This window comes from Microbacterium sp. NPDC056057 (assembly GCF_042266945.1).
Lineage (GTDB): Bacteria > Actinomycetota > Actinomycetes > Actinomycetales > Microbacteriaceae > Microbacterium > Microbacterium trichothecenolyticum_C.
Genome location: NZ_JBHJWS010000003.1, coordinates 516,173 through 939,205 on the forward strand (window position 1 = coordinate 516,173; position 423,033 = coordinate 939,205).

Genomic DNA, 423,033 nt, shown 5'->3' on the forward strand with positions numbered 1-423,033 from the left:
GCCGTCCGGGTGGCAGATCCTCTCGAACGGCGCGGAGACTGCGCGCGAGGACGTCGCCGGCGGTGTGCGCGTCGCGTTCGCCGAGACCTTGCCGCTGTCGAGCTACATCACGGCCGTCGCCGCGGGGCCCTATCACCGGGTCGACGGCGAGTGGCGCAGCGACGACCGGGCCGTGCCGCTCGGCGTCCTCTGCCGGGCCTCGCTCGCACCCCACCTCGACGCCGACGAGATCCTGGACATCACCCGCCGCGGCCTGGAGTTCTTCGAGCACGCGTTCGCCTACCCGTACCCGTGGGGCAAGTACGACCAGATCTTCGTGCCCGAGTACAACCTCGGCGCCATGGAGAACCCGGGCCTGGTGACCTTCACCGAGAGCTACGTCTTCCGTGGCGCCTCGACGGCGGCACAGCACGAGGGCCGCGCGAACACGATCCTGCACGAGATGGCGCACATGTGGTTCGGCGACCTGGTGACCATGCGCTGGTGGGACGACCTGTGGCTGAAGGAGTCCTTCGCGGATTTCATGGGCGCCCACGCCGCCGTGGCCGCCGGTGGCTTCCCGGACGCCTGGGTGACCTTCGCCAGCCGCCGCAAGGGCTGGGCGTACGTGCAGGACCAGCTGCCGACGACGCATCCGATCGTCGCCGACATCACCGACCTCGAGGCCGCCAAGCTCAACTTCGACGGCATCACGTACGCCAAGGGCGCGTCGGTGCTCAAGCAGCTCGTGGCGTTCGTGGGGGAGGACGCCTTCTTCCGCGGCGCGCAGCGCTACTTCGCGGACCACGCCTTCGGCAACACCACGCTGCCCGACCTGCTGTCCGCGCTCGAGGCGGAATCCGGACGCGATCTGACGACGTGGAGCCGTGCGTGGCTGCAGACCAGCGGCGTGTCGGAGATCGCGATCGAACGCGGCGACGCCGGGCCCATGGTGCTGACGCAGACCGATCCGCGCCCGCACCGGCTGACCTGCGGATTCTTCACCGTCAGCGATGGGCGTCTCGTGCGCCGGGCCACGCTGCAGGTGGACGCCGTCGAGCCTCGCACACCCCTGGAGGGCGCGACGGCAGCGGGGATCGATCTCGTGCTCGCCAACGTCGACGATCGCACCTACGCGAAGGTGAGCCTCGACGCGCCGTCGACCGACGCGGTCGCAGCGCACCTGTCGTCGATCGAGGATCCCGTCGCCCGCGCGGTGATCTGGGCGGCCCTGTGGAACTCCACGCGAGACGGGAATCTGCCTGTCGCACGATTCGTCGAGATCGCGGGCGATCACGCCACCCGCGAGATGAACATCGCACTGACCACGGACGCGATCACCCACGCCGCCGTCGCGATCGGGCGCTACGCGGCGCCCGACGCGCGCACTCCGCTCGCCGGGGCCTGGCTCGACACGTGCTGGGCGGCGCTGTGGGCCGCCGACCCCGGCTCGGACGCTCAGCTGGCCTGGGCCCGCGCCCTCGGCGGTGCCGCGGCGCGGTCGGCGAACCGCGCAGGGGAGATCCGGAGCATGCTGGCGGGCACTGCGGCAGCGCCTGCGGGGCTGGCCCTCGACCCCGATCTGCGCTGGGCGTGGCTCGTCGCGCTGGCGGCCACGGGGCACGCGTCGGCCGAAGATGCGGACGCCGAACTCGCAAGCGATCCGTCGGCACAGGGACACATCGCGCACCGGACCGTGCTGGCCGCGCGGCCGGACGCCGCCGTGCGTGAGGCGGCCTGGTACGCGGCCTGGGACGACGAGAGCCTGACCAACGACCACCTCGCGGCGACCATCGCCGGCGTGCGCGCGGGCGACCGCCGTGACCTCATCGCCGACTTCGACGACGAGTACTTCGCCCGGATCCGCCCGACGTGGGCCGACCGCAGCATCGAGATCGCACGACGGCTCGTGGTCGGGCTCTTCCCCGCCGCGGAGTCCCTCGACCAGGTCGATGCGTGGCTGACGCAGAATCAGGATGCACCGGCCGCGCTCCGCCGCCTGGTGATCGAGCAGCGGGACGGCCTCGCGCGCGATCTCCGCGTGCGCGCCGCGCAGCCGGCGGCTCGCTGAGGGTCGGAACCCTCCTGCAACGCAGGCGACCCCGGGCGCAGGCCCGGGGTCGCCCTGTGGGTTGACGTCAGCTCGCGATGCCCTTGACCACCGGGTGGTGGAAGGTGTCGCCGAAGGCGCGGTCGGACGCGCCCTCGCGGTCGAGGTACGGCGACGCACCGCCGTCGATGAACGGCCAGCCTGCGCCGAGGATGAGGCAGAGGTCGATGTCCTCGACCTCGGGGACCACGCCCTCGTCGAGCATGAGCTTGATCTCCTGCGCGAGGCCGTCCTGCACGCGGCGGAGGATCTCGGCAGCGGGGGCCGGCGACGAGCCGACCGCGGGCTTGAGCGTCTTCTCCGCGGCCTTGGTCCAGCCGGTCACGCGGCCGCCCTTGTCCTTCTCGACGACCTGGCCGAGCTCCGCGAGCGCGTGGAAGTTCTCGTTCGCGTAGAAGCGGTCGGGGAAGGCGTGCACCATCGTGTCCTGCACGTGCGCGGCGACCTTCCAGCCGACGAGGTCGATGAGCTGGAACGGCCCCATCGGCAGTCCGAGGGGAGCGAACGCCTTCTCGACGTCGGCGACCGGCGTGCCCTCGTAGACGGCGCGCGCGGCCTCGCCCATGACCTTGGCCAGCAGACGGTTGACGACGAAGCCCGGCGCGTCGGCGGTGAGCACCGCGTTCTTGCCGAGGTTCTTCGCGACGACGAACGCCGTCGAGAGCGCGGCGTCCGAGGTCTGGGGCGTCTTCACGATCTCGATGAGCGGCATGACCGCGACCGGGTTGAAGAAGTGGAAGCCGACCAGTCGCTCAGGGTGGGCGAGCTTCGCGCCGATCTCCTCGACCGACAGCGACGAGGTGTTGGTCGCGAGGATCGCGTCCTCGGCGATGATCTGCTCGATCTCGCCGAACACCTGCTGCTTCACGCCGACCTCTTCGAAGACGGCCTCGATGACGAAGTCGCAGTCCGCGTAGAGGCTCTTGTCGGTCGTGCCGGTGACCAGGGCGCGCAGCTTGTTGGCGGAGTCGCCGTCGAGGCGGCCCTTCGCCTCGAGCTTGCCGATCTCGTCGTGGATGTACGCCACGCCCTTGTCGACGCGCGCCTGGTCGAGGTCGGTGATGAGCACCGGAACCTGCAGCCTGCGCACGAACAGCAGCGCGAACTGGCTCGCCATGAGACCGGCGCCGATGATGCCGACCTTGGTGACCTTCTTCGCGAGCTCCTTGTCGGGGGCGCCGACCGGACGCTTGGCGCGCTTCTGCACCAGATCGAAGGCATACATGGATGCCGCGAACTGGTCGCCCGTGACGAGCTCGGCGAGAGCCTCGTCCTCGCGTGCGAAGCCCTCGGCCTTCGAACCGTTCCGCGCCTTGTCGAGGAGGTCCAGCGCCACGTACGGGGACTTCGGCACCGTGCCGATCTTCGACTCGAGCATGCCGCGGGCCATCTTGACGGCGATCGGCCACTTGGTGAGACGCTCGATCTTGCCCGGCTCGTTCTTGCGGTCGACCTTGATCTTCCCGCCGAGGACGCCGTCGGCCCACGCCAGCGAGTCCTCGAGATAGTTCGCGGCCGGGAAGATCGCGTCGACGATGCCGTAGTCGAACGCCTGCTGCGGCTTCAGCATGCGGTTCTGCTTCAGCGGGTTCGAGATCACGACCTCGAGCGCGTTCTCGATGCCGATGAGGTTCGGCAGCAGGTAGGCACCGCCCCAGCCGGGGATGATCCCGAGGAACACCTCGGGAAGCGCGATCGCGGCGGCCGAGGCATCCACCGTCCGGTAGGTGCTGTTGAGCGCGATCTCGAGACCGCCGCCGAGCGCGAGCCCGTTGACGAAGGCGAACGTGGGCACGCCCAGCTCGGAGAGCCGACCGAACACCTTGTGGCCCAGCTGCGCCACCATGCGGGCGTTGTCCTTCGAGCCGACCTTGCTGATGTCGCTGAGGTCGGCGCCGGCCGCGAGGATGTACTGCTTGCCGGTGATGCCCACGGCCTGGATCTCGCCGGCGGCCGCGCGCGCCTTCAGCGCGTCCAGCGTCTCGCCGAGCTGGAACATCGTGGCCGGGCCGAGCGTGTTCGGGCGCGTGTGGTCGCGTCCGTTGTCGAGGGTGACGAGGGCCAGCACCTTGCCCGAGGGGAGACGGATGTCACGCACCCGCGAGTGCGTGATCACCTCCCCCTCCGTCATGGCAAGGATGGGGGAGAAGTCGATGTCGTCGTAGTTGCTCATTCGTGCTTACTTCCGCTTCTTGCCGTCGAAGTACGGGTTCTCCCAGATGACCGAGCCGCCCTGGCCGAGGCCGACGCACATCGCGGTCAGGCCGTAGCGCACGTCGGGGCGCTCGGCGAACTGGGCCGCGAGCTGGATCATCAGGCGCACGCCGGAGGCCGCGAGCGGGTGGCCGAGCGCGATGGCGCCGCCCCACTGGTTGACGCGGGGGTCGTCGTCGGCGATGCCGAAGTGGTCGAGCAGCGAGATCACCTGGATGGCGAACGCCTCGTTCAGCTCGAACAGGCCGATGTCGCCGATCGTCAGGCCGGCCTTCTTGAGGGCCTTCTCGGTCGACGGGATCGGGCCGATGCCCATGATCTCGGGCTGCACGCCGGCGAAGGCGAACGACACGAGCTTCATCTTGGGCTTCAGGCCCAGCTCCTTGACGGCCCCGCCGCCGGCGAGCAGCGACATCGTCGCACCGTCGGTGAGGGGCGACGACGTGCCTGCCGTCACACGGCCGTGCGGACGGAACGGCGTCTTCAGGCCGGCCAGGTCCTCCATCGTGGTCTGCGGGCGGCGGCCCTCGTCCTCGGTGGCGAGACCCCAGGAGCCGTCGGCGTCCTTCGTGGCGACCGACACGAGGTCGGGCTGGATCTTGCCGGCGTCGTAAGCCGCCTGCGCCTTCTGCTGGCTCAGCATGCCGTAGCGGTCCGAGCGCTCCTTGGTGAAGTGCGGGAACCGGTCGAAGATGCGCTCGGCGGTGACGCCCATGTTGAGCGCGCCCGGGTCCACCATCTTCTCGGCGACGAAGCGAGGGTTCGGATCGGCGTTGCCGCCGATCGGGTGGTGTCCCATGTGCTCGACGCCGCCGGCGAGAGCGACGTCGTACATCCCGACGCCGATGGAGCCCGCCATCGTGGTGACGCTCGTCATGGCGCCCGCGCACATGCGGTCGATCGCGAAGCCCGGAACGGTCTGCGGGAGCCCGGCGAGGATCGCGACACTGCGGCCGAGGGTCAGACCCTGGTCACCGGTCTGGCTGGTCGCGGCGATGGCGACATCGTCGATGCGGTCCTGGGGAACGCCCGGGTTGCGCTCCATGAGCCCGATCGTCGCCTTGACGGCGAGGTCGTCCGCGCGGGTGTTCCAGTACATGCCTTTCTCGCCGGCGCGCCCGAATGGGGTGCGCATTCCATCGACGAAGAAGACGTCCGAAATCTCGGCCACTCTGCCTCCAAAAGTAGGGATGTCGCCAGCCTAGGAGGGCGCGTGGAGCGGTCGGAATCGGGTGGGGGAAACCTACGAAGCCGTTTCCGACGCCTCCGACACGGTTTGCACGGAATCCACAAAGGCATCGGCGATCACCTGTGAGGTCTGCGCAATCTGCCAGGATCGTGCGCCCAACGCGGCCAGGGCTTCACCGATGGATGCCGCGGTCAGCGGCTGCGGGGGAGTCCAGGCGACGCGCCGCAGGAGCTCCGGCGTGAGGAGGTTCTCGGTCGGCATGTGGAGCTCCTCCGCCCGCTGCTCCACGACGGGGCGAGCCGCCTTGAGACGGGCATCCGCCTCGGGGTTGCGATCGGCCCACGCCCGCGGCGGCGGGAGCGTGTCGCCGCCGGTGGCGCGTTCCAGAGGGAGCTGCGTGACGGCGCGTCCGGCTTCGATCGCCGCCCACCACCGATCCAGCTGCGACCGGCTCGCGCGGCCGGTGAAGTCCTTGACGGCCGCGAGGGCGCTCTTCGACGCCGGATCCGCGAGGACGGCCGCGACGAGGGCGCGGTCGGGGACGAGGCGGCCGGGCGCGACATCCTCCTCCCTCGCGTACTCCTCGCGGGCGGTCCACAGTTCGCGGGCTACGGCCAGCGCCTTGCGGCCTCGCACCGTGTGCAGGCCCGAGAGGCGGCGCCACGGCTCCTCCCGCGGCGGCTTGGGCTCGCGCTCGAGCACGGCGCGGAACTCCTCAGCGGCGAACTCGGTCTTGCCCTGCTCCACGAGCTCTGCGACCAGCTTGTCGCGCACGTCGACGAGATGCTCGACGTCGAGAGCCGCGTACTCGAGCCACGATTGGGGCAGCGGACGCGTCGACCAGTCCGATGCGGAGTGGGCCTTCGCGAGCGTGATGCCCAACGTGTCCTCGACGACAGCGCCCAATCCGACCCGCTCGTGACCCAGGAGGCGGGCGGCGAGCTCGGTGTCGAAGATGGAAGCCGGTTCGAGCCCGATCTCCCGCAGTGACGGAAGATCCTGGCTCGCCGCGTGCAGCACCCACTCCTCGGCCCCGATGGCGTCCTCGAGGGCGCGGAAGTCGCCGATCGGCGGGGGGTCGAAGAGGAACACGCCCGCACCGCGCCGGTACACCTGCACCAGGTATGCCCGCTGCGAGTAGCGGAACCCCGAGGCGCGCTCGACGTCGACGGCGACGGGACCCTCCCCGTCTGCCAGGCGCCGCGCGACCTCTCCGACGCGCGCGACCTCGTCGATCACGTCGTATTCAGCCACGTGGCGACCTGTGCGAACCGAGCATCGCGATCCCTTCCGAGCCGGGCGGGAGCCCGGCCAGCATGCATACCAGCTCCGCCCATGCTTCCACGTGCGGAGCGATCGCGCCTTCCGGGGACCAGGATGCGCGCAGTTCTATCTGCGCGCCGTCGCCCTCCGCGGCCAGTGCGCCGAACCCCTTGGAGAGGGTCTTCGTCGCTGTGCCGGAGGCTGAATGGAAGCCGGCGCGTCGTGATTCGAGGGCGTCGGTGAGCCAGGTCCACGCGACGTCTGCGAGCAGCGGGTCGACGCCGATCTCGGGCTCGAGCGGAGCCTGGGCGAAGCACACGATGCGCCACGGCCCGTTCCACGGCGCCGGCTCCTCCGGGTCGTGCAGGAGGACCAGCCGGCCCGTGCCGTACGGCGAGTCCGTGGCGTCGGGCTCGGGGCGGACGTCGCCCGCGATGGCGAACGCGTTCGGAGCGAGACCCTGCGGCGCGGCGATCTCGCGGACGGTGAGGTCGTCGCGGAAGGAGATCGCCCGCACCGCCTCGGCGGCCTGCTCGAAAGAGCCCGGTGCCGCCGGGGGACGCTGCTCAGTCACGCGGACAGACTAGAGTGATGCCTCGATGGTCGCCTCCAGGCGCGCCGCATGGGGCGGCGCACGCAGTTACCCGGGAGGGCCGAAGGCTCTCGCTCCTCGCCGCAGGCGCAGGACGCCTGCCCTCGTCGCCGGTGTGAAGGCCGCGCTCACGGTGCTGAGCGTGGCCCTGGCCGCCGTGCTCGGAGCGCTCGCGGCGGGCTCCGTCGTGATGGCGCGAAAGGTCGTGACGCCGGCGCGCCGACAGGCCGACACCCGCATCCTGGCGCTCGACATCGCCGCGCAGACGATCACGCTGTCGCGCACGGCCGACACCGAGCTGCCCGGACGCTACGGCCTCTTCACGAGCGGCACGTCCGACTACATCAAGCTCGGTTCGGTGCTCTCGGAGGACGCCTCGAGCGTCAAGCGCAAGCTGCTCACGCACGTTGCGGCCGACGCGAGCCTCGCTCCCGAGGCTGCGTTCAGCGGCTGGTACTACGACCACCCCGAGCAGCTGCACCTGCCTTTCACCCCCGAGCTCATCGGCTCGACGGTCGGGCCGTGCCCGGCGTGGCTGTTCCCGGCGGGCGAGGGCGACACCTGGGTCATCCAGGTGCACGGGCGCGGCACCACGCGCGCCGAGTGCCTGCGGGCGGTGCCGGTGTTCCACGGCCTCGGCATCACCTCGCTCGTCGTGTCGTACCGCAACGACGGCGAGGCGCCCCGTAGCCGCAACGGCACGTATGCGCTGGGCGCCACGGAGTGGCGCGACGTCGACGCGGCGGTCGGATTCGCACGGCGACGCGGTGCGCGCCGGATCATCGTCATGGGCTGGTCGATGGGCGGCGCGATCGCGCTGCAGCTCGCCCTCAATTCAGCGCACGGCGACGCCATCGCGGGCCTCATCCTCGAGTCGCCGGTCGTCGACTGGCGGGTCGTGCTCGACTACCAGGCCAAGGCGGAGCGGGTCCCGGGCGCGGTCAGCCGACTCGCGATCGAGGCGCTGCAGGCCGAGTGGGCGTCGCCGCTGACCCGCACCGGCGCGGCCATCCGCCTCGATCAGCTCGACGTCGTCGCGCGGGCTGCCGAGCTCCGGCATCCGATCCTCATCCTCCACAGCGACGACGACGGATTCGTGCCGTCGGATGCGTCGCACGCGCTCGTCGCCGCCCGTCCGGATCTGGTCGAGATGCAGGTGTTCGAGGTGGCGCGGCACACGAAGCTCTGGAACTACGACCAGGAGCGCTGGAGCGCCAGCATCGGCACGTGGCTCGCCGCCCACGGGATCGTCGCGGACTGACGAGCCCGGATCGGGGTCAGACCGCCGTCTTGGCGCGCACCTGACGCTGGGCGCGCAGGAGCATCCCCGTCATGCCCGAGATGCGCAGCGGCGACACGACCCGGGTCAGCCCGAGCGTCTGCGGGAAGTCGCCGGGCACCGTGAGCACCTCGGCCGCCGTGAGGCCGGTGAGACCCTGCGCCAGGATGCTCGCGAAGCCGCGGGTCGTCGGCGCCTCCGGCGGAGCCGTCGCGTGCATCGCGACAGTCCCGTCGGCATCGACGTCGACGACGATGAAGACCGGGGACTGGCACTCGACCACCCGCTCGTACAGCTCGGGGTGACCCTCGTACTCCGCGGGCACCGGAGGCAGCTCGTAGGAGTACTCGAGCAGCAGCTGCAGCCGATCGGGCTCGGGCAGCTCGAGGAACTCGTCGCGGATCTCGGCGAGACGGTCGGGCAGTGCGGTGTCGGTCATCCCCGCCATTTTCCCATGCTGTGGATGCTGCGGCTCAGCGCGCGGGCGCTTCTCCCGGCTCCGCACCCGTCACGATCGGCACGCGCACGGCGCTGCCCCACTCGGTCCACGAGCCGTCGTAGTTGCGGACGTCCTCGAAACCGAGGAGATGCTTCAGCACGAACCACGTGTGGCTCGACCGCTCGCCGATGCGGCAGTAGGCGACGATCGCGTCGCCGTCCGCGAGCCCGACCTCGCCGCGGTAGATCGCGTCCAGCTCGGCGCGGGGCTTGAAGCCGCCGTCCTCGGCGACCGCGCGTGCCCACGGCACGCTCTGCGCCGACGGGATGTGCCCGCCGCGCAGGGCGCCCTCCTCGGGGTACGCCGGCGCCGAGGTGCGGGAGCCGTCGTACTCCTCGGGGGAGCGCACGTCGATGAGCGGTCCGTTGCCGAGGTGCGCGAGCACGTCGTCCTTGTAGGCGCGCAGCACGGAGTCGTCGCGCTCGACGACCGGGTAGTCGGTCGGCGCGGGGGTCGAGGCATCCGTCGTGATCGGCCGCCCCTCGGCGATCCACTTGTCGCGTCCGCCGTCCAGGAGGCGCACATCCTCGTGTCCGAACAGGGAGAACACCCACAGCGCGTAGGCGGCCCACCAGTTGTTCTTGTCGCCGTAGATGACGACGGTGTCGTCGCGCGAGATGCCCTTGCGGCTGAGGAGCTCAGCGAAGCCCTCGCCGTCGACGTAGTCGCGCACGACGGGGTCGTTGAGCTCGGTGTGCCAGTCCACCTTGACGGCGCCGGGGATGTGCCCGATCTCGTACAGCAGCACGTCCTCATCGGATTCGACCACGACGAGGCCCGGCTCGCCGAGGCGCGCCTGGAGCCAGTCGCCCGTCACGAGCCGACCCGGCTCGGAGTACTCGGCGAACTTCTCGGACGAGGTGTCGGTCTCGACGGTCATGGGAACTCCTGGATCGGGTGCGAGGGCTCGGGCTGCTGTCATCCCGCGTCAAGCGAGGACGGGCGCGCACGGCTGACGGTTAGGGTTGAACCGTCGCCTCCGACCCTAGATTCCCGGGCGGGGCGACACAGCACTTCTGTAAGACTCCGTCACAGGCCCTCTGAACGATTCCGAAGCAGGATCCGCATGACCGTCTCCACCACCCGCACCGGCGTCGTCCACCTCGCGGAGCGCACTCCGCAGCTCGCCGGCGCCGAGATGGTCGCCGCACTCGTTCCGCCGCCCCAGTTCGCCGACGCGACGTTCGACACCTACCGCGCCGACCCCGCCTATCCCTCGCAGCAGGGCGCGAAGGATCTGCTCCAGGCCTTCTCGGGCGCAGCCGCGCCCGTCAAGGGCGGCCTGTTCCGGCGCGCGAAGCGCCCGGAGCTCAAGCCCGGCGTCTACCTCGACGGCGGCTTCGGAGTCGGCAAGACCCACCTGCTCGCGTCCGTGTATCACGCGATGCCCGCCCGCCGGAAGCACTTCGGATCCTTCATCGAGTACACCGCACTCGTCGGCGCGCTCGGCTACCAGAACACCGTCGAGCTCTTCCGAGGCGCCGACCTGCTCTGCATCGACGAGTTCGAGCTGGACGACCCCGGCGACACGATGGTCATGACACGCCTGCTCGCCGAACTCGTGGCCTCGGGGACGCGGCTGGCCGCGACATCCAACACCCCTCCCAATGCACTCGGCGAGGGGCGCTTCGCCGCGCAGGACTTCCTCCGCGAGATCCACGCGATGGCGTCGAGCTTCCAGACGATCCGCATCGACGGCACCGACTTCCGCCATCGCGCGGTCGACGGGCACGCCGTCGTGCTCGAGGAGCCGCAGTACGAGGCGGCGATCGCGGATGCTGCGGCGACCGGCCTCGCGTCGGACGACACGTTCGACGCGCTCGTCGCCCACCTCGCGCACGTGCACCCGTCCCGTTACATCCGGCTCATCGAGGATCTGGCGCTCGTGGGGCTGCGCGATGTGGCCCCGTTCACGGATCAGTCGGCGGCCCTGCGGTTCGTCGCCTTCATCGACCGCGTCTACGACGCCCAGCTGCCCATCCGCGCGACAGGCTCGTCGCTCGATCTCGTCTTCCCCGAGGAGATGCTGGCCGGGGGATACCGCAAGAAGTACCTGCGCGCCGTCTCGCGGCTGGTGGCATCGACCCTCGCGTGATGCGCCCGGTCGCGCCGGGGCCGGCCTCTTCGCGGCGGGCTCTCGCCCCGCCGAAATCTGATGTTTACATCAGAGGGGTCGACGTAACCATCGCGAAACACGGTACGCACGGCGGGTGAAACCGGCCCTCGCAAAACTGTGGTCAGCACAAGGCGGACACCCGTGACGCCTCGTGGAAATGTCACTGACCCGATGCGAGGTATCACCCCATGGACGCACCCGGCAACATCGCCTGGGCGGTCACCGCAACCGCCCTAGTCCTTCTCATGACGCCCGGTGTGGCGTTCTTCTACGGCGGTCTCGTCAAGGCCAAGTCCGTCGTCAGCATGATGATGATGAGCTTCGGCGCGCTGGGCCTCGTCGGCGTGCTCTGGATCCTGTACGGCGCCAACATGAGCGTCGTCGACGGCACCTGGAGCTTCGCCGGCAACCCGTTCAGCGATTTCGGCCTCTCGGGCCTCTCGAGCGGCGAGGGCGCGAACGTCGGCCTCCTGGGCACCGCCTACGGCGCGACGTTCGCGATCATCACGGTCGCCCTGATCTCGGGCGCGATCGCCGACCGCGCGAAGTTCGGCGCGTGGATGATCTTCGCGGGCCTGTTCGCGACTCTCGTCTACTTCCCGGTCGCGGCCTGGGTCTGGGGCGGCGGCTGGATCTACAACCTCGGCACGACGATGTTCGGCGAGGAGAGCGGCGTGGCCGTGATCGACTACGCCGGCGGCACCGCGGTGCACATCAACGCGGGTGCCGCGGCCCTCGCGCTCGCCCTGGTGCTCGGCAAGCGCATCGGCTTCCAGAAGGGCATCCTCAAGCCCCACAACGTGCCGCTGACGCTCCTCGGCGCCGCGCTGCTGTGGTTCGGCTGGTTCGGCTTCAACGGCGGCGCGGAGTGGCTGTCGGAGGACATGGGCAACGTCGGCCTCATCACGATCAACACGCTGGGTGCGACCGCCGCGGCCGTCATCGGCTGGATCGTCGTCGAGAAGTTCAAGGACGGCAAGCCCACGTCGGTGGGTGCCGCCTCGGGTGCGGTCGCCGGTCTCGTCGCGATCACCCCCGCGTGTGCCAACCTGACCCCGGGATGGGCGCTCCTGCTCGGCGTGCTCGTCGGCGCGATCTGCGCCCTGGCCATCGAGCTCAAGTTCAAGCTCGGCTTCGACGACTCGCTCGACGTGGTCGGCATCCACCTCGTCGGCGGCCTCTTCGGAACGATCTACCTCGGCTTCTTCGCGACCGAGACCGGCCTCTTCCTCGGCGGCGGTCCCGACCAGCTGATCGTCCAGGTGATCGCCGCCGTCGGCGTCCTGCTCTACTCGTTCATCGTCGCCTTCGTCATCGGCTTCGTGATCGAGAAGACCATCGGCTTCCGCGTCAAGAATGAGGACGAGCTGGCCGGCGTCGACACCGTCGTGCACGGCGAGGAGGGCTACCTCCTGGACGAGCGCGTCTGATCCTGACGGATCCCCCGGATCCGAAGGCGCCGTGGCAACGCCACGGCGCCTTCGCCGTGTTCGGGCGTTGGCTAGGGTGACGATGTGACACAGCGAAGCGGGCTGCGAGGCATCCTGAGCGGCATCTTCCGGCCCCGCCGGACGGCGGTGCCGGCGAGGACCGCGCCGGGGCCTGAGGACGGCCGCAGCGGGCCGACGGCGACCGTGGAGGTCGCGCCTCCCGGCAGGGGAGCGCTGCGGATCACCTACGCCCCCGATCACGACGGCGACCCGGATGCCGGCGAGATCATCTGGACCTGGGTGCCGTACGCCGAGAAGGACGGCCGTGGCAAGGACCGGCCGCTCCTCGTGATCGCGCGCCAGAGCGCCGACCGCGTCTACGCCGTCCGGCTCACCAGCAAGCCGCACGACGGCGACCGGGACTTCCTTGCGCTGGGCACGGGGGAGTGGGACGCGCAGGGCAGGCCGTCGTGGATCGACATCGAGCAGCTCTACAGCGTGCATCGCGAGGGCATGCGGCGCGAGGCATCCGCTCTCGACCTGAACCGGTTCGTGCGCGTGGCCGACGCCCTCCACCGCCGCTACGGCTGGGACGTCGGCAACTGACGCAAGAAGACCCGATCACTTTCGTGACCGGGTCTTCTGTGGTGGTGGGCGATACCAGACTCGAACTGATGACCTCTTCCGTGTGAAGGAAGCGCGCTACCAACTGCGCCAATCGCCCGTTCCCCGAGGGGGACGAGTAACAACCTTACCGGATGCCGGAGCGTGCCTCGAACCACATCGGCGAGACACGCGCGGGGTGCACTCGGTTTTGCAGGACGCTCAGGATCGGTTAGAGTCTTTCAAGTGCCCGGGTGAACAAGCCGGAAACAAAATGCGGATGTAGCGCAGTTGGTAGCGCATCACCTTGCCAAGGTGAGGGTCGCGAGTTCGAGTCTCGTCATCCGCTCGAGTGCAGGGATCTCTTTACGAAGAGGTCACGGCACGTGGGGTCAAACCACACGCGGTGGCGTGGCCGAGCGGCTAGGCACCGGCCTGCAAAGCCGTTTACACGGGTTCGAATCCCGTCGCCACCTCCACTCGAATTGAATAGCCCTTCACGGGCGCGATTGGCGCAGCGGTAGCGCGCTTCCCTGACACGGAAGAGGTCACTGGTTCGATCCCAGTATCGCGCACCACCTGAAACCCCCGCTTCGGCGGGGGTTTTGCCGTTCACGGCGGTTCAGCGGATGAGCTCCGACGGGTACACGTCCCTGATCCGCTCCCGGAAGAACCTGCCGGCGCTGTCGGCGTCGCGCAGCGCCCGGTGCACCGACGGCGGCACCGCGAAGTAGCGGTACACGTCGCCCGACGCGAATTCGAGCTCGAGCACGGCCGTGTCGGCGTCGTAACCGGCCGACGCGATCGCCGCGGAATCCAGACGGAGTCGTCGCACGGCTTCAGGCTACGCGGACGGGCCGCGCTACCGTGGTCGGCGTGACCGACGATCTCGCCGCCCGCATCCGCGCCGATCTGCAGACCGTCGCCGACCCGGCGCGCGCGCCGGGACAGCAGGCGTACATGAAGTCGGCCATGCCGTTCCTCGGCGTCCGCGTCCCGGACGCGCGGCTCGTCGCGAAGCGGGCGGCGAAGGGGATGGATGCTGCGACCCTGCGCGCGACGGCACTCGAGCTGTGGGACACCGCCGGCCACCGCGAAGAGCGGTATGCCGCCCTCGCGCTGCTCGCCATGCGCCCGCTGCGCGGCGACCTGGCGCTCGTGCCGCTCGTCGAGCACATGGTCCGGACGGGACGGTGGTGGGACTTCACCGACGAGCTCGCCCATCGCCTCGCCGATCTGCACGACGCCCGCCCCGCCTCGACCGGCGTCCTCGCGCGAGCCTGGGCGCACGATGACGACCTGTGGATCCGGCGTATCGCGATCCTGTCGCAGCTGGGCCGAGGTGATCGCGTCGATCCGGATCTGCTGGCCGACACGATCGCGCCGAACCTCGCCGACCCCGAGTTCTTCCTCCGCAAGGCGATCGGGTGGGCACTGCGCGAATACGCCCGCGTCGCGCCGGAATGGGTCCGGCAGTACGTCGACGGGCACGCGCTGAGCCCGCTGTCACGCCGTGAGGCCCTCAAGCACCTCTGACCGCGCCGGTCACGCGTTCAGCTCGGCGAGAACCCGCGGGTACACGTCGATGTGAGCACGCGCGCCCAGGAAGACGTCGGCGTGGCCGTATCCGCGGAGCACGGTGAGCGAGTGCCGGCCCGGCTGATGCCGCTCGAGGTAGGCGTGGGTCTTCCGCTGGCTCTCGGGGAGGAACGCGCGATTCTCCGCTCCGGTGAACAGCGCGAAACGGGCCTGCGTCCGAGGAGCCGTGGCAGTGAACCTGACGGGGAGTCCGCCCTTGGCGCGGATCGGCACGACCTGCCCGGCGCGGTCGGAGGCCGCGAGCTGCGCGTAGAAGCTCATGGGAACGCGGCCGAACTCGGTCGCCACCCAGTCGTGGGTCGCGGCATCCAGATTCGCATGGCGCCACAGCGCGGGGTGTCCCGATCCGAGCGCGAAGCTCGCCATGTTGCAGCTCGCGTTGCCGCACTCGGCGTGCCACATGCGCACGGCGTTGCGGGTCACTCGAGGAAGGGCGCCCTCGGGTCCGTCGCGCCAGGGGACGTCAACGTACGACTGCGTCCGCTGGACGAGGGGTCGGAGCGTATGCAGCTTCACCCGCGCGAACGTCGGCATCACCGGATGCAGCGAGACGCCGTTCGACACGATCACGTCGACCTCGGGCACGAGCCCGCTGACCGCCGCCATGCTGAGCGCGGTCGATCCCTGGCAGTGCGCCACCGCCCGCAGCGACGAGGCGCCCGTCTGCGCGAGCACGTAGCGGACAGCGGAGGGCACGTCGTGCAGCGCGACGTCGTCGAGCGTCCACGGCCGCGGGTCGAGATCGGTCGAGCCGCGCCAGTTGAGCATCCACACGTCCCAGCCGTCGTCGAGAAGCGCGTCGACGAGCGTGCGGGCGACCGGAGGGCGGAACGACTCGGCGCGCATCGCGACGCCATGCAGCAGCAGCACCGGCCCCTTCGTGGGCCCGGCGTCGGTGCGCACCCTGATGAGGGTGATGGCCACGCCGTCGCCCGCGTCGATGAAGTGCACCTCGTCGTGATGCCGGAAACGCGCTGTCGCCCTCACGATGCGTCCTCCGCCGGCGACGCCGACGAGACCGCGGCCGGAACAGTGCCGGGTGCGGGCGGTCCTGGGCGCAGGTACACGTCCTTCATCGAACCGGCGAAGAACGCGCCGAAGCGTGCGATCGAGCCGAGCGGGCCCGACCCCGACCCGCGGAAGGTCGTCAGCTGACGCGCGAAATCGAGCGGCAGGATGCGCAGGATGCCGGCGCCGATCACGTCGGCCGGAGCATCCTGCGCACCGTTCTCGCCTGGCGGGACGTGCCCGCGCATGAGAGTGATGTACAGCGTGGAGGTGTCGGTCCACATGTCGAACCCGCGGTCGTTTCGGACCGTCTTGAAGCCGTACATCGTGAGCGGCTGGCCGGACAGGTCGCTGAACCAGAGCCGGTAGCGCATCTCGCGGGTGAGGGCGGCCGCCGCCGTCACGAACAGGTTGGCCCATCCGCGCTGCACGGGCAGCCGTCCGCCGAGCAGGTCGCAGTCGACGTACCCTTCGGCGATCGCGGTGTGATCCTCACCGGCGGCGAAGCGCTCGACATCCGGTGCGGTGATCGTGAGCTGGAACATGAATCGCTGCGCGAGCTGGCGTCCGAGCTCCCAGCCGGCGAGCGGATCGGTCTCGCCCAGGGCCAGGTGGCCCTTCATCTTCTCGGTGAACTCCATGCCGCGGCCGGCGACCGGGTCAGCGGGCGCCTCGACGACCGGCGTAGGGGCCACGTCCGCCGCCGCGCGGCGTCGCCGGGGCTTCGGCTTCTCGAGGGCGTGCTCGAGGGCGCGGTCGGCCATCGCGGCGATCGTGAGCGAGGGGTTGGGCCCGACGGGGCCGGGCACGGCGGAGCCGTCCACGACGAACAGCCCGGCGTGGCCGAACGATTCGCCCCAGCTGTCGACGACGCCCTCCTGGGGGGCGCGGCCCATCGGCGTGCCGCCCAGCGGGTGGACGGTCACGACGCGTTTCGTCCACCAGAGCGGGTTGTCGCGGAACTTGCCGCCGAGCGACTCGGTGATGCCCTGCATGGTCTCGCGCATGGCGTCGAAGTACGCCTTGCTGGTCGCGGTCGTCCACTCGACGTCGATCTCGCCGTCGACGAGGGTGATGCGTCCGTCGGGCGTGTCGCGGCCCATGCCGAGCAGGGGGAGAGAGCTGGAAGTCAGCCGCCCCTGGCCGACGAGCTTGGCCACCTCGGCGGAGATGGTGGACTCGTTCTTGTTCGTCAGCCGATGCGCGACCATCTGCGAGACGACGCCGGCAGCGCGGCGCATCGACGCGGTGACCTGGGCCGTCTCGACCAGCCAGCTGGTGAACTCGGGGAAGCCGGCCTCCTGCACGTAGTACCCGCGCCCCTGTCCCTCCTCGTCCAGCCCATCCGGCTTGCGGATCGCGGTCGTGATCACCGGCCCGTACGCCGGGTCGATCATCCTCGTGTGTCCGGCCTCGGTCGTGGACTGCGCGCCGAAGCAGAAGGTGAGCAGGTCGCCGTTGCCGCTGAAGCGCGTTCCCAGCGCGCGTCCGAGGGCGGGCAGCGCCACCCTGTTGCGCAGCAGCAGCGCGGTGGTGCCGAACGTGCCGGCGCCGAGGAACAGCTGGTCGCATGTGATGCGCAGATGCGTGCGCTCGTGACGGCCGCTCGCGTCGGGCTCGCCGTACCGCACGTAGCGCACGTCGTACCCGCCGCCGTCGAGCGGCGTGACGCCGTACACCTCGCACAACGTGCGGAGCTCGGCGCCGTGCGAGGCCGCGGCGGAGAGGTAGTTGTGGTCGAGGGTGTTCTTCGACCCCTCGTTGCAGCCGATATCGCACTCGCCGCACAGCCGGCACGTCAATCGCGTCGCGTTGTGCAGGTTGCCGTACGAGGGGACATCGATCACCTGCTTCGGGATCGCCTCGGATCCGGGCCTCGACGAGAACGACACGGCGAGCGGGGGCGAGAAGGCCTGCAGCCCCAGGGTCTCGGCGGCGTCGCGCAGCGCCCGCGCCTTGGGGAGATCGGGATACGGGTTGGGCACCGGCGTCATCATCGCCTCGACGGCGTCGTAGTGCCGGTCGAGGTCGTTGCGGCCGATCGGCCAGTGCTCGTACCCGCCGCCGGGAAGCGGCGAATCGTGGACGAACCAGCGCTCGTCCTTGCGCAGGAGCACGTTGGCGTAGATGAGCGACCCGCCGCCGAGGCCGGCCGACACGATGCCCTCGAGCTTGCGGAAGGAGCGCACATCGAACAGGCCCAGCAGTTCGTCCTTCGGCTCCCAGAACGCCCGGCTCATCTCGTACGGATTGCGCGCGAAGCTCCCCGGCGGATAGGCGCGTCCCCGTTCGAGCAGCACGACGGAGCGGCCCGCTTCGGCCAGTCGGTAGGCGCTGACCGATGCCCCGAATCCGGAGCCCACCACCACCGCGTCGACGTGTTCGGCCGCGGGCATCTCAGGCCACCTCCGTACGGAGCTCGGCGTGCCTCTGGTCGTTCTCGTGTTGCGTACGGATCATCGACTCCCTCTCTGCGGGGCTCGGCGACACACTCGGTGGAGACGGTCGTACACCGGAGGAGTCCCGCGCGCCGCAGAAGATACGTCGCCCCGAAACCACCCCCTCGGCACTCAAACTAGTGATCCCGACGACGGCGCCGCAACGGATGCCTCACGCCCCGAGTCGTGCTGCGGAGCAGGACTGCCGAAAGATCTGCGCGGCGCATGTACGAAGGATGGCCCGTGCGTGCTCTCTTCACTATGATTCGGGCAGATCCACGGACCTGCCCTCCCGCGTTAACCGCCGGCCACGAGGAGACCCAAGGTGCTCAGACGCTTCTACGCACGGATCAATCGCACGAGGCCGTGGTATCGGCTTCCCTTCCTTCTGGGCCTGCTCAACCTGATCGCGCTGCGCGACGAGCTGCGGGAGGCCAACCTCGTCGACACCCGCACGCCGGGCGGAGCCGGCCGTGCACCAGGCGTCACCCCGGCCACGGCCGGCGAGGAGCGACGGCGGTTCCGCACCGCCGACGGCTCGTTCAACGATCTGGGAGATCCCGACATGGGCAAGGCGGGCACACGATTCGCGCGCAACGTGCCGCTGGCGCACGCCTGGCCCGCCGGGGGCGACGAGCTCATGACACCGAACCCACGGGAGGTGAGCCGGAAGCTGATGCGCCGCGAGACGTTCACCCCGGCGACCTCGATCAACCTCCTCGCCGCCGCCTGGATCCAGTTCCAGACGCACGACTGGTTCGCGCACGGCAGGGAGCCCGCCGACGTCATCGAGATCGACGTCGCCGACGGCGACGACTGGTTCGAGCAGCCGATGCGCATCCCGCGCACGAAGGCGGACGACACCCGCACGGACGCCGACCGGGACCTGCCTCCGACGTTCATCAACAACAACTCCCACTGGTGGGACGCGTCGTCGATCTACGGCAGCACTCCTGAGCGTCGCGAGCAGGTGCGCAGCCACGTGGACGGAAAGCTCGTCCTCAAGGACGGGAACCTGCCGCTGGACCCCGCCACCGGGGTTGCGCTGACCGGGTTCAGCGAGAACTGGTGGGTGGGCCTCGGCCTCCTGCACACACTGTTCACCCTCGAGCACAACGCGATCTGCGATCGGCTGAAGAAGGACTACCCGGGCATGACCGAGGACGAGCTCTTCGGCACCGCGCAGCTGGTGGTCTCGGCGCTCCTCGCCAAGATCCACACCGTGGAGTGGACGCCCGCGATCATCGCGCACCCTGTGCTCAAGGTCGCCATGCGCGCGAACTGGTGGGGGCTCGCGGAGGAGAGGCTCCACCGTATGTTCGGCCGCCTGAGCAAGAGCGACGTCATCAGCGGCATTCCGGGATCCGGGTTCGACCACCACGGCTCGCCGTATCAGCTGACCGAGGAGTTCGCGGCGGTGTACCGCCTCCACCCGCTTCTGCCCGACACCCTCGAGGTCCACTCGCTCGACGACGGCTCCCTGGTGGACAGCATGGAGTTCCAGGAGATCATCCTGCTCAACGCCCACCGCGTGCTCACCTCGGGCGCGAAGGTCCAGGACCTCTGGTACTCGTTCGGGGTGCAGCATCCGGGCGCCGTCCAGCTGCACAACTTCCCGCGCTGGATGCAGGACATCACGCTGCCCGACGGACTGCGCCTCGACCTCGCCGCCCTCGACGTCATGCGTGATCGCGAACGCGGCGTCCCGCGGTACAACGAGTTCCGCCGTCAGCTGCACCTGAAGCCCGCCGCGACGTTCGACGAGCTCACCGACAACCCGACATGGGCTCAGGAGCTCGAGGCCATGTACGGCGACGTCGAGAAGGTCGATCTGCAGGTGGGCATGCACGCCGAGACACCGCCGCCGGGATTCGGGTTCAGCGACACCGCGTTCCGCGTGTTCATCCTCATGGCCAGCCGCCGCCTCAAGAGCGACCGGTTCATCACCGACTGCTACACCGAGGAGTACTACACGAAGACGGGGATGCAGTGGGTCGCCGACAACACGATGGCCTCGGTGCTGCTTCGCCACTACCCGCAGCTCGCGCCGTCGCTGGACGGCGTCAAGAACGCGTTCGCCCCGTGGAACGTCGTCGGCTCCACAGCCGCACGCTCCACCAGCACGGCATCGGCCGCGGCGAGCGCCGCGGGATGAGGGGAGTGTCATGACCGTCACCGAGGCGGACCGCGAGGCGCGGTTCACCCTGATCCGCACCTACTGGGACGTGCTGATGGCCGCCGACATGCCGGCGTTCCGCCGGCTGCTCGCGCCCGACGCCGTCATCCACTATCCGGGTCAGAACCACATGTCGGGCGACTACCGGACGACCGACGACATCGTGGGGCTGTACACCCGGCTCACGCAGTTCATCAAGGACGGCATATTCGTCGGCGAGGTGCTCGACATCACCGCGGGCGAGACGTTCACCACCGTCATCCTGAAGTACGAGATCCGGATGCCGGTCAAGACCCTCCACGGACGCGCCACCGGTATCTTCATCCTCGACGAGAACCACCTGATCAAGGAGTACTGGCTCCACGAGTGGAACCAGCAGATGATCAACTGGGTGTTCCGCTCCTCGCGCTGGTTCGGATGGACGATGAAGCTCCTGCCGAAGAAGAAGGCGACCTGACGATGGCGACGCCGAAGGCTGCGCAGAAGCCCCTGCCCCCCGGACGGTTCGGGCTGCCCTGGCTGGGCGAGACCCTGTCGATCCTGCGCAACAACCACCGGTTCTACCAGGACCGCATCGAGAAGTACGGACCGATCTTCAGAACGCGGCTGTTCGGCAACAGCTTCGTGATCTTCTCGGGGCACGAGGCGTTCCACACCTTCGCGATGGACGAGCGGATCGTGCGCGGTGACGCGGATCCGATCTCGGCCGAGCAGATCTTCATGAACTCGCTCGCGCTGATCGACGGCGTCGAGCACCACGCGCGCAAGGCCGTCATGCTGCGCGCGGTCGGCTATCGGTCCGCGATCGCGTCGTACCTGCCCACGATGCAGGAACTGCTCGAGCGCAGCATCGATCCGTGGCTGAAGAGCGGCACCGGCCACGACCTGCGGGCGGACCTGCAGCGGTTCGCGGCACGGCTCACCGGGGCGCTGTACACCGGCGACCGCAGCGAGGAGCACGCGGCAGAACTCGACCACCACCTCGCCAACATGCGCGATGCGTTCATGACGCTGCCGGTGCCGATCCCCGGCACGAAGTACGGCAAGGCGATCGCAGGTCGGCGGCGCATGGACGAGATCATCGGCGACGCCCTCGCGAAGCACCAGCAGGGCGGCTACGACGACGTCGTCGCCCGTATGATCGTCGCCGCGAACGACGCCGACGTGCCGGTCGAGGCGCTCCGCGGCGACATCCGTCACCTGATCTTCGCGGGCCAGGGCGGCTACTTCGTGCCGCTCACGCTCACCACGATGATCGTCGGGCAGCACCCCGACGTCATGGAGCGCGCCCGCGCGGAGGTTCTCGCGGTCTCTCCGGACGGACCGATCACCATGGAGCAGATCGAGCGCATGGAGTACCTCGAGCAGATCTCGAAGGAGGTGCGCCGGTACTTCGCCATGAACTCCGCGACCTTCTTCGGCCGAGTGCAGGCCGACATGGAGGTCGGAGGCTTCCGCATCCCGAAGGGGTGGGGCGCGATGGGCGGCATCCACATCAACATGCGCAACCCCGACGTCTTCCCCGATCCCGACCGCTTCGACCCCGACCGCTTCGAGGCGACGGCCGAGGCCGCGCTGCCCCCGGGAAGCTACGTCCCGCACGGCGACGGCCAGAGCACGCACCACCGGTGTCCGGGCGAGAACATCGTGACGGTCGCGGTCAAGATGTACCTGACGCTCCTGCTCCGCACAGCGGAATGGTCGATCCCCGAGCAGGACCTCACGCTCACCAACGAGCTGTTCCCGCTGCCCGCAAGCGGACTGCGGGTGAACTTCCGCCAGCACGTCCCCGTCGCGGGCTGACATGGCGGACGTGACGCGCGAGCGCGGGCTGCGCAAGCTCATGCACCTCACACAGCTCATGGTGTGGGGGGATCGCCAGCCGATCACGCGCACGCCCGCCGACGTCGGCCTCGCCGCCGAGGACGTCTCGTTCACAGCGACCGACGGCATCGACTTGAAGGGCTGGTTCGTCCCCTCCGGCGCTCCGGCGGGGCCGGCCGTCGTCTTCGTCCACGGCTGGCTCTGGAACCGCACCGGGAACGCGGCGGGCCGTGTGCCGTTCGTCGACCGGGACGTCGACTTCCTCCCCGCGACGAAGGCGCTTCACGACGCGGGCATCCACGTGCTGCTCTTCGACCTGTCGAACCACGGCGAGAGCGGCACGCGCCCGCCACTCACCATGGGCCGCTGGGAGGCGCGCGACTTCAACGGAGCCGTCCACTATCTGCGCGGCCGCCACGACGTCGACCCCGCCCGCATCGGCGCGCTCGGCACCTCCGCCGGCGCGAACACCGTCATGTATGCGATCCCCGGCGGCCCGCCGGTCAAGGCGCTGCTCGCGGTGCAGCCCACCCGGCTGCCGGTCTTCAACCGCAACTTCGCGCGCGACGTGCTGGGCCCACTCGGACCGGCCGCGGCGGCGAGCACCGACCTCCTCTACGTGTTCCTGCGCGCGCCGCTGCCGAGCCGCCACGACCCGGCGATTCCGGCACGGGAGCTGGGCGACACCGTCGTGCAGTACGTCCAGGGGACGGGTGACCCGTGGGGCGAGATGGGCATCGTGGAGGGGTTCTCCTCGGTCACGCCGCGCTCGCTCGGCGTCCTGCGGTATCCGTCGACGGGTCGCTACGAGGGCTATCAGTACGTGAGCAAGGAGGCCGACGACGTCGCAGCCTTCTTCACGGCGCACCTCTGAGATCGGGATCGGGCGGCCGCGGCATCCGTTCGCGGCCACCCCACCCGATCAGGGGTGCCAGAGCGAGTCGTGGGCCGCCTGGCGCGTGTACTGTCGCGGGTCGAAGAAGCGGTCGTAGTACTCCATCTCGAGATGCGAGAACTGCAGCCACATGCCGGGCGTGTAGAACGCGTCCACGTGCGCGGGGAACCGGCCGTAGGTGTCCCAGATGTAGTTGCAGATCTCCTTCGTGTACGCGATCTCCTCCGGACCGAACCGGGTGCCCTTCTCGAGGAAGGCGCGCGCGTCGTCGGAGTTGCGGTACGGGCTCGAGAACACCTTCTCGTTGCCGTACGCCGGCCCGGTGGCGCTGTACTTCGACTCGACCACCCGGTCGACGGCCTCGTCCATCGACGACACGTAGGGGGGAGTGAGGCCCTCGAGGATGCCGTCGATCCCGACCGGGTTCGCCTGCGACGCGGGCACCGGCGGCCACGTGCGGTGCTTCTTCGGCTCCTCGAGGCGGAACCCCAGGCCGTGCCAGCCCTTGGCCTCGTCCTGCTGCCAGATGTACGGCGGGAACACAGAGCCGTGGATCCAGCCGCCGAGCCCCATCGACTGGCCGAGGAGCATGAGGTTCTGGAAGTAGAAGAACGACTCGTAGTCGGTGCGCAGCGCGCCGCCGAAGCCGAGCGGCGCCTGGCTCTCCTTGTTGAGGTAGCCGCTGCGCACGCGGTCGAGCCCGCCGATCGGGTGGTAGGGGATCTTCGGACCGATCCCGAGACCGCTGCCGATCTTGGCGATCCACTCGACCGCGTTCTTCGGGTGGAACCTGCGCCAGTCGTCGAGGAACAGCGGCCGCATGCCTCCGGGCTCGGTGAGCAGGATGATGATCGCGTTGATGTACTGCCATGTGCAGTCGACGACCGGGAAGAAGATCGTCGTCCCCGGGGCGTTGGACGCCTGGTTGTTCCAGCCGAGGTAGTAGGGCCACTCCCGCGGGAAGTCGAGCCGGCGGTCCGACACGCGCACCATGCACTCATCGGCCGCGCCGATCCAGTCGGCTTCGCTCCAGTCGCCCCACTTCGGCGGCAGATCCTTGAGGAGCTCGAGCGCGCGCTCGCCGCGGGGCGCGCGGAGCAGGAAGATGCCGTCGTCGTTGATCATGAAGAAGTGGGTGGCCTGCGCGTTGTCGGCGCTGCTGCCGGTGCGGGCCATGATGTTGAGGAACGGCGTACCCAGCTCGTCCAGCCCGTTGTTCTCGACGAGCGGGCCGTCGTGGGTCGTGATGCCGGTGATCCCCGTCACGCACGTGATGAGGATCGCCTCCTCGAGCTTGCTCAGCGGCGCCGGAGCGTTGTGGCTCTCGTGGCTGAGCGGGCCGGCGTTCACCGAGAAGCCCCGCGGGATGCGCCTCGTGCGCCGTTCGGTGAGCGCGGACAGGAACGGATACGCGGCGAGGTCGGCAAGCGCCGGGTGGGTCGCGGAAGCCGTGGCCTCGGCCGGGGACGGGTCGATCGATGTCATGGCGCTCTCCTCGTTCTCGTATCAGTTGTGCCGGTCGAGCCGGCCGGTGATCACGGGATAGACGTCGCGCGCGGCATCCTTCCCGATGAAGCAGTCCATGTGGGCGTACCCGGGGATGACGTCCCGCGTGTAGAGCTCGTCGCCGTTGCGCTCACGCAGCACGTCGTAGGTGATCTCGCTGCCTTCGGGAAGGAAGAGACGGTTGTCGGCGCCATGCAGGAACGCGATCGGCACGCGGAGGCCCGACACGTCGTCGAGGTAGTCGTGGTCGCCGTCGGCGCTCACGGCGTGGTCCTCGCGAAGGATCTTGGTGATGTGGCGCAGCGTGGTCATGTTCGCCACGCCGAAGGCCTCCTCGAGGTGGTCGTGCGTCGCGTCGTTCAGCTGCGCGTGGTCGTACACCTCGCCGTACATGAACATCACGCGCCGGCAGAACGGGCGGTCGCACGGCTCGTCGCCGGAGGGGTAGACGGCGAGCGCCTTGTCGTAGAGCGTCTCGCCCCACGACGGGTCGTCGTCGAACCCGGTGGTGAGCGTGTCGAAGCCCAGCGCCTGCAGGATGTTCCCGGCGTAGATCCCCGCGCGCAGCTCGTTGAGCGTGCCTCCCCGCGGGTGCAGGGTGACCTGCGACGCCACCGCGGAGCGCACCCCCTCGAGGCCCAGCCCGAGCGCCATCAGCATCGTGAGCGATCCGACGCAGTGCGCCACGATCTGCACCGAGTCAGCCCCCGACACGTCACGCACCTTCGCGACCGCGGCGGGGTAGTCGTAGGCGGCGATGTCGTCGAGCGTGAACTGGGTGCCGCCGGACGGCAGCGCGGGGCTCGCGCGGTAGTCGAGCACCCACACGTCGTAGCCGCGCTCGTACAGGTACTCCGGGAAGTTCGTGTCGGTCGTGTCGATCGTGTACGCGAACGCCGACGTTCCGAACCCGGGGGACAGGATGACCGGCCCCTTGCGACCGCCCTCGAAGCGCGTGAGCCTCAGCAGCACAGCGTCTTCGGTGTCGAACTCGTAGATCGTCGGCTCGCCGCAGCGCAGCGGCCGTCGAACGCGTTCCTCCGAGGCATCCGTCGCCGTCGATGCGGCTTCGTGCTCGCTCATCTCGACCCCCCAGCATCAGCCGTACGGAGATCGTCGCGGCGAGGCGGGACCGGCCCACGGGCGACGACGGAGTCAGCATATTGCCCGGCACGCGCTCTCGTCACGAAGTTCAGGAGCGGCGTCGGGCACCCCTGATACCCGGCCCGTGAGAACCACTGGCTAGACTCTTCGCGTGGAACTCGTCTGGTCGACCGCCGCAACGGCATGCACGACCGACACGCGAACGCTCGGCGCCTGAGCGGGCAGGGCGCGTCGTGCGCCCGAAGCTGAGTAGCCTTGAATCCGAGCCATTCCCAGGAGAGTTTCCGTGACTGACGCTGTGCCCTATCCCGCCGACGGCTTCGCCCTGTTCCCCGACCGCTCCGTGGTCGCACTTCGCGTGAACGGCGAGCTGAAAGACCTCGCGACGGTGGTGGAGGAGACGGATGCCGTCGAGCCCGTCACCATCGACAGCCCCGACGGCCTCGCGATCCTGCGCCACTCCACGGCGCACGTCCTCGCCCAGGCCGTCCAGCGCATCAACCCGCAGGCCAACCTGGGCATCGGCCCGCCCATCACCGACGGCTTCTACTACGACTTCGGCGTGGAGCACCCCTTCACCCCCGAAGACCTGAAGGCCATCGACAAGGAGATGGCGCGCATCATCCGCGAGGGTCAGCGCTTCGTCCGTCGCGTCGTCAGCGACGAGGAGGCGCGCGTCGAGCTCGTGGACGAGCCGTTCAAGCTCGAGCTGATCGGCCTGAAGGGCGGCGGAGCCGAGAAGACCGAGGGCGCGTCCGTCGAGGTCGGCGCTGGCGAGCTCACGATCTACGACAACGTCGACCGCGACGGCCAGACGGTCTGGAAGGACCTGTGCCGCGGGCCGCACCTGCCGAACACCCGCATGATCGGCAACGGCTGGGCGCTGCAGCGCATCGCCGGCGCGTACTGGCGCGGGAGTGAGAAGAACCCCCAGCTCCAGCGCATCTACGGCACCGCGTGGCCGACCAAGGACGAGCTGCGCGCCTACCAGAGCCGCCTCGAGGAGGCGGCCAAGCGCGACCACCGCAAGCTCGGCAAGGACCTCGACCTGTTCTCGTTCCCCGACGAGATCGGCTCCGGCCTGTCGGTGTGGCACCCGCGCGGCGGCGTCGTGCGCGGCGAGATGGAGCAGCACGCGCGCCGTCGCCACATCGCGGGCGGCTACACCTACGTGTACACCCCGCACATCTCGAAGGAGGACCTGTTCCTCACCTCGAACCACCTCGTCACGTACAAGGAGGGCATGTTCCCGCCCATCGTGATGGACGAGGAGCGCGACGAGCACGGCGAGATCACCAAGCACGGCCAGGACTACTACCTGAAGCCGATGAACTGCCCGATGCACATCCTGATCTACAAGGAGCGTGCGCGCAGCTACCGCGACCTGCCGATGCGCCTCGCCGAGAACGGCACCGTGTACCGCAACGAGCTGTCGGGCGCCCTGCACGGCCTCACCCGCGTGCGCGGCTTCACGCAGGACGACTCGCACCTGTTCGTCACCCCCGAGCAGCTGGAGGAGGAGGCGACCCGCGTCCTCGAGTTCGTCATCTCGATGCTGCGCGACTTCGGCCTGGACGACTTCGAGCTCGAGCTGTCGATGCGCGACGACGAGAAGGACAAGTGGATCGGCTCGGACGAGTTCTGGGACTACTCCACCAACGCGCTGCGCAACGTCGCGGTGGCGAGCGGTCTGAAGCTCACCGAGGTGCCCGGCGAGGCCGCCTTCTACGGGCCCAAGATCGACCTGAAGACCCGCGACGCCATCGGACGCACGTGGCAGCTGTCGACCGTGCAGGTCGACCCGAACCTGCCCGAGCGCTTCGAGCTCGAGTACACGGACCGCGACGGCCAGAAGAAGCGGCCGATCATGATCCACCGTGCGCTCTTCGGCTCGATCGAGCGGTTCTTCGCGATCCTGCTCGAGCACTACGCCGGCGCGTTCCCGGTGTGGCTGTCGCCGGTCCAGGTCGTGGGCATCCCCGTCGCCGAGGACTTCGCCGACTACCTCGGCGAGGTCATCGACCAGCTGAAGGCGGAGGGCGTCCGCGCCGAGCTCGACCACTCCGACGACCGCATGCAGAAGAAGATCCGCACGCACACCACGCAGAAGGTGCCGCTCCAGCTCATCGCCGGGGCGCAGGACCAGGCCGGGGGCACCGTGTCGTTCCGCTTCCGCGACGGCTCGCAGGAGAACGGCGTGCCGATCGCCGACGCCGTCCGGCGGGTCCGCGACGCGATCGCCTCCCACGCGCTGGTGAACACGGCGGAGGACTTCGCGTGAGTGACGTCGGCGGGGCCGGGTCGGGTGTTCCGGACACGGATGCCGCAGACCCGGCGCTCGTCGACGTCGCGACGCTTCCCGGGGTCCCTGATGAGTTCCAGCGCCTCTGGACGCCGCACCGGATGGCCTACATCCAGGCCGGACCCGAGGTGCTGCGCAAGGAGTGCCCGTTCTGCGCGGCACCGCGCAAGTCCGACGAGGACGGTCTCATCGTGTTCCGCGGGCGGACCGCGTACGCGCTGCTGAACCTCTTCCCGTACAACTCCGGACACCTCCTCGTGTGCCCTTACCGTCACATCGCGACGTACGACGAGGCGACCGAGGAAGAGGTCGCCGAGATCGGCCTGCTGACGCAGCAGGGTATGCGGGTGCTCCGTCAGGTCTCGCGCTGCGACGGCTTCAACATCGGCATGAACCAGGGCCACGTCGCGGGTGCAGGCGTCGACGAGCACCTCCATCAGCACATCGTGCCGCGGTGGGGCTCGGACGCGAACTTCTTCCCGATCATCGCGAAGACGAAGGCGCTGCCCCAGCTGCTCGGCGACGTGCGCCGCGCCGTGTCCGACGCCTGGAACGCGTGAGTCGACGGCGCCGTCCTAGCGGACCTGCGTGACCTCGAACTGGAGGCGCGGGTTCGCGTAGGCGTCCTGGGATTCCACGAGCTGCAGCTCGCGCTCACCCGAAGCGTGGGTGCGCTCGAGCAGGTCGTAGACGCTCGACGTCGTGCGCGCGAGCGCGTCGGCCGCATCGCCGGTGCGGCGGTAGTGCGCGGTGAACAGAGCCGCCGTGACGTCTCCCGAGCCGTTGGCCTTCATCGGGATGTGCGGTGTCTGAACGATCCACGCGCCGTCGTCGGTCACGGCGAGCATCTCGATGGTGCCCTCGGGGCGGTCCGGACGCTCGACGCTCGTGACCAGCACCGTGCTCGGCCCCATCGCGCGCGCGGCATCGGCCGAGGCGAGCGTGGAATCGAGGTCGGACGGGTCCGTCTCGGTGAGGAAGCCGAGTTCGAACTGGTTGGGGGTGATGATGTCAGCGGCGGGCACGACGCGGTCGCGCAGCAGCACCGGGATCGCGGGGGCCACGAAGCAGCCCGACTTCGCGTTGCCCATCACCGGGTCGCACGCGTAGATCGCCGCGGGATTGGCCTGCTTGACCCGCGCGACGGTGTCCAGGATGACGTCGGCGATGCCCTCGCCGCCCTGGTAGCCCGACAGCACCACGTCGATCTGCGGGAAGACGCCCCGGTCCTCGATGCCGAGGACGACATCGCGCACGTCGTCGGGGCTGATCATCGGCCCCCGCCACGCACCGTACCCGGTGTGGTTCGAGAAGTTGACCGTGTACACCGGCATGACCTCGACGCCGATGCGCTGCAGCGGGAAGACGGCGGCGGAGTTGCCGACGTGGCCGTAGGCGACCGCGGACTGGATCGAGAGGATCTTCACCGCTCGATCATGCCACTTCGCGCGTGACGAGCCGTCCACCGGCCGCGCGTACGGCCGCGGCCACATCGGAGGCGAGCCGCTCGGCGTCGGCGTCGTCGAGGTCGTGCACGGTGAGCCGGAGACGGCGGGACGGCCCGCTCTCACCGAGGACGAAGTCGTCGCCGGCACGCGCCAGCCAGCCACGCCGCATGAGCTGTTCCGACACCGCCCGCGCGGGCACGGGCAGAGGGATCCACAGGTTCAGCCCGTCACCCGCGTCCGCCGGCACGCCCTCGGCCGTGAGCCGGTCGACGAAGGCGGCGTTGCGCGCGGCGTAGTGCGCACCCGCGCGCTCGATCGCGGACATGGTCGCGGCATCCGTCACCAATGCGAGCGTGAGCCGCTGCAGCAGGTGGCTCACCCACGTCGTGCCGGGAGTGAGACGCATCGCGAGCCGTTCCGCGGTCTCGGGATCGGATGCCGTCACCGCCAGGCACATGTCGGGTCCGAGGAACTTCGACACCGATCGCACGAGTGCCCACCGGCGGTGACCGGCAGAGATGAGCGAGTGGAACGGCTGCCGCGAGAGGAGAGAGAAGTGGTCGTCCTCGATGACGAGCACGTACGGGTGGTCGCGGAGCACGGTGCGCAGCTCTTCGGCGCGGCGCGCGGACAGACTGGCGCCCGTCGGATTCTGTGCGCGCGGCGTGTGGACCACCGCACGCACACCCTGCTCGAGCGCCGCACGCAGCCCCGCGACCGTCATCCCCTCGTCGTCGACGGGCACGGCGACAGGGCGGTAGCCGCCGATCCGCACGGTGTGGATGCTGGTGAGGAAGCACGGATCCTCGAGTGCGACGGCGTCGTCCCGCGTGAGCGCCTGTGCGAGCAGCCGCTCGACGGCATCCGCGGCGCCGCTCGTGATCGTGAGGCGCAGGTCGGCGGCGGGTGCGAGACCGTCGCGCATCCAGTCGAGAGCCCAGCGCTCCAGACCGGGATCGATGACCGGTTCGCCGTAGAGGACGGGCCGTCCCGCCATCGCCGCGAGCGCGCCGGAGAGGTCGGGGATCAGCTCGGGGTCGGGATTGCCGGTGCCGACGTCGCGCAGCACGCTCCCCGCGGCGAAGCCCTCCTGGGCGACGGGGGAGAGGTCGGCGACGCGCGTGCCGCCGCGGCCTCGCGTGACGATCACACCCGCCTGGGTGAGCTGGCGATACGCGGCGACCACGGTGTTGCGGTTCACCCCGAGCTCGTCGGCGAGGGAGCGCACGGGCGGCAGGATGTCGCCCGGATGCAGATCGCCACGCTCGATGCGCGCCCGCAGGCTGTCGGCGATCTCGGAGGCGGATCGCCCGCTGATGTCGAGATCCATGCCCGCCCTTCCGACGACGTCCCGCCCCGCCGAGTGTACGGCCCAGCCCATGCTATCTTTTGGCCTAGGCCAATACCCGCATTGTCCTCACCCCGTTGCGCGTCCCGCGCTCCGATCGAAGGGAAACCTCGTGACCACTGCCGACACGGGAACCGACCGCGTCAAGCGCGGCCTCGCCGAGATGCTCAAGGGCGGCGTCATCATGGACGTCGTCACCGCCGACCAGGCGAAGATCGCCGAGGACGCCGGCGCCGTCGCCGTCATGGCCCTCGAGCGCGTGCCCGCCGACATCCGCGCGCAGGGCGGCGTCTCGCGCATGAGCGACCCCGACATGATCGACGGCATCATCGAGGCCGTCTCGATCCCGGTCATGGCGAAAGCGCGCATCGGCCACTTCGTCGAGGCCCAGGTGCTGCAGGAGCTCGGCGTCGACTACATCGACGAGTCCGAGGTGCTCTCGCCCGCCGACTACGTCAACCACATCGACAAGTGGAACTTCACCGTGCCGTTCGTCTGCGGCGCCACCAACCTCGGTGAGGCGCTCCGCCGCATCAACGAGGGCGCCGCCATGATCCGCTCGAAGGGCGAGGCGGGCACCGGCGACGTGTCGGAGGCCACCAAGCACATCCGCAAGATCACGAGCGAGATCAACGTGCTGCGCTCGATGACCAAGGACGAGCTGTACGTCGCGGCGAAGGAGCTGCAGGCGCCGTACGACCTCGTCGCCGAGATCGCCGAGACGGGCAAGCTCCCGGTCGTGCTCTTCGTCGCGGGTGGCGTCGCCACTCCCGCCGATGCCGCGATGATGATGCAGATGGGCGCCGACGGCGTGTTCGTCGGCTCGGGCATCTTCAAGTCGGGGAACCCCGCGCAGCGTGCCGCGGCCATCGTGAAGGCCACCACGTTCTACGACGACCCCAAGGTGATCGCGGACGTGTCGCGCGGGCTCGGCGAGGCCATGGTCGGCATCAACGTCACCGACCTTCCCGCGCCGCACCGGCTCGCCGAGCGCGGCTGGTGACGACGCCCCGCGTCGGCGTCCTCGCACTCCAAGGCGATGTCCGTGAGCACGTGCGCGTGCTCACGGACCTCGGCGCCGAGGTGACGAAGGTCCGCCGCCCCGAGGAGCTCGCCGAGGTGGACGGGCTCGTGCTCCCGGGCGGCGAGTCCAGCGTCATCGACAAGCTCTCCCGCGCCTTCGGCATGCGCGAGCCCGTGCGCGAGGCGATCGCCGCGGGCATGCCGGTGTACGGGACGTGCGCGGGCCTCATCCTGCTCGCAGACCGCATCACCGACGGCATCGAGGGCCAGCAGACGTTCGGCGGCCTCGACGTCACCGTGCGCCGCAACGCCTTCGGCAGCCAGGTCGACTCCTTCGAGGTGGACCTGGACATCCCGGCGCTGGGCGAGCCGGCGGTCCACGCGGTGTTCATCCGCGCACCCCTCGTCGAGCAGGCGGGCGAGGGTGTGGAGCGTCTCGCCACCCTCGATGACGGCCGCGTCGTCGCGGTGCGCCAGGGTACGCTCCTCGGAACCTCGTTCCACCCCGAGGTGACGGGGGAGCACCGCTTCCACGCGCTGTTCCTCGACATGGTCCGCGAGCGGGACCGGTGACCGGGCAGAAACGGCACGTCGGGGTAGATTCGGAATCATGACGATCAACGACTGGTGGCGCGAGCACCCAGAGGAGCGCTACTGGATGATCGCCCCGTCGCGCGGCATCGTCGGCGACGCCCTTTCGGCACCCAAAGCACAGGACGAACGCCGGTTCGAGTGGTCGCACGAGCTCGTCGGCTTCACCGAGCCCGGCGACACCCTGTTCGTCTGGGACCGCACCCTGCCGGTGCCCGGCATCGCCGCATGGGGCCGCGTGCTCGGCCCCCTGGGGGAGGAGACCCGCGATCGCCGCGGCGACGACCTGCCCCACTGGCGCATGCCCATCAGCGACACCCTGCGTCTCGCTTCGCCGATCACGCTCCCGAGCCTTCGCCGCGTCGGCAGCGAGATCGTCACGGTGCGCGACCGTGTGGAGGGGCTCACCGAGGGCCCCGTCTACTTCCCCTTCATCGGTTCGGCCGAGACGCTCGCCCCCGCCCCCGCGTACCTCACGAAGGTCCCGCGCGACCTCGTCGCACTGCTGTCGTCGCGGTTCGGCTTCGAGTTCGCGCTGTAGAGCGGGGATAAACTAGTCCGTCGGGCGAGGCGTTCACGCGCCCGAAACCCGACGAGCGTGAATTCAGGAGGACCATGTCCGGGCATTCCAAGTGGGCCACGACCAAGCACAAGAAGGCGGTCATCGACAGCCGCCGTGCCAAGTCGTGGGCGAAGCTCATCAAGAACATCGAGGTCGCCGCCAAGCTCGGCGGACCCGACCTGCAGGGCAACCCGACCCTGTTCGACGCCGTGCTCAAGGCGAAGAAGACGTCGGTCCCGAAGGACAACATCGATCGCGCGATCAAGCGCGGCGCCGGCATCGGCGGCGAGTCCGTCGAGTACTCGTCGATCATGTACGAGGGGTACGGCCCCAACGGTGTCGCCCTCATGATCGAGTGTCTGACCGACAACAAGAACCGCGCCGCGGCCGAGGTGCGCACCGCACTCACCCGCAACGGCGGCACGCTGGCCGACCCGGGCAGCGTCGCGTACAACTTCACCCGCAAGGGCGTCATCGTCGTGGGCGGCGAGGGCACCAGCGAGGACGACGTCATGCTCGCCGTGCTCGAGGCCGGCGCTGAAGAGGTCGAGCCGCACGCGCAGGGCTTCGAGGTCATCACCGAGGCGACCGACCTCGTGACCGTCCGCTCCGCCCTGCAGGACGCCGGCATCGAGTACGAGTCGGCCGACGTCGAGTTCGTTCCGAACCTCAAGGTCGAGGTCGACGCCGACACCGCGCGCAAGGTCTTCCGCCTCATCGACGCCCTCGAAGACAGCGACGACGTCCAGAACGTCTACAGCAACTTCGACCTCACCGCCGAGGTGCAGGCCGAGCTCGAGAACGACGAGGACTGATGAGATGAGCGGATGCTGCGGCCAGGCGCGCCTGGCCGCAGCATCCGTCTTCCTCGCCTAGCGTGGGGGAGTGGCATCCTCCCGTGGTCGACTGCGCGTGCTCGGAATCGATCCGGGCCTGACGCGCTGCGGTGTCGGCGTCGTCGACGTCGCTCCCGACCGATCCGCCGTGCTGGTCCACGTGGGGGTCGTGCGGTCCGATCCCGGAGCTCCGATCGAGGAGCGGCTCGCGGTCATCGCGCGAGGCCTGCGCGCCGTCGTGGACGCGCACGAGCCCGATGTCGTCGCCGTGGAGCGGGTCTTCGCCCAGCACAACCGTGCGACGGTGATGGGGACCGCGCAGGCCAGCGGCATCGCGCTGCTCGTCGCGGGAGAGCGGGGCCTCGCCGCGGCCACGCACACCCCGTCCGAGGTGAAGGCCGCGATCACGGGGTACGGCAACGCCGACAAGCGCCAGGTCCAGACCATGGTGGCCCGCGTCCTGAGGCTGGAGGAGCTGCCGAAGCCCGCCGACGCCGCGGACGCCCTCGCACTCGCTCTCTGCCACGCCTGGCGCGGCGCTCCCGCGCAGGCGGCGGCATCCGGACCGCTCACACCCGCGCAGCGCGCCTGGGCGGACGCGGAGCGACTCACCCGACGGTGATCCCGCACGTCGCCGTGCGTGTCGCTCGAACAAACGTCCGAACCGCCCCGTAGGCTCGACGCATGATCTCCTCAGTCCGCGGCACCGCCGTGCACGTCGATGCGGATGCGGTCGTCGTCGAGGTCGGAGGAGTCGGCCTCCACGTCGCCGTGACCCCCCAGGTCGCGCGCACCACGCATCTGGGCGACACCGTCACCCTCCACACGTCGCTCATCGTCCGCGAAGACGCGCTGTCGCTGTTCGGCTTCGAGACCCGCGAGGAGCTCGTCGTGTTCGGTCAGCTGCTCGGTGTCACCGGGGTGGGCCCGAAGTCCGCACTGGGGGTGCTCGCGACGCTCACGGTCCCGCAGATCGCCGACGCGGTCTCCGCCGACGACGACGCCCCGTTCCGCCGCGTCTCGGGAATCGGCCCGAAGACGGCGAAGCTCATCGTGGTGCAGCTGGCTGGCAAGATCGCGGTGACGCGCCACGCCGGTTCCGGAGGGACGGATGCCGCGGGCTCCGCCGCGATCCCGGCACAGGTCGTGCAGGCCCTGGTCAGCCTCGGCTGGTCCGAGCGCGTGGCCGTCGAAGCCGTCGAGAACGTCGCCGCCGACGCACCGGAGTCCGACCGATCGTCGGTGCCGGCACTGCTGCGGCGCACGCTCGCGGCTCTCGGCCCCGCCCGGAAGGAGACGGTGAATGGCTGACGTGCGCGAAGCCGAAGAGCCCGTCGACGAGTCCGAGCTCGCGATCGAGGGCGCGCTGCGCCCGACGTCGCTGGCCGAGTTCGTCGGCCAGCAGAAGGTGCGCGGTCAGATGCAGCTGCTGCTCGATGCGGCCCGCATCCAGCAGCGGCCCGCCGATCACATCCTGCTGTCCGGGCCACCCGGCCTCGGCAAGACCACGCTCGCGATGATCGTCGCGTACGAGAGCGGGCGCCCGCTGCGGCTGTCCAGCGGGCCGGCGATCCAGCACGCGGGCGATCTCGCCGCGCTGCTGTCGAGCCTCACGCCCGGCGAGGTCCTCTTCATCGACGAGGTGCACCGCATGGCGCGCTCTGCCGAAGAGATGCTGTACCTCGCGATGGAGGACTTCCGTATCGACATCATGGTCGGCAAGGGCGCCGGCGCGACGAGCATCCCGCTCGACCTGTCGCCGTTCACCCTCGTCGGCGCGACGACGAGGTCGGGTCTGCTGCCCAACCCGCTGCGCGACCGCTTCGGGTTCACGGCCCACCTCGAGTACTACGAGCCCGAAGAACTCGAGCGGGTCATCGAGCGCTCCGCGGTCATGCTCGGGGTCTCGCTGCCTCCCGCCGCCCGCGCAGAGATCGCACGACGCTCGCGCGGCACGCCGCGCATCGCCAACCGCCTGCTGCGGCGCGTGCGCGACTACCTCGTCGTCCACGGCCGCACCGGCGCCGACATCGCGGCCGTCGACGCCGCACTCGACCTCTACGACGTCGACCGGATCGGGCTCGACCGGCTCGACCGCGCGGTTCTCGACATGCTCGTCAGGCGATTCCGAGGCGGACCCGTCGGCCTCAGCACGCTCGCTGTCGCGGTCGGTGAGGAGCCCGACACCATCGAGTCGGTGGTCGAGCCGTACCTCGTGCGGATCGGCTTCATGGGGCGCACCCCGCGCGGACGCATCGCGATGCCCGAGGCCTACGCCCACCTGGGGGTGCCCATGGCCGACTCGGTGCTCGGATTCGATGTCCTATAATCGCTGGAGGTTCACACCCAACCCCTCCCTGCAAGGCAGCGCCGCCCTGGCGCCTGCCTGACCCGAAAGGTGCTTCCAGCTCCATGGACTTCGCTTCCTTCCTGAGCAACTACGGCCTCATCATCCTGCTGGTCGTGCTCCTCGTCTTCATGTTCTGGAGCTCCCGCCGTCGTATGCAGAAGCAGAAGGCGGAGCAGGAGCAGAAGGCCCGCCAGACGGTGCCCGGCTCCGAGGTGCTGCTGCAGGGCGGCCTCTACGGCACGATCGTGTCGTACGACGCCGAGAACCTCGACCAGCCCGCGATCGTCGAGCTCGCGCCCGGCGTCGAGATCAAGGTGCACAGCCAGGCGATCCTCCGCGTCGTGAACCCCGGCGAGCACGCGGTCACCGAGGACGAGTACCTCGCCGCCGAGGAGAGCCACGCCGAGTACGCCGAGGGCGTCGCCAACGGCGACATCACCTCGATCAGCGACGACCAGAGCTCGGCCGCGGGCAAGGAGAAGACCGACCCCGACGCCGACACCGGCACCAAGTCGCAGGGCTGACGCCCCTCCGTTCGCCCGTTCGGGCTCTCAAGAAAGCAAAGACGTGGCGACATCAACCCCCGTCCGGCATGCATGGCGCGCGCTGACCGGACTCCTCGCGATCACGGCGCTCCTGTTCGGCATCAACGCGCTCGGCGTGTACGTGTTCGGACAGAGCTCGTGGACCCCCGCGCTCGCGCTCGACCTCCAGGGCGGCACACAGATCGTCCTCGAGGCGCAGACCGAGGACGGCGCCGCTCCGTCCGAGGAGCAGATGCAGCAGGCGGTCACGATCATCCGCCAGCGCGTCGACGCCTCGGGCGTCGGCGAGGCCGATGTCACCACCCAGGGCGGCAACCAGATCGTGGTGCAGATCCCCGGTCAGGCCGACGAGGAGACCCGCAACCGCATCGAGGCATCGGCGCAGCTGCAGCTGCGCGCCGTGCTGTACGCGGGGGCGCCGGCGAACACCTTCGTCGGTGACGACGGGCAGGCGACGCCATACCCGACGCCCGACCCGTCGCTGCAGGCGACGCCGACCACGTCGCCGACGAACGGCAGCGACCTGGCCTGGATCACGCCTGCCCTCCAGGCGGAGTTCCAGGCATACGACTGCGCCGATCCCGCGAACGATCCCGCGAATGCGCCGGCCGACGAGCCGCTCATCACGTGTGACGCCGACGGCACGGTCAAGTACATCCTCGGCCCGGTCGAGCTCGACGGTTCGTCGATCGACGACGCGACCTTCGGCCTGCAGCAGAACAACGGCCTGTGGGCGGTCAACCTCTCGTTCGACGCCGAGGGCACCCAGACCTTCGGCGAGATCAGCCAGCGCCTCTACGGCGCTCAGGCCCCGCTGAACCAGTTCGCCTTCGTGCTCGACGGCTACGTCCTGTCGGCCCCGTCGATGAACGGCGTGATCCTCGACGGCAAGCCGAGCATCACGGGCAGCTTCACGCAGGAGACCGCGAAGGTTCTCGCCGACCAGCTGAAGTACGGCGCACTGCCGCTCAGCTTCACGGTCGAGAGCTCGAACTCGATCTCCGCGACGCTCGGCTCGCAGCAGCTGCAGATCGGCCTCATCGCAGGTCTGATCGGTCTTCTGCTCGTGGCGATCTATTCGCTCATCGTCTATCGCGCGCTGGGCTTCATCATCATCGCCTCGCTCGCGGTGATGGCGGTGCTGACGTATGTCACGCTGTGCATCCTCGCGTGGCGCATGGGCTTCCGCCTCTCGCTCGCCGGTGTCGCGGGTCTGATCGTGACGATCGGCTTCACGGCCGACTCGTTCATCGTCTACTTCGAACGCATCCGAGACGAGCTGCGCGACGGAAAGTCGATCACGGGTGCCGTCGAGGACGGCTGGGGCCGCGCCAAGCGCACGATCTACATCTCGAAGTCGATCAACATCCTGGCCGCCGTGGTGCTGTACATCCTCGCGGACTCCACGGTGAAGGGCTTCGCCTTCACGCTCGGTCTCACGACCGCGATCGACGTCCTCATCTTCATCCTGTTCACGCACCCGGTGCTGCAGCTGCTGGCCCGCACACGGTTCTTCGGGTCGGGGCATCCGCTGTCCGGACTCGACCCGACCGCGCTCGGCGCCGTCTATCGCGGTCGTGCGCAGTTCCGCGAGCCGGTGCTGGCCACCGGCGTCGCCGGCCGCCGCAACGCCAAGTCCCGCGGTGAAGCCGCACGTCGCCAGACCATCGCCGAGCGGAAGCAGGCCGAGCTGGCCGCAGCCGACAGCGCGAAACCCGGCACGAACGTCAAGGAGGGAGACGACTGATGCGCTCCATGAGCCAGTTCGGCAACGACCTCTACACCGGCAAGACGTCGTTCCCCTTCGTCGGCCGCCGCCGCCTGTGGTTCCTCATCGCAGCGATCCTCGTCCTCGGCTCGGCCCTCGTGCCGCTGCTGCGCCCCATCCAGTTCTCGATCGAGTTCACGGGCGGGTCGCAGTTCACGGTCAGCGGCGTCGCCGCGCCGATCGACCAGTCGCTCGCCACCGACGCCGTCCACTCGGTCGTCCCGGACGCGACCACCAAGGTCGTCACGATCGGCGACGACGCGGTGCGCGTGCAGACCGACCAGGTGACGGATGCGCAGAGCCGCGAGATCTCCGCGGCCCTCGCCGAGACGTACAACGTGCCCGAGAGCGAAGTCAGCTACGCCTTCATCGGCCCCAGCTGGGGAGCCGACGTGACGCGCCAGTCGCTATGGGGTCTCGCGATCTTCCTGGCGCTGACAGCGATCATCCTGGCGCTGTACTTCCGGACATGGAAGATGTCGCTCTCGGCGATCATCGGCCTCGTGGACGTGCTCATCATCACGATCGGCGTCTACGCGCTGTTCGGCTTCGAGATCTCGCCCGCCGCCGTGATCGGCTTCCTGACGATCCTCTCGTACGCGCTGTACGACACCACGGTCGTCTTCGACAAGATCAGGGAGAACACGAGCGAGGACGGCGAGGTGTCCGGGCGCACGTTCGGCGAGTCGGTCAACCTCGCCGTGAACCAGACCCTCGTGCGCTCGATCAACACGACCGTCGTGGCGATCCTCCCGACCGGCGCGATCCTGTTCATCGGCGTCATCTGGGCCGGCGCGCAGACGCTCACCGACCTGTCGCTGTCGATCTTCGTGGGAACGATCGTGGCCGCCTACTCGACGATCTTCGTCGCGGCGCCGCTGTACTCGCTCTTCCGCGAGAACGAGCCGGCCATCAAGACGCGCGACGCACGCGTGGTGGCAGCCCGCGAGCTGGCAGGGGTCCCGGCCTGAGGGTCCGCCACGCGGGCGTAGGATTGTGAGGTCCAGCGGAGGGGAGGGGATCGAGTGACCGAGACCGTCCCCCCCGCCCAATCCTCCTCGCTCCGGCGTCTCGTCCCTCGGATCTTCTCGAGGTCGGCCCGCCGCGACGACGTCGAGCAGCTCCTGCGGACGGTGCGCACGCACCACCCAAAGGGCGACTTGTCGATCGTCGAGCGCGCCTACTCGGTGGCCGAGACCGCTCACACCGGTCAGCTGCGCCAGAGCGGCGAGCCGTACATCACGCACCCGCTCGCCGTGGCGCAGATCCTTGCGGATCTGGGTCTCGGACCCCGCGCGATCGCGGCGGCGCTCCTCCACGACACCGTGGAGGACACCGACTACTCGCTCGAGATGCTCACGAGCGAGTTCGGCGACGAGGTCGCCATGCTCGTGGACGGCGTGACCAAGCTCGACAAGGTCAAGTACGGCGAGAGCGCGCAGGCCGAGACGGTGCGCAAGATGATCGTCGCGATGTCGCGCGACATCCGGGTTCTGCTGATCAAGCTCGCCGACCGCCTGCACAACGCGCGCACGTGGGGATTCGTGCCGCCCGAGAAGTCGCGCAAGAAGGCGACCGAGACGCTCGAGATCTACGCGCCGCTCGCGCACCGGCTCGGCATCCAGGCGATCAAGTCCGAACTCGAGGATCTGTCGTTCGCCGTGCTGCACCCGAAGCTGTACGCCGAGATCGACAGCCTCGTGAAGCAGCGCACCCCCCAGCGCGAGCAGTACGTGCAGAACGTCATCGACGCGGTCGACAGCGACCTGCGGGAGCTCCGCATCCGCGGCCGGGTCATGGGCCGCCCCAAGCAGCTGTACTCCGTGTACCAGAAGATGGTCGTCCGCGGCCGCGAGTTCGATGACATCTACGACCTCATCGGCATCCGTGTGCTGGTCGGGAGCGTCCGCGACTGCTACGCCGTCCTCGGCGCGATCCACGCACGATGGACCCCGCTTCCCGGGCGCTTCAAGGACTACATCGCGACCCCGAAGTTCAACCTCTACCAGTCGCTGCACACGACCGTGATCGGCCCCGGGGGCCGCACCGTCGAGATCCAGATCCGCACGCACGAGATGCACCAGCAGGCGGAGTACGGCGTCGCCGCCCACTGGAAGTACAAAGAGCAGATGAACGGCGGCAAGGCGGATTCCAAGTCCGTCGACACCGACATGGCCTGGCTCGCCCACATCTCCGACTGGCAGGCCGAGACCGCGGATCCCGGCGAGTTCCTCGACTCGCTGCGGTTCGAGATCGGCGCCAAGGAGGTCTACGTCTTCACGCCGAAGGGGCGGGTCATCGGCCTGCCGTCCGGCGCGACACCCGTGGACTTCGCGTACGCGGTGCACACCGAGGTCGGCCACCGCACGATGGGCGCGAAGGTCAACGGGCGCCTGGTGCCGCTCGAGTCCGAGCTCAAGAGCGGCGACGTCGTCGAGGTGTTCACGTCGAAGAACCCCGACGCCGGCCCCAGCCAGGACTGGCTCGGATTCGTGCGCAGCACCCGCGCCCGCAACAAGATCCGCGGCTGGTTCACGAAGGAGCGCCGCGAGGAGGCGATCGAGCAGGGCAAGGAGTCGATCGCGCGCGCGATGCGCCGGCAGAACCTGCCCCTGCAGCGGCTGATGAGCCAGGACTCGTTCACCGAGGTCGCCCATCAGCTGCGCTACGAGGACGTCTCGGCGCTGTACGCCGCGGTCGGCGAGGGACACGTCTCGACCCAGTCGGTCCTCGAGAAGGTCACCGCACTCGTCGCGGCGAACGACACCACCACCGGTCCGATCGACCTGCCGGTCGTCGGCAGAGCCCGCGCGCCCCGCAACGGCGATTCCGGCATCCTGGTGCGCGGCGCGCCCGACATCCTCGTCAAGCTCGCGAAGTGCTGCACGCCGGTGCCCGGCGATCAGATCGTCGGGTTCGTCACGCGCGGCAGCGGCGTCTCGGTGCACCGCGCCGACTGCACCAACGTCAAGTCGCTCATGGAGGACCCCGAGCGCCTCATCGAGGTCGAGTGGGCACCTACGACGAAGAGCGTCTTCCTGGTGCAGATCCAGGTCGAGGCGCTCGACCGCTCGGGCCTTCTGAGCGACGTCACACGCGTGCTCAGCGAACACCACGTCAACATCCTCTCGGCGACGGTCTCGACCTCGAACGACCGGCTTGCCCTCAGCCGCTTCGTGTTCGAGATGGGCGACATCGTCCACCTCGACCGCGTGCTCAACGCCGTGCGGCGCATCGACGCCGTCTACGACGTGTACCGCGTCACGTCGTCCTGACGCTCGTCGACGAGCGCCCAGAGGCACGCGAGCGCCGCGCGCTTGTGGGGGAGCGCACCCGCCTCCAGCCGCGCGATCGCCCGGTACGCGGCATCCGTGTCGATCTCTGCGAGAAGGCGCGCCGCCGCGGCGTGCTGGTCGTCGCCCACCCGGGCGAGGTCGGCGAGGGTGCGCTCCGGCGTCGTGACGAGGACGCCGCCGACCAGCTGGAGATCCTCACCCGGGACCTGGAGATCGCGGTAGACCACCCGGCGGTCCGGTCGCACGTGGAGGCGGCGCGGCACCCCGCGCTGCACGGTGTGGCGCGACGGAGGCAGCGGCAGTCCGCCGTGCACCCAGGCCGCCGACAGGTGGGTGGCCGCGAGCGTGTCGCCGAGGGTCTCGGCGAGCGAGCCCGCGCGGAGCGCCGCCGTCTCGACGGCGTCAGCGGGGATGTACGCGTCGCCGAGCGCCACGAGGTCGCCGTCGAGGCACGCCGCCGTCAGCTCGGCGCGCGAGAGCCGCTCATCGGCGAAGTACAGGAAGGGCGATCGCACGGAGGCAGTCTGCCGCACCGCGCATGATCCGTGGATGCCGCAGCCGGCCGATTGTGGAGAACCCGGCCGCCGCGCAAGCGACGACCGGGTTCGACTCGGCTCAGGCGGAGCTGATCAGCCGCCGAGCGCCTTCAGCCACGTGCGGCGAGCCTCGAGCGCATCGGTCGCGTTCGCGATCGCCTTCTTGTCGCCCGACTTCTTCGCGACCTCGAGCTCGTCCTCGAGCTTCTGGATCGCGTCGGTGAGCTGGCGCGTCATGTCGTTGGCGCGGGCCTTCTGCTCCGGGTCGTTGCGCTTCCAGTCGGCGTCCTCGCGGGTGCGCAGCGCGTTCTCGACGCGACGCAGCTCGTCATCGAGCGAACGCTCGGTGTCGCGCGGGAAGATCCGGCCGATCTCGTCCCAGCGGCGCTGGATCCCGGTGAGGATCGAGCGGGCCTTCGCGATGTCGCGCTCGTCGCCGACCGCCTTCGCCTCTTCGAGGAGGGCGCGCTTGAGGTCGATCTTCTCGCGGGAGGCTTCGGCGTCGGCCGCCTCGCGCTCGATCCGCGCGCCGTACAGCGCGTCGCCGGCGGCCTTGAAGCGGGCCCACAGCGCGTCGTCGACCTTCTTGCCGGCGCGACCGGCGGTCTTCCACTGGTCGAGCAGCTCACGGTAGGCGGAGATGCCATCCTCGCCCTTGGGTGCGAGGGCCTCCGCCTTCTCGACGAGGCGCGTCTTGCGGTCGCGGACGCCCTTGTGCGCCTCGTCCAGCTCGGCGTAGAACGCGCGGCGGTGCTTGTCGACCGTGGCGCGTGCGTCGCGGAATCGCTTCCAGAGCTGCTGCGCCGTCGACTTCGGCAGGCGCGGACCGTTCTGCTGCTGCGACTGCCACTGGTCGAAGAGGGAGTTGAGGTCGGCCGTCGCCTGCTTCCACTGCACGGTGCGCGGGTCGCGGGCGGCCAGGGCCTCGGCCTTCTCGACGAGCTCGGTGCGCGCCTTGACCGCGTCGTCGACGGCTTCGCGCGCCGCGACGGCCTCGGTCGCGGATTCGGCCGCGAGGGTCTCGGTGAGTGCGGCGACGCGGGCGACGAGGCTCGCGAGGTCGCCGACGGCGGCGGCTCCGTCGAGCTTGCCGTTGATCGTGCGCGCGGTCGAACGCAGGTCGGAGGCGGAGGCACCGCCGCGGCGGTGGCGCACCTCCAGGAGCGTCACCTCGCTCGCGAGGTCGGTGTACTTGCGCTCGAAGTAGGCGAGGGCCTCTTCGGCCGAGCCGTCGGGATACTGCCCGACGACGCGCCAGCCGTCGGCCTCGCGGACCGAGACGGTGCCGTCCTCGTCGACGCGGCCCCACGGCTCGTCGGCGGAGGGCGCAGCCTCGACGACGACGTCCACGACCTCGACGGCCACGACCTCGCCGTCTTCGACGACTTCGGCGACCTCGATCACCTCGACGGCGACGACCTCGGAGTCTTCGATGACCTCCACCACGTCGATCTCGACGACCTCCACGTCGACGTCCGCAGGAGCGGACGCTTCAGCCGGGGTCTCGTCCGACGGCTGCTCGGTCTCGGCGGCGACGTCGGCCGAAGCGCCGGCGCCGGACTCGGAGTCCTCAGGTGCCGCGGCATCCGCGTCCGCCGTGACATCCGTCGCGGTGGCGGCGTCGTCATCGACGGCCGGGGTCTGGTTCTCGTCGGCCCCAGTGGTCTCGGGGGCGTCGGTCTCGGGCTGGAAGTCTGCTGCGGCAGTCACGGGTTGCACCTCATCGCGGCTCGCGCCGTCTGTAGGGAGTAGGACGGCTCACAGCCTAGTACGGCGGATGCCCCGCCCGAGGTGCGGTTGCGGCGCGAGACCCGAGATGTCAGGGCGTGGGCGTCGGCGTCGCGCTCGGTTCCGGCGTCGTCGTCGCCGACGGGGTCGGCTCCGGAGTCGTCGCGGTCGGCGTGGGCGTCGACGAGGGCGATGGTTCGGGGGCACCGGGTCCGGCCACGAAGTACAGCGTCTGCGCGCCGACCAGGCCGAGGACGAGAACGCCGCCGACGATGCCCGCGATCAGGTTGTCGCGCGTGCGACGGCGCGCCTGGTCGTCGTGGAACTGACGTCGCGCCTCGTACAGCCGCGTGCGCTCCCGCGCAGCCCGTGCGTCACGGTCCTTGCCACCGGTCGCCACGTGACCTCCTCGTTCCGTTCGTGTCGGGCGCGTGCGCCTCGTGCCAGGCAGCGCCCGGGCGGCTTGATCCTACGGGCCCGCACCGCGGCGGCCAAACCGCGGCGGATCGCGTGTCGTGAGCGCGGGATAGCCTGGTGAGGTGAACATCCCCACCCCTTCTCCACGTGCCGCTGGCGCGTCACGCGGAGCCTCCGGGGGCGTGGGGCCACCGACTGCGCTCTTCCAGGGGCTGACGCCTCTCGCGGTGCGCATGCGCCCGACCTCGCTGGAAGAGGTCGCGGGGCAGTCGCATCTGCTGCGGGCGGGGTCTCCGCTGGTGACCCTGGCGAATCCGGATGCCGCGGCCCGCGCAGCGACGTCGGTCATCCTGTGGGGCCCGCCGGGCACGGGGAAGACGACGCTCGCGCAGGCGATCGCCCGTTCCTCCGGGCGCCGGTTCGTCGAGCTCTCGGCGGTGACCGCCGGCGTGCGCGACGTGCGCGAGGTCATGCAGGAGGCCTTGACGCAGCGCGATCTGTACGGCCAGTCCACGATCCTGTTCCTGGACGAGATCCACCGCTTCACCAAGGCGCAGCAGGACGCGCTCCTGCCCGGCGTCGAGAACGGCTGGGTGGTGCTCATCGCGGCGACCACCGAGAATCCGTCGTTCTCCGTGATCTCGCCCCTCCTGTCACGGTCGCTGCTGCTGACGCTCAAGCCGCTCACCGACGAAGATCTCGGCATGCTCCTCGACCGCGCGGTCGCCGATGCGCGCGGACTGTCCGGCGCGGTCGTGCTGGGCGACGAGGCGCGCGCCGCGCTCGTTCGCCTCGCCTCCGGCGACGCGCGGCGGGCGCTCACGGCACTCGAGGCCGCAGCATCCCTCGCCCTTCCCGATGAGGACGGCGACGAGGACGACGCCACCACGCCCGAGATCTCGGCCGACAACGTCGCGCAGGCGGTCGACCGCGCGCTCCTGCGCTACGACCGTCAGGGCGACGAGCACTACGACGTCATCAGCGCGTTCATCAAGTCGATCCGCGGATCGGATGTGGATGCCGCGATCCACTACCTCGCCCGCATGATCGAGGCGGGGGAGGACCCGCGGTTCATCGCCCGGCGCCTCATCATCTCGGCCGCGGAGGACATCGGACTCGCCGACCCCCAGGCGCTGCCGATCGCCGTGGCCGCCGCCGACGCGGTGCAGTTCATCGGCATGCCCGAAGGCCGCATCCCGCTCGCCGAGGCGACGGCGTACCTCGCGACGACGGCGAAGTCGAACGCCGCCTACCTCGCCATCGACGCGGCGATCGCCGACGTGCGCTCGGGCGGCTTCGGCCGGGTGCCGATCCACCTGCGCGACGCGCACTACCCGGGGGCGAAGCGCCTCGGTCACGGCAAGGGCTACGTGTACCCGCACGACGCCGAGATCGGCATCGCGCCGCAGCAGTACCTGCCCGACGAACTGCGCGGCCGGCGCTACTACGAGCCGAAGGCGCTCGGCGCCGAGCGCGACGTCCAGGCGCGTCTCGAGAAGATCCGTCGCATCCTCGATGGCGGGTGACCGACCCCTCGTTGACGCACGATATCCCTCAGAGGTAGATTGATATCCCTCAGAGGGATATTCTCCGTGTCATGCCGGGAGGCGCCGAATGCAGTTCGTGATCCTGGGCCTGCTGCTCAGCGGACCGCTCTCGCTCTACGACGTGCAGAAGCGGTTCGCCGCGGGCATCTCACTGTTCTACAGCGCGAGCTCCGGCAGCATCCAGCGCGCTCTGCTGCACCTCGTGGACGACGGCTCCGTCGTCGTCGCCGAGGCCGACGGCAGCCGGCGCGGCCGCAAGGTCCACCGGATCACCGACGAGGGGCGCGAGCGGTGGAGCGCGTGGATGCGGGCGCCGCTCTCGGGAGGAACGGATGCCGAGACCACCGTCCTCGCGAAAGTCTACCTGCTCGGCCTGCTCGAGGCCCCCGAGGATCGGGCGGACGTCGTGCGCGGCATCCGTGAGCATGTCGACGCATCCCGCGCAGCGCTGGAAGCCCTGGCGTCCGAGGTCGACGCGAAGGCTGCCGGGCTCGATGACGCGTCGCGCAGGATCTTCGCGTTCCAGCGCGCGACGCTGGAGTACGGGCTGCGTTCGCACGCACTGACGCGCGAGTGGATCGACGACGTGGGGGAGCAGGCATGAACGGACGACGCCCATGACCGCACCGATCGGCGCCGCCGTCGTCGCGTGCCTCGTGCTGGGCGGTCTCGCCGTCCTGCAGATCTGCGTCGCCGTGGGGGCGCCGTGGGGACGGCTCGTCTGGGGCGGGGCGCACCGCGTCCTGCCGCGCGGTCTGCGCATCGCCAGCGCGGCATCCGTCCTCCTCTACGCCGGCTTCGCCGCGGTGCTCCTCAGTCGGGCCGGAATCCTGCCGGGCGGCGACAGCATCGCCGTACGCATGCTCACGTGGGTGCTCTTCGCCTACTTCGCCGTCGGGATCGTCATGAACGCCATCTCCCGGAGTCGCGCCGAGCGCATCACGATGACGCCTGTCTGCCTGGTGCTCGCAGCCTCGACGCTGGTCATCGCCCTCTCATGAAGGCCCGGCCGCGCGTCTGGTAAGCTTGAGCGGCTCGAAACGCAGTTTTCGGGCATCCCCTCTCTTCCTGACCTACCTTCCGGCATGCCCCGGCGTGCAGTCCGGACAGGGCGAAGACAGGGCGATACGTCCGCGGGCCGTGAAAGACACGGCCGCGTCATCGAAAGGAACACTTCGTGGCAACGAAGTCCCAGGACCGCCGCAAGGTCCGCCTCTCCCGCGCCCTCGGCGTGGCCCTCACCCCGAAGGCCGCCAAGTACCTCGAGAAGCGCCCCTACGCGCCCGGCGAGCACGGCCGCACCAAGCGCAAGCAGGACAGCGACTTCGCCGTCCGCCTCCGCGAGAAGCAGCGTCTGCGCGAGCAGTACGGCATCCGCGAGAAGCAGATGCGCAACACGTTCAACGAGGCCCGCCGCACCCAGGGCCTGACGGGTGAGAACCTCGTCGAGCTCCTCGAGATGCGTCTGGACGCCCTCGTGCTCCGTGCCGGCTTCGCCCGCACGACCGCGCAGGCGCGCCAGCTGGTCGTGCACCGTCACATCCTCGTCGACGGCCAGCTCGTCGACCGCCCGTCGTTCCGCGTGAAGCCGGGTCAGCTCATCCACGTCAAGGCCAAGAGCGAGGGCATCGAGCCCTTCCAGGTCGCAGCGCTCGGCGGTCACGCCGAGGTCCTGCCGCCCGTTCCGGGCTACCTCGAGGTCGAGCTCGACAAGCTCCAGGCCCGTCTCGTGCGTCGCCCCAAGCGCGCCGAGGTTCCCGTGGTCTGCGACGTGCAGCTCGTCGTCGAGTACTACGCCGCGCGATAAGCGCCGCGGTTCGGCAGAACGCGCGTCAGCGCTGCGTCCTAACGAACAAAGCGCGCTAGCGCCGCGGGCGGAAGCGGTGCGAAGCACCGCGTCCGCAATGGGTACAGCGCGCTAAGCAGCAGCAACGCATGGAGGGCGTCGGGGAGACCCGACGCCCTTCGTCGTTTCCGCATACGATGGGGGGATGCCGCGCCCCGGCGGCCCGCGAGGAAGTGGTGACATGAAGAACCTCCTGTGGTTCCTGCTCGGCATCGCCGGCGGTTTCGTTCTCGCCCACCTGGTCAACAAGGACCCGCGCGGCCACGAGATCCTCGCCGACGTCGACGCCCGCATCACGGAGTTCACCGACCGCATGGGCGACGCGTACCGCGAACAGGAGGCCCGCTTCGCCGGCCTCGTCGACGACGTGAGGGATGCCGCCGCCGACGCCGCCTCGAGCGCGCGGGCCGCAGCATCCGACGCCGTCGGGAACGTCGCCGACGCCGTCGACGACGCGGCCCGCAAGATCGCCGACTGAGACGCCGCGGCGCCGCGCCGCCGGCACGCTCGAACCCCGCCAGACTCCCCGAACACGCACGCATTCGCACGCACACGCAAGGACCCGCATGAAGACCGCCGAGATCGCACAGCGCTTCCTCGATTACTTCGAGAAGAACGGCCACACCATCGTCCCCTCGGCATCGCTGGTGACCGACGACCCGGCGCTGCTGTTCACGGTGGCCGGCATGGTGCCCTTCATCCCGTACCTGTCGGGTGACGTGCCCGCGCCGTATCCGCGCGCGGCCGACAACCAGAAGTGCATCCGCACCAACGACATCGAAGAGGTCGGCAAGACCCCCCGTCACGGCACGTTCTTCCAGATGCTGGGCAACTGGTCGTTCGGCGACTACTTCAAGGAAGGCGCGATCCGCTACGCGTGGGATCTGCTGACCTCGCCCGAGGCCGACGGCGGGCTCGGCTTCGACCAGAAGGACCTGTGGGTCACCGTCTACGAAGAGGACGACGAGGCCCACGACCTCTGGCTGAAGCTCACCGACCTGCCCGAGGAGCGCATCCAGCGCCTCGGCAAGGACACGAACTACTGGAGCACCGGTCTGCCGGGTCCCGCCGGCCCCTGCTCGGAGATCTTCTTCGACCGCGGCCCCGAGTACGGCATCGACGGAGGCCCCGCGACCGACGACGACCGCTACGTCGAGATCTGGAACCTCGTGTTCATGCAGTACGAGATCACGAACGTGCGCTCGAAGTACGACTTCGACATCGTCGGCGAGCTGCCGAACAAGAACATCGACACCGGCATGGGCCTGGAGCGCATCGCGTTCATCAAGCAGGGCGTCGACAACATGTACGAGACCGACCAGGTTCGTCCGGTTCTCGACAAGGCGGTCGAACTGTCGGGCCGCACGTACGGCGCGAACCACGACGACGACGTGCGCTTCCGCGTGGTCGCCGACCACGTGCGTTCGTCGCTCATGCTCATGTCGGACGGCGTCACGCCCTCGAACGACGGCCGCGGCTACATCCTGCGCCGTCTCATGCGCCGTGTGATCCGCTCGATGCGCCTGCTCGGCGTCGACGCGCCGACGTTCGAGGTGCTGTTCACGGCATCGCGCGACGCCATGAAGGCCGCCTACCCGGTCGTCGAGACCGACTGGGCCCGCATCTCGCAGTACGCCCTGGCGGAAGAGGCGACGTTCCTGCGCACCCTCGCGGCGGGGGAGTCGATCCTCGACGAGTCGCTCTCCGAGACGAAGGCCTCCGGCGGCACGTCCCTCACCGGCGCCGAGGCGTTCCTGCTGCACGACACGTACGGCTTCCCGATCGACCTGACGCTCGAGATCGCCGAAGAGGCCGGTCTCAGTGTCGACCGCGCGGCGTTCGACGGCCTCATGCAGGAGCAGCGCGCACGTGCCAAGGCCGACGCGCGGGCACGCAAGCGCCAACTGGCCGACACGAGCGTCTACCGCGACCTGCGCGCGCAGGGCGAGACCGTCTTCACCGGCTACACCGACCTCGAGGCGGAGTCGCAGGTGCTCGGCATCCTCGTCGACGGCGTGTCGGTCGACCGCGCGAGCGTCGGTCAGATCGCCGAGGTGATCCTCGCCGAGACCGCGCTGTACGCCGAGTCGGGCGGCCAGGTCGCCGACAAGGGCGTCATCGTCGGACCGGGCTACGAGCTCGAGGTGCTCGACGTGCAGAAGCCGGTGCCGGGACTCATCAGCCACACCGTCGAGGTGTCGACGGGAGAGGTCGGCGTCGGTCAGGCGGCGACGACGGTGGTGGATGCTGCGAACCGCCGCGCCGCCCGTCAGGCGCACTCCGCGACGCACCTGGTGCACGCCGCGCTGCGCGACACGCTCGGAAAGACCGCGACGCAGGCCGGATCACTCAACCGCGCCGGCTACATGCGCTTCGACTTCTCGTGGGGCCAGTCGCTGTCGGACGAGACCAAGACCGAGATCGAAGAGATCGCGAACAACGCGGTGCGCGACAACCTCGAGGTGACCACGCGCGTCCTGCCGCTCGACGAGGCGCGCTCGCTCGGCGCGATGGCGCTGTTCGGCGAGAAGTACGGCGACACCGTGCGCATGGTCGACATCGGCGGCCCCTGGTCGCGCGAGCTCTGCGCCGGCACGCACGTGTCGACGAGCGCCGAGATCGGGCTGATCAACCTCGTCGGGGAATCGTCGGTGGGCGCGTCGAACCGCCGCGTCGAGGCGCTGGTCGGTCTTGACGCCTTCCGGTCGCTCGCGGCCGAGCGCGCCCTCGTGTCGCAGCTCACGACCTCGCTCAAGGCACCGCGCGAGCAGCTGCCCGCGCGCATCGCCGAGCTGCAGGCGAGCCTCAAGGCGGCCGAGAAGAAGATCGCGGCATTCGAGGCCAAGGCCCTCGGCGACCGGCTCCCGGCCCTCGCCGCCACGGCGACGCGGGTCGGCGACACCGTCGTGGTCGCCGAGTCGCTCGGCAACGCCGCATCCGCCGACGACGTCCGCTCGCTGGCGCTGCAGGTGCGCGAGCGCCTCGGCTCCGAGGCCGCGGTCGTCGCGCTCGGCGCGGTCGTGAACGAGCGCCCCGTCGTGATCGTCGCCACCAACGACGCGGCCCGCGCAGCGGGCGCCAAGGCGGGCGTCCTCGCCAAGGGCGCCGCCGGCGTGCTCGGCGGCGGTGGCGGTGGCCGCGACGACGTCGCCCAGGGCGGTGGAACGGATGCGGCGGCTCTGCCGGCAGCGCTGACCTCGGTGAAGGACGCGCTCGGCGCGTGAGCGGCTTCAGGCGCGGCACACGGCTCGGCATCGATGTGGGCAAGGCCCGGGTCGGGGTCGCGAAATGCGACCCCGACGGTCTGCTCGCGACTCCGGTCGAGACGGTGCCGCGTGACGAGGCATCGGTGACCCGCATCGTGGCGCTGTCCGACGAGTATTCGGCGGTCGAGCTCTACGTCGGACTGCCGCTGAACATGCGGGGCGAAGACACGGCGTCGACGCAGGACGCCCGGGACTTCGCTGCGGCGCTGGCGGGGGCATCCGGGCTCCCCGTGCGCCTCGTCGACGAACGGCTCTCCACCGTCTCTGCACACGCGGCACTGCGCAGTTCGGGCAGAACCCAGCGTTCGTCGCGTAACATCGTGGACCAGGTCGCCGCGGTCGTCCTGCTCCAGCAAGCGCTCGACGTCGAGAAGAGCACCGGACGACCTCCCGGAACCCCCGTCCCCCAGGAGCCCGCCTGATGTCCGACTCATCGCCCGACGGCGACGCCGTCCCCCAGTCGCGCCGCGCCGCCCGCGAGGCCGCCGCGCGACAGGCGGCGACGGGGGAGACGCCGACGACGCCGGATGCTCCCGCGCCTTCGGCGCCGGAGGCAGCCCCCGCCGCGCACGCGGCCACATGGGAATCGCTCATCACCGGCTCCACGCCTGTCGTTGGGACCGCTCCCGGAGCGTCCGCTCCCACGGCGCCGTCTGCGCCCGCGCGCCCGGTGGGCGAGCCGGTGCCCGGCAGCGGCTTCCAGCCGGTTCCGCTGCGCACCCCGCGCCCCACGACGCAGCCGATCGACGTCGAATCGCCCGTCGAGGACGATCCCTGGATCTTCGCGTCGGCCGGCGTGAGCCCTGCGATGCCGTACAGCCGCGGAGGCGCTGCCCCCGCTCCCGCGGCCGCGGTGGCTGCGCCGTCGGCCGCGCGCGCCACCCCCCGCGCGCGCGACGAGAACGACGAGCCGTCCGCCCCCTCCGGATCGCTCGAGGACCTCTTCAGCGGATCGGCGTCGACCCACGAGATCGGGCACGCCCCACCGCCGCCGAACAAGAAGCGCCGGCGCATCGGCGGCTGGATCGCCCTCGGGGTCGTGCTGCTGATCCTCGGGGGCATCGCCGCAGGCGGTCTGTACGTGTGGAACACCTACGAGGACAAGATCCGCGAGGTCATGGGCTGGGAAGAGCCCAAGGACTACGAGGCCGGACTCGCCACCGGCGAGACGTTCGTCACGATCTCCCAGGGTGACACCGGGTCACCGATCTCGCAGTCGCTGTACGACGCGGGCGTGATCAAGACGCCCGACGCCTTCTACGACTACCTCATCACGAGCGGCCAGAACCCGACCTTCCAGCCGGGGGTCTACAAGCTGCAGAAGCAGATGACGAGCGAGGCGGCCCTCGCGGCCCTCCTGGACCCCGCGAACAGACAGGAGTTCACCGCGCAGATCCCCGAGGGCTACACGGTGGAGGGCACGCTCGAGCGCATCTCCGAGGGCACCGGCATCCCGCTGGAAGAGCTCACCGCAGCCACCGCTGATCCGTCCGTGTACGGCGTTCCCGTGGATCCGGCCATCGTCGCGGCGGGCGGGCAGCCGCTGGAAGGCTGGCTGTTCCCGGCGACCTACACCTTCGACCCCAGCGTCACCGCGCAGTCGGCCATCCAGACTCTGGTGGACCGCACGATCCAGTCTCTCGACGCCGCCGGCGTGCCGGTGGAGAGGCGTCAGGAGATCCTGACCACCGCGTCGATCATCCAGCGCGAGGCCCGCTCCGAGGTCGACATGCAGAAGGTGTCACGCGTGATCCTGAACCGCATGGACCCGAACAACCAGGAGACGTTCGGACTGCTGCAGATGGACTCGACGGCGCAGTTCGGCTACGGCGAGCTCCATGAGGGTTCCGCGAGCACCTCCGAAGAGGCCCAGTACGACCCGAACCCCTGGAACACCTATGTGCACGCGGGCCTCCCGATCGGACCGATCGCCAATCCCGGCGACGTCGCGATCGACGCGGCCATGCACCCGGCCGACGGCCCGTGGATGTACTTCGTGACGGTCAACATGGAGACGGGCGAGACGATCTTCTCGGCCACCTACAACGAGCACCTGAAGTACGTCCAGCAGATGCAGCAGTGGTGTTCCGAGCACCCGGACTCGGGGTGCTGAGCGCGCACGCGTCGCGTCTGGAGGTCTGGGGCGACCCGATCGCGCACAGCCGCTCGCCGCAGCTCCACGCCGCGGCGTACGACGTTCTCGGGCTCGACTGGACCTACGGACGCCGTCGGGTGAGCGAAGCGTCCTTCGCCGGCGAGCTCGCCGGGCTCGACGACGCGTGGCGGGGCCTCTCGCTCACGATGCCGCTCAAGGGGGTCGCCTTCGCGGCCGCGGCGGTGCGCGACCGCCGCGCCGAACTGACCGGGGCGGTCAACACGCTGCTGCTCGACGCCGACGGCGCCCGCGGTTTCAACACCGACGTGGGCGGCATCGTCCGCACCCTCGCCGACGACGGCATCACGACGGTGCCGTCGGCGCGCATCGTCGGCGCCGGGGCGACCGCGACCTCCGCCCTGGTCGCACTCGGAGAGCTCGGCGCCCGCGAGGTCGACGTGATCGCACGCCGCCCCGAGGCCGTCGCGCCACTCGCCGAGCTCGGCCGCCGCATCGGCATCGCCGTGACGACGACGCCGTTCGCCGCATTCCTTCATGCCGACGTGCCGCTCACCATCGCGACGCTGCCGGGCGACGCACCGGTTCCGGATGCCGCGGCCGACGCCCTCGCCTGCTCCGGCGGCCACCTGCTCGACGTCGTGTACGGACATTGGCCGACCGCGCTGTCTGCCGCGTGGGAGCGCGCGGGCGGCACCGCACGATCGGGACTCGGGATGCTGCTGCACCAGGCCCTGCTGCAGATCCGGATCTTCCGGAACGGCGACGCCGACACGTCCCTCGATCGCGAGGCCGAGGCGCTGGAGGCGATGCGCCAGGCGCTCGGGGAGCCGGCCGCGGCGTAACGGCCCCCCGGGGCGTGGGAGACTGGACCAATGCTCCGCGTGCTCACGGCCGGCGAATCGCACGGCCCCGAACTCGTCGCCGTCATGGAGGGCCTGCCTGCGGGCGTCCCCATCTCCCGCGCCGCGATCCAGGCGGATCTCGCGCGCCGCAAGCTCGGCTACGGCCGCGGTTCGCGCATGAAGTTCGAGGAGGACGAGCTCACGATCTCGTCCGGCGTCGTGCACGGCACGACCCTGGGCAGCCCCATCGCCCTGCGCATCGGCAACACCGAATGGCCGAAGTGGGTCGAGGTCATGAGCGCCGAGCCCGTGGACCTCACGGAGAAGTCGCGCGGACGCGGCGCCGCGCTCACGCGCCCCCGCCCCGGCCACGCCGACCTCGTCGGCATGCAGAAGTACGGCTTCGACGAGGCGCGCCCGATCCTCGAGCGCGCGAGCGCCCGCGAGACCGCCGCCCGGGTCGCCCTCGGTGCACTCGCACGAGCGTTCCTGGCCGAGCTCGGCATCCGTCTCGTCAGCCACACCCTCTCGATCGGGCCCGTGCAGGTCCCCGAGGGCTCCGCGCTGCCGACGCCCGACGACGTCGACGCGCTCGACGCCGACCCGCTGCGCTGCTTCGATGCCGCGACGAGCGCGGCCATGGTCGCCGAGGTCGACGACGCCCGCAAGGACGGCGACACGCTCGGCGGCATCGTCGAGGTGCTCGCCTACGGGCTGCCCCCGGGGCTCGGCTCGCACGTGCACTGGGACCGCCGCCTCGACGCGAAGCTGGCGCAGGCGCTCATGAGCATCCAGGCCATCAAGGGCGTCGAGGTCGGCGACGGCTTCGAGACCACGCGCCGCCGCGGCTCCGCCGCGCACGACGAGCTGTTCGTCGCCGGCGACGGCATCACCCGCTCGAGCGACAAGGCGGGCGGCACCGAGGGCGGCATGTCGACCGGCACCGTGCTGCGCGTGCGCGCCGGCATGAAGCCGATCGCCACGGTGCCGAAGGCGCTCCGCACGGTCGACGTCGCCACCGGCGACGCCGCCTCGGCCCACCACCAGCGCTCGGACGTGTGCGCCGTGCCCGCCGCGGGCGTGGTCGCCGAGGCGATGGTCGCGGTCGTGCTGGCCGACGTCGTGCTCGAGAAGTTCGGGGGCGACAGCGTCGCCGAGACGCGCCGCAACATCGAGGGCTACCTCGCGGCGATCCCCGACGCGCTGCGCAGTGCGGCGGCCAGCGACGCCGGCCTCGCCGACCATGACCTCGCCCTCTGACGCCGTCGTGCTCATCGGTCCCATGGGGGCCGGCAAGACGAGCATCGGCAAGAAGGTCGCGCGCGCGCTGAGCCTTCCGTTCTTCGACACCGACGCCGCGGTCGTGCGCGACCACGGGCCGATCGACCAGCTCTTCGTCGAGCACGGCGAGGCGCAGTTCCGCGCCGCCGAGCGTGCCGCCGTGGTCGAGGGGCTCGCAACCGGCGGCGTCGTCTCGCTGGGCGGCGGAGCCGTGCTGAATCCCGAGACGCGCGCCGACCTCGCCGGGCATCGCGTCGTGCTGCTCACCGTCTCGCCGCGGGTCGTCGCGGGCCGTGTCCGCGACTCGAACCGGCCGTTGCTGCAGGGTGGCGACGACGCGATCGAGCGCTGGAGCGCGATCTTCGAAGAGCGGCGGCCCGTCTACGAGGAACTCGCCGACATCACCTTCGACACGTCCACCGGCCCGCTGCAGGACGTCGTCGACGCTCTCGTCGCGTGGGTGCGCGGCGCCGCCGACCCGTCGGCCCCCACCCTCGACGAGCACAAGGAGCAGACCGCATGACGGATGCCACGACCATCACCGTGCGCGGAGACGCGAGCTACGACATCACCGTGGGACACGGCATCCTGTCGTCCGTCGGCGAGGCGCTGCCGCCCGCCGCGCGCAAGGTGCTCGTGATCCACCCGCCGACCCTCGCCGCCGAGGCGGAGCGCCTGCGCGCACAGCTCATGGCCGACCGCGAGGTGCTGCTCGCCGAGATCCCCGACGCCGAAGCGGGCAAGCGCATCGAAGTGGCCGCTTTCTGCTGGCAGGTCATGGGCAAGGCGGACTTCACCCGCACCGACGCCGTCGTCGGGTTCGGCGGGGGATCGGTGACCGACCTCGCCGGGTTCGTGGCTGCGACGTGGCTGCGGGGCGTCGAGGTCGTGCAGGTGCCGACCACCGTCCTGGGCATGGTCGACGCCGCCGTCGGCGGCAAGACCGGCGTCAACACCGCCGAGGGCAAGAACCTCGTGGGTGCGTTCTGGGCGCCGCGCACCGTGATCTGCGACCTCGATCTGCTCGACGGCCTGTCGCGCAACGAGCGCGTCGCCGGCTACGCCGAGGTCGTCAAGGCCGGCTTCATCTGGGCGCCCGAGATCCTCGAGCTGATCGAGGCCGATCCCGAGAACGCCGTCGACCCGCAGAGCGCCGCGTTCCGTCGCACCATCGAGCTCGCCATCGAGATGAAGGCGCGCGTCGTGGGGGAGGACCTCCGCGAGGCGGGTCTGCGCGAGATCCTCAACTACGGCCACACCCTGGGCCACGCCATCGAGCACGCCGAGCGCTACCGCTGGCGTCACGGCGCCGCGATCTCCGTGGGGATGGTGTTCGCCGCCGAGCTGTCGCGCCTCGCGGGCCGGCTTCCGGATGCCGCCGCCCAGCGCCACCGCGACATCCTCGAGTCGCTCGGACTGCCGACGAGCTACCGCCCCGGCGCATGGCCCCAGCTGCTGTCGACGATGCAGCGCGACAAGAAGAGCCGCGGCGGAATGCTGCGCTTCATCGTGCTCGACGACATCGCCAAGCCCACCGTGCTGCAGGCGCCCGACGAGTCGCTGCTGTTCGCCGCGTACCAGGAGGTCGCGGGGTGAGCACCGTGGTCGTGCGCCGCATCCGCTCCGACGAGTGGCAGGCTGTGCGCGAGCTGCGGCTCGAGTCGACGAGCGATCCCGACGCGAACATCGCCTTCCTGGAGACGCCGGAGCAGGTCGCGGCCCGCGCGGAGCAGTTCTGGCGCGAGCGCGCCGAACTCGCCGCGGGAAGCGAGACCGCCGCGCAATTCGTGGCGGTCGTGGACGACGTGTGGGTGGGCAGCCTCTCCGTGCTCATCCGCGCGACCGGGCAGACCGATCACCTGGGCCGCTTCGTCGACGACCGTCGGGCGGATGTCGTCGGCGTCTACGTCAACCCGGCTCATCGCGGCACGGGAGCGATCGACCTCCTGCTCGCCGCCGCCGCGGAATGGGTGACCTCGCTCGGGCTCACCCGGCTCAGCCTCGACGTGCACCGGGACAACCCTCGCGCCCAGGGGGCGTATCGCCGAGCCGGGTTCGTGCCCACGGGTGAGACGTTCACCAGCGTCATCGGTCCCGAGATCGTGATGGCGCGCCCACTGCCGTGACCACGAAGGGCCCCGCCCCGCTCAGCGGGACGGGGCCTGTGACGGCCGCTGTGCTCAGACGGCCGCCACGAGCTCCTCGCGCTTCTCGGAGCGCAGTCCGAGCTCGGCCGTGGGGATGCTCTTCGACTCGCGTGCCGTGAGGGCGCTGACGGTCGCGATGAGGGAGATCACCGCGGTGAAGACGCTGATGACGACCCAGCCGCCCTCCTGAACGCCGCCCAGCGCCGTGACGATCGACGGGGCGAAGCCCGCCATGAGGAACCCGAGCTGCGTGCCGATCGCCATGCCCGAGAACCGCACGCGCGTGCTGAACATCTCGCCGTAGAACGACGGCCACACGGCGTTCGCGGCGGCGTATCCGAACGAGAAGGTGAGCACCGCGAGCAGGAACGTCACGAACTCGTTGCCCGCCCCCATCGACAGCATGTAGAAGGGCATGAACACCGCCGACGAGAGCGCGCCGTAGATGAACACCGGCTTGCGGCCGATGCGGTCGGCCAGGGCGCCGAACAGCGGCTGCGTGCCGATCGCGACGAGGTTCGCGACGACGACGAGCCAGAGCGTGATGGCGGCGTTGAGTCCCACCTCCACGCCGTAGGCGATGGCGAGGTTGCCGAACACCGTCGAGACGGCGGCGATGAACGCGCAGCAGATGACGCGGAGCACGTCGCGCCAGTGGTCGCGCAGGAGCGGGATGAGCGGCATCCGTGCGATCCGTCCCTCCGCCTTCGCCTGCTCGAACTCGGGTGTCTCGTGGAGCGTCCGCCGGATGAAGAACGCGACGAGCACCACGACCGCGCTCAGCCAGAACGGCACGCGCCAGCCCCACGTGTACTTGATCTCGTCGGGGAGCGCGACGACCGGGATGAAGATCAGCGCGGCGAGGATCTGGCCGCCCTGGGTGCCCGTGAGGGTCCACGACGTGAAGAACGACCGGCGGTCGTCGGGCGCGTGCTCCAGCGTGAGCGACGACGCGCCCGCCTGCTCGCCGGCGGCCGAGAGGCCCTGCATGAGCCGGCACAGCACCAGCAGCGCGGGGGCGGCCCAGCCGATCTGCTCGTAGCCCGGTAGGCAGCCGATCGTGAAGGTCGAGATGCCCATGAGCAGCAGGGTGAACATGAGGACCTTCTGCCGGCCGATGCGGTCGCCGAAGTGGCCGAGGATGACGGCGCCGACGGGACGCGCGATGTAGGCGAAGCCGAACGTCGCGAACGACATGACGAGAGCGGCCTGGTTGTCGGAGGGGAAGAAGACGGTGGGGAAGATGAGCGCTGCGGCGGAGCCGAACAGGAAGAAGTCGTAGTACTCCACGGCGCTGCCCATGAAGCTGGCGACAGCCGCCTTCACGGGAGTCTTCCGCGTCGTTGCGGTGGTGGTCATCGGTCGTCCTTCTCTTGTGAGTGTCACGCCGGCACGGGGTGCGGCGCAACGAGGTCGTGGAAGTGGCGGATCATGCGGTCGGGGTCGGGCTGGTGGCCCGTGATGAGGCGGAAGGCGTCGACGGCCTGGTGGACCGCCATCCTCCCGCCGTCGAGCGTGGCACAGCCGGCGTCGCGGGCAGCGCGCAGGAGCGCGGTGTCGAGGGGCCGGTAGACGATGTCGGCGACCCACAGCTCGGGCCGCAGCAGGTCGGGGGAGAAGGGCATCCCGGGGTGCTCCTTCATGCCGGTCGGCGTGCAGTGCACCAGCCCCGAGGCGGACGCGAGGAGGCCCGGGAGCGCGGCCGTCGTGGCGTGGCCCACCTCGACCGCGTGACGACGCTTCAGGGCGGTCGCGAGCTCCTCCGCCCGTTCGGCGTCGATGTCGACGACCGTCAGGCGGCGGGTCCCGACGCGGAGCAGGGCGTCTGCGACCGCGGAGCCGGCGCCGCCCGCCCCCAGCAGCGTCACGTCGTCGACCGACGCGCGCGGAAGGCCCGTGCGGAACGCCGTCTCGAACCCGGTGGTGTCGGTGTTGTGACCGACGAGCCCCTGGTCGGTGAAAAGCACGGTGTTGACCGAGCCGAGCGCCTGGGCAAGCGGGTCGACGCGGTCGAGGTACTCGAGCACGAGGCGCTTGCACGGGTGGGTGACGTTGAGGGCGTCGAAGCCGAGGCGACGCGCCCACACGAGGATGTCGGGCAGCTGGTCGGGCGCAAGGCCGAGGGTCGTGAGGTCGATGGTCCGGTACACGTAGTCGAGGCCGAGGGCACGGGCTTCGGCCATGTGCATCGCCGGCGTCAGGGAAGGGGTCACGCCCGTTCCGACGAGCCCGACGAGATACGGCGGTGACTGGCTCATGGCACTCCTTCGTCCGACCGGTACATCTATGTACTAACTGGTACGTTCAGAGAAAACCACGACAGATCGCCGATGTCAAGAGCGACCGGGTTCTGGAGCTCGGCGGACACCGCCGCGCGATGCCGGGCTCGAGTGGGGCGACGGCGGGTGCGCCGGTTACCGCGGGGCGTTCGTGAGCCAGCCGACGACGACGTCGCCGATGAGGGATCGCAGGTGGCTGCGGCGTTCGGGATCGGTGAACGACACGTCGAAGAGGTAGCCGAACGTGTACTGGTTGGCGATCTGGAACACGCAGTAGGCGCTGATGACGAGGTGGACGTCGATCGCATCGACGTCCTCGCGGAACACGCCCGCCTCGCGGCCGAGTTCGAGGATCTCGTCGAGAAGGGTCTTCGCCGGCTGCGCGAGCGTGCGGAGCGAATCGATCCGCCGGATGAACTCGCCGCGATGGATGTTCTCGATGGCCACGAGCCGGATGAAGGCGTCGTGCGTGACGTGGTGGTCGAACGTGAGCTCGGCGAGCTGGCGGATCGCCGCGACGGGATCCGTGTGGTCCACGTCGATCGCCTGCTCGGCCTCCCGGATGCCCTGATATGCGTTCTCGAGCACCGCCAGGTAGAGCTGCTCCTTGCCGCCGAAGTAGTAGTAGATCATCCGCTTCGTCGTGCGCGTGCGCTCGGCGATGTCGTCCACGCGGGCTCCGGAGTACCCCTCCTCGGCGAACACCTCGGTCGCGACCGCGAGGAGCTCGGCTCGCGTCCTCTCGGCATCGCGGGTAACAGGGGGCACGATCGCCAGGATAGTGGGCCCTGCACGCGACGCCCGCGAGGAAGGGGGTGCGTCACAATGTACCGACTGGTACATTGTGACGCCATGAGGACCTCCATCGCGACGGTGTGCATGAGCGGGACGCTGGTCGAGAAGCTCCATGCTGCGGCCGCAGCGGGCTTCGACGGCGTCGAGATCTTCGAGCCCGACCTGGTGTCGGCGCCGGAGAGCCCCGAGGAGGTGCGCGCTCTCGCGGAGCGCCTCGGGCTGACGCTGGACCTGTACCAGCCGATGCGCGACGTCGAGGGCGTCGACGAGGCGGCGTTCCCGGACGTGCTTCGGCGCGCCAAGGCGAAGTTCACCCTCATGCGGCGGATGGGGATCGAGGTCGTACTGTGCTGCAGCAACGTGGCGACCGCGACGGTCGACGACGATGCGGTCTCGGCATCCCAGCTTCGCCGGCTGGGGGACCTCGCCCAGGAGCACGGCGTCCGGATCGCCTTCGAGGCGCTGGCGTGGGGCACGTACGTCGACGACTACCGCCGCGCGTGGCGGATCGTGCAGCTCGCGGACCACCCGGCGGTCGGCATCTGCCTCGACTCCTTTCACATCCTGTCGCGCGGCCACGACCCTGCGGCGATCGAAGACATCCCCGGCGACCGCATCTTCTTCCTGCAGCTCGCCGATGCTCCGGCGCTCTCGATGGACGTCCTCTCATGGAGCCGTCACCACCGTCTCTTCCCCGGCGAGGGGAGCTTCGATCTGACGCGCTTCCTCACCCACGTCCTGCGCGCCGGCTACGACGGCCCGGTGTCTCTCGAGGTCTTCAACGACACCTTCCGGCAGGTCGACGTGAGAGGGACCGCCGTCCACGCGCGCCGGTCTCTGCGCTGGCTCGAGGACGCCGTCGCGCGGGAGCTCGGAAGCGCCGCGCCCGCCGACTTCGAGACGCTCGCCGACGGCGGCACTCCTGTGGGCTTCGATTTCGTCGAGATCAAGGCCGAGGACACCTCGAGCATCGAGGCGCTCCTCGAGACGGTCGGGTTCACGCCGCGCGGCAAGCACCGCACGAAGCCCGTCACGCTGTGGACGGCCGGAGACGCCCGCGTCGTGCTCAACGAGCAGCACGCCCGCGACCTCGATCCGCACATCGCGGCGGTCGGGTTCGACGTTCCGGACGCCGCCGCGCTCACCGAGCGGGCCGCCGAGCTGGGCACGCCCTTCGCCTACCGCCGCACGTACGCGGGGGAGCAGCTGCTCGACGGCGGCACGGCGCCGGACGGCACCGAGATCTTCTGGTCGTCGCGCGGCACCGGGACCGAACCGACGTGGGCCGCCGAGTTCGAGCACGGCGAACCCCTGCGTTCCAGTCCCATCATCGCGGTCGACCACGTGAGCCTCGGCCAGCCCTGGCAGGTCGTCGATGAGGCGATCCTGTTCTTCTCCTCGGTGCTCGAACTCCCTACGGCGAGCTCGACGGAAGTGGCGAGCCCCCAGGGTCTCGTGCAGAGCCGCGTCATCCAGTCCCCGGACGGCTCCATCCGCATCCCGCTCAACGTGTCGCCGCCGATCCTGTCGGGGCGACCGGCCGCCATGCCGCAGCACGTCGCCTTCGCGTGCGACGACATCGTGGCGCTCGCGCGCGCCGCCAAGGCGAGGGGACTGCACCCGCTGCCGATCCCGCGCAACTACTACGAGGATCTCGCGGCACGGTTCGACCTCGACGACGGGTTCCTCGAGACGCTCCGCGAGCTCGACCTCGTCTTCGACCGCGACGCGCAGGGCGAGTACCTGCACTTCTACACCGCGACCGTCGGCGACCTGTTCTGCGAGTTCGTCGAGCGCCGCGGCCGATACGACGGGTACGGCGCGGGCAACGCGCCCGTCCGGCTCTCCGCGCAGCGAGCCGGCGCTACGCGCGCTGATATCGTGCGAGCATGACCGCCCCTCGTCGCCTCCTGCTCGTCAACGGCCCCAACCTGAACCTGCTGGGCACCAGGGAACCCGGGATCTACGGCACCGCGACGCTGGCGGACGTCGTGCAGGTGGCGACGGATGCTGCCGCCCGGCGTGGCTTCGAGGTGCGGGCCGTCCAGAGCAACCACGAGGGGGTCCTCCTCGACGCGATCCACGACGCGCGACAGGACTGCGCCGGCATCGTCATCAACCCCGGCGGTCTGACCCACACCTCCGTCGTGCTGCGCGACGCCCTTTCGGGCGTCGCCCTGCCGGTAGCCGAGGTGCACATCTCGGACGTGATGGCACGCGAGGAGTTCCGCCACCACTCGTACGTCGCCGATGTCGCCGTGGTCCACGTGATCGGGGAGGGTGTGCCCGGCTATGCGACGGCGGTCGCGCGCCTCATCGACATCCTCACCGGGCAGGCCGAGGGCTGACGAATCGGCCGGGGACCAGGCATCCCGTAGAATCGAACGTCGGCATATCCGACCCCTGAGCTCGTTCACGGGGCAGCGATCGCCTCCACGCACTTCAACGAAACGGATTCGTACCCTCATGGCCTCCACCGCAGACATCAAGAACGGCGTCGTCCTGTCGATCGACGGACAGCTCTGGAACGTCATCGAGTTCCAGCACGTCAAGCCGGGCAAGGGCGGTGCCTTCGTCCGCACGAAGCTCAAGAACGTCGTCTCGGGCAAGGTCGTCGACCGCACCTACAACGCGGGCGCGAAGATCGACATCGAGAACGTCGACCGCCGCGACTTCACCTACCTCTACAACGACGGCGACAACTTCGTGTTCATGGACGTCGAGGACTACGACCAGATCAACGTCGGCGCGGCAACGGTCGGCGACGCGGCCCACTTCCTGCTCGAGAACCAGCAGGTGCAGATCGCCCTCAACAACGGCAACCCGCTGTACGTCGAGCTCCCGGCATCCGTCGTCCTCGAGATCACCTACACCGAGCCGGGTCTGCAGGGCGACCGCTCGTCGGCCGGCACCAAGGCCGCCACCGTCGAGACCGGCTACGAGATCCAGGTCCCGCTGTTCGTCGAGACCGGCACGAAGGTCAAGGTCGACACCCGCACGGGCGACTACCTCGGCCGCGTCAACTGACGTCGGCGGTCGCTGACAGATGAGTGCCCGTACGAAGGCGCGCAAGCGCGCTCTCGACATCCTGTTCCAGGCGGACGTGCGCGGCGACGAGCCCGCGACGGTGCTCGCGGCCGAGGCGAAGCGTGCGGCGGGCGAGCCGGCGCGTCAGGCTTCATGGCTCTACGCGCGCGAGATCGTCGACGGCGTGATCGACAACCAGGACGCGATCGACGAGCAGATCACCACGTTCGCGAAGGACTGGACGCTCGCCCGCATGCCCGCGGTCGACCGTGCCGTGCTGCGCATCGGCGCGTGGGAGATCCTCTACAACGACGAGGTGCCCACCGCGGTCGCGATCGACGAGGCGGTCGAGCTGGTCAAGGAGTTCTCGTCCGACGAGTCGGGCCCCTTCGTGCACGGCGTCCTCGCGCGCATCGCACGCGCGAGCTGACGACGAGCAGGCGCCCGTCCGGGTGTCGGCGGGAGCGGGCAGGATGGATGCCGTGACCCCGCCGCCTGTCGGACCCCCTCCGTTCGTCGACCCCGGGCACATCCGCCGGTTCGTCGACAGCGGCACGTACGAGCGCGGCGTCGGCTACTTCGCCGACGGCGCCGTCGAGCGCCTCGAATGGGACCCGCTCACCTCGGTCATCGAAGCGGTGGTGGCGGGCAGCGGCGGCCGCACGTACCGCTGCCGCGTGCGGCTCGACCCGCAGCGCGTCGATCACCCCATCGCGGCGACGTCCTGCACGTGCCCGGTGCAGTTCGACTGCAAGCACACGGTCGCGACGCTTCTCGCGAGCAACCGGCTCGCCTCCGCCGCGCCCGCGGCCGACCGCGGCTCGTCATGGCGCGACGTGTTCACCCCTGCTGCGGCGGCGGAGCGGGCCCGCACCGCGCTCGCCCTCGGGGTCGAGCTCCGGCAGCGCATCCGGCGCGGCGCGTCGACCTGGGCGCCGGCGCGCGTCGAGTCCGCGACACCGCGCAGCCTGCACCAGCACGGGGCGGACGTGCTCGTCGGCCTGCGCCCGCTCGAGCGCTCGGCCCGCTCCGACACGTGGATCAAGGGCGGGGTCTCGTGGGACGCGCTGCGCCGGCCGACCACCGCCTACGACCCCGCGCAGGCGCGCTGGTTCGCGGAGCTGCACAGCATCGGCCGCGACGTCCGCTCGTTCGGGGCGTTCTCCGACGTCTCGGAGTGGCTCACCCTCGACGACATCGAGTCGAGCCTGCTCTGGCCGCATCTGTCGACGGCGGCGGATCGCGGCATCCCGCTCGTTCCCACCAAGCGCACCGCGGCGGTCGCTCTCGCGACGTCGGCGACGGTGACCGTCCAGGCGCACCGCACCGGCCGCGGGCTGGAGATCGCGCCCGTCGTCACGATCGACGGCGAGCGCGCGGATGCCGCCGCCCTGCGCCCGGTCGGACGCACCGGGGTGTACCGGTTCGCCGCCGAGCGCGAGCGCATCGCTGTCGTCCTCGCAGCGGTGGACCTGCCCGACCCCCTTCCCGCGCTCCTCACCGCGCGTGAAGCCGTCGTCGTCCCGGGCCCGGAGGCCGAGGAGTTCGTCCGCGACCACCTGCCGCGGATCGCCCGCCGGGTCGAGATCGAGGCGCCGGGCCTCGACATCGCCCCACCGCCGCGGCCGCGGCTCGTCGCACGAGTGCATTTCGAGCCGAACCACCGGCTCGTGTACACGCTCTCGTGGCAGTACGGCGACGGCGACCTCCTGGGGCTCGATTCGACCGGAGAGGATCGTGACGCCGCGGCCGAGACGGCGATCCGCGGCCGCGTCGAGTCGCTGTGGCAGGACCACGCGCCCGTCGACTTCGCCTCCGCCGACACGCTGACGGGCCTCGACGCGGCGGAGTTCGCGTCGCGCCTGATGCCGCTCCTCGAAGCCGACGCCGATGTCAGCGTCGAGATCTCGGGGGAGAGGCCGCAGTACCGGGAGCTCGGCGGCGATCCGCGCATCGACGTCACGACGGTCGAGACGAACGATCCCGACTGGTTCGACCTGGGTGTCGTGGTGACGATCGACGGCCGCCGCATCCCGTTCGGCACGCTGTTCACGGCATTGTCGCGCGGGCGCAAGAAGATCCTGCTGAGCGACGGCGCGTACTTCTCGCTCTCGCATCCGTCGCTGCAGCGGCTGCGCGACCTGATCGACGAGGCCGGAGACCTCGAGGAATGGGAGACCGGACCCCGCATCAGCCGGTACCAGACGGCGCTGTGGGCCGATTTCGAAGACGTGGCCGACGAGGCGCAGCCCGCCGTGTCGTGGCGCACGACCGTCGAGGCGCTGCGCGATGCCGACGGCGTGCCCGCCGCCCCGCTGCCGCCGGCGCTCCACGCCGAGCTGCGCCCGTACCAGCGCGTGGGGTACGACTGGCTCGCCTTCCTCTGGGAACATCGCCTCGGCGGCATCCTCGCGGACGACATGGGACTCGGCAAGACGCTCCAGCTGCTCGCGCTCATCGCCCATGCCCGGGAGTCCGGCGAGACGCGGCCGTTCCTCGTCGTGGCGCCGACGTCGGTGCTCTCGACCTGGCGCAGCGAGGCTGCGCGCTTCACGCCCGATCTGCGGGTCGCCGTCGTCGACGCGACGCGCGCGAAGCGCGGAACGACGGTGACGGATGCCGCGGCCTCGGCCGACATCGTCGTCACGTCGTACACCCTGCTGCGGCTCGACGAGCGCGAGTTCGGCGCGGTGCCGTGGGCGGGCCTCATCCTCGACGAGGCGCAGTTCGTGAAGAACAGCCAGACCAAGGCGTATCGCGCCGCGCGCGATCTGCCGGCCGACGTCGTCTTCGCCGTCACGGGCACACCCCTCGAGAACAGCCTCACCGAGCTGTGGGCGCTGCTCTCGCTGACGGCACCGGGGCTGTTCGCCTCGAGCCGGCGCTTCCGCGAGGAGTACGTGGGGCCGATCGAGAAGGGCAAGGTCCCCGAGAACCAGGAGGGCGGCGCGTACCGCGCCGGCCGCCTCGCGCGTCTGCGGCGACGCATCCGCCCGCTCGTGCTGCGCCGCACGAAGGAGCTCGTCGCCGCCGACCTCCCCGCCAAGCAGGAGCAGGAGGTGCGCATCGAGCTGGGCGCCGCCCATCGCGCCCTGTACGACACCGTGCTGCAGCGCGAACGCCAGAATGTGCTGGGCCTCCTCGACGACCTCGACCGCAACCGGTTCATCGTCTTCCGGTCACTGACGCTCCTGCGCATGCTGAGCCTGGCCCCCGAGCTCGTCGACCCGGCGCACGCGAGCATCGCCCCGAGCAAGCTCGCCGCACTCTTCGAACAGCTCGACGAGGCGCTGGCCGAGGGACACCGCGCCCTCGTCTTCAGCCAGTTCACCTCGTTCCTGCGGCTGGTCGCGAAGGAGCTCGAGGCACGCGGCATCCCGTACGCGTACCTCGACGGATCGACGCGCGACCGCGACGCCGCCGTCGCCGCGTTCCGCGGGGGAGAGGCGCCGGTGTTCCTCATCAGCCTCAAGGCCGGCGGGTTCGGTCTGACGCTGACCGAGGCGGACTACGTGTTCCTGCTCGACCCATGGTGGAACCCCGCCGCCGAGGCGCAGGCCACAGGCCGCGCGCACCGCATCGGCCAGCACCGCAGCGTGATGGTGTACCGGCTCATCGCCAACGGCACGATCGAGGAGAAGGTCATGGCGCTGCAGCAGCGCAAGGCACGGCTGTTCCGCTCGGTGATGGACGACGACGCGCTGTTCGGGCAGGCGCTCACCGCCGACGACATCCGCGGGCTCTTCGACGACTGATCCCGCAACGCCGCCGCGGACCGGATCCGGTTTTGCACGGCGGGCGGTCCGGTGCGCCCCGCGAGCCTCACCTAGACTCGTCTGGTTCGACAGGAGGGCAACCCCATGCGCATCACGGGCCTCGGCCACGCCGGAATGTTCATCGAGACGGCGGGAGGAAGCATCCTCTGCGACCCGGTGATCGGGCCGACCTTCTTCGGGTCATGGTTCCCGTTCCCCGACAACCGGGCGCTCGACTGGTCGACATACGGCAAGGCCGACTTCCTCTACATCTCCCACCGCCACCGCGACCACTTCGACCCCGCGCTCATGCAGAAGCACGTGCCGAAGACCATCAAGGTGCTGCTGCCGGACTACCCGACGGACGACCTCGAGCAGGATCTCCGCAAGCTCGGCTACGACAACATCGTCTACACGCAGGCCGGCGTGCCGCTGGAGTTCGGCGACCTCAAGGTCATGGTCACTCCGCTGCGGGCACCGAGCGACGGCCCGATCGGCGACTCGTCCCTCTCGGTCGACGACGGCACCGCCAGCATCCTGAACCAGAACGACTCGCACCCGCTCGACCTCGAGAAGCTGATGTCGTTCTCCAAGCCCGAGGCGTACTTCACGCAGGTGTCGGGCGCGATCTGGTGGCCGATGGTCTACGACCTTCCCCAGGACGCCAAGCAGAACTTCGCGAAGCTCAAGCGCGACGCGCAGAACAAGCGCGCGATGTACTACATCGAGAAGGTGGACGCCGAGCACGTCTTCCCGATGGCGGGGCCGCCGATGTTCCTCCGCGAGGAGCTGTTCAAGTACAACGGCTACGGCATCGACGACGACTCGATCTTCACCGATCAGCGGCAGTTCCTCGCGCACATGGCGGAGCTGCGTCCCGAGCAGAAGGGCTACGAGTTCGTGCCCGGCACGGTCGTGGAGCTGAACGACGGCGAGATCTCGGTCACGCAGACGCTCTACACCCAGGCCGAGATCGACCGCATCTTCGACGACAAGTGGGCCTACCTCGCCGAGCAGCGCGACTCGCGGCAGGACGAGGTGCGCGCGGAGGAGGCGACCCGCGCCGCCGTGCTCCCGCCGGACGAGATGCTCGCCGCGATCAAGGAGTGGTGGGAGCCGCTGCTGCGCCGCGCCCGCACGATCCGCAACGGCGTGGGCGGGGTGGTGCGCTTCCGCATCGGCGAACTCGACATGGTCGTGGACTTCCCGAAGGCCAAGGTGCGCGAGTACGCCGACGGCGACGAGTGCATCTACTGGTACACGATCCCCGCGGACCTGGTCTCGACCAACATCGCCGACCACGAGATCGACTGGTCCAACTCGATCTTCCTGTCGATGCAGTTCTCCGTGGGCCGCAGCGGCAAGTTCAACGAGTTCCTCACCACCTTCCTCAAATGCCTCTCGCGTGACCGCATCGAGTACGTCGAGAACTGGTACGCGGAGCAGACGGACCAGACCGAGGACGCCCAGCTCGGCGATTGGATCGTGCAGCGCCGCTGCCCGCACCTGCGCGCCGACCTCACGAAGACGGGGAAGATCGAGGACGGCGTCCTCACCTGCTCGCTGCACGACTGGAAGTGGGACCTCACCAGCGGGAAGTGCCTGACGAGCCAGGGGCACCCGATCCGGGCGTCCCAGGTCGAGGACGACCTGTATCGCGCGGCGACGACCCCCGCGGCCTGACGCATCCGGAACGCCGGCTTGTTGTAGATCCCCTACAACAAGCCGGCGTTCTGCCGTCGGGTCTTGTGTGGGGTCGGCGCTGATCTGCGCCGGTGCGTATCACCCCGTGGCCCCGGCGGGTCCTGATCACCGTGCCCGCGATCGCGGGCGATCAGAACCCGAAGGAATCACGCCATGACCACCGTTCCCATCCACGGCGCCGGCGGCGTCGTCCCCGCGTCCACCGCTCGCCCGAACCCGCTCAGCGCGCTCCTCGCGTGGGAGGCCCGCGCCGAGGCCGCGGTGAAGGCTTCGCTGCAGCGCTGGAGCATCCCGGCCCTGCGCGTCGCCCTCGGTGCGGTGTTCCTCGTCTTCGGGGTCCTGAAGTTCTTCCCCGGCGTGAGCCCTGTCGAGGCGCTCGTCAGCCGCACGTGGGAGAAGCTCACTTTCGGCCTGGTGAGCGGGCAGGCTGCGCTCGTCGCCACCGCGGTCATCGAGGTCGCCGCGGGTGCGCTCCTCATCGCCGGCGGCGCCTTCGCCCGCGTCGGCCTCGTGGTGCTCGCCCTCGCGTTCGTGGGCATCCTGTCGCCGATCGTGCTGCTGCCTGCAGAGGTCTTCGGTCCGGTCGGCCCGACGCTCACGGGCCAGTACATCTTCAAGAACGTCGTGCTGATCGCGGCCGCGCTCGTCGTGGCCTCGCGCGTGCTGCGCGGACCCGCGCGCCGCTGACCCTCGGCGCACGACTCGGCGAAGGCCGGACCCGGTTCGGGTCCGGCCTTCGCCGTGTCGTAGACTGGACGACGATCACAGCAACCTTTAACACCGTCCCGTGAGGCGGAGAAGGGAGCGGCGGATGAGCACGCGCACCGTGCTGCACGAGGCCGACATCGCCCGGGCCCTGACTCGGATCTCCCACGAGATCCTCGAGTCCAACAAAGGCCCTGAGGGACTGGTCCTCCTCGGCATCCCCACTCGCGGCGTCACCCTCGCCCACCGCGTCGGCGCGCTCGTCGGCGAGTTCGGCGGCGTCCCCATCCCGGTCGGATCGCTCGACGTCACGATGTACCGCGACGACCTTCACCGCAATCCGACCCGCGCGCCGCAGCCGACGCAGATCCCTGCCGGCGGCATCGACGGCAAGGTCGTCGTCCTCGTGGACGACGTGCTCTTCTCGGGTCGCAGCATCCGTGCCGCCCTCGACGCCCTGCAGGACATCGGCCGCCCCGCCGCCGTCCGGTTGGCGACGCTGGTCGACCGCGGGCACCGCGAGCTGCCCATCCGACCGGACTTCGTCGGCAAGAACCTGCCCAGCTCGCGCGACGAGCGCGTGAACGTGCGCCTCGCCGAGACCGACGGCGTCGAGGAGGTGACGATCGAGTCATGAGGCACCTGCTCGACACCCAGACCCTCTCCCGCGACGACGCGCTGCGCATCCTCGACGTCGCGGAGGACATGGCCGACACGCAGCAGCGCGAGGTCAAGAAGCTCCCGACACTGCGCGGCAAGACTGTCGTCAACCTGTTCTTCGAGGACTCCACGCGCACGCGCATCTCGTTCGAGGCGGCCGCGAAGCGCCTGTCGGCCGACGTCATCAACTTCTCCGCGAAGGGCTCGAGCGTCTCGAAGGGCGAGTCCCTCCAGGACACCGCGCAGACGCTGCAGGCGATGGGCGCGGATGCCGTCGTCATCCGCCACGGCGCCTCCGGTGCGCCGCGCACCCTCGCCACGAGCGGCTGGATCAGTGCGGGCGTCGTCAACGCCGGCGACGGGACGCACGAGCACCCGACACAGGCCCTGCTCGACGCATTCACCATCCGCAAGCGCCGTTTCCGCGACGACAGCCGCGGGCGGGACCTCGCCGGCGTCAAGGTCACGATCGTCGGCGACGTGCTGCACTCGCGGGTCGCGCGCTCGAACGTGTGGCTGCTGAACACGCTCGGCGCGAGCGTCACCCTGGTGTCGCCACCCACGCTCGTGCCCCAGGACATGTCGCGCTGGCCGGTCGAGGTGCTGTACGACCTCGACGAGGCGATCGCCGCCGGCCCCGACGCGCTCATGATGCTGCGCATCCAGCTGGAGCGCATGAACGCGGCGTATTTCCCCACTGAACGGGAGTATTCGCGCCGCTGGGGCCTCGACGCACGCCGACTTCAGGGACTGGGAGCGGATAGCATTGTCATGCACCCCGGACCCATGAACCGGGGCCTGGAGATCTCCGCAGAAGCCGCTGACTCGCCGCGCTCGACCGTGCTCGAGCAGGTCGCCAACGGTGTCTCGGTGCGCATGGCCGCGCTCTACCTGCTGCTGGCGGGCGCGGAGCGCACCCCGGCCGAGACCACGTCCGCGGCGGATGCCCCCGCCGCGGACGGCACAGAGAAGGAGAACACCCGATGAGCGAGACCCTTCTCTTCCGCGGGGCGCTGGTCGAAGGATCGACCGCCGCCGACGTCCTCGTCGAGGACGGCGTCATCGCCGCGATCGGCGGCGACATCAGCCGCGCCGGCGCCACCGAGATCGACGTCGACGGCCTGGTGCTGCTTCCCGGTCTGGTCGACCTCCACACGCACCTGCGCGAGCCCGGGTACGAGGCATCCGAGACGATCCTCACCGGCTCGCGCGCCGCCGCGGCCGGCGGGTACACCGCCGTGTTCGCGATGCCGAACACCTCCCCGGTGGCCGACACCGCAGGCGTCGTCGAGCAGGAGCTCGCCCTGGGCGAGGCCGCCGGATTCGTCACGGTGCAGCCGATCGGCGCGGTCACCGTGGGCCAGAAGGGCGAGCGGCTCGCCGAGCTCGGCGCCATGGCCGACTCGCGCGCGCGGGTCCGCGTCTTCAGCGACGACGGCTTCTGCGTGTGGGACCCGCTGATCATGCGGCGAGCGCTGGAGTACGTGAAGGCGTTCGACGGCGTCATCGCGCAGCACGCCCAGGACCCCCGCCTCACCGAGGGCGCACAGATGAACGAGGGCGCCGTGTCGGCCGAACTCGGCCTCGCGGGCTGGCCGGCGGTCGCGGAGGAGTCGATCATCGCGCGCGACGTGCTCCTGGCCGAGCACGTCGGCTCGCGCCTGCACGTGTGCCACCTCTCGACCGCCGGGTCGGTCGAGATCATCCGCTGGGCCAAGCGCCGCGGCGTGAACGTCACGGCGGAGGTCACCCCCCACCACCTGCTCCTCACCGACGAGCTGGTGCGCGACTACGACGCCCGCTTCAAGGTCAACCCGCCGCTGCGCCGTGAGGAGGACGTGCTCGCCGTGCGGGAGGGCCTCGCCGACGGCACGATCGACATCGTGGCCACCGATCACGCGCCGCACCCCGCCGAGGCCAAGGCGTGCGAGTGGCACGCGGCCGCGAACGGCATGGTCGGCCTCGAGAGCGCGCTGCGCGTCGTGCAGCAGTCGATGGTCGACACGGGCCTCATCACATGGGGCGACGTCGCCCGCGTGATGTCGCGCGAGCCCGCCCGCATCGGCCGCCTCACCGGCCACGGCACCCCGCTCACCGAGGGGCAGCCGGCGTCGCTCGCGTTCTACGACCCGTCGCCGCGCCGCACGTTCACGACCGACGACCTGCGCGGCCGGAGCGTGAACTCGCCGTACCTCGGCCGGGAACTCCCGGGCGACGTCCGCTGGACCCTGCACCAGGGCACCGTCACGGTCGCCGACGGCGCCCTCCTCGACACTCCGGGGGTGCGCGCATGACCCGCGAGGCCGCGCTCGGCGTCATGGTCGCGGTCACCATCGCGCTGCTCGGCGTGCTGGTGTGGGCCTGGTGGCGACGCACGCGGCGCGACGCCGCGCTGGTCGCGCCCGTCGGCGAGATCCCCGCGGGCGCGGCGACCCTCTCGGCGTTCCCGACGCTCTACGTCGCGACCACGCGTCACGACGAGCCGCTCGAGCGCCTCGCCATCGGCGGCCTCGCCTTCCGCTCGCGCTCCGACGTGACGGTCACCGATGCCGGCGTCGCCCTCGATCTCACCGGCAAGCCCCGCGTGTTCCTCGCCACCGAGCGCATCGAGGACGTCGCACAGGCGACGGTCGCGATCGACCGCGTGGTCGAGCCCGACGGCCTCGTGCGCCTCGCGTGGCGCCTCGACGACGGCACCGTCGTCGACTCGTATCTCCGACCCCAGGATGCCTCGGCCCGCGCCCTCGCGGACGCCGTGGCCGGCATCCTTCCCCCGACCCAGACGGGAACCGACGCATGACCTCCCTGTTCCAGACCGACCCGGCCGTCCTCGTGCTCGAGGACGGGACCCGCCACGTCGGACGCGCCTACGGCGCCCTCGGCACCACCATCGGCGAAGTGGTCTTCGCCACCGGTATGACGGGCTACCAGGAAACGCTGACCGATCCCTCGTACGCGGGCCAGATCGTGCTCCAGACCGCACCCCACATCGGCAACACCGGCATGAACGACGAGGACCCCGAGTCGCGCCGCATCTGGGTGTCGGGCTACATCGTCCGCGACCCCTCCCGCGTGGTGTCGAACTGGCGTGCCGACGAGTCGCTCGACGACGCGCTCGTGAACGACGGTGTGATCGGCATCAGCGGCATCGACACGCGTGCGATCACGCGTCACATCCGCTCGGCGGGCAGCATGCGCGGCGCGATCTTCTCCGGCGAGGCCGCGGCGATCGACCCGGACGAGCAGCTGCGCCTGGTGCGCGAGGCGCCCGAGATGGCCGGCCAGAACCTCTCGGCGCAGGTCTCGGTGGCCGCCGCCGAGGTCACGCCCGCGAAGGGCGAGCGCATCGGCAACCTCGCGGTGCTCGATCTGGGCGTGAAGCAGGCGACCGTCGAAAACCTCGCCGCTCGCGGCTTCGAGGTGCACGTGCTCCCGCAGGACGTCACGATCGACGGCATCCGCGCGATCGACCCGGTCGCGGTGTTCTACTCGAACGGCCCCGGAGACCCGGCGGCATCGGGCGACCACGTCGACCTGCTGCGCGGCGTGCTCGACGACGGCCTGCCGTTCTTCGGCATCTGCTTCGGCAACCAGCTGCTGGGCCGCGCGCTGGGCCTCGGCACGTACAAGCTCCCGTTCGGTCACCGCGGCATCAACCAGCCGGTCCTCGACAAGGCCACCGGTCGCGTCGAGATCACCGCGCACAACCACGGCTTCGCCGTCGACGCACCCGTCGAGGGCTCGTTCGACAGCCCGAACGGCTACGGCAAGGTCGAGGTCAGCCACGTCGGCCTCAACGACCAGGTGGTCGAGGGCCTGCGGGCGCTCGACATACCGGCCTTCTCGGTGCAGTACCACCCCGAGGCCGCCGCCGGACCCCACGACGCCAACTACCTGTTCGACCGCTTCCGCGACCTCGTCGTCGCGAACCTCGAGAAGAAGGCCGCGAAGTAATGCCCAAGCGCGACGACATCAACTCCGTCCTCGTCATCGGCTCCGGCCCGATCGTGATCGGTCAGGCGTGCGAGTTCGACTACTCCGGCACGCAGGCCTGCCGCGTGCTCCGTGACGAGGGCGTCCGCGTCATCCTCGTGAACTCCAACCCGGCGACGATCATGACCGACCCGGACTTCGCCGACGCGACCTACATCGAGCCGATCAACTGGCGGGTGATCGAGACGATCATCGCGAAGGAGAAGCCCGACGCGATCCTGCCGACCCTCGGCGGTCAGACAGCGCTCAACGCCGCGATCGACCTGCACAAGCACGGCATCCTCGAGAAGTACGACGTCGAGCTCATCGGTGCCGACTTCGAGGCGATCAACAAGGGCGAGGACCGCCAGATCTTCAAGCAGCTCGTGCTCGACGCCGGCGCCGACGTCGCCGACTCGGTGATCTGCCACACGATGGACGAGCTGCTGGCCGGCGCCGAGAAGCTCGGCTACCCGCTCGTCGTGCGCCCGTCCTTCACGATGGGCGGCCTCGGCTCCGGCTTCGCCTACGACGAGCAGGACCTGCGCCGCATCGGCGGCGCGGGCCTCCACGACTCGCCGACGAACGAGGTGCTGCTCGAGGAGTCGATCCTCGGGTGGAAGGAGTACGAGCTCGAGCTGATGCGCGACACCGCCGACAACACGGTCGTCGTCTGCTCGATCGAGAACGTCGACCCCGTCGGCGTCCACACCGGCGACTCGATCACCGTCGCCCCGGCGCTCACGCTGACCGACCGCGAGTACCAGAAGCTGCGCGACATCGGCATCGACATCATCCGCGCGGTCGGCGTCGACACCGGCGGCTGCAACATCCAGTTCGCCGTGGACCCGAAGACCGGCCGCATCATCGTCATCGAGATGAACCCGCGCGTCTCGCGCTCGTCGGCACTTGCGTCCAAGGCCACCGGCTTCCCGATCGCGAAGATCGCCGCGAAGCTCGCCATCGGCTACCGCCTCGACGAGATCCCGAACGACATCACCAAGGTGACGCCGGCGAGCTTCGAGCCCACGCTCGACTACATCGTCGTCAAGGTGCCGCGCTTCAACTTCGAGAAGTTCCCGGCCGCCGACACCACCCTGACGACCACCATGAAGTCGGTCGGCGAGGCGATGGCGATCGGCCGCAACTACGCGACGGCCCTGCAGAAGGCGCTGCGCTCACTCGAGAAGCGCGGCTCGAGCTTCCACTGGGGCGACGAGTCCCGTTCAGTGGACGAACTACTCGAGATCGCCCAGACCCCGACCGACGGCCGCATCGTGGTGCTGCAGCAGGCGCTCCGCAAGGGCGCCACGGTCGAGCAGGCGTTCGAAGCGACCAAGATCGACCCGTGGTTCCTCGACCAGATCGTGCTGATCAACGAGGTCGCCGAGTTCGTGGCGAAGGCGGGCGAGCTGGATGCCGCCACCCTGCGCATCGCGAAGGAGCACGGCTTCAGCGACGCCCAGGTCGCGCAGCTGCGCGGTGACAGCGAGACCCAGGTGCGCGGCATCCGTCATGGTCTCGGCATCCGTCCCGTCTACAAGACCGTCGACACGTGCGCGGGGGAGTTCCCGGCGCTGACGCCCTACCACTACTCGAGCTACGACTTCGAGACCGAGGTCACACCGTCGGAGCGCACGAAGGTCGTCATCATCGGCTCGGGCCCGAACCGCATCGGCCAGGGCGTCGAGTTCGACTACTCCTGCGTGCACGCGTCGTTCGCGCTGTCGGACGCCGGGTACGAGACGGTCATGGTCAACTGCAACCCCGAGACGGTGTCGACCGACTACGACACGTCCGACCGCCTGTACTTCGAGCCGCTGACCCTCGAGGACGTCCTCGAGGTGCTGCACGCCGAGGCGCAGTCCGGCAAGATCCTCGGCGTCATCTGCCAGCTCGGCGGACAGACGCCGCTCGGGCTCGCGAAGGGCATCGAGGAGGCCGGCTACACGATCCTCGGCACCAAGCCCGCCGCGATCGACCTGGCAGAGGAGCGCGAGCTCTTCTCGCGCCTGCTCGACGACGCCGGACTCGTCGCGCCGCGCAACGGCACCGCGATCGACGTCGAGGGCGCCGTCGTGGTGGCCGAGGAGATCGGGTACCCGGTGCTCGTGCGCCCGAGCTTCGTGCTCGGCGGCCGCGGCATGGAGATCGTCTACTCGACCGAGGCGCTGCGCGACTACTTCGTGCGCGTCGAGGGCGAAGCGATCATCGGCCCGGGCCTGCCGCTGCTCGTCGACCGCTTCCTCGACGACGCCATCGAGCTCGACGTGGACGCACTCTACGACGGCGACGAGCTGTACATCGGCGGCGTCATGGAGCACCTCGAGGAGGCCGGCATCCACTCCGGCGACTCGTCGTGCACGCTGCCGCCGGTGAGCCTCGGCCGCACCGACATCGACCGCGTCCGCGAGGCGACGCGCGCCATCGCCGAGGGCGTGGGTGTGCGAGGGCTCCTGAACGTGCAGTTCGCGATCTCGGCCGGCGTGCTCTACGTGATCGAGGCCAACCCCCGCGCGAGCCGCACGGTGCCGTTCGTCTCCAAGGCCCTCGGCATCCCGCTCGCGAAGGCGGCGTCGCGCATCATGGCCGGTGCCACCATCGCCGAGCTGAAGGCGGAGGGGCTGCTGCCCGAGCAGGACGGCTCGCGCGTGCCGCTGGACGCTCCCGTCGCCGTCAAGGAGGCCGTGCTGCCCTTCAAGCGGTTCCGCACGCGCGACGGCCAGACCGTCGACTCGGTGCTCGGCCCCGAGATGCGCTCGACCGGTGAGGTCATGGGCATCGACCGCGACTTCCCGACCGCGTTCGCGAAGTCGCAGGAGGCCGCGTACGGCGGCATGCCGCAGTCGGGCACCGTCTTCATCTCGGTCGCCGACGCCGACAAGCGCGCCGTCATCCTGCCCGCCCACCGCCTGCAGGAGCTCGGCTTCGATCTCGTCGCGACCGAGGGCACGGCCGAGATCCTCTCGCGCAACGGCATCGACGTGCGCGTGGTGGGCAAGTACTCCGAGACGCAGGACTCGGGCGAGACCAACATCGTCGATCTGATCAACGCGGGCGAGATCGACATCGTCGTGAACACCCCGTCCGGCGGCGCCACCCGCGCCGACGGCTACGAGATCCGGGCGGCCGCCGTCGCGGGCGACAAGGCGCTGTTCACCACGATGGCCGTGCTCGGCGCCGCCGTCAGCGCCCTGCCGGTGCTGCGCGAAGGTTTCAAGGTCAAGAGCCTGCAGGAGTACGCGGCCGATCGGGCGGGCGCATGACCCCATTCGGCGAGCGCATCCGCGCGAGGATGGCGACGCACGGCCAGCTGTGCGTCGGCATCGATCCGCATGCCCACCTCCTCGCGGAGTGGGGACTGGATGCCTCCGCCGCCGGTGTGCGCGAGTTCGGCCTGCGCGTGGTCGAGGCCGCTGCGGGCCGGGTCGCCGTCGTCAAGCCGCAGGTCTCGTTCTTCGAGGTGCACGGCGCGGCGGGCTTCGCCGCGCTGGAGGACGTGCTCGCGGCGGCTCGTGACGCCGGACTCCTCGTGATCGCGGACGCCAAGCGCGGCGACATCGGCACCACGATGGACGCGTACGCGCAGGCCTGGCTCGCGCCCGGCTCGCCTCTCGAGGCCGACGCGCTCACCGTGAGCCCGTACCTCGGCGTCGGCGCGCTGGACGGAACGTTCGACCTCGCCCTGCGCCACGGCAAGGGCGTGTTCGTCCTCGCCGCGACGAGCAACCCCGAGGCGCTCGGACTGCAGCGCGCACGCCACGCGGACGGCGACACGGTCTCGGCGGGGATCGTCCGCGAGGTCTCCGAGCGCAACGCCCGCACCACGCCCGACGGCGAGTGGGGGAGCCTCGGATTCGTCATCGGCGGCACCGTGGACTGGACGGATGCCGGACTCCGGACGTTCGCGCCGGTGGCGCCGATCCTCGGCCCGGGCTTCGGTCACCAGGGCGCGGAACCGCGTCATCTCGGTGAGCGCTTCGGCGTCCTGCAGGAAGCGGTGGTAGCGTCTGAGAGCCGCAGCATCCTGGCTGCCGGACCCGACCGGCTCGCCGCGCGCATATCCGAGCGCGCCCTTCTCTACCGTGGTGATTGAAATGTCCGATTCGCGCACCCTTTTTCAGGAAACCCCTGATGAAGCCCCGCCCCACGTCCCCGGCGCGCAGGGGAGGCCCCCCGAGGTCGACCGCGTCGCCGCCTCGCGGCGCGCCGTCGCCGCCCGCCGCGAACGCGCCGCCCTCAAGAAGGACGTCGCGATGCGGGTGATCACGCCGCAGGAGCTCCTGCGGCGTGCCCTCGCCGAGCCGACGTCACCCGCGGGCGCGATGCGCGTGCCCGAGTTCCTGACCGCGATCCCGGCGATCGGCGAGGGCAAGCGGGACCGCATCCTGCAGGACCTCGAGATCTCGCCGGTCAAGCGTCTGGGCGGCCTCGGCTCGCGCCAGCGCGCGGACCTGCGCCAGTTCCTCGACAGCCGGTGGCCCGAGTCCGAGCCCCGTGCCGGCCGCAGCCGCCTGGTCGTCCTGGCCGGACCCACCGCGGTGGGCAAGGGCACCGTGGCCGCCCACATCAAGGACCACCACCCCGAGATCCTCCTGTCGGTGTCGGCGACGACGCGAGCCCCTCGCCCGGGCGAGGTCGACGGTGAGCACTACTTCTTCGTCGACGACGCAGAGTTCGACCGCATGGTCGCCGACGGCGAGCTGCTCGAGCACGCGACCGTGCACAACGCGTACCGGTACGGCACGCCGCGCGGCCCCATCGAGAAGGCCCTCGCCGAGGGACGCACCGTCCTGCTCGAGATCGACCTGCAGGGCGCGCGTCAGGTGCGCGAGGCCGATCCGTCGGCCACCCTGGTGTTCCTGCTCCCGCCGAGCTGGGACGAGCTCGTGCAGCGCCTCGTCGGTCGCGGCACCGAGGACGCCGCGGAACGCGCCCGGCGCCTGCGCACCGCGAAGACCGAACTGGCCTCGCAGGGCGAGTTCGACTACCGCGTCGTGAACGACGACGTCGCCCACGCGGCCGACGAGGTCGCCCGCCTCGCGCGCTGAGCGCATCCCGTCACGTAGAATGGTGGGATGCCTCGGCACCCCGAGGCTCCGCCGACTCCCATTCCTTTCATCCGATCCAGGAGGTTTCGCCATGGCCGGAACGAACCAGGGCATCATCGAGCCCCCCATCGACAGCCTGCTCGAGAAGGTCGACTCGAAGTACCAGCTCGTGATCTTCGCGTCCAAGCGCGCGCGCCAGATCAACGACTACTACTCCGACCTCCACGAGGGCAACCTGTTCGACAACGTGGGCCCGCTCGTCGACTCGACCGTCGAGGACAAGCCGCTCACCATCGCGATGCACGAGATCCACGAGGACAAGCTGCGCCTGCGCCGCGCGGAGTAATCCGACACATCCTCGATGCCCCCGACAACGGCCCTGTCCGTCGTCGGGGGCATACTGGTGTCCGCCCCCTCGGCGCCCGGATGCCACGACGACCGGAGCCACGACAACTGGAGTACCGATGACCGACCTGCGTCTGTTCACGTCCGAATCCGTCACCGAGGGCCACCCCGACAAGATCTGCGACCAGATCTCGGACTCGATCCTCGACGCGATCCTGGACGCCGACCCCAACGGGCGCGTCGCCGTCGAGACTCTCGTCACCACCGGGCTCGTCCACGTCGCCGGTGAGGTGTCGACCTCCGCGTACGTCGAGATCCCGGCCATCGTGCGCGGCGTCGTCAACCGCATCGGCTACACCTCGAGCGACACCGGCTTCGACGGCGACTCGTGCGGGGTGAGCGTCTCGATCGGGGCGCAGTCCTCCGACATCGCCGCCGGCGTCGACAAGGCGTTCGAGCGCCGCGAGGACGGCTCGGAGGACCCGCACGACCTCCAGGGCGCGGGCGACCAGGGCATCATGTTCGGCTACGCGACCACCGAGACGCCGCAGCTCATGCCGATGGCCGCATGGACGGCGCACCGCATGGCCGAGCGCCTCGCCGAGGTGCGCCGGTCGGGCGAGCTGCCGTTCCTGCGTCCCGACGGCAAGACCCAGGTCACGCTCGGCTACGACGGCCACACGCCGAAGACGGTCGAGTCCGTCGTGCTCTCGACGCAGCACCACCCCGACATCTCGCAGAAGGCGCTGCGCGCCGCCGTCCGCGCCGAGGTCATCGACCCGGTGCTCGAGGCGACCGGGCTCGAGCTGCCCGACGTGAACTTCTACATCAACCCGGCCGGGCCGTTCGTCATCGGCGGCCCGAAGGGCGACGCGGGCCTCACCGGCCGCAAGATCATCATCGACACGTACGGCGGGGCGTCCCGCCACGGCGGCGGCGCGTTCAGCGGCAAGGATCCGTCGAAGGTCGACCGCTCTGCCGCGTACGCGATGCGCTGGGTCGCGAAGAACGCCGTCGCCGCCGGACTCGCGGACCGCCTCGAGGTGCAGGTCGCGTACGCCATCGGCAAGGCCAAGCCCGTCGGGCTCTACGTCGAGACGTTCGGCACCGGCCGTGTGGCCGACGACGTCATCACGAACGCCATCCTCGACGTCTTCGACCTGCGCCCCAAGGCGATCATCGACCAGCTCGACCTGCTGCGGCCGATCTACGCGCAGACCGCGGCGTACGGTCACTTCGGCCGCGAGCTGCCCGACTTCACGTGGGAGCGCACCGACCGCGCGGACGCGCTGCGCGCCGCAGCCGGGCTCTGACGCCGGCCGCGTGACCGCGGTGCACGACGACGAGCCGAGCGCCGGCGATCGGCCGCGGCGCCCGCGGCGTGTCGCGCGCGTGCTGATCGACTCGCCTCTGCCTCAGCTCGACCGCCTCTTCGACTACGAGATCCCCGACGAGCTCGTCGCGGATGCCGTGCCCGGCGTCCGCGTGCGTGTGCCCCTGCGCAGCGCCGGGCGTGTGGTCGACGCGCTCCTCGTCGAGGTGGGGGAGCCGGATGCCTCGGACCGCCCGCTCTCGCAGCTCGAGGCTGTCGTATCGCCCGTGCCGGTGCTGACGCCGGGGCTGTACGCGCTCGCCCGGCGAGCCGCCGACCGGGCGGCAGGGTCGGCGGGCGACATCCTCCGCCTCGCGATCCCCAAGCGCATGGTGCGCGCCGAGAAGGCGTGGCTCGCCGCCGATCCGCCGCAGAGCCCGGCGATCGACGCCGCGGATCTCACGTGGGCCGACGGGGTCCTCGACGTGTACCCGGGACTCGCCCAGGCGCTGGACGACGGCGAGCGCCTCGCGGTGGATGCCCCACCCGTGCCGTCGGCACTCGACGACGGCACGGTCGTCGGCTCGTGGGCGATCCTCCTCGCCGCAGCGGCGACGCACACCCTCGCCTCGGGGCGCAGCGCCGTGATCGCCGTGCCGGATCACCGTGACCGCGCGCAGCTCGAAGCGGCGCTGGCGGCCCGCATCCCCGCCGACGCCCTGGTCCGCGACGATGCGAAGCAGAGCGGCCCCGCCCGGTACGCCGCGTTCCTGCGCACCATCGCGGACGCGCCGTGCGTCGTGATCGGCAACCGCTCCACCGTGTACGCACCGGTGTCCGAGCTCGGGCTGGTGGCCCTCTGGGACGACGGGGACCCGCTGCTGGGGGAGCCGCTGAGCCCCGGGGTCCACGCCCGTGACGCGGCGCTGCTGCGTCAGGAACTGCACGGCGGGGCACTCGTCTTCGCCGGGCATACCCGCACCACCGACGTGGAGCGCCTGGTCGCCGTGGGCTGGGTGCGCGACCTTCCTGCGGCGCGCCGCATGACCCCTCGCGTCGTGCTGAGCGCGAACCGCGAGGGCGAGTCCCGTGCGGCACGCGTGCCGTCGTCGGCGTTCGCCGCCGCCCGCGAGGCGCTCACCGAGGGCCCCGTGCTCGTCCAGGTGGCCCGTCCTGGGTACGCACCTGTTCTCGTGTGCGCGAAGTGCCGCCATCCCGCGCGCTGCGCGCACTGCGGCGGGCCGCTCCACGCCGCGCGGCAGGGCGCCGTCCCGACGTGCACGTGGTGCGGACGCGCCGCACACGCATGGGCCTGCCCCGAGTGCCGGTCGACCCTGCTGCGCATGGCCTCGTCCGGCAGCGAGCGCACCGCCGACGAGCTCGGTCGCGCCTTCCCGGGCACGCGCGTGATCGTCGCCGACGGCGACCACCCCGTGGCCGAGGTCGACGCGCGTCCGGCCCTCGTGGTCGCGACCCGCGGCGCCGAGCCGCTCGCCGCCGGTGGGTATCGTGCCGTGATCCTGCTCGACGGGGACCGGATGCTGATGGCCGACGATCTGCGGATCGGCGAATCGTGTCTGCGGTGGTGGTCGAATGCGGCGGCCCTGGCCGCCGCAGGCGCCCCGGTTCACCTCGTCGGCGTGGGCGGCGAGGTCGCTCGTGCGCTCGCGACGTGGACGCAGGCCGCGTACGCCCGCTCCGAGCTCGCCGACCGCGCCCCACTGCGCATGCCCCCGACCGTCCGGGTGGCCTCCGTCGACGGCCCGCGTCGCGCGGTGGACACCGCCGTCGCGGCGTTGCGCGCCGCCGTCCCCGAACTCGACGCAGAGGCCGTCCTCGGTCCGATCGCACACGAGGAGTCGGTCCGCGCTCTGGTGCGGTTCGACTACGGTCTCGGCACACGCGTGACCGAGAGCCTGCGGGCGTCGGTGGTGGGCCACGCGATGAAGGGGCGCCGCCCCGCGAAGGGTCGCACGCCCGGGGCCGCCCATACACTGAAGGTTCGGGTCGATGTACCCGATCTCGATCTCTGACCCTCGACTTCCAGGAACGTCATGCGTCTCGTCTTCGCCGGCACACCGGCGCCGGCTGTGCCGTCGCTGCGCCGGCTCGCGGCCTCCGCTCACGACATCGCCGCGGTCATCACCCGCCAGGACGCCCCGCTCGGGCGCAAGCGGGTGCTGACGCCGTCACCCGTCGCCACGGCCGCCGAGGACCTCGGGCTGCCCGTGATCCGGGCCGACCGGCTCGATGCGGCCGTCACGGCAGAGGTCGCGGCGCTCGAACCCGACCTCGGCGTGATCGTGGCCTATGGCGGGCTCGTGCGCGAGCCGCTGCTGTCGGCCCCGGCGCACGGCTGGATCAACCTGCACTTCTCGCTGCTGCCCCGCTGGCGCGGCGCCGCACCCGTGCAGCACGCACTGATCGCCGGTGACGCACGCACGGGGGCCAGCGTGTTCCAGCTGGTGCCCGAGCTCGACGCCGGAGACGTCTTCGGCGAGCTCGCGGTCGACGTCCCGTCGAACGCGACCGCCGGCGACCTCCTCGCCTCGTTGGCCGACGACGGTGCCGAACTGCTCGCCGACGTGGTCGACGCCATCGCCGCCGGCGCCGCCGTCGCCCGCCCGCAGGAGGGCGACACCACGTACGCGTCGAAGCTCGGCGACGACGACGGCCGCATCCGCTGGGACGAGCCCGCGAGCGCGGTGCTCGGCCGCATCCGCGGGGTGACGCCCGAGCCGGGTGCGCACACCACGATCGACGGCGCCCGGTTCAAGGTGCTCGCGGTCGCGCCGGCTCCCGACGACGCTCCGTCGCTCGCACCAGGGGCGTTCGCTCTGCACGGCAAGCAGGTGATCGCCGGGACCGCATCCGCGCCGATCGCGCTCGAGACGGTGCAGCCCGCCGGCAAGGGCGCGATGCGCGCCGCCGACTGGTGGCGAGGGCTGCGCGACGCGACCCCGGTGGCGGGATGGTGAGCCGGACGGTCGCGGCGCGACGCGTCGCCTACGAGACGCTGCGCGCCGTCCACGAGTCGGACGCGTACGCCAACCTCCTTCTGCCGACGGCGATCTCGCGCGCCGGCCTCTCGACGGCCGACGCCGCGCTGGCGACCGAGCTCACCTACGGCACGCTTCGGCGACAGGGCACCTACGACGCGGTGATCGCGATCGCCGCCGATCGCCCCGTCGCCGACATCGATCCCGCTGTGCTCGACGCGCTGCGTCTCGGTGTGCATCAGCTCCTGTCGACGCGAGTGGCCTCCCACGCCGCGGTGAACGAGTCCGTGGAGCTCGCCCGGGGTGCGGGCGGCCGCGGTGCGGCCGGGTTCGCGAACGCCGTGCTGCGCCGGGTCTCGCGCGACACGCCGGGCGACTGGATGACGCATATCGCCGCGAGCGCGCGGTCCGACGACGAGCAGCTCGGCCTGCTGTTCTCGCACCCGGTATGGGTCGTGCGCGCCTTCCGGCGCGCGCTGGCCGCGGAGGGCCGCGCCGACGAGCTCGAGGCGCTCCTCACCGCCGACAACGCGTCGCCGCGCGTCACCATGGCGGCGCTTCCCGACCTCGCGGGTGTTCCCGACGACGCGCGGCGCACGCCGTTCTCGCCGATCGGCTTCCGCCTGGGCGGCGGCGACCCCGAGTCGATCGTGCGCACCTCGCGCGGCCGCATCCGCGTGCAGGACGAGGGCTCCCAGCTCGCCGCGCTGGCGCTGACGCGCGCCCTGCCCATCACGGAGGGGGAGCGCTGGCTCGACCTGTGCGCGGGTCCCGGCGGCAAGACCGCCGTCCTCGCCGCCGAGGCCCGCGTCGGCGGCGCCACGCTCGAGGCCAACGAGATCTCGCCGGCCCGCGCCGGGCTCGTCCGGCAGGCGCTGGCAGGCGTCCCGGTCGAGGTGCCGGTGTCGGAGGAGGACGGCCGCACCCGCGCGGAGGATGCGCCCGACACCTACGACCGCATCCTCGTCGACGCGCCGTGCACCGGGCTGGGCGCGCTGCGCCGTCGTCCCGAGGCGCGCTGGCGCAAGGCGCCGAGCGACGTCCCGGCGCTGACGGAGCTGCAGCGGGAGCTGCTCAGCGCCGCGGTCGGTGCGCTCAAGCCGGGCGGCGTCGTCGCCTACGTGACGTGCTCGCCGCACCTCGCCGAGACGTCGGGCGTCGTCGCCGACATCCGCCGGGAGTGGGGAGCGGCGCTCGAGGAGATCTCCGCCCGCGACGTGATCACGTCACTGTCCGATGCCGACCCCGGCCTTCCGCCGCAGGCCGACGGCAGCGGGCGCGCACAGCTGTGGCCGCACCGTCATAACACCGACGCGATGTCGATCTCGCTGCTGCGGCGGGTCTGAGCCGCAGCATCCGCCTCGCTCGCGAGCTCATTCCCGCAGATGGATGCCGTGGGGCATCTGCTCGAACTCGACCCGCAGCGCAACGAGTGCCGCGCTGTGCGCGCGGGCGAGATCGCGAGCGTCGACGATCACCTCGGCGCCCTCGGGGAGCGCTTCGGCGATCTCGCGGAGCACCGCGACGACCCGCTCGGTGCCGGCGAGTCCGAGCTCGCCGGCGAGCCTCAGCACGCGTCCCTGGTCGGTGTCCTCGACAGTGAACGCGGGCACGGCGACGCTCTCGTGCGACTCGAGCAGGTGCATGCCGAACTGCTCGCCGAGCGTCTCGAGGAGGGCGATGGCGCGCACCGAGTTGCCGTGCTCGTCCAGCCGAGGGCTGAACGCGGCCACGCCGAACTGCGACGGGGCGACGGCGAGCAGTCCGCCGCTGACACCGCTCTTCGCCGGCAGGCCGACGCGCAGCAGCCACTCACCGGAGTAGTCGTACATGCCGCAACTCGCCATGATCGACAGCACGTCGCGGGCCACGGCATCAGAGACGACCCGTTCGCCGGTGACGGGGTTGAGGCCGCCGAACGCGAGGGTCGCGGACATCACCGCGAGGTCGCGCACCGTCACGAGCAGCGAGCACTGCCGGAAGTAGGTCTCGACGGCGATCTCGACAGAGCCCTCGATGATCCCGTGCGAGCGCAGCAGGTGGGCCAGCGCCCGGTTGCGGTCGCCGGTGGCGGACTCCGAGGCGTAGACCTGCTCGTCGACCCACAGCGAGCGCCCCGCGAAGGCGGAGAGTCCCTCGACGATGCGGCTCATCCGCTCGTCGACGCCGTCGCCGGGAATGAGGGCGGAGGTCGCGATCGCCCCGGCGTTGACCATGGGATTCGCCGGGCGCCCGGTTCCGGGCTCGAGGCTGATCGCGTTGAACGGCTCGCCGCTCGGCTCGACGCCGACTTTGCGCAGCACGGCGTCGCGGCCGCGGTCGGCGAGGGCGAGCGCGAGCACGAACGGCTTCGAGATCGACTGGATGGTGAACTCGTGCGTGACGTCGCCGACGGCGCGCACCCGGCCGCGCGGACCGACGACCGCGAGCGCGAGCCGGTCGGGATCGGCGGCGGCGAGCTCGGGGATGTAGTCCGCCGGGGCGCCGCGGTCATGGGGTCGGATGTCTTCGAGGAGGTCGTGCAGCAGCGCCGTGATCGGATCCACGGCTCGACCATAATGGACGCGTGCCACCGATCGACGACACCGCCCGCCAGACCGGCATCCGCATCAATCCCAGCATCCTCGCCGCCGACTTCGTGAACATGCAGGCCGAGCTCGCGCGCATCGCGACGGCGGACTTCGTCCACGTCGACGTCATGGACAACCACTTCGTGCCCAACCTGACGTTCGGCCCGCAGATGGTCGAGCGCATCCAGGCGACGAGCCCCGTGCCCCTCGACGTGCACCTCATGATCTCCGACCCCGACCGCTGGGCACCCGGGTACGCCGAGCTCGGTGCGGCATCCGTCACATTCCATCTCGAGGCGGCGACCGAGCCGGTCGCGCTCGCCCGGCGGCTGCGCGACATCGGCGCACGCGCCGGGGTCGCGGTCAAGCCCGCGACCCCTGTGGAGGGACTGTTCGACCTCCTCGAAGACTTCGACCAGATCCTCGTGATGACGGTCGAGCCGGGCTTCGGCGGCCAGTCGTTCATGCCCGAGACCATGCCCAAGCTGCGCCGCCTGGCCGATGAGGCCCGCCGTCGCGGGTCGTCGGTGTGGCTCCAGGTCGACGGCGGCATCGGCGAGTCGACGATCGCGCAGGCCGCCGAGGCGGGCGCCGACACGTTCGTCGCGGGCTCCGCCGTGTTCGGCGCGAGCGACCCGTCGAATGCCATCGCGGGCCTTCGCGCGTCCGCCGCCGAGCACCACATCCACTGAGCGTCGTGTCACGCGGCGCCGAGGCATCCGCTCGGTTCGATACCCTGGCATGGTGAAGACGTTCGACACGCTGTACGCCGAGCTCGCCGCGAAAGCGGCTGAGCGCCCCGAGGGATCGGGAACCGTCGCACAGCTGGACGCGGGCGTCCACGCGATCGGCAAGAAGATCGTGGAGGAAGCCGCCGAGGTCTGGATGGCGGCCGAGTACGAATCGACGGATGCCGCAGCCGAGGAGATCTCGCAGCTGCTGTACCACCTGCAGGTGCTGATGCTCGCGAAGGGGCTGAGCCTCGAAGACGTCTACCGACATCTCTGAGCGCGCGTCCCCACCCGTCCTCGAACCCGAAAGCCCCGCTGCCATGCTGCGAATCGCCGTGCCGAACAAGGGCTCGCTCGCCGAGACCGCTGCCGAGATGCTGAGCGAGGCCGGATACACCGGCCGTCGCGACAGCAAAGACCTGCACATCATCGACCCTCAGAATGAGGTCGAGTTCTTCTACCTGCGCCCCAAGGACATCGCGACCTACGTCGGATCCGGCGCGCTCGACGTCGGGATCACGGGGCGCGATCTGCTGCTGGACGCCCGTATGCCCGGCGCCCGCGAGATCGAAGCCCTGGGCTTCGCAGGATCGACCTTCCGCTTCGCCGCCCCGACGGGGACGCTGACCGAGGTGGAGCACCTCGAGGGCAAGCGCATCGCGACGTCTTATCCGGGGCTCGTCGACGCCTTCCTCGACGAGCGCGGGATCGCGGTGGATCTGGTGCCCCTGGACGGCGCCGTGGAATCCGCGGTGCGCCTCGGTGTCGCCGACGCGGTCGCCGATGTGGTCGAGACCGGCACGACGCTGCGTCAGGCCGGCCTCGAGGTGTTCGGCCCGCCCATCCTGCGCTCCGAGGCGGTGCTGATCGCCGGGCCCTCCGACGTCCCCGGCACCGACACGCTTCTGCGTCGACTGCGCGGAGTTCTCGTGGCGCGTCAGTACGTGCTCGTGGACTACGACCTCCCCGCCGACCTGGTCGACCAGGCCGTCGCGATCGCCCCGGGCATCGAGTCGCCCACGATCTCACCGCTGCGCGATCCCGCATGGGTGGCGGTTCGGGTGATGGCACCGCGCAAGGGGGTCAACAACGTGATGGACGCGCTGTACGCGATCGGCGCCCGCGCGATCCTCGTCACCGCGATCCACAACGCGAGACTCTGATGAGCCTGGTCTGCCGCGTCATCCCGTGCCTCGACGTCGCCGCAGGGCGCGTCGTCAAGGGTGTGAACTTCCAGAACCTGCGCGACATGGGAGACCCGGTCGAGCTCGCACGGGAGTACTTCCGCCAGGGCGCCGACGAGATCACCTTCCTCGACGTCACCGCGACGGTCGACGAGCGCTCGACGACCTACGACGTCGTCCGGCGCACCGCCGAAGAGGTCTTCATCCCGCTCACCGTCGGCGGGGGAGTCCGCTCGGCCGACGATGTCGCCCGGCTGCTGTCGGTCGGCGCCGACAAGATCGGCGTCAACTCCGCGGCGATCGCCCGCCCGCCGCTCCTGGACGAGATCGCCGACCGGTTCGGCGCGCAGGTGCTCGTGCTGTCGTTGGACGTGAAGCGGTCGCCCGCGACCGACTCCGGCTTCGTCGTCACCACCCACGGCGGCCGCACCGAGACGACCCTCGACGCGCTCGAGTGGGCGCGTGAGGCGATCGAACGCGGTGCGGGGGAGCTCCTCGTGAACTCGATCGATGCCGACGGCACCAAGCAGGGCTTCGACCTCGAGCTCGTCTCCCTGATGCGCGAGGTGGCCAGCGTGCCCGTCATCGCGTCGGGCGGCGCCGGCCGCGCAGAGGACTTCGGCCCCGCCATCGAGGCCGGCGCGGACGCCGTGCTCGCAGCATCCGTGTTCCACTCCGGTCAGCTCACCGTCGGCGACGTGAAGGCCGCCATGCGCGCCGAGGGGATCGCCGTCCGGGAGGTGGCCGCATGACCGAGACGCTCGACGAGCGCATCGCGCGCGTGACCTTCACCGCCGACGGCCTGGTCGCCGCGGTCATCCAGCAGTGGGACACCCGCGAGGTGCTCATGCTCGGATGGATGGATGCCGAGGCCCTCCGTCGCACGCTCACCGAGGGCCGCGTCACCTTCTGGTCGCGCTCTCGGCAGGAGTACTGGCGCAAGGGAGACACGTCCGGCCACATCCAGCTGGTCCGTGGAGCGAGCCTCGACTGCGACGGCGACACGATCCTCGTCGAGGTGGAGCAGATCGGCGCCGCGTGCCACACCGGCACCCGCACGTGCTTCGACGGCCGCGACCTCGGCGCCGTACGCGGCCCGGAGCCGGAAGCGTGATCCGCAGGGCGCGACTGCTCTCCGTCGTCGTGGCGGTGCTGTGCGGTGCGCTGGGCGTGATCTCGTCGACCCAGACGTGGCTGACGGTCGAGCTCCAGGACGCCGCCCACCACACGCTCGAGGTGCCCGGCGCCTCCGCCGTGCCGGTGCTGGCGCCGCTCAGCCTCGCGGTGCTGGCCCTGGGTGCCGCGCTGTCGATCGTCGGGCTGGTGCTGCGCTACGTCTTCGGGGCACTGGCGTTCTTCATCGGCGCCGTCCTCGCGTGGCTGACCGCCCGCGTCGTGTTCGAGCACCCGGTCTCCGCCGTCGCCTCCGTCGTCACCGAATCCACCGGCATCGCGGGGGAGACCTCCGTCGCGAAGCTCGTCGCGTCGATCGACGCGACCGCGTGGCCGGCGGTGACGCTGGTCGTCTGGGTCGTGCTGATCGCGGCCGGCGTGTTCGTGCTCGCGACCGCTCACTCCTGGTCGCGCACCGGTCGCCGCTACCGCACGGACGAGGCCGCGAAGGCCGCTCCGGCCACAGGTTCCCCCGCGCGCGCCGGCCACGGCTCGCGGCCCCACGACGCTGCCGGATCACGCGCCATCGACGACTGGGACGACCTGTCGCGTGGCGAGGATCCGACCGCCTGACCGCTAGACTGGCGGCATCCCGCCCAGGTTTCACGAGGAGATACCCATGAGCAACAACATCGGCGACCCCGGCCACGGACACTCGCCCGCAGCCTGGACGGCCGTCGTGATCATGCTCATCGCGGTCTCGATCGGCACCTTCTTCTTCTTCATGGACATGCCGATCTTCGTCTGGGCGTCTGCAGGCCTCCTGGTCATCGGACTCGTCGTGGGCTGGGTCATGAAGCGCGCCGGCTACGGCGTGGGCGGCTCCAAGGTCGCGGCGAAAGAGCACTGAGCATGCTCGCCGACCTCACGGCCGGCGCGGTGGAGGATGCGGAGGCACGCGCCTCACTGCGTCCCCTGGCAGAGGTCGAGGCCGCAGCCCTCGCGCAGCGTCCCGCTCTCGACGTCCTCGCCGCGCTCGCCCCTTCCGACCGCGTCAAGATCATCGCGGAGGTCAAGCGCGCGAGCCCGTCGCGCGGCGACCTCGCCGCCATCCCCGACCCGGCGCTCCAGGCCCGTCGCTACGAAGAGGGCGGCGCGTCGGCGATCTCCGTCCTCACCGAGGGCCGGAAGTTCAAGGGCAGCCTCGCCGACCTCGAGGCCGTGAAGGCCGCGGTCACGCTGCCGGTGCTGCGCAAGGACTTCATCGCGACCGAGTACCAGCTGCTCGAGGCCCGCGCCTCGGGCGCCGACCTGGCTCTCCTCATCGTCGCCGCGCTCGACCAGGACGTGCTCGCCCGCCTGTACGCATTCACACGTGAACTGGGCATGACGGCGCTCGTCGAGACGCACTCGGCCGACGAGGTCGACCGCGCCGTGGACCTCGGGGCGCAGCTCATCGGCGTCAACGCGCGCGACCTGTCGACCTTCCAGCTCGACCGCGACCTCTTCGGCCGCCTCGCCGAGCGCATCCCGACCGGGGCGATCAAGATCGCCGAATCGGCCGTGCTGACGCCCGACGACGTCGCCCACTACCGCCGTGACGGCGCGGATGTGGTGCTGGTCGGCGAGGCTCTCGTCACCAACGATCCCGTATCCACCCTGCGTGCATTCCTGGAGGCAGGCGCATGAGTCTTCGTGAGGCACCCGGGCCGCTGTTCGGCGAGTTCGGCGGGCGGTACATGCCCGAGTCCCTCATCGCCGCGATCGACGAGCTGACGGCCGAGTACGAGGCGGCGAAGGCCGACCCGGCCTTCCAGGCCGAGTTCGTGCGGCTGCTGCACTCGTACGCCGGTCGCCCGTCGCCGATCACCGAGGTCGCCCGGTTCGCCGAGCACGCCGGCGGCGCCCGCGTCTTCCTCAAGCGCGAGGACCTCAACCACACGGGCTCGCACAAGATCAACAACGTGCTCGGCCAGGCGCTGCTCACGAAGCGCCTCGGCAAGACGCGCGTGATCGCCGAGACGGGCGCGGGCCAGCACGGCGTCGCGACCGCGACGGCCGCGGCGCTCTTCGGCTTCGAGTGCACCATCTACATGGGCGAGGTCGACACCGAGCGACAGGCGCTCAACGTCGCCCGCATGCGCCTGCTCGGCGCCGAGGTGATCCCCGTCAAGACCGGCTCGCGCACGCTCAAGGACGCGATCAACGACGCTTACCGCGACTGGGTCGCGAGCGTCGAGACGACCAACTACATCTTCGGCACGGCGGCCGGGCCGCACCCGTTCCCCGCGATGGTCCGCGACTTCCAGAAGGTCATCTCGGAAGAGGCGCGCGCACAGCTCCTCGAAGAGGCGGGGCGCCTGCCCGACGCCGTCCTCGCGTGCGTCGGCGGCGGCTCGAACGCCATCGGCATGTTCGACGCGTTCCTCGACGACGAGGGCGTCAAGCTCTACGGCATCGAGGCGGCCGGCGACGGCGTCGACACGCCGCGGCATGCCGCGTCGATCGAGCGGGGCCGCCCCGGAGTGCTGCACGGCGCGAAGACGTTCGTGCTGCAGGACGAGGACGGCCAGACCATCGAGTCGCACTCGATCTCGGCGGGTCTCGACTACCCGGGCGTCGGCCCTGAGCACGCGTGGCTCGCCTCGATCGGCCGCGCCGAGTACATCCCTGCGACCGACGACGAGGCGATGCAGGCGCTGCGTCTGCTCTCCGAGACCGAGGGCATCATCCCCGCGATCGAGTCGGCCCACGCCCTCGCCGGAGCGCTGCGCATCGGCCGCGAGCTCGGCCCCGACGCGATCCTCGCCGTGTGCCTCTCGGGCCGCGGCGACAAGGACATGGACACGGCCGCGCGCTACTTCGACCTGTACGACAAGGGAACGGTCCCCACGCCCCCTCCAGGCGCCGCTGACGCGTCGCCCGGAGCCTCCGGGCGCGTGGGCCCAACCGCGGCCTCCGCCTCCGCGCCGCACGACGATGCCGCACACGGCGAGGGGGAGAAGCTGTGACCTCACGCGTCGCCGCGGCGATCGACGCCGCCCGTGCCGACGGACGCGGCGCGTTCGTCGGCTACCTGCCGCTCGGCTTTCCCGATCTCCAGACGAGCATCGACGCCGCGGTCGCACTGGCCGAGAACGGCGCCGACATCCTCGAGCTCGGCCCGCCCTACTCCGACCCGGTCATGGACGGCACGGTCATCCAGGAGGCGACCCAGGCCGCCCTCGCCGGCGGCTTCCGCCTGCGCGACACGTTCACGGCGGTGCGCGAGATCACGCGCCGCGTCGACGTGCCCGTGCTCGTCATGACGTACTGGAACCCGGTGCTGCAGTACGGCGTCGACCGCTACGCCGACGACCTGCTCGCCGCCGGGGGAGCGGGACTCATCACGCCCGACATCACGCCGGAGGCGGCGCCGGAGTGGATCGCCGCCAGTGAGCGCACCGGCCTCGACCGGGTGTTCCTCGCCGCGCCGACCTCGACGGACGAGCGACTCGAGCTCATCGCACGGAACTCCACCGGCTTCGTCTACACCGTCTCGACCATGGGCATCACGGGGGAGCGCGCGCAGTTGGATGCTGCGGCCCGCACCCTCGTCGCGCGCCTGCGCGAGCACGGGGTCGAGCACGCGTGCGTCGGGATCGGCATCTCGAATGCCGAGCAGGTCGCCGGCGTGCTCGAGTACGCCGACGGCGCGATCGTCGGCACGGCGCTCGTGCGTGCCCTGCGCGATCGCGGGCTCGAGGGCCTCGCCGAGACGGCGCAGAGCCTCGCCGCAGGCACCGCCCGCGACGCGAACTAGACTTCTGAGGTCGGCGGCCACCGCCGCCACCCCCAGCACGGATCCAGCAAGGACACGGTTCTCCCATGATCAACGCCGCCGCGAGCGTCGTCGCCAGCATCCCGAGCCCGTCGATCAGCTACTTCGACATCGGCCCCCTGCGGATCCACATCTACGCGCTGTGCATCATCACGGGCATCATCGTCGCGGTGCTGTGGACCAACGCCCGCCTCACCAAGCGCGGCGCCGAGCCGTGGGTCGTCGTCGACATCGCCCTGCTCGCCGTCCCGCTCGCGATCATCACGGCGCGCATCTATCACGTGCTCACGCACTGGAACTTCTACTTCGGCGAGGGGGCGAACCCCTGGTCGGCCCTCTTCATCTGGGAGGGCGGCATCGCCATCTACGGCGCGCTGATCGGCGGCGCCGTGGGTGCGTGGCTCGGCTGCCGGTGGACCGGCATCCGCTTCTGGACCTTCGCCGACGCGCTCGCCCCCGGACTCCTCCTCGCACAGGCCATCGGCCGCTTCGGCAACTGGTTCAACCAGGAGCTGTTCGGCCTGCCGACCGACGTGCCGTGGGGCCTGGAGATCGACTACCCGAACCCCGCGTGGCCGATCGGCCTGCCCGAGGGCACGCTCTTCCACCCGACGTTCCTCTACGAGGTCATCTGGAACGCGCTCGGCGTGCTCTTCCTCGTGTGGGTCGGTCGCCGCTTCACGCTCCAGTGGGGCCGCCTCTTCGGCCTGTACCTCGTCTGGTACAGCGCCGGCCGCATCGTGTGGGAGTCGATCCGGATCGACCCGAGCGACATCTTCCTCGGCCTGCGCACCAACGTCTGGGCAGCCATCGCCGGCGTCGTGATCGGTCTCGTGATCTTCTTCCTGCAGAAGCGCCGCCACCCTGGGCTGGAGCCGTCGCCCTATGTGTCCGGCCGCGAGTGGAAGGCCGGACAGGCTGTACAATCTCAGGAGACCGACGACTTCGTCGACGTCAGCGAACCCCCGACGTCCGAAGCCGAAGGGGTCAGCGCCACAAGCACTCCTGCCACCAAGTAACGCAGCTCTCCCCCCGAAGAGCGCGCCCAGGGCCGACGTCGTCCCATCTTGACTATCAACGTGAGGACGGTAGGTATGGCTTCGAGCCCCCGTTCCGTCGCCTCTGCGGAGGCGAACTTCCCCGCTGCGTCCGGCCGTGCCGGGTTCCCGCAGAAGCAGGGGATGTACAACCCTGCCTTCGAGAAGGACGCCTGCGGCCTGGCGATGGTGGCCACGCTCCGCGGTGAGGCCGGCCACGACATCATCGATCTGGCCCTGACCGCGCTGCGCAACCTCGAGCACCGAGGCGCCATCGGCTCCGACGCCGGCACCGGCGACGGCGCGGGCATCCTGACCCAGATGCCCGACGCGTTCCTGCGCGCGGTGGCCGGCTTCGACCTCCCGCCCGTGGGCGAGTACGCCGCCGGCCTCGTCTTCCTGCCGCGCGACGCCGAGGCGCGCGCCGCGCAGAAGAGCGGGATCGAGCGGATCGCAGCATCCGAGGGTCTGACGGTGCTCGGCTGGCGCGACGTCCCGACCTCCGACGAGAACCTGGGCAAGCTCGCCTTCGAGGCGCGCCCGGTCTTCGAGCAGCTCTTCATCTCGCGTCCCGCGACCGGCGACGCCGCGGCGCTGTCGGGCATCGCGCTCGACCGCCGCGCCTATCGCCTGCGGGCTCGGGCACGCACCGAGCTCGACGCGTACTTCGTCTCGCTGTCATCGCGCACGCTCGGCTACAAGGGCATGGTCACGACGCTCCAGCTCGAGCCGTTCTACCCCGACCTGCAGGACGAGCGCTTCGCGTCCGAGCTCGCGGTGGTGCACTCGCGCTACTCGACCAACACCTTCCCGTCGTGGCCCCTCGCGCAGCCGCTGCGCATGCTCGCGCACAACGGCGAGATCAACACCGTCAACGGCAACCGCAACTGGATGCGCGCCCGCCAGTCGCAGCTCGAGTCCGAGCTGCTCGGCGACATCCAGCCGCTGCTGCCCATCTGCACTCCCGGCGCGAGCGACTCGGCCTCGTTCGACGAGGTGCTCGAGCTCCTCACGCTGACGGGCCGGAGCCTCCCGCACGCCATCATGATGATGGTGCCCGAGGCCTACGAGAAGCAGGCCGACATCGACCCGAAGCTTCGGGCGTTCTACGAGTTCCACTCCATGCAGATGGAGCCGTGGGACGGCCCGGCCGCGCTCATCTTCACCGACGGCACGCTCGTCGGCGCCACTCTCGACCGCAACGGCCTGCGCCCCGGCCGCTGGACCGAGACGACCGACGGCCTCATCGTCATCGGCAGCGAGACCGGCGTGCTCGACTTCGAGCCCGAGCGGATCAAGCGTCGCGGCCGCCTGCGCCCCGGACGCATGTTCCTCGTCGACACGGCCGAGCGCCGCATCATCGAGGACGACGAGATCAAGGCACAGCTCGCCGACCAGGAGCCGTGGCAGGAGTGGCTCGACTCCGGCCGCGTCCGCCTCGCCGACCTGCCCGAGCGTGAGCACATCGTCCACCCGATCGCCTCGATCACGCGGCGTCAGCGCACCTTCGGCTACACCGAGGAAGAGGTCAAGATCCTCCTCACGCCGATGGGGCAGAACGGCGCCGAGCCGCTCGGTGCCATGGGCTCCGACACGCCCGTCGCCGTCTTGAGCGAGCGCCCGCGACTGCTGTTCGACTACTTCACGCAGCAGTTCGCGCAGGTCACCAACCCGCCGCTGGACTCCATCCGCGAAGAGGTCGTCACGTCGCTCGGCCTGGGCCTCGGCCCTGAGCGCAACCTCCTCGAGTGGGGGGCCGAGCACACGCGCGTCGTGACGCTCGACTTCCCGGTGATCGACAACGACGAGCTCGCCAAGATCCAGCACATCGACACCGCGCTTCCCGGTCGCACGTCGGTCACGATCCGCGGCCTGTACCGCGTCGAGGCCGGCCACAAGGGCATGAAGAAGCGCCTCGAGCAGATGTGCCAGGAGGTCGACCAGGCCATCGAGGACGGCGCCGAGTTCATCGTGCTGTCGGACCGCGACTCCAACAAGGACCTGGCGCCGATCCCGTCGCTGCTCATGCTCGCGGCCGTGCACCACCACCTCATCCGCAAGCAGACCCGCATGAAGTGCGGTCTCGTGGTCGAGGCCGGCGACGTGCGCGAGGTGCACCACATCGCGACGCTCATCGGGTACGGGGCATCCGCCGTCAACCCGTACCTCGCGATGGAGACCGTCGAGTACCTGGTGCGCGCCGGCTTCATCACCGGCATCGCGCCCGAGAAGGCCGTCAAGAACCTGATCTACGCGCTCGGCAAGGGCGTGCTCAAGATCATGTCGAAGATGGGCATCTCGACGGTGTCGTCGTACGCGGGCGCCCAGGTGTTCGAGGCCGTCGGCCTGTCGCAGGACTTCGTCGACACGTACTTCACCGGCACCGAGTCCAAGCTCGGCGGCGTCGGACTGGACGTCATCGCCGCCGAGAACGCCGCCCGGCATGCGTACGCGTACCCGCAGGATGCTGCGGTCCGGGCGCACGAGCGGCTCTGGACGGGTGGCGAATACCAGTGGCGCCGCGACGGGTCGCCCCACCTGTTCAACCCCGACACGGTGTTCCGCCTGCAGCACTCGACGCGCACGCGCCGGTACGACATCTTCCGCGAGTACACGAAGCTCGTGGATGACCAGGCGAACGAGCTGAAGACGCTGCGCGGCCTGTTCGCGCTCAAGACCGAGGGTCGCACGCCCGTGCCGATCGACGAGGTCGAGTCGGTGGCGTCGATCGTCAAGCGCTTCTCGACGGGTGCGATGAGCTACGGCTCCATCTCGCGCGAGGCCCACGAGACGCTGGCGATCGCGATGAACCGCATCGGCGGCAAGTCGAACACCGGCGAGGGCGGCGAGGACGTGGACCGCCTCCTCGACCCCGAGCGTCGCAGCTCCATCAAGCAGGTCGCGTCGGGCCGCTTCGGCGTCACGAGCCTCTACCTGACGGAGTCCGACGACATCCAGATCAAGCTCGCCCAGGGCGCCAAGCCCGGCGAGGGTGGCCAGCTGCCGCCGACGAAGGTGTACCCCTGGGTCGCCCGGACGCGTCACGCGACCGCGGGAGTCGGTCTCATCTCGCCGCCGCCGCACCACGACATCTACTCGATCGAGGACCTCAAGCAGCTGATCTTCGACCTGAAGCGCGCCAACCCCGGCGCGCGGGTCCACGTGAAGCTCGTGAGCCAGTCGGGCATCGGCGCGGTCGCCGCCGGCACCGCCAAGGCGCTGGCCGACGTGATCCTGGTGTCGGGCCACGACGGCGGCACCGGTGCGAGCCCGCTGAACTCGCTCAAGCACGCGGGCACGCCGTGGGAGCTCGGCCTCGCCGAGACGCAGCAGACGCTCATGCTCAACGGCATGCGCGACCGCGTCGTCGTGCAGGTCGACGGCCAGCTCAAGACGGGCCGCGACGTCATCATCGGCGCGCTGCTGGGCGCGGAGGAGTTCGGCTTCGCCACCGCGCCGCTCGTGGTGTCGGGCTGCATCATGATGCGCGTGTGCCACCTCGACACCTGCCCGGTGGGCGTCGCGACGCAGAACCCCGTGCTGCGCGAGCGCTTCAACGGCAAGCCGGAGTTCGTCGTGAACTTCATGGAGTTCATCGCCGAAGAGGTGCGCGAGTACCTCGCGTCCCTCGGCCTCCGCTCGCTCGACGAGGCGATCGGGCGCAGCGACCTGCTCGACATCGACGGTGCGGTGAACCACTGGAAGGCGAACGGCCTGGACCTCGGTCCCGTGCTGGACGGCCCGGTCTTCGCCGACGACGAGCCGCGCCGCAACACGACCGCGCAGCTGCACGAGCTCGACGAGCACTTCGACGTCGGCCTTATCGAGCGCGCCCAGGACGTCATCGCGAACGGCGGCGAGATCACGATCGACCTGCCGATCCGCAACACGGAGCGCGCGGTCGGCACGTTGCTGGGTCACCACGTGACCAAGGCGCGCGGCGAGAACGGGCTGCGCTCGGGAAGCATCGTCGTCAACCTCACGGGTTCGGCGGGGCAGTCTTTCGGCGCGTTCATGCCCGCGGGCATCACACTGCGTCTCGAGGGCGACTCCAACGACTACGTCGGCAAGGGGCTCTCGGGCGGTCAGATCGTCGTCCGTCCGCCGCGCGGAGCCACGTTCGACGCGTCCCAGAACGTCATCGCCGGCAACGTGATCGGCTACGGCGCGACGCTCGGGACGATGTTCCTGCGCGGCGTCGTGGGCGAGCGCTTCTTCGTCCGCAACTCCGGCGCCACCGCGGTGGTCGAGGGCGTGGGCGACCACGCGCTCGAGTACATGACCGGCGGTCTCGCGGTCATCCTCGGCGCGACCGGACGCAACCTCGGCGCCGGCATGTCCGGCGGCACCGCGTACGTGTACAAGCTCGACCGCAAGCTCGTGAACCGCGAGGCGCTGGCCGCCGGCGAGCTCGAGCTCGGCGAGCTCGGCTCCGGCGACGCTGAGATCCTCCGCGACCTGCTCGAGCAGCACGTCGCCGAGACCGAATCGACCCTCGCCCAGGCTCTCCTCGACGACTTCGAGGCCGAGCTGGCGAACTTCGTCCGGGTCCTGCCGCGCGACTACGCCGCGGTGCTGCAGACCCGCCAGGAGGCCGTGGCCGAGGGGCTCGACCCCGACGGCGACGTCGTCTGGAACCGCATCCTGGAGGTGACGGGTGGCTGACCCGAAGGGCTTTCTGAAGGTCACCGAGCGCGAGCTGCCCACGCGGCGGCCGGTGCCGGTGCGCATCATGGACTGGAAAGAGGTCTATGAGCCGGGCGACTCGGCGGTGCTGCGCCGGCAGGCCGGACGCTGCATGGATTGCGGCGTGCCGTTCTGCCACAAGGGCTGCCCGCTCGGCAACCTCATCCCGGAGTGGAACGACCTGACGTGGCGCGGCGAAGGCCGCGCCGCCAGTGAGCGTCTGCACGCGACGAACAACTTCCCGGAGTTCACCGGGCGTCTGTGCCCCGCTCCCTGCGAGAGCTCCTGCGTCCTCGGCATCAACCAGCCGGCCGTGACGATCAAGCAGGTGGAGGTCTCGATCGTCGACGAGGCGTTCGCGAACGGCTGGATCGAGCCGGAGCCCCCGGGGCGCCTCACCGGCAAGACGGTCGCCGTCGTCGGGTCGGGCCCTGCCGGGCTCGCGGCCGCGCAGCAGCTCACGCGGGCCGGCCACACCGTCGCGGTGTTCGAGCGGGATGACCGCATCGGCGGCCTCCTGCGCTACGGCATCCCCGACTTCAAGATGGAGAAGAAGCACCTCGAGTCGCGTCTTCGCCAGATGCAGGACGAGGGCACCCGCTTCCGCGCGGGCGTCGAGATCGGCAAGGACATCACGTGGGCCGACCTGCGCGCCCGTTACGACGCGGTCGTCATCGCCACCGGCGCGACGGTGCCCCGCGAACTCGCGATCCCCGGACGCGACCTGGCCGGCGTGCACTTCGCGATGGAGTACCTCGTCGAGTCGAACAAGGCCGTCGCGGGTGATGCGGTCGCCAACCAGATCACGGCCGAAGGCAAGCACGTCGTCGTCATCGGCGGCGGCGACACCGGCGCAGACTGCATCGGCACGGCGCACCGTCACGGTGCGCTGAGCGTGACGAACCTCGCGATCGGCCGCCGCCCTCCGGGCGAGCGTCCCGAGCACCAGCCGTGGCCGATGGACCCGCTCGTGTTCGAGGTGCAGTCCGCGCACGAAGAGGGCGGCGAGCGTGCCTTCCTCGCCTCGACCGTCGAGTTCCTCGCGAACGGCGCCGGCGAGGTGCGGGCCCTCCGCGTCGCTGAGACCGAGTTCGTCGACGGCCGCCGTGTGCCCAAGAGCGGCACCGAGCGCGAGATCCCCGCCGACCTCGTGCTGATCGCGATGGGCTTCACCGGCCCCGAGCGCGCCCTCCTCGAGGACCAGCTCGGCGCCCGCTTCACCGAGCGGGGCAACGTGCGCCGCGAGGACGACTACCAGACGACCGCCCCGGGCGTGTTCGTGGCCGGCGACGCCGGCCGCGGCCAGTCGCTCATCGTGTGGGCGATCGCCGAGGGACGCGCCGCCGCAGCCAGCGTCGACCGCTTCCTCATGGGGGAGACGGAGCTGCCTGCTCCGGTCCGCCCGACCGATGTCGCCATCGGCCTGCAGCCCGCGTAGGCTGGCCGAGGCACTCGCCACCTTCAACCCACCCGGAGAAAACCACGGATGAGACGCGCCAAGATCGTCGCCACCCTTGGGCCCGCCACGTCGTCGTATGAGATGGTCCGCGCGATCATCGATGCCGGCGTCGACGTCGCCCGCTTCAATCTGAGCCACGGGGACTACTCGGTCCACGACAACAACTTCGCCAATGTGCGCAAGGCCGCCGACGACGCCGGACGGGCGGTCGCGATCCTCGTCGACCTCCAGGGTCCGAAGATCCGCCTCGGCAAGTTCGAGAACGGACCGCACGAGCTGGCGGTCGGCGACATCTTCAAGATCACCACGGAAGACATCCTCGGCACCGAGGAGATCGTCGGTACGACGTTCAAGGGTCTCCCGAACGACGTCAAGCCCGGCGACTTCCTCCTCATCGACGACGGCAAGGTCCGCGTCGAGGTCGTCGAGACCGACGGCACCGTCGTCACCACCAAGGTGATCGTCGCGGGCCCGGTCTCGAACAACAAGGGCATCAACCTGCCCGGCGTCGCGGTCAACGTCCCCGCGCTGTCCGAGAAGGACGAGGCCGACCTCCGCTGGGGTCTGCGCGCCGGCGCCGACATCATCGCCCTGTCGTTCGTGCGCGACGCGAAGGACGTCCAGCGCGTCCACGTCATCATGGCCGAGGAGGGGCGCCACGTGCCCGTCATCGCCAAGATCGAGAAGCCGCAGGCCGTCGACAACCTCGAGGAGATCATCGACGCGTTCGACGGCATCATGGTCGCCCGCGGCGACCTCGGCGTCGAGCTGCCCCTCGAGGCGGTGCCGATCGTGCAGAAGCGCGCGGTCGAGCTCTGCCGTCGTATGGCCAAGCCGGTCATCGTCGCGACGCAGATGCTCGAGTCGATGATCGAGAACCCGGTCCCGACCCGCGCCGAGACGAGCGACGTCGCCAACGCCGTCCTCGACGGCGCGGATGCGGTCATGCTCTCGGGCGAGACGAGCGTCGGCAAGTACCCGGTCGTGGTCGTCGAGACCATGGCGCGCATCGTCGACTCGACCGAGGAGCACGGCCTGGACCGCATCCAGCCGCTCACCACGAAGCCTCGCACGCAGGGTGGCGCGATCACGCTCGCGGCCATGGAGGTCGCCGAGTTCGTCGACGCGAAGTTCCTCTGCATCTTCACCGAGTCGGGCGACACCGCGCGCCGCATGTCGCGTCTGCGTCCCCGCATCCCCATGATCGGGTTCGCACCCGAGCCGGCGATCCGCCGTCGGATGGCGCTGACGTGGGGTGTGCAGTCGACCCTGGTCGAGCACGTCGCGCACACCGACCTGATGTTCATCCAGGTCGACGACTACCTGCTGTCGAACGACCTCGCGAAGGTCGGCGACAAGGTCGTCGTGATCTCGGGATCCCCTCCCGGGATCATCGGCTCCACGAACGACATCCGCATCCACAAGGTGGGCGACGCGGTGCACGGCAAGGCGCCGATCTACAAGACACGGGACTGACATCTCCCTCGTCCGTGCGGCTGCGACCACTACTGTGGTCGCAGCCGCACGGCTTTTCTCGAGAAAGGTGTGACGCCGATGTTCTTCGGTGACTTCTGGTGGTTCCTGCTGTGGAGCTTCTACTTCATCGCGTACCTGTACGTGGTGATCGTGATCATCACGGACCTGTTCCGCGACGACGCCCTCAACGGCTGGCTCAAGGCGCTGTGGATCATCGCCCTCGTCTTCGTGCCGTTCCTGACCGCGCTGATCTACATCATCGCCCGAGGCAAGGGCATGGCCGCGCGTGCGCAGTCCGCGCGCGGGGGAGTGGTGGCCGAGTCCGACGACTACCGTCCGTCCGCCTCGTCGAGTCCCGCAGAGGACATCGCACAGGCGAAGGCGCTGCTCGACGCCGGCGCGATCTCACAGGGCGAGTTCGATGCCCTGAAGAGCAAGGCGCTCGGCAACCAGTACTTCGGCGCGTAGCCCGCGAAAACAGCGGAAGAGCGGATGCCTCGAGTGCGAGGCATCCGCTCTTCCCGTTGTACGGGCCTGCCGGCGTCAGCTGATCTTCTTGCGGTAGATCGCCATCGACGCGATGTACGCGACGACGAGGATGCCGACGAGCCACGCCATCGCGACCCAGATGTCGGTGCCGACCGGCTCGCCGGCGAACAGCGCGCGCATCGAGTCGACGATCGACGTGACCGGCTGGTTCTCGGCGAACCACTGCACCGGGCCCGGCATGCTCTCGGTCGGGACGAACGCCGAGCTGATGAACGGCAGGAAGATGAGCGGGTACGAGAACGCGCTCGCACCATCCACCGTCTTCGCCGTCAGGCCCGGGATCACCGCGAGCCACGTGAGCGCCAGTGTGAACAGCACCAGCATGCCGATCACGCCCATCCAGGCGCCGAAGCTCGCGCCGGTGCGGAACCCCATCAGCAGCGCCACGCCGATGACGAGGGCGAGCGAGACGAGGATCGAGACCAGTGACGTCAGCACGTGCGCCCACAGGACTCCCGACCGTGCGATCGGCAGCGACTGGAACCGCTCGAAGATGCCGCTCTGCATGTCCAGGAACAGCCGGTACGCCGTGTAGGCGATGCCCGACGCGATCGTGATCAGCAGGATGCCGGGGAGCATGTAGTCGATGTACGACCCCTTCGCCCCGCCGGTGTCGATCGCCCCGCTGAACACGTAGACGAACAGCAGCATCAGAGCGATCGGGGTGACCGCGGTGGTGATGATGGTGTCGGGGCTGCGGAGGATGTGCCGCAGCGACCGGCTCGTGAGAACGGCGGTGTCGCCGATGATGTGCGGGGTCATGACTCCTCCTTCGCGGATACGGTGTCGTCTTCGCCGGTGAGGGCGAAGAAGACGTCTTCCAGGCTCGGCTGCTTCTCGACGTACTCGACCTCGGCGGGCGGCAGGAGCTGCTTGAGCTCGGCCAGCGTGCCGTCGACGATGATGCGGCCCTTGTGGAGGATCGCGATGCGGTCGGCGAGCTGCTCGGCCTCTTCGAGGTACTGCGTGGTCAGCAGCACGGTCGTGCCGCCCCGCGCCAGCTCCCGCACCGCATCCCAGACCTCGAGGCGCGCCGCGGGGTCGAGACCCGTCGTCGGCTCGTCGAGGAAGATCACCGGCGGGTCCCCGATGAGGCTCATCGCGATGTCGAGCCGGCGCCGCATGCCTCCGGAGTACGTCATCACCTTGCGGGGGCCGGCCTCCGTCAGCGAGAAGCGGTCGAGCAGCCCGTCCGCGATCGCACCGGGGTCGGGGAGGTGACGGAGCTGTGCGATGAGCACGAGGTTCTCGCGACCGCTCAGCACCTCGTCGACGGCGGCGAACTGCCCGGTGAGGCTGATCGTCTCGCGCACCTTCTGGGCCTGGGCGGCGACGTCGAACCCGGCGATCGCGGCGGTGCCGGCATCGGCCTTGAGCAGCGTCGACAGGATGCGGACGACCGTGGTCTTGCCCGCGCCGTTCGAGCCGAGCAGCGCGAAGATGCTGCCCCGAGCCACATCGAAGTCGACGCCCTTGAGCACATGCAGGTCCTTGTAGGACTTCTCGAGCCCCTGGACCCGGATGGCGGTGTCGGTGGTCATTTCTGGTCTCCTCGTTCTGCGTCGTCGATCGCCTTGTTGAGGCGTGCGCGCTCCTTGTCGATCCACTGCTTGCCGGAGTAGGCGGCGGTGAACTCCTCGGCGAACGCCGAGGCGTCCTCGCCGACGATGTCGCGGACGGGCGTGCCGTCGGCGGCGGCGCGCTCCCAGAGGTCGGCGGAGTCGCCGAGCATCTGCATCATCGTGACGCCGTCGGTCATGCCGCCGACGGTCATGAAGTACCGGTCCAGCGCCTTGGCGGCGCCGCGGTAGGGCTCGGGCAGCGCCTCGATGCGCGCCTTGTACTGGCGGTACTGCTTCTTCTGCTCGAGCGAGCCGGTGACGACTTCGTACCACTTGGCGGCCATGATCAGTCCTCTTCCTGGGGGTTGGCGTTGCTGTCTGCGTGTTCGCGGTGGAGCTGTTCGATCCGTTCTGCGAGGAAGCTCCAGGTCCTCCAGAACTCCGCGAGCTGCTCGCGGCCCTGCGCGTTGAGGGAGTACACCTTGCGCGGCGGTCCCTTCTCCGACGGGACCTTCTCGACGTCGACGAGGCCGCGCTGCTCGACCCTGACCAGCAGGGCGTAGACCGTGCCCTCGGCGATGTCGGAGAAGCCCTGGTCCCGCAGCCACGAGGTGATCTCGTACCCGTAGGCGGGGCGTCCGGAGAGGATCGCGAGCACGATGCCCTCCAGCGTGCCCTTGAGCATCTCGGTCTCCTGCTTGCCCATCGCGCACCTCCTTCTGACTACTCAGTGTTGTTGACTACTGGTAGACAGTAACACTAGGTACCAGTACTTAGCAACACCGATTAGTAGATGATTCGAACCCGCGGGTGTAATGTCCATCCGTCGCCAACGAAGGCGGCAGTGAGGACCATCGATGACCCAAGCCAGCTCACCGGTCGCACCCGACGACCAGAGCATCCCTGAGCGTCACGATCTGCAGGCGGGCGGCGTCAGCGCTGCCGGCTCGATCGTGATGGCCGTCGCCGGAAGCGCTCCGGCCTACTCGATCGCCGCGACCACGGCGACCCTCGTCGGCGTCGCCGGGCTCGGCGCCCCCGCCGCACTGCTGTGGTGCGGCATCCCGATGCTCGGCATCGCCTGGGCGTTCCTGTACCTCGGCAGGGCCGACGTCAACGCCGGGGCGGCGTACTCGTGGGTGGCGAGAGCGCTCCATCCGGCGCTCGGCTTCCTCTCCGGATGGGCGCTGGTGATCTCGGCGACGATCTTCATGGTCGCCGGCGCGCTTCCCGCCGGCGCGATGACCGTCTCATTGTTCGATCCGTCCCAGGCCGAGAACGTGCCGCTCATCACCGGGGTCGGCGCGATCTGGTTCGTCATCATGGCGGCCTGCGTCTACTTCGGCGTGAACATCACCGCGCGCGCGCAGTGGATCATGTCGACGATCGAGGTCGGCATCCTGGTGGTGTTCGCCGCGCTCGCACTCTTCCGCGCCGCCACGACGAGCCACGACGGCCCGAACTTCTCCTGGGACTGGCTCGGCTTCTCACACCTCACCGGACCCGGCATCTTCGTCGGTGCGGCGCTGATCGCGGCCTTCTACTACTGGGGCTGGGACGTCAGCTCGAACCTCAACGAGGAGACGACCGACGGCCACAAGTCGGCAGGTGCCGCAGGACTCATCGGGGTGGGCATCGTCTTCGTGCTGTTCGAGATCTTCACGATCGCGACGCTCATCATGCTGTCGCAGGAGCAGATCGAGGCGAACAGCGCCAACATCCTGTCGGTGCTCGGCGATGTCATCTGGCCGGGGCTCGGGGGCAAGATCCTGATCATCGCGGTGGCCCTCTCGACGATCGCGACGCTCGAGACCACGCTCATCCAGGTCACCCGCTCGCTGTTCGCGATGGGCCGTGACCACACGATCCCGCGCGCGTTCGGTCGCGTTCACCCTCGGTGGAAGACGCCGACCTTCGCGACCATCGTGATCCTCCTCGTCTCGCTGCTGCTGTTCGTCGGCTCGAACTTCCTCGGCAGCGTGGGCGACATCATGGAGAACGCGATCCTGTCGATCGGCCTCCAGATCGCGTTCTACTACACGCTCGCCGGCGTCGCCGTCGTGGTCGCGTATCGGAGGGTGCTCTTCCACTCCGTGAAGAACTTCCTCCTGATCGGGCTGTGGCCCGCCTCCGGTGCGGTGTTCATGGGCTGGGCGTTCTTCGCGTCGATCCCGAGCAACGACCCGATCGTGAACTGGCTCGGCATCGGGCTCATCGTGCTGGGCATCGTGCCGCTCGCGCTCTTCTATCGCAAGGCGAAGGTGTACTACTCCCGCCGCCCGCTCGAGGTGCCGCCCGAGCTCGACAAGAAGGCTCCTGCCGACATCGACCTGCGCTCGCCCGAGCAGGTCGAGGCGCTGCCCGACCCGAACACGCAAGTCATCAAGACTTTCGAAGAGGAGTGAGATGGAGGAGCGGATGCCTCGGGTACGAGGCATCCGCTCATCCATGCCTGGATGGTGCCGGTGGTGGGAGTCGAACCCACACGCCCTTGCGGGCAACCGAGTTTGAGTCGGTCGCGTCTGCCATTCCGCCACACCGGCCCGCGCGCCATGCCGCGCGTCCGCGATTGACCATACCGTAGGATTCAATGGTGACTGAGCAGGAGCAGACCGCCGCATCGACGGCATCCACCCCCCGCCGCGTCGTGGTCGCCGAAGACGAGTCGCTCATCCGACTCGACATCGTCGAGATCCTCCGCGACAACGGATTCGACGTCGTCGGCGAAGCCGGAGACGGAGAGACCGCGGTGGCCCTCGCCACCGAGCTGCGTCCCGACCTCGTGATCATGGACGTCAAGATGCCGCAGCTCGACGGGATCTCGGCGGCCGAGAAGCTCAGCAAGAACCACATCGCCCCGGTCGTGCTGCTCACCGCCTTCAGCCAGAAGGAGCTCGTCGAGCGCGCGAGCGAGGCAGGCGCCCTCGCCTACGTCGTCAAGCCGTTCACGCCGAACGACCTGCTGCCCGCGATCGAGATCGCGCTGGCCCGCTACGAGCAGATCATCACGCTCGAAGCCGAGGTCGCCGACATGGTCGAGCGCTTCGAGACCCGCAAGCTCGTCGACCGGGCGAAGGGCCTCCTCAACGAGAAGATGGGCCTCTCGGAGCCCGAGGCGTTCCGCTGGATCCAGAAGGCGTCGATGGACCGCCGCCTCACCATGCAGGACGTCGCGAAGGCGATCATCGAGCAGCTGGCGCCCAAGAAGGGCTGACCTTCACCACTTCACAAGAAGCGGATGCCTCGTGACGAGGCATCCGCTTCTTCCATTCCCGTGCGGGTTCAGACGGGCGGGAGTTCCTTGATGTGGTTCGTGATGCGCACGGTCGAGCAGCGGCGGCCGGCCTCGTCGGTGACGACGATCTCATGGACGGCGAGCGTGCGACCGAGATGGACGGGCGTGCAGACGCCGGTGACGGTGCCCGAGGTGGCCGAGCGCGTGTGGGTCGCGTTGATGTCGACGCCGACCGCGAGCCTGCCCGGACCCGCGTACAGGTTCGCCGCCATGGAGCCGAGCGATTCACCCAGCACCACGTAGGCGCCGCCGTGCAGGAGGCCGACCGGCTGGGTGTTCCCCTCCACCGGCATCGTGGCCACCGCACGCTCGACGGTGAACTCGGTGAAGACGATCCCCATCTTCTCGGCCAGCGCGCCCATGCCGCGATTCGCAGCCCACGCGAGGCCGTCGACGGGGGAGGGGGAGTGCTCGGGCATGCGTCGCCTTCGGGGGTGCGGGGCGGGAGATCGGGTGTCGCCGGCCCTGACTAGGCTTGCAGGGTGACGGACTCCGCAAAGCCTACCCTTCTCGTCGTCGACGGCCATTCGCTGGCATATCGGGCGTTCTACGCCCTCCCCGTCGACAACTTCTCGACGAAGGACGGCCAGCACACGAACGGGATCTACGGGTTCCTCGCGATGCTGATCAACCTGATCAAGGCGGAGAAGCCGACCCACCTCGCGGTGGCTTTCGACACCTCGCGGCAGTCCTTCCGCACTCGCGAATACACCGAGTACAAGGCGAACCGCTCCGAGACGCCGTCCGAGTTCAAGGGGCAGATCCCGCTCCTGCAGGACTGCCTCGCGGCGATGAGCATCCGCGTCCTCCAGCAGGAGGACATCGAGGCCGACGACATCCTCGCGACCCTTGCGACGCAGGGCTCGTCGCAGGGGTTCCACGTGCTGGTGTGCTCGGGCGACCGCGACACGATCCAGCTCGTGAACGACGACGTCACACTCCTCTACCCGAACGTGCAGGGCGTCTCGCAGCTCAAGCGCTACGACCGCGACGCCGTCATCGAGCGCTACGGCGTGCCGCCCGAGCAGTACCCCGACATCGCGGCACTCGTCGGCGAGACGAGCGACAACCTGCCGGGTGTGCCGAAGGTCGGCGAGAAGACCGCCGTGAAGTGGCTCACCCAGTTCGGCTCGCTCGATGCGCTGCTCGAGGGCGCCGACTCGATCAAGGGCGTCGTCGGCGGCAACCTGCGCGAGCACATCGAGGACGTCCGTCGCAACCGCCGCCTCAATCGGCTCCTCACCGACGTCGACCTGCCGCTCGGCCCCGACGATCTCGAAGTGCAGCCGATGGACGCGCAGGCGGTGCGCGACATCTTCTCGCGCCTCGAGTTCAAGACCCTCATCCCGCGCGTGGCGGAGCTGGCGGGCATCGAGCAGCAGATGGCCGCGGTCACCTCGGCTGCGGCCGAGCTCGCGCCCGTCGCGAAAGAGCTCGCGCCCGCCGACTTCGCCGCGTGGCTCGAGAGCGCGACCGGCGAGCTGGCGGTGACGGTCGCCGTAGAGGGCGGGCTCCCGGCGCGCATCGGCGTCGCCACGAAGGATGCCGCGGCCGAGGCGTCGTGGACCCCCGAGCTCGCGGCGGCCCTCGCACCGTGGCTCACCTCCGACGCCCCCAAGGTCTTCGCCGATGCGAAGCCGCAGGTGAAGGCGCTGCGGCGTGCGGGCCTGCGCCTCGGCGGGCTCGCGTTCGACGTGATCCTCGCCGGGTGGCTGCTGCGCCCGAGCTTCCCCGACAAGACGCTCGCCGACCTCGTCGACCGCTACCTCGACGAGAAGCTGCCCGAGTCCGACCCGACGCAGCTCGTGCCCGAGACCGAGGGCGCGACGACCGGCCAGCTGTCCTGGTACCTGATGCGCGTCGCGGCCGCGGTGCGCGCAGAGCTCCCCGAGAGCGTGGCCGCCGTCCTGACCGACATCGAGCTGCCGACCCTGCACACCCTCGCCGACATGGAGCTCGCGGGTGTCGCGGTGTCGCACGCGACGCTGTCGCAGTTCTCCGGCGAACTCGGCACCCGTGCCGACGCGCTCGCGCAGGAGGCCTACGCGGCGATCGGCCGCGAGGTGAACCTCGGCTCGCCGAAGCAGCTGCAGGAGGTGCTCTTCGAGGAGCTGCAGCTGCCGAAGACCCGCAAGACCAAGACCGGCTACTCGACGGATGCCGCGGTCCTCGCCGATCTGCAGGAGACCAACCCTCATCCGTTCCTCGACCTGCTGCTCCAGCACCGCGAGGCGACGAAGCTGCGCCAGATCATCGAATCGCTCGACAGCGCGATCGGCGGCGACCGCACGAGCGGAGCCGACGGCCGCATCCACACGACCTACGTGCAGACCGGCAGTCAGACCGGCCGCCTGTCGAGCACCGACCCCAACCTGCAGAACATCCCGATCCGCACGGAGGAGAGCCGCCGCATCCGTTCGGCCTTCACGGTCGGCGACGGGTACGAGACGCTGCTCACGGCCGACTACTCGCAGATCGAGATGCGCATCATGGCGCACCTCTCGGAGGACCCCGGCCTCATCGAAGCCTTCAACTCCGGAGAAGACACGCACCGGTTCGTCGGCTCGCGCGTGTTCGGCGTCGCACCCGAAGACGTCACACCGGCGATGCGCACGAAGGTCAAGGCGATGTCGTATGGCCTCGTGTACGGACTGTCCGCCTTCGGCCTGTCGAAGCAGCTGCGCATCGAGCAGGCCGAGGCGAAGCAGCTCATGATGGAGTACTTCGCCCGGTTCGGCGCGGTGCGCGACTACCTGCGCTCGTCGGTCGAGCAGGCGCGCATCGACGGGTACACCGAGACGATCTTCGGCCGCCGGCGCCCGTTCCCCGACCTCGCGAGCCCCAACCGCGTGCTGCGAGAGAACGCCGAGCGCGCGGCGCTCAACGCGCCGATCCAGGGCAGCGCCGCCGACATCATGAAGATCGCGCTCTTCCACATCCACGACGACTTCGCGACGCAGGAGCTCGGCTCGCGCGTGCTGCTGCAGATCCACGACGAACTCGTGATCGAGGTGGCTCCGGGGGAGTGGGATGCCGCCGAGCAGATCGTGCGCACCCGGATGGGCGACGCCGCGCAGCTGTCGGTGCCGCTCGACGTGCAGATCGGCCGCGGAGACAACTGGGACGTCGCAGGTCACTGATCGGTCGATCCTCGTCGGCGGGCTCACGGCACCGGGATTCTCGTTTGTCGGCACCGCGTCCCATGCCTAGGCTCGGTGCTATGACAGACGAAACCCGCACACCCACGCAGATCGACAAGATCGCTGATGCGTGGGTCGACACACTCGCCGAACTCGAGCCGACGCTCGCGACGTACATCGGTCGTTCCGAGTACAACGACCGGTTCGGCGACTACAGCCCGGCCGGCCAGGAAAGACTCGTCGAGGAGGGCCGCAAGACCCTCGCGGCGCTCGATGCCGCGACCGCCGACGACGACGTCGACGTCGTGACGAAGGAGGACCTCTCCCGCGAGATCCAGCTGGAGCTCGACCTTCACGACGCCAAGTGGCACCTCCGCGACATCAACGTGATCGCCTCGCACGCGCAGAACATCCGCTCCGCGTTCGACCTCATGCCCACCGCGACCGCCGACGACTGGTCCGTGATCGCGAAGCGTCTCGGCGCCGTCTCGGGTGCGGTCGACGGATACATCGAGACGCTCCGCGAGGGCGTCTCGCAGGGCGTGGTGCCCGCGCGCCGGCAGGTCACCGAGGTGGCGACGCAGATCGCCCGCTACACCGCGGAGAACGGCTTCTTCGCGAGCTTCGCCGCCGAAGCCGCTCCCGAGGAGGGGCAGCTGCCCGCCTCGCTCGCGCGCGATCTCGCCGACAACGCCAACGCCGCGCGCGTGGCATACGACGCGCTCGCAGCATTCCTCACGGGCGAGCTCGCCCCGGCGGCATCGGACAAGGACGCCGTCGGCCGCGAGCTGTACGCGCTGCACTCGCGGCGCTTCCTCGGCGCCACGATCGACCTCGACGAGACCTACGAGTGGGGCATCGAGGAGCTCGCGCGCATGGTGGCCGAGCAGGAGTCGATCGCGAACGAGATCAAGGCCGGCGCCTCGGTCGAGGAGGCCGTCGCGTTCCTCGAGCAGGACGCCAGTCGCAAGCTCTACGGCACCGAGGCGCTGCAGAAGTGGATGCAGGAGACCAGCGACCGCGCCGTCGCCGAGCTCGGCAAGACCCACTTCGACATCGCCGAGCCGATCCGCAAGCTCGAGTGCATGATCGCGCCCACCAAGGAAGGCGGGATCTACTACACCGGCCCGACCGACGACTTCTCGCGTCCTGGACGCATGTGGTGGTCGGTTCCCGAGGGCGTCGAGGAGTTCGACACCTGGCGCGAGCTCACGACCGTCTACCACGAGGGCGTTCCCGGGCACCACCTGCAGATCGCGCAGGGCGTCTACAACCGCGCGCAGCTGAACACCTACCGCCGACTGCTCGGCGGCACCTCCGGTCACGCCGAGGGCTGGGCTCTCTACGCCGAGCGCCTGATGGAGCAGCTGGGCTACCTGTCGGACCCCGCCGACCGCCTCGGCATGCTCGACGGCCAGCGCATGCGCGCCGCCCGCGTCGTGCTCGACATCGGCGTGCACCTCGAGAAGCCGCGTCCCGACGGCCAGGGTCCGTGGGACGCCGACTTCGCGCTCGAGTTCATGCTGCGCAACGTCAACATGCCCGACGAGTTCGTCAAGTTCGAGGTCAACCGCTACCTCGGCTGGCCGGGCCAGGCGCCGTCGTACAAGGTCGGCCAGCGCATCTGGGAGCAGCTGCGCGACGAGGTCGCCGAGCGCGAGGGCGACGCCTTCTCGATCAAGCAGTTCCACAAGCGCGCGCTCGACCTCGGCGGTGTCGGACTCGACACCCTGCGGTCCGCGCTCTCGCGCTGACCCTTCGGCAGGCTCAGCGGCCGGCATCCTCGTCAGTCGCTGAGCCTGTCGAGGCGGCACGCAGCAGCGCCACGACCTCGGCGTCCGTCGTCTGGCGGAAGTCGTCGTAGTACTGGCCCACGGCCCAGAAGTCGGCTTCGCGGTACGGGCACACGAACTCGTCCACGGCGTCCGCCGGCGGCTCCCACTGCTCCGGGGCGACGGGGACGGCCAGCACGACCCGCTCCGGGTCGCGGGCGCGCAGCGCGCGGCACGCCGCGATGGCGGTCGCGCCGGTGGCCACGCCGTCGTCGACGACGATCGCGGTCCGCCCCGACACTTCGACGGACGCCGAGCCGAAGGCATCCGTCCGCCGTGCCAGCTCGTCGCGTTCCGCCGCCTCCACGCGCTCGAGATCGCGCGTCGACATCCCCGCCCACCTCATCGCGCCGGGCGTGACGATGCGCACGCCCTCGGCGATCGCGCCCACGGCGTACTCCTCATGCCCCGCGGCGCCGAGCTTGCGCACGACGATCGCGTCGAGGTCGAGTCCGAGCGCATCGGCGACCACTGCGGCGACGACGACGCCGCCCCGCGGGATGCCGAGGACCACGGCATCCGTTCCCCGCCATCGTTCGAGCTCTGCGGCGAGCTCGCGCCCGGCGGACCGGCGATCCGCGAACGGGATCATGCCTCCACGCTACGCTCGCGGGGTCCGGGCGTCTCGGGAATGCCACGGCCGCGCCGCCGGTTCATGCAAGCGCATAGAAGGAGAAGCACACATGACCCCTGTCGATCCCGCCACGATCGAGCTCGGACTCGACACCTTCGGCGACGTGACCCGCGACCCGGCCGGCGAGCTGATCACCGGCGCGCAGACGATCCGCAATGTCGTCGAGCAGGCGGTGCTCGCCGATCGCGTCGGACTGTCGTTCTTCGGCGTGGGGGAGCACCACCGCCGCGAGTTCGCGGTGTCGAGTCCCGAGATCGTGCTCGCCGCCGCCGCGGCGCGCACGGAGCGCATCCACCTCGGAACCGCCGTCACCGTGCTGTCGAGCGATGACCCGGTGCGCGTCTTCGAGCGGTTCGCGACCCTGGACGCGGTCTCGAACGGTCGCGCCGAGGTCATCCTCGGCCGCGGATCGTTCATCGAGTCGTTCCCGCTGTTCGGGTACGACCTCCGCGATTACGAGACGCTGTTCGACGAGAAGCTCGACCTCTTCTCGCACCTCCTGACCGAGAAGCCCGTCACTTGGGACGGGACCCTGCGGGCATCCCTCGATGCCGCAGACGTGTTCCCCAAGACCGAGAACGGCCTTCGCGCGTGGGTCGGTGTGGGCGGCACCCCGGAGTCGGCGGTGCGCGCCGCCCGCTACGGGTACGGCCTCATGCTCGCGATCATCGGCGGGCCCGCCGGGCGCTTCGCGCCCTTCGCCGAGCTGTACCGCCGGTCTCTCGACACCTTCGACCAGCCGCAGCTGCCGGTCGGGGTGCACTCGCCGGGCCACGTCGCCGAGACGGATCAGCAGGCGTGGGACGAGGCGTACGAGGGCTTCGAGGCGATGAACAACTCCATCGGGCGCGAACGGGGCTGGCCGACGTACAACCGTCTCCGCTTCCAGCACGATGTCGGACCCGAGGGCGCGCTCTACGTGGGCTCGCCCGAGACCGTCGCCCGCAAGATCGCCGACACGGTGCAGACGCTCGGCGCGTCCCGCTTCGACATGAAGTTCTCGACGGGCACGCTGTCGCACGAGAAGATGATGCGCTCGATCGAGCTGTTCGGCACCGAGGTCGTGCCTCGCGTGCGCGACATGCTGTCGTGAGCCCCGCCCGGGTTCCGGCATCCGTAGCATGACGCTATGACGGATGCCGCAACCCGCGCGTCGTCGACGCTCTCGGAGCGCCTCGACCGCCTGCCGTTCACCCGCAAGCACCTGCGTGTGCTCACCGGATCGGGGATCGGGTGGGCGCTGGACGCGATGGACGTCGGGCTCATCTCCTTCATCATCGCGGCGCTCGCGGCGCAGTGGAGTCTGACGCCGACCGAGGCGAGCTGGATCGCGTCGGTCGGGTTCGTGGGCATGGCGATCGGCGCGAGCGTCGGCGGACTCCTTGCCGACCGGTTCGGGCGCCGCCAGGTGTTCGCGCTGACCCTTCTCGTCTACGGGGTCGCGACAGGTGCGAGCGCGCTCGTCGGCGGCCTCGCCGCGCTTCTCGCGTTGCGGTTCCTCGTGGGTCTGGGGCTCGGCGCGGAGCTGCCGGTGGCGAGCACGTACGTGAGCGAGTTCGCTCCCGCGCGCATGCGGGGGCGCCTGATCGTGATCCTCGAGGCGTTCTGGGCGGTCGGGTGGACCGTGGCCGCGCTGATCGGCTACTTCGTGATCCCCGCATCGGAGAACGGCTGGCGCTGGGCGTTCGCGCTCGGCGCGATCCCTGCGGCGTACGCGCTCATCGTGCGCTGGGGCCTGCCCGAGTCGGCGCGCTGGCTCGAGCGGCGCGGGCGCTTCAGCCAGGCGGAGTCGGTCGTGCGCTCCTTCGAGGATGCCGCAGGCGCCGCGCCGGCTCCCGCGTCCGGGCGGCCCACGGTTCCGCCTGCCGCAGCGACCTCGCTGCGGCAGCGACTCGGCACGCTGTGGTCGGCCGAGTTCCGCGTCCGCACGGCATGCCTGTGGCTCGTGTGGTTCTGCGTCAACTTCTCGTACTACGGCGCTTTCATCTGGATCCCCTCGATCCTCGTGGCGCAGGGGTACGACCTCGTGCGGTCGTTCGGCTTCACCCTGATCATCACGCTCGCGCAGCTGCCCGGTTACGCGGTGGCCGCATGGCTCATCGAGGTGTGGGGGCGCCGCGCGACGCTGTCGGTCTTCCTCGTGGGTTCCGCGGTCTCGGCGATCTTCTTCGGCACCGCCACCGGAGCGGGCGGGGTCATCGCGGCCGGCATGGCCCTGTCGTTCTTCAACCTCGGCGCATGGGGTGCGCTCTACGCGGTGACCCCCGAGATGTACCCGACGTCGCTGCGCGCCACCGGCTCGGGGTGGGCCGCCGGCGTCGGCCGCATCGCGTCGATCGTGGCGCCGCTGGTCGTGCCCCCGCTGCTGGTCGCCGGCGGCGCGCCCGTGCTGTTCGTCGTGTTCGCGGTCTTCTTCGCGGTGGCCGCCGCGGCGGCGTGGGGGCTCGTCGACCGGCGCGGCGTCGCGCTCGACGACCGCTGACGATGACCGGGCGTGCGCTGAGCCGGACGTAGGCTTGAGCCCGTGGCATCCGTTCGATACGTCGCGATCGGCGACTCCTTCACCGAGGGCGTGGGCGACGAGCTCCCCGACGGCCATGTGCGCGGCTGGGCCGACCTCGTGGCAGAGGGGTGGGCGAACACCACCGGCGAGAACGTCGAGTACGCCAACCTCGCGATCCGCGGCAAGCTCGTGTGGCCCATCGTCGAGCAGCAGCTCGAGCCGGCGCTCGCAATGAAGCCGACGCACCTGTCGTTCAACGGCGGCGGCAACGACATGCTGCGCCCCCGCACCAGCGTCGCCCACGTGCTCGCCGCCTTCGAGACGGTGCTGCGCCGCTGCGATGAGGAGGGCGTCCAGCTCATCGTGCTCTCGGGGGCGAATCCGACAGCCCAGCTGCCGCTGAAGCGAGTGATCCAGCGGCGCGGTGACCTCCTGTCGTACGCCGTCGAGGCACGCCTCGCCGCTCGCACCGACGTCGTGCAGGCGTACAATTGGTTCGACGAGGAGCTGGCGACGCCGCCGTACTGGTCCGAGGACCGCCTGCACATGAACGCACGCGGACACCACCGCGTCGCCGCGCGTGTGCTGAGCTCACTCGGTGTCGAGCCGGTGCCGGAGTGGTGGTCGCAGCCGCCCCTGCCCCCGATGGGACCCCGTGGCGCCGCCTACTACCGCGAGCACGTCGGCCCGTGGGTACGGCGGCGTCTGGCGGGCACGTCATCCGGCGACGGCCGCGAACCGAAGTTCGGTCAGTGGACCGAGATCGCCCCGACCGCCCGCTGAGCGGCGATCACGGCGCGGCCGCGTCGACCCTCGCGTACTCCGACCCCGAGCGCGTGCGCTCGAGCAGCGCCGCGTCGACCAGGTAGCGGCGAAGCACCGCGACGTCGCCGGTGAACGGCGCGAGCCGCTCGTTCGTCTGCTTCTCGGTGAGCACCTCGCCCGCGCGGAACGCCCGATCGGCGATCCATCGCAGCAGCTCGTCACGATCGCCTTGCTGGGCGGGGTAGCGGTCGATGCGTCCGTCGGCCGTGAGGAAGCGCTGCGGCCCCGAGGGTTTCGCGGGCGGACTCTCGGCCAGGATGCGGCGCACCGCTGTCTCGTCGAACTCCACCACACCCGAAGCGCTCTCGTGCACGAGTCCGAGCTCGACCAGCCGGGCGATCGCCCGGCCACGGCGGGCATCCGTGAGGGGCGCGGCGGTCATGCTCTCAGTGAGCACCGCGCGCAGATCGGGGTTCGTGAGCGCGGCCAGGACCCCTCGCCAGCGCTCGCTCACGCGGCGCCGCCGGTCACCGCGTAGGTCAGTTCGGCGAAGGCACCTGCCTGTCGCACGGCGGTGAGTTCCAGTCGATCGGGGCCGAGGCTGCGGGGGAGGAGCGGCTTGCCCGACGGCAGCGTCGCGGGCGCGATCGAGACGCGGATCTCGTCGAGCAGGCCCGCATCGGCGAACTGGCCCGCGAGGTCGCCGCCGCCGACGATCCACACGTCGCGGTCGCCTGCCGAATCGCGGATCTGCGGCCACACCTCGCGCACGTCGCCCGAGGCGAACCGGATGTCGACGCCCGGAACCACGGGCTGCTCCCTGCTCGTGAACACCCAGGTGGGGCGGTCGCCGTAGTACGACGGCCATTTCTCGGGGTGCGCGACCAGGTCCTCGTGCTCGAGCACCCACCGGTACGTCGACGAACCCTGCACGAGCACGCCGATGTCCGCCAGGAACCTCTGGAAGTCCTCGTCGCCGCCTTCGCCACCCGGCGCGGCGAAGAGCCACTCCAACGAGTCATGGTCGTCGGCGAGGAAGCCGTTGAGCGTGGTGGCGGTGTAGAAGACGACGCGAGGCATGCGGTCACCGTAGCGCGCAACGCCGACAAGGGGTTGACCTGGTATTCAACCAAGTAGTACTGTACGTATCAGTTGAATAAGGAGGCGAGATGACCGATGCACTGAGCCGCACGTTCGCGGCCCTCGCCGATCCGACTCGTCGCGCGATGCTCGCGCGCCTGAGCCAGGGCGAGGCGACGGTGGGGGAGCTCGCCGAGCCGTTCGACATGACGTTCGCCGCCGTGTCGAAGCACCTCCGCGTCCTCGAGGGAGCGGGTCTCGTCACGCGGGGCCGCAACGCCCAGTACCGGCCGGCCCGGCTCGACGCGCGACCCTTGGCGGCAGCATCCGTCTGGATCGGCGGATATGCGCAGTTCTGGGAAGACAGTCTCGGCGCCCTCGATCAGTACCTCAACGCCCTGCAGCAGCTCGGGACTCCCCGCACGACACCGACCGGCGGCCCCGCCGCACCCACCGAGAAGGAGAACGACAATGACTGAGTACTTCACCGTCACCCGCACCCTGCAGGCTCCCCGGGAGCTGGTGTTCGAGACGTTGACCAAGCCCGAGCACTTCGCCGTGTGGTTCGGCACCGCAGCCGTAGAGGTGCCGCAGGACAGCCTCACGATGGACGTGCGTCCTGGCGGCGCCTTCCGCGCCGTGATGCTGCTGCCCGACGGCAACCGCATCGACTGGGCAGGGGAGTACAAGGTGGTCGAGCCCCCGTCGCACCTCGCGATGACACTGACCGACCAGCCCGGCGACGACGCGGGGCTGCCCGTGCTCTTCGACCTCGAGGAGGCCGGCGACGGCACCGTCCTCACGATCCGCCAGGACCGGAGCGACTTCTCCGACGAGCAGGTCGCCGCGACGATCGCCGGCTACAACTCGTTCATCGACGACATCGAGCGCGTGCTGGAACGCCTCCAGCGCGCCTGAACGTCGTCACAGCGCACCCGGGCGGCGCAGCGCGCTCATCGCGAGCACGCTGCCCGCCCGGGCGCTCTCGCGTGGGCCGGCGCCGGCCAGCGCCGCCACGATGTATCCCGCGGCGAAGGCGTCGCCCGCGCCCGTCGAGTCGAGCACGCCGTCGACCCGGTCGACGGGCACCGCGGTCGTCTCGCCGTCCGCGGAGACGAGCACGGGTTCCGCGCCGCGCTTGACCACATACACGCCCGCCGGCGCGACCCCGAGCTCCACCGCGGTGGCCGCTTCGTCCGCATTCGCGAAGACCACGTCGGGCTCGAGCTCCTCCTGCAGGCGACGCAGCCGTTCGCCGCCCAGCGCGCGCATCGTCGCGACACTCGACAGGTCGAGACTCACGCGGGCGCCCCGCGCAGCCGCGTGGGTCGCGGCATCCGTCACCGCCCGCGCGGATAGGGGCGACGCGAAGCCGTACAGCGGCAGATGCACCCAGTCGGCGTCGGCGGTCCACGCCGGATCGATGCGGTCGAGCTCGGCTGCCGCGCCCCGGTCGGTGATCATGGTGCGCTCGCCCACGGCGTCGACGAGCACCACGATCGAGCCCGTGCGGCCGTGCCGCTGCACCCGGGCGTCGACGCCGGCAGCCTCGAGCTCGCCGACGAGCGCGACGGCCAGCGCGTCGTCGCCGACACGGCCGATGAAGCGGGACGGATGCTGCGCCGCAGCGGCCACCGCGACGTTCGCGGCGCTTCCGCCCCGCGTGAGACGCACGTCGGCAGGGTTGTCGGTGCCGCGCTCGAGCGTCGCGCCGCCGAGGACGATGAGGTCGGCGACGAGGTCGCCGATGACGACGAGCATCAGTCGTCGCCGGCGAGCGCCCGCGCGATGCGGGCGCCGAGGTCGACGTTGCCGCGGTACACCGCGACGTTCACCTCCAGGCTGCGTCCCGCCGTCTCACGCTGGAAGAAGTCGAGCAGGAACGGAGTCGTGTCGTGTCCCGTCACACCCTGCGCGTCGGCCGCGGCGAGCGCCCGCGTGAGCACGTCGTCGTGCAGCGCCGGGTCGAGCTGGCGGTCGGCGCCGACGGGGTTCGCGACCAGCAGTGTCGACGAGATGCCCAGCGCGTCGCGGATGCGCGCGATCGCGGCGATCTCGGCGGGGGAGTCCACCGAGTATTCGACGTCGTAGCCCGAGTCGCCGACGTAGAACCCGGGGTAATCGGTGGTGCGGTAGCCGACCACGGCGAGGTTCAGCGTCTCGAGCCGTTCGAGGGTGAGCGCGATGTCGAGTATCGACTTGACGCCGGCACTCACCGCCACGAGCGGAAGTCCTGCCAGGGTCGGCAGGTCCGCGGACTCGTCGAAGGTCTGCGCGGCGCCCCGGTGCACACCGCCGAGCCCGCCGGTGGAGAACACCCGCACGCCAGCCCGCGCCGCGAGGTGCGCCGTCGCGGCGACGGTCGTCCCCGCGCTGAGCCCCTTGACCACGGCGACGGGCACGTCGCGCACGCTCGCCTTCACGACGCCGTCGGCGGTCGAGAGGCGCTCGATCTCGTCGGGCGACAGTCCGACGGTGGGGCGTCCGTCGACGAGGCCGATCGTCGCCGGCACGACACCGAGAGCCCGGACGCGGGCCTCGGCTTCCAGGGCGACCGTGAGATTGCGCGGGCGTGGCAGGCCGTGCGTGAAGATCGTGGACTCGAGTGCGAGCACGGGATCGCCCGAGGCGACGGCGTCCCGCACCTCCGGCGCGATGACGAGGGGATCGGACACGGGCATCCTTTCGATCCGGGCAGTTCATCCGACCCGGACAGGGACACAGTATCGAGCGGATGCCGCCACCCGGGCGCTCAGCCGCGCGGGCGGCGCCGGGCGCGGGGCGGATCCATTCCGAGGCGGATGCGCGTGCGCTTGCGCTCGATGACGATGAAGATGCTGCCCAGCGCCCACAGCGGCACCTGCATCAGGAACGCGAGACGGAAGGCATCGAGGTTGTACGTCGCGGGCGTTCCCGCGCCCTGCAGGTCGAGCGCGAGGCCGATCAGGAGGATCGCGAGGAGTGCCGCGAGGAAGCCGCCCGCGTTCGTCACCCCGGTCGCGGTGCTGAGGCGGTGCGACGGATTGTGCGTGCGGGCGTGGTCGAACGCGATCATCGACGCGGGTCCGCCGGTCGCGAGCGCCACGGCGAGCGCGAGCAGGAGCCACAGCGGCGCCGGTCCCGGGTAGGCGATCACGACGAGCCAGGCGACCGCCTGCACCGCGACAGTGGGCAGCACCAGCGCCCGCGAGCGCAGGTGCGGGATGCGCCGCGACAGCTCGCCCATGATGGGTCCGAGCGCCATGCCCACCACGACGTACAGCGACATGATCGACGCGGCCTCGGCCGTCGTGCGCCCCTCGCCCGCGGTGAGGAACGGCATGCCCCACAGCAGCACGAACGCGGTTCCCGCGAACGGCGTCGTGAAATGCGACCAGAAGGCCAAGCGGGTCCCCGGGTGCGCCCAGGCCGCACGGATGCCGACCCCGGTGTCCACCGACGACGTCACGACCCGGATCGCGCCGGTGTCGGTGTCGACAGACACATCCTCATCGCGGTCCGGCGGGTGGTTGCGGATGAGCAGGAAGACGAGGATCGCGAACAGCACGCCGAGCCCGGCGATGCTGCCGAACGTGATGGTCCAGCTGGTGGCGTGCAGCAGCGCCGCGAGCGGGATCAGCGCCACCAGCTGCCCCGCCTGACCCACGATGCCGGTGAGCTGCACCATGATCGGGCCGCGCTGCGCCGGGAACCACGTCGCGATGAGTCGCAGCACACCGGGGAAGATCGCCGCATCTCCCGCGCCCAGCAGCATCCGCGCGAGGATCGCCACGCCGACGCTGGGGGAGATGGCCATGGTCAGCTGTCCCGCCGCCATCAGCAGCATCCCGACCGTCATGATCGGCCGCGCGCCATACCGGTCGAGAAGGACGCCGATGGGGATCTGCATCCCGCCATACACGGCGAGCTGCACCACCGCGAACATCGACAGGGTCGCGGCATCGGCGTCGAATCGGGCCGCGGCGTCCACGCCGACCGCGCTCAGGGACGAGCGGTTCGTGATCGCGAGGACGTAGGCGGCGACGCCGACCGTCCAGATCACCCAGGCATATGCTCCCGGCCCCGTCGCGCGAGGACGGGACAGACTGTGCACCCTTCCACAGTAGTCACCGCGACGGATGCTGCCGCCCGCGCCCGCCCACTCACCAGGCCGTCCTGCGGGGTGAGCCGAGCTGCGCCTTGCGGCAGCATCCGTCGCCTGTCAACCCCCTCCCTGATACAGGTGGGGATGCGGGAGCGTAGGCGCGGGACTACTCGTCCCGATACAGGGGAGGGCCGCTCGCCGTGCCCCGGAAAGGACACCTCGCATGAGTATCGGAGCAGGCATCGCCCTCTTCGCCATCGGAGCGATCCTCGCGTTCGCGGTGAACGTGGAGGTCGAGTGGGTGAATCTCGACATGATCGGCTACATCCTCATGGGTGCTGGAGCCGTCATCTTCCTGATCGGCATCGTGCTCTTGGCGCGGCGCCGCCGCACGGAGTCCGTCACGCGCACCGCGGTCGACCCCAACGTCAACGAGCAGGTCACACGCCGGAGCACGAGCACGACGGACGACGCCGCCGGACTCTGAACGACTTTCCGGCTGCGGGCGCTGCGGTGCCCGCAGCCGGAGTCATGTGCGCAGGTGTTCGGAGGAGGTCTCGATCGACGATCGGAACGCCTCGACCCCTCGCATCTCGATCGGTGTGCCAAGTGCTGCGGCATGATCGCCGCGGAGAGACTCCCAGCGCTCGCGCGACATCACGAAGCGGTTGTGCAGAACGGGAACGCCTTCGCGAGCGACATGGAAAGCACCGTCGGCCTCATAGCCCACGCGCTGTGACACGGCATTGGACGGGGCGTTGTCGACGAAGGCGCCCGACGTCGCCTCTCGCGCCCCCAGGCCCTCGAACGCGAAGTGGAGCGCAAGCATCCGCATGCGGGTGCCGATGCCGCGTCCCTGATGGGCGTGACCCAGCCACGATCCCGTCGTCACACGGCGCAGCACCGGCCATTCGTTCGCCGTCAGGCCCTGAACGCCGGCCGGGATCCCATCGTGCAGGACCGCGAACTCGAGCACGAACGCGTCGGGGGAGATGCGATTGCGGATGCCCCACTGGAAGGTGAGAACACTCCGCGCGACCTCCTCCGCCGTGCCGCGCGACCAGGGGTGCTCGAACGGCATCATCTCAGGATCATGGATGCCTCGACCCGCGAGTTCTGCGAGCTGCACGAGCAGTGCGTCGTCGATCCAGCGGAGTTCGAGGTCGCCCGCGCGCACCGACACCGCGGAGGCGGGCCAGAGCCGGGCGAGCGCGTCGGTGTGAGGCATCCCGGAAGTCTGACAGACGGCTGGTGTCGGGAGATAGAGTGACCATGCGCCCACTACGAACGGGCGACTGCCCACTAGGAGTCCGAATGCCCACTGGTCATGCGCTTCACGATGCTCGCGGCGTCCTGCTGGATGCGGGGGTCAGGATCCTGGCCGCACACGGCGCAGCCGCGCTCACCAGCAGGTCGGTGACCGAGGCGTCCGGCGTCGCGAAGGGTGTGCTCCACCGCCACTTCGAGGACTTCGATGCCTACGTCGCAGCGCTCGTCGCGGAGGAGGCCACCCGCATCCAGGCGATCGAGCCGCGCGTGGCGGACTCCGCCGCGGCGGCGGCCACGGATGTGATCGAGCAGACCTTCACACCGACGATGCTCGGACTCGTGAGCCTCGTCATCGGCCGCGACGGCGTGCGGCGGCGCGTCGGCGACGGTTCGCCCGGCATCCCGCTGCTCGGCGATGCGACGGCGGCGGTCGCGGACGTCCTGGCCGCGGGTCGCGAGGTCGGGTGGATCCGGAAGGACGCCGACGTCCCCGTTCTGGCATTGGCGCTCGCGGGCAGCGCCTATCTCCTGTCTGCGGGAGCGTCGGGCGCCCTCCCGGATCACGACGCCGTGAGGGAGGTCGTCGAGTCGATCCTCGCGGCGTCCCTCTGAACCCGCCGGAGAGCGACCGATCTCTACTCGCGCTCGACCGGCAGCCACAGCTCGCACGTCGCAGTGCGGAAGTCAGGGGAGCGGTCGAGCACCGCCACGATGGACGGACCCGGCCGCAATCGCCAGGGGTTCGACGGGAACCAGTCGCTCGCCGTCGCGGCCCAGGTCGATTGAAGTGCGGCGGGGTACGGGCCTTCCGTGCGGAAGACCGCCCACGCGCCGGCCGGAACCTCGATCACGTCGAGATCATCGGGCGGGGAGGCGTCCTCACCGACCGCGACGCCGTGGAGGTAGGTCAGCTCGCTGCCCTCGGTGTAGTCGGGGTCGACGTCGGCACTCACCTGGAGAAGCCCCGCGGGCTCGGTGCTGCTCAGATCCTTGAGCCGGACGTGCTCGGTGACGGGCAGGGCGGCGATGTGGGCCTGGATGTGCGGATTGACGCCCTCGTGGATGAGGGGCACGCGTGCGGCATGACCGATCAGCAGGAAGGCCGGTCGGTCGGCGATACGGGTGTCCATGGGTGTGTTCCCTTCTACGGTCAGGCGGAACCTGAGCTGCGGTTGCGATCGAAGGGGACCGCCGTCGCGGCGCACGTCAGCGGGGCTCGCCCCGTGCACCGCCCGGAACGCACGCCCGAACGCCTCGGCGGAGCCGTAGCCATGGCGCACCGCGATGTCGAGCAGCTCGCCGTCGCCGAGCACATCGGCGGCCGCGACGGTCATCCGCCGACGCCGGATGTACTCCGACAGCGGCATGCCCGCGAGCGACGAGAACATGCGACGCACGTGGTACTCGGTGGTGCCGAGGCCGGCGGCGAGCCCGGCGAAGTCGACGTCGTCCGACAGGTCGGCTTCGACGAGCTCGATCACCCGGTTGAGAATCGCGATCACGGTTCCTCCTTCGACACCCAGCCTCGTCGGGCGCGCACGGAAGCGCCCGACTATCGCGGTTCGATTCGATCGTGCCGCACCGGGCGTCAGAAGGGCGGGTCCTCCGGCGGTTCTGCGATCCGGTCGAGCAACGCGCGGACGCGTTCTCGCAGACCGGCGAACGGGTTCGTGGTGCGATGCCCGCTCGGGAACGCGACCTCGATGCTGCCGTCCTCCCGCCTCTGATGCCGGAGCAGAGTGGTGTCTTTCAGCGCGTGGTCGGGGTCGCACAGCGGATCGAGATTGGCGATGTCGGTCTCACCGCGACCAGGGCCGTGATAGGCGCAGTGGTGATCGATGTCTCCATCGATCGCGAGCCGGTCGCAGCCGTCGCGCGAGCACGTGCCATGCACCAAGGCCAGCCACTCTCGTTGCGCACGGGTGGCCTTGCGGGCTCGCCGGTCCATATCGAGGATGACGCCGGTGACCGGGTCGGTGATCACCCTTGTGAATGCGCCGGCGTCGAGCAGCATCTGCCGGGCGGTGGCATCGTCGATGGCCCCGACTCCGGGGATCAGGCAGTCACTGTTCAGATCGAGACCCACCACCGCAGCGGAGGGCGCCGGGACGCGCACGCTCGCCCGTGCCGCAGGAACGAGCCGGTCGAGGGGAACGGTCACGAGCACCTTCGACTTCACTCGAGTGACGTCGCCGCCGATCAACATGTCAGCGAACAGATCCGCACGGATCTGCCCTGTCGTGCGACCGTCGCGCTGGACCGCAGGCATATGCTTCGCCGTCAGCCAGAGTTCGCGGTCGAAAGCGTGTGCACGATCCGTTGTGACCATCGCGTATACCCACGACATGCCGTCGGCGACGTCCTCGACGTACACCGTGCGTCGAGCGAAGGCGGCTGCGTGCCGCTGCGTGCGGGTGCACGCCGTCAGCCGGTCGGCGACCAGGCGAGCTTGCCGGCGGGTGCCGCTGACCGTGGACGACACGGCGATATCGCGCATCAGCTCATCGAACGCGCCGCTCACATCGGGGACACTCTCGATGAGCGGCAACTGGGCGAGTACGGCCTTCACGTGCGCGATCGATATCAGCCCATCGCGCGCGGCCTGCCAAACGCGGGGGAGTTGCGCGAGCGCCCGTTGCGCCACGGCCGCCGACGACCGCACTTCGCCCTCCGTGAGCCGCAGCCGCGAAGACGCCTCGAGAGCTGCGCACCGCTCCGCCAGCGTGGCATCGCCGCCGAGCGATGGAAATCCTCCGGCCAGGCGCGGATCGAAGTCCACGTTCACGTACAGCTCAGGACGTGCGCGCGCGAAGTCGAGCAGATCGGCGAGATGCTCGCACTGCCGCGCTCCGCGCCTGTTCGCCTCGAACTGCGCCGACTCCGCGTCCCACAACAATTCCTTGAGCACGAACGCGTCGCCGACACGCTCAACGGTGGGCGACGAGGTTTCCATGCATCAAGATGAGTACATATCTTCTATTCTCGATAGATCCGACCCCAGTTACTATCGAAGCTGCGATGCCCGACCAAGCCCAGCGAGTGCACCGACTGCAGCCATCGAGCCCCACTGCACCTGCGAGAGCAGCCCCGTACGCGCTGGTCGGTCCTCAATGGCGAATCCGCGGCTCGGAACCTGTAGACGGGGGAGAAGCTCATAAGCCGTCCAGGTCAAACCACCTGTCGATGCGATCGAAAAGACCGCCAGGAGATTCCGCGTCGCGTCGCGAGCTTCCAGCGTGCGGGATCGACAGCGCCCGCGACAGCCGCCACGTCGTCCCATCGACCGCGTGCGCACGACGCCGCAGAGGCCCAGCGCCGGTGCGATCGATCTCACGAACCGCAGGCCAGCAGGGATTTCAGGGGAGAGTCGTGAGGTTCATGCTTCGCCCGGCCTGAAAACGAGTTGACATAATGTGCATTATCGGCGCGCTGAGAAGCAGGGCGAACGGAACCCCTTCCGGGCCCCCACGCCAGAAGGGGTTCTCAGAAGGGGTTCATCACAGAAGTTCGCCCACGCGCTCCCTGCTCGCGGATGAATTCGCCGCACAGCACCGCAGAGTCAACCGGATGACTTTCCCTGACCGTGTTACACCGCTGTAGTTCCGTCGCGCGCCGCGGGTCGCCGCATCCGTCGTCATCCGGCGAATTCGCGGATGAACAGCGTCTGGGCGACGATCATCCGTTCGATCTCCTTCGGGTCGACCGATTCGTCGGACGCATGGATGCGCGCGAGGGCGGTGTCCTCGGCGCCCCACAGCACGATGGCCGCGTCGGGAGCGATCTTCTTGAACGACGCCACGAGCGGGATGGATGCGCCGCTGCCGATGGACTCCACGTCGGCACCGTACGCCTCGCGCAACGCGTCCTCCGCGGCGACGATCGCCGGGTGCGACTCGTCGACGGCGAACGGATGCCCCACCTTGACCTTCTCGACGATCACTTCGGCGTTCCACGGCCGCTGTGAGCGGAGGTGCGCCATGAGCGCCTCCAGCTGGGCGTCGCCGTCGGAGCCCGGGATGATGCGCATCGACAGCTTCGCCTTCACCTCGTTGAGCAGCACGTTCGACGCCTCGGTCGTGTTCGGCAGATCCATGCCCAGGACGGTGACAGAAGGCTTCGCCCAGATGCGGTCCGACAGCGAACCCGTCCCGAGGAACTCGACGCCCGGAAGGATCGCCGAGCCGCCCCGGTACACGTCCTCGTCCATCTCCGCGCCATCCCAGTGGCCGCTGTCGACGCCCGGGATCACCGTGTCGCCGTTCTGATCGTGCAGCGTGTCGAGGATGCGGATCATCGCGGTGAGGGCGTCGGGCGCCGCTCCCCCGAACTCCCCTGAATGCACCGGGTTCGCGAGCGTCCGCACCGTGACGGTGCATGCGACATCGCCGCGGAGCGCCGTGGTGAGTCCCGGCCTGCCCGGCGCCTGCGGGCCGATGTCGGCGATGACGTACGCGTCGGCCGCGAACTTCTCGGGGTTCGCCTCGACGAAGGCCTCGAGGTGCGAGATCGTCTCCTCCTCCCCCTCGACGAGGATCTTCACGCGGCACGGGCGGTCGGTGCCGAGCAGCCTGAGGGTCGCGTAGTGGATGACGAGCCCCGATTTGTCGTCGGCGGCGCCGCGGCCGTAGATGCGCCCGTCCTCCTTCGTGACCGGCTCGAACGGCGGGGTGGACCAGCGCTGACTCTCGGGCGCCGGCTGCACGTCGTAGTGGGCGTAGAGCAGCACCGTCGGCGCGCCGTCGGGTCCGGGGAGATCCGCGAACACACAGGGATACCCGTCGGGGACCTCGACGAGCGACACACCGGTCGCACCGGCGGCTTCGAAGAGCTCGACCACGGCCCGGCCCATCTCGTGAACGGGCTCGGGATCGAAGCCCGGGAAGGCTACGGACGGGATCCGCACCAGGGTCTCGAGTCGTTCGATCACTTCGGGCATGAGCGCGGCGGCGCCCTCCGCGGTCTCGTTCGTGTCGGACATGCTTGCCCCTCTCCGCGCGCGGACGCGCTCAGACGCCGGTGGTCCCCGGCCGGGTTCAGGCCGGGATGATGAGCTGGATGAGCAGGCCCGAGGCGACGACGGCCACCCACGACACCAGCATCGGGATCGTGAAGGAGTGCCAGACGGGGACCTGGGTGAGCTTCGTCGAGCCGGTCTGGTCGGTCTCGACCGACGCGATCTGCGAGCCGTTGGCCGGGAACAGCCAGACGCCGATGAGAGACGGCCACATCGCCGTGATCACTCCCGGCGCGAGCCCGGCGGCAAGCGCGATCGGGATGAGGGTGTTCGTCGTCGCGGACTGGCTGGTGGTGAGGCCGCAGACGAGGAAGAGCGCGACGGCCAGCAGCAGCGGGTTGGACTCGATCATCTTGCCGAGCGGCTCGATGATCGTCTCCTCGTTCGCCGAGATGAAGGTGTCGGCCATCCACGCGATGCCGAAGAGAGCGACAGCGGCGACATATCCGGCACGCAGCAGCGGCTGCTCGACCACGAGGGACGGCTTGACCTTGCGCACGAGGATGATCACGAGGGCGACCGTGAACATCACCATCTCGATGACCGGCGACATCCCGATCGGCACGAGCTCGCCCTCGTCGTTCGGGAATGCCGGGCGCAGCGACGGGAACAGGCCGAGCGTCACGACCAGCAGCGTGCCGGCGATGAAGATCCACGCCGCCGTCGCCCCACCCGGAGGCACGGGGTGATCGACGGGCTCCACCTTCTCGACCGCTCCCCCGGCGGAAGCGCCCGCGCTCGACGTCCCGGCCTCCGCGCCGCCGCCGACCTTCGCGGCGTAGGCGGCCCTGAGCGGGGCAGGCACCTCGACGTCCCCCTGTTCGACGCGCTTGAGGAACACCGGGTCATCGAGCAGGTTCTTGCCGATCCGCTGCTGCACGAACGAGGTCGCGATGCACGCGACGATCGCCGCCGGCACCGTGACCGCCAGGATCTGCGGCAGTCCGTACCCCGTGCCGTCCATGAGCACGAGATACGCCGCCATCGCCGCCGACACCGGGCTCGCGGTGATGCCGAGGCCGGAGGTGACCGTCGACGCCGCGAGTGCACGCTCGGGCCGCTGCCCGTTGCGGTAGGCGGTCTCGTAGATCACCGGGATCAGCGCGAAGAAGATGTTCGACGTGCCCGAGAGCACGGTGAACACGAACGCGACGAGCGGCGCGACGAAGGTCAGGCGCGCGGGATTGCGCTGGATGATCTTCGAGGCGATCGCCACGAGGTAGTCGATGCCGCCGGCGGCCTGCATCGCGGATGACGCGGTGATCACCGCGATGATGATGAAGAACGCGTCCACCGGAGGCGAGCCCGGCTCGAGCCGGAAGACGAAGACCAGGATCGCGGTGCCGACGACGCCCCAGAGCCCGAGTCCGATCCCGCCGGTGCGCACGCCCATGACGATCGCGCCGATCACCACGCAGGCCTGCAGGATGACGATCACTGTCTCCATCGAAACCCCCGAGTCGACTTCCGCTTAGCGCCGACGATAGCGACGCGCGGCACCGGCGTCGAGAGATTCGCAGGAAGTGACTTCCGTCACTCCCGCCCCACCGCGACCCGCTCGGGTCAGACGGTCCAGTCCCCGTCCCGCATGAGCACGCGGCCGGCCAGCTCGTTCGACTCGCGCCACGCCTGGATGCGCGTCGGCCGCAGCACGAGGAACACGTAGCCGGGAACCCCGCGCGGGTCCCAGTCGGCCTGCGCCGCGTAGGCCTCGCCGAGCGATGCGTCGTCGTCCACGCCCGCCGACCGCTCGAGCACGACGTCGAGCATCGCCACGTCGCGCGTCGGGCCGACCGCGAGTCGCGCGACCCCGGACGCACCGAGGTTGCGCGCCGTCACCGAACCGCCGTCCAGCGCGATGACGGCCCGGTCTCCGATCCACGCGAGCGACAGCGGCACGAGATGCGGCGCCGCCTCGGGAGATGCCGTCGCCACCCACACATCGGCCGCCGGAGCCGTCAACGCCGTGAGCAGGTCGGCCTTGCGGGTCATGCGGTCACGGGGTTCAGGCATCCGTTGCTCCCTTGGTCTCGGCGGGTGTCAGTCTGTCAGACGGTGACGCGCGATTCGCTCCCCAGAGAACGATTTCCTAGGCTCGAAGCATGCTGGAGTCGCTCATCGGGTTCGTGGTGGTGGGCGTGGCGATCCTGGTGGGATGGATCCTCGGGCGCATCGACCTGCTCGGCGAGCACGCACGGCCGGTGCTCGCGCGCCTGACCTTCTTCGTGCTCTCGCCGTTCCTGCTGTTCGTCGTCCTCGCGCAGGCCGACGTCCACACGCTGTTCTCGGCGCTCCTTCCGGTGTCGGCGATCGCGGCCGTGGCGGTCATCCTCGTCTATGCGGTCGTCGCCCGTCTCCTCTGGCGGCGTTCCGTCGGCGAGACCGTGATCGGCGCGCTCAGCGCGGGTCAGGTCAACTCGAACAACATCGGCATCCCGCTGTCGCTGTATCTCCTCGGCAGCGCCGCGTATCCGGCGCCGGTGATCCTCATGCAGCTGCTGGTGTTCACCCCCATCACGATGGCGATCCTGGATGCCGTCACCACCGCGCGCGCATCGCTCTGGCGCGCCGTGGTCAGGGTGGCGACCAATCCGATCGTGGTCGGCTCCGTCTTGGGCACGCTCGTCTCGGTGCTGGGGATCGAGCTGCCGCCCGTCGTGATGGAGCCGGCGATGCTCATCGCGAACGCCTGCGTGCCGATCCTCCTGATCGCCTACGGCATCTCGCTGCACGGGCAGCGCGTGCTCGGCGCATCTGGGCGCCGACGCGACATCGTCCTCGCGACGACCTTGAAGCTCATCGCCATGCCGGTGATCGCCTGGGCGGTCGCCGAGTTCGTCTTCGGCCTTTCTGCGCATGACGTGCTCATCGTGACGGTGCTCGCCGCGCTGCCGACGGCGCAGAACGTGTTCAACTACTCGCAGCGGTACGACGTGGGCGAGACGATCTCGCGCGACACCGTGTTCCTCACGACGATCGGCTGCGTCCCGGTGCTGATCCTCGTCACCCTGCTGCTCGGCTGACACGCCTCCCGGGCTACGGCCGCGCGATCTCGTGCAGCATGCCCAGCACGAGCCGCATCCCCTCCCCGTCGCGCAGCACGGTGAAGAGCGTGTGCGTGCAGGAACGGCAACGGACGATCGCCACCGTCTCGTCGATCTCGACGACGGCCTCGGCGAACGGCGAGGCGTCACCACACCCGCCGCAGACGCCGATCAGCGCGGTGACGTCCACGCCGAACACGTCCCACAGCATCCCCGCCGCCGCGTTCCCGTCGACGACGCTCGCGGCGTTCTCGGCACGCATCATGCACCTCCGAAGCGTTCGGTCCTGATCCGGGCGGGCTCATGACCCAACCCGACGAGCGCGTCGGCGACGTGCTCGACGAACCCCGTGGGTCCGCACACGTACACGATCGGCTCCTGCCCCGGCTCCCAGGTCGCCGCGCGCAGTGCGTCGTCGTCCAGCCGCCCGACCGGATCCGTCCAGCCGTCGGGCGCCGCGCGGGTGTACCGCCACGTGACCCCCACTCCCCCGTCGCCGGTCAGTCCCGCCAGTTCATCGCGATATATCGCGTCATGCTCGGTGCGGACGGAGTAGAGCAGCCGGACGGATGCTGCCGCCCCGGCATCCGTCGCAGCCCGCACCATCGCCATCAGCGGCACGATTCCCGAGCCGCCGGCGATGAGCTGCACGGGCGCCTCTCCCCCCGGTCGCCACACGAAGTAGCCTCCGAGGGGTCCCTTGACCTCGAGCTCGTCGCCGGGCAGCACGTCCTCGACCAGATACGGCGACACCTCGCCGTCGGGGATCTCGTCGACCGCCAGCTCGATCGTCTCGGCGGGGCCGTACGACCCGAGCGAGTACGACCGCACCGCCTGGTAGCCGTCTTCCGCGGTGAGCCGGATGTCGACGTGCTGACCCGCCGTGCTGCCCGGCCAGCCCGGCACCTGGAGCCGCAGGATGCGCGCCGACGGTGTCGCGGGCAGCGCCTCGAGGACGCGGCCCGGCCGCCAGCCGCCGACCGTCACCAATACCGCTCCTCGGTCCACGGATCGCCGTGCATGTTGTAGCCGTTCTGCTCCCAGAATCCGGGCTCGTCGTCCTGCATGAGGGTGAGCCCGCGCACCCATTTCGCGCTCTTCCAGAAGTACAGGTGCGGCACGAGCAGCCGCGCCGGCCCACCGTGCTCGGGGTCGAGCGGCTCGCCCTCGAACTCGAACGCGACCCACGCCTTGCCGCCGAGCAGGTCCTCCATGGGCACGTTGGTCGTGTAGCCGCCGTAGGAGTGCGCCATGGCGAACTCGGCGTCGGTCTCGACCGTGTCGAGCAGGGTGTCCAGCGACACGCCGCGCCAGGACGTGCCCAGCTTCGACCACCGCGTCACGCAGTGGATGTCGGTGTCGACGTCCTCGATCGGCAGGGCCATGAACTCGTCCCACGTCCATGAGACCGCGTCGCCGCCTTCGGTGCGGATGCCGAAGCGCCAGTCATCCTGCTCGATCCGCGGCGTCGGACCGGCCGACAGCACCGGGAAATCCTCCGTCAGGTACTGCCCGGGCGGCAGCCGCGGATCGCTCTCGCGGCGACGCGCTCCGAACCCTCTCGACACGACGGCCATCGAAACCCTCCTCCTGCACGCCGCGCCGGGCGCGCACGCTCACGGTCACGCACGCTCACGGTAGCGCGCCGCGACCCGCGGAGGCGATGGGCATCGGGCAACACACGTTCACGGTCGCTTGCAAGTTCGATGTGGGGTCTAAGCTTTAGCCGCACCACGTACAGGGAACTCTCAGAAAGGCCCCTCATGTCCACTGCATCCGAAGCCGAGAAGTCGGCCGTCAACGGAATCCGCACGGCGCTCGGCGTCGGCGGCGTCCTCGCCATCATCGTCGGCATCCTGATCCTGGTCTGGCCGGGCAAGACCGCCGCCGTCATCACGGCGATCATCGCGATCTACGCGATCGCCGCCGGACTGGTCTACGCCGGTCTCGGGATCTTCTCGAAGACCAAGGGCGGCTGGGCCCGCGTCGGCCACATCGCCCTCGGCATCCTGTTCATCATCGCCGGCGTCGTGGCCCTCTTCAACCTGGGTCAGACCACCGCGTGGCTCGCGCTGTTCCTCGGCATCCTCATCGGAATCATGTGGATCGTCGAAGGCATCGTCGCGCTGTCGACGCTGGGCGACGCGTCGTCGAAGGGCTGGTCGATCTTCTTCGCCATCCTGAGCATCATCGCCGGTATCGTCGTGCTCTTCGCGCCGGTCTGGGGCGTCGCGATCCTCTGGTGGATCCTCGGCATCTCGCTCGTCGTGCTCGGCATCATCAACGTCGTCCGCGCCTTCACCTTCAAGGGCGACATCTGATCCGCGCCTGAAACGTCGTCGGCCCCGGGAGCTTCCGCTCCCGGGGCCGACTCGTGTCTGTGCTCGGTTCAGCCCACCGGCAGGTGCCGGTTCCACCAGTCCAGCACCGCATCGAAGCGCTGGACGCGGTGCCGCGGCTGACCGGCGCGCGTGAGCTCGTGGTTCTCACCGGGGAACACCAGAAGCTCGGCCTCGGTCCCCTGGCGCTTGAGCGCCGAGTAGTACCGCGTCGCCTGCTCGAGCGGGCACCGGAAGTCGAGTTCCGAGTGCATCACCAGCGTCGGCGTCGTCACCTGGCCGACGACGGCCATCGGGCTCTGACGCGCGATGTCCTCGATCGAGACGCCCACGTACTCGTCGCCGAAGAACGAGCCGATGTCGCTCGTGCCCTGGAACGAGAGCGGCTCGAGGAAGCCGCGCTCCACGATCGCACCCGCGAACCGGTGGTCGTGCGCGATGACCCACGCCGTGAGGTATCCGCCGTACGAGCCGCCCTGGACGCCGACACGGTCGCCGTCCAGGCGGGCGTCATCCGCGATCGCCCCTTCGAGGAAGTCGATGATGTCGGCGAAGTCGACCGTGCCCATCTGCTGACGGATGCTGCGCCCGTGCGCCCGTCCGTAGCCCGCGGATCCGCGGGGGTTGGAGTAGACGACGGCGTATCCCGCATCGACGAGCACCTGCGTCTCGTCGAACAGGTGCACGCCGTACGAGGCGAAGGGTCCGCCGTGGATCTGCAGGATGACCGGGAACGGTCCCTCGCCCTCAGGCGTCGCGACCCATCCGTGCACCGGGTATCCGTCGCGCCCGGTGACCGTCAGCTCCCGCGGGAGGGCGATTCCGGATGCTGCGGCCCGAGCCCCGAACGAGGTCAGCGTCCGCGTGGCACCGTCCTCGAGGAGCACGAGCTCGCCGAACGAGTCGGGCTGCGACACCGCTGCCACGATGCGGCCGCCGCCGGTGGCGTGACCGCCGACCTCGACATCGCCGCCGAGGAGCTCGGCGACCTCGCCGTCGCGCGTGACCCGCAGCAGTCGCACGCGGCCGCGCGCGGCGTCCTGCACGAGGAAGCCGTCGCCGTCCACCCGCAGGTGCCCGTCGCCGAGGTTCAGTTCGTCGGCATCGGTGATGCGACGCGCACCACCGTCCTCCACGAGCCACAGTCCGACGCCGGGGGCGATGAAGTCCACGCCGTCGCCGACCTCGTGCGCGAGGAGGGCGATCGTGCCGTCAGGGGCGACGACCGCCTCGTAGATCGCGATGCCGGTGTCGGTTCCCAGCACCTCACGCTGCCCGGAACCGTCCATCGCGAGGGCGATGAGACGGTCGCGCAGATCGCGGCGCTCGGACTCGATCTCGTCGGGAACGGTGAGGATCTCGCGTCCGTCGGCCGTGAAGACGACCCCGCCGTGGGATGCCGTGCCCTCCGTCAGCTGTCGCGCCTCCGCGGCGACCAGCGTCTTCTTGGGCGGCGTCTCGTCATCGGGGCGCACCGCCGATGCCGGCTCGTAGAACGGCTCGGCGTCCACAGTGGGCGCGGCGATCACGAAGACGTGGGCGGGCCGGTCGCCGATGTAGCCGAGGCCGTTCGCATGCCACCGCACACCGGTGATGTGCCGCGGCGCCTCGGCCGCAGCATCCAATCCCTCCACGCTGCCGTAGCGGCCCTTCTCGGGCACGCGCGCGACGAACGCGATGGTCGCACCGTCCGGCGACCAGGCGAAGTCCTCGACGCCCAGCACCGCGTCGGTCGCCTGCACCGGCTCGCCGCCGGCCGCGGCGACCACGTGCACCTGCGGCTTGCCCTTGGCGTCGCCGCGGACGAACGCGATGCGCGTGGCGTCGGAAGAGAGCTTGGGGGCGCCGTCGGCGGTGCCGCGCGTGAGGCGGCGCGGCGTGCCGTCGGGCAGATCGACGCGCCAGACCTGGCCGACGTTGCGGTTGGCAGCGATGTCGGGGCGCGAGGTCGCGAAGACGGCGAACGAGCCGTCGGCGGCGATCTCGGGACGCCCGACCGAGACGAGCGTCTCGATGTCGTTCGCCTTCATCGGGTCAGTCCGTCCCGAACGACGAGACGTCGCCGACGAGACGGGTGTTGTCCGCCGGCACCGGGTCGAGCGTGGCCTGCGCGACCTCGGCGGCGAACTCCGACACGTTGTAGAGCTTGCCCGCATCCTCACGGCGGGCGGCGATCGCGCCCGGGTTGGCCCGCTCCAGCAACGTCGCCGTGATGGTGCCCTCGATCATGTCGCCGGAGACGACGACGAACTCGACGCCGCGCTCGGTGAGCGCGGGGATGCGCTCGCGCAGGGCGTCCTCGCCGGCGCGCTTGGAGAGCGCGACCGGCTCGTACTCGGGCATCGTCGGGGTCGTGCGGATGAAGTGGGCCTGGTGGCTCGTGACGAAGACGACGCGCGAGCCGTCGCCGAGCAGGGGCAGCGCGGTCTCGAGCACGTTCACCTGCGCGTCGCGGTTGAGCAGGAGCGCGTAGTCCTCGGCCATGCCCGACTCCATGCCGCCCGACGCGTTGAGCACGAGGATGTCGAGCGAGCCGAACGTGTTCGCGACCTCGTCGAACATCGCCTGGACCGATGCGGGATCGGTGAGGTCGGCGCCGACCACCAGCACCTGGACGCCCAGCTCGCGCAGCTCGCCGGCGAGCTTCTCGGCCCGCGGAGCCTTGTTGCGGTAGTTGATGACGACGTTCGCGCCGGCCTGGGCGAGGTACCGGGCCGTGTCGGCGCCGATGCCTCTGGACGAGCCCGTGACGAGTGCGGTCTTGCCGCTCAGCGAGCTCTCGGGAAGCGGGGTCAGAGTGTCAGTCACGTGTAGACCCTACCTGCTAGGTTCGGACTGAGGAGGCTACCGTGGAGCTCATCGAGGCCATCGAACAATGGGCATGGATCGGCTGGCTGGTGCTGATCCTGGTGTTCCTCGTGATCGAGATGCTCACGCTCGGTTTCACGTTCCTCATGCTGGCCATCGGCGGCATCGCGGGCCTCATCGCCGACCTGCTCGGCGCGCCGATCTGGCTGCAGGTGATCATCGCAGCCGCGGTTGCAGCGATCCTCGTCCTCGTGCTGCGTCCGCCGCTGCTGCGGCGACTGCGCCGCGGCGAGGATCCGACGCCGTCGAACGTCGACGCCCTCATCGGACTGGGCGGCACGGTCGTCTCATCCGTCGGCGCGCACGGCGGCCAGGTCAAGCTCGCCAACGGCGACGTGTGGACCGCACGCACCGAGTCCGGAGACCTCGAGCCCGGCACGCGAGTGCGCGTCAGCCGCATCGAGGGCGCGACGGCGGTCGTCCGCTCCGACTCCCCTGAACCCCTCGCCCCCGCACCGGAGGATCGGCTCGCATGAACGACTTCACCTCGGCCATCCCGACGGCGATCGGGTGGATCCTCGCGATCGCGGTCTTCATCTTCGTGCTGGTCGTCATCTTCCGGTCCATCCGGATCATCCCGCAGGCGACGGCCGGCATCGTCGAGCGACTCGGCCGGTATCACAAGACGCTCGCCCCGGGTCTGAATCTCCTCGTGCCCTTCATCGATCGGCTGCGGCCGCTCATGGACATGCGGGAGCAGGTCGTCTCGTTCCCGCCGCAGCCGGTGATCACCGAGGACAACCTCGTGGTGTCCATCGACACCGTCGTGTACTTCCAGGTCACCGACGCCCGCGCGGCGACGTACGAGATCGCCAACTACCTCAGCGCGGTGGAGCAGCTGACCACCACGACTCTCCGCAACGTCGTCGGCGGCCTGAACCTCGAAGAGGCGCTGACGAGTCGCGACAACATCAACGGTCAGCTGCGCGTCGTCCTCGACGAGGCGACCGGCAAGTGGGGCCTGCGCGTGTCGCGCGTCGAGCTCAAGGCCATCGACCCGCCGCACTCCATCCAGGACTCGATGGAGAAGCAGATGCGCGCCGAGCGTGAGCGCCGAGCGACGATCCTCACCGCGGAGGGGTCGAAGCAGTCGCAGATCCTCGAGGCCGAGGGCCGCCGGCAGGCTGAGATCCTCAAGGCCGAAGGCGACAAGCAGGCCGCGGTGCTGCGCGCACAGGGCGAGGCCGAGGCGATCCAGACCGTCTTCGACGCGATCCACACCGGCAACCCCGACGACAAGCTGCTGGCCTACCAGTATCTGCAGACGCTCCCGAAGATCGCCGACAGCGCATCGAGCAAGCTCTGGATCATCCCGAGCGAGTTCACCGAAGCGCTCAAGGGTCTGACGGGCTCCTTCGCCGGTGTGATGACGGATGCTGCAGCCAAGGGTCGCGCGTCCACCCCAGGCGGCCCCGCCGCTGGAGGACCCGCGTCCGGCGGTCCCGCGATCGGCGGTGCGCCGCCCGCGGTCACCCCGCCCACCCCGTGACCCACCCCTGGTTCGAGGGACTCGCGACGCCGCGCGTCCTCGCCCACCGGGGCCTGGTCACGCCCGATGCCGCGCGCAGCGGCATCGTCGAGAACTCCTTCGCCGCGGTCGCCGCAGCGCACTCGGCGGGCGCCCACTACGTCGAGTCGGACTGTCACCGCACCTCGGACGGTGTCGTCGTCCTGTTCCACGACGACGACCTGTCGCGCGTGACCGGCGACCCGCGCAAGATCGCCGACGTGACGGTGCGCGAGCTCGAGCACCTGATGGCCGCGCGGGGCGGGCTCATCACGCTCGCACAGGCCCTGAACTCGTTCCCGACCGTGAGGTTCAACCTCGACGTGAAGGCGACGGATGCGGCGACCGCCGTCGGCACCGCGATCGCGCCGTTCGCCGACCGGGTGCTGGTGACGAGCTTCTCCGACGAACGGCGACGCGCCGCGCTGGGCGCGGCTCGGGCCGTGGGCGAGGCGTCGGGGCGCAGCATCCGTCCCGCCACCTCCGGTGGCCGCGGCACCATCGGACGCGTGCTGGCCGCCGTCTCGGCGCGCTCGGATCGGCTGGTCGCGCGGGCTCTGGCGGGCGTCGACGCGCTCCAGATCCCCGAGCGACAGGGCCGCCTGCGCATCGTCACGCCGCGGCTCATCGCGGCGGCGCACCGGCACGGCGTCGAGGTGCATGTGTGGACCGTCAACGCCCCCGACGACATGGTCCGGCTGGTCGAGATGGGTGTCGACGGCATCGTCACGGACCGCGCGGACATCGCGCTCGCCGCACTCCGATAACACGCGACGGTGGCCGGACTCATCCTCCGCTGTGCATCCACTGTGAAAGGTCGATGAACAGGGCCCCTTCGGATGATCCGCTCAGGTCACTTCGTTATACCTATACAGCGACGAGAGGACCACAAAATGGCAGACCGCAGTCTGCGCGGCATCCGACTCGGCGCCCAGAGCCTACAGAGCGAAGAGGGCGTCGTGTTCCATGAGCGCGCACAGCACATCTACACATGTTCCACGTGTGGACGTGACACGACTTTGACCTTCGCGGCCGACGCCGAGGTTCCGCCGGCCTGGGAGTGCCGCACGTGCGGCGCCGAGGCGCTGCTGCGCGTGGGTGACGGCACCGCCACCGTCGACCACTCCGGCGACAAGGTACCCCGCAGCCACTGGGACATGCTCCTGGAGCGCCGCACGATCCCCGAGCTCGAAGAGCTGCTCGAGGAGCGTCTCGCCTACGTCCGCGCCCGCCGTGGCGCCGGCGAGGCCGTCACGGTGGACAAGCTCAGCGCCTGATCCACGATTCGCGCGACGCCGGCCCTACGGGGCCGGCGTTTTCGCGTGCCCGCGGGAGCGCCGACGCGCGATGATGCCGAGCCCGGCGAGCACGATGACGCTCCCCCACGCCACGAGCGCGTTCAGCCACGGCCCGATGATGACGGCGGGCGTGAGACCCGTCCGGAGGGGCACGTCGGTGAGCATGTGCCCCGGTTCGTCGGCAGGGAGTCCGTCGATCGTGGATCCGTCGGGCGCGATCACCTGACTCGTGCCGACCGTCGACAGGTTGACGACGGAGCGCCCGGTCTCGATCGCGCGCAGTCGGGCGACGGCGAGCTGCTGCAGGTTCTCGTCGGTGCCCCGGAAGTCGGCGTTGTTGGTCTGGAAGAGGTACACGCGCGCGCCGTCGCGAGCGCCCTCCCACACGAGCGCGTCGTAGATGACGTCGAAGCAGATGGCGAGCCCGACGACGGTGCCGTCGACGTCGAACACCGGAGGCGTCGTGCCGGGCGTGTAGTCGCGGCCGATCATCCCGATGAGGTCGGGGGCGATCGACGCGTAGAACTCCCGGTCGGGAACGTACTCGCCGAACGGCACCGGGTTGCGCTTGTCGTACGTCTGCTCGATGCCGGTGCCCTCGCGCCAGAGGAACGACATGTTGAAGTACTCCTCGCCGCGCTTGTCGATGCGGTTGGCGATCAGCGGCGCGCCCACCTGCCTGGCCACGCGGTCGAGGGCGGCGGCGACGACAGGCGACGCGTCGGGATCGACGTCGACGCTCCCCTCCGGCCACAGCACGACGTCGACGTCCTCGGCGCCGAAGAGCGGCCTCGTGGCCTCGTACTGGGATTCCAGGATGTCTCCGGCCGCCCGCTCGTCGAAGTAGCCGGCGGGGCCGTTGCCCTGCACGCTCGCGACGCGCATCGTGCCCGCAGGCGTCGTCGCCCACGCGGGGACGACCACGAGCGCGGTGGCGACGATGGCGAGCACCGCGACCGGGAGGAGTGGACGGATGCCGCCACCCCGCGCCCGCCGCGGAGACCGCACGAGTTCCACTGCGGCGGCGACGATCGCGACGATGAGGAAGGTGAGCCCCGCGGTGCCGGTCCACGAGACGACCTCGGCGAACGGGCCGTTCACCTGGGAGGTGCCGACGCGCCCCCAGGGGAATCCGCCGTAGGGGAAGCCGCCGATCACCGCCTCCTTCGCGGTCCACAGCCCCGCGACCAGCACCGCGGTCAGCACAATCCGCCCGCGGCGGGGAACGACCTGCGGCACCCAGCGATAGGCCAGCGAGATGAGCACGGCGCCGCCCGCGACGAACAGCGCCTCGAGGACCGAGAGCGCGAGCCACGGAAGCGGGCCCACCCACTCGGCGGTGAAGTCGACGTTGAGCAGATAGAACGCGAGACCGTAGGCGAGCCCCGTCAGGAACGCTCCGCCCGCCCGGCGCCCGATCAGCGTCACGAGCGCCAGAGCCACCGACACGAACGCCATCGGCCACCACGCGACCGACGGGAAGGCCAGGTCGAACAGCACTCCGGCCAGCACCGAGAGGGGAACCGCCGCCCACAGCGGGAAGATCGGGCGAGGTGGCACGGGATCAGCCTAAGCGAGCGGAACGGCGATCCTGAGCCGCGTCGGCGCCGCTAGACGCCGGAGTACGCGACGATGCCGCGGCGCACCGCATCCAACGCCTTGCGAGCCGTGCCCGCGATCGGCTGATCGGCGACGATCGACAGCTGGTCGAGCAGGTCGATGGTCTGCTTCGACCAGCGCACGAAGTCGCCGGCGGCCATATCGGCCTCGATCAGCACGCGGTCGAGCATGCCGCCGCGGGCCCACGTGTGCATGGCCTGCGCGAGACCGGCCGACACCGGCTCGGTGCCGGGCAGCCGGTGCTCCTGCTCGAGGTCGTCGAGCTCCTGCCAGAGCGACAGCGTCGCCTCGAACGCCGGACGGAACGCGCCGCGCGGCAGCCCCCGCTCCCCCGGGCCGCCGTCGTCGCGCCTCGGCTCGTACACGAGCGAGCACGCCAGCGCCGCGAGGGAGGCGGCATCCAGGTCCTTCCAGATGCCGCGGCGCAGCGACTCGGCGACGAGGAGGTCCCGCTCGCCGTAGATGCGGCGCATCGTGCGGCCGGCGGGCGTCAGCGCCGTCGCGCCGGCTTCGTCGATCGACACGTACTCGAGCGCGCCGAGCACGTCGACGACGCGGTCGAAGATGCGCGCCACGGTGCCGGTGCGCGTCTCGATCTGGCGGCGCAGCTTGTCGACCTCGCGCTTGAGCTTCCAGTACCGCTCGGCCCACCGCGCGTGGTGCTCGCGGTCGGGGCACTGATGGCACGGATGCCGCTGCATCTGCTTGCGCAGCGTCGCGATGTGACGCAGCCGCTCGTCGCGCGTGCGCCGCGACGCGTTGGCGTCCTTGCGGTTGAGCTTCTCGACGTCGCTCAGCTCACGGCGGATGCGCGAGTACTCGGCGAAGTCGCCGCGATCGCACGTCATCGCCTTCGCGTAGCCGGCGAGCGACTCCTCCTGCTCCTTGACCTGCCGGGCGAGCCCGACGACCGCACGGTCGGCCTGGAACTGGGCGAACGACGACTCGAGGATCTCGCGCGCCTTGGCCCGGCCGAACTGGTCGATGAGGTTGACCGCCATGTTGTACGTCGGCCGGAAGCTCGAGTTGAGCGGGTACGTGCGACGCGAGGCGAGGGCGGCCACGGCCTGCGGGTCGAGGCCCTCGGTCCACTGGATGACCGCGTGGCCCTCGACGTCGATGCCTCGACGGCCGGCACGGCCGGTGAGCTGCGTGTACTCCCCCGACGTGATGGCGACTCGGGCTTCGCCGTTGAACTTCTCGAGCTTCTCGAGCACGACGGTGCGCGCAGGCATGTTGATGCCGAGTGCGAGCGTCTCGGTGGCGAACACCACCTTCACGAGCTTGCGCTGGAAGAGCTCCTCGACGACCTCCTTGAACGCCGGCAGGAGCCCCGCGTGGTGCGAGGCGACGCCGCGTTCGAGGTTCTCGCGCCACTCCCAGAACCCCAGTACGGCGAGGTCCTCTTCGAGGAGGGTGCGCGTGCGCTCCTCGATCACCGCGCGGATCTCGCGACGCTCGTCCTGGGAGGTCAGCCGCACACCGGCGCGGCGCACCTGCTGCACGGCGGCGTCGCAGCCCGCCCGGCTGAAGATGAAGAAGATCGCGGGCAGCAGATTGGCGCGCGAGAGAAGCTCGACGACGTCGGGGCGGTCGAGGCGCTCGATCCGCTGCACGTTCGCGGACCGCACAGGCCGCTTGCCCCCGCGGTTCGGACGGCGACGGGATGCCTCGTACCCCGCCTGCCGGGCACTGTTCGCCGCCTGCACCCGATGATTGCGCTCGAAGTTCTGGCCCTTGAAGGAGCGGATGCGCATGAGCTCCTGGTTGACCTGGGCCGTCGCGATGCCGGCGCGGTCGTCGAAGAGCGGCAGCAGGTCGCCGCGCACGAGCACGTGCTGCTCGAGGGGTACGGGCCGGGTCTCGGAGACGATGACTTCGGTGTCACCGCGCACGGTGTCGAGCCAGTCACCGAACTCCTCGGCGTTGGAGACGGTGGCCGACAGCGAGATCAGCCGCACGCTGGGCGCGAGGTGGATGATGACCTCCTCCCACACGGCGCCGCGGAAGCGGTCGGCGAGGTAGTGCACCTCGTCCATGACCACGTAGCGGAGTCCGCGCAGCGCCGGTGAGTCGGCGTACAGCATGTTGCGCAGCACCTCGGTCGTCATGACGACGATGCGCGCGTTGCCGTTGATGTTGGTGTCGCCGGTGAGGAGTCCGACCTCGCCCTCGCCGTAGACCTCTTGGAGCTCGCGGAACTTCTGGTTCGACAGCGCCTTCATCGGCGTGGTGTAGAACGCCTTGTCGCCGGGCTCGCGCATCGCCAGATGCACCGCGAACTCGCCGACGATCGTCTTGCCGGCGCCGGTGGGGGCGGCAACCAGGACGCTGCGGCCCTCTTCGAGGGCGCGGCATCCTTCGATCTGGAACGGGTCGAGCGTGAATCGCTGGGACGCGGCGAAGGCGGCCGTGATCGGGTGCGTCCGATCGAGGCGTGCCGATGCGCTCGCTCGTGCGTAGCGTTCGGCGGGAGCGGGCTCGCTCACGAGACCTCGGGCGGAAGCAGGCCGGCTGCGCGGTCGCGCTTGGCTTTGCGGCGGTCGAACAGCATCGACAGGCCGACCGCGGCGAAGTAGAGCACGCACAGGATGCCCGCGAGCAGCAGCATCGAGGTGACGTCGGCGGCGGGGGTCGCGGCGGCGGCGAACACGGTGATCACGATGATGGCGACGCGCCAGCCCTTCAGGATGCCGCGCCCTGTCACGACGCCCGCCAGGTTCAGCGCGACCAGGAAGACCGGCGTCACGAACGACACCCCGATGACGAGCAGCAGTTTGAAGACGAAGTCGTAGTACGTGGCGTAGTCGTAGAACTGTGCGATGCCCTGGTCGTTCGGCACGAAGTTGGCCATGAGGACGACCATGTGCGGCATGATCAGCCAGCCGACGTAGAGTCCGGCGATGAACAGCGGGATCGCGGCGGCGAGGAAGCCGACCGTGTAGCTGACCTCTTTGCGGGTCAGCCCGGGCATGATGAACGCCCAGATCTGCCACAGCCAGATCGGCGCCGAGATCAGCAGGCCGATCGCGAACGCGATCCGCATGTGCAGATCGAAACCGCTCGACACGGTCGTGAAGTTGAGCGCGATGTACTGGTCGCCCCGCTCGCCCGCGATCTGGACGATCGGCTGCGACAGCAGATCGATGACCCAGCCGCTGATGAGGAAGGCGACGACCATGCCGACGACGAGGCCGGCCGCAGCGATGAAGAACCGCCGACGCAGCTCGCGCAGGTGCCCTCCGAGGGACATGCGCTTATCGCGCCGAGGCTGCTCAGGCTCCTCGATGCGCGGGGGATCCGTGGTGACCACGGTGGGTCAGGATGAAGGGTCTGCGGTGCTGCTCGAGCTCGCGGGGGTGTCGGCCTTGGGGGTCTCCGACGCCACGTTCTCGGCCTTCGGCTTCGCCGTGGAGTCGTCCTCCTTCATCGCCTTCATCTCGCCCTTGAAGACCCGGGCGGACTGACCGAGGCTCTTGGCCAGAGCCGGCAGTTTCGCAGCCCCGAACAGGAGCAGGATCACCGCGAGGATGATCAGAAGGTGCGGCCATCCGAATGCGCCCATGCGGAATCTCCTTGTCGGTGCGGATGTGCGTCCAGTGTAACCCGATGCCGAGGGCTCATGACGGCCCTCACCGGTATTGCGCCAAGCCCGCATCGGCCCATTCGGCGACGGCGCGGCGTGCGGCGACGGGCTCGAACACCTCGACGAGGCCGCCGCGACGCGCCGCCAGGCGGCGGAGGCTGAGCTCGTCGGCGACGCGCATGGTGGCGACGGTGACGCCGTCAGCCGTCTCGAGAGCCGCGCGGTCGAGGTAGTCCCCGAGCAGCGGCGCGACGTCTTCGGCGAAGCGGATGCGCGCGACCACGTCGCCTGCATCGGTGTCGAACCAATCCGGGGCCTGTTCGCCCGCGTGCGTGCTCGGGATGCCGGTGAGCTCGAGGTCGCTGACGCGGTCGAGGTGGAACGTGCGCATCGCCTCACGGAGGTGGCACCAGCCCTGCAGATACCACTGCCCGCTCGCGATGTGCACCTTCACCGGGTCGACGGTACGGGTCGTGGGCGCAGCGTCCGGCGCCTTGTACGTGAACGAGACGGCCACTCCGCGCCGCAGCGCGTCGGACACGAGGTCGCGCACGGCGTCGACGGGCTCCGTCGCGAGGATCACCTCGGCAGGGATCCCCGAGGCACCCCGCGCGAGCTTGGCGAGCAGCCCGGCGTACAGGGCGGTGTCGCCCACTCCGGGGATCGACCGCGCCAGCTGCAGACCCGCGAGGAGGGCGGCCGCCTCGCGCGCCGTGAGCTTGGGCGCCCGCTCGAGCCCGACGGAGTTCGTGATGACGATGAGGTCGCGCTCGTCGAGCAGGTCCCAATCGATGTCGAACAGGTCGTTCGCCATCTGCCAGTACCCGCGGTCGCCGGGCAACCCGATCACGGTGAGCTTCTCGACCATCGAGCGCATCTGCTCGGCGGAGACGTCGAACTCGTCGGCCGCCTCGGCGAGCGAGACTTCGCCCTTGCCGATCAGGTACGGCACGAGCTGGAGCATGAGGGCCGCGCGATCGGTCGCGACGAGCTGGCGCCGGACGCTCATGAGTTCCCCCCGTGGAGGTCGCGGGTCGCCGCGAGCCGGTCGATGACGCGATCCCGCAGGTCCGCGGGCTCGACGACCCGAACCTCGGGGCCGTACGAAGCGAGCTCGTCGGCGAAGATGTGCACGTCGACGTACGGCACGCGGATCCCCTGCTCGGCCGGCTGCGCGCGGCGTGCGAGGCGAAGCGCCGCCTCTGTGCCGGGGTTCACCTCCAGCAGCGCCGAGTTGCGCGCGGCGACCTCGTCGAGGCCCGCGAGCGCCCGGTCGCCGGCGCCTTCGCGCAGCGCCGGGTCGAAGGACGCCCGGGTGACCGCGACGGGCCCGACGATGCGGGCGAGGAGGAACGTGCGGTCCTCGCGGACGTCGAGGTCGATGCCGAACACGTGCCACCGGCCCTCGTACTCGACGAGGGCGAGCGGCTGCACCCGCCGGGTGCGCGGGGCGGCCTCCCCCGGTTTGAGATAGGGGAACGTGACCACCCTGCTCGACTCGATCGCCTGCTGCAGGGCCGGGAACGCGGGGTCGCGCAGGCTCAGGCGCGGCGAGAAGCCGATGATGGGCTCGTCGACCAGGTCTCCGAGGGCGCGGATCTTGCGCAGGCCGCTGCGGGCATCGTCCGACAGGGAGCTCTCGCTCCACACCCCGCCGGCGAGGGTCAGCAGCGCCAGCTCGGCCGGTGTGAACTCGATGTCCTCGGGCAGCTCGTACTCGGCGCTCGGCACGCGGTACCGCGCCTCGCGGAGGTCGTCGGGGTCTGCCCAGTCGCCGATCGTCTCGATCGGAACGCCGAGGCCACGCAGCGACTCCTTGTCGCGCTCGAACATCTTCTCGAGCGCATCCTTCGACGCGCCCGCCTCGCTCTGCTCGCGGTAGCCCGCGACCGAGGTCAGGATGGTGTCCTTCGTGAGGCCCTGATCGGTCGCGATGAGCGCCACCACGAGGTTCACCAGACGCTCCTCGGGCGGGATCTTCGCGGCGGCAGTGGCAGGCACCCGCCTATCCTATGGCCGCCCGCGTCGGCGTCGTCGAACCCCCGCTACTGCGCCGGCACCGCGTCGAGGCCGAGGATGTCGATCACGAAGACGAGGGTGGACCCGGCCGGGATGCCGCCCTGCGCCTGGTCGCCGTAGCCCTGCTCGGGCGGCACGACGACCATCACCTGCGAGCCGACGGTCTGCCCCTCGAGCGCCTTCGCGAACCCGGGGACCACACCGTCGAGCGTGAGCGATGCCGGCTCGCCGTCCCACGTCGTGTCGAAGGGCTCGTTCTCGCCCCACACCACGCCCGTGTAGTGGACGCGCACCGGCTGGTCGCCGGTGACCTTCTCACCGTCGCCCTTCTTGATCGTCTGGATCGTCAGGTCGCTCGGCGCCGCACCGTCGGGGATGATGAGGCCCGGGCGCCCGTCGGGCGCACGCACGACGCTCGGCAGCCCGAAGCCGCTGTTGAACTGGTTCTGGCCGTCGGCCGCGGCGAGATACACCTTGCGGAGGTCGATGACCGCGACGAGGGCGTCTCCGTCGTCGAGCCCGGCCTGTTCGGCGACGCCGTCGGCGAGGTCATCGGACGACAGCGCGATGGCGACGCGGGACCCCTCGGTGGCGCAGTGCAGAGCGTCCTCGAAGCCCGGGAAGTTGGCGAACTGCGCGACCGAGCCGACCCGCGACATGTCGCCGTCGTACGGGGTCGCGGCGAGCTTCTCGCCGGTCGTGCCGCTGAACAGCGCCACATCCAGCACGAGCGGCTGGTTGACGGAGGTGATGGCGGTGCCGTCACCCGTCACCACGTCCTGGTAGGCGAGCTCCGGAGCCTTCACGGGTGTGTACAGGTCGACCTTCGGCTCGTTCTCGGTGTCGCCGGTGACGGTGATGAGGTCCATCACGTCAGGGTTCGACACCTCGGGACGTGAGCAGTCGGACGCGGACGCGCCGGGCAGCGAGCATCCGGCCAGGCCGACGGTCACGAGTCCCAGGACAACCAGGGCAACGGGGATCTTGCGCACCGGGCTAGTTTAGGCGGACTCGTCGGGCGCGTCGGACCGTCCGGACGCCTGGCGGGCACCCTCGGCGGCGCGCTCGGCCTCGCGGACGCGTTTGCGCAGGTTCTTGTCGGTGATCTGGCGGTCGCCGACGGCGCCGGGGGTCCACAGCTCCACGTCCTCGTCGCCGTAGCTCGACTTCGACGCGCGGCGCTTCACCTCGGGCGGGACCGCACCGGGGGCGAGACGCCGCGCCCACACGAGGAAGCCGGTGTGCGCGACCATGCGGTGGTCGGGGCGCACGGCGAGGCCCTCGACGTGCCAGCCGCGCACCATCGTCTCGTTCGCGTCGGGCTCGGTGAACAGCCCGGTCCCGCGGATGTACTCCGCGACGCGGCTGAGCTGGGTCGCCGTCGCGACGTAGCAGACCACGACGCCGCCCGGCGTGAGCGCCTCGGCCACGGCGTCGATGCACTCCCAGGGCGCGAGCATGTCGAGCACGACACGATCGACGGATGCCTCCGCCACGGTGTCGTTCAGCTCTTCGGCGAGGTCGCCCACGACCACGTCCCAGTTCGCCGGCACGTGCCCGGTGAAGGTCTCGACGTTCGCCCGCGCGACCGCGGCGAAGTCGTCGCGGCGCTCGAAGGACACGAGCCGTCCCTCGCTGCCGATCGCACGGAGGAGCCAGAGCGACAGCGCTCCCGAGCCGACGCCGGCCTCGACGACCGTGGCGCCGGGGAAGATGTCGGCCTCGGCGAGGATCTGTGCGGCGTCCTTCGGGTACACGATGGCCGCGCCGCGCGGCATCGACATCACGAAGTCCCGGAGCAGCGGGCGCAGCGCCAGGTACTCGTGCCCGCCGCTGTTCGCGACGACGGACCCGTCGGGCTGCCCCACCAGCTGCGAGTGGCGCAGGACTCCGTGGTGGGTGTGCAGCTCGCCGCCTTCGCGCAGCGTGATGGTGTGCAGGCGGCCCTTGGGCCCCGTGAGCTGCACGCGGTCGCCGAGGCGGAAGGGGCCGCTCGGGCGCCCGCCGGCGAGTTCCTGGTCGTCGGTCATCGGGAGGTCTCCTCGGCGGGGTGCGGGGTGTGGACGCGAGCCCGGTGCGCGGCGTGGAACTCGGCCACGTGGGCGGCCGTGCGCCCTTCGAGGCTCTCCCAGAGCGTGTGGGCGCCGGCGCCGGTGAGCGAAACCATGAGCGGCACGCCGATGACCGACGCGCCGGAGGCGACGGCCGAGCGCAGCCCGTTGGGCGAGTCCTCGATGGCCACGACCTCGTCGGGCGTGACGCCGAGCGCCTCGCACGCCTGCAGGTAAGGGTCGGGGAAGGGCTTCGGCCGTGTCGCATCGTCGCCGGCGACGACGACGTCGAACGCGTCGAAGTCGATGAGGTCGACGACCGTCTGCGCCATGCGGCGCATCGACATCGTCACGAGTCCGGTCTTGACGCCGGCCTCGCGCAGGCTCGCGAGCAGCTCGCGGGCGCCGGGCCGGAACGGCACGCCCGTGGCGGACAGCTGACGCATGACGTCCTCGGTGAGATGGTCGATGATCGCGTCGGTGCTCATGCGCACGCCGGTGCCCTGCAGGATCCGGGCGGAGTCCTCGAGTCCGAGGCCGACCAGTCCGAGCGCCTGCTCGTGGGACCACGTCCCGCCGAAGCTCTCGATGAGGGGCGTCTCCGCCGCCATCCAGTAGGGCTCGGTGTCGACGAGGGTGCCGTCCATGTCCCACAGGACGGCGGCGAGTCGGGGCGCATTCACCGTGCAATCCTACCGAGGGGTCTCCGGCCTTCCGTGGGGGCGGGGGCATATCCTGGAGGGAACCCGCAGCGGATGCGGGCGAAGGGGGTCTCGTGGACGGACTGGGTCGTCGTGTTCTCGTCGCAGCGTTCGACGGCTGGAACGACGCGGGCGAAGCCGCGTCCTCGGCCATCACCCAGCTGCGCGAGGGCGGCTCCTACGAGACCGTGTTCTCGGTCGATCCCGAGCTCTACTTCGACTACCAGTACACGCGTCCGCACATCGCCGCGGACGGCGACGGCCGTCGCACGCTCCGCTGGCCCGAGGCCACGCTGCTGCGCCCGGCACAGGCACAGGCGACGCGCGGCACCCAGCTGTGGCTGCTCACCGGCGTGGAGCCCGCCCGCGCATGGCAGGCGTTCTCGTCGGAGTTCATCGACATCGCCCTCCGCGAGGACATCACCGGGTTCGTCGCGATCGGCTCGATGATGTCGGACGTGCCGCACACCCGGCCCATCTCGGTCTTCTCCGGCAGCGACAACGAGAACCTCCGCACGGCGCTCGAGCTCGAGCGCAGCACCTACGAGGGCCCCGTCGGCATCCTCAGCGTCCTCGGCGACGCCGCCGAGCGCGCCGGGATCCCGACCGCGAGCCTGTGGGCGAGCGTGCCGCATTACGTCGCCGGGCACACGCCGTCGCCGAAGGCGACGCTGGCGCTCCTCGACCGGCTCGAGGACCTCACCGGCGCTCCTGTCCCCCGCGGTGATCTCGCCACGGAGGCCGCGGCATGGGAGGCCTCCATCGACGCGGCCGCGGCCGACGACGAGGAGATGACCGAGTACATCCACCAGCTCGAGCGCACGCGCGACACCTGGGACTCGCCTGAGGCCTCGGGCGACGCGATCGCGCAGGAGTTCGAGCGGTACCTGCGCCGCAGCGACGGCAAGCCGGGCGACGGGCCGAGCAAGCCCGGCCGCGACGACCCGCGCCGCTGAGCGGCATCCGCCCCTCCGCGTCAGGGGTTGATGACGCCCATGCTCAGCAGCACCAGCAGGAGTGAGCCGACCGCCACGCGGTAGACCACGAACGGCAGGAAGCTGTGCTTGGAGATCCAGCTCATGAAGAACGCGATCACGCCGAGCGCGACGATGAACGCGACCACCGTCGCCACGGCGGTCTCGCCGAGGGTGAACACGCCGGGCTCGTCGAGACTCTTGACCAGCTGGAAGAAGCCGCTGCCGAAGACGGCCGGGATCGCGAGCAGGAACGCGTAGCGCGCGGCGGCGGCCCGCTCGTAGCCCATGAAGAGGCCGGCGGTGATGGTTCCGCCCGAGCGCGACACGCCCGGGATCAGGGCGAGCGACTGCGCGAAACCGTAGATCACGCCGTGACCTACCGTGATGTCCTGCAGCTTGCGCTTCTTGGCGCCGACGTGGTCGGCGATGCCGAGCAGCACGCCGAAGAAGATCAGCATGCCGGCGGTGATCCAGAGCGATCGCAGCACGGTCTCGATCTGGTCCTGGAACAGCAGGCCGAGCACCACGATCGGGATCGAACCCACGATGATGAGCCAGCCGAGCTTCGCGTCGGGGTCGTTGCGCGGGATGCGGCCGAACAGCGCCCGGAACCAGTGTCCGATGATCCGTACGATGTCGCGCCAGAAGAAGACCACGACGGCCGCCTCGGTGCCGATCTGGGTGATCGCGGTGAACGCCGCGCCCGGGTCCTGCGCCGACGGCAGGAACTCGCCGAGGATGCGCAGGTGCGCGCTCGACGAGATCGGCAGGAACTCGGTCAGTCCCTGGACGAAGCCGAGGATGATCGCTTCGAGAAGCATGGGCGCCTTTCAGCCGTGCTGTGACGGATGCCCGGGGGGGCGAGGCATCCGTCGATGATCAGTAGGTGCGGAGCAGATCCGTGAGGACGGCCTGGCCGAAGACCAGCGCGTCGATCGGGACGCGCTCGTCGACGCCATGGAACATGCCGGTGAAGTCGAGGTCGGACGGCAGGCGCAGGGGCGCGAAGCCGTAGCCGGCGATGCCGAGCGCCGCGAGCGCCTTGTTGTCGGTGCCGCCGCCCATCAGGTACGGCACGACGGGCGCGCCCGGGTCGTGGCGGCCGAGCGCTGCGACCATGGCGTCGACGAGGTCGCCCGAGAACGGGACCTCGAGTCCGATGTCCTGGTGGACGATCTCGACCTCCACGCCGTCGCCGACGATGCGGCGGATGTCGGCCAGAGTCGCGTCCTCGGTGCCGGGAAGGGTCCGCACGTCGATGAGCGCCTCGGCCCGGTCGGGGATCACGTTGTGCTTGTAGCCGGCCACGAGACCGGTCGGGTTGGTGGTCGTGCGCAGCGTCGAGCGGAGGAATCCGGATGCTGCGCCCGTGGCCGCCGCGACGGCGTCGGGGTCGCCCGCGGACTGGCCGGTGAGCTCCGCGAGCCGCTCGCTCATCTCGCGCGACGTGTCGGTGAGGGTGACGGGCCACGCGGTGCGCCCGAGAGCCGCGACGGCCTCGGCGAGCCTCGTCACGGCGTTCTCGTCGTGCAGCTTGGAGCCGTGCGCGGCGCGGCCGCGTGCGACGAGGCGGATCCAGATCAGCGCCTTCTCCCCCACCTGCAGGAGGTACGCGTGGCGGTCGCCGATCGGGATGGAGTAGCCGCCGACCTCGCTGATGGCCTCGGTGGCACCCTCGAACCAGTCGGGGCGGTCACGGACCACGAGCGCGGATCCCTCGACGCCGCCGTTCTCCTCGTCGGCGAAGAACGCCAGGACGAGGTCGCGCTCGGGCTGCTCGCCGGCGCGGAGGAGGTCGGCGACCGACGTCAGGATCATGGCGTCCATGTCCTTCATGTCGACGGCGCCGCGGCCCCACAGCATGCCGTCCTTCACGACGCCCGCGAAGGGGTCGACGCTCCAGTCGTCTGCGATCGCCGGAACCACGTCGAGGTGGCCGTGCAGCACCAGGGCACGCTTGTCGCGGTTACGCCCGGGAACCCTCGCCATCACGTTGGTGCGGCGCGGGAGCGGTTCGTAGAACTCGGGCTGCAGGCCCAGCGTCTCGAGGTAGGCGCCGACGTACTCCGCGGCCTCCCGCTCGCCGGCGGCGCGCCCGCCCCCGTGGTTCGTCGTGTCGAAGCGGATCAGATCGCGCGCGATCGCGGCGACTTCGGGGAGTTCGGCTTCGGGCATGCGGACAAACCTATCCTCTCGACGAAAGAAGGCCCCCTTTCGGGGGCCTTCTTCACTGTGCGCGAGGGGGGACTTGAACCCCCACGCCCTATACGGGCACTAGCACCTCAAGCTAGCGCGTCTACCTATTCCGCCACCCGCGCAGGTGGTTTTCGGTTTCGCAACCGAGGAATGACATTACCACGTCACCAGAGGTTCAACGAATCGACGGACGCCCGGGCGCGTCATCCCATCGAAACGCCGAACAGCAGGCCCAGGATGTACGTCACCGCGGCGGCGCCGAAGCCGATCGCGAGCTGGCGGAGCGCGCGCTTGAGCGGCGGTGCGCCCGACAGCAGGCCGACGGCGGCACCGGTCGACATCAGCGCGATCCCCACCAGCAGCAGGGCCACGACGACGGCGGTGAGGCCGGACAGGCCGAAGATCCACGGCAGCACGGGGATGATCGCGCCGGATGCGAAGAACAGGAAGCTCGACAGCGCGGCGGCCCAGGCGCTTCCCACGACCTCTTCGTGGTCGGCGACCGAGATCGGGCCGGTGTCGGTGCGTCCCTGGCCCAGCGCGTGCGCGGCTTCGACGACCCGGCGGGCGCGCGCGGACGCCTCGGCCTCCGGCATCCCGCGGGTCCGGTAGACGAGTGCCAGTTCGTTGGCGTCGATGTCGAGGTGCGGGATCGCGCCGTCGGCGTAATCGCTCGGCTCCGTGGCCGCGAGGAGCTCCCGCTGAGAGCGGACCGACACGAACTCCCCCGCACCCATCGACAGCGCGCCCGCGAGCAGGCCCGCGATGCCGCTGAAGAGCACGAACTGGCTCGAGACCCCGGTGGCGCCGATGCCCATGACGAGCGCGAGGTTCGAGACGAGGCCGTCGTTCGCGCCGAAGACCGCCGCGCGGAAGGTGCCCGACAGGCGACGGCGTCCGCGGGCGGCGAGCCCGCGCACGACCTCGTGGTGGATCCGCTCGTCTGCCGCCATCGTCGGCGTCGCGAACGGCTCGTCGTCGTAGGGCGAGCGGGCCTCGGCGTTCTGAGCGAGAGCCAGCACGAAGATCGAGCCGAAGCGCTTGGCCATCCAGCCGAGCATGCGGGTGCGCACATCGGCCCGCGGCAGTCGCGCCGGCTCGCTGCCCAGCAGCTGCAGCCAGTGCGCCTCGTGGCGCCCCTCGGCGTCGGCGAGCGCCAGGAGGATCTCGCGCTCCTCCCCCGCGCGGCGTCCGGCGAGCTCGCGGTAGACGTGCGCTTCCGCCCGCTCGTTGACGAGGTACCGTGCCCAGCGGCGTCGATCGCGGTCGGTCGGTGCGGCAGGCGTGCTCACTCGGGCCTCCAGTCAGGGGTGCGGGACCCGTCAACGCTAGCCACCGTCTGAGGCCCCGCAGGCCCAAAACCGAGGATTGCCAGCATTTCGGGTTTCCGAACCTCACCGACCCCCGAGAGCGGCACGCAGCCCGGTCTCGCCCCGGCGCATGACGTACGCGTGAGCGCGCTCGAAGACCGGCCGCAGCATCCAGCCGGTGGCGCTCATCCACGCCAGCCGGGTCTCGACGTCCCAGTGGAAGGTGATGACGGATGCTGCGTCGCCGTCCGCGTCGACGGTCACGAGGCCGCTCCCCCGGAGGTCGCCCTCGCTCGACGCCCCGATCGCCCGGCCGGGCTCGACGTCCCGGAGCTCGAGGAGCACACGGAGCGAGTAGCCGAGCGGGCTGCGGACGGCGAGGACCATCCGCTCCCCCGCGACGATCCGGCGGGGAGGCATCGGCAGCGCCAGAGCGGGCCACCAGCGCGGACCGGCGCCGGGGCGCAGCATCCGTTCCAGCTCCGCCCATGCGCGCTCCGGCGACGCGGGCACGCGCCACCGCGACACGAACGAGTACGTCGCGGGCATGCCCGGATTCTAGGCGCGCGGGCAGCCGGGAGTCAGGAGCGGACGCGCTTGCGCAGCACGTCGATGCGGGACTGCAGCTGGGTCACCGTGGCGTGCGACACGGCGGGGCCGCCGCAGATCCGGCGCAGCTCGGCGTGCACGAGGCCATGGGCCTCGCCTGTCTGGCGGGCGTAGAGGCCGACGAGGCTGTTGAGGAGCTGGCGCTGCTCCTTGAGTGTGCGGTGCAGCGCCTGGGGCAGCGCGGGTTCCTCCTCGGGCGCCGTCGCCTCCTGCGCCTCGCGTGCGGTGCGGTGCCGGGATTGCCGCGAGACCCGCGACATGAGCACGTCGTGCACCTGGTCGGGTTCGAGAAGACCCGGGATGCCCAGGAACTCCTCCTCCTCCGGGGTTCCTGGCACGGCGAGCTGCCCGAACTCCTTGCCGTCGAAGAGCACGCGGTCGAAATGCGCGAGCGAGCCCAGCGCCTGGTACGCGAACTCCTCTTCGAGCGCGTCGGAGGCCTTGTCTTCGCGCTCCGCCGCGTCCATGAGGTCTTCTTCGGCGTTCCACTCGTCCTCGCCGTCGGAGTCGCGGTCCAGCGCGTGGTCGCGCTGGCGCTCCATCTCGTTCGCGAGGGCGAGCAGCTGCGGCACGTTCGGCAGGAACACGCTCGCGGTCTCGCCGCGGCGCCGGGCGCGCACGAAGCGCCCGATCGCCTGGGCGAAGAACAGCGGGGTCGACGCGCTCGTCGCGTACACGCCGACGGCGAGGCGCGGCACGTCGACGCCCTCCGACACCATGCGCACCGCCACCATCCAGCGGGTGGTCGCCTTCGAGAACTCCTCGATGCGGCTCGACGCCTCGGCCTCGTCCGACAGCACGACGGTCGGCATCTCGCCGGTGAGGTCCCGCAGGATCGAGGCGTAGGCGCGCGCGGCGGTCTGATCCGTCGCGATCACCAGGCCACCGGCATCCGGAACGTGCTCTCGCACCTCGGTGAGGCGCCGGTCGGCCGACCGCAGGACAGCGGGGATCCAGTCGCCTTCGGGGTCGAGCGCGGTGCGCCAGGCCTGCGAGGTGATGTCCTTGGTGTTGTCCTGCCCGAGTTGCGCCTCCATCTCTTCGCCGGTCTTCGTCCGCCAGCGCATCTGGCCGGCGTAGACCATGAAGAGCACGGGGCGCACGACCCCGTCCTCGAGCGCGCGGCCGTAGCCGTACGCGTAGTCGGTGCGCGAGAGGCGGATGCCCTTGGCGTCGGGGTGGTACTCGACGAACGGGATCGGCGCCGTGTCGCTGCGGAACGGGGTTCCGCTCAGAAGCAGCCGGCGGGTCGCCCGCGCGTACGCCTCGCGGAGGGCGTCGCCCCAGCTGAGCGCGTCGCCGCCGTGGTGCACCTCGTCGAGGACGACGAGCGTCTTCGCATCCATCGTGAGCCGCTGATGGACGGATGCCTTGACCGCGACCTGCGCGTACGTCACGGCGACGCCGTGGTACTGGCGGGCGGGGGCGAAGTGGCGGTTGCTGAAGGCGGGGTCGAGGCGGATGCCCACCCGCGCGGCCGCGTCGGCCCACTGCGTCTTGAGGTGCTCGGTCGGCGCCACGACGACGATGCGGTTGATGACGCGGCGTCGCAGCAGCTCGCTCGCGAGGCGCAGGGCGAACGTCGTCTTGCCGGCGCCCGGGGTGGCCGCAGCGAGGAAGTCGCGAGGCCCGCCGCCCGGGCCGTCGGGGCCGTCCAGCCCGAAGTAGAGGTCGAGAGCCTCGGCCTGCCAGGCCCGCAGCCGCTGCGCGGTTCCCCACGGGGCGCGCTGCGGGTACGTCGGTGAGAGGTGCTCCGCGGCGAAGCTGCCGATGTGCGGCTCGGCGCCGTGCGGGCCGGTGGTGGGACTGCCCTCGGAGGACGATTCGGCGAGGAGGTGCTCGGGGAGGGCGGGCGGCGATTCGATCGTCGTTTCGTCCGTCACCGATCACACCTCCCCCGTAGACAACGAGTCACCACGATAGACGACGCGCACGACATCGGGGCTCGCGGCGACGTCGGGCGACAGCATCCGCCGATGTCCCCCGCGCGATAGCCTGACTGTCGGTCACAAGCCGAGGAACGGAAGACGGATGTCCACGAGAGAAGATCCCCGCAGCCCCTTCGTCGCGAACGCCGGGCCGCACCCGTGGCGCCGGTACGTCGCGATCGGCGACTCGTTCACGGAGGGCGTGGGCGACCCCGAGCCGTCGACCCCCAACGCGTTCCGCGGCTGGGCTGACCGCGTCGCCGAGGTGCTCTCGGAGCAGGTCGACGACTTCGCCTACGCCAACCTCGCGATCCGCGGGCGCCTCATCGGCCAGATCGTCGACGAGCAGGTGGCGCCGGCGATCGCGCTCAAGCCCGACCTCGTGACCTTCTCGGCCGGCGGCAACGACGTCATCCGCCCCAACGGCGACCCCGACCACGTGGCGCAGCTCTTCGAGGACGCCGTCGTCCGCCTCTCCCGCGACGGTGCGACCGTCGTCGTCTTCACCGGCATCGACACCGCGTTCACGCCCGTGTTCCGGGGCATCCGCGGCAAGGTCGCCATCTACAACGAGAACATCCGCGCGATCGCCGACAGGTACGACTGCATCGTCGCCGACCAGTGGGCGCTCAAAGAGGTGCAGGACATGCGCTTCTTCGACGACGACCGCCTGCACTACAACGCGCTCGGCCACCACGAGGTCGCGCGCATGGTGCTGCGCGCTCTGAACGTGCCGAACGACCTGCAGCCGATGCAGCCCGACCCGCTTCCGCTGCGCACGTGGCGCGAAGCGCGGGCTGTCGACGTGATGTGGGCGCGCGAATACCTCGTGCCGTGGGTCCTGCGACGCCTGCGCCATCAGTCGTCCGGCGACAACGTCACGGCCAAGCGACCCGACCCGCTCCCGGTGATCACGCTGGCGCCCGGGCATGATCCCGCGGCCGGCCGCGGCGAGGAGGCCTGACGTGGCGACGCACCTCGTCACCGGTGCCGGTTCGGGCATCGGCGCGGCGCTGACCGAGCGGCTCGCCGCCCGCGGCGACGACCTGTGGCTGCTCGCACGGGACGCCGGCCGCGCGGCGCAGCTGCGACAGCGCTTCCCGGGCGCGCAGACCCTCGTCGGCGACCTCGCCGACCCCGCGCGGCTGTCGTGGGCGTTCAGCCACCAGAGCGTGCCGCCGCAGCTCGACTCGCTCATCCATGTGGCCGGCGTCGTGGAGCTGGGGGCGATCGGCGAGACGCCGGTCGCGACGTGGCAGCACCAGCTCAACGTCAACGCCGTGGCACCGGCGGAGCTCACCCGCCTCATGCTCCCCGCCCTCCGCACGGCCCGCGGGCGCGTCGTCTTCGTGAACTCCGGCGCCGGTCTGCGTGTCAGCCCCGAGTGGGGTTCGTACGGCGCGAGCAAGTTCGCGGTGCGGGCCGTCGCGGACGCCCTCCGCGAGGAGGAGCGCGCGAACGGCGTGCGCGTGACCACCGTGTACCCCGGCCGCACGGCGACACCCATGCAGGAGAAGGTGCACCAGCAGGAGGGCGCCGACTACGACGCGTCGCAGTGGATCGAGCCGGCATCGGTCGCGACGGCGATCCTGGCGGCTCTCGACCTGCCCCGCGACGCGGACCTCACCGAACTGATGGTGCGACCGGGCGCCTGATCTCGGCGACGCTGGAGCAGGTCAGCGCGCCCGCAGCTCCCAGATCGCGACCGCGCTCGCCGCGGCGACGTTGAGCGAGTCCACGCCGCCCGCCATCGGGATCGTGACGACCGTGTCCGCGGCTTCGAGGGCGCGTCGCGACAGCCCATCGCCCTCGGCACCGAGCATCAGGGCCACCCGCTCCGGACGGTGACCACTGAACTCGTCGAGCGACACGGCGTCGTCCGCGAGCGCGAGCGCCGCCAGCTCGAACCCGGCGTCGTGCAGCGTCTCCCGGGCCTCGCGCCACTCCGGCAGCCGCGTCCACGGCACCTGGAACACGGTGCCCATGCTCACCCGCACGCTCCGCCGGTACAGCGGGTCGGCGCATCTCGGGCTCACGAGCACCGCGTCGGCGCCGAGCCCGGCCGCCGCGCGGAAGATCGCGCCGACGTTCGTGTGATCCATGATGTCTTCGAGCACGACCACGAGCCGCGCGTTCGCGACGACCTCGGCGACCGACGGGAGCTCGGGCCGGTGCATCGACGCCAGCGCGCCGCGGTGCACGGCGTAGCCGGTCAGCGCCTCGGCGATCTCGGGGGCGACGACGTACACCGGAACCGAGGCATCCGTCACGAGCTCCTCCACGTCGGGGAGCCACTTCTCCTGCACGAGCACCGAGCGGGGCCGATGGCCGGCCGCGATCGCGCGACCGATCACCTTCGCCGACTCGGCGATGTACAGGCCGCCCTCGGGCTCGATCACGCGCCTCAGCGCGACATCGGTGAGATCGCGGTAGTCCGCGAGGCGCTCGTCGGAGGCGTCGGTGATCGGGATCGCGTGCATCGCGTCCCATCGTCGCACGGCGCTCAGGCCGGAGTGCCGACCGCCGTCCAGGCCCGCGCCGTCACCGTGAACGCGCCGTCGCCGAGCTCGTCGCGCAGCGCCGTCTCCAGGCGGGCGACCTCGCCCCGGTCGAGGGTGGCGACGTAGCGGCCGGCCGGCCCGACGCCGAGGAGGAACGGATCCCACCAGTCCGCGAAGTCGCGGAACGACACGGTGCACTCGACCACCGTCTGCGTGACGTCGGCGAGCCCCGCCCGCCGGAAGACGTCGACGAGCTGCCCGGGTGCGGCGCCGCTGAGACCGGCCTCCCCGCGGACGCCGTCGTCGAGTCGGCGCGCCACACGCCAGGACGTCGAGAGCGGTCCGCCGTCGCCCGCGTGATCCCACACGCAGGCCGAGACCCGGCCGCCAGGCGCTGTCACGCGGCCCATCTGCGTCACCCCACGCACCGGGTCCGACATGAAATGCACGACCAGCTGAGCCAGCGTCGCTCCGAACTCTCCGTCGGCGAACGGCAGATGCTCCGCCTCGGCGACACGTACGTCGACGCCGGGGCACAGCTCCTCGGTCGCTTCGACGAACGCCGGCTCCGGATCCGCGGCGCTCACCGCCGCAGGACCGCGACGCGTCACGAGCTCGAGGGTCAGCATCCCGGGCCCGCAGCCGACGTCCAGCAGTCGGGCGTCCGCATCGACGCCCTCGAGCCCGACGGTCGCGAACCCGACCGCCAGCGGGGTCGAGAAGCGGCCCATGAAACGCGCGTACTCGTCGGCGCTGACGCCCCCGAAGCTACCCACGCGCTCATCCTGGCACGCCCTGCCGCTTCGTAACATCCCGGAAAACCACGGGGCCTACACTCGACGCGAAGGGGGTGCGCCGTGACGACGATCGCGACCGGAATGGACGCCCGGACGACGGATGCCGTGGCCCAGGCCATCGCCACGCTCTCGGGCCGGCGGATCGCCGTGCTGACCGGGGCGGGCGTCTCGACGGACTCCGGCATCCCGGACTACCGCGGGGCCGGAGCCCCGGTGCGGACCCCGATGACCGTCGAGCAGTTCCTCTCGAGCGATGCGTCGCGCCGTCGCTACTGGGTCGGCAGCCACCTCGGGTGGCGGGCGTTCGCGGCCGCCGAGCCGAACCCCGGGCACCGCGCGATCGCCGACCTCGAGGCACGAGGACTCGCCACCGGCGTCGTGACGCAGAACGTCGACGGGCTCCACGTGCGCGCGGGCAGCCGCCGCGTCGTGGAGCTCCACGGCACGATGCGCCGCATCTTCTGCACCCACTGCGGCCAGGTCTTCGACCGACGTGACCTCGCCCGCCGCGTCGAGGACGCCAACCCGTGGATCCGCGTGCCCGAGAACGTCGCACTCGGACCCGACGGCGATGTGCTCCCCGAGAGCACCGAGGGCTTCAACATCCCGGACTGCAGCGTGTGCGGCGGGATGCTGAAGCCCGACGTCGTCTTCTTCGGCGAGTTCATCCCCGCCGAGAAGTTCCGCGAGGCCGAGCAGCTCGTGCACACCAGCGAGGCGCTCATCGTGGCCGGCTCCTCGCTCGTCGTCAACTCCGGCATCCGGCTGCTCGAGCGTGCGCGGCGCCGACGCCTGCCCGTCATCATCGTGAACCGCGGCGCCACCCGCGCGGACGCCCGGGCGACGGTCAAGATCGACGCGGGCACCAGCGAGGTGCTGCGCGCCCTCGCCGACGGACTGCCTTCCCTGGCCTGAGCGGCGCCCTGAGCGGCTGACGCCCAGAGTGCCCGGGTAGGGTCGAAAGCATGACCGCGCTCACCCTGATCCGCCACGGCGAGACCGATTGGAACCGCGACCGGCGCATCCAGGGAGCGACAGACATCCCTCTCAACGACACCGGGCGCGCCCAGGCCCGCGCGACCGCGCAGGTGCTGCGCGAACGCCTCGACGGCACCGTGCCCGTCACGATCGTGTCGAGCGACCTCGCCCGCGCCCGCGAGACGGCGGAGATCATCGCCGCCGAGCTCGGCCTCACGGCGCCGCGTGAGTATGCCGGTCTGCGCGAGCGCGCCTATGGCGAGGCGGAGGGCGTCGGGATCGACGAGTTCCGCACCCGCTGGGGCGACTGGTACACCGCGGAGGTGCCCGGGGCCGAGCCGTGGGCCGATCTGCGCACCCGCGCCATCACGGCGCTCGGCGAGGTGGTCCGGGATCACCGCCGCGCCACCGCCCCCGCCGCGGCCTCGCTCATCGTCGTGAGTCACGGCGCGCTCATCCGCGAGGTGATGCGGCACGCCACCGCCGGCGAACTGCCGCTGGAGGGCGAGCGCCTCGCCAACGGCGCCACCCACGACTTCGTCTACGAGCGCGATCACCTCCGGCTCGTGACGTACGCGGGACTGGTGGCCTAGGCTCGGCGCCATGGCCGCGCCTGCCACCGTCGACGAGTACATCGCGGGGTTCCCTCCCGAGGTCGCCGAGCGACTCGTCCGCGTCCGCGCCGAGATCGTGGACGCCGTCACGTCCGCAACCGGGACGCGGCCCGAGCAGAAGGTGCGATACGGCATAGCGGCCATCATGCTCGGCGGGCGCTACGCGCTCCACTTCGCCGGCTGGAAGAAGCACATCGGCCTCTACCCGGTGCCCGATCTTCCCGAGCCGCTGGAGTCCGAGATCGCGCCCTATCGGGCCGAGAAGGATTCCGTCGTCTTCCCGCACTCGAAGGATGTGCCGTACGAGCTCATCGGTCGGATCGCACGCGAGATCGCGGACGAGCGCGTCCGTCAGTCGGCGGAGGGCTGAAGCGCCCGCCGGGTTCCGCCGTCAGCCGTCCGCACGCGCCAGCACGCCGCGCGCGTGGCGCAGCACCGGTTCGTCGACCATGCGCCCGTCGTACGAGAACACACCGCGTTCTCCCTCCGCGGCGGTGAGCACGGCGCGCGCCCACGCCACGGTCTTCTCGTCGGGGCGGTAGGCGGCTCGGATGACGGCCACCTGGCTCGGGTGGATGCATGCGGTGGCGCGGAAACCGGATGCCGCAGCATCCGCCGCCTCGATGGCCAGGCGCTTCGCGTCATCGATGTCGAGGTGCACGGCGTCGATCGCCGCTTTGCCGCGCGCGGCCGCCGCGAGCAGCACGCGTGAGCGGGCGTAGCGCGCGATGTCGCGGTAGCGGCCGTTGGGCTTGCGGCTGGAGGTGCCGCCGATGCTGGCGACGAGGTCCTCCGCGCCCCACATCATCGCCACGACGTTGTCGAGGGCCGCGATGCGGTCGGCCTGCGCGACGCCTTTCGCCGTCTCGCACAGGGCGACGACCTCGAACCGGGCGTCGATGCGCCCGATGCGCTTGGGCGACTCGGACTTCGCGACCATGATGCGGCGGTAATCCGTCTGCGACAGCGTCGCGAGATCGGCGGTGAACGCGTCGGTCTCGGGCGGGTTCACGCGCACGATGACCCGCGCCGGGTCCAGCTCGGATTCGATGAGGTGTCCGCGCGCCGCGGTCTTGTCGGCGGGCGCGACCGCGTCCTCGAGGTCGAGGATCACCGCGTCTGCGCGCTCGAACGCCTTCTCGTACCGCTCGGGACGGTCGGCGGGGCAGAACAGCAGCGCGGGGCCGAGCTCGAAGCTCATCGGGTCTCCTCCGGGGTCTCGGGCGCGCACCACATCAGCGCGGTCCGGGTGGCGACGGCGACGACGTCGCCCCGCTGGTTGCGGCCGGTGTGACGCAGCGTCACGATCCCCTGCCCTGGTCGCGATGCCGACAGCCGCTTGTCGAGCACTTCGGTCTCGGTGTACAGGGTGTCGCCGTGGAACAGCGGCGCGGGGAACGACACGTCGGTGAGTCCGAGCTGTGCGACGAGCGTGCCCTGCGTGATCTGCGAGACGGATGCCCCCACCATCGTCGCGAGCGTCCACATCGAGTTCATGAGGCGCTGGCCGAACGGCTGGGTCTCGGAGAACGCGGCGTCGAGGTGCAGCGCCTGCGTGTTCATCGTGACCGACGAGAACAGCACGTTGTCGGCCTCGGTCGCAGTGCGGCCGGGGCGGTGAAGGTACCGTGCTCCGACCTCGAGCTCGTCGTAGTACAGCCCGCGCTGCAGGATCTCTCGCGCCGGCCCGGCCGGGGCGGCGGCGTCGTCGTCGGGAGCGTCGGGGGTCACGTCTGTCACGCTACCCTCACGCCACCCCGAGCGCCCGCGCGATCACCAGGAGCTGCACCTCGTTCGTGCCCTCGCCGATCTCGAGGATCTTCGAGTCGCGGTAGTGCCGCGCGACCGGGTACTCGTTCATGAAGCCGTTGCCGCCGAAGATCTGGGTGGCGTCGCGGGCGTTGTCCATGGCGGCGTCGCTCGCGGTGAGCTTCGCCATGGCCGCCTGCGTCTTGAAGGGTTTGCCGGCGTCCCGCAGCCGGGCTGCATGGTGCCACGCGAGCCGCGCGACGTGCACGCGCTGCTGCATGCGCGCGAGCAGGAACTGGATTCCCTGCCGCGTCGAGAGCGCGTCGCCGAACACGGTCCGCTTCTTGGCGTAGTCGACGGCCGCGTCGAGGCATCCTTCCGCCGCTCCCGTGGCGAGCGCGGCGATCGCGATGCGTCCCTCGTCGAGGATGTGGAGGAAGTTCGCGAAGCCGCGCCCCTCGGTGCCGAGCAGGTTCGCCGCGGGAACGCGTACGTCCTGGAAGGTCAGCGGGTGCGTGTCGGACGCGCGCCAGCCGACCTTGTCGTAGCCGGGTTCGACCGTGAACCCGGGCGTGCCGTGGGGCACGACGATGGTCGAGATCTCCTTGCGGCCGTCGGTCTCGCCGGTCACCGCGGTGACCGTCACGAATCGCGTGATGTCGGTGCCCGAGTTGGTGATGAACTGCTTCGAGCCGTTGATGACCCACTCGTCGCCGTCGCGGCGCGCGGTGGTGCGGGTGGCGCCGGCGTCCGATCCCGCCTCCGGCTCGGTGAGCCCGAACGCGGCGAGCGCGCGGCCGGCGAGCAGGTCGGGCAGGAGCTCCTGCTTCTGCTCCTCGGTGCCGAACCGGAACACCGGCATGGCTCCGAGGCTCACGCCCGCCTCGAGCGTGATCGCGAGCGACTGGTCGACGCGGCCGAGCGCCTCGATCGCGAGGCACAGCGCGAAGTAGTCGCCGCCCTGACCGCCGTACTCCTCGGGGAACGGCAGGCCGAAGAGCCCCAGCTCCCCCATCTGCGCGACGACGTCCATCGGCAGGGTGTGCGTGCGGTCGGCCTCGTACGAGACGGGCGCGACGACCTCGTCGGCGAACTGGCGCACCAGCGCGGCGAGCTCGCGCTCGTCCTCGCTGAGGTCGTAGGTGTCGTAGCTGTCCATTGCGGCTCCTCGGGTGTCAGGAGGTCGGCGCGGGCGCCTCGTGGGCGTCCGCTTCGGATGAGGGCGCGTCGCCGGGCGCGGCGAGCGAGACGTGCGCGAGCACCTGGTCGCGGCGCACCTGTGCGCCGACGGCGACGTCGACGCGCACGACGCCGTCGTGCGGGGCGAGGACGGGGTGCTCCATCTTCATCGCCTCGATCGTGACGATGCGGTCGCCGGTGGCGACGGTCGCGCCGTCGGCCACGTGCACCGCGACGACCGCGCCCGGCATGGGGGCGCGCAGCTCCGGATCGGATGCCGCGGCCGCACGCTCGCGGGCCGCCAGGCGCCGCTCCATGGCGGCGCGGCGGCCGAGCGGGCGGAGGCGATGCGTCGCGCCGTCGGCGTGCACCCAGACCCATCCGTCGGCGTCGAACGCCGTGCGCGCCGGCGACGCCGTCACCGGGGTGGCAGGTGTGGTCGCGCCGGGCACCTCCAGGCGACCAGAAGCGCCACTTCCGCCGGTCGTCACGGCGTGCACGGCACCGGAGTCGTCGAGGAGCCGGACAATCGGCGGCACGGCGGGCGCGCCCGCACGCCAGCCTGCGAGCTCCCGCCATGCCACACCGCTGTGCGCAGGACGCAGGGCGCCCGTGCCGCCCGCGGCGGTCGACGCGGCTGCGCGCAGCGCTGCGGCGCTCGGCACGCCGGCGGCGTACGGCGGCATCCGGTCGATGAGGCCCGTGTCCATGTCGCCGGTCTGCACGCCCTCCTCGGCGAGCAGGGCGCGGAGGAAGCCGATGTTGGTGTCGAGCCCGAGCACGATCGTCTCGGCGAGCGCGCCGTCGAGACGCGCGAGCGCCTCCGCACGGTCGGCGCCGTGTGCGATGACCTTCGCGATCATCGGGTCGTAGTCCGCCGTCACGGCGCTCGCGGTCTCGACCGCCGAATCGGTGCGGACGCCCTCGGCAGGCCGCCACACCAGCACCTCGCCGGTGGCCGGGAGGAAACCGCGCTCCGGCGTCTCCGCGTACACACGGGCCTCGATCGCGTGGCCGTCGAGACGCACGTCGTCCTGCGAGAACGCGAGCCGCTCCCCCGCGGCGATCCGCAGCTGGTGCTCGACCAGGTCGAATCCGGTCACGAGCTCGGTGACGGGGTGCTCGACCTGCAGGCGCGTGTTCATCTCGATGAAGAAGAACTCGTCGGGACGGTCCGCTGCGACGAGGAACTCGACGGTTCCCGCCCCGCGATAGTCGACGGATGCCGCGGCCGCGCAGGCCGCCGCACCCAGGCGCGCGCGGGTGTCGGCGTCGACCGCCGGCGACGGCGCCTCCTCGATCACCTTCTGGTGGCGGCGCTGCAGCGTGCACTCGCGCTCGCCGAGGTGGACGACGCTCCCGTGCGCATCGGCGAGCACCTGCACTTCGATGTGACGCGGGCGCTCGATGAGCCGTTCGAGGAGGAGCGTGTCGTCGCCGAACGCGGCGGCGGCGACGCGGCGCGCGGTCGCGAGGGCGTCCGGCAGCTCCGCGGCCGAGCGCACCACCTGCATCCCCTTGCCGCCGCCGCCCGCCGACGGCTTCACCAGAAGGGGGAAGCCTGCGTTCTGGGCGGACGCCGTGATCTCAGCATCCGTCATCCCCGCCGCACTGAAGCCGGGCACCGTCGGCACGCCGTGCGACGCGACGTGCTCCTTCGCGCGGATCTTGTCGCCCATCACGGCGAGCGCGCGCTCGCCGGGGCCGATGAAGACGATGCCCGCCTCGGCGCAGGCGCGCGCGAACGCGACGTTCTCCGACAGGAAGCCGTAGCCGGGGTGGACGGCCTGCGCGCCGCTCGCGACGGCTGCGGCGACCACGGCGTCGATGTCGAGGTACGACTGCGCGGCCGCGGCGGGCCCGATGCGGACGGACTCGTCGGCTTCGCGCACGTGCGGCGCGGCGGCGTCCGCATCGCTGTAGACGGCGACCGAACGGATGCCGAGGCGCCGGAGCGTGCGGATCACCCGGCGGGCGATCTCGCCGCGGTTGGCGACGAGGACGGTGTCGAACCCTTCGGCGGGCTCAGGCAGGGGCATTTCGTCTCGCTTCGCTCGCTCAATGACCGGGGGCATGCTTCGCACTTCTCCCTCTCACATCCGGAAGACGCCGAAGCGCGGTTCGGGGAGCGGGGTGCGCGAGACGACGTCGAGCGCGAGGCCGAGGAGGTCCCGGGTGTCGAGCGGGTCGACCACGCCGTCGTCCCACAGCCGGGCGGTCGCGTAGTACGGGTCGCCCTGCTCCTCGTATCGGGCGCGGATCGGAGCCTCGAAGTCCGCCTGCTCCGCCGTGGACCATTCTTCGCCGCGCGCCTCCAGCTGGTCGCGCTTCACGGTCGAGAGCACGGAGGCGGCCTGGTTGCCGCCCATGACGGAGATCCGGCTCGCCGGCCATGTCCACAGGAACCGCGGGGAGTACGCGCGTCCGCACATCGAGTAGTTGCCGGCGCCGAACGACCCGCCGATGACGATGGTGAGCTTCGGCACCCGCGTGGTCGCGACGGCCGTCACCATCTTGGCGCCGTCCTTCGCGATGCCGCCCGCCTCCGCGTCGCGTCCCACCATGAAGCCCGAGATGTTCTGCAGGAACAGCAGCGGCACCCCGCGCTGGTCGCACAGCTCGATGAAGTGGGCGCCCTTCTGGGCGGACTCGCTGAACAGCACGCCGTTGTTGGCGACGATGCCGACAGGGTGCCCGTGGATGCGCGCGAAGCCGGTGACGAGCGTGTCGCCGTACTCGCGCTTGAACTCGTGCAGCTCGCTGCCGTCGACGAGCCGCGCGATCACCTCGCGCACGTCGTAGGGCTGGTTCACGTCGACCGGCACGACTCCGTACAGATCGGATGCCTCGGCCGCCGGTTCGACCGCCGGCACGATCTCCCACGCGGGTTCAGCCGGCGCCGGCAGGGTCGCGACGATGTCGCGCACGATCTCGAGCGCGTGCTCGTCGTCCTCTGCGAGGTGGTCGACGACCCCGGAGCGGCGGGCGTGCAGCTCTCCCCCGCCGAGCTCCTCGGCGGTGACGATCTCGCCGATCGCGGCCTTCACCAGGGGCGGGCCACCGAGGAAGATCGTGCCCTGGCCGCGGACGATCACCGTCTCGTCGCTCATCGCGGGCACGTAAGCACCGCCGGCGGTGCACGAGCCGAGCACGGCGGCGATCTGCGGGATGCCCGCGGCCGACAGCCGGGCCTGGTTGAAGAAGATGCGGCCGAAGTGGTCGCGGTCGGGGAACACCTCGTCCTGCATCGGCAGGAAGGCGCCGCCGGAATCGACGAGGTAGACGCAGGGCAGACGATTCTCGAGGGCGATCTCCTGCGCCCGCAGGTGCTTCTTGACGGTGAGCGGGTAGTACGTTCCGCCCTTGACCGTCGCGTCGTTGCACACCACCATCACGTGGCGTCCGTGCACCAGCCCGATCCCCGCGATCACGCCCGCGGCGGGAGCGTCGCCGTCGTAGAGGCCCTCCGCGGCGAGCGGCGCGACCTCGATGAACGGGCTCCCCTCGTCGAGCAGGCGGGTGACGCGGTCGCGCGGCAGCAGCTTGCCACGGGCGACATGCCGCTCGCGCGACGCGGCGGGTCCGCCGACGGATGCTGCGGCCAGCCGCTCGCGCAGCTTCTCGGCCAGTTCCCGCTGGGCGTCGCGCGTGCGCGCGAAGGCCTCGTCGTGCACCGCGGTGGTGCTCAGCACGCTCATCCGGATCTCCCGCGCATCTTCCTCGACGTCACGATCGGATCACGTCCGTTGTCGGGACGCGATCGGATTGGTTAGTGTTCACTAACTGAGGTTCAGGTTAGCGAGCCTTAACTGGATTTACAAGCGGAGCAGCAGATGACGAACGGTGTGACCGATCGCGATCGCGCGAAGGCCGACCGCCACGCGGCGATCCTCCACGAGGCGGCCGCCCTCTTCGCCGAACGCGGCTTCAGCGGTGTCAGTCTCGAAGACATCGGCGGAGCGGTCGGGGTCAGCGGTCCCGCCCTGTACCGCCACTTCGCCAACAAGCAGGCGCTGCTCGGCGCCATCCTCGTCGAGGTGAGCGAGCGACTGCTGGCGGGCGGGCGCACCGTGATCTCGGCTCATCACGAGGCCGCCGACCAGCTGGACGCGATCATCGCCTTCCACGTGGAGTTCGCGCTGCGCGATGCAGACGTCATCCGCGTGCAGGACCGCGATCTCGCGAGCCTCAGCGACGACGACCGCCACACCGTGCGCCGTCTGCAGCGGGAGTACGTGGAGGTGTGGATCGGCATCCTCTCCACCGTCCACCCGGAGCGCGACGAGGATGACCTCCGCGTGCGCGCGCACGCCTGCTTCGGCCTCATCAACTCGACACCCCACACCGTGCGCGCGTCGCGGTCGCGCCCCGGCGAGCGCGATGTGCGCGGCATCCTCCGCACGATGGCGCGCGCCTCGCTGACCGCCTGAGGACGGCGAGGGCCTAGTCTGGACGGACCATGACGGGGCATGGACAGCACGACGACGCCGGGGCGGGGCACGTCGACGGCACCGAGACGTCCGCTGATTCGCGTGCGCCAGAGCCGGGCGACGCCAGTTCGCGTCGGGACTTTCTGAAGCTCGGCGGAGTCGCTGCCGCCGGCTTGGTCGTGGGCGGCGCAGTGGGTGCCGCGGCCGGCGCCTCCCTCGGTCACACGATCGGATACCGCGAAGGGTCGGTCGACTTCGGCGCCGTGCCGCCGCGCTCCGAGCCCGGCTTCGACCACGTCGTCGTGCTGATGGGCGAGAACCGGTCGTTCGACAACCTCCTGGGGTGGCTCTACACGCCCGAGAACCTTCCCGAGGGCGCCACCTTCGACGGGCTCGCGTTCGGCGACTACGCCAACACGGCTCCCTCCGGCGAGCGCGTCGCCGTCCACGCCTATTCGGGGCCTACCGACGACGTGATGGCTCGGCCGGACCCGGACCCCGGCGAGGAGTTCCCGCACGTCAACACGCAGCTGTTCGGCGTCGTCGACCCGCGGGACAACGCCGCGAGCCAAGTGGGCGACATGGCCGCTCCGTTCAACGCACCGCCGTCCGGCACCGCGCCGACGATGGAGGGCTTCCTCCACGACTACTGGAACAACCTGACGCGGCTGCGCCACGGCACGGAGCCCTCGATCGACGAGGCGTCGCACATCATGGGCGGCTTCTCCCCCGAGCAGCTCCCGGTGCTGTCGACTCTCGCGAAGGGCTTCGCGGTCTTCGACGCGTGGTTCGCGGCCGTGCCGTCGCAGACGTACTGCAACCGCTCGTTCTTCCATGCGTCGACGTCGCACGGCTTCGTCACCAACAAGCACGGCGGGGGCTACGACAAGTGGCTCGACGCGGCGCCGACGCCCACGATCTTCAACCGGCTCGAAGACGCGGGCATCCCGTGGAAGGTCTACTTCGACGAGATGCAGCTGGTCTCGCTCACCGGCATCCTGCACGCTCCGGTGCTCGAGAAGTACTGGCGAACCGGCCGGTTCGGGCACATGTCGGAGTTCTTCGACGACGCGAAGGCGGGCAGGCTCCCCGCGTACGCGTTCATCGAGCCGCGGCTGGTGTACAACCACAACGACTTCCACCCGCCGTTCGGCGCGCTCCGCGAGAGCGACGTCGACGGCTCCGTGGTGGTGGACTCGGCCGTGTCGGACGTGCGCGCAGGCGAGAAGCTGGTGGCCGACGTCTACGACGCGATCAAGCAGAGCGCGACTGCGGACGGATCGAACGCGATGAACACGCTGCTGCTCATCACATTCGACGAGCACGGGGGGACGTACGACCACGTGCCCCCGCCGGCGGCGACCCCGCCTGTCGCCGACGACGGGCCTGGCGAGATGGGGTTCGCGTTCGACCGGCTCGGCGTCCGCGTTCCGACGATCGCCGTGTCGGCGTACACCCGCGCCGGCACCATCGTCCACGACGAGATGCACCACGCGGCGGTCGCCGCGACGCTCGTACGGCTGCACGGGCTGCGTCCGCTGACGCGGCGCGACGCCGAAGCGCGCGACCTGTTCTCGGTCGTGAACCTCGACACTCCCCGCGACCCGGCGAGCTGGCCCGTCGTGCACCCGATGTACGTGCCGCCCAACCCCGCCGAGGATCAGCTCACCGACCTCAAGACCGGACCCCACAAGAACAAGCCCCTCAGCCCGCCCGGACGCGGCCTGCTGGGGCTGCTGCAGGCGCGGTACGCCGCGGACGGATCCGCGGAGCCGGAGACTTACGCCGAGGCGTACGACGTGCTGCAGAGGCACGGCCTCGGACTCTTCTACCCGAAACAGGACTGACCGGCCGGCCCCCAAGGTGCCGGCCGGTCAGCGGCCTTGTCAGCGCATCAGCATGGCACGTCCCGGCTCCCGGAGGATGTCCGCGACGTCCACAAGGAAGCGCGATCCCTGCTCGCCGTCGACCAGCCGGTGATCGAACGACAGGGCGAGCGTCATGACGTCGCGCAGCGCGATCTCTCCGCGATGCTCCCAGGGCTGGCGCCGCACCGCGCCGAGGGCGAGGATGCCCGCCTCCCCGGGGTTGATGATCGGCGTCCCGGCGTCCACGCCGAACACGCCGACGTTCGTGATCGAGAACGTGCCGCCCATCATGTCGGCCGGCGACGACTTGCCCGCGCGTGCGGTCTCCGCGAGCCCTCGGATCGCGTCGGCAAGCTCGACCAGCGTCAGCTCCTGCGCGTCGCGGATGTTCGGCACCACGAGCCCCCGCCCGGTCGCCGCGGCGATCCCGAGGTTCACATAGTGGTGCTCGACGATCTCGCCCGCCTCGTCGTCCCACTTCGAGTTGAGCCCGGGGTGGCGGCCCAGCGCGAGGCACACGGCCTTCGCGGCCACGGCCATGATCCCGATCCGGTGCTCCTGCAGGTCGCGGTCGCCCTTCAGCGAGGCGATGAGCTCGCTCGTCGCGGTCACGTCGACGGTCAGGAACGTCGTGACGTGCGGCGCGGTGAAGGCGCTGCGCACCATGGCGTCCGCGGTCATGCGCCGCACCCCGCGGATCGGCGTGCGCGTCGTACGCTCCCCCGCGGCGGCCGGCATCGGCATCTCGAAGGTCTCGACGGGCTCCGCCGCAGCCGGCGCGGTCGCCGTGGCGCCCACGCGAGTCGCATAGGCCTCGACGTCGGCGCGCGTGATGACCCCGGACGCGCCGGTCGCCTCGACGAGCGCCAGGTCGATGCCCAGCTGCTTGGCGAACTGCCGCACCGGCGGTGTCGAGCGCGGTCGCTCGACCGGGCGTTCCACGACGTCGGCGAACTGGATCGCGTCGTGCGGGGCCGCCTCGAGGACGGCGGTGTCGGATGCTGCGGTCACCGAGCCCGCGACACGCGCGCGGCGCTGCGGGCGCCCGGCGCCCTGGGGCGTCGCGCCGTAGCCCACGAGGTTCGGCTCGGACTTCGCCGACTCGGCCGGCGCGCTCGCAGCCGCCTCGGGAGCGGTCGCCTGGGCTGATTCGGCAGGCGCGGGGGGCGCAGCATCCATCCCGCCGATGTCGAACGAGATCAGCACCGAGCCGACCGCGACGACATCGCCCGCTGCAGCGTGCAGCGCCGTGATGGTGCCGGCGTACGGCGACGGCAGCTCGACGACGGCCTTCGCGGTCTCGACCTCGGCGATCGTCTGGTTGAGGGTGACCGTGTCGCCGACGGCGACGAGCCACTGCACGAGCTCGGCTTCGGGGAGTCCCTCTCCGAGGTCGGGGAGCTTGAAGTCCTGCACCGCCATCAGTCCCGCACCCCGCTCAGGCTGTTCGGCCGATCCATCACGCGGTCGACGGCGTCGAGGATCCGGTCGAGGTCGGGCAGGTGGTGCTTCTCGAGCTTCGCGGGCGGGTACGGGATGTCGTGCCCGGTGACGCGCTGCGGCGCCGCCTCGAGGTAGTTGAAGCAGCGCTCGGTGACACTGGCGACCAGTTCGGCGCCGACGCCCGCCTCACGGGCGGCCTCGTGGGTGACCACGACGCGCCCCGTCTTGCGGACGGAGGCGGTCACCGTGCGGTAGTCCACCGGCGAGATCGAGCGCAGATCGATGACCTCGATCGAGACGCCGTCGTCCTCGGCGGCGGTGGCGGCATCCAGGGCCGTGAGCACCTGCGAGCCGTAGGTCAGCAGCGTGACGTCGCTGCCCTCGCGCGCCACGCGGGCCAGGCCCATCGGCGGGGCGTCCGCGAGCTGGACGTCGAGGTCGACCTCGCCCTTGGTGTGGTAGAGCCGCTTGGGCTCGAAGTACACCACCGGGTCGTCGGACGCGATCGCCTGCCGAAGCATGACATAGGCGTCCTGCGGGTTCGACACCGCGATCACGCGCAGCCCCGAGGTGTGCACGAAGTACGCCTCGGGCGACTCCGAGTGGTGCTCTGCGGCGCCCACGCCACCCGCCCACGGGATGCGGATGGTGATCGGCATCTTCACGTTGCCGCGCGTGCGGTAGTGCAGCTTCGCGACCTGGCACACGATCTGGTCGAACGCCGGGTAGACGAAGCCGTCGAACTGGATCTCGACGACGGGCCGGTAGCCGCGGAACGCGAGCCCGACGGCGGTACCCATGATGCCGGCCTCGGCGAGCGGCGTGTCGACCACGCGCTGCGCCCCGAACTGGTCGAGGAGGCCGTCGGTGATGCGGAAGACACCGCCGAGCTTTCCGATGTCCTCGCCCATGACGAGGACCTTGTCGTCGTCCGCCATCGCGCGGCGGAGTCCTTCGTTGATGGCCTTCGCCATCGTCAACTGCGTCATCGTCACACCCCCTCGGCTGCCGGGGCGAACCCGTCGAGGTACGCGCCGAACCACTCGCGCTGCTCCGCGAGGCCCGAGTGGGGCTCCGCGTAGACGTTGTCGAGCACGGTCAGCGGGTCGCGGGTCGTCGCGGTCATCGCCGCCTCGCGCACGGCCGCGGCGAGGGCATCGGCGTCGGCCTCGACGCTCGCCACGAACGCCTCGTCGAACTCACCGCGCGACCGCAGGAGTGCCTCGACGCGCGCGATCGGGTCGCGGCGGCGCCACTTCTCGACCTCTTCCTTGTCGCGGTACCGGGTCGGGTCGTCCGACGTGGTGTGCGGGCCCATGCGGTAGGTGACCGCCTCGATGAACGCGGGACCGTTGCCGCGGCGCGCGTTGTCGAGCGCCCACCGCATCGCCGCGAAGCACGCCAGCACGTCATTGCCGTCGACGCGCATGCTGGGGATGCCGAAGCCCGGGGCGCGGCCGGCGATCGGGAACTTCGCCTGCACCGTGACGGGCTCGGAGATCGCCCACTGGTTGTTGGTGCAGACGAACACGACCGGCGCGCGGAAGGAGGAGGCGAACACCATCGCCTCGTTGACGTCGCCCTGGCTCGACGCGCCGTCGCCGAAGTAGGCGACCGACACCTGGTCGGTGCCGTCGCGCTGCACGCCCATCGCGTAGCCGACCGCATGCAGCGCCTGCGCGCCGATGATGATCTGCTGCGTCGCGGTGTTGATGTCGTAGGGGTTGTAGGTCGAGTGCTCCTCGCCGCGCCACGCGAGCACGAAGTCCGCGGGCTTGCCGCCGCGGGCGTAGACGACGCCGGTCTCGCGGTAGCTCGGGAAGGCGAAGTCATCGGCGCGGAGGGCGCGGGCGGTGCCGATCTGGGTCGCCTCCTGGCCCTGGCACGGCGGCCACAGGCCCAGCTGGCCCTGCCGCTGCAGAGCGACGCCCTCGGTGTCGATGCGCCGCAGGAGAACCATGTCGCGGTACAGGCCGCGCAGTGTCGCGGCGTCGACGTCGGCCACCCAGCGATCGAGCTCGGGGTCGGCGATGCGCTCGCCGTCGGGGGTCAGCAGTCGCGCGACATCCTCGATGTCGGTGGCGAGATCCGCTGTGGGTGTCAGGGTGTGCGTCATCGTCATCACTCCTCGTTGCGGGCCCCCTCGTGAGGAGCCGCTTCGCGTGCGCCGGCCACTTCGCCGGCTGCTTCAACGGTACGTCCGCATCGCACCTCGCTCAAGCATTCGAGGACTTCTTGAGCATGTTGACAACTCACGCCCATAAAAGGCGTGCTAACGTTTCGCACTATGAGTGCCCTCGATCACGTCGACCTGGAGCTGCTGGCAGCGCTCTCCGCCGACCCGCGCGCGACCGTCGTCGCACTCGCCGAACGACTCGGCCTCTCGCGCAACACCGTCCAGGCGCGCATGTCGCGCCTGGAGAAGGCGGGGGTCTTCCTGTCGTACGAGCGAGCCATCTCGTCCGCCTCGCTCGGGTTCCCGATCGAGGCGTTCATCAGCGTCATCGTGCGTCAGGCCGATCTGCCCCGCATCGCCGTCGAACTCGCCCGCGTCCCGGAGGTCGTGCAGGCGCACGGGTTGTCCGGTCAGGTGGATCTGCTGGTGCGTGTCGCGTGCCGCGACACCCAGCACCTCTTCGACACCGACGCCCGCATCCTCGCGATCGAGGGTGTCGAGCGCACCGAGACGTCGCTCGTGATGGGCGAGGTCATCGCCCATCGCGTGACGCCGCTCATGGAGCTGGCACGACGGGAGTCGTAGCCGCGGCGCCCTTCGGGTTTCCGGTCGACGACGCGTCGGCGCGCACGAGAACCACGCCGACGAGGATCAGCGCCCCACCGACGAACTGGATGGGCGCGGGCACCTCGGCGAGGAAGATCCACGCGAACATGAGTGCGAACAGCACCTCCGAGAGCCCGACGAACGAGGCGACCCGCGAGCCGATGCGCGGGACGGCCATCACGCCCAGCGCGTAGCCCAGCGTCGTCGCGATCGCGGCCACCCAGAACAGCGGCATCCACCACGGCACCGCCACGCCTGCGAGCACCACATCGACCGCCGGCGCCTGGAAGGGCATGATGCCGGTGAGGCACAGCACACCCATGACGATCGCACCGGTGAGCAGGCCGCTGGCGGCCAGCGCGAGCGGCGGCAGGTCGTCGCCGGCCCGCTCAGAGATCACGAAGTACGCGCACACGCACACCGCGGCGGCGAGGGCGAGGAGCGTTCCGATCAGGTCGAACGAGGCGCCCGAGATGTCGACGACGAGCACCAGACCGACCATGGCGACCGCGGAGCCCCACAGCACGAGCGCCGACGGCGCTCTGCACGTGCGCACCCAGACCGCGACGACGAGCATGACCGGGGCGAGGTACTGGATCAGCAGCGCCACGGCCACCGGCATCCGCTGCATCGCCGAGAAGAAGAAGAGCTGACAGCCGAGCACCGGCATCAGCCCGAAGCCGACGATGAGCCGCCAGTGCCGCTTCAGGAAGCCGCGCTGCCGCTTGATCGCCAGGAACAGCGCGGGCGAGAGCACGAGGCCGGCGACTCCCATGCGAACCAGCAGCGCCGCCCCGAGCGACCAGCCGGCCTCGAGCAGGGGCTTCACGAAGGGACCGCTCGACGAGAACGCCAGCGCCGAGGCGACGCCCATGACGAGCCCGCTGGTGCGCATCCGCGCGTTCGCGCGGAAGGCCGCACTCGGGGCGATGATGGGAAGGGACGCGGTCGAGACGGTCATGGGCGGCATCCGGCTGTCAGGGGTGAAGTGTGCTTACACTGGTGACAGTAGCGAACGGCATGTCAGGAGTCAATATGGTTTTCATTCGTGACACGGAGCTGAGCCTCCGCGCGGCCGCCTACCTCGTCAACACGCTGCCCGGCTACGACGACGGGGACACGCTCACCACGCTCGAAGAGTTCGACGAGTACCTGATGGTGAACCCCTACACGGGGCTCATCCGGCGCGATGAGCAGGAGCTCGCCGCGATCCGAGCGATCCGCCCGCGTCTGCGGGAGCTGTGGGAGGTCGACCGCGACGGCGCCGTCCCGCTGGTCAACGAGATGCTCGCAGACGGCAGCGCATTGCCCCGCCTCGTGCGCCATGACGGCTTCGACTGGCACGTGCACGCCACGAGCGACGATGCACCGCTCGCGACCCGCATCCTCGTCGAGGCGGCGATGGCCTTCGTCGACGTCATCCGCTCCGACGAGTACGACCGCGTGCGCATCTGCTCCGCGGACGACTGCGACTCCGTCTACATCGACTACTCGAAGAACGGCTCGAAGCGCTACTGCGACACCGGCAACTGCGGCAACCGCATGAACGTCAACGCGTACCGGCGTCGGAAGGCGCGAGAAACCGCGTGATCGCGTCGGCAGCGGCGGCCGGCGTCTCGTAGTGGATGAGGTGGCCGACGTCCGGGATCTCCACGAGGTCCGCATGCGGGAACATCGTCGTGAGTTCCCGCTCGGCCTCGATGGGCGTGATGTCATCCCTCACCGCGGCGACCAGCAGCGTGGGCTGGGTGATGCGCGATGCGAACGCGCGCACGTCGTTCGACACCGACGCCACGAAGGCGTCGTGCAGCACGTCGCGGTCGGCGAAGCGTGAGAAGTACGTGTCGTGCTGATCGTGCACGAATCGACGGATGCCGGAGTCCTTGGTCTTCGCCATCGAGACGCTCATCACCCGCACGATGAGCCCGTTGCGCAGGAGGGCCTCGCCGAGCCGCTTCGGCAGCTTCGCCCCCGCCCAGTAGTAGAAGACCGCCAGCCGCGTGAGGATGCCTCGCGGACCCTCCAGCGCCGGAGCGCCGATCGGGTTGACGAGGATCACCCGCGGCGTCTCGAGGCCGCCGGCGACGGCCGCCGCGACGACGATCGAGCCGAACGAGTGCCCGAGGATCACGGCCCCCGGGGCGACGACCGCGGCGAACTCGCGGAGCCATTCGGCGTAGAGGTCGAGGTCGTGGATGCGATCGGGGACGGGCGCCGTCTCGCCGAAGCCGGGAAGGTCGGGCGAGATCACGCGCACGCTCGGCAGGTGCGCGACGACGGGCTCGAGACCGTGGTGCTCGCCGCGGAACCCGTGCACCGCGACGATCGTCACCTCGGCGTCGGCCGGACCGTAGACCCAGTACGCCGTCGTACCGCCGAGCACGGCGGCCTCGCGCCGCTCGACCGGGATCACGTCGAGGAGCGGGGCGTACGGGTTGGGCGCTGTCACCCGTCGAGTCTACGAGGACTCCCCCGGGTCCCGGCTGTGCGCGGAGCGCCTGCGCTCGGATGTCGGAGGCGACGCATACCGTGAACGGCATGAGCCGCGCGCATCCCGAACAGCTGCCGCTGTGGGATGTGCCGGACTGGGTGCGCATGGTCGGGGTGTTCGATCTCGAGACCACCGGCATCGACGTCACCGGCGATCGCATCGTGACGGCCCACGTGGGCCTGCTGGACGCCTCGGGCCGCGTCATCCGCGCCCGCGACTGGCTGGCCGATCCCGGCGTCGAGATCCCCGAGGGCGCGAGCGCGATCCACGGCATCTCCACCGAGCACGCCCGCGCGAACGGCCGACCGGCCGCCGAGGTGATCGCGGAGGTGGTCACGGCCGTCCGAGCCCTGCTCGATGCCGGCATCCCCGTCGTCGCGTACAACGCGCCGTTCGACTTCTCGCTGCTGAAGTACGAGTCGCTGCGTCACGGCGTCGCCCCGATCGAGGACCCGTCTCCCGTGATCGATCCTCTCGTGGTCGACAAGGCGTACGACCGCTGGCGCAAGGGCAAGCGCACGCTGGAGGTCGTCGCGGCGCACTACGCGGTGAGGCTGGATGCCGCGCACGAGGCATCGGCCGACGCGGTCGCTGCCGGCCGCGTCGCGCAGGCGCTCGCCGAGCGGTTCGCACCGTGGCTGCCCGACACGGTGCACGAGCTGCACACCCGCCAGATCGGCTGGGCCCGTGCCCAGGCGGAGAGCCTGACCGAGTACTTCATCCGCATCGGCAGGATCGATCCCGACGACCGTCTCGACGGTCGCTGGCCGATCCGCTGACCGGCGTCGCCCGCACGTCCCGGAAACGCAGAAGACCCCGCCGAAGCGGGGCCTTCCGGGGTGGCTGCTTACTTGGAGCCGCCGAAGTTCTTGAAGCGCTGGTTGAACTTCTCGACACGACCGGCCGAGTCCATGATGCGCTGCTTGCCCGTGTAGAACGGGTGCGAGGCCGACGAGATCTCGACGTCGATGACGGGGTACTCGACGCCGTCGAGCTCGATCGTCTTGTCGCTGGTCACCGTCGAGCGGGTGAGGAAGGTCTCGCCCGAGCCGAGGTCACGGAACACGACGGCCTGGTAGTCCGGGTGGAGGTCAGTCTTCATGATGGTCCTTTGAGGATGGTGCCCTGGATTTTGCCAGGGCGGTCAAAGTCTGGGGTGCGAATGCACCAAAGAGAGATTCTACCAGTCTCCGGCGCGGACGCCGAACCGGCCGTTCTCGGGGCTCAGTGCGCGGCGCGTGCCGCGTAGCGGCCGCCCTCCTCGCTGAGGCTGATCGGCACGCCGAACGTGTCGGTGAGCGCCTCGGCGGTGAGGGTCTCGCGGATCGGACCGGATGCCACGGCCTGGCCGTCGCGCAGCAGCAGCACGTGGGTGAATCCGATGGGGACCTCCTCGACGTGGTGCGTGACCATGATCATCGCCGGCGTCGTCGGCGCCTGTGCGTAACCGCCGAGCAGGATCAGCAGCTCTTCGCGCGCGCCCAGGTCGAGGCTGGCGGTCGGCTCGTCGAGGAGCAGCAGCTCGGGGTCGGTCATGACGGCGCGGGCGATCTGCACGCGCTTCTGCTCGCCGTCGCTGAGGGTGCCGAAGGTGCGGTCGGCGAGGTGGTCGAGCTTCCACTCCGCGAGCACGCGCAGCGCACGCCGCTCGTCGATGTCCTCGTAGTCCTCGCGCCAGCGGCCGAGCACCGAGTATGCCGCCGTCAGGACGACGTTGAGCACGGTCTCCTCCGGCGGCACGCGACGCGCCATCGCGGACGAGGCGAACCCGATCCGGGGCCGCAGTTCGAAGACGTCGGTGCGGCCGAGACGCTCGCCGAGGATGGTGACGACGCCCGAGGTGGGGTGCAGCAGCGTGTCGGCCATCTGGAGCACGGTGGTCTTGCCGGCGCCGTTGGGTCCGAGGACCACCCAGCGCTCGTCGTCGTTGATCGTCCAGTTCAGGTGGTCGACGATGTTCCGGGCGTTTCGGCGGACGACGACGTCGGAGAACTCGAGCACCTGGGGCATGCTGACAGCCTATCGGCCGCCGGAGACCACCTCCGCGTACAGCGCGGCCGTCTGGTCGGCGATGCGCCGCCAGCTGAAATCCTCCGTCGCGCGCTTCCGTCCGGCGGCGCCGTACTCTCGCGCGCGCTCCGGATCGCTCACGACCTCGGTGAGCACGCGCGCGAGATCCGACACGTACTGCTCCGGGTCTGTCGGGGTGCCCGTGCCGTCCTGCACCTGCTCGATGGGCACGAGGCGACCCGTGACACCGTCGACGACGACCTCCGGGATGCCGCCGGTGGCCGTCCCGACGACGGCGGCGCCGCAGGCCATCGCCTCGAGGTTCACGATGCCGAGCGGCTCGTAGACCGACGGGCAGACGAAGGTGGTCGCCGCGCTCAGGATCGTGCACAGCTCGTGGCGCGACAGCATCCGATCCAGCCACACCACACCCGCTCGGGTCTCCTGCAGCCCGCGGACGAGCCCTTCGACCTCAGCCATGATCTGCGGGGTGTCGGGCGCGCCGGCGGCGAGGATCACCTGCACGTCGGCGGGAAGGCGCTCGGCGGCGCGGAGGAAGTACGGCAGGCCCTTCTGCCGGGTGATGCGGCCGACGAAGACGACGGACGGCTTCGCCGGGTCGATCCCCAGCTCCGCGAGCAGAGCAGGGTCCTCGACGGGGTGCCACGCCTCGACGTCGATCCCGTTGTAGATCACGCGCACGCGCTCGGGGTCGAGTGCCGGGTAGCTGCGCAGGATGTCTTCGCGCATGCCGTTGCTCACCGCCACGATGGCCGCGGCGCCCTCGTACGCCGACTTCTCGATCCAGCTCGAGACGGCATAGCCGCCGCCGAGCTGCTCGGCCTTCCACGGGCGCAGCGGCTCGAGGCTGTGGGCGGTCACGATGTGCGGGATGCCGTGCAGCAGCGATGCGAGGTGCCCGGCGAAGTTCGCGTACCAGGTGTGACTGTGCACGACGTCGGCGCCCGCGACATCCGTCACGATCTCGAGATCCGTGCCGAGCGTCTGCACCGCGGCGTTGGCGGCGCCCAGCTCCGCCGGCGCGCCGTACGACGTGGTGCCCTCCTCGTCGCGGGCGGCGCCGAACGCGCGCACCTGGACGTCGATGCTCGAGCGGAGCGCCTTGACGAGCTCCGTCACGTGCACACCGGCGCCGCCGTAGATCTCCGGCGGGTACTCCTTGGTGACGATGTCGACTCGCATGTGTCGAACGCTAGTACACGGGCCGGAACGCGTCATAGTGTGGGTCGCATGCCAGCTGCACCCAAGGTCTTCGGAATCATCCTCGCCGGCGGCGAAGGGAAGCGGCTGATGCCGTTGACCGCGGATCGCGCCAAGCCCGCCGTCCCGTTCGGAGGCCAGTACCGGCTCATCGACTTCGCGATCTCGAACCTGATCAACTCGGGCCTGAGGCAGATCGTCGTGCTGACGCAGTACAAGTCCCACAGCCTCGACCGCCACATCTCGCAGACGTGGCGGATGTCCGCGCTCCTGGACTCCTACGTCACCTCGGTGCCGGCGCAGCAGCGCCTGGGCAAGCGCTGGTTCTCGGGATCGGCGGACGCCATCCTGCAGAGCCTCAACCTCATCAACGACGAGCAGCCCGACATCGTCGTCGTCATCGGCGCGGACCACGTCTACCGCATGGACTTCCGGCAGATGCTCGCCGCCCACATCGAATCGGGTGCGCGCGCCACGGTCGCCGGCATCCGTCAGCCGATCTCACTGGCGAACCAGTTCGGCGTGATCGACGTCGACCCCGAAGACCCGGTGCGCATCCGCGAGTTCCTCGAGAAGCCCCAGAACGCGGTGGGCCTGGCCGATGCGCCCAACCAGGTGCTCGCCTCGATGGGCAACTACATCTTCGATACCGACGCGCTCATCGAGGCCGTCGAGTCCGACGGGGAGCTGCCGACGTCGAACCACGACATGGGCGGCGACATCATCCCCTACTTCGTGGACCGCGGCGAGGCCGGCGTCTACGACATGAACCGCAACGACGTGCCGGGTTCGACCGACCGCGACCGCTACTACTGGCGTGACGTGGGGACGATCGACTCGTTCTTCGACGCGCACCGCGATCTCATCTCGACGCTTCCCGTGTTCAACCTGTACAACATGGACTGGCCGATCCACTCGCAGGCGGTCAACTCCCCGCCCGCGAAGTTCGTCCGCGACTCGGTCGGCCGCATCGGCAACGCGATCGACTCGATCGTGTCGCTCGGGTCGGTGCTGTCGGGCACCCACCTCGAGCGCAGCGTGGTGGGTCCCTGGACGCTCGCCGGCGGCGGGTCGACGATCACCGACTCGGTGCTGTTCGACCACGTGCAGGTCGGCGCGGGCGCGCGGGTGCACCGCGCGATCCTCGACAAGAACGTGGTGCTCGAGGACGGCGCCACGGTCGGCGTCGACCGCGACAAGGACCTCGCGCGCGGCTTCACGATCACCGACAGCGGCATCACCGTCGTCGGCAAGGGGTTCCGCGTCGAGCGCTGACACACGGCGGGCAGCGGCATCCGCTCCGGCTAGCGTGGGAGCATGCCTGCCGCGCCCGCCCGCTTCCTCGTCGTGCTCGACGCCGACTCCACGCTCATCCGCAACGAAGTCATCGAGCTCATCGCCGACGAAGCCGGACGCGGCGCCGAGGTCGCGGCGGCGACGGAGGCCGCGATGCGCGGCGAGGTCGATTTCGCGACGAGCCTGCGCTCCCGCGTCGAGGCCCTCGAGGGCGTGCCGGTCGCGGCGTTCGCGCGTGTGCTGGCGCGCATCGAGCCCACGCCGGGTGTCCGCGAGCTGATCGCGGCCGTGCACGAGCGCGGCGGCGCCGTGGGCGTGGTGTCGGGCGGATTCCACGAGATCCTCGACACGGTCGCCCCCGACCTCGGGGTGGACGTGTGGCGCGCCAACCGGCTCGCGACGCGGGACGGCGTGCTGAGCGGCACCGTGGACGGCGGGATCGTGGATGCTGCGGGCAAGGCCGCCGCCCTCCGCGAATGGGCCGACGAGCGCGGCGTGCCCCTCACCCGCACCCTGGCGATCGGCGACGGTGCGAACGACCTCGAGATGATGGCCGTCGCCGGTCTCGGCGTCGCCTTCAACGCGAAGCCCGCGGTGCGCGAACGCGCCGACCTCGTCGTCGGTCCGGTCGACCTCGCCGAGGTCATCCCGCTGCTGCCGTAGCGGCACCTCACGGCCCGTGCGGGGCTGTTCCGATGTCGGGCGCCGTCGGTAGCGTCGGAGCATGCACATCATCCTCGTTCCCGGGCTGTGGCTCGACGCGTCGTCGTGGGGCGACGTCGACCCCGCGCTCGAAGCCGCCGGCCACCGCACGCACGCGCTCACCATGCCGGGGGTCGGCGCCTCCGGCACGGAGTCCGCGGGCATCGGCATCGCCGACTGGATCGCGGCGACGGTCGCGCAGATCGATCGCCTCGACGGACCCGTCGTGCTCGTCGGTCATTCGGGCGGAGGCAACGTCGCCTACGGCGCCGTCGATGCGCGGCCCGACCGCATCGCCCGGGTCGTCTTCCTCGACACGTTCCCGCCCGGCGACGGCGGCTCCATCTCCGAGTTCCCCGTCGTCGACGGTGTCATCCCCTTCCCCGGCTGGGACTTCTTCGACGAGCCCGACATCGCCGACCTCGACCCGCAGACGCGGGCGGAGGCCGCGGCGCGCGCGAAGTCCGTGCCCGAGCGGGTGCCCACCGATCCGATCCGGCTCACCGATGAGCGACGGCGCGCCGTCCCGGCGACGATGATCACCGGCACCGTGCCCGAGGCGCAGATCCGCGAGATCATCGCGGCGGCACCGCCCTGGGCGGCCGAGCTCGCCGCCCTCGAGCACCTCGACATCGTCGAGCTCGGCTCCCCCGGAGACCCGACGGGCCACTGGCCGCAGTTCTCACGGCCGGGCGCCGTCGCCGAGGCGATCCTGCAGGCGATCGCCTGAGAACGCCGACGTCGCGCACGGCGCTGCGGTCAGTGCCCCATGCCGAGGCCGCCGTCGACCGGGATCACGGCGCCGGAGATGTAGGCCGCGTCGTCCGAGGCGATCCACGTCACGACGCCGGCCACCTCGTCGGGGGACGCGAAGCGCCCGGCGGGGATGTTCTTCTTGTACTCGGCCTGCGTGTCGTCCGAGAGCTCGGCCGTCATGTCGGTCTCGATGAATCCAGGAGCCACGACGTTCGCCGTGATCCCGCGGGCACCGAGCTCGCGGGTGAGCGAGCGCGCGAACCCGACGAGGGCGCTCTTCGAGGCGGCGTAGTTGATCTGACCGGCCGAGCCGTACAGCCCGACGACGCTCGAGATCAGCACGACGCGGCCCCAGCGGGCGCGCAGCATCCCCTTGGACGCGCGCTTGACGACGCGGAAGGCGCCGCCGAGGTTGGTCGAGACGACGCTGTCGAAGTCGTCCTCGGTCATGCGCAGCAGGAGGGTGTCCTTCGTGATGCCGGCGTTCGCGACGACGATCTCGACCGGGCCCAGCGTGTTCTCGACCTCGGTGAAGGCGGCGTCGACGGCTGCGGCATCCGTCACATCCGCCCGCACCGTGAGGGTGCCCTCGGGACCCTCACCGGAGCGCGCGGTGACGGCGACCTTGTAGCCCTCGGCGACGAAGCGCTCCGCGATGGCGCGGCCGATGCCGCGGTTTCCGCCGGTGACGAGGACGACGCGATCGGTGGACATGGTGGCACTCCCGGGGGTTGTGGCGGATCCGCACCAGCCTACCGGCGGCGCCCCGACCGGCCGGCGTGTTTGACACCCCCGCCGCGGCGCTGGGACTCTGGTCCCAGACATCGAAGAAAGGCCGCCCCGTGAGCGACAACACCCCGCAGAACCCCGCACCGGAGCCGGGCTCGTACCCGCCGGTTCCACCCGCTCCGGCGGCGGATCAGCCCGCCCAGCCCGCTCCGGGCGCCTACCCGCCGCCCGCTCAGGGGGCCTATCCGCCGCCCGCCTACGGCTCGCCCGCGGGCAGTGCGCCCGCCTACGGTGCCGCTCCGGCGTACGGCTCCGCTCCCGCGTACGGCGCTGCCCCCGGCTACGGCTACGGCGCGCCCGCGAAGACGAACACGCTGGCGATCGTGTCGCTGATCGCGTCGATCTCGGCCTTCGTCATCCTGCCGTTCATCGGCTCGGTCGTGGGCGTGATCACCGGCCACATGTCGCTCAACCAGCTCAAGACGAACGGCGAGCAGGGGCGCGGAATGGCGCTGGCCGGCACCATCGTCGGCTGGGTGGGACTGGGGCTCGCGATCCTCGGGACCATCGCGGCGATCCTGTTCTTCTCCTTCCTCGTGGGGATGTACGGGCAGTACGGCACGTACTCCTGAATCCGCTCGCCCCGGGACCGGTTCCCGGGGCGATCATGCGGTGCAACCGGCGTACCCTGGAAGTACCGTGAAGAGTTCCAGCCACGCCCCGTCGGCGACCTCCCTGCCGCGTTCCCCGCGCGACGATGTCGACGCGCGCTCGACCCGGTATCTGATCACGATGGGCATCCGCGTCGCGTGCTTCATCCTCATGGTGGTCATCACGCCGTACGGCTGGTACACGTGGCTCTTCGGCGCCGCGGCGATCTTCCTGCCGTACATCGCAGTCGTCTCCGCGAACGTCGGCCAGGAGGCCCGGCGCAACCGCCGCGAGGATCCCGAGCCCGCGCTTCCCGCCACGCCCACGACCGCTGCGACCGGAACCCCGGTGATCCGCATCGAGGAGACCCGGGCGATCCCGGCGGACGACAAGCGCACGGACGAGAAGCCCACCGACGAGGCGGACCCGACCGCATGAGCGACGCCGGACCCGACCAGGTCGCCGACGCGGTCTGCTCGCGCGCAGGTTGCCGCGCCGCCGCTCGCTGGCGCATCGACTGGCGCAATCCCCGCATCCACGCCGAGGACCGCCGCAAGACCTGGGTGGCGTGCGACGAGCACGTGGGATACCTCCGCGAGTTCCTCGCCGCACGCGACTTCCCGGTGACGGTCGCCCCGCTCGCCCCGACGGAGGCCGCCCGATGAGCCCCCGCTCCGTGAGCATGCAGAGCCTCCCTCGCGCGGGCCGCTGGGCGATCTACATCGCCCTTGCCGTCGTGTTCGCGATCGCGTGCGCCTTCCTGTCGAACTGGCAGTTCACGCGCAACCAGGAGCGCTCCGGACAGCTCGCGCTCGTCGCCGAGAACTACGACGCCGTCCCGGTGCCGCTGGCCGAGCTCCTCCCCGCCGACGGCGACTTCTCGCCCGGTGACGAATGGCACCCGGTGACCCTGACCGGCACGTACCTGACCGACGAACAGCTCCTGGTGCGCAACCGCCCGCACGGCGGAACCTCGGCCTTCGAGGTGCTCGTTCCCTTCCGCCTCGACGACGGCCGCGTGCTGCTGGTCGACCGCGGGTGGGTGCCGCCGGGCCAGGACCAGCCCGTCCCCGACGCGATCCCCGCTCCCCCGTCCGGCGAGGCGACCGTGATCGTTCGCCTGCGCCCGGGCGAGGCCCTGCCGTCGTCGGGTCGCTCGGCGCCCGAGGGACAGGTCCCCACGATCAACCTCGGCCTCGTCGCCGACACGATCTCGCCCAGCGCCGGCGAGGCCCTCGAGCAGAGCGCCTACGGCGTCATGGTGTCGGAGGACCCGGCACCGGCGACCGCGCCCACCGCCCTCGAGCCCCCGTCGGACGACCCCGGGCCTCACCTCTCGTACGCGATCCAGTGGATCCTGTTCGCGGTGATGGGCTTCGTCTTCATCGGCTACGTCATCCGCACGGAGCGCCGGCACCGTCGCGAGGATGCGGAGGATGCCCAGTCGGCGGAAGGCGGAACGGATGCCTCGGCTCCCGCGCCGCCGGCACCGCGCCGTCGCCGCGACCGCGACGCCGAAGACGAAGACGCGCTGCTCGACGCCGCCGGCCGCTGAGCCCGACTCGTCGCCGGCGGGCTACGCGAGGGTGACGGGTTTCGATACACCGCGACTGAAGCCGCGGTTACTCAACCACCGTGCTTCTTGATCACGCAAGCGTGACCAGGTCCGCGTAGTCGCGGCCCCAGATGTCTTCGACGCCGTCGGGGAGGATGAGCACGCGCTCGGGGTTGAGCGCCTCGACGGCGCCCTCGTCGTGCGACACGAGCACGACCGCGCCCTCGTAGTGGGCGAGCGCGCCGAGGATCTCCTCGCGCGACGCGGGGTCGAGGTTGTTCGTGGGCTCGTCGAGCAGCAGCATGTTCGCCGACGACACGACGAGGGTCGCGAGCGACAGGCGCGTCTTCTCGCCGCCGGAGAGCACGCCGGCGGGCTTCAGCACGTCGTCGCCGGTGAACAGGAACGATCCGAGCACCTTGCGGGCGTCGGTGGCGGTGATGTCGGGCGCCGCCGACATCATGTTCTCGAGCACCGAGCGCGATACGTCGAGGTTCTCGTGCTCCTGGGCGTAGTAGCCGATCTTGAGGCCGTGGCCGGGCTCGAGCTGCCCGGTGTCGGGCTGGTCGACCCCGGCGAGGATGCGCAGCAGCGTCGTCTTTCCGGCACCGTTCAGGCCGAGGATGACGACCTTCGAGCCGCGATCGATCGCGAGGTCGACGTCGGTGAAGATCTCGAGCGAGCCGTAGGACTTGGAGAGACCCGAGGCCATGAGCGGCGTCTTGCCGCAGGGCGCCGGCTTCGGGAACCGCAGCTTCGCGACGCGCTCCTCCTGGCGCACTTCGTCGAGGCCCGCGAGCATCTTCTCGGCGCGCGCCACCATCTGGTGGGCCGCGGCGGCCTTCGAGGCCTTGGCGCCGAACCGGGCCGCCTGCTGCTGCAGGACGGTGGCCTTCTTCTCGACGTTGGCGCGCTCCTTCTTGCGGCGCTCCTCGTCGGCCACCCGCTGGCGCAGGTAGTTCTTCCAGTTCATGTTGTAGACATCGATGACCTGGCGGTTCGCGTCGAGGTAGAAGACGCGGTTGACCGTCTCGCCGACGAGCTCGACATCGTGCGAGATCACGATGAGCCCGCCCTTGTAGCCCTTGAGGAACTCGCGCAGCCACACGACGCTGTCGGCGTCGAGGTGGTTCGTGGGCTCGTCGAGGATCATCGTCTGCGCGTCCGAGAACAGGATGCGCGCGAGCTCGATCCGGCGGCGCTGACCACCCGACAGGGTCTTCAGCGGCTGGTCGAGGATGCGGTCCGGCAGCGAGAGGTTGTGGGCGATGGACGCCGCCTCGGCCTCGGCCGCGTAGCCGCCGAGCGCCTCGAAGCGCTCGGTGAGGTTCGCATACTTGCGCATCGCCTTCGCGGCGACCGCCTCGTCGCCGTCCCCCATCGCGAGGGATGCCTCGTGCATGCCGATCGCGAGCGAGCCGAGGCCGCGGGCATCGAGGATGCGCGTGCGGGCCAGCATCTCGGGATCGCCCGAGCGGGGATCCTGCGGCAGGTAGCCCAGTTCGCCCGAGCGCTCGACCTTGCCGTCCGCGGGGATGAGATCGCCCGCGAGGACCTTGGTCAGCGTCGTCTTGCCGGCGCCGTTGCGGCCGACGAGACCGATCTTGTCGCCGTCGGAGACGCGGAAGGAGACGTCCGACATGAGCACGCGGGCGCCCACGCGGATCTCGAGGTCGTGCACGGCGAGCACAGCGGAAGTCCGATCCGTCGATGGGGATGGGGAGGTGGCCGAACGGCCAGCCTCCCAGTATACGGGGCCGCCTTCGTCGGCGTTCGCCGGAATACCTCCGCAGAGGGACCCGGTCGATACCGCAGAGGGATGCCCCGGGCGACACCGCGCGCATACCGTGCCCGGGTGGATGTCATCTCCGACCTCGTGCTGCAAGCCGTCGCCTCCCCGTGGCTGTACCTGGCGATGTTCGCCGTCGCGGTGATCGACGGGTTCTTCCCGCCCGTGCCGAGCGAGACGGTGCTCGTCGCGTCGGCGGCGGTGGCGGCATCCACCGGCCGTCCTGATCTGGTCGCGCTGGGCCTCGTCGCCGCCGCGGGAGCAGCGGCCGGCGACAACATCGCCTTCGCCGTCGGGCGGCGCACGGGGAGCGCGAGGTTCGCGTGGATGCGGCGGCCCCGCGTCGCCGGAGCACTCGCCCGGGCCGGTGCCGCGCTCGACCGCCGGGGCGCCGGGCTCATCCTCGGAGCGCGCTTCATTCCGGTGGGACGCGTGGCCGTCAACCTCTCCGCCGGCGCGCTCGCCTATCCGTGGCGGCGGTTCGCGCTGCTCAGCGTGGCGGCGGGGCTGTGCTGGGCCGCGTACAGCATCGCCATCGGGCTGCTCGCCGGCGCCTGGCTGAAGGATCAGCCGCTGCTGAGCGCGACGCTCGGCGTCGTGCTCGCCGTGGGTATCGGGCTTGTCGTGGACCGACTGCTCGCGGTTCGCGCACGCCGGGTCGCGGCATCCGCGTGAACGTCGACGACTGACAGGATGACTTCGTGCGCGACACCTCCTCCCCCGTGACGTCCGGATCCCGGACGCGCCGCAGACCGAGCACCGAGGCCATCGCCTTCGGCGCACTGGCGCTCGCGGCGGTCGCGCTCTTCTCCGTGCTCGTGCCCGTGCACATCGCGCTGTACCTCCAGCCCGCGCCCCTCGCCTTCGTGTTCGGGGCGATCCTGTGCGCCTCCCCGCTCGTGGCCGTGCGGTTCCCGCGCTGGTCGATCGCGATGTCCACCGTGGCGGCCGTCGCCCTGCCTCTGCCCGTCGGCGCGCCCACGACGACCTGGCCGTGGCCATGGTCCGTGCCGGCCATGCTCGCCTTCATCCTCGTCGTCGGCGTCCTCGCGATCCTGCACGGCTGGCGGGTCGCGTTGGTCGCCTGGCTCCTCGGCATCGGCGGCCCCCTCGCGCTCGTCATCGCGCTGGCCGCAATGATGCCCGTGGTGGCGGGGATCGTGAATCTCGTCATCGTCACGTCGGTGTCGGGCGCCGCCCTGCTCATCGCGGTGCTCGCGGCCAGCCGTCTGCGCGTGGGCGCCGAGCTCACCCGCGAACGCGAGCTGAGCGCCCTCGAGCAGTCGCGGCGCGTCCTCGTCGAGGAGCGCACGCGCATCGCCCGCGAGCTGCACGACGTCGTCGCGCACGGTATGTCGCTCATCCAGGTGCAGGCGTCGACGGCCCGGTACCGCGTGCCCGGGCTGCCGGACGAAGCGGTGCAGGATTTCGACGAGATCGCCCGGACGGCGCGCGAAGGGCTCACCGAGATGCGGCGGCTCCTGGGGGTGCTCCGCACCGAGGATCAGCAGGCCGACCTCGCGCCGCAGCAAGGGCTGCGCGACATCCCGGATCTCGTGCAGGCGCTGCGACGCGCCGGCGCCGAGATCGACGCCGCTCTCGCCCCGGTGCCTGCGGCTGTGCCGAGCGCGGTGGACATCGCCGCCTTCCGCATCGTGCAGGAGGCGCTGAGCAACGCGGTGCGGCATGCTCCGCAGGCACCGATCGAGCTGGCCGTCCAGGCGGATGCCGCCACCCTGCGCCTCCGCGTCCGCAACGCTCCGTCGAGCGAGGCACCGAGCCCCGACGCTTCCACGCAGCGAGGACACGGCCTCCTCGGTATGCGCGAGCGCGCGACGCTCGTCGGGGGCACCGTGAGCGCGAGCGCCGACGCCGACGGTGGATGGACCGTGCGCGCCGCGCTCCCCCTCGCCCCGCCCCCGCCCCACCCGACGCCAGGAGGCGCAGCGTGACCATCAGTGTTCTCATCGCGGACGACCAGGCGATGGTGCGGGCGGGATTCGCCGCCCTCCTCGCCGCGCAGGACGACATCCGCGTCGTCGGCCAGGCCGCAGATGGGAAGGAGGCGGTGACGCTGTCGGCGCGTCTCGACCCCGATGTCGTGCTGATGGACGTGCGGATGCCCGAACTCGACGGCATCGCCGCGACGCGACGGATCCTGGGTCCGGACTACCCCGCCGCCCACGTCCCGCGGATCCTGATGCTGACCACGTTCGACATCGACGACTACGTGTACGACGCCCTCGAGGCGGGTGCGAGCGGGTTCCTCCTGAAGGACGCCCTCCCGGAGGACCTCGTGCACGCCGTGCGCGTCGTCGCCGCGGGGGACGCGCTGCTCGCACCGAGCGTGACACGGCGCATGATCGAGCACTTCGCCGCTCGCCGGCCCCGTGCCGGTCGCGCCGGCGCGGCTCTGCGCGAGCTCACCGAGCGCGAGCGCGAGGTGCTCACCCTCATCGGCCGCGGGCGCTCGAACGCCGAGATCGCCGCGGACCTGTTCATCTCGGAGCAGACCGTGAAGACGCACGTCGGCAAAGTGCTCGCCAAGCTCGGCGCGCGCGACCGCGTCCAGGCCGTGATCTTCGCCTACGACGCAGGGCTGGTCGAGCCCGCCCCCTGATCCCTCCACGGGGTGATGCCACGACGGCACCGGGGAGCGATGCGACCGCGTAGACCGCCTCCTTAGCCTTCCGGGGACGCACCCCGAGGAGGGCCTCATGACCATCGTCCGCACCGCCGTCGCGGCTCCGTCCCCCATCGACACCCCGGGCAGAGATCGCGCGATAGACCTCGTCCGCGCCGCCTGCATCGCGGGGGTGGTCGTCCTCCACGCGATGATGGTCGGGGTCGCCGTGACCGACGCCGGCCCGTCCTTCGTCAACGCGAGCGACGGCACCCGGTGGATCGTCCCCCTCAGCTGGCTGCTGCAGGTGATGCCGCTGTTCTTCGTGATCGGCGGGTTCTCCGGTGCCACGGCACTTCGCCGTGCGCGGCGGCGCGGCCGGGACGGCGTCGACTTCGTCGCCGGGCGGATCCACCGCCTGCTCCTGCCCGCCCTGGTGACGATCGCCACTGTCGGTGCGCTGCTCGCCCTGCTCACCGCCGCCGGTGCCCCGGCGGATCTCGTCGCGCTCGCGGGATTCCGCTTCGCGCAGCCGCTGTGGTTCCTCGGCGTCTTCCTCGTCTGCCAGGCGCTGCTGCCGGTGCTTCTCCGTCTGCACGAGACCGCCCCGGTGCGGACCGTCACGATCCTCGCCGCGATGGCCGTGGTCGTCGACGTGGTCCGTGTCGGAACCGGCATCGACGCGTACGGCTTCCTGAACCTCGCCTTCGTGTGGCTCGCGCTCCAGCAGGTGGGATTCTTCCTGGCCGACGGACGGATCGACGCTCTGTCGCGGCGCTCGCGGATGCTGTGGGCCGCAGCGGCGATCGGCCTCCTCGCGATCTCCTTCGTCGCGGGCGTGCACTCGCCGGACCTCGTGGCCAACATCAACCCGCCGACGACGGCGCTGCTGCTCGTGGGCATCGCGCACACGGCGCTGTTCTCGCTTCTCCGCGGTCCGCTGGAGCGACTGGCGGCGCGCCCTGCTCCCGGGCGGCTCATCGATGCCGTCACGCCGCGCGCGATGACCGTCTACCTGTGGCACATGCCGGTGCTGCTGTGCCTGGCCGGGCTGACGGCCGCCGTCGCGACGATCACCACGCTGCCGCTTCCCGCGATCGACGGCCCGTGGTGGTGGCTCTCGCGCCCGGCATGGCTGGTGCTCGCGCTCGCGGCGACGGCCGCCGTCGCGTGGCCGCTCGCGCGCGTCGAGGCGATCCGGTCGCCGCAGGGTACGCGCTCGGTCGGGCGACTCGGCCTCGCCACCGGCGCCGGCACGGCCGCGGTCGCCCTCCTCCTGGTGGCGGGGACCACCGTTTTCACCGCTGCCGTCGCCGCCGCGCTCCTCGTCGCCGCGCTGCGGCTGGCACGCGCGCCGCAGTCGGGGATCGTAGAAGGCAGACAGCGGATCGGTCGATCATTCGTGGATCCCGTCCAAGAACCCGCCCCGACCTCCCCCTAGGCTGAGTGCCATGTCATCCATCGCCGCCGCTCCGACCGCCTCCGCCGGCACGCGTCGCGTCCTCGCCGACGTCATCGCCCGCCCGTCCTCCCGCGCTCGCGCGTTCGCCCTCGACGCCGGACTCGTCATCGCCGGTGCGACGATCGTCGCCCTCCTCGCCCAGGTCGAGATCCCGCTGTGGCCCGTGCCGATCACGGGTCAGACGCTCGGAGTCATCGTCGTCGGCGCAGCGCTCGGCGCCTGGCGCGGTGCCGCCGCGCTCACCACCTACATGCTGGTCGGACTCGCGGGCCTCCCGGTGTTCGCCGGCTTCACCGGCACCGTCGCCGCGATCGGCAAGCCCAGCTTCGGGTTCGTCATCGGCTTCATCTTCTCGGCGTTCGTCGCCGGCTGGTTCGCCGAGCGCGCGTGGGACCGCCGCCCCGGTCTCGCGTTCCTCGGCTTCGCCGCCGCGAGCGTCGTGCCGTTCCTGTTCGGCATCCCGTACATGGCCTTCATCCTCAACGTCGTGATGGGCCTGGACTACTCGTTCGGCGAGCTGCTCGCCGTCGGTCTCCTGCCGTTCATCCTGGGCGGCCTCATCAAGGCGGCTCTGGCCGCCGCGATCATCCCCGGCGCGTGGGCGCTCGTCCGCAAGGCGGACCAGAGCAAGAACTGAGACGGATGCCTCGACCCGAGGCATCCCTCCATCGAAAGCCCCCGGCTGCACAGCCGGGGGCTTTCGCGTTCGCGGGGCGTGAGCGACGGATTCGCAATCTGGGAAACGGCTGGGTAAGGTTGGCCTTACTGCGCCCTCGCTAAGGGCATCCTTACCTAACACATCCTCGGAGGATTCCGTGCGCCTCAACCGCCCCGCCGCCGCCACCGCGATGCTCGCCGTCGCCGCGATCGCTCTCGCCGGATGCGCGAGCGCGACCGCCGACAGCACCGGCGACACCGCCGACGCCGCTTCGGGGGCCGGCTTCCCGGTCACGATCGAGCACGCGTACGGCGAGACGGTGATCGAGTCCAAGCCCGAGCGCGTCGCGACCGTCGCGTGGTCGAACCAGGAGGTGCCGATCGCGCTGGGCGTCGTTCCCGTCGGCATGGCCGAGGTCACGTGGGGCGACGATGACGGCGACGGCGTGCTGCCCTGGGTCGAGGACAAGCTCGAAGAGCTCGGCGCCGAGACCCCGGTCCTCTTCGACGAGACCGACGGCATCGACTTCGAGGCGGTCGCCGACACGCAGCCCGACGTCATCCTCGCCGCGTACTCCGGCCTCACGCAGGAGGAGTACGACACTCTCTCGAAGATCGCGCCCGTGGTGGCGTACCCCGAGGTCGCGTGGGGCACGTCGTACGAGGACATGATCCGTCTCAACTCGCAGGCGCTCGGCCTCGCAGAGGAGGGCGACGCCCTCATCGAGGAGCTGCACGGCGAGGTCGACGCGGCGCTCGCCGACTACCCCGAGCTCGCCGACTCACGAGTGCTCTTCTCCTACATCGACCCGTCGGACTTCAGCCAGGTCGGCTTCTACACGAGCCTCGACACGCGTCCCGGCTTCCTCGAGGGCCTCGGCTTCCCCGTGCCGGCCGTCGTCGAGGAGGAGTCGGACGGCGTGCAGTTCTACACCACCGTGAGCGCCGAGCAGGCCGACCGCTTCGCCGACGTCGACGTGTTCGTCACCTACGGCGACGCGAGCGGCTCCATCATCGCGCAGCTGCAGGCGGACCCGCTCCTGTCGCAGATCCCGGCGATCGCCGAGGGCCGCATCGCGATCCTCGAGGAGGCGACCCCGCTCGCCGCTTCGGCCAACCCGTCGCCGCTGTCCATCGGCTGGGGCGTCGACGAGTACTTCGCGCTGCTCAACGCCGCCCTCACGGCTGACTGACCGAAGCCAGGAGCTCGATCGGGTGACTGTCACCGAGACGCGTACGCCGCTGCCGGATGCCGCAACCCTGCGGCGCCCGGCAGCGGTGCGACTGGCGTGGCTCGCGGTGTCGTTCGCGGTGCTCGCGATGCTCTGCGTCGCGAGCGTGGCGTTCGGCGTCCGCGACGTCGCGCTGAGCGACATCCTCGCCGGCCTCGGCGGCGACACCAGCGGGGTCGCACAGGCCGCCGTGGTGGCCCGGGTTCCCCGCACCGTGCTCGCCATCCTCGTCGGCGCCGCGCTGGCGATGTCGGGCGCGGCCATGCAGGCGGTGACCCGCAACCCTCTCGCCGACCCGGGCATCCTCGGGATCTCGGGCGGCGCCGCGCTCGCGGTCGTCATCGGCATCGCGTTCTTCGGCATGTCGGACCCCTACGCCTTCATCGCGGCCTCGATCATCGGCGCCGGCGGCGCCGCCGTGTTCGTCTACACGGTCGGCTCTCTCGGCCGGGGCGGAGCGACGCCGCTCAAGCTCGCCCTCGCGGGTGCCGCGACCTCGGCCGCCTTCATGTCTCTTGTGAGCGCGGTCCTCCTCCCCCGCGTCGATCTGCTCGAGACCTTCCGGTTCTGGCAGATCGGCGGGGTCGGCGGCGCGACCTGGGATCGCATCGCGACGATCCTGCCCATCCTGGTGATCGGCGCGGTGATCACCCTCGTCTGCGCACGCGGCATGAACTCGCTCGCGCTCGGCGACGACGTCGCGACGGGCCTCGGCGAGCACGTCCTGCGCACCCGGCTCATCGCGTCGGCGGGCGCCGTCATCCTGTGCGGTGCGGCCGTGGCCATCGCGGGTCCGATCGCCTTCGTGGGCCTGATCATCCCGCACCTGTGCCGTCTGCTCGTCGGCACCGACCACCGCTGGCTGCTCCCGTTCTCGGCGGTCGCAGGAGCGGTGCTGCTCGTCGCCGCCGACATCGTCGGCCGGGTCATCGCCCGCCCGGACGAGATCGAAGTCGGCATCCTCACGGCTCTCGTCGGCGCCCCGTTCTTCATCTGGATCGTCCGCAGGCAGAAGGTGCGAGAGCTGTGAGCACCGACACCCTCCTCCGTCCCGCTGCGCAGGCGGTCGTCGCCGGACGACGGCGCCGCAGCCGTCGCCGCGTCATCGTGACCGCCGCCCTCGCCGCCGGCGTCGTGCTGGTCTTCGTCGCGTCGCTCATGATCGGGCAGACGTTCTACGGCCTCGACGAGGTCGTCCGTGTCCTCCTCGGGCAGACCGTTCCCGGCGCCTCGTTCACCGTCGGCGAGCTGCGCCTCCCGCGCGCGGTCCTCGCGATCCTCGCGGGATTCGCGTTCGGCATCGCGGGCGTGACGTTCCAGACGATGCTGCGCAACCCGCTCGCGTCTCCCGACATCATCGGGATCACCGCCGGTGCGAGCGCGGCGGCCGTGTTCGGCATCGTCATCCTGTCGCTCAGCGAGACCGCGGTGTCCGTGCTCGCCGTCGTGGGCGGCCTCGCGACCGCGCTCGCCATCTACCTGCTCTCGAACAAGGGCGGATTCGCCGGCACGCGCCTGATCCTCATCGGCATCGGCGTCGCCGCCATGCTCGACGCGGCGGTCACCTACGTGCTCTCGAAGGCCCCCGCCTACGATCTGCAGGCGGCGATGCGCTGGCTCACCGGAAGCCTGAACGGGGCGACCTGGTCCACGGTGCTCCCGCTTGCGATCGCGAGCGTCGTGCTCGTGCCGGCGCTGCTGGCGAAGGGTCGCGACCTGAATGTCCTGCGCCTCGGCGACGACGCGGCCGCGAGCCTCGGCATCCGTCTTCAGGGCACCCGGGTGGTGGTGATCGTCGCGGCCGTCGCGCTGCTGGCGTTCGCGACCGCCGCCACCGGTCCGATCGCGTTCGTCGCGTTCATGGCCGGCCCCATCGCGGCGCGCATCGTCGGCCCCGGCGGATCGCTGCTGCTGCCGTCCGCCCTCGTCGGCGCGCTCCTGGTGCAGCTGTCAGACCTCCTGGGACAGTTCGCATTCGACAGCCGCTACCCGGTCGGGGTCGTCACCGGCGTGCTCGGCGCCCCTTTCCTCATCTACCTCCTCATCAGGACGAACCGCTCCGGAGGCTCACTATGACCGAATCCCACAGCCTGTCGGCGGAGGGCCTGACACTGTCGTACGGTGACCGCACGATCGTCGAGGGTCTCGACCTCGTGATCCCGCCCGGTCGCATCACCGCGATCGTGGGCGCGAACGGGTGCGGCAAGTCGACCCTCCTGCGCGCGCTCGCGCGTCTCATCTCGCCCCGCGAGGGCCAGGTGATCCTGGACGGCAAGACCCTCCACGGCCGCGCGACGAAAGAGATCGCGCGCACCCTGGGGCTCCTCCCCCAGAGCCCGATCGCTCCCGAGGGCATCGCCGTCGCCGACCTCGTCGGTCGCGGGCGGCACCCGCACCAGAAGCTGCTGGCGCGCTGGAGCTCGCACGACTACGAGGTCGTCGCGCAGGCGCTCGCCGCCACGGGCGTCGAAGAGCTCGCCGACCGGTCGGTCGACGAGCTGTCGGGCGGACAGCGCCAGCGCGCGTGGATCGCGATGGCACTCGCACAGGAGACCGACATCCTGCTGCTCGACGAGCCCACGACCTTCCTCGACGTCGCGCACCAGGTCGAGGTGCTCGACCTCCTCACCGACCTCAACCGCGACCGCGGCACCACGATCGTGATGGTGCTGCACGACATGAACCTCGCCGCCCGGTACGCCGACCACCTCTTCGCGCTGCGGTCCGGCCGCGTCGTCGCGAGCGGAGCGCCTGACGACGTCATGACCGGCGAGCTCATCCGCGAGGTCTTCGATCTCGACGCGCTGGTCGTACCCGATCCCGTGTCGGGCTCGCCCATCGTCCTCCCCCGCGGCCGGCACCACGTGTCGTCCCGCGTGTCTGCCGCCGCACCCGCGCTCGCCGCGGCCCCCACTCCCCTGCCGACAGGAGCCTGACGATGACCGACACCGACGTCCCCTCCCGCTTCTTCCGTGCGCGTGTGACGGCCATCGCCGATGTGACGCCCAGCTTCCGCCGCTTCACCTTCGGCGGCGACGACCTCGCCGACTACGGCGACCCGGGGCTCGACCAGCGCATCAAGATCGTCTTCCCGACGCGCACGCTCGGCCTCGACGCGATGCCGCTCGGCGACGACTGGTACACGCAGTGGCGCGAGCTGCCCGAGGAGCAGCGCCTGCCGTTCCGCACCTATACGACGCGCTACGTGCGCAACCACCTCAGCGAGGTGGACGTCGACATGGTCTCGCACGACGTGATCGGCCCCGCCTCCGACTGGATCGATCGCGCGCAGGTGGGCGACGAGGTGCTCATCTTCGCGCCGACCACCGCCCACAGCGGTGTGAGCTTCGGCATCGACTTCGTGCCCCCGGCCCGCGTCGACTCGATCCTGCTCGCCGGCGACGAGACAGCCGCGCCCGCGATCGCCGCGATCCTCGAGCAGCTCCCCCGCGACGCGAGCGGAGTGGTGGCGGTCGAGCTGCCGCACGCCGACGACGCCGCGTACTTCCCGCGGCATCCCGGTTTCGAGTACCGCATCGGCGCGCGCGCGGACGGCGAGCGTCACGCGCACCTCGTGGAGTCGGTGACCGATGCCGCGGCCCGCCTGGTGCCCGCGGGCGCCGGCGCGGACGTCGAGGAGGTCGACATCGACACCGACATCCTGTGGGAGGTGCCGCGCACCGCCAAGGGCGGGGCGGCGCTGAAGAGCGCGCGCCTCTATGCGTGGCTCGCCGGCGAGGCCGGCGCGATCAAGGCCCTGCGCCGCCACCTCGTCACCGAGCGCGGCGTCGACCGCCGCGCGGTCGCGTTCATGGGCTACTGGCGCCTCGGCCGAGCGGAGAATTGACGCGCTTCCGCAGGCTCAGGCGCGTCGCGTCGCCTCGTGCGCGTGCCCGAGCCTGAGGCCCGGGATCAGCGCGCCGAGCGCGAGCACCACGGCGATGCCGAACACCGCGGGGAAGCCCGCATCCGTCCCCACGAGCGCGGTGAAGACGAGGCCCATGACCGCGATCGAGGACGCCGAGCCGACGGCGTCGGAGATCGACAGCGCCGACGAGTTGAAGCCCTGATTCTGCGGCGTCGAGTACGCCAGCGTCAGCACGGTCAGACGCGGGTACATGAGACCCATGCCACCGCCGGCCAGACCCCATCCCGCGATGAGCACCGCGGGGTGCAGCCCGAACAGCGCGGTCGCCCCCGCGACGAGCAGCGCCGTCACGAGCAGTGCGGTGCCGGTGAGCGTGATGCGTGCGTTGCCGAGGCGGTCCCCGAAGCGGCCCTGCACGTCGGCGGCGACCGCCCACGCCAGCGCTGCAGCCGTGAGCCCGAGGCCCGCCCACGTCGGCGAGAACCCGTAGCCGTCGATCAGCAGGTACGGCACGTAGATCTCCGCGCCGAACAGCGCACCCGCGATGAGCCCGCGCATCAGCACGACGCTCGGCAGCCCTCTTGCGGCCACGAGCGTGCCGCGCGGCAGCAGCGGCCGCGACGCCAGCCCGATGACGACGACGGATGCTGCCACCGCCGCCCACGCCCACGCTCCGAGTTCACCCGCCAGGCTGAGCCCGAGCGCCCCGACCGCCACCGCGACCGCGCAGGCCAGGCGCGGTGCGATGCGGGCCGTCGAGGGCTCATCGGTGTCGAGCGGGAGTCCGTGCAGCCGGGCGACGACCATCGCGAACGCCACGACGGTCAGCGCCGCGACGCCGAGGAACACCCACCGCCAGTGCAGGAACTCCGTCACGGCCCCGGCGAGGAACGGGCCGATGAGCGACGGCACGACCCACGCCGCCGAGAACGCGGCGAAGACCCGGCCGTGCATGGCGCCCGGGTACACGCGGGCGACGACCACGTAGAGGGCCACGGTCTGCCCGCCGGTGCCGAGGCCCTGCACCAGGCGGCCCGCGACAAGCGCCGGCATCGTGAAGGCGAATCCGGCGATGAGCAGGCCCACGACGAACAGCGCGACGGCGGTGCTGAGCGGGGCGAGCACGCCGCCGCGGTCGCACCACGCGCCGACCGCGACCATGCCGATGACGCTCGTGGCCAAGGTGCCGGCGAACGCCACCGCGTACAGGCGCTCGCCGTCGAGATCGGCGCTCACCACCGGCATCACCGTGGTGACGGCGAGCGACTGCATCGCCGCCAGGAAGATGAGCGCGACGGCGCCGACGGTCACCCAGACGAATCGGCCCTGCCAGATCCCGGTGGCGGGCGCGGACTCCGGCTCAGCCGTCACGATCGCGCCAGGGCGCCGACGCGCTCCACCGCCTCGCGGAGCAGGTCGGGGTCGCAGCCGAAGTTGATGCGGACGTAGCCCTTGCCTTCGCTGCCGAACAGCGGCCCGTGGTGCAGCGCCACCTTGGCATCACGCAGCACCTTGACGGCCGGGTTCTCGCCCCAGCCGTACGCGGAGAGGTCGACCCACGCCAGGAAGCCGGCATCGGGAGGCAGGTAGCGCGCCTCGGGCAGGTGCTCGGCGAGGAGGTCGGCCAGCAGCATCCGGTTCGCGTCGAGGGCCGCGAGCAGGCTCGCCAGCCACTCGTCGCTGTCGGCCGAGTAGGCGGCGACGTTCGACAGCGCTCCGAACAGACCGGTGCGCCACTCTACCTCCCACGGCAGGGCACGCAGCTCCTTGGCCTGAGGGTCACCACCCGCCACCATCACGGCGCACTTGAGGCCGGCGAGGTTGAACGTCTTGCTCGCGCTGGTCACCGCGTAGCCGACGCGCCCCGCGGAGTCGGACGCCGAGAGGAACGGGGTGAACGGCTTCTGGGCGTAGGTCAGGGGGCCGTGGATCTCGTCACTGATGACGGTCGCTCCGAACCCTTCCGCGATGTCGGCCAGCGCCGCCAGCGTCTCGCGCGTGTGCACGGTGCCGGTGGGGTTGTGCGGGTTGCACAGCAGCACTGTCCGCGCGCCGCCGGCCAGCGCGGCCTCGACGCCGAGGAGGTCGATCTCCCATCCGTCGTCTCCCTCGACGAGCGGTACGCGCTCGACGACGCCGCCGGCCTCCTCCACGGTGTCATAGAACGGCGGGTACACGGGCGGCATCACGACCACACGGTCGCCCGGCTCGATCACCCGGCGGAGGATCTCGACGACGCCCATCATCACGTCGCCCGTCCAGAAGACGTGGGATGGTTCGACGCTCCAGCCCCAGCGGCGCGCGGCGAAGCCCACGAACGCCTCGCGCACGCCGGGCTCCGGCGGGGTGTAGCCGGTGTCGCCGAGCTGCACGGCCCGCGTCAGCACCTCGGTGATCGCCGGCGCCAGGGCGTAGTCCGTCTCGGCGACGAAGAACGGCAGGACGTCCTCCCCGTACTTGCGCCACTTCGTGCTCGTGCGCTGACGCAGCTCGTCGATGGGCAGGGCTCGAAGGGGGGTGACGCTCACCCCTCGACCCTACCGAGCCGGGGCGATTGCGCCCCCGAGTGAGTCACCGTGTGAAGGTGCCGAGGTCGTGCTGATCGAAGTACTCCAGGACGAGGGTGTCGCCGGTGAAGGTCGCTTTCGAGATGCTTCCGGGGTTCGCGTTCTCGCTGTAAGGGCGGAAGACGAACTCGTCCCCCGACCAGTGCTCGAGCGGCCACTCGCCGGTCGGTCCCAGCCTCAGCACGAGGTCGTCGCCCTCGACCGCCACCTCGGCCGCGCCGAAGTACTCATTCGCGTAGGAGCCCGCGTACTCCGCGAGCGCGCGAGCCGGCTCCGGATCCGTCGGCGGCTCCTCGCCGAGGAGCGAGCCGAACGGCGCGTTGAACCGCTCGAAGACGCCGTTCCAGAACGTCACCCAGTCGCGCCGCTCCTCGCCGAACTGCGCGATGTCCATGAACCGCGAGGCCACGCCCTCTGCGACGCCGTTCGCGGCGGCGTTGGACAGCACCACGATGCCGAGGCCCGCAGCCGGGAGCACCTTCACGATGGTTCCGGTCCCCATCGCGAACGCGCCCGAGTGATTGACGTCGACCATGCCACCCACCGACGTCGACACGTTGAAGCCGTATCCGTACGCGCCCGCCCGCGCGCCGAACTGGGTGGGCGCGCCCATGATCATCTGCGGCGACATCGCCGGAAGCAGCGATGACTGCTCGATGAAGACGTCGCCCTCCTGCTCCCCTGCCGCGAGCAGCATCGTCGTCCAGGTGAGCATGTCGGCGATGCTCGAGCTCGCCCCGCCGGCCGGTGACTGCTCATCCGGCTGACGCTGCTCGGGGTTGACGATCCACTCGCCGTCCTGCTGGATGTGGCCGAGGGCGCGGTTATCGCGCGACTCCAGGTCGGCGAAGCGCGACGACGTGGAGGTCATGCCGAGCGGCGCGTAGAGGAGGCGCTCCGAGAGGTCCGCCCAGTCCTCCCCCGCCGCGCGCGCGACCGATTCGCCGGCGGCTGTGATGTCGAAGTTCCCGTAGTGATAGACGGCCCGGAACGGCTCGAGGGGCACGAAGCGCAGTCGCTCGAGCACCTCGGCCCTGTCGTACCCGATCTCTTCGAGCTCATCTCCGGCGTGCTCGTACAGCCCCGACCGGTGCGCGTACATGTCGGCGATCGTCACGTTCTCGCCGGCATAGGGATCTGAGAGCGTGAAGCCCTCGAGGTTCGCGGCGACGGGTGTGTCCCAGGTGACGATGCCCTCGTCGATCGCACGGGCGACGACCGTGGCCCCCAGCGACTTCGAGACCGACGCCATCGCGAACACCGTGTCGGCATCCACGGCGTCACCCGAATCGACATCGCGCACGCCGAAGCCTTCGGCGAAGACGACCTCGCCGTCGTAGACCACGCCCACGCCGACACCCGGTGTGCCGGACAGGTCCATGGCGTCACGCACGGCATCGGGGAGATCCTTCACCGCGGCGTCGACCTGCTCTGCGGTCACCGAGGCGAGCGAATCCACGCTCGGATCCGCGTTCACCTCCGGCGGCGTGGACGACGGCGTCGGCTGCGACGCGGCCGGCGCGAAGGTGCAGCCTGTCGCGATCAGCCCCACGACCAGCAGAATCCCGATACTGCTCAGCCTTAGCGACCTGTTCGCCTCCATGTGGGGAGTGTGGCAGGTTCAGGCGCGCGGCGCGACCATCCTGGTTCGTGCGAGGGAGACGTCAGATCGCGAAGCCGAGCGCGCGCATCATGTCGCGCCCGTCGTCGGTGATGCGCTCGGGGCCCCACGGCGGCATCCACACCCAGTTGATGCGGAACCGCTCGACGATGTCGTCGAGGGCCTGGGCCGTCTGCTCCTCGAGCACGTCGGTGAGCGGGCACCCGGCCGACGTGAGGGTCATGTGGATGACCAGCGCGTCGTTCTCGTCGTCCCACGCGAGATCGTAGATGAGGCCGAGGTCGACGACGTTGATCCCGAGCTCGGGGTCCATGACGTCCTTGAGAGCCTCGGTCACCTCGTCGTACTTCTCAGGGGTGAGCGTCGCCGTCATAAGGTCGATCCTACGCTTCGCTGCCGACGGGGGCCTCGGCCGGCTCCACTTCGCCCGCAGGCAGGAAGCGGTCGTAACCCTCGTCCTCGAGGCGGTCGGCGAGCTCGGGGCCGCCCTCCTCGACGATGCGCCCGTTCACCATGACGTGCACGAAGTCGGGTGCGATGTAGCGCAGGATGCGGGTGTAGTGCGTGATGAGCAGCACACCGAGGTCGGTCTCTGCCTTGGCGCGGTTCACGCCCTCCGACACGATCTTCAGCGCGTCGACGTCGAGGCCGGAGTCCGTCTCGTCGAGCACGGCGATCTGCGGCTTGAGCAGCTCGAGCTGGAGGATCTCGTGGCGCTTCTTCTCGCCGCCGGAGAAGCCCTCGTTGACGTTGCGCGACGCGAACTTCGGGTCCATGCGCAGGTTCTTCATCGACGCCTTGACGTCCTTCGTCCACGTGCGGATCGAGGGCGCCTCGCCGTCGATCGCGGTCTTCGCGGTGCGCAGGAAGTTGGTGACGGTGACACCGGGGATCTCCACCGGGTACTGCATCGCGAGGAACAGGCCCGCGCGGGCACGCTCGTCGACCGACATCGCGAGGACGTCCTCGCCGTCGAGCGTGATCGAGCCGCTCGTCACGTTGTACTTGGGGTGTCCGGCGATCGTGTAGGCGAGCGTCGACTTGCCCGAGCCGTTGGGGCCCATGATCGCGTGGGTCTCACCCGTGCGGATCGTAAGCGTCAGACCGTTGAGGATCGGCGTGGTGCCGGCATCCGTCTCGACCGTCACGTGGAGGTCGCGGATCTCGAGAACAGACATTCTTCAGTACCTTCTTCAGTTCACTTCGAGCTTGACGGTCGCGTCGATGAGCACGTCATCGCCGTCGACGGTGACCGCGAAGACCGGGACCGGCTCGTACGCGGGGAGGTTGAGGGGCTTGCCGGTGCGCAGCGAGAACGCCGAGCCGTGGGCCCAGCATTCGAGCGACTCGCCGTCGACGAATCCTTCCGACAGCGAGATGTCGCCGTGGGTGCAGACGTCGCCGATCGCGTGGACCTCGCCGTTCGAGTCGAGCACGACAGCGATCGCGACGCCGTCCACCTCGACCCGGGTGGCTTCGTCCTGGACGAGGTCGCTGAGGGCGCACACACGCTGAGCGGTCACAGGCCGGCCTCCTTGGCGAGTTCTTCCTCGATGGCGGCGAACAGCTCCGCCTCGAGGTCTTCGACACCGATCTTCTGCACGATCTCGGCGAGGAATCCGAGCACGACGAGGCGTCGCGCCTCGTCCTCGGTGATCCCGCGGGCCTGCAGGTAGAACAGCTGCTCGTCGTCGAAGCGTCCGGTCGCGCTGGCGTGGCCGGCACCGCGGATGTCGCCCGTCTCGATCTCGAGGTTCGGGATCGACTCGGCGCGCGCGCCTTCGGTGAGGACGAGGTTGCGGTTGGCCTCGTACGAGTCGGTGCCGACGGCGTCCGGCCCGATGAGGACGTCGCCGATCCACACCGTGCGCGCTGCGGCGCCCTGCAGGGCGCTCTTGTACAGCACGTCGCCCGACGTCTCCGCGCCCTTGTGGTGCAGGTACACCTGGCTCTCGAGGTGCTGCCCCGAGTCGGAGTAGCTGAGGCCGTAGAGCTCGGCGCGCGACCCGGTGCCCGCGAGCTCGACGCTCGGGTTCACGCGCACGATGCCGCCGCCGAAGCTGACGACGACGTGGCGGAGGGTCGCGTCGCGCTCGACGCGGGCCTGGTGCGACGACACGTGCACGGCGTCGTCGTCCCAGCGCTGCACGGTGACCAGCTCGAGATGGGCGCCTTCGCGCACGATGATCTCGACGTTCTGGGCGAACTGGGCGCTCCCGGCGTGGCGCAGCACGACGGTGGCGCGGCTGTGACGGGATGCCTCGATCACGATGTGCCCGTGGGCGAGGAGCTCGGCGCCCGCACCCGTGGCCTCGATGACCACCGGCTCGTCGAGCTCGGCCTCGGCGGGGACCGACACGTACAGGGCTTCGGCGGAGCGGCTCCAGGCGACGGCCGCGGACAGGTCCTCAGGCTGGAAGACCTCGCCGCGCGGCGCGGCGCCGAGCGCGAGACCGGCGGCCGCGAGCGGGCCGGTCACGGCCACGGACACGGCGCCGGCGTCGCCGGCGGCATCCGTGAAGAGGCGCTGCAGGCGCTGGACGGGCGTGTGCTTCCAGTTGACCTCGCGGCCCGTGGGCGCCTCGAAGGCGGTCGGGTCGAACGACCAGGGTCGCTCGGAGCGGGTCTGCACGGGCACGAAGGCACCGGCGCCATCGGTGTGGCCCTTCGCGCCGGGAACGGTGGGGGCCTCGGTGGTGGGGCTCATCTAGCCGACGGATCCTTCCATGCCCATCTCGATGAGCTTGTTGAGTTCGAGCGCGTACTCCATGGGCAGCTCGCGCGCGATCGGCTCGATGAAGCCGCGCACGATCATGGCCATGGCCTCGTCTTCGGGCATGCCGCGGCTCATCAGGTAGAAGAGCTGCTCCTCGCTGACCTTGGAGACCGTGGCCTCGTGGCCGAGCTGCACGTCGTCGACCCGGATGTCGATCGCCGGGTACGTGTCGGAGCGCGAGATCGTGTCGACCAGGAGCGCATCGCAGCGCACGGTGTTGGCCGAGTGGTGCGCGTTGGCGTCGACGCGGACCTCGCCGCGGTAGCCGGCACGGCCTCCGCCGCGGGCGATCGACTTCGAGACGATCGACGACTGCGTGTAGGGCGCCATGTGGATCATCTTCGCGCCGGCGTCCTGGTGCTGGCCGGGGCCTGCGAAGGCGACCGAGAGGGTCTCGCCCTTCGCGTGCTCGCCCATGAGGAAGATCGACGGGTACTTCATCGTGACCTTCGAGCCGATGTTGCCGTCGATCCACTCCATCGTCGCGCCCTCGTGCGCCACGGCGCGCTTGGTGACGAGGTTGTAGACGTTGTTCGACCAGTTCTGGATCGTCGTGTAACGAACGCGGGCGTTCTTCTTCACGATGATCTCGACGACCGCCGAGTGCAGCGAGTCGCTCTTGTAGATCGGGGCCGTGCAGCCCTCGATGTAGTGCACGTACGAGCCCTCGTCGGCGATGATGAGCGTCCGCTCGAACTGGCCCATGTTCTCGGTGTTGATCCGGAAGTACGCCTGCAGCGGGATCTCGACGTGCACGCCCGGCGGCACGTAGACGAACGATCCGCCCGACCACACGGCCGTGTTCAGCGCCGCGAACTTGTTGTCGCCGGCGGGGATCACCGTGCCGAAGTACTCCTCGAAGAACTCGGGGTGCTCGCGCAGGGCCGTGTCGGTGTCCATGAAGATGACGCCCTGCTGCTCCAGGTCCTCGCGGATCTGGTGGTACACGACCTCGGACTCGTACTGGGCGGCCACGCCCGCGACGAGGCGCTGACGCTCCGCCTCGGGGATGCCGAGCTTCTCGTACGTGTTGCGGATGTCTTCGGGCAGCTCCTCCCAGGAGCCGGCCTGCTTCTCCGTCGACCGCACGAAGTACTTGATGTTGTCGAAGTCGATCTCGCTGAGATCCGCGCCCCACGTGGGCATCGGCTTGCGGCCGAACAGCTGATAGCCCTTCAACCGCGTCTTGAGCATCCATTCGGGCTCGCTCTTGAGCGCCGAGATGCCCCGCACCACGGCCTCATCGATGCCTCGCTTCGCCACGGCTCCCGCGGCGTCGGCATCATGCCACCCGAACTCGTAGACGCCCAGGCCGTCCAGCTCAGGGCGATCGATCAGCACATCAGACATCGTCACGTTCTCCTCCGGGCCCTGGCGGTGTCATCCGTCCCGGCATCCGTGTTCTCCGGTGGAGATACCGGAGGGGGGATGCCGCTTCTCGGGCCCTCTCAAGCGGCGCCGACCATCGCGCCTAGACTGTCAGTGGTGCGCGGCGCTGTGAAGTGCGTGCGCAACCGACCCCTCGATTCTACAGGTTCCACCCCGCCGCGGACGCGCCCCGTCTGTCACGCGCAGCACGTGGAGCCTCTGCCAGGAGGCACCCCCCGCATGTCCGCGCCCCAGTCCACGACCACCGCCCCCGGAATCTGGCAGCGCTTCTGGCAGTGGCTCCCCGACCGCGTCGACAAGCGGATCCGCGTCTTCGCGTGGCTGTCGTTCATCGCCGAGGTCACGATCATCGGCACGGGCGGCGCCGTGCGCCTCACCGGCTCGGGCCTCGGCTGCCCCACGTGGCCGACCTGCACGCCCGAATCCCTGGTGCCCACGCACGAGATGGGCATCCACGGCCTGATCGAGTTCGGCAACCGCACCATGACGGGCCTGGTCGGCATCATCGCCGCCATCGTGCTCGTGCTGGTCCTGAAGCTGCGTCACGAGCGCCGCGACCTCTATGTGCTCGCCGTCGTCGTGCTCGGCGGCGTCGCCGCGCAGGCGATCGTCGGCGGCATCACCGTGCTCACGGGCCTCAACCCGTTCATCGTCGGCTTCCACTACGTCTCGTCCCTCGCGCTGGTCTGCGTCACCGCGGCGTTCCTGGTGCGGATGTCGCAGCCCGCCGGGCCGCGCACGCTCGTCGTTCCGCGCTGGCACGCGATGCTGGCGCATGTCACGACGCTCGCGATGGCGCTCACCATCGCGTTCGGCGTGCTGACCACCGGCGCCGGTCCCCACTCCGGCGATGCCGACGCAGGCCGCAACGGCTTCAACGCCGAACTGCTGGAGCACGTCCACGCGTGGCCGGGCTACGCGCTGTTCGCCCTGACCGTCGCGCTCGTGTTCGCCGGCTGGCGGGCGCGCGCGGACGCTCCGGCGCTGCTGCGCTGGACCGTGGTCCTGCTCGGCGTCGAACTCGTGCAGATCGCCGTCGGGCTGTACCAGGCCCGCAACGGACTGCCCGAGCTCGCGGTCGGCGTCCACATGGTCCTCGCCGCCCTGGCCGCCGCCGCGATGACGACCGTCGTGCTGCACCTGAAGGCGCCCGCGACCGAGCCCGTCCACAGCTGATCCATAGCAACCCGATTGGCGTCGCACGGACTCCTTTGCGATTGTGGGATGCCGCGACCACCCGGGTCGCGCATCCCGAGGAGTGATCGACACATGCCCACCCGTCCCCGTCTCACCCGCAGCATCCCGTTCTGGGGCCTCGTCGTCGTCTCCGTGGCGACGATCGCCGGCGGCTGGTACATCACCACCGACAAGCTCGGCTCGATGACGACGACCCTGACCGACGGCAGCGCGACCGGCGTCGACGTGTATGTCGGCCAGTCGATCGCCCAGCTCGGCTCGATCCTCATCGGCGCCGGCGTCATCGGCGTCCTGCTCGCGCTCGGCGTCGCCGCCGTCTCGACGCTCCGCCCGCACGCCCCCGTCGAGGTCGTCGAGCCCATCGACTGGAACTCTGAGGCCGAGACCGCCGCCGAGGAGCCCCAGGCCGCCGAGGCGAAGACCGACGCCGCCCCCGCCGAGGCCGCTGAGCCGGTCGACGCCGAGGCCGAGGCATCCGTCGCCGCACGCTGATCCACCCCGCACAACGCAAGAGGCCGCCCCGTTCGGGGCGGCCTCTTCGCGTCTGTGTCAGATCAGAACGGGAGCAGCGGGTCGACGGCGATCGCGACGAAGAGCAGCGTGAGGTACGTGATCGAGGCGTGGAAGACGCGCATCGGGCGCGGCTCGGTGCCCCGCACGGCGCGGTTGTAGAGCACGTGCGACTCGTAGATGAACCAGCCGCCGAAGACGAGCGACGACACCGTGTACACGAGACCCATGTCGGCGACGGGGATCAGCAGCAGGGAGCACACGACAGTGGCCCACGCGTACAGGATGACCTGCAGGCCCACCTGCGAGCCCGCGCGCGTCGCGCCGAGCATTGGCACGTCGACCCCTTCGTACTGGTCCTTGTACTTCATCGACAACGGCCAGTAGTGCGGCGGGGTCCACAGGAAGACGAGGGTGAACAGGATGACCGGCGGCCACGCGAGCGACCCCGTCACCGCGGTCCAGCCGATCAGCACCGGGAAGCAACCCGCGATGCCGCCCCACACGATGTTCTGCTCGGTGCGGCGCTTGAGGATCATCGTGTAGATCACGACGTAGAAGAAGATGGCGGCGGCCGACAGGGTCGCGGCCAGCCAGTTCGTGGTGAGCCACAGCCACACGGTCGAGAACGCCGCGAGCGACCACGCGAAGATCAGTGCGCCGCGCGGCGAGACCTCGCCGGTGACGAGCGGACGGTTCACCGTGCGCTGCATGTGCGCGTCGATGTCGCGGTCGAGGTACATGTTGAACGCGGCGGCCGACCCGGCGCTCGCGGTGCCGCCGATGACGGTCGCGACGACCAGCCACACATCCGGGAAGCCGCCCTGCGCGAGGATCATGACCGGCACGGTCGTCACCAGCAGCAGTTCGAGCACGCGCGGCTTCATCAGCGCGATGTACGCGCGGACGGTGCGGCCGAAGGTCTGCGGAGGTCGGCTGGATCCGTCGACGGATGCCACGGTCACGGCCGTTCTCGTGCTGTCCATGGCCCCCGCAATCGCCGCCTGCAGAATCCCCCCAAGTCTAGGGCATCGGCGTGTCGCGCCCGGCCCACGGGGCGCGTGCAGCGGTGCCCGGCTGATCACATCGGCCGAACGGCGGGCGTGAGCAGAACGTGACTCCCACGACACCGGGATGTCACCGACGGCGACCCGGGCTTCGCAAGACTCTGTCACATAGACGGCTTGCATGGCCTAGGCGGTATGCCCCTTCGCTATGCTGAGAAACACGCGCGCCCGTCGCCGATTCCCCCTTCTCCATCCGGACAAGGGCCGCGAGCCGGCCACATTCTTGGGCGCACCTCCAACGAAAGGCGGCCCGGTGTCGGAACTGGCTTGGGATGAGATCGATCGGCGCGCGGTGGACACCGCCCGCGTCCTGGCAGCGGACGCGGTGGAGAAGGTCGGCAACGGCCACCCCGGCACGGCGATGAGCCTGGCGCCGGCCGCGTACCTGCTCTACCAGCGCGTGCTGCGCCACGATCCCACGGACACCCATTGGGTCGGACGCGACCGGTTCATCCTGTCGGCCGGCCACTCGTCGCTGACCCAGTACGTGCAGCTGTACCTGGGCGGATTCGGGCTCGAGCTCGACGACCTGAAGGCGCTGCGCACGTGGGGCTCGCTGACCCCGGGTCACCCCGAGTACGGCCACACCAAGGGCGTCGAGATCACGACCGGCCCGCTGGGCCAGGGCCTCGCCTCGGCGGTGGGCTTCGCGTACGCGGCCCGCTACGAGCGCGGCCTGTTCGATCCGGAGGCCGCCGCGGGTGAGTCGCCGTTCGACCACCACATCTACGTGATCGCCGGTGACGGCGACCTGCAGGAGGGCGTCACCTCCGAAGCGTCCTCGCTCGCGGGTCACCAGGAGCTCGGCAACCTGATCGCGATCTACGACTCGAACCAGATCTCCATCGAGGACGACACCAACGTGGCGTTCACCGAGGACGTCGCCAAGCGCTACGAGTCGTACGGCTGGCACGTGCAGGTCGTGGACTGGAAGAAGACCGGGCAGTACGTCGAGGACGTCGCAGAGCTGCACTCGGCGATCGAGGCGGCGAAGGGCGAGACTTCCAAGCCGTCGCTCATCGTGCTGCGCACCATCATCGGCTGGCCGTCGCCCGGCAAGCAGAACACCGGCAAGATCCACGGCTCCGCGCTCGGCGGCGACGAGCTCGCCGCGACGAAGAAGGTCCTCGGCTTCGACCCCGAGCAGTCCTTCGTCGTCGCCGACGACGTGATCGCCCACACGCGGGCGCTCGCCGACCGTGCCGCCGAGGAGCGCGCGGTGTGGCAGACCTCGTTCGACGCGTGGGCCGCGGCGAACCCGGAGCGCAAGGCGCTGTTCGACCGCCTCGAGGCCGGCGATCTGCCCGAGGACGTGGCGTCCGCCCTGCCGTCGTTCGAAGCCGGCAAGGATGTCTCGACGCGTGCCGCGTCGGGCACGGTCATCAACGCGCTGGCCGCGGTGCTGCCCGAGCTGTGGGGCGGCTCGGCCGACCTCGCCGAGTCGAACCTGACCACCATCAAGGACGCGAAGTCGTTCATCCCGGCCGAGTGGTCGACCCACGAGTGGTCGGGCGACCCGTACGGCCGCGTGCTGCACTTCGGCATCCGCGAGCACGCCATGGGCGCGATCGTCAACGGCATCAAGCTTCACGGTCCGACCCGTCCGTTCGGCGGCACGTTCCTCATCTTCAGCGACTACATGCGCCCGTCGGTGCGTCTGGCCGCGCTGATGAACATCCCGTCGATCTTCGTCTGGACGCACGACTCCGTCGCGCTCGGCGAGGACGGCCCGACCCACCAGCCGGTCGAGCAGCTCGCGACGCTGCGCGCAATCCCGAACTTCACGGTGGTGCGCCCCGCCGACGCGAACGAGACCTCGGCCGCGTGGCTGGAGATCGTGCGCCGTCAGGGCGGCCCGTCGGGCATCGCGCTGACCCGCCAGAACATCCCGGTGTTCGCGCGCGGCACCGGCGAGGCATCGGGTGACGTGTTCGCGTCGACCGACGGCGTCGCCAAGGGCGCGTACATCCTCGCCGAGGCGCCGAACGGCACCCCCGACGTGATCCTCATCGCGACCGGCTCCGAGGTGCAGCTGGCGGTCGCCGCCCGCGAGACCCTCGCCGCCGAGGGCATCAACGCCCGCGTGGTGTCGGCGCCGTCGCTCGAGTGGTTCGACGAGCAGGACGCCGCGTACCGCGAGAAGGTCCTCCCCGCCGCCGTCAAGGCGCGCGTGTCGGTCGAGGCCGGCTCCGCGCTCACCTGGCGCGGCATCGTCGGCGACGCCGGCCGCTCCGTCGCGATCGACCACTTCGGTGCGTCGGCCGACTACAAGACCCTGTTCCAGAAGTTCGGCATCACCGCCGAGCACGTCGTCGAGGCCGCCCGCGAGTCCCTCGCGGCCACGGCAGCACTCGAACTCGCAACGGCGAAGTAAGCACGAGGAGAAGGCAGAATGAGCACCCCCACTGAGAAGCTGGTCGCCGAAGGCGTGAGCATCTGGCTCGACGACCTGTCGCGCGAGCGCATCACGTCGGGCAACCTGACCGAACTCATCTCGACGCGCAACGTGTCGGGCGTCACGACGAACCCCACGATCTTCCAGGGCGCGATCGGCGGCGGCGGACACTCCTACGCCGACCAGATCGGCGAGCTCGCCAAGGCGGGCGCGTCGGTCGACGACGCGATCTTCGCGGCGACGACCGACGACGTGCGCGACGCGGCCGACATCTTCCGTCCCGTCTACGACGCCACGAACGGCGTGGACGGCCGCGTGTCGATCGAGGTCTCCCCCGATCTCGCCCACGACACCGACGCGACGATCGCGCAGGCCAAGGAGCTGTGGGCGAAGGTCGACCGGCCCAACGTGCACATCAAGATCCCCGCGACGAAGGCAGGCCTGCCCGCCATCACCGCGGTGCTCGCCGAGGGCATCTCGGTCAACGTGACGCTGATCTTCAGCCTCGAGCGCTACGCCGAGGTCATCGAGGCCTTCCTCGCCGGCCTCGAGCAGGCGCAGGCCAACGGCCACGACATCTCGCAGATCCACTCCGTCGCGTCGTTCTTCGTCTCGCGCGTGGACACCGAGGTCGACAAGCGCCTCGCCGCGATCGGCACCGACGAGGCCGCAGGCCTCAAGTCGCTCGCGGGTGTCGCGAACGCGCGCCTCGCGTACGAGCTGTACGAGAAGGCGTTCGCCACCGACCGCGCGAAGGCGCTGACGGATGCCGGCGCCCACGCCCAGCGTCCGCTGTGGGCGTCGACCGGCGTCAAGGACCCGAACCTCCCCGACACGCTGTACGTCACCGAGCTCGTCGCCCCCGGCACCGTCAACACCATGCCGGAGAAGACGCTGGAGGCGACCTTCGACCACGGCCAGATCGCCGGCGACGCCGTGACCGGCACCTACGAGGCCGCGCACCAGGTGTTCGCCGACCTCGCGGCCGTCGGCGTCGACTTCGCCGACGTCACGCAGGTGCTCGAGGACGAGGGCGTCAGCAAGTTCATCGCCTCCTGGCACGACCTGCAGGGCACCGTGAGGACGGCCCTCGAGGACGCACTCCAGGCCACCCGATGAGCTTCGACATCCACCTGTCGGGGCACGTCAAGTCGGTCGTCGAGGCGACGCTCCCCGGGCTCGTCGCGAGCCTCGTGGCGTCGGGGATCACCGGCGGCGACTCGTCGCTGTGGGGTCCCGAGGCGGAGGACGAGGCTTCCCGTCGACTCGGGTGGACCGAGGCCGTCAGCGTCTCGCGTCCGCTCGTCCCCGAGATCCTGGCGCTGCGCGAGCGCCTGCACGCGCGCAACGTGACCCGCATCGTGCTCGCGGGCATGGGCGGCTCGTCGCTCGCGCCCGAGGTCATCATGCAGACCTCGGGGGCGCCGCTGGTGATCCTCGACTCGACCGCGCCGGGCCAGGTGCTCGCCGCGATCGACGGCGACGCCGAGGCCGGCGACCTCACGCGCACCGCGCTGGTGGTGTCGTCGAAGTCGGGATCCACCGTCGAGACGGACTCCGCCAAGCGCGCGTTCGAGGCCGCGTTCCGCGACCTCGGCATCGACCCGGCCGAGCGGATCATCGTCGTGACCGACCCGGGCTCGCCGCTGGACGCGGAGGCCCGTGCCGACGGCTACACGGTGTTCAACGCCGACCCGAACGTCGGAGGCCGCTACTCCGCGCTGACCGCGTTCGGCCTGGTGCCGGCCGGTCTCGCCGGGGCTGACATCTCGGAACTCCTCGACGAGGCCGAGGCGTCGCTGCTCGAGGTCTCGATCGACAGCCCCGACAACCCGGCGCTCGTGCTCGCCGCGGCGATCGCCGGTGGCGAGCCCCGCAAGGACAAGCTCGGCCTCATCACGGACGGCACCCACATCGTGGGGCTCCCGGACTGGATCGAGCAGCTCGTCGCCGAGTCGACGGGCAAGGAGGGCACCGGGATCCTGCCGGTCGTCCTGCTGCCGGTCTCCCCCGAGGTCGACGCGAAGCCCGCCGATCTGCAGATCGTGCGCTTCGTCGACGAGGCCAAGAAGTTCCACCTGTTCGAGCACCACGAGGGCGAGATCCTCGTGAGCGGCTCCCTCGGCGCGCAGTTCGTGGTGTGGGAGTACGCGACGGCGATCGCGGGACGGATGCTGGGCATCAACCCGTTCGATCAGCCCGACGTCGAGTCCGCCAAGGTCGCGGCCCGTGGGCTTCTCGACGCGCGTCCCGAGCCCACCGCCCCGGCGTTCGCCGTGGAGGGTGTCGAGGTGCGCGTCTCGGACCCCGAGCTCGCAGCATCCGGAACCGTCGCCGGTGTGCTCGACGCGCTCTGGGCGCGCCTTCCCGAGGACGGCTACGTCGCCATCCAGGCGTACGTCAACCGCCTCGAGCTCGGCCAGCTCTCGGGCTTGCGCGAACTCGTCGCCGCGGACTCGGGACGCCCGACCACGTTCGGCTGGGGACCCCGGTTCCTGCACTCGACGGGCCAGTACCACAAGGGCGGCCCGGCGAACGGCGTGTTCGTGCAGATCCTCGAGCAGACCGATGTCGACCTCGAGATCCCCGGCCGGCCGTTCACCTTCGGCCAGCTGATCCAGGCGCAGGCCGCGGGCGACGCGGCCGTGCTCGCCGAAGGCCACGGCCGTCCCGTCGTGACCCTGACCCTCACCGACCCCCAGATCGAAGTGCTCTCGCTCTTCGAAGCGGCACAGTAGGAGTTCGATCCCCACATGACCGTCGAGATCTCGCGCGGGCACAACCCGCTGCGCGACCCCGAAGACCGTCGCCTCAACCGCATCGCCGGCCCGAGCGCGCTCGTCATCTTCGGCGTCACGGGAGACCTCTCCCGCAAGAAGCTCATGCCCGCCGTCTACGACCTCGCCAACCGCGGGCTGCTGCCTCCCGGCTTCGCGCTCGTCGGCTTCGCGCGGCGCGACTGGGAGGACCAGGACTTCGCCAAGGTCGTCTACGACGCCGTGCGCCAGCACGCGCGCACCGAATTCCGCGACGAGACGTGGCAGCAGCTGCTCCAGGGCATCCGCTTCGTCTCGGGCGAGTTCGACGACCCTGATGCCTTCCGCCGTCTGAAGGACACTGTCGACAAGCTCGACACCGAGCGCGGCACGATGGGCAACCACGCGTACTACCTGTCGATCCCGCCGAAGGCGTTCCCGCTCGTGGCGGAGCAGCTGAAGGCGTCGGGCCTCGTCGACGACACCGCCGACCAGCCCGACCGCTGGCGCCGCGTGGTCATCGAGAAGCCTTTCGGCCACGACCAGGAGTCGGCGCGCGCTCTCAACGACGTGCTGCGCTCGGCATTCCCGACGGACTCGATCTTCCGCATCGACCACTACCTCGGCAAGGAGACGGTCCAGAACATCCTGGCCCTGCGCTTCGCGAACGAGCTGTACGAGCCGATCTGGAACCGCAACTACGTCGACCACGTGCAGATCACGATGGCGGAGGACATCGGGGTCGGCGGCCGTGCCGGGTATTACGACGGTGTCGGCGCCGCACGCGACGTCATCCAGAACCACCTGCTGCAGCTGATGGCGCTCACCGCGATGGAGGAGCCCATCTCGTTCGACGCGAAGGACCTCCGCGCCGAGAAGGAGAAGGTCCTCGCGGCCGTCACGCTCCCGGCCGACCTCGCGCGCTCGACCGCCCGTGGTCAGTACGCGGGCGGATGGCAGGGCGGCGAGAAGGTGCTCGGCTTCCTCGAGGAAGACGGCATGAACCCGCAGTCCACGACCGAGACGTACGCCGCCGTCACGCTCGAGGTGAACACGCGCCGCTGGGCCGGCGTGCCGTTCTACCTGCGCACCGGCAAGCGCCTCGGCCGCCGCGTGACCGAGATCGCCGTGGTGTTCAAGCGCGCGCCCGAGCTGCTGTTCTCGCGCAGCCAGACCTCGGGTCAGGGCCAGAACGCCCTCGTGATCCGCGTGCAGCCCGACGAGGGCGTCACGATCCGCTTCGGCTCGAAGGTGCCCGGCGCCGGCGCCCAGGTGCGCGACGTCACGATGGACTTCGGCTACGGCCACGCGTTCACCGAGGCCAGCCCCGAGGCCTATGAGCGCCTGATCCTCGACGTGCTGCTCGGCGACCCGCCGCTGTTCCCGCGGCACGAAGAGGTCGAGCTGTCGTGGAAGATCCTCGACCCGATCGAGAAGTTCTGGGACGCCCAGGGCGGACCGCTCGAACAGTACTCGCCCGGGTCGTGGGGCCCGGATTCCGCGGACGAGATGCTCTCCCGCGATGGCCGCACCTGGAGGCGCCCGTGATCGTCGACCTTCCCGACACCACCGTCAGCAAGATCTCCCGCGCACTGGTCAACGTGCGCGAGGAGGGCGGGGCGGTCGCGCTCGGCCGTGTGCTGACGCTCGTCATCCTGACGCGCGAAGGCGCCGTCGAAGAGGTCATCGAGGCCGCGAACGACGCCTCGCGCGAGCACCCGATGCGCGTCATCGTGCTCATGATCCCGGACTCCGCCGACGGCGAGTCCCGCCTCGACGCGCAGATCCGGGTCGGCGGCGACGCCGGCGCGAGCGAGGTCGTCACGCTCCGCGCGTTCGGGGACGCCGGCCGCTCGAACCTCGAGAGCCTCGTCACCGGTCTCCTGCTCCCGGACGCCCCCGTCGTGGTGTGGTGGCCCAACCGGACCCCCGACCACATCTCGAAGACGTCGATCGGCCGCATCGCGCAGCGCCGGATCACGGATGCCGCGACCAAGTCCGACCCGTCGGCCTGGGTCGCCGACCTGGGCGAGCAGTACGCGCCGGGCGACACCGACCTCGCGTGGACGCGCCTGACGCGCTGGCGCGAGCAGCTGGCGGCGATCCTCGACCAGCCGCCGTACGAGCCCGTCGTGGGCGTGCGCGTGCGCGGGGCGTCCGATTCGCCCTCCACCGCGCTCCTGGCGGCGTGGCTGCGGCTCACCCTCGACGTGCCGGTCGACTGGGCGTACCTCGACGCCGACGAGTGGCCGCACGGAATCAAGTCGGTCGCGCTCGTGCGCCCCAGCGGCGAGGTGCTCCTCGAGCGCCCGACGCCCGGTGTGGCCATCCTCACGCAGCCGGGTCAGCCGACGCACGACCTCGCGTTCCCCCGCCGGACGCTCCGCGAATGCCTCGCGGAGGAGCTTCGTCGGCTCGACCCGGACGTCCTGTATGGTCGAGTCATCACCGAGGGTTGGGAGCTGCTCGACCCCCCGGCGACGAAGGAGACGCAAGCCTGATGAGCAGTGCTCGGGTGACGAACGGGACGCAGACGGATGCCTGAGGGCTGGGCAGAGAAACGCGTCATCATCAGCTCCGATCCCGCCGCACTGGCCGAGTCGGTCGCGCCCCGCTTCCTGAGCCGGGTCATCAAGCGGATCGACGAGGGCAAGCTCGCGCACATCTCGCTCACGGGCGGGTCGATGGGTGCGGCCGTGCTCGCCGCCGCCGCACGCAATCCGCGCGCGGCGCGCATCGACTGGTCGCGGGTGCACTTCTGGTGGAGCGACGAGCGCTTCGTTCCGCTCGGCCACGCCGACCGCAACGATCGCCAGGCCCGTGAGGCGTTCCTCGACGCTCTCGAGGTCCCCGAGGACAACATCCACGCGACCCTCGGGAGCGACGACGGCGCCGACCTCGACGCCGCCGCTGCGGCGTACGCCGAGGAGCTCGCGCGCTTCCCGGGTGCCGAGGGCGCGTGGCCGTCGTTCGACGTGTGCTTCCTCGGCGTCGGGCCCGACGGGCACATCGCCTCGCTCTTCCCGGACCGCTCCGAGATCCAGATCACGGATCGCGCCGTGGTCGCGGTCCGCGACTCCCCCAAGCCGCCGCCCGAGCGCATCACCATGACGCGCCCGGTGATCAACAGCTCGAAGCGGGTGTGGCTGGTGCTGGCGGGCGCCGACAAGGCGGCCGCCCTCGGCCTCGCCCTCGCGGGCGCCAGCTACGCCAGCGTGCCGGCCGCCGGCGCGAAGGGCCGCAAGCGCACGACGTTCTTCGTCGACCAGGCCGCCGCCGCGCAAGTGCCGCCGGACCTGATCGACCGGGAGTACTGACCCCGGACACACGAGAAGAGCGGATGCCTCGGCATCCGCTCTTCTCGTATGTCTGTCTGCGACTCAGTCCTGGCCGCGGCGCTCGCGCAGCTGCTTCAGCGCGTCGTCGAGGAGAGTCTCGGCCTCTTCCTCGGTGCGGCGCTCCTTCACGTACGCGAGGTGCGTCTTGTACGGCTCGGTCTTCGCGACGGCCGGAGGGTTCTCCTTGTCGCGACCGGCCGGCAGGCCGGAGTGCGGCGAGTCGATCGTGTCGGGGATCTCCTCCTCGGGGATGCCCGCCGCGAAGTAGCGCACCGTCTCGTTGCCGAGGGCGTCCCAGTAGGAGACGGCCACGCGCTCGGCGTGGAATCCGTGGTCCTGCTCGCCCATGGGTCCGGCACCGACGCGGGTGCCGCGGATCGCGTTGCCTCCGGTCGCCATCAGAGCGCCTGGAACTTCGTGATCAGGCCGAGCGCGACGATCGAGGCGAACCACACCAGGGCGAGGACCACCGTGAACCGGTTGAGATTGCGCTCGGCGAGGCCCGAGGAGCCGAGCGCCGACGTCATGCCGCCGCCGAACATGTCGGACAGGCCGCCGCCGCGCCCCTTGTGGAGCAGGATGAGGAGGGTCAGCAGGAGACTCGTGATGCCGAGAAGCACCTGCAGGACGAACTCGAGGATCTGCACAGTCGTTGAAGCCTTTCGCTGCGATCGTTCGCCGATCGCACAAGGGTCAAGTATACGTGTAGGCCGGCGGGCGGTGAGGAATCCTCACCGCCCGCCGGTCGCGGGGTCAGACCCCGACGTGCTTCTGGTAGCGGATGATCGCGGCGAACTCGTCGACGACGAGGCTCGCACCGCCCACGAGGGCGCCGTCCACGTCGGGTTCGCGCATGAAGCTCGCGATGTTCGCGGACTTCACCGACCCGCCGTAGAGCACGCGCGTGCGCGATGCCGCGTCCGCGCCGAGCTTCTCGCCGATGACCTCGCGGAGCTTGGCGCACACGTCCTGCGCCTGCTCCGGCGTCGCGGCCTGGCCCGAGCCGATCGCCCAGACGGGCTCGTAGGCGACGACGATGTCGGCGTCGGCCTTCAGTCCTTCGAGTGCGACCGACAGCTGGCTGACCGGCACGGCACTCGCCCCGAAGGTCTCCAGGTCCTCGCTGGTCTCGCCCACGCAGATCACGGGCACGAGGCCGTGCTTGAGCGCGGCCTTGACCTTCGACCCCACGACCTCGTCCGTCTCGTCGTGGTACTGCCGGCGCTCGGAGTGGCCGATGATGACGTACTTCGCGTCGAGCTTGGCCAGGAACGCGCCCGAGATCTCGCCGGTGTACGCGCCCGAGTCGTGCGCCGACAGGTCCTGCGCGCCGAGGGCGAACGGGATCTTGTCGGCGTCGAGCAGCGTCTGCACGGTGCGCAGGTCGGTGAAGGGCGGGAACACCGCGACCTCGACCGATCCGTCCTCGTGCTTGGCGTCTTTCAGGGTCCAGTGCAGCTTCTGCACGAACGCGACCGCCTGCAGGTGGTCGAGGTTCATCTTCCAGTTGCCCGCGATGAGCGGGGTGCGGCCTGCTACTGCCATCCGAGGACCTCCAGTCCGGGGAGCTTCTTGCCCTCGAGGAACTCGAGGCTGGCGCCGCCGCCGGTCGAGATGTGACCGAAGGCGTCGTCGGCGAATCCGAGCTGACGGACCGCCGCGGCGGAGTCGCCGCCGCCGACGACCGACAGGCCGTCGACCTCGGTGAGCGCCTGCGCCACCGCCTTGGTGCCCGCCGCGAACGGCGCGAGCTCGAACACGCCCATCGGGCCGTTCCAGAACACCGTCTTCGAGTCGCGCACGAGCGCCGCGAAGCGCTCGGCGGTGTCGGGACCGATGTCGAGTCCGAGGCCCGCTGCCCCGAACGCCGTGTCTTCGATGCCGTCGGCGGGCGTCACGACGTGTTCCGCGTCGGCGCCGAACTTCGAGGCCACGACGACGTCGGTCGGGAGCACGAGCTCGACGCCCGAGTCCTCGGCGCGCCGCATGTACTCGCGCACGGTGTCGAGCTGGTCGGCCTCGAGAAGGCTCGAACCGACCTTGTGGCCCTGCGCCGCGAGGAAGGTGAACAGCATGCCGCCACCGATGAGCAGACGGTCGACGCGCGGCAGCAGGTGGTCGATGACGCCCAGCTTGTCGCTGACCTTCGAGCCGCCGAGCACGACGGTGTACGGCCGCTCGGGGTTCTCGGTCAGGCGGTCGAGGACGTCGACCTCCTTCTCGATGAGGAAGCCGGCCGCCGACGGCAGGAGCTCGGCGAGGTCGTAGACCGACGCCTGCTTGCGGTGCACGACGCCGAAGCCGTCGGAGACGAGGACGTCGCCGAGCGTGGCGAGCTCCTCCGCGAACGCGCGACGGGTCGCGTCGTCCTTGGCGGTCTCGCCCGGGTTGAAGCGGAGGTTCTCGATGATCGCGACGTCGCCGTCCTCGAGGGCGGCGACCGCTTCGCGGGCCGACTCCCCCACCGTGTCGCGCGCGAACGCGACAGGCTTTCCGAGCAGCTCCGAGAGGCGCTGGGCGACCGGCTCGAGGCTGTACTTCGGGTCGGGAGCGCCGTCGGGGCGGCCGAGGTGCGAGCAGACGATGACGCGGGCGCCCTGGTTGATCAGGGCGTTGAGCGTGGGGAGCGTGGCCCGTACACGGCCATCGTCCGTGATGACCGCGTCCTTGAGGGGGACGTTGAGGTCAGCACGGACGATGACACGCTTGCCGGCCAGCGAACCCAGCGTGCTGAGGGTGCGCAGAGCCATCGGGATCAGAGCTTCGAGGCGACGATCTCGGTGAGGTCGACGAGGCGGTTCGAGTAGCCCCACTCGTTGTCGTACCAGCCGACGACCTTGACCTGGTTGCCGATGACGCGGGTCAGGCCGGCGTCGAAGATGCAGGAGTGGTCGTCGGTGACGATGTCGCTCGAGACGATCTCGTCCTCGGTGTACTTGAGGATGCCCTTGAGGGGACCCTCGGCGGCAGCCTTGTAGGCGGCCTTGATCTCGTCGACGGTGACCTCGCGCTCGAGCTCGACCGTGAGGTCGGTCGCCGAGCCGGTGGGGACCGGGACGCGCAGCGCGAAGCCGTCGAGCTTGCCCTTGAGCTCCGGCAGCACCAGGCCGATGGCCTTGGCGGCACCGGTCGAGGTCGGGACGATGTTCAGCGCGGCGGCGCGGGCGCGACGCAGGTCGCTGTGCGGGCCGTCCTGGAGGTTCTGGTCGGCCGTGTAGGCGTGGACCGTGGTCATGAGGCCCTTGACGATGCCGAACTCGTCGTTGAGCACCTTGGCGAGCGGCGCGAGGCAGTTCGTCGTGCACGAGGCGTTCGAGATGATGTGCTGGGTCTCGGGGTCGTAGGTCTCCTCGTTCGCACCGATGACGAACGTGCCGTCCTCGCCGCTGGCGGGGGCGGAGATCAGGACCTTCTTGGCGCCGCCCGCGATGTGCTTCGCGGCGTCGACGGCCTTGGTGAAGCGACCGGTCGACTCGATGACGATGTCGACGCCGAGCTCGCCCCAGGGGAGGTTGGCCGGGTCGCGCTCTTCGAAGACCTTGATGGTCTTGTCGCCGACCGTGATCGAGTCCTCGGTGTACGAGACCTCCTGGTCGAGGCGGCCGAGGATCGAGTCGTACTTGAGCAGGTGCGCCAGCGTCTTGTTGTCGGTGAGGTCGTTCACCGCCACGATGTCGAGGTCCGCGCCCTGCGCGAGAGCCGCGCGGAGGTAGTTGCGTCCGATTCGGCCGAAGCCGTTGATGCCGATCTTGACAGTCACGGAGTTTCTCCTGAGATGTGTCGTGCGCGAATGCGCGGTTGTTGCGATGCGAACGAGGACAACGGCGTCCCGGCGGGCTGTCCCGCCGGGACGGCCGCGCTAACTAGGACAGTACCAGCAGGCCGGAGGTCTTCTGGCGGGCGGCGTCGAGGCGCTGCGCGACGTTCTGCCAGTTCGCGATGTTCCAGACGGCCTTGACGTAGTCGGCCTTCACGTTGAGGTAGTCGAGGTAGAAGGCGTGCTCCCACATGTCGAGCTGGAAGATCGGGATCGTGCCCTGCGCGGTGTTGCCCTGCTGGTCGAACAGCTGCTGGATGATGAGCTGCTCGCCGATCGGGTCCCAGCTGAGGACGGCCCAGCCGGAACCCTGGATCCCGTTGGCCGCGGCGGTGAAGTGCGCCTGGAACTTGTCGAAGCCGCCGAAGAACTCGTCGATGGCCGCGCGCAGCTCGCCCTCGGGCTCGCCGCCGCCCTCGGGCGACAGGTTGGTCCAGAAGATCGAGTGGTTGACGTGACCGCCGAGGTGGAACGCGAGGTCCTTCTCGAGCTTGTTCACGTTCGCGAGGTTGCCGGACTCGCGCGCCTCGGCCAGCTGCTCCAGCGCGGTGTTCGCGCCGGTCACGTACGCCTGGTGGTGCTTGCTGTGGTGCAGCTCCATGATCTTGCCGCTGATGTGCGGCTCGAGTGCGGCGTAGTCGTAAGGGAGGTCGGGCAAGGTGTACTTCGCCATGTTCTCTTCTTCCTGTCGGCGCGCGCCGAAATCCCCGGCGCAGCGAGGGTGACGGATTCATCCTACTGAGCGGCAACGCTCGCGCGACCGGGTTGCTTCCGACTGTGACGTGTGGAATGCGGATGCCGCGGGCCGCAGCATCCGTGACGGATCTCAGTCCTCGATGCCCGCCGGGACGGCCGCCTCGGTGCCCGGAAGCCCCTCGGCCTCGGCCTTCTTGTCGGCCATCGCCAGGAGACGGCGGATACGGCCGGCGACGGCGTCCTTCGTGAGGGGCGGGTCGGCGTGGTGGCCGAGCTCGTCGAGGCTCGCGTCGCGGTGTGCGAGACGCAGGTCGCCCGCCTGACGGAGGTGGTCGGGCACCTCGTCACCGAGGATCTCCAGCGCGCGCTCGACCCGCGCGCAGGCGGCGACGGCGGCCTGCGCCGAGCGGCGCAGGTTGGCGTCGTCGAAGTTCACGAGCCGGTTGACGCCCGCGCGCACCTCGCGGCGCTGGCGCATCTGGTCCCACTCCGCGGCGGCGCGCACAGCCCCCATGGCGGCCAGGGCGGCGCGGATCGCCTCGCCCTCGCGCACGACGACGCGCGGGATGCCGCGCACCTCGCGAGCCTTGCCGGCGATGCCGAGCCGGTGGGCGGCGCCGACGAGCGCCATCGCGGCCTCGGACGAAGGGCAGGTGATCTCCAGCGCGGCCGAGCGGCCCGGGTCGCTGAGCGTGCCGGCGGCGAGGAACGCGCCGCGCCAGATGGCGGCGAGGTCGCCGCGCGACCCGGTGGTGAGCTTGTTGGGGAGGCCGCGGACGGGGCGGCGGCGCTGGTCGAGGAGGCCGGTCTGACGGGCGAGCGTCTCGCCGCCCTCGATCACGCGGACGGCGTAGTGGCTGCCCGTGCGCGCGCCGGAGCCCTGCACGTGGACGAGCTCGGGGCGCACGCCGTAGAGCTCCATGAGGTCGCGCGCGGTGCGGCGGGCGAGGATGTCGGAGTCCAGCTCGGCCTCGACCGCGACGCGGTTGGCGATCGAGTGCAGGCCTCCCGAGAATCGCAGCAGCGACGTGAGCTCGGCCACCCGTGCCGTAGGGCGCGGGTCTCGCACGGTGATCAGCTCGGCCTTCACGTCAGCGGTCAGCGACACGGGTCTCCTTCATGGGTCTTGCGGGACGACCGTCAAGCCTACCCGGCCGCTCCGGCCGGGCGGGCTCGTCACTCGCGTCCGAGATCGCGGTGCGTCACGCGGACGGCGACGCCGGGCACACTCGCGAGGCGCTGCGCGAGCTCGCGCACCATCACCACCGAGCGGTGCTTCCCGCCGGTGCAGCCGATCGCGACGACCGAATGGCTCTTGTTCTCGCGCTGGTACCCCTCGAGCACCGGACGCAGCGCGGCGCTGTACGCGTCGAGGAACTCTTCAGCGCCCTCCTGGCCGAGGACGTACTCGCGGACCTCCTCGTCCTCCCCCGTGAACGGGCGGAGCCGCTCGTCCCAGAACGGGTTCGGGAGGAACCGCATGTCGGCCACGATGTCGGCGTCCGGCGGCAGCCCGTACTTGAAGCCGAAGCTCTGGAGCGTCACCGTGTGCCGGGCCGCGCCCTCCTCGCTGAAGAGGTCGGCGACCTTGGTGGCCAGCTGATGGATGTTGTACGACGACGTGTCGATGATGACGTCGGCGCTCTCCCGGACGGCCGCGAGGCGCACGCGCTCGCGACGGATGCCGTCGAGGATCGTGCCGTCGCCCTGCAGCGGATGCGGGCGCCGCACGGCCTCGAAGCGCCGAACGAGCACCTCGTTCGAGGCATCCAGGAACAGCACGCGGATCTGGCGGCGCTCGCGGAGCGCGCGCATCGCGTCGGGGAGGTCCGAGAAGAGGTCCCGGCCGCGCACGTCGACCACCACGGCGACCCGGGGCAGCACTCCCCCGGCGAGCTCGGTGAGGTCGAGCAGCGGCTTGAGCATCTGCGGGGGGAGGTTGTCGACGACGTACCAGTCGAGATCCTCCAGCGCGTTCGCCGCGGTGGAGCGTCCGGCGCCCGACATCCCCGTGACGATCAGCACTTCTCCGACGTCCTGACGCGTCGCCTCGCCCATGACCACCCCCGTCCCGACAAGCCTAGTCATACCGGACGACCGCTCGTCGGCGCGACGTGCCCTATGACGCGTCGGAAAGGGCGGCCGGCTGGGCGAGGTGGGTGTGGATGGCCGACGCGAGCTTGGGGCCGACGCCCGGAAGCTCGGCGATCTCCTCCGGTGTCGCCTTCTTCAGCGCGGACACCGACCCGAAGTGGCGCAGCAGCGCCTTGATGCGCGCCTCGCCGAGGCCCGGCACCTCCGCGAGCACGCTCTGGATGTCGCGGCGGCGGCGCTTGCGCTGATGGGTGATCGCGAAGCGGTGAGCCTCGTCGCGCAGCCGCTGCAGCAGGTACAGCGCCTCCGACGTGCGCGGCAGGATGACGGGGTACTCCTCCCCCGGCAGCCACACCTCCTCCAGCCGCTTGGCGATGCCGCACAGCGCGATCTCCTCGTGGCCGGCATCGCGGAGCGCCCGCGCCGCGGCCTCGACCTGCGGCTGGCCGCCGTCGACCACCAGCAGCTGCGGCCGGTACGCGAAGCGCGGGCGGCGCCGCTCGGTCACGACCTCGCCGTCCGCAGTCGGGTCGGGCGTGGGGACCGGCTCGTTCTCCTCCGGACGATCGAGGTATGCGAGCCGGCGCGTGAGCACCTGGTAGAGCGAGTCGGTGTCGTCGGTGGTCTCGGCGACGCCGAATGAGCGGTACTGGTCCTTGCGGGGCAGGCCGTCTTCGAAGACGACCATCGATGCCACGACATTCGTGCCGCTCAGGTGCGACACGTCGAAGCACTCGATGCGCAGCGGCGCCTCGACGAGGTCGAGGGCCTCCTGCAGATCGGTGAGCGCCTGGCTGCGGGCGACGTAGTCGCTGGTGCGGCGGGTCTTGTGGAGCATCAGCGCCTGCTGGGCGTTGAGCGTGGCCGTGCGCATGAGATCGGCCTTGCGGCCACGCTGGGCGATCTGGATCGTCACGGCCTTGCCACGGCGCCCGCGCAGCCACTCCTCGAGGTCGGCGGCGTCGTCGGGTATCGCCGGCACGAGCACCTGCTTCGGGATGTCGGCGCCCGCTGCGTTCCCGTACGTCCGCTGCAGCACCTGGTCGACGAGTTCGCCGCCGGTGATGTCGAGCTCCTTCTCGATCGTCGTCGCCCGCACACCGCGCACGCGGCCGCCGCGGATCACGAAGTGCTGCACCGTGGCGGCCAGCTCGTCCTCGGCGATGCCGAAGAGGTCGGCGTCGGTGTCGGCGGCGAGCACGAGCGCGCTGCGGTTCAGCACGGCGTCGATCGACTGCAGCCGGTCGCGGTAGACGGCGGCCGCTTCATAATCCATGGCGGCGGACGCCTCACGCATGCGCGCGGTGAGCTCCCGCGTGAACCGTTGATCGCCCCCCGACATGAACGCGATGAAGTCGTCGACGATCGCCCGGTGCTCCTCGATGGTGACCTTCATCGAGCACGGCCCGCCGCAGCGCCCGATCTGCCCCGGGAAGCACGGCCTCCCGGTCGCCATCGCCTTCTTGTACGACGAATCGCTGCAGGTGCGGATCGGGAACACCCTGATCATCAGGTCGATCGTGTCGTGCACCGCCCACACCTTCGGGTACGGGCCGAAGTACTTCGCCCCCGGGATGCGGCGGTTGCGCGTCACGATCACTCGCGGCGCCTCATCGGCGAGCGTGATCGCCATGAACGGGTACGACTTGTCGTCCTTGTAGCGGACGTTGAAGGGCGGATCGAACTCCTTGATCCACTGGTATTCCAGCTGCAGCGAGTCGACGTCGGTCGCGACGACGGTCCATTCGACGGACGCCGCGGTCATCACCATGCGCCGCGTGCGCTCGTGGAGCGTGTGCAGGGGCGCGAAGTAGTTCGACAGCCGGGCGCGGAGGTTCTTCGCCTTGCCGACGTAGAGCACGCGTCCGTCGCGGTCGCGGAAGCGGTAGACCCCGGGATTCGTCGGGATCTCGCCCGGCTGCGGCTTGTACGGGACGGTGGGAGCGGAGCGCGCCATGCGGCTCAGCCGGCCTTGCGGGCCTCGACGAGCTCGGTGACCGCGTGCGTGGGGGCGCGGAGCCCCAGCACCTCGGCGAGGAACGCGCCGGTGTGGCTGCCCTCGGCACGCGCGACCTGCTCGGGCGTGCCCGTCGCGATCACCTGGCCGCCGCCCGAACCGCCCTCGGGACCGAGATCGATCACCCAGTCGGAGGACTTGATGACATCGAGGTTGTGCTCGATCACGATGACGGTGTTGCCCTTGTCGACGAGTCCGTTCAGCACCTCGAGGAGCTTGCGCACGTCTTCGAAGTGCAGACCCGTCGTCGGCTCGTCGAGCACGTAGATCGACCGGCCGTTCGTGCGCCGCTGCAGCTCGGTGGCGAGCTTCACGCGTTGCGCCTCGCCGCCCGAGAGCGTCGTCGCGGACTGGCCGAGTCGGACGTAGCCGAGGCCCACGTCGACGAGCGTCTTCAGGTAGCGGTGGATCGCTTGGATGGGCTCGAAGAACTCCGCCGCCTCGGCGATCGGCATCTCGAGCACCTCGGCGATGTTCTTGCCCTTGTAGTGCACCGCGAGCGTGTCGCGGTTGTACCGCGCACCGTGGCACACCTCGCAGTCGACGTACACGTCGGGCAGGAAGTTCATCTCGATCTTGATGGTGCCGTCGCCCGAGCACGCCTCGCAGCGGCCGCCCTTGACGTTGAAGCTGAAGCGCCCGGGCTGGTAGCCGCGCACCTTGGCCTCGGGCGTCTCGCTGAACAGCGTGCGGATGCGGTCGAAGACCCCGGTGTAGGTCGCCGGGTTCGACCGCGGCGTGCGGCCGATCGGCGCCTGGTCGACGTGCACGACCTTGTCGAGGTTGTCGAGCCCGGTCACGCGCGTGTGCTTGCCGGCGACCCGGCGGGCGCCGTTGAGACGCGTCGCGAGGACCTGGTACAGGATGCCGTTCACCAGCGAGGACTTGCCCGAGCCGCTGACGCCGGTGACCGCGGTGAGCACGCCGAGCGGGAAGTCGACCGTCACGTTCTTGAGGTTGTTCTCGCGCGCGCCGACGACCGACACCTGACGCTTCTTGTCGATCTTGCGGCGCTTCTTGGGGGTGGGGATGGAGCGGCGGCCCGACAGGTAGTCGCCGGTGATCGAGTCGGGGTCGGCGAGGAGCTCGCCGATCGGGCCGGAGTGCACGACCTCGCCGCCGTTGACGCCCGCGCCGGGGCCGATGTCGACCACCCAGTCCGCGGCGTGGATCGTCTCCTCGTCGTGCTCGACGACGATGAGCGTGTTGCCGAGGTCGCGCAGCGCCACGAGGGTCTCGATGAGGCGGCGGTTGTCGCGCTGGTGGAGGCCGATCGACGGCTCGTCGAGCACGTACAGCACGCCGGTCAGGCCGGAGCCGATCTGGGTCGCGAGCCGGATGCGCTGAGCCTCGCCGCCCGAGAGCGTCGCCGCGGCGCGGCTCAGGCTCAGGTAGTCGAGGCCGACGCGGATCAGGAAGTCCAGCCGGAGGCGGATCTCGCGCAGCACCTGCGCGGCGATCGTCGCCTCGCGCTCGGTGAGCGTCAGCTTCGCGAAGTACTCCCGCGCCTCGCCCAGGCTCAGGCGCGAGGCATCCGCGATGGAATGCCCGTGCACCTGCACGGCCAGCACCTCGGGCTTGAGCCGGGCGCCGTCGCACACCGGGCACGGCACCTCGCGGAGGTACTCCGACCAGCGCTGGCGCTGCGTGTCGGACTCGGCCTGCGTGTACTGCCGCTCGATGTAGGGCACGACGCCCTCGAAGCCCGACGAGTAGCGCATCTCTCGGCCGTAGCGGTTCTTCCACTTGACCGTGACCTTGTAGTTCTCACCGCGCAGCACCGCCTCGCGCACCTCGGACGGGAGGCGCTTCCACGGCGTGTCGAGCGAGAAGGCCAGGTCAGCCGCAAGTCCTTCGAGCAGGCGCTCGTAGTACTGGAAGAGGCCCTTGCCCTGCGTCGTCCAGGGGATGAGGACGCCCTCGCGGATCGACAGGTCCTCGTCGCCCAGCATGAGCTCGACGTCGACCGACATGCGCGTCCCGAGGCCCGAGCACGCGGGGCACGCACCGAACGGCGCGTTGAACGAGAACGTGCGCGGCTCGATCTCGGTGAGCTGGAGCGGGTGGCCGTTCGGGCACGCGAGCTTCTCGGAGAAGGACTGCCACGCGGCATCCCCCTCTTCGTCGACGAAGTTGACCTGCACGACGCCGCCCGCGAGCGACAGCGCGGTCTCGACGGAGTCGGTGACGCGGTCCAGGATGCCGGGAGCCGCCACGAGACGGTCGACCACGACCGCGATGTCGTGCTTGTAGCTCTTCTTGAGCGCCGGCGGCTCGGCGAGCTGGATCAGCTCGCCGTCGACGATGGCCCGGGCGTAGCCCTTCGCGCCGAGCTCCTTGAAGAGGTCGACGAACTCGCCCTTCTTCTGCGAGACGACGGGGGCGACGATCTGGTAGCGCGTGCGCTCGGGCAGCTCCATGAGCTGGTCGGCGATCTGCTGCACCGTCTGGCGCTGGATCACGGCGCCGCAGTCGGGACAGTGGGGCACGCCGATGCGCGCCCACAGCAGGCGCATGTAGTCGTGGATCTCGGTGATCGTGCCGACCGTCGACCGCGGGTTGCGGTTCGTGGACTTCTGGTCGATCGAGACGGCGGGACTGAGACCCTCGATGAAGTCGACATCGGGACGGTCGACCTGCCCCAGGAACTGCCGCGCGTACGCGCTCAGCGACTCGACGTAGCGGCGCTGGCCCTCGGCGAAGATCGTGTCGAACGCCAGGCTCGACTTGCCCGAGCCGGAGAGGCCGGTGAAGACGACGAGCGAATCGCGCGGGATGTCGAGGTCGACATCCTTGAGGTTGTGCACGCGGGCACCGCGGACGCTGAGCTTTCCGCTGCTACCGCCGACGGAGTTTCCGGGCATGTTTGCGGGCAGGGCGACAGGGACGATGGGCACCCGACAAGTCTAGGTGGGGCCTCCGACACGGGGGCTGGGAGCCGTTCGCCGTGGGCGAAGACGCGGGACCGAGCGGCCCTTCAGCGAGCGCCGGCGAAGGGCTGCAGTGCGTCGCGGAGCACGAGAAGCGCCGCGGCATCCGTCCCCACACTCGCCATCACCTTGCCGGGAACCTCCAGCGCCTGCGCACGCAGACGCCGGCCGGCCTCCGTCAGGCGGACGTCGAGTACCCGCTCGTCGTCGTCACGACGCGAGCGGGTGACGAGGTCCTGCGCCTCGAGGCGCTTCACCAGGGGCGACAGGGTCGCCGGCTCCAGGGCGAGCTCGGCGGCGAGCTCGCGCAGCGAGCGGGGCGACCGCTCCCACAGCGCGAGCATGACGAGGTACTGCGGATGCGTGAGGCCGAGCGGCTCGAGGATCGGCCGGTACAGCGCGACGACGTTGCGCGCCGCGGTCACCAGCGCGAAGCACACCTGGTTGTCGAGCGCGAGCAGGTCGTCGGGGCTGAGTTCGGCGTTCGTCACCCGATGATCCTATCGCCCACTAATCATTAGTACACTAAGGAACATGCCAGACATGGATGCCCCCACCCCCGGCCGTCGTCCGCTCCGCGAGCGCGTGCGCGAAGCCGGGGGCTGGTACGCGTTCCTCAATACGAACCTCATCCGCGTCGCCGGGCCCGCCGCCGTCGGCCCCTACGAGACGACTCCCCCGCCGAGCCAGGCGGAACGGGCCGAGCGCGCGTGCCCGCTCTGCGGCGCGCCGATCTCGCAGCACACGTTCGACCGCACGGGACCCAAGCCCCTCATGCACTGCCCGTAGCCCTGGGTGGCCCCTGAGCGACGTCGAAGGTCAGGCGTGGCCTGCGCGCTCCATGGCGCGCAGCTCCTTCTTGAGGTCCTGCACCTCGTCGCGCAACCGCGCGGCGAGCTCGAACTTCAGCTCCCCGGCCGCTGCGAGCATCTGCTGGCTGAGATCGGCGATGGTCGCCTCGAGCTGCTCCGCCCCCTCGGCTGCGATGCCTTCGCGCCGCAGCTGCGGGGTCGGGCTCTTGCCCATGCCGGACTTGGTCTTCGCCGCGGCCTTGCCCCGCAGCATCCGATCCGTGTCGGACGCCTCGCGCGCGAGCACCTCGGTGATGTCGGCGATGCGCTTGCGCAGCGCCTGCGGTTCGATGCCGTTGGCGGTGTTGTAGGCGATCTGCTTCTCGCGACGACGATCGGTCTCTTCGATGGCCTTGGCCATCGAGTCGGTCACCGTGTCGGCGTACATGTGCACCTGACCCGAGACGTTGCGGGCCGCGCGACCGATCGTCTGGATGAGCGAGGTGCCGCTGCGGAGGAACCCCTCCTTGTCGGCGTCGAGGATCGACACGAGCGAGACCTCGGGCAGGTCGAGGCCCTCGCGCAGGAGGTTGATGCCGACCAGCACGTCGTAGACGCCGGCTCTCAGCTCGCTGAGCAGCTCGACGCGGCGCAGCGTGTCGACGTCGGAGTGCAGGTAGCGCACGCGCACGCCGTGCTCGCCGAGGAAGTCGGTGAGCTCTTCCGCCATCTTCTTCGTGAGCGTCGTGACGAGCACGCGCTCGTCGCGCTCGACGCGGAGGCGGATCTCTTCGAGCAGGTCGTCGATCTGCCCCTTCGACGGCTTCACGACGATCTCGGGGTCGACCAGGCCCGTCGGGCGGATGATCTGCTCGACGACACCGTCGGCGATGCCCATCTCGTACCGGCCCGGGGTGGCCGACAGGTAGACCGTCTGCCCGACGCGGTCCTTGAACTCGTCCCACCGCAGCGGCCGGTTGTCGAGCGCGCTCGGCAGCCGGAACCCGTGCTCGACGAGGGTGCGCTTGCGCGAGGCGTCCCCCTCGTACATCGCCCCGATCTGTGGGACGGTGACGTGCGACTCGTCGATCACCATGAGGAAGTCGTCGGGGAAGAAGTCGAGCAGCGTGTGCGGCGGCTCGCCCGGCTCGCGCCCGTCCATGTGTCGCGAGTAGTTCTCGATGCCCGAGCAGAACCCGAGCTGCTGCAGCATCTCGAGGTCGAACGAGGTGCGCATGCGCAGGCGCTGCGCCTCGAGCAGCTTGTTCTGCGACTCGAGCTCCTTCAATCGATCGGCGAGCTCGTCTTCGATCGTGCCGATCGCGCGCTGCACCGTCTCGGTGCCGGCGACGTAGTGCGACGCCGGGAAGATCGGCACGCTGTCGAGCCGCTGCACCACATCGCCCGTCAGCGGGTGGAGCATGAACAGCGCCTCGATCTCGTCGCCGAACATCTCGATGCGGATCGCGTACTCCTCGTAGACCGGGATGATCTCGATGGTGTCGCCGCGCACGCGGAAGTTGCCGCGCGAGAAGTCCACGTCATTGCGGTTGTACTGCATCGCGATGAACTTGCGGATGAGCGCGTCGCGGTCGTAGACCTCGCCCACCTGCAGCGCCACCATCGCGCGCAGGTACTCGTCGGGGGCCCCGAGGCCGTAGATGCACGACACCGTGCTCACCACGATGACATCGCGGCGGCTGAGCAGCGAGTTGGTCGTCGAGTGGCGAAGCCGCTCGACCTCGGCGTTGACCGACGAGTCCTTCTCGATGAAGGTGTCGGTCTGCGGGACGTAGGCCTCGGGCTGGTAGTAGTCGTAGTAGCTGACGAAGTACTCCACCGCGTTGTGCGGCATGAGCTCGCGGAACTCGTTCGCCAGCTGTGCGGCCAGGGTCTTGTTGTGCGCGAGCACGAGGGTGGGGCGCTGCACGGCCTCGACGAGCCACGCCGTCGTCGCCGACTTGCCGGTACCGGTCGCCCCGAGCAGCACGACGTCGGTCTCGCCGGCGTTGATGCGCGCCGCCAGCTGCGCGATCGCCTGGGGCTGGTCGCCCGACGGCTCGTATTCGCTCACGACCTCGAACGGCCGAACGGATCGTGTGGTCTGCACCAATCCAGCGTAGGCGCGACCTCCGACATCGGGGCGGCGTTCGCGAGGAGCGGATGCCTCGGCCCGCGGTCCGCGCGGGAGTCAGCCGCCGAAGCCCCCGCCGCCGTCGAATCCTCCACCGAAGCCACCGGCGTCGTATCCGCCGCCGAAACCGCCCCCGTCGAACCCGCCGCCGCCGTCGAACCCGCCACCGCCGCCGTCGTAGCCGCCCGAGCCGGGGTCGTACGTGTCGCCGATCCACGCCGGGCTGTCGCCGAGCTGCAGGGATCCGGCGCCGACCGTGTAGTACGCGGCCACCGAGCTCGACAGCAGGAACTGGTTCGCCACGATGGCCAGCGCGCCGGCGTTCACGAGCATCGAGCGCACGTCGACGTCGTCGCGCGGGTCGCGGTCGAGGGCCCCGACCGCCGTGCGAGCGGGGTCGGCCGCGGCCTGGGTCGCAGCATCCGCTCCCCTGCTCTCGGCGCGGCGCGCCTGGTGCTCCTCGGCACGGCGGACGAGCCGTGCGATCACCGTCGGGTCCTCCGCGGCCGCGTCGCGCTCCGAGTCCGCGAGGAACGGCCGCAGCTGCTCGAACATCTCGCGCCGGCGCTCCGGCGGCACGTCGGCGAAGGCGGACGCGTGGGCGCTCTCGATCACGGACGCGGGCAGGGTGTTGAGGAGATAGACGTACCGCGCGATGCGCTCCTCCTCGGTCGTCGCACCGTACGGCGTCTTGCGACGACGGCGGAACCTCGAGAACACGGCCATCGGAACCTCCTCGATCCGACTCCAGACTACGAGCGCGCGGCGCGCTGCGCGATGTGCGCGTCGAGCGACTCCCACAGCGCGTCGACCTGGCGCCGGGTGGTCTCGAGCGAGCCCGCGGTGTCGATGACGACATCGGCGATCCGCAGGCGGGCCTCGTCGGGCACCTGCGACGCGAGACGGGCGCTCGCGTCGGCTTCGGTCATGCCGCGCAGCTCGACGAGGCGGCGACGGCGGACGTCCTCGGGCGCGTGCGCGACCACGATGAGCTGCCAGGGGTCGTCGACGCGCGCCTCGACGAGGAGCGGCACGTCGTAGACCACGACCGTGTCGGGATCCGCGGTGAACGCCTCCTCGAATCGACGCGCGGACTCGGCGCGGACGGCGGGGTGGACGATCCGGTTGAGCTCTGCGATCGCCGCGTCGTCGCCGAACACCCGGCTGCCGAGGGCGGCGCGGTCCAGGGATCCGTCGGGGCGCAGCATCCGTTCCCCGAAGGTCTCGGCGATCGCGGCCAGCACGGGCGAGCCGGGCTGCTGCACCTCGCGGACCAGCTGATCCGCGTCGACGACGACCGCGCCGTGCTCGGCCAGGCGACGGGCGATCGTGGACTTTCCGGAGGCGATGCCTCCGGTGAGGGCGACGAGCGGCATGGTTCGAGCATGCCACGCCGCGCCGGAACGGAGTGTCGCGGGCGCCTGCAAGCCTGCGCGGTTCCTGAGGCGGGCCTGAGCGGGCGTTGAGGCACCGGAGGTAGCCTCGGGGCACCCGAAGGACAGATCAACCCGTGTGGCACTGGGGAGGGCGGGAGATGAGCGCCGGACGCGACATCGTGGCGACCGACGTGACTCCGCCCCGCTGCACCAGCCCGATCATCCTGAGGTACGGACAGGCCGCGCGCGTGGGGACGACAGCGGCTCAGGTCCGTGCACGGAGGACGCGCGCAGGGCGGGATATGGGGATATCTCCCGCCCTACGCGCGGCCCGCCGGACCGGCGGGGTGGCGGACGCACGCGAGCACAGCTCCCTGGCCCGTCCCGCGTACGGTCGCGTCCCGTGATCGACGGCCTGCCGCACCCGTTCCGGAGCGCGTTCTGGGATATCATGACCGACGTCCAGGGTCCGTCGACAGCACCGGACCCGGAGGGTGCATCGGTGGAAGAAGCGCGCGTCGCGGTCGTGATCGAGGATGAAGCGGACATCCGTTCTCTCCTGTCGACCGTGCTCGCCCAGGCGGGCTTCGAAGTGCACGGCGCGGCCAACGGTGCGGACGGCGTCGAACTCGTGCGCGAGCACCGCCCGCTGGTGACCACGCTCGACGTGAACATGCCCGGGATGGACGGCTTCGAGACGGCCAAGCGCATCCGGGCCATCAGCTCCACGTACATCGTGATGCTCAGCGCCCGCACCGAGGAGATCGACGCGCTCCAGGGACTCGAGGCGGGGGCCGACGACTACGTCGCCAAGCCCTTCCGCCCTCGTGAGCTGCGCGCCCGCATCGACGCCATGCTGCGCCGGCCGCGGCATGTGGCGCCCGCCGACCTCGACGCCGTGAGCGAGAACGGGCCGCCCGACGGCGTGTGGCTCGAGCACCACGGGCTGCGCCTGAACGCCTCGACCCACCTCGTCACCGTCGACGAAGAGGATGTCGAGCTGACGCGCAGCGAGTTCGACATCCTCGCCGACCTGCTCGTAGCCGGCCGGCGCGTGCGGGCGAAGTCCGATCTCGCCCTCATGCTCCGCGGCGACCAGTACGCCGTCAGCGACTTCGTCTCCGACAGCGACGCCCGGGCGATCGAGGTGCACATGGCGAACCTTCGTCGCAAGCTCGGCGAGTCGCCCGCGCAGCCGCGGTGGATCGAGACCGTACGCGGGGTCGGCTACCGGCTCACCGCCTGACGGAGGCTCCGAAGCGGCGGACGGATGCCGCTAATCGCCCTCGTCGACGAGCACCGAGGTCTCCACGTTCGCGGCCGCACGGCTCGCTGCCTCGCGCGCGACGCGCATGAGCTCAGCGGGGTCGTAGCCTGCCGTCTCGCTGAGCGCGACGCCGACGCCGACCACGGGGATCACTCCCCCGCCGACCTTGCCCAGGTCGTCGAAGAGGCCGCGGTAGATCGCGCCCGCCTGCCGGCGCGCCTCCTGCGAGGACGCCACCGCGATCCCGACGACGAGCCCGGTGTGGCCGTCCTGACCCACGACGGCGTTCGTCGGCGCGTGGTGGCGCACGCCGGTGCGCCACGTCGCCGCCAACGCTCCGGCGACGTCGCTGCCGAACGCCGTGGAGATCTGGTCGAGGTCGTCCAGGCGCACGGCGGTCACCGCGATCGGCTCGAACCGGCGCTCGGCGCGCCGGCACATGCCCTCGAGCACGACGGCGAAGGAGCCCTCCGAGAGGATGCCCTGCTCCTCGTCCACGGCCTGTGTCTCGCGCAGGTAGCCGCGCATCGGCGCGCGGCTCGCCCGCAGCACCGAGGTGACGACGACTGCGACGATCGTGAGCGTCACCGTGAGGTAACTCGTGCTGATCGTGCCGAACGCCGCCTGGAACAGGGCGCTGTCGGGGCCCGAGGTCACGAACGCCGTCGTGCGCGACACGTAGTACAGTGACTGGAATCCGAGGACCGCCCCGAGCACCCACGCCGTGCGCGACTCCCGCATGTCGCCGCGGAGGCACTCCACGGCGCCCGCGCCGGCGAAGCAGAGCAGCGGCACGAACATCCACAGCGCGCCGGCCCAGTCGCCGCCGGCCTCCCCCTCGATCGCGACCGCCGTGGCGGCGGCGGCCACCGCCACGGCGACGAGGATCGAGGACCAGCGCATGTCGCGGCGGTTGAAGCGGCGGCATCCCAGCCACATGCAGCCGGTGCCCGCGACGAAGGCCGCGTTGCCGACGGCGATGGCCCACCACGCGCCCTCCGACTGCACCCAGATCGTGTATGCGAGTGTGGTGAGCATCGCCGCGAGGAACGCGATCGACCAGATGCGCCCCGCGCCCTCGTCCCGTCGCAGCAGCGTCTCGAGGATGAACAGCACGCCGCTGACGTTGACGACCAGAGCGGTCATGATGAGCACGCTCGCCAGATCGAGGGTCATCGTTCTTCTCCTTCCGGGCCGATGGCGGGCAGCTTCACGATGAAGGTCGACCCGACGCCGGGCGCGCTGTGCAGCGCGAGCTCGCCGCCGTGCGCGCGCACGATGTCACGGGTGATGGCGAGGCCGAGACCGGTGCCCGATCTGCGCTCGCCGCCCGCCTTGTAGTACCGCTGGAAGAGCCGCGAGCGGTCCGCGTCCGAGATGCCGACGCCGGTGTCGCGCACCAGGATCCAGCTCGACGTGCCATCCGTCGTCGTGCCGACGAACACCGTGCCGCCGTCCTTGTTGTAGGCGATGGCGTTCGACACGAGGTTGTCCACGACCTGGCGCAGGCGCAGCGGGTCGGCCCACGCGTTCGCGGGCTCGAGGCCCGTCTCGTCGATCGTGATCGCCCGTGCCGCGGCCCGCGGGAGGGCGTCGGCCGCGGCGCCGCGCATGAGGTCGCGCGCGTCGAGGAGCTGCGGGGCGAGGGATGCCTCGACCGACGACGGCGACGAACTCGACGCCGCGAGGATGTCGGCGACGATGCGCAGCAGGCGCTCGGCGTTGCGCTCGGCCACGTCGAGGCTGGCCCGCACCGCGTCGGGGGTGTCGGGATCCTCGATGGCGAGGTCGAGGTAGCCCAGGATCGAGGTGAGCGGGGTCCGCAGCTCGTGCGACACCGAGGCCACGAGGTCGTCGCGCGCGCGAAGGGCGCTGAGCTCGGCGGTCACGTCGCGCGAGACGACCACCGCACCCGCGTCGCCGCCGTCGGGGTCGATGAGGCGACGGGCAGTGATCGTGAGCGCGCGGCGCGGTCCGGGCTCGGCCCCGAACCAGACGACCTGGTCGTCGAACGCCTCCCCGCGGCGCGCGCGTTCGAGGGGGAGCTCGTCGGGCGGCAGCGGCGAGGTGCCGTCGTCACGGAATGCCGGCACCTCGATGCCGTCGGGGTCGAGCTCGAATCCCTGCAGGAGCTTGCCGTGCGCCTCGTTCGTGACCGCGACGCCGCCGCTCGTTCCCATGCGCACCACCCCGAAGTCGACGGCGTCCAGCACCTCCGTGACGACTTGCTCCTGGCGCCGGGTGCGCGCGAGCACGCTCGCCAGCAGCGCCGACTGCTTGGCCAGCAGCATCCGTTGCGCATCCGACCGGCGCGCGTTGAGGTGACTCGTAGCGGCGACCGCGACGATCACCAGCGGCAGCAGCAACGTCCGGTACGTGACCTCGGTGGCGCTGAGCGCCGTGAGCACGCTGACGATCCCCGCGATGGCCACGATCACGCCGAAGAGGCCGAGGAGGCCGAACCCGCCGGCGAGCCATGTCGCGGGGAAGATCCACAGCAGCCCCAGCACCGTGTCGGGCGCGGCGACCTGCATGAGGGTGATGGCGATGATGTCGATGGCGGGGACCACCGCGACCCACCCGTACCGCAGCCGACCCCAGGGCACCACGAGCGTGGCAGCCGTCACCGCCACCACGAGGACGACCCCGAGGAAGAACAGCACCGGCTCGCCGCCGAAGGGCCCGATCGCGACGAGCACACCGAGCACGAACACGACCGCGGCCAGCAGCAGCTGGTTCAGCATCGCGGTGCGGCCACGCATGCGGTCGGCTCCCTCCGGCGCGGTCCCGCCCGTGCGGGAACGCGCCGCTGGCGCACCCGGCTCGCCCGGCGTCGCGGCGGTCATACCGCGACGGTAACGGATGCCGCGCCCCTGTGGCCGGACGGCGCGCTCGCTGCCGTCCACCGGGCGCGGGAACGAGGGGTCGGATCCGCGGGTGCGGGGTCAGAACCCGAAGTCGCCGAAGTCCCCGATTCCGCCCATGTCGCCGGCTGCGGCGTCGCCGCCCCAGCCCGAACCCGGGTCGCCGCCCCAACCCGCCCCGGAGTCCGCGCCGGCGTCCGCGGCGCCGGTCTCGCCCGAGCCGCCGTCGGCGCTGGAGCCGTCTTCGTAGCCCTGGTCGTACGCGAAGCCGGGCGCGAGGAACGAGCTCACCAGGGCCGAGCCGATGACGTAGCCGACCACCGTTCCGAGGATCGACGAGCCGAGCATCGAGCCGAAGGAGGGGCCTTGGCGCTGGGGGCCGAGCGTGCGCTCCATGAACCCCGGGTTGGTGTACTCGGCACGGGTCGCCGCGCGGGCCATCGCCTGCGGATCGGTCGAGCGCGGCTGCTCCTGCGGAGGGAGACCCGCCGAGAGCTCGGCGAGCACCTGCTGGCGCTGCGGCTCGGTGAGCTTCGCGAAGGCCTCGGCATGCACCTGCTCGATCGTCTCGGGCGGTGCTGTTTTCAGGAGGTACCGGTAGCGCTCGATCGCGATCTCGTCCTCGCTCCGGGGCGGCTGCATGCCCGGCCCCTGCGCGCCGTCGCGGTTCTGCGGGACGGGCGGCGCCTGGCGCGCGTCATCCGTGCTTCCGAACAGTCGGTCGAGGAATCCCATGTGCTGCTCCGTCGTCTGCGAGTGCGAATGGATCCTCACGCTAGGCGCGCTTCCTCCGAAGGCGCTGGAGGATCCGCCGCGGTTCTCGCAGAGCGTACAGCGTCACCCGCGCGCCGCGAGCGCCTCGCTCAGCCACCGCGCGTGGAGCTGCCACGGATCATCGACCCCGGCGGCGAGCACGGCGATGTGCGCGATGAGCGCGTCGGAGCGGCGGAACCACTCGGTGCCCGGGAACCGGTCGGCCGCGAACTGCACGTGCCGGCGCTGCTCGAGCGCGCGCCCGCCGCGCTCGAACGCCAGCAGCTCGTCATGCCAGATGGCGCCGAAGCGCTGCCGTGGATTCCCGCTCGTCCCGATCTTCACGCGGTCGTCGTAGCGGAGGTAGTACACGACGTCGACGCGCGGCGGTGCGATGTCGTCGTCGGGCAGGTCGCCGTAGCGCCACTCGCACACCGCGCACAGCCAGCCCGATGGGTAGCGGACCCCGAGCCGCGAGCCGCACAGGCGGCACGACGAGGGCAGCGCGTCGGTGACGCCGTACTGGGCGTCTGCCCACTCCCCTGCCGCCGCGAGGTGCGCCTCGCACAGCGCGACCGGAGCATCGGCGTGCACAGGGCCGCGGCATCCGTCGTCGTCCACAAGACATCGAGAGGCGGGAGGAGTCATGGGCACAGGGCGACCGTACCTGCGACCTCCGACGCCCGCGATGCGCGAAAGGCCGCCACCCCGCCGAAGCGGTGGTGGCGGCCTTTCGAACCAGGCGGTTCAGCGAACCAGGCGGCTCAGCTCAGGATCAACGACCCGAGAGCTTCTCGCGCAGAGCTGCGAGTGCCTCGTCGTCGGCCAGCGTGCCCACGGGGCTGCTGTCGGACGAGAAGCTGGACGAGCCGGTCTCGACGGGAGCGTTCGCCTCGGCCTCGAGAGCCTTGGTGACGGCGGCCTTGTGGGCCTCCCAGCGAGCGTGGGCGGCAGCGTACTCCTGCTCCCACTTCTCGCGCTGCTCGTCGAAGCCTTCGAGCCACGCGTTGGTCTCGGGGTCGAAGCCCTCCGGGTACTTGTACTCGCCGTGCTCGTCGTACTCGGTGACCATGCCGTAGAGGGCCGGGTCGAACTCGGTGCCGTTCGGGTCGACCGACTCGTTCGCCTGCTTGAGCGAGAGCGAGATGCGGCGACGCTCGAGGTCGATGTCGATGATCTTGACGAAGACCTCTTCGCCGACCGACACGACCTGCTCGGCGAGCTCGACGTGCTTGCCCGACAGCTCCGAGATGTGCACGAGGCCCTCGATGCCGTCCGCGACGCGCACGAACGCACCGAACGGAACGAGCTTGGTGACCTTGCCCGGCGCGACCTGACCGATCGCGTGGGTGCGGGCGAAGACCTGCCAGGGGTCCTCCTGCGTCGCCTTGAGCGACAGCGAGACGCGCTCGCGGTCGAGGTCCACCTCGAGGATCTCGACGGTGACCTCCTGGCCGACCTCGACGACCTCGGACGCGTGCTCGATGTGCTTCCACGAGAGCTCCGAGACGTGGACGAGACCGTCGACGCCACCGAGGTCGACGAACGCACCGAAGTTGACGATCGACGAGACCGTGCCCTTGCGGACCTGGCCCTTGTGGAGGTTGTTGAGGAACGTGGTGCGCGACTCGGACTGCGTCTGCTCGAGCAGGGCGCGGCGCGACAGCACGACGTTGTTGCGGTTCTTGTCGAGCTCGAGGATCTTCGCCTCGATCTCCTGGCCGAGGTACGGCGTGAGGTCGCGGACGCGGCGGAGCTCGATGAGCGAAGCGGGGAGGAAGCCACGCAGGCCGATGTCGACGATCAGACCACCCTTGACGACCTCGATCACGGAGCCGGTGACCACACCGTCGTTCTCCTTGATCTTCTCGACGTCGCCCCACGCACGCTCGTACTGCGCGCGCTTCTTGGAGAGGATGAGGCGGCCTTCCTTGTCCTCCTTCTGGAGAACGAGGGCTTCGACCTCGTCGCCGACCTTGACGACCTCGTTGGGGTCGACGTCGTGCTTGATGGAAAGCTCACGCGAGGGGATGACGCCCTCGGTCTTGTAACCGACGTCGAGGAGCACCTCGTCGCGGTCGATCTTCACCACGGTGCCCTCGATGAGGTCGCCGTCGTTGAAGAACTTCAGAGTCTTCTCGACCGCGGCCAGGAAGTCCTCGGCAGATCCGATGTCGTTGATCGCGACCTGCTTGGTGGCCGGGGCGGTCGTTGCGGTAGTCATGTAGTGGGTTGTCCTTGTAGGGGTTGTGTGTCGGGCTCCGGCTCTCTGCGGCTCCCCCGCGCGAGCGCGAACGGATGCCTCGAGCCGAGGCGAAGCGGATTTTCTTGCGATGCCACTCGGACCCTTGCGGATCCGGTCACCGGCGCGAACCGGCACTCAGGCGTGGCGAAACAGCCACACGAGTGACGCTCCAGGGTATCAGAACGACCGGGTCGCTCGCGATGTTCCCGATGGCCCCGATCTGCCCGCCCACGCGGGGCCGCAGCATCCCGTTCGGATCAGCGGGGAAGCTCGATCGGCGCGGTGTTCGTGCGGTCGGGGTCGAAGGGCGCCGGCGAGGCGGTCACCTCTCCGCGCAGTTGAGCCAGCCGCTCGTCCTCGCGGCGCTGCGCGTCTGCGAGCCAGTCCCACCCCGATGTCGTGGAGCCGCGCCGCACTTCGGGAACCGGAGCGGTCGGGTTGCGCTCGTCGGAGACCGGCACGACGGTGATGGATGGCGCGGGCTCCGGCTGGGGCGGCGGTGAGACGAAGGGCGCCCCGGCGAGCTGGTCGCCTCGCCCGGCCGCGCCGCGGAGGCCCGCCTGCTGGATCACGCGCTGGATCGTGAGCCCGCGCTGGTCGGGATCGCCGACGTACTTGATCTCGCGAAGACCCTGCTCCTGTGCGGCGGACTCGAAGACGAAGTGGCCGTAGCCGAAGATGCGGCCGACGAGGGGCTTGTAGACGGAGATGTCGAGGATGCGCGCGAGGGGCATGGTAGCGATGCGCTGCGACAGGATGCCGTGCACGCGGAAGACCCGCATGTTGGTGATGACGAACCGGTCGGTGTGCTGCTCGAAGATCCGCCAGATCGCGTGCACGGTCACCGCGCCGCCGAGCAGCGCCGGCACCCACCAGGCCTGCGCCGGCACGAACAGCGTGAGCAGGAGCACGATGATGCCGCCGAACAGCTCGAGCACCGCCGAGACCGTGGCGGCCCAGTGCTTGCGGACCTCGTCGACGACGTGCTCTCCCTGATCCGAGATCAGGTGCTTCTCGATCCGCGGATCGAACATGCTCAGCCCTGTGCGAGAGCCGTCAAGAAGTCGACCACGGCGACACCGGCGCCCCAGACGGCGCCGACCGCGCCCTGCACCGCGTTCGCCGCGTCCTGCGGGCGGGTGATGAGGTAGAACGCCGCGAACGCGATGACGAGCACCACGACGATGCGCTTGATCAGCTTCACGGTCCGGGTTCCCTTCGACTTCCTGCTGTTCTACCGCACGAACACCCTCCCACACGCAGGCGCGCGGGCGCGTCGCGAATCGCGGCCCGGTGTTCCGGCATGCCGCGCGACGCGATCAGGGCCGCAGCAGCACCTTCGTCGCGCGGCGCTCGTCCATCGCAGCATAGGCCTCGGCGGCGTCCTCGAGCGGGAGTTCGAGGTCGAACACGCGGCCCGGCGCGATCGCGCCCGAGCGGACGTCGGGGAGCAGCTCTTCGATGTACCCGCGCACCGGCGCGACGCCGCCGTTGACGCCCACGTTGCGGTTGAACATCTGCCGCACCGGCAGCTCGGGTCCGCCGTTGGGCACGCCCACATAGCCGACCATCCCGCCGGGGCGGGTCGAGCGCAGTGCCTGGTCCATCGACTCCTTGGTGCCGACGCACTCGAGCACGCGGTCGGCGCCGATGCCGCCGGTGAGCGCGCGCACCGCCTCGATGCCGGCGTCGCCCCGCTCCTCCACGATGTGCGTCGCCCCGAACTCGCGCGCCAGCGCCTGCCGCTGCGGGTGCCGCGACATCGCGATGATCGTGGTGGCTCCGAGGCGCTTGGCCGCGATGATCGCGCAGAGACCGACCGCGCCGTCGCCCACGACGGCGACCGAATCGCCCGGACCGACGCCTGCGGAGACCGCGGCGTGGTGGCCGGTTCCCATGACGTCGCTGAGGGTCAGCAGGCCCGGAACCTCTGCATCCGCCACGGGGCCGGGAACGACGGCGAGGGTGCCGTCGGCGAGCGGGACGCGCACGCGCTCCCCCTGACCGCCGTCGGCGAAGCCGCCGAAGCGGTCGTCGGAGCCCCACCACCCGCCGGTGAGGCACGACGTGCTCACGCCGTTGCGGCAGTTCGCGCAGGTGCCGTCGCACACGTAGAACGGCGCGATCACGAAGTCGCCGGGGCGCACGACCTCGACCTCGGCGCCCACCTCCTCGACGATGCCGACGAACTCGTGGCCGATGCGGTGCGGTTCGTGCGTGGGCGTGACGCCGCGGTACGGCCAGAGGTCCGAGCCGCACACGCAGGCGGCCACGACGCGCACGATCGCGTCGGCGCCGGTGGAGAGCACGGGGTCGGGGACGTTCTCGACACGGATGTCGCGGGCGGCGTGGATGACGGTGGCGCGCATGACACGAGCCTAGAACGACGGGCGCCTGCCGAAGGTCGCTGGCACGATGGAGCCATGTGGATCGGGTGGATCGAGTTCGACCTGCTGCTCGGCGACGTCCGCTCCCTCAAGGAGAAGCGCAGCGTGCTGCGCCCGCTCATCGCCGACCTGAGCCGGCGCACCGAGGCGGCCGCCGCCGAGGTCGGCGAGCACGACCTGCATCGCCGGGCCAGGATCGGCGTCTCGATCGTGGCGTCGGGGTCGTCCCACGTGCGCGATGTGCTCGATCACGCCGAACGCCTCGTCGCCGACCACCCCGAGGTGACGCTGCTGTCGGCTCGCCGCGGCCTGCACTCCAGCGAAGACTGAGCCTCAGCCCGCGATCGCGTGCCCGATGACCTCGTCGCCCGCGCCGAAGCGGATGGTCCGGCCGATCGTGGTGTCGTCCGCGATGGTCGCGGCGATCACCGCGGCCACGTCGGCGCGCGCCACAGCGCCGCCGTCCGCCGGATCGAGCGCGATGCGCCCGGTGGGCGGATCCAGCGTGAGCGTGCCCGGCGCAAGGATGGTCCAGTCGAGCGCGCTGGCGGCGAGATGCGCATCGGCCGCCCATTTGGCGTCGGCGTACGGGAAGAACGACGCGTCGGGCTCGATGCCGTGGTCGGCTCGCGATCCGACCCACGACACCATCACGTAGCGCAGCACGTCGGCCGCCAGCGCGGCCTCCATCGAGCGGATGGCGGCATCGCGATCGACCGCGTACGTGCGCGACGGGTTGCCCCCGCCGGCCCCCGCGGACCAGACGACGACGTCGTTGCCCGCGATCACGTTCTCGAGCTGGTCGACGTCGAGCGCCTCGATGTCGGCGACGAGCGGCTGAGCCCCGGTCGCCGCGACTGCTGCCTCGTGGTCGGCGTTGCGGATGACGGCCGTCACGGTGTGCCCCTGTGCCGCGAGCAGCGGCTCGAGCAGCAGCGCGACCCGGCCGTGGCCGCCGAAGATCAGGATGCGGGCCATGGGTCCCCCTTCGTCGTGCCCTCCACGCTACGCCGCGGCGGCTGCCTCGCGCATCACGCCACGAGCGCGGCGATGCCCGCGATGACGGATGCTGCCGCCAGCGTCAGCGCGATGGCGATGAGCACCGTGTGCACGACGAGGAAGCGGGTCGCCTTCCCCTGCGCGTCGTGGGCGCGGGGGTCCTTCGCGACCCGGCGGTAGAACGTCGGCCAGACCAGGACGTTGAAGGCGGCGTTCAGGAACAGCAGTACGGCGAGCAGCGTCACACGTTCGAGCCTATGCGGCGAGCGCGACGGGGTCGGCGACGATCGCGCGGACGGCGTCACGGCCCGCGCGGTTCGCACCCACCGTCGACTGCGACGGGCCGTAGCCGATGAGGAACAGGCGCGGCTCGTCGATCGAGCGCCCGTTCTCGACACGGAACCCGCCCTCGGGCGTGCGCAGGCGCAGCGGCGCCAGGTGGTCGAGCGCGGGCCGGAACCCGGTGGCCCACAGGATGACGTCGGCGCGCTCGAACGTGCCGTCGGGCATGCGCACGCCGTCCTCCTCGATCGAGGCGAACATCGGGTGCCGCACCAGCACGCCGCGCGCCTCGGCGGCCCGCGCCCACGGCGTCCAGTGCATGCCGGTCACCGAGATGACGCTGCCGGGCGGCAGGCCACGGCGGACGCGATCCTCGACGCCGGCGATGGCGGCCACCCTGGCCGGGATGTCGAAGTCCTTTTCGACCCACTGCGGTTCGCGGCGCGTCACCCAGAAGGTCTCGGCGACGTGGGAGATCTCGTCCAGCAGCTGGACCGCCGAGACGCCGGCGCCCACGATGACGACGCGCTTGCCGCGGAACTCCTCGGCCGAGACGTAATCGCCGACATGCAGCTGCCGTCCGCGGAAGCGCTCCTGGCCGGGGTACCGCGGCCAGAACGGACGCGTCCACGTGCCCGTCGCGTTGATCACGAAGCGCGCGGCCCATGCGCCGCGGTCGGTCTCGACCACCAGGCGGCCGCTCGGGTCGTCGTCGGCGCGGCGCACCGCCTTCACCTGCACGGGCCGCAGCACGTCGAGAGCGAAGCGCTCCTCGTACTCGGCGAAGTACCCGGGAAGGATGTCGCGGCTCGCGGCCGCCGGATCCGCCGGCGGCACCGCGAACCCGGGCAGCTCGTGGATCCCGTTCACCGTCGCCATGCGCAGGGACGGCCAGCGATGCTGCCACGCTCCCCCCGGCTCCGGGTTCGCGTCGACCACGAGGAACGTCTGATCCGCGGAGTCCGCGCGCTCGAGCGGGACGAATCCGCGGCGCTGCAGGTGATACGCGGCCGAAAGGCCGGCCTGCCCGGCACCGATCACGACGACGTCGACGAGTGCGGGCTCCATGCCCGGCACAACGACGATCGGCCCGCGGGGATTCCCCACGGGCCGATCGGAAGAGGTACGCGTCAGTTCAGCGCGCGCGTGGAGGCAGGGATGACGCCGTCCGCGTAGAGATCGGCGGCGACGTCCTGCAGCGCGGTCAGGGCGACACGCTGCGTCATGGGGCCGTACGAGACGCGGGCGACGCCCAGCGCCTCGTACTCCCCCGCCGACAGGGCGCCGGGCAGGCCGATCACGCTGATCTTGCGCTCGCCGATCCCCTCGACCAGCTCCCGGGTGATGTCGGCGTTGAGGATCCCGGGCACGAACACGAGGTCCGCACCGGCGGCGAGGTAGGCACGGCCGCGCTCGATCGCGTCGGCCATCGACTCCTCGAGCGGGCGCTTGCCCGCGCGCACGAACGCGTCGGTGCGGGCGTTCAGGACGAAGGGCACGCCCTCCGCCGCACCGGCCGCGACGATCGCCTCGACGTTGGCGACGGCTTCGGCGAGCGGCACGAGGCGGTCCTCGACGTTGGCGCCGACGACGCCCTTGCCGATGGCGCGGCGCACGGTCTCGCCCGGATCGCCGTACCCGGCGTCGAGGTCGGTGCTCACCGGCAGGTCGCCCACGGCCTCGACGATGCGGCCGACCATGTCGAGCGTCGTCTCCAAGGGGATCTCCCCATCGGGGTAGCCGAAGGTCGCGGCGATCGAGTGGCCGGCTGTCGCGATGGCGCGGGTCTCGGGGAGGGCGGCGATCGTGCGGGCCGACACGGCGTCCCACACGTTCACGACGCGCAGGATCTCGGGGGCGGCGTGCAGTCGGGCGAGGGTCTGTGCTTTCTCAGCCTGAGTGGTCATGGTTGCCACGCTATCGGCGCTCAGCACCCTCGGGCCCGGTCAGGTCGGATCGACCTGGCCGTCGAGGTACCACCAGCGCTCGCCCTGCCGCACGAAGCGACTCCGCTCGTGCAGAACGCCGCGGTCGCGGCCGTGGCGCCAGGCGGCGCGGAACTCGACGACACCGCGCCGGTCGCCTTCGCCCCCATCCGCTGTGCCCACGATCTCGAGCCCCGTCCAGCGCTGATCCGGGTCGAGCGTCAGCTCCGCGGGACGCGTGCCCGGGTGCCAGGTGTCGTGCAGATACGCCGCGTCGCCGACGACGAACGCCGTGTAGCGCGAGCGCATCAGGCGCTCGGCGGTCGGCGCCGGTGTTCCGCGCAGCGCGGGGGCGCAGCATCCATCGAATCGATCGCCGCTGCCGCACGGACAGGGATCCGCGTCCGCGACGCGCGGGAAGCCGTCGCTGGCGGCTCGGGATGCCGCGGAGCCGAACGACACGTCAGACGCCGGCCTTCTCGGCGCACGACACGCAGCGGGTCGCGAAGGGACGCACACGAAGACGCGCGATCGGGATGCCGCGACCGCAGTCCACGCAGACCCCGTAGGTGCCGTCCTCCCAGCGCTTGACGGCCTCGTCGATCTCGGCGATCTCGCGGCGTGCGGCGTCTTCGAGGGCGACGGCGCGGGACCACTCCCCCGACAGCGTCACGCCTTCGGGGTCGTGCTCGTCGTCGGCGACGTCGGAGCCCCGATCGGCGCGCAATTCCTCGAGGGTCTCGTCGATCGCCGCGATGCGCACCATGGCCGCGTCGTGGAGCTCGTCCAGGAGCCCACGAAGCTCGGTCCGGCTCGCGGCGGAGGTCATCGCATGAGACTACGCCCGGATGTCGCGTCCTGGCCGCAGCCGTGCCGGATCAGCCCGCGACCTCCACGGTGAAGGTGACGTCCTGGATGCCGCCGTCCTCGTTCGACAGCACCACCTTCGTCGTTCCCTCGGCGAGCCCCTCGACCCCCGGGTTGTACGACGCGCCACCCTCCTCGCGACCCGCGGTGAACTTCGCGACGGACGGATCGGAGACGACGCCGCTGTAGCTGTCGACGGCGAGGTCGCCGGTGTCGATGTCCAGCACCTGCCCGACCTCGAGCTCGACGGTCTCGCCCTGCAGGTCGCCCACGTCGCGGGTGACCGGCGCGATCACGGGCTGAGACGACGCGCAGCCGCTCAGCGCGGCGAGCGAGGCGACGAGCACGAGGCAGGCGACCGGTCCGACGTTGCGCATGGCGTCATGATGACAGCCCAGCGGCTGCACGGCCAGCGCCCGGCGTTCGTATGGCCCGGCGATAGGGATCTCCCAGGACCGCCTTCTAGCCTGGAGGCATCGCGGGGAAGGGGAATCCCGGTCCCCTCCGCGAACCCCTGCAGGCGATGAGTCGCCGGGGACCACCCCTCGTGCCCGACGCCCGGAGGGCACGAGGGGCGGTCTCACCGACCCGCCCCGGAGCCGGCGATCCGCGACACCCCCCGGACGCGATCGCCGGCTTCTTCGCATGCACTGTGGATAACTCGGTCGGAGCGTCGACGCCGGCGGCTACCGTGGGGGCGTGAGGACTCGGGTGACGGCGGCGGCGCTCAGCGGGCTGCTCGTCCTCGCCCTTGCGGGGTGCACCACGCCTGGGCCTGCGGAGCCCACACCGACTCCGGCGTTCTCGAGCGACGAAGAGGCGTTCGCCGCGGCTGAGGAGACGTACCGCGCTTATGTGGACGCGTTGAACCAGGTGGATCTGAGCGACCCGGAGACGTTCGAAGCGGTGTTTGATCTCACCACCGGACAGGCCAACTCGGACTTCCGGAAGTCGTTCTCCGCGATGCATGCCGACGGGATGACGGTGAGCGGGGACACCTCGGCGCCAGTTGTCGAGCCGCTGGGCAAGGAATCAGGGGAACCCAGCACGATACAACTCGCGGTCTGCCTCGATGTTTCGGGCGTCGAAGTCACGGACTCGTCCGGCGCATCCGCTGTCGACCCAAATCGAGTTGACGTGCAGAGCCTTCTCATCACGATGTCTTCGGCTCCCCAATCGGAGTTCGGATGGTTGATCGCGGAAATTGACGGTCGCGAGGGCGAACCAACGTGCGACTAGCCGTCGGTCTAGCAGCAATCCTCGTTGGTGTCGCGATGGCCACTCTGTCCAGCCAGCAGGCGATCGGTGCGGAGAGCTGCGCGGATCCAGCGGGCTGGATGTGCACGATCGATCAGTCGGGAACCGCAGTCGAAGTCGGACGTAGCGAGTCGCAGCCCGGCAAGGCCGCGGACAGGGAGCCCCACTCCAACTCGGGCGCCGCTCCCAGACCCGAAGCGTCCGCGGAGCCCGAGGACTGCGGCCCGCTCAACCGGTGCGAGAACTACGTCGTCGCCGGCCCGCCGGATGTGACGCTCGCCGATCTCGCCTCCTTCCGGCCCGCGCAGCCGACGCTCGGCGGCGAGCCCGCGGGGTTCGGCGTGGTCGGCATGCCGACGAACCTGCTGGCTTCGGCGTCCGAGCAGCGCATCCCAGGCACGGTGCTCGGCTGGGACGTCACCGTGCGGTTCGTCCCGGTCGCGTACGTGTTCGACAACGGCGACGGCACGACCACGCGGGCGAGCACGGGCGGCGCATCGTGGACGGCGCTCGGGCAGGGGCAGTTCACGCCGACCGCGACAAGCCACGCGTACCGGGCCCGCGGCACGTATCCGGTGTCGGTGACGGTCGAGTACGAGGCATCCGTCGACTTCGGAAGCGGCACGTGGCGGACGGTTCCCGGCGTGGTCCGGGCCGAGGCCGCCGGCTACGGCGTGCGGGTCGTCGAGGTGCGCACCGCGCTCGTGGACCGCACCTGCGTCGAGGATCCGACCGGCCCCGGCTGCTGAACCGCTCCGGCGAGCACGCGGCGGGCGCGCTTCGCCAGTCGCACCACCGCGCGCAGCGGCACCCCGACGGCGTAGGCCACGGTACCCGAGGCCGACGTGTCACTGCGGCCGAGGGCGACCTTGCGCTCCCACGCGTCGCGGAGCGCGCCGCCCCGGCGCACCACCGACGCGCGTGCCGGAAGCCGCCCCGCCGCCCGCTGTGCGAGCAGCGCGTCGACATGCGCGGTCCAGTCGTCGGCCTCAGGGGCGTGGAAGTAGTTCTCGTCGAGCCACTCGGGATCCGGATGCCGGAATCGCCGCGCGACGACGTCCTCTTCGTTCGCGAGCAGGTCGGCGTCGGCCAGCGTCTCGTTGATGAGACGCGGCGAGACGCCGAACGTGTCCAAGGCGATGACGGGGATGCCACGCGCGATCGCCTCGATCGCGGCCGTGGAGCTGACGGTGACGAGCCCCTCGGCCGTGTCGAGCGCGTCGCCCATCGATCCCGTCGAGGTGACGAGGTTCGGCGGCAGCGGCCCGAGCGAAGCGAGCAGCTCAGGGTAGCCGTCGAGCTCGGCGTGCGTCTGGTGCTCGCCCGACGCGGCTCGGAGCTTCACCACGACGCGCCGCGACGGATCCGCCTCGGCCGCTCGCACGAGCAGACGCGCGACGCGCAGCCGGTCCTCCCGCTCGGCGGGGACCTTCGCCTGGGTGGCGAACACGAGATCGGTGCCCTCGGCATCCGGGCGGGCGCCGCCGCCGGCGGTCACGGCACCACGCGCGAACGGCAGGGTCGCGAGGGCGTAGCGGTGGGCGTAGCCGGTGCGAGCCGACAGCGCACCGAACTCCCGCACCTCGCGGCGCGAGTGCACGACGAACATGTCGGACTGCAGCCGGTACACGACGGCTTTGCGCGTGGCGGGGATCGAGATGCCCGGAAGCCCCGTGACCACGACCGGCCGCGGCTCGAGCGCCGCGAGATCGCGCGCGAGCACGCGCACGAGCGGACCGCGGGCTCCGATCACGACAACGTCCGCCCGCAGCTCGGCGAGCCGGGCCGCCAGGCGCGCGTAGGCGATCCGCTCCACGCGGTCCGCCCCCAGCCCGCTCCCGCTGAGGGCGGAGGCGAGCTGGGCGTCGCTGACGACGAGCGGCGTCTCGAGCACCAGGAGCGAGGCATCCCATCGCTCTGAGACCCCGCCGAGGAGGGCGGCCGCCCACTTCACGTAGGAGTCGGTGTCGGCGATCGCGACGACGCGCGGCCGCCCGCCGTCTGACGTGCCCGGACTCACGCGGGAACGCGACGCAGCTTCGCCATGGGCGCGAGCTCGCCGGGGTACACGCGCTTCACACCGTCGCCGAGGGCCGCCTCGATGACGCGGATGTCGCGCACCAGGTGCTGCAGGCCCGCGGGCTCGAGCGAGGCCGCGTGGTCGGAGCCCCACATGGTGCGGTCGAGCGTGATGTGCCGCTCGACCGCGACGGCGCCGAGCGCGACGGCCGCGAGCGAGATCTGCAGGCCGCGCTCGTGGCCCGAGTAACCGACCGGCACGCCCGGGAAGCGGTCGCGCAGCGCCGGGATCATGCGGAGGTTGGCCTCCTCCGGCTCCATCGGGTACGTCGAGGTGGCGTGCAGGAGCACGAGGCGGTCGGTGCCGAGGATGTCGATCGCGGCGTCGATCTGCTCGATCGTCGACATGCCGGTCGACAGGATGATCGGCTTGCCGGTGTCTCGCAGCGCCTCGAGAAGCTCGACATCGGTGAGCGACGCGGACGCGACCTTGTGCGCGACGACGCCCAGGTCTTCGAGGAAAGCCACGCTCGGCACGTCCCACGGCGACGCGAACCACTCGAGGCCGCGCAGCAGCGCGTGGTCGGAGATCTCGATGTACTGCTCGCGGTCGAACTCGACGCGGCGCCGGTAGTCGAGGTACGTCATACGGCCCCACGGGGTGTCGCGCGGCATGTCGCGCATGTGCTCGGGCGTGGCGATCTCGGGCGTGCGCTTCTGGAACTTCACCGCGTCCGCGCCGGCGTCGGCCGCCACGTCGATGAGACGCTTCGCAAGGTCGACGTCGCCGTTATGGTTCAGTCCGATCTCGGCGATGACGTACGCGGGGCGTCCGCCCCCGACGACGCGGGATCCGATGGTGACGGTCATGAGGCCTCCTGTGGTGCGGTGGGGTGATCGGATGCTGAGGCTCGCACCGGCGCGACGGCCGGCCGGAGCGCGTCGGCGACGGCCGTCGCCGACCTGCCGGTGAGCACGCGCTCAGCGAGGTCGCGCACGGCGCCGGCGCCGCCCGGGCGGTCGAGCACGACGCGCGCGGTGGAGAGGACGAGGGGGTGTGCCTCGGGGACCGCGATGGGCCAGCCGACGAGTTCGAGGCACCGCAGATCGTTGACGTCGTTCCCGAGGTATGCGATCCGCGACAGCGGGATGCCCTGCTGGTCGGCCCACTCGCGCAGCACCGCTGCCTTGTCGGACGCTGCCTGTCGCACGTCCACGCCGAGCTTGCGGGCGCGGGCGGTCACGACGGGGTTCGATTCGGTCGAGAGGATGAGGAACGGGATGCCGGCGGCTCGCAGCATCCCGACCCCCATGCCGTCGGATCGGCTCACGGTGACGGATTCGACGCCGTTCTGGTCGACGTGCACGGTGTCGTCGGTGTGCACGCCGTCGAAGTCGGTCACGACGGCATCGACGGGGATCGCACCCGCGTGAGCGCCGAATGCGTCGCGGTCGACGAGGGGCGCGAGCGTGCGCGCGAGCTCCAGTTCGTCGAGCGTGTCGATCTCGATCGCGGTCCGCGGCGCGACCTCGGCGATGCCGACGCTGCCGAAGAAGCGGTGGTTCGCCGCGCGGAAGCCCGCTGCCCGCATCACGTAGAAGGCCCCGGTCTCGAGGTAGTGCGGTTCACGGTCCTGGCGACGCGGGCGCACGTCGATCTCGTGGTTGACCGGCTCCGCCGCGCTGCCGATGCCCTTCTCCCAGAGGAAGCCGAACGTCTCCACGGCCGAGAAGACGCTGTCTCGACGGCGCGAGCGCACGAGCTGCACGGCCGCGGTGAGCGCGTCGACGTCGATGAAGGGCGAGGTCGCCTGCAGGAACGCGACGACGCCGACGTCGACCTTATGGGCCTCGAGGGTCTCGAGGGCGTGGACGAGGGCGCTCTCGCTGCTCGCGAGGTCGCCGGAGAGGTCGGCCGGGCGCTCGACGACCTGGGCGCCCCACTCGGCCGCGACGGCCGCGATGTCGGCGTCGTCGGTCGTCACGACGACCCGGTCGATCGCCGGGCAGCGCCGCGCCGCCTCGACCGCGCGTGCGATGAGGGGCACACCGCCGACGCGCTGCAGGTTCTTGCGCGGGACACCCTTCGAGCCCCCGCGCGCGGGGATGATGGCGACGACCTCGCTCATGCCGCCGCCGTCCGGGCCGAGCGCCGGGCGCGTCCGGTGTGCACGGTCGCTCCCGTGCCCGCGAGCACCAGCGGGAGCGTCGTCGTGGTGCTCGACGGCAGCGTGTGCACGTCGAGCGCGCCACGGGCGCCGGCGAGCACGAGCTCGACGGGCAGTCCGGTCTGGTGGATCCGCAGCCCCGGCACGGTCGAGACGGCGTCCAGCTGCTCCGCCGACTCGCGACGGTGCGGGAGGTACACCGCACCTCCGGCCGCGGCATCCCGCACCCACCGCAGATAGTCGAGCAGCAGCATCCGCCCGTCGACCGGGAGTGCGCTGCCGAGCACGACCCGACGGCCGAGTTCGGGCGCCGCGGGCGCGCTCTCGCGTGTCCAGGAGAAGTCGTGGCGGCGGATGCCGAACCCGTGGTCCGCGAGCGCGTCGACGCGGTCGGCGCCGAGGTCGAACGCGGTGAACATCGCCGCGCGGCGTGCGATGGCGCGGCGGTGCACGAGCTCGGCCGCGAAGGGAGCGACGACCGTGGTGAGTCCGCGCTCCTCGATGTTCGGGCGGGTGTACGGGCGGCGACCGAGCAGTGTGTCGGCATACGCGATCGCGTGGGCGCCGTCATCGAGGAACGTGATGCGGTGCGGGCGCAGCACCGAGGCGGCGAGCCGGAACTGGCCCGAGAAGCCGTCGCCGACGAGCCAGTGGCCGTGACGGGCGAGCAGGCTCCACGGGATGCCGAGGTAGGGCTCGAGCTCGCCGAAGCGCGCGCCGCGCGACAGCAGCTCGTCGGCGGTGGCCGAGATCTGCGGCGTCAGGCGTCCGGCGACGGGAACGGTCGTGCGGTGGGCGGCCGCCCACTCCGCGGCGCCGACGAGCTGCAGCGGCGACTCGACCCACGCCAGCACATCCTCGCGACCCATGCGGCGCCTCCTCCCGGCCGGCCCTCACGATCGGGCTCAGCGCTGTCTCCCCACGGTGAGCGCCGGATGTGAACGCGATGCGTCCTGCCGTGCGACCGTGGCCGGTCCGGCAGGTGAACGGAGGGTGGCGTGGTGCGGCACGTCGCGGCCGTGCCGCTCGCTCGACCGGCAATCTCGTTCACGCGGCCCCGGGTGCGCGTCGGCGGCACATGCCAGGATGAACGCGTGACCGACCGCCTGATGCTGCTCGACTCCGCGTCCCTGTACTTCCGCGCGTTCTACGGGGTGCCCGACACCGTGCGCGCTCCGGACGGCGCCCCCGTCAACGCCGTCCGCGGGTTCCTCGACATCATCACGCGGCTCGTCACGACCTATCGCCCCACGCACCTCGTCGCGTGCTGGGACGACGACTGGCGACCGCAGTGGCGCGTCGACCTCATCCCGACCTACAAGACACATCGCGTCGCCGAGGTCGTCGCGGGCGGACCCGACGTCGAAGAGGTGCCCGATCCTCTCGAGGTGCAGGTTCCCGTCATCCGCGAGGTGCTCGACACCCTCGGGATCCGCATCGTCGGCGCCACCGCCCACGAGGCCGACGACGTCATCGGCACCCTCGCCTCCACCGCGACCATGCCGGTCGACATCGTCACCGGCGACCGCGACCTGTTCCAGCTCGTCGACGACGAGCGCGATGTCCGCGTCGTCTACACCGCGCGCGGGATGAGCAACCTCGAGGTGCTCACCGATGCGTCCGTGGTCTCCAAGTACGGCGTCCTTCCTTCGCAGTACGCCGACTTCGCCACGCTCCGCGGCGACTCGTCCGACGGCCTGCCCGGCGTCGCCGGCATCGGCGAGAAGACCGCGGCCGGGCTCCTCGCGACACACGGCGATCTCGCCGGAATCGTCGCCGCGGCCGAGCTCGGCGAGGGGATGTCCGCGGGCGTGCGCTCGAAGGTGCTCGCGGGCCTCCCCTATCTCGCCGTCGCGCCGCAGGTCGTGGCCGTCGTGCGCGACCTCCCGCTGGACGTGCCCGACCCGCGCCTGCGACCGCTCACAGAGCAGGGGAAGACGGATGCCGCATCCCTCGCCGAGCAGTGGGCGCTGGGTGCGTCGATGAACCGCATCGTCGACGCCCTCGACGCCGTCTGATCCCTTCCCGCCGGGGCCGCCCACTACTCCCGCGGGAGTACGAGCGGGGCTCCCGCGGTCAGATTCCTCACAGAGGGGCGCGGCGTAGCATCGTGCGCATGCCCGGGCCCGTGCGTGACGATTCGAGTGCGAGCCGTCACCGGCTGCGTGCCCCCGGCGCCGACGAGTTCGGCCCGCGCTTCCGCCCGCCGGCGGCCGTCGTGCTCTTCGTCCCCGTCTTCGTGTCACTCCTGGTTCAGGTGCCCGGCACGATCGCGCTGTCGTGGTGGCAGCACGTGCCCGTCGCCGCCGCGGCGGCGAGCCTGACGCTGGCCGCAGCATCCGCTCTCGTCCTCCTCGCGGCGCGTCGACTGCCCGGGCCCACCGTCGCGGCCGTCGCCGCGCTCAGCGCCGTCGACCTGCTGATCGCGCCCGTGGGCGGGCCGCCACCCGTCGCCCTGATCTTCGCGATCGTCGGCGCCGTCGTTCGGGGCGCACGCGTGTGGGCACTCGTCTCGGTCGGCGTGGCCTGGCTCGGCGTCGTCGTCGGCGCGGATTTCGTGGGTGTCCAGTGGCACCCTGCGCGCATCGCGTTCGCCACGGTGGGCCTCGCGCTGTGCTTCGTCGTCGGTGAAGGCATCCGGGCGCGCATCCGCGGCGCCCAGGAGCGCCGCACGCAGCTGGCAGCTCGGCGTCGCGCCGCCGAGCAGGAGGAGCGCACGCGCATCGCCCGGGAGCTGCACGACGTGCTCGCGCATTCGCTGAGCCAGATCGCCGTGCAGTCCGGCGTGGGGCTGCACCTCTTCGACCGCGAGCCAGAGCGCGCACGGGAGGCGCTCGCGAACATCCGCAGTCTCAGCGCGACGGGCCTCGACGAGGTGCGCGGCGTGCTCGCGTTCCTGCGCGGCGACGAGATCGGCGCGCCCGACACCGCGCCGCTCACGCCGCAGCCTCAGCTCGCGCAGCTGCCGAGCCTCGTCGCCGGCCGCACCGGGCTGGGCCTCAGCGTCGCCCTCGACGACCGCCTCGCGGGCGACACGCCGCCGAGCGCGGTGCAGACGACGGCCTACCGCATCGCGCAGGAGGCGCTCACGAACGTGGTCCGCCATTCCGCCGCCTCGCACGCCACGGTGACGGTCGAGCACGACGCCGACGACCTCGTCCTGACGGTCGCGGACGACGGCGCCGGCATCCCCGCGACCGCGTCCGAGCGCGGCGGCCTGCGCGGCATGCGCGAGCGGGCCGAGCTCGCGGGCGGCGCCCTGACCGTCGACAGCGGCACGCGGGGCACCGCCGTGGTCGCGCGTCTTCCTTGGCAGGGCGCGGCATGATCCGCGTCGCCCTCGCCGACGACCACCAGCTCGTGCGGGCAGGGTTCCGGGCGCTCCTGGACTCGGAGCCCGACATCGAGGTCGTGACGGAGGCATCCGGCGGCCAGGAGCTGCTGCGTGCACTCCGCGCGGCAGACGTCGACGTCGCGCTCGTCGACATCCGCATGCCGGACGGCGACGGGCTGTGGGCCGCCGAGCAGATCGCGGCCGATCCTGACCTGGCCGGTGTGCGGGTCGTGATCGTGACCACCTTCGAGCTCGACGAGTACGTGATCCGCGCGGTGCTCGCCGGCGCCAGCGGGTTCCTCGTGAAGGACACCGAGCCCGCCGACCTCATCCGCGCGGTCCGCGCCGTGGCCGCCGGCGACGCGCTCCTGTCCCCCGGCGTCACCCGCACGCTGCTCGACCGGGCCGCGTCGGGCCTGCGTGCGGTGCCCGATCCCCAGCTCTTCGAGACCCTCACCGACCGCGAGGTCGACGTCCTGCGGCTCGTCGCAGAGGGACTCACGAACGACGAGATCGGCGCCCGCCTGCACCTGTCGCCGCTCACTGCGAAGACGCACGTGTCGCGCATCATGCAGAAGCTCTACGCCCGGGATCGCGTGCGTCTCGTGATCATCGCGTACGAATCCGGGCTGGTCGGCTCACAGCCCGGGTGACCGCTGCCTGCGGTACTCCGCCGAGAGCAGTCGAGATCACTCCGACGGTCGGATTCACGGATGCCGTCGCCCGCGTTGACTCGAGGCATCCGGTCGCCCTTCCCGGCGCAGCCGGTTCCGAGAGAGGAATCCGCATGTCCACTGCACTCGCCACTGTGCTCGATGCCGGCTCAGGGATCGTGGCCACTCACTTCGTCGGCCCGTGGGGGTTCGGCTGGTGGTTCCTGCTGATCCCGCTGTTCTGGATCGCCCTGTTCGCGATCCTCTTCGCGATCTTCGGCCGCCGCTGGCGTCGTGCGGCCGCGGAGAACGGCTACGGGCCGTATGGCCGCAACCCCGCCCGTCAGGCGGAGACGACGCTGGCGGAACGTTTCGCCAAGGGCGACATCGACGAGACCGAGTACCGCGCACGCCTCGAGGTGCTTCGCGCGAACGCGTCGCAGTGATCCCCCGGACGCGACTGTGGCCCCGGATCCGTCACCGCGGAATCAGGCGCCGCGGTCGCGCCCGGTCCACGCGCGCAGCTTGTCCAGCGGCCACGTCGTGACGATGCGCTCGCGCGGCACGCCGATGCGCTCGGCACGCTCGGCGCCGTAGTCCAGCAGAGAGAGCTGACCGGGCGCATGGGCGTCCGAATCGATCGAGAAGAGGCATCCGATCTCCAGCGCCAGCGTCATCAGCTCGTCCGGAGGGTCCTGCCGCTCCGGACGGGAGTTGATCTCGACCGCGACGCCATGGGCCTCGCAGGCCTCGAACACGGCCCGCGCGTCGAAGGTCGACGGCGGCCGCGTTCCGCGCGATCCCTCGACGAGGCGCCCCGTGACATGTCCGAGCACGTCGATGTGCGGGTTCGACACCGCTGCGACCAGACGCCGGGTCATCGGCCCGCGCTCCATGCGGAGCTTGGAGTGGGCGGACGCGACCACGACGTCGAGTTCCGCGAGGAGCTCGGGCTCCTGATCGAGGGCGCCGTCCTCGAGGATGTCGACCTCGATGCCCGAGAGCAGCGTGAACCCGTCACCGCTCAGGCCCGCGACGACCTCCAGCTGAGAGCGCAGGCGCTCAGGTGACAGCCCGTTCGCGACACGCAGGCGCGGCGAATGATCCGTGAGGGCGAGGTACTCGTGTCCGAGTGCTCTCGCCGCGTCGACCATGAGGTCGATGGACGTGAGGCCGTCGGACCAGTCGCTGTGCGAGTGCAGATCGCCCCGCAGCAGCGGCCGCAGGGTCGAGGTGCGCTGCACGCCTGCGCGTTCGCGCAGGTCGACGAGGTATCCCGGCACTTCGCCTGCCAGCGCCTGCTGGATCACGGCGAAGGTGGAGTCGCCGATCCCCTTGCGGCGCCGCAGGGAGGCGGTGTCCCGCAGTTCCGCGTCGCTCAGGCCCTCGATCGCGTCGGCCGCCGCACGGAACGCCTTCGACTTGTACCGCGACGAACGCTCACGCTCGAGGAGCGTGGCGATCTCGGTGAGCGCGTCGTAGGGGTTCACGTGCGGCGGTGCGACGGATCAGGCGACGTTGGATCGCCGGATCACCACCGGAACGCTCGCCAGCCGGTGGATGGCCCAGCCGAACAGGATCGCGAGCACGCCCATGCCGGCCGCGAACAGCGCGACACCGTAGGCGACGACCGAGGTGAAGAGGGATGCGCGCAGGAACGACGCCTGCATCACGGTCGCCCGCACCGGGTCGTCCTGGTCGAGCTCGGCGTACGTCTTGCCGCCCGACGCCTCGAGAGCGTGGGTGTTGATGATGTCGGCCTGCACGTAGGCCGTGAAGGGGCCCGTGACCTGCTGGCCCTGGAACGCTGCGGCGTCGTCGGGGATGGTGATGTTCTCGGCCGTGAGCTGGGTCGTCACGCCGATCCACGCGATGATGCCGACGACGATCAGCAGGATGCCGCCGATGATCCCGATGATGCCGACCGCCTTCACCAGGCCGACCTTCTTCTCAGGGGGCTCGATCACGTCGGTGGTGCGGGGCTCTTCCTCGCTCATGCGTCCTCCTCGGATGCGGTCGTTGAGCCACACGCTAGCGGCGCCGCACGGCGAGGGGGAAGAGCGCGCGCCGGAGAAAACCCGGCGGGGCGCCGGCTCAGGAGGCGAGTGCGCGCGTCGCCTCGACCCAGCGGTCCAACGTGGCCGTCGCCGCGCCGCTGTCGATCGCGGCAGCGGCGTCGTCCCGGGCCTCGGCGAGGCGCTCGAGGATCGGTCGCTGCACCTGTGCGGCGTCGCGGAACAGGCGGTAGGCGACCATGCCCGCGGCTGCGTTGAGCAGCACGATGTCGCGCACCGCGCCCTCCTCGCCGCCGAGCACCCGCCGAACCACGCCGGCGTTGTGGGCCGGATCGCCGCCCAGCAGGTCGTCGATGTCGGCGAGCGGGATGCCGAGGTCGCGCGGGTCCAGGTCGTGCTCGTGGATGTCGCCGCGGCTGACCTCCCACAGGCGGCTGTGGCCGGTCGTCGTGAGCTCGTCGAGGCCGTCGTCGCCACGGAACACCAGCGCCGTCGCGCCGCGCGTGCGGAACACGCCGGTGATGAGCGGCACCCGGTCGAGATGGGCGACGCCGACGGCGTTCGCCTCGGCACGCGCCGGGTTGCACAGCGGTCCGAGGAAGTTGAAGACGGTGGGGACGCCGAGCTCGCTGCGCGTCGCCGCCGCGTTCTTGAACCCGGGGTGGAACGCGCCCGCGAACGCGAAGGTGATGCCGGTGCGGGAGAGCGTCTCGGCCACGGCGTCCGGCGACAGGGCCAGGTCGACGCCGAGAGCGCCCAGCACGTCGGACGAACCCGATGAGGAGCTGGCCGCCTTGTTGCCGTGCTTGACGACGGGGATCCCGGATGCTGCGGCCACGAGCGCCGACATCGTCGACACGTTGACGGTGCCGAAGCGGTCGCCACCGGTGCCCACGATGTCGAGGACCGCGGCGTCGACGGGAAGCGGGAGCGCGGCCTCGAGGATCGCGTCGCGGAAGCCGACGATCTCGTCCACCGTCTCGCCCTTGGCGCGCAGCGCGACGAGGAAACCCGCCAGCTGCGATGGGGTGGCGGCGCCCGACATGATCTGCCGCATCGCCCACGTCGACTCCGAGACGCTGAGGTCGCGCCGCTCGAGCAGCGTGGTGAGGATTCCCGGCCAGGTGTACAGCTCCGCCATAACCGAGAAGCCTAGCCGGGCTCCGGAATCGGAACCGTTTCGTGACACGGCGTCCCGGGCGCGACGATTCTGCGTCTTCACCACGGGTTCACGGCGAAGTCGCAGGGTCCTCTTAGGCTCCCCTAAGTTCCGGAGCAGGCGAAGACATGCCCGCCGATGCGAAAATCGTGGCTTCGAATCGGCCATAATGGGGAGCGTGACGACCTCCACAGCGACCTACTCCCAGGCCATGCGGTCCGTCAAGCGGCCGGATCCGGTCGCTGTCGGAACCATCGTGTGGCTCGGCAGCGAGGTGATGTTCTTCGCGGGCCTCTTCGCGATCTACTTCACCCTGCGCAACACCTCGCCCGAACTGTGGGCCCAGGAGACGCAGCTGCTGAACATCCCGTACGCGACCGTCAACACGATCATCCTCGTGCTGTCCTCGGTCACGTGCCAGATGGGCGTGTTCGCCGCAGAGCGCTTCCAGCCCTATTCGACGAAGAAGCGCGGCTGGCTCGGCTGGGGCATGGTCGAGTGGTTCTGGCTGACCTTCGCGCTCGGCGCGATCTTCGTCTCGGGCCAGGTGTGGGAGTACGCCCAGCTCGTCGCCGAGGGCATGCCGATCAACGCGAACTCCTACGCGTCGGCCTTCTACCTCACCACCGGCTTCCACGCCCTCCACGTGACGGGCGGCCTCATCGCCTTCCTCCTCGTCATCGGGCGCGCGTACGCCGTCAAGAACTTCGGGCGCAAAGAGATGACGTCCTCGATCGTCGTGTCGTACTACTGGCACTTCGTCGACGTCGTCTGGATCGCCCTCTTCCTCGTCATCTACTTCCTCAAGTGAGAGCGGAGCTGAAACCCGACATGGCACGACAGACCACGCGCCGCTCGAATGGCCGCCGCAGCCCCTGGGCTGCAGCCGCACTGATCGGCATCGGCCTGCTCATCACGGGCGGTGTCTACGCCGGGGCATCCGCCGCGATGGCGGCCACCACCCCCGAGACCGTCACGAACTCGGCACTCACCGTCGAAGACGGCAAGAAGCTGTTCCAGGCCAACTGCGCCACGTGCCACGGCCTGGACGTGCAGGGCACCGAGGACGGCCCGTCGCTCTACGGCGTCGGCGAGCTCGCCGTGCACTTCCAGATGAGCACCGGCCGCATGCCGCTGCAGATGCAGGGTCCGCAGGCCCCGCAGAAGCCCGCGCAGTTCACCGAGGAGCAGATCACCGCGATCGGCGCCTACATCCAGTCGATCGCGCCCGGCCCGACCTACCCCGAGGAAGAAGTCCTCGACGGCGGCGGCAGCGCGTCCGAGGGTGGCGAGCTCTTCCGCATCAACTGCGCCATGTGCCACAACGTCGCCGGCGCCGGCGGCGCGCTGACCGAGGGCAAGTACGCCCCCAACCTGCACACCACCACACCGCTGAACATGTACGCGGCGATGGTCACGGGTCCGCAGAACATGCCGGTGTTCAACGACATGACGCTGACCACCGAAGAGAAGCGCGACATCATCACCTACCTGCTGTATCTGCAGGACAACGAGTCTGCGGGCGGATTCACGCTCGGCTCGCTCGGCCCCGTCTCGGAGGGCCTCTTCATCTGGATCTTCGGCATCGGCTCGCTGATCGCCATTACCGTGTGGATCACGGCGAAGTCCAACTGATCGACGAACGACACACGTAAGACTTGACGAGGAGCAGCATGGCCCACGAGGACGACCCGCTAGAGCACGAGAGGGCTTCCTGGAAGCCCTCCCCCGGGCTCGCTGTGGCGGTCACCGACCCGGTGCACAACCCTGGCCTCCCCCCGCACCGCGAGCGGATGACCGACCAGGACCCCGCTTCGATGAAGCGCGCGGTCCGGGGTATCTACACGCTCTTCTACCTGTCGATCGCCGGCAGCATCTGGGCGATCGCCGCCTACATGCTCTTCCCGATCGAGAGCGGGCGGATCGTCGACATCCGCAACAACAACCTCTTCATCGGACTCGGCATCGCCTTCGCGCTGCTGGCCATCGGCGTGGGCGCGATCCACTGGTCGAAGGCCGTCATGTCCGACAGGGAGTTCGTCGAGCCCCGCCACGCGACGCGCGGCCGCGACACGACGCGTGAGGCCGCCATCAAGGCTTTCGCCGACGCCGACGCCGAGTCGGGTTTCGGCCGCCGTGCGATGGTCCGCAACTCGCTGATCGCCGCGCTCGTGGCATCGGTCGTGCCCGGAGTCGTGCTCTTCCGCGGCCTCGCACCGTTCAACTCGCCGGAGAAGCCGCACGCCGGTGACCCCGTGTACCTCCTCGAGCACACCATGTGGAAGGAGGGCATGCGCCTGGCGCACGACCCGTCGGGCGAGCCCATCAAGGCGGCCGACCTCACCCTCGGCTCCGCGGTCCACGTCATCCCCGAGGCACTCGCCGAGGTCTCGCACAGCGAGGGCTACCTCGACGAGAAGGCCAAGGCTCTCGTGCTCCTGGTGCGTCTGCTCCCCGAGCAGCTCACCGAGTCCGAGGACCGCAAGGAGTGGTCGTACAACGGCATCGTCGCGTACTCGAAGGTGTGCACCCACGTCGGCTGCCCGGTCGCGCTCTACGAGCAGCAGACCCACCACCTGCTGTGCCCGTGCCACCAGTCGCAGTTCGACGTGACCGACCACGCGAAGGTCATCTTCGGCCCGGCGGCGCGCCCGCTGCCGCAGCTGCCCATCACCGTCGACGACGAGGGCTACCTCGTAGCCCGCAGCGACTTCCTCGAACCCGTCGGCCCGAGCTTCTGGGAGCGTCATTGAGCACCTCAACCGTCACTGAGCAGCCTGCGGCTCCTGTGGCTCCCGTCTCACGGAACGGCGACCGTCCGCTCGGCGGCCGCTTCATCGGCGCCACCGCGAACTACATCGACGAGCGCACGAGCCTCTCCGGCTTCGTCAAGGAGCTCGGCCGCAAGATCTTCCCCGACCACTGGTCGTTCATGCTGGGTGAGATCGCCCTCTGGGCGTTCGTCGTCGTGCTCCTCTCGGGCACGTTCCTGACGTTCTTCTTCCAGGCCTCGATGACCGAGACGCACTACAACGGCGCCTACCTCCCGATGCGCGGCATCGAGATGTCGGCCGCCATGGCGTCGACGCTCGAGATCTCGTTCGACCTGCGCGGCGGTCTCCTCGTCCGCCAGATGCACCACTGGGCCGCGCTCGTGTTCGTCGCCGGCATCGGCGTGCACATGCTGCGCGTGTTCTTCACGGGTGCGTTCCGCAAGCCGCGCGAGCTCAACTGGGTGATCGGCTTCATCCTGTTCATCCTCGCGATGGGCGAGGGCTTCACCGGCTACTCGCTCCCCGACGACGTGCTGTCGGGCAACGGCCTCCGCATCATCGACGGCATGATCAAGGGCATCCCGATCATCGGAACCTGGACCTCGTTCCTGCTGTTCGGCGGACAGTTCCCGGGTGACGCGATCGTCGGCCGCCTGTACACGCTGCACATCCTGCTGCTGCCCGCGATCCTCGTCGGCCTGCTGGTGCTCCACCTCATGCTGATGGTGATCAACAAGCACACGCAGTTCGCCGGCGCAGGCCGCACGAACAGCGTCGTGGTCGGCTACCCGATGATGCCGGTCTACATGTCGAAGATGGGCGGGTTCCTGTTCATCACGTTCGGCGTGATCGTGCTCATCGCCTCGCTGTTCACGATCAACCCGATCTGGAACTACGGCCCGTACGACCCGTCGCCCGTGTCCGCCGGTACTCAGCCCGACTGGTACATCGGCTTCGCCGACGGCATGCTGCGCCTCATCCCGCCGGGCTGGGAGATCGTGTTCCTCGACCGCACCTGGTCGTTCAACATCATCGTGCCGCTCGTCGTGCTCGGCCTGTTCATCGTGCTCGTCCTGATCTACCCCTTCATCGAGGCGTGGGTCACCGGCGACAAGCGCGAGCACCACATCGCCCAGCGTCCGCGCAACTCGGCGACCCGCACCGCGATCGGCGCAGCAGGCGTCACGTTCTACGCGGTGCTGTGGGCTGCGGCAGCCTCCGACATCATCGCCACGCACTTCTGGCTGACGATGGAGGGCGTGATCCACACGCTCCAGGCGCTGCTGATCCTGGGCCCGGTGATCGCGTACTTCGTCACCAAGCGCATCTGCATCGCGCTGCAGAAGAAGGACCGCGAGATCTCGCTGCACGGCTACGAGTCGGGTCGCATCGTCCGCCTCCCCGGTGGCGAGTACATCGAGGTCCACCAGCCCGTCGACGACTACGAGCGCTTCAAGCTGGCCGACTTCGACACCTACGAGCCGCTCGTGGTGCGTCCGAACGCCAAGGGTCAGATCCCGTGGCACGAGAACCTCCGCGCGTCCATCTCGCGCTGGTTCTTCGAGGACCGCCTCACCCCCGTCACGCAGGCCGAGCTCGACGCGGCGCTGGCTCACCAGCACCACGACCTCGACCACATCGCGTCCGAGGAAGACCTCGAGATCCAGGCGGCTCACGAGCGCGCCGGTGTTCCGGACGCTCCGCACAAGCCGCTCGACGACGGCAGGCACGGCGAGGTGCCGGTGCGCCCCTCGAACGTCATCGTTCCCGAGCCCGAGCCCGGCACGAAGGCTCCGCGCAACCGCGAGAAGGAGTCCGACCAGTAAGGTCGCCGCACTTCGCAGACGGATGCCCCGGCACGATCTCCACGATCGTGCCGGGGCATTCGTCGTTCTGTACAGCGACACCTGTCCCGCGCGTCACGGATCGGCAGGAATCGGACGACGTCTGACCGCGTCTCCGAGGCTCCCGTCACGGATGCTGACTTAGCGTGGACGCATGACAGATGCCCTCTCGTACTTCTCCGCCAAACTCGCCCTCGAGACCGACTCCTCCGACGTGTACGCCGCCCAGAAGGCCGGCGAGCAGTTCGTCCTGGTCGATGTCCGCGGCGATGCGGCGTGGGCGCAGGGACGCATCCGTGGCGCGATCCACATGCCGTACCGCGAGATCGCCGATCGCGCACCGCGCGAGATCGACAGCTCGACCCCCGTCGTCGTCTACTGCTGGAGTCCCGGCTGCAACGCGGGCGCGAAGGGCGCCATCGAGTTCGCCAAGCTCGGCTACCAGGTCAAAGAGATGATCGGCGGCTACGAGTACTGGGTGCGCGAAGGCCAGCCGACCGAGAACGACGAGGGACCACTCCCCCGGGTGTTCGACGCGCAGGTGATGGTCGTCCGCGCGCCCGTCGCAGGCTGAGGGCCTGGTTCAGGCCGACTCCAGCCCTTCCATGAAGCGTTCGGCGGCCGCCCCGTAGAACGCCGTCTGTGCGGGCGCGCCGCCGATCTCATCGGTGGCCAGGACGACGTCGCACACCACCACGGTGACGTTGTCGTAAGATCCGGCTTCCAGAGCCACCGCCACGCACGCTTCGACCGCCGTCCCCCCGTGCGGGAACTCCAGAAGAAGATCCCGGATCGCGTCATCCGGAACATAGTCGGTGAGTCCGTCACTGCACAGCAGCCACCTGTCGCCGGCCTGCGCATCGTGGGCGGTCACCGTCGCGGCATCGCGTTCGGCCCCGCTCAGCGAGGCGGTGATGATGTTGCGACGGGGGTGGGACGCAGCATCCGTGATCGATACGATCCCGCGGTCGACCAGTGCCTGCACGAGCGAATCGTCCCTGCTCGCCTGCACGAGCTCCCCGTCTCGCAGGCGGTACGCCCGCGAGTCGCCGGTGTGGGCCAGCAGAAGCCCGCCGTCACGGGCAGCGAAGAGCCCGGTGAACGTCGTGGCCATGCCGCTCAGCGACGGATCGCGCTCGACATGGGCGCGGAGGTCCCAGTTGGCCGACCGGACCGCGTCGGCGAGCTGCACAGGCTCGAGCCCGTCCAGACGGCCCGCAGCGAGCCGGTGGATGAATGCCGCCGAGGCGAAATCACCCGCGGGTCCTCGTCCGACGCCGTCTGCCACTGCCGCGCCCCAGGAGGCCGTGAACGCGGCGTCCTGATTGGTCTTGCGGTGCGGGCCGATGTCGGAGCACGCGGCCGCACGCAGATGCGCACGGGGCCCCGTCACAGACGGGTCCCCGTGCGCATCACGCGATATGCCATGCGGGCCGGCGACGCCGGATCAGCGGGCGAAGTAGCCGCGGTAGTACTCGTAGACCCAGCCGACGATCGCGACGACGAAGACGGCGAGGCCGATCGGGAACATCCAGGCGCCGACCGCGAGGCCGATCATGCCGAGAGCAGCCGAGAAGGCCAGGACGATGGGCCACCACGACCACGGGCTGAACTCGCCCAGCTCGGGGTCGCCGTCGTCGATGTCGGAGGTGAGGACGTCCTCGGGCAGCTCGCCGCCCTGGGCGTTGTGCACACGGCCGATGTAGAACGCGATCAGCGCACCCATCAGGGCGGTGAACAGCAGCGCGACGCTCCCGACCCACTCGATGCCGTGGTACCACGGCACGTCGGGGTGGGCGATGATGTTCCACCCGGTGTAGACGACGGCTACCGCCAGGAAGAAGATCGCCAGCAGCCACCAGAGTCCGGTGTTCGTGCGCACCTTACTTCACCTCTCCATCGGCAAGGTCGGAGACCGGGGCTTCGGGGGCGTCCTTCGCGGGACCGACGCCGACCGGGATGCCCGCCTCGGGGTGGTTCAGGTCGAACGCGGGCCGCTCGCTGCGGATGCGCGGGATCGACGTGAAGTTGTGACGCGGGGGCGGGCACGAGGTCGCCCACTCGAGCGATGCGCCGTAGCCCCACGGGTCGTTGACGGTGACCTTCGGCGCCTTGCGCGACGTGATCCAGACGTTGAACAGGAACGGGATCATCGAGGCGCCGAGGATGATGGCGCCGATCGTCGACACCTGGTTCTGCCAGGTCCAGCCATCTGCCTCGGAGTAGTCCGCGTAACGACGGACCATGCCGTCGACGCCCAGCCAGTGCTGGATGAGGAAGGTCATGTGGAAGCCGATGAACAGCATCCAGAAGTGGACGTAGCCGAGGCGCTCGTTGAGCATGCGCCCGGTCCACTTCGGCCACCAGAAGTAGAAGCCGGCGAACATCGCGAACACGACCGTGCCGAAGACGACGTAGTGGAAGTGCGCCACGACGAAGTACGAGTCCGACAGGGCGAAGTCGAGCGGCGGCGACGCCAGGATCACGCCGGTGAGACCACCGAACACGAACGACACCAGGAAGCCGAGCGCGAAGACCATCGGGGTCTCGAAGGTCACCGATCCTCGCCAGAGCGTGCCGATCCAGTTGAAGATCTTCACACCCGTCGGAACCGCGATCAGCATCGTCATCAGGGCGAAGAACGGCAGCAGCACCGCGCCAGTGACGTACATGTGGTGGGCCCACACGGCGACCGACAATGCGGCGATCGCGATCGTCGCGTAGACGAGCGTCTTGTAGCCGAAGATCGGCTTGCGGCTGAAGACCGGGAAGATCTCCGACACGATTCCGAAGAACGGCAGCGCGATGATGTACACCTCGGGGTGCCCGAAGAACCAGAACAGGTGCTGCCAGAGGAGCACGCCGCCGTTGGCCGGGTCGTAGATGTGGGCGCCGAGCACGCGGTCTGCGGCGGCCGCGAGGATCGCCGCGGCGAGCACCGGGAACGCCATCAGCACCAGGATGCTGGTGATCAGCGTGTTCCACGAGAAGATCGGCATGCGCCACATGGTCATGCCGGGCGCGCGCATCGTGATGATCGTCGTGATGAAGTTCACGGCACCGAGGATGGTGCCGAAACCGCTCATGCCGAGGCCGAGCATCCAGAGGTTGCCGCCCACCCCAGGCGAGAACGAGGCGTTCGCGAGCGGCTGATACGCGAACCAGCCGAACGCGGCAGCACCCTGCGGGGTGAGGAAGCCGGAGACGGCGATCGTCGAGCCGAAGAGGAACAGCCAGAAGGCGAAGGCGTTCAGACGCGGGAAGGCGACGTCAGGGGCACCGATCTGCAGCGGCAGGATCGCGTTCGCGAAGCCCGCGAACAGCGGCGTCGCGAACATCAGCAGCATGATCGTGCCGTGCATCGTGAACAGCTGGTTGTACTGCTCCTTGGTCGGGATGATCTGCATCCCGGGCTCGAAGAGCTCGGCACGGATGATCAGCGCCATCACTCCACCCAGGAGGAAGAAGATGACGGAGGAGATGAGGTACAGGTACCCGATCGTCTTGTGGTCGGTGGAGGTGATCCACTTGACGATGATGTTGCCCTTCTGCTCGACGCGCGATGCGCTGAGCAGTGCGGCCTGACGCGGCGGCAGGGTGGTGGGGCGACCCTGCGTCGTCTCCTGGAGCGGAAGCGTCGTCGCCATGATCAGTTGTCTCCCTCTTCGGATCCCTCGCCCTGAGCGCCCGTCCCGGGCGCGTTCTGCAGACGGTCGTAGGCGTCGTTGATGTCACCGGTCTGGCCCGCCTCGCGCAGCGTGGCGAGGTAGTCCTCGTACTCTGCTGCGCTGACGACCTTGACGTTGAACAGCATCATCGAGTGGTACTCGCCGCAGAGCTCGGCGCACTTGCCGGCGTACTCGCCCTCGCGGGTCGGCGTGAAGGACCAGTAGTTGTCCCGGCCGATGTACATGTCCTTCTTGTAAAGGAAGTCGATGATCCAGAACGAGTGGATGACGTCACGCGACTGCAGCTTGATCTTGACCGACTCGTTGACCGGGAGGACGAGGGTCGGCAGCTCGCTGATGACGTCGCCGCGCTCATCGGTCTGTGCCTGGACGCCCATGGTCCAGACGGTCTCGTCGTCGCTGGCGCCGTCGTACTGGAAGTCCCACGACCACTGCTTGCCGATGGCCGTGATCGACACGTCGGGCTCGTCGTACTGCGTCTCGAGGATGGCCTGGTCGCGCGCCGTGAAGGCGAAGAAGCCGACCACGAGGATGAGCGGGACGATCGTGTAGAAGATCTCGATCGGCATGTTGTACCGCAGCTGGACGGGAAGACCCATCTGGCCCTTGCGACGCCGGTAGGCGATCGCCGCCCATCCCATCAGGCCCCACGTGATGACGCCGACGACGAGCAGCACGATCCACGAGTTCACCCAGAGACCCGCGACCATGTCGACGTGGTTGGTGGCCGGCTGGCCGTCTTCGGTGAACCCGGGGAGGAAGCCGTGCAGCTCGGTCGGGGTGCATCCGGCGAGGACTGCAGCCGCTGCGATCCCGAGTGGGAGAACGGCCCAGCGGATACGGCGTTTCGAAGGCACGGTGCACCTTTCCGATCACGAACAGGACTCTCGCCAGTCTAGGGCAACCGCCCAGGCGATTCAGGCCATCCGCTCAGGTTGGATCGTGTCGCAAGGATCAAAAAAGGCGGGCCCGGGCGCTAATCGGAGCGCACGGGACCCGCCGGAAAAGTATCGGATCGTTAGCGATCAGTGGAAGCTGTCGCCGCACGCGCACGACCCGGCCGCGTTGGGGTTGTCGATTGTGAAGCCCTGCTCCGAAATGGTGTCCTTGAAGTCGATCGTGGCGCCGTCGAGGTACGGAACGCTCATGTCGTCGACGATCACCTCGACGCCGTCGAAGTCGACGGTCTTGTCGCCGTCGAGGTACCGCTCGTCGAAGTAGAGCTGGTAGATCAGGCCGCTGCACCCGCCGGGCTGCACGGCCACGCGCAGGCGCAGGTCGTCGCGTCCCTCCTGGTCGAGCAGGTTCTTGACCTTGCCGGCGGCGGCGTCGGTCAGCAGCACACCGTGTTCGCGGGCGGTCTGCTCGGTCGTCAGTGCGGTGTCGGTCATGGCACTCCTCCGGAAGGGCCGCCCCGGATCGATCATCCACTCAGGCGGCGGGATGCGACGATTCTACGCGTGCCCGCTGGCAGAAGGCTCCGGGACCGGCGTATTCGCGCTGATCCCGGAGCCGTCGTGTCACGCCTGCGACGTACGCGCGTCGAGCTTCTCGAGCAGGAGCGCCTCGGAGAGCACGGCGTTGCGGAACGTCTCGAGGTGCAGCGACTCGTTCGGGCTGTGGGCCTTGGCGTGCGGATCCTCGACGCCGGTCACGAGGATCTGGGCGCCCGGGAACTCCCGCACGAGGTCGGCGATGAACGGGATCGACCCGCCGACGCCGATGTCGACGGACTCGACGCCGTAGCCCTCGTGGAGCGCCTCGCGCGCGGCCTCCACGGCCCAGCCCGAGGTGTCGACGAGGAAGGCGTCGCCGTAGTCCTGGTCAGTGAAGGTCAGCTGCGCGCCGAACGGCGCGTGCTCGCGGAGGTGCGCCTCGATGGCGGCGTACGCCTCGCGCGCCGGCTGGCCGGGTGCGATGCGGGCGCTGATCACGACGGCGATCTCGGGGCTCAGCGTGTTCGACGCGTTCACGACGCTCGGCGCGTCGATGCCCGTCACCGTGATCGACGGCTTGTTCCAGATGCGGCTGAGGATCGTGCCGCGGCCGACCGGCGAGACGCCGGCCGGCAGCCCGGCCTCGTCGCGCAGCGTCTCCTCGCTGTACTCCGGGGTCTCGGCATCCCGTTCCTCAAGGCCCGCCACCGCGACCGCGCCGTCCTCGTCCCACAGCGTCGCCAGCAGCGTGACGGTCGCCATCATCGCGTCGGGCACCGCTCCCCCGAACATGCCGGAGTGCGAGGCGTGCTCGAGCGTGCGCACGCGGAGCGTGAAGCGCGTGTTGCCGCGCAGCGACACCGTGAGCGCCGGGGTCTTGGCGTCCCAGTTGCCCGAGTCGGCGACGACGATCACGTCGGCGCGCAGCGCGTCGGCGTTGTCGGAGAGGAACTGGGCGAACGACCGTGAGCCGGCCTCCTCCTCCCCCTCGAAGAACAGCGCGACACCGAGGTCGAAGTCGTCGCCGACACCCTCCTGGAGCGCGCGCAGCGCCGCCAGGTGAGCCATGATGCCGGCCTTGTCGTCCGCGGCGCCCCGGCCGTAGAGCCGGCCGCCGCGGACGGTGGGCTCGAACGGCGAGGACTCCCAGAGCGCCTCGTCGCCGACCGGCTGCACGTCGTGGTGCGCGTAGAGCAGGATCGTCGGGCGGCCGTTGCGGGCGGCGCGCGTGGCGAGAACGGCGGGGTTGCCCCGCTCCCCCGTCTCCGGGATGGCGGCGGTGCGGATCTCCACCGTCTCGAACAGCTCCGTCGCGCGCACGAGCTCGGCGACGGCCTCGGCGCTGCGCTGCACCTGAGCGGGGTCGAACCCGGGGAACGCGACGGACGGGATGCGCACGAGAGTGCCGAGATCGGCGAGGGCGGAGGGGATGCCGGAAGCCGCGGCTTCGCGCACAGCATCCTGTCGGGAGAGCTCAGAGGTCATGCGGGTAATCTTAAGTGCACCCCTTCTCCGCACTCCGAGGATCACCCGTGGCCAAGACACCTGCAGCTCCTTCGTCCAACGACGCACCGTCGGAGGGCACCGTGCTCAACGGCGTCCCCAGCGTCCCCTCGAGCAAGGGCCGCCCCACTCCCTCTCGCGCCGAGCAGGAGGCCGCGCGCAAGCGCCCCCTCGTGCCCGACACCAAGGAGGCGAAGGCACGCGCCAAGGCGGATCTCGCCACCCAGCGCGAGAAGGCCCGCATCGGCATGGCCAACGGCGACCAGCGCTACCTCCCGGCCCGCGACCAGGGTGCGCAGCGCAAGTTCGTGCGCGACTGGGTCGACGCCGGCTGGCACCTCGGCGAGGCGGTCATGCCCGCGATGGTGCTCGTCATCCTCGCGACGTTCCTGCCGATCGCGGCCCTGCAGTACTACGCGTTCGTCGGCCTCTGGATCTTCATCTTCTTCGTCATCGGCGACATGGTCCTCACGTCGATCACGGTCAAGCGCGCCGTCAAGAAGAAGTTCGGCGAAGGCAAGGTCGAGAAGGGCCTCGGCTGGTACGCCGCCATGCGCACCGTCCAGATGCGCTTCCTTCGCCTGCCGAAGCCGCAGGTCAAGCGCGGCCAGAAGCCGGCCTGAGCTTCACCAGACCACGGTTGATCTGCCGCGCCCACAGCGGGCCACGGTAGAGGAAGGCCGTATAGCCCTGCACCAGGGTGGCTCCGGCATCCAACCGCTCCTGCACGTCGGCGGCCGTCTCGACGCCGCCGACCGAGATCACCGCGAAGTCGGCGGGAACCGTCTGACGCAGCAGTCGCAGCACCTCGAGCGCGCGCGCCTTCAGCGGCGCACCGGACAGCCCGCCGTCGCCGGCGGCGGCCACCGTCGCCGGGTCGGTCACGAGGCCGTCGCGCGAGATCGTGGTGTTCGTCGCGATGATCCCGGACAGCCCGGCGTCGACCGCGAGCTGCGCGATCGCGACGATCTCGTCGTCGGGGAGGTCGGGCGCGATCTTCACCAGCAGCGGCGTCGCGCCCGCGGCGTCGCGCACGGCGTCCAGCAGCGGACGCAGCGTCTCGACGGCCTGCAGGCCGCGCAGCCCCGGCGTGTTCGGCGACGACACGTTCACCACGAGGTAGTCGGCGAGCGGCGCGAGCAGCGTCGCGCTGCGGACGTAGTCGGCGGTCGCATCCGCGACGTCGACGACCCGGCTCTTGCCGATGTTGACGCCGAGCACCGTGCGGCGCGAGCGCTTGCGGAGCGTGCGCAGGCGCGCGGCCGCGGCCTCGGCGCCGTGGTTGTTGAATCCCATGCGGTTCACGACGGCGCGGTCCGGGATGAGCCGGAACAGCCGCGGGCGCGGGTTGCCGTCCTGCGGGATCGCCGTGACGGTGCCGACCTCGACGTGGCCGAAGCCGAGGGCGTGCAGTCCTGCCGCCCCCTTCACGTCCTTGTCGAACCCGGCCGCGACGCCGAAGGGCGAGTCGAAGGTGAGCCCCAGCGCGGTCGTCCGCAGCTCGGGTGCAGGCCGGGTGATCGCACGCGCGGCCCACGAGAACGGCGGGACCCCCAGCATCCGTATCACGACCATCGCCGAGTGGTGGGCGGACTCGGGGTCCATGCGCGACAGGACGGTGCGGAAGAGGAGGGGATACATCCCTCCTAGGCTATCCGGTCACTCCGCGGCGGCCGGCGCGCTCTCGTCACGCGCGCGGGTGCGGCCGTGGTCGACACGCAGCTGCTCGATGGCCGCCTCGAAGTCCTCGAGCGAGTCGAACGCCTGGTAGACGCTCGCGAAGCGGAGGTAGGCGACCTCGTCGAGGTCACGGAGCGGCCCGAGGATCGCGAGGCCGATCTCGTTCGCGTCGAGCTGCGACGCGCCCGTCTGGCGGATGCTCTCCTCGACGGTCTGCGCGAGCACCGCGAGGTCGGCATCGGTCACGGGCCGTCCCTGGCACGCCTTGCGCACGCCGGACATGACCTTCTCGCGGCTGAAGGGCTCGATCACGCCCGAGCGCTTGATGACGTTGAGGCTCGCGGTCTCGATCGTGGTGAAACGGCCCCCGCACTGCGGGCACTGACGACGGCGGCGGATGCTGAGGCCGTCGTCGCTCGTGCGCGAGTCGATGACGCGCGAATCGGCGTGGCGGCAGAACGGGCAGTGCATGGCAGAGACAGCCTACGCCGGGAAACCGGGCTCAGTCCTCGAAGCGGGCCGTGATGGCCTCGCCGTGAGCGGGGAGCGCCTCGGCCTCGGCCAGCGTGACGATCGCGTTGTGGACGGCGGCGAGGGCGTCGCGGTCGTACTCGATGACCTGCTGCGGGCGCAGGAACGTGGCGGCGGAGAGCCCCGCGGAGTAGCGGGCCTGTCCCCCGGTCGGCAGTACGTGGTTGCTGCCGGCGAGGTAGTCGCCGAGACTCACCGGCGAGTCCGCGCCGACGAACACGGCGCCCGCGTGCACGAACTCTTCCGGGCGCGGGTGGGCGAGGTGCAGTTCGAGGTGCTCCGGCGCGTACGCGTTGCTGAACGCCGTCGCAGCGGCGAGGTCGTCGACGAGCACGATCGCCGACTGCGGCCCCGCGAGGGCGGCGGCGACGCGCTCGGCGTGGCGCGTCGCGGCGGCGCGGGGCGCGATCGCCTCGACCACGTCGGCGGCGAGCTGCTCCGACGTGGTGACGAGGACGGCGGAGGCCTGCTCGTCGTGCTCGGCCTGGCTGATGAGGTCGACGGCGACCAGGCGCGCGTCGGCGCTGTCGTCCGCGACCACGAGGATCTCGGTCGCGCCGGCCTCGGCATCCGTGCCGACAAGGCCGGCCACGGCGCGCTTGGCGGCCGCGACGAAGTTGTTGCCGGGGCCGGTGACGACGTCGACCGGCTCGAGGCCGAGCGACGCCACGCCGTGGGCGAGCGCGCCGATGGCGCCGGCGCCGCCCATCGCGTACACCTCGGTCACGCCGAGGAGCTTTGCGGCGCCGAGGATCACGGGGTGCACGCGGCCTCCGAACGCGCGCTGCGGCGGAGAGGCGAGAGCGATCTCGGCCACTCCCGCGACCTGCGCCGGCACGACGTTCATGACGACGCTGGACGGGTAGACGGCCTTGCCGCCCGGGACGTACAGGCCGACGCGGCGCACCGGCTGCCACCGCTGCGTCACCCGGGCGCCGGGACCGAGCTCGGTCACCGCCGGCGCGGGGACTTGGGCGGCGGATGCCTCGCGCACGCGCTCGATCGCCTGCTCGAGCGCGGCGCGCACGGCGGGGTCGAGCGTCTCGAGCGCCTCGTCGAGGTGCACGGCCGGGACGCGGATGTCGTGCCCGTCCACGCCGTCGAAGTTCGACGCCTGCTCGCGGAGGGCGATCTCGCCACGCGCGGCGACGTCCTCCACGATGTGCGCGGCCGTCGCGAGGGCCTCTGAGCGCGCCGCCTCGGCACGGGGAACGGTCGCGAGGAGTTCCGCGGGCGTGAGCGCACGCCCGCGCAGGTCGATCGTCCGGAGCATCCTTCTACGGTATCGCGACGCGGATCGGGGTCAGCCGCGCGTGACGCCCGAGACGTCGTGCAGGTAGCCGATGCGCCCGTCCTCGTGACGCACCACGAACACCTCGCCGCGGTCCTCGATGACGAGAGCCCACGCGCTCGGGCCGATGCGGAACACAGGGATGCCGATCTCGTCGACGATGTCGCGCTCCTCCGGCACGAGCGCCCAGAAGGCCTGGTGCTGCGGCGCGGTGGCAGCCGCGGGCTCGACGGTCGAGGAGGGGTTCTCGACGTGCTCGAAGGACTCGCGGGCCTGCACGGGCTCGTTCGGGGCGGCCGCGGCCGGCTCCCCGGCCGGGGTGGGCTGCTCGTCGATCGGGATCACCGTCGTGGCGAAGTCGTCGTTCGCCGCGGCCTCGGGTGCAGCGGATTCGAGCGTCTCGCCCTCGGGCGCAGCCGCGGCACCGGCGGGCGCGTACGACGTGTCCTCGGGCTCACCCTCGGCCACCGGCGCGGCGCCGGCGGGCGCGTACGGCGTGTAGTCGGGCTCTGCCTCGGCGGCCGGCTCGGGGCGCACGGGTGCCGGGCGCGCCGCCACCGGCCGCACCGGACGGGCACTGCGGTGCGCCGGCACCTCGGGGCGCCCGCGGAAGTCCTGGGCGAACGGGCCGATGAACGGCGCGGCCACGGTGAGCACGACGCCGGCGAGCATGAGGAAGAACTCCACCCACACGACCCACGAGGCGAGGAAGATCTGCCCCACAGACAGGCGGACGAACGAGTTCCACAGCAGGGTCAGCCAGAGCACCGTGGCGACGGAGAAGGCGACGGACGCGAACTGGTCGATGCCGAGGGATCCGACGCGGCGGATGCCCTGCGGTGACAGACGGCGGAGCACGATGAGGAACACCGCGATGGTCGGCACGCCGATCATGAGAACCCAGTCGATGCCGCTGGTCCAGACGGAGGGAGCGGACTCGAACGGGCCGTAGATCGGGAAGAACGACACGACGAACGCGACGATCCACGTGCCCGCGAGGGCGACCTCGCGGATGGAGAACGGCCCGACACCGTACTGCGGCGGCTCTTCGGTCGCGACCGCCTCGTCGATGCTGGCGTCCTGCTTCTCGTCCGTCACGATGTTTCCTTCCGGCGAGCTCCCGAGGCCCGCGTCGACCTGATATTACCCACGGCGCATGAGACGCCGATGAGACGGCGCGACGCGCGGCGACCTGCGCCGGCGCACGCGCGCCCTGCTGTCATCCCAGGCACTGCGGCCCGAGAAGACCCTTGAGCTCGCCGTACAGATCCGGGGTGATCCGCACGGTGTGCGGCACCTCGAACACCTTCGCCACCGTGCCGCTGTGGAGCTTGAGCGACACCTCGGTGTCGCCCGCATGGCGGTTCAGGGTCTGCAGGAGCTCGCCGACGAGCGCCTCGCTCGCGCGCCGCTCGGGCACGATCAGCACCAGGGTGCTGGATTCGTCCATGCTGCCCAGGTCGGGCGAGAACGCGGACTGCGCGTGGAGGTTCATGCCGTCGTCGCGCCGCGAGACGCGGCCGCGCACCACGAGGATCGAGTCAGCCTGCAGCATGTGCTGGAACTCGGTGTAGGTCTTGCCCATGAACATGACCGTGATCTCACCGTCGAAGTCCTCGACGGTGATCATGCCGTAGGGGTTGCCGCTCTGCTTGGCCACGCGGTGCTGGACGCTCGTGACGAGACCGGCGATCGTCACCTGATCGCCGTCGCCCACGTCCTCCGACGCCAGCAGGTCGTGGATGCTCGTCGAGGCGTGCTTCGCGAGCGGGATCTCGAGGCCGGCCAGCGGGTGGTCCGACACGTAGAGACCCAGCATCTCGCGCTCGAAGGCGAGCTTGTCCTTCTTGGTCCACTCCGGCCGCTCGGGCACCTTCGCCGCCTGCTGGGGCTCGTCGTCGCCCCACAGCGAGTCGAAGTCGAAGCCGACCTCGCCATTGGCCTCGCGACGCTTGTCGAGCACCGCCGCCTCCGTCGCGTCCTCATGGATCTCCATGAGCGCGCGCCGTGTCGACCCCATCGTGTCGAACGCGCCGGCCTTGATGAGCGACTCGACCGTCCGCTTGTTCGCCACGTGCACCGGCACTTTGGAGAGGAAGTCGTGGAAGCTCGAATAGGTCGCCTCCGCCCGCGCGGCGACGATGCCGTCGACGACGTTCGCGCCGACGTTGCGCACCGCACCGAGGCCGAACCTGATGTCTTCGCCGACGGCCGCGAAGTAGCGGATCGATTGCCCGACGTCGGGCGGGAGCACCTTGATGCCCATGCGGCGGCACTCGTTGAGGTACACCGCCATCTTGTCCTTCGAGTCGCCGACGCTGGTGAGGAGGGCGGCCATGTACTCGGCGGGATAGTGGGCCTTCAGGTACGCCGTCCAGTAGGAGACGAGTCCGTACGCCGCGGAGTGCGCCTTGTTGAAGGCGTAGTCCGAGAACGGCAGGAGGATGTCCCACAGAGCCTGGATCGCGGCATCGCCGAAGCCGCGCTCCTTCATGCCGCCCGAGAAGCCCTCGTACTGCTTGTCGAGCTCGGACTTCTTCTTCTTTCCCATCGCGCGGCGCAGGATGTCTGCTTGGCCGAGCGAGAAGCCGGCGACCTTCTGCGCGATCGCCATGACCTGCTCCTGATAGATGATCAGGCCGTAGCTGATGTCGAGGATGTCTTTCAGCGGCTCCTCGAGCTCCGGATGGATCGGCGTCACCGGCTGCAGGCCGTTCTTGCGCAGCGCGTAGTTCGTGTGCGAGTTCGCGCCCATGGGACCGGGGCGATACAGCGCGATGACGGCCGACACGTCTTCGAAGTTGTCGGGCTTCATGAGCCGCAGGAGCGATCGCATCGGCCCGCCGTCCAGCTGGAACACGCCGAGCGTGTCGCCGCGCGTCAGCAGATCGTACGCGGGGCGGTCGTCGAGCGCGAGGTGCTCGAGGTCGAGCTCCTCGCCGCGGTTCAGACGGATGTTGTCGAGCGCGTCCGAGATGATCGTGAGGTTGCGCAGCCCCAGGAAGTCCATCTTGATGAGGCCGAGGGTCTCGCACGACGGGTAGTCGAACTGCGTGACGATCTGGCCGTCCTGCTCGCGGCGCATGATCGGGATGATGTCGAGCAGCGGCTCGGACGACATGATCACGCCGGCGGCGTGCACGCCCCACTGCCGCTTGAGGCCCTCGAGCCCGAGCGCGCGGTCGAACACCGTCTTCGCCTCGGGGTCGGTCTCGATCAGCGTGCGGAACTCGACTGCTTCCTTGTAACGCGGATGCTGCGGGTCGAACATGCCGTCCAGCGGCATGTCCTTGCCCATCACGGCCGGGGGCATCGCCTTGGTGAGCCGCTCCCCCATGCTGAACGGGAACCCGAGCACACGGCCGGCGTCCTTCAGGGCCTGCTTCGACTTGATGGTGCCGTACGTGACGATCTGCGCGACGCGCTCGGAGCCGTACTTCGCGGTGACGTAGTCGATCACCTCGCCGCGGCGACGGTCGTCGAAGTCGACGTCGAAGTCGGGCATCGAGACGCGGTCGGGGTTGAGGAAGCGCTCGAAGATGAGGCCGTGCTCGAGCGGGTCGAGGTCGGTGATCTTCATCGAGTAGGCGACCATCGAGCCGGCACCCGAGCCGCGGCCGGGACCCACGCGGATCCCGTTGTCCTTCGCCCAGTTGATGAAGTCGGCGACGACGAGGAAGTACCCCGGGAAGCCCATCTGCAGGATGATGCCGGTCTCGTACTCGGCCTGCTTGCGCACCTTGTCGGGGATGCCGCCCGGGTAGCGGTAGTGGAGGCCGCGCTCGACCTCTTTGATGAGCCAGCTGTCTTCGGTCTCGCCGTCGGGCACCGGGAACCGCGGCATGTAGTTCGCCGCGGTGTTGAACTCGACCTTGCAGCGCTCGGCGATCAGCAGCGTGTTGTCACACGCCTCGGGGTGGTCGCGGAACAGCTGCCGCATCTCCTGCGCGGTCTTGATGTAGTACCCGTCGCCGTCGAACTTGAAGCGGTTCGGGTCGTCGAGCGTCGAACCGGACTGCACGCAGAGCAGGGCGGCGTGCGCGTCGGCCTCGTGCTGGTGTGTGTAGTGGGAGTCGTTGGTGGCCACCAGCGGGATGCTGAGGTCCTTCGCGAGCCGCAGGAGATCCGTCATGATGCGGCGCTCGATCGAGAGACCGTGGTCCATGATCTCGGCGAAGTAGTTCTCTTTGCCGTAGATGTCCTGGAATTCGGCGGCCGCTGCGCGGGCCGCGTCGTACTGCCCCAGCCGCAGGCGCGTCTGCACCTCGCCCGACGGGCAGCCGGTCGTCGCGATGAGCCCCTTGCCGTACGTCTGCAGGAGCTCGCGGTCCATGCGCGGCTTGAAGTAGTAACCCTCCATGCTCGACAGCGAGCTCAGCCGGAAGAGGTTGTGCATGCCCTCGGTGGTCTCGCTCCACAGCGTGGTGTGCGTGTAGGCACCGGAGCCGGAGACATCGTCGCTCTTCTGCTCGGGCGTGCCCCACGCCACGCGCGACTTGTCGCTGCGGTGGGTGCCGGGCGTGACATACGCCTCGAGTCCGATGATGGGGTTGATGCCGGCGGCCTGAGCCGCGCGGTAGAACTCGAAGGCGGCGAACGTGTTGCCGTGGTCGGTGACGGCGATCGCCGGCATGCCGTACTCGGCCGCCGCCTGCGTCATCGCCCCGATCTTGGCCGCTCCGTCGAGCATCGAGTACTCGCTGTGCACGTGCAGATGGACGAAGGAATCGGATGCCACGCATCGAGTCTAGGTTCGGCCGCCGACACCGGCCGCGGCATCCGTCGTGAGTCGCGGACTCCTGCCACGAGGTCCCTTCACCCTCGACTCGAGGGTGAAGGTCGGGAGCCTCAGAAGTCCTCGTCGAGGGCGTACTGGCGCTGCCACGACTCGGGGCGGTCGATCCCGAGGCCGTACAGGTAGCGGATGAGCTGGCCGTGATGCTGCGTCTCGTGCTCGAGCAGCGCAAGGGCGTAGGTGAGGGATGCCTCGTCCTCGGCGTCGAGCCCCGTGATCCAGTCGCCGACATCCGAAGAGGTCTGCACCAGCGCGGCGCGGAGGGCCGCGGCATCCGTCGTCTCGTCCGCCGTGACGGGGCTCGTGAAGCCCTGCCACTCCCCCGCCTTCGCGGCACGCGGGTAGCTCTCGCGCGCCCCGAGGACGCACCAGAGCTGGTGTCCGACCGTGTCGGAGGGGAGGTCGGCGAGGTGCGAGCCCAGCTGCTCCGCCGAGACCGCGTCGACGAAGTCGAGGTAGAGGGTGTTCGCGCGGGAGAAGCGGCGGCGCAGGAGTTCGTTCACGCGTCCACGCTAGAGGTCGAGACGCATGAGCACGCGGGGAAACCCCGACAGCACCGACTCGGTGTCGGCCGCCTTCACGAAGCCGGCCGACTCGAACAGGCGGCGCGTGCCGACGTACGCCATCGTGAGGTCGACCCTGTCGCCGCCGTTGTCGACCGGGTAGCCCTCGATGGCGGGTGCGCCCTGATCCCGCGCGAAGTCGACGGCGCCGTCGACGAGCGCGTGCATGACGCCCTTCTTGCGATGCCCCGGCCGCACACGGAAGCACCAGAGCGACCACACGTCCTGCTCGTCGACGTGCGGGATCTTGCGGAACGTCGCGAAGTGCGTCCGCGTGCGTGGCGCGACCGCCGCCCACCCGACGACGTCGTCGCCGTCGTAGGCGAGCACGCCGATGGGACCCTCCTCGTCGATGAGTCGTCGCACTCGCTCGCCGCGCTCCGGACCCTTGAGGGCGAGGTTCTCCTTCGACGGGATGCGGTAGCTCAGGCAGAAGCACACGTTGGACGCCGGATTCTTCGGGCCCACCATGGTCGCGACGTCGTCGTACACGTCGGCGGGTCTCACCTCGATCGTCATGCCCCACACTCTGCCCGCAGCATCCGACATCGTCCAGGCGGTGTCGATCGCGCGACGGCACGCCGCATAGGGTGTGAGCATGCCCACCCCGGACTTCATCCTCGAGCTGCGTGAGAAGGTCGGCACCCACCCGCTGCCCCTGGTCGGCGTGACGGCCGTGGTCGTCCGCGACGGTCGGGTGCGCCTCGGCCGCCGCAGCGACAACGGTCACCTCACGCCCATCACCGGCATCGTGGATCCCGGCGAGGAGCCGGCCGACGCCGCCGTGCGCGAGACCCTCGAGGAGGCCGGTGCGGTCTGCCGCGCCGAACGGCTCGCGTGGGTGCACCAGATCCCACGGGTCACATACGAGAACGGCGACCAGAGCGACTATCTCGATCTGACGTTCCGCTGCGCGTGGGTGTCGGGCGACCCCTACCCCGCCGACGGCGAGATGACCGAGGTCGGCTGGTTCGACCTCGCGGACCTTCCCGACGAGGTCGGCCCCGATATGCGTCGGCGCATCGCGGCGGCGCTCGTCACCGACGGCGACGCACGGTTCGAGGGCGGGCGCTGACTCTCGACCCTCGGCTCACCCGTCGACGTGGACAAGGTCGAAGCCGCGGGCGCGGAGGTCGTCCACGGCGTCGAGCGCGCCGGGGCAGGTTCCGCCCTCGGGGTGGTTCATGTGCGCGAGCACGATGCCTCCCGCCTCCAGACGCCCGAACTCGTGACGGACGCTCGCCGACGAGAACGTCGCGCCGCCGTCGCCGTTGACCGTGAAGCCGATGGGCGTCTCGCCGAGGTCGCGGACGATCTGCGCCGCGATCTCGTCGTAGTGCGCGGTGCCGGCGCGGAAGAACCGCGGTGCCGCACCGGTGAGCGCGGTGAGCCGTTCATGGTTGCCCCACACTTCGTCGACCGCCGCCTGCGACGAGGCCGTTCCCGGGATGCCGTAGGCCGCGCGCCCGCTCACCGAGAGAGGCACGTGCGCGGTGCCGTGGTTGCCGAGCACGAACAGCGGGTCCGCGGCGAGCTCGGCAACCAGCTGCGGGTTGGCGTCGATCCACCGGCTGTTCAGGAACAGGGTCGCCTTGACCTGACGTGATCGCAGGCCTGCGATCAGCTCCGCGTCGAACGCGCCCCCGCCGCCCCCGCCGCAGGCGTCGAAGGTGAGTGCGGCCCGAGGAGCGCCGCTCGGACTCGTCGGCTGCACGAGCGCCGCCCGAACTCCGGAGACATCCGTCCCCCACTGCGTCGGCACAGCGCCGGCGTAGCGCGCGGCGATGGCGACGCGATCAGGCGCGGGTGTGGGCGTCGGTGCGGGTGTGGGCGTCGGTGTGGGTGTCGGTGTCGCCGTGGGCGTCGGTGTCGGGTGGACGGCCGGAGCGGTGGTCGGCTGCGGGCGCACCGACGGCGTACGCCGCGCGACAACGGCGATCCGTTCGGGCGCGCAGGCGGCGAGGGCGGACACCCCGGCCACCGCGGCGGCGAGCAGCACCGCTCTGCGCCCTACGGCAGAGTTCCCATCCACGCGACGACCCCCGGACACTCTTGTCCGCCACCCCCAGTGGCCGGCTCAGCATAGCGGCAGCAACGCCGGCGGGCGGAGGGAAGCGCCGCACGAGCGCCTGCTCAGTCGCCGCGCAGCACCCGGAGCGCGTGCGCGAGGTCGGCCGGATATTCCGACCTGAAGGTGACCCAGTCCCCGGTCGCGGGATGCGCGAACGAGAGCTCGTGGGCGTGCAGCCACTGGCGCGTGAGGCCCAGTCGCGCCGACATCGTCGGGTCGGCGCCGTAGAGCGGATCGCCGACGCACGGGTGCCGGTGCGCTGCCATGTGCACGCGGATCTGGTGGGTGCGCCCCGTCTCGAGGTGGATCTCCAGGAGCGAAGCGCCCGGAAACGCCTCGAGGGTCTCGTAGTGCGTGACGGAGTCCTTGCCGTCGGGGGTCACCGCGAACTTCCACGAGTGCGACGGATGCCGCCCGATCGGTGCGTCGATGGTGCCGGCGAGCGGGTCGGGATGCCCCTGTACGACGGCGTGATAGATCTTCTCGACCTCGCGCTCCTTGAACGCGCGCTTGAGCGCGACGTACGCCTGCTCCGTCTTGGCGACGACCATGAGACCGCTCGTGCCGACGTCGAGTCGGTGCACGACACCCTGACGCTCGGCGGCGCCCGTCGTCGCGATGCGGTAGCCGCCGGCGGCGAGGGCGCCGAGCACCGTCGGACCCTCCCACCCGAGGGAGGGATGCGCCGCGACACCCGATGGCTTGTCGACCACGACGATGTCGTCGTCGTCGTACACGATGCCGAGGTCGGGCACCTCCACGGGCACGACCCGCGGCTCCTCCTTCGGCGCCCACGACACATCGAGCCAGGCGCCGCCGCGCAGCTTGTCGGACTTCGCGAGCGTGCGCCCGTCCATCGTCACGCCGCCGGCCTCGGCGACCTCCGCCGCGAAGGTGCGCGAGAAGCCGAGCATCTTGGCGAGCGCCGCGTCGACGCGGGCGCCGTCGAGGCCGTCGGGAACGGGAAGGCTGCGGGAGTCCACGTCAGAGCTGGGCGCCGGACTCGGGCCGCTTGGGGTCGTGGCCGGCCTCGTGCTCGGCCTCGTACTCCTCCGCCTCGCGCTCGGCCTCTTCCTCGACCTCGTGCTGCTCGGCCTCGCTCAGCGGGGGCAGGCCGCGCTCGGCGGCCGGGATGCCCGCGTCGGGGTCGGCGACGGGGAACTCGTCGCCGAAACCCTCCACGGTGCCGCCGGAGGCGAACTGGTCGCCCTCGGCGCCGAGGAGCGTCTCGTCGTTCTCGGCCTCTTCCTCGTTCTTGCGGTCGTGGTCGCGCGTACCGTCCATGTGAACCCCCACGAGTACCAGGAGTGCGATCGCGATCATGTCGCACACGATGAAGATGTCGGCGACGTTGTAGATCGCCGGGGACATGCCGGGGAAGAACCACATCCACGGCGTGTTGATGAAGTCCACGACGTGCCCGACGCCGAAGCCGGGGTCGCGGAAGAGCCGGTCGGTGAGATTGCCCAGGACGCCGCCGAGGAGGAGTCCGAGGGCCACCGCCCAGAGGCGCGAGCGCACCCGCGTCGCGGCGAGCCACCCGATGACGACGGCGACGACGGCCAGCGCGATCGTGAAGATCCACGTGACCTCCTCGCCGAGCGAGAACGCGGCGCCGGGGTTGCGGGTCAGGTAGAAGCTCAGGAAGTCGCCGAGGACCTCGACCGGCTCCTGGTACGGCAGGTTCTCGAGCGCAAGGTACTTCGCCAACTGGTCGGCGGCCAGCACCAGCACCGCGAGAACCGCGATGATGGTGCCGGCCGCCGCCTGACGAAGGGGTGGTCGGCGCGACAAGGCCTAGAGGCCCAGCGCGGAGACCGGCTGAGCGCCGGACGCCGTCGCCGTGGTCTCGAGGTCGCGCAGCTTGCCCTCGATGTAGCTGCGCAGCTGTGCGCGGTAGTCGCGCTCGAAGTTGCGGAGCTCGGAGATGCGACCCTCGAGGGTGGTGCGCTCGCGCTCGAGCTTCGAGAGCTCCTCGCGACCGCGGGTCTCGGCCTCGGACACGATCGACGCGGCCTGCGACTTGGCGTCGGAGATGAGCTGGTCGCGCTGCGCGATGCCCTCGGCGACGTGCTCGTCGTGCAGGCGCTGCGCCAGCTCGATGATGCCGGCACTCGCTGCGGGAGCGGCGCCACCGACGGCGGGGGCGGGCTCGGCGACAGGCGCCGGGGCGGGAGCCGGTGCAGGCGCGGCAGCACCCGACTCGTACGCCGCCAGCTTGGCCTTCAGCTCCTCGTTCTCGGTGAGAGCCTTGCGCCACTCCACGACGATCTCGTCGAGGAAATCGTCCACCTCATCCGGGTCGAAACCCTCCTTGAAGCGGACGTGCTGGAACTGCTTGGTGACGACGTCATCGGGGGACAATGCCATGGTGATTCCTCTTTCGAGCGTCTGGTCGCTGGCCGATGTCGGGGCGGCCGCCGGCTGGCGGCCGTTCGTATCAGCAAAGCATAGTCATCGGTTCTGAGAGTGTCGAAGCCGGCGACCGGGTCGGAGCGAGTCGGTTCAGCCCGCGATGGTGCGGGTGATGCTGAGCAGGATGAAGCACAGCAGCATCGTCAGCGCGAACCCGAAGTCGATCGCGATCGCACCCACGCGCAGCGGCGGGATGAAGCGGCGGAACAGCCTGATCGGCGGGTCGGTGACGGTGTAGATGATCTCCGCGGCGACGAGACCCGCGCCCCGCGGGCGCCACTCCCGGTTGAAGAACGGGATCCAGTCCAGGACCAGCCGCGAGAGCAACACGAAGACATAGAGCAGCAGCGCGAGGTTGAGGATCGCTGCGATGAGTTGGACGACTGCCACGTAGCCAGATTACGGCTGCGCGAACGGAACCGACTCCGGATCCGCCTGCGCGACCGCTCCGTCGCCTGACACGGCGACGTTCTCGGGCGAGAGCAGGAACACCTTGCTGGTGACCCGCTCGATGCGTCCGTAGAGGCCGAGCGACAGGCCGCTCGCGAAGTCGATGAGGCGACGCGCGTCGGCGTCGCTCATCTGCGAGAGGTTGATGATGACGGGGATGCCGTCGCGGAAGTTCTCGGCGATGACCTGGGCATCGCGGTACTGCTTGGGGTGCACCGTGAGGATCTCGTTGATCGCCGCGGGCGTCGGCTGGCGCACGACCGCGGGACGGTGGATCGGCGTCACGGGAGCAGCCGGCTTCTCGACGACCTGCTCGGACTTGCGAGCACGCGGCTGAGGGGCCGGCTCTTCGTAGACCTCTTCCTCGTCGGCGAGGCCGAGGTACACCATGGTCTTCTTGAGCGGGTTCGACATCTGATCCTCCGTAGTGCTCATCTGTTCCGAGGTTAACCGCGTTCTGGTCTGGGTCCGGTGATTGCCGAACCGATGCGTAGGTGTGTCGCGCCGGCCGCGATGGCCTCGGCGAAGTCCGCCGTCATGCCGGCGGAGATCCAATCGGCATCGGGGACGACGCCGCGCACGACGGCCGCGAGGCGGTTCAGCCGCTCGAACGCCGGCGCAGGCGGCTCGTCCAGCGGCGCGACCGCCATCACCCCGCGCACGCGCAGCGACGGCAGCGCGGCGGTGTGGGCGGCGAGGGCCTCGAGGTCGGCCGGGGCGACGCCGCCCCGGCCGGGGTCGTCGGTGAGATTGACCTGCAGCAGCACGTCGAGGACGGCGTCGCCCGGCTCGCCGGCGGCGTCGAGCGCGTCGGCGAGACGCGTGCGGTCGAGTGAATGGACGGCGGATGCCGCAGCCCGGATCGCACGCGCCTTGTTGGTCTGCGCCTGCCCGATGAAGTGCCACCGCAGGCCGGCGAGGTCTCCGACCTCGACCGACTTGCGGCTGAACTCCTGCTGCCGGTTCTCCCCCACGTCGCGCACGCCGAGCTGGTACAGCTCCTCGACGAGGGACGCCGGATGGAACTTCGTCACGACGATGCGCGTGAGCTCGGACGGATCGCGGCGCGCCGCGCGCGCAGCATCCGCGATGCGCTCATCGATCGCCGCGAGGCGACCGGCGAGATCGCCCACTTACTTGAGGAAGTCGGGGATGTCGAGGTCGTCGTCGCCGAAAGCGGTGTCGTAGGACGACTCCGTGACGGCGCCGGCTGCGACGGGAACCTGGGGCGTCTGCGTCTCGACGACGTCACGGTCCTTCGCGGCCTCGTCGGCGGACGTCACGGGCAGCGCGGGGGTCGAGACGACGCGCGTTGCCGTGATCGGCTCGATGCGGGCCTGCGGCTCGCCGCCGTCGAAGCCCGCGGCGATGACGGTGACGCGCACCTCGTCGCCGAGGGTGTCGTCGATGACCGTTCCGAAGATGATGTTCGCCTCGGGGTGCGCGGCCTCCTTGACCAGCTGCGCCGCGTCGTTGATCTCGAAGATGCCGAGGTTCGAGCCGCCCTGGATCGACAGCAGCACACCGTGCGCGCCCTCGATCGAGGCCTCGAGCAGGGGCGATTCGACGGCGAGCTCGGCGGCCTTGATGGCGCGATCCGCCCCCCGCGCCGAGCCGATGCCCATGAGAGCCGACCCCGCTCCCTGCATGACCGACTTGACGTCGGCGAAGTCGAGGTTGATGAGACCGGGGGTGGTGATGAGGTCGGTGATGCCCTGCACACCGGCGAGGAGCACCTGGTCGGCGGTGGCGAACGCCTCGATCATCGAGATGCCGCGGTCGCTGATCTCGAGGAGGCGATCGTTCGGCACCACGATGAGGGTGTCGACCTCTTCCTTCAGGCGTGCGACGCCCGACTCGGCCTGCTGCTGGCGGCGACGGCCCTCGAAGGAGAAGGGCTTCGTCACGACACCGATCGTGAGTGCTCCTATCGACTTCGCGATCTTCGCGACCACCGGGGCACCGCCGGTGCCGGTGCCGCCGCCCTCGCCCGCGGTGACGAAGACCATGTCCGCGCCGCGCAGCGCCTCCTCGATCTCCTCCGCGTGGTCCTCGGCGGCACGGCGCCCCACCTCGGGGTCGGCGCCTGCGCCGAGCCCTCGGGTCAGCTCGCGCCCGACGTCCAGCTTGACGTCGGCGTCGCTCATGAGCAGCGCCTGGGCATCGGTGTTGATGGCGATGAACTCGACGCCCCGCAGGCCGAGCTCGATCATGCGGTTGACCGCGTTCACTCCGCCGCCGCCGACGCCGACCACCTTGATGACGGCGAGGTAGTTCTGGTTCTGGCTCATGCCGGCCTCCGTAGCCCTGGACCTGTCTAAACCTTCAACCTCTAGTAGAGGTATAAAGAATTGCCCGGTATGCAATTCCTTTGTCACGAAAGTAGGCCGATGCCGCGCGCGTGCTCGGATCGAGTCGGCGTGTCGCGCCATCTGGTACTCGAAGTCGCGTCGGAGGGCCCCGCGGGTCAGCGGACGACGACGGCGTCCGGCGACGAGACGTCGTACGAGAACACGTCGGCGGGCGGGCGCGCCGCCATGATCTTGTTCAGGGCGAGGGCCTTCTTCGCCGAATCCTCCGCACTCCCCCACACCACCTGCGTGTTCGTCCCACCGAGCTCGAGCGTGACGTCGTCGGGGGTGGAAGCGGTGACCGCCGTCACTTGCGCGCGGATCTCCTCCGGCAGCGACCGCATCACCTGACCGACCGCGGCGAACGCGTCGGAGTCCACGCCGCCCGTGATCGTGAGCACGGGGGTGCCGGCACTCGGGGTCGCGGTCGTCGACAGCGCGACGCCGGCCGCGTCGACGAGGGTGTAGCCCGCACGCGTCTCGATGAGGCCGATCGGCGTGCGCTCGACGATCCGAACCACGAGCTCATGCGGCGGGCGCGCCTCGAGGGCGTAGGTCTCGATGAGGGGGAATGCGACGAGCTCGGCCTTGATGGCACTCTCGTCGACCAGTGGCAGCGGCTTGCCGAGCTGACCCGACAGCGCAGCGGCGACATCGCCCGCGGCGAGCTGCTGTGCCCCGACCACCGAGATCTTCTCCACCCCGAACAGCGGACTGTACGCGGCGCCGAGCGTGCCGAGTGCCAGGAGGAGGACGGATGCTGCCGCACCGAACCACACCGCGCGCCGGCGTCGCTGGCGCACGGTGAAGCGGCGGATCTCGGCGCGCAGCGCCTTGCGCCGGGCGCGGGCGGCCTTCCACACTTCGCGGAAGCCCACCTGCGCAGCATCCGCGCTCTCCGCCGTCGTCGCGTCGGGGTCGGGCTTCGCGTCGGGCAACGGCGTCGGCGACGCCAGCGGGATGACGGGGGCCGTCGGGTTCTCGTCGGGGGTCGGCTCGACCGGCTCCGGCACCCGAGCCGGAGCCTCGTCGCGGGCGGGGCGTGCAGCGCGCGCCGGCGCGGCCTTCTCCGCCGTGCCGCGCGAGGCGACCGGCGGCTGCGGCAACGGCGACGGGCGGCGCATGCGGCTGCTACTTCCCCGCGTCCTCGCGGGCGAGGGCCTCGAGGACCTGCGGGATGATGAGGTACACGTTGCCGCAGCCGAGCGTGATGACATAGTCGCCGTCGCGGGCGACCGAGGCCGTGTAGTCGGCGGCCTCCTGCCAGTCGGGAACGTAGTGCACGTGCGACGGGTCGGCGAAGGCGCCGCTCACGAGCTCGCCGGTGACTCCGGGCACCGGGTCCTCCCGGGCGCCGTAGACGTCGAGCATGACGGTGTGGTCGGCGTAGGTCTCCAGCACCTCGGCGAATTCGCGGTACATCTCCTGCGTGCGCGAGTAGGTGTGCGGCTGCTGGATCGCGATGAGGCGTCCGTCGCCCACGACCGACCGCGCGGCGGCGAGGGCGGCGGCGACCTCGGTCGGGTGGTGCGCGTAGTCGTCGAAGACGCTGACGCCGCGCTCGACGCCGTGCAGCTCGAAGCGGCGGACCGTGCCGGCGAAGCCCTCGATCGCGCGGACCGCTGGTTCGAGGTCGTGGCCGAGCGTGAGGAGCACGGCGACCGCGCCGGCCGCGTTGATCGCGTTGTGGGCGCCGGGAACAGGCAGCTGCGCGTCGACGGTGACCCCGTCGTGCGTGACGCGGAACGAGACGGGGCCGTCGGTGACGATGTCGCTCACGCGCACCGTCGCGTCTGCGGCCTCGCCGAAGGTGACGACGTGCGGGTGGGTGAGCTGTGCGGCGACGAGCTGCGCACCCGCGTCGTCGGACGAGATGACGACCGCCTCGCGCGCCTCGTTCGCGAACCGGGCGAACGCGGCGTAGAACGCCTCGCGCGTGCCCCAGTGGTCGAGGTGATCCGGGTCGACGTTGGTGATGAGCGCGATCGACGTGTCGTAGAGCAGGAACGTGCCGTCCGACTCGTCGGCCTCGATGACGAAGAGCTCGTCCGAGCCGCTTCCGCTCGACACGCCGAGCTGCGCGATGACGCCGCCGTTGACGAAGGTCGGCTGCACGCCGAGGTCGCGCAGCGCCGTCACGATCATGCCCGTCGACGTGGTCTTGCCGTGCGCGCCGGCGACCGAGACGAGCCGGCGTCCGCCGATCAGCCAGTACAGCGCCTGCGACCGGTGGATGACGTGGAGCCCGCGCTCCTTGGCGAGCACGAACTCGGGATTCTCGGGCCAGATCGCGCCGGTGTGGACGACCGTGTCGACGTCGGCGGCGAGGTTGGACGCGTCGTGCCCGACGTAGACGGCGGCGCCGAGCTCGGCGAGCTCGCGCAGCGCCTTGCTGTCGGCGCGGTCGGATCCCGAGACGCGGATCCCGCGCTCGAGATACATGCGGGCGAGTCCCGACATGCCGGATCCGCCGATTCCGATGAAGTGGGCGGCGGTGATGTCGTCGGGAATGGGAAGACTGAGATCGGGTCTGATCATGACCGCTCAAGTCTAAGTTGGCGGGCGGATGCTGCGGCCCCGGCGCGCTGGGGCCGCTGGGCGCGGAGCACCGCTTTGTGTTGACACATTGATACAGATGACGACACAATCGAAGTCATGGCCGGAGAGTTCGAGATGTCGTTCGAAGCATTCAATGCCGTCCTGCTCGCGGTGTTCGCCGGAGTGCCGATCGTGATGCTGTTCGTCGTCCGCCGCGATTCCTGGGGCACCACCATGGTCTACCGGATGTCGGTACGCGCGAAGCTCCCCATCGAGTCGTGGGACATGTGGCGCAGCATCCGTGATCGGTCGCGTGCACTGGTCGGCGCGAACATGTGGGGCCTGCTGGTGAGCGTCGCCCTCATGGCTGCCCTGCTCGTCTGGACGCCCCTCGGGTCGTCGCCGTTCGCCCTGTGGATCCTGACGCTCACGCTCGTCATCGGCGTCCTCGGCGTCGCGTCGGCGATCGTCGGCGTTCGCGAGCGCCTCTTCTCGCCGGCGCCGACGGCCGTGCGTATCGCGCGTCCTTCGGCATTGGCGACCCGCGACTACCTTCCGGGGTGGGCCTCGCAGCTCCCGCGGTGGTTGCTCGGCGCAGGAGCCGCAGGCGGCGCGGTCGTCACCGCGGTCTCGCTCACCGGCGCGATCTCCCCCACCACCGCCGTGACGACGGTCGTCGCTCTGGCCTTCGCACTGGTCGTCGCCGTCGTCTGCCGCGTGGCGGAGCGGCGTGTGCTGGCGCAGCCCCAGCCGGCGACGAACACGCTCGAGCTCGGCTGGGACGACCTCTTCCGTGCGGACGCGCTGGGCGCGTTGCGGATGAGCGCGGCGATGGCGGCGTGGCTCCCGCTGGGGCTCGCGATGTGCGCACTGTTCCTCGCCGCGCTCGGCTTCGCCGACCCCGGCGTGTCGCGGGTGTTGCAGACGTTCCCCTGGTTCGGCATCCCGTTCATCCAGGTCGTCTACACGCTCGCCTCGGGAAGGCTGCCCGCGAGGCTGTATCCGGAGCATCTTCGCGGTGCGCCCGAACCCGTGCCCGCGTCCACGGGAGGAGCACCCGCATGATCGTCATCGACCCGTCCTCCGCCGTCCCGCCGTTCGAGCAGCTGCGGACCGGCCTCGTCGACGCGGTCGCGTCCGGCGAGCTCGCCGCGGGCGCGCGACTGCCCACGGTGCGCCGCCTCGCCGAGGACCTGGGTGTCGCGCCCGGCACGGTCGCCCGCGCGTACCGCGAGCTCGAGGCATCCGGAATCATCGAGACGCGGGGTCGCAACGGCACGTTCGTCGCCTTCGACGCCGACCCCGCCCGTCAGCAGCTGCAGCGCGCCGCCGCGGCGTTCGCCGCACAGGTGCGGGACCTGCACCTCGACGCCGAGGAGGCCCTCGCCATCGTCACCGCCGCGCTGCGGTCCCCCGGTGCGCCCGCGGGAGCCTGATCACAGCTTCGTGCTGCTGCACTCCCCCAGCTGTGTCATCGACAGGGCGTCGGGGCACTCGTCGAGCCACCAGCCTTCGCCGTAGCGATCCTTCGTCATGTCGGTGTAGATCTCCCAGCCGCCGCCCGGAACGACGCGATAGTACGCCGTGAACGGGTCGCCCTCCGTGGTCGGTCGGGTCACCGCCAGCTCCGCGCCGGCGAGCGTCGCCTCCTCGAGGCACGCGATGTCGCCGGTCGGGATCTCCTCGCCCTGATCGAGTGCGACGGCGCCGCACGACGGCAGCTCCTCGCGATCGAGGAACGCTGCCGGGGTCGGCCCGCCCTGCGGCTCGCCCGGACCGAAGGTGACGCAGGCGCTCAGCGCGAGCGCGCTGACGCCCGCCAACAGCACCGCCGTCGCGCCCCTCGTCGCACTCGCCATCGGTCCCCCGGTCCCCTGCGGTCGTGTGAGATCGTCTCAGGCGCGCAGCGCGTCATCGATCATCGCGACGACGTTCTCGGTGCCGGTGCGGGTGCCGACGGATGCCGCGCCCGCCGCCATCGCCGCGCGGCGGGTCTCGTCGGTCAGGAGCGGCATGATCTCCGACCGCACGCGGTCGCCCGTGAACTCGGCATCCGGGATCAGGATCGCCGCGCCGGCACGGACCGCAGAGGAGGCGTTCAGCGCCTGCTCGCCGTTGCCCACGGCATAGGGAACGTAGGCGGTCGGGATGCCCAGAGCGCTGATCTCGCTCACGGTGGCCGAGCCGGCACGCGACACGATGAAGTCTGCCAGGGCGAACGCGAGGTCCATGCGGTCGACGTAGCGGCGCACGGCGTACCCGGGCGCGTCGGGATCGACGAGCTCGGAGCGCTCGCCGGTGACGTGGAGCAGCTGCCACCCGGCGTCGACGACCGCACGCCAGCCCTCGTCGTGACCTTCACCGAAGGCGGCGTTCAGGCGCTGGGCGCCGAGCGAGCCGCCGAAGACGAGGAGGACCGGCTTCGCCGGATCGAGTCCGAAGTACGCAGCGGCCTCCTCGCGGAGCGCGGCGCGGTCGAGCGCCACGATCTCGCGGCGCAGCGGCATCCCCACAACCTTCGAGCGCTTGAGCGGCGTCCCCTCGAACGCGACACCCACGCCGGCCGCCCGACGGGCGCCGAGCACGTTCGCGAGTCCCGGGCGGGCGTTGGCCTCGTGCACGACGAACGGCACGTTCTCGCGCCGGGCCGCGACGTACGCCGGGGCCGAGGCATAGCCGCCGAAGCCGACGAGGACGTCGACGCCGCGCTGCGCGATGTGCGCCCGCACCTGTGAGATCGCGCGGGGAAAGCGCGCCGGGAACGCAGCGGCCGCCTTGTTCGGGCGCCGAGGGAACGGCACCTTGTCGACGAACAGCAGCTCGTAGCCGCGCTCGGGCACGAGCCGCGCTTCGAGGCCTTCGCGGGTGCCGAGCACGAGCACCTCTGCCTCGGGGTCGCGGGCGCGCAGCGCGTCGGCGACAGCCAGGAGCGGGTTGACGTGTCCGGCGGTGCCGCCGCCGGCAAGGAGGTACGTCGTCACTCCCCGAGCCTATCCGGCTCGGCGCGACCCCTCCGGCTCTCAGCGGACGGCGTGGAGCTTCGCCCGCTCCCGCGCCGCGCGTGCCGAGGCGATCGCGGCCTCACGTCGCGCGACGGAGGCCGGCAGCGATCGCGCGAACGCGAGCAGCACGCCGCACGCCAGCAGCACCGAGAGCAGGGAGGTGCCGCCCTGCGACATGAACGGCAGCGGCACACCGAGCACCGGGAACACGCGCAGCACGACGCCGATGTTGATGAGCGCCTGCCCGACGATCCACACGGTGATGCCGCCCGCAGCGATGCGCACGAACGGGTCGTCGGTCTTGCGGATGACGTGGAACGCGCCCACCGCGAAGAGCGCGAAGAGCGCCAGCACGACCGCGCAGCCGATGAGGCCGAGCTCCTCGCCGACGATCGCGAAGATGTAGTCGTTCGCGGCGGCGGGGAGCCAGTCGTACTTCTCCCGTGAGTTGCCGAGGCCGAGACCGAAGACCCCGCCGCTGGCGAGGCCCCAGATCCCGTGCAGCGGCTGGTAGCAGTCGTTGAAGTAGTCGTCGAGGCAGTTCGGGTTGAGGAAGCTCATGAACCGGCGCATGCGGTCGGGGCTCGTCACGGCGAGGAACGCCACCGCGCCGGCCGCAGCGATCGCAGGCAGGACGAAGATGCGCAGCTTGACGCCCGAGAAGAAGAGGGCGCCCAGCACGATGAGCACGAGGATCATCGCCGTGCCGAGGTCGTCGCCGGCGAGCACCGTCGCGATCGCGAGGCCCGCCACGGGAACGAGCGGGATGAACACGTGCTGCCACTTCGTGAGCAGCGTGCGCTTGCGGAAGAGGACGTACGCCACCCACAGCGCCAGACCGAGCTTCAGGAACTCCGACGGCTGGGCCTGGAAACCCGCGATCGTGATCCAGTTGCGGTTTCCGTCGGCACCGTGGCCCAGGGGCGTGAACACCAGGAGCTGGAAAGCGACGCCGAAGATGAGGGCGGGCCACGCCATCTTCTTCCAGAACGTCACCGGCAGGCGGCTCGCGATGAACATCAACGGGATGCCGATCACCGCGAACACCACCTGCTTGAGCACCATCTCCCACGGCGCCTCGCCGGCGGCCGTCGCCGTCGCGGAGGTCGCCGAGAGCACCATGACGAGCCCGAAGACCGTCAGGAGCAGCGTCGTGGAGGCGATGAGGAGGAACTCGCTCGGCACCGGGGCGAACACCCGGCCGAGCGACACGCGAGCGGCGAGGCCGCGTCGCGCGGGCTTGTCAGCCTCGGTCTTCGTCGTCACCGAGGTCGTCGGAGCGGGGCGCGTCGTCCGGGCCCGCGGCGGCTGCGTCGTGGTCACCCGGCCCCTCCGTTCCGATCCGATCCCTCACCGCCGCAGCGAATCTGCGGCCGCGGTCCGCGTAGGACGCGAACTGGTCGAAGGATGCGGCAGCGGGAGCGAGAAGAACAACGTCCCCGTCACGCGCCACCCCTGCCGCCAGTTCGACGACCTGCGCCATGACCACTTCAGTCTCATCGGCGTCCACCTCGAACACGGGCACCGTCGGCGCGTGTCGCTCGAACGCGGCGACCACCGCGGCGCGGTCGAGGCCGATCACGATCGCGGCCTTCGCGGTCGCTCCGCGTCCGGCGACGAGCTCGGAGATGTCGACGCCCTTGAGCAGTCCCCCGACGACCCACACGGCGCCGGGGTACGCCGCGAGCGACGACGCCGCGGCGTGGGGGTTGGTGGCCTTGGAGTCGTCGACCCACGTGACGCCCTCGTGGCGCGCGACGACCTCGATGCGGTGCGGATCCAGGCGGAAGCCGCGCAGGGCTTCCCGGATCGCCGTAGGCGCGACATCCAGCGACCGTGCGAGCGCTGCCGCTGCCAGGATGTTCGCGACGATGTGCGGCGCGGCCAGCCCGAGGGAGGCGAGCTCCTCGACCGTCGTGAGCTCCAGGGCGCTCTTGTGCCGGTCCTCGAGGAACGCGCGGTCGACGACGATCCCCTCGACGACGCCGAGGTCGCTCGGGCCCGGTACACCCAGGTCGAAGCCGATGGCGCGGGCGCCCTCGACGACCTCGGCGTCCTCGACCATCGCCTGGGTCGCAGCATCCGCCTTGTTGTAGACGCAGGCGACGCGGGTGTTGTCGTACACGTGCGCCTTGGCGGCGCGGTACTCGTCGAACGAGCCGTGCCACTCGAGGTGGTCGTCGGCGAGGTTCAGGCAAACGGCCGCGTGCGGTGACAGCGGGTCGGGCGAGTCCTGCAGCCCGAGGTACCAGAGCTGATGGCTCGACAGCTCGACCACGAGCGCGTCGAACCCTTCAGGATCGCGCACCGCGTCGAGCACGGGCGTGCCGATGTTGCCGACCGGCGCGGCGCGCAGACCGCCGGCGACGAGCATCGTCGCCGTGAGTCTCGTGGTCGTGGTCTTGCCGTTGGTGCCGGTGATGAGGATCCAGTCGGCGGGCGTGCCGTCGGCCCTGACCACCTTGTCGCGTACGCGCCACGCGAGCTCGACGTCGCCCCACAGGGCGATGTCGTTCTCCTGCGCCCATGCGATGAGCGGATGCCTCGGCGCGAACCCCGGCGACGCCACGACGACCTCGGGCGCGAACTCGACGAGCTCGGCCGGAACCGACTCCAGCGAGCCGGTCCAGAGGCGTGCGCCGATGACGGGCAAGAGGCGCGCGTACTCCTCGTCGGCCTTCTCAGTCACGACGAGCACGTCCGCGCCGAGCTCGGTGAGGGTGTCGGCGACGGAGAAGCCGGTGACCGACAGGCCGAGCACGGCGACCCGCAGGCCCTTCCAATCGGCGTTCCAGCTGGTGAGGGTGCGCAGGCGTTCCGAGGTCATGTGCGAGAGAGCCATTCGACGTAGAAGAATCCGACGCCCGACACCGCCAGGAGGCCGGCGATGATCCACATGCGCACGACGATCGTGACCTCCGACCAGCCCCGCAGCTCGAGGTGGTGGTGGAACGGGCTCATGAGGAACAGCCGTTTGCCGCGCGTGATCTTGAAGTAGAGGCGCTGCAGGATCACCGAGCCGGGGCCGATGATGAAGACGCCGGCGACCAGCACGGCGAGCAGCTCGGTGCGGGTGAGGATCGCCATCGCGGCGATGACGCCGCCGATCGCCATCGATCCCACGTCGCCCATGAAGACCTTGGCCTTGGGGGCGTTCCACCAGAGGAATCCGACGAGCGCGCCGACGAAGGACGCCGAGATGATCGCGAGGTCGAACGGGTCGCGCGTCGGGTAGCACGCGGCCTTCGCCGCGGCCGACAGGGCGTCGCCGCCCCAGCACGCCTGGTTGAACTGCCAGAACGCGATGAGGCTGTACGCGCCGACGACGAAGATCGCCGCGCCCGCGGCCATGCCGTCGAGGCCGTCGGTCACATTCGTGCTGTTGGAGAAGGCGACGCCGATGAACGTGATCCACGCGAGGTAGAGGATCCAGCCGACGATGAGCCCGAGGGTCATGAAGCCCAGGGCCGGCACGTCGCGGAACACCGAGATGAAAGGGGACGCCGGCGTCTGGTCGAACTGGTTGGGGAAGTTCAGCGCGACGATGCCGAACGGCACCGTGACGGCGACCTGACCGGCGACCTTGCGCCAGCCGCTCAGGCCCATGAACTTCTGCTGGCGCACCTTCATGTAGTCGTCGATGAAGCCGACCGCACCGAGGCCGACCATCATCCAGATCACGAGCAGGCCCGATACGGTCGGCGGGTTGTTGCCGACGTAGCACCCGACCAGGTAGCCGACGATCGTGCCGACGATGAAGATCGTGCCGCCCATCGTGGGCGTGCCGCGCTTGGTCTGGTGGTTGGGGTTGCGGATGTCTTCCGGCGTCCGGATCACCTGGCCCCAGCCCCACTTGCGGAACAGCCGCAGGAACACGGGGGTGAGGAAGAGGGTGAATGCCAGCGAGATCGCCGCCGCAGTAAGGAGTGATCTCACGAGAACGATTCTCCCAGACGATCGCCGAGGAACCGGAGCCCGGCGGAGTTCGACGACTTCACCAGCACGCGGTCGCCGTCGCGCAGCTCACCCTGCAGGTACTCGAACGCCTCGTCGGCGGTCGAGAAGAAGACCGCCTCGTTGTCCCACGAGCCCTGCGCGACGGCCTCGAGGAACATGCGGCGCGCCGGGTCACCCACGACGACGATGCGCTGGATGCCGAGCCTCACGGCGAGCAGGCCGACCCGGTCGTGCTCCTCCTCGGCGTACTCGCCGAGCTCGCTCATCGCGCCGAGCACAGCGACGGTGCGCTCACCGGGGCCGGTGATCTGCGCGAGCGTGCGCAGGGCCGCGGCCATCGAGTCGGGGCTCGCGTTGTACGCGTCGTTGATGATGCGCACGCGCTCCGACCCGAGGGGCTGCATGCGCCAGCGCTCGGCGATCTCGGCGGTCTCCAGGCGCGCGACGGCGTCGGCGAGCGAGACCCCCAAGGTCGTCGCGGCGGCGATCGCCGCCAGTGCGTTCATGACGTGGTGCTCGCCCAGCACCCGCAGGCGCAGCGGCAGCGAGACGCCGTCGGCGGTCACGGTGAACGAGGTTCCGGATGCCGTGACCACGACGTCGTCCGCACGCACATCGGCGGCGGCGGGCCCCCGACCGAACCAGCGCACGCTCGCGCCCTGCTCGGCGGCGATCGGCGCCATGGCGGCGACGCGCGCATCGTCGGCGTTCAGCACCGCCACTCCCCCGGCGCTCAGCGCGCGCACGAGCTCCGACTTCGCGTGGAAGGTCGCCTCGATCCCGCCGAAGCCGCCCGCGTGCGCCATGCCGACCATCAGCACGACGCCGACATCGGGGTCGACGAGTCCCGCAAGGCGGGCGATCTCCCCCGGCGCGCTCGCGCCGAACTCGCTGACGAGGTACTTGGTGGTGCCGGTGACGCGCAGCATCGTGAGCGGTGCGCCGACCTCGTTGTTGAACGACGCCTTCGGCGAGACGGTCTCGCCCTCACCCTCCAGGATGCGGGCGAGCAGGTTCTTCGTCGTCGTCTTGCCGTTCGACCCGGTGATGCCGACGACACGCAGGTCACCAGCATCCCGAACCGTCTTGACGACCTCGCGCGCGAGGGCCGCGATGGCCTCCACGACGTCGGCCACGACGATCTGGGTGAGGGATGCCTCGACCCGCCGCTCGACGAGGGCCAGGGCGGCGCCCTTCTCGACGGCGGCGCCGACGAACAGGTGCCCGTCGGTCTCTTCGCCCGGCTTGGCGACGAAGACGCCGCCGGGCTCGATGAGACGGGAGTCGGTGTCGACGGCCCCCGACACGACGGTGTCGAGGGTGTCGCCGTTCTCGAGGTGCACTTCGCCCGAAACGGCATGGGCGATCTGGGCGATGTTGAGCGCGATCATGTGGGGAACTCCGGAAGCTCGGGACACTACCCGAACTTGGGCAGCAGCTCCGGCGACGTCGTCGAGGGCATGACGCGGTAGGTCTTGAGAACCTGGGTCATGGCCTTCTGGAACGCGGTCGCGTTGGCCGCAGACGATGTTACCTTCGTCGGCTCGTCGAGCGTGACGACGACCACGTACTCGGGGTCGTCGGCGGGGGCGAATCCGACCATCGTCGTGTAGTACACACCGGCCTTGTAATTGCCCTGGCCGTCGCTCTTCTCACCGGTGCCCGTCTTCCCGCCGAGGCGGTAGCCCGGGATCGCGACCGTCTTGGCGTAGGGCGCCTGCAGGAACACGTTCTCGAGCATCTCGCGCATCTCGGCGGAGGTGCCCTCGCTGATGACCCGTTCCGGCTCCGCCACCTCGGGCTCGACGACGGTGCCGTCGGCCTTCGTGCACGACTCGATGATCTGCAGCGGCATCTTGACGCCGCCGTTCACGATCGCGCCGTACGCGCGGGCGAGCTCGGGCATGGTCGTCGTGACGCCCTGGCCGAACGAGGTGTTGAGAGTGGTCTGCGCGCCCCACTGGTCCGCGGGGTAGATGAGACCCTGGCCCTCACCGGGGTACCCGGAGGCCGTGCTGTCGCCGATGCCGAACCGCTTGAAGTAGTCGTAGCGCGTCTGCTTGTCGACCTTCTGGCTGAACTTCGAGATGCCCGCGTTCGATGAGTCGATCAGCACGCCGGTGAGGGTGTAGGTGTTCGCCGGGTGCTGGAAGGAGTCGCGCACGCGCGCGCCCCCGTCGAAGTTCTCGAGGCTCGAGGCCACGACGGTGGAGTTCGGGGTCTGGCCCCCGGCGTCGATGACCGTTGCCGCTGTCAGGCCCTTGAACGTCGACCCCGGCTCGAACGTGCCGAGGAAGATGCTGCTCGTGCGGTCCTTCACCTCGGCGGCTTCGAAGTCGTTGGGGTCGACGGTCGGATACTCGGCCGCCGCACGGACCTTGCCCGTCTTCACCTCGTAGACGAGGATCGCGCCGCGCTGCGCGGCCATCGTCTGCGTCTGCTCGGCGATGAGCTGCTGCATGTACCACTGCAGATCGCGGTCGATCGTCAGCTGCAGCGTGCCACCGTCCGTCGCGGGTGTCTCCTGCTCGGTACCCGGGATGACGACCCCGTCCTTGCCCTTCTCGTACGTCCGCGTGCCGTCGGTCGCCGCGAGGCAGGCGTTCTGCGACCGCTCGAGGCTCTCGAGCGGCGTGCCGTCGGAGCCGACGAAGCCGATCAGGTTGCCGGCGACCGCACCGTCGGGGTACGTGCGCGCAGGGTGCGAGACGCACGCGATGTAGGGCGTCTTGAGGTCGGCCAGGGCGCGGAACTGCTCGGTCGAGACCCCCTTCTTGAGCACCGCGTACTGCGAGTTCGGGTCCTCCGCGAGAGCGGTGCCGACGATCGCACGGACCTCTTCGGGCGTCTGGCCGGTGATCTCCGCGACGTCGTCGGACACGTCCGCCCACAGCCGGTCGTCCGACTTCTTCTCGAGGACCTGCTCGTCGATCTGGGTGATGAGCAGCGGAGACAGCTGGCAGTCGTAGCGAAGGATGCTGCCCGCCAGGGTCTGCCCGTTCGTGTCGACGATCGAGCCCCGCGTGCCGTAGAGCGTCTCTTTGCCGGCGAACGCGACGTCGAGCGAGTCCTTGATGTGGTCGTCGGCGTTCACGACCTGGATGTCGACGAGGCGGACGATGAATCCCGCGAGCACCGCGAGGACGACTGCCAGGGCCACGACGGTTCGGCGGCGGGGGCTTCTCGTGCTTCGTGTCGTCATCTGCGTCTCGTGCTCTGCGCCTCGTGCAGTGGGGCGTCTCGATCGGTTCTCGGCTCGGCGTCGTCGCTTCAGTGTGTGCTCGGGGTGGGCAGTCCGTCCGTGAGCGGAGGCGGAGTGTTGCCGACTCCGCCGTCGGGCGTCTCGGCGACCTCGACCGGCAGCCCGTCGATCGTGGCGTCGGGCACGGTCACCAGCGGCGTGTTCGTGATGAGCGCGTTGGGCACGGATCCGCGGCCGATCGCGTCGACCGACGACGTGCCCATGGCGACCTCGGACGGACCGAGGATCGCCCCGTCGCTCAGCCGCAGATAGCTGGGCGCCTCGTTGATCACCATGCCGAGGGCTGCCGCGTTCGCCGCCAGGTACTGCGGCGAGCTGAGCCCCGCGACGTCGTCGTAGAGGATCTGCTTCTCGTAGGTGAGGTCGCGCTGCTCCTTCGTCAGGGCGGCGATCTCGTAGGTCCCCTGCGTCGTCATGATCGACAGCGACATCTGGGCGGCGCCGATGAGGAATGCCCCCAGCACGGCGACGATGCCGTAGAAGAGCTTCGGACGACGGCGGCGGGCCGGAACGTCGAGTACCCGTAGACGGCGGCGCGGGGCATCCGTCCGCTCCGGGGCGACGGCCCGCCCGAGGCGGGCGCTGGTCGTGGCGTTCGCGATCGTGCTCATGAGGCGGCCTCCACGTGCTCGGGCCTCACGCGCTCAGCGGCGCGGAGGCGCACCGGCGTCGCGCGCGGGTTGACCGCGCGCTCCTCGTCGGTGGCGAGCTCGGCACCTTTGACGAGCAGTCGGAACTTGGGCGCGTGTTCGGGCAGCTCGACGGGCAGCCCCTGGGGCGCGGTCGACGCCGAAGCCTCGGCGAACGCACGCTTGATGAGGCGATCCTCGAGGGACTGGTACGACAGCACGACGATGCGGCCGCCGACCGGCACGATGCCGAGGGCCGAGGGCACGGCGCGCTCGAGCACCGACAGCTCGCGGTTGACCTCGATCCGCAGCGCCTGGAACACGCGCTTGGCAGGGTGCCCCGTGCGCTGCACGGCGGCCGGTGTCGCCGCCTGCAGGATCTCGACCAGCCGGCCGGACCGATCGATCGGCGCCTCGGCACGTGCGGCGATGATCGCACGGGCATAGCGGCCCGCGAGCTTCTCCTCGCCGTAGCGCTCGAAGATGCGCCGCAGATCGCCTTCGCCGTAGGTGGCGAGGATGTCGGCCGCCGTCGTGCCCGCTGACTGGTCCATGCGCATGTCGAGCGGTGCATCCTGTGCATACGCGAAGCCGCGGTCGGCGACGTCGAGCTGCAGCGACGAGACGCCCAGATCGAACAGGATGCCGTCAGCCGCGGCGAACCCGCTGGCTCTCACCGCATCTGCGATCCCGTCGTAGACGGTGTGCACGAGGTGCACGCGGTCGCCGAAGGGGGCGAGACGCTCCCCCGCGATGCGGAGGGCGTCGGTGTCGCGGTCGAGGCCGACGAGCTGAAGCTTCGGGAAGCGCTGCAGGAACGCCTCGGAATGCCCGCCCATGCCGAGCGTGGCATCGACGAAGACGGCGCCGTCGCGCTCGAGAGCGGGAGCCAGCAGCTCGATGCAGCGCTCCAGCATGACCGGGGTGTGGATGTCGCGCAGGTTCATAATCACCTGGCAGTCCTGGTCCCCAGGCCCTGATCCCCATCCGCTCCGACCTGGCACCGGGGAAGTGGCGACAGGGCACGAGCAGCTGGGAGTCACGGCCGAGGGCTCAGAACAGGCCCGGAATCACCTCCTGCTCCAGCTCGGCGTAGCTCTCTTCGTTGGCCTCGGCGTAGGTGTTCCACGCCGTGGCGTCCCAGATCTCGGCATGGGCGCCTACGCCGGTGACGACGAGGTCGCGCTCCAGGCCGGCGTATGCGCGCAGCGGAGGGGGGATGGTGATGCGGTTCTGGCTGTCGGGCTTCTCGGCGCTCGCGCCGGAGAGGAACATGCGCAGGAAGTCGCGCGCCTGCTTGTTCGCAAGAGGCGCCTCGCGGATGCGGTCGTGCACCCGTTCGAACTCCTTCTCGCTGAACACGTACAGGCAGCGATCCTGTCCGCGCGTCACGACGACACCCCCACCAAGGTCGTCGCGGAACTTCGCCGGGAGGATGACGCGCCCTTTGTCATCGAGCTTGGGTGTGTGCGTGCCCAAAAGCATCGGTACATCACACCCCCTTCGTCCGGCCCCCCGGGTTGTGCGCCACTTTACTCCACTCTCCTCCACTTCGCTACCGATTTGTGATCTGGCGCTCCCCCACGGCCCTCCCGGCGGGATGTATGGGCGGCGCGCGGGCAACAAAAAAGCACCGACCCGAAGGTCGGTGCTTCTCGTGCCGATTCAGGCGGCGGGGACGCTCAGCGCTCCTCCTGCCGCTTGTCCCAGCGGTCGTTCATGCGGTCCATGAACGAAGAGCTGTTCTGGGGTTTGGCCGGCCGGTCGGGCTCGACGCGCATCTTGCCGGGACCGCGGCCCGGCGTGACGGCGAGGAGCACCCCGCCCAGCATCACGACGAATCCGATGACGCCGACGACGATCAACTGCTGCGACACCCCGACGATGAGACCGCCGAGTCCGAGCAGCACGAGGATCGTGCCGTAGACGATGTTGCGATAGCTCAGAGTGCGTCCGTCGCGGGGCGCGCTGACGACATCCGCGTCGTTGCGCATGAGATGGCGTTCCATCTCGTCCAGCAGGCGCTGCTCCTGTTCGGAGAGTGGCATGCTTCCCCCTCTGTACTTCGGTGGCTCGATTGTACGCGTGCCGTTCCTCACTAGGCTAGGCCCGTGTCCGCCCCTGTTGAGCCGATCGAAGCCATTTCCCAGCGAGTGGACATGTTCATCTCGGCTCAACGCCGGAGTGTGGCCGACGCGGGCCCCGAAGCGGCGCGATTCGTCGCCGCGGGGGCGGCTGCCGTCACCGGCGGAAAGCGTCTTCGCGGACGTTTCTGTCTCTCCGGGTGGAGGGCAGTGGAGGAAGCCACGGGGCCTGCTGCCACACCACCCGCCCCGGTGATCGCCGCGGCCGCCGCCCTCGAGGTGTTCCACGCGGCAGCCCTCGTGCACGACGACCTCATCGACAACTCCGACACGCGCCGCGGCCGCCCGTCGGCGCATCGCGCCCTGGAGGCCGGACACCGCGGCGCGGGCTGGCTCGGCGATGCCGACGCCTTCGGCCGCTCGGGCGCGATCCTGCTCGGCGATCTCCTCGTCGCCTGGAGCGACGACCTCCTCGAGGAGGGCCTCGCCGAGACCTCCCCCGAACGCGCCTCGGCCGCGCGGGGCCAGTACGCGCTCATGCGCCGCGAGGTCACCCTCGGGCAGTTCCTCGACGTCGCCGAGGAGTCCGCGTTCGCGAGCGAGCCCGACGACCGGCACGCCGAGCGGGCGCTGCGCGTGGCATCCTTCAAATCCGCGCGCTACAGCGTGCAGCAGCCGCTCGCGATCGGCGCGGCGCTCGCGGGAGCGGATGCTGCGCAAGCGGCCGCGCTGGCCGCGTTCGGGCATCCGCTCGGTATGGCGTTCCAGCTGCGCGATGACGTGCTCGGCGTGTTCGGCGACGAGGCCGCGACCGGCAAGCCGTCCGGCGACGACCTGCGCGAGGGCAAGCGCACCGTCCTCATCGCGTACGCCCGGGAGGCACTCGCGCCCGCCGCGCGCCGCATCGTCGACGAGCTCGTCGGCGACCCCGATCTCGACGCCGACCAAGTGGCGTCACTTCAGCGGACGATCATCGACACCGGGGCGCTCGACCGCGTCGAGCGGCTCATCGCCGACTACGCCCACGAGGCCGATCGCGCCCTCTCGGGGGCACGGCTGGGCAACGCGGCCGTGGGAGAGCTGCGCGACCTCGCGCGGGCCGCGACCGTCCGCACGACCTGAGTCAGGCGAGGGTGCGCGCGACCCGGCGGACCTCGCTCTTGCGCCCGGCGAGGAGCGACTCGATCGGGGCATGGCCGAGGGACTCCTCCGGAGACAGCAGCCAGTCGATCGCCTCGTCGTCCGAGAAGCCGGCGTCATGCAGCACGAACACGGTGCCCCGCAGCGACGACAGGGGGTGCCCGTCGACCACGAACACCGACGGCACCTTGAAGACGCCGTCGCGCTTGGACCCGACGAGGTAGTAGTCGTCGAGCAGCCGGCGAACGCGGCCGAGCGGTTCGCCGAGCACCTCCACGAGGTCGGGCAGGGTGAGCCAATCGGTCTCGAAGCGCGGAGCGGCGTCAGAGGTCACGAAAGCAACTATCTCAGATCGGATCGGGCACTCGTCCACCGCACTCTGGCCACATCAGTAACAGAAACCCCTCCCTATAACACCTGTTGACACCAATAAACATCCGTGACACGGTTCTCGGAGTCGACTGAGGGGGGAAACTCGTGCGACAGGTCCGCAGTACCAGGAGTCGTGTCCAGCAGGCCGGCATCCCGTCGCGCGTGCTCCTCACCGGTGTGCCGGTGGCCGTCGCCGGGACGATCGCCCTGACACTGTCGGCGGTGCCCGCTCATGCGGCGACGACGGATGCTGCGCCCCTGAGCGTGCCGCGTACGTTCGGTGCGACGGCCGCGAGCGTCCCCCGGGTCGCCGCACTGCCCGCCGTTCGCGTGACCACCGAGACCGCACCCGCGACGTACACCGTGCAGCGCGGCGACACCGTGAGCCGTATCGCGGCGCGCTTCGGGCTCCGCACCAACGACGTGCTCGCGCTCAACGGGCTCGGATGGTCGTCGACCATCTATCCGGGCCAGGTGCTCAAGCTCAGCGCGGCGGCCGCCGCCGCTCCGGCGCCGGCTGCCCCCGCACCGGCCCCGTCCACCGGCACGTACACGGTGCAGCGCGGCGACACGGTCAGCGCGATCGCCAAGCGGCACGGCACCACGACGAACGCGGTGCTCTCGGCCAACGGGCTCGGCTGGTCGTCGATCATCTACCCCGGGCAGACCATCAAGATCCCCGGCGCGGCCGCGCCCGCGGCATCCGCTCCCGCTCCGGCACCTGCCCCTGCGCCCGCTCCCGCGCCGAACACGTCGGCGGGCGGTTCGCACACCATCGCGGCCGGCGAGACGATCAGCTCGATCGCGAAGCGGTACGGCGTGACGACGAACGCCGTGCTCTCGGCCAACGGGCTCGGCTGGTCGTCGATCATCTACCCGGGGCAGACCATCAAGATCCCGGGCTCGGCGCCGTCGGTGCCCGGGCTCACCGCCGAGCAGGCCGCCAATGCGCAGCTGATCGTCCGCATCGGCCGTGAACTCGGCGTCTCGAACCGCGGCATCGCCATCGCCCTCGGCACGGCGATGCAGGAGTCGTCGCTGCGCAATGTGACGTTCGGCGACCGCGATTCGCTCGGCCTGTTCCAGCAGCGTCCCAGTCACGGCTGGGGCACCGCCGCGGAGGTGCAGGATGCCGCGCGCGCGACGCGCGTCTTCTTCGGCGGCGCCGGCGACCCCAACGGGTCGCGCACGCGCGGACTGCTCGACATCCCCGGCTGGGAGAGCCTGACCTTCACGCAGGCCGCTCAGGCCGTGCAGATCTCGGCGTACCCCGACGCGTATGCCAAGTGGGAGGCTTCGGCCCACTCCTGGCTCGCGGCGCTCGGCTGAGCCGAGGCATCCGTCACAATGCGGTCTCGCCGGGTGAGCCGCTCCGCCGGCTCGCAGGCGCGGATCCGTAGACTCTCAGGGTGAGCACGAGTCAGCAGACGGACCCGCTGATCGGCCGTCTGGTCGACGGCCGGTACCGGGTGCGTGCTCGCATCGCCCGGGGCGGGATGGCCACGGTGTACGTGGCGACCGATCTGCGCCTGGAGCGGCGGGTCGCACTCAAGGTCATGCACTCGCATCTGAGCGATGACACGGTCTTCCAGAGCCGGTTCATCCAGGAGGCCCGCGCGGCCGCCCGCCTCGCCGATCCGCACGTCGTCAACGTGTTCGATCAGGGCCAGGACGGCGACATGGCGTACCTCGTCATGGAGTACCTGCCCGGCATCACGCTGCGCGAGCTCCTGCGCGAGCAGCGCCGGCTGACCATCCCGCAGGCGGTGTCGATCCTCGACGCCGTGCTGTCGGGCCTCGCCGCCGCACACAAGGCCGGCATCGTGCACCGCGACGTCAAGCCCGAGAACGTGCTCCTCGCCGAGGACGGCCGCATCAAGATCGGCGACTTCGGCCTCGCCCGGGCCACGACCGCGAACACCGCGTCGGGCGCGCAGCTGCTCGGCACGATCGCGTACCTCGCCCCCGAGCTCGTCACGCGCGGCACGGCCGACGCCCGCAGCGACATCTACGCCATCGGCATCATGCTGTACGAGATGCTCACCGGCGAGCAGCCCTACAAGGGCGAGCAGCCGATGCAGATCGCGTTCCAGCACGCCACCGACTCGGTGCCGCGCCCGAGCGTCAAGAATCCGGGCGTTCCCGAGCCGCTCGACGAGCTCGTGCTGTGGGCGACCGAGAAGTCGCCCGACGAGCGGCCCGTCGATGCGCGCGAGATGCTCCAGCGTCTGCACGACATCGAGCGCGAACTGGGCATCTCCCCCGTCGTCACCCGCACCGGCCCGATCGGCATCGTCCGCGACGACATCGCCGCGACCGGCGAGCTCACGGCGGTGCTGCCCGGAACCCCGACCGGCCCCATCGCGACGATGGCGGAGGTCGACAACGCCGGCCGGCTCCGCCGCGCCACGCAGCGCCGGCGGTCCCGGGGCGCCTGGCTCATCGTGCTCGCGCTCGTGCTCGCCGCTCTGGCGGGCGGGCTCGGGTGGTGGTTCGGATCCGGACCCGGGTCGATGGTCGCCGTCGCCGATGTCACGGGCATGAGCTTCGACGAGGCATCCGCACGCCTCCAGCAGGACTCCCTCGTCGCCGTGCAGCAGGGCGAGTACAGCCTCGAGGTCGCGACGGGCCAGGTCATCCGCAGCGACCCCGGCGGGGGCACCCGCGTCGACAAGGGCGCCGAGGTGAACGTCTACGTCTCGCTCGGCCCGCAGGAGGCGACGTTCCCGTCGTTCTCGGGAATGCCCGACGCCGACGCGCGCGCGGCTCTCCAGGCCCAGTCCGTTTCCGTGCCCGACGAGAGCGCCAAGTTCTTCACCGACGCCGCCCCGGATGTCGTGATCGGCGTGGTCATCCGCCCCGCGGGTGCGCCCGAGGACGGATCACAGGACGTCGCGTGCATGGACGGCTGCACCGTCCACCAGGGCGACACCGCACGTCTGCAGGTGTCACTCGGGCCGATCCCGAACGTCTCGGGCGAGAGCGAAGGCAAGGCGCGCAGCACGCTCGAGGGTCTCGGGCTCGTCGTCGCCGACCCCAGTCAGACCGAGTCCAGCGACTCGGTGAAGGCCGACCGCGTCATCCGCATGATCGGCAAGGAGGACGGCAGCCCGCTCGCGCCCGGCGACACCGTGACCCTCGTCGTGTCGACCGGTCCCGCGCTGTTCGAGGTCCCCGACTTCGAGGACATGACACTGGCCGAGGCTCGTCAGGCCGCGGCGGACGCCGGATTCACGATCGACTACGACGACCGCTGGGACGCCTTCCCCGACCCGTTCACCAAGGTCGAGTCGCAGAAGCCGGACGCCGGCGACATGCAGCCCAAGGGCACCGTCATCTCGCTGCGCATCGCCGCCGCCCTCTGACGTATTCCCGGCGCCCCCTCGGGGCGCGGTCGGCGCAGAGGCGGTCTCTCCTGCCCATCGCGACGAGACCTCACAACAGCACCGTGAGGCGCCCAGACACGGTGCTATCGTGCGGTCTCGCGGCTCAGACTCTGGGCGCAACAGACGGCCGGGGTGGGGGATGCCGCGGGCAGCAGCATCCACTCATCTCCCGCCCATCGCGACGAGACCTCGCAACAGCACCGTGAGGCGCCCAGACGCGGTGCTATCGTGCGGTCTCGCGGCTCAGACGCTGGCGCACCAGACGGCCGGGGTGCGGGATGCCGCGGGCAGCAGCATCCACTCATCTCCCGCCCATCGCGACGAGACCTCGCAAGAGCACCACAAGGCGCGAGGACCCGGTGCTATCGTGCGGTCTCGCGGCTCAGGGCGCGCCTCACGCGGGCGGCGAGGGCGGAACAGTCCGGGTCGACGTCGTCGGCGCCGATCAGGAAGACTTCGTATCCCGCATCCTGGAACAGCTGCACGCGTGTCAGATCGCTGAGCCACCTCTTGCGCGAGCTGCGGTGCTCCTCCCCCTGATACTCGATGAGCAGCTTCCGGCTCGGATACCCCAGGTCCGCGTGCCGCCGCCCTTCAGTGGTCTCCACCGGCACTTGCACCTGCGGTTCGGGCAGCCCGTGTGCGACCAGGCCGAGCCGCGTCCGCGTCTCGTACGGAGAGTCCACCGGAGAACGGGCGTCGACGAGGGCCCGGCGGAGCGCGGCGGTGCCTCTCCCTCGACCACGGCGGGCGATCGCGGCCTCCAGGTCGTCGACGGTGCACCGCGGTGTGCCCCGCGTCCCGTCGGGTTGCCGCTTACCGGTCAGGAGGTAGTCCGCGGCCGCGACGAGCCACTCGTGCGCGATCAGCGCGCCGCCGACGACCGCGCCGCGCTGAGCAAGCTGGCACCAGACATCGGCAGGCGAGACCACCGGAAGCAGATCGAACATCTCCCGCTGCACTGGATCCGCAGCCGTGACCCAGCCGATCACGCCGGCGTGGCGTAACGCCACGCGAGTTCCGACTGACAGGACATGCAGCCCTTCGGTCGCCGAGTACGCCGGCTGGAGCGGAATCCCCCAGATGCGCGCCGCCGTCCGATGACTGAACCAGTGCGCCGACCCCAACGCAGGGATGAGCCGCTCGCAGCGAGCCATGATGTCGTCATCGACCGCGGACTCCGCCGCGATGTGGATCCCGTGATGCGGATTGACGACATCGCTCCCGCGCAAACGTCCCCGGTCGACGCCAAGCTCACGTGCCTCCGCAGTCGTGAAAGCGAACCCTTTGAGCTCATCAGGGAGTTTTCGGCGCGGCATCCGTCGATCCTGCCGCGCCGGCGTCAGCGGAAGCGGAGATTGTCCACAACCCCGACGCGAGACCGCGCAACAGCACCGTCGCCCCCAGGTCTGCGGTGCTATCGCGCGGTCTCGTTGCCGGGGGCCGGGACGGCGTCACACAGAACCGCTGAGCGGCGAGGATTCCGGATGCTGTGGGCCGAGGCATCCGTCTCCCCACGCAATCGTGACCAGACGTCACAACAGCACCGTCGAGCCTGCGCCGGTGGTGCTACTGCGCGGTCTCGGCATCAAGACCAGGGCTCGCGCGGACGGCCAGAACCTCGGGAACTGGACACGACGGGGGGCGAGCCAGCGGAGGCGGCGGGAACAGAGAGATCCCGGATGCCTCTTGTCGAGGCATCCGGGATCTTCTTCGTGTCAGGCGCGAGAGGTCAGCGCTTCTCGAGCTCCTCGGCGACGAGGAAGGCGAGCTCGAGCGACTGCATGTGGTTCAGGCGCGGGTCGCACAGCGACTCGTAGCGGGTCGCGAGGGTGGCCTCGTCGATCTGCTCGGAGCCGCCGAGGCACTCGGTGACGTCGTCCCCGGTGAGCTCGACGTGGATGCCGCCGGGGAACGTGCCGACCGAGCGGTGCGCCTCGAAGAAGCCGCGGACCTCGTCGACGACGTCGTCGAAGCGACGCGTCTTGTAGCCGGTCGGGGTCGTGATGCCGTTGCCGTGCATCGGGTCGGTCACCCACAGCGGGGTCGCGCCCGAGTCCTTCACGGCCTCGAGGAGCGGCGGCAGTGCGTCGCGGATCTTGCCGGCGCCCATGCGCGTGATGAACGTCAGCCGGCCGGGCTCGCGGTTCGGGTCGAGCTTGTCGATGAGCGCGAGCGCCGTGTCGGGCGACGTGGTCGGGCCGAGCTTGACGCCGATGGGGTTGCGGATCTTCGAGAAGTAGTCGACGTGCGCGCCGTCGAGTTCGCGGGTGCGCTCGCCGATCCACAGGAAGTGCGCCGACGTGTTGTACGGCGTGTTCGTGCGCGAGTCGATGCGCGTCATGGGCCGCTCGTAGTCCATGAGCAGGCCCTCGTGACCGGTGTAGAACTCGACCCGCTTCAGCTCGTCGAAGTCGGCGCCGGCGGCCTCCATGAACTTGATGGCGCGGTCGATCTCGGTCGCGAGGCGCTCGTACTGCTGGTTGGCGGGGTTCGACGCGAAGCCCTTGTTCCAGGAGTGCACCTCGCGGAGGTCGGCGAAGCCGCCCTGCGTGAACGCGCGGATGAGATTGATGGTCGACGCGGCCGTGTGGTAGCCCTTGAGCAGCCGGCTCGGGTCCGCCTTGCGCGACGCCTCGGTGAAGTCGTAGCCGTTGACGATGTCGCCGCGGTAGGCCGGCAGCGTGACGTCACCACGGGTCTCGGTGTCGCTCGAACGGGGCTTCGCGAACTGACCCGCCATGCGGCCCATCTTGACGACGGGCATCGAGGCGCCGTACGTGAGCACGACGGCCATCTGCAGCACCGTCTTGATGCGGTTGCGGATCTGCTCGGCGGTCGCCCCGGCGAAGGTCTCGGCGCAGTCGCCGCCCTGGAGCAGGAACGCATTGCCCGACGCGGCACGCGCGAGGCGGTCGCGGAGGTTGTCGACCTCACCGGCGAAGACGAGCGGCGGCAGGGTCGCGAGTTCCGCGGATGCCTCCGCCACCGCGTCCGCGTCATACCACTGCGGCTGCTGCTTGATGGGCAGGGTCCGCCAATGGTCGAGTGCGTCGAGGTGCTGGAGCATCCCCCGATTCTAGCCGCGGGACGCAGGGCACCGGCGCCGCGTGACGACCGGCCACTCCGCGTTCAGCGGGTCTTCGTCTTGAGCCGGTCCTTGACGGTCGACGCGTACACGTCGTCGTACTCCTGCTCCCCCAGCCGCTGCAGCGCGACCATGATCTCGTCGGTGATCGAGCGCAGGATGTAGCGGTCGCCCTCCATGCCCTCGAAACGCGAGAAGTCGAGGGGCTCGCCCACGACGATGCCGACCCGCACGATCCGAGGCACCGTGGTGCCGATCGGCATCATCGTGTCGGTGTCGACCATGACCACGGGCACCACCGGCACGTGCGCTTCGAGCGCCATGCGCGCGATGCCGGTGCGGCCGCGGTAGAGCTTGCCGTCGGGGCTGCGGGTGCCCTCGGGGTAGATGCCGAGGAGGTCACCCCGACCCAGCACCTGCAGTCCCGTGTTGAGGGATGCCTCGGACGCCTTGCCGCCCGAACGGTCGATGGGGAGCTGACCCGTGCCCTTGAAGAACATGCGGGTCGCCCAGCCCTTGAGACCCTTGCCGGTGAAGTAGTCGCTCTTGGCGAGGAACGCGACCGGCCGGTCGAGCATGAGCGGCAGGAAGATCGAGTCCACGAACGAGAGGTGGTTGCTCGCGAGGATCGCGGCTCCCTCGGCGGGGACGTTGCGACGGCCGACGATCCACGGGCGCCAGATCGCCTTGACGATCGGTCCGATGACCACGTACTTCATCAGCCAGTAGAACATCGCGCTACGCCTCTGTCCCCGCGAGATCGGCCGCTCCGATGAGGCCCGCGTCGTTGACGAGCTTCGCGATCTTGAAGGTCGCGATCGGCCGATCTCCGTAGCCCGGCAGCGACTTCTCGTACGCGACGCGCATGGGCTCGAGCAGTGCGTCGCCGAGCTGGGCGACCCCGCCGCCGATGACGAAGAGCTCGGGGTCGAGCACCGCCTGGAACCCGCCGCACGCCTCGCCGAGCGCGGTCGCGACGCGACGCAGCGCCTCGGCGGCACCAGGGTCGCCCGCGAGCACGAGGCGCGACACCGCCGGTCCGCTGATCTTGCCGTTCTCGGCGCGGTGGGCCGCCAGCGCAGCGCCGATGCCGCCGCCGTCGGCGATGTCGTTGGCCTCGCGCTGCAGAGCGCGGCCCGACGCATACTGTTCGAGGCATCCGTGCTGACCGCAGCCGCACAGGATGCCGTCGCGGATGAAGCGGATGTGACCGAGCTCGGCGGCGACGCCGTGACCGCCGCGGAAGAGCTCGCCGTCGAGGACGATGGCGCCGCCGACTCCGGTGCCCATCGTGAGCATCACCATGTGCTCGACGCCGCGGCCGGCGCCGAAGCGGAACTCGGCCCACCCGGCGGCGTTCGCGTCGTTCTCGATGGTGACCGGCAGGCCGATGCCCTCTTCGAGCGTGGCCTTCAGCGGCTCGTTGTGCCACGCGATGTTGGGGGCGTGGATGACGGTCGCCCGGTCGCGATCGATGAAGCCGGCCGCCGCGACGCCCACGGCGGCGACGTCGTGCGCGCCGCGGAAGTAGCGGGCCATGTCGACCACGGCCTGGGCGAGCGCGGCGGTGTCGGTGGGGGTGTCGACGCGGAGCTGTTCGACGATGGTGCCATCGGAGTCGACGACTCCGCCCGCGATCTTGGTTCCGCCGATGTCGATGCCGACCTTGAGCACGTTCTCCCTCTCCATCCGCCGCACGCGCGACAGCGCCTTGCAGTCTATCCAGGCGGTGCTCTCCACATCCCCCGCTGAGTCTGATGTGACACCTGATTAGACTCGGATGAGATCCACCCGAGATTAAGTCGTCCGGTACCGAAGGAGCTGCCGTGGTTCAATTCGAAGTCCCCGCTATCGTCCCCGCCGACCCGCAGGCGAATATCACCGACCTCCTGGTCGAGCGCGTCAAGGCGACGCCGAACCTCGCGCTGTTCGCCGTGCCAGAGGGCGAGGGATGGCGCGACATCACCGCGGCCGAGTTCCAGAAGCAGGTCATCGCGCTGGCCAAGGGCTTCGTCGCGGGCGGCATCGAGCCCGGCGACAAGGTGGGCTTCATCGCCCGCACCACCTATGAGTGGACGCTCGTCGACTTCGCGCTGTTCTATGCCGGCGCGGTCATGGTGCCGATCTACGAGACCAGCTCGAGCGCGCAGATCGCGTGGAACCTCACCGACTCGGGCGCCGTGGCGATCATCACCGAGCTTCCCGATCACACCGCACGCTTCGCCGAGGTGCGAGCCGAGCTGCCGCTCATCCGCTCCGCGTGGGAGATGCACAGCGGCGACCTCGACAAGCTCGTCACCGATGGCGCCGGCGTCTCGGACGACGAGATCGAGCGACGCCGCAACATCGCCAACGGCGCCGACATCGCCACCCTCATCTACACGTCCGGCTCGACCGGGCGTCCCAAGGGCTGCGTGCTGACCCACAGCAACTTCGTCGAGCTCACGCGCAACGCCGCCCGCTCCAACCGCGAGGTCTTCGAGACGCCGGGAGCCTCGACGCTGCTGTTCATCACGACGGCCCACGTGTTCGCGCGGTTCATTTCGATCCTCGACATCCAGGCGGGTGTGAAGACGGGCCACCAGCCCGACACGAAGCAGCTGCTGCCCGCCCTCGGCTCGTTCAAGCCGACGTTCCTCCTGGCCGTGCCGCGCGTGTTCGAGAAGGTCTACAACTCGGCCGAGCAGAAGGCCGAGGCCGGCGGCAAGGGCAAGATCTTCCGCGCCGCCGCCCACACCGCGATCGAGCACTCCCGCCTTCAGCAGGAGGGCAAGAAGATCCCGCTCGGCACGAAGATCAAGTTCGCGCTCTTCGACCGGCTGGTCTACTCGAAGCTGCGCACCGCGATGGGCGGACGCGTCGCCTTTGCGGTCTCGGGCTCGGCACCGCTCGGCCCGCGACTCGGCCACTTCTTCCACAGCCTCGGAGTGAACATCCTCGAGGGCTACGGCCTCACCGAGACGACGGCACCCGCGACGGTCAACCAGGCGCGCAAGTCCAAGATCGGCACCGTCGGTCCCGTGATCCCGGGCGTGGGCGTCCGTCTCGCCGAGGACGGCGAGATCCAGGTGCGCGGCATCAACGTGTTCAAGGAGTACTGGCGCAATCCCGAGGCGACCGCCGCCACGTTCGACGGCGACTGGTTCAAGACCGGCGACATCGGCGCGTTCGACGACGAGGGCTTCCTCACGATCACCGGTCGCAAGAAGGAGATCCTCGTCACCGCGGGTGGCAAGAACGTCGCGCCGGCCGCGCTGGAGGATCCCATCCGCGCCAACCCGATCGTCGGGCAGGTCGTCGTCGTCGGTGACCAGAAGCCCTTCATCGGTGCGTTGGTCACGCTCGATCCCGAGATGCTTCCGGCGTGGCTGTCGAACAACAGCCTTCCGGCCGACATGTCACTCGCCGACGCCGCGAAGAACGACGCCGTGCGTGCCGAGGTCCAGCGGGCGATCGACATCGCGAACAAGAACGTGTCGCGCGCTGAGTCGATCCGCAAGTTCGTGATCCTCCCCACCGAGTGGACGGAAAGCAGCGGACACCTCACGCCGAAGATGAGCATCAAGCGCAACGTGATCCTCGAGGACTTCGCGTCCGACGTCGCAGAGCTCTACTCGGTGCCGGTGAACACCACCAACGTCTCGCTCAGCTGAGCTCAGAAGAAACAAGAGAGGAGCGGATGCCGGGGACCCCGGCATCCGCTCCTCTTCTGTGTCTCAGAACCAGTCGGACTCGCGGATCTCGCGCATCGCGACGCGACGCTGCTCCTTCGTGAGCCGATCGAGGTACAGCGTGCCGTCGAGGTGATCGGTCTCGTGCTGGAGCGCCTGGGCGAGGAGGCCCTCGCCCTCGAGCACGATCTCATTGCCGTCGAGGTCGATGCCGACGACCTTCGCCCGCGGGTAGCGGACGGCGTCGTGCCAGAGGCCGGGCACCGACAGGCAGCCCTCGCCGATGGCCTCGGGCTCTCCGGACACCTCGACCAGCACCGGGTTCAGGACGTAGCCGATGTCGCCGTCGATGTTGTAGCTGAAGGCGCGCAGCCCGACGCCGATCTGCGGCGCGGCCACGCCGGCGCGGCCAGGCAGCTCGACGGTGTCGACGAGGTCGCGAACGAGGGCGCGCACGCCGTCGTCGATCTCACCGATAGGGGTGCTGACGGACTTCAGGACGGGGTCGCCGAAGACACGGATGGGACGGACTGCCATCGGATGCCTCAGGCCGCCGATGCGAGCGAACGGAGGCCCTCGACCACGGTCGCGGCGAGCTGACGCGCGGCCTCGCGCGTCGCGGGCTGCAGCTCGCGGAACACGATGGCGCTGCCGGCCGCGATGTGCGGGTCGTACGGCACACGCACGACCGCGCGCACGCGGGTGCGGAAGTGCGATTCCAGCTCGTCGAGCTGGACGAGCGGATGCCCCGGCCGCGCGTTGTTCAGCACGACCACGGCGCTGCGCACCTTGTCGGCGTAGCCGTTGGTCTCGAGCCACGTCAGCGTCTCGGAGGCGAGACGGGCCTCGTCGACGCTCAGGCCGGCGACGATCACGATCTGGTCGGCGAGGTCGAGTGTGGCGCCCATCACGGAGTGGACGATGCCGGTACCGGTGTCGGTGAGCACCACCGAGTAGTAGTGGGCCGCGAGGGCCGCGACATCCCGGTAGTCGGCGTCGTTGAACGCCTCCGACACACGCGGGTCGGTGTCGGACGCGACCACGTCGAGGCGCGTCTCGTCGCGCGCGACGATGCCCGACAGGTCGTTGAAGCCGACAACCTCGGGGCTCATGCGCACGAGATCGCGCACGGTCTTGCCGCTGTCACGGGTGATGCGCTCGGCGAGCGTGCCGCGGTCGGGGTTCGCGTCGATGGCGATCACGCGGTCGTCGCGGGCGTCGGCCAGCGCCTGGCCGAGCAGGGTGGTCACCGTCGTCTTGCCGACGCCGCCCTTGCGCGACAGGACCGGGACGAATCGGGCGCCGCCGGTGAGCGGGGCCGCGATGCGACGGTCGAGGTCCTTGCGGGCCTTCGCACGCTTGCTGTCGCCCAGGTTGATGCGCTTCCCCGAGATCGAGTACAAGAAGTGCTGCCACGCGCCCTCGGGCTCGGGGCGGATCACCTGGTGCGGGTCGAGCAGCCGATCGGCGGTGAGCAGGTCCGCGGTCTCGCGGCCGGCCTCGAATTCGCCGAGGCGCTTCGAGGTCAGGGCGACGTCGCCGCGCGGGAAGCCCGCACGCTCGACGGCCGTGCGCTCCACGACCGGCTGGGCGCCGGTGTGGTTGGCCTCGCGGCGGGTGGCGGGCGTCGGGCCGGTGGCCGTCTTCGCGGCGGCGGCCGCAGCCGGGACCGACGGCCGGGCGGGCGCCGGCTTGGGCGCTGCCGGCGCCGGAGTCGCGGCTGCCTTGTCGTCGTCGGCCGGGGTCTTGGCGCTCATGGGCTCCTCCACGGGGTCGTCGGTCGCCATGACATCGTCTCCCGTTGCGGCGTTCTCCGCCAGCGCGGCCTCCACGCCGTCCTCGGCGAGCTCGAGGTCGAACTCGGCCGGATCGAACTCGCCGTCGAAGTCGGCGTCCTCGAAGTCGACGGCGTCGAAGTCGGCGATCGCGAACTCGTCGACGGCCGGCTCCGCGGGTGCGGGCTCGGCCGCTACGGGTTCCGCCTCGGGCTCGTCGGCGACGGCCTCAGGCTCGTCGGCGTCGGCGTCGGCGTCAGGCTCGTCGGCGTCAGCCCCGGGCTCGGGCTCCTCGGAGAACGGCTCCTCGGAGACCGGCTCGAGCTCCTCGACGTCGGCCGTCGGTTCCTCGGCCACGGGTTCAGGCTCGGCCACGGGCTCAACCGCCGGCTCGGGCTCGGCCTCGTCGACCACGTCGGCGTCCTCGACGTCGAACTCGGCCTCGATCACCTCGACGATCTCGGCGTCGGCGATGTCCTCGACGGGCGGCGCCGGGGCGAAGCCCTCGCCCTCCACGGTCCACTCCTCGAGGCCGGCGGCGTTCTCGACGATCTCGGCCTCGGTGGTGTCGGTCGAGAACTCCTCGATCGGAGCAGCCTCGAAAACCGGGAGATCGGCGTCGGCCGGGATCTCGATCACGAAGGGGACCTCGTCGTCGATGACGCCGTCGTCCTCACGGGCGTCGTCGGATTCGGAGGGCAGCTCGACGTTCACCTGCGCCGTCGCACCACCCAGGATGCCGAGACCGGTCGTGTCGATGCTTCCGGTGTCGGACAGCACGCCGTTCTCAGGCTCGTCGGGCGTGTGTTCGATGCGATCGGGCGTCACTGCGGAGCTCTCCTGAAAAGACGGCGTTTCGGGCGGATGCCGCCCTCCAGGTTACTGCGCCGGACGGATGACGACCAAAAGGTCGCCGGCGTCGACCTGCGCGGTCTCCGCGATCACGAGGCGCTCGACGACGCCGTCGACGGGTGCGGTGATCGCCGCCTCCATCTTCATGGCCTCGATCGACGCGACCGGCTGGCCGGCGTTGACGGTGTCACCGGCCTTCGCCTTGAGGGTGACGACGCCCGAGAACGGCGCTGCGACCTGCCCCGGCTTCGAGGTGTCGGCCCTCTCGGCCTGGCGCGCCTCGACCTTGATGCTGCGGTCGCGCACGAACACGGGCCGCAGCTGGCCGTTGAGGGTCGTCATGACGGTGCGCATGCCCTTGGGATCGGCTTCGCCGATCGCCTCGAGACCGACGTACAGCTGCACGCCCGGGTCGATCTCGGCGACGTGCTCCTCCCCCGGCTTCAGCCCGTAGAGGTAGTCGGGAGTGCCGAGCGCGGTCAGGTCGCCGTACGTCTCACGGTTCTTCTCGAAGTCGCGCGCGGGGCCGGGGAACAGCAGGCGGTTGAGGGTGCGACGGCGCGTCGCGGCGTCGCCCGCAAGACCTTCCTGCTCCTCCGCCGTGAGCGGCGGGATGTCGATCGAGATCGTGCGGCCCGCGAGCACCTTCGTGCGGAAGGGCTCGGGCCAGCCGCCAGGAAGGTCGCCCAGCTCGCCCGCCATGAAGCCGACAACCGAGTCGGGGATGTCGTAGTTCTGCGGATTCTCCTCGAAGTCGGCGGGATCGGCGCGCACCGCCACGAGCGCGAGGGCGAGGTCGCCGACGACCTTCGACGACGGCGTCACCTTCGGGATGCGACCCAGGATGCGGTCGGCGGCGGCGTACATGTCCTCGATGAGCTCGAAGTCGTCGGCGAGGCCGAGGGCGATCGCCTGCTGGCGCAGGTTCGACAGCTGCCCGCCCGGGATCTCGTGGTGGTACACGCGGCCCGTCGGCGACGCGAGGCCCGACTCGAACGGACGGTACAGGTGGCGGACGCCCTCCCAGTACGGCTCGAGGTCGCTGACCGCCTGCAGGCTGAGGCCGGTGTCGCGGTCGGTGTGGGCGAGCGCGGCGACCAGCGCAGAGAGCGACGGCTGGCTCGTGGTTCCCGACATCGGGGCGGCTGCAGCATCCACCGCGTCCACTCCCGCGGCACTCGCCGCGAGCAGCGTCGCGAGCTGACCGCCCGCGGTGTCATGCGTGTGCAGGTGCACCGGAAGGTCGAAGTTCTCTCGCAGAGCCGCGACGAGCTTCGCCGCGGCCGCCGGACGCACGAGGCCGGCCATGTCCTTGATGGCGAGGATGTGCGCGCCCGACTCGACGATCTGCTCCGCGAGGCGCAGGTAGTAGTCGAGCGTGTACAGCTTCTCGGACGGGTCGAGCAGATCAGACGTGTAGCAGAGCGCCACCTCGGCGATCGCGGTGCCCGTGGAGCGCACGGCGTCGATGGCCGGACGCATCTGCGACACGTCGTTCAGGGCGTCGAAGATGCGGAAGATGTCGACGCCCGTGGCGGCCGCCTCGCGTACGAAGGCGTCGGTCACCTCGACGGGGCGCGGCGTATAGCCGACGGTGTTGCGGCCGCGCAGCAGCATCTGGATCGGGATGTTCGGCATCGCGGCGCGCAGCGCCTCGAGACGCTCCCACGGGTCCTCGGCGAGGAAGCGCAGCGCGACGTCGTAGGTCGCGCCGCCCCAGGCCTCGACCGACAGCAGCTGCGGCGTCATGCGGGCGACGTGCGGGCCGACGCGGACGAGGTCGCGCGTGCGCACCCGGGTGGCGAGCAGCGACTGGTGCGCGTCGCGGAAGGTCGTCTCGGTGACGGCGAGACCGCTCTGTGCCCGCAGCGCCCGGGCGAAGCCCTCGGGGCCGAGTTCGCGCAGGCGGTCGAGCGTGCCGGCGGGCGGCGGCGACGAGAGGTCGATGGCGGGCAGCTTGCTGCCGGGCGAGACGGACACGGGCTTCTCGCCGTACGGGCGGTTGACGGTGACGTCGCCGAGCCAGTTGAGGAGCTTCGTCGCACGGTCGCGCGACGGGTTGCTCGTGAGCAGCTCGGGCCGCTCGTCGATGAACGAGGTGCTGACGTCGCCCGCGACGAACGCGGGGTCGTCGAGCACCGCCCGGAGGAACGGGATGTTCGTGGCGACACCGCGGATGCGGAACTCGGCCAGGGCACGACGGGCGCGCGCGACGGCGGCCGGGAAGTCGCGACCTCGGCACGTGAGCTTCGCGAGCATCGAGTCGAAGTGCGGGCTGATCTGCGAGCCGGCAGCGGTCGTGCCACCGTCGAGACGGATGCCCGCGCCACCGGGCGACCGGTACGTGGTGATGCGCCCGGTGTCGGGACGGAAGCCCTGCGACGGGTCCTCGGTCGTGATGCGGCACTGCAGCGCCGCACCCCGCAGCTGGATGCGGTCCTGCGTCAGGCCGAGGTCGGCGATCGTCTGGCCGGCGGCGATGCGCATCTGCGACTGCACGAGGTCGACGTCCGTCACCTCCTCGGTGACGGTGTGCTCGACCTGGATGCGCGGGTTCATCTCGATGAAGACGACCTCGCCGGTGCGGGGGCCGGCGGTCTCGAGGAGGAACTCGACGGTGCCGGCGTTCTCGTAGCCGATCGACCGCGCGAACGCGACCGCGTAGCCGTGGAGCGCGTCGCGGATGGCGGGGTCGAGGTTCGGCGCCGGAGCGATCTCGATCACCTTCTGGTGGCGACGCTGCACCGAGCAGTCGCGCTCGAAAAGATGCACGGTCTCGCCCGTGTTGTCGGCGAGGATCTGCACCTCGACGTGACGGGGCCGCTGCACCGCCTGCTCGAGGAAGACACGGGCGTCGCCGAAGGCGCTGCCCGCTTCGCGCATGGCCTCGGCCAGCGCGGGCGCGAGCTCTTCCTTGCGCTCGACCCGCCGCATCCCTCGTCCGCCGCCCCCGGCGACCGCCTTCACGAAGATCGGGAACCCGATGTCATCGGCTTGGGCGAGCAGCGCGTCGACGTCGTCCGACGCGTCGGTGGAGCGCAGCACGGGCACGCCCGCGGCGACCGCGTGCTGCTTCGCGGTGACCTTGTTGCCGGCCATCTCGAGCACCTTCGAGGGCGGTCCGATGAAGGCGATGCCGTTCGCGGCCGCCTTCTCGGCGAGCTCGGGGTTCTCGGAGAGGAAGCCGTAGCCCGGGTAGATGGCGTCGGCACCGGCCGCGAGAGCGACGCGGACGATCTCGTCGACATCGAGGTACGCGCGGACCGGATGGCCCTTCTCACCGATCTCGTACGACTCGTCGGCCTTCTGACGGTGCAGGGAGCCGCGGTCCTCGAAGGGGAACACCGCCACGGTGCGCGCCCCCAGCTCATACGCGGCGCGGAATGCCCGGATGGCGATCTCGCCTCGGTTCGCGACCAGGATCTTGCGGAACATGAGACCTCCGTGTGCGGCGGCGCAGCAGGGCCCGAAAAACGGGCTGAGTGTGCTCTCAGCCTAGGGGACGGTAACGTGGTGGCTTGTGCACGTCCTATCCGTCAGCTCGCTCAAGGGTGGCGTCGGCAAGACGACCGTGACTCTCGGACTCGCGTCGGCGGCTTTCGCCCGCGGTGTCCGCACGCTCGTCGTCGACCTCGACCCGCAGTCCGACGTCTCGACGGGCATGGACATCCAGGTGGCCGGCCGCCTGAATGTCGCAGATGTCCTCGCCAATCCCAAGGAGAAGACGGTCCGTCAGGCCATCACCTCCAGCGGTTGGGCGAAGGTGCACCCGGGCACGATCGACGTCATGATCGGCAGCCCGTCAGCCATCAACTTCGACGGGCCCCACCCGAGCGTCCGTGACGTCTGGAAGCTCGAAGAGGCGCTCGCCACCATCGAGGCGGACTACGACCTCGTGCTCATCGACTGCGCGCCGTCGCTCAACGCCCTCACGCGCACCGCGTGGGCGGCCTCCGACCGCGTGATCGTCGTGACCGAGCCGGGACTCTTCTCCGTGGCGGCCGCCGACCGCGCCCTGCGTGCGATCGAAGAGATCCGCCGCGGCCTCTCCCCCCGCCTTCAGCCGCTGGGCATCGTGGTCAACCGCGTGCGCCCGCAGTCGATCGAGCACCAGTTCCGCATCAAGGAGCTGCGCGACATGTTCGGCCCGCTCGTGCTGAGCCCGCAGCTGCCCGAGCGCACTTCGCTCCAGCAGGCGCAGGGCGCCGCCAAGCCGCTGCACATCTGGCCCGGCGACTCCGCCCAGGAGCTCGCCGCGGACTTCGACTCGCTGCTCGACCGCATCATGCGCACGGGCCGCATCCCGGTCCCGGAGGACTCGCGCTCCTGATTCACGGATGCTGCGTCCCGCAGCATCCGTCCCCTCCGCGGTTTCGCCGCCTCCCCCGCTTATCTGTTCGTTCGTCACAGATGTACGGCGAAACGCGATTCGGGCGTACATCTGTGGCGAACGAACAGCGGGTAGAGGGCGGGAACACGGCTGGTGCACGGCACCCGCCCCGGGACGTCAGCCTCGCGAACGGAGAAGCGCTCGCACGCGACCGATGAACACACCGGGCTCCAGGAAGAGCTGGTTGCGGGGGACGCGAACGACGCGCCAGCCGATGTCGGCGAGCTTCTCGTGCTTCTCGATGTCGCGCTGCCACTGCACGGGATCGGTCCGGTGCTGGTCGCCTTCGTACTCGATGGCGATCTTCCACTCCAGATAGACGAGGTCGACACAGCCGACGAACGTCCCCCGGTCGTCGTACACATCGAAGTCGAGGAGGGGTTCCGGCAGTCCCGCGTCCACGAGCGTGAGCCGAGCCCACGTCTCGGGCCGGGATGCCGCCCCCGGTCGAACAAGGGGCAGCGCGTCGCGCAGCGTGCGCACTCCGACTCGGCGACCCGCCATCATCGCTGCCGCAAGCCCCGCAATCGATCCCAGCGGTGGGTGCTCGACACGCCCGCTCGGACCAGGGATGCGCGGCGTCCGGACGATCGCATCGCCGACTGCGACCACGTCGTATGGGTGTCGCAGCATCACGGCCAGCATCGCCCACGTCGTCGCGGGGTCGGTGACCCGCAGGCCATGCTTCGGATCCGTCACTATCGTGACGAGGCTGGGTCGCACCTGATGCCCGGTCGCCCCTTGCACCCGCGTGGCGCGGCCAGGTGAGCTGACATGCAACTCCCTTGAAAGCGCTCCCCACGCAGGAAGTGGGAGACCCCAGATGATTGCGGCCGTGAGGTGGCTGAAGTATTCCGTCCGGTGCATATGCAGAGACCAGTGTGAGGCTGAGCGCAGGATCTGCTGCCGGGCGAGCTCGAAATCATCGGCGTGAGCGTCCGCGTCGTCCACCCGAGGAGCGCGCACTCCGTGGAACGGCCGGTCGAACTGCCCGCCATCGATCCATCGGCGCGATCTCCCCGATTTGCGCGCATCGTGGACCAGGAAGCCCTGCTCTGACGGTTGTTGATCCACGGTTCCACCGTGTCGGATGTCGCGCATCGGCGTTGCGTTCTATCCACAGCCCCGCACCCCGCGGCACATCTCCCCCTTGGTTCGTTCGTCACAGATGTACGCCGCATCGTCCGCCACGTGTACATCTGTGACGAACGAACAGTTGGGACGGCGCACACGGGAGCCCACGAGCTGCGGGGCGGTCGGCGCCGCGGGGACGGATGCTGCGTCCCGCAGCATCCGGGAGTCACCACTTTGCTCACGGAATGAGCACATTGCGCTAGTTGTGCACGTGCGGGTGGGCTCGACTTGCCATTCGTCGCGATTTCGCTGACCATATCGCCATGGCATCGATGACGCTGCACCCTGACAGCCTTGCCGTGCACGCCGGCCGCGACGATCTCGCGAGCCTGGGCGTTCACGCTCTCCCCCTCGACCTCTCGTCGACCAATCCCCTGCCGGGCATCGAGCTCGGTGGCATGTCGTACGAGGTCCTCGCGACCGGCGGCCACCCCTTCGAGGGCGGGTCGAACGTCTACGCGCGACTGTGGAACCCCACGGTCGCGCGCTTCGAGGAGGCTCTGGCGCGTCTCGAGCACGCCGAAGAGGCGGTCGCGTTCTCGTCCGGCATGGCCGCCGTCACCGCCGTGCTGCTGGCTCTCACTCACGAGTCCCAGAAGCGCCACGTCGTGGCCGTGCGTCCGCTGTACGGCGGCACCGACCACCTGCTCGCGTCGGGCCTGCTCGGCGTCGAGACGACGTTCTGCTCCCCCGACGACGTCGCCGCAGCACTGCGCGACGACACCGCGCTCGTCGTGCTCGAAAGCCCGGCGAACCCGACGCTCGAGCTCGTCGACATCCGCCGGGTGGCCGCGGCCGCAGGCGAGGTCCCGGTGCTCGTCGACAACACCTTCGCGACCCCCGTGCTGCAGCACCCGCTCGACCTCGGCGCGTCGCTCTCGCTGCACAGCGCGACGAAGTACCTCGGCGGCCACGGCGACGTCGTGGGCGGCGTCGTCGCATGCGACGCGCGACTCGCCGCGGCACTGCGGCGCACACGCGCCATCACCGGCGCGATCATGCATCCCCTCGCGGCGTACCTGTTGCACCGCGGCCTGGCGACCCTCCCGGTGCGCATGCGCGCCCAGCAGGACGGCGCGCGCGTCGTCGCGGAATGGCTGCTCTCACGCCCCGAGGTCGCACGCGTGCACTTCCCCGGGTTCGCCGACAGCGATCCCCGAGGCCTCATCGGCACCCAGCAGTCGGGTCCGGGCGCGATGATCGCGATCGAGCTCGCCGACGGCTTCGACGCCGCGGCGGCGCTGACGGCATCCGTCCAGCTCTTCACCCACGCCGTGTCGCTCGGCAGTGTCGACTCGCTCATCCAGCACCCTGCGGCGCTCACCCACCGGCCGGTCAGCGCCGACGCGAAGCCCTCGGACGCGCTCGTGCGCCTCTCGATCGGCCTGGAGGATCCGGCCGACCTCATCGCCGACCTCGATCAGGCCCTCACCGCTACCGCGGGCGTGCGCGAGCGGGTGGAGTCCGCGCTGGGCTGACCCGGAACGGAGCGGTGCGGCGCGCCTTACGCGGAGCGTGCGGCGCGACGCACCGCGAGCTCGTCCATCGCGTCGGGCTTCTCGACTTCGAACTCGAGGAGCTTCGATTCGACCTCGCGCAGCACCTTGCCGACGGCGATGCCGAAGACGCCCTGACCGCGGCTGACGAGATCGATGACCTCGTCGTTGGACGTGCACAGATAGACGGATGCCCCGTCGCTCATGAGCGTCGTGCCCGCCAGGTCGCGGATGCCGGCGGCGCGCAGCTGGTCGACCGCCGTGCGGATCTGCTGCAGCGAGATGCCGGTGTCGAGCAGGCGCTTGACGAGCTTCAGCACGAGGATGTCGCGGAAGCCGTACAGTCGCTGCGAGCCCGATCCGCTGGCCCCGCGGACGGTCGGCTGGACGAGCTCGGTGCGGGCCCAGTAGTCGAGTTGGCGATAGGTGATTCCGGCGGCCTTCGCCGCGGCCGCGCCGCGGTAGCCGACCTCGTCATCCATCGCGGGAAGACCGTCGGTGAAGAGGAGTTCTGCACTGAACGGTTCGCCTGGAGCAACGTCTCCGGTCATGCTCGTTCCCCCCTCCGGATCGAATAGTTCCACGCTAGATCAGCCTCCCCCCCGCGGCAATGACATCCGGCGTTCGGGGGTCGGCGTGTCGCGCACTTCGACGATCCGCGTGGCCGGAAACCCTCGAACTGCTCGCGCGACGAAGTCGGGCTCAGGACAGCATGCGGTCGAGCGCCGCCCGCACGAAGATGGCCCGCACATCGTCGAGGCGCCGGGTCAGTTCGGGCGCCAGCTCGCCGGCGCGGCCGCGGGACGAGGCATCCGTCCGGCGCAGCAGCGGTGCGAGAGCCGACTCGACGAGCGCGACATCGCGTTCGGCGCTCTGCCGGAGGGCGCGGACGTGGCGCGGCTCGATGCCGTGGCGGTCCAGCGCGACGAGTGCGCGCAGCAGCGTCACCGACTGCTCGGTGTACGACTCGGCGCCCGCGAGGATGCCGGTGCTGATGGCGTCGTTGAGCAGCTGCGGCGCGGCGCCGGCGGCCGACAGGAGCTCGTCGCGGCGGTACCGGCGCGGCGCGGGCACGATGGACGGCGGCGGCACGGCGGTCGGCGTCGCAGGATCGCGACCGGCGTCGACGTCTTCGAGGTAGTCGCGGATGACCGACAGCGGCAGGTAGTGGTCGCGCTGCAGGGTGAGGGCGAGGCGCAGGCGCTCGAGGTCGTCCTGCGAGAACTTGCGGTAGCCCGACTCCGTGCGCAGCGGTGTGATGATCCCCTGGACCTCGAGGAAGCGCAGCTTGCTGGAGGTCAGTGACGGGAACTCGGGCGACAGACGCGCGAGGACCTGACCGATGCTGAGAAGACCCGCGGACGACGCCCTGTCACGGGCGGAAGCCGCGGGCATCAGGCCTCCGTCGCCCTGGAGAGGTCAGCCGGTGAGACGAAGAAGTTGAGGCGGAACTTGCCGATGCGCACCTCGGCGCCGTTGGTGAGCGCGGCCCTGTCGACCCGCTCGCCGTTCACGTAGGTGCCGTTCAGCGAACGCTGGTCGACGAGCTCGAAGGCGGTGCCGGTGCGGTTGATCTCCGCGTGGCGACGCGAGACGGTGACGTCGTCGAAGAAGATGTCGGCCTCGGGATGCCGCCCCACGGACGTGACGTCGGCATCGAGCAGGTAGCGGGCGCCTGCGGTGGGTCCGGAACGGACGAGCAGCAGGGCTGCGCCGGACGGAAGGGCGTCGATCGCGTCGAGCTCGGCCTCGCCGAGCTCGCTGCCGAAGGGCACGAACGACAGGTCGGAGTCGTGGCCGAACGTCTGCGTCGTGTCGGCGGCGCGGTCGGACTCGTGTGCGTCAGACCCTGCGGCCCGGCGGATGTCGCCCTGATCGGGTCGGCGGTCGTGCTCCACGGTTTCCTCCTTCGTCCGGCCAGCCTATCCGATCGCCCCCGGCTCGGAAGAGGACGTTCGCCGTTCCCGCAATGTTTCGCCGCGTGTCACTCGACATGCGGGCCGCAAGGCGGTCCTTCTACCCTGGCAGGACCGGCAAAGATCCGTTGACCAGAAGGAGATCACCGTGTCGAGCCCGCACAGCCACATCCCGCCCCTCGAGGTGCGCGAGGCTGCGGCGTGCATGTGCGACCACGGTGACACCTGCTCGTCCTACGCCCCCGGTCACGCGCTGCACCTGATCCAGGCGCGCCTCGCTTCGGCGACGCCGTCGGACTGGGCGGACGCGATCGTCGAGGCCTCCGACGAGCGCTCGGGCTTCGTGATCGTCCGCACGCTCGCCGACTGGACCCCGGTCGCCCTCTGGAACGGCACCGGCGCTGCCGCGGCCGCGACGCCCGGCACGCCGGTCGCGCTCCACGAGCGCTACCACGTGCTCGCCGTCGGCGGCGCGCGGTTCAACGTCCTCCGCGGCTGAGCCGGGCAGGCCGCACCGCGGTCAAAAGAAAGCGACGAGCGTCAGCTCATCGCCATCATCATGTCCTTCATGGCCATGCAGGCGTCCATGCACGCCTTGCACGCCTGAGCGCACATCTTGCAGACCTCGCTGTGGTCCGCGTGCTCCATGCACTCGTCCATCGTAATCTGGCACATCGCCATGCAGGCGTCGAGCATCGACATCATGGTCGCCGGGTTCATGCCCTGCATCCGCATCATGGCGCGCATCATCGTGTTGCACATGTCGGCGCAGTTCATGCATGCGGGAGCGCACGACATCATCTGCGTGGAGCACACCGTGCATGCCTGCTCGCAGGCCGAGCAGGCGTCCATACAGGCCTGCATGACCGACATGTCCATCGCCTGCATGCCGGGCATCGACATCATGTCCTTCGACATGGCGCCCATCATCATCTGATCCATCTGCCGCATCCTTCCGCGTGTGGGGACGACGGGCAGGGGGCCCGCCAATCGCCAGGCTAGACCTCGGGAGGCCCTCAGCAAAGAGCCGGATAGGCTCGATCAGGTGATGTCACAAACTCTTCAAAAGCCGCTTCCAGCCCGGGTCTGGGCATTCCTCGCCGCACTGCTCGTCGCCTTCGGCGTCGTCCTCGCGACCGCATCTTCCGCGCAGGCGCACGACGAACTGCTGGGCAGCGACCCCGCCGCCGACAGCACGCTCGACGCCCTTCCCGCGCAGCTGACCCTCACGTTCAGCGCCGAGATCGCCGACGACGCCGGCGCTTCGGTCGTGGAGGTGACGGATGCCTCGGGCGCGTCGCTCGTCGACGGCACGCCGACCGCGCAGGACAACGTGCTGACGCAGCCGCTCACGGGCGAGGCATCCGGTGCCGTCACGGTGCTGTGGAAGGTCGTCTCGAGCGACGGGCACCCCATCTCGGGCGAGTTCACCTTCACGGTCGCGGGCGCACCGACGCCGACCGAGACGGCCACCCCGACGCCCACCGAGACCGCGGCGCCGCCCCAGTCCGCCGAGCCCACGCCGACAGTCACGAGCGAACCTGTGGCGGACGAGGGATCGAGCGCGCTGCCGTGGATCATCGCGGGCGTGCTGGCCCTCGCGCTCATCGCCGCGGTCGTGTACCTCCTGGTCTCCCGCGCCCGCCGCGAGAAGGCCCTCGCGAACGGCGCTGCCGGCCCTGCCGACGGCACCTCGCAGCCCGACTCCGTGCCCCCCACCGACCGATAGGCTTGAGACCATGCCTCATTACGACGTCGCCATCCTCGGCGCGGGGCCCGGCGGCTACGTCGCAGCCGTCCGCGCTTCGCAGCTCGGCCTCAAGGTCGCCATCATCGAAGAGAAGTACTGGGGCGGTGTGTGCCTCAACGTCGGCTGCATCCCCTCGAAGGCTCTGCTCAAGAACGCCGACCTCGCGCACCAGTTCCACCACAAGGCCGACCTGTTCGGCATCTCGGGTGACGTGCGCTTCGACTTCGGAGTCGCCTGGGACCGCAGCCGCAAGGTGGCGGACACCCACGTCAAGGGCATCCACTACCTGATGAAGAAGAACAAGGTCGACGAGTACGAGGGTCGCGGGTCGTTCGTCGACGCGAACACGATCGACGTCAAGAAGGCCGACGGCACCACCGAGCGCGTCACCTTCGACAACGCGATCATCTCGACCGGCTCGAAGGTGCGTCTGCTCCCGGGCGTGCAGATCGGTGGCAACGTCGTGACGTACGAGGAGCAGATCCTCGCCCGCGACCTGCCCCAGTCGATCGTCATCGTCGGCGCCGGCGCCATCGGCATGGAGTTCGCCTTCGTGATGGTGAACTACGGCGTCAAGGTCACGATCATCGAGTTCCTCGACCGTGCGCTGCCCAACGAGGACGCGGACGTCTCGAAGGAGATCGCCCGCCAGTACAAGAACTACGGCGTCGACATCCTCACCTCGACCAAGGTCGAGACGGTCACCGACCAGGGCGACAAGGTCACCGTGACCTACACCGCCAAGGACGGCAGCCAGGGCTCCATCGACGCCGACAAGGTCATGATGTCGATCGGCTTCGCCGCCAACGTCGAGGGCTTCGGTCTCGAGAACACCGGCGTGAAGCTCACCGACCGCGGCGCGATCGACATCGACGACCACATGCGCACCAACGTGCCGCACATCTACGCGATCGGCGACGTCACCGCGAAGCTGCAGCTCGCGCATGTGGCCGAGGCGCAGGGCGTCGTCGCCGCCGAGACCATCGGCAAGGCCGAGACCATGACGCTCGGCGACTACCGCATGATGCCGCGCGCCACGTTCTGCTCGCCGCAGGTGGCCTCGTTCGGCCTCACCGAGCAGCAGGCGCGCGACGCCGGCTACGACGTCAAGGTCGCGAAGTTCCCGTTCTCGGCGAACGGCAAGGCGAACGGCCTGGGCGAGCCCATCGGCTTCGTCAAGCTGATCGCCGACGGCGAGCACCTCGAGCTGCTCGGCGGCCACCTCATCGGCCCCGACGTCTCGGAGCTTCTGCCCGAGCTCACGCTCGCGCAGAAGTGGGACCTCACCGCTCTCGAGGCGGCGCGCAACGTCCACACGCACCCGACGCTGTCGGAGGCCGTGCAGGAGGCCTTCCACGGCCTCGCCGGCCACATGATCAACCTCTGATCAGCTGACGCGAAACGCCCCGGACCTTCTCGAAGGTCCGGGGCGTTCTCGTGCGTTCAGGCGCCGAGCGTGCGGGCGAGTTTGGAATCGGATGCCGCGGCCCGGCCGCCTGCGGCCTGCACCGCGGCTTCGGCGGCTGTGAGCAACGCCGCGCGCTCCTCGTCCGAGGCGGGGGCGGCGGGTCCGAGTTCGAACTCCCACTCGCGCCAGGACCGGTCCGTGCCGGAGCGCTCGTCGGTGGCTGTCACGTGGTCGTCGACGAACTCCGCCACGAGGCGGCCGTGCTCGTCCTGCAGCGCGAAAGCGGTACGGCTGTTGCGGATGCGCGCGATCGGCGCGAAGTCCGACGCACTGGCGATCTTCGAGACCGCGTCGGCGACAGCATCCGGGATCTCATGCACCGGGCCGATCGGCCAGTGCAGCTCGATCCGGCCGCCGTCGGCACCGCGCGGGCCCTTGATGTGCCAGCCCTCGTCGGGTCCGCCGGTGCGGTGGCGCACCGCGTAGCCGGCGTGCGCGAGCGCGAGATCGTCGCTGTCGAGGTAGGTGGCGTCGAGCTGACGCAGCTCGGGGTCGCCGACGTGCGCCACGCCGGGAAGCGCCGACCAGTCGGGCAGCGGCGTCGACTCGTCGACGTCGAACTTCAGCTCGACCTCGACGCTGTGCGACGCGCCGGCCGCACCGGCGTCGCCGGCTGCGTCGGGAGTACGGTCAGTCGTCACGACCGTCGGGGTTGGGATCGATGTCTTCGGTCGCCTCGATGTACACGAAGCGGGTCTCGGTCGGCCCGTCCTGGTCGCCCGTATGGGTCTCTTCGCCTTCGCGGCGGTAGACCAGCTGTCCTTCGCCGTAGGGGACGATATACGAGTCGGAGACGGTCGGGTCGAGCGGAATGATCTGTCCGTCGAGGGGTCCGCCGTGCAGTCGTGCGATTGCCATAGCGCCAGCGTAGACCCGGCACCCGACGCGGGCCGCTCCCTGGCGATTCGCGGCACCCCGTGTCACGCGGGCGGCACTGTTGTTCACCGAAAGGGTGCAAGCGCTTCCAGCTTTTGCCCCTAGAATCGCGAGCGTGAAGGCCATCCGAACGTTCACCGTCCGTCCCGTCCTCGCCGCATCCCTCGCCCCGCTCGACCGCCTCGCCTCCAACTGGCGCTGGTCGTGGAGTCGTGCGACGCACGCGCTATTCGCCTCGATGGATCCCGTCCTGTGGGACGAGATCGGCGCGAACCCGGCACGGATGCTCGGCGCACTGGGCCAGGAGCGCCTCGACGAGCTCGCGCGGGACGAAGAGTTCGTCGCCCGTGTGCGCGAGGAGGACGAGCGCCTCACCGCCTATCTCGACGGCGACCGCTGGTTCCAGCAGCTCGAGGGCGACAAGCCCGTGCACATCGCGTACTTCTCCCCCGAGTTCGGCGTCGACGGCTCGCTGCCGCAGTACTCCGGCGGCCTCGGCATCCTCGCCGGCGACCACCTCAAGAGCGCGTCCGACCTGGGTGTGCCGCTCACGGGCGTCGGCCTCTTCTACCGCGCCGGCTACTTCCGCCAGTCGATCGGAGACGACGGCTGGCAGCGCGAGAGCTACCCGCTGCTCGACCCGTACGGCCTCGGGCTGACGCTCCTGCGCAACCGCGAGGGCGCCCCCGTAGAGATCGCGCTCGACCTGCCGGGCGACCGCCGCCTGCACGCGCGCGTCTGGGTCGCCGACATCGGCCGCATCCCGCTGCTGCTGCTCGATTCCGAGACGCCCTCGAACACCGACGAGATGCGCCGCGTCACCGACCGCCTCTACGGCGGCGGCGGCGAGCACCGCCTGCTGCAGGAGCTGCTGCTCGGCGTCGGCGGCGTGCGCGCGGTGCGCGCGTGGTCGGAGCTGAACGGCCGCCCCACCCCGGACGTCTATCACACCAACGAAGGCCACGCCGGGTTCCAGGGACTCGAGCGCATGTCGGAGCTCATCACCCACGACGGGCTGAGCTTCGACGAGGCTCTCGCACAGGTGCGCGCCGGCACGGTCTTCACGACCCACACGCCGGTGCCCGCGGGCATCGACCGCTTCCCCCGCGACCTCATCGCGGACTTCCTCTCGAGCGGCCTGTTCCAGGGTCTCGACGCCGGCCGCGCGATCTCGCTCGGCCTCGAGACCTGGGAGGGCGGCGACCAGGGCGTCTTCAACATGGCGGTGCTCGGCCTGCACCTCGGCCAGCACGCCAACGGCGTCTCGGTGCTGCACGGCGAGGTCAGCCGTGGCATGTTCGGCATGCTGTGGCCGGGCGTCGACACCGACGAGGTGCCGATCACGTCGATCACCAACGGCGTGCACGCTCCGACCTGGGTGCACCCCGCGCTCAAGGCCGTGAGCGAGCGCGCGTGGGGCGATGCGCACACCGACACGCACGACTGGACCGACCGGAACGTCGTCAGCGACGCCGAGCTGTGGGGCGTCCGCCAGCAGATGAAGGGCGAGCTCGTGGCCGAGGCGCGGCGGCGGGTGGCAGCATCCGTCTCCAACGGTCACACCCCGTCGTGGGTCGAGGACCTGCTCGACCCGGAGGTGCTGACGATCGGCTTCGCGCGCCGCGTACCGACGTACAAGCGCCTGACGCTCATGCTGCGCGACCCCGAGCGGCTGACGCGTCTGCTCACCGACCCCGAGCGCCCCGTGCAGATCGTGATCGGCGGCAAGTCGCACCCGGCCGACGACTCCGGCAAGATCCTGATCCAGCAGCTGGTGCGCTTCAGCCGCGACCCGAAGGTGCGCGGGCGCATCGTGTTCCTGCCGGACTACGACATCACGCTCGCGAAGGACCTCTACCCCGGCTGCGACGTGTGGCTCAACAACCCGCTGCGCCCGCTCGAGGCATGCGGCACGAGCGGCATGAAGGCCGCGCTCAACGGCGCGCTCAACCTCTCGATCCTCGACGGGTGGTGGGACGAGTGGTACGACGGCGAGAACGGCTGGGCGATCCCCACCGCCGACACCGCGGCGAACGACGAGGAGCGCGACGACGACGAGGCGGCGGCCCTCTACGACCTCATCGAGCACCAGCTGGTGCCGCGCTTCTACGAGCGCGAAGGCGGCATTCCGCTCCGCTGGCTCGACATGGTGCGCCACACCATGACCGAGCTCGGCAAGAAGGCGACGAGCGACCGCATGGTGCGCGACTACGTCCAGCGTCTGTACGTGCCGGCGGCGGCGCACGACGTCGCGCTGCGCGCGAACGGGTTCCTCGAGGCGCGCGCAGTCGCCGCATTCGTCAGCCGCGTGCGCGAAGCGTGGGGCCGCGTGTCGATCGCGAGCGTCGACAGCTCGGGCATCCCGCAGCAGGCGCAGGCCGGCGACACCCTCGAGGTGCGCGCCGACGTCCGCCTCGACGGACTCTCGCCCGACGATGTCGCGGTCGAGCTGCTGTACGGCGCGACGAACGAGGACGACGCGCTGTCGCGCGACCACTCGGTGTACCGCCTCTCCCCCGGCGCGTCCGCCGCCGACGGCGCGACGGTGTTCAGCGGCACCCTCCCGCTCGGCGTGACCGGCACCTTCGGCTACACCGTCCGCGTGCGCCCCGCGCATCCGCAGCTGGTGTCGCCGGTGGAGCTCGGCCTCGTCACCTACGCCTCGTAGGACTTCGCACACGGATGCCTCGGCCCGGCTCACTGCGCCGGGCCGAGGCATCCGTCGTCTCGCGGTGCAGTGGGCGTGCACAGAATCGGAGGTTCCGCGCGACACGCGGGTTCCGACTTCCGGTAGCCGGCGTGTTGCCGAAAGCCTCCGACTCTGTGTTCCGGACCGACTCCAGGCACCCTGCGCAAAGAATCGGAGGCTTCGCCTGACACGCCGGGGAGCGGATGCTGCCACCCGGCGTGTCGCCGACACCTCCGATTATGTGCACGCTCAGGCGAGGTGCAGCCCGCGGTCGACGAGGCCGAGGATGGCGAGTTCGACGGTCTCCCAGTCGTGGACGACCAGGGCATAGTCGAAGCGCAGCGTGACGAAGCCCCACGCCGCTGCGTTCGCGTCGCGCACGAGGTCCTTGTGGCGATGCGACTCGCCGTCGTGGTTGGGCGCGCCGTCGACCTCGACGATCAGGCGCTCGCCGATCACGAAGTCCACCCGGCCGACCGAGGTGATCGACTGCTGCGTCCGCACACTGAGCCCGCGACGCCGAAGCCGCCACCGCAGCAACGACTCGAGCCCGCTGTCGGCATCGCTGCGAGCGAATGCGATCGCCTCCCTCGCGTCGGCGTTCGTGCTCCGCCGCACCCACTCGAGGTCGGTTTTCGACAGCGTGCGTCGCCGCAGAGCCGACTCCAATGCCACGAAGAACGCCTCGAGCCCTTGGCACCGCAGGATCTGCCGCAGGACGACCCGAACCGACGGCACACCGAAAGCGCTGCGTTCGTCGTCGTCCGGGTCGCTCCAGTGCGCGACGCACGAGCATTCCGGGTGCGAAAATGCACGCCCGTGGGCGCGAAGTCCCACGTGCAACCCGTCGCCGTGCTCCGCGACCCAGAGCCCGAGGTGTTGTGCCGCGCTCACGCAGGCGACCCAGCCGCCGTGCGCCGCCGCGGTCTTGATGTCCGCACACACGCCGACGCGCTCGTACACTCCTCGACGGGGCGAGATCAGTGAGCCATCCGCGAGCCCTTCGGTGATCTTCGACCTCGAGAATCCCGACGCTCTCAGCTCTCGATACGTCGTGACGGCGGGCGGAGAGGCGGTGCACATGCGGCCAGACTCGCGGGCGCAGCATCCGCCGTCCGCGCATTCCACCGGAATTGGGAGTGCCCGGCGAACCCCGCCACGCTGTGGAGGAGGCGCACAGAATCGGAGGTTTCACCCGACACGCCGCGAAACAGATGCTGCCATCTGGCGCGGCGAACAAGACCTCCGACGCTGTGCTCGGGCCCGGGGGGCCAGGATGCACAGAATCGGAGGTTCCCTACGACACGCCGGGAAACGGATGCTGCGACCCGGCGCGTCCCGGCAGACCTCCGATTCTGTGCTCGCGGGGCGACGCACATTAAATCGTTCCAATGTGCGCGGTCGGGCGGTTGACCCGCACGAGGTCGCTGACTAGGGTCGTGCGGGAAAACGTATTCCTTACGTTGACAACGATGAAGGCCCGTCCCCACACGGGCCGCAACCTCGGGAGAGCGATTCGACGATGAATCTCCGCAGCACCTCTGTCCGCGCGCTCGTGGCCGGCTCGGCCGCGTGCGCACTCACACTCGGACTGGCGCAGCCCGCGCTGGCCGAGCAGGCCTCCCCCGCCGGCGCCCAGCTCGAAGCCCTCGACCGCGGCCTGGTCGCCGTGTCGACGGGTGAGGGCGTGTTCCTCAGCTGGCGCCTGCTCGGGACCGAAGCCGGTCCCGCGACCGAGACCGGCGTGAGCGGCCCGTCGTTCGCGGTGTTCCGCGACGGCGAGCGCATCGCCACGGTCGACGACAGCACGAACTATGCCGACGCGGACGGGTCCGCAGCATCCGTCTACACGGTCGCTCCCGCCTGGAACGACGTGACCGGCGAGCAGTCCGCGCCCGTCTCGGTGTGGGGCGACGGGTTCTACGACCTGCCGCTGCAGAAGCCGGCCGGCGGTGTCACCCCCGCCGGCGAGGCGTTCACGTACTCCGCGAACGACGCGTCGGTGGCCGACGTCGACGGCGACGGCGCGTACGAGTTCGTCGTGAAGTGGGACCCGTCGAACTCGAAGGACGTGTCGCAGAAGGGCTACACGGGCAGCGTCTATGTCGACACGTACGAGCTCGACGGCACGCTGCTGAACCGCATCGACCTGGGTGTGAACATCCGCGCGGGCGCGCACTACACGCAGTTCATGGTCTACGACTTCGACGGCGACGGCCGCGCCGAGACGATGCTGAAGACGGCGCCCGGCACGACCTCGATCCGGTACAACGCCGACGGCTCGGTCGCGGCCGAGGCCGGCATCACGATGCTCGCCGAAGACCTCGCGGCCGGCTACACCGCCGCCGACGACTACCGCCTGAGCGCCGCCGACTACCGTCAGCACCTCATCGAGATGTTCGAGGGCTGGTCGGAGCACCCCGAGGTCGTGGCGGGCAACTGGCCGGCGACCCTCGAGGAGGCGTTCGGCATCCCGGTGACGCACGAGTACCCGCTGTCGACCGCGTCGGCGACCGAGCTCGTCGACTACTTCATCACCACGTACGCACCGAGCCGCAGCGCGCGCAACGACCTCACGACGTTCGAGGGCTTCATCGTCGACGGTCCGGAGTACCTCTCGGTCTTCGACTCGGCCACCGGCGAAGAGCTCGAGACCGTGCGCTACGAGCCCGGCCGCGACGACGACGGGCTGCTGTGGGGAGACTATGCGATGGCCCGCATCGAGCCGGGCAACCGCGTCGACCGCTTCCTCGCGGGCGTCGCGTACCTCGACGGCACGCACCCGTCGGCGGTCTTCGCGCGCGGCTACTACACGCGCACGACGATCCACGCCTACGACTGGGACGGCGAGCACCTGAGCACGCGCTGGGCGATCGACAGCGGCCACGTGCCGATGACGAACCCGTTCAACGACGGCCCGCACGGTCGCGACGGCACCGACCCGGTGTACGGCTCGATCACCACGCAGGGCTTCCACTCGCTGAGCGCGGCCGACGTCGACGGCGACGGCAAGCACGAGATCGTCTACGGCTCGGCCACGATCGACGACGACGGCGGACTGCTGTACAGCTCGTTCGATGTGCTCCCCGCCGACAGCGCCGCGCCCGGTGAGAACGTGCGCCTCGGCCACGGCGACGCGATGCACGTCACCGACATCGACCCGAACCGCCCCGGTCTCGAGATCTGGACGGCGCACGAGGGTGCGACGTTCGCCCCCTACGGCTCGGCGATGCGCGACGCCGCGACCGGCGAGGTGCTCTTCGGCGCATACTCGGGCCGCGACACGGGCCGCAGCATGATCGGCGACGTGCGCGCCGACGTGCCGGGCCTCGAGGTGTGGGCGAGCATGCCCAACGGCACGGAGGGATCGGGCCTGCTGAGCGCGACGAACACGCCGCTCGCAGCATCCACTCCCGGAACCAACCAGTCGATCCGCTGGGCCGCCGACATGACCACCCAGATCGTCGACGGCGCTCTCGAGGTCACACCGACGATCAAGGATTGGACCCGCGGCACCGTGCTCACCGCCACCGGCACGCGCACGAACAACGGCACCAAGGGCAACCCGTCGCTCGTGGCCGACGTGTTCGGCGACTGGCGCGAGGAGCTGCTCGTGCGCACGGTCGACTCGAGCGCACTGCGCATCTACACGAGCACGGAGGTGACGACGCACAAGCTGCCGACGCTCATGCACGACGTGCAGTACCGCGCCGAGGTGGCCCGCCAGAACACCACCTACAACCAGCCGTCGTACACGAGCTACTACTTCGCGAGCGACATGGACTTCGCGAACGTGCCCGTGCTCACGACCGCGGCGACGCCCGGCGCGCCGAAGTTCACCGACCCGAAGGGTTCGAACTCGGACCACGTCGTCGTCACGCCTGACAAGGCGTTCGACTACTACGTCAACGGCGTGAAGGCTGAGAAGCCGCTGGTCAAGGTTCCCGCGGGTTCGAGGGTGCAGGTCACCGCGGTCCCGAAGGCCGGCTTCGCCGTCGCCGCGGGCGCCGTGTCGACCTGGACGCACCAGTTCAGCAAGTAAGGATCGACGGATGCCTCGGCCCGGCGCGCTGCGCGGGGTCGGGGCATCCGTGTTCCCGCCGTAGGCTGGTGCGGTGAAGCCGTTCGTCCTCCTTGCGACCCGTGCCGAGGACGTGCCGGCCGACGAGGAGTACGCGCTCTTCCTGCGGTACACCGGCCTCTCCCCCGACGAGCTCATCCGCGTGCGACTCGAGGCCGAGCCGATGCCGCAGATCGACCTCGATGAGGTGTCGGGCATCTTCGTGGGCGGCGGGCCGTTCAACGCGTCCGACCCGCTGGAGAAGAAGTCGCCGACGCAGCGGCGGGTCGAGCAGGAGTTCGGCATCCTCCTCGACGAGGTCGTCGCGCGCGACTTCCCGTTCTTCGGCGCCTGCTACGGCGTCGGCACGCTCGGCGCCCACCAGGGCGCGGTGATCGACCGCACGTACTCCGAGCCGATCAGCGTCGTGCCCGTGACGATGACCGAGGCCGGGGAATCCGATCCCCTGCTCGCCGGTCTCCCCGAGACCTTCGGCGCCTTCGTCGGACACAAGGAGGCGATCTCGCAGCTGCCGCCGTCGGCGACGCTCCTGGCGTCGTCGCCGACGTGCCCGGTGCAGATGTTCCGGGTCGGCGAGAACGTGTACGCGACGCAGTTCCACCCCGAGCTCGACGTCGAGGGCATCACGACGCGCATCCACGCCTACGCCGGCTACGGCTACTTCGCCGCCGACGAGCTCGAGCTCACGCTGGCGGCTGTCCGCCGCGCGGCGGTCTCGCACCCGAGCCGCATGCTCCGCACCTTCGTCGAGCGCTACGCGCGCTGAGCCCTTCGCACCGCCCGAGCGCGGTGGTACGCTCCCCGCACCGGCTGCCTCCGCCTGGGGAGATCGAGGTGCGTCATGGGTTCGAAGAAGCTGCTCATCACGGGTGCCGTCATCGCTGTCGTGGCCTCGGCCGCGATCATCGTGCCGGCCGTCGCGTCGGGCGTTCCGCTCGCCCGGGTGCTGCCCGCAACGAGCGTCGTCGCACCGGATGACTCGCCGGGAGCACAGGGCAACGGGAAGGCGTGGGGTCACCACAAGGACGACCCCGCGTTCCCGGGCGACAACGGCAACGCCTGGGGGCACCACAAGGATTCGCCTGACTTCCCCGGGAACAAGGGCGACCGCGGCGACGAGCAGGAGGGCCCGGGCAACGGGAAGGGCAAGGCCTGGGGCCACCACAAGGACGACCCCGACTTCCCCGGTGACAACGGCGAGGACGAGCAGAACGACGAGTAGTCGCGGCGCGCACGCTGCGGTCAGTCGGTCGGCGCCGTCACGATTCGGGAGACGGATGCCTCGCCCGCCGGCTCGACCGATTCCAGCGCCGGGCCGAGACCGATGTCGACCAGGACGATGTCGCCGGCGAGTTCGGGCCCGCGTCCGGTCACGAGTCCGGCCTTCACCGCGCCGAACGTGACGGTGACGGATGCTGCGAGCACGGCGTCGTCGGCGACGCCCGTGTCGGGGTGCAGACCGCTGGGGATGTCGACGGCGATGACCCGCGGCATCCGTCCTCCTCGTCGGAGGTCGTCGCGGATCGCGGTGACAGCGCCGCGTGCCCGGCCGCGCAGGGCCGGATCGCTCGCGGCGCCGATGCCGAGGATGCCGTCGATCACGAGCGCGTAGTGGCGCACGGCGTCGTCGACCTCGGGGAGGTCGACGCGGCGGACGCCGGCGGCGACGGCGGTGGCGAGGGCGGTGACGTGGAAGCGCTCCGAGACGAGCAGCGCGTCGACGTCGGCGATGCGGGAGAGGTGCGCGGCGGCGTAGAGGGCATCGCCGCCGTTGTCGCCGGAGCCGACGAGGACGAGCACCCGCGGCCGCAGGGCGACGGGCGTCTCGCGGATCACGGGTTCGAGCACGCCGGTCAACGTGACGACGGTCTCGGGCGTCGCAAGCTCGGCCTGTACGACGTCGGCGAGGGCGGCTGCGGCACGGCGCATGAGCGGGACTCCGGCGTCGAGCAGGGGGCGTTCCGCCGCACGCACCTGTTCGGCGGTGAACGTGGGAACGCGCGCGCTCATGTCGACTGGTGCTTCTGTGCGGCGAGCTTCTCGCGCTCGACGTCGGCGCGCGCGTGCTCGAGCTCTTCGGTGGCCACGCGCACAGCATCCTCCGCCTGACGCACGCGTCGCAAGGCGAACGTCGGAGAGCCGAACCGCTCGCGCACGCGGTCGACGCGCTGGCGCTCGCTCACGATGATCCAGGTCGACGCGAGGAGGATGACCTGCGCCGAGAGGTTGAGCCACAGCAGCAGCGCGATGAGCGAGGCGAACGATGCCAGCAGCGGATTCGCGCCCGCCCCGGCGACGAAGAGGGACGAGAGCTGCTGCAGTACCGTCAGCCCGACCGCGCCGATGACGGCGCCCGACCACAGCGACCCTGGGTGCGTCTTGACGCCGCTGAGCGACACGAACGCGACGGCGACGATCGCCATGTCGAGGAGGAACACGACGACGATCGAAACCGAGCGGGTGGCAAAGTCGGCGACTCCGGTGTGAGTGATCCCGAGCCAATCGAGCACCGCCCCGACGAACGTGGTGCCGATGAACGTCGCACCGGCCGACAGCACGAAGCCGCCGCCGATCGCGATGGCGAGGAGGAAGTTGCGCAGGATCACCCAGATCCAGAAGACGTCGTCGTGCACCTTGTCGGCGAGCGTGCGCAACGCGACGCGCAGCGACCCGATGGCGCCGATCGCCGCGCCGACGAGACCGACGAGCGCGATGATGCCGGCGATGGTCAGGCCCGCGGGCGCTTCGATGGTGCTGACGTCGATGAGGCCGTCGTCTCCTGTTCCGAGCAGGCCCGGGATCGCAGCATCCACCGTGTCGATCAACGACTGCCACGCCGCAGGGTTGTCGGCGAGCCACACGGAGGCGAACGAGAAGCCGAGCAGGACCCCCGCGAACACCGAGAACAGCGACCGGTACGTGATGCTGTCGGAGAGCATGGGACCGCGGCGTTCGAGGTAGTGGAACCAGACGCGCACCGGTCGGAGGGAGAGTGCCCAGGCCGTCAGCTTCGCGATCAGGTCCGCCATGGCATGACCTTATCGAGCGCGCGCGGACGAGCAGCCCAGGGTTGACGCGCGCCACATAGTATGTGCTTGGGGATAGGGGTGTTGCCGTGAGAGGTCTTGCACAGACGCTGGTGCTCACAGGAGCAGTAAGGGCTGCCGACATGTCGGCCGCCCTCGCTCAGGTGGGCGAAGGTCCGGAGCTGCAGCGATTGCTGGTGAGCTCGAAGCTGGTCACCGAGGGTCAGGTCGCCGAGGCGATCGCCCTGCACACGGGCCACCGTTACGTCGACCTCGCCGAGATGCCGCTCGACCCCAACGTGGTCGCCCTCGTGCCGGGCAATCTGTGCCGCAAGTACGGACTGATCCCCGTCGACCGGCGCGGCGAACGCCTCACCGTGGGCGTGCTCGACCCGACCGACATCGTCGCGCTCGACGACGTCGCCTCGATCACGGATCTCTTCGTCGAGCCTGTCGTCGTCGCCGAAGACGCGCTGCTCAATATGTTCGAGCGGTTCCTCCGCTCGGACGAGGAGCTCAGCGAGCTGTCGATGACGATCGAGGAGTCGAGCGAGGCCAACCAGGCCGCGTTCACCGAGAGCCTCGAGGAGCAGGACGACACCGCCCCCATCGTGCGGTTCGTGAACCTGCTGATCGCGCAGGCCATCAACGACCGCGCGAGCGACATCCACGTCGAGCCGGGCGAGAAGCAGCTGACCGTGCGGTTCCGCATCGACGGCGTGCTCCACGAGATGCAGAAGGCCGACCGCGCCATTCAGGACGGCATCATCTCGCGCCTCAAGATCATGTCGTCGATCGACATCGCCGAGAAGCGCAAGCCGCAGGACGGCCGCCTCTCGGTCACGCACGAGAACCGCACCGTCGACCTCCGCGTCGCGACGCTTCCCACCGTGTGGGGCGAGAAGATCGTCATGCGAATCCTCGACAACACCGGCCAGACGATGAGCATGCGCGACCTGCTGTTCTCGAGCACGAACGAGAAGCGGTTCCGCGAGGCGATCACGAAGCCGCACGGGATGATCCTGGCTACGGGGCCGACGGGGTCGGGCAAGTCGACGAGCCTGTACACCGCGTTGCGGTCGATCGCGAACCCGAAGATCAACGTCATCACGGTGGAGGACCCGGTCGAGTACCGCATCGCCGGCATCAATCAGGTGCAGGTGAACAACCGCGCGGGCCTGACGTTCGCGACGGCGCTGCGTTCGATCCTGCGGTCGGACCCGGATGTGGTACTCGTCGGCGAGATCCGCGATTTCGAGACGGCGAACATCTCCATTGAGGCGGCGCTGACGGGGCACTTGGTGCTGTCGACGCTGCACACGAATGATGCGCCCTCTGCTTTGACCCGGCTTACCGAGATCGGGTGCGAGCCGTTCCTGGTCGCGACGGCGTTGTCGGCTGTGATTGCGCAGCGCCTCTCGCGGCGGTTGTGCATGCGGTGTCGCGAGCCGTTGGTGGAGACCTCGGAGGTACTGAACGCCCTCGGCTTCCCTCACGACCCTGCGGATGTGCCTGAGCTGTACAAGGCGGTCGGATGCCCCGCCTGTAGCGGCACCGGATACCGCGGGCGTGTTGCCCTGCACGAGATCATGACGCTGAGCGACGAGATCGAGTCGCTGGTCGTGACGCGGTCGACCGGGTCGGAGATCCGTCAGGTGGCGCTCGAGCAGGGGATGATCTCGCTCCGCGAGGACGGATGGTCGAAGGTTGCGCAGGGGCTGACGACTATTGAAGAGGTGCTGCGCGTCACGGTCTGAGCTGCGGCTGTCCCGGGCCGCGTCGGGTTCCTACGCTCCCGGCCGGCGGTCCCCTTTCCCGGTCGTTGAGCGAGCGAGGAACGAGCGAGACGAAACGCGCCGAACCCGGCGCAAAGCCCAACGACCGGCGCCCTGCGCGCCGGCCGTTGAGTGAACCCTGATCCAGCTACTGCTTTGCGAGCTCGGCGTAGAGAGTGAAGATCGGCAGATAGAGCGAGATCACCATGCCACCGATGACGACGCCGAGGCAAACGATAAGAATCGGCTCGATCGTCGACGACAGCTGAGACGTCGCGGTCTCGACTTCGTCCTCGTAGAAGTCCGCGATCGACGCGAGCATGTCGACCAGTGTGCCCGACTCCTCACCGACCGACACCATCTGCGGGACCATCGCGGGGAACACATCGGCCTTGGCGAGCGGCGCGGCAAAAGAACGACCCTGCCGAATCGACTCCTGCACGTCACGCACGGCCTGCTCGATCTTCCAGTTGTTGGAGGCTTGCCCGACTATCGCGAGTGCCTGGATGATCGGAACTCCCGCGTTCAGCATCATCGAAAGGTTTCGCGAGAAGCGCGCGACGGAGATCTTGGTCGTGAGCTTCCCGAACACGGGCATCTTCAGCTTGATCGGATCGATGAAACGACGGTACTGCTCCGTGTGACGGTTCGCCCGCCACCAAATCACCGCGACAATGACCACGAGAATGATCGTCGGCAGCGCCCACCACATGTTGTTCGAGATGTTCACGAGAATCTGCGTGGGAAGTGGCAATTGTGATCCGATCCCCTCGAACATGTCTCGGAAGATCGGCACGACGAAGGTCACCATTACAAGCACGCCAATTATCGCAATGACAAGCACAATGGCTGGGTAGGTAACGGCGGCGCGCACTTTGTTGTGCAGCTCGGCCTCGCGCTGATAGTTGTCGGCGATCGAGCCGAGCGCGCCTCCGAGGAACCCGCCGGCCTCGCCGACTTTCACAATCGACAGCATCAGCGGCGGGAACGTCTGAGGATGCCTCGCGAGCGCGGCCGAGAACGACGAACCGGACTCGACATCGGCCTGTACCTGCACGAGAGCGGGCTGCAGTTTCTTGTCGTCGGTCTGGTCGATAAGGATTGCCAGCGTCCGCATCAGAGGTAGGCCCGCGTTGATGAGCCCGGCCATCTGACGCGAGAACACGGCGAGTGTTCGCGCCGAGACCGTCTTGGTCACGCTCGGGAGCTTGATCTCTCGGTTGAGGCCGGTGTTCGATTTAAGCGTGACTTCGAGCGGCGTGAGGCCCTGAGCTTTCAGTTTGACTGTGACTGCCGACTCGCTGGCCGCTTCGATCGTGCCTTTGACGACTGATCCCGCCCGCGAGTCGACGGCCCGGTAGACGAACTCCTGGACGACGGCCATCTCAGCCCTCCTCGTTCGCGGTGGTCCACGCTTCGAGATCCTCGATCCCACCCCACTCGACGTCACGCGCGGTGGGATCGACGCGACCGCCGACGGTAGGCGTGCCGAAGCGCGATCCCATGCCGATACCTGTCCCAACCGCGGCGTCGGCAGCAACGGCGGCCGCAGGATCTGCTTGCCGCCACTCGCCGGCGTGGTGCGCCCACTCCTCCGCGTCCAGGTCGCGCGGTTTGATGTAAACCCCATCCAGGCTCTTAGGGTCAACCGCGAAGTCCATCGCCACGTTGCGCGCGATCGTGCCCTCGGCGACGAGACGCCGGAGGTCCTGGTCGAGCGTGTGCATGCCGATCTCGGAACCCGCCTGCATCGCCGAGTAGATTTGCGCGACCTGGCCCTCGCGGATCATGTTGGCGACCGCCGGGGTGTTGATGAGCACCTCGGTCGCGATTGTGCGTCCGTTGACCTGGGCGAGCGGCAGCAGCGTCTGGCTGATGATGCCCTGCAGCGTGTCACCGAGCTGGGTGCGGATCTGGTGCTGCTGGTCCGCCGGGAACACATCAATGATGCGATTGATGCTCTTTGCGGCGCCCTGCGTGTGCAGGGTCGAGAGCACGAGGTGACCGGTTTCGGCCGCCGACAGCGCGGTGCGAATCGACTCGGGGTCTCGAAGCTCGCCGATGAGGATCACATCGGGGTCCTGACGGAGCACGCGGCGGAGCGCCTCGGCGAACGAGTTCGTGTCCCGGCCGACCTCGCGCTGGTGGACGAGGGACCGCTTGGACTGATGGTGGAACTCGATCGGGTCCTCGATGGTGACGATGTGCGCCGGCACGAGCTGGTTGACGATGTCGACCATCGCCGTAAGCGTCGTCGACTTGCCAGAACCGGTCGGGCCCGTCAGCAGAACGAGTCCTCGCGGACGCAGGGCCAGGTCTCGCGCAATCGTCGGTGCACCCAACTCCTCGAGCGAGTACACGCGATCGGGGATATAGCGCAGCGCGACCGCGATCGAGCCGAGCTGGCGGTACACATTGGTACGGAAGCGGCCGATGCCCGGCGTCGCGTGGGCGAGGTCGACCTCGCCGTGCTCGAGAAACTCGGCGCGCTGTCCTTCGGTCATGAGGTCGAACGCGGTGCGCTCCACCCACTCGTCCGAAAGCGCGTCCGGGTAGCCCGGTACCGGCACGAGATCGCCGTCGACGCGCAACAGCGGCGGCGCTCCGGCGGTGATGTGCACATCGGATGCGCGGTGTCGCGCACCACGTGCGAGGAGCGTTTCAAAGTCCAGATCTTCCATCGTCCTCACCCTTCCGCATCTACGTAGGTCAGGGCCGAGATCTGGACATCGATGCCGCCCTGGCCACTCGGCGCCATCGTCACGGTGATGCTGTTGAGGAGACGGGGACCTGCCCGAAGCGCGTCCAGGAAAGCCGTCCCCTGTGCGATGTCGGCCGACCGTGCGCTGATGACGAAGTCGACCTGCTGCCGCCCTGCCTGAGCGGGCGTGTCGGGAGTGGTCTCCGCTTCCGTCGTCGTTCCGTTGGTCACATCCGTCGCCGCGCCCGTTGTTTCAGGCGTCGGGGCAGGCGCGGCGGCAGCCGCGTCGCTCTCAGTCGCGCCGGCACGCGGCGTGAAGGCAGCTTGATCGCCGGCCGTGACCGCCGTGATCAAGACGCCGGATGTCTCCGCGGCATGGGCAACTACCTCGAAGACGTCATCCAATTGGCCCGTTGCCGGGATCTGAGACCGCAGTTCGGCGACGTTGGCCTTGATCTCGTCGAGGTTCTCCTGCTGCGCAGTGAGGCTGTCCACTTGCGCCTGGTACAGGGCGTTCGTACTCGCGACGGTCGCGGTCTGACCGTCGACGGCGACCGCTTGGAAGTACAGCGGCATGGCGACCAGGAACACACCGAGCGCAATCACGCCGAGTGAGACGATGAGCCCAATGGCGGTGACGATGTGCTTCGGCATCACTCGCCCCCCTCTTCGGCGGCGTACTCATTCGAGTACACAGTCTGATCGAACTGAACCGTGAGCAGGTATGTGTAGCGACCGCCCGTAGTCGGATTGGTTGTCACTGACTGTCCGTCCGCGTAGAACACACCCTCGACGCCGCGAAGCGATCGGATTAGCGGGACGATGTCGATCGGCGTCGGGCTGTCGAACGTGACCGTGCCGACGAGACCCTGTTCCGAAGTCGGATCGTCTCCTTGGGGTGCCCCACCCACAGTGAGGTCGACGCCCGTGATCGCAGTGTCTGCGGGAAGCACGCTGCTGATCTTGCTGATCACCGGAGCCCAGGCGAGATCCGTCGTCATGGCGTCGGTACGATAGTCCGTCAATTCGGACTCCGTTGCGATCGCCTGGCTCACCTCGGAGAGCGAGGCGATCTCGGTCAGGAGGGCGTTCGTACGGACCTGCTCAGCAACGAGTCGCTGATCGGCGAAGAACTTGAAAGCGAAGGCGCCGGCGATGATGAGGAAGGCGACAACGATCGCACCTAGGACGATCCAGACCCACAGCCGCACGAGTTGATCTCGCTCGCGCCGCGCGACCTCGCTGCGCGGCATGAGGTTGACGCGGGGTGCTCCCGAGAACGGGACGGGAATGGCGGTCATTTCGACGCCTCCCCGAGCGCGATGCCGACGGTACCGACGAGGTTGAGCGCAACCTCACCGGCAGGTGGAGGCGCAGACATCGAGATGACGTCGCCGAGCGAAACCAGTGCCATCGGTGTGTCGATCGCTGCAGCCAGCGAGGGCATCACCCCTTCTACCGTGGCCCCGGCGCCTGTCACAAACACTCGGCTGAGCGGCACCGAGGTGGCGCGGCTACCGAAGAAGGCGAGCGTGCTGCGCAGGCGAGCTGCGAGATCCGAGACGCCGGGCGGGGTCTCCGCGCGGATCGAACCCCGAGTGCGACTGGGGACCGTGAGCCCCGTCCCTCCCCCGAGGCCACTGCCGGCGACAGCAAGCTCCAACTCCGGCTCGACGAGAGCACCGTTGTGGCGACGCGTGGCAGCCGTCGCGACGTCGATCGGCAGCAGCCGCACGAAGAGCGGCACGCCGCCCCGCGAGATCACCACCTGAGTGGTGTGATCGCCGATATTCACGGTCGCGACAGTCTCTTCGGGCGACGCAAGCGGTGCGGTAACCCGCGCAAGACCGAATGCTGCGAGATCGACGGCTTGAGCGCGCACCTTCACCTTCGCGAGAGTTGAAATGATCTGCTCGATGTTCTCCGATACCGCCGCGACGAGCAGGCCCGAGACCTGGTCGCCCTCCTGCGAGAGGGGAAAGAAGTCGAGCACCGCCTGGCTCGCCGGCACCGGCAGCAGATCCTGCACCTGGTATGGCAGAGCTTCCCGCAACAGATCAGGCCGCATCGCCTGAGTCGTGTACTCGCGCACCAGGATGCGGCGGCTGGCGACGCCGAGCACGGCGGCCTTGCTCTTGAACTTCGCGCCGGTCCACAGCTGCCGAAGTGCGACGGCGACGGCGCCCGCGTCGAGCACCTCCGAGTCGCGCGCTGCTTCGGGCGGCAGCGGTACTTCGCCGTACGCAACGAGCTGGGGTTTGCGACCGAGCGAGATCTCCGCAGCGCGGACGCTCTCTTCGGTCACCTCCAGCCCCACGATGGTCTTCCCCATGATTTCCCCTTCCCCAAAGACCGTCGACGTCAGGCGCCGACGAAGAGATTCACGTACCAACGGCCGACGGTCTCGCCGGCGAAAACTCCGGTCCAGGCCCCGAGAATCATCCACGGACCGAACGGAATAGCGGTCTTGCGTCCGGCGCGCCGCAGCAACACGAGCGCGATACCAAAAACTCCTCCGTAGAGGAATGCCGCGAACGCGCCAACAGCGAGCGCTCCCCATCCCAGCCATGCAAGGTAGATGCCGATTACCCCGGCGAGCTTGACGTCGCCGCCGCCCATCCCACCCGGACGGACCGCGCGCAGCAGGAAGTAGAACAGATACATCCCGGCCATACCGGTGGCTGCTCGTGCAAGGGCTCCCCAGTCCCCGGTCAACCACGCAGCGACAATGAAAAAAATGCCAGCCACAACATAACTCGGCAACACGATGCTGTTTGGCAGCCGGTGGGTGTCGAGGTCGATGAGAGTCAGCACGATCGAGATCGCCGCGAAGTACAGATAGGCGACGACGACGAGCGCCAGCGCCCATGTTTCAGAGGCGGTCAACACTTGCCCGGTCGTTACCCCCGCCGAAGCCAGCGCCCACCACGTGACGCCGGCGAACGCGACGCCGGTGACGGCTTCGACGATCGGGTACCGAGCCGAGATGGGCGCCTTGCAGTCCGCGCACTTGCCGCGGAGGGTTATCCACGAAACGACAGGAACGTTCTGCCACGGCTTGATCGGCGCATCGCAGTGCGGGCAACGGCTCTCGCGAATCAGGGAAATCTCTGCTGGCACCCTATAAGCCACGACATTGAGGAACGAGCCGATGACAAGACCGAGCACGCCTGCCACGACGACGAGGAAGATCACAACGGGAGTCAAGGGTTACTGCTCCACTTGCGAGACACGAGATGGCGGCTGGATCGTTGTGATGATTGTTCCGTCGTCCCCAGTCCCCGTTGCGTCCTTGATGTAGCAACCGAGGTTGATCAGCGGTGACCAGGCCATGGCGTGACAAGTGAATTCTGGCTGAACCCAGTGGTTCGTGGATGTTTCGTTGTCCGCCGCATAGAACTGCCCCGTGAACGACACCGAACTGGAGGAATTCGGCACCTTGTCCAGACCGCACGGCGAATAGATCATGAGGTACGGCGAAAATGTGCTTGCCTTGCCTGGCAAGTTCAGCTCGTCGACCGGGTTCGTCGGTGACGGTCCGCAGTTCGGGCCCGCGGCTGTCGTCGCGGCGTCCGCGTGAATGATGAAGAGTTGGGGTGTAGCGGCCGCACCGACAGACGTGAGCGACCCTCCGACCGTCACGTTCATCTCCACGGCGGCGGGAACCAGGAACACCGCATCGTTCTTGATGTTCCCCGCGTTGAGGGTCACGGTGACTTCAGTTGTGCATGCCCGGTAGTCGATGCCGTAGCGGGTTTTTCCCGCGCCAAGTGTCTGTCCGAGCGTGGCCGTCATGTTCGCCTTGCAGTTCGCCGCGGAGTTCGGGACCGTCGTCCACTGTACGTCCGTGCCCCAGAGCGCCGGATCTGAGCCAAGGTCCAACCAGTTCGTCATCTGATAGACAGCCTCGAGTGTCGGGTTGAAGACGGCGGGGGACGGAGTCACCGAAGCGGTCTTGGTTCCCTTGACGGTCGCGCCTGTCCCTGTGATTGTCGTCTTCGCCTTGACGTTTCCGTCCACCGTTCCCTTGGAGAGCGTGACGGACCCACCAGACAGAACATTCCCTATGATCTCACCGTTATTCGTGTCGATCGTGATCGATCCGTTCTGCGAGACGACATCACCGGTGCCCGCCACCCCCGTCGTTCCGATGGTGATCTTGGGACCCCCGACGGTAATTGCGTCTCTGGCATAAATGCTGCCGGTGACGTTGCAGCTCTGGCTCAGTATCACACCGCCGCGCGGAACCCAGAGATCACCGTTGATCGTGGAGTCACTGTTGCAGGTATAGGTCCCGTCCCGAATGACCACATCGCCGAGGTAGGTCGACTTTGTCAGTTTGAATGTCCCGGAGAAGTAGGCGAGTGAGCCACCGGGCTGATTCGTATAGGTTGCCAGGCGCTGATACAGCGCCACTATCGTCGAGGAGTCGCCCTCTGGGCCGTACCCGGTCGAGGTGATCTGGATGGTTGCGCTCGCTGTCGTGCTGAGGCAGGAGTCGGTGAGGTGAGTGGCGTCAGCACCGAAGAGCGCCGTGACGTTTCGATATGTAGGGCTCGTTGAGTCTGCGATCGACTTGGTGCATCCGTTCGCCATGACGGCGGCAAGCATCGCATCGCGCCCCGACTCCGCGGCGACAAATGCCTGGGTGTTGCTGAGATTGTCTTCGTTCGCTCGGAAGGTAAAGAGGACGCTCGCCGCGACCAACGACGCGATGACGAACCCAACCAGCATCAGAACGAGCACCATCACAAGCGCGAGGCCCGCCTGCGCGTCGTCTTCCTTGTCGCCGTCCCGGCGAGTCGAGATTCTCATGTCCAGCATGATCCACCACCTGAAGGAGAGGTCCGTAGTGAAGCCGACCCGCTGATCCTGACGGGAGCCGCAGCGGTTCCGACATTGAACGCGTAGTCGACCGAATTGCTGCCAACCAGCGTGAAGAACGCGGTTGATCCGGGCACCTTGGTCACGTCACTCGCCCATGACGTCGGCGAGGGCAGCGCGGCTCCCGTCGCAGCCGAAGCCATGTGGAGGCCTCCGTCGGACGATACCCAGAAGATCTGGCATTGCCTGTTGTTTGTATAGGCCGTTCGCACCCAGAGGGTTGATCCCCCATCGGTGATCCGAAGCGCCACTCCGTTCCTCACGGCGCGCTCGACGCTCTGACCGACGAGTTGCCCGCTGTTCGTTGCCTCTGTGGTCGTCGTGACGTCATTCTGCGCACGCCAAGAGTTCGCGAGGATCGTTCCGACGACGCCGGCCAGGATTCCGAGCAGCACCACGACCACGATCAGCTCTACCAGGGAGAGCCCCGAGTCGTCTCGCCGCGGCCAGAACGTAGTCTTCATGGGAGGTAAATCTTCGCGGTCACGGTAGCCAACTGCTTCCCGTTCTGTGCGGTGGCTACGAGCGTTAGCGCGACAGCCTGCAAATGAGTTGTCGACGTGCAAGCGGGCGCCGACCCTCCGATCGTGATGGTAGTGCCGCGACCATCGGTCGTCGTCGTGCCCGGGCTTGCGGCTGTTTGCAAGTCGGCGCAGGAGACATTGGTGGTGTTGCGAAGCTCCTCGATCTGCGCGTTCAAGGCCCGGGTCGCCGTCGCGGTCGACGACTGCTCCACCGAGTAGGCGATGCCGTTGAACAGCACCGGCAGGATTGCCACCGCGATGATCGCGAGCAGAAAGAACGCGATAATCACTTCGACGAGGCCGAACCCCGCAGCATCCCCGCTGCGTTCCCTCATCCGCCTACCTCCCCAAGTGGCAGAATCCCCAAACTAAATGATGCCACGGAGGCCGAGGATCCCCTCGGCCTCCGTGCAGATCACCAGAGGCTGGTGAAGTTAGCAGCCCGGGCCGGAAGTTCCGCTAGCGGTGGAGTCTGCGATGGAGGTCGCAGTCACGCAGAGGTCATCAAGAGTCGTCGCAGCCACAACCCCGGAGAAGTTGTACTTCGCGGTGTCGCCCATGTCGACGGTGGTCGGGTCGACGGCCGGGTTCGACGCGATCGCGGCGGCCACCGAAGTAGCGGCGTTTGCAGCAGCAGCCTCAGCCGCGCTCACTTCGGCCGCATGCTGGATCGATCCCACCAACGGAATCGCCACCGCGACAAGGATGCCCAGGATCACGACGACGATGATGAGTTCGACGAGCGAGAAGCCCTTCTCGCCCTCTTCCTCGCGGCGAGCCTTTTCAGCCGCGATGTAGTTCTTAATGAATGCACGCATGGCGCGTCTCTCCCCAGTGTGAGTTGAAAGGTCAGCTCTAACCGACCGGGGCGCGTCAAAACGCCCGGTCTCAAACACCCCAGTAACACGTCCCAGACTCCGTTAGAGCTGGGTTTGAGACACACGCGCTGTGCGTGAATCCCCTCCCACAGAAGAGCATCCGAGATTCCACCCGCAAATGTCAATGCAGGCGCATGCTGGGTTGCCTCAGGAAAGCCTCAGCCGGAGGTGATGTCCACGGGCTGGGTATGGGCTCCCTCAGGCACTCACGCCAGCGCGCACCCATCCGGCTCGTCGCGCACCCCCTCATTCGTGGTGACGCCCCTCTTCGGTCCGGCGAACCCATCGCAGCAACACCGGGACCGCGGGCGACGTTGATTCCCAGTTCGCAACCCTCCCGGCGTCTGGGCGCTCCTCGCGGCAGGCTCGGCAACCACCCGGCTCGCCGAGCGTGCGCACCGCGTAGATACTTAGCTCGAATGTCAGGGGCCCTCACTACTCTTTACATATGGAGCTTTCTTCGGATAAGGTGGACTGGGCGTCGAGGATCGACGGCGATCCCGAGCGGTTCCTCGACCCGTGGGATGTGCTCGAGCCGGGCGAGGTCCTTCCCCCTGTCGAACTCGCCGCACTCGAAACGAGCGGAGCTGCGCACGAGGCCGCAGTCATCGAGCTCGAGGGCATCAGCGCCCGAGCGCGCGTCCTCATCGCCGATGAATACGCCGGCATCGCGAGCGTCCTGAGGGATGCTGCCAGCTGCCCCGATCCGTGGGTCGGCCCCGATCCCACGCTGGATCCGGCGTGGCTCGATCCGCAGGGGCGATCGACCGCGGCCGTCCGCGCCGAACGACGGAACATCGCCGTTCGCGCCGCGGCGCTGGATCTCGCGGTGCGACTCGGAGTGTCGGAGACACTGGTCCGCACGCGCGCCGCGCACGCCGACACCCTGCGGGAGCGGTGCCCGAAGATCTGGGAGGCGTTCCGCTCCGGACGCGTTGTCGCGCAGAACGCGACTGCGGCCGCCCAGCAGGCCGCAACCCTCCCCGCCCATGCCAAAGACGCGTGGGCGAAGTTCGACGAACTGCTCGAAGCGTTGGCACAGACGCTCGCGCCGGGAAAGTTCCGGACGCGCGCCAGGGTGGTGCGCGAACGCGTGCACCCCGAACACATCGATGAGCGGCACAAGCGGGCGATGGACGAGCGAAACGTCTGGTTCCAGCCCGAGGCCGACGGGATGGCTTCCTTCACCGTGTTCACCAGCGCCGACAAAGTGGTGGCCGTGGAGCGATACGCCGATGCGTACGCGCGGCACCTTCGAGGACAGGAAGGCGAAGAGCGCACGCTCGCGCAGCTGCGCACCGACATCGTGGTCGACCTCATCACCCGAGGGATGTCAGACAGCACCGAGCCCGGCGCATGGCGTTCGCGGGCATCTGTGGCGGTGACGGTGCCGGTCATGACCCTCCTCGGGCACGACGACGAGCCCGCTACGCTCGACGGCTACGGCCCGATCGACACCGGGACCGCGCGCCGGCTTGCGGGCGAGGCATCCAGCTGGGTCCGCATCCTCACCCACCCGGTCACCGGCACGGTCCTCGACATCGATCGCACCACGTACCGCGTCCCGAAGGCGCTTCGACGATGGCTCGGGGTTCGCGACCAGGTGTGCACCGGACCCGGATGCCTGCGATCCGCCCGAGACTGCGACATCGACCACCGCCTCGATTGGCAATACGGCGGGAAGACCGCAGCCACGAACCTCAGTCCGCTGTGCGAACGGCATCATGTCCTCAAGACCAAGAGCAGATGGATGCTCTACAGCGACGAAGTCACCGGCGCCAAATGGTGGGTATCGCCCACGTCGTTGACGGTGCCGGTAGAACCACCACCGTTCTGACGCACCCTCCACCACCGCGCCTCCGCTCGACGGCGCCGCACGACTGCGCGGTCGCACGCGCGGATGGTTCCCGCGCGCTCAGCTCAGGATCGCGAGCGCCTGCTGCGTCGCGACGATGGCGAGCCACGCGACCAGCCCGATCGACACGACGATCGCGATCCCCGACAGCAGTCTGCTCGCCCGGCGTTGCGTCGCGACGATCAGGCCACCGATCGCGAGAAAGAACGCCCCCGCCGCGAACGCCACGCTGACAAGACTGACCAGGCCCGCGACCGACTCGTTCCAGCCACCGAGCCAAAGCACGACCGCCAGACCACCGAGCGCAGCCACCGCGATCAGTACGATCGACGCGCGCGCCGGAACGTTCGCCGGCGCAGCCTCCGGAAGCGGCGGACGCATCTCCCCCACGTACGAACTCGACACCGGCTGGTACACGAGCGGCGTCGGCAGACGATCGTCGACCGGCGCCGGACGCCGGGGCGCGATCTGGTCGGGAAAGGTCTCGCGCTTCGCAGCTCGGGAACCGTTCGTCGAGACCCCGCTCGACGCCGACGCACGGGGAGCCGAATCAATAGGCGGCGTCGGCGTAGGCGCCGGGACTTCGGGCTCCGGCACAACCGACGGCGCATCGACGGACGCCTCGCCCCTCGCCTCCGCGGGCTCAGCCAGCGACGACGGAGCCGGCCACACGGCGGCGGCATGGGGTTCTTCGTGCTCGACGACGACAGGGACCGATGCCTCGACCACGACCTCCGCGTGCGAAGGCGCGAGCGACTCCTCGCCCAGCGACGACGGAGCCGGCCACACCGCGGCCGCGTGCGGCTCGTCAGCGACCGACGGTGACGCGGGCGACCCCACCGCCGCGCCGGGAACCCCCGACCCTTCGCCTGCAGCAGCCGCCGAACCCGCAGCATCCGAATCCGCCGCCCGTCGCGCACGCAACTGGGCGCGACTCATCGGCGTCGCCGCCGCCGCATCCGCGGCGTCCACGACGTCCACGACGTCCATCGACACCGTGGCTGCAGCATCCGTCGTCACCGGACGGTAGTCCTCCGTCCACGCAGCGCCGTTCCACCACCGCAGGCGGTCAGCACGCGAAGCGTCCTCGTACCAACCGGGCGGCGGTCCCCCCTGAGACCCGTCCGTCATCATGCTCCCCAGCAGAATGATTCCTGAGCGCAAACATAGCGGAGCGAGCGACCCTCGAGCACCACGCGATCAGCCGTCGAGCACCTCGAGTCGCACCGTCACCGGTCCGCCGTCGACCAGACCCTCGGCCACTCGCACCGCCTTCTTCAGCGGCAGCACGTACGAACCCGAGTCCGACGAGGGGAAGATCGACGTCGTCCACTCACTCCCGCCGATCTGCGCACGCACACGCACCGAGCCGAAGCCGCGGTACGGGCGCGGGATCTCGCGGATCTCCTCGCTCAGCTCGGGAGGCACCGACGTGAAGAACCAGGCCGCATCTTCTCGCGCGTCCCAGCGGAAGACGTCGCCGTCGAACTCGATGATCACAGGTGCTCGCCCGGCGCACCGCCGTGGCGATCCACGAGGCGCTGCAGGCAGCTCGACCACCCGTCGATGTGGTTGTCGCGCTCTTCGGCGGTCGCGAAACCGGAGTGCCGCACGATCACGCGGGTCGCAGCATCTGCCGCGGACTGCAGCTCGACCTCGACGTCGGTGGTGTGCTCCTCCCCTGCCCAGCGCCACCCGAGCCGCAGCGCGCGCGGCGCCTCGAAGGTGAGCACCGTGCCCTCGACCGCCATGTCGAGGGGCACCGACCGCACCTCCCAGCGACCGAGCTCGCGCAGCTCGACGACCGCGGTGGTCTCGAACCGCGGCGGCCAGAACCACTCCGACAGACGACCCGCGACCGTGAATTCCCGCCATGCGACATCGACGGATGCTGCGACCAGCGCCTCTTCGGTGAGCTCATGCATGGTGACACCGTACGCCGACCCTCCCCCATAGGATCGAGCGCATGCCCAACCCGCGACCGCGCGCTCCCCTTGCCACGACGGAGCGCCCCGGGCGCGATCTCTCGAAGCCGCTCCCCGCGGCGCTCAGCTGAATCACGCTGATCGTCTTCACCGGCGCCTTCGCGGGTGCGTACTTCGTGTTCGAGCTCGCGTGGTGGGTGCCCGCGCTCTACGGCGCGGCGAGCGTCGTCGCGTTCGCGGCCTACGGCATCGACAAGGCGGCCGCGCGCCGCCAGGCGAACCGCATCTCGGAGCAGACGCTGCTCATCCTCGGGCTCGTCGGCGGCTGGCCGGGCGCGCTCGTGGCGCAGCAGGTGTTCCGCCACAAGACCCGCAAGCGGTCGTTCCGGCGCGCGTTCTGGGGCACGGTCGGGGTGAACATCCTGGCGCTGGCGGCCTACGTGTACCTCACCGCGCCCGCGCTCGGCGGCTGAGCCAGGGTCAGCGACCGTACCCGGGGGCCCAGTCGTCGCCGTCCGGCACCCATTCGCCCGAGGACGACGCGACCCGCGACGGCTCGGAGCGGCGCCACCGGGCGCCTTCGGGCCAGCTCGCGGCGAACGTCGACGCCACGCGGAACACCCGCCGCGACAGCCCCGACAAGGTCTGCACCGGACGTGCCGACACGGGCATGAGCAGCTGCGGGTCGTAGCGGACGCCGTCCGACGAACGCAGGCGGATCGTGAGGTCGAGGTCGTCGTGGATGCGCGCGTTGCCGCGGTCGACCTGGTCGCGCACGCGCTCCCACACCCGCGTGCGCATCGCGAAGTTCGAGCCGAACACGAGCGGGATGCCGAGCCACTTCTTGATCCAGTAGTGGCCGCCGCCGATGTACCAGCGCTCGCCGAGGTAGTTCTGGATCGGCGTGCCGCCGTAGAACTCGGCGCCGCCGGTCAGCACTCCCAAGGTGGGGTCCGCGACGAAGGCGCGCACGAGTCGCGCGATCCAGTCCGGGTGCGGCCGCGAGTCCGCGTCCAGCCGGGCGATGATGTCGGCGTGTTCGAGCGCCGCGTCGTAGCCGCGGGACACGGCCGGCCAGATGCCGATGGACGGCTCGTATGCCACGACGGCGTCGTACGCGTGGGCGACGGCGGCGGAGGCATCCGTGCTGGCGTTGTCGACGACGATCACGACGTCGGGCTGATGCGTCTGCGCGGCGAGTGCGGCCAGGCATGCGTCGAGGTATCCCGCGTCGTTGCGACAGGGGATGACCACGGCGACGCGAGGGGCGAGGGGCACAAGCCACACGATACTCCCGGCGTGTCGGGCGGCGGCGATACCCTGCCGACATGGACGGACTGCGTTTCGCTCCCGCCAACGAGGCCTCGTGGGACGACCTGCAGGCCATCCTCACGGGCGCCGCGGGGCGGTGCCAATGCCAGCGCCAGCGGCTCGGCGACCACGACTGGTGGCGCATGCCCGAGTCGGAACGCGCCGCGATCCTCCGCGCCGAGACGCACTGCGACGACCCGCGCGCGACCGAGACGATCGGCATCGTCGCCTACGAGGGCGACGAGCCCGTCGCGTGGTGCGCGGTCGACCGGCGAGGAGTCTACGGGCGGGTTCGCGGCTCCCCCGTGCCCTGGCAGGGGCGCGACGAAGACCCCGACGACGAGTCGATCTGGGCGATCGCGTGCGTCGTCGTGTGCAAGGGCCACCGGGGCGAAGGACTGACCTACCCGCTCATCGCGGCAGCTGCCGAGCATGCCCGCGCACGCGGCGCGTCGGCGGTCGAGGGGTATCCGATGCTGACCGACGGGCGGAAGGTGATCTGGGACGAACTCAGTGTCGGGCCGGTCGGACCGTTCCTCGCCGCGGGGTTCCGAGAGGTCACGCATCCGACCAAGCGACGCCTCGTGATGCGCCTCGACTTCTGAAACGACTCAGCAAGCGCTCGCCGAAAACTGCCTCTTGAGACCGCTCCCACCGTTGGTTACAGTCCGGTAAGTAAGCGGCATCCCGCCGCACCACCTCAACGGAGAGGACTCCCCATGCCCTTCCCCCGCCTCGCGGCGCCGAGCGCGCGATCGGGCCGACGTGCCCGCGTCGTACGCATCGGCGCACTGGCGACCGGCACCGCCCTCGTCGCGAGCGCGCTGCTGGCCACCCCGGCCGTCGCGGCGCCGCCACGCGCGGTCGACCCGTTCCACCCGGACTTCGGCCCCAACGTCACGATCTACTCCCCTGACACCCCCGTCGACGAGATCCAGGCCGACCTCGACGCGCTGCACGCGCAGCAGGTCGACGCCGAGATGAGCACCAAGCGTCAGGCCGTGTACTTCCTCCCCGGCCAGTACGGCTCGACCGCCGACCCGCTGCAGGTGAAGGTCGGCTACTACACCGAGGTCGCCGGGCTCGGCGCGTCGCCCGAGGACGTCACCGTCCACGGCGGCGTAGAGGTCTACAACCGCTGCCTCGCCGACGGCGGTACGGGCAACTGCCTCGCGCTCGTGAACTTCTGGCGCACGATCTCGAACCTGTCGATCGACATCGACAAGGCCGGTCAGGACGGATGCCGCGCCAGCGCCGAGTTCTGGGCCGTGTCGCAGGCGGTCTCGATGCGCCGCCTCGACATCTCGGGCGGCAACCTGTCGCTCATGGACTACTGCACCGCCGGTCCGCAGTACGCCAGCGGCGGCTTCATCGCCGACTCGCGTCTGCCGTTCGTGATCAACGGCTCGCAGCAGCAGTGGCTGATCCGCAACAGCGAGGTCGCCGGCTGGTCGAACGCCGTCTGGAACCAGGTGTTCTCGGGCGTGGTCGGAGCCCCCGACGACGCCGGCTTCCCGACCCCGCCGTACACGACGGTCGACCAGACGCCGGTCAGCCGCGAGAAGCCGTACCTGTACGTCGACGACGAGGGCCGCTACAACGTGCGCGTGCCCGCGGCACAGCGCGACACGAGCGGGATCAGCTGGGGCGCGGGTGAGACCGCGGGGCGCAGCATCCCGATCACCGATTTCTACATCGCGACCCCGTCGGACTCGGTCAAGGACATCAACAACGCGCTCGCACGCGGACAGAACCTGATCCTCACGCCGGGCATCTACGACGTCGCCCAGTCGATCCAGGTCAAGCGCGCGAACACGGTCGTGCTCGGCCTCGGTCACGCGACGCTCACCGCGGTGAACGGCGCGGTGCCGCTCGAGGTGAAGGACGCCGACGGCATCGTCGTCGCGGGCGTCACCATCGACGCGGGCACTCAGCTCTCGCCGGTGCTGCTGCGCGTCGGCAACCCGAACGGGAACAAGAAGCTCGACGCGAGCAACCCGATCACGCTGAGCGACGTGTACTTCCGCGTCGGCGGCCCGCACGTCGGCAAGACGACCACCGCGCTCGAGGTCAACGCCGACGACGTGCTCATCGACCACACCTGGGTGTGGCGCGGCGACCACGGCGTCGAGGGCTTCGACCCGAACAACGGCGTCAACGGAGACACCCAGCGATGGAACACCAACACGGGCACCAACGGCGTCATCGTGAACGGTGACGACGTGACCGCGACGGGTCTGTTCGTCGAGCACTTCCAGACGTACAACACGCTCTGGAACGGCGAGAACGGCCGGGTCATCCTCTACCAGAACGAGCTGCCCTACGACCCGCCCACGCAGGCCGATTGGACGCAGCCGAACGGCACGCTCGGGTACCCCGGCTACAAGGTGGCCGACCACGTCAAGAACCACGAGCTCGACGGCGCGGGCGTGTACGTGTTCAACCAGAACAACCCGTCGATCCTTACGACGGGCGGGTTCGAGGTGCCGGAGACGCCCGGCGTGAAGCTGCACCACATCATGACGGTGAACCTGTCCGCGGGCACCGTCCAGCACGTCGTGAACGGCGTCGGCGGCCAGGCCGACGGCACCAACACCGGAACCCCGCAGTTCGTGGTGGACTACCCCACCCCGTAAAGACCCCCCGGAAACGGATGCCTCGGCCCCGGCGCGCTGCGCGGGGTCGAGGCATCCGTGATTCAGCGGTGGCGGGTCACCAATGCGGGTGGATCGCCGCGCGGAGGTCGCGGTCGTACACGTCGTGCACGGCCCGGTCGAACGAGGCCAGGTCGAAGCCACCCTCGAGGAGAGCCGCCGCGGCGGCGTTGGACTCGGCCTGCCGCACGTTGCGCGCACCGGGGATCACGCTCGTGACGCCGGGGCGCGACGCGATCCACGCGAGGGTCGCGGCGGGCAGCGACACCCCGTCGGGAACGGCATCGGCGAGCTCCTGCGCCGCCGCGACGCCCGTCTCGAAGTCGACGCCTGAGAACGTCTCGCCGCGGTCGAACGCCTCGCCGTGGCGGTTGTAGGTGCGGTGGTCGTCGGCGGCGAACGTCGTCGTCGCGGTGTACTTGCCCGACAGCAGCCCCGAAGCGAGCGGCACGCGCGCGAAGATCGCGACGCCGGCGGCCTCGGCGGCCGGCAGCACCTCGTCGAGCGGCTTGAGGCGGAACGGGTTGAAGATGATCTGCACGTTCGTCACATTCGGGCGGGCGATCGCCGCGAGCGCCTGCGCCGTCGTCTCGACCGAGACGCCGTACGCCGCGATGGCACCGTCGGCGACGAGCGCGTCGAGGGCGTCGTACGTGGCGTGGTCCTCGATCACCGCTGTCGGCGGGCAGTGCAGCTGCACCAGGTCGAGTGTGTCGACGCCGAGGTTGGCGCGCGAGCGGTCCGTCCACGCGCGGAAGTTCTCGGGGGTGTAGTTCTCGGGCTCCTGCGCGAGGCGCCGGCCCATCTTCGTCGCGACGGTGATGCAGTGGCCGGGTCGCGCGGCGAGGAACCGGCCGATGATCGACTCGCTCCGCCCGTCGCCGTAGACGTCCGCGGTGTCGAAGAGGGTGACGCCTTCGTCGACGGATGCTGCGAGCACCGCGATCGCGTCCTCCTCGGTGACGGCACCCCAGTCGGCGCCGAGCTGCCAGGTGCCGAGGCCGATCGCCGAGACCGGGCGTCCGGTGCGGCCGAGAGCGCGCTGCTGCATGAGGATCCTCCGAGGTGGGTGTGGGGTGGGGCTTACGGGTTGACGATGACGGGGGTGCCGAGCGGGAGTTCGGAGAGCTTGGTGATCGCATCGGGGTCGACGCGGAGGCATCCGTTCGAAATCGGCCCGGAGCGGTCGTCGTGGTAGTGGAAGGCCGTGACCGCGACGTCCGCGCCCCCGAAGCCGTCGAGGGTCGGCGACTGCACCGATAGGTACACGATGGGGTGGCCGCGCGTGTACGCGTACTCGGGCACGACGCGCGTCGTCATGATGAACGCGCGGCCGAGCGGGGTGGGCGTGCGGTCGGTGCCCCACGCGAAGTCCGACGCGATGCGCTCCGGCACGCCGGCGCGGACGATGTCGATCGTGCGGCCCGAGATGCTCACGACGACGCTCGCGTCGGTCGGGGCGAGGTCGACGTCGGTCTTGCGCATCCATCCGGTGGTCTGCGCCGGATTGCCCTGCGAAGGGACAGCCTGACGACCCGTGAGCAGGACCTTGACCCAGTTCTCCTGCTCCTCGACGACGGGCACTGAGGTGCCGTCGTAGGGGAACTCGTGTGGAAGATAGGCCACGGGCTCGGCGGCGGGATCGGCCCAGACGGGGGCGCCGATGCCCTTTGCGACCGCGTGCGCGGGCAGCGGGGCGGTGAACGCGGCGTCGTCGACCGGGAGCGCCGGGATGACGGCGAAGACGTTGATCTGCGGCAGGGTCGCCACGTCGTACGACGCGGTGTTCGCGGCGAACCCCGTGGGGGTGGGCGTCGGGGTCGGCGTGGGGGTGCGGGTCGGCGTGGGTGTCGAGGTGGCCGTCGGTGTCGGTGCGGGCGCTGCCTCCGTGGCGGGCGGACGCAGAAGCCAGGCCGCGGTCAGGGCACCGGCGAGGATCACGACGGCGAGCGCGACGATGGCCCAGACGTTCCGTCGGCGCTTCGTCGGCGCGGCGGCATCAGGCTCGACGGCCGCCGGGCCGTCGGTCTCGGCATCCCCCATTCCCCCATCGTCGGTCGCGATGACGGATGCCGCAACCTGACGCCGACACAGGGATGCCTCGTCCCGGCGAATGCGCCGGGACGAGGCATCCCTGATCCGTCAGGACCAGCCGTTGTCGAACCAGCTGTGCCACAGGGCACCGTCGTTGCCGCGGCCCACGATGTCGAGCCGGCGCGGACCCCACGGGGAGATGTCGAGCGACGACGTGAAGCCGCCGCCGAGGGTCTCCCAGCCGCTCCAGCCGTTCTCGAACCACTTGTGCCAGCAGGCGTTGTCGGTGCCGCGCACGACGACGTCGAGGCGCCCGGGACCCCACGCGGCGACACCCGGAGACGACGTCAGCACGCCGCCGAGCGACTCCCAGCCGCTCCAGCCGCCGTCGAACCACTTGTGCCAGAGGGCGTTGTCGGTGCCGCGCACGAACACGTCGAGGCGTCCCGGACCCCAGGACGCGACCGCGGGGTCGGAGGTGAGACCTCCGCCGAGGGACTCCCACCCGCTCCAGCTGCCGTCGAACCACTTGTGCCACAGGGCGTTGTCGGTGCCGCGCACGAACACGTCGACGCGTCCCGGGCCCCACGAGGCGGCTGCCGGGCCCGAGCTCAGTCCGCCGCCCAGCGACTCCCAGTCGTGCCAGCTGCCGTCGAACCACTTGTGCCAGAGCGCGTTGTCGGTGCCGCGGGCGAAGACGTCGAGCCGGCGCGTTCCCCACGACGACACCGCCGGGTCGGCGGTGATGATGCCGCCGAGCGACTCCCAGTTGTGCCAGCCGCCGTCGAACCACTTGTGCCAGACCGCGTTGTCGGTGCCCGCCGCGAACACGTCGAGCCGACCGGGGCCCCACGAGGCCGCCGCCGGGCCGGTGTTCAGCCCGCCGCCCAGAGACTCCCAGCCGACGCCTGTCGGCGCCTGCGAGAGGTTCCCCGTCAGCCGGTACTTGACGCCGCTCGGTGTGTACGTGAGGTTGACCGGCGCCGGCGCGACCACCGGGATCGGCAGCCCCATCGACGTGTCGACGGCCGCGAAGATGAGCGGCGTCATCCCGATGAGGTCGTCGGGGTCGCCCCACGACCGCAGGAAGAGCCCGATCTTGCCGAGCGTGTCGGGCTCGATCGCGGCGCGGATCTTCGCGACGGCCGCATCGATGTCGGGCTTCGGGTCGGTGAGCGACAGCTTGCCGCCCTCGACGAGGCTCTTCAACTGCGTGCGGACCGCCGCGATGAGGTCGTTGATGAGCCCGCGCACCGCCGAGAACGGCGTCGCGTCGGACTCGAACACGAGCACGAGCGCGCCGAGCAGCTCGGGGAACTGCCCCGACTTCACCTGGTCCGTCGTCGGACGGGTGACGTCGTCGAAGCGCACGGCGCCCTGGTTGGCGGGAACGGCCTTCGACTCCCCCGAGTCGATCCCGTTCGCCCAGTCGTCGTTGAGCACGCCGCTCCAGAACACGCTCGTCGACCCCGGCGTGAGGAATTTCGACCGGAAGCCGACCATCACGATGTACGGCTCGTCTCCGTCCGACCAGAAGTCGTCCTCGTCCGCATTGTCGACGAACAGCCGCTCCAGACGTATCGTCCATGACTCGGCCATAGCTGCCTCCGTTCCCCGGGACCGCCCGGCGGGCGGATCTCCACCGGTGAGGAGCGGAAACGACTCACGGCTGATACGGCGGGCTAGCCTGATTCGCGTGGGTGAGCTGACGCGGACGGGGATCACGGATGCCGCGGCGCCGCCCCGCATCCGGACGCTCGGCATCATCGGCGCAGGGCGCGTGGGGCAGGTGCTCGCCCGCCTCGCGATCGCCGCCGGTTACCGCGTGCTCGTCGCCGGGTCGGGCGACCGCGAACGGATCGCAGGAACGGTCGAAGCGGTGGCTCCCGGCGCGGTCGCGGTCGAGGCATCCATCGCCGCACGCGACGCCGATGCGATCGTGCTCGCGCTGCCGCTCCCCCAGCACCACACGCTGCCCGTCGACGCTCTGCGGGGGAAGCTCGTGATCGACGCGATGAACTACTGGTGGGAGGTGGACGGCCTGCGGGCCGACTTCGGCGACCTGCGCACCACGACGAGCGAGACGGTGCAGCGGTTCCTGCCCGACGCCCGGGTCGTGAAGGCGTTCAACCACATGGGATACCGCGACCTCGACGAGGAAGCGCGCTCGGTCGGGGCTTCGGGGCGGAAGGCGATCGCGGTGGCGGGCGACTCCACGTCGGATGTCGAGGTCGTGATGCGGCTCGTCGACGACCTCGGCTTCGACCCCGTACTGGCGGGACCTCTCGCGGCGGGCATCATGCTCGAGCCCGGCGCCGAGGCCTTCGGCGCCGACGTCGACGCGATCGAGCTCCGCGCGATGCTCGACCGCTTCCCCACGTCGCAGCGCGGGATCGTGGTCGCCCGCGCCCGCGCCCGCGCCGCGGGTTGACCCCGCTTCCTCCCTTCTTCCCACAGGTCAACCGGGGTTCTACAGGAGAATCGCGCGCCAATCGGTCCCGCAGAGACCCGGTTGACCTGTTGAAGGGGGGTCAGGGACGAGGAGCCGCGGCCCCGCTCCCAGCCCTGCGGATCAGCGCATCGACCGCGGTCGCGAGGACGAGCGTCGCGACGTAGACCAAGAGGTCGCGAGCGTCGAAGACCGTGCCGAGGACGAGCATCACGGGCGGGAAGGTCGCACCCCAGGCGAGCGGGAGTCCGGTGAGCTGGAACAACTCGACCGCCACGCACCACGCGGCGGCGATCGCGCCGGTGGCGAGCGCGGGAAGGCGCGGGGCGATGAGCACCACCGCGAGGTACGCCGCGACGGCGTACAGGGCGTCGCCGGCGATGTCGGTGGCGGCCGTATCGGGGCGAACCCCGTGCACCAGCAGTCCGGCGGCGATCGTCACGACGAGCAGCAGCGCGGCGACGAGCCGGCGAGAGCGGGTCACGAGATCACGCCGGCGGCTCGGGCGGGCTCCGCATACGCCTCGGCGAGCGTCGCCACCGTCATGTGGGCGTTCAGGCCGCTCGGATTGGGCACCACCCACAGCGCGGCACCGCCGAGATCGTCCGGCTGCCGGCCGGCCATCGCCCGCGGCCGCGCGAAGCCCTGCCGGTAGGCGGTGAGCCCGAGGATCGCGACCACCTCCGGCTTCCATCCGGCGACATCGCGGGCCAGCCGCTCCGCGCCCTCGCTCAGCTCCGTCCGCGAGAGCTCGTCCGCCCGCGCGGTGGCGCGTCGCACGATGCTCGAGATGCCGATGCCCGCGTCGAGCAGCATGCGGCGGTCGGCCTCGGCCATGCCGTCGTCGTCGATGCGCGGCATCCGTTCGATGATGCCCGCCGCGACGAGGGCCGGGTAGAAGCGATTGCCCGGGTATGCGAACGGCACGCCGGTGGCGGCCGTCCACAGACCGGGGTTGATGCCCACGAACACCAGCTTCGGGTTCGCGGGCATGAGATCCGGGATGCTGCGCCCGCGGTACGTCTGCAGTTCGGCGCGCGTGAAACCCATGCGTTCAGTCTCACGCACCCGCGGGCGCAGCCCGGCACCGAGGCGTCAGGTGCGCGCCTGACCCGCCGGCTCGAGGGTGAAGTCGTTCGAGGCCGACCCGTCGGGGCGGGTGCTCTCCTGGAACACGAACTCCAGTCCGCGCTCGTCGAAGGCGCGGAACCAGTCGTCCCACGAGACCTCCTGGAGGTCTTCGAGGTCGTTGCCGAAGTCGAAGTCGAGGCGGAGCTCGCCGACGTTTCCCTCCTGTGAGGTGCCCTCGACGGTCGCCGGCGTCGCGTGGCGGTCCTCCGCCCACTGGCGGATCACGTCGTGGTCGGTCGTCGCGCTGTGCTCGACGGGCTCCTGCGGGCTCGACTCATCCCTTCCCGGCACCGCGTCCTGCCGGGCGTCGGCCTGAGTGCCGGCGCCGGGGCCCGTCGCCGCGCGCTCGCGCTGCTCGCGGCGCGTGGCCGCGATCGGCTCCTCGGCGCGCACGTTCTGCTCCGGGGTGTCCATGTGGTCTGCGTGGTCGCTCATGACCGTCCTCCTTCTGGGGTCCTCCCAGCCTGCGGCGGGCAGAACGCTCTGTGGAGGGGCTTGTCACCGGGCAAGGTGCACGCTAGGAACTCAGCTCCCGCGCGGCCTCGATCTGCGCGGCCATGAGCGTGACGAGCTCATAGAGGACGTGGCTCGCGGCGATGCCGGTGAGCTGCGCGTGGTCGTACGCGGGCGACACCTCGACCACGTCAGCGCCCACGACGTTCAGGTCGCTCAGGGCTCGCAGCATCCGGAGCAGCTCCCGGCTCGTCATGCCGCCCGCCTCGGGGGTTCCGGTGCCGGGGGCGTGGGCGGGGTCGAGAACGTCGATGTCGATCGAGATGTACAGCGGCTTGTCGCCGACGCGGCGGCGCACGCGCTCGATCGCGGCCTCGATGCCGCGCTCCTCGATGTCGACGCTCGAGACGATCGAGAAGCCGAGGCGCTCGTCGTCGTCGAGATCCTGCTTCGAGTACAGCGGGCCGCGCGTGCCGACGTGGCAGCTCGCGGTGAGGTCGATGAGACCTTCCTCGCTCGCGCGGCGGAAGGGCGTGCCGTGGGTGATCGGCGCGCCGAAGTAGGTGTCCCACGTGTCGAGGTGCGCGTCGAAGTGCAGCACCGCGACCGGCCCGTGCTTCTTGTTCACGGCGCGCAGCAGCGGGAGTGCGACCGTGTGGTCGCCGCCGACGGTGACGATGCGGTCGACGCGCTCGCCGAGGGCCGTGGCCGCGGTCTCGATGTCGGCGACGGCCTCGCCGATGTCGAACGGGTTCGCCGGGATGTCGCCGGCATCGACGACCTGCGCCGCGGCGAACGGCGACACGTCCTGCGCGGGGTTGTACGGACGCAGCAGCCGCGACGACTCGCGCACGTGCGAGGGGCCGAACCGCGCGCCCGGGCGGTAGCTCACGCCGGTGTCGAACGGGATGCCGACGATCGCGAGGTCGGCGCTCGGCACCTCCTCGATGCGCGGCAGGCGCGCGAAGGTGGCGATCCCCGCGTAGCGCGGATAGACGGACGCGTCGACGGGTCCGACGGGCTCGTGGTTGTCGGTCATGACTCACCTCTCGGGGTGGAGGATTCGGTGGACGGATGCTGCGCCCCGGCGTCCTGCGGAATGTGGACGAGTTGCACGCCGCCGGCGGCGATCGCCTCGGTGATCGCCGACCCGATGTCATCGGGGGTCTCGGCGCGTCGGCCCGTCGCCCCGAACGCGTTCGCGAGGGCGACCCAATCGGGCTGCACGAGATCGACGCCGACGGGACGGATGCCGCGGTCCACCTCGTTCTGCTTGATCTCGGCGTATCCGCCGTTGTCGACGCACACGACGGTGAGGTCCAGGCGCTGCTCGACCGCGGTCACCAGCTCGTTGACGCAGAACATGAGCGCACCGTCGCCGACCACGGCGACGACGGGCCGGGCGCCCTCCGCGGGCTGGGCGACGCGTGCGCCGATCGCCGCGGGAAGGCCGTAGCCGAGCGTCGCGTAGGTCGGTGTGTACAGGAGGGAGTGCGGGCACGACTGGCGCAGCACGTTGGCGAGGGCCATGTAGACGATCTGCGACGAGTCGCCCGCGACGATGGCGTCGTGCGGCAGCGCCGCGGCGATGGTCTCGGCGAGCGCGACCGTCTCGGGCAGGATGCCGGCGGTCTCGGTCGCGATCTCAGCCCGCTCCGCCGTGACGTCGCGGGGCGGCCGAGGCTCGTCGGGAAGCGCGGCGAGGAGCTCCTCGACCACGGCGGCGCAGTCCCCCACGATGCCGACGGACGCGTCGAGGTTCTTGTGGAGCTGCGCGGCCGAGATGTCGACGCGGATCACCGCGCCGCGCGCCTCGAGCAGCGGCGCCCACAGCTCGGCCTCACCGAGCTTCGAACCGAGCACGAGCAGCACGTCCGCGTCCTCGGCGACCGTGCGCGCGGCCTCGAGCCGCAGGTTCGAGCCCAGCGACAGCGGGTGGTGCTCGTCGACGGTGGCTTTGCCGTTCAAGGTCGTGACGACCGGGGCACCGAGCCGCTCGGCGAGCGCCGTGATCGCACGGCCGGCGCGCGTGGCGCCGCCGCCGGCGACGATCACCGGGCGCGCAGCATCCGTCAGCAGCTTCACGGCATCACGCACCGCACCCGCGTCACCGCGAACCGGCGCGGGAGCGGGACGAGCTTGGCGAGCCGCCGTCGGCACGTCGGCCGGAGCCTCGAGCACATCCAGCGGGATCTCGATGTGCACCGGGCGGGGGCGCCCGGTGCGGAACAGCGCGAACGCGTCGTGCACCGCGTCGACGGCATCCGCCGCGCTCGTCACGCGGCGTGACCACTCCGCGATCGCGCCGACCATCGCGGTGGCGTCCTTCGTCTCATGGAGCGTGCCGACGTCGCGGAACTCGGCCCCGAGCGCGACGCCGGGCGAGATCACCAGCAGCGGACGCGACTCGCAGAACGCCGTGCCGATCGCGCTCATCGCATTCTGCAGCCCCGGCCCCGACGTCGTGATGACGACGCCCGGCAGCCCGGTCTGCTGCGCCCAGCCGTCGGCGCCGTAGCCGGAGCCCTGCTCGTGGCGGTTGGTCACCGCGCGCAGGCCGAGGTCGGCCAGCGGACGGTAGAGCTCGAGGTTGTGGGTGCCCGGGATGGCGAACACGGCGGTCACCCCGTAGTTGCGCACCGTCTCGAGCACGGCGCGCCCGGCCGTGTCGGCGTACGGCGCCCCGGCGTCGGCGGTCACGTCAGCGCCTCGACGCGCGCCATCGCGTACCGGCGCTCGCCCGCGACCCACGTCTCGAGCACCGGTATCTGCGAGATCTCGCTCGCATCGACAGCCAGCGGGTCTGCCCCGAGCACCGCGAAGTCGGCGTACTTGCCGGCCTCGAGCGAGCCCAGGTCGTCTTCTCGGCCGAGCGACACGGCGCCCTCGTACGTGTGCGCGCGGAGCGCGGCGTCCGCCGAGACCCGCAGGTTGTCGGGACCGAGCTTGTGCCCACGGCGCGTCACGCGGGTGACGGCGGTCTGGATCGCCTCGAGCGGGATCGGCTCGGCCACCGGCGCATCGGACGAGATCGTGAACGGCACCCCGGCCGCCTCGAACTCGCCGAGCGGGTTGAACCGCTCCCCCGGCGTGCCGATCGCCTGCTCGACGCCCTCGCCCCAGTTGAAGTAGTGCTGGGTCTGGTTGACGGGACGGATGCCGGCTGCCGCCATGCGCTGGATCTGCTCGGGCGTCGGCAGCCCGCAGTGCTCGATGCGGTGCCTGGCGTCATCGTCGGGGTGCTCGGCGAGCGCCGCCTCGATCGCCGACACCACCATCTCGATCGCCGTCGGCGACTGCGCGTGGGTCGCGGTCTGGAGCCCCGCCGCGTGCGCCTTGCGGATGAGCGCCGTGTACTCGGCGGGCTCGTGGTACAGCTGACCCGTGCGGCACGGGTCGCCCACGTAGCCGTCGGGGAAGTACGCCGTCCAGCCGCCGAGCGTGCCGTCGGCGTAGAGCTTGATCCCGGCGAAGCTCAGGTGCGCGTTGCCGAACTGGCCGACGAGCCCCATCTCGAGTGCGTCGTCGAGCAGGTGCGACAGCAGGTACATCGACACCCGCAGCTGCAGGCGCCCGGCCTCCGCGAGCCGCAGGTACATGTCGAACTCGCGCCGTGACACCTGCGCGTCGCCGATCGTGGTCACTCCGCCGGCGAGGAAGCGCTGCGTCGCGACATCCAACTGCCGAAGGTGCTCCTCCGGCTCGTCGGCGAGGTGGAAGTTCGGACCGTGGTGGCCGATCTTCACGCCGTGCACTCCGGTGAGCATGTTGCACGCGGCATCCGAGATCTCGCCGGTCAGCTCGCCGTCGGCGTCGCGGAAGATCTCGCCGCCCTCGGGGTTCGGGGTGTCACGGTCGACGCCGCCCCGCTCGAACGTGTACGAGTTCACGACACCGCCGTGCCCCGACGCGTTCATGAGGTAGACCTCACGGTCGGTCGCGACCTCGTCGAGTTCGAATCGGGACGGATGCCGCTGCTCGGCGAGGTTGCGGTGCTCGTAGCCGTACCCCCGCACCGGGCGGCCTGCGGGCACCTCGGCCGCGGCGGCCTTCAGGAGAGCGACGATCTCGGGGATGCTCGCGGCCTTCTCGGGACCGCAGTCCACCCAGGTCATGAGCTGGCCGTACATGAGCGGGTGGGCGTGGGCGTCGACGAAGCCCGGCACGACGACCGCGTCGCCGAGGTCGACGACCTCGGGGTCCAGGCGGAGGGCGGCCGCAGCATCCCGGCACTCCGCTGTCGTGCCGATCGCGACGATGCGGCCGCGGTCGGTCAGCATCGCGGTGGCGGTGCTGCCCTGCGCGTCGACGGTGTGGATGGCACCGGCGATCACCAAGCGCGGGGTCTGCTGCGCGGGGCGGTCGAAGGGGGCGAGCTTTCTCATGGTGTCCTCGGTTCGAGTTCGAGTGCGGACGGAGCCGTGCTCAGAGCGTGCGGGCGGCCGTGGTGTCGGTGCGCGGCGTGAACGAGTCCGTCACGGGCGCCTCGTCGGAGTGCTGCGGTGCGAGCCAGGTGCAGAGGCCGGCGAGCAGGGCCATGCCGATGAACATGAAGATGACCGACCAGACGCTGCCCGTCCACGCGATGAGCATGGTCGCGAACCAGGGCGAGAAGCCGGCCCAGATCGCCGCTCCGACGCCGTACGACAGGGCGATCGACGTGTAGCGCGCCTGCGGGCGGAACATCTGCGCGAGGATCGCGGCGATGGGCGCGTAGGTGGCGCTCATGGCGATGCGCACGAGCGACGCGAGCAGGAAGATGACGGGCTCGACCTTGCCGGGGAGCACCAGCATGAACGGCACGAACGTGAGCACCGAGGTCACCAGGCCGATGTACATGATGTTCTTGCGGCCCCACTTGTCGCCGAGCCACGCGACCGGCAGCGTCACGACGAACTCGATGAACGAGGCGATGGTCATGGCGTCGAGGATGAGCTGCGGGCTCATGCTGATCGGCTCACCGGTCGCGTACGAGGTCGCGAACGTGGTGGCCAGGTAGTAGCCGCCGGTCGAGATCGGCAGCAGGCCGATGCCGAGGAGGATCGGCTTCCAGTTGACGCGCAGTGCGAACGCGAGCGGCATGGTCTGCTTGCGGCCCTCGACCTTCTGCTCGAAGACCGGCGACTCCTCGACGCGGTAGCGCACCCAGAAGCCGACGGCCACGAGCACGATCGAGAGCAGGAACGGGATGCGCCATCCGCCGTTCATGATGAAGTCGTCGCCGAAGCGCGACATGATCGCGAAGATTCCCGAGGCCAGCAGCGCACCCGCGGGGTTGCCCAGCTGCGTGAAGCCGCCGTAGAAGGTCTTCTTGCCGGCGGGAGCGTGCTCCACGCTCATGAGGACGGCGCCGCCCCACTCGCCGCCGACCGCGAGGCCCTGCAGGGCACGCAGCAGGATCAGCAGGATCGGGGCCACGATGCCGATCGCCTCGTAGGTCGGGAGGCAGCCGACCAGCACCGTCGAGACGCCCATCAGCAGGAGCGTGATCACGAGCGAGACGCGACGCCCGAGCTTGTCGCCGATGTGGCCGAAGATGATGCCGCCGAGCGGACGCACGAGGAAGGCCACGGCGAACGTCGCGAAGGCGGCCGCGGTCTCGGCGAGCGGGTCGCCGCTCGGGAAGAACAGCGGCCCGAACACCAGCGCGGCGGCGGTCGCGTAGACGTAGAAGTCGTACCACTCGATGGTGGTTCCCACGAACGCGGCGATGCCTGCGCGCCGCGCCCTGCTGGTGGTGGAAGTCATGACCGCTCCTTTGCGGATGTATCGGGGATGCGATGAACGTTAGGGACGAACGGATGCCGCTGGCAAGGGCAGAACTCCAGCGCTGGGCGCATTCGACTGGGGTTCTGTTCGATTGGCTGTTCAGAATCACATGTCGCGTCCTGTACGAGTGGTTCTAGACTCGTCTTCTGTACGCGTGGCCGTGCGTTCTCAGGGAAATCGACGAATTCGAGGATCGCGATGGATTTCGACGCCGAGCTCATCCGCGAGCTGCAGGTCGACGGCCGGGCCAGCATCCACACGCTGGCAGGCCGCCTCGGACAGTCGCGCTCCGCCGTCTCGACGCGACTTAACGCGATGCTCGCCGACGGCACGGTGCGCGTCGTCGCGGCGGTCGACCCGGTGTTCCTCGGGCAGCACGTGCTCGCCCACGTATCGATTCGCACGCAGGGCGGGGTCGAGCCGGTGGCGCAGCATCTGCGGGGTCTGAGCGAGACGGTGCTGGTCTCGGCGGTCGGCGGCGCGTACGACCTCGTCACCGAGGTACGACTCGGGTCGATGCCGGCGCTTCACGACCTGCTCGCGCAGATCCGGGCGCTCCCCGGCGTCGCCGACATCAACACCCTCATCTACACCGACGTGGTCAAGGGATTCTTCGTGTCGGAGTACCACGGCGACGTCACCATCGACGCGATCGACACCGCGCTCATCGAGCAGCTGCAGCGCGACGGCCGCAAGAGCTACCGCGCGCTCGGCGAGGCCGTGCGGCTCTCCCCGTCGGCCGTCACGACCCGGGTGCAGCGACTCGTCGACGGCGGCGTTATCAAGATCAGCGCCGTCGAGGCGCGCGGGCTCGTGCACCGCCAGCTGTCGATGGGCGTAGGCCTCAACCTGGCCGACGCCGACGATCGCGTGACCGAGGCGCTGCGCACGTGGCGGGGCGTGGACTTCGCCGCGCGCACCCTCGGCCGCTTCGACGTGGTGACGACGCTCGTGGAGCCGTCGGCCGGCGCGCTGTACGCGAGCCTCGAGCGGATCCGAGCGATCCCCGGCGTCTCGGGCGTCGAGGCGTGGTTCCACCTGGCGGTGCTCAAGGAGGACTACGCCCGCACCCTCCGGCCCGCCGGCGGCGGCATCCCGCAGCCGCTCGGCTCGATCACGGGGTGAACCCGCGCTTCACCCCGCGGCGAGCGCGGTGATCAGGGCGTCCTCGACCATCGTCCTCGGCATGCGAGGGACCTCGGTGGCCAGCGTGCCGAAAGTGGCCGGGTCCCAGTCGAGCTCGAGGGCGGCGTTCACCGCGAGGAGCACGTCGGTGAACCGATCCACCGCCGCGAGCGGCAGCATCCCGCTCAGCAGTCGAGCACCCCTGACGGCGCGCTGAGAGGTGCCGATGAGCTTGACGGCGCCGCGCGCATTGAGGCTGAACTCACCGGGGCAGTACTCCCCCGGCACATCGCCGACACGGGCATCGACGCCGAGACCCCGGAGTGAGGCGGCGAGCGCGTCACCCACCTCCCGGAAGAACCGTGCCTGGTCGATCGAGCCTTCGACCTCGCGCGCGACGACGTCGAACACGACGCAACTCTCGTCGTAGGCGACGGCACGCCCGCCGGTCGGGCGGATCGCCGGGGCGAAGCCGCGCTCGGATGCCGCGCGCCGGGCGGTGTCGAATCCCGGCAGCCGGCTCTCGCGGCGGCTCATCGCAACGGTCGGCACGGGCGCATAGACCCGCACCACCCGATGCTGCGCGATGGTCCCGTCGGCGACGGCTCGCAGCAGCTCGACCGACCGCTCGAGGTCGGTGGCAGCATCCGCCCGCTCCTCCTGCCGGATGACGAGCGGCGCCGAAGCGTGGTGCGGGGACATGCGCCCACACTCTCACGCGAGGGGCGGGGCCGGGCGTTCACTCCGGGTCATTGCCGGTGTCCCGCCCGAGGCGGAAAGGCGTCGTGACGCCGTGATACGCGAGGTGGGTCATGAGTCCCTCTGAGGCGTGAGGGAGGTTGTGGCAGTGGTCCATCCAGACGCCGGGGTTGTCGGCGACGAAGGCGACCTCGAACGACTCGCCGTGTGCGACATCGAGGGAGTCCACCCACCACGGGCTGCCCGACGACGGTACGCCGTCACGTGAGAGGACGAGGAGGTGGTGGCCGTGCAGGTGCATCGGATGCGCCTCGCCGCTGCTGTTGGCAATCGTCATGACGACGACATCGCCCTCGTCGACCATGTACATCGGCACCGCGGCCCCCATGCCGCCGTTGATCGTCCACCAGTAGCCGGGGCGACCGTCGAGAAAGCCGGGGAGGCGGCCGATGTCGTAGGCGAAGCGACGATCCGGCGCTTCGGTGTCGAAGTCGACGTCTGCCGGTTCGCCGTAGGACAGCAGGTCGAGATGCTCCCTCGGCGCTGACGTCTCGTCGGCACCGACGCCGTCGGGGCCGATGGTGACCGAGGCCCCCGGCACCTGCACGCGGGCGGCGCCGCTGTCGGGAACGCGCAGCTCGAGGTCGGCACGGCCGCCTGCGGTGATCTGCACGCTGTGATCGTCGACAGGCGTGGGACCGACCAGGTCGTGCCCATCGACCGCCAGCACCCGGAGCGACGAACCGGTCACCCACGCCGACGTGGGCGTGGAGTCGGTGTTCACGAGCCGCACACGGACGATGTCGCCCGGAGCGGCGTCGTGGTGGGAGTCTCCGAGCGCGCCGTCGATCGTGCGCTGCCCGCCCGGGTAGGTGTGGATCGCCGCGACCAGGTCGACGCCGGCAGTGGTCACGGCGGCGGTTGCGGCATCCGTCTCCGGAGCCGGTTCGAGGATCAGCGCGCCGAAGAGGCCGCCGACCACCTGCGGGTGCGACGCCTGGTGCGCGTGGTACCAGAACGTGCCGACCTGCTCGGCGACGAAGCGGTAGGTGAAGCTCTGCCCTGGCATGACGGCGTCCTGCGTGACGCCGGCGACGCCGTCCATCGCGTTGGGGACGTCGACCCCGTGCCAGTGCGCGGTGACGCCGGCGGGCACGTCCTCGTTGCGCAGCACCACCTCGACGAGCTGGCCCTCGGTCGCCCGGATCGTCGGGCCCGGCGTGCTGCCGTTGAGGGTGAAGCCGTCGAACGGCTCCCCGCCGTCGAGGCTCACGCGCTCGGCCCGCGCGGTCAGTTCGACGTGAACGTCGGCGGGCCGATCGGGGTCGGCGATCAGGTCGGGCACGGACGTCTCACCGGTTGCGGGCGCGGCCGCTGTGCCGCCGGCGGCGCCTGCATGGGCGTGCGGCGCGGCGTGGGCTTCGGAGCCGGCACCGCCCCCGAAGTCCGGCACGCCCATGTCGAGCGCCGAGTACGAGCCTGGGAGCACGCTCGCCCACCACATCCAGCCGACGAGCCCGACCGCGACCAGGCCCAGCACAGCGCCGAGCCGGCGGGCGAACCACGCCCACCGGCTCTTCGCTGAGGCGGTTCTAGGCGGAAGCACTGGCGGCAGCGGGCGCGGCGACCGCGTCGGCCTGTGCCGAGACGCGGCGCTTCGAGGCGTTGAGTCCGGCCAGGAGCGCCGCCGTGAACAGCAGCAGCGCGTTCACGCCGTGGAAGAACCCGAGGAGCGGGATGCCGTGACCGAACAGGCCGAGCGTCACCTGGAGGATGACGAGCCCGAACACGACCGCGGCGAACGCGACGCCCCGCCGGATCTTCGCGAAGAACGACACGATCAGCAGGATCAGCGCGAGCGCCGGGATGACGAACATGCCGTTCATGCCGTGGATCATGAAGCCCATCACCTCGGGGAACGGCGGCGGGCCCTCCTGCGCGGACGCGTCGACGACGCCGCCTTCGGCGATATACAGCCCCAGTCCGGCCGACGCCCAGGCGTGCGAAGCGGCCTGCAGCGCGACGAGCGCGCAGATGGCGAATGACAGGATGCGATAGGTGATGCGCATGACAGCTCCTCGGTGTCGGGTTCAACGACACGACAGAGCATCTGGGCCCCCGCCTGATACATCCGCGACGCGACGCGGCTGTCCTTCATCGCCTGCCGCGGTGTGGAGATCAGCGTCGCGCCCAGTGCGGAGGCGGGCCCGCGCTCGGGCGGAGCGGCCTGTAGGTCGTCCATACCGTCCGGTAGCGGAACCCGCCGTACAAGACGGCGGTGGCGACGATGGCGAGACCGACCACGACGCCGACGACGACCGCCGCGATCACGGGCGTCCCGAGAGCCGCGCAGAGACCGCCGACGAACATGCCCCCGACCGACCCGTTGACGAGGATGCTGAGGATCATCGACGAGCCGAGCACCTGTTCCAGCCCGCCGCGGTAGCGAAGGAACGAGTAGGTCACCATGGACCCGAGTTGGTCGTCGCTGGGTGAGGCGAGGAAATAGCGGGCGGCGGTGGGATCGACGTCGGCGTAGGCGCCGCGGATGCGGTTCATCGCGACCACGTACATGAGGTCCTCTTCGGCGACCGTCATCACGCGCATGAGCGTGAGCAGGCCGACGACCGACAGGAACCCGAGGATACCGAGCGCCGCCGCGGGGAACCACGACCCGAACCGCGTCGCCTGCCCCAGCAGGCCGATCGTGACGAGGCCCGCCGAGACGAGCGTGAGATAGATGCTGATCCGCGTGAGCACCTCGCTCTGCGCGGTGCTGCGCGCCGCGAGCAGACCCCAGTGCTCGGTCGCGAGGATCTGCAGCCGGCGCGCGAGCACCGCGTCGCTCTCCGCACCGCCCCCGTCGGCCTCGGTCGCCATGGTTCATGGTCCCACCGAGGCCGAACGGACGGTAGGCGCTCGTGCCCGTCAGGCGGCGGCGCCCTCGGGGTTCTGCGCCCAGAGATCGGGGCCGAAGACCTCGTAGTGGATGCGCTCGCTCGGGATGCCGCGGGCGATCAGCGTCGCGCGGGAGATGCGCATGAACGGCAGCGGGCCGCACATGAACACCGTCGCGCCGTCGGGCAGCTCGACGTCGGCGAGGTCCATGAACCCCTCACGCGCCGGGTGGAGCGTGGGGGCGGTCGCAGCATCCGTCTCGTACCAGTTCTGCGCCTTCGCGTCGTCCATCGCGAGCACCTGGCGGCGCAGCGACGAGTACAGCGCATGCGTGTCGTGCGCGCGGTCGGCGTGGAAGAGGCGCACGGTGCGCTGGGGCTGGCGGCGCGAGAGGTCTTCGAGGATCGCGGCGACCGGCGTGATGCCGATGCCGGCCGACACCAGCACCAGCGGCTGCTCGGAGTCGTCGAGCACCACGTCGCCCGCGGGCTGCGACACGTCGAGCACCGTGCCGGGCTTCGCGTTCTCGAAGAGCCACGTCGACACCTGGCCGTCGGGGGTTTCGCCGACGCCGCGCACGCGCTTGATCGTCACGCGGAGCGAGTCGCCGCGGGGTCCCGACGAGATCGTGTACTGGCGCGGCTGGCGCGAGCCGTCGGGCAGGTCGACGGCGATCGCGACGTACTGCCCGGTGTGATGCGAGGGCACCTCGCCCGCGACCGGCGCGAGCAGGAGAGAGAAGACGTCGTCGGACTCCTCGAACCGCTCGACCACCCGGTACGGGCGCCACGGCTGCTCGGGGTCGGTGCCGCCCTCGGCGTAGAGCTTCGCCTCCTCGGCGATCAGCGACGTCGCGAACAGCCAGTAGACCTCATCCCACGCGGACTTCACCTCGGGGGTCACGGCATCGCCGAGCACGGTCCCGACGGCGCCCAGAAGGTGGTGTCCGACGACCAGGTACGAGCGCGCCTGGATGCCGAGCGAGACGTGCTTGTGGGCGATCCGGCGCATCACCGGGGTGAAGTCGGGGGCGTTCGGGTCGATGAGCTGCACCGCGAAGGCGACGACCGACGCGGCGAGCGCCTTCGGCTGCTCCCCCACCGCCTGGTTCGCGCGGTTGAAGACGCGGAGGAGTTCGGGGTGGGCGGCGAACATCGCCGGGTAGAAGACCTTCGTGATCTCCTCGGCGTGCTCGGCGACGACACCTGCGGTGGCGCGGACGATGGCTTCGGACTCCGGTGAGAGCTGCATGGGGTTCCTTTCTCGGACCGGACGCGACGCCCTCGACTCTCCTCCGTCCCTTCATCACGAGGCGGGCGTTCCACCGGTTTTATCCGGTCGACCTCTCAGCGCGAGCGGAGACGGCCCGCCTACCCTGGAACCATGCCCCGCCGCGCGCACGACTTCCGCGGACTCACCCAGCCCCGCCGCCTGCAGCTGCTGCAGGCCATTCAGCGCGTGCCCGGACGCCGCGCCGGCGAGCTCGCCTCGGAGTCCGGCATCCCGCTGAACACCGTCCGCGACCATCTGCGCGTGCTCGAAGATGAGGGGCTCATCCGCAGCGAGACGGTCCAGGTCGGCGTCCGCGGGCGCCCTCCGGTGGTGTTCCACCCCGTGCGCGAGTCGGCCTCGAGCGACGCGGCGAGCGCGCGCGTCGAGGGCGCCGAGGCGCGAGGACGGATGCTGCGTGCCGTGACCCGCAGCGAGGCTCCGCAGCTTCCCGCCGACGCGGCGCGGCAGCTCGACGTGCTGTACGAGCACCTCGACGACGCCGGGCTCGACCCGGCCGTGGATGAGAAGACGCTGTCGTTCGACCTCGCGCCATGCCGGTACCACGACATGATCGACGAGGATCGCGCCCTGGTGTGCGGCGTGCACGCGCGCCTCGTGCAGGACGTGCTGCTGCACACCGAGGGTCCGCTGGAGCTCGAGCGCCTCGAGCCCTTCGTGACGGCGCACCAGTGCCGGCTGCTGCTCACCGCCCGGCCGGACTAGGGCGCGCAGACCCCCGCGCGGCGAGAAGTCCGGGAGTCTAGGCTGGCGCTGTCGGAGGAGGTTCCCATGACCGTCGACATCGAGGTCGTTCCGCTGGTCAAGCCCGACGACGTGAACGTCATCGTGGGCCAATCGCACTTCATCAAGACCGTCGAGGATCTGCACGAAGCGCTCGCCGGGGTGGGCGGAACGCTGCGGTTCGGGGTCGCGTTCTGCGAGGCATCCGGTGCGCGGCTCGTGCGTCGCACAGGCAACGATGACGACCTCGTCGCGCTCGCCGTCGATGCCGCGCTGGCGATCGGCGCGGGCCACGCGTTCGTGGTCATGCTGCGCGAAGGCTTCCCCGTGAACGTGCTCAACCAGGTGAAGGCCGTCCCCGAGGTCTGCTCCATCTACTGCGCGACCGCGAACCCGGTGCAGATGCTCGTCGCCGTGACCGATGCCGGCCGCGGCGTCGCGGGCGTCATCGACGGTCAGCCGCCCGTCGGCGTCGAGACCGAGCAGGACGTGGCCGACCGCCGCGACCTGCTGCGCGCCATCGGCTACAAGCTCTGACGCGGCGGCGCCGGTGGATCTGCGATCGGCCGGATGCCGCTAGCGTCGAAGGGCGCGGTGATGCGCCGGCCGGGGAGGATCGCAGATGGATCATTTCGACACGATCGTGGTGGGGGCCGGGGTGGCAGGACTCACCGCCGCACGCCTCTTGAGCAGGGCCGGGCGTCGTGTCGTCGTGCTCGAGGCCCGCGACCGCGTGGGCGGCCGCGTCTCGACCGACCGCCACTTCCCGGGCACGGTGACCGACATGGGCGCCTCGTGGATCCACGGCATCACCGACTCCCCCGTCGCCGCGGCGGCGCAGGCGTTCGGCATGCGCACCGTCGAGTTCACCGTCGGCGGCTACCAGCCCGACAGCCGGCCCATCGCGTACTACGGACCCGACGGGAAGCGATTGACGGATGCTGCCACCCGGGCGTACATCGACGACATCCACGCCGTCGACGCCACGCTGCGCGAGGTGGTCGCCGCCTCCGCTCCCGACGCGTCCTACCGTGACGTGACCGACGCCGCGCTCGCCGCCCAGGGATGGGACGCAGAGCGCACGCAGCGCGTGCGCGAGTATCTCGAGCACCGCTCCGAGGAGCAGTACGGCGCCTGGATCGAGGACCTCGCCGCCCACGGGCTCGACGACGACTCCATCGACGGCGACGAGGTCGTGTTCCCCGACGGGTACGACCGCCTGCCGCGGCGGCTGGCCGAGGGTCTCGACATTCGTCTCATCCATGTCGTGTCCGACGTGCAGTGGTCTTCCGAGGGAGTCCTCGTCACGACCGACCACGGGCTGTTCTCCGCCGACACCGCGATCGTCACCGTGCCGGTGGGCGTGCTGCAGTCGGACGACTTCGCCATCGACCCGCCGCTGCCGGAGCCGGTCGCGGGCGCGCTGAGCAGGCTCACGATGAATGCGTTCGAGAAGGTGTTCCTGCGGTTCCCGGCGAAGTTCTGGGACGACGGCGTCTACGCGATCCGCCAGCAGGGACCCGAGAGTCGGTGGTGGCACTCGTGGTATGACCTCACCGCGCTCGACGGCACACCGACGCTGCTGACCTTCGCGGCCGGCCCCGCGGCGGTCGAGACGTGGGACTGGACCGAGGACGAGATCGTCGAGTCGATCCTCGTGCAGCTGCGGCGCCTGTACGGCGACCGTGTCGAGACGCCGACGTACGTGCACGTCACGGACTGGCAGGACGACCCGTGGTCTCACGGGTCGTACGCCTACATGACGGTCGGGTCGACGACGGCCGACCACGACGATCTCGCGACGCCGATCGGCGGCGTGCTCCACCTCGCCGGCGAGGCGACGTGGACCGACGACCCGGCGACCGTGCCCGCGGCGATGCTGTCCGGCCACCGCGCGGCGTCGAGGGTGCTCGGACGCGACATCGCCATCGAGGAGGCCTGGGCCGGCTGACGAGCCCGTCGATCTTGTGGCGGGGTGCGCGGAGTGCGATTCTGCACCTGAGCCCACGAGCGTGGGCCGACCTGGCCGATAGGACGACACCATGGCCGCGTCCAGCCCCGCACCGCACGGGAGCTTCGTGGTCGACCTCGCGCAGCTGTCGGCGGACGACCTCGCGACCGTCGGCGGCAAGGCGGCGAACCTCGGCGAACTGATCCGCGCGGGCTTCGACGTGCCGCCGGGCTTCTGCGTCACGACCGAGGCGTACCGGCGGGCGGTCCGCGGCTCGGCGGTCGAGTCGGGGACGATCACGGATGCCGCGGCCGCGCGTACGGCCGTGCTCGAGGCGCCGTTCCCCTACGAGGTCGCCAGAGCGGTGCGAGATGCGTACGACCGGCTGGAGCCGGGGGCCGGTGCCGTCGCCGTACGATCGTCGGCGACCGCGGAAGACCTGCCAGGCGCGAGCTTCGCCGGGCAGCAGGACAGCTACCTCAACGTGGCCGGCGTCGACGACGTGCTGGATGCGGTTCACCGCTGCTGGGCGTCGCTCTGGACCGACCGCGCGGTCGCCTACCGCACCGCCCAGGGCATCGACGGCGCGGGAGTCGCCCTGGCGGTCGTCGTGCAGCGGATGGTCGACGCCGATTCCGCGGGCGTGCTGTTCACAGCCGACCCGGTGACCGGCCGCCGCCGTCAGGCGGTGCTCGACGCGGCACGCGGTCTCGGCGAGGCCGTCGTGTCGGGCTCGGTCGACCCGGACCACTTCATCATCGACACGGCGACCGGGCGCATCCTCGATCGGCGGCCCCGCGGCGAGGGCGACCAGCCGGCGAGTATCACCGACGCGCAGGTGCGTGCGCTCGCCGCCCTCGGAGACCGCGTGGAGCGCGCGTTCGGCAGCCCGCAGGACATCGAGTGGGCGATCGACGGCGACGAGCACGCCTGGCTCACCCAGTCCCGGCCGGTCACGACGCTGTTCCCCGTGCCCGTTCGCGATACCCGGCTACCCGCCGGCGAGACCCGGGTGTATTTCTGCGTCAGCCTCGCACAAGGGCTCCATCGGCCCATCACGCCGATGGGCGTCGCCGCCTTCCGGGTGATCGGCTCGGGCTTCCTCGACCTCATCGGCCGCCGTCCCGCCCAGATCTCCGACGGACCGGGCGCCTTCGCGATCGGCGGCGACCGCATCTTCCTCGACGCGACTCCCGTCGTGCGATCGGCCGTCGGCCGTGAGATCTTCCCGCGGGCGCTGGACGTGATGGAAGCGCGCTCCGCCGTTGTTGTGAGAGGGCTGTTCGACGACCCGCGATTCTCGGTGCTCCCCCGGTCGCGGCGACGCTTCGCGCGCGGCTTCCTGCACCTTGCCGCGCGCATCCGACTGCCGTTGCTCCTCGGACAGGCGTTCTTCAGCCCAGCGGCCGCCCAGCGGCGGGTGCAGCGGCTTGCCGCCGAGGTACGCGCGCGGGACCTCCCCGCCGGCGGCGACATCCCGACCCGCGTCGACGGCGTCGTCGATCTGCTCTTCCGCACGATGCCCCTGGCGCCCCGGAGCCTGCCCGGCGCCGTCGTCGGATTCGGGATGCTCGGGCTCGCCGGCCGGCTGCTGCGCGGCTCGACGCAGCCGGGAGATCTGCAGACCGTGCTCCGCAGCGTGCCCGACAACGTCACCACGCAGATGGATCTCGAACTGTGGGACGTCGCCGTGCGCGCGCGGCGCGACGCCGAGTCCGCGGCGGCGCTGCGCACCCGCGACGCCGAGGACCTCGCCGATGCCTATCTGGCGGGCGCGCTGCCCGCCGTCCTGCAGCGCGCGATGGCGAACTTCCTCGCGCGCTACGGGCACCGGGCCGTCGCCGAGATCGACCTCGGCATGCCGCGATGGGCCGAAGACCCCGCGCACCTCTTCGGCGTGCTGTCGGGATACCTCCGCCTCGACACGGATGCGGCGACCCCCGCGCAGCACTTCGCGGCCGGCGCTCGCGACGCCGAGGCGATGATCGACACCCTCGTCGGTCGCGCGCGTGAGCGCAGCCGGCTTCGCGCCGCCGCCGTCGAGTTCTCCCTTCGACGTGCTCGCGCGCTCGTCGGCATGCGCGAGATGCCGAAGTTCCTCATGATCATCGCGATGCGCCGGGCGCGCGCGGAGCTGGTCGCCATCGGCGTCGAGCTCGCCGCCGCGGGTCGGGTCGCGGATCCCGCCGACGTGTTCTTCCTCGACTTCGACGACACGAAGCGCGCGGCGGCGGGAGCCGACATGCGCGCGACGGTCCGCGAGCGCAGAGATCGGTACGACGCCGAGCTCCGCCGTCGACATGTGCCGCGCATGCTGCTCTCCGACGGCACGGAACCGGAGGCCGTCGGCGCCGCCTCGGCCGCTGATCAGCCCGGGGCGCTGCGAGGCACCCCGGCGTCGGCCGGGACCGTCACCGCGCCCGCGCGCGTCATCCTCGACCCCGTCGGGGCGCGCCTCGAACCCGGCGAGATTCTCGTCGCCCCCTCGACCGATCCAGGCTGGACCCCGCTGTTCCTCACCGCGGGCGGACTCGTCATGGAGATGGGCGGCGCGAACAGCCACGGCGCCGTCGTCGCGCGGGAGTACGGCATCCCCGCGGTCGTCGGTGTGCCGCACGCGACCGAGACGATCACGACGGGGGTCGACGTGACCGTCGACGGGGCATCGGGCGTGGTGACCGTGCCGCTGTCCGAGGCCTGACAGCGCCCTCCATGTTCTTGGATCCGGTCCATGAATACCGGGAGAACTGTTACGCCCGCGCATTGACACACACCTCGAGATCGGCTTAGTTAGGCAAGGCAACCCTAACTGAAGGAGCTCTCCCCCGTGCTCGACCTGCTCACGCGCCCCAACGCCGACGCTTACCGCGACCTCATCGCACAGACCTCGGCGCAGGTCGCCGACCGGTTCGAGACGACGACGCAACCGTTCTCGGGCGCCTCGCGCGCCGAGTTGCAGCGGCTCGTCGACGACGTCCCCCTCGACGGCGGCGGCGTGGGATCCTCGCAGGCCGTCCGCGAGATCGATCAGCTGTTCCTCGAGCACGCCGTGTGGTTCCACCACCCCGCCTACGCGGCGCACCTCAACTGCCCGGTCGCTCTGCCCGCCGTCGCGGCCGAGACCGTGCTCGCGGCCGTCAACACCTCGGTCGACACGTACGACCAGTCCGCTGTCGGCACGCTCATGGAACGGCGCCTCATCGGGTGGGCCGCGGACCGCGTGGGCTTCACGCACGGCGGCGGTGTCTTCACCTCGGGCGGCACGCAGTCCAACCTCCACGCCCTGCTGTTGGCCCGCGAGGCGGCGCTGGCTTCCACTCCCCTGCCGCGCCCGCGCGCGCTCGCCCGGCTTGTGGTCTTCGCGACGGCATCGAGCCACTTCAGCGTCGGCAAGTCCGCGCTCCTGCTGGGGCTCGCCGACGATGCGGTCATCGAGGTCGCCGACGACGGGGAGGGACGGATGGATGCCGCGGCCCTGGCGATCGCGCTGCGCGATGCCGCAGCATCCGGTCGTCTTCCGATGGCCGTCGTCGCGACCGCCGGCACCACCGACCGCGGCGTGATCGACCCGGTCGCGGCGATCGCGGACGTCTGCGAGGAGCACGGCGTGTGGCTGCACGTGGACGCGGCGTACGGCTGCGGGCTGCTCGTGTCGCCGCGCCGCCGGCACCTGCTCGCGGGCGTGGAGCGCGCGCGGTCGATCACCGTCGACTTCCACAAGAGCTTCTTCCAGCCGGTGTCGTCGAGCGCCATCCTCGTGCGCGAGCCGCGCGACCTCGCCGCAGGCACCTGGCACGCGGACTACCTCAATCCGCTCGAGAACGACGAGCCGAATCAGGTCGACGTGTCGTTGCAGACCACGCGCCGCTTCGACGCGCTGAAGCTGTGGGTCACGCTGCGCGCGCTCGGTGCCGACCGGATCGGCGAGATGTTCGATACGGTCATCGACCTCGCGGGGGCGGTGGGCGATGAGATCGCCGCAGATCCCGAGCTCGAGCTCGTCGGCCGGACGCAGCTCAGCACCGTGCTGTTCCGCGTGCGCCCCGAGGGCGTCGACGACACCACGCGGGATGCGCTCGTGGCCGGCGTGCGCCGCGTGCTGTTCGAGTCGGGCCGGGCGCTCGTCGCGAAGACCGTGATCGACGGGCGACCGTGCCTCAAGCTGACGCTGCTCAATCCCGAGACCACGCTCGACGACATCCGTCTGATCCTCGGGATGGTGAAGGATGCCGCGACCACCCTCGCCGGCATCGCGCCCGAGCTCGATGAGGCTCTTGCGGGAGCGGAGGCATCGGCATGAGCGCGCACGTGCACGACCTCGTCGGCGTCGGGATCGGACCATTCAACCTCGGGCTGGCGTGCCTCGCCGAGCCGACGGGGCTCGACGCGGTGTTCCTCGACCGCGCCGACGGGTTCCGCTGGCACCACGGCATGATGATCGAGGGCGCCACGATCCAGGTGCCGTTCCTCGCCGACCTCGTGACGATGGCAGACCCGACGTCGCCGTTCTCGTTCGTGAACTGGCTGAAGCAGACGGGGCGCTTGTACCCGTTCTACATCCGCGAGAGCTTCTACGCGCTGCGCACCGAGTACGACGCGTACTGCCGGTGGGCGGCCGCTCAGCTGCCGAACCTGCGCTGGAACCACGAGGTGATCGCCGTCGAGCACGACCCCGCCGACGACACCTACGTCGTGCGCGCCATGCGCACCGACACCGGTGATGTGAGCGAGCTGCGCGCGCGGCACGTCGTGCTCGGCGTAGGAACCCAGCCCGTCATCCCGCCGCCCCTCCGCGGGCTCGACGGCCCGGTGATCCACAGTTCGGAGTACCTCGACCAGCGCGAGGCCTTGCGGGCGTCGGGTTCCATCACGGTGGTCGGAAGCGGCCAGTCCGCCGCCGAGATCTACCGCGACCTGCTGGATGGCGCGCGGGACGGCGGCTACCGGCTCGACTGGATCACACGGTCGCCGCGGTTCTTCCCGATGGAGTACACGAAGCTCACGCTCGAGATGACGTCGCCGGAGTACACCGATCATTTCCACGCACTGCCGATCGGAATCCGTCAGCACCTCGGACGCGAGCAGCGGAGCCTGTACAAGGGCATCTCGGCCGACCTCATCGACGACATCTACGACACCCTCTACCGGCTGAGCGCCGACGGCCCGGTGCCGACCACGCTCTTGACCGACACCGAGGTGACGTCAGCCGAATGGGACGGTTCGCGGTACCGGCTGCGGCTGCGCCATGCGCACGTCGACCGCGAGCACATGCGCGACAGCGCGTCGCTCGTGCTCGCCACCGGCTACGCCGCGCAGACGCCGCCCTTCCTGGCGCCGATTGCCGACCGCCTCGACCACGACGTGCTCGGCCGCCTCGCGGTGGCGCGCGACTACAGCGTCGACGGCGGCCGCGGCCGCGTGTTCGTGCAGAACGGCGAGGAGCACACGCACGGCCTCACGGCCCCCGACCTCGGCTTCGGCGCGTGGCGCAACTCGTCGATCCTCGCCTCGATCACCGGCCGCGAGGTCTACCCGATCGAGCGGCGCATCGCCTTCCAGGATTTCGGTGTTCCGGCCGACGCTCCCGCCACGGTCGGGGCGGCCCGATGACATTCGCGACCTCGATCGTCCCCGCCGACCCGCAGCGCGACGCCCCCGTGCTGCAGCCCTGGCTCGCCGACCCCCACGCCGCGTTCTGGGGCATGGGCGATCACGACGTCGACGCCGTGCGCGACTACCTGGCGAGCGTCGTCACGGACCCGCGCCAGGATGCCTGGCTCGGCCTGGTCGACGGGGTCCCGACCTTCTTCGCCGAGACGTACGACCCGGCGCAGGTGCTGCTGCGCGGCATCCATGATGCCCTTCCGGGCGATCTCGGCATGCACGTGCTCATCGCGCCGCCCGGAGGCGAACCCCGGCACGGCCTCACCGACGCCGTCTTCGCCACGGTCATGACCTGGTGCTTCGACGTGCTCGGCGCCCAGCGCGTCGTCGTCGAGCCCGACGCCCGCAACGACCGCATCCGGCGCAAGAACCTCCGCGCCGGCTTCACCGAGCTCCGCTACGTCGCGATCCACGAAGGAGACCACACCAAGACCGCGGTCCTCTCCGTCTGCGCGCGCGACGACTTCGCCCGCTCCGAACTCGCCGCCGTCGCGGCGCCCGCACTCGCACGAACAGGGATCTCCGCATGACCGCCCCCGCCGCCCACCTCTCCCCCGCGCATCTCGCCGCTGCCCAGCGCCACCTCGTCGCCAAGGCGATCGCCGAATTCAGCCACGAGCGCCTGCTGTGTCCCGAAGCCGTCGCCGGCAGCTGGCGCATCACCGTGCCGGACGCCGACGTGCAGTACCGGTTCGAGGCGGTCCGCACCGAGCTCGAGCACTGGGTGATCGACGAGTCGAGCGTGCGCCGGTTCGTCGCCGGCGACCCCGCCGACCTCGACGCGCAGGCGCTCATCATCGAACTGCAGCCGGTCCTGGGTCTGTCCGACCAGCTGCTGCCGATCTACCTCGAAGAGATCGCGTCCACCCTGGCGAGCGCGGCGTTCAAGCTCGCCCAGGGCGGACCCTCTGCCGACGACCTGCTCGAGGCCGACTTCCAGACCATCGAGTCCGCCATGACCGAGGGGCACCCCGGTTTCGTGGCCAACAACGGGCGCATCGGGTTCGGCGTCTCGGCGCACGCCGCTTACTCCCCCGAAGCCGGTCGTCCGTTCCGCATGGTCTGGCTCGCCGCGCGGCGGTCGAAATCCCATCTGGCGCTCGGCGCCGGCCCGGACGAGGCATCCCTCCTCTCCGGCGAGCTCTCGCCCGCCGAGCACGCGCGGTTCGCCGAGCGGCTGACCGCGCTCGGCGAGGACCCCGCCGACTACCACCTGCTGCCGGTGCACCCGTGGCAGTGGGAGAACCGCATCGCGATCACGTTCGCGCCCGACATCGCGCGCCGCGATCTCGTGCTGATCGGCGAGAGCGACGACGAGTACCGCGCGCAGCAGTCGGTGCGCACGATGTTCAACGCGACGCACCCCGAGCGCCACTACGTCAAGACGGCGCTGGCGGTGCAGAACATGGGGTTCCTGCGCGGGCTGTCGCCCGCCTACATGCGCGTGACGCCCGCCATCAACGACTGGGTCGCCGAGCTCGTCGCCGGTGACGCCACACTGCGGGAATCGGGCTTCCGCGTGCTGCGCGAGCGGGCGTCGATCGGGTACACCGGCGACGCGTACCATCGCACGCCGGCGCCGTCGGCGCACCGCAAGATGCTCGCGGCGCTCTGGCGCGAGAGCCCCGTGCCGCTCATCGCGCCGGGCGAGCGGCTCGCGACCATGGCGTCGCTGCTGCACCGCGACGCGAGCGGGCGCTCGTACGCCACCGCGCTGGTGCGGGCGTCGGGGGTCGAGGCGACGACGTGGGTGCGCGCGTACCTGCGGGCTTACCTGCGCCCGCTCGTACACTGCCTGCTCGCGCACGATCTCGCGTTCATGCCGCACGGCGAGAACCTCATCCTCATTCTCGAAGACCATGTGCCGACCGGCGTGTTCATGAAGGACATCGGCGAGGAGGTCGCGCTGCTCGCCGACCGAGCCGTGCCGCAGGACGTGCGTCGCGTCATCTCGCCGGTCGACGACGAGGAGAAGGCGCTCGCGATCTTCACCGACGTGTTCGACGGCGTGCTGCGCCACCTCGCCGGCATCCTCCATGCCGACGGAACGCTGCCCGAGAGCGGGTTCTGGCGGATCGCCGCCGAGATCATCGACGAGCACGAGGCGCAGCATCCGTCTCTCGACTCCCGCGTGGATCTGCGCGCCGACGCGTTCGCGCACTCGTGCCTGAACCGCCTGCAGCTGCGCAACACGCTGCAGATGGTGGACCTCGCGAACCAGTCGGCGTCGCTGATGTACGCGGGGACGCTGGCGAACCCTGTCGCGCGCTCGCGCGTCGGGTCGACCTCGTCGCGGGAGCCTGTGGGAGTCTGACGCGATGGCAGAGGTCTATCGCGACGCCCTCGGCATCCCCCACATCCGCGCGACGGACGTGGGCGACCTCGCCGAGGCGCAGGGAGAGGTGACGGCGCGCGACCGCGGCTGGCAGATCGAGGTCGATCGGCTGCGTGCGGCCGGGCGACTTTCGGAGCTGATCGGCGAGGCGGGCGTGGCGTGGGACGCCTTCGCGCGGCGCGCGCGGCTCGACGACACCGCGCGCCGGGCGCTGAAGGGGACGGATGCTGAGACCCGCGCGTTCGTCGCCCGCTATGCGGCGGGGGTACGGCGTGGCATGGCCGACGTGGGCGCGGGGGCGACCGAGTTCGGGGCGCTCGACATGCTGTTCGGCGACGCGCGACCGCTGGAGCCCTGGGAGGATCACGACCCGCTCGGGGTCCTGCACGTCGCGCACGCGCTCTTCTCGACGTTCCCTGTGATGCTGTGGCGCGAGCACGTCGCCGCGACGCTCGGCGACGCCTGGGTCGACGCGTTCGCGGGGTACGGCGACGGCGGCGACGAGACGCTGCCGACGTCGGGCAGCAACGCGTGGGCGCTGCACGGCTCGCGGACCGCGAGCGGGATGCCGCTGCTGGCGGGTGACCCGCACCGCATCTTCGAGTTGCCGGGCGTCTACCAGCAGGTGCGGCTGGCGTGCGACGAGTTCGACGTCGTCGGCCTTGCGTTCCCGGGCGTGCCCGGGGCCCCGCACTTCGGACACAGCGGCGACGCCGCGTGGGGCGTGACGAACGCGATGGCGCACAGCGTGGACGTGTTCCGAGAACGGTTGCGGCGCGTGCGCGCCGGCTACGAGGCACTGGGGCCGGACGGCTGGCGCGGCGTCGACGTCGAGCGCTCAGTTATCCGCGTGCGCGGCGGCGACCCGGTCGAGATCGAGGCGATCGAGACGGAGCGGGGCATGGTCGTGACCCAGCTCCGGGCGGACGGCGACGAGTTCATCGGGTGGAGCGTGCGCATGCCCGCGCGCACGAACGCCGACCTCGGGGCCGGCGCGCTGCTCGGCTTGCTGCGAGCGCGGTCCGCGTCCGATGTCATGGCGGCCTTCGGGCGATGGGTGGACCCCGTGAACCGCGTGCTCGCCGCGGACCGCTCGGGCACCGTACTCGCCGCGACGGTGGGCGTGACGCCCGACCGGCCGCGCCCCGAGCGTCGGCTGCCGTTGCGCGCCGAGTCGGTGGAGCCGGTGCCGGATCGAACGGGCGCGCGCCCACTCGAGGTGACCGACGTGGAGGTGGATGCCAACGAGCGGCCCCGGCATGCGGCGATCGACCTCGGATGGGCGTACTCGTCCCCGCATCGGGCCGATCGCATCGCCCTCCTCCTCGAGGAGCTGCGACCCGGATCGGTGGACGAGTTCGCGCCCGTGTGGGGCGACACGGTGAGCGGCTCGGCGACCGCGCTGCTCCCGTTCGTACCGCGCGGGGCTTTGCCGCCGCCGGCTACCGCGGTGCGGGACGCGCTCCTGGAGTGGGACGGACGGATGGACGCAGCATCCGTCGCGGGCGGCATGTTCGCGGCATGGCGAGCCGCCCTCGTGAGACGAGTGGCCGCACACCCTGCGCTGGCGGCACTGCACGCGCCGCACGGCTTCGGTGCGGTCTTCGACCCGTGGCTCGGGGTCACCGGCCAGGTCGCCGCCGCGCTGGCTCGGCTGCTCGCGCACCCGGCGTTGCGTGACGACGTGGACGCGTTGGCGGCCGCAGCGCTCGACGACGCCGCCGACGCGGCCGAATGGGGCGCGACGCATCGCCTTCTTCCGGTGCACGTGCTCGGCGACGTGCCGGGCGCGACCGATCCGGGCGCGCACCTCGACGTGCCGCTGTCAGGCGACGGCGACGCGGTGCGGTGTACCGGCTCGACCCCGGGTCTCACCGACCGGTCGTGGCGCGGCTCGGTCGCGCGCTGGGCATGGGATCTCGCCGACCGCGAGAACAGCCTCTGGAGCGTGCCGTTCGGCGCCGCGGGAGACCCCGCCTCGCCGCACTTCGCCGACCAGCTCGCGGGGTGGTCCGAGGTCCGACCCGCGCGGGTCGCGACCGACTGGGCCCGCCTCCGTCCCGACGCCCCGACAGGAACCTCATGACCAACCTCACCACCGATCGCCTCCTGAGCGGACCCGCCGGCACCGTCGTGCACACAACCGACGATCCGGTGCTCGGCCGCGTGGAGATCGCCGCGCTCGACCCCGTCGCCGACCTTGCCGTGATCCACCGCTGGGTCACGGCCCCCACCGCTCGGTTCTGGGGCCTGGGCGAACTGACGGCTCAGGAGCTGAGCGACCTCTACGCGTACGTCGACCGCCTCTCGACCCACCACGCGTTCCTCATCCGGCGCGACGGCTTGCCGATTGTGCTGCTGCAGACGTACGAGACCGAGAACGACCCGCTCGGCGCGGTGTATGCCGCGCAGCCCGGGGATGTCGGCATCCATTTCCTCCTCGGCGACCGCGGCGCGCCCGTGCGCGGCTTCACCACCCGCGTGGCGCACGTGATCGCCGGTTTCCTCTTCTCCCGGCCGGCCGTGGACCGCATCGTGATCGAGCCCGACGTCGGCAACGACCGCGCCGTCGCGCGCGCCCGCCTGTTCGGGTTCGCGCTCGGCCCGCAGGTCGAGCTGCCCGGCAAGTCGGGGCAGCTCGCGTTCCTCACGCGAGAGGCGTGGGAGTCGGGCGGCGCGCGATCGTAGACGTCAGCCGCGCAGGCCGACCTTGGGCTTCGCCCACGAGCGGCCGCGGGTGTCCTTGAGGATGTCGTACTCGACATCGACGTGCGGCTCGATGGCGCTGTACTTGTCGTTCGGCGCACCGATCACGAGCTGGAAGCCGAGGCCGCGCCACGCGCCGATCGCGCGCTTGGTGAAGTGCGCGTCGGCCTTGATCAGCGCCTCATCCATGAACACCGGGGCATAGCGCGGACGCACCGCACCGGCATCACCGAGCTGATAGCGCAGGGCGGCGCCCACGATGAACGCGATCAGCTCCTGCGACTCACCGCCGGACTTCTCGCCGATGTGGTCGTAGAGCGCGACATGCTGCTTGTTCGCGGCGTCGACGCGCTCGGCGCTGACGCGCACATGGTTGCGCACGTCGATCAGGTCGCCGAAGTCGGGAGCCGAGCGGCGCATGTGGCCGATCAGCTTCGACATCCGCCGGTAGACCTGCTCGCGCTCCTCGTCGGACGACGCCGCCTCGATGAGCGCACGCACCTCGCGCAGTTCGCGACGGAAGCGGCGGCGCGCCTCCGACTGGTTCTCGCGCGTCGTGATCTGCAGGCGGTGGTCGTCGTCGTAGAACGGCAGGTCCTGCATGATCTCGTTGATCGGCTCGATGCGATCGCGGATCTCACGGATCGACCGGCTCAACGTCGAATCCAGGTTGGTGAGGTCGTTGCCCGACAGCTTCAGCAGGCTGTCGCGCCACTCGGCCTCGAGCTCATGCAGCCCACTCGTCCTGAGCGCCTCCAGGATGCGCTCGAAGTCGTCGACGGACGCGTCCGGGTCGGGCAGCAGGTTCGGGTTCGGCCAGCGCTCGAGGAAGCTCACCATGGTCCGCCGCACGCTGTCGCGCTGCTGCTCGAGCGAGTCGGCGGCAGCCCGGCGGTCCTCGGTCAGTCGCTGCGCGGCGGTCGTGAGCGCGGCGACGAAACCGGCCAGCGCGTCCGATGCGCTCGCCGGCCGCGACGTCTCGGTCAGGCTGAAACGGTCGTCGAGGAATGCGATCTGCTCGGGGCGCAGCATCCGTCCCGCGTCTTCCGCGGCGTCGATCACCGTCTGGTCCGCGTCGACGTCGTCGATGACGTCGCTCCACTGCGACTCGATCTGCTCGCGCTCGACCGTGGTGCGCGCGATCTCTTCGCGCAGGCGCGCCGCCTTGCCCTTGGCCGCGGCGATCTGCCCCTGCACACGGGCGATCTCGGGATTGGATGCCGTCACGTCGTCCTGCACGGCGAGCCAACGGTCCCGCTCGGCCGTGACGGCGGCGACGTCGACCTGCTCCCAGGTGAGATCGCGGACCTTCGCGTACACCGCGAAGCGAGCGTCGACGGCGTCCAGCGCGGCATCCGCCCGCGTGCGGTCCTCCGCCGCGCGCTCGAGCCGCGCACGGGCGTCGTCGAGCTGCCGCGCGAGGTCGGCGAGCCGCCGGTCGTTGGAGAACCCGAGCACGTTCTCACGGCCGTGGCCGCCGTGCGCACCACGACTGCCCTGCGACATCTGACCGGTGATCGTGAGCGCCATGCGGTGCTGCGACAGGCCGGTGGCGGAGTCGACGCACACGAAGCCGAAGCGGTCGGCGAGGCGCTCCTGCAGCCAGCCCGTGAACGGCGTGCTCTGGTAGTCCAGGCGACCGGGCAGCGTGGTCGTGTCGCGCAGGTCCGCCTCGTCGAGTCCGGCGTGAACCCCCTCGTAGCGCAGCCGCACCGGCGTGCGCACCGCGTCGATCGCCGTGCGGAATCGCCCGAGATGATCCACGTCGATGAGGAGCGTCGTCGCGAAACCGCCGAGCGCGAGGTTGAAGGCCTCGCGCCACGGCTCGAACTCCGTGCGCACCTCGACGAGCTCGCCGACGAAGGGCAGGTCCTCGACCTCGATGCCGGCCGCGCGCGCCACGAGCTCGCGCGATTCGTGCAGCGCCCGCGGGATGTTGCCCTGCAGCCCGGTCGCCCGCCGCACCTCGGCCTCCAGCTCCGCGATCTCGCGGGCCGCGGACTTCTCCGCCGAGATCGCCTCGGCGTACGCGGCCCGCACCCCACCCTTCGCATCGCGGTCGGCGAGGCTCTCGCGGGCGCGGTGCATCAGCTCCGCGAACTCGGCCTGCGAGGCCGCGTCCTCGCCGATCGCACGCAGGTCTGCATCGAACCCCACGCGCCGGCTTTGCGTCGCGGTCAGCCGCCGCTCGACTTCGCGCAGTTCCCGCTGTGCGGTCTCGAGGCGATCGCCGCCCGAGAGCCGCAGCACCTCGACGAGCCCGTCGCGCTCCGCCTCGGCGGCGTCGGCCAGCGCCCGCTTCTCGCGAAGCGTGGTGTCGGCCGCATTCTTGCGGTCGCGCAGCTCGGTCTCGACCTCGCGCAGCATGCCCAGTCGCCGATCGGCGCGCCAGAGCGTCGCCAGCGATGCCGGGTCGGAGAACTCGCCGACCTCGTCGATGAGCCGCACGCGCTCGAGCGCCACCGCGATCTTCTCGCGCAGCTCGCGGATGGGCTCGAGCGCGCTCACCTGCTGGCGCGCCGTCAGCATGCGCGTGCGCGTGCTCTCGAGGCCGTCGAAGTGCGCGACGACGGCGTCGGCAGTGGTCATCGTCTCGGGCTCTTCGAGCACGAGACGCTTGTACAGGTCGTCCACCGTCGTGATCTGCTGGCCGGCCTGGATGCGGGCGAGCAGGCTCATCGCCTTGCCTCCCGCGCCCGCGGCGCCGATCCCGAGCACGGCGTGCAGTCGCGCCGAGAACTCGCGATCTGTTCCGACGGGGTCGAGTCCGGCGTTGCGGATCGAGAGGTCGGAGAGGCGCAGCGCCGCGGCCTCCTGGAGCGAGCTGAGATCGAACGCCCGGTCCGTCGTCGCGCGGACGCGCACGGTGTCTTCGAGCACGCGAGCGCCGGCCGGGATGTACCACGCGCGCACCGCCGTGAAGCGGGACCCGTCGTGGTCGACCCACGTCATCGCGACGGCGGTCCACGTGTCTTCGCCGTCGCCGCGGAGCACGCGCATCTTCGTGCCCTCCTCGGTGCGCGACTCGTCGAGCTTGCCGCGTCCGTAGGAGAGGATGTTGCGCTGCTCGTCGCCGCGCGGACGCCCCGTCACTCCCCCGTTGGACGCGCCGTTGAACGGCGTCGTGTGGGGCATCATGAGCGCGATGTACGCGTCCATGAGCGTCGACTTGCCCGAGCCCGACCCGCCGCACAGCAGGGTCGCCTCAGGCGAGAACCGCACGCGGTGCGCGCCGTCGTAGCCACCCCAGTTGACGAGCTGCAGATCCTCGGCGAGCCACTGCTGCCCGCGCGATGCCGCCGGGATCAGCCCGAACAGCGTGTCGAGCATCGTCACAGCGCGGTCTCCTCGAGGTCGTCTTCGTCGTCTTCGTCGGCCTCGTCGAACACATCGACGGCGGCGACGGATGCTGCGCCTTCCGCGCGCGCCGGATCAGACTGCGTGCGCAGCCAGTCCCGCAGCTCCCGCAGCTTCTCGGCGCTCAGCACGATCTCGACGAGCGGGCTGATGCGGAACCGGCCGGTGGTCTCCTCGTCGACGATCCCGTCGCGCGCGAGCCGGTCCATGGCCTTGCGGATCGAGCGCTGCCGGCGAGCGGTGTCGCCGTCGGCGTCCACGAAGTAGCTCATGACCGTCTGCTCGACGTCCTCGATGTCGACGCGGGCCGCCGGTTCACCCGCGGCCGACTCGCGCTGATAGACGGTGCGCAGGTGCACGAGCACGAGCGTCTCGGAGCGCGTGTACGGGGCGTCTCGGAGCAGGATCGGCATCTCGAGCTCGTCGGAGCGCACCTGCTGCTTGTAGGCGACGCCGCGGTCGTGGTCGACCACGAGGCGCACGAAGAGATCGTTGAGGCGCGACTCGATCAGCTGCTGGTTGTCGAGCAGCACCGTCCACTCGTCGCGGTTGCGGTCTGCCAGGAGGAACCGCCGCTGCAGGACGTGCACGAACACGCGCCGCACCGAAGGGTCGAGCACGCCGCGGTCGCCGGGGAAGAGCTCGTCGAGGTCGTCCTCCATCGCCGCGGGTGCGATGAACGCGTCGCTCGCGGCGGCATCCTCCACGGCGATGTCGGTGGCATCGAGATCGCCGGCCTCGAGATCGGCCTGCGTGGCGGTCTCAGTCATCGTCGTGCTCCTTCGCGGTGCGGGCGGTCACGGATCCGAACGCGAACCGGCGCGTCGTCCCATCGGGGCGCAGGGCTTCGACGACGGACACCCCGCCGTGTTCGCTCATGCCGTTGCGGTGGGCGATCTCGAGGAGGCCCACGAGGTCCACCGGCCGTCGGGCCTCGTCATCGGCCCCCTGGAACGCGTCGCCCAGGTCGAACTCGTCGCCGAGGCCGGCGACATAGGCCTCGAGCTCGGCGTACCGGGGTCCTCCCCACGCGCGGGTGTCAGCATCCGTGAATTCCGCGTCCTCGTCCGTGGCGGTGAGCGGAGCGGGCGCGCCGGGAGGACGGATGTCGCTCACCGACTGTCGCAGATGGCCGATGTCGGCCATGGGGAGGCTGCGCAGGGGCTCGACCGACGCATCGGAGGACGAGCTGCGGGTCCACGTCTGCAGACCCGACATGACGTCGCGGAGCAGATCGTCGACCTGACGGTCGCGGATCGGGTCGTGGGTGCGAACCTGACCGGTGATGACGCGGGAGGCGCGGCGCTGCGCGGTGAGCACCTCCTCGACGCCGAGCTCGACCCGGCGGCCGATGGCATCCAGCTCCTTGCGCTGCTCGCCGTCCATGAGACGCGTGAACGGCTGCGCGAGCAGCGTGTGCAGCTGCTCGGTGAGGCTGTCGATGCGTTCCGGATCGCCGATGAGACGCAGCGCGCCCGCGAAGGCGCGCCCCTCGACGGTGGACTGCATGACGTGCTGCCCGCGCTGAAGGTACTCGCGCAGCACCTCGCCGGTCGGGCGGACGTCACGACGCAGGTCGGCGACGACGTCGCGCTGCATGGCCTTGATGGATTCGGCCACCCGAGTGAAGTCCGCCGGGAGCTCGCGCGCCAGGTGCAGCACGTTCTCTGCCTCTTCGAGGAGCTGCTCGTCGTCGATCGGCTCGGACTGGCCGAGCTCGAGGCGGGCGATCTCGGCGTCGAGCGCGTCACGCTCCTTGATGAGGCGGGCCATCCGGACGGCGGGATCCGTCTCGGCGTGATCGGAGAGGCGCTCGACCGCCTCCAGCAGCGTGCGGACACGCGAGTTCGAGACGCGCGTCCGGCCGCCGGCCGTGCGTCCCGTGATCTCGAGCGCGCCCACCGCGTGCGCGGTCAGGCGGTACACCTCGGTGTCGCCGTCGATCTGCGGCACGAGCCATCCGACCCGCACCCAATAGCGGCAGATCTCGCGGGCCGTGCCGACCGGGAGCGTGCGATCGCCCTCGTCGTAGCCCGCGGCGCGAAGCTCGTCGAGGATCTCGGCGACCTCGGCGTGCGCATCGGAGATCTCGACGGACGGGCGATCGACCGTGAACACGATCGAGAGAGCCGCGACCACGAAGGGCGCATAGCGACCGTGGAGCAGGTCGAGGGTGGGGGTTCGGAACGCCGCGAGAGCCCGCAGATATGCCGCCTCGGCACGAGTGTTCCCCATCCCGTCCAGACTACCTGGGGCGTGCACAGGACCACGATTCGGGTCAGGGGCGACCTTATTATTGGACTCGATCCACTATCCCCCGGAGTTTCTCTTGCGTCGCACCCTGCTCAAGTCCAAGATCCACCGCGCCACCGTCACCGGCAGCGACCTGAACTACGTCGGCTCGATCACGATCGACGCCGATCTGCTGGACCTCGCCGACATCGTCGAGCACGAGCAGGTGCACGTCGTCGACGTGAACAACGGCGCGCGCTTCGAGACGTACGCGATCGCCGGCGAGCGCGGCACCGGCGTGATGCAGATCAACGGCGCCGCGGCGCGCCTCGTCCACACCGGCGACGTCGTCATCGTGATGTCGTACGCGCAGTACGAGCGCGAAGAGGTGCTCGAGCACCAGCCCATCGTGGTCAACATCGATGAGTCGACGCCCGGCGTGCGGGAGAACAGCGCGGTGCGCGTGCTGACGCACGCGGGCTGACGCCTCGGCTCCACTCCAATCGAGTCTGGGCCGGACCTGTACAAGCGGACCACGCCGGTCATAGGGTGCCGTCAAGCCCTGTGTCCGTGACCCTCGCCCCCAACGGCGGTCCAGCGCACCGGATCCCGACGAAGGGGTGCAGAGCATGGCCAGACGTGAGCCGCGGCGAGGCGAGACCTCACGCTCACGGTTCCCGCGACGTGGGATCGCAGCATCCGTCTCCATCGCTCTTGCGCTGCTCGGCGCCGTCGCCGCGCCGTCGCTGGCGCACGCGGACGGACCGACGACGTTCAGCAACACGGCGTCGATCGCGATTCCCGCGGCGGGATCGGCGAACCAGACCGGTCCCGCGAACCCGTATCCGTCGAACATCACGGTGTCGGGGTTGGCGGGGCTCGTCACGAAGGTTCAGGTGGTCTTCCACGGCCTCACGCACGGGGCGCTCAACGACGTGGACGCGCTGGTCGTCGCGCCCACCGGGCAGAACCTGGTCGTGATGTCGGACGTCGGCGCGCCGAACACGCTCACGACGTCGACCAACGCGACCCTCACTTTCGACGATTCCGCCGCTGACGTCGTGCCGAGCGGCAGCGTCCCGACCGGTTCATATCGTTCGAGCAACAACGGCAGCGGAGACGCCTTCCCTGCGCCCGCGCCCGCACCATCCGCGCAGACGACTCTTGCGGGAGCGTTCACCGGCATCGCCCCCAACGGCACCTGGCAGCTGTTCATCGTCGACGACACGTCGGGAGATCTGGGAACGATGGCAGGCGGATGGAGCCTCGTCATCACGACCGAGCAGGCCGCGGTGGCGACGACGACCGCGGTGACCACGTCGGGCACGCCGTCGAAGACCGGCGACCCGGTGACCTTCACCGCGACGGTCACCGCCGGGGGCAACCCGGTGACGACGGGGAGCGTCGCGTTCACGGCGGACAACGCCGCCCTCGGCGCCCCCGTCGCACTCAACGCCTCGGGACAGGCGACCATCACCACCAGCGCCCTCGCCGAGGGCACCCACGCGATCGTCGCGACGTACGCGGGGAGCACCGGATTCCTGGGGAGCAACGGATCGGTGTCGCAGCGGGTCGACAACACGACCGTCGTGACCGGGAACACCTTCTGCAACCCGGGGGCGTTGACGGTTCCTCAGGAAGGAGCATCCGCTCCCTATCCTTCGAACATCACCGTGTCAGGGCTCGCCGGTCCGGTCACGAAGGTCACCGCGACCCTCAACGGGATCTCGCACACCGCTCCGATCGACCTCGACGTCATGCTGTCCGGCCCCACGCCGTCGACGAACCTCCTGCTGATGAGCGACGCCGGTGGCACCACACCCGTGAGCGGCGCGAACGCGGTCTTCGACGACGCCGCCGCCGGTTCGGTGCCTGCACCACTCGTCTCGGGCACGTTCCGACCGACCGACCTCGACACAGAGGGGACGGATGCTGCGTTCCCCGCGCCCGCTCCGGCCATCAGCGCGGCGACCACCCTGGCGACGTTCAACGGCGGCAACGGGAACGGCGTCTGGAGCCTGTGGGTGGTGGACGACGCGGGCGGCGACGCCGGGTCGATCAGCGGCGGGTGGTGCCTTACTGTCACGACCGCGAGCGCCACCACGACGGCGCTCACCTCGAGCGTGAACCCCTCCTTCTTCGGCGACTCCGTGACGTTCACCGCGACCGTCACGTCCGGCGGCTCGCCCGTCACCGGCGGGACCGTCTCGTTCGCCGACGGAGCCACGCCGCTCGCTTCGAGCGTCCCCGTCGACGCCAACGGGATGGCGACGTTCACCACGAGCGCGCTCGGTGTAGGCACGCATGCCCTCACCGCGACCTACTCGGGAACGCCGGCGTACGCCACGAGCAGCGCGAGCGTCGATCAGGTGGTCGGTCTCGCTTCGACGAGTACTTCCCTCACATCCAGCCTGAACCCCTCGCTCGTCGGCCAAGCCGTGACGTTCACCGCGACGGTGACCGCCGGCGGATCGCCCGTCACCGCCGGAACGATCTCGTTCGCCGACGCCGGCAGCCCGCTCGGCGGCGCCGTCGCGCTCGACGCGAACGGCACAGCGACGCTCACCACCAGCGCGTTGCCGGCCGGCACGCATCCCCTCACCGCGACCTACTCCGGAACGGCGGCGTACGCCACCAGCAGCGGCAACCTGGACCAGGGCGTGCTGACCCCCGCGGTCTCGGTGGCGGGCGGACCGTACTCGGTGGCCGAGGGAGAGAGCCTGGCCCTGGACGGCACCGGGTCCAGCCCCGGAGCCACATACGAGTGGGACCTCGACGCGGACGGCGACTACAGCGACGCGAGCGGCCTGACGCCCACACTGACGTGGGATCAGCTCGAGGCGCTGGGCATCGACGACGGCCCGTCGAGCCACACCATCGCCCTTCGAGTGACGCTCGGTTCGCAGCAGAGCACCTCCACCACCAGCCTGACCGTCGTCAACACGGCGCCGGACACCGTCGTGACCGGCAACCTGACCGCGACAGCCGGAACACCGTTCACGATCAAGGTCGGGGCGGACGACCCGTCGTCCGCCGACATGGCCGCGGACTTCACGTACACCGTCGACTGGGGCGACGGCTCGCCGGTCCTGACGGTCGTCGGCCCGGCGGATCCGCCGGTCACGCACACCTATGCAGCGGCCGGCACGTACACGGCGTCCCTGACGTCGACCGACAAGGACGGCGGTACCGGGGAGGCGCTGACGATCGTCGTGGTCGTCGCGGCGGCGCCGGTCACGACGCCTCCACCGACGCCCCCGGCGTCGACTCCGCCCGCCACCGGAGGTCTGCCGCCGACCGGTGCGGACTCGTCCGCCGCGCTCCTGGCCGCAGGGCTCCTGCTCCTCGTGGGCGCAGCGATGGCCGCGTACGCGAGGCGGCGACGCTCGATCCGCTCGTAGGAGACCGCGGCGCGGCGAGATTTCTCATGGCACCACGAATCAGGTTCGCGTGCTCAATCTGTAGTCGGCATATGCGGAGAGATGAACAGCGTGTAGCCCACCGACGTCGGCCACGGGGATCACGTAGTAGTCCAACTCCCCGTCAATGATGAAGAATTCGTCGATCTCGTCGGTGCTATAAGTCCTCCGACCGCCATGAGCGGTCGACAAGTAGACCTTCCACGACCCGTTTGCTCGTGTGGTCGTCGTCTTCACCTGGACCCGACGGAATTCTTTGGCTCCCGAGACGACAAGGTCGTACCGACACGGTTCCAAGGGCCAAGACACTTCCCAACCGCACATGGTGCACCAGCCCGCCGCTAGGAGCGAGCCCGCGCGGGCAAGGTTACTGAGATCCGGCTTTGGGTTTGGCCGCACTGCGATAGGCGTTCTGCTCAAGTGGTCCGTGTCGAGGCCGAGTCGCGCGGCATGCCCTCTCGCAGTCACGAGCGCAGATGCATCTTCCAGACACAATTCCTTGGCGACATCATCCCAATCCGCTGCAGCCGCCACGGCCGCGCGAAGCCGATCATCGGAAAACCCCCGCGGAATCGAGAAGTGGTCGTACCCGAGGCCGAGCCGATCCGCGTGCGCCCGAACCGATCGCATTGCGCTTCCTGAGGTCGCGACGAGTCCCAGCGCGAGAAGGGTTCCTCGCCACGATCTCGAATGTGCCACCGCGTAGCCAAGCTGCTCGTCGGTGTAGCTGCGATCCCTCGCCATGCGTTGAGCGTAGAAGGGGCATCCGACTTCCTCACGGCTCGCGCGCGATGGAGGAAACGAAGAAAGGACCGGCTCTCGCCGGTCCTTTCGATTGATTGGTCGGGATGACAGGATTTGAACCTGCGACCCCCTGACCCCCAGTCAGGTGCGCTACCAAGCTGCGCCACATCCCGTTAGCCCCCGCTTGCGCGTGGACAACTCCCCCATCCTACCCGCTGCGCGGACGCCTCGCGAACCGAGGGACGCCCGGGCGTGGCATCCGTCGATCGCTTGCCCATGTCGGTGGGGCGCAATAGCGTCGCGACATGGCGAACATCACCATCGAACCGGCCACCGCAGATCGCTTCGACGACGCGCAGCACGCGCTGAGCGGCGGTGGTGACGGACGCGGCTGCCAGTGCCAGTGGTGGATGATCACGAACGCCGAGTGGCAGAAGACCTCGCAGGAGCAGCGCGAAGGTCTCCTGCGCGACGAGATCGACGCCGGTCCCCCTCCCGCTCTCATCGCGTACGTCGACGGCGAAGCGGCCGGCTGGGTGCGGATCGGGCCGCGCACGAAGCAGGTGCGGATCGGTCGCACGCGCAACTTCACGGACGCGTCGCAGGAGCCCTGGGACGACGCCTCCGTGTGGTCGGTGAGCTGTTTCGTCGTGCGCAAGGACCACCGCAACCAGGGTCTCAACGCGAAGCTCCTCGACGCGGCGATCGATTACGCACGCACGAGCGGGGCCCGCGTGATCGAGGCATACCCGCTCGACCCCGACGCCGGAAAGAAGATCCCCGCCAACGACCTGTTCCACGGCGTGCTGTCGACGTTCGAAGAGGCCGGGTTCCGCGAGGTGGCACGGCCGAAGCCGCACCTCGCGATCGTGTCGCTCGACCTCGCGGGGTGAGTCCGAGACGTCAGTGCACCGGCGTCGGCTCTCGACGCACCCGATCGACCTCTAGCACGACGACGACGCCCACCAGGAGCGCCGCAGCGACGACGTACTCCCCCGACGGCAGCAGACCCGCTAGCGCGATCAGCACCGCGCCGGTGAGCACGGCCGCCGACGCCCAGCGCGTCAGCGACGCCCGCAGCAGCACGAACCACGACGCCGCCACCACGATCGCGATCGGCAGCGTCAGGGCGAGGCCGGCGATCTCGGGCGAGATCTCGGTGTGGCCGGTGATCTCGTCGATCTCGACCTCCACGCCGGCCGACACGGCACCGACGGCCGCGAAGATCACGTAGTGCAGGTACCCGAAGCGGAAGGCCGACTTCCTGCCTTCCAGCCGATGCTGCTGCTCGCGCGAGAAGTAGACCCACCAGATGCCGGCGGTGACGACGATGCCCGAGATCGCGAGCGTCACGAGCTCCGGGACGTGCTCCCCCTCGCCGAGTGCGTCGATGATCGCATTCGCCGAGGCGAGCAGGCTCTCGCCGAGCAGCAGGAGCGTGAACAGCCCGTACCGTTCGGCGATGTGGTGCGGGTGCCATGCCGTGCGCCCCGACGCCTCGCCCCACACCGGCACCAGCAGCTCGAGCACGACGAGGACGAAGAACGTCCAGAACTGGGCGACGTCGTCCAGCAGGTAGATGCGGGCGACCCACAGCACCTGCACCACCGTCACCCCGAGAGCCATGCGCAGCGCGGTGCTGCGAGATTCGGGATCGGATGCTGCGGCCCGCAGCCACTGCGCCACCATCGCCAACCGCATGATGACGTAGCCCCACGTCACCACGAGGAAGTCGAACTCCACCATCGCGTCGTGCACGCCCGCCGCGAGTACGAGCACGCCGCCCATCTGGACGATGGTGAGCACGCGGTAGAGCCAGTCGTCGGTGTCGAACGCCGAGGCGAACCACGTGAAGTTCATCCACGCCCACCAGATGGCGAAGAACACCATCAGGTAGGCGAGCACGCCCTGGCCGACGTGGTCCTCGCTGATGAGGTGGTGCAGGTTCTGCGACGCCTGCGACACCGCGACGACGAAGACGAGGTCGAACAGCAGCTCCAGCGGCGTCGACACGCGGTGCGACGCACCGGTATCGCGTGCGGACATCCGGACGAGGCCCATCCGAGCCAGCACATCGGTCATGCGACGATTATGGTTGCCCTGCGTATCGAGGAGGATCATGCGTCGGCTCTGGATCGGGTTCGTGCCGTACATCGCGGTATCGATCGTGCATGTTTCGGCGCTCGCGGTCGGCTCCGACGCCGTCGCCGCGCCCACCAAGCTGGCCCTGATGCCCCTTCTCGGGCTCGCGGTCGTGTGGGGTGCGTGGGGCTCCCGCTGGACGCCCACCCACACTCTGCTGGTCGTCGCGATCGTCCTCTCGTGGCTCGGCGACGGCGCCGGCACTTTCGTCCCGTGGCTGCCGACCGTGCCGATGATGCTGCTCTTCTTCGGCCTCGCGCACCTCTGCTACATCTGGCTGTTCTGGCAGCGGCTCGCCGTGCGCCGCGTCCCCCTCTGGGCCGCCGTGTACGCCGTGTGGTGGGTGGTGCTCCTCGCCGTGCTGTGGCCCCACCTCGGCGGGCTCGCCATCGCGGTGGCGATCTACGGACTGGTGCTCGGCGGTACGGCGTTCGCGGCGTCGCGCTGCCATCCGCTCATCGTGTGGGGCGGGGTGTTCTTCCTCGCGTCGGACTCGGTGCTGGCGTTCCGCCTCTTCACGCCCGACGCCATGCCCGACTGGACGAGCCCGCTCGTCATGCTCACCTACTGCCTCGGCCAGGGGCTCATCGCAGCGGGCGTACTGGTGAGCGTGCGGGCGCGGCAGACGGCGCCGACACCGGCGGTGATCCCCTGATGGATGCTGCGACCCCGGGCAAGTCCGTGCGCGTCGACGCCTGGCTCTGGGCCGTGCGGATCTACAAGACCCGCTCGGCCGCGACGACGGCCTGCCGCGCCGGGCACGTGCGCGTGGGCGGAGAACGGGCGAAGGCGGCGCAGGCGGTGAAGCCCGGGGACGAGGTGCGGGTGCGGATCGACGGGTTCGATCGCATGCTCGTCGTGCGTCAGCCGATCTCGAAGCGCGTCGGCGCCCCCCTTGTCGCCACCGCCATGGAGGATCGCACTCCCCCGCGCGATCCCACGCCGATCATGGCGCAGCGCGACCGAGGCGCAGGCCGCCCCACCAAACGCGAGCGCCGCGAGATCGATCGCCTGCGCGGCCGCGACGATCACTGACGAGCCCATCCGCAGGAACGGTGTCGTCGAGCGCCTGGCGGCGTGTCGTCGCGCGCCGTTGCGCGAGGCACAGCACCAGCATGATCGCGCACGAGATCACGTAGAAGGTGTGCAGCGCCCAGATCGGGCCCGGAGGAAGACTGAACACGTAGAGCGAGTAGACCGCATTCGCCGCGTTGATCATCGCGATGCTCGGCAGGCTGTACGACGAGACATCACGTGTGCGCAGCGCCTTGCCGAGCATCGGCAGGTTGCTGACCGCGAACACGACGGTCGAGGCCGTGCCGGCGATCAGCGGGATGTCCATGGCCATACGGTAGGCGCGGGCGCCCCTGTGCCGCGTCGGCCGAAGAGCGCATCTTCGACGGACGCTGCACGTGGGTAATTCTGTGTAGATTCGGCGCCCTCTCAGACCAGGCCGTTCTCGTACGCGTAGGCCGTGGCAGCCGCTCGGGACGTGATGCCGAGCTTGCCGAAGATGTTGGCGAGGTGGCGCGCGACCGTCTTCTCGCTCAGGGAGAGCCGTTCGCCGATCCCTCGATTGGTGAGGCCGGTCGACACGAGCCGCAACACCTCCAGTTCGCGAGTAGTGAGCGCCCCGGCGCGACGGCTCCCCATCACAGCGGCGAGCTCGGCCAGTGCGGGTTCCGCCCCGAGTGAGAGGAAGACCGCGCGGGCCGCATCGAACTGCACCTGCGCCTCCTCCCCCTTGCCGACGGCGCGCAGAGCGCGTCCCGCGAGAACGCGGGCCCGCGCACCTTCGTATGGCGCGCTGACGGCGTCCCACGCTCGTATCGCGGCGCACGCCGTCTCCAGCGCGTCCGCCATCCGTCCCTCCGCGAGCAGCACCCGCGCGTGCGCGCCCGAGGCGGCGGCATCGAGCAGCGGCGTCGGAACTGCCTTGCGCGCGTCACGCAGCTCCTCGACAGCACGACGAGCAGCTTCGTGATCTCCTGCCGCGATTTCGATCTCGACGACCGCCGGCAGCAGGAAGCGGCGGGTGATCGGGTCGGCGCCCGCCGCGCTTCGTCGGATCTCGTCCTGTGCGCGCCGCGTGCGGCCGAGGGCGAGGTGGAGCAGCGAGAGACCCGGCTGCGGCTCCCATCCTGATTCGCCGGCGCGTCGATACGACTCCTCGGCGGAGTGAAACGCTCCGCGCAGTCGCGACAGCTCCCCGTGCTGGTACGGCGCACCCCAGATCGCTCGGTAGTCACCTGCCCGAAACCGTGCCAGAGCGAGCTCGACCGCGGTGGATGCCTCGGACCAGGCGCCACGGACCAGCAGGAGTCCGGCGTCGATCGCGCAACACTGTCCGCTGAACGCGATGAGCTGGGGCTGTTCGCTGCACCACAGCTTGAGCAGGCCCGTCCAGGCGGTCGCACGCTCGAGATCGAAAGCCAGAACCGCATCGGAGATCGCACCGCAGAGGATGACGCCGGTCGGCAGAGGGGCGACGTCGCCGGCCGCGATCGCGGCCATCGCCTGATCGAGGCATACGAATCCCTCGGCCGCTGCATCGGACTCGACCAGCGACTTGCCCAGCCCGAGTCTGGCGAACGTCGCGAGTTCGCGGTCGCCTTCGTGCTCAGCGATCGCGAGGATCTCCTCGAACGCGTGCACGGCCTCAGCGGTGTTGCCGCTGCCGAGCTGACCGACGGCGGGAGCCATCCGCACGAATCCGGCCAGTGCGCCGGGCTCGGGCATCGCGCCGACGATCCGCATCGCGCGCGCCGCCCAGAGGACGCTGTTGGTGAAGTCCCCCTGTTCGATGAGGTCGAGGGCGAGCCATCCAGCCGAGCGCGCAGCGCCCGCAGTGTCTCCGGCGCTGAGGTGCGCCGAGTAGGCACCAGAAAGCGCGTCGATGCAGGCCCGTGGCTCACCACGGAGGAGCGCAGTGGTCGCCAGGAGCTCCAGATCGGAAGCCGCGAGGCCATCACGCGCTTCCACGCGGGCGAGCAGCTCGCGCGCATCGGCCCAACGCTGCTCGGCCACCGCCGCTCGGCCGGCGTCGAGGTCGCTGGAGGAGATCATGTCGCTCCCACGTCGGTCCGCACACCGGCCTTGCGTCGCGGCCGGATCTTGCGCCACCACGTCACGACGGCGAGGGTCCCTGCGCCGACCGCGGTCGCGATGATCACGATGAGCGGCCAGTTCACCTCGAACCAGTACGCGGTGCGGTGCAGCAGCGAGGCCTCGACAGTCACATCGGTCGTGAACGACGCGAGGTTGCGACTCGCATAGCCCGGATCCCCTGCGGCGTCTTCCACGACGATCGCGGGTCGCAGCTCGAGGCGCAGCTGCTGGTCGACCGGCTCCAGAGCGGTGACCGTCCAGGACCACTCGACGACTCCCTTCGGGCTGAACTCCTGCACGATCCATCCCCCGACCGACTCGGTCGGCTCATCCGCCACGCTCAGCGCATCGCCTACGGCGGTCAGTCTGGCCGCTACGGTGCACTTCACCAGAACTTCCTCGCTCGCCGCGGCCCCGTCGCCGACGTCGATGACCTCGTCGGCCGGCAGCGGCTCGGAACGGACGTCGAGGGCGGCGTTGTAGTTCACCGCGCCGTCCACGGGCACGGAGAGCTCGCTGGGGTAGTCCACCTTCCCCTCGCGCCACTCCTCGACGCCCTCCTCGCATCGTTCCTGGAAGCGCGCGACCGCATCGTCGGGGCCTGCCGGCTCCCCCGGCTCCGACGTCGGCACCGGTGTCGGGGAGCCCGGCCCGACCTGACCGCCCCCTTGTGTGGGCTCCGCCGACGGTTCGGAGCCAGGCTCGCCTCCCCGTCTCCCCCATCGCCGCCGTCCGTCGTCGGCTGCGACGACGGCACGGCGGTCGGCTCCGGTCCCGAGTCGGCGACGTCCGCCGCACATCCGGACAGCAGGAGCACCAAGGTCACGGCGAGCGCCGCGCGACCGCAATCGCCGACGACTCCCGGCTTCGACTTCCTGATACCGGCACCGCCCATGGCACGTCCCGTCCCTCCGCGCCAGGGCCGATGGTGCATCCACGCAGGGTCCGAAGCGCTCCGTCTCCGGCGTCCCGGCCCTGACGTCATGTGAGAGCCTCCGAGCAGCCGCGGAGATACCGCATCCTCGCGACCGGCCGCGATACCGCAGGTGCCGCGGCGCGGCGAGCGCGTGGCTCGCGTCAGGCGTCGAGCAGGTCCAGCAGCCAGCGTACGCCGCGGACGGCGGCTCCGGCATCCATCACCCGCTCGGCGAGCCCACGGTCGCTCGTGACCACCGCCACCACACGGCCCGCGGCGACGGCTCGCTGCGCCGACGCGACGATGGTGTCGTCACCGGATGCCTCGGCCCGCGCCACCTCGACACCCGTGGCACCGTCCACCCCGCGCGCCTGCCCCTCGACGACCGCGGTCCACTCGGGGTACCAGGTCTGCTCGGGCAGCCCCAACGCGGACGCCGGCACACCGTGCACGGCGCGGTCGGCGATCCGCGCGATCAGGCGGGAAGCCGCACCCGGCCGGTCGCGCCACCAGCCGTCGGGCACCGACCCCATGACGTTCGCGATGTCGACGATGACGACCGGCCGCACGCTGAGCAGGCCGCGCAGCTTCTCCCACGAGGCCGCGAAGCCGGGGTGCAGCGGGTACCGGGTGACCTCGTCGACGGGCACCCAGGCGAGCTCGCGGCTCTCGGGGTCGCTGATGGTGGGCTCGAACGGCACCACCACGTCGCCCACGACGGTGGTGTAGCTCCAGTAGCCGAGATCGAAGACGCTGAGCACGCGGGGCTGCACCGCAGCATCCGGCACGCCGGCCTCTTCGGCGGCTTCGCGCAGCGCGCCGTCGCAGGCCGACTCGCCCTCGTGGCGCGCGCCACCGGGCAGTGCCCAGGTGTCCCCGAAGTGGCTCCACGAGACACGGTGCTGCAGCAGCACGCCGCGCTCCGCGTCGACCGCCAGGAGGCCTGCGGCCCCGAACCGGCCCCAGTACCGCTCCCCCGTCGGCGCCACGACCCACGCGTCCCCGGGGTCGCGGGGTCCGTGCGGACGCCGGTGCTCACCGAAGGCGGGAGGCTCGATCGTCACCCAGCCAGCCTGTCACACGAGCGGGCCGCCAACGCCGAATCGGCCCCGCCGCCGTCACCGGGAGACTCGCCACAATGGGGTGCATGGACTACGAACTCGACGACGACCCGGCCCGCATCCAGCGAGATGCCGTGTGGGCGTGGCTTTCGACCGAGGCGTACTGGGGAGGCTGGCGCACCCGCGAGCAGGTCGAGACGCAGCTCGACAACGCCTGGCGGGTGGTCGCCGCCTATCACCGCCCGACCGGCGAGCTGGTGGGCTTCGCGCGCGCCGTCTCGGACGGAGTCGGTTTCGCGTACCTCGCCGATGTCTTCGTCGTCGACGCGCACCGCGGGCACGGACTCGGCAAGCGCCTGATCCGCCTCATGATCGACGACGGCCCCGGCGCCGACATGCGCTGGACGCTGTTCACCGGCGACGCACACGGCCTCTACCGGCAGTTCGGCTTCGCCGAGCCCGACGCGACCGCGATGGTCCGCCCTGCGCTCTACCGTCACGGCGAGCACGCATGAAGGAATGACGGATGCCTCGGCCCGAGGCATCCGCCATTCCGAAGTCCGTCAGCGCTGGCGACGCTCGCGCACGCGCATGTTGATCACGATCGGCGAGCCCTCGAAGCCGTACAGCTCGCGCAGGCGCCGCTGGATGAAGCGGCGATAGCCCGGGTCGAGGAAGCCGGTCGTGAACAGCACGAAGGTCGGCGGGCGGGTCGAAGCCTGCGTGCCGAACAGGATGCGCGGCTGCTTTCCACCACGCAGCGGGTGCGGGTGCTCGGCGATCAGCTCGGTGAGGAACGCGTTGAACTTGCCCGTCGGGATGCGCTGATCCCACGACTCGAGGGCCGTCTCGAGCGCCGGCACGAGCTTGTCGAGGTGGCGGCCGGTGCGGGCCGAGATGTTCACGCGGGGCGCCCACTGGACGTGGGCGAGGTCCTGCTCGATCTCGCGCTCGAGGTAGCGGCGGCGGTCCTGGCCGTCCATGTCGTCGTCGTTGAGGCGGTCCCACTTGTTGTAGGCGATGACGAGCGCACGACCCGACTCGAGGACGAGGTCGATGATGTTGAGGTCCTGCACGCTGATCGGCTGGGTCACGTCGATCACGACGATCGCGACCTCGGCCTTCTCGAGCGCCGCCGACGTGCGCAGCGAGGCGTAGAAGTCGGCGCCCTGCTGCAGGTGCACGCGACGGCGGATGCCGGCGGTGTCGACGAATCGCCACAGCTTGCCGCCGAGTTCGACGACCTCGTCGACGGGGTCGCGCGTGGTGCCGGCGAGCTCGTTGACGACGACGCGCTCCTCGCCCGCGGCCTTGTTGAGCAGCGACGACTTGCCGACGTTCGGGCGGCCGAGGATCGCGACGCGGCGCGGGCCGCCGATCTCGGCCTTGGCCACCGCCGACACGTCGGGCATGACCTTCACGACCTCGTCGAGGAGGTCGGCGACACCGCGACCGTGGATGGCCGAGACCGGCCACGGCTGGTCGAGGCCGAGGTTCCAGAGCGCCGCGGCCTCCGGCTCCTGGCGGGCGTCGTCGATCTTGTTGGCGACCAGGAAGACGGGCTTGTTCGCCTTGCGCAGCAGGCGCACGACGTGCTCGTCGGTGGCGGTCGCGCCGACCATCGCGTCGACGACGAACAGCACGACGTCCGACAGGTCGATCGCGACCTCGGCCTGCGCGGCGACCGAGCGGTCGATGCCACGGGCGTCAGGCTCCCACCCGCCGGTGTCGACGAGCGTGAAGCGGCGGTCCATCCACTCGGCCTTGTACGTGACGCGGTCGCGCGTGACACCGGGGGTGTCCTCGACGACGGCCTCGCGACGGCCGAGGATGCGGTTCACCAGCGCGGACTTGCCGACGTTCGGGCGACCCACGATCGCGACGACCGGAAGCGCCGGCAGGAACTCGATGCCGTCCTCGCCGCGGACGATGCCCGCGAGCAGCGCCGCGTCCTCGTCGTCCAGGTCGTAGTCGTCGAGGCCGACGCGCAGGGCGACGGCCCGCTGCTCGGCGAGCTCGTCGTCGAGGTCCGCGAGGTTCTCGGCGAGGTTGTCGTCGCCGACCTCGAACTCGTCGAAGTCGGGGTTGTCATCAGCGGCCATCTCAGGCTCCTGTCTGCTGTGGGTCGACCGCCGGCGCGCTGAGCGCGGCCTGAATCACGCCGAGCACGGCGTCCACGGTCTGGTCGAAATCGAGAGGGGTCGAGTCGACGACCTCGACGCCGGGTGCGGCGGTGAGGAAGTCGACGACGGCCGAGTCGGAGGCGTCGCGCTGGTGGAGTGCGGCGGCGACGGTCGCGGCATCCTGCGTCGCCAGTTCGGCGCTGCGGCGCGCGGCGCGGATCTCCGGCGCGGCTGTGAGGAGGATGCGCACGGGGGCGTCGGGGGCGACGACCGTCGTGATGTCGCGCCCTTCGACGACGACGCCCGGGCGATCGGAGCGGGCGACGAGCGCGCGGAACAGCGCGTTCACCGACTGCCGCACCGCGGGCACGCGTGCGACACCACTGACGGCGTCCGACACACGGGGCTCGCGGATCGCGTCGGTCACATCGGCCTGCCCCACGCGCACCCAGTAGGCGTCGGGATCGAGCGAGATCGCGTAGTCGAAGTCGCCCGAGACGTCGAGGACGGATGCTGCGTCCGACGTGTCGATGCCGCGCTCGAGGGCGTGCCACGCCAGGGCGCGGTAGGCCGCTCCGGTGTCGAGGTAGCCGTAGCCGAGACGGCGGGCGACCTGCTTCGACACGCTGGACTTGCCGCTTCCAGCGGGGCCGTCGATCGCGACGACGACGGGATCGGGGCCCGGTTTTGTGATCGCGGGGTCAGTCATTGGTGGTGCTCGCTATCTTCCAGCCGCGCGATTCGAGACCGTCGATCGCCCGGCGCACGGCGCTGGGGACGACACTGATCTCGGCGAGGCCGAACTGGGCGCCAGGCGAATGCTCCAGGCGCAGGTCTTCCACGTTCACGTCGAGGTCGCCGAGCTCGCCGAAAAGGCGTCCGAGCTGGCCGGGGGTGTCGTCGACCATCACGACGACCTGCTCGAAGCGGCGGTTCTGGCCGTGCTTGCCGGGCAGGCGCTCGACACCGTCGTTGCCGCGACGGATCGTGTCCGCGACAGCACGGCGCGCACCCGGAGCGTCGGGCTCGCGCAGGGCGTCGGCCACGGCGGTGAGGTCGGCCGCGATCAGGTCGAGCACGTCGACGACGGGTGCCGCGTTCGCGCCGAGGATCTGCACCCAGAGCTCGGGAGCCGATGCCGCGATCCGGGTCGTGTCGCGCACGCCCTGGCCCGCGAGCCGCAGCGAGCCGTCGGGCGCATCGACGAAGCGCCCGGCGAGCAGGCTGGCGACCAGCTGGGGCACGTGCGAGACGAGCGCGACGCCGCGGTCGTGGTCTTCGGGGGTCATCTCGATCGGCGTCGCTCCGAGGTCGAGAGCGAGGCCCTCGACGAGGGCGAGATCCGCCGACGGGGTCTCCTCGTCGCGGCAGACCACCCACGGGCGCCCGACGAAGATGTCGGCGCGGGCGGAGATCGCTCCCCCGCGCTCGCGTCCGGCCAGCGGGTGCGACCCGATGTAGTGCGTGAGGTCCACGCCGCGCTCCCGCAGGGTGCGCAGCGGCTCGAGTTTGACGCTCGCGACGTCCGTCACCACCGCCTGCGGGTGGCGCTCGAGCTCCCGCTGGATCACGTCGGCCGTGACATCGGGCGGCACCGCCACGACGACGAGCGACGGAGCGTCGTCATCGGCCGCACGGCGGCCGGCGCCGTAGTCGATCGCGAGGCGCAGCTGAGAGGGGGACGTGTCGTCCAGCGCGACATCGATCCCGCGCGCGCTGAGCGCGTGGCCGATGCTCGCGCCGAGGAGCCCGGCGCCGACGATGCGCACCGTGCCCTGCACGCGCGGAGCAAGGGAGGTCGCTGTCACTTAGTCCTCCTGTTGACCTGCGGCTTGGCGCGAAAGAGTCAGCAGAGCGCCCCGCTCCACTTTAGTCAACTCCCGGGCGCGCCCGGCTGGCAGCGTTCCCAGGTGGAGCGGCCCGAACTGCCGGCGCACGAGTTCGACGACCGGATACCCGACCTCGGCCATCATGCGGCGCACGATGCGGTTGCGCCCCGAATGGAGCGTGAGCTCGACGAGCGAGCCACCGCCCTCGGTCGAGGACGACAGCAGCCGCGCCTTGTCGGCGGAGATCGGGCCGTCCTCCAGGTCGACGCCGCGCAGGAGCTGCTGGATGGTCTGCGGCGTCGCGCGGCCGTCGACCTTGGCGATGTAGACCTTGGTGACGCCGAACGACGGGTGCGCGAGCACGTGCGCGAGCTCGCCGTCGTTCGTGAGCACGAGCAGGCCGCTGGTCTCAGCATCCAATCGCCCCACGTTGTACAGGCGCTCGTCCCAGTCCTTCGTGAAGCGGCGGAGGTCCGGGCGGCCGCGATCGTCCTTCATCGAGCTCACCACGCCCGTGGGCTTGTTGAGCATGACGTACCGCTTGGACTGGTCGAACTGGACGGCCGTGCCGTCGACGTCGACGAGGTCGTTCTCAGGGTCGACGCGCGAGCCGAGCTCGGTGACCACCGCGCCGTTCACGCGCACGCGCCCCTCGACGATGAGCTGCTCGGCGACGCGCCGCGACGCGACTCCCGCGTTCGCGAGGGCCTTCTGCAGGCGCACCCCTTCGGTCGATTCCGCTCCGCCGGTCATCGACGCACTCCTTCGTCCAGGTTGTCGCCGACTTCGTCCGCGCCGTCCAGCAGCGGCGAGATGTGCGGCAGTTCGTCCAGTGAATTGATGCCCAGGTGCACGAGCAGCGCATCGGTGGTGCCGTAGTTGATCGCGCCGGTCTCGGCATCCGCGAAGAGCTCGGTGATGAGCCCGCGCGCGAGCAGCGTGCGGACGACCGAGTCGACGTTGACGGCACGGATGGACGCGACCTGGCTCCGCGTCACCGGCTGCTTGTAGGCGATGACCGCGAGGGTCTCCAGCGCCGCCTGCGAGAGGCGCGACGGCGCCTGCCCGCCGACGTACTCACTGACGAGGTCGTCGAGCTCCTCGCGCACATAGAGACGCCAGCCGCCGCCGACCTCGCGGAGTTCGAACCCGCGCACAGGACTGCCGGACTTGCCGTCGTAGTCGTCGACGAGGGTCTCGATCGCCTGACGCACCGCGGGCACCGGTGCGCCGACGGCGGCCGCGAGGCTCACAAGACTCTGCGGCTCCTCGACGATCAGCAGGATCGCCTCCAGCCGCCGCGCCACATCGGTCACCGTCACCACGGGCGGGCCCTCGGTCGAAGCATCATCGGTCATAGTCGGCTCCCAGGGTGGCGAGGTTCTCGTCGCTCCAGCGCTGAGCGCTCCAGCGGAGGGTCAGCTCGCCGAGCGGCTCGAGCTGTTCGAAGGACAGGGCGGCGTGGCGGTACAGCTCCAGCACCGAGAGGAACCGGGCGACCACCACACCCGGCTGGCCGACGCCCGCGATGAGCTCGCGGAAGGTCAGCGATCCGGCGTCGCGCAGCAGGGTGACGACGATCGCGGCCTGCTCGCGGATGCTCACCAGCGGCGCGTGAAGGTGGTCGAACCCGATGCGCGGAATCTCCTTCGGCGTCATCGCCAGGAGCGCCAGCGCGGCGAAGTCGTCGGCGCTGAGCGACCACACGAGCTCCGGTACGGCGTTGCGGTACTTCTCGTCGAGGCGCACGGAGCGCGTGTGACGCACCGCCTCACGGCGCAGGCACCGCTCGAACCACGACGACACCTCCTTGAACGCGCGGTACTGGAGCAGTCGCGCGAACAGCAGATCCCGCGCCTCGAGCAGCGCGACCGACTCGGCGTCGACGAGTTCGCCCTGCGGCAGCAGTCCCGCGACCTTCATGTCGAGCAGTGTGGCGGCGACGACGAGGAACTCGGATGCCTCGTCCAGCTCTTCGCCCGGACCCAGCTCGCGGAGGTACGCGATGAACTCGTTGGTCACGAGCGACAGCGACACCTCGGTGATGTCGAGCTCGTGCTTCGAGATCAGGGTGAGCAGGAGGTCGAACGGTCCGTCGAAGTTGGAGAGCGCGACCCGGAACCCCTCCCCGGTCGCGGGGCCTTCCCCGGTCGCTGAGCCTGTCGAGGCGTCAGGCGACGGCGCCACGGGCGACCAGCTCCCGCGCCAGCCGCAGGTAGGCCTGCGCGGCGGCGTGCTCCGGCGCGAACTCGGTGATCGGCATGCCCGAGACGGAGGCATCCGGGAACTTGACGGTGCGGCCGATCACGGTCTCGAGGACGTCGTCGCCGAAGGCGTCGACCACGCGCTCGAGCACCTCGCGCGAGTGGAGCGTGCGCGCGTCGTACATCGTGGCGAGCACGCCATCGAGCGTGATGGTGGGGTTGAGACGGTCGCGCACCTTGTCGATCGTCTCGATGAGCATCGCGACGCCGCGCAGGGCGAAGAACTCGCACTCGAGCGGGATGACGACACCGTGGCTCGCGGTGAGGGCGTTGACCGTCAGGAGGCCCAGCGACGGCTGGCAGTCGATGAGGATCACGTCGTAGTCGCCCGTGAGCTTGCGCAGCGCCCGCGACAGGGTCTGCTCGCGCGCGACCTCGTTGACGAGGTGCACCTCGGCCGCCGAGAGGTCGATGTTCGCCGGGATCACGTCGAGGTTGTCGACGCGCGTGTGCACGATGACCTCGTGCGGGTCGCGCTTGCCGTCGAGCAGCAGGTCGTAGATCGTGGGGATCTCGTGGGTCTGGATGCCGAGACCCGCCGACAGCGCGCCCTGCGGGTCGAAGTCGACCGCGAGCACTTTACGGCCGTAACCGGCGAGGGCGGCCGCGAGATTGATGGTGGTCGTCGTCTTGCCGACGCCGCCCTTCTGGTTGCACAGCGCGATGATGCGGGCGGGGCCGTGGCCGTCGAGCTTCGGCGGGGTGGGGAAGCCCTGATAGGGACGACCGGTGGGACCGATCGGAGTGTCCCCCGTGGCGGCCTTCGTCGCCGCCTGTGCCTTGCCCGCCACCAATGCTCCCGCCTACGTGCTTCGTGTCCACCGATTCTAGTCACGCCGCGCCCCGGAACGCCTGCGGCGCGGCGGGCGGGGCCGCGCAACGGCGCGGCTCGGGCCGCCGTCAGAGCGAGCCGAGCACGTCGAGACGCACCTGCGCGGCGATCGCGATCAGCGCGTAGTCCAGCACCGTGATCAGCGGAGCCCAGGTCAGGAGGGCGGCGCCGAGGCGAGGCATCCCGCCCCACACCCCGTCGCGGAGCGTCCACCCCAGCGTGAACCAGAACAGCGGGATCGTCACGACCCACACCACCATGCACCACGGGCACAGCGAGCCGTACTCGAAGACGCTGCGCCACGCGAGGACGTGGACGAAGGCCACCGCGCCCAACAGGAACAGCGAATAGACGCGCCAGTACCACCGGCGCAGCCCGCCCGGAGCGGCCAGGGCGCTCACGCCGGCGTAGATGGGGCCGAGGAACAGCACGATCCCGATGATCGAGTTGCTGAACCCGAGCAGGTTGCCACCGGGCGACAGAAGGTTGGGGCCGCACGTGACGATCGGGCTCACCTGGCACGAGATGAGCGGTGCCGTTCCCGCGAGCTGCCCGATGTACTCGAGGTAGAGCAGGAACGACACGACCCAGCCGGCGAGCCCCGCGACGATCCAGAACACCGCCAGCGCCGTCGGCGGGCAGGCTGCGGGACGGACGGATGCCTCGACCTCGGGTACTTCAGAGGCCGCAGGCGCGGCGACGTCGGTCATGCGGCCATTCTCCGCCCCGGGGCATCAGGCCCGCACGGCTTTCGGCCGTGCAAAATCGCTGTCCAGGTGCGGATTCGTCGGAACCGGCGCCCGACGTCAGCGGGCGCGCGGATGCGACGTGGCGTACACGTCGCGGAGCGCATCGACCGACACGTAGGTGTAGATCTGAGTCGTCGCGACGGAGGCGTGACCCAGCAGCTCCTGGACGACGCGGACGTCGGCGCCGCCCTGCAGGAGGTGGGTCGCGAACGAGTGCCGCAGGGTGTGGGGCGACACGTGCGCGGTGAGGTGGGCGCGTTCGGCTGCCGACTGGATGATCAGCCACGCGCTCTGCCGTGACAGCGGCGCTCCGCGCGCGCCGAGGAAGAGCTTCGGCGTCGAACGCCCGCGGTGGGAGAGCTCGGGCCGCGCGCGGGTCAGGTAGGCGTCGACGGCCGCGCGCGCGTACGAACCCACCGGCACGATGCGCTCCTTCGATCCCTTGCCCCGCACGCGGAGCACGTCGCCGTGCGCCGCATCGTCGACGTCGAGCTGCACGATCTCCGACACGCGCGCACCGGTGGCGTACAGCAGCTCGAGCAGCGCGCGGTCGCGCATGCCGAGCAGATCGCCCGCCGCTGCTCCCCCGCTGCCGGACGCGTCGGCCTCGGTCGCCGGCGCGGGCCCCGAGGCATCCAACAGGCTCTCCACCTGCTCGATCGTGAGCGCCTTGGGCAGCCGTCGCGGCTGCTTCGGCGGGCGCAGATTCGACGACGGGTCGGCCGGCTCGATCCCCTCACGGGCGAGGAAGCGATGGAACCCCCGCACCGAGGACTGCAGCCGCGCCAGCGACGATGCGGCCATGGGCGGCCGGGCGGCGGCGCGGTCGGCGATGAAGCTCGCCAGAGTCACCGAGGTGACCGCGGCGGTCTCGTCGATGTGCTGTTCGCGCAGCCAGTCGGCGTAGCCGGCGAGGTCGCGCCGGTATGCCGCGACGGTGTTCTCCGACAGGCCGCGCTCGATCGCGACGTGGCGCAGGTACGAGTCCATCGCTCGAGCGATCTGCATGTCAGGCGCCTCCTGTCACGAGCGTCTCACGTCCGGCCGGCCGGCCGGCGAACTCCGGAGGGTTTGTCAGGCTCCCTCGGCGTCGGCCCGGCGGAGATACTCGGCCGCGGCGAGCAGGCCCACCGCGAGGATGCCGTTGCGCAGCCGCCCCGCGAGGATCCCCGCGACGGCGTCGGCGAGTGGCAGCCACTCGAGGCGGATGTCGGCCTCCTCGTCCTCCCGCACGTGCACCTCCCTCGCGGGGGTGAGCCCGCGAGCGAGGAACAGGTGGACGATCTCGTCGTTCCCGCCGGGCGTGGTGAAGATGCTCACCAGCGGCTCCCACGACGAGGCGACGAGGTCGACCTCCTCGGCGAGCTCGCGTCGGGCGGTCTCGAGCGGCGTCTCGCCGGCCATGTCGAGCAGGCCGGCCGGGATCTCCCAGTCGCGGTGGCGGATCGGGTGCCGGTACTGCTGGATCAGCAGTACCCGCCCCTCGTCGTCCACCGCCACGACCGCGGCCGCGCCGGGATGATCGACGTACTGGCGCACGATCTGCCCGTCGCCGTACGCCACGGTGTCGCTGCGCACGTCCCACACCCGGCCCTCGTAGACCAGGTCGCTGTCGAGGATGGTGGCGTCGACCGGCTCGTCGGCGAGGAGTTCCTCCGCCACGTCAGTCGTTCTCGACCTCGAACAGCTCGCTCGAGCGGTGCCGCTCGAGCGCCGCGCCGACGAGACCGCGGAACAGCGGGTTGGCGTTCGTCGGACGCGAGCGCAGCTCAGGGTGCGCCTGCGTCGCGATGTAGTACGGGTGCACATCGCGCGGCAGCTCGACGTACTCGACGAGGTTCAGGTCGGGGTTGATGCCCGAGAAGATGAGACCGGCCTCGGCGATCTGGTCGCGGTAGCGGTTGTTCACCTCGTAGCGGTGGCGGTGGCGCTCCGACGCGCGCTCCGCGCCGTACACCTCGGCCGCGATCGAGCCCTCCGCGAGGTCGGCCGGGTACAGGCCGAGACGCATCGTGCCGCCCAGGTCGCCGTGGTCGAGGATGTCGACCTGCTCCTCCATGGTGGCGATGACGGGATGCTGCGTGTCGGGGTCGAATTCGCTCGACGAGGCATCCTCGATGCCGGCGACATGACGGGCGTACTCGATGACGATGCACTGCAGACCGAGGCAGATGCCGAGCGTCGGGATGCCCTGCTCGCGCGCGAACTTGAGTGCCCCGATCTTGCCCTCGATGCCGCGGATGCCGAAGCCCCCGGGGATCACGATGCCGTCGAGCGGACCGAGCGCCTTGGCGGCACCCTCGGGCGTCTCGCACTCGTCCGAGGGGATCCAGCGGATGTTGACGTGCGTCTCCTGCGCGAACCCGCCCGCCTTGAGCGCCTCGGTGACCGAGAGGTAGGCGTCGGGCAGGTCGATGTACTTGCCGACCAGGCCGATGGTGACCTCGTGCTTGGGGTTGTGCACGGCGTTCAGCACGCGCTGCCAGCGCGACCAGTCGACGTCGGCGGCCTTCGACAGGCCGAGCGCACGGACGATGTACTCGTCGAGGCCCTGCTCATTGAGCATCGACGGGATGTCGTAGATGCTCGGCACGTCGACCGCGTTCACGACCGCGCCCTCGTCGACGTCGCACATGAGCGCGATCTTGCGCTTGTTCGCCTCGGTGACGGGGCGGTCGCTGCGCAGCACCAGCGCGTCGGGCTGGATGCCGATCGAGCGCAGTGTCGCGACGGAGTGCTGAGTGGGCTTGGTCTTCTGCTCCCCCGACGCGCCCATGAACGGCACGAGCGAGACGTGCACGAAGAAGACGTTGTTGCGGCCGAGCTCGTGGCGGATCTGGCGCGCCGACTCGATGAACGGCTGCGACTCGATGTCGCCGACCGTGCCGCCGATCTCGGTGATGATCACGTCGGGCTTGGGCGTCTCGTCGGCCTGAAGGCGCATGCGGCGCTTGATCTCGTCGGTGATGTGCGGGATCACCTGCACGGTGTCGCCGAGGTACTCGCCGCGGCGCTCCTTCGCGATCACCTGCGAGTAGATCTGGCCGGTGGTCACGTTGGCCGCCTGGCTCAGCTCGATGTCGAGGAAGCGCTCGTAGTGCCCGATGTCGAGGTCGGTCTCGGCGCCGTCGTCGGTCACGAAGACCTCGCCGTGCTGGAACGGGTTCATCGTGCCCGGATCGACGTTCAAATACGGGTCGAGCTTCTGCATCACGACACGCAGTCCGCGGGCAGTCAGGAGATTTCCAAGGCTGGCCGCGGTGAGACCCTTGCCCAACGAGGAAACGACACCACCGGTCACGAAGATGTGCTTGGTGGTGTCGTTCGAAGTGTCGCCGCGGAAAGAATCAGAAGTCTGCATCACGGGCTTTTATCCTATCAGGCAGTGTTTCGGTGAGCTTCGCAGAAGCTGAGGACACGCGGGCGCGGGCACCGCGCTCAGTCGACTTCGGTGCGAAGGCTGAGCAACTCGCGAGCGTGGGTGAGGGCGGCGTCCGAGTCGGGCATGCCCGACAGCAGACGGGCCATCTCGGCCTCACGGTCGGCGCCGTCCAGGCGACGGACATCGGATGCCGTGACCGAGCCGTCGTTCGCCTTGACGACCGTCAGATGGTTGGCCGCGAATGCCGCCACCTGCGCGAGGTGGGTGACCGCGATCACCTGCGACGACTCCGACAGGCGCGCGAGGCGCCGGCCGACCTCGATGGCGGCGGCGCCGCCGATGCCCGCATCGACCTCGTCGAAAACGAATGTCGGGACGGGGTCGACGGCGGCGATGACGACCTCGATCGCGAGCATGACGCGGCTGAGCTCACCGCCGCTCGCGCCGCGCGAGACGGCCCGCGGCTCGGCGCCCGGGTGCGGCGCCAGCAGGATGGCGACGTCGTCGCGCCCCGACGCGGACTCGGTGCCCGTCGTGACGGCGACCTCGAGGCGCGCGTCCGGCATCGCGAGCGCGCGCAGCTCTGTGCTCACGGCGGCACCCAGCCGCGCGGCTGCCTCGGTCCGCGCCGCGGTGAGCACGGCAGCGGTCTCGTCGAGGACGGATGCCGCGGCATCCCGCTCCGCCGTCAGCCGGTCGATGCGATCAGAGTCGTCGTCGAGCTCGGCGAGGCGAGAGGAGCCGGTGTCGAGGAGCTCGATGGCGGCGTCGAGGGTGCCGTGCGCGCGGACCAGGCCGGCGAGTACAGCACGGCGCTCCTCCACTGCGGCGAGCTCGTGCGGACCGGACTCGTCGAGATCCGCGAGGTAGCCCGCGAGGGCGGCGGCGATGTCGGCGACCCGGTAGCCGACGTCGGCGAGCTGCCCGCCGAGCTCTGCCAGCACGGGGTCGTGCACACGCTCGAGGGCGCGACGCGCCTCGGCGAGCAGCGCCCCGGCATCGGGTTCGTCACCCTCGCCGGAGAGCCCGTCGTGCGCGGTCGCGGCGGCGAGCCGGAGCTCCTCGGCGTTCGCCAGGCGCTCGGCGCGCGTCGCCAGCTCGGCTTCCTCGCCGGATTCGGGCGCGGCCTGCTCGATCTCGGCGAGCTGGTTCCGCAGGTCTTCGGCCTCGCGCGCCCGCGCGTCGCGGTCGTCGGTGAGCTCCGACAGCTCGCGGTCGATCGCACGCCAGTGCTCGAACGCCCGGCGGTACGCGTCGCGTGAAGTGTGGACGGTCTCGCCGCCGAAGCGGTCCAGCGCGTCACGCTGTGCGGCCGCGGATCGCAAGCGCAGCTGATCGGACTGCCCGTGCACGACGACGAGCTCGTCGGCGAGGTCGGCGAGCACTCCGGCCGGTGCGGCGCGGCCGCCGACGGACGCCCGGCCACGGCCCTCGCTCGAGATCGACCGCCCGATGTACAGCTCGGCACGACCCCCGCCGATGGGCTCGACATCGCCACCTGCCTCGCGCACGCGCGCGGCGACCGATCCGTCCTCGGGGACGATCCACACGCCGTCTACCGTGGCCTGGGCGGCGCCCGCGCGCACGGCGCCGGAGTCGGCGCGCTGGCCGAGCAGCAAGCCGAGTCCCGTCACGACCATCGTCTTGCCGGCACCGGTCTCACCGGTGATCGCCGTGAAGCCCGCACCGATCGGCAGCGTCGCCTCGGCGATCACGCCGAGGTCGCGCAGGCGCATCTCTTCGATCACGGGGCGACCTCGCTGCCGACCACGTCGATATCGACGTCGGCGGCGATCGAGGCAGCGTTCGCCGGCTTCTGGGTCGGCAAGACGCCCGTGATGGCGGCCGGACCGCGCCAGCCCTCGACGGGGAGGCGGAACTTGCGCACGAGACGGTCGGTGAACTGGGCGGGGTGCAGGCGGGCGAGACGCACCGGGCGATCGGATCGCCGCACCACGACGCGCGCGCCCGGAGGCAGGTCGTGCGACCGGCGCCCGTCGCACCACAGGATGCCGGTGCCGTTGGTGCGCTCGAGCACCTCGATGGCCACGGAGTGCTCGGGGCCGACCACGAGGGGCTTGGCGAAGAGAGCGTGGGCCGACAGCGGCACCACGGCGATCGCCTCGACGGTCGGCCAGATCACCGGCCCGCCCGCAGAGAAGTTGTAGGCGGTCGACCCGGTGGGCGTCGAGACGACCATGCCGTCGCAGCCGAACGTCGACAGCGGCCGGCCGTCGATCTCGACGACGACCTCGAGCAGGCGCTCACGGCTCGCCTTCTCGACGGTCGCTTCGTTGAGCGCCCACGTCTCGTAGATGACGGAGTCGCCGGTGTCTTTCACCCGCACCTGGAGCGCCATACGGTCCTCGACCTCGTACTCGCGCGCGATGACGCGGCGGACGGCTTCATCCATGTCGTCGCGCTCGATCTCGGCGAGGAAGCCGACGTGGCCCATGTTGATGCCGAGGACCGGCGCACTGCCGTCGCGGACGAGTTCGGCGGCCCGCAGAATCGTTCCGTCGCCACCGAGGACGATCGCGAGCTCGATCTCGGTCACCGGCACATCGATGCCCAGCACCGCGACGTCGGCCAGCGTCGGGCCTGCCTGCACGAGGTCTTCGCCGTCGCCGTCGTCGAGGGCGAGGACGGGACGGGCGCCGGCGGCGCGCAGCGCGGCGACGACCCGCTCTGCGGCAGCCACCGTGTCGGCGCGGTGGGCGTGCGCCACCACGAGGATGCTGCGCTGGGCCTCGGTGTCGGCGTCGTTCATCGGCTCCCCGCCAGTCGGTTCACAGTGCTCAACCATTCTGTCGGATTGCTCCCCCGCCCCGGCGCGAGGTGCGCGATGAACTCGGAATTGCCGTGGGTCCCCGCGATCGGGGAGGAGACGAACCCGCACGTGCCGAGGCCCGCGTCCCACGCCGCCCACAGCACGCGCGCGACCGCGTCGGCGCGCAGCACGGGGTTGGTCACGAGGCCTCCCTTGACCGCCGTGCGTCCGACTTCGAACTGCGGCTTGATCAGGAGCACCAGATCGGCATCGGATGCTGCGACCGCCCGCGCCGCAGAAAGAACATGGGTGAGCGAGATGAAGGACAGGTCGCCGGTGATCACTGAGGGCGCCTCGGAGACGCCGCTCGCCTCGGCGAGCGAGTCGGGGGTCATGTAGCGGACGTTGAACCCTTCGACCGCGACCACGCCGGGATCGGCGGCGACGGATGCCGCGAGCTGCCCGTGACCGACATCCACGGCGATCACCGGCGCGGCGCCGCGCTCGCGCAGCACCTGGGTGAAGCCGCCGGTGGATGCGCCCATGTCGAGCGCGACGCGGCCACGGACATCGACCTCGAAGGAGTCGAGGCCGGCGATGAGCTTGTGCGCCGCACGGCTGACGTAGTGATCGGAAACCGCCACCTCGATCAGGCTCTCGTCGGCGACGGGAGCCGAGGCCTTCACCACGGGCCTGCCGTCGACCGTCACGAGCCCTTCGACGATGAGCGTCGCGGCGTGGGTGCGTGAGCGCGCGAGACCCCGGGCGGCGAGAGCGGCGTCGAGGCGGCTCGTCATGACGGGGTGCCGGGGGTCGCCTCGAGGCGACGGGCGAGCGTGTCGTGCAGCGTGTCGTACGCCTCGGCACGCGTGGCCAGCGGCTGCGCCTCGATCACCTCGAGGGTCGACAGCAGATCGCCGTGCTCGTCCTGATGCGCGTCGACTGGATCCATGCCCCCCAGAATACGGGGGTCGCCCGACAGTCCCCGCTTTTCCGCGGCGAGGATCAGGGGCGGTGGAACGGATCCGCGTAGAGGCGCTCGGGCACGCGGAAGCCGAAGATCGCGCGTCCGGTCGACCAGATCGCCGCCGCACCCGCGCGGACGAGGTCGACTGGCGCGCCCTCGCTCAGGATCCGGATGTCGGCGCCGTCGATCGCGACACGAGCGTCTCGCACCGTGGCGACTCCGTCCTTCACCTGCACTTCGGGGTACGGCTCGTGGAGCTCGCGGAGGTCCCCCAGGATGTACGTCGGACGCGAGTTCTCGGGCGCCGCCAGCACGTGCTTCGGACGATCCACGCCCGTGAGCACCAGGGCGGACGGGATGCCGGCACGGTTGGCGCCGAGGATGTCGGTATCGAGACGGTCACCCAGGAACAACGGATGCTGCGCCTCGAACCGCGCGACGGCCTCCTCGAAGATCGGCACCTCGGGCTTGCCGGCGACGGTCGCGAGCCGGCCGACGGCGGTGTGCACCGCAGAGACCAGCGTGCCGTTGCCGGGCGCGATGCCACGGGACTGCGGGATCGTCCAGTCCGTGTTCGTCGCCACCCACGGGATGCCGCCGTCTTCCTCGGGCGTCTTGAGGGCGAACGCCGCCTCAGCCAGCTGAGTCCAGCCGACCTCGGGCGCGAACCCCTGTACGACGGCCGATGGCCCGTCGTCGGCGCTGCGCGTCACGACGAACCCGGCCTTCTCGACCTCGACGACGAGGCCATCGCCTCCGACGACGAGGACCGTGGAGCCGGGGGCGATCTTCTCCGCGAGCAGCCGCATCGCGGCCTGCGGGCTGGTGACGACGTCACGCGGCGTCGTCGCGAGCCCGAGCTCGCTCAGATGCGCCGCGACCGAGGCATCCGTGCGCGCAGCATTGTTCGTGATGTACGCGAGTGAGCGACCGTCTCGGGCACGGTTGAGGCTGTCGACCGCGTGCGGCAGGGCGCCGGCACCGGCATAGACGACTCCGTCGAGGTCGGCCAGCACGACGTCGACGCCGTCCAGCGGGGCGGGCGTCGCAGCCCGCCGCCCGAACAGCGCCATCAGCGGTCGGCCTCGGCGTCGCCGGGTGCGTCCTCGACCCCCGCCTCCACGAGGATCTCGGCGACCTCGTCGGCGACCGAGATCTCCTCCTGCGCCGTGGCGGCGGACTCGGGCTCATCGACGGAGTCGGACTCGGACTCGGACTCGGGCTCGGGCTCGGTCTCGGCCGCGTCCTCGGACTCGTCCTCAACCTCGTCCTCGAGCTCCTCTTCGATGACCTCCTCGACGAAGACGGTCTCAAGGTCGCCCAGACCGGATGCCGCGTCGATCGCGTCTGCCGCGATCACCGCACGACGCTGCCACTGCGCGGCCTCGTCCGTGCGGCCGAGCTCCTCGAGCACCGCGGCGCGGGCGGCGAACAGCCCGGGGCTCCACTCGAACGCGCGATCGGGATCGAGTTCGGGGATGTCGAGTTCCTGCAGCGCACGCTCAGGCTCGCCGAGGTCGAGACGGGCGCCCGACATCGCGATCGCCAGCTCGACGCGCACCGGCGTCTCGAGCGTGGCGCGGTCGACGGCGCGACCGACCTCGAGCGCGCGATCGGCACGTCCGACGCCGCGCTCGCTGTCGACCATCAGGGCGATCTGGTCGTCGCGACCCGAGATCCGCCGGTAGGTGCGCAGTTCGCGCAGGGCGAGCGCGAAGTCACCGGTCGCATAGGCGGTGATGGCGAGCGTCTCGCGGACCACGGCGATGCGGCCGGCGCGCCGGGATGCCGAGAGTGCGTGCTGGTGCGCCAGCGCCGGGTCCTCGTCGATCAGGTGCGACGCCATCACGAGGTGACGCGCGACCTCCTCGGCGTTCTCCTTGCTGAGGGTCTTCAGTTCGTTGCGTGCAGCCGGCGGCAGGTCGCGGCCGGTGACATCCTCGGGGATCACCGGGTCGTCGTGTCGAGCGCGGACGGCACGGATCTCGCCCTCGCGGACGGCGCGGTCGGGGCGGTTCGCTCCCCCGCGCGTCGGGCGCGCAGAGCGCTCGTACGGACGGTCGCCGTCGCGCTTCTCGTACGGCTTCCGGTCACCATCACGCTTCGCGTAGGGACGGTCGCCGTCGCGCTTCTCGTACGGCTTCCGGTCACCATCACGCTTCGCGTAGGGACGGTCGCCGTCGCGCTTCTCGTAGGGACGGTCGCCATCGCGCTTCGCGTACGGCTTGTGGTCGCCGTCGCGCTTCGCGTACGGCTTGTGGTCGCCGTCGCGCTTCGCGTACGGCTTGTGGTCGCCGTCGCG

Annotated in this window: 402 protein-coding genes, 7 tRNA genes and 1 pseudogene (1 of these 410 running past the window's edge); 181 read left to right on the forward strand and 229 right to left on the reverse strand. The window is 70.3% G+C overall.

All coding sequences use genetic code 11. The features are described 5' to 3' along the window. Positions 1 to 2,050, forward strand: the 3' portion of a protein-coding gene (pepN, locus tag ACFC1K_RS14320; RefSeq protein ID WP_375872121.1) for an aminopeptidase N. 458 nt of this gene lie to the left of the window's left edge; only the last 2,050 of its 2,508 coding nucleotides appear in the window; the start codon falls outside the window, past its left edge; its stop codon occupies positions 2,048 to 2,050. 67 nt (positions 2,051 to 2,117) lie between these two features. Here pepN and ACFC1K_RS14325 read toward each other — a convergent pair whose 3' ends face one another. The 4 genes from ACFC1K_RS14325 to ACFC1K_RS14340 all read right to left on the reverse strand — a co-directional run bounded on the left by ACFC1K_RS14325 (position 2,118) and on the right by ACFC1K_RS14340 (position 7,329). Beyond that, a complete protein-coding gene (locus tag ACFC1K_RS14325) occupies positions 2,118 to 4,262 on the reverse strand; it encodes a 3-hydroxyacyl-CoA dehydrogenase NAD-binding domain-containing protein (protein WP_375872122.1) in 2,145 nt (714 codons plus the stop codon). Between the two features lie 6 nt (positions 4,263 to 4,268). Beyond that, a complete protein-coding gene (locus tag ACFC1K_RS14330) occupies positions 4,269 to 5,474 on the reverse strand; it encodes a thiolase family protein (RefSeq protein WP_375872123.1) in 1,206 nt (401 codons plus the stop codon). 72 nt (positions 5,475 to 5,546) lie between these two features. Continuing rightward, a complete protein-coding gene (locus ACFC1K_RS14335; protein WP_375872124.1) occupies positions 5,547 to 6,746 on the reverse strand; it encodes a ribonuclease D in 1,200 nt (399 codons plus the stop codon). After that, complete coding sequence (locus tag ACFC1K_RS14340) at positions 6,739 to 7,329, reverse strand: DUF3000 domain-containing protein (protein ID WP_310290881.1); 591 nt, start codon at positions 7,327 to 7,329, stop codon at positions 6,739 to 6,741. Before ACFC1K_RS14340 ends, ACFC1K_RS14335 begins: the two co-directional genes overlap by 8 nt. A 25-nt stretch (positions 7,330 to 7,354) precedes the next feature. Between ACFC1K_RS14340 and ACFC1K_RS14345 the strand changes: the two genes are divergently transcribed. Continuing rightward, complete coding sequence (locus ACFC1K_RS14345) at positions 7,355 to 8,608, forward strand: alpha/beta hydrolase family protein (protein ID WP_375872125.1); 1,254 nt, start codon at positions 7,355 to 7,357, stop codon at positions 8,606 to 8,608. Between the two features lie 16 nt (positions 8,609 to 8,624). On the opposite strand, the gene ACFC1K_RS14350 is transcribed toward ACFC1K_RS14345, so the two are convergent. Both ACFC1K_RS14350 and ACFC1K_RS14355 read right to left on the reverse strand, forming a co-directional pair. Continuing rightward, entirely contained in the window at positions 8,625 to 9,065 is a 441-nt protein-coding gene (locus ACFC1K_RS14350; RefSeq protein WP_310290876.1) for a SufE family protein, read from the reverse strand. Positions 9,066 to 9,099: 34 nt separating this feature from the next. Next, positions 9,100 to 10,005 carry a sulfurtransferase gene (locus tag ACFC1K_RS14355; protein ID WP_375872126.1) on the reverse strand — a complete coding sequence of 302 codons (906 nt, stop codon included), beginning with the start codon at positions 10,003 to 10,005 and terminating at the stop codon, positions 9,100 to 9,102. 186 nt (positions 10,006 to 10,191) lie between these two features. Between ACFC1K_RS14355 and zapE the strand changes: the two genes are divergently transcribed. The 3 genes from zapE (at position 10,192) to ACFC1K_RS14370 (ending at position 13,277) form a co-directional block, all read left to right on the forward strand. Then, positions 10,192 to 11,220, forward strand: coding sequence for a cell division protein ZapE (gene zapE / locus ACFC1K_RS14360; RefSeq protein WP_375872127.1), 1,029 nt, complete (start codon positions 10,192 to 10,194; stop codon positions 11,218 to 11,220). 209 nt (positions 11,221 to 11,429) lie between these two features. Continuing rightward, complete coding sequence (locus ACFC1K_RS14365) at positions 11,430 to 12,671, forward strand: ammonium transporter (protein WP_056367312.1); 1,242 nt, start codon at positions 11,430 to 11,432, stop codon at positions 12,669 to 12,671. 147 nt (positions 12,672 to 12,818) lie between these two features. After that, the gene (locus ACFC1K_RS14370) at positions 12,819 to 13,277 is read left to right on the forward strand and encodes a type II toxin-antitoxin system PemK/MazF family toxin (protein WP_375872409.1); all 459 of its coding nucleotides are present in this window, start codon (positions 12,819 to 12,821) and stop codon (positions 13,275 to 13,277) included. 42 nt (positions 13,278 to 13,319) lie between these two features. Here ACFC1K_RS14370 and ACFC1K_RS14375 read toward each other — a convergent pair. After that, positions 13,320 to 13,395: transfer RNA gene (locus tag ACFC1K_RS14375), tRNA-Val, on the reverse strand. Positions 13,396 to 13,550: 155 nt separating this feature from the next. Between ACFC1K_RS14375 and ACFC1K_RS14380 the strand changes: the two genes are divergently transcribed. The 3 genes from ACFC1K_RS14380 to ACFC1K_RS14390 all read left to right on the forward strand — a co-directional run bounded on the left by ACFC1K_RS14380 (position 13,551) and on the right by ACFC1K_RS14390 (position 13,852). Continuing rightward, a tRNA-Gly gene (locus ACFC1K_RS14380) sits at positions 13,551 to 13,623 on the forward strand. Between the two features lie 56 nt (positions 13,624 to 13,679). Then, positions 13,680 to 13,753, forward strand: a tRNA-Cys gene (locus ACFC1K_RS14385). A 24-nt stretch (positions 13,754 to 13,777) separates the two neighbouring features. Further along, positions 13,778 to 13,852: transfer RNA gene (locus ACFC1K_RS14390), tRNA-Val, on the forward strand. A gap of 44 nt (positions 13,853 to 13,896) precedes the next feature. On the opposite strand, the gene ACFC1K_RS14395 is transcribed toward ACFC1K_RS14390, so the two are convergent. After that, a complete protein-coding gene (locus ACFC1K_RS14395; RefSeq protein WP_375872128.1) occupies positions 13,897 to 14,109 on the reverse strand; it encodes a KTSC domain-containing protein in 213 nt (70 codons plus the stop codon). A 41-nt stretch (positions 14,110 to 14,150) separates the two neighbouring features. On the opposite strand from ACFC1K_RS14395, the gene ACFC1K_RS14400 reads away from it, so the two are divergent. After that, positions 14,151 to 14,810, forward strand: a complete 660-nt coding sequence (locus tag ACFC1K_RS14400; protein WP_375872129.1) for a DNA alkylation repair protein — start codon at positions 14,151 to 14,153, stop codon at positions 14,808 to 14,810. 9 nt (positions 14,811 to 14,819) lie between these two features. Here the strand turns inward: ACFC1K_RS14400 and ACFC1K_RS14405 are convergent, their stop codons facing one another. Together ACFC1K_RS14405 and ACFC1K_RS14410 are read right to left on the reverse strand one after the other, a co-directional pair. Next, the gene (locus ACFC1K_RS14405; protein ID WP_375872130.1) at positions 14,820 to 15,860 is read right to left on the reverse strand and encodes an alpha/beta fold hydrolase; all 1,041 of its coding nucleotides are present in this window, start codon (positions 15,858 to 15,860) and stop codon (positions 14,820 to 14,822) included. Then, positions 15,857 to 18,277 carry a GMC oxidoreductase gene (locus ACFC1K_RS14410; protein ID WP_375872131.1) on the reverse strand — a complete coding sequence of 807 codons (2,421 nt, stop codon included), beginning with the start codon at positions 18,275 to 18,277 and terminating at the stop codon, positions 15,857 to 15,859. The genes ACFC1K_RS14405 and ACFC1K_RS14410 overlap by 4 nt, the downstream gene beginning before the upstream one ends. Before the next feature lie 367 nt (positions 18,278 to 18,644). Here ACFC1K_RS14410 and ACFC1K_RS14415 point away from each other — a divergent pair, with 367 nt between their 5' ends. Genes ACFC1K_RS14415 through ACFC1K_RS14430 form a run of 4 tightly spaced genes read left to right on the forward strand, consistent with a single transcriptional unit; the run spans position 18,645 to position 23,193 of the window. Then, positions 18,645 to 20,474: a peroxidase family protein gene (locus ACFC1K_RS14415; RefSeq protein WP_375872132.1), complete on the forward strand. Its 1,830-nt coding sequence runs from the start codon at positions 18,645 to 18,647 to the stop codon at positions 20,472 to 20,474. 10 nt (positions 20,475 to 20,484) lie between these two features. After that, positions 20,485 to 20,952 (forward strand): nuclear transport factor 2 family protein, encoded by a 468-nt coding sequence (locus ACFC1K_RS14420; RefSeq protein WP_375872133.1) that lies wholly within the window; start codon positions 20,485 to 20,487, stop codon positions 20,950 to 20,952. A gap of 2 nt (positions 20,953 to 20,954) precedes the next feature. Continuing rightward, positions 20,955 to 22,298, forward strand: coding sequence for a cytochrome P450 (locus ACFC1K_RS14425; protein WP_375872134.1), 1,344 nt, complete (start codon positions 20,955 to 20,957; stop codon positions 22,296 to 22,298). Position 22,299: 1 nt separating this feature from the next. Then, positions 22,300 to 23,193, forward strand: coding sequence for an alpha/beta hydrolase (locus tag ACFC1K_RS14430; RefSeq protein WP_375872135.1), 894 nt, complete (start codon positions 22,300 to 22,302; stop codon positions 23,191 to 23,193). Positions 23,194 to 23,241: 48 nt separating this feature from the next. Here the strand turns inward: ACFC1K_RS14430 and ACFC1K_RS14435 are convergent, their stop codons facing one another. After that, entirely contained in the window at positions 23,242 to 24,699 is a 1,458-nt protein-coding gene (locus ACFC1K_RS14435) for a hypothetical protein (RefSeq protein ID WP_375872136.1), read from the reverse strand. 21 nt (positions 24,700 to 24,720) lie between these two features. Further along, positions 24,721 to 25,803: an alpha/beta fold hydrolase gene (locus tag ACFC1K_RS14440; protein WP_375872137.1), complete on the reverse strand. Its 1,083-nt coding sequence runs from the start codon at positions 25,801 to 25,803 to the stop codon at positions 24,721 to 24,723. Between the two features lie 307 nt (positions 25,804 to 26,110). On the opposite strand from ACFC1K_RS14440, the gene thrS reads away from it, so the two are divergent. Both thrS and ACFC1K_RS14450 read left to right on the forward strand, forming a co-directional pair. Beyond that, on the forward strand, positions 26,111 to 28,105 hold the full coding sequence (thrS, locus tag ACFC1K_RS14445; RefSeq protein WP_375872138.1) for a threonine--tRNA ligase: 1,995 nt from the start codon (positions 26,111 to 26,113) through the stop codon (positions 28,103 to 28,105). After that, entirely contained in the window at positions 28,102 to 28,686 is a 585-nt protein-coding gene (locus ACFC1K_RS14450) for an HIT domain-containing protein (RefSeq protein WP_310290842.1), read from the forward strand. Before thrS ends, ACFC1K_RS14450 begins: the two co-directional genes overlap by 4 nt. Positions 28,687 to 28,701: 15 nt before the next feature. On the opposite strand, the gene pdxY is transcribed toward ACFC1K_RS14450, so the two are convergent. Further along, a complete protein-coding gene (pdxY, locus tag ACFC1K_RS14455; RefSeq protein WP_310290840.1) occupies positions 28,702 to 29,553 on the reverse strand; it encodes a pyridoxal kinase PdxY in 852 nt (283 codons plus the stop codon). Positions 29,554 to 29,560: 7 nt separating this feature from the next. Further along, entirely contained in the window at positions 29,561 to 30,904 is a 1,344-nt protein-coding gene (locus ACFC1K_RS14460) for an aminotransferase class I/II-fold pyridoxal phosphate-dependent enzyme (RefSeq protein ID WP_375872139.1), read from the reverse strand. A gap of 130 nt (positions 30,905 to 31,034) precedes the next feature. Between ACFC1K_RS14460 and pdxS the strand changes: the two genes are divergently transcribed. The 11 genes from pdxS to ACFC1K_RS14515 all read left to right on the forward strand — a co-directional run bounded on the left by pdxS (position 31,035) and on the right by ACFC1K_RS14515 (position 41,872). Beyond that, a complete protein-coding gene (pdxS, locus tag ACFC1K_RS14465) occupies positions 31,035 to 31,925 on the forward strand; it encodes a pyridoxal 5'-phosphate synthase lyase subunit PdxS (protein ID WP_310290836.1) in 891 nt (296 codons plus the stop codon). After that, positions 31,919 to 32,518: a pyridoxal 5'-phosphate synthase glutaminase subunit PdxT gene (pdxT, locus tag ACFC1K_RS14470; protein ID WP_375872410.1), complete on the forward strand. Its 600-nt coding sequence runs from the start codon at positions 31,919 to 31,921 to the stop codon at positions 32,516 to 32,518. Before pdxS ends, pdxT begins: the two co-directional genes overlap by 7 nt. A 37-nt stretch (positions 32,519 to 32,555) precedes the next feature. Then, positions 32,556 to 33,077, forward strand: a complete 522-nt coding sequence (locus tag ACFC1K_RS14475) for a hypothetical protein (RefSeq protein ID WP_375872140.1) — start codon at positions 32,556 to 32,558, stop codon at positions 33,075 to 33,077. Positions 33,078 to 33,151: 74 nt separating this feature from the next. Further along, positions 33,152 to 33,913 carry a YebC/PmpR family DNA-binding transcriptional regulator gene (locus ACFC1K_RS14480; RefSeq protein WP_045302545.1) on the forward strand — a complete coding sequence of 254 codons (762 nt, stop codon included), beginning with the start codon at positions 33,152 to 33,154 and terminating at the stop codon, positions 33,911 to 33,913. Positions 33,914 to 33,983: 70 nt separating this feature from the next. Continuing rightward, a complete protein-coding gene (ruvC, locus tag ACFC1K_RS14485; RefSeq protein WP_375872141.1) occupies positions 33,984 to 34,556 on the forward strand; it encodes a crossover junction endodeoxyribonuclease RuvC in 573 nt (190 codons plus the stop codon). 62 nt (positions 34,557 to 34,618) lie between these two features. After that, on the forward strand, positions 34,619 to 35,245 hold the full coding sequence (ruvA, locus tag ACFC1K_RS14490) for a Holliday junction branch migration protein RuvA (RefSeq protein ID WP_375872142.1): 627 nt from the start codon (positions 34,619 to 34,621) through the stop codon (positions 35,243 to 35,245). Then, positions 35,238 to 36,263 carry a Holliday junction branch migration DNA helicase RuvB gene (gene ruvB, locus ACFC1K_RS14495; RefSeq protein ID WP_310290829.1) on the forward strand — a complete coding sequence of 342 codons (1,026 nt, stop codon included), beginning with the start codon at positions 35,238 to 35,240 and terminating at the stop codon, positions 36,261 to 36,263. Before ruvA ends, ruvB begins: the two co-directional genes overlap by 8 nt. A gap of 83 nt (positions 36,264 to 36,346) precedes the next feature. Continuing rightward, the gene (gene yajC / locus ACFC1K_RS14500; protein WP_310290827.1) at positions 36,347 to 36,808 is read left to right on the forward strand and encodes a preprotein translocase subunit YajC; all 462 of its coding nucleotides are present in this window, start codon (positions 36,347 to 36,349) and stop codon (positions 36,806 to 36,808) included. A gap of 43 nt (positions 36,809 to 36,851) precedes the next feature. Beyond that, complete coding sequence (secD, locus tag ACFC1K_RS14505; RefSeq protein WP_310290825.1) at positions 36,852 to 38,576, forward strand: protein translocase subunit SecD; 1,725 nt, start codon at positions 36,852 to 36,854, stop codon at positions 38,574 to 38,576. After that, positions 38,576 to 39,568 carry a protein translocase subunit SecF gene (gene secF, locus ACFC1K_RS14510; RefSeq protein WP_310290823.1) on the forward strand — a complete coding sequence of 331 codons (993 nt, stop codon included), beginning with the start codon at positions 38,576 to 38,578 and terminating at the stop codon, positions 39,566 to 39,568. The genes secD and secF overlap by 1 nt, the downstream gene beginning before the upstream one ends. Positions 39,569 to 39,622: 54 nt before the next feature. After that, complete coding sequence (locus ACFC1K_RS14515; RefSeq protein ID WP_310290820.1) at positions 39,623 to 41,872, forward strand: bifunctional (p)ppGpp synthetase/guanosine-3',5'-bis(diphosphate) 3'-pyrophosphohydrolase; 2,250 nt, start codon at positions 39,623 to 39,625, stop codon at positions 41,870 to 41,872. Here ACFC1K_RS14515 and ACFC1K_RS14520 read toward each other — a convergent pair. The 3 genes from ACFC1K_RS14520 to ACFC1K_RS14530 all read right to left on the reverse strand — a co-directional run bounded on the left by ACFC1K_RS14520 (position 41,842) and on the right by ACFC1K_RS14530 (position 44,557). After that, positions 41,842 to 42,408, reverse strand: coding sequence for a hypothetical protein (locus ACFC1K_RS14520; RefSeq protein WP_375872143.1), 567 nt, complete (start codon positions 42,406 to 42,408; stop codon positions 41,842 to 41,844). The genes ACFC1K_RS14515 and ACFC1K_RS14520 overlap by 31 nt on opposite strands. A gap of 114 nt (positions 42,409 to 42,522) precedes the next feature. Further along, complete coding sequence (locus tag ACFC1K_RS14525) at positions 42,523 to 43,794, reverse strand: DUF349 domain-containing protein (protein ID WP_375872411.1); 1,272 nt, start codon at positions 43,792 to 43,794, stop codon at positions 42,523 to 42,525. 454 nt (positions 43,795 to 44,248) lie between these two features. Beyond that, the gene (locus ACFC1K_RS14530; RefSeq protein ID WP_375872144.1) at positions 44,249 to 44,557 is read right to left on the reverse strand and encodes a dioxygenase; all 309 of its coding nucleotides are present in this window, start codon (positions 44,555 to 44,557) and stop codon (positions 44,249 to 44,251) included. A 250-nt stretch (positions 44,558 to 44,807) separates the two neighbouring features. Between ACFC1K_RS14530 and ACFC1K_RS14535 the strand changes: the two genes are divergently transcribed. The 13 genes from ACFC1K_RS14535 to ACFC1K_RS14595 all read left to right on the forward strand — a co-directional run bounded on the left by ACFC1K_RS14535 (position 44,808) and on the right by ACFC1K_RS14595 (position 57,598). Then, positions 44,808 to 46,100: a replication-associated recombination protein A gene (locus ACFC1K_RS14535; protein ID WP_310291780.1), complete on the forward strand. Its 1,293-nt coding sequence runs from the start codon at positions 44,808 to 44,810 to the stop codon at positions 46,098 to 46,100. Between the two features lie 88 nt (positions 46,101 to 46,188). After that, the gene (locus ACFC1K_RS14540) at positions 46,189 to 46,725 is read left to right on the forward strand and encodes a helix-turn-helix transcriptional regulator (RefSeq protein ID WP_375872145.1); all 537 of its coding nucleotides are present in this window, start codon (positions 46,189 to 46,191) and stop codon (positions 46,723 to 46,725) included. A gap of 13 nt (positions 46,726 to 46,738) precedes the next feature. Then, on the forward strand, positions 46,739 to 47,122 hold the full coding sequence (locus ACFC1K_RS14545; RefSeq protein WP_375872146.1) for a hypothetical protein: 384 nt from the start codon (positions 46,739 to 46,741) through the stop codon (positions 47,120 to 47,122). A 176-nt stretch (positions 47,123 to 47,298) separates the two neighbouring features. Beyond that, the gene (rpsD, locus tag ACFC1K_RS14550) at positions 47,299 to 47,928 is read left to right on the forward strand and encodes a 30S ribosomal protein S4 (RefSeq protein WP_310290804.1); all 630 of its coding nucleotides are present in this window, start codon (positions 47,299 to 47,301) and stop codon (positions 47,926 to 47,928) included. Between the two features lie 220 nt (positions 47,929 to 48,148). Further along, entirely contained in the window at positions 48,149 to 48,445 is a 297-nt protein-coding gene (locus tag ACFC1K_RS14555) for an ATPase (RefSeq protein ID WP_310290802.1), read from the forward strand. Positions 48,446 to 48,533: 88 nt separating this feature from the next. Next, positions 48,534 to 51,191: an alanine--tRNA ligase gene (gene alaS, locus ACFC1K_RS14560; RefSeq protein ID WP_375872147.1), complete on the forward strand. Its 2,658-nt coding sequence runs from the start codon at positions 48,534 to 48,536 to the stop codon at positions 51,189 to 51,191. Further along, positions 51,188 to 51,655, forward strand: a complete 468-nt coding sequence (gene ruvX / locus ACFC1K_RS14565) for a Holliday junction resolvase RuvX (RefSeq protein ID WP_375872148.1) — start codon at positions 51,188 to 51,190, stop codon at positions 51,653 to 51,655. Before alaS ends, ruvX begins: the two co-directional genes overlap by 4 nt. Continuing rightward, complete coding sequence (gene mltG, locus ACFC1K_RS14570; protein ID WP_375872149.1) at positions 51,655 to 53,346, forward strand: endolytic transglycosylase MltG; 1,692 nt, start codon at positions 51,655 to 51,657, stop codon at positions 53,344 to 53,346. Before ruvX ends, mltG begins: the two co-directional genes overlap by 1 nt. Next, positions 53,313 to 54,191: a shikimate dehydrogenase gene (locus ACFC1K_RS14575; protein ID WP_375872150.1), complete on the forward strand. Its 879-nt coding sequence runs from the start codon at positions 53,313 to 53,315 to the stop codon at positions 54,189 to 54,191. The genes mltG and ACFC1K_RS14575 overlap by 34 nt, the downstream gene beginning before the upstream one ends. A 30-nt stretch (positions 54,192 to 54,221) precedes the next feature. Continuing rightward, on the forward strand, positions 54,222 to 55,451 hold the full coding sequence (aroC, locus tag ACFC1K_RS14580; protein ID WP_310290793.1) for a chorismate synthase: 1,230 nt from the start codon (positions 54,222 to 54,224) through the stop codon (positions 55,449 to 55,451). Next, positions 55,435 to 55,995, forward strand: coding sequence for a shikimate kinase (locus ACFC1K_RS14585; RefSeq protein WP_375872151.1), 561 nt, complete (start codon positions 55,435 to 55,437; stop codon positions 55,993 to 55,995). Before aroC ends, ACFC1K_RS14585 begins: the two co-directional genes overlap by 17 nt. Continuing rightward, positions 55,992 to 57,068, forward strand: coding sequence for a 3-dehydroquinate synthase (gene aroB, locus ACFC1K_RS14590; protein WP_375872152.1), 1,077 nt, complete (start codon positions 55,992 to 55,994; stop codon positions 57,066 to 57,068). The genes ACFC1K_RS14585 and aroB overlap by 4 nt, the downstream gene beginning before the upstream one ends. After that, positions 57,065 to 57,598: a GNAT family N-acetyltransferase gene (locus ACFC1K_RS14595; RefSeq protein WP_375872153.1), complete on the forward strand. Its 534-nt coding sequence runs from the start codon at positions 57,065 to 57,067 to the stop codon at positions 57,596 to 57,598. Before aroB ends, ACFC1K_RS14595 begins: the two co-directional genes overlap by 4 nt. Positions 57,599 to 57,652: 54 nt before the next feature. Here the strand turns inward: ACFC1K_RS14595 and ACFC1K_RS14600 are convergent, their stop codons facing one another. The 3 genes from ACFC1K_RS14600 to ACFC1K_RS14610 all read right to left on the reverse strand — a co-directional run bounded on the left by ACFC1K_RS14600 (position 57,653) and on the right by ACFC1K_RS14610 (position 60,666). Beyond that, entirely contained in the window at positions 57,653 to 58,978 is a 1,326-nt protein-coding gene (locus ACFC1K_RS14600) for an MFS transporter (RefSeq protein ID WP_310290785.1), read from the reverse strand. 23 nt (positions 58,979 to 59,001) lie between these two features. After that, on the reverse strand, positions 59,002 to 59,877 hold the full coding sequence (locus ACFC1K_RS14605; protein WP_375872154.1) for a shikimate dehydrogenase: 876 nt from the start codon (positions 59,875 to 59,877) through the stop codon (positions 59,002 to 59,004). A 156-nt stretch (positions 59,878 to 60,033) separates the two neighbouring features. Continuing rightward, complete coding sequence (locus ACFC1K_RS14610) at positions 60,034 to 60,666, reverse strand: TetR/AcrR family transcriptional regulator (protein WP_375872155.1); 633 nt, start codon at positions 60,664 to 60,666, stop codon at positions 60,034 to 60,036. 84 nt (positions 60,667 to 60,750) lie between these two features. On the opposite strand from ACFC1K_RS14610, the gene ACFC1K_RS14615 reads away from it, so the two are divergent. The 20 genes from ACFC1K_RS14615 (at position 60,751) to ACFC1K_RS14710 (ending at position 85,569) form a co-directional block, all read left to right on the forward strand. Beyond that, positions 60,751 to 62,586, forward strand: a complete 1,836-nt coding sequence (locus tag ACFC1K_RS14615; protein WP_375872156.1) for a bifunctional sugar phosphate isomerase/epimerase/4-hydroxyphenylpyruvate dioxygenase family protein — start codon at positions 60,751 to 60,753, stop codon at positions 62,584 to 62,586. After that, a complete protein-coding gene (gene aroQ, locus ACFC1K_RS14620) occupies positions 62,583 to 63,041 on the forward strand; it encodes a type II 3-dehydroquinate dehydratase (RefSeq protein WP_375872157.1) in 459 nt (152 codons plus the stop codon). Before ACFC1K_RS14615 ends, aroQ begins: the two co-directional genes overlap by 4 nt. A 118-nt stretch (positions 63,042 to 63,159) precedes the next feature. Next, positions 63,160 to 63,720 (forward strand): elongation factor P, encoded by a 561-nt coding sequence (efp, locus tag ACFC1K_RS14625; protein WP_045302503.1) that lies wholly within the window; start codon positions 63,160 to 63,162, stop codon positions 63,718 to 63,720. Positions 63,721 to 63,739: 19 nt separating this feature from the next. Further along, positions 63,740 to 64,150, forward strand: coding sequence for a transcription antitermination factor NusB (gene nusB, locus ACFC1K_RS14630; RefSeq protein WP_045302501.1), 411 nt, complete (start codon positions 63,740 to 63,742; stop codon positions 64,148 to 64,150). A 52-nt stretch (positions 64,151 to 64,202) separates the two neighbouring features. Next, positions 64,203 to 67,475: an SNF2-related protein gene (locus ACFC1K_RS14635; protein WP_375872158.1), complete on the forward strand. Its 3,273-nt coding sequence runs from the start codon at positions 64,203 to 64,205 to the stop codon at positions 67,473 to 67,475. A gap of 105 nt (positions 67,476 to 67,580) precedes the next feature. After that, the gene (locus ACFC1K_RS14640) at positions 67,581 to 69,158 is read left to right on the forward strand and encodes a Rieske 2Fe-2S domain-containing protein (RefSeq protein WP_375872159.1); all 1,578 of its coding nucleotides are present in this window, start codon (positions 67,581 to 67,583) and stop codon (positions 69,156 to 69,158) included. 174 nt (positions 69,159 to 69,332) lie between these two features. After that, positions 69,333 to 69,866 carry a DoxX family protein gene (locus ACFC1K_RS14645; RefSeq protein ID WP_375872160.1) on the forward strand — a complete coding sequence of 178 codons (534 nt, stop codon included), beginning with the start codon at positions 69,333 to 69,335 and terminating at the stop codon, positions 69,864 to 69,866. A gap of 124 nt (positions 69,867 to 69,990) precedes the next feature. Then, positions 69,991 to 70,521 (forward strand): bifunctional pyr operon transcriptional regulator/uracil phosphoribosyltransferase PyrR, encoded by a 531-nt coding sequence (gene pyrR, locus ACFC1K_RS14650; RefSeq protein ID WP_375872161.1) that lies wholly within the window; start codon positions 69,991 to 69,993, stop codon positions 70,519 to 70,521. Next, complete coding sequence (locus ACFC1K_RS14655) at positions 70,518 to 71,531, forward strand: aspartate carbamoyltransferase catalytic subunit (protein WP_375872162.1); 1,014 nt, start codon at positions 70,518 to 70,520, stop codon at positions 71,529 to 71,531. Before pyrR ends, ACFC1K_RS14655 begins: the two co-directional genes overlap by 4 nt. Then, positions 71,528 to 72,838, forward strand: a complete 1,311-nt coding sequence (locus ACFC1K_RS14660) for a dihydroorotase (protein WP_310290765.1) — start codon at positions 71,528 to 71,530, stop codon at positions 72,836 to 72,838. Before ACFC1K_RS14655 ends, ACFC1K_RS14660 begins: the two co-directional genes overlap by 4 nt. Beyond that, positions 72,835 to 73,344, forward strand: coding sequence for a hypothetical protein (locus ACFC1K_RS14665; RefSeq protein ID WP_375872163.1), 510 nt, complete (start codon positions 72,835 to 72,837; stop codon positions 73,342 to 73,344). The genes ACFC1K_RS14660 and ACFC1K_RS14665 overlap by 4 nt, the downstream gene beginning before the upstream one ends. Then, a complete protein-coding gene (gene carA, locus ACFC1K_RS14670; RefSeq protein WP_375872164.1) occupies positions 73,341 to 74,498 on the forward strand; it encodes a glutamine-hydrolyzing carbamoyl-phosphate synthase small subunit in 1,158 nt (385 codons plus the stop codon). Before ACFC1K_RS14665 ends, carA begins: the two co-directional genes overlap by 4 nt. Further along, on the forward strand, positions 74,498 to 77,782 hold the full coding sequence (carB, locus tag ACFC1K_RS14675) for a carbamoyl-phosphate synthase large subunit (protein WP_375872165.1): 3,285 nt from the start codon (positions 74,498 to 74,500) through the stop codon (positions 77,780 to 77,782). The genes carA and carB overlap by 1 nt, the downstream gene beginning before the upstream one ends. Further along, positions 77,779 to 78,612, forward strand: coding sequence for an orotidine-5'-phosphate decarboxylase (gene pyrF, locus ACFC1K_RS14680; RefSeq protein ID WP_375872166.1), 834 nt, complete (start codon positions 77,779 to 77,781; stop codon positions 78,610 to 78,612). Before carB ends, pyrF begins: the two co-directional genes overlap by 4 nt. Position 78,613: 1 nt before the next feature. Continuing rightward, positions 78,614 to 79,567, forward strand: coding sequence for a guanylate kinase (gene gmk / locus ACFC1K_RS14685; RefSeq protein WP_310290754.1), 954 nt, complete (start codon positions 78,614 to 78,616; stop codon positions 79,565 to 79,567). Between the two features lie 91 nt (positions 79,568 to 79,658). Continuing rightward, positions 79,659 to 79,913, forward strand: a complete 255-nt coding sequence (gene rpoZ, locus ACFC1K_RS14690) for a DNA-directed RNA polymerase subunit omega (RefSeq protein WP_018170775.1) — start codon at positions 79,659 to 79,661, stop codon at positions 79,911 to 79,913. Positions 79,914 to 80,031: 118 nt separating this feature from the next. Beyond that, positions 80,032 to 81,225 carry a methionine adenosyltransferase gene (metK, locus tag ACFC1K_RS14695; RefSeq protein ID WP_375872167.1) on the forward strand — a complete coding sequence of 398 codons (1,194 nt, stop codon included), beginning with the start codon at positions 80,032 to 80,034 and terminating at the stop codon, positions 81,223 to 81,225. A 10-nt stretch (positions 81,226 to 81,235) separates the two neighbouring features. Beyond that, positions 81,236 to 83,257, forward strand: a complete 2,022-nt coding sequence (locus tag ACFC1K_RS14700) for a primosomal protein N' (RefSeq protein WP_375872168.1) — start codon at positions 81,236 to 81,238, stop codon at positions 83,255 to 83,257. 21 nt (positions 83,258 to 83,278) lie between these two features. Further along, positions 83,279 to 84,202, forward strand: a complete 924-nt coding sequence (gene fmt / locus ACFC1K_RS14705) for a methionyl-tRNA formyltransferase (protein ID WP_375872169.1) — start codon at positions 83,279 to 83,281, stop codon at positions 84,200 to 84,202. Further along, complete coding sequence (locus tag ACFC1K_RS14710) at positions 84,196 to 85,569, forward strand: RsmB/NOP family class I SAM-dependent RNA methyltransferase (RefSeq protein ID WP_375872170.1); 1,374 nt, start codon at positions 84,196 to 84,198, stop codon at positions 85,567 to 85,569. Before fmt ends, ACFC1K_RS14710 begins: the two co-directional genes overlap by 7 nt. Before the next feature lie 27 nt (positions 85,570 to 85,596). On the opposite strand, the gene glsA is transcribed toward ACFC1K_RS14710, so the two are convergent. After that, positions 85,597 to 86,769, reverse strand: coding sequence for a glutaminase A (glsA, locus tag ACFC1K_RS14715; RefSeq protein ID WP_375872171.1), 1,173 nt, complete (start codon positions 86,767 to 86,769; stop codon positions 85,597 to 85,599). Between the two features lie 20 nt (positions 86,770 to 86,789). Here glsA and rpe point away from each other — a divergent pair, with 20 nt between their 5' ends. The 15 genes from rpe to ACFC1K_RS14790 all read left to right on the forward strand — a co-directional run bounded on the left by rpe (position 86,790) and on the right by ACFC1K_RS14790 (position 102,767). Continuing rightward, positions 86,790 to 87,485 (forward strand): ribulose-phosphate 3-epimerase, encoded by a 696-nt coding sequence (gene rpe / locus ACFC1K_RS14720; RefSeq protein ID WP_310290743.1) that lies wholly within the window; start codon positions 86,790 to 86,792, stop codon positions 87,483 to 87,485. A gap of 52 nt (positions 87,486 to 87,537) precedes the next feature. After that, the gene (locus ACFC1K_RS14725) at positions 87,538 to 87,801 is read left to right on the forward strand and encodes a phosphoribosyl-ATP diphosphatase (RefSeq protein WP_045302883.1); all 264 of its coding nucleotides are present in this window, start codon (positions 87,538 to 87,540) and stop codon (positions 87,799 to 87,801) included. 43 nt (positions 87,802 to 87,844) lie between these two features. After that, the gene (hisG, locus tag ACFC1K_RS14730; RefSeq protein WP_056367261.1) at positions 87,845 to 88,687 is read left to right on the forward strand and encodes an ATP phosphoribosyltransferase; all 843 of its coding nucleotides are present in this window, start codon (positions 87,845 to 87,847) and stop codon (positions 88,685 to 88,687) included. After that, complete coding sequence (gene hisF, locus ACFC1K_RS14735) at positions 88,687 to 89,460, forward strand: imidazole glycerol phosphate synthase subunit HisF (protein WP_310290741.1); 774 nt, start codon at positions 88,687 to 88,689, stop codon at positions 89,458 to 89,460. Before hisG ends, hisF begins: the two co-directional genes overlap by 1 nt. Beyond that, positions 89,457 to 89,822, forward strand: a complete 366-nt coding sequence (gene hisI / locus ACFC1K_RS14740; RefSeq protein WP_375872172.1) for a phosphoribosyl-AMP cyclohydrolase — start codon at positions 89,457 to 89,459, stop codon at positions 89,820 to 89,822. Before hisF ends, hisI begins: the two co-directional genes overlap by 4 nt. Further along, positions 89,819 to 90,454, forward strand: coding sequence for a Trp biosynthesis-associated membrane protein (locus ACFC1K_RS14745; RefSeq protein ID WP_375872173.1), 636 nt, complete (start codon positions 89,819 to 89,821; stop codon positions 90,452 to 90,454). Before hisI ends, ACFC1K_RS14745 begins: the two co-directional genes overlap by 4 nt. Positions 90,455 to 90,500: 46 nt before the next feature. After that, positions 90,501 to 90,731, forward strand: coding sequence for a DUF6704 family protein (locus ACFC1K_RS14750; RefSeq protein WP_375872174.1), 231 nt, complete (start codon positions 90,501 to 90,503; stop codon positions 90,729 to 90,731). A gap of 2 nt (positions 90,732 to 90,733) precedes the next feature. Further along, the gene (gene trpC, locus ACFC1K_RS14755) at positions 90,734 to 91,510 is read left to right on the forward strand and encodes an indole-3-glycerol phosphate synthase TrpC (RefSeq protein ID WP_375872175.1); all 777 of its coding nucleotides are present in this window, start codon (positions 90,734 to 90,736) and stop codon (positions 91,508 to 91,510) included. Next, on the forward strand, positions 91,507 to 92,832 hold the full coding sequence (gene trpB, locus ACFC1K_RS14760) for a tryptophan synthase subunit beta (protein WP_375872176.1): 1,326 nt from the start codon (positions 91,507 to 91,509) through the stop codon (positions 92,830 to 92,832). Before trpC ends, trpB begins: the two co-directional genes overlap by 4 nt. Next, on the forward strand, positions 92,829 to 93,623 hold the full coding sequence (gene trpA / locus ACFC1K_RS14765; protein WP_375872177.1) for a tryptophan synthase subunit alpha: 795 nt from the start codon (positions 92,829 to 92,831) through the stop codon (positions 93,621 to 93,623). The genes trpB and trpA overlap by 4 nt, the downstream gene beginning before the upstream one ends. A 65-nt stretch (positions 93,624 to 93,688) precedes the next feature. Continuing rightward, positions 93,689 to 94,660 (forward strand): prolipoprotein diacylglyceryl transferase, encoded by a 972-nt coding sequence (gene lgt / locus ACFC1K_RS14770; protein WP_375872178.1) that lies wholly within the window; start codon positions 93,689 to 93,691, stop codon positions 94,658 to 94,660. 75 nt (positions 94,661 to 94,735) lie between these two features. Next, complete coding sequence (gltB, locus tag ACFC1K_RS14775) at positions 94,736 to 99,343, forward strand: glutamate synthase large subunit (protein ID WP_375872179.1); 4,608 nt, start codon at positions 94,736 to 94,738, stop codon at positions 99,341 to 99,343. Next, the gene (locus ACFC1K_RS14780) at positions 99,336 to 100,802 is read left to right on the forward strand and encodes a glutamate synthase subunit beta (RefSeq protein WP_310290722.1); all 1,467 of its coding nucleotides are present in this window, start codon (positions 99,336 to 99,338) and stop codon (positions 100,800 to 100,802) included. The genes gltB and ACFC1K_RS14780 overlap by 8 nt, the downstream gene beginning before the upstream one ends. A 48-nt stretch (positions 100,803 to 100,850) precedes the next feature. After that, positions 100,851 to 102,299 (forward strand): pyruvate kinase, encoded by a 1,449-nt coding sequence (gene pyk / locus ACFC1K_RS14785; RefSeq protein ID WP_375872180.1) that lies wholly within the window; start codon positions 100,851 to 100,853, stop codon positions 102,297 to 102,299. Positions 102,300 to 102,377: 78 nt separating this feature from the next. Then, positions 102,378 to 102,767: an SHOCT domain-containing protein gene (locus ACFC1K_RS14790; RefSeq protein WP_375872181.1), complete on the forward strand. Its 390-nt coding sequence runs from the start codon at positions 102,378 to 102,380 to the stop codon at positions 102,765 to 102,767. A gap of 75 nt (positions 102,768 to 102,842) precedes the next feature. On the opposite strand, the gene ACFC1K_RS14795 is transcribed toward ACFC1K_RS14790, so the two are convergent. Genes ACFC1K_RS14795 through ACFC1K_RS14810 form a run of 4 tightly spaced genes read right to left on the reverse strand, consistent with a single transcriptional unit; the run spans position 102,843 to position 105,116 of the window. Then, on the reverse strand, positions 102,843 to 103,610 hold the full coding sequence (locus ACFC1K_RS14795) for an ABC transporter permease (protein ID WP_375872182.1): 768 nt from the start codon (positions 103,608 to 103,610) through the stop codon (positions 102,843 to 102,845). Beyond that, positions 103,607 to 104,389 carry an ABC transporter ATP-binding protein gene (locus ACFC1K_RS14800; protein ID WP_375872183.1) on the reverse strand — a complete coding sequence of 261 codons (783 nt, stop codon included), beginning with the start codon at positions 104,387 to 104,389 and terminating at the stop codon, positions 103,607 to 103,609. The genes ACFC1K_RS14795 and ACFC1K_RS14800 overlap by 4 nt, the downstream gene beginning before the upstream one ends. Next, positions 104,386 to 104,754: a DUF1048 domain-containing protein gene (locus ACFC1K_RS14805; RefSeq protein ID WP_159844286.1), complete on the reverse strand. Its 369-nt coding sequence runs from the start codon at positions 104,752 to 104,754 to the stop codon at positions 104,386 to 104,388. Before ACFC1K_RS14805 ends, ACFC1K_RS14800 begins: the two co-directional genes overlap by 4 nt. Before the next feature lie 2 nt (positions 104,755 to 104,756). Then, complete coding sequence (locus ACFC1K_RS14810; RefSeq protein WP_056367246.1) at positions 104,757 to 105,116, reverse strand: PadR family transcriptional regulator; 360 nt, start codon at positions 105,114 to 105,116, stop codon at positions 104,757 to 104,759. 151 nt (positions 105,117 to 105,267) lie between these two features. Here ACFC1K_RS14810 and ACFC1K_RS14815 point away from each other — a divergent pair, with 151 nt between their 5' ends. Continuing rightward, positions 105,268 to 106,815, forward strand: coding sequence for an APC family permease (locus ACFC1K_RS14815; protein ID WP_375872184.1), 1,548 nt, complete (start codon positions 105,268 to 105,270; stop codon positions 106,813 to 106,815). 52 nt (positions 106,816 to 106,867) lie between these two features. Here ACFC1K_RS14815 and ACFC1K_RS14820 read toward each other — a convergent pair. After that, positions 106,868 to 106,953, reverse strand: a tRNA-Leu gene (locus ACFC1K_RS14820). A 47-nt stretch (positions 106,954 to 107,000) separates the two neighbouring features. Between ACFC1K_RS14820 and ACFC1K_RS14825 the strand changes: the two genes are divergently transcribed. Then, a complete protein-coding gene (locus ACFC1K_RS14825; protein WP_109209425.1) occupies positions 107,001 to 107,624 on the forward strand; it encodes an ANTAR domain-containing response regulator in 624 nt (207 codons plus the stop codon). A 68-nt stretch (positions 107,625 to 107,692) separates the two neighbouring features. Here ACFC1K_RS14825 and ACFC1K_RS14830 read toward each other — a convergent pair whose 3' ends face one another. Further along, entirely contained in the window at positions 107,693 to 108,124 is a 432-nt protein-coding gene (locus ACFC1K_RS14830) for a hotdog fold thioesterase (RefSeq protein ID WP_310290710.1), read from the reverse strand. A 63-nt stretch (positions 108,125 to 108,187) separates the two neighbouring features. Here ACFC1K_RS14830 and polA point away from each other — a divergent pair, with 63 nt between their 5' ends. After that, positions 108,188 to 110,845, forward strand: a complete 2,658-nt coding sequence (polA, locus tag ACFC1K_RS14835; RefSeq protein ID WP_375872185.1) for a DNA polymerase I — start codon at positions 108,188 to 108,190, stop codon at positions 110,843 to 110,845. Positions 110,846 to 110,925: 80 nt separating this feature from the next. Next, entirely contained in the window at positions 110,926 to 112,599 is a 1,674-nt protein-coding gene (locus ACFC1K_RS14840; RefSeq protein ID WP_375872186.1) for a DUF885 domain-containing protein, read from the forward strand. Positions 112,600 to 112,612: 13 nt separating this feature from the next. On the opposite strand, the gene ACFC1K_RS14845 is transcribed toward ACFC1K_RS14840, so the two are convergent. Further along, a complete protein-coding gene (locus tag ACFC1K_RS14845; RefSeq protein ID WP_375872187.1) occupies positions 112,613 to 113,269 on the reverse strand; it encodes a phosphoribosyltransferase in 657 nt (218 codons plus the stop codon). A 91-nt stretch (positions 113,270 to 113,360) separates the two neighbouring features. Here ACFC1K_RS14845 and ACFC1K_RS14850 point away from each other — a divergent pair, with 91 nt between their 5' ends. Genes ACFC1K_RS14850 through ACFC1K_RS14860 form a run of 3 tightly spaced genes read left to right on the forward strand, consistent with a single transcriptional unit; the run spans position 113,361 to position 116,597 of the window. Continuing rightward, positions 113,361 to 114,404, forward strand: a complete 1,044-nt coding sequence (locus ACFC1K_RS14850) for an LLM class flavin-dependent oxidoreductase (RefSeq protein WP_310290701.1) — start codon at positions 113,361 to 113,363, stop codon at positions 114,402 to 114,404. 36 nt (positions 114,405 to 114,440) lie between these two features. Beyond that, positions 114,441 to 115,793: an MFS transporter gene (locus ACFC1K_RS14855; protein ID WP_375872188.1), complete on the forward strand. Its 1,353-nt coding sequence runs from the start codon at positions 114,441 to 114,443 to the stop codon at positions 115,791 to 115,793. A 42-nt stretch (positions 115,794 to 115,835) separates the two neighbouring features. Then, a complete protein-coding gene (locus ACFC1K_RS14860; protein WP_375872189.1) occupies positions 115,836 to 116,597 on the forward strand; it encodes an SGNH/GDSL hydrolase family protein in 762 nt (253 codons plus the stop codon). A gap of 7 nt (positions 116,598 to 116,604) precedes the next feature. Here the strand turns inward: ACFC1K_RS14860 and ACFC1K_RS14865 are convergent, their stop codons facing one another. Together ACFC1K_RS14865 and ACFC1K_RS14870 are read right to left on the reverse strand one after the other, a co-directional pair. Beyond that, positions 116,605 to 117,093: a DUF2087 domain-containing protein gene (locus tag ACFC1K_RS14865; protein WP_375872190.1), complete on the reverse strand. Its 489-nt coding sequence runs from the start codon at positions 117,091 to 117,093 to the stop codon at positions 116,605 to 116,607. Beyond that, complete coding sequence (locus ACFC1K_RS14870; RefSeq protein ID WP_375872191.1) at positions 117,090 to 117,659, reverse strand: dihydrofolate reductase family protein; 570 nt, start codon at positions 117,657 to 117,659, stop codon at positions 117,090 to 117,092. Before ACFC1K_RS14870 ends, ACFC1K_RS14865 begins: the two co-directional genes overlap by 4 nt. A gap of 89 nt (positions 117,660 to 117,748) precedes the next feature. Here ACFC1K_RS14870 and ACFC1K_RS14875 point away from each other — a divergent pair, with 89 nt between their 5' ends. Both ACFC1K_RS14875 and ACFC1K_RS14880 read left to right on the forward strand, forming a co-directional pair. Beyond that, positions 117,749 to 118,138, forward strand: a complete 390-nt coding sequence (locus tag ACFC1K_RS14875; RefSeq protein ID WP_375872192.1) for an ArsR/SmtB family transcription factor — start codon at positions 117,749 to 117,751, stop codon at positions 118,136 to 118,138. After that, a complete protein-coding gene (locus tag ACFC1K_RS14880) occupies positions 118,131 to 118,577 on the forward strand; it encodes an SRPBCC domain-containing protein (RefSeq protein WP_375872193.1) in 447 nt (148 codons plus the stop codon). The genes ACFC1K_RS14875 and ACFC1K_RS14880 overlap by 8 nt, the downstream gene beginning before the upstream one ends. A gap of 6 nt (positions 118,578 to 118,583) precedes the next feature. Here the strand turns inward: ACFC1K_RS14880 and ACFC1K_RS14885 are convergent, their stop codons facing one another. The 3 genes from ACFC1K_RS14885 to ACFC1K_RS14895 all read right to left on the reverse strand — a co-directional run bounded on the left by ACFC1K_RS14885 (position 118,584) and on the right by ACFC1K_RS14895 (position 121,701). Continuing rightward, positions 118,584 to 119,420, reverse strand: coding sequence for a carbohydrate kinase family protein (locus ACFC1K_RS14885; protein ID WP_375872194.1), 837 nt, complete (start codon positions 119,418 to 119,420; stop codon positions 118,584 to 118,586). Next, on the reverse strand, positions 119,420 to 120,340 hold the full coding sequence (locus ACFC1K_RS14890; protein ID WP_375872195.1) for a pseudouridine-5'-phosphate glycosidase: 921 nt from the start codon (positions 120,338 to 120,340) through the stop codon (positions 119,420 to 119,422). Before ACFC1K_RS14890 ends, ACFC1K_RS14885 begins: the two co-directional genes overlap by 1 nt. A 71-nt stretch (positions 120,341 to 120,411) precedes the next feature. Then, positions 120,412 to 121,701: a nitrate/nitrite transporter gene (locus ACFC1K_RS14895; protein ID WP_375872196.1), complete on the reverse strand. Its 1,290-nt coding sequence runs from the start codon at positions 121,699 to 121,701 to the stop codon at positions 120,412 to 120,414. 265 nt (positions 121,702 to 121,966) lie between these two features. Between ACFC1K_RS14895 and ACFC1K_RS14900 the strand changes: the two genes are divergently transcribed. Then, the gene (locus ACFC1K_RS14900) at positions 121,967 to 122,230 is read left to right on the forward strand and encodes a DUF6458 family protein (protein ID WP_310246442.1); all 264 of its coding nucleotides are present in this window, start codon (positions 121,967 to 121,969) and stop codon (positions 122,228 to 122,230) included. A gap of 42 nt (positions 122,231 to 122,272) precedes the next feature. On the opposite strand, the gene ACFC1K_RS14905 is transcribed toward ACFC1K_RS14900, so the two are convergent. Further along, a complete protein-coding gene (locus ACFC1K_RS14905) occupies positions 122,273 to 122,971 on the reverse strand; it encodes a GNAT family N-acetyltransferase (RefSeq protein ID WP_375872197.1) in 699 nt (232 codons plus the stop codon). A gap of 86 nt (positions 122,972 to 123,057) precedes the next feature. On the opposite strand from ACFC1K_RS14905, the gene ACFC1K_RS14910 reads away from it, so the two are divergent. Next, complete coding sequence (locus ACFC1K_RS14910) at positions 123,058 to 123,624, forward strand: TetR/AcrR family transcriptional regulator (RefSeq protein WP_375872198.1); 567 nt, start codon at positions 123,058 to 123,060, stop codon at positions 123,622 to 123,624. 23 nt (positions 123,625 to 123,647) lie between these two features. On the opposite strand, the gene ACFC1K_RS14915 is transcribed toward ACFC1K_RS14910, so the two are convergent. The 5 genes from ACFC1K_RS14915 to ACFC1K_RS14935 all read right to left on the reverse strand — a co-directional run bounded on the left by ACFC1K_RS14915 (position 123,648) and on the right by ACFC1K_RS14935 (position 130,039). Beyond that, positions 123,648 to 124,514: a GyrI-like domain-containing protein gene (locus ACFC1K_RS14915; RefSeq protein ID WP_375872199.1), complete on the reverse strand. Its 867-nt coding sequence runs from the start codon at positions 124,512 to 124,514 to the stop codon at positions 123,648 to 123,650. Positions 124,515 to 124,600: 86 nt separating this feature from the next. Continuing rightward, entirely contained in the window at positions 124,601 to 125,965 is a 1,365-nt protein-coding gene (locus ACFC1K_RS14920; RefSeq protein ID WP_375872200.1) for a DUF222 domain-containing protein, read from the reverse strand. 681 nt (positions 125,966 to 126,646) lie between these two features. After that, positions 126,647 to 127,990: a M20/M25/M40 family metallo-hydrolase gene (locus ACFC1K_RS14925; RefSeq protein ID WP_375872201.1), complete on the reverse strand. Its 1,344-nt coding sequence runs from the start codon at positions 127,988 to 127,990 to the stop codon at positions 126,647 to 126,649. 55 nt (positions 127,991 to 128,045) lie between these two features. Beyond that, the gene (locus ACFC1K_RS14930) at positions 128,046 to 129,473 is read right to left on the reverse strand and encodes an anaerobic C4-dicarboxylate transporter (RefSeq protein WP_375872202.1); all 1,428 of its coding nucleotides are present in this window, start codon (positions 129,471 to 129,473) and stop codon (positions 128,046 to 128,048) included. A 116-nt stretch (positions 129,474 to 129,589) separates the two neighbouring features. Then, the gene (locus tag ACFC1K_RS14935) at positions 129,590 to 130,039 is read right to left on the reverse strand and encodes a pyridoxamine 5'-phosphate oxidase family protein (RefSeq protein ID WP_375872203.1); all 450 of its coding nucleotides are present in this window, start codon (positions 130,037 to 130,039) and stop codon (positions 129,590 to 129,592) included. 89 nt (positions 130,040 to 130,128) lie between these two features. Between ACFC1K_RS14935 and ACFC1K_RS14940 the strand changes: the two genes are divergently transcribed. Beyond that, positions 130,129 to 131,049 (forward strand): AEC family transporter, encoded by a 921-nt coding sequence (locus ACFC1K_RS14940; RefSeq protein WP_310290666.1) that lies wholly within the window; start codon positions 130,129 to 130,131, stop codon positions 131,047 to 131,049. 13 nt (positions 131,050 to 131,062) lie between these two features. On the opposite strand, the gene ACFC1K_RS14945 is transcribed toward ACFC1K_RS14940, so the two are convergent. Genes ACFC1K_RS14945 through ACFC1K_RS14955 form a run of 3 tightly spaced genes read right to left on the reverse strand, consistent with a single transcriptional unit; the run spans position 131,063 to position 132,647 of the window. Further along, entirely contained in the window at positions 131,063 to 131,332 is a 270-nt protein-coding gene (locus tag ACFC1K_RS14945) for a DUF6510 family protein (RefSeq protein ID WP_375872204.1), read from the reverse strand. Further along, the gene (locus ACFC1K_RS14950; protein WP_375872205.1) at positions 131,332 to 132,057 is read right to left on the reverse strand and encodes a ferredoxin reductase; all 726 of its coding nucleotides are present in this window, start codon (positions 132,055 to 132,057) and stop codon (positions 131,332 to 131,334) included. Before ACFC1K_RS14950 ends, ACFC1K_RS14945 begins: the two co-directional genes overlap by 1 nt. Continuing rightward, complete coding sequence (locus ACFC1K_RS14955) at positions 132,054 to 132,647, reverse strand: sulfite oxidase-like oxidoreductase (RefSeq protein WP_082496893.1); 594 nt, start codon at positions 132,645 to 132,647, stop codon at positions 132,054 to 132,056. Before ACFC1K_RS14955 ends, ACFC1K_RS14950 begins: the two co-directional genes overlap by 4 nt. Positions 132,648 to 132,833: 186 nt before the next feature. On the opposite strand from ACFC1K_RS14955, the gene ACFC1K_RS14960 reads away from it, so the two are divergent. After that, positions 132,834 to 133,391, forward strand: a complete 558-nt coding sequence (locus ACFC1K_RS14960; protein WP_056367218.1) for an HdeD family acid-resistance protein — start codon at positions 132,834 to 132,836, stop codon at positions 133,389 to 133,391. Positions 133,392 to 133,459: 68 nt separating this feature from the next. On the opposite strand, the gene ACFC1K_RS14965 is transcribed toward ACFC1K_RS14960, so the two are convergent. Together ACFC1K_RS14965 and ACFC1K_RS14970 are read right to left on the reverse strand one after the other, a co-directional pair. Beyond that, complete coding sequence (locus ACFC1K_RS14965) at positions 133,460 to 135,439, reverse strand: prolyl oligopeptidase family serine peptidase (RefSeq protein ID WP_375872206.1); 1,980 nt, start codon at positions 135,437 to 135,439, stop codon at positions 133,460 to 133,462. Between the two features lie 4 nt (positions 135,440 to 135,443). Continuing rightward, positions 135,444 to 136,217 carry an SDR family oxidoreductase gene (locus tag ACFC1K_RS14970; RefSeq protein ID WP_375872207.1) on the reverse strand — a complete coding sequence of 258 codons (774 nt, stop codon included), beginning with the start codon at positions 136,215 to 136,217 and terminating at the stop codon, positions 135,444 to 135,446. Between the two features lie 41 nt (positions 136,218 to 136,258). Between ACFC1K_RS14970 and ACFC1K_RS14975 the strand changes: the two genes are divergently transcribed. From ACFC1K_RS14975 to ACFC1K_RS14990, 4 genes are all read left to right on the forward strand, one after another. Next, complete coding sequence (locus ACFC1K_RS14975) at positions 136,259 to 136,753, forward strand: NfeD family protein (RefSeq protein ID WP_310290653.1); 495 nt, start codon at positions 136,259 to 136,261, stop codon at positions 136,751 to 136,753. Continuing rightward, entirely contained in the window at positions 136,750 to 137,766 is a 1,017-nt protein-coding gene (locus tag ACFC1K_RS14980; RefSeq protein WP_375872208.1) for an SPFH domain-containing protein, read from the forward strand. The genes ACFC1K_RS14975 and ACFC1K_RS14980 overlap by 4 nt, the downstream gene beginning before the upstream one ends. Then, positions 137,763 to 138,551 (forward strand): glycerophosphodiester phosphodiesterase family protein, encoded by a 789-nt coding sequence (locus ACFC1K_RS14985; RefSeq protein WP_375872209.1) that lies wholly within the window; start codon positions 137,763 to 137,765, stop codon positions 138,549 to 138,551. Before ACFC1K_RS14980 ends, ACFC1K_RS14985 begins: the two co-directional genes overlap by 4 nt. A 126-nt stretch (positions 138,552 to 138,677) precedes the next feature. Further along, on the forward strand, positions 138,678 to 139,061 hold the full coding sequence (locus ACFC1K_RS14990) for an RNA polymerase-binding protein RbpA (protein ID WP_310290648.1): 384 nt from the start codon (positions 138,678 to 138,680) through the stop codon (positions 139,059 to 139,061). Positions 139,062 to 139,085: 24 nt separating this feature from the next. On the opposite strand, the gene lnt is transcribed toward ACFC1K_RS14990, so the two are convergent. The 9 genes from lnt to ACFC1K_RS15035 form a co-directional block, all read right to left on the reverse strand. Further along, positions 139,086 to 140,642: an apolipoprotein N-acyltransferase gene (gene lnt / locus ACFC1K_RS14995; RefSeq protein WP_375872210.1), complete on the reverse strand. Its 1,557-nt coding sequence runs from the start codon at positions 140,640 to 140,642 to the stop codon at positions 139,086 to 139,088. Between the two features lie 50 nt (positions 140,643 to 140,692). Then, positions 140,693 to 143,191: a DEAD/DEAH box helicase gene (locus ACFC1K_RS15000; RefSeq protein WP_375872211.1), complete on the reverse strand. Its 2,499-nt coding sequence runs from the start codon at positions 143,189 to 143,191 to the stop codon at positions 140,693 to 140,695. Further along, positions 143,188 to 143,955 (reverse strand): twin-arginine translocase subunit TatC, encoded by a 768-nt coding sequence (gene tatC / locus ACFC1K_RS15005; protein WP_375872212.1) that lies wholly within the window; start codon positions 143,953 to 143,955, stop codon positions 143,188 to 143,190. The genes ACFC1K_RS15000 and tatC overlap by 4 nt, the downstream gene beginning before the upstream one ends. 66 nt (positions 143,956 to 144,021) lie before the next feature. Next, a complete protein-coding gene (tatA, locus tag ACFC1K_RS15010) occupies positions 144,022 to 144,267 on the reverse strand; it encodes a Sec-independent protein translocase subunit TatA (RefSeq protein WP_116193575.1) in 246 nt (81 codons plus the stop codon). A gap of 67 nt (positions 144,268 to 144,334) precedes the next feature. Then, entirely contained in the window at positions 144,335 to 145,297 is a 963-nt protein-coding gene (locus tag ACFC1K_RS15015) for a helix-turn-helix transcriptional regulator (protein ID WP_375872213.1), read from the reverse strand. Continuing rightward, complete coding sequence (locus ACFC1K_RS15020; RefSeq protein WP_310290634.1) at positions 145,294 to 146,289, reverse strand: WYL domain-containing protein; 996 nt, start codon at positions 146,287 to 146,289, stop codon at positions 145,294 to 145,296. Before ACFC1K_RS15020 ends, ACFC1K_RS15015 begins: the two co-directional genes overlap by 4 nt. 44 nt (positions 146,290 to 146,333) lie before the next feature. Beyond that, positions 146,334 to 147,299: an FKBP-type peptidyl-prolyl cis-trans isomerase gene (locus ACFC1K_RS15025; protein ID WP_375872214.1), complete on the reverse strand. Its 966-nt coding sequence runs from the start codon at positions 147,297 to 147,299 to the stop codon at positions 146,334 to 146,336. A 9-nt stretch (positions 147,300 to 147,308) separates the two neighbouring features. Continuing rightward, a complete protein-coding gene (locus ACFC1K_RS15030) occupies positions 147,309 to 148,337 on the reverse strand; it encodes a tRNA (adenine-N1)-methyltransferase (RefSeq protein ID WP_375872215.1) in 1,029 nt (342 codons plus the stop codon). Further along, positions 148,334 to 149,005: an HAD family hydrolase gene (locus ACFC1K_RS15035; RefSeq protein WP_375872412.1), complete on the reverse strand. Its 672-nt coding sequence runs from the start codon at positions 149,003 to 149,005 to the stop codon at positions 148,334 to 148,336. Before ACFC1K_RS15035 ends, ACFC1K_RS15030 begins: the two co-directional genes overlap by 4 nt. 128 nt (positions 149,006 to 149,133) lie before the next feature. Here ACFC1K_RS15035 and ACFC1K_RS15040 point away from each other — a divergent pair, with 128 nt between their 5' ends. Next, complete coding sequence (locus ACFC1K_RS15040; protein ID WP_375872216.1) at positions 149,134 to 150,015, forward strand: PAC2 family protein; 882 nt, start codon at positions 149,134 to 149,136, stop codon at positions 150,013 to 150,015. 20 nt (positions 150,016 to 150,035) lie between these two features. On the opposite strand, the gene ACFC1K_RS15045 is transcribed toward ACFC1K_RS15040, so the two are convergent. The 6 genes from ACFC1K_RS15045 to ACFC1K_RS15070 form a co-directional block, all read right to left on the reverse strand. Further along, positions 150,036 to 150,857, reverse strand: a complete 822-nt coding sequence (locus ACFC1K_RS15045; protein ID WP_375872217.1) for an undecaprenyl-diphosphate phosphatase — start codon at positions 150,855 to 150,857, stop codon at positions 150,036 to 150,038. A 58-nt stretch (positions 150,858 to 150,915) separates the two neighbouring features. Further along, positions 150,916 to 152,211: a M20/M25/M40 family metallo-hydrolase gene (locus ACFC1K_RS15050; protein ID WP_375872218.1), complete on the reverse strand. Its 1,296-nt coding sequence runs from the start codon at positions 152,209 to 152,211 to the stop codon at positions 150,916 to 150,918. A gap of 58 nt (positions 152,212 to 152,269) precedes the next feature. Next, a tRNA-Leu gene (locus tag ACFC1K_RS15055) sits at positions 152,270 to 152,354 on the reverse strand. A gap of 81 nt (positions 152,355 to 152,435) precedes the next feature. Further along, on the reverse strand, positions 152,436 to 153,524 hold the full coding sequence (locus ACFC1K_RS15060) for a VIT1/CCC1 family protein (RefSeq protein WP_375872219.1): 1,089 nt from the start codon (positions 153,522 to 153,524) through the stop codon (positions 152,436 to 152,438). A gap of 102 nt (positions 153,525 to 153,626) precedes the next feature. Beyond that, the gene (locus ACFC1K_RS15065; RefSeq protein WP_375872220.1) at positions 153,627 to 154,091 is read right to left on the reverse strand and encodes a hypothetical protein; all 465 of its coding nucleotides are present in this window, start codon (positions 154,089 to 154,091) and stop codon (positions 153,627 to 153,629) included. 32 nt (positions 154,092 to 154,123) lie between these two features. Then, positions 154,124 to 155,923 carry a DEAD/DEAH box helicase gene (locus tag ACFC1K_RS15070; RefSeq protein WP_375872413.1) on the reverse strand — a complete coding sequence of 600 codons (1,800 nt, stop codon included), beginning with the start codon at positions 155,921 to 155,923 and terminating at the stop codon, positions 154,124 to 154,126. Positions 155,924 to 156,182: 259 nt separating this feature from the next. Between ACFC1K_RS15070 and ACFC1K_RS15075 the strand changes: the two genes are divergently transcribed. Beyond that, positions 156,183 to 157,043: an SGNH/GDSL hydrolase family protein gene (locus ACFC1K_RS15075; RefSeq protein ID WP_375872221.1), complete on the forward strand. Its 861-nt coding sequence runs from the start codon at positions 156,183 to 156,185 to the stop codon at positions 157,041 to 157,043. A 1-nt stretch (position 157,044) separates the two neighbouring features. Continuing rightward, positions 157,045 to 157,734, forward strand: a complete 690-nt coding sequence (locus ACFC1K_RS15080) for an SDR family oxidoreductase (RefSeq protein ID WP_310290607.1) — start codon at positions 157,045 to 157,047, stop codon at positions 157,732 to 157,734. A gap of 21 nt (positions 157,735 to 157,755) precedes the next feature. Here ACFC1K_RS15080 and ACFC1K_RS15085 read toward each other — a convergent pair whose 3' ends face one another. Next, the gene (locus ACFC1K_RS15085; RefSeq protein ID WP_375872222.1) at positions 157,756 to 158,559 is read right to left on the reverse strand and encodes a TrmH family RNA methyltransferase; all 804 of its coding nucleotides are present in this window, start codon (positions 158,557 to 158,559) and stop codon (positions 157,756 to 157,758) included. A 23-nt stretch (positions 158,560 to 158,582) separates the two neighbouring features. Continuing rightward, positions 158,583 to 159,356, reverse strand: coding sequence for a class I SAM-dependent methyltransferase (locus ACFC1K_RS15090; RefSeq protein WP_375872223.1), 774 nt, complete (start codon positions 159,354 to 159,356; stop codon positions 158,583 to 158,585). A gap of 102 nt (positions 159,357 to 159,458) precedes the next feature. Between ACFC1K_RS15090 and ACFC1K_RS15095 the strand changes: the two genes are divergently transcribed. The 3 genes from ACFC1K_RS15095 to ACFC1K_RS15105 are packed head-to-tail and all read left to right on the forward strand — an operon-like array spanning position 159,459 to position 161,339. After that, positions 159,459 to 160,292: a Sir2 family NAD-dependent protein deacetylase gene (locus ACFC1K_RS15095; protein WP_375872414.1), complete on the forward strand. Its 834-nt coding sequence runs from the start codon at positions 159,459 to 159,461 to the stop codon at positions 160,290 to 160,292. Between the two features lie 50 nt (positions 160,293 to 160,342). Then, a complete protein-coding gene (locus ACFC1K_RS15100) occupies positions 160,343 to 160,948 on the forward strand; it encodes a histidine phosphatase family protein (RefSeq protein WP_375872224.1) in 606 nt (201 codons plus the stop codon). A 10-nt stretch (positions 160,949 to 160,958) separates the two neighbouring features. Further along, positions 160,959 to 161,339, forward strand: a complete 381-nt coding sequence (locus ACFC1K_RS15105; RefSeq protein ID WP_375872225.1) for an iron chaperone — start codon at positions 160,959 to 160,961, stop codon at positions 161,337 to 161,339. A 21-nt stretch (positions 161,340 to 161,360) separates the two neighbouring features. On the opposite strand, the gene ACFC1K_RS15110 is transcribed toward ACFC1K_RS15105, so the two are convergent. The 5 genes from ACFC1K_RS15110 to ACFC1K_RS15130 are packed head-to-tail and all read right to left on the reverse strand — an operon-like array spanning position 161,361 to position 167,595. Next, complete coding sequence (locus ACFC1K_RS15110) at positions 161,361 to 162,170, reverse strand: HpcH/HpaI aldolase/citrate lyase family protein (protein ID WP_375872226.1); 810 nt, start codon at positions 162,168 to 162,170, stop codon at positions 161,361 to 161,363. Then, positions 162,167 to 162,700, reverse strand: coding sequence for a MaoC family dehydratase (locus ACFC1K_RS15115; protein WP_375872227.1), 534 nt, complete (start codon positions 162,698 to 162,700; stop codon positions 162,167 to 162,169). Before ACFC1K_RS15115 ends, ACFC1K_RS15110 begins: the two co-directional genes overlap by 4 nt. Positions 162,701 to 162,716: 16 nt before the next feature. After that, on the reverse strand, positions 162,717 to 163,877 hold the full coding sequence (locus ACFC1K_RS15120; RefSeq protein WP_310290593.1) for an acyl-CoA dehydrogenase family protein: 1,161 nt from the start codon (positions 163,875 to 163,877) through the stop codon (positions 162,717 to 162,719). Positions 163,878 to 163,893: 16 nt separating this feature from the next. After that, complete coding sequence (locus ACFC1K_RS15125) at positions 163,894 to 165,936, reverse strand: acetyl/propionyl/methylcrotonyl-CoA carboxylase subunit alpha (RefSeq protein WP_375872228.1); 2,043 nt, start codon at positions 165,934 to 165,936, stop codon at positions 163,894 to 163,896. A gap of 54 nt (positions 165,937 to 165,990) precedes the next feature. Further along, positions 165,991 to 167,595, reverse strand: a complete 1,605-nt coding sequence (locus ACFC1K_RS15130; RefSeq protein ID WP_375872229.1) for a carboxyl transferase domain-containing protein — start codon at positions 167,593 to 167,595, stop codon at positions 165,991 to 165,993. A gap of 135 nt (positions 167,596 to 167,730) precedes the next feature. Between ACFC1K_RS15130 and ACFC1K_RS15135 the strand changes: the two genes are divergently transcribed. Both ACFC1K_RS15135 and ACFC1K_RS15140 read left to right on the forward strand, forming a co-directional pair. Further along, the gene (locus ACFC1K_RS15135) at positions 167,731 to 168,327 is read left to right on the forward strand and encodes a TetR/AcrR family transcriptional regulator (RefSeq protein ID WP_375872230.1); all 597 of its coding nucleotides are present in this window, start codon (positions 167,731 to 167,733) and stop codon (positions 168,325 to 168,327) included. 29 nt (positions 168,328 to 168,356) lie between these two features. Next, a complete protein-coding gene (locus tag ACFC1K_RS15140) occupies positions 168,357 to 170,174 on the forward strand; it encodes an alkaline phosphatase family protein (RefSeq protein ID WP_375872231.1) in 1,818 nt (605 codons plus the stop codon). Between the two features lie 39 nt (positions 170,175 to 170,213). Here ACFC1K_RS15140 and ACFC1K_RS15145 read toward each other — a convergent pair whose 3' ends face one another. From ACFC1K_RS15145 to pdhA, 3 genes are read right to left on the reverse strand one after another with little or no spacing between them, the layout of a single operon-like run. Further along, positions 170,214 to 171,617, reverse strand: coding sequence for a dihydrolipoamide acetyltransferase family protein (locus ACFC1K_RS15145; protein WP_375872232.1), 1,404 nt, complete (start codon positions 171,615 to 171,617; stop codon positions 170,214 to 170,216). Next, positions 171,617 to 172,627, reverse strand: coding sequence for an alpha-ketoacid dehydrogenase subunit beta (locus ACFC1K_RS15150; protein ID WP_310246342.1), 1,011 nt, complete (start codon positions 172,625 to 172,627; stop codon positions 171,617 to 171,619). The genes ACFC1K_RS15145 and ACFC1K_RS15150 overlap by 1 nt, the downstream gene beginning before the upstream one ends. A gap of 2 nt (positions 172,628 to 172,629) precedes the next feature. Continuing rightward, entirely contained in the window at positions 172,630 to 173,760 is a 1,131-nt protein-coding gene (pdhA, locus tag ACFC1K_RS15155) for a pyruvate dehydrogenase (acetyl-transferring) E1 component subunit alpha (protein ID WP_375872233.1), read from the reverse strand. 165 nt (positions 173,761 to 173,925) lie between these two features. Here pdhA and ACFC1K_RS15160 point away from each other — a divergent pair, with 165 nt between their 5' ends. Next, on the forward strand, positions 173,926 to 174,399 hold the full coding sequence (locus ACFC1K_RS15160) for an Lrp/AsnC family transcriptional regulator (protein ID WP_045302332.1): 474 nt from the start codon (positions 173,926 to 173,928) through the stop codon (positions 174,397 to 174,399). On the opposite strand, the gene ACFC1K_RS15165 is transcribed toward ACFC1K_RS15160, so the two are convergent. Continuing rightward, positions 174,371 to 175,381: a DMT family transporter gene (locus tag ACFC1K_RS15165; protein ID WP_375872234.1), complete on the reverse strand. Its 1,011-nt coding sequence runs from the start codon at positions 175,379 to 175,381 to the stop codon at positions 174,371 to 174,373. The genes ACFC1K_RS15160 and ACFC1K_RS15165 overlap by 29 nt on opposite strands. A 74-nt stretch (positions 175,382 to 175,455) precedes the next feature. Here ACFC1K_RS15165 and ACFC1K_RS15170 point away from each other — a divergent pair, with 74 nt between their 5' ends. Continuing rightward, the gene (locus ACFC1K_RS15170; protein WP_310290570.1) at positions 175,456 to 176,010 is read left to right on the forward strand and encodes a CGNR zinc finger domain-containing protein; all 555 of its coding nucleotides are present in this window, start codon (positions 175,456 to 175,458) and stop codon (positions 176,008 to 176,010) included. Here ACFC1K_RS15170 and ACFC1K_RS15175 read toward each other — a convergent pair. Then, entirely contained in the window at positions 175,970 to 176,869 is a 900-nt protein-coding gene (locus ACFC1K_RS15175; protein WP_375872235.1) for an alpha/beta fold hydrolase, read from the reverse strand. The two genes, ACFC1K_RS15170 and ACFC1K_RS15175, sit on opposite strands and share 41 nt — an antisense overlap. An 89-nt stretch (positions 176,870 to 176,958) precedes the next feature. Here ACFC1K_RS15175 and ACFC1K_RS15180 point away from each other — a divergent pair, with 89 nt between their 5' ends. Next, on the forward strand, positions 176,959 to 177,690 hold the full coding sequence (locus tag ACFC1K_RS15180; protein WP_310290564.1) for a 3'-5' exonuclease: 732 nt from the start codon (positions 176,959 to 176,961) through the stop codon (positions 177,688 to 177,690). A gap of 68 nt (positions 177,691 to 177,758) precedes the next feature. Here ACFC1K_RS15180 and ACFC1K_RS15185 read toward each other — a convergent pair whose 3' ends face one another. From ACFC1K_RS15185 to glgA, 3 genes are all read right to left on the reverse strand, one after another. Then, the gene (locus ACFC1K_RS15185; protein WP_045302322.1) at positions 177,759 to 178,013 is read right to left on the reverse strand and encodes a type B 50S ribosomal protein L31; all 255 of its coding nucleotides are present in this window, start codon (positions 178,011 to 178,013) and stop codon (positions 177,759 to 177,761) included. 122 nt (positions 178,014 to 178,135) lie between these two features. Next, the gene (locus ACFC1K_RS15190) at positions 178,136 to 178,921 is read right to left on the reverse strand and encodes an ABC transporter ATP-binding protein (RefSeq protein WP_310290562.1); all 786 of its coding nucleotides are present in this window, start codon (positions 178,919 to 178,921) and stop codon (positions 178,136 to 178,138) included. Between the two features lie 9 nt (positions 178,922 to 178,930). After that, positions 178,931 to 180,124, reverse strand: a complete 1,194-nt coding sequence (glgA, locus tag ACFC1K_RS15195) for a glycogen synthase (protein WP_375872236.1) — start codon at positions 180,122 to 180,124, stop codon at positions 178,931 to 178,933. A gap of 48 nt (positions 180,125 to 180,172) precedes the next feature. Here glgA and ACFC1K_RS15200 point away from each other — a divergent pair, with 48 nt between their 5' ends. The 3 genes from ACFC1K_RS15200 to ACFC1K_RS15210 all read left to right on the forward strand — a co-directional run bounded on the left by ACFC1K_RS15200 (position 180,173) and on the right by ACFC1K_RS15210 (position 182,870). Continuing rightward, the gene (locus ACFC1K_RS15200) at positions 180,173 to 181,417 is read left to right on the forward strand and encodes a glucose-1-phosphate adenylyltransferase (protein WP_375872237.1); all 1,245 of its coding nucleotides are present in this window, start codon (positions 180,173 to 180,175) and stop codon (positions 181,415 to 181,417) included. Between the two features lie 42 nt (positions 181,418 to 181,459). Continuing rightward, positions 181,460 to 182,101, forward strand: a complete 642-nt coding sequence (gene serB / locus ACFC1K_RS15205; RefSeq protein WP_375872238.1) for a phosphoserine phosphatase SerB — start codon at positions 181,460 to 181,462, stop codon at positions 182,099 to 182,101. A gap of 61 nt (positions 182,102 to 182,162) precedes the next feature. Further along, on the forward strand, positions 182,163 to 182,870 hold the full coding sequence (locus tag ACFC1K_RS15210; RefSeq protein ID WP_375872239.1) for an alpha/beta fold hydrolase: 708 nt from the start codon (positions 182,163 to 182,165) through the stop codon (positions 182,868 to 182,870). Between the two features lie 29 nt (positions 182,871 to 182,899). Here the strand turns inward: ACFC1K_RS15210 and fabG are convergent, their stop codons facing one another. Beyond that, positions 182,900 to 183,610, reverse strand: coding sequence for a 3-oxoacyl-ACP reductase FabG (gene fabG, locus ACFC1K_RS15215; protein ID WP_056367180.1), 711 nt, complete (start codon positions 183,608 to 183,610; stop codon positions 182,900 to 182,902). A 128-nt stretch (positions 183,611 to 183,738) separates the two neighbouring features. On the opposite strand from fabG, the gene ACFC1K_RS15220 reads away from it, so the two are divergent. The 4 genes from ACFC1K_RS15220 (at position 183,739) to ACFC1K_RS15235 (ending at position 185,831) form a co-directional block, all read left to right on the forward strand. After that, a complete protein-coding gene (locus tag ACFC1K_RS15220; protein WP_375872240.1) occupies positions 183,739 to 184,257 on the forward strand; it encodes a DUF4190 domain-containing protein in 519 nt (172 codons plus the stop codon). 67 nt (positions 184,258 to 184,324) lie between these two features. Continuing rightward, positions 184,325 to 184,714 (forward strand): DUF3099 domain-containing protein, encoded by a 390-nt coding sequence (locus tag ACFC1K_RS15225; protein WP_310290546.1) that lies wholly within the window; start codon positions 184,325 to 184,327, stop codon positions 184,712 to 184,714. Next, positions 184,711 to 184,941, forward strand: a complete 231-nt coding sequence (locus tag ACFC1K_RS15230; RefSeq protein ID WP_310290541.1) for a hypothetical protein — start codon at positions 184,711 to 184,713, stop codon at positions 184,939 to 184,941. The genes ACFC1K_RS15225 and ACFC1K_RS15230 overlap by 4 nt, the downstream gene beginning before the upstream one ends. Further along, a complete protein-coding gene (locus ACFC1K_RS15235) occupies positions 184,938 to 185,831 on the forward strand; it encodes an SURF1 family protein (RefSeq protein WP_375872241.1) in 894 nt (297 codons plus the stop codon). Before ACFC1K_RS15230 ends, ACFC1K_RS15235 begins: the two co-directional genes overlap by 4 nt. A 91-nt stretch (positions 185,832 to 185,922) precedes the next feature. Here the strand turns inward: ACFC1K_RS15235 and ACFC1K_RS15240 are convergent, their stop codons facing one another. Beyond that, entirely contained in the window at positions 185,923 to 187,521 is a 1,599-nt protein-coding gene (locus tag ACFC1K_RS15240) for an ABC-F family ATP-binding cassette domain-containing protein (protein WP_310290535.1), read from the reverse strand. Positions 187,522 to 187,686: 165 nt separating this feature from the next. Here ACFC1K_RS15240 and ACFC1K_RS15245 point away from each other — a divergent pair, with 165 nt between their 5' ends. From ACFC1K_RS15245 to ACFC1K_RS15290, 10 genes are all read left to right on the forward strand, one after another. Next, complete coding sequence (locus ACFC1K_RS15245) at positions 187,687 to 188,295, forward strand: DedA family protein (RefSeq protein ID WP_375872242.1); 609 nt, start codon at positions 187,687 to 187,689, stop codon at positions 188,293 to 188,295. 26 nt (positions 188,296 to 188,321) lie between these two features. Then, a complete protein-coding gene (locus ACFC1K_RS15250) occupies positions 188,322 to 189,572 on the forward strand; it encodes a histidine kinase (protein ID WP_375872243.1) in 1,251 nt (416 codons plus the stop codon). After that, positions 189,569 to 190,240 (forward strand): response regulator, encoded by a 672-nt coding sequence (locus ACFC1K_RS15255; RefSeq protein WP_375872244.1) that lies wholly within the window; start codon positions 189,569 to 189,571, stop codon positions 190,238 to 190,240. Before ACFC1K_RS15250 ends, ACFC1K_RS15255 begins: the two co-directional genes overlap by 4 nt. A 97-nt stretch (positions 190,241 to 190,337) precedes the next feature. Continuing rightward, entirely contained in the window at positions 190,338 to 191,684 is a 1,347-nt protein-coding gene (locus tag ACFC1K_RS15260) for an acyltransferase (RefSeq protein ID WP_375872245.1), read from the forward strand. 10 nt (positions 191,685 to 191,694) lie between these two features. Beyond that, complete coding sequence (locus ACFC1K_RS15265; RefSeq protein ID WP_056367174.1) at positions 191,695 to 192,342, forward strand: biotin transporter BioY; 648 nt, start codon at positions 191,695 to 191,697, stop codon at positions 192,340 to 192,342. A gap of 178 nt (positions 192,343 to 192,520) precedes the next feature. After that, complete coding sequence (locus tag ACFC1K_RS15270) at positions 192,521 to 193,555, forward strand: iron-siderophore ABC transporter substrate-binding protein (RefSeq protein WP_375872246.1); 1,035 nt, start codon at positions 192,521 to 192,523, stop codon at positions 193,553 to 193,555. Between the two features lie 22 nt (positions 193,556 to 193,577). Then, positions 193,578 to 194,624 (forward strand): iron ABC transporter permease, encoded by a 1,047-nt coding sequence (locus tag ACFC1K_RS15275; RefSeq protein WP_310290517.1) that lies wholly within the window; start codon positions 193,578 to 193,580, stop codon positions 194,622 to 194,624. After that, a complete protein-coding gene (locus tag ACFC1K_RS15280) occupies positions 194,621 to 195,670 on the forward strand; it encodes a FecCD family ABC transporter permease (RefSeq protein WP_375872247.1) in 1,050 nt (349 codons plus the stop codon). The genes ACFC1K_RS15275 and ACFC1K_RS15280 overlap by 4 nt, the downstream gene beginning before the upstream one ends. Next, positions 195,667 to 196,530 (forward strand): ABC transporter ATP-binding protein, encoded by an 864-nt coding sequence (locus tag ACFC1K_RS15285; protein ID WP_375872248.1) that lies wholly within the window; start codon positions 195,667 to 195,669, stop codon positions 196,528 to 196,530. The genes ACFC1K_RS15280 and ACFC1K_RS15285 overlap by 4 nt, the downstream gene beginning before the upstream one ends. 2 nt (positions 196,531 to 196,532) lie before the next feature. After that, positions 196,533 to 197,441 carry a siderophore-interacting protein gene (locus ACFC1K_RS15290; protein ID WP_375872249.1) on the forward strand — a complete coding sequence of 303 codons (909 nt, stop codon included), beginning with the start codon at positions 196,533 to 196,535 and terminating at the stop codon, positions 197,439 to 197,441. A 15-nt stretch (positions 197,442 to 197,456) separates the two neighbouring features. Here ACFC1K_RS15290 and ACFC1K_RS15295 read toward each other — a convergent pair whose 3' ends face one another. From ACFC1K_RS15295 to sufB, 8 genes are all read right to left on the reverse strand, one after another. After that, positions 197,457 to 198,833 carry an MFS transporter gene (locus tag ACFC1K_RS15295; RefSeq protein ID WP_310290506.1) on the reverse strand — a complete coding sequence of 459 codons (1,377 nt, stop codon included), beginning with the start codon at positions 198,831 to 198,833 and terminating at the stop codon, positions 197,457 to 197,459. Next, the gene (locus tag ACFC1K_RS15300) at positions 198,830 to 199,990 is read right to left on the reverse strand and encodes a MalY/PatB family protein (protein ID WP_375872250.1); all 1,161 of its coding nucleotides are present in this window, start codon (positions 199,988 to 199,990) and stop codon (positions 198,830 to 198,832) included. The genes ACFC1K_RS15295 and ACFC1K_RS15300 overlap by 4 nt, the downstream gene beginning before the upstream one ends. Before the next feature lie 43 nt (positions 199,991 to 200,033). Then, entirely contained in the window at positions 200,034 to 201,632 is a 1,599-nt protein-coding gene (locus ACFC1K_RS15305) for a serine hydrolase (RefSeq protein ID WP_375872251.1), read from the reverse strand. A 61-nt stretch (positions 201,633 to 201,693) separates the two neighbouring features. Further along, positions 201,694 to 202,023: a metal-sulfur cluster assembly factor gene (locus tag ACFC1K_RS15310; RefSeq protein ID WP_045298811.1), complete on the reverse strand. Its 330-nt coding sequence runs from the start codon at positions 202,021 to 202,023 to the stop codon at positions 201,694 to 201,696. 10 nt (positions 202,024 to 202,033) lie between these two features. After that, positions 202,034 to 202,828: a Fe-S cluster assembly ATPase SufC gene (gene sufC / locus ACFC1K_RS15315; RefSeq protein ID WP_310290501.1), complete on the reverse strand. Its 795-nt coding sequence runs from the start codon at positions 202,826 to 202,828 to the stop codon at positions 202,034 to 202,036. A gap of 15 nt (positions 202,829 to 202,843) precedes the next feature. Next, positions 202,844 to 203,173 carry a non-heme iron oxygenase ferredoxin subunit gene (locus ACFC1K_RS15320; RefSeq protein ID WP_045298814.1) on the reverse strand — a complete coding sequence of 110 codons (330 nt, stop codon included), beginning with the start codon at positions 203,171 to 203,173 and terminating at the stop codon, positions 202,844 to 202,846. Beyond that, entirely contained in the window at positions 203,170 to 204,357 is a 1,188-nt protein-coding gene (gene sufD, locus ACFC1K_RS15325; protein ID WP_375872252.1) for a Fe-S cluster assembly protein SufD, read from the reverse strand. Before sufD ends, ACFC1K_RS15320 begins: the two co-directional genes overlap by 4 nt. Then, the gene (gene sufB, locus ACFC1K_RS15330; protein ID WP_310290495.1) at positions 204,358 to 205,776 is read right to left on the reverse strand and encodes a Fe-S cluster assembly protein SufB; all 1,419 of its coding nucleotides are present in this window, start codon (positions 205,774 to 205,776) and stop codon (positions 204,358 to 204,360) included. A gap of 258 nt (positions 205,777 to 206,034) precedes the next feature. Between sufB and ACFC1K_RS15335 the strand changes: the two genes are divergently transcribed. Then, positions 206,035 to 206,991 carry a heme A synthase gene (locus tag ACFC1K_RS15335; protein ID WP_375872253.1) on the forward strand — a complete coding sequence of 319 codons (957 nt, stop codon included), beginning with the start codon at positions 206,035 to 206,037 and terminating at the stop codon, positions 206,989 to 206,991. 93 nt (positions 206,992 to 207,084) lie between these two features. Next, the gene (locus ACFC1K_RS15340) at positions 207,085 to 207,504 is read left to right on the forward strand and encodes a dinucleotide-utilizing enzyme (protein WP_375872254.1); all 420 of its coding nucleotides are present in this window, start codon (positions 207,085 to 207,087) and stop codon (positions 207,502 to 207,504) included. Between the two features lie 62 nt (positions 207,505 to 207,566). On the opposite strand, the gene ACFC1K_RS15345 is transcribed toward ACFC1K_RS15340, so the two are convergent. Next, the gene (locus tag ACFC1K_RS15345; protein WP_375872255.1) at positions 207,567 to 208,508 is read right to left on the reverse strand and encodes a heme o synthase; all 942 of its coding nucleotides are present in this window, start codon (positions 208,506 to 208,508) and stop codon (positions 207,567 to 207,569) included. Positions 208,509 to 208,842: 334 nt separating this feature from the next. On the opposite strand from ACFC1K_RS15345, the gene tkt reads away from it, so the two are divergent. From tkt to pgl, 6 genes are read left to right on the forward strand one after another with little or no spacing between them, the layout of a single operon-like run. Next, a complete protein-coding gene (gene tkt / locus ACFC1K_RS15350; RefSeq protein WP_375872256.1) occupies positions 208,843 to 210,963 on the forward strand; it encodes a transketolase in 2,121 nt (706 codons plus the stop codon). An 18-nt stretch (positions 210,964 to 210,981) separates the two neighbouring features. After that, positions 210,982 to 212,103 carry a transaldolase gene (gene tal / locus ACFC1K_RS15355; RefSeq protein WP_375872257.1) on the forward strand — a complete coding sequence of 374 codons (1,122 nt, stop codon included), beginning with the start codon at positions 210,982 to 210,984 and terminating at the stop codon, positions 212,101 to 212,103. Continuing rightward, positions 212,100 to 213,722, forward strand: coding sequence for a glucose-6-phosphate isomerase (locus ACFC1K_RS15360; RefSeq protein ID WP_375872258.1), 1,623 nt, complete (start codon positions 212,100 to 212,102; stop codon positions 213,720 to 213,722). The genes tal and ACFC1K_RS15360 overlap by 4 nt, the downstream gene beginning before the upstream one ends. Before the next feature lie 15 nt (positions 213,723 to 213,737). After that, positions 213,738 to 215,288 (forward strand): glucose-6-phosphate dehydrogenase, encoded by a 1,551-nt coding sequence (zwf, locus tag ACFC1K_RS15365; protein WP_310290474.1) that lies wholly within the window; start codon positions 213,738 to 213,740, stop codon positions 215,286 to 215,288. Continuing rightward, positions 215,285 to 216,241 carry a glucose-6-phosphate dehydrogenase assembly protein OpcA gene (locus tag ACFC1K_RS15370; protein ID WP_310290472.1) on the forward strand — a complete coding sequence of 319 codons (957 nt, stop codon included), beginning with the start codon at positions 215,285 to 215,287 and terminating at the stop codon, positions 216,239 to 216,241. The genes zwf and ACFC1K_RS15370 overlap by 4 nt, the downstream gene beginning before the upstream one ends. Positions 216,242 to 216,277: 36 nt before the next feature. Beyond that, positions 216,278 to 217,057, forward strand: coding sequence for a 6-phosphogluconolactonase (gene pgl / locus ACFC1K_RS15375; protein WP_375872259.1), 780 nt, complete (start codon positions 216,278 to 216,280; stop codon positions 217,055 to 217,057). A gap of 63 nt (positions 217,058 to 217,120) precedes the next feature. On the opposite strand, the gene ACFC1K_RS15380 is transcribed toward pgl, so the two are convergent. From ACFC1K_RS15380 to ACFC1K_RS15430, 11 genes are all read right to left on the reverse strand, one after another. Next, positions 217,121 to 217,477 carry an RNA polymerase-binding protein RbpA gene (locus ACFC1K_RS15380; RefSeq protein WP_056367156.1) on the reverse strand — a complete coding sequence of 119 codons (357 nt, stop codon included), beginning with the start codon at positions 217,475 to 217,477 and terminating at the stop codon, positions 217,121 to 217,123. Continuing rightward, positions 217,477 to 217,725: a preprotein translocase subunit SecG gene (secG, locus tag ACFC1K_RS15385; protein ID WP_045298839.1), complete on the reverse strand. Its 249-nt coding sequence runs from the start codon at positions 217,723 to 217,725 to the stop codon at positions 217,477 to 217,479. The genes ACFC1K_RS15380 and secG overlap by 1 nt, the downstream gene beginning before the upstream one ends. Before the next feature lie 106 nt (positions 217,726 to 217,831). Continuing rightward, positions 217,832 to 218,623 (reverse strand): triose-phosphate isomerase, encoded by a 792-nt coding sequence (tpiA, locus tag ACFC1K_RS15390; RefSeq protein ID WP_375872260.1) that lies wholly within the window; start codon positions 218,621 to 218,623, stop codon positions 217,832 to 217,834. Further along, positions 218,614 to 219,828 (reverse strand): phosphoglycerate kinase, encoded by a 1,215-nt coding sequence (locus tag ACFC1K_RS15395; protein WP_375872261.1) that lies wholly within the window; start codon positions 219,826 to 219,828, stop codon positions 218,614 to 218,616. Before ACFC1K_RS15395 ends, tpiA begins: the two co-directional genes overlap by 10 nt. A 5-nt stretch (positions 219,829 to 219,833) precedes the next feature. Further along, positions 219,834 to 220,838, reverse strand: a complete 1,005-nt coding sequence (gene gap / locus ACFC1K_RS15400) for a type I glyceraldehyde-3-phosphate dehydrogenase (RefSeq protein ID WP_310290460.1) — start codon at positions 220,836 to 220,838, stop codon at positions 219,834 to 219,836. Between the two features lie 103 nt (positions 220,839 to 220,941). Beyond that, on the reverse strand, positions 220,942 to 221,568 hold the full coding sequence (locus ACFC1K_RS15405; protein ID WP_341999834.1) for a Fe-Mn family superoxide dismutase: 627 nt from the start codon (positions 221,566 to 221,568) through the stop codon (positions 220,942 to 220,944). Between the two features lie 153 nt (positions 221,569 to 221,721). Beyond that, positions 221,722 to 222,699 (reverse strand): DNA-binding protein WhiA, encoded by a 978-nt coding sequence (gene whiA / locus ACFC1K_RS15410; protein WP_375872262.1) that lies wholly within the window; start codon positions 222,697 to 222,699, stop codon positions 221,722 to 221,724. Positions 222,700 to 222,767: 68 nt separating this feature from the next. Then, positions 222,768 to 223,649, reverse strand: a complete 882-nt coding sequence (gene rapZ / locus ACFC1K_RS15415) for an RNase adapter RapZ (RefSeq protein ID WP_375872263.1) — start codon at positions 223,647 to 223,649, stop codon at positions 222,768 to 222,770. A gap of 61 nt (positions 223,650 to 223,710) precedes the next feature. Beyond that, on the reverse strand, positions 223,711 to 225,642 hold the full coding sequence (uvrC, locus tag ACFC1K_RS15420) for an excinuclease ABC subunit UvrC (protein WP_375872264.1): 1,932 nt from the start codon (positions 225,640 to 225,642) through the stop codon (positions 223,711 to 223,713). A 5-nt stretch (positions 225,643 to 225,647) separates the two neighbouring features. After that, positions 225,648 to 228,599 (reverse strand): excinuclease ABC subunit UvrA, encoded by a 2,952-nt coding sequence (gene uvrA / locus ACFC1K_RS15425; RefSeq protein ID WP_375872265.1) that lies wholly within the window; start codon positions 228,597 to 228,599, stop codon positions 225,648 to 225,650. Positions 228,600 to 228,679: 80 nt separating this feature from the next. After that, on the reverse strand, positions 228,680 to 229,123 hold the full coding sequence (locus ACFC1K_RS15430) for a MarR family winged helix-turn-helix transcriptional regulator (RefSeq protein ID WP_375872266.1): 444 nt from the start codon (positions 229,121 to 229,123) through the stop codon (positions 228,680 to 228,682). A 43-nt stretch (positions 229,124 to 229,166) separates the two neighbouring features. Here ACFC1K_RS15430 and ACFC1K_RS15435 point away from each other — a divergent pair, with 43 nt between their 5' ends. Continuing rightward, entirely contained in the window at positions 229,167 to 229,421 is a 255-nt protein-coding gene (locus ACFC1K_RS15435) for a hypothetical protein (protein ID WP_375872267.1), read from the forward strand. A gap of 30 nt (positions 229,422 to 229,451) precedes the next feature. On the opposite strand, the gene uvrB is transcribed toward ACFC1K_RS15435, so the two are convergent. The 3 genes from uvrB to coaE all read right to left on the reverse strand — a co-directional run bounded on the left by uvrB (position 229,452) and on the right by coaE (position 232,933). Further along, positions 229,452 to 231,533, reverse strand: coding sequence for an excinuclease ABC subunit UvrB (uvrB, locus tag ACFC1K_RS15440; protein ID WP_375872268.1), 2,082 nt, complete (start codon positions 231,531 to 231,533; stop codon positions 229,452 to 229,454). An 81-nt stretch (positions 231,534 to 231,614) separates the two neighbouring features. After that, entirely contained in the window at positions 231,615 to 232,283 is a 669-nt protein-coding gene (locus ACFC1K_RS15445; RefSeq protein WP_375872269.1) for a hypothetical protein, read from the reverse strand. Positions 232,284 to 232,309: 26 nt separating this feature from the next. After that, entirely contained in the window at positions 232,310 to 232,933 is a 624-nt protein-coding gene (coaE, locus tag ACFC1K_RS15450) for a dephospho-CoA kinase (RefSeq protein WP_375872270.1), read from the reverse strand. A 502-nt stretch (positions 232,934 to 233,435) separates the two neighbouring features. Here coaE and ACFC1K_RS15455 point away from each other — a divergent pair. Further along, a complete protein-coding gene (locus ACFC1K_RS15455) occupies positions 233,436 to 234,179 on the forward strand; it encodes a response regulator transcription factor (protein ID WP_375872271.1) in 744 nt (247 codons plus the stop codon). A gap of 30 nt (positions 234,180 to 234,209) precedes the next feature. Here ACFC1K_RS15455 and ACFC1K_RS15460 read toward each other — a convergent pair whose 3' ends face one another. The 8 genes from ACFC1K_RS15460 to ACFC1K_RS15495 form a co-directional block, all read right to left on the reverse strand. Next, on the reverse strand, positions 234,210 to 235,376 hold the full coding sequence (locus ACFC1K_RS15460; RefSeq protein WP_375872272.1) for a hypothetical protein: 1,167 nt from the start codon (positions 235,374 to 235,376) through the stop codon (positions 234,210 to 234,212). After that, on the reverse strand, positions 235,373 to 237,046 hold the full coding sequence (locus tag ACFC1K_RS15465; RefSeq protein ID WP_375872273.1) for a sensor histidine kinase: 1,674 nt from the start codon (positions 237,044 to 237,046) through the stop codon (positions 235,373 to 235,375). Before ACFC1K_RS15465 ends, ACFC1K_RS15460 begins: the two co-directional genes overlap by 4 nt. Positions 237,047 to 237,145: 99 nt before the next feature. Continuing rightward, positions 237,146 to 237,799, reverse strand: a complete 654-nt coding sequence (locus ACFC1K_RS15470; RefSeq protein WP_310290430.1) for a hypothetical protein — start codon at positions 237,797 to 237,799, stop codon at positions 237,146 to 237,148. Positions 237,800 to 237,901: 102 nt separating this feature from the next. Next, positions 237,902 to 238,465 (reverse strand): GIY-YIG nuclease family protein, encoded by a 564-nt coding sequence (locus ACFC1K_RS15475; protein WP_375872415.1) that lies wholly within the window; start codon positions 238,463 to 238,465, stop codon positions 237,902 to 237,904. 127 nt (positions 238,466 to 238,592) lie between these two features. Next, the gene (gene rpsA, locus ACFC1K_RS15480; protein ID WP_310290426.1) at positions 238,593 to 240,041 is read right to left on the reverse strand and encodes a 30S ribosomal protein S1; all 1,449 of its coding nucleotides are present in this window, start codon (positions 240,039 to 240,041) and stop codon (positions 238,593 to 238,595) included. A gap of 278 nt (positions 240,042 to 240,319) precedes the next feature. Next, positions 240,320 to 241,096: a PH domain-containing protein gene (locus tag ACFC1K_RS15485; protein ID WP_375872274.1), complete on the reverse strand. Its 777-nt coding sequence runs from the start codon at positions 241,094 to 241,096 to the stop codon at positions 240,320 to 240,322. 2 nt (positions 241,097 to 241,098) lie between these two features. Continuing rightward, positions 241,099 to 241,266: a hypothetical protein gene (locus tag ACFC1K_RS15490; RefSeq protein WP_157005503.1), complete on the reverse strand. Its 168-nt coding sequence runs from the start codon at positions 241,264 to 241,266 to the stop codon at positions 241,099 to 241,101. Between the two features lie 115 nt (positions 241,267 to 241,381). After that, a complete protein-coding gene (locus tag ACFC1K_RS15495) occupies positions 241,382 to 242,431 on the reverse strand; it encodes a zinc-dependent alcohol dehydrogenase family protein (RefSeq protein ID WP_375872275.1) in 1,050 nt (349 codons plus the stop codon). A 54-nt stretch (positions 242,432 to 242,485) separates the two neighbouring features. On the opposite strand from ACFC1K_RS15495, the gene ACFC1K_RS15500 reads away from it, so the two are divergent. Then, the gene (locus tag ACFC1K_RS15500) at positions 242,486 to 242,779 is read left to right on the forward strand and encodes a DUF503 domain-containing protein (RefSeq protein ID WP_310290420.1); all 294 of its coding nucleotides are present in this window, start codon (positions 242,486 to 242,488) and stop codon (positions 242,777 to 242,779) included. Positions 242,780 to 242,782: 3 nt separating this feature from the next. Here ACFC1K_RS15500 and ACFC1K_RS15505 read toward each other — a convergent pair whose 3' ends face one another. The 7 genes from ACFC1K_RS15505 to ACFC1K_RS15535 all read right to left on the reverse strand — a co-directional run bounded on the left by ACFC1K_RS15505 (position 242,783) and on the right by ACFC1K_RS15535 (position 246,899). Then, positions 242,783 to 243,427 carry an NAD(P)H-binding protein gene (locus ACFC1K_RS15505; protein WP_375872276.1) on the reverse strand — a complete coding sequence of 215 codons (645 nt, stop codon included), beginning with the start codon at positions 243,425 to 243,427 and terminating at the stop codon, positions 242,783 to 242,785. A 53-nt stretch (positions 243,428 to 243,480) separates the two neighbouring features. Then, positions 243,481 to 243,693 carry an SCO4848 family membrane protein gene (locus ACFC1K_RS15510; protein WP_363431788.1) on the reverse strand — a complete coding sequence of 71 codons (213 nt, stop codon included), beginning with the start codon at positions 243,691 to 243,693 and terminating at the stop codon, positions 243,481 to 243,483. 10 nt (positions 243,694 to 243,703) lie between these two features. Next, positions 243,704 to 244,798 (reverse strand): NAD(P)-binding domain-containing protein, encoded by a 1,095-nt coding sequence (locus ACFC1K_RS15515; RefSeq protein WP_375872416.1) that lies wholly within the window; start codon positions 244,796 to 244,798, stop codon positions 243,704 to 243,706. A 62-nt stretch (positions 244,799 to 244,860) separates the two neighbouring features. Then, positions 244,861 to 245,637 carry an isocitrate lyase/phosphoenolpyruvate mutase family protein gene (locus ACFC1K_RS15520; protein ID WP_375872277.1) on the reverse strand — a complete coding sequence of 259 codons (777 nt, stop codon included), beginning with the start codon at positions 245,635 to 245,637 and terminating at the stop codon, positions 244,861 to 244,863. A 39-nt stretch (positions 245,638 to 245,676) separates the two neighbouring features. Further along, a complete protein-coding gene (locus ACFC1K_RS15525) occupies positions 245,677 to 246,117 on the reverse strand; it encodes a YchJ family protein (protein WP_375872278.1) in 441 nt (146 codons plus the stop codon). 1 nt (position 246,118) lies between these two features. Beyond that, positions 246,119 to 246,484, reverse strand: a complete 366-nt coding sequence (locus tag ACFC1K_RS15530) for a TraR/DksA family transcriptional regulator (protein ID WP_310290407.1) — start codon at positions 246,482 to 246,484, stop codon at positions 246,119 to 246,121. Between the two features lie 49 nt (positions 246,485 to 246,533). After that, positions 246,534 to 246,899 carry a hypothetical protein gene (locus ACFC1K_RS15535; RefSeq protein ID WP_375872279.1) on the reverse strand — a complete coding sequence of 122 codons (366 nt, stop codon included), beginning with the start codon at positions 246,897 to 246,899 and terminating at the stop codon, positions 246,534 to 246,536. Between the two features lie 322 nt (positions 246,900 to 247,221). Here ACFC1K_RS15535 and ACFC1K_RS15540 point away from each other — a divergent pair, with 322 nt between their 5' ends. Beyond that, the gene (locus tag ACFC1K_RS15540; RefSeq protein ID WP_375872280.1) at positions 247,222 to 247,761 is read left to right on the forward strand and encodes a hypothetical protein; all 540 of its coding nucleotides are present in this window, start codon (positions 247,222 to 247,224) and stop codon (positions 247,759 to 247,761) included. 35 nt (positions 247,762 to 247,796) lie between these two features. Further along, positions 247,797 to 248,528, forward strand: a complete 732-nt coding sequence (locus ACFC1K_RS15545) for a hypothetical protein (protein ID WP_375872281.1) — start codon at positions 247,797 to 247,799, stop codon at positions 248,526 to 248,528. Here the strand turns inward: ACFC1K_RS15545 and ACFC1K_RS15550 are convergent. Genes ACFC1K_RS15550 through ACFC1K_RS15565 form a run of 4 tightly spaced genes read right to left on the reverse strand, consistent with a single transcriptional unit; the run spans position 248,447 to position 252,835 of the window. Next, positions 248,447 to 249,799 carry a DUF6716 putative glycosyltransferase gene (locus tag ACFC1K_RS15550; protein ID WP_375872282.1) on the reverse strand — a complete coding sequence of 451 codons (1,353 nt, stop codon included), beginning with the start codon at positions 249,797 to 249,799 and terminating at the stop codon, positions 248,447 to 248,449. The two genes, ACFC1K_RS15545 and ACFC1K_RS15550, sit on opposite strands and share 82 nt — an antisense overlap. Next, positions 249,796 to 250,668, reverse strand: a complete 873-nt coding sequence (locus tag ACFC1K_RS15555; RefSeq protein ID WP_375872283.1) for an N-acetylneuraminate synthase family protein — start codon at positions 250,666 to 250,668, stop codon at positions 249,796 to 249,798. Before ACFC1K_RS15555 ends, ACFC1K_RS15550 begins: the two co-directional genes overlap by 4 nt. Then, positions 250,665 to 251,927: a cytidylyltransferase domain-containing protein gene (locus tag ACFC1K_RS15560; protein ID WP_375872284.1), complete on the reverse strand. Its 1,263-nt coding sequence runs from the start codon at positions 251,925 to 251,927 to the stop codon at positions 250,665 to 250,667. Before ACFC1K_RS15560 ends, ACFC1K_RS15555 begins: the two co-directional genes overlap by 4 nt. Beyond that, positions 251,924 to 252,835 (reverse strand): hypothetical protein, encoded by a 912-nt coding sequence (locus tag ACFC1K_RS15565; RefSeq protein WP_375872285.1) that lies wholly within the window; start codon positions 252,833 to 252,835, stop codon positions 251,924 to 251,926. The genes ACFC1K_RS15560 and ACFC1K_RS15565 overlap by 4 nt, the downstream gene beginning before the upstream one ends. A 225-nt stretch (positions 252,836 to 253,060) precedes the next feature. Here ACFC1K_RS15565 and ACFC1K_RS15570 point away from each other — a divergent pair, with 225 nt between their 5' ends. The 4 genes from ACFC1K_RS15570 (at position 253,061) to ACFC1K_RS15585 (ending at position 256,399) form a co-directional block, all read left to right on the forward strand. Next, the gene (locus tag ACFC1K_RS15570) at positions 253,061 to 253,984 is read left to right on the forward strand and encodes a 5'-3' exonuclease H3TH domain-containing protein (protein WP_375872286.1); all 924 of its coding nucleotides are present in this window, start codon (positions 253,061 to 253,063) and stop codon (positions 253,982 to 253,984) included. A 98-nt stretch (positions 253,985 to 254,082) separates the two neighbouring features. Further along, positions 254,083 to 255,294 (forward strand): sensor histidine kinase, encoded by a 1,212-nt coding sequence (locus ACFC1K_RS15575; protein WP_375872287.1) that lies wholly within the window; start codon positions 254,083 to 254,085, stop codon positions 255,292 to 255,294. Next, the gene (locus ACFC1K_RS15580; RefSeq protein WP_375872288.1) at positions 255,291 to 255,953 is read left to right on the forward strand and encodes a response regulator; all 663 of its coding nucleotides are present in this window, start codon (positions 255,291 to 255,293) and stop codon (positions 255,951 to 255,953) included. Before ACFC1K_RS15575 ends, ACFC1K_RS15580 begins: the two co-directional genes overlap by 4 nt. A gap of 134 nt (positions 255,954 to 256,087) precedes the next feature. Next, entirely contained in the window at positions 256,088 to 256,399 is a 312-nt protein-coding gene (locus tag ACFC1K_RS15585) for a hypothetical protein (protein WP_310290387.1), read from the forward strand. A gap of 42 nt (positions 256,400 to 256,441) precedes the next feature. Here the strand turns inward: ACFC1K_RS15585 and ACFC1K_RS15590 are convergent, their stop codons facing one another. The 3 genes from ACFC1K_RS15590 to trpD form a co-directional block, all read right to left on the reverse strand. Then, positions 256,442 to 257,443: a PHP domain-containing protein gene (locus ACFC1K_RS15590; protein ID WP_375872289.1), complete on the reverse strand. Its 1,002-nt coding sequence runs from the start codon at positions 257,441 to 257,443 to the stop codon at positions 256,442 to 256,444. An 18-nt stretch (positions 257,444 to 257,461) separates the two neighbouring features. Then, positions 257,462 to 257,950, reverse strand: coding sequence for an aromatic ring-opening dioxygenase LigA (locus ACFC1K_RS15595; protein WP_310290383.1), 489 nt, complete (start codon positions 257,948 to 257,950; stop codon positions 257,462 to 257,464). A 97-nt stretch (positions 257,951 to 258,047) separates the two neighbouring features. Further along, on the reverse strand, positions 258,048 to 259,109 hold the full coding sequence (trpD, locus tag ACFC1K_RS15600; RefSeq protein ID WP_310290381.1) for an anthranilate phosphoribosyltransferase: 1,062 nt from the start codon (positions 259,107 to 259,109) through the stop codon (positions 258,048 to 258,050). Positions 259,110 to 259,296: 187 nt separating this feature from the next. Between trpD and ACFC1K_RS15605 the strand changes: the two genes are divergently transcribed. From ACFC1K_RS15605 to ACFC1K_RS15625, 5 genes are all read left to right on the forward strand, one after another. Then, positions 259,297 to 259,938: a heme-copper oxidase subunit III gene (locus ACFC1K_RS15605; protein WP_310290379.1), complete on the forward strand. Its 642-nt coding sequence runs from the start codon at positions 259,297 to 259,299 to the stop codon at positions 259,936 to 259,938. A gap of 20 nt (positions 259,939 to 259,958) precedes the next feature. Beyond that, positions 259,959 to 260,762 carry a cytochrome c gene (locus tag ACFC1K_RS15610; protein ID WP_310290377.1) on the forward strand — a complete coding sequence of 268 codons (804 nt, stop codon included), beginning with the start codon at positions 259,959 to 259,961 and terminating at the stop codon, positions 260,760 to 260,762. A 38-nt stretch (positions 260,763 to 260,800) separates the two neighbouring features. After that, positions 260,801 to 261,880 carry a Rieske 2Fe-2S domain-containing protein gene (locus ACFC1K_RS15615; protein ID WP_310290375.1) on the forward strand — a complete coding sequence of 360 codons (1,080 nt, stop codon included), beginning with the start codon at positions 260,801 to 260,803 and terminating at the stop codon, positions 261,878 to 261,880. Between the two features lie 35 nt (positions 261,881 to 261,915). Continuing rightward, positions 261,916 to 263,727 (forward strand): cytochrome bc complex cytochrome b subunit, encoded by a 1,812-nt coding sequence (locus tag ACFC1K_RS15620; protein ID WP_310290373.1) that lies wholly within the window; start codon positions 261,916 to 261,918, stop codon positions 263,725 to 263,727. Positions 263,728 to 263,899: 172 nt separating this feature from the next. After that, the gene (locus ACFC1K_RS15625) at positions 263,900 to 264,319 is read left to right on the forward strand and encodes a rhodanese-like domain-containing protein (protein WP_375872290.1); all 420 of its coding nucleotides are present in this window, start codon (positions 263,900 to 263,902) and stop codon (positions 264,317 to 264,319) included. Positions 264,320 to 264,328: 9 nt separating this feature from the next. Here the strand turns inward: ACFC1K_RS15625 and ACFC1K_RS15630 are convergent, their stop codons facing one another. The 6 genes from ACFC1K_RS15630 to ACFC1K_RS15655 form a co-directional block, all read right to left on the reverse strand. Then, entirely contained in the window at positions 264,329 to 265,138 is an 810-nt protein-coding gene (locus ACFC1K_RS15630; protein WP_375872291.1) for a PP2C family protein-serine/threonine phosphatase, read from the reverse strand. 54 nt (positions 265,139 to 265,192) lie between these two features. Then, positions 265,193 to 265,627, reverse strand: coding sequence for a cytochrome c oxidase subunit 4 (locus ACFC1K_RS15635; protein ID WP_375872292.1), 435 nt, complete (start codon positions 265,625 to 265,627; stop codon positions 265,193 to 265,195). Between the two features lies 1 nt (position 265,628). Continuing rightward, entirely contained in the window at positions 265,629 to 267,392 is a 1,764-nt protein-coding gene (ctaD, locus tag ACFC1K_RS15640) for a cytochrome c oxidase subunit I (RefSeq protein WP_045298929.1), read from the reverse strand. Positions 267,393 to 267,394: 2 nt separating this feature from the next. Next, entirely contained in the window at positions 267,395 to 268,291 is an 897-nt protein-coding gene (gene coxB, locus ACFC1K_RS15645) for a cytochrome c oxidase subunit II (protein WP_045298931.1), read from the reverse strand. Positions 268,292 to 268,459: 168 nt separating this feature from the next. After that, complete coding sequence (gene erpA, locus ACFC1K_RS15650) at positions 268,460 to 268,825, reverse strand: iron-sulfur cluster insertion protein ErpA (protein ID WP_310290364.1); 366 nt, start codon at positions 268,823 to 268,825, stop codon at positions 268,460 to 268,462. A gap of 129 nt (positions 268,826 to 268,954) precedes the next feature. Further along, positions 268,955 to 270,355, reverse strand: a complete 1,401-nt coding sequence (locus tag ACFC1K_RS15655) for a dipeptidase (RefSeq protein WP_375872293.1) — start codon at positions 270,353 to 270,355, stop codon at positions 268,955 to 268,957. A 47-nt stretch (positions 270,356 to 270,402) separates the two neighbouring features. Here ACFC1K_RS15655 and ACFC1K_RS15660 point away from each other — a divergent pair, with 47 nt between their 5' ends. Continuing rightward, entirely contained in the window at positions 270,403 to 270,996 is a 594-nt protein-coding gene (locus ACFC1K_RS15660) for a DUF3043 domain-containing protein (protein ID WP_375872294.1), read from the forward strand. Here the strand turns inward: ACFC1K_RS15660 and ACFC1K_RS15665 are convergent. The 7 genes from ACFC1K_RS15665 to ACFC1K_RS15695 form a co-directional block, all read right to left on the reverse strand. Continuing rightward, positions 270,971 to 272,014, reverse strand: a complete 1,044-nt coding sequence (locus ACFC1K_RS15665) for a quinone-dependent dihydroorotate dehydrogenase (RefSeq protein ID WP_375872295.1) — start codon at positions 272,012 to 272,014, stop codon at positions 270,971 to 270,973. The two genes, ACFC1K_RS15660 and ACFC1K_RS15665, sit on opposite strands and share 26 nt — an antisense overlap. Before the next feature lie 18 nt (positions 272,015 to 272,032). After that, positions 272,033 to 272,524 carry a transcriptional regulator NrdR gene (gene nrdR, locus ACFC1K_RS15670; RefSeq protein ID WP_310290355.1) on the reverse strand — a complete coding sequence of 164 codons (492 nt, stop codon included), beginning with the start codon at positions 272,522 to 272,524 and terminating at the stop codon, positions 272,033 to 272,035. 31 nt (positions 272,525 to 272,555) lie between these two features. Continuing rightward, the gene (hisD, locus tag ACFC1K_RS15675) at positions 272,556 to 273,857 is read right to left on the reverse strand and encodes a histidinol dehydrogenase (RefSeq protein ID WP_375872296.1); all 1,302 of its coding nucleotides are present in this window, start codon (positions 273,855 to 273,857) and stop codon (positions 272,556 to 272,558) included. Between the two features lie 30 nt (positions 273,858 to 273,887). Further along, a complete protein-coding gene (locus tag ACFC1K_RS15680) occupies positions 273,888 to 274,973 on the reverse strand; it encodes a hypothetical protein (RefSeq protein ID WP_375872297.1) in 1,086 nt (361 codons plus the stop codon). A gap of 121 nt (positions 274,974 to 275,094) precedes the next feature. Then, entirely contained in the window at positions 275,095 to 278,565 is a 3,471-nt protein-coding gene (gene dnaE, locus ACFC1K_RS15685; protein ID WP_375872417.1) for a DNA polymerase III subunit alpha, read from the reverse strand. 158 nt (positions 278,566 to 278,723) lie between these two features. Then, entirely contained in the window at positions 278,724 to 279,173 is a 450-nt protein-coding gene (locus ACFC1K_RS15690; RefSeq protein WP_375872298.1) for a DinB family protein, read from the reverse strand. A gap of 9 nt (positions 279,174 to 279,182) precedes the next feature. Further along, positions 279,183 to 279,752: a GNAT family N-acetyltransferase gene (locus ACFC1K_RS15695; protein WP_375872418.1), complete on the reverse strand. Its 570-nt coding sequence runs from the start codon at positions 279,750 to 279,752 to the stop codon at positions 279,183 to 279,185. Between the two features lie 79 nt (positions 279,753 to 279,831). Between ACFC1K_RS15695 and ACFC1K_RS15700 the strand changes: the two genes are divergently transcribed. Beyond that, entirely contained in the window at positions 279,832 to 280,308 is a 477-nt protein-coding gene (locus tag ACFC1K_RS15700; protein ID WP_375872299.1) for an NUDIX domain-containing protein, read from the forward strand. 15 nt (positions 280,309 to 280,323) lie between these two features. Here ACFC1K_RS15700 and ACFC1K_RS15705 read toward each other — a convergent pair whose 3' ends face one another. The 10 genes from ACFC1K_RS15705 to murC all read right to left on the reverse strand — a co-directional run bounded on the left by ACFC1K_RS15705 (position 280,324) and on the right by murC (position 289,058). After that, a complete protein-coding gene (locus tag ACFC1K_RS15705; protein WP_375872300.1) occupies positions 280,324 to 281,265 on the reverse strand; it encodes a polysaccharide deacetylase family protein in 942 nt (313 codons plus the stop codon). A gap of 101 nt (positions 281,266 to 281,366) precedes the next feature. Further along, positions 281,367 to 282,287, reverse strand: coding sequence for an RluA family pseudouridine synthase (locus tag ACFC1K_RS15710; RefSeq protein ID WP_310290339.1), 921 nt, complete (start codon positions 282,285 to 282,287; stop codon positions 281,367 to 281,369). 1 nt (position 282,288) lies between these two features. Beyond that, entirely contained in the window at positions 282,289 to 283,098 is an 810-nt protein-coding gene (lspA, locus tag ACFC1K_RS15715; protein ID WP_375872301.1) for a signal peptidase II, read from the reverse strand. Between the two features lie 3 nt (positions 283,099 to 283,101). Continuing rightward, entirely contained in the window at positions 283,102 to 283,674 is a 573-nt protein-coding gene (locus ACFC1K_RS15720; protein ID WP_310290338.1) for a DivIVA domain-containing protein, read from the reverse strand. A gap of 135 nt (positions 283,675 to 283,809) precedes the next feature. Beyond that, the gene (locus ACFC1K_RS15725; RefSeq protein ID WP_056367105.1) at positions 283,810 to 284,109 is read right to left on the reverse strand and encodes a YggT family protein; all 300 of its coding nucleotides are present in this window, start codon (positions 284,107 to 284,109) and stop codon (positions 283,810 to 283,812) included. Positions 284,110 to 284,118: 9 nt separating this feature from the next. Then, complete coding sequence (locus ACFC1K_RS15730; RefSeq protein ID WP_310291761.1) at positions 284,119 to 284,583, reverse strand: cell division protein SepF; 465 nt, start codon at positions 284,581 to 284,583, stop codon at positions 284,119 to 284,121. 32 nt (positions 284,584 to 284,615) lie between these two features. Further along, positions 284,616 to 285,302: a YggS family pyridoxal phosphate-dependent enzyme gene (locus ACFC1K_RS15735; RefSeq protein WP_375872302.1), complete on the reverse strand. Its 687-nt coding sequence runs from the start codon at positions 285,300 to 285,302 to the stop codon at positions 284,616 to 284,618. Continuing rightward, the gene (gene ftsZ, locus ACFC1K_RS15740) at positions 285,303 to 286,460 is read right to left on the reverse strand and encodes a cell division protein FtsZ (protein WP_375872303.1); all 1,158 of its coding nucleotides are present in this window, start codon (positions 286,458 to 286,460) and stop codon (positions 285,303 to 285,305) included. 176 nt (positions 286,461 to 286,636) lie between these two features. After that, the gene (locus tag ACFC1K_RS15745; protein WP_375872304.1) at positions 286,637 to 287,644 is read right to left on the reverse strand and encodes an FtsQ-type POTRA domain-containing protein; all 1,008 of its coding nucleotides are present in this window, start codon (positions 287,642 to 287,644) and stop codon (positions 286,637 to 286,639) included. 7 nt (positions 287,645 to 287,651) lie between these two features. After that, positions 287,652 to 289,058, reverse strand: a complete 1,407-nt coding sequence (gene murC / locus ACFC1K_RS15750) for a UDP-N-acetylmuramate--L-alanine ligase (RefSeq protein WP_375872305.1) — start codon at positions 289,056 to 289,058, stop codon at positions 287,652 to 287,654. Between the two features lie 117 nt (positions 289,059 to 289,175). On the opposite strand from murC, the gene ACFC1K_RS15755 reads away from it, so the two are divergent. Both ACFC1K_RS15755 and ACFC1K_RS15760 read left to right on the forward strand, forming a co-directional pair. After that, positions 289,176 to 290,123 (forward strand): hypothetical protein, encoded by a 948-nt coding sequence (locus ACFC1K_RS15755; protein ID WP_375872306.1) that lies wholly within the window; start codon positions 289,176 to 289,178, stop codon positions 290,121 to 290,123. Beyond that, positions 290,120 to 290,494: a GntR family transcriptional regulator gene (locus ACFC1K_RS15760; RefSeq protein ID WP_375872307.1), complete on the forward strand. Its 375-nt coding sequence runs from the start codon at positions 290,120 to 290,122 to the stop codon at positions 290,492 to 290,494. Before ACFC1K_RS15755 ends, ACFC1K_RS15760 begins: the two co-directional genes overlap by 4 nt. On the opposite strand, the gene ACFC1K_RS15765 is transcribed toward ACFC1K_RS15760, so the two are convergent. From ACFC1K_RS15765 to ACFC1K_RS15815, 11 genes are all read right to left on the reverse strand, one after another. Continuing rightward, entirely contained in the window at positions 290,495 to 290,917 is a 423-nt protein-coding gene (locus ACFC1K_RS15765) for a hypothetical protein (RefSeq protein WP_375872308.1), read from the reverse strand. 36 nt (positions 290,918 to 290,953) lie between these two features. Then, positions 290,954 to 292,039, reverse strand: a complete 1,086-nt coding sequence (locus tag ACFC1K_RS15770) for a glycosyltransferase (RefSeq protein ID WP_375872309.1) — start codon at positions 292,037 to 292,039, stop codon at positions 290,954 to 290,956. 39 nt (positions 292,040 to 292,078) lie between these two features. Further along, entirely contained in the window at positions 292,079 to 293,383 is a 1,305-nt protein-coding gene (ftsW, locus tag ACFC1K_RS15775) for a putative lipid II flippase FtsW (protein WP_375872310.1), read from the reverse strand. Beyond that, entirely contained in the window at positions 293,304 to 294,887 is a 1,584-nt protein-coding gene (gene murD, locus ACFC1K_RS15780; RefSeq protein WP_375872311.1) for a UDP-N-acetylmuramoyl-L-alanine--D-glutamate ligase, read from the reverse strand. The genes ftsW and murD overlap by 80 nt, the downstream gene beginning before the upstream one ends. Further along, complete coding sequence (mraY, locus tag ACFC1K_RS15785; protein ID WP_056367096.1) at positions 294,884 to 295,996, reverse strand: phospho-N-acetylmuramoyl-pentapeptide-transferase; 1,113 nt, start codon at positions 295,994 to 295,996, stop codon at positions 294,884 to 294,886. The genes murD and mraY overlap by 4 nt, the downstream gene beginning before the upstream one ends. Then, positions 295,993 to 297,408, reverse strand: a complete 1,416-nt coding sequence (murF, locus tag ACFC1K_RS15790) for a UDP-N-acetylmuramoyl-tripeptide--D-alanyl-D-alanine ligase (protein WP_375872312.1) — start codon at positions 297,406 to 297,408, stop codon at positions 295,993 to 295,995. The genes mraY and murF overlap by 4 nt, the downstream gene beginning before the upstream one ends. A gap of 26 nt (positions 297,409 to 297,434) precedes the next feature. Next, positions 297,435 to 299,219, reverse strand: a complete 1,785-nt coding sequence (locus ACFC1K_RS15795) for a peptidoglycan D,D-transpeptidase FtsI family protein (RefSeq protein ID WP_375872313.1) — start codon at positions 299,217 to 299,219, stop codon at positions 297,435 to 297,437. A 68-nt stretch (positions 299,220 to 299,287) separates the two neighbouring features. Continuing rightward, positions 299,288 to 299,890 (reverse strand): hypothetical protein, encoded by a 603-nt coding sequence (locus ACFC1K_RS15800; protein WP_310290302.1) that lies wholly within the window; start codon positions 299,888 to 299,890, stop codon positions 299,288 to 299,290. Next, complete coding sequence (rsmH, locus tag ACFC1K_RS15805) at positions 299,887 to 300,855, reverse strand: 16S rRNA (cytosine(1402)-N(4))-methyltransferase RsmH (RefSeq protein WP_310291758.1); 969 nt, start codon at positions 300,853 to 300,855, stop codon at positions 299,887 to 299,889. Before rsmH ends, ACFC1K_RS15800 begins: the two co-directional genes overlap by 4 nt. 106 nt (positions 300,856 to 300,961) lie before the next feature. After that, positions 300,962 to 301,393: a division/cell wall cluster transcriptional repressor MraZ gene (mraZ, locus tag ACFC1K_RS15810; protein ID WP_056367092.1), complete on the reverse strand. Its 432-nt coding sequence runs from the start codon at positions 301,391 to 301,393 to the stop codon at positions 300,962 to 300,964. A gap of 197 nt (positions 301,394 to 301,590) precedes the next feature. Next, the gene (locus tag ACFC1K_RS15815; protein ID WP_310290296.1) at positions 301,591 to 301,956 is read right to left on the reverse strand and encodes a DUF3040 domain-containing protein; all 366 of its coding nucleotides are present in this window, start codon (positions 301,954 to 301,956) and stop codon (positions 301,591 to 301,593) included. Positions 301,957 to 302,067: 111 nt separating this feature from the next. Here ACFC1K_RS15815 and ACFC1K_RS15820 point away from each other — a divergent pair, with 111 nt between their 5' ends. Then, the gene (locus ACFC1K_RS15820; RefSeq protein ID WP_375872419.1) at positions 302,068 to 303,114 is read left to right on the forward strand and encodes a polyprenyl synthetase family protein; all 1,047 of its coding nucleotides are present in this window, start codon (positions 302,068 to 302,070) and stop codon (positions 303,112 to 303,114) included. Between the two features lies 1 nt (position 303,115). Here ACFC1K_RS15820 and ACFC1K_RS15825 read toward each other — a convergent pair whose 3' ends face one another. Continuing rightward, positions 303,116 to 303,466, reverse strand: a complete 351-nt coding sequence (locus tag ACFC1K_RS15825) for an Rv2175c family DNA-binding protein (RefSeq protein WP_310290292.1) — start codon at positions 303,464 to 303,466, stop codon at positions 303,116 to 303,118. Between the two features lie 215 nt (positions 303,467 to 303,681). Here ACFC1K_RS15825 and ACFC1K_RS15830 point away from each other — a divergent pair, with 215 nt between their 5' ends. Continuing rightward, positions 303,682 to 304,833 (forward strand): LysM peptidoglycan-binding domain-containing protein, encoded by a 1,152-nt coding sequence (locus ACFC1K_RS15830; RefSeq protein ID WP_375872420.1) that lies wholly within the window; start codon positions 303,682 to 303,684, stop codon positions 304,831 to 304,833. An 80-nt stretch (positions 304,834 to 304,913) separates the two neighbouring features. Then, positions 304,914 to 306,869, forward strand: a complete 1,956-nt coding sequence (gene pknB / locus ACFC1K_RS15835) for a Stk1 family PASTA domain-containing Ser/Thr kinase (RefSeq protein WP_375872314.1) — start codon at positions 304,914 to 304,916, stop codon at positions 306,867 to 306,869. 383 nt (positions 306,870 to 307,252) lie between these two features. On the opposite strand, the gene ACFC1K_RS15840 is transcribed toward pknB, so the two are convergent. The 4 genes from ACFC1K_RS15840 to ACFC1K_RS15855 all read right to left on the reverse strand — a co-directional run bounded on the left by ACFC1K_RS15840 (position 307,253) and on the right by ACFC1K_RS15855 (position 311,652). Then, on the reverse strand, positions 307,253 to 308,209 hold the full coding sequence (locus ACFC1K_RS15840) for a hypothetical protein (protein WP_375872315.1): 957 nt from the start codon (positions 308,207 to 308,209) through the stop codon (positions 307,253 to 307,255). Between the two features lie 413 nt (positions 308,210 to 308,622). Beyond that, positions 308,623 to 309,960, reverse strand: a complete 1,338-nt coding sequence (locus ACFC1K_RS15845; RefSeq protein ID WP_375872316.1) for a class II 3-deoxy-7-phosphoheptulonate synthase — start codon at positions 309,958 to 309,960, stop codon at positions 308,623 to 308,625. A 62-nt stretch (positions 309,961 to 310,022) separates the two neighbouring features. Beyond that, positions 310,023 to 310,712 (reverse strand): lysophospholipid acyltransferase family protein, encoded by a 690-nt coding sequence (locus ACFC1K_RS15850; protein WP_310249578.1) that lies wholly within the window; start codon positions 310,710 to 310,712, stop codon positions 310,023 to 310,025. Between the two features lie 4 nt (positions 310,713 to 310,716). Next, on the reverse strand, positions 310,717 to 311,652 hold the full coding sequence (locus ACFC1K_RS15855) for an ROK family glucokinase (protein ID WP_310291752.1): 936 nt from the start codon (positions 311,650 to 311,652) through the stop codon (positions 310,717 to 310,719). A gap of 152 nt (positions 311,653 to 311,804) precedes the next feature. Here ACFC1K_RS15855 and ACFC1K_RS15860 point away from each other — a divergent pair, with 152 nt between their 5' ends. Continuing rightward, positions 311,805 to 313,631: an AMP-dependent synthetase/ligase gene (locus ACFC1K_RS15860; RefSeq protein WP_375872317.1), complete on the forward strand. Its 1,827-nt coding sequence runs from the start codon at positions 311,805 to 311,807 to the stop codon at positions 313,629 to 313,631. A gap of 63 nt (positions 313,632 to 313,694) precedes the next feature. Here ACFC1K_RS15860 and def read toward each other — a convergent pair whose 3' ends face one another. From def to ACFC1K_RS15875, 3 genes are read right to left on the reverse strand one after another with little or no spacing between them, the layout of a single operon-like run. Then, positions 313,695 to 314,186, reverse strand: coding sequence for a peptide deformylase (gene def, locus ACFC1K_RS15865; RefSeq protein WP_056367084.1), 492 nt, complete (start codon positions 314,184 to 314,186; stop codon positions 313,695 to 313,697). A gap of 8 nt (positions 314,187 to 314,194) precedes the next feature. Beyond that, positions 314,195 to 316,252: an AAA family ATPase gene (locus ACFC1K_RS15870; protein ID WP_375872318.1), complete on the reverse strand. Its 2,058-nt coding sequence runs from the start codon at positions 316,250 to 316,252 to the stop codon at positions 314,195 to 314,197. Positions 316,253 to 316,303: 51 nt separating this feature from the next. Further along, positions 316,304 to 319,711: a pyruvate carboxylase gene (locus tag ACFC1K_RS15875; protein WP_375872319.1), complete on the reverse strand. Its 3,408-nt coding sequence runs from the start codon at positions 319,709 to 319,711 to the stop codon at positions 316,304 to 316,306. Between the two features lie 85 nt (positions 319,712 to 319,796). Between ACFC1K_RS15875 and ACFC1K_RS15880 the strand changes: the two genes are divergently transcribed. Then, a complete protein-coding gene (locus tag ACFC1K_RS15880) occupies positions 319,797 to 320,606 on the forward strand; it encodes a ParA family protein (protein ID WP_310290271.1) in 810 nt (269 codons plus the stop codon). Positions 320,607 to 320,783: 177 nt separating this feature from the next. Here ACFC1K_RS15880 and ACFC1K_RS15885 read toward each other — a convergent pair whose 3' ends face one another. After that, positions 320,784 to 321,767 (reverse strand): DUF559 domain-containing protein, encoded by a 984-nt coding sequence (locus tag ACFC1K_RS15885; RefSeq protein WP_375872320.1) that lies wholly within the window; start codon positions 321,765 to 321,767, stop codon positions 320,784 to 320,786. A gap of 296 nt (positions 321,768 to 322,063) precedes the next feature. On the opposite strand from ACFC1K_RS15885, the gene ACFC1K_RS15890 reads away from it, so the two are divergent. Further along, positions 322,064 to 323,278: a trans-sulfuration enzyme family protein gene (locus ACFC1K_RS15890; protein ID WP_375872321.1), complete on the forward strand. Its 1,215-nt coding sequence runs from the start codon at positions 322,064 to 322,066 to the stop codon at positions 323,276 to 323,278. Between the two features lie 26 nt (positions 323,279 to 323,304). Here the strand turns inward: ACFC1K_RS15890 and ACFC1K_RS15895 are convergent, their stop codons facing one another. The 3 genes from ACFC1K_RS15895 to ACFC1K_RS15905 all read right to left on the reverse strand — a co-directional run bounded on the left by ACFC1K_RS15895 (position 323,305) and on the right by ACFC1K_RS15905 (position 325,194). Beyond that, complete coding sequence (locus ACFC1K_RS15895) at positions 323,305 to 323,847, reverse strand: MerR family transcriptional regulator (RefSeq protein ID WP_375872322.1); 543 nt, start codon at positions 323,845 to 323,847, stop codon at positions 323,305 to 323,307. Between the two features lie 151 nt (positions 323,848 to 323,998). After that, a complete protein-coding gene (locus ACFC1K_RS15900; protein ID WP_310249566.1) occupies positions 323,999 to 324,691 on the reverse strand; it encodes a MerR family transcriptional regulator in 693 nt (230 codons plus the stop codon). Continuing rightward, positions 324,691 to 325,194 carry an FHA domain-containing protein gene (locus tag ACFC1K_RS15905; RefSeq protein ID WP_056367077.1) on the reverse strand — a complete coding sequence of 168 codons (504 nt, stop codon included), beginning with the start codon at positions 325,192 to 325,194 and terminating at the stop codon, positions 324,691 to 324,693. Before ACFC1K_RS15905 ends, ACFC1K_RS15900 begins: the two co-directional genes overlap by 1 nt. A 166-nt stretch (positions 325,195 to 325,360) precedes the next feature. Here ACFC1K_RS15905 and ACFC1K_RS15910 point away from each other — a divergent pair, with 166 nt between their 5' ends. Next, entirely contained in the window at positions 325,361 to 325,711 is a 351-nt protein-coding gene (locus tag ACFC1K_RS15910) for a hypothetical protein (RefSeq protein WP_056367076.1), read from the forward strand. Positions 325,712 to 325,752: 41 nt separating this feature from the next. On the opposite strand, the gene ACFC1K_RS15915 is transcribed toward ACFC1K_RS15910, so the two are convergent. Then, positions 325,753 to 326,154 carry a hypothetical protein gene (locus ACFC1K_RS15915; RefSeq protein WP_375872323.1) on the reverse strand — a complete coding sequence of 134 codons (402 nt, stop codon included), beginning with the start codon at positions 326,152 to 326,154 and terminating at the stop codon, positions 325,753 to 325,755. 106 nt (positions 326,155 to 326,260) lie between these two features. Between ACFC1K_RS15915 and ACFC1K_RS15920 the strand changes: the two genes are divergently transcribed. Then, complete coding sequence (locus ACFC1K_RS15920; protein ID WP_375872324.1) at positions 326,261 to 326,941, forward strand: copper resistance protein CopC; 681 nt, start codon at positions 326,261 to 326,263, stop codon at positions 326,939 to 326,941. A gap of 10 nt (positions 326,942 to 326,951) precedes the next feature. Continuing rightward, on the forward strand, positions 326,952 to 328,349 hold the full coding sequence (lpdA, locus tag ACFC1K_RS15925; protein ID WP_375872325.1) for a dihydrolipoyl dehydrogenase: 1,398 nt from the start codon (positions 326,952 to 326,954) through the stop codon (positions 328,347 to 328,349). A gap of 56 nt (positions 328,350 to 328,405) precedes the next feature. Here lpdA and ACFC1K_RS15930 read toward each other — a convergent pair whose 3' ends face one another. Together ACFC1K_RS15930 and ACFC1K_RS15935 are read right to left on the reverse strand one after the other, a co-directional pair. Continuing rightward, positions 328,406 to 329,071 carry a CYTH domain-containing protein gene (locus tag ACFC1K_RS15930; protein WP_375872326.1) on the reverse strand — a complete coding sequence of 222 codons (666 nt, stop codon included), beginning with the start codon at positions 329,069 to 329,071 and terminating at the stop codon, positions 328,406 to 328,408. After that, complete coding sequence (locus ACFC1K_RS15935; RefSeq protein WP_310290250.1) at positions 329,061 to 329,288, reverse strand: response regulator; 228 nt, start codon at positions 329,286 to 329,288, stop codon at positions 329,061 to 329,063. Before ACFC1K_RS15935 ends, ACFC1K_RS15930 begins: the two co-directional genes overlap by 11 nt. A 133-nt stretch (positions 329,289 to 329,421) precedes the next feature. Here ACFC1K_RS15935 and glgP point away from each other — a divergent pair, with 133 nt between their 5' ends. Continuing rightward, complete coding sequence (glgP, locus tag ACFC1K_RS15940) at positions 329,422 to 331,974, forward strand: alpha-glucan family phosphorylase (protein WP_375872327.1); 2,553 nt, start codon at positions 329,422 to 329,424, stop codon at positions 331,972 to 331,974. Between the two features lie 270 nt (positions 331,975 to 332,244). On the opposite strand, the gene ACFC1K_RS15945 is transcribed toward glgP, so the two are convergent. After that, positions 332,245 to 333,078, reverse strand: a complete 834-nt coding sequence (locus ACFC1K_RS15945) for an endonuclease domain-containing protein (RefSeq protein WP_375872328.1) — start codon at positions 333,076 to 333,078, stop codon at positions 332,245 to 332,247. A 439-nt stretch (positions 333,079 to 333,517) separates the two neighbouring features. Between ACFC1K_RS15945 and ACFC1K_RS15950 the strand changes: the two genes are divergently transcribed. From ACFC1K_RS15950 to ACFC1K_RS15960, 3 genes are all read left to right on the forward strand, one after another. Then, complete coding sequence (locus ACFC1K_RS15950; protein WP_375872329.1) at positions 333,518 to 336,037, forward strand: rhamnogalacturonan lyase; 2,520 nt, start codon at positions 333,518 to 333,520, stop codon at positions 336,035 to 336,037. Positions 336,038 to 336,110: 73 nt separating this feature from the next. Continuing rightward, a complete protein-coding gene (locus ACFC1K_RS15955) occupies positions 336,111 to 336,842 on the forward strand; it encodes a glutamine amidotransferase (RefSeq protein ID WP_375872330.1) in 732 nt (243 codons plus the stop codon). 75 nt (positions 336,843 to 336,917) lie between these two features. Next, positions 336,918 to 337,298, forward strand: coding sequence for a hypothetical protein (locus ACFC1K_RS15960; RefSeq protein ID WP_375872331.1), 381 nt, complete (start codon positions 336,918 to 336,920; stop codon positions 337,296 to 337,298). A gap of 20 nt (positions 337,299 to 337,318) precedes the next feature. Here ACFC1K_RS15960 and ACFC1K_RS15965 read toward each other — a convergent pair whose 3' ends face one another. Together ACFC1K_RS15965 and ACFC1K_RS15970 are read right to left on the reverse strand one after the other, a co-directional pair. Beyond that, positions 337,319 to 338,086, reverse strand: coding sequence for an NAD(P)H-hydrate epimerase (locus tag ACFC1K_RS15965; protein WP_375872332.1), 768 nt, complete (start codon positions 338,084 to 338,086; stop codon positions 337,319 to 337,321). Further along, positions 338,083 to 339,105 carry a YihY/virulence factor BrkB family protein gene (locus ACFC1K_RS15970; protein ID WP_375872333.1) on the reverse strand — a complete coding sequence of 341 codons (1,023 nt, stop codon included), beginning with the start codon at positions 339,103 to 339,105 and terminating at the stop codon, positions 338,083 to 338,085. Before ACFC1K_RS15970 ends, ACFC1K_RS15965 begins: the two co-directional genes overlap by 4 nt. An 86-nt stretch (positions 339,106 to 339,191) precedes the next feature. Between ACFC1K_RS15970 and ACFC1K_RS15975 the strand changes: the two genes are divergently transcribed. Then, the gene (locus tag ACFC1K_RS15975) at positions 339,192 to 340,859 is read left to right on the forward strand and encodes a GspE/PulE family protein (RefSeq protein ID WP_375872334.1); all 1,668 of its coding nucleotides are present in this window, start codon (positions 339,192 to 339,194) and stop codon (positions 340,857 to 340,859) included. A gap of 166 nt (positions 340,860 to 341,025) precedes the next feature. On the opposite strand, the gene ACFC1K_RS15980 is transcribed toward ACFC1K_RS15975, so the two are convergent. From ACFC1K_RS15980 to ACFC1K_RS16025, 10 genes are all read right to left on the reverse strand, one after another. Further along, positions 341,026 to 342,261 carry a type II secretion system F family protein gene (locus ACFC1K_RS15980; protein ID WP_375872335.1) on the reverse strand — a complete coding sequence of 412 codons (1,236 nt, stop codon included), beginning with the start codon at positions 342,259 to 342,261 and terminating at the stop codon, positions 341,026 to 341,028. Between the two features lies 1 nt (position 342,262). Beyond that, positions 342,263 to 343,558 (reverse strand): type IV pilus twitching motility protein PilT, encoded by a 1,296-nt coding sequence (locus ACFC1K_RS15985; protein ID WP_375872336.1) that lies wholly within the window; start codon positions 343,556 to 343,558, stop codon positions 342,263 to 342,265. 5 nt (positions 343,559 to 343,563) lie between these two features. After that, a complete protein-coding gene (locus ACFC1K_RS15990; RefSeq protein ID WP_375872337.1) occupies positions 343,564 to 344,232 on the reverse strand; it encodes a hypothetical protein in 669 nt (222 codons plus the stop codon). Beyond that, positions 344,232 to 344,879 (reverse strand): hypothetical protein, encoded by a 648-nt coding sequence (locus ACFC1K_RS15995; RefSeq protein ID WP_375872338.1) that lies wholly within the window; start codon positions 344,877 to 344,879, stop codon positions 344,232 to 344,234. Before ACFC1K_RS15995 ends, ACFC1K_RS15990 begins: the two co-directional genes overlap by 1 nt. Further along, positions 344,876 to 345,910: a type IV pilus biogenesis protein PilM gene (pilM, locus tag ACFC1K_RS16000; protein ID WP_375872339.1), complete on the reverse strand. Its 1,035-nt coding sequence runs from the start codon at positions 345,908 to 345,910 to the stop codon at positions 344,876 to 344,878. Before pilM ends, ACFC1K_RS15995 begins: the two co-directional genes overlap by 4 nt. Positions 345,911 to 345,939: 29 nt before the next feature. After that, on the reverse strand, positions 345,940 to 346,773 hold the full coding sequence (locus ACFC1K_RS16005; RefSeq protein ID WP_375872340.1) for a prepilin peptidase: 834 nt from the start codon (positions 346,771 to 346,773) through the stop codon (positions 345,940 to 345,942). A gap of 15 nt (positions 346,774 to 346,788) precedes the next feature. Next, a complete protein-coding gene (locus tag ACFC1K_RS16010; RefSeq protein ID WP_375872341.1) occupies positions 346,789 to 348,402 on the reverse strand; it encodes a hypothetical protein in 1,614 nt (537 codons plus the stop codon). Then, positions 348,390 to 348,926: a prepilin-type N-terminal cleavage/methylation domain-containing protein gene (locus ACFC1K_RS16015; RefSeq protein ID WP_375872342.1), complete on the reverse strand. Its 537-nt coding sequence runs from the start codon at positions 348,924 to 348,926 to the stop codon at positions 348,390 to 348,392. Before ACFC1K_RS16015 ends, ACFC1K_RS16010 begins: the two co-directional genes overlap by 13 nt. Continuing rightward, positions 348,923 to 349,321 (reverse strand): hypothetical protein, encoded by a 399-nt coding sequence (locus ACFC1K_RS16020; RefSeq protein ID WP_375872343.1) that lies wholly within the window; start codon positions 349,319 to 349,321, stop codon positions 348,923 to 348,925. The genes ACFC1K_RS16015 and ACFC1K_RS16020 overlap by 4 nt, the downstream gene beginning before the upstream one ends. 99 nt (positions 349,322 to 349,420) lie before the next feature. After that, complete coding sequence (locus tag ACFC1K_RS16025; RefSeq protein WP_375872344.1) at positions 349,421 to 349,804, reverse strand: type IV pilin protein; 384 nt, start codon at positions 349,802 to 349,804, stop codon at positions 349,421 to 349,423. A gap of 508 nt (positions 349,805 to 350,312) precedes the next feature. Between ACFC1K_RS16025 and ACFC1K_RS16030 the strand changes: the two genes are divergently transcribed. After that, on the forward strand, positions 350,313 to 351,701 hold the full coding sequence (locus ACFC1K_RS16030) for a DUF222 domain-containing protein (protein ID WP_375872345.1): 1,389 nt from the start codon (positions 350,313 to 350,315) through the stop codon (positions 351,699 to 351,701). 78 nt (positions 351,702 to 351,779) lie between these two features. Here ACFC1K_RS16030 and ACFC1K_RS16035 read toward each other — a convergent pair whose 3' ends face one another. From ACFC1K_RS16035 to ACFC1K_RS16045, 3 genes are all read right to left on the reverse strand, one after another. After that, positions 351,780 to 352,850: a DUF2510 domain-containing protein gene (locus ACFC1K_RS16035; protein WP_375872346.1), complete on the reverse strand. Its 1,071-nt coding sequence runs from the start codon at positions 352,848 to 352,850 to the stop codon at positions 351,780 to 351,782. Positions 352,851 to 352,919: 69 nt separating this feature from the next. Continuing rightward, positions 352,920 to 353,219, reverse strand: a complete 300-nt coding sequence (locus tag ACFC1K_RS16040; RefSeq protein WP_375872347.1) for a DUF1905 domain-containing protein — start codon at positions 353,217 to 353,219, stop codon at positions 352,920 to 352,922. Next, positions 353,216 to 353,644 carry an SRPBCC domain-containing protein gene (locus ACFC1K_RS16045; RefSeq protein ID WP_375872348.1) on the reverse strand — a complete coding sequence of 143 codons (429 nt, stop codon included), beginning with the start codon at positions 353,642 to 353,644 and terminating at the stop codon, positions 353,216 to 353,218. Before ACFC1K_RS16045 ends, ACFC1K_RS16040 begins: the two co-directional genes overlap by 4 nt. 176 nt (positions 353,645 to 353,820) lie before the next feature. Here ACFC1K_RS16045 and ACFC1K_RS16050 point away from each other — a divergent pair, with 176 nt between their 5' ends. Then, entirely contained in the window at positions 353,821 to 354,117 is a 297-nt protein-coding gene (locus ACFC1K_RS16050; RefSeq protein ID WP_375872349.1) for a DUF1294 domain-containing protein, read from the forward strand. A gap of 7 nt (positions 354,118 to 354,124) precedes the next feature. Here ACFC1K_RS16050 and ACFC1K_RS16055 read toward each other — a convergent pair whose 3' ends face one another. Beyond that, positions 354,125 to 354,922: a glycosyltransferase gene (locus ACFC1K_RS16055; protein WP_310290189.1), complete on the reverse strand. Its 798-nt coding sequence runs from the start codon at positions 354,920 to 354,922 to the stop codon at positions 354,125 to 354,127. 50 nt (positions 354,923 to 354,972) lie between these two features. On the opposite strand from ACFC1K_RS16055, the gene ACFC1K_RS16060 reads away from it, so the two are divergent. Then, a complete protein-coding gene (locus ACFC1K_RS16060; RefSeq protein WP_375872350.1) occupies positions 354,973 to 355,560 on the forward strand; it encodes a GNAT family N-acetyltransferase in 588 nt (195 codons plus the stop codon). 114 nt (positions 355,561 to 355,674) lie between these two features. Continuing rightward, entirely contained in the window at positions 355,675 to 357,591 is a 1,917-nt protein-coding gene (locus tag ACFC1K_RS16065) for an adenylyl cyclase (RefSeq protein ID WP_375872351.1), read from the forward strand. Positions 357,592 to 357,667: 76 nt separating this feature from the next. Here the strand turns inward: ACFC1K_RS16065 and ACFC1K_RS16070 are convergent, their stop codons facing one another. From ACFC1K_RS16070 to ACFC1K_RS16080, 3 genes are all read right to left on the reverse strand, one after another. Continuing rightward, positions 357,668 to 358,660: an aldo/keto reductase gene (locus tag ACFC1K_RS16070; protein WP_375872352.1), complete on the reverse strand. Its 993-nt coding sequence runs from the start codon at positions 358,658 to 358,660 to the stop codon at positions 357,668 to 357,670. A gap of 32 nt (positions 358,661 to 358,692) precedes the next feature. Further along, positions 358,693 to 359,652, reverse strand: coding sequence for a L,D-transpeptidase family protein (locus tag ACFC1K_RS16075; RefSeq protein WP_375872353.1), 960 nt, complete (start codon positions 359,650 to 359,652; stop codon positions 358,693 to 358,695). A 99-nt stretch (positions 359,653 to 359,751) separates the two neighbouring features. After that, positions 359,752 to 361,242 (reverse strand): hypothetical protein, encoded by a 1,491-nt coding sequence (locus ACFC1K_RS16080; RefSeq protein ID WP_375872354.1) that lies wholly within the window; start codon positions 361,240 to 361,242, stop codon positions 359,752 to 359,754. Positions 361,243 to 361,339: 97 nt separating this feature from the next. On the opposite strand from ACFC1K_RS16080, the gene ACFC1K_RS16085 reads away from it, so the two are divergent. Then, positions 361,340 to 362,074 (forward strand): NADPH-dependent F420 reductase, encoded by a 735-nt coding sequence (locus ACFC1K_RS16085; RefSeq protein ID WP_375872355.1) that lies wholly within the window; start codon positions 361,340 to 361,342, stop codon positions 362,072 to 362,074. A gap of 100 nt (positions 362,075 to 362,174) precedes the next feature. Here ACFC1K_RS16085 and ACFC1K_RS16090 read toward each other — a convergent pair whose 3' ends face one another. The 7 genes from ACFC1K_RS16090 to ACFC1K_RS16120 form a co-directional block, all read right to left on the reverse strand. After that, positions 362,175 to 362,576 (reverse strand): DUF2809 domain-containing protein, encoded by a 402-nt coding sequence (locus tag ACFC1K_RS16090; RefSeq protein ID WP_375872356.1) that lies wholly within the window; start codon positions 362,574 to 362,576, stop codon positions 362,175 to 362,177. After that, positions 362,573 to 363,142 (reverse strand): mismatch-specific DNA-glycosylase, encoded by a 570-nt coding sequence (locus tag ACFC1K_RS16095; RefSeq protein ID WP_375872357.1) that lies wholly within the window; start codon positions 363,140 to 363,142, stop codon positions 362,573 to 362,575. Before ACFC1K_RS16095 ends, ACFC1K_RS16090 begins: the two co-directional genes overlap by 4 nt. Positions 363,143 to 363,187: 45 nt before the next feature. Further along, positions 363,188 to 363,658, reverse strand: a complete 471-nt coding sequence (locus tag ACFC1K_RS16100) for a hypothetical protein (RefSeq protein ID WP_375872358.1) — start codon at positions 363,656 to 363,658, stop codon at positions 363,188 to 363,190. 82 nt (positions 363,659 to 363,740) lie between these two features. After that, entirely contained in the window at positions 363,741 to 364,715 is a 975-nt protein-coding gene (gene speB / locus ACFC1K_RS16105) for an agmatinase (RefSeq protein ID WP_375872359.1), read from the reverse strand. After that, entirely contained in the window at positions 364,712 to 366,376 is a 1,665-nt protein-coding gene (locus tag ACFC1K_RS16110; protein ID WP_375872360.1) for a thiamine pyrophosphate-binding protein, read from the reverse strand. The genes speB and ACFC1K_RS16110 overlap by 4 nt, the downstream gene beginning before the upstream one ends. Continuing rightward, complete coding sequence (locus ACFC1K_RS16115) at positions 366,373 to 368,061, reverse strand: amidohydrolase (protein WP_375872361.1); 1,689 nt, start codon at positions 368,059 to 368,061, stop codon at positions 366,373 to 366,375. Before ACFC1K_RS16115 ends, ACFC1K_RS16110 begins: the two co-directional genes overlap by 4 nt. A gap of 40 nt (positions 368,062 to 368,101) precedes the next feature. Then, positions 368,102 to 369,424, reverse strand: a complete 1,323-nt coding sequence (locus tag ACFC1K_RS16120) for an MFS transporter (RefSeq protein WP_045299080.1) — start codon at positions 369,422 to 369,424, stop codon at positions 368,102 to 368,104. Between the two features lie 219 nt (positions 369,425 to 369,643). On the opposite strand from ACFC1K_RS16120, the gene ACFC1K_RS16125 reads away from it, so the two are divergent. Continuing rightward, positions 369,644 to 370,570: an Lrp/AsnC family transcriptional regulator gene (locus tag ACFC1K_RS16125; RefSeq protein ID WP_375872362.1), complete on the forward strand. Its 927-nt coding sequence runs from the start codon at positions 369,644 to 369,646 to the stop codon at positions 370,568 to 370,570. Between the two features lie 9 nt (positions 370,571 to 370,579). Here ACFC1K_RS16125 and ACFC1K_RS16130 read toward each other — a convergent pair whose 3' ends face one another. The 5 genes from ACFC1K_RS16130 to ACFC1K_RS16150 form a co-directional block, all read right to left on the reverse strand. Further along, positions 370,580 to 371,272, reverse strand: coding sequence for a biotin/lipoate A/B protein ligase family protein (locus ACFC1K_RS16130; protein WP_375872363.1), 693 nt, complete (start codon positions 371,270 to 371,272; stop codon positions 370,580 to 370,582). Between the two features lie 37 nt (positions 371,273 to 371,309). Beyond that, positions 371,310 to 372,809, reverse strand: coding sequence for a multicopper oxidase family protein (locus tag ACFC1K_RS16135; RefSeq protein WP_375872364.1), 1,500 nt, complete (start codon positions 372,807 to 372,809; stop codon positions 371,310 to 371,312). Positions 372,810 to 372,861: 52 nt separating this feature from the next. After that, positions 372,862 to 373,338, reverse strand: coding sequence for a hypothetical protein (locus tag ACFC1K_RS16140; RefSeq protein ID WP_375872365.1), 477 nt, complete (start codon positions 373,336 to 373,338; stop codon positions 372,862 to 372,864). A 109-nt stretch (positions 373,339 to 373,447) separates the two neighbouring features. Next, positions 373,448 to 374,149, reverse strand: a complete 702-nt coding sequence (locus ACFC1K_RS16145) for a hypothetical protein (protein ID WP_375872366.1) — start codon at positions 374,147 to 374,149, stop codon at positions 373,448 to 373,450. Positions 374,150 to 374,197: 48 nt separating this feature from the next. After that, positions 374,198 to 375,418 (reverse strand): globin domain-containing protein, encoded by a 1,221-nt coding sequence (locus ACFC1K_RS16150; protein WP_310290158.1) that lies wholly within the window; start codon positions 375,416 to 375,418, stop codon positions 374,198 to 374,200. Between the two features lie 132 nt (positions 375,419 to 375,550). On the opposite strand from ACFC1K_RS16150, the gene ACFC1K_RS16155 reads away from it, so the two are divergent. The 10 genes from ACFC1K_RS16155 to ACFC1K_RS16200 all read left to right on the forward strand — a co-directional run bounded on the left by ACFC1K_RS16155 (position 375,551) and on the right by ACFC1K_RS16200 (position 388,818). Next, entirely contained in the window at positions 375,551 to 376,162 is a 612-nt protein-coding gene (locus ACFC1K_RS16155) for a helix-turn-helix domain-containing protein (protein WP_375872367.1), read from the forward strand. A gap of 66 nt (positions 376,163 to 376,228) precedes the next feature. Further along, entirely contained in the window at positions 376,229 to 376,717 is a 489-nt protein-coding gene (locus ACFC1K_RS16160; RefSeq protein WP_375872368.1) for an adenosine-specific kinase, read from the forward strand. Between the two features lie 85 nt (positions 376,718 to 376,802). Continuing rightward, entirely contained in the window at positions 376,803 to 378,131 is a 1,329-nt protein-coding gene (locus tag ACFC1K_RS16165; RefSeq protein ID WP_375872369.1) for a flavin monoamine oxidase family protein, read from the forward strand. A gap of 91 nt (positions 378,132 to 378,222) precedes the next feature. Next, positions 378,223 to 380,832, forward strand: a complete 2,610-nt coding sequence (locus ACFC1K_RS16170; protein ID WP_375872370.1) for a PEP/pyruvate-binding domain-containing protein — start codon at positions 378,223 to 378,225, stop codon at positions 380,830 to 380,832. 126 nt (positions 380,833 to 380,958) lie between these two features. Next, a complete protein-coding gene (locus ACFC1K_RS16175; protein ID WP_375872371.1) occupies positions 380,959 to 382,431 on the forward strand; it encodes a pyridoxal phosphate-dependent decarboxylase family protein in 1,473 nt (490 codons plus the stop codon). Continuing rightward, positions 382,428 to 383,741: a lysine N(6)-hydroxylase/L-ornithine N(5)-oxygenase family protein gene (locus ACFC1K_RS16180; RefSeq protein ID WP_375872372.1), complete on the forward strand. Its 1,314-nt coding sequence runs from the start codon at positions 382,428 to 382,430 to the stop codon at positions 383,739 to 383,741. Before ACFC1K_RS16175 ends, ACFC1K_RS16180 begins: the two co-directional genes overlap by 4 nt. Continuing rightward, positions 383,738 to 384,325: a GNAT family N-acetyltransferase gene (locus tag ACFC1K_RS16185; protein ID WP_375872373.1), complete on the forward strand. Its 588-nt coding sequence runs from the start codon at positions 383,738 to 383,740 to the stop codon at positions 384,323 to 384,325. Before ACFC1K_RS16180 ends, ACFC1K_RS16185 begins: the two co-directional genes overlap by 4 nt. Beyond that, a complete protein-coding gene (locus tag ACFC1K_RS16190) occupies positions 384,322 to 386,109 on the forward strand; it encodes an IucA/IucC family protein (RefSeq protein ID WP_375872374.1) in 1,788 nt (595 codons plus the stop codon). Before ACFC1K_RS16185 ends, ACFC1K_RS16190 begins: the two co-directional genes overlap by 4 nt. A 4-nt stretch (positions 386,110 to 386,113) precedes the next feature. Next, the gene (locus ACFC1K_RS16195) at positions 386,114 to 388,216 is read left to right on the forward strand and encodes a penicillin acylase family protein (protein ID WP_375872375.1); all 2,103 of its coding nucleotides are present in this window, start codon (positions 386,114 to 386,116) and stop codon (positions 388,214 to 388,216) included. Then, positions 388,213 to 388,818 carry a GNAT family N-acetyltransferase gene (locus tag ACFC1K_RS16200; protein ID WP_375872376.1) on the forward strand — a complete coding sequence of 202 codons (606 nt, stop codon included), beginning with the start codon at positions 388,213 to 388,215 and terminating at the stop codon, positions 388,816 to 388,818. Before ACFC1K_RS16195 ends, ACFC1K_RS16200 begins: the two co-directional genes overlap by 4 nt. Positions 388,819 to 388,821: 3 nt before the next feature. Here the strand turns inward: ACFC1K_RS16200 and ACFC1K_RS16205 are convergent, their stop codons facing one another. From ACFC1K_RS16205 to ACFC1K_RS16215, 3 genes are read right to left on the reverse strand one after another with little or no spacing between them, the layout of a single operon-like run. Continuing rightward, complete coding sequence (locus ACFC1K_RS16205) at positions 388,822 to 392,172, reverse strand: ATP-binding protein (protein WP_375872377.1); 3,351 nt, start codon at positions 392,170 to 392,172, stop codon at positions 388,822 to 388,824. Further along, the gene (locus ACFC1K_RS16210; RefSeq protein ID WP_375872378.1) at positions 392,169 to 392,963 is read right to left on the reverse strand and encodes a DUF4194 domain-containing protein; all 795 of its coding nucleotides are present in this window, start codon (positions 392,961 to 392,963) and stop codon (positions 392,169 to 392,171) included. The genes ACFC1K_RS16205 and ACFC1K_RS16210 overlap by 4 nt, the downstream gene beginning before the upstream one ends. Then, positions 392,956 to 394,428 (reverse strand): DUF3375 domain-containing protein, encoded by a 1,473-nt coding sequence (locus ACFC1K_RS16215; RefSeq protein WP_375872379.1) that lies wholly within the window; start codon positions 394,426 to 394,428, stop codon positions 392,956 to 392,958. The genes ACFC1K_RS16210 and ACFC1K_RS16215 overlap by 8 nt, the downstream gene beginning before the upstream one ends. A 94-nt stretch (positions 394,429 to 394,522) precedes the next feature. Here ACFC1K_RS16215 and panD point away from each other — a divergent pair, with 94 nt between their 5' ends. Together panD and ACFC1K_RS16225 are read left to right on the forward strand one after the other, a co-directional pair. Next, positions 394,523 to 394,909 (forward strand): aspartate 1-decarboxylase, encoded by a 387-nt coding sequence (panD, locus tag ACFC1K_RS16220; RefSeq protein WP_375872380.1) that lies wholly within the window; start codon positions 394,523 to 394,525, stop codon positions 394,907 to 394,909. A 145-nt stretch (positions 394,910 to 395,054) separates the two neighbouring features. Beyond that, positions 395,055 to 397,826, forward strand: a complete 2,772-nt coding sequence (locus tag ACFC1K_RS16225; RefSeq protein WP_375872381.1) for an Ig-like domain repeat protein — start codon at positions 395,055 to 395,057, stop codon at positions 397,824 to 397,826. Positions 397,827 to 397,865: 39 nt separating this feature from the next. Here the strand turns inward: ACFC1K_RS16225 and ACFC1K_RS16230 are convergent, their stop codons facing one another. Together ACFC1K_RS16230 and ACFC1K_RS16235 are read right to left on the reverse strand one after the other, a co-directional pair. Continuing rightward, on the reverse strand, positions 397,866 to 398,588 hold the full coding sequence (locus tag ACFC1K_RS16230) for a group I intron-associated PD-(D/E)XK endonuclease (protein ID WP_375872382.1): 723 nt from the start codon (positions 398,586 to 398,588) through the stop codon (positions 397,866 to 397,868). A 96-nt stretch (positions 398,589 to 398,684) separates the two neighbouring features. Beyond that, positions 398,685 to 398,761, reverse strand: a tRNA-Pro gene (locus ACFC1K_RS16235). A 132-nt stretch (positions 398,762 to 398,893) separates the two neighbouring features. Between ACFC1K_RS16235 and ACFC1K_RS16240 the strand changes: the two genes are divergently transcribed. Continuing rightward, positions 398,894 to 399,481, forward strand: coding sequence for a GNAT family N-acetyltransferase (locus tag ACFC1K_RS16240; RefSeq protein WP_375872383.1), 588 nt, complete (start codon positions 398,894 to 398,896; stop codon positions 399,479 to 399,481). Positions 399,482 to 399,491: 10 nt separating this feature from the next. On the opposite strand, the gene ACFC1K_RS16245 is transcribed toward ACFC1K_RS16240, so the two are convergent. Beyond that, the gene (locus tag ACFC1K_RS16245) at positions 399,492 to 400,670 is read right to left on the reverse strand and encodes a low temperature requirement protein A (RefSeq protein WP_375872384.1); all 1,179 of its coding nucleotides are present in this window, start codon (positions 400,668 to 400,670) and stop codon (positions 399,492 to 399,494) included. A gap of 37 nt (positions 400,671 to 400,707) precedes the next feature. Here ACFC1K_RS16245 and ACFC1K_RS16250 point away from each other — a divergent pair, with 37 nt between their 5' ends. Next, the gene (locus ACFC1K_RS16250; protein WP_310290129.1) at positions 400,708 to 401,385 is read left to right on the forward strand and encodes a lysoplasmalogenase; all 678 of its coding nucleotides are present in this window, start codon (positions 400,708 to 400,710) and stop codon (positions 401,383 to 401,385) included. Continuing rightward, complete coding sequence (locus tag ACFC1K_RS16255) at positions 401,385 to 401,765, forward strand: RNA-binding S4 domain-containing protein (protein WP_375872385.1); 381 nt, start codon at positions 401,385 to 401,387, stop codon at positions 401,763 to 401,765. The genes ACFC1K_RS16250 and ACFC1K_RS16255 overlap by 1 nt, the downstream gene beginning before the upstream one ends. Here ACFC1K_RS16255 and ACFC1K_RS16260 read toward each other — a convergent pair. The 4 genes from ACFC1K_RS16260 to ACFC1K_RS16275 all read right to left on the reverse strand — a co-directional run bounded on the left by ACFC1K_RS16260 (position 401,677) and on the right by ACFC1K_RS16275 (position 405,818). After that, on the reverse strand, positions 401,677 to 402,072 hold the full coding sequence (locus ACFC1K_RS16260; protein ID WP_375872386.1) for a hypothetical protein: 396 nt from the start codon (positions 402,070 to 402,072) through the stop codon (positions 401,677 to 401,679). The genes ACFC1K_RS16255 and ACFC1K_RS16260 overlap by 89 nt on opposite strands. A 101-nt stretch (positions 402,073 to 402,173) precedes the next feature. Next, the gene (locus ACFC1K_RS16265; RefSeq protein ID WP_375872387.1) at positions 402,174 to 403,796 is read right to left on the reverse strand and encodes a LuxR C-terminal-related transcriptional regulator; all 1,623 of its coding nucleotides are present in this window, start codon (positions 403,794 to 403,796) and stop codon (positions 402,174 to 402,176) included. Beyond that, entirely contained in the window at positions 403,793 to 404,470 is a 678-nt protein-coding gene (locus ACFC1K_RS16270; RefSeq protein ID WP_375872388.1) for a hypothetical protein, read from the reverse strand. Before ACFC1K_RS16270 ends, ACFC1K_RS16265 begins: the two co-directional genes overlap by 4 nt. Before the next feature lie 445 nt (positions 404,471 to 404,915). Continuing rightward, on the reverse strand, positions 404,916 to 405,818 hold the full coding sequence (locus ACFC1K_RS16275) for an NUDIX domain-containing protein (protein ID WP_375872389.1): 903 nt from the start codon (positions 405,816 to 405,818) through the stop codon (positions 404,916 to 404,918). Between the two features lie 83 nt (positions 405,819 to 405,901). On the opposite strand from ACFC1K_RS16275, the gene ACFC1K_RS16280 reads away from it, so the two are divergent. Beyond that, positions 405,902 to 406,330, forward strand: coding sequence for a GNAT family N-acetyltransferase (locus ACFC1K_RS16280; RefSeq protein ID WP_310290121.1), 429 nt, complete (start codon positions 405,902 to 405,904; stop codon positions 406,328 to 406,330). A 48-nt stretch (positions 406,331 to 406,378) separates the two neighbouring features. Here ACFC1K_RS16280 and der read toward each other — a convergent pair whose 3' ends face one another. From der to ACFC1K_RS16365, 17 genes and pseudogenes are all read right to left on the reverse strand, one after another. Further along, the gene (gene der, locus ACFC1K_RS16285; RefSeq protein WP_310290120.1) at positions 406,379 to 407,917 is read right to left on the reverse strand and encodes a ribosome biogenesis GTPase Der; all 1,539 of its coding nucleotides are present in this window, start codon (positions 407,915 to 407,917) and stop codon (positions 406,379 to 406,381) included. A gap of 1 nt (position 407,918) precedes the next feature. Next, positions 407,919 to 408,647 carry a (d)CMP kinase gene (gene cmk / locus ACFC1K_RS16290; RefSeq protein WP_375872390.1) on the reverse strand — a complete coding sequence of 243 codons (729 nt, stop codon included), beginning with the start codon at positions 408,645 to 408,647 and terminating at the stop codon, positions 407,919 to 407,921. Then, positions 408,640 to 409,746 carry a prephenate dehydrogenase gene (locus ACFC1K_RS16295; protein WP_045299136.1) on the reverse strand — a complete coding sequence of 369 codons (1,107 nt, stop codon included), beginning with the start codon at positions 409,744 to 409,746 and terminating at the stop codon, positions 408,640 to 408,642. Before ACFC1K_RS16295 ends, cmk begins: the two co-directional genes overlap by 8 nt. Further along, on the reverse strand, positions 409,747 to 410,520 hold the full coding sequence (locus ACFC1K_RS16300; protein WP_375872391.1) for a pseudouridine synthase: 774 nt from the start codon (positions 410,518 to 410,520) through the stop codon (positions 409,747 to 409,749). After that, positions 410,517 to 411,125, reverse strand: a complete 609-nt coding sequence (gene scpB, locus ACFC1K_RS16305) for an SMC-Scp complex subunit ScpB (RefSeq protein ID WP_375872392.1) — start codon at positions 411,123 to 411,125, stop codon at positions 410,517 to 410,519. Before scpB ends, ACFC1K_RS16300 begins: the two co-directional genes overlap by 4 nt. Then, complete coding sequence (locus tag ACFC1K_RS16310; RefSeq protein ID WP_375872393.1) at positions 411,115 to 411,954, reverse strand: segregation and condensation protein A; 840 nt, start codon at positions 411,952 to 411,954, stop codon at positions 411,115 to 411,117. The genes scpB and ACFC1K_RS16310 overlap by 11 nt, the downstream gene beginning before the upstream one ends. After that, positions 411,938 to 412,822, reverse strand: a complete 885-nt coding sequence (locus ACFC1K_RS16315) for a ParA family protein (protein WP_375872394.1) — start codon at positions 412,820 to 412,822, stop codon at positions 411,938 to 411,940. The genes ACFC1K_RS16310 and ACFC1K_RS16315 overlap by 17 nt, the downstream gene beginning before the upstream one ends. 109 nt (positions 412,823 to 412,931) lie before the next feature. After that, the gene (locus ACFC1K_RS16320; protein WP_375872395.1) at positions 412,932 to 413,573 is read right to left on the reverse strand and encodes a vitamin K epoxide reductase family protein; all 642 of its coding nucleotides are present in this window, start codon (positions 413,571 to 413,573) and stop codon (positions 412,932 to 412,934) included. Between the two features lie 96 nt (positions 413,574 to 413,669). After that, positions 413,670 to 414,620 carry a site-specific tyrosine recombinase XerD gene (xerD, locus tag ACFC1K_RS16325; RefSeq protein WP_375872396.1) on the reverse strand — a complete coding sequence of 317 codons (951 nt, stop codon included), beginning with the start codon at positions 414,618 to 414,620 and terminating at the stop codon, positions 413,670 to 413,672. Positions 414,621 to 414,686: 66 nt separating this feature from the next. Continuing rightward, positions 414,687 to 415,274 carry an NUDIX domain-containing protein gene (locus ACFC1K_RS16330; protein WP_375872397.1) on the reverse strand — a complete coding sequence of 196 codons (588 nt, stop codon included), beginning with the start codon at positions 415,272 to 415,274 and terminating at the stop codon, positions 414,687 to 414,689. Position 415,275: 1 nt separating this feature from the next. After that, on the reverse strand, positions 415,276 to 416,973 hold the full coding sequence (locus ACFC1K_RS16335; RefSeq protein ID WP_375872421.1) for a CTP synthase: 1,698 nt from the start codon (positions 416,971 to 416,973) through the stop codon (positions 415,276 to 415,278). A gap of 77 nt (positions 416,974 to 417,050) precedes the next feature. Next, positions 417,051 to 418,742 (reverse strand): DNA repair protein RecN, encoded by a 1,692-nt coding sequence (gene recN, locus ACFC1K_RS16340; RefSeq protein ID WP_375872398.1) that lies wholly within the window; start codon positions 418,740 to 418,742, stop codon positions 417,051 to 417,053. Next, on the reverse strand, positions 418,739 to 419,764 hold the full coding sequence (locus tag ACFC1K_RS16345; protein WP_310290097.1) for an NAD kinase: 1,026 nt from the start codon (positions 419,762 to 419,764) through the stop codon (positions 418,739 to 418,741). The genes recN and ACFC1K_RS16345 overlap by 4 nt, the downstream gene beginning before the upstream one ends. After that, positions 419,761 to 420,561, reverse strand: a complete 801-nt coding sequence (locus ACFC1K_RS16350; protein ID WP_375872399.1) for a TlyA family RNA methyltransferase — start codon at positions 420,559 to 420,561, stop codon at positions 419,761 to 419,763. The genes ACFC1K_RS16345 and ACFC1K_RS16350 overlap by 4 nt, the downstream gene beginning before the upstream one ends. Next, positions 420,558 to 420,716 (reverse strand): hypothetical protein, encoded by a 159-nt coding sequence (locus tag ACFC1K_RS16355; RefSeq protein WP_310290093.1) that lies wholly within the window; start codon positions 420,714 to 420,716, stop codon positions 420,558 to 420,560. Before ACFC1K_RS16355 ends, ACFC1K_RS16350 begins: the two co-directional genes overlap by 4 nt. A gap of 53 nt (positions 420,717 to 420,769) precedes the next feature. Then, positions 420,770 to 421,804 carry an HAD-IIA family hydrolase gene (locus ACFC1K_RS16360; RefSeq protein ID WP_375872400.1) on the reverse strand — a complete coding sequence of 345 codons (1,035 nt, stop codon included), beginning with the start codon at positions 421,802 to 421,804 and terminating at the stop codon, positions 420,770 to 420,772. Further along, a pseudogene (locus ACFC1K_RS16365) lies at positions 421,804 to 423,033 on the reverse strand (primosomal protein); the annotation flags it as partial. The pseudogene ACFC1K_RS16365 and the gene ACFC1K_RS16360, both read right to left, overlap by 1 nt.

Excerpts from the sequence above, each read along its gene's own strand:
- ACFC1K_RS15610 (WP_310290377.1), top strand. The coding sequence starts at position 259,959 with ATGGCACGACAGACCACGCGCCGCTCGAATGGCCGCCGCAGCCCCTGG.
- ACFC1K_RS14355 (WP_375872126.1), bottom strand. The coding sequence starts at position 10,005 with ATGACCGTCGAGACCGACACCTCGTCCGAGAAGTTCGCCGAGTACTCC.
- ACFC1K_RS14665 (WP_375872163.1), top strand. The coding sequence starts at position 72,835 with ATGACCCGCGAGGCCGCGCTCGGCGTCATGGTCGCGGTCACCATCGCG.
- ACFC1K_RS15985 (WP_375872336.1), bottom strand. The coding sequence starts at position 343,558 with ATGGAAGATCTGGACTTTGAAACGCTCCTCGCACGTGGTGCGCGACAC.
- ACFC1K_RS16280 (WP_310290121.1), top strand. The coding sequence starts at position 405,902 with ATGGACTACGAACTCGACGACGACCCGGCCCGCATCCAGCGAGATGCC.
- ACFC1K_RS15980 (WP_375872335.1), bottom strand. The coding sequence starts at position 342,261 with ATGGCCGTCGTCCAGGAGTTCGTCTACCGGGCCGTCGACTCGCGGGCG.
- der (WP_310290120.1), bottom strand. The coding sequence starts at position 407,917 with ATGGCCGCTGATGACAACCCCGACTTCGACGAGTTCGAGGTCGGCGAC.
- ACFC1K_RS14830 (WP_310290710.1), bottom strand. The coding sequence starts at position 108,124 with ATGCCCGAGCACTCCCCCTCCCCCGTCGACGGCCTCGCGTGGGCTGCG.
- ACFC1K_RS14535 (WP_310291780.1), top strand. The coding sequence starts at position 44,808 with ATGCGCCCGACCTCGCTGGAAGAGGTCGCGGGGCAGTCGCATCTGCTG.
- ACFC1K_RS15230 (WP_310290541.1), top strand. The coding sequence starts at position 184,711 with ATGAGCGACGCCGGACCCGACCAGGTCGCCGACGCGGTCTGCTCGCGC.
- xerD (WP_375872396.1), bottom strand. The coding sequence starts at position 414,620 with ATGCAGATCGCTCGAGCGATGGACTCGTACCTGCGCCACGTCGCGATC.
- alaS (WP_375872147.1), top strand. The coding sequence starts at position 48,534 with ATGAAGACCGCCGAGATCGCACAGCGCTTCCTCGATTACTTCGAGAAG.
- ACFC1K_RS14660 (WP_310290765.1), top strand. The coding sequence starts at position 71,528 with ATGAGCGAGACCCTTCTCTTCCGCGGGGCGCTGGTCGAAGGATCGACC.
- ACFC1K_RS16130 (WP_375872363.1), bottom strand. The coding sequence starts at position 371,272 with ATGTCCCCGCACCACGCTTCGGCGCCGCTCGTCATCCGGCAGGAGGAG.
- ACFC1K_RS14815 (WP_375872184.1), top strand. The coding sequence starts at position 105,268 with ATGACCCAAGCCAGCTCACCGGTCGCACCCGACGACCAGAGCATCCCT.
- ACFC1K_RS14900 (WP_310246442.1), top strand. The coding sequence starts at position 121,967 with ATGAGTATCGGAGCAGGCATCGCCCTCTTCGCCATCGGAGCGATCCTC.
- dnaE (WP_375872417.1), bottom strand. The coding sequence starts at position 278,565 with ATGCTCGACGGAGCGGCCAAGATCGGGGCGATGACGCAGGCGGCGGCC.
- ACFC1K_RS16350 (WP_375872399.1), bottom strand. The coding sequence starts at position 420,561 with ATGACGAGCCGCCTCGACGCCGCTCTCGCCGCCCGGGGTCTCGCGCGC.
- ACFC1K_RS15260 (WP_375872245.1), top strand. The coding sequence starts at position 190,338 with ATGACCATCGTCCGCACCGCCGTCGCGGCTCCGTCCCCCATCGACACC.
- metK (WP_375872167.1), top strand. The coding sequence starts at position 80,032 with ATGACCGACCTGCGTCTGTTCACGTCCGAATCCGTCACCGAGGGCCAC.
- ACFC1K_RS15030 (WP_375872215.1), bottom strand. The coding sequence starts at position 148,337 with ATGACCGACGACCAGGAACTCGCCGGCGGGCGCCCGAGCGGCCCCTTC.
- ACFC1K_RS16210 (WP_375872378.1), bottom strand. The coding sequence starts at position 392,963 with ATGACTGAGACCGCCACGCAGGCCGATCTCGAGGCCGGCGATCTCGAT.
- ACFC1K_RS15235 (WP_375872241.1), top strand. The coding sequence starts at position 184,938 with ATGAGCCCCCGCTCCGTGAGCATGCAGAGCCTCCCTCGCGCGGGCCGC.
- ACFC1K_RS14905 (WP_375872197.1), bottom strand. The coding sequence starts at position 122,971 with ATGCCTCACACCGACGCGCTCGCCCGGCTCTGGCCCGCCTCCGCGGTG.
- ACFC1K_RS15915 (WP_375872323.1), bottom strand. The coding sequence starts at position 326,154 with ATGGATCAGATGATGATGGGCGCCATGTCGAAGGACATGATGTCGATG.
- ACFC1K_RS15730 (WP_310291761.1), bottom strand. The coding sequence starts at position 284,583 with ATGTCGAACCCGCTCAAGAAGACCATGGTGTACCTCGGCCTCGCCGAC.
- ACFC1K_RS14805 (WP_159844286.1), bottom strand. The coding sequence starts at position 104,754 with ATGGCCGCCAAGTGGTACGAAGTCGTCACCGGCTCGCTCGAGCAGAAG.
- ACFC1K_RS15160 (WP_045302332.1), top strand. The coding sequence starts at position 173,926 with ATGAGTGCCCTCGATCACGTCGACCTGGAGCTGCTGGCAGCGCTCTCC.
- ACFC1K_RS16180 (WP_375872372.1), top strand. The coding sequence starts at position 382,428 with ATGAGCGCGCACGTGCACGACCTCGTCGGCGTCGGGATCGGACCATTC.
- ACFC1K_RS14435 (WP_375872136.1), bottom strand. The coding sequence starts at position 24,699 with ATGACATCGATCGACCCGTCCCCGGCCGAGGCCACGGCTTCCGCGACC.
- ACFC1K_RS15120 (WP_310290593.1), bottom strand. The coding sequence starts at position 163,877 with ATGGACAGCTACGACACCTACGACCTCAGCGAGGACGAGCGCGAGCTC.
- carA (WP_375872164.1), top strand. The coding sequence starts at position 73,341 with ATGACCTCCCTGTTCCAGACCGACCCGGCCGTCCTCGTGCTCGAGGAC.
- ACFC1K_RS15845 (WP_375872316.1), bottom strand. The coding sequence starts at position 309,960 with ATGCTCCAGCACCTCGACGCACTCGACCATTGGCGGACCCTGCCCATC.
- ACFC1K_RS15360 (WP_375872258.1), top strand. The coding sequence starts at position 212,100 with ATGAGCTTCGACATCCACCTGTCGGGGCACGTCAAGTCGGTCGTCGAG.
- ACFC1K_RS16200 (WP_375872376.1), top strand. The coding sequence starts at position 388,213 with ATGACCAACCTCACCACCGATCGCCTCCTGAGCGGACCCGCCGGCACC.
- hisF (WP_310290741.1), top strand. The coding sequence starts at position 88,687 with ATGAGCCTGGTCTGCCGCGTCATCCCGTGCCTCGACGTCGCCGCAGGG.
- ACFC1K_RS14935 (WP_375872203.1), bottom strand. The coding sequence starts at position 130,039 with ATGCCTGAACCCCGTGACCGCATGACCCGCAAGGCCGACCTGCTCACG.
- ACFC1K_RS16185 (WP_375872373.1), top strand. The coding sequence starts at position 383,738 with ATGACATTCGCGACCTCGATCGTCCCCGCCGACCCGCAGCGCGACGCC.
- ACFC1K_RS15795 (WP_375872313.1), bottom strand. The coding sequence starts at position 299,219 with ATGACGACACGAAGCACGAGAAGCCCCCGCCGCCGAACCGTCGTGGCC.
- ACFC1K_RS16255 (WP_375872385.1), top strand. The coding sequence starts at position 401,385 with ATGGATGCTGCGACCCCGGGCAAGTCCGTGCGCGTCGACGCCTGGCTC.
- ACFC1K_RS14480 (WP_045302545.1), top strand. The coding sequence starts at position 33,152 with ATGTCCGGGCATTCCAAGTGGGCCACGACCAAGCACAAGAAGGCGGTC.
- ACFC1K_RS15800 (WP_310290302.1), bottom strand. The coding sequence starts at position 299,890 with ATGAGCACGATCGCGAACGCCACGACCAGCGCCCGCCTCGGGCGGGCC.
- ACFC1K_RS14640 (WP_375872159.1), top strand. The coding sequence starts at position 67,581 with ATGCGCATCACGGGCCTCGGCCACGCCGGAATGTTCATCGAGACGGCG.
- ACFC1K_RS15890 (WP_375872321.1), top strand. The coding sequence starts at position 322,064 with ATGGCATCGATGACGCTGCACCCTGACAGCCTTGCCGTGCACGCCGGC.
- nrdR (WP_310290355.1), bottom strand. The coding sequence starts at position 272,524 with ATGCACTGCCCGTTCTGCCGCCACGCCGATTCGCGCGTCATCGACTCG.
- ACFC1K_RS15605 (WP_310290379.1), top strand. The coding sequence starts at position 259,297 with ATGGGGAGCGTGACGACCTCCACAGCGACCTACTCCCAGGCCATGCGG.
- ACFC1K_RS14855 (WP_375872188.1), top strand. The coding sequence starts at position 114,441 with ATGACGGATGCCGCAACCCGCGCGTCGTCGACGCTCTCGGAGCGCCTC.
- coaE (WP_375872270.1), bottom strand. The coding sequence starts at position 232,933 with ATGCCGCTCGTCGCCCTCACCGGAGGCATCGCCTCCGGAAAGTCCACG.
- ACFC1K_RS15150 (WP_310246342.1), bottom strand. The coding sequence starts at position 172,627 with ATGACGCAGTTGACGATGGCGAAGGCCATCAACGAAGGACTCCGCCGC.
- ACFC1K_RS15380 (WP_056367156.1), bottom strand. The coding sequence starts at position 217,477 with ATGGCGACCGGAGGCAACGCGATCCGCGGCACCCGCGTCGGTGCCGGA.
- ACFC1K_RS14410 (WP_375872131.1), bottom strand. The coding sequence starts at position 18,277 with ATGCCCGCGGCCGAACACGTCGACGCGGTGGTGGTGGGCTCCGGATTC.
- aroB (WP_375872152.1), top strand. The coding sequence starts at position 55,992 with ATGACGGATGCCACGACCATCACCGTGCGCGGAGACGCGAGCTACGAC.
- ACFC1K_RS16145 (WP_375872366.1), bottom strand. The coding sequence starts at position 374,149 with ATGGCGACCGAGGCCGACGGGGGCGGTGCGGAGAGCGACGCGGTGCTC.
- ACFC1K_RS14910 (WP_375872198.1), top strand. The coding sequence starts at position 123,058 with ATGCCCACTGGTCATGCGCTTCACGATGCTCGCGGCGTCCTGCTGGAT.
- ACFC1K_RS15530 (WP_310290407.1), bottom strand. The coding sequence starts at position 246,484 with ATGACCTCCGCCGCGAGCCGGACCGAGCTTCGTGGGCTCCTGGACGAG.
- ACFC1K_RS15595 (WP_310290383.1), bottom strand. The coding sequence starts at position 257,950 with ATGAGCGAGGAAGAGCCCCGCACCACCGACGTGATCGAGCCCCCTGAG.
- ACFC1K_RS15395 (WP_375872261.1), bottom strand. The coding sequence starts at position 219,828 with ATGGCTCTGCGCACCCTCAGCACGCTGGGTTCGCTGGCCGGCAAGCGT.
- ACFC1K_RS15560 (WP_375872284.1), bottom strand. The coding sequence starts at position 251,927 with ATGAGCGAGGTCGTCGCCATCATCCCCGCGCGCGGGGGCTCGAAGGGT.
- ACFC1K_RS16195 (WP_375872375.1), top strand. The coding sequence starts at position 386,114 with ATGGCAGAGGTCTATCGCGACGCCCTCGGCATCCCCCACATCCGCGCG.
- ACFC1K_RS15135 (WP_375872230.1), top strand. The coding sequence starts at position 167,731 with ATGACGAACGGTGTGACCGATCGCGATCGCGCGAAGGCCGACCGCCAC.
- ACFC1K_RS15755 (WP_375872306.1), top strand. The coding sequence starts at position 289,176 with ATGGCCGGAGAGTTCGAGATGTCGTTCGAAGCATTCAATGCCGTCCTG.
- ACFC1K_RS15545 (WP_375872281.1), top strand. The coding sequence starts at position 247,797 with ATGGCCACTCTGTCCAGCCAGCAGGCGATCGGTGCGGAGAGCTGCGCG.
- ACFC1K_RS15285 (WP_375872248.1), top strand. The coding sequence starts at position 195,667 with ATGACCGAATCCCACAGCCTGTCGGCGGAGGGCCTGACACTGTCGTAC.
- ACFC1K_RS15190 (WP_310290562.1), bottom strand. The coding sequence starts at position 178,921 with ATGCCCCAGGTGCTCGAGTTCTCCGACGTCGTCGTCCGCCGAAACGCC.
- fmt (WP_375872169.1), top strand. The coding sequence starts at position 83,279 with ATGCGTCTCGTCTTCGCCGGCACACCGGCGCCGGCTGTGCCGTCGCTG.
- glgA (WP_375872236.1), bottom strand. The coding sequence starts at position 180,124 with ATGCGAGTCGACATCGTCACCAAGGAGTACCCGCCGGAGATCTACGGC.
- ACFC1K_RS16070 (WP_375872352.1), bottom strand. The coding sequence starts at position 358,660 with ATGCAGCAGCGCGCTCTCGGCCGCACCGGACGCCCGGTCTCGGCGATC.
- ACFC1K_RS15515 (WP_375872416.1), bottom strand. The coding sequence starts at position 244,798 with ATGGAGCCCGCACTCGTCGACGTCGTCGTGATCGGTGCCGGGCAGGCC.
- ACFC1K_RS16095 (WP_375872357.1), bottom strand. The coding sequence starts at position 363,142 with ATGGGTTTCACGCGCGCCGAACTGCAGACGTACCGCGGGCGCAGCATC.
- gltB (WP_375872179.1), top strand. The coding sequence starts at position 94,736 with ATGGCTTCGAGCCCCCGTTCCGTCGCCTCTGCGGAGGCGAACTTCCCC.
- ACFC1K_RS14475 (WP_375872140.1), top strand. The coding sequence starts at position 32,556 with ATGACGATCAACGACTGGTGGCGCGAGCACCCAGAGGAGCGCTACTGG.
- ACFC1K_RS16300 (WP_375872391.1), bottom strand. The coding sequence starts at position 410,520 with ATGACCGGCGGAGCGGAATCGACCGAAGGGGTGCGCCTGCAGAAGGCC.
- hisI (WP_375872172.1), top strand. The coding sequence starts at position 89,457 with ATGACCGAGACGCTCGACGAGCGCATCGCGCGCGTGACCTTCACCGCC.
- carB (WP_375872165.1), top strand. The coding sequence starts at position 74,498 with ATGCCCAAGCGCGACGACATCAACTCCGTCCTCGTCATCGGCTCCGGC.
- ACFC1K_RS15485 (WP_375872274.1), bottom strand. The coding sequence starts at position 241,096 with ATGTTCGATCCGCGGATCGAGAAGCACCTGATCTCGGATCAGGGAGAG.
- ACFC1K_RS14945 (WP_375872204.1), bottom strand. The coding sequence starts at position 131,332 with ATGCGTGCCGAGAACGCCGCGAGCGTCGTCGACGGGAACGCGGCGGCG.
- ACFC1K_RS14890 (WP_375872195.1), bottom strand. The coding sequence starts at position 120,340 with ATGCCCGTGTCCGATCCCCTCGTCATCGCGCCGGAGGTGCGGGACGCC.
- ACFC1K_RS14960 (WP_056367218.1), top strand. The coding sequence starts at position 132,834 with ATGTCCACTGCATCCGAAGCCGAGAAGTCGGCCGTCAACGGAATCCGC.
- ACFC1K_RS16265 (WP_375872387.1), bottom strand. The coding sequence starts at position 403,796 with ATGATCTCCTCCAGCGACCTCGACGCCGGCCGAGCGGCGGTGGCCGAG.
- ACFC1K_RS14810 (WP_056367246.1), bottom strand. The coding sequence starts at position 105,116 with ATGGGCAAGCAGGAGACCGAGATGCTCAAGGGCACGCTGGAGGGCATC.
- hisG (WP_056367261.1), top strand. The coding sequence starts at position 87,845 with ATGCTGCGAATCGCCGTGCCGAACAAGGGCTCGCTCGCCGAGACCGCT.
- ACFC1K_RS16250 (WP_310290129.1), top strand. The coding sequence starts at position 400,708 with ATGCGTCGGCTCTGGATCGGGTTCGTGCCGTACATCGCGGTATCGATC.
- ACFC1K_RS16120 (WP_045299080.1), bottom strand. The coding sequence starts at position 369,424 with ATGACTTCCACCACCAGCAGGGCGCGGCGCGCAGGCATCGCCGCGTTC.
- ACFC1K_RS14790 (WP_375872181.1), top strand. The coding sequence starts at position 102,378 with ATGTTCTTCGGTGACTTCTGGTGGTTCCTGCTGTGGAGCTTCTACTTC.
- ACFC1K_RS14600 (WP_310290785.1), bottom strand. The coding sequence starts at position 58,978 with ATGACCACCACCGCAACGACGCGGAAGACTCCCGTGAAGGCGGCTGTC.
- ACFC1K_RS15505 (WP_375872276.1), bottom strand. The coding sequence starts at position 243,427 with ATGGCCCGCATCCTGATCTTCGGCGGCCACGGCCGGGTCGCGCTGCTG.
- ACFC1K_RS16165 (WP_375872369.1), top strand. The coding sequence starts at position 376,803 with ATGGATCATTTCGACACGATCGTGGTGGGGGCCGGGGTGGCAGGACTC.
- ACFC1K_RS15290 (WP_375872249.1), top strand. The coding sequence starts at position 196,533 with ATGACCGACACCGACGTCCCCTCCCGCTTCTTCCGTGCGCGTGTGACG.
- ACFC1K_RS16230 (WP_375872382.1), bottom strand. The coding sequence starts at position 398,588 with ATGGCGAGGGATCGCAGCTACACCGACGAGCAGCTTGGCTACGCGGTG.
- ACFC1K_RS15885 (WP_375872320.1), bottom strand. The coding sequence starts at position 321,767 with ATGCGCGACATCCGACACGGTGGAACCGTGGATCAACAACCGTCAGAG.
- ACFC1K_RS15165 (WP_375872234.1), bottom strand. The coding sequence starts at position 175,381 with ATGACCGTCTCGACCGCGTCCCTTCCCATCATCGCCCCGAGTGCGGCC.
- ACFC1K_RS16190 (WP_375872374.1), top strand. The coding sequence starts at position 384,322 with ATGACCGCCCCCGCCGCCCACCTCTCCCCCGCGCATCTCGCCGCTGCC.
- ACFC1K_RS16215 (WP_375872379.1), bottom strand. The coding sequence starts at position 394,428 with ATGGGGAACACTCGTGCCGAGGCGGCATATCTGCGGGCTCTCGCGGCG.
- sufC (WP_310290501.1), bottom strand. The coding sequence starts at position 202,828 with ATGTCTGTTCTCGAGATCCGCGACCTCCACGTGACGGTCGAGACGGAT.
- ACFC1K_RS16345 (WP_310290097.1), bottom strand. The coding sequence starts at position 419,764 with ATGAACGACGCCGACACCGAGGCCCAGCGCAGCATCCTCGTGGTGGCG.
- ACFC1K_RS15460 (WP_375872272.1), bottom strand. The coding sequence starts at position 235,376 with ATGACCCTCGATCTGGCGAGCGTGCTCATCATGACCGCTCTGGTCGTC.
- ACFC1K_RS14980 (WP_375872208.1), top strand. The coding sequence starts at position 136,750 with ATGAACGACTTCACCTCGGCCATCCCGACGGCGATCGGGTGGATCCTC.
- ACFC1K_RS15580 (WP_375872288.1), top strand. The coding sequence starts at position 255,291 with ATGATCCGCGTCGCCCTCGCCGACGACCACCAGCTCGTGCGGGCAGGG.
- ACFC1K_RS15170 (WP_310290570.1), top strand. The coding sequence starts at position 175,456 with ATGGTTTTCATTCGTGACACGGAGCTGAGCCTCCGCGCGGCCGCCTAC.
- ftsZ (WP_375872303.1), bottom strand. The coding sequence starts at position 286,460 with ATGAGCCAGAACCAGAACTACCTCGCCGTCATCAAGGTGGTCGGCGTC.
- ACFC1K_RS15335 (WP_375872253.1), top strand. The coding sequence starts at position 206,035 with ATGTCCGCGCCCCAGTCCACGACCACCGCCCCCGGAATCTGGCAGCGC.
- efp (WP_045302503.1), top strand. The coding sequence starts at position 63,160 with ATGGCCTCCACCGCAGACATCAAGAACGGCGTCGTCCTGTCGATCGAC.
- tatA (WP_116193575.1), bottom strand. The coding sequence starts at position 144,267 with ATGGGCGCATTCGGATGGCCGCACCTTCTGATCATCCTCGCGGTGATC.
- ACFC1K_RS16335 (WP_375872421.1), bottom strand. The coding sequence starts at position 416,973 with ATGCAGACTTCTGATTCTTTCCGCGGCGACACTTCGAACGACACCACC.
- ACFC1K_RS15960 (WP_375872331.1), top strand. The coding sequence starts at position 336,918 with ATGGGTTCGAAGAAGCTGCTCATCACGGGTGCCGTCATCGCTGTCGTG.
- ACFC1K_RS14440 (WP_375872137.1), bottom strand. The coding sequence starts at position 25,803 with ATGAGCGAGCACGAAGCCGCATCGACGGCGACGGATGCCTCGGAGGAA.
- ACFC1K_RS14645 (WP_375872160.1), top strand. The coding sequence starts at position 69,333 with ATGACCACCGTTCCCATCCACGGCGCCGGCGGCGTCGTCCCCGCGTCC.
- murF (WP_375872312.1), bottom strand. The coding sequence starts at position 297,408 with ATGATCGCGCTCAACATCGCCCAGATCGCCCATGCCGTTTCGGGCGAA.
- ACFC1K_RS14325 (WP_375872122.1), bottom strand. The coding sequence starts at position 4,262 with ATGAGCAACTACGACGACATCGACTTCTCCCCCATCCTTGCCATGACG.
- ACFC1K_RS15305 (WP_375872251.1), bottom strand. The coding sequence starts at position 201,632 with ATGGAGGCGAACAGGTCGCTAAGGCTGAGCAGTATCGGGATTCTGCTG.
- ACFC1K_RS15035 (WP_375872412.1), bottom strand. The coding sequence starts at position 149,005 with ATGGACGGCACCCTCGTCGACACCGAGCCCTACTGGATGGCGGCGGAG.
- rpoZ (WP_018170775.1), top strand. The coding sequence starts at position 79,659 with ATGGCCGGAACGAACCAGGGCATCATCGAGCCCCCCATCGACAGCCTG.
- scpB (WP_375872392.1), bottom strand. The coding sequence starts at position 411,125 with ATGACCGATGATGCTTCGACCGAGGGCCCGCCCGTGGTGACGGTGACC.
- ruvA (WP_375872142.1), top strand. The coding sequence starts at position 34,619 with ATGATCTCCTCAGTCCGCGGCACCGCCGTGCACGTCGATGCGGATGCG.
- ACFC1K_RS15340 (WP_375872254.1), top strand. The coding sequence starts at position 207,085 with ATGCCCACCCGTCCCCGTCTCACCCGCAGCATCCCGTTCTGGGGCCTC.
- mraZ (WP_056367092.1), bottom strand. The coding sequence starts at position 301,393 with ATGCTTTTGGGCACGCACACACCCAAGCTCGATGACAAAGGGCGCGTC.
- ACFC1K_RS15700 (WP_375872299.1), top strand. The coding sequence starts at position 279,832 with ATGCCCACCCCGGACTTCATCCTCGAGCTGCGTGAGAAGGTCGGCACC.
- aroQ (WP_375872157.1), top strand. The coding sequence starts at position 62,583 with ATGACCGCCCCTCGTCGCCTCCTGCTCGTCAACGGCCCCAACCTGAAC.
- ACFC1K_RS15125 (WP_375872228.1), bottom strand. The coding sequence starts at position 165,936 with ATGCCCCTGCCTGAGCCCGCCGAAGGGTTCGACACCGTCCTCGTCGCC.
- ACFC1K_RS14875 (WP_375872192.1), top strand. The coding sequence starts at position 117,749 with ATGACCGATGCACTGAGCCGCACGTTCGCGGCCCTCGCCGATCCGACT.
- ACFC1K_RS16010 (WP_375872341.1), bottom strand. The coding sequence starts at position 348,402 with ATGCTGGACATGAGAATCTCGACTCGCCGGGACGGCGACAAGGAAGAC.
- ACFC1K_RS15900 (WP_310249566.1), bottom strand. The coding sequence starts at position 324,691 with ATGCCCGCGGCTTCCGCCCGTGACAGGGCGTCGTCCGCGGGTCTTCTC.
- hisD (WP_375872296.1), bottom strand. The coding sequence starts at position 273,857 with ATGCTCCGGACGATCGACCTGCGCGGGCGTGCGCTCACGCCCGCGGAA.
- ACFC1K_RS15695 (WP_375872418.1), bottom strand. The coding sequence starts at position 279,752 with ATGACGATCGAGGTGAGACCCGCCGACGTGTACGACGACGTCGCGACC.
- ACFC1K_RS14555 (WP_310290802.1), top strand. The coding sequence starts at position 48,149 with ATGAAGAACCTCCTGTGGTTCCTGCTCGGCATCGCCGGCGGTTTCGTT.
- ACFC1K_RS15405 (WP_341999834.1), bottom strand. The coding sequence starts at position 221,568 with ATGGCGAAGTACACCTTGCCCGACCTCCCTTACGACTACGCCGCACTC.
- ACFC1K_RS15535 (WP_375872279.1), bottom strand. The coding sequence starts at position 246,899 with ATGCGCAACGTCGGACCGGTCGCCTGCCTCGTGCTCGTCGCCTCGCTC.
- murD (WP_375872311.1), bottom strand. The coding sequence starts at position 294,887 with ATGACCTCGGAACGCCTGCGCACCCTCACCAGCTGGAACGCCGATTGG.
- lgt (WP_375872178.1), top strand. The coding sequence starts at position 93,689 with ATGATCAACGCCGCCGCGAGCGTCGTCGCCAGCATCCCGAGCCCGTCG.
- ACFC1K_RS15085 (WP_375872222.1), bottom strand. The coding sequence starts at position 158,559 with ATGCACGCGATCCCGATCACCGACGCCTCCGACGAGCGCCTCGCGGAC.
- ACFC1K_RS15130 (WP_375872229.1), bottom strand. The coding sequence starts at position 167,595 with ATGAGCGTGCTGAGCACCACCGCGGTGCACGACGAGGCCTTCGCGCGC.
- ACFC1K_RS15615 (WP_310290375.1), top strand. The coding sequence starts at position 260,801 with ATGGCCCACGAGGACGACCCGCTAGAGCACGAGAGGGCTTCCTGGAAG.
- ACFC1K_RS14850 (WP_310290701.1), top strand. The coding sequence starts at position 113,361 with ATGACCCCTGTCGATCCCGCCACGATCGAGCTCGGACTCGACACCTTC.
- ACFC1K_RS14955 (WP_082496893.1), bottom strand. The coding sequence starts at position 132,647 with ATGGCCGTCGTGTCGAGAGGGTTCGGAGCGCGTCGCCGCGAGAGCGAT.
- ACFC1K_RS15095 (WP_375872414.1), top strand. The coding sequence starts at position 159,459 with ATGGACGCCCGGACGACGGATGCCGTGGCCCAGGCCATCGCCACGCTC.
- ACFC1K_RS15840 (WP_375872315.1), bottom strand. The coding sequence starts at position 308,209 with ATGCCGCGCCGAAAACTCCCTGATGAGCTCAAAGGGTTCGCTTTCACG.
- ACFC1K_RS14825 (WP_109209425.1), top strand. The coding sequence starts at position 107,001 with ATGGTGACTGAGCAGGAGCAGACCGCCGCATCGACGGCATCCACCCCC.
- pilM (WP_375872339.1), bottom strand. The coding sequence starts at position 345,910 with ATGGGGAAGACCATCGTGGGGCTGGAGGTGACCGAAGAGAGCGTCCGC.
- ACFC1K_RS14425 (WP_375872134.1), top strand. The coding sequence starts at position 20,955 with ATGGCGACGCCGAAGGCTGCGCAGAAGCCCCTGCCCCCCGGACGGTTC.
- ACFC1K_RS15075 (WP_375872221.1), top strand. The coding sequence starts at position 156,183 with ATGTCCACGAGAGAAGATCCCCGCAGCCCCTTCGTCGCGAACGCCGGG.
- ACFC1K_RS15895 (WP_375872322.1), bottom strand. The coding sequence starts at position 323,847 with ATGACCGGAGACGTTGCTCCAGGCGAACCGTTCAGTGCAGAACTCCTC.
- ACFC1K_RS16100 (WP_375872358.1), bottom strand. The coding sequence starts at position 363,658 with ATGAGCGACCACGCAGACCACATGGACACCCCGGAGCAGAACGTGCGC.
- ACFC1K_RS16140 (WP_375872365.1), bottom strand. The coding sequence starts at position 373,338 with ATGCGCATCACCTATCGCATCCTGTCATTCGCCATCTGCGCGCTCGTC.
- ACFC1K_RS15970 (WP_375872333.1), bottom strand. The coding sequence starts at position 339,105 with ATGGCGGACCTGATCGCGAAGCTGACGGCCTGGGCACTCTCCCTCCGA.
- ACFC1K_RS15850 (WP_310249578.1), bottom strand. The coding sequence starts at position 310,712 with ATGTTCTACTGGCTGATGAAGTACGTGGTCATCGGACCGATCGTCAAG.
- ACFC1K_RS14655 (WP_375872162.1), top strand. The coding sequence starts at position 70,518 with ATGAGGCACCTGCTCGACACCCAGACCCTCTCCCGCGACGACGCGCTG.
- ACFC1K_RS16160 (WP_375872368.1), top strand. The coding sequence starts at position 376,229 with ATGACCGTCGACATCGAGGTCGTTCCGCTGGTCAAGCCCGACGACGTG.
- ACFC1K_RS16035 (WP_375872346.1), bottom strand. The coding sequence starts at position 352,850 with ATGACGGACGGGTCTCAGGGGGGACCGCCGCCCGGTTGGTACGAGGAC.
- ACFC1K_RS16025 (WP_375872344.1), bottom strand. The coding sequence starts at position 349,804 with ATGCGTGCATTCATTAAGAACTACATCGCGGCTGAAAAGGCTCGCCGC.
- lpdA (WP_375872325.1), top strand. The coding sequence starts at position 326,952 with ATGCCTCATTACGACGTCGCCATCCTCGGCGCGGGGCCCGGCGGCTAC.
- ACFC1K_RS15310 (WP_045298811.1), bottom strand. The coding sequence starts at position 202,023 with ATGACGGCGACGCTCACCCCTGAGAAGTACGACGAGGTGACCGAGGCT.
- ACFC1K_RS14880 (WP_375872193.1), top strand. The coding sequence starts at position 118,131 with ATGACTGAGTACTTCACCGTCACCCGCACCCTGCAGGCTCCCCGGGAG.
- ACFC1K_RS15920 (WP_375872324.1), top strand. The coding sequence starts at position 326,261 with ATGTCACAAACTCTTCAAAAGCCGCTTCCAGCCCGGGTCTGGGCATTC.
- pyrR (WP_375872161.1), top strand. The coding sequence starts at position 69,991 with ATGAGCACGCGCACCGTGCTGCACGAGGCCGACATCGCCCGGGCCCTG.
- ACFC1K_RS15180 (WP_310290564.1), top strand. The coding sequence starts at position 176,959 with ATGAGCCGCGCGCATCCCGAACAGCTGCCGCTGTGGGATGTGCCGGAC.
- yajC (WP_310290827.1), top strand. The coding sequence starts at position 36,347 with ATGGACTTCGCTTCCTTCCTGAGCAACTACGGCCTCATCATCCTGCTG.
- trpD (WP_310290381.1), bottom strand. The coding sequence starts at position 259,109 with ATGGCGGAGCTGTACACCTGGCCGGGAATCCTCACCACGCTGCTCGAG.
- ACFC1K_RS16260 (WP_375872386.1), bottom strand. The coding sequence starts at position 402,072 with ATGGACATCCCGCTGATCGCCGGCACGGCCTCGACCGTCGTGTTCGCG.
- ACFC1K_RS14545 (WP_375872146.1), top strand. The coding sequence starts at position 46,739 with ATGACCGCACCGATCGGCGCCGCCGTCGTCGCGTGCCTCGTGCTGGGC.
- ACFC1K_RS15745 (WP_375872304.1), bottom strand. The coding sequence starts at position 287,644 with ATGCGCCGCCCGTCGCCGTTGCCGCAGCCGCCGGTCGCCTCGCGCGGC.
- ACFC1K_RS15145 (WP_375872232.1), bottom strand. The coding sequence starts at position 171,617 with ATGGCGGTGCAGGACTTCAAGCTCCCCGACCTCGGAGAGGGACTCCCC.
- gmk (WP_310290754.1), top strand. The coding sequence starts at position 78,614 with ATGTCCGATTCGCGCACCCTTTTTCAGGAAACCCCTGATGAAGCCCCG.
- nusB (WP_045302501.1), top strand. The coding sequence starts at position 63,740 with ATGAGTGCCCGTACGAAGGCGCGCAAGCGCGCTCTCGACATCCTGTTC.
- ACFC1K_RS15815 (WP_310290296.1), bottom strand. The coding sequence starts at position 301,956 with ATGCCACTCTCCGAACAGGAGCAGCGCCTGCTGGACGAGATGGAACGC.
- rsmH (WP_310291758.1), bottom strand. The coding sequence starts at position 300,855 with ATGAACCTGCGCGACATCCACACCCCGGTCATGCTGGAGCGCTGCATC.
- ACFC1K_RS15665 (WP_375872295.1), bottom strand. The coding sequence starts at position 272,014 with ATGTATCCCCTCCTCTTCCGCACCGTCCTGTCGCGCATGGACCCCGAG.
- ACFC1K_RS16355 (WP_310290093.1), bottom strand. The coding sequence starts at position 420,716 with ATGGATCCAGTCGACGCGCATCAGGACGAGCACGGCGATCTGCTGTCG.
- ACFC1K_RS15100 (WP_375872224.1), top strand. The coding sequence starts at position 160,343 with ATGACCGCGCTCACCCTGATCCGCCACGGCGAGACCGATTGGAACCGC.
- ACFC1K_RS14990 (WP_310290648.1), top strand. The coding sequence starts at position 138,678 with ATGGCAGACCGCAGTCTGCGCGGCATCCGACTCGGCGCCCAGAGCCTA.
- ACFC1K_RS15445 (WP_375872269.1), bottom strand. The coding sequence starts at position 232,283 with ATGGCCGTGTTCTCGAGGTTCCGCCGTCGTCGCAAGACGCCGTACGGT.
- pdhA (WP_375872233.1), bottom strand. The coding sequence starts at position 173,760 with ATGACGATGACGCACACCCTGACACCCACAGCGGATCTCGCCACCGAC.
- ACFC1K_RS14585 (WP_375872151.1), top strand. The coding sequence starts at position 55,435 with ATGACCTCGCCCTCTGACGCCGTCGTGCTCATCGGTCCCATGGGGGCC.
- ACFC1K_RS15140 (WP_375872231.1), top strand. The coding sequence starts at position 168,357 with ATGACGGGGCATGGACAGCACGACGACGCCGGGGCGGGGCACGTCGAC.
- ACFC1K_RS15765 (WP_375872308.1), bottom strand. The coding sequence starts at position 290,917 with ATGGCGAGTGCGACGAGGGGCGCGACGGCGGTGCTGTTGGCGGGCGTC.
- rapZ (WP_375872263.1), bottom strand. The coding sequence starts at position 223,649 with ATGGGCGAGGCGACGCGTCAGGACGTCGGAGAAGTGCTGATCGTCACG.
- ACFC1K_RS15105 (WP_375872225.1), top strand. The coding sequence starts at position 160,959 with ATGGCCGCGCCTGCCACCGTCGACGAGTACATCGCGGGGTTCCCTCCC.
- ACFC1K_RS14940 (WP_310290666.1), top strand. The coding sequence starts at position 130,129 with ATGCTGGAGTCGCTCATCGGGTTCGTGGTGGTGGGCGTGGCGATCCTG.
- zwf (WP_310290474.1), top strand. The coding sequence starts at position 213,738 with ATGACCGTCGAGATCTCGCGCGGGCACAACCCGCTGCGCGACCCCGAA.
- ACFC1K_RS16225 (WP_375872381.1), top strand. The coding sequence starts at position 395,055 with ATGGCCAGACGTGAGCCGCGGCGAGGCGAGACCTCACGCTCACGGTTC.
- ACFC1K_RS16125 (WP_375872362.1), top strand. The coding sequence starts at position 369,644 with ATGGATTTCGACGCCGAGCTCATCCGCGAGCTGCAGGTCGACGGCCGG.
- cmk (WP_375872390.1), bottom strand. The coding sequence starts at position 408,647 with ATGACTGACCCCGCGATCACAAAACCGGGCCCCGATCCCGTCGTCGTC.
- ACFC1K_RS16030 (WP_375872345.1), top strand. The coding sequence starts at position 350,313 with ATGGAGCTTTCTTCGGATAAGGTGGACTGGGCGTCGAGGATCGACGGC.
- ACFC1K_RS14710 (WP_375872170.1), top strand. The coding sequence starts at position 84,196 with ATGGTGAGCCGGACGGTCGCGGCGCGACGCGTCGCCTACGAGACGCTG.
- sufB (WP_310290495.1), bottom strand. The coding sequence starts at position 205,776 with ATGTCTGATGTGCTGATCGATCGCCCTGAGCTGGACGGCCTGGGCGTC.
- ACFC1K_RS15265 (WP_056367174.1), top strand. The coding sequence starts at position 191,695 with ATGTCATCCATCGCCGCCGCTCCGACCGCCTCCGCCGGCACGCGTCGC.
- trpC (WP_375872175.1), top strand. The coding sequence starts at position 90,734 with ATGCTCGCCGACCTCACGGCCGGCGCGGTGGAGGATGCGGAGGCACGC.
- ACFC1K_RS14845 (WP_375872187.1), bottom strand. The coding sequence starts at position 113,269 with ATGATCCCGTTCGCGGATCGCCGGTCCGCCGGGCGCGAGCTCGCCGCA.
- ACFC1K_RS15655 (WP_375872293.1), bottom strand. The coding sequence starts at position 270,355 with ATGACCTCTGAGCTCTCCCGACAGGATGCTGTGCGCGAAGCCGCGGCT.
- ACFC1K_RS15495 (WP_375872275.1), bottom strand. The coding sequence starts at position 242,431 with ATGCGCGCCACCGTCATCCACGCCGCCCGCGACATCCGTGTCGAGAAC.
- serB (WP_375872238.1), top strand. The coding sequence starts at position 181,460 with ATGCCTGCCGCGCCCGCCCGCTTCCTCGTCGTGCTCGACGCCGACTCC.
- tal (WP_375872257.1), top strand. The coding sequence starts at position 210,982 with ATGAGCACCCCCACTGAGAAGCTGGTCGCCGAAGGCGTGAGCATCTGG.
- pyrF (WP_375872166.1), top strand. The coding sequence starts at position 77,779 with ATGACCCCATTCGGCGAGCGCATCCGCGCGAGGATGGCGACGCACGGC.
- ACFC1K_RS14930 (WP_375872202.1), bottom strand. The coding sequence starts at position 129,473 with ATGGAGACAGTGATCGTCATCCTGCAGGCCTGCGTGGTGATCGGCGCG.
- zapE (WP_375872127.1), top strand. The coding sequence starts at position 10,192 with ATGACCGTCTCCACCACCCGCACCGGCGTCGTCCACCTCGCGGAGCGC.
- ACFC1K_RS15475 (WP_375872415.1), bottom strand. The coding sequence starts at position 238,465 with ATGACTCCTCCCGCCTCTCGATGTCTTGTGGACGACGACGGATGCCGC.
- ACFC1K_RS16170 (WP_375872370.1), top strand. The coding sequence starts at position 378,223 with ATGGCCGCGTCCAGCCCCGCACCGCACGGGAGCTTCGTGGTCGACCTC.
- fabG (WP_056367180.1), bottom strand. The coding sequence starts at position 183,610 with ATGTCCACCGATCGCGTCGTCCTCGTCACCGGCGGAAACCGCGGCATC.
- pgl (WP_375872259.1), top strand. The coding sequence starts at position 216,278 with ATGCCTGAGGGCTGGGCAGAGAAACGCGTCATCATCAGCTCCGATCCC.
- ACFC1K_RS15585 (WP_310290387.1), top strand. The coding sequence starts at position 256,088 with ATGTCCACTGCACTCGCCACTGTGCTCGATGCCGGCTCAGGGATCGTG.
- tatC (WP_375872212.1), bottom strand. The coding sequence starts at position 143,955 with ATGTCCCTCGGAGGGCACCTGCGCGAGCTGCGTCGGCGGTTCTTCATC.
- ACFC1K_RS14605 (WP_375872154.1), bottom strand. The coding sequence starts at position 59,877 with ATGAGCCAGTCACCGCCGTATCTCGTCGGGCTCGTCGGAACGGGCGTG.
- ACFC1K_RS14615 (WP_375872156.1), top strand. The coding sequence starts at position 60,751 with ATGAGGACCTCCATCGCGACGGTGTGCATGAGCGGGACGCTGGTCGAG.
- ACFC1K_RS14365 (WP_056367312.1), top strand. The coding sequence starts at position 11,430 with ATGGACGCACCCGGCAACATCGCCTGGGCGGTCACCGCAACCGCCCTA.
- ACFC1K_RS15045 (WP_375872217.1), bottom strand. The coding sequence starts at position 150,857 with ATGCTTCTCGAAGCGATCATCCTCGGCTTCGTCCAGGGACTGACCGAG.
- uvrC (WP_375872264.1), bottom strand. The coding sequence starts at position 225,642 with ATGGCGCGCTCCGCTCCCACCGTCCCGTACAAGCCGCAGCCGGGCGAG.
- ACFC1K_RS16240 (WP_375872383.1), top strand. The coding sequence starts at position 398,894 with ATGGCGAACATCACCATCGAACCGGCCACCGCAGATCGCTTCGACGAC.
- ACFC1K_RS14420 (WP_375872133.1), top strand. The coding sequence starts at position 20,485 with ATGACCGTCACCGAGGCGGACCGCGAGGCGCGGTTCACCCTGATCCGC.
- ACFC1K_RS16115 (WP_375872361.1), bottom strand. The coding sequence starts at position 368,061 with ATGAGAAAGCTCGCCCCCTTCGACCGCCCCGCGCAGCAGACCCCGCGC.
- rpsA (WP_310290426.1), bottom strand. The coding sequence starts at position 240,041 with ATGACTACCGCAACGACCGCCCCGGCCACCAAGCAGGTCGCGATCAAC.
- ACFC1K_RS14885 (WP_375872194.1), bottom strand. The coding sequence starts at position 119,420 with ATGCTCGTCGTCATCGGCGACCTCGTCGCCGACCTCATCGTCCTCGGC.
- trpB (WP_375872176.1), top strand. The coding sequence starts at position 91,507 with ATGAGTCTTCGTGAGGCACCCGGGCCGCTGTTCGGCGAGTTCGGCGGG.
- def (WP_056367084.1), bottom strand. The coding sequence starts at position 314,186 with ATGGCAGTCCGTCCCATCCGTGTCTTCGGCGACCCCGTCCTGAAGTCC.
- ACFC1K_RS15435 (WP_375872267.1), top strand. The coding sequence starts at position 229,167 with ATGCCAGACATGGATGCCCCCACCCCCGGCCGTCGTCCGCTCCGCGAG.
- ACFC1K_RS14430 (WP_375872135.1), top strand. The coding sequence starts at position 22,300 with ATGGCGGACGTGACGCGCGAGCGCGGGCTGCGCAAGCTCATGCACCTC.
- speB (WP_375872359.1), bottom strand. The coding sequence starts at position 364,715 with ATGACCGACAACCACGAGCCCGTCGGACCCGTCGACGCGTCCGTCTAT.
- ACFC1K_RS16150 (WP_310290158.1), bottom strand. The coding sequence starts at position 375,418 with ATGCAGCTCTCACCGGAGTCCGAAGCCATCGTCCGCGCCACCGCAGGT.
- ACFC1K_RS15050 (WP_375872218.1), bottom strand. The coding sequence starts at position 152,211 with ATGCCCGAAGCCGAACTCCCCGAAGTCGCCGCGATCGCGCGCGATCTG.
- ACFC1K_RS14540 (WP_375872145.1), top strand. The coding sequence starts at position 46,189 with ATGCAGTTCGTGATCCTGGGCCTGCTGCTCAGCGGACCGCTCTCGCTC.
- ACFC1K_RS15950 (WP_375872329.1), top strand. The coding sequence starts at position 333,518 with ATGAATCTCCGCAGCACCTCTGTCCGCGCGCTCGTGGCCGGCTCGGCC.
- ACFC1K_RS15500 (WP_310290420.1), top strand. The coding sequence starts at position 242,486 with ATGTGGATCGGGTGGATCGAGTTCGACCTGCTGCTCGGCGACGTCCGC.
- ACFC1K_RS14870 (WP_375872191.1), bottom strand. The coding sequence starts at position 117,659 with ATGCCTCGCGTCGTCTTCTACACCGCCACCACGCTCAACGGCTTCCTC.
- ACFC1K_RS16360 (WP_375872400.1), bottom strand. The coding sequence starts at position 421,804 with ATGGCGCTGTTCGGGCGGCGGGCTGCGACGCCCGCCCCGCTGGACGGC.
- pyk (WP_375872180.1), top strand. The coding sequence starts at position 100,851 with ATGAGACGCGCCAAGATCGTCGCCACCCTTGGGCCCGCCACGTCGTCG.
- sufD (WP_375872252.1), bottom strand. The coding sequence starts at position 204,357 with ATGAGCCCCACCACCGAGGCCCCCACCGTTCCCGGCGCGAAGGGCCAC.
- ACFC1K_RS15465 (WP_375872273.1), bottom strand. The coding sequence starts at position 237,046 with ATGACCGCCGCGACGCCGGGCGAGCCGGGTGCGCCAGCGGCGCGTTCC.
- ACFC1K_RS16060 (WP_375872350.1), top strand. The coding sequence starts at position 354,973 with ATGGACGGACTGCGTTTCGCTCCCGCCAACGAGGCCTCGTGGGACGAC.
- ctaD (WP_045298929.1), bottom strand. The coding sequence starts at position 267,392 with ATGGCGACGACGCTTCCGCTCCAGGAGACGACGCAGGGTCGCCCCACC.
- ACFC1K_RS15110 (WP_375872226.1), bottom strand. The coding sequence starts at position 162,170 with ATGAGCTTCGAGCTCGGCCCCGCGCTGCTGTTCTGCCCCGCCGACCGT.
- ACFC1K_RS15210 (WP_375872239.1), top strand. The coding sequence starts at position 182,163 with ATGCACATCATCCTCGTTCCCGGGCTGTGGCTCGACGCGTCGTCGTGG.
- ACFC1K_RS16020 (WP_375872343.1), bottom strand. The coding sequence starts at position 349,321 with ATGAGGGAACGCAGCGGGGATGCTGCGGGGTTCGGCCTCGTCGAAGTG.
- ACFC1K_RS15575 (WP_375872287.1), top strand. The coding sequence starts at position 254,083 with ATGCCCGGGCCCGTGCGTGACGATTCGAGTGCGAGCCGTCACCGGCTG.
- murC (WP_375872305.1), bottom strand. The coding sequence starts at position 289,058 with ATGATCAGACCCGATCTCAGTCTTCCCATTCCCGACGACATCACCGCC.
- ACFC1K_RS14925 (WP_375872201.1), bottom strand. The coding sequence starts at position 127,990 with ATGTCCGACACGAACGAGACCGCGGAGGGCGCCGCCGCGCTCATGCCC.
- ACFC1K_RS15015 (WP_375872213.1), bottom strand. The coding sequence starts at position 145,297 with ATGAGCGTCCGGCGCCAGCTCGTCGCGACCGATCGCGCGGCCCTCATG.
- ACFC1K_RS14750 (WP_375872174.1), top strand. The coding sequence starts at position 90,501 with ATGAGCAACAACATCGGCGACCCCGGCCACGGACACTCGCCCGCAGCC.
- ACFC1K_RS15520 (WP_375872277.1), bottom strand. The coding sequence starts at position 245,637 with ATGACCACTCAGGCTGAGAAAGCACAGACCCTCGCCCGACTGCACGCC.
- ACFC1K_RS16045 (WP_375872348.1), bottom strand. The coding sequence starts at position 353,644 with ATGCATGAGCTCACCGAAGAGGCGCTGGTCGCAGCATCCGTCGATGTC.
- ACFC1K_RS15470 (WP_310290430.1), bottom strand. The coding sequence starts at position 237,799 with ATGGGATTCCTCGACCGACTGTTCGGAAGCACGGATGACGCGCGCCAG.
- ACFC1K_RS14795 (WP_375872182.1), bottom strand. The coding sequence starts at position 103,610 with ATGACCCCGCACATCATCGGCGACACCGCCGTTCTCACGAGCCGGTCG.
- ACFC1K_RS15345 (WP_375872255.1), bottom strand. The coding sequence starts at position 208,508 with ATGGACAGCACGAGAACGGCCGTGACCGTGGCATCCGTCGACGGATCC.
- ruvB (WP_310290829.1), top strand. The coding sequence starts at position 35,238 with ATGGCTGACGTGCGCGAAGCCGAAGAGCCCGTCGACGAGTCCGAGCTC.
- ACFC1K_RS15820 (WP_375872419.1), top strand. The coding sequence starts at position 302,068 with ATGTTCATCTCGGCTCAACGCCGGAGTGTGGCCGACGCGGGCCCCGAA.
- ACFC1K_RS14840 (WP_375872186.1), top strand. The coding sequence starts at position 110,926 with ATGACAGACGAAACCCGCACACCCACGCAGATCGACAAGATCGCTGAT.
- ACFC1K_RS15995 (WP_375872338.1), bottom strand. The coding sequence starts at position 344,879 with ATGACCGCCATTCCCGTCCCGTTCTCGGGAGCACCCCGCGTCAACCTC.
- ACFC1K_RS14350 (WP_310290876.1), bottom strand. The coding sequence starts at position 9,065 with ATGACCGACACCGCACTGCCCGACCGTCTCGCCGAGATCCGCGACGAG.
- ACFC1K_RS15555 (WP_375872283.1), bottom strand. The coding sequence starts at position 250,668 with ATGACCGTCACCATCGGATCCCGCGTCGTCGGGGGCGGACGCCCCGCG.
- ACFC1K_RS15760 (WP_375872307.1), top strand. The coding sequence starts at position 290,120 with ATGATCGTCATCGACCCGTCCTCCGCCGTCCCGCCGTTCGAGCAGCTG.
- ACFC1K_RS16320 (WP_375872395.1), bottom strand. The coding sequence starts at position 413,573 with ATGACCGACGTCGCCGCGCCTGCGGCCTCTGAAGTACCCGAGGTCGAG.
- ACFC1K_RS15945 (WP_375872328.1), bottom strand. The coding sequence starts at position 333,078 with ATGTGCACCGCCTCTCCGCCCGCCGTCACGACGTATCGAGAGCTGAGA.
- tpiA (WP_375872260.1), bottom strand. The coding sequence starts at position 218,623 with ATGGCAGTAGCAGGCCGCACCCCGCTCATCGCGGGCAACTGGAAGATG.
- ACFC1K_RS16015 (WP_375872342.1), bottom strand. The coding sequence starts at position 348,926 with ATGAAGACTACGTTCTGGCCGCGGCGAGACGACTCGGGGCTCTCCCTG.
- ACFC1K_RS15065 (WP_375872220.1), bottom strand. The coding sequence starts at position 154,091 with ATGCCCGCGACGTACTCGTTCGTGTCGCGGTGGCGCGTGCCCGCGTCG.
- ACFC1K_RS14920 (WP_375872200.1), bottom strand. The coding sequence starts at position 125,965 with ATGGAAACCTCGTCGCCCACCGTTGAGCGTGTCGGCGACGCGTTCGTG.
- ACFC1K_RS16245 (WP_375872384.1), bottom strand. The coding sequence starts at position 400,670 with ATGACCGATGTGCTGGCTCGGATGGGCCTCGTCCGGATGTCCGCACGC.
- ACFC1K_RS15625 (WP_375872290.1), top strand. The coding sequence starts at position 263,900 with ATGACAGATGCCCTCTCGTACTTCTCCGCCAAACTCGCCCTCGAGACC.
- ACFC1K_RS14460 (WP_375872139.1), bottom strand. The coding sequence starts at position 30,904 with ATGGATCTCGACATCAGCGGGCGATCCGCCTCCGAGATCGCCGACAGC.
- ACFC1K_RS14800 (WP_375872183.1), bottom strand. The coding sequence starts at position 104,389 with ATGACCACCGACACCGCCATCCGGGTCCAGGGGCTCGAGAAGTCCTAC.
- ACFC1K_RS15720 (WP_310290338.1), bottom strand. The coding sequence starts at position 283,674 with ATGGCATTGTCCCCCGATGACGTCGTCACCAAGCAGTTCCAGCACGTC.
- aroC (WP_310290793.1), top strand. The coding sequence starts at position 54,222 with ATGCTCCGCGTGCTCACGGCCGGCGAATCGCACGGCCCCGAACTCGTC.
- ACFC1K_RS16080 (WP_375872354.1), bottom strand. The coding sequence starts at position 361,242 with ATGGCCGAGTCATGGACGATACGTCTGGAGCGGCTGTTCGTCGACAAT.
- ACFC1K_RS15990 (WP_375872337.1), bottom strand. The coding sequence starts at position 344,232 with ATGCCGAAGCACATCGTCACCGCCATTGGGCTCATCGTCTCACTCGGC.
- ACFC1K_RS16155 (WP_375872367.1), top strand. The coding sequence starts at position 375,551 with ATGCCCCGCCGCGCGCACGACTTCCGCGGACTCACCCAGCCCCGCCGC.
- ACFC1K_RS16065 (WP_375872351.1), top strand. The coding sequence starts at position 355,675 with ATGCCCTTCCCCCGCCTCGCGGCGCCGAGCGCGCGATCGGGCCGACGT.
- secF (WP_310290823.1), top strand. The coding sequence starts at position 38,576 with ATGCGCTCCATGAGCCAGTTCGGCAACGACCTCTACACCGGCAAGACG.
- ACFC1K_RS15200 (WP_375872237.1), top strand. The coding sequence starts at position 180,173 with ATGCCAGCTGCACCCAAGGTCTTCGGAATCATCCTCGCCGGCGGCGAA.
- ACFC1K_RS16075 (WP_375872353.1), bottom strand. The coding sequence starts at position 359,652 with ATGGGGGATGCCGAGACCGACGGCCCGGCGGCCGTCGAGCCTGATGCC.
- ACFC1K_RS15875 (WP_375872319.1), bottom strand. The coding sequence starts at position 319,711 with ATGTTCCGCAAGATCCTGGTCGCGAACCGAGGCGAGATCGCCATCCGG.
- ACFC1K_RS15185 (WP_045302322.1), bottom strand. The coding sequence starts at position 178,013 with ATGAAGACTGACCTCCACCCGGACTACCAGGCCGTCGTGTTCCGTGAC.
- ACFC1K_RS14965 (WP_375872206.1), bottom strand. The coding sequence starts at position 135,439 with ATGAAGGCGAACGACATCGAGACGCTCGTCTCGGTCGGGCGTCCCGAG.
- ACFC1K_RS15565 (WP_375872285.1), bottom strand. The coding sequence starts at position 252,835 with ATGGGTCGCGAGGATGTGCTGGCGTGGGTCGAGTCGCCGCTGCAGCTC.
- ACFC1K_RS15935 (WP_310290250.1), bottom strand. The coding sequence starts at position 329,288 with ATGGCAATCGCACGACTGCACGGCGGACCCCTCGACGGACAGATCATT.
- erpA (WP_310290364.1), bottom strand. The coding sequence starts at position 268,825 with ATGACCGACACCGCACTGACGACCGAGCAGACCGCCCGCGAACACGGT.
- ACFC1K_RS15965 (WP_375872332.1), bottom strand. The coding sequence starts at position 338,086 with ATGAGCGCGCGCGTTCCCACGTTCACCGCCGAACAGGTGCGTGCGGCG.
- ACFC1K_RS14345 (WP_375872125.1), top strand. The coding sequence starts at position 7,355 with ATGGTCGCCTCCAGGCGCGCCGCATGGGGCGGCGCACGCAGTTACCCG.
- mltG (WP_375872149.1), top strand. The coding sequence starts at position 51,655 with ATGTCCGACTCATCGCCCGACGGCGACGCCGTCCCCCAGTCGCGCCGC.